This window comes from Rhizobium sp. LjRoot98, assembly GCF_964252935.1.
In the GTDB taxonomy this organism is placed as follows: Bacteria; Pseudomonadota; Alphaproteobacteria; order Rhizobiales; family Rhizobiaceae; genus Pararhizobium.
On record NZ_CAXUPW020000001.1, the window covers coordinates 616,834 to 1,070,293 of the forward strand.

A 453,460-nucleotide genomic window follows, 5' to 3' on the forward strand; every position below is an offset into this window, starting at 1 on the left:
GCACCTTGGAGACCAGCGGGCATGTCGCGTCGAGGTAAAACAGGTTACGCTCGGTGGCATCGGCAGGCACGGATTTCGGCACGCCATGAGCCGAGAAGACCACCGGCTGCTTGCGGTGCTCCGGCGGGATCTCATCCAATTCTTCGACGAAGATCGCGCCTTTGGCCTCGAGCCCTTCGACGACATAGCGATTGTGGACGATCTCGTGGCGGACATAGACCGGGGCGCCATATTCCTTCAGCGCCAGAACGACGATCTGGATCGCCCGGTCGACACCGGCGCAAAAGCCGCGCGGGCCGCAGAGGCGCAGGGTGATCGGGATCTTTGCTGGAAGGGAAGCCGCCATTTATCAGAATGCCAGTAGAGTAAACACGAGGGCGAGAATTGCCGGGCCGCCCTGCACCAGAAGGATGCGCGGCTTGACCGACCATGCGCCATATATAGCGGCAACGATCACGCACACAAGGAAGAACAGCTTCAACTGGAATGCAAATTCCGGTGGAGAGGCGATCAGCGACCAGACAAGTCCAGCCGCGAGGAAGCCATTATAGAGCCCCTGATTGGCCGCCAGAGCCTTGGTTGCTTCAGCCTGTTCCGGCGTCATCCGGAACACTTTCCGCCCCTGTGGTCCAGTCCAGAGAAACATTTCGAGCACCAGAAAACCGATATGCATCAGAGCCGTCAGGGCGATCAGGATGTTTGCGAGAATGGCCATTCGATGTCCCCAAGAATGCTATTGCGCCGACCCTATGGCTTTCTGCGAAAGATGAAAATCCCGCTGATGACGACCAGTGCGGCAGCCAGTCCGTACCAGGTCATCGCGTATTGCAGATGGCTGTTCGGCAGGTCGAACTGCGTCACGCCACCAATCGGCATGCCGCCCTCATGTGACGTTGCGTCGGCATCGATGAAGAAGGGCACGACCTTTGCCGGATCAAGGCCAACGCTCGAGGCCATGACATCGAGGTCCTTCCAATAGAAGATGTTCTTGGCGATATCGTTGTCTGGTACCGCCCAGGATGGCTTTTGCAGCAGCTTGGCGCGGGAAAGCCCGGTAACGGTCTGCTCATCGGTCAACTGGCCCAGCTTGCGCATTTCCGGCTCTTTGGCTTCGAAGGTGACGAAGCCGCGGTTGACAAGGACGATCTGGCCGTCGGCCAGTTGCAGGGGCGTGTAGACGTAATAGCCGGTGCGGCCGCCATAGGTGGCGAAGAAATGCCGTTCCTTGTTGTTGAGATAGATGCCGGTGACGCGCACGGTGCGATAGTCGACATCCTCCCCCGCCTTTGCCAGAGCCTCGATGGCAGCCAAATCGGCAGGCGGCGCGGCGCGGCGTTCGGCGATCGATGCCAACAGCCCTTCCTTCCAGGCCAGCCGTTCCATCTGCCATGTGCCGAGGCCCAGAAGGATCGCGAGCGCGATGAGAACCAAAACGATGCCGACGACGCGGCCAACCAGCCCGCCGCGCTTTTTATCCGATACCGTATCAGCCACGATCGATCTCGCCCTGGCGTGCATTGTTGCGGAATTGCACATTGATCAGAACGCCCTTGAGCATGCGCATGAGAACCAGGCTGAAGGCGATGGCGAGCGGTATCCACAACAGGAAATGCACCCAGAGCGGTGGATTGATATTGACCTCCATCCAGAGTGCCGCCCCAACCACGATGAAACCGACAATCAGGATGACAAAGACCACCGGACCATCGCCCGCATCGGCAAAACCATAATCAAGACCGCAGTTGGCGCAGGACGGTTTCATCGTCAAAAATCCGTCGAACAGCTTACCCTGACCGCATCGCGGGCAAAGCCCTTTAAGCCCGGCCTTGACCGGCTCGACCGGCGGGAAATGTGCGCTGTCTGCGTGCATGTCGTCGTGTTCCTTCTTGCGCTGCTTTTCCATAACCCATTCGCACCAGCAGCGATATATCGGCCACCGCGACCTTTGGGCCCATCGGCACGCCGTCGTTCCGGCAAAGAAAAAGGCGGGCGCATATGCACCCGCCTTCACAATTTTTCGGTTCAGAGCCCGATCACATATGAGCGACCGGGGCACCCCAGCCACCCCAGATGTAGATCGAGAAGAACAGGAACAGCCAGACCACGTCGACGAAGTGCCAGTACCAGGCGGCGGCTTCGAAGCCGAAATGCTGCTTCGGGGTAAAGTCGCCCTTCACTGCGCGGATGAGGCAGACCAGGAGGAAGATCGTGCCGACCAGGACGTGGAAGCCGTGGAAACCGGTCGCCATGAAGAAGGTCGCGCCGTAGATCGAATCCTTGAAGGCGAACGGAGCGTGCATGTATTCGTAGACCTGAACATAGGAGAACAGGGCGCCGAGCAGCACGGTCAGCGTCAGGCCGTTGATCAGGCCCTTGCGGTCACCGTGCAGCAGCGCGTGGTGTGCCCAGGTGACGGTGGTGCCGGACAGCAGCAGGATAACGGTGTTGTAGAGCGGCAGGTGCCACGGATCGAGAACCTCGATGCCCTTCGGCGGCCAGACACCGCCGGTGAACGCGGCGCGGGTTGCCTGGATCGCTTCGCCCGGGAACAGGCTGGCATCGAAATAGGCCCAGAACCAGGCGACGAAGAACATCACTTCCGAAGCGATGAACATGATCATGCCATAGCGCAGATGCAGCGACACGACGCGGGTATGATGGCCCTCATGCGCTTCCTTGATGGTATCCGACCACCAGCCGTACATCGTGTAGAGAACGACGGCGAGACCGATGAAGAAGAACCACGGATGCGCCCAGTCGAGACCGAACAGGTGCAGCGTGCCGCCCGACAGGTATCGCATATAGCCGACACCGCCGAAGGCCATGACGAAGGCGCCGATCGAGGCAAGCAGCGGCCATGGGCTCGGATCAATAATGTGGTAGTCGTGGTTTTTCTGGTGCGCATCGGCCATGTGGACTATCCCCGATAAGTCTTTCTCATGTCGTCATTTCCGGCTTAGCCGAAAACTGTGATCTGTCAAAGTTTGTTGTCAGTTTCAGCAGGCTTTCCCGTCAGCGCCGCGACCGGCTTTGATGGTTCGCGGGCGTAGAACGTGTAGGACAAGGTCAGTGTGTTGATCCCCTTGGTCTCGACCGCCTTGACGATTTCCGGATCGACGAAGAACACCACCGGCATCTTCATGTCTTCCCCCGGCTGCAATGTCGTCTCGGTAAAGCAGAAGCACTCGACCTTGTTGAAATAGGCGCCAGCCGCCATTGGCGTCACGTTGAAGACCGCCTGACCGGTCGTCGCCGTTTTCGCCATGTTGGTTGCTTCGAACTCGATCTGCACGGTTTCGCCGATCTTCAGTTCGATCTCACGCTGCACCGGCTTGAAGCTCCAGGGCAGGTCGGATGCGATATTGGCATCGAACGTCACCTTGATCTTCTTGTCGAGGATAACATCGGAAGCCTGCTCGACCCGCTTGGTCGTGCCGTTATAGCCGGTTACCCGGCAGAACATGTCGTAGAGCGGCACGGCGGCATAGGCCATGCCGGTCATGCCGACGACGAAGGCGAGACAGGACGCCACGATGACGCCGTTTGCCCGTTCCTTCTTCTGTTCTGGCGTTTTGATCGGTGCCATGATCGCTCCTTACTGGACCATGCCGTTGCTGAACTTGATCAGCGTCACGACATAGAAAATGGCAACGAGACCGAAGAGAACGGCACAAAGCGCGATATTACGGCCGCGGCGCGACTTCTTCTGGGCGTCCGTGAGTGTCACGAGTTCCATCAGGCAACCTTTCCGGCAGTGAGCCACAGCGTGGCAATCAGATGATCGACCATCAGCGCGGAGAAGATCGCGAAGAGATAGAGGATCGAGAACGCAAACAGCTTCTTGGCAGGGATCATCTTCTCGTCACCCTCCGGCATGCGATGGACGCCGATAGAATACCAGATGAAGCCGAGGCCCAGCGCTGCGGCAAAAGCGCCGTAATAGTAGCTTGAGAAACCGAGGATCGTCGGCACGACGCCGATGATCGCGGTCAGGACGGCATAGATGACAATCTGCGTCTTGGTGGTCGCCTCGCCCGAGACATTCGGCAGCATCGGCACGCCGACCGCCTCATAATCGCGCATCTTGAACAGAGCCAGCGCCCAAAAATGGGCCGGCGTCCACAGGAAGGTAATCAGGAAAAGCACGATGCTTTCGACGGCGATGCCATTGGTGACGCAGGCCCAGCCGATCATCGGCGGGAAAGCGCCGGCCGCGCCGCCGATGACGATGTTCTGCGGCGTCGAGCGCTTCAGCCACATCGTATAGATGACGGCGTAGAAGAAAATCGTGAAGGCGAGCAGACCGGCCGACAGCCAGTTGACGACGATGCCGAGGATGCAGACCGAGAAAGCCGACAGCGTCAATCCGAACGACAGCGCTTCCTGCGCCGTGATCTTGCCAGCCGGGATCGGCCGCTTTGCCGTGCGGGTCATGATCGCGTCGATATCCGCGTCGTACCACATGTTGAGGGCACCGGAAGCTCCAGCACCCACGGCGATACAGAGTATCGCAATGAAACCGATGAAAGGGTTGATGTGCCCGGGTGCCATCACCATGCCGGCGAGGCCCGTAAACACCACCAGCGACATAACGCGCGGCTTCAGCAGCTCGAAGTAATCGCGCGCAGAGGCTTCAGAGAGACGAACGACGCCTTCCGTGCCGCTTGCTTCGTGATTGTCGATAACCCGCATGTCCAGTCCTTGGATTTATCCGGCGCATCCATGCGCCGTGTTGCCGGGCATACCCGGCGTTGAGAGAAGCCGCCTTTGCGGGCGGCTTCGGCCCGACGTTGAACGAAGCCGCCGTTTCCGGCGGCTTCGGATCGATTGCGACGCTTACTTGATGCGCGGCAGCTGTTCCCACTGGTGGAATGGCGGCGGCGATGTGAGCTGCCATTCGAGCGTGTTTGCGCCCTCGCCCCATGGGTTGTTGCCGGCAACGCGCTTCTTGGAGAAGGCTTCGAAGACGCCGAACAGGAAGATCAGCACGGCAAAGGCCGAGATGTACGAACCGTAGGACGACACGGCATTCCAGCCTGCATAGGCATCCGGATAGTCGATGTAACGGCGCGGCATACCGGCAAGGCCGAGGAAGTGCTGCGGGAAGAACACCAGGTTGACGCCGATGAACATGACCCAGAAGTGCAGCTTGCCGACGAATTCCGAATACATGTAGCCGGTCATCTTCGGGAACCAGTAGTACCAGCCGGCGAAGATCGCGAACACGGCGCCGAGCGACAGAACGTAGTGGAAGTGGGCAACCACGTAATAGGTGTCGTGCAGCGAACGGTCGAGGCCGGCATTGGCGAGCTGAACGCCGGTGACGCCGCCCACGGTGAACAGGAAGATGAAGCCGATCGCCCAGACCATCGGCGTGGTGAAGCGGATCGAACCACCCCACATCGTCGCGATCCAGGAGAAGATCTTCACGCCGGTCGGAACCGCGATAACCATCGTGGCGAAGACGAAGTAGCGCTGCGTGTCGAGCGACATGCCAACGGTGTACATGTGGTGCGCCCAGACGATGAAGCCGACGGCGCCGATCGCAACCATGGCATAGGCCATGCCGAGGTAACCGAAGATCGGCTTGCGCGAGAAGGTCGAGACGATGTGGCTGACGATGCCGAAACCGGGCAGGATCAGGATGTACACTTCCGGGTGACCGAAGAACCAGAACAGGTGCTGGAACAGGATTGGGTCGCCGCCGCCTTCAGGCGCGAAGAAGGCCGTGCCGAAGTTGCGGTCGGTGAGCAGCATGGTGATGCCGCCTGCCAGAACCGGCAGCGACAGAAGCAGCAGGAAGGCAGTGATCAGAACGGACCAGGCAAACAGCGGCATCTTGTGCAGCGTCATGCCCGGAGCGCGCATGTTGAGGATCGTGGTGATGAAGTTGATCGCACCGAGGATCGACGAGGCACCGGCAATGTGCAGGCCCAGGATCACAAGGTCCATGGCAGGCCCCGGCTGACCCGATGTCGAGAACGGTGGATAGATCGTCCAACCGCCACCCGCGCCATAACCGCCTGCAGGACCTTCGACGAACATCGAGAGCAGAACCAGCAGGAAGGCCGGGATGATCAGCCAGAAGGAGATGTTGTTCATGCGCGGGAACGCCATGTCCGGCGCGCCGATCATGATCGGAACCATCCAGTTGGCAAAGCCGCCGATCAGCGCGGGCATGACCATGAAGAAGATCATGATCAGAGCATGTGCTGTCGTGAAGACGTTGAACATCTGCTTGCCGCCATCGATGGCAGCATCGCCTTCGAAGCCGTAAACCATCTGCGCCAGACCGTGGAAGATCTGGATGCCCGGCTCCTGCAGCTCGGCGCGCATGAAGACCGACAGCGTGCCGCCGATGATGCCCGCGAAAATCGCGAAGATCAGGTAGAGCGTGCCGATATCCTTGTGGTTGGTCGAGAGGAACCAGCGCTGAAAGAAGGTCAGCGGCTTGTGTGCGTGGTCATGGTCGTGCCCGTGATCGTGGGCATGGTCATGAAGGTGATCGTGTTGCGCGGTTGTTCCGGCCATTGGGTCGAGCTCCCCTTCGAATTACTGTGCGGCGTTTTCAGCGACGTCTACGGTCTTAGCCGCGCCGTCGATGGAAGCCATGAGTGCCTTGTTCGCCTCACCAACATTGGTGGCGGCGGCAGCGAGCCAAGTGTTGTACTTGTCTTCGCTGACGACCCGGATGGCGATCGGCATATAGGCGTGATCCTTGCCGCAGAGCTCGGAACACTGGCCGTAGTAGAGACCTTCGCGCTCAGCCTTGAACCAGGTTTCGTTGAGACGGCCAGGAACAGCGTCGATCTTCACACCGAAGGCCGGCATGGCGAAGGCGTGGATGACGTCGGCAGCGGTGACCAGAACGCGAACCGTCTTGCCAACGGGAACGACGACCTCGTTGTCGACGGCGAGAAGACGCGGATATTCGTGCTTGTCTTCCTTGCCGAGCGAGGCGCGGTCTTCTTCCTTCATCATCAGGCTGTCGAAGGAGAGCGGGGTTTCGCCGACTTCGTATTCGTAGGACCAATACCACTGGTTACCGGTCGCCTTCAGGGTGATATCCGGATTTTCCGGCGGCGTCAGCTGCGCAGTCAGCAGCTGGAAGGATGGGATCGCCAGAAACAACAGAACAATCACCGGACCGAGCGTCCAGACGATTTCGATTGCCGTGTTATGGCTGGTCTTGGATGGAACCGGATTCTTGCTTTCGCGGAAACGGACCACGATCCAGATCAGCAGCGCCAGGACAAAAAGCGTGATCGGAATGATGAACCAGAGCGTGTAATGCTCGAACCATGTAATTTCTTCCATGATTCCGGTTGCTGCGGTCTGAAAGTTGGTCTGCCATGCGACCGGCTTGTCAGCCAAAGCATTCGAAGCAAAGAGCAGACAGGCAGTCGATGCCAAAACTGCAAAAGCCTTGTTTTTCACTATAGTGTCTCCCTGGGCGCTTGATCAGGATCAAACCGTAACGCAGAATCCTTAGCCATACTGAAGCGCTTCAAACCACAGTTTGATGATGGCCGCAACATCTGTCCATTCAAGCCCATGCGGCATTTTGCGCAAATGACGCTTTTCACACAAACTGTTAAGGCCTCGCAGGCCTTAGAGATGCCGGCAGCCGCAAAAGCACGCCGAGGCACCCGACATTTACTCCACTCTCCCCGCCCCCTATACCATACATAAGAGACGACCGGCACTCCGCCGGCGCGCATACACCGGAGTTTTGCGGCTGATTTGCCGTTTTGGTCCAGTTTAGAAGCCCCATTTCCGCCACACCGGGCTGGAATGTACCGCGCGGGGCTTTTCATTTGCGGCTACGCGCTTCAAGAATAGCCAGACTGATTCTTAAGTTTGAGGTTTTCATGGGCCTGTCCCTCCTTTCCCGGCTGCCGATCGCGGCGTTCGGACTAGCTGCCGCCCTTCTTTCCCATACGGCGGCGGCCCAGCAACCCGGAGCACAACAGCCAGGCACACCCGGCACGGTGAAGTCGAACCATGGCGCGTGGTCGATCGTCTGCGACCAGCCGGCAGGAGCAACGGCCGAACAGTGCGCCCTGATGCAGAACGTTATTGCCGAGGACCGGCCGGAGGTCGGCCTTTCGGTTGTCGTCCTCAAGACCGCAGACCGCAAGGCAAAAATCCTGCGCGTTCTGGCCCCGCTCGGCGTTCTCTTGCCAAACGGTCTTGGCCTGAATGTAGACGGCAAGGATATCGGCCGCGCCTATTTCGTCCGCTGCTTCTCCGACGGCTGCTATGCGGAAGTGGTTCTGGAAGACGAGCTCTTGAAAACCTTCCGGTCCGGCGCACAGGCAACCTTCATCGTCTTCCAGTCTCCGGAAGAAGGCATCGGCATTCCGGTCGACTTGAAGGGTTTTGGCGAAGGCTACGACGCGCTGCCGTAAGCGGTTTCCCTTCCACTTCTCCCCAACGGGGGAGAAGTGCCGAACGTAAGTGAGGCGATGAGGGGCCAACAGTACGGACCGCCTGTGTGGCTCCCCTCATCCGGCGCGACGCGCCACCTTCTCCCCGCCGGGGAGAAGAAAAACCGCAGACCTTTGCACACATTGGCAAACCGATGCTTCCTGGCGGGAGCGTCTTGACATCTGCGCTTGCCCCTCACCGCACCTGTCCCTACATAAAGCACCATATTCCTTCGTATCTGGAGCCCTCGCCCATGAACACCGATCTCATCAAACTGTTCGACAGCGACGAGGCTGCCATTCGCGAAGTTCTGGCGCAGACCTTGTCGGGTGCTGATGATGGCGAACTGTTCATCGAACACAGCCAGTCGGAATCGCTGTCCTTCGACAATGGCCGCCTGAAGGGCGGCAGTTTCAATACCGACCAGGGGTTTGGCCTGCGGGCGGTGGCTGGCGAAGCGGTCGGCTATGCGCATGCGGGCGATCTATCGCTCTCCGCGCTGAAACGGGCAGCCGATGCGGTCGGCGCCGTCACACGCGGCTATTCCGGCACCTATGCTGCAGCCCCGCAGCGCACCAACAAGAAACTCTATGGCGACGAAAACCCGATCGGTGAGCCGAGTTTTGAGGCCAAGGTTTCGTTGCTGCAGGAAATCGACGTCTATCTGCGGGCCAAGGATCCCAAGGTCCGGCAGGTGACCGCCTCGATCGCCGCCAGCTGGCAGGTGGTCGATATCCTGCGCGCCGATGGCGAACGCATGCATGATATCCGGCCGATGACGCGCCTCAACATTTCCGTCGTCGTCGGCGAAGGCGACCGGCAGGAGGCCGGATCCTACGGTGTCGGCGGCCGCCGCGGTTTTGGCGATTTTGTCACCGTGGACAACTGGCGGCGCGGCGCTGACGAAGCTCTTCGGCAAGCGCTTGTCAATCTCGAAGCCGTCGATGCTCCGGCCGGCACCATGGATGTCGTTCTCTCATCGGGATGGCCGGGTGTGATGCTGCATGAGGCGGTCGGTCACGGACTGGAAGGCGATTTCAATCGCAAGAAGACCTCAGCCTTTGCCGGCCTGATGGGCCAGACGGTTGCGGCCAAGGGCGTGACCGTCGTTGATGACGGTACGATCGAAAGCCGCCGCGGTTCGCTGACCATCGACGACGAAGGCACGCCATCCGGCTACAACGTCCTGATCGATGACGGCAAGTTGGTTGGTTACATGCAGGACCGCCAGAACGCCCGGCTGATGGGCATGAAGGCGACCGGCAACGGTCGGCGCGAATCCTATGCGCATGTGCCGATGCCGCGCATGACCAACACCTACATGCTCGGCGGCGACAAGAGCCCGGAAGAAATCATCGCCTCGGTCAAGAAGGGCATCTATGCCGTCTCCTTCGGTGGCGGCCAGGTGGATATCACCTCCGGCAAGTTCGTCTTCGGCTGCACCGAGGCTTATCTGATCGATAACGGCAAGATCGGCGCGCCGGTCAAGGGCGCGATGTTGATCGGTAACGGGCCCGACGCCATGCAGCGCATCACCATGATCGGTAACGACATGAAGCTCGATACCGGCATGGGCAATTGCGGCAAGGGCGGCCAGTGGGTGCCTGTCGGCGTCGGCCAGCCGCATTTGCGCATGAACGACATGACTGTGGGCGGCACGCAGGCCTGATCGTCCAAGAACGGCCCTGCGGCCGCCAGGCGCCTTCCCGCCTCAGCCGCGGGACGGCAACAGCATGCAGTCATACGAGCGCTGTTTCAGCCTGCTGCAAGCAGCGGCAGCGTCCTCCCGGCTGGAAAAACCGACGAAGCGGGCGCGATAGACCCGGCCGGCACCGTTGCCGACGGCCTCGGTATACGGCGAGGCTGACTGCAGCGTGTGGCCTGCAGCAACACTCGCCTGCGCCAGCAGGGCACGCGCTGCCTCTTGAGACGGCGCTGCTGAAATCTGGATCTGCCAGGCACCGGCCGGAAGAACATCCGCGGTGTTTTCGAGCTCATTCATCGCCGCCGGGCGCTCGGCTGGGATTGCTGAATGCGACGACGAGCTGGCGATCAGTGCGGCGACCGCATCGCTGCTCCGGCGCTCCGGCGCCGCAAAAGGCAGTGGCACATCGGACGCGCCGAGGGCGGCGACCTCCACAGGGCCGCGGGTCTTTGCGGCAGCCACCAGCGCACGGCTGCCCGTGCGCGACGCCTTGCCGATATGGCGATCGAGCAACGCAGCCATCTTGTCGTCGCGGCTTCGAGCAGTGCGGCCGCCAAGCACGACGCCGATGACCCGCCGATTGCCGTCCCGGACGGCGCTGACGAGATTGAAACCCGAGGCATTGGTATAGCCGGTCTTGATCCCGTCCATGCCGTCATAGCGGTACATCAGGTTGTTGTGGCCGCGGACCTTGCGGCCACGGAACACAAAGCTCTCGGTGGCAAACAGCCTGTACTCCTTGGGAAAGTCACGCATCAGTGCGATCGCGAGCGTCGACATGTCGCGCGCCGTCGTCACCTGGGCGCGTGCCGGCAGGCCGGACGCGTTGATGAAGACGGTCCGGCTCATACCGAGCTGGCGCGCCTTCTTCGTCATCATCTGGGCGAATTTGGCTTCCGTTCCACCGAGCTTCTCTGCCATCGCGGCTGCCGCATCATTGCCCGAGCGCACGATCATGCCGAGGACCGCCTCGCGTACCGTCAGCTTCATCCCCGCCTTGAGCCCCAGCCGCATCGGTGGTTTGGCCGCCGCCGTCTTCGACACCTTGATTTGGCTGTCCCATTTGATGGTGCCGCGGTGAAGCGCCTCGAAGGTGAGGTAGAGCGACATCATCTTGGTCAGCGAGGCTGGATGGTTGAGCGTGTCGGGATTTTCCGCCGACAGCACCTTGCCCGTGCGGGCATCGAGAATGATCGAGGCGCTGCCTGCAAAGGCCACCGCCGGTCCGAAGGCAAAAGTAAACATTGCCCAAAGCAGGCATCGAAAAGTTGTCATGCCGGTCCCCATTCGCTGGCACCCTTGAGCGGGCGCGGTTTTGCGTCATTTTGCGACAGAGCCGTGTCTTTGCTGCAACTTTGCGGCGGAATGCGCCTATCCGGCACTACTTTTATCGCAGTGGTAAACGAAGAATTAACGTTGCCGCCGGCCGGCCGGCCAAAGGCAACAGGCGCTCTAACACTGCACCTCAGTAACCGGGCATGGCCGTTACGGAACCAATCCCCCCTGCCCGCGTTTACCGGACACGCCGCATAACCGTTTGAAAAAGCGGCCGGTTCAATGCAAGGGAGTTACATCATGGGACGCGGAATTCTACTCTGGCTGCTGGGGGTTCCGATCCCCATTATCATCCTACTCGCCCTCTTCTTCCGATAGGTGGCGCGATGACAATCCCGGTTTCAACGGTACCGTCAGGCACCACCATCGAATCCTCGGATTCCGCCGTCAGCTGGGGCGCGATCATCGCAGGTGCCGTGGCGGCGGCGGCGATTACGATCGTTCTCTCGCTGCTCGGCTCCGGCATCGGGCTGAGCATGGCCTCCCCCTTTTCGTCACAGGGCGCATCCTTGACAACCTTTGCCGTCACCGCGGCGATCTGGTTCATCGTCGTGCAATGGGCCTCTGCCGCATTCGGCGGATATATTGCCGGCCGCCTGCGGACGAAATGGACCGGCGTTAACCGCGACGAGGTGTTCTTTCGCGACACAGCCCATGGTGTGCTCGCCTGGGCGCTCGCAACGTTGATCGTCGCCGGTGCATTGGGTTCAGCTGTATCATCCGCAGTCGGCACTGGTGTGCAGGCCACGGCGACGGTGACAGCAGGCGCGACAGCGGCGGGTGCCGCGGCAGCCTCGTCAGATGCGGGCAGCAATGCGACGTCCTACTTTGTCGATAACCTGCTGCGCCCGGCCACACCTGCTGCAGCACAGGCTGGCGCGGGGGCGGACGATACGGCAGGTCAGGTGTCCCGTATCCTCCTCACCAGCGCTGCCAACGGCGAAATGTCGACCGGTGACCGAACTTACCTCGATCAGCTCGTTGCTGCCAAAACGGGCTTGTCGGAACCGGATGCCAAGGCCCGCGTCGATGCCGTTTTGAAAAGCGTCGATGAAGCCAAGGTGGCTGCGACGGAAGCGGCCGAGACGGCACGCAAGGCCAGCGCATCCGTCGCGCTGTTTGGCGCGCTGTCCCTGTTGATCGGTGGCTTTGTCGCCGCAGTCGGTGCGGCACTCGGCGGCCGCCAGCGTGATGAAGTCGATGGGGTGTTGCCGCGTTAACTGCCAACAACCATTGGAATAATATTATAAGGCGGGCCGCGAAAGCGATCCGCCTTTTCGTTGCCCAATCTGCCATTCAGCCGGTGTTAACGCCAGGATGGCTAATGTCGCGGTCGATTTTGCGCTAGGGGATGCACTTGAAAAACATGCTGCGACAAGCCGTCAAACGCACGGCCATTACGGGTGGCTTGACCGTTGCCGGGTTGCTGCATGCTGGCGGGCTGATGCGGCAGGCGCGCGGTCGCGGCGCGATCTTCACGCTGCATCATGTTCGCCCGAAACGGCCTCGCACCTTTGATCCCAACGCCCATCTGGAGATCACCCCGGAATTTCTGGATACAGCGATCTCGACATTGAAACGCGATGGCTACCGGTTTATTGCCCTCGATGCGCTGGCTGCCCATCTTGCCTCGAAGGATCCCCAACCGGCTGCCGTTTTCACGCTGGATGACGGCTATCGCAACAATCTCGACCATGCCGCGCCGGTGTTTTCCAGACACAGTGTACCCTTCACGGTATTTGTTGCCGGCGGCTTCATCGATCGCACCCATACGCTCTGGTGGGAAACGCTTGCCGATCTTCTGGAACAGCAGTCAAGCCTGACCTTCGATTTCGGTGCAGGTGACGAAACCCTGCCGCTTGGCAGCCTGCCGCAGAAGCAGAGCACCTTCGACCGGTTTGCCGCCTTCCTGCATTCTATCGACGAAGCCACGGCGATCGACCGGCTGAACCGGATAGCGCAGGCATCCGGCATCGATGCCATAGGGATCACCACTGCTTTGACGCTGGACGAGGCAGGCCTCAAAACACTGATCGAAAACCCGCTCGCCAGCCTTGGCGCGCACACGATCAGCCATCGTTCGGTCACACGCCTCAGCGACGAAACGGCAAGCGCTGAAATGGACCTTTCGGCCCGCAGGGTGGAACAAATCACCGGACGCCGGCCGACATCGCTTGCCTATCCCTATGGCTTTGCCACCGCCGTCTCGGCCCGCGATCACCGTTTGGCCGCCGGTCTTGGCTTCAGCACCGCCGTGACGACGCAGCCAGGAACGCTGTCCAATGCGGTCAACACCGCCGCTCTGCCTCGCATTTCGCTGAACGGTCATTTTCAAAAGGCTGGATATGTCAGCGCGCTTGCCTCGGGCATTGCCTTCAGGTTGATGGGCGCGCGCTGAGCACCTTCGATCAGGGATACATGCGCACCTTCGACCAATCGCCTTCCGGCGCATCGCGGCGGAACTCGATCCGGTCGTGCAGGCGAAAAGCGCCATCCTTCCAGAACTCGATCGACGTCGGCTTGATGCGGAAACCCGACCAGTGATCGGGGCGCGGAATCTCGCCGATGGCATATTTCAGCGTATATTCGGCAACGGCCTTTTCCAGCGCAAACCGGCTTTCCAGCGGCCGCGACTGTTTTGACGCCCAGGCGCCGATCCGGCTGCCGCGCGCACGGGTCTTGTAATATTCGTCGGCCTCTTCATTGCTGACGATCTCCACCGGGCCGCGCACGCGCACTTGGCGGCGCAGCGTTTTCCAGTGAAAGCACATCGCAGCCTTCATGCTGCCAAGAATTTCCTGGCCCTTGTGGCTTTCGAAATTGGTGTAGAAGACGAAGCCGCGCTCGTCGAAATCCTTCAGCAGCACCATACGCACATCCGGCAGGCCATCTGCATCTACCGTCGCCAGTGCCAAGGCATTGGGATCGTTGATTTCTGCGGCCTGCGCCTCTTTCAGCCACGTGCCAAAAAGGGAAAAGGGCTCATTCTCTTGCGTGAAGTCACCAGTTGTTAACCCAGTCTCACTCATATTGCCATCCAATGCCGTAATGTGTGGCGCGAACGCAGTTTCCGCCCGCCGAACGAAAAATGTCAGAGCTTGCACGTTGCGTCTTAGGACCTTGAAGCCGCTCTTTCCAGTCTGACAGGTATGCCGTTGCAAGACATAGCAAAGTGGATCAAGGACACAAAGGGTTTATCCCGGTTGAGCGGCATTGCCGCAGTGTGCCTGGCCGCGACCATTCTTTCGGGATGCCTTGGCGGTCTCGATTTTTCCGGAACACCCGAGGTCGACCGAACCGTCTCGACAAATTCCGTGCCCTCCGTCCGGAGTGACGAAGACAATTCCGACGCACTCACCGTCAAAAATGCGGTGTCGTCAGCCGATGTGACACGGATTGCCGGAAACCCCATTCCCTGGGCGAACTCCAGTTCGGGCAGCACCGGTGTGATCAGCAGCATCTCCGAGGAACAGGTGAACGGCACCACCTGCCGCCGGTTCACCACCACCCGCCATTCCTATCAGGGCATCGCCAAGTTTGACGGCAATACCTGCCTGCTCGGCAATGGCCAATGGTATCTCACCAGCTTTGGCCCCCGCAGCTGATATCGGGATTGGCACGCTTCGCTACCGCGTATTAACCACGCCACAACAAAGACGCGGCGCGAAGCCACGAACACAACCGGCGCACGCCCACAGCTAACCGTAATTTAAGCAGCAGCTTCTCATCATCACCGGCATAGGGAGAAGACCGCCGGGACGCGGCTCCCCGATTGTTTCAACAGGCTGAAACGAACCGCGAAATGCGGCACCTCAGTCTTCAAGGGCGGTGACAGGCATGCGTGATCCCTATTCAGTGCTCGGCGTCAGACGCAATGCCGGACCGGACGAGATCAAGGCCGCCTGGCGGTCCGTGGCAAAAGCCGTGCATCCCGACCAGAACAAGGATGATCCGCTCGCCACCCAGCGCTTTGCCGAGGCTGGACGCGCCTACGAGGTGCTGAAGGACCCGAAGCTGCGCAACCGCTACGACCACGCCCGCCGTGAGGCTGAACTGCGCCGCATGGAAGAAATGAAGCGCAAGGCGCGGGGACCGGAAGAGGAAACCATCGACCCGGAAACCGCCGAAGAGATGATTTCGCGCATTTTCGAGACCAAGGACAGGGCACGGGCGCAGAACGCAAAGCCGCCAGAGAAGAAGCCGGCAACGGCTGCGCCGCAGGCAAAGGCCGAACCGGCGCCGGAAGCCCGACCGGAGCCCAAGGCAGAAGCTGTGCCGGAATCCGAAGCCAAGCCGGAACAGAAAGTCGAGGGCGACAGGACGCCCATGTTCGGCGGCTTCCCACGCGCCGCAGCACCGGCAGCAGACCTTGTTTCGGCGATCGTCCGGCGCATCCGCGGCGCGGCCAGCAAACCCGCACTGGAAAAGGTGCCCGATATCTTCTGCGACGTCACGGTCTCGATCGAGGAGATCTTCCGCCGTGAAAAGGCAACGGCAACGCTGCCCGACGGACAGACATTGAAGGTCACTCTGCCCGCCGGCACGACCGACGGCAGCGTCGTCCGTCTCAAGGAAATGGGTTACCGCTTGAACGGCATGCAGCGCGGCGATGTCGTTGTTACCGTGCGCGTGCTGGAGGACGGCCGCTTCCGCAGCGACGGGACCGACCTGCGGACCACTTTGCCAGTCAATATCCAGGATGCCATCCTCGGATGCGAGATGACGGTCGAGACCCTTACCGGGGCCATCAGGGTAACCATCCCGGCATGGTCCGGCTCCGACCATGTGATCCGGCTTGAGGGTCACGGCCTGCCGACAGCGGAGGGCAAACGCGGCGATCTACTGGTGGAACTGCGGCTGATGCTGTGGGAAAAGCCGGATGAAAAGATCACCGACCTGATGCGCAGCCTGCGCAATGGCCTGTTTCTGTAAAGATTTTGCGACAAACGCCGTGGATCGCTGCCAGCAATATGGCCACTGACCCAATATTACGGGGACTAACACTTCCTGATCTCCCCCGCGCTTGAACCACCGGGACGGCTATGTCATAGCCAATGCTCGAAAAATTCAGAGCCGACGCGACCGCAAGGGGCGCGAAGGCTCCGGCAGGTTCAACATATGCGAATTTCCAGTCGGCCAATGCCTGACTGACGAAAGCATAGGCTTTATTGGGGGCATAACATCATGTCGCAAACATCCGGTCTGATGAAGGGCAAACGCGGCCTTATCATGGGTGTCGCAAACAACCGGTCGATCGCATGGGGCATTGCCAAGGCAATTCGCGCACAGGGCGGCGAACTGGCATTCACCTATCAGGGCGACGCCTTGAAGAAGCGGGTCGAACCGCTGGCCGAAGAACTCGGTGCCGTCATGGCCGGCCATTGTGATGTCAGTGACGAATCCACGATCGACGCCGTTTTCGACAACCTGGAAAAAATCTGGGGCAAGATCGACTTCATCGTGCACGCCATCGGCTTTTCCGACAAGGACGAGTTGACCGGCCGTTATGTCGATACGTCGGCCGCAAACTTCGCCCTGACGATGAACATCTCGGTCTATTCCTTCACCGCCGTCGCGCGGCGTGCGGAAAAGCTGATGACCGATGGCGGCTCGATGCTGACCATGACCTATTACGGCGCCGAAAAGGTCATGCCGAACTATAACGTCATGGGTGTTGCCAAGGCGGCCTTGGAAGCCAGCGTCAAGTATCTTGCCGTCGATCTCGGCCCGAAGAACATCCGCGTCAACGCGATTTCGGCTGGCCCGATCAAGACGCTTGCTGCGTCCGGCATCGGCGATTTCCGCTATATCCTGAAGTGGAACGAATACAACGCGCCACTGCGCCGCACCGTCACCATCGAGGAAGTCGGTGATGTCGGCCTCTACATGCTGTCGGACCTGTCGCGTTCGGTCACCGGTGAAGTTCATCACGCCGACAGCGGCTACCATGTCATCGGCATGAAGGCCGTCGATGCGCCGGATATCGCCGTCGTCAAGGACTGATACGCCTCCGAAAGAATTCCGGGGCTCTCGTGTAGCGGGCGCCCCGGCTCCTGCCTTGGGGCCAAGCCCCCTGCCCCGGAGTTTCTCCGTGACCATTTACATGATCCGCCACGGACAGACCGACTGGAATGCGCAAATCCGCATGCAGGGCCAGAAGGACATTCCGCTCAACGATACCGGCCGCCGCCAGGCGAGCGGCAATGGCCGGTCACTTCTTGCCATTCTCGGGCAGGATGTTGAAAAATTCGACTTCGTCGCCAGCCCGCTTCACCGCACCCGCGAGACCATGGAACTCATTCGCGAAGCCATGGGGCTTGCCCGCAACGGCTACCGCATGGACGACCGGCTGAAGGAAGTCTCCTTCGGTGATTGGGAGGGTTACACGATGGCCGAACTCGAGCGGGAGATGCCCGAACGGGTGGCGGAACGTGAATTGTCGAAGTGGGATTTCATCCCGCCGGGGGCGGATGCTGAAAGTTATGAAATCCTGTCCTGGCGCATCGGCGCCTGGCTTTCCAGCGTGTCCGGGCCGACCGTCTGTGTCAGCCATGGCGGCGTCATCCGCACGCTGTTCAAGCTATGCGGCGCCATGGATGCGGAGGAAGCAGCACTCGGCGCCATTCCACAGGATCGAATCTTGAAAATTGAGAACGGCACAATCGGCTGGCTCTAGGCTGCCTTTGGCCGAAGGTGGGAAAAGCGGCGGATTGTTCAATCAGCCCGCCACCCGAATGATGCGGCACTGAGCCAGTGCCGCGACTGCAGTCTTACTGCACGATTTCCAGATCATTGATGACGCGCTTGCCATCGACTTCGGTGTAGAAAACCAGAACCTTGACGCCCTGCTTCAGGCCATCAAAGTTGAATTCTTCCGGTGCCTGGTAGTTCTTGCCGTCGTCCAGCGACAGGCTCAGCTTGTCGGTATCGACGCCGGTGATCACGGCCTCGACATCGGCACTCTCGGCGAACGCGGCAAGCGGCGAAAAGAAACCGGCTGCGGCCATCAACGTAGCAACGATGAAACGCATCTGTCTTGCCCTCTTCAGTGATTCATTCAATTTTGTTGTGCCCACTGTTTGATCTCCGATTGTGGCAAAAATCGCCCGCTGCCGTGTCATTTAAAATTTTACCGAATTTGGACCGCTCTTTAGAAAGCTCATGGTTAACCAAATCCTGATCGACAGCGTCCCTCCCGCCGAAGAGCCGATTTCATAGCAGGAACAGCCTCTAAAGCCAATCTTAAGACTCCCTCTCTACCGTGAGGCCGGGGAATATGGGGTGCATGGCCGTTGACTAAAAGCGCTACAATCCGTCATCGCGCCTGGGCGCTTGCCAGGCTGGCGAAACCGTCGCTTTTTCCCGCCTTCATCGCCGTTGCCGTCGTTTTCACCGGCGGCTACTTCTTCGAGCAGCAGAACCGCGAAAACTTCCGCAACGAGCTGAATAGCAACGTCCAGAACGAGCTCAATCTTGTTTCCCTGCGCCTGCAGAGCGAGATCAACAACAACATCACGGCGCTACGCGGTTTTGCCAACAGTTTCGCCGTCGATCCGAACATGGCCCAGCCGCTTTTCGACCAGTTGGCGACCAAGCTGCTGATCCAGAATCCGCAGATGGTGCGCGTCAGCGCTGCACCCGATGCCGTCATCCGAATGACATTTCCCCTCAAAGGAAACGAGCGGATGATCGGCACCGACTTCAAGAAATTCCGTTCCTCCCGGGTCGCCATCGACCGGGCCGAATCGAGGGCCAAGCCCATTCTGGCCGGCCCAGTCAGGCTTCCGAGCGGCCGGACCGGCTTCAATCTGTTTTCGCCGGTCTTCACCAGGACTGACAACAGCCTGGTCTTTTGGGGCTTCATGGAAGCCGTCATCGACGAACGGGATATCTACACCAATGCGGGCCTCATCGACGCAGGCAAGCATAGTGACGAAGCTGATGGCGGCCACCGGCATACCAATATCCAGCTGGCAATCCGCGATGTCTCGGTGAAAAACAGCATCCAGGATGCATTCTTCGGCGATACCGATCTCTTCGAAAAATCGCCTGTCATCCGCCAATTGCAGCTGCCCGGCGGAACATGGGAACTGGCGGCGATCCCAGCCGACGGCTGGGCGCAGGAGCCCGCCAACAGCACATGGCTGGAAACCGCGATCTTCATCGCTGCCGCGATCATCATCATCCCGATCTTTCTGACCGGCGGTTTCGTCAACGAGCGCCAGCGCAACATCGCCAAGCTTCGCGCACGCGAGCGGGAACTGCTGACCGTGTCACATCGGCTCAATCTGGCGCTTGAATCCTCCAAGATCGGCATCTGGGAAATTGACCTCGACACGCAGACACGCTCCTGGGATGAGCGCATGTACCATCTGCATGGCCTGCCACCGGGCGGCGGGGATCCAAGCTACGCGGAATGGCGCGGCTCGGTGCATCAGGACGATATCAGGGCGGCATCCCTGACCCTGTTCAGGGCGTTGGATGAAGATCTGGAATATCGGTCGCAGTATCGCGTCGTCATGGCCGACGGCAGAATCCATCACGTCCGCAATGCCGGCTCCACGCATGTGGGTGCCGATGGCAAAGCCAAGATCACCGGCATCAGCTGGGATGTCACCGACGACGTCATGATGACGGAGCAGCTGCGAACGGCAAAAGCCGTTGCCGACCAAAAGAACGCCGAACTGGAAGATGCCCTTACCGGTCTGTCGGAACGCGAACAACAGCTGGAGGCGATCACCAGACGCCTCGATCTGGCGCTCGATTCCTATCAGTGTGGCATGTGGGAAGCCGATCTCGACGCGGGCGTCACCTACTGGGACGAGCGCATGCATCAGCTTTACGGGCTGACCTATGTCGACGGCATAACGTCACATGAAACCTGGATCAACACGATCCATCCCGATGACCGCGAAGAGACACTTTCAAGCGTGGGCCACACCATTTCGACCGGCCTCCCTTATGTGCAGGCCTCCAGGGTGGTGCTGACAGACGGAACAATCCGGCATATCCGCTCCGTCGGCAAGATCCACGAGGCGCCCGGCGGTAACCGGAAGCTGATCGGCATTGCCTTCGATATCAGCGATGACGTGCTTTTGACCGATGAACTGCGCACCGCAAAGGCAATGGCCGAAGCCAAGAACGGCGAACTGGCCGATGCCAAGGACCGTATCGAACACAATGCCCTGCACGATCCGCTGACGGGCCTTGGCAATCGCCGCATGCTCGACAAGGAACTTGAAGCGCTGTCGGCCGCCCGCAAGGATGGTCTGCAGAACATCGCGATCCTCCATATCGACCTCGATCGCTTCAAGCAGATCAACGATACGCTCGGCCATGCGGCGGGTGACGCGATGCTGGTGCATGCCTCGAAGATCCTGCGCGCAAACGTGCGTGCCGGCGACATCGTGGCGCGCATCGGTGGCGACGAGTTCGTCGTGCTGGCCGCCAATCCGCCGAGCAAGATTTTCCTGTCCAGTTTGTCCGAGCGCATCATTGCCCAGATGCGCCAGCCCGTCGATTACAACGGCTTTCCCTGCCGCTTCGGTGTCAGCATCGGCATTGCCTGTGCCGGTAACATGGCGATCGACGAACGCCAGCTGCTGGTCAACGCCGATATCGCACTCTACCGGGCCAAGGAAAGCGGCCGCAACCGGCATGAATTCTTCACCGAAGCGCTGCAGGCCGAAATCATCACGACCAAGCGGATTGCCGATGAGATTCTTGAAGGCATTGAGCAGAACCAGTTCGTTGCCTGGTATCAGCCGCAGTTCGACGCCGGTACGCTGCGCCTTTCCGGCGTCGAGGCACTGGTACGCTGGAACCATCCGCGCGAGGGCGTTCTGACGCCAGACAAGTTCCTGCATATCGCCGAGGAGCTGAATGTGGTGGCAACGATCGACCGTATCGTGCTCGACCGGTCGCTGATCGACGCGATGCGCTGGGCAGCGCTGGGTATCGACGTTCCGAAGATCTCCGTCAACGTCTCGGCCAAGCGGCTTAGCGACGACCTGCTGTTGAACTCGCTGCAAGGCCTGTCGTTCAAACCGGGTCAGCTGTCGTTCGAACTGGTGGAATCGATCTTCCTCGACGAGAGCGACGATATCGTTACCGCCAATATCGAGGGCATCAAGAAGCTCGGCATCGATATCGAAATCGACGATTTCGGCACCGGCCATACCTCGATCGTCAGCCTGCTGAAGATCAAGCCGAAGCGGCTGAAGATCGACAGGCAGCTGGTTGCGCCCATTCTCAACTCCCGCAACGAACAGGCATTGATCCGTTCGATCATCGAGATCGGCCGCTCACTCGGCATCGAAACGGTCGCCGAGGGCGTCGAAACCATGGAACATGCGGAAATGCTCGGCCTGCTCGGTTGTGATCTCCTGCAGGGTTATGCTTTCGCCAAGCCCTTGAGCTTCGACAAGTTCGTGGAATTCGCCAACAAGGATGCCCTGCAACTGGCGTCCTGATTGGCTTTCGCGACAGGACACACTGTTCACGACGCAATCATGATATTTCGCCAGAAAGGTTTTCCCTTTCCGGCGTTTTCCACTATGAGTGCGCTACTGAATGGCGCAGCGGCTCGCCCGGATGCGCTTGGCCTCATATCCGGTTGCCTGATCCATGTCGCACAATACTTTCGGTCATCTTTTCCGCGTTACCACCTGGGGCGAAAGCCACGGTCCGGCGCTCGGCTGCGTCATCGACGGCTGCCCTCCCGGCATCCGTTTCACCCTGCCCGAGCTGCAGGCCTGGCTCGACAAGCGCAAGCCCGGCCAGTCGCGCTTCGTCACCCAGCGCCGCGAGGACGATCTGGTGAAGATCCTCTCCGGCGTGATGCTGGACGCGGACGGCGAGACAATGATCACCACTGGCACGCCGGTCTCGATGATGATCGAAAACACCGACCAGCGCTCCAAGGATTACTCTGAAATTTCCAAGAGCTACCGGCCGGGCCATGCCGACTATACCTATGATGTCAAATACGGCATCCGCGACTATCGCGGCGGCGGCCGCTCGTCGGCGCGTGAAACTGCCGCTCGTGTGGCAGCCGGCGGCCTTGCCCGCAAGGTGGTCCCGGGGCTTCTGGTGCGCGGCGCGCTGGTGCAGATCGGCAAGCACAAGATCAATCGCGACAACTGGGACTGGAACGAAGTCGGCAACAATCCGTTCTTCGCACCCGATCCGGCCATCGTCCCGGTCTGGGAAGAATATCTCGACAGCATCCGCAAGTCGGGTTCGTCGGTCGGCGCCGTCGTCGAGGTGATAGCAGAAGGTGTACCGGCCGGCATCGGCGCGCCGATCTATGCCAAGCTCGATCAGGACATCGCCTCCAACCTGATGTCGATCAACGCCGTCAAGGGCGTGGAGATCGGCAACGGCTTTGGCGCTGCCGAAATCACCGGCGAGGAAAATGCCGACGAGATGCGCATGGGCAATGACGGCAACCCGATCTTCCTGTCGAACCATGCCGGCGGCATCCTGGGCGGCATCTCGACCGGCCAGCCGGTGATCGCCCGCTTCGCCATCAAGCCGACCTCTTCGATCCTGACCGAGCGTCAGTCGATCGATAGCGACGGCAACAATGTCGATATCCGCACCAAGGGCCGCCATGACCCCTGCGTCGGCATCCGCGCCGTGCCGATCGGCGAAGCGATGCTTGCCTGCACCATTGCCGATCATTACCTGCGTGACCGTGGCCAGACCGGCCGGTTGAAGTAAATTCAAGGAAGAACCCCATGCCCTTTGACCAGAAGCGCGTTGCCGATGCCATCCGGGCCTTCGAGGCCGGCGAAATCGTTGTCGTCACCGATGATGACGGCCGTGAGAACGAAGGCGACCTGATCGTCGCGGCCGTGCATTGCACGCCGGAAAAGATGGCCTTCATCGTGCGCCACACCTCTGGCATCGTCTGCACTCCGATGCCAAAGGAAGAGGCCAAGCGCCTCAACCTCAACGCCATGGTGGCAGAAAACGATTCGGCCCATACGACGGCCTTCACCGTCACCGTCGATTTCAAGCACGGCACGACGACCGGCATTTCGGCCGAAGACCGGACGCTGACGGTGCGCAACCTTGCCAACCCGAATGTCGGCGCTGCCGACTTCACCCGTCCCGGCCACATCTTCCCGCTGGTTGCCCGCGAAGGCGGCGTGTTGATGCGGTCCGGCCATACGGAAGCTGCCGTCGACCTCTGCCGCCTTGCCAGCCTGCCGCCGATCGGCGTTATCTGCGAACTGGTCAACGACGACGGCACGGTCACCCGCGGCCCGCAGGTCACCGAGTTTGCCGAAAAACACGGCCTGAAGCAGGTCTCGGTCGCCGATCTCATCGCCTACCGCCAGCGCAAGGAAACGCTAATCAACCTTGAGGCAACGTTCGATGTCGATACCGCCTATGGCAAGGCCAAGGCGCATGCCTATTCCCTGCCCTGGGATCCTATGCAGCATCTCGCTGTTGTTTTCGGCGATATCCGGGATGGCATCGATATTCCGGTGCGCCTGCACCTCGAAAACGTTGCCGCAGACGTCTTCGGCAAGGCTTGCCAGCTCGATCCGATTATGCAGCGCATGTCCGAACAGGGCCGCGGCGTCATCGTTTACCTGCGTGAAGGTTCGGTCGGCGTTGGCGTCTCGACAACGGCGCGCACCGGCAAGCATGAGCGCGAAGAGCATAGCGAAGCACAGGCCCGCGAAAGCGAATGGCTGGAAATCGGCCTCGGCGCCCAGATCCTCAAAGATCTCGGCATCACCTCGATCCGGCTGCTCTCCTCACGCGAACGCCACTATGTCGGCCTGGAAGGTTTCGGCATCGAGATCGCGGCGACCGAGATTATCTGAGCGCCTGCGCCCACTGAATTTTCAAGGCCACCGGTCAGGACATGACCGGTGGCCTTTCTTGTTTTATCGATAGAATAACCGGCACAGGTTTCCGGTGTAAGACGACCGGCAAATCAGGCCATGCCTGCTTCAGTGATGGATGGATATTCGACAATGACTGTTTTGCAGACGATGCGGCTGACGCTCAGTCCATGCACCCCAAGTGACCGCGCCGATTTCATCGATCTTGAGCGTGACCCGGAGGTCATGCGCTTTCTGAACGGCGGGTATGCGGTCAATCGTGAGACGACGAGTCCGGATGCGACATTCCTCATGCCGACAGGGATGGAGCCCTATATCTGGACGGCGCGCCGTACTGCAAACGGTGCGTTCGTCGGGTGGTTCTGTCTATGGCCGGAGGGTGAGAGGCTGGCCGAACTCGGATACCGCCTGCGCCGGATGGAGTGGGGTCAGGGGCTTGCCTCGGAGGGGGCGCTGGCCCTGGTCAACTGGGGCTTTGAAAGCGGTCAGTACGACAGGATTGCTGCAACGACGATGGCAATTAACCTCGGATCGCGCCGCGTCATGGAAAAGATCGGCCTGAGCTATGCACGCACAGTCATGTACGACGGGCCGGACCCTATCGTGGGCAGCGAGCATGGCGAGGTCTGGTACGAGCTGACGCGCTCGGAATGGAGCGGTGGCTAACCGTCCCACCCCTCTAAAAACAACACCTTCTCAACACCGGCAAATTTCGCCAGCCGCGCCAGTTCCGCCTCCAGCCGCTCCATGCGGCCGGTGGATGAGCGCACGCCCTTTTCCCACCAGAGCCGCTTGACGGCGAGTGTCCCTGTCTTGCGCTCCGCCTTCATGTCGATCCGACCGACAAGTCTGTCGCCTTCGAGCAGCGGGAAAACGTAATAGCCGTATTCGCGTTTCGGTTCGGGGACGAAAACCTCGATGCGGTAATAGAAGCCGAACAGGCGTTCGGTGCGATTGCGGTTGCGGATCAGCGGATCGAAAGGGCTGAGCACGCGGATGCGGGCGGGCGCGTCTGGGAGGTCACCGAGGTTTTCGGGAAACCCGGTGAACGCATAGGACAGGCGCGGCTTGTCACCGTCGGCAGGCTCGATCATCACTTCGGTCAGTTCGTCGCGATGCTGCATAACCCAGGCCTTTGCCTCGTCTGGCGAAACCAGATCGAAGAAGGCGGCGATTTCGCCGTGTGTGGCAAAGCCCAGCCGGTCGAGCGCTGCGCGGCAGGCCCAGTCGAGGAAAGCATCGTGGCTGACCTCCGGCTCATAGTGGTGGCCGGGAATGACGCGCTCGGTGAGATCGTAAATCTTCTGGAAGTTTTGGCGGCCGGCGATGGCGAGCTTGCCGGTATGCCAGTAGTATTCGAGCGCCGTCTTGTTGGGATGCCAGTTCCACCAGCCGCCCGACTTGTGGTCGTCGGCCTTCAAGTCCCGTGACATCGCCGCGCCACCCTGGGCGATGCGCTCGAATGTCTCTTGGAAGGTGCTGTCGAAGCCTTCGCCGCGCCATTTCAGCCAGCGCTCGCGCATAACCGCCTCGCGACGGATAAAGCGGTGCTTCCAGTAGCGGAAAAACTCCGACGGCAGGATCGACGCATCGTGTGTCCAGTGCTCGAACAGCGCGCCATCTTGTTCCAGAAGTTCGGTCAGGTGCTCGCGCCTGTAGGTCTGGTTGCGGGAAAACAGGATCTGGTGATGGGCGCGCTCGACGGTCGAGATGCTGTCGACCTGGACGAAGCCGATTTCATGAATGAGATCGAGCAGCCCCTGTTTGCCAAGCGCCCGGTTTGGAGCAGCGGCCAAGCCTTGCTTGTTGAGGAAGATGCGCCGGGCATCACGGTTTGAAACAGGAATCGCCATGCAACAATCTAGGCAAATGTTCACACTTTGTTCAAGCCCAAAACCGGAGCCTCTTTCCATCCGTAAAGAAATCGTCCTATAGAGCCTCGACATTCGAACGCGGGGGACGCGGATTGGACATACGTTTTACCAGTGTGTCCGTCAGTTTTGGCGGGCGCACGGTTCTTCAGCCGCTGACGCTGTCGCTGACCGAGCGCCGTATCGGCATTGTCGGGCTGAACGGCTCGGGCAAGACCACATTCGCGCGGCTGATCAACGGGTTGGTCAAGCCGGCCACCGGCACCGTGACAGTGAACGGCCTTGATACCGTCAACGATGCCAGCGCTGCATTGGCTGAGGCCGGTTTCATCTTCCAGAACCCGCAGCATCAGATCATCATGCCGATCGTGCATGAGGACATCGCGTTTGGCTTGAAGAACCGCGGATTAAAAGCAGACGAGATCGAACGCCGCACAGCCGCCGTGCTCGAACGGTTCGGCATCAGCCATCTGGCCAAGCGGCGCGTGCATGAACTCTCGGGCGGCGAAACGCAGCTTGCCGCCATCGCCAGCGTGCTCGTCACCGGCCCCGGCATCCTCATTCTCGACGAGCCGACCAATCAGCTGGACCTGAAGAACCGGCGCCTGGTGGAAAATACCATCACCGGGCTTAACGAGCACACGATCGTCATCAGTCATGACCTGCCGCTGATCGAAAAATTCGACCGCGTTCTTCTGTTCCACGACGGCAGGTTGATCGCCGATGGCCCGGCGAATGACAGCATCCGTGCCTACCATGAGGTGGCCGGTTGCTGAACGGGCTGAACATCGAAGGCACGACGCCGCTGCACCGGATGTCGGTGCGGATGAAGCTCGCCATCCTGCTCGTCTGCGGGCTTGCGCTTTATGCCGTGTCCTCGTTCTTTGTCCTTGTCCCGGCTTTCGTCATTGCTGCCGTCATCTACTTCACCACCGGCCTCGCCTTCCGCGAGGCCGTGTCGCGGCTAAAACCCATCCTCTTCACCATTCTGATCCTGTTGATCGCCACCGCCTACCTCACGTCGATACGCGAGGCGGCCGAAAGCTTTTTCCGGTTGATGGCGATCGTGCTGTTTGCAGGTGCTGTGACCGCTACGACGGCGACAGGCGCCTTCATCGACGAGATCACCCGGCTGCTGCAGCCGCTCGACAGGCTTGGCCTGGTGCGGGCCGCCGATGTCGGGCTCGCCTTTGGGCTGGTGCTGCGTTTTGTGCCTGATATTTTCAATCACTACCAGTCGATCCGCGAGGCGCACCGGGCGCGCGGGCTGAAGGTCCGGCCGTTGACGATCCTTGCGCCGTTGATCATCCTGACGCTCAAGGACGCTGACACGATCGCCATGGCGATTGACGCACGCGGTTTCCGGCGGCCGCGCGAGAGGCTTCGTTGATGATAAAAGCGCTCTTCCGTCTCTGTCCCGTTTAGGCTCCGGCCGCACGCATGCACATATATCGATAGACAAAGGACTTGCCATGACCACCAGAGACCTCGTTCTCATTGCTCTCTTCACCGCGATCATCGTCGTTCTCGGTCTCATTCCGCCGGTGACGCTGGCCTTCATCCCGGTGCCGATCACCGCCCAATCGATGGGTGTGATGCTGGCGGGCTGCATCATCGGCGCCAAGCGCGGTGCGCTCGCCTATGTTCTGCTGGTACTGCTGGTGGCGATCGGGCTCCCGGTTCTCTCCGGCGGCCGTGGTGGACTGGCCATCATCCAGGGTCCGACCGGCGGCTTCGTGCTTGGCTGGATCGTTGCCACCTTCGTTACCGGCCTGATCGCCGAGCGGCTGGTCAAGGAAGGCCAGAGCGAAGTCAGACAGTTTGCCGGCTTCTTCATCGCTTCCGTCATTGGCGGCATCGGCGTGCTCTATGCCATCGGCATGCCTTGGGTGACCGCCGTCACCGGCACGCCGCTCTCAGCCGTCGCCACGGGTTCGCTGGCCTTCATTCCAGGCGATATCGTCAAGGCCGTGATTGCAACGTTGGCGGCCCGCGCGGTTCTCGCCGGTTATCCGCTGCTGCACGCGCGCGCCTGAGCGCCGTGGCGGATCATCTTGCAGCCCTTGTCGCAGAGTATGGCAATCCAGACGATGTAATACGGCTTGCCAGACTGCCGCGCCCAAGCCTTGAACCAGGTATGGTCGAGATTGCCGTCGAACGTGCGGCAATCAATCCTTCCGATCTAATTCCTGTGACCGGCGCTTACCGCAATCGCACCGTTTTGCCGTTTGTACCCGGCTTCGAGGGCACCGGCACCGTCCGCCGCATCGGCGCAGGTGTCACCGGTCTGAAACCCGGCGACCGGGTGTTGCCGCTCGGGGCAACCGGACTGTGGCAAAGCTATCTCCAGCGCCCGGCAGAATGGTGTTTTCCCGTTCCGGACGACCTCTCGATTGAGCAGGCGGCGACGGCTTACGTCAATCCGATGACAACGTTGCGGCTGATCGCGGAATTGAAAGCCCATTTTGGTGGTTCTTCCGGACTTTCAGGCCGCAGGATCGGCGTCACAGCGGCCGGTTCCGCGATCGGCCGGATGCTGCTGATAGCACTGTCTGCGGAGGGGGCCGAGATGACCGCCATCGTTCGCAGTGAAGCAACCGCCGCCCGTCTGCCAGCCCTGCCGGGTCTTCAAACCTGGGTGACCGGACAGCAGCTGGCCGGCAAGGACGTGGTTTTCGACGCGCTCGTCGATGCCGTCGGAGGCGAGACCGGCGGTCAACTGCTCCGGCATCACCTTTCTCCCGGCGGTGTCTTTCTGCAATATGGTGCGCTCAGCGGAATACCGGTCGCGCAAGAGGCTCTTTCGGCACGGCCGGATGTGCGCTTTGCCTTCCTTTGGTTGCGTTCCTTCGTCCACTCCGCCGGACGGCAGGCGTTATCCAGCGCGCTTGCCCACTGTTTCGACGGCCTGCGCGACGGAACGTTTGCAAGTGAGATCGCAGCCACCTATCCGCTGTCGCGGATCAGCGAAGCGCTGGCCCATCAGCATGCACCCAATCGCATCGGCAAAATCCTCCTTGACCCGCGCTGTTGAAAACACCGCAAACGCCCTACCTAAAGCATGGACCTCGAACCCCTGAAGCCATAGGTTCCCGCCATGACCACGATCCTGTTCGAAAACCCGATCTTTCTGGAACACAAGGTTCCGGAAGGCCATCCGGAGCGGCCCGACCGGCTGAAGGCGCTCAATCTGGCGCTGGAGCATGAGCGGTTTTCGCCGCTGTCGCGGCTTGAGGCGCCGCAGGGCAACGAGGATCTGGTGCTGCTTGCCCATCCGGAACAGCATCTGCGCACCGTCATGTCCGCGATCCCCGAGGAAGGCATCAACGCCGTCGAGGCCGACACCTATGCGAGCCCCGCCAGCCTGCAGGCCGCGCTGACCGGGATTGGCGGCGCTGTCGCAGCGGTTGATGCGGTGTTTTCCGGCAAGGCCGACAATGTCTTCGTCGCCTCGCGCCCGCCCGGCCATCATGCCGAGAAGAACAAGGCGATGGGCTTCTGCTTCTTCAACAACATCGCCATCGCCGCCCGCCATGCCCAGCAGAGATATGGGGCCGAGCGTATCGCGATCGTTGACTGGGACGTGCATCACGGCAACGGCACGCAGGACATCTTCTGGGATGATCCATCGGTGCTGTTCTGCTCGACGCACCAGATGCCGCTTTATCCCGGCAGCGGCGCCAAGACCGAGACGGGTGCCGGCAATATCGTCAATGCGCCACTGTCGCCCGACACCGGCAGCGAGCATTTTCGCGAGGCGTTCAAGTCGCGCGTCCTGACGGCGCTGGATGATTTCCGCCCGGATTTCATTCTGATCTCGGCCGGGTTCGACGCCCATCACCGCGACCCCTTGGCGCAGATCAATCTCACCGCCGAGGATTTCGACTGGGCGACCGGGCGGCTGCTCGACGTCGCCGGAAAAACCGCAAACAACCGCATCGTCAGCTTGCTGGAAGGCGGCTACGATCTTCAAGGGCTGGCCGAATCGGCAGCAACCCATATCTACCGCCTGATGAGAGGATGACCATGACCACCGCTGCACAAACCGACGTATCCGCCCTCTCCTTCGAAAAGGCCGTCGAAGAACTCGAAGCCATTGTCTCGGCACTGGAGCGCGGTGACGTGGCGCTCGACAAGTCGATCGAGATTTATGAGCGCGGCGAAGCGCTGAAGAAACATTGCGAGGCGCTACTCGGCGCCGCCGAAAACCGCATCGAAAAGATCAGGCTCGACCGGGCCGGAAAGCCGCAGGGCGTCGAGCCGCTTGACGGGGAGTAAGCGGTTCCCAAGCTATAGGGCGATTGTCGTTCTGATTTCATCATAGCCTGCATGCAGGCCTTTGGCATCGTGTTCGATCAGGCCGGCTTTCGACAAAATCTCCACATCCTCGTGAACACGCCGATAGTCCCGGCCCAGGCTGCGCGCCAGTGCGGCAATGCTGGCCTGTGGATGACGGCGCAGATGACGCAGCAGCTCAAGACGTTTTGTCGTCATTGTCTGTGACAACGCATCCCAGTTCACAAAGGTCAGGTGATCTTCCGAAACAGCCTCGCCCTTTTCCGCGCGATGCCATGCGTCCGCGACCCTCTTCTGAAGGTCATCAAAAGAGCCGCCAATATGAAGCTGTACGTCCTTGCTCATATCCGTTCTCCTCTTACTTTTTCGACATCCAGCCGGAAATCGGCCAGCAGCTGTTCAATGGAAACAAACGCATAACCCTCTTCGCGGTCATCATAGTGGCGATGATCGCCCTTGCCGCGCTCGTTGTCATATCCAACAATTCTCTCGCCTGGGCGGCCGTAAAACAGAGAATATTTGAGAAAGTGCGACGCTGGCGGAACGGATACCGGCACGTGCCAAACCTTGATCTCAAGGATCGCACCATCCTGAAAAATTAGCCGATCACGGATGATCAATGTCGCTTTCATTCTTCAAAATATGTCATGTGACGCCATATGGCGTCAAGCGCCATAAATACGTGAGAGGACACTGGTAGTTTTCCTGCTGCGGGCCTACGTTAGGGTCAATATGAACCGACGAGGACCAGCCCATGAGCTTCTTTCCCGGACCAGACCCCGAAGCTGGTGATGCACCGGCCTGTGATGCGATCGAGCATCTGATCATTCCGCGCACCAGCGACATCGGCAATCTGCAGGTACGCCGGGCGTTGCCGACGGCAAAGCGGCGGCTGGTCGGGCCGTTCATCTTCTTTGACCGGATGGGACCGGCGCTTCTCAAGGCAGGACAAGCGCTGGACGTGCGGCCGCATCCGCATATCGGGCTTTCGACGGTCACCTACCTGTTCGACGGTGAGATCAAGCATCGCGATAGCCTCGGCACCGAAATGGTTATCGCGCCCGGCGACCTCAACCTGATGACGGCGGGGCGCGGTATCGTGCACTCCGAGCGCTCGCCCGAAAACCTGCGCGGCAAACCGCAATCGATCTCCGGCCTGCAGACCTGGCTTGCCCTGCCCGACCAATACGAGGAAATCGATCCGATCTTTGCCCATACCGAAAAACGCGACCTGCCCTCCTTCAACATGGACGGGCTGGAAGGTCGGGTCGTCATCGGCCAGTTCGAAGGGATGAGGTCGCCGGTTTCGGTGTTTTCCGACACGATCTATGTCGATCTGCGGATCGAGCCTGGCCGGAGCGCGCCGTTTGCTGCCGAGTGGGAAGAGCGCGCGCTCTATATCCTTGAGGGCGAGGCGATCATTGCGGGCGATCATTTTGCCGACAATCAACTGCTGGTTTTGCGGGCGGGCGATGCGATCACGATCACGGCGGGCCTAGCGGGCTGTCATATCATGCTGTTCGGGGGTGCCGCCCTTGGCTCTGCCCGGCATATCTGGTGGAATTTCGTTTCCTCGTCCAAGGAGCGGATCGAACAGGCCAAGGAGGAATGGCGAACGGGCCGTTTCGACATCGTCCCGGGGGACGAGGAAGAGTTTATCCCTTTGCCGGAGCGGTAATATTGGTTAAACTCGCAGCGTGCCGCAAGAAAACCGGTTTTTGCAATCCATAACGATTCTGTTTAAAGACGCGGTTCCCAGCGGACACCAACACTAGACATCGCGGTTCCCTTGAAGGCGCGAGAACGAAGGCCTTAGCGTGACACAATTGCCAGTCCATCCAATGCCGGCGACCCCTCTTCTCGATCAGGTTGTTTATCCCGATGATTTGAAGAGGATCGAAGACAAGGACTTGCCGCAACTGGCAGCCGAACTGCGCTCGGAGATGATCGATGCGGTGTCGCGTACCGGCGGCCATCTGGGTGCCGGTCTTGGCGTCGTCGAACTGACCATCGCCATCCACAAGGTCTTCAACACACCGCATGACCGGCTGATCTTCGATGTCGGTCATCAATGTTATCCGCACAAGATCCTCACCGGCCGCCGTGACCGTATCCGCACGTTGCGCCAGGAGGACGGCTTGTCCGGCTTCACACGGCGCGCCGAAAGCGAATACGACCCCTTTGGCGCGGCCCATTCCTCGACCTCGATTTCCGCCGGTCTCGGCATGGCGGTGGCAGCCGATCTCTCCGGCGAGCATCGCAATGTCATTTCCGTCATCGGCGATGGCGCAATGTCGGCCGGCATGGCCTACGAGGCACTCAACAATGCCGGCGCGCTGGATGCGCGGCTGATCGTCATTCTCAATGACAACGACATGTCGATCGCCCCGCCGACAGGCGCGATGAGCGCCTATCTGGCCCGCCTTGCCTCCGGCCGCACCTACATGGGCTTTCGCGATCTCGGCAAAAAGCTGACGGCCTATCTCGGCAAGAAGGTCGACCGGGCGATTACCCGCGCCGTCGAGCACGCGCGCGGTTATGTCACGGGCGGAACACTATTCGAAGAGATGGGCTTTTACCATATCGGCCCGATTGACGGCCATTCCTTCGAGCATCTGTTGCCGGTGCTGCGCAATGTGCGCGACAATTCCAATGGTCCGGTGCTGATCCATGTGGTGACACAGAAGGGCAAGGGTTACCCGCCCGCCGAAGCTGCAGCGGACAAGTATCACGGCGTCAACACATTCGACGTCATCACCGGCGCGCAGGCGAAAGCCAAGCCGAATGCCCCGGCCTATACATCCGTCTTTGCCGAGGCGCTGACGCAGGAAGCGGGCTATGACGACAAGATCGTCGCGGTTACCGCCGCCATGCCGTCCGGCACCGGCCTCGACAAGTTTGCGCTGGCCCATCCCTCCCGCTGTTTCGATGTCGGCATTGCCGAGCAGCATGCGGTCACCTTTGCGGCGGGGCTGGCGTCTGAAGGCTACAGGCCGTTCTGTGCGCTCTATTCCACCTTCCTGCAGCGCGGGTATGACCAGGTGGTGCATGACGTGGCGATCCAGGGCCTGCCGGTCCGTTTCCCGATCGACCGTGCCGGCTTTGTCGGCGCCGATGGCCCGACCCATGCCGGTTCGTTCGATACGACCTATCTCGCCACCCTGCCCGGCTTCGTCGTGATGGCGGCCGCCGACGAAGCGGAACTCAAGCATATGGTGCGCACCGCCGCAGCCTATGACGCAGGTCCGATCTCGTTCCGTTATCCACGTGGCGAGGGCGTTGGCGTGGAAATGCCGGAGCGTGGCCAGATCCTTGAAATCGGCAAGGGCCGAGTGATGAAGCAGGGCTCGAAGGTGGCGCTGCTTTCGTTCGGTACGCGTCTCGCCGATTGCCTGCTTGCCGCCGAAGATCTCGATGCCGCCGGGCTTTCGACGACGGTCGTCGATGCCCGCTTTGCAAAACCGCTCGACCACGATCTGATCCGCCAGTTGGCCAGGCATCACGAAGTGCTGATCACTATCGAGGAAGGCGCCGTCGGCGGCTTCGGCAGCCATGTGCTGCAATTCCTCGCCCATGAAGGCCTGCTCGACAACGGCCTGAAAATCCGGCCGCTGGTTCTTCCGGATATCTGGATGGAACAGGCCAAGCCTGAAGCCATGTATGCCAGGTCGGGCCTCGACCGCGCCGGCATCGTTTCGACCGTGTTCAAGACGCTCGGGCAGAAGCAGCAGATCGGCTCAAGCGTCGCAGGCTGATTGCTGGGCATTGGCCCACACGACCGGTTTTACCGATATCAACGATACCAGCCCTGCGCGACATACGCAGGGCTGGTCTTTTTTTTTGGTTCAGCGCAAAGGGTCGCACCGATCAGATATTGGCACCACCATCAATGGTAATGCTTGAGCCGGTGATGAAGCGGCTTTCCTCTCCAGCAAGAAATGTCACCAGAGCAGCGATGTCCTGGGCCTTGCCGAAGCGAGGAATGGCCATCAGGGCAAGCTGCGGTTCGGCGTGATCACCATGGGCCGGGTTCATGTCGGTGTCGGTGGAGCCAGGCTGGACGATGTTGACAGTGATCTCTTGCGGCCCGAGATCGCGTGCCAAGGCCTTGGTCAGCCCGACCAGCGCGAACTTGCTGGTTGAATAGATACTGAGGCCGGAGAATGGCACCTGTTCTCCGAGATTGCTGCCGATGAAGATGATGCGGCCGCCCTGCCCCATCACCGCTGCTGCCGCCTTGGAGGCGACGAAGCTGGCGCGGACGTGAATGCTCATGACGCGGTCAAACTCTTCCAGCGTCGCGGTATCGATCGTATCGACCGAGAAGACGCCGGCGCTGTTGACGAGAATATCGAGACTGCCAAGCCTCGCGTGAGCCTCTGCCACGGCCGCCTCGACGGCTGCCGCATCGAGATTGTCGGCCTTGATGGCAAGCGCCCTGCGCCCGAGTTTCTCGATAGCGCTGACGACTTCCTCTGCCTTGCCGGGAGCGCTTGCATAGGTGATGGCGACATCGGCACCATCCCTGGCAAGTGCCAGCGCAATGGCCGCACCGATCCCCCGGCTACCACCGGTGACGAAAGCAACTTTATTGTTCAAGCGAGGCACGACATTTCCTTTTGTAACGATCGATACATATATGTAGTCAGCATTGCCTGCCGTCGTCAATTGATTTATGTATCGAATGATACAGAAAGGAATTTCGATGTCTCAAAGAGGCCGCCCGCGCACCTTCGACAGCGATGCAGCACTGAGGCGGGCAATGCTGGTCTTCTGGGAAAAAGGCTATGTGGCGACATCCATGGCCGATCTGACGGCGGCGATGCAGATCGGTGCGCCGAGCCTTTATGCAGCCTTCGGCAACAAGGCCGATCTGTTCGCAGCAGCTCTCAAGACCTACAAGGCCGAGATCGGGCTGGAGATATGGAACGCCCTGTCAAAGGCTGTGACGGCACGGCAGGCCTTTGCCGATTTCCTGCAACAGACTGCCCTGGCCTATGCCCAGCCGGATACGCCACGCGGTTGCATGATTGCGCTTGGTGTCCTGAATGGCGACACGGACGCCGTTTCCACCTGTGAATTGTTGCGGCATTGCCGGTTGGAAAACGCCACCCTGCTGCGCGCGCGGCTGGAGGAAGGCGTCCGCGACGGCGAGATTGCGCCTACGGCAGATTGCCAGAAAATTGCCGATTTTTATGCAACAGTCCAGCACGGCATGTCGATTACCGCGCGCGACGGCGCGACTCTGGCTTCCCTCCAAAGCACGGCAGATGCGGCAATGGCCGCCTGGGACGCACTGACCGCACCGCGATAAAGCAGGCTCCCACAGGCGCTGAATTCAGATGGCGCGGCGCAAGCCATAAGATGCGGCTCCAACCCGGGCAGTCCTTCGGCCTTCGAGCATCCAGCCGATGGCCAACTGCAGCGCACAACCGATGGCAAGCAACAACAGTTGCAGCGCGATCGGCATGCCGGGATCGAGTGTCATCAACACCACGGCACCGAACGACAGAAGGATACCGGCAGAAAAGACGGCCAGGCTGTGCCGCCCGGCGGCGCAGACGAGCCACATGGCCGGATGATCGGCGGTGGCTTTGACGGCTCGAACATTCCAGGCGAGATAAAGGATCGCCAGAACATTGATGATCCGCAAAGGGCCGTCATTGATCTTGGACACCAGCTGATGGTGAAGTTCACCAAACGGCGAATCCACGGCCCCGAGATGAAAAGCCAGATTGAGCGGAATGGCAGTGACAGCAAAAACTGCGGCGGCTGCGAATACCGGGCCATTGTAAGGCAGAACGGACTGGCCGCATTTCATGCGTGCCCCGAGATATATGCCGATCATGAAGATAAACTGCCAGGACAGGGGATCGAAAAACCAGGCCTCTCCCTCAAGGGCTGCGTTGGGAAAATTGATATGGCCAAGACCAGCAACGAACCAGATGAGGCAGGAAAGCCCCAGAAGCGCGCTTTTCGACCTGTCATGCAGCAGAAACGCGAAAGGAGCGATCAACAGCAGGACGACGTACATCGGCAGGATGTCGAGATTGCCGGGCATATAACTCAGCGACAGGGCCTGAAGACCATGTTGGAGCGGATCGCGCCAGAAATCCGTCATCTCGGCAGGCCACGCCGTCTGGTCAAAGGTTGCGATGACAAAAGCCGAGATTGTCACCATGATCACGAAGAGTATGAGATGCACGAGGTAGAGGCGCAAGGCCCGCTTCCATGGCCGCTCCAGCTGCAGGCTGGCATACGGACGATAATAGGCGAGCGCGCAGGACATGCCGGCCAAAAGTACGAAGATTTCGGAGGCGTCGGAAAATCCGCGCGACTGCTGGAACGTTGGCGAAAACGTGAACTCTGCATGACCGATGAAAATGAGCAGAAGCGACAGGCCCCGCAGCAGGTCTATTCTGTTCTCCCGTTCGCCGTTCATCTCTGGGTTCCAGGTTGCCACCATCGCGGCAGGCGCGATCAACCCGTCCTAAAGCAAAACCGTTACTCTCCCGCCTGATATCACCGGTACAATTTTAGCGATTGATCATTTTAAAACGGCCACTTCGTGGTGACCGGTATCACTTTCCCTCATGCCCACCTTGTGACAGGCATCCAGCCCCGGCCGCCGCCGGGTCAACGTTCCCTTTGGCCCAATGACCTGCCCCTCATGAGGCCTGGCCTTGTCGATGGACTGAACCCCGGCAAAGTGCCGGGGTTCAGTCCAGGCTTCTTCCGCAGTCTTACGCGGCGCGGCGTAGGTTGTATGCTGCCGTCGCAAGCGCCCCCCTGCCGCTGTCGAGCTGAAACTGGGCGATCAGTTCGCGCAGGCGGCTGGCCTCGTTGGCAAGCGTAGCGCTTGCCGCGTTGGTTTCCTCGACCATGGCGGCGTTCTGCTGGGTCACCTGATCCATCTGGTTGACTGCCGTATTGACCTCGGCAAGGCCGACCGACTGTTCGCGGGCCGATGTGGCAATTGCGTCCATATGCTGATTGATGGTCACGACATAGGTTTCGATGGTCTTCAGGGCATCGCCGGTTTCGCGCACCAGCTTGACGCCGCCTTCGACCTCGACGCTGGAATTGCGGATCAATTCCTTGATTTCCTTGGCAGCCCTTGCCGAGCGCTGCGCCAGTTCACGCACCTCCTGGGCAACAACGGCAAAGCCCTTGCCGGCATCGCCGGCGCGCGCAGCCTCGACGCCGGCATTCAACGCCAGCAGATTGGTCTGGAAGGCGATCTCGTCGATGACGCCGATGATATTGGAAATCTGGCTTGCAGAATCCTCGATCCTGCGCATTGCTTCGACCGCATTGGCAACAACAGCGCCCGACTGGGCGGCACTGGCATTGGCCTGTACCGCAACACTGCGGGCCTCGTCGGCGCGCTTGGAGGCGTTGGAGACATTGACCGTGATCTGATCAAGGGCTGCCGCGGTTTCCTCCAGCGACGCCGCCTGCTGTTCGGTGCGGCGGGACAGATCGTCCGAGCTCTGGCTGATCTCGCGTGTGCCGTCATCGATCGAACCGGCCGACTGGGTGACCGCGGTCAGCGTATTGCCCAATTGCTTGATGGCCGCGTTCAAATCGTGACGCAGAGCCTCGAAATCCGGGGCGAAGGCGTCGTGGAGCTGGAAGGACAGATCCCCCGCTGCAAGACGGCGCAGACCGGCAGCCAGGCCTGATGTTGCCTGCTGCAGGCGCGCTTGCGCTGCGTCTTCAGCTTCCTGTGTCAGGCGAACACGGTCGGCTTCCGCCTGCATCCGCGCTTCCTGCGCTTCTTGCTCCAGACGGTGGTTGGCAATCGCAGCCTGGCGGAAAATCTCGACGGCACCGGCCATTTCGCCGATCTCATCCTTGCGGTCCGTAAAGGGGATGGTGCTCGTGGTATCGCCACCGGCAAGTCCGGTCATCGCCCGGGTGGTCGCGGCAATCGGCCTGGAGATGCCGCGCCCGACGAAATAGACGGTGAGTGCCAGCAGCAGGATCGCAACAATCACCGCCGCAATTCCAACATTCTGCGTGCGTGCTATCATCTGTGCATTCTCTGCTTCGCCCGAGTGGCGCAGGCCGGTAAGGTCCTGTGCCAGTCCCGCCAGAAGCGGTTCCATATCTGCGAAGGCCTTGGAAACATTCAGCCGTGTGCTGCTCTCGATCCCGGCTGTCGTGGCATAGGCGTTGAATGCCGCCTGATACATTTGCAGAGCCTTCATGACGGAATCATAGGCTTCCTCTGACCCGAAACGTGCAGGTGTAAAGGAAGCAAAAACCTTGGCCTCCGCCGCATGGCCCGCCACATATTTGGCCTCGCGGCGCATGATGAAATCCTTCTCATGCCGCCGCATCGTCAGCATGCTCGCTTTCAATCCGGTATCTTCAACATCGGTCAGCAGCTGTTCGATGGAATGCACGGCCCTGCGCATTTCGCCTTCGCGACCCTTCGAAGGATCGAGTCCGAGCTCCGTATGGACTGCCACGAGCGCCTTGAATTGATCGAGATACACACCGAGCCCGGCGCCGATGGCCTGCAGTTTCTGCTGGACCGAGGCATCTGGAACCGTCAGCCGCAACAGTTCCAGCTGTTCGCGGGTTTCAACGGAAAACTCCTCATGGTGCAGGACGGCTTCCTCGCTCTGTTGCAGCAGGAAATCCTTTTCCGCAGCCCGCTCTTCAAGCATCTTGTTTTCAAGGACCAGGAGCGCCTTGTCCGATGCCTCAATCATGCGCTCCTTTTCCCGGAAGGATTGCTCGATTGCCTGTTCGACGATGAAAATGGCAACGATCGACAGAATGCCGGCAACAGCGATCGGGACGAGCAGGCCAATCTTGTGGGACAACCTAAGACGCATGGGGACTCCATATTGCCCGGCCAGACTGGCCGGGACGCAAACAGTGTGAAAAAATCTGGATATATGCCTGATCCCGTGATGCGGGATGGGCCTTGGAACATGCCGGTGAAGCGAACTCTTCAAGCAAATTCACCGGTGCTGCATGCCCGGTATCGCACATCCGAAAATGTGTGACGTAAGGCTCGCCGGATTAGGGCGCGCCAATTAAATATCGGTAAAAAACCCATACACCTTTACTGGTGAATACCGCGCAGCAGACTGGACCTTTTGTCCGCCGCATCCCTTACGGACTGGCTGGGCAGCCTCTTTCGGCACTATTTGAACGTAGCCGGCCGCATGGCCCTTGCCATCACGGGCCTGACGCGCCATGAGAACCCATGTCAAACGAACCAAAAACCTCCGTCCGCCTCGACCAGCTGCTTTTGAACCTGGGGCTTGTCGCCAGCCGTTCGCGCGCGCGCGATGCGATCCAGCGTGGCACCGTCACCGTCAATGGCCGTGTCGTCACCAAGGCAAGCTCCACCTTTCCCGAGGATGTGACGATCGCCATCGACGATCCGGTCCAGCCCTATGTTTCGCGCGCGGCGCTGAAGCTGAAAGCGGGACTTGAACATTTCAAACTTTCGCCGGAAGGCCTGGACTGTCTGGATATCGGCGCCTCGACCGGCGGCTTTACCGAAGTCCTGCTGCACGCGGGTGCTGAGCACGTCATCTCCATCGATGTCGGCCATGGCCAGTTTCATCCACGCCTGGACGCCGATCCCCGCGTCACCAATATCGAGGGCCTGAATGCCCGCGTGCTGGACGAGGATCACCTGGAAGACCGCGAGATTGGCTTCGTCGTTTCCGACGTCTCGTTCATCTCGCTGAAACTGGCGCTGCCGCCAGCGCTCGATCTCGCGGCACCCGGCGCCCATTGCATCCTGCTCGTCAAGCCGCAGTTCGAAGCCGGCCGCGAGGCGATCAGCAAGGCTGGCCTGCTCAAGGACCCTACAACCGCGCCTGCGGTTGCAGCCGAGTTGGAACGCTGGCTCGTCGAGGACATGGGCTGGACGAGCCTTGGCCTCATCCCCTCGCCGATCTCAGGCGGTGACGGCAACGAGGAATATCTGCTGGCCGGTTACAAGCCTCTGGATGACGATGCGGACGAAGACGCATGAGCACGGAAACGCTGACCATCGAGAAGCTGGGCCAGTCGGGCGACGGTATCACCAGAGGTCCATTCGGCCCTGTCTATGTATCGTTTACACTGCCGGGCGAAACCGTGGCGCTGGCGGTCAACCGCGACAAGGGCACGGTCATGTCGATGTCCGAGATCTCGCCCGAGCGTGTCGAGCCGAAATGCCGGCATTTCGGACCGGACGGCGAGAACGGCACCTGCGGCGGCTGCAGCCTGCAACATGCCAGCGACAGCCTTTACCAGCACTTCAAGCGGCAGCTGGTTCTCGACGCGTTGAAATCGAAAGCGTTGCAGGCCGAGGTCGCGCCGCTGGTGCTTGCCTATCCCGGTGAGCGGCGGCGCACGGTGTTCACCGCCCGGCGCACCGAAAAGGAACTGCTGCTTGGTTACAACCAGGCCGAAAGCCATCACATCGTGGCGATATCGGAATGTCCCATCGCAAGCCCCGGCATCGTGTCGCGGCTTGCAACCATCCGGACGATTGCCAACGCCATGGCCGTCAATGCCGAGCCGTTCCGCATCACCGTGCTTGAAACGCTCTCCGGCCTTGATCTGGCCTTCGACGGCATCAAGAAAATGGACGACCGGCAGCGGCGCATGGCGGTGGAGACTGTTCTCGGCCTGAAGAGCATTGCCCGCCTCAGCCTCAATGGCGAAATCCTCGTCGAACCCGTCAAGCCGGTGATCGATTTCGGGGGTGTTTCCGTCTCCCCGCCGCCCGGCAGTTTCACCCAGGCGACGAAACCCGCCGAAGAGGCGATGGCGGAGCTGGTGATGGCGCATCTCGGCAAATCGAAACGCGTCGTCGATCTTTTTGCAGGCTCCGGCACATTCTCGCTGCGTATCGCCCGCAAGGCGCGCGTTCACGCCGTCGAAGGTGAAGACAAGCCGCTGAAGGCGCTGGATTTTGCGGCGCGCAACACCCAAGGCCTGAAGCCCGTTACCGTCGAGAAACGCGATCTCTTCCGCCGCCCGATGATGGCTTCGGAACTGAAGGCCTATGACGCGATCGTCTTCGACCCGCCGCGCGCGGGTGCCGAAGTCCAGACGAAGGAAATGGCGCGCTCCGGCGCCAAGAAGATCGTCGCCGTTTCCTGCAATCCGGTGACGCTGGTGCGCGACCTGCGCATTTTGGTTGATGCCGGATACCGGATCACTTCGGTGACGCCGATCGACCAGTTCCTCTGGTCATCGCACGTGGAAGTCGTGGCAACGCTGGAAAAGTGAATATGGAGCGGATCCGGAGACGTCAGGTCTTCGGATTGCGCCTTGTATCCAGCACCTTGCGCAGGCTTTCAATAGCTGGAAGCGCTTCGATAATCCCCGCCATCGCGATTTCACCGGCGATGCCGGCGAGTTCCGGTCCGAGAGCCTTGATTGCCGCATCGCGGGCAGCCCTGCCCTCTTCTGTCAATGAAACCCGCTTCGAGCGGCCATCATGCGCATCCGGTGCGATAGCGATGAAACGCTTACCCTCAAGATGGCCGAGCGTATTGGTCATGGCGCCCTTGGTCACCTGCATAGCCTGCGCAATCGACAAAGGCGTGCGCCCATCCCCCAACCGGACGAGATGATTGAGCACAACGAATTGCGGCAAGGTCATGCCCGCAGGCATAACCTTCTCAAAGGCAGTGGCTGACAATTGCGCGACGATGCCGATTTCGTTGAGGAACCGGAACAGCGTTTGCAGATCGTTTTCGCTTGCCGTCATACGCTCCTGATCCGGGTATCCACGGGCCAGCGGGGTGCGCCCTCAACGGCCGGACCGTAACCGAGACGCGCAAACATTTGAAGCGTTTCATTGTCCCGCACCACAAGCGCTTCACGCATGGCAAGAAAGAGCGGACGCATTTCTGCGAATTCCTGCAGTGCCTGGCTGAGCGGGTGCATCGACACGCCCGCCGCTGTCGCAGCCAGGTTGAGGCGGATGTAATCGCGCCCGGCGGCGATCTGATCGGCGCGGCTGTTTCCGGCGGTCTTCAACCACAGGAATGCCCTCGCCGTATCGACCGGCTCCTTCAAGACCGGAATCTGCTGCTGGAACGCCGTTGACGTCTGGTCGAGCATGGCTTGGCGCGACAGGAGGCCGGCCATCGACAGTCCCTCGATCAACGGACCGGACAGATCAATACCATCCGGATTGGCTTCGATCGCGGTGCGGCCGACCCGGACGAGATCGATACTCTCTTTCAGCGTCCTCGGCGTGGTGATCTCCGTATGATAGGCGTCCCACGCAAGTCTTCGCAACGCTGCAACCCGGGCGGGATCATTGGTATAGGCAATAGATGCGGTGCGGGCGGCTGAAGCGATCTCAACCAGCTTGCCGGCAGCGACGGGCCGGGCGGTATCATAGGGCTCCTTGTTCGAACGGCGCGACAGGACCTGTGCGAACAGCGGATCTGCTTTGATCGCATCATCCTGAACAAGCCGGATGTGGGCTACCGGGCGGGCATCCAGCCGGGGTTGTGGCTCGCCCTCGGGAAACAGCGTGATCTCGGCATGATAACCTTCTTCAGCGGCCGCTTGTGCCAACAGTTCGAGGAAGCAGCCAAGGCCAATGGTGATCTGCCGGTCATACGGGTCAGTTTGCGGCAGGCGGCGATCGCTTTGGCAATAGAGCGTGATTTCGTCGCTGGTTGACAGGTTGGCAAGCCAGGGCTGCCGGTTGTGCGGGTTGGGCGCCAATATGGCGAAGGACAACAGCCTGCGCCGCAGATCGGTTTCCCCCTGACCTGCATCCTGCCACGGCCTTCTTGCCGCAAGCGGATCGCGGGTGGCTGCCCAGAGGCCACCACTCGCCGCCGCCAACACCACGCCTCCCCCGACTATGTTGATAAACCGCCGCCGTGTCACTGCCATACCAACCTCCATTTGGTTTAATGGAGAACTATATAGTTTAATATGAAACTATATTCAAGACGGATCGCGGATGCGGCTGAATACACAAACACCCGCACCGGAGGACCGGTGCGGGTGTTTTCAGATACGATCGCTTCGCTGATCAGGCGGCGCGGCGGGCGTAGTTTGCGTGCCTTACAACCGGAGCCGACGACTGCGTGTCACCCATGTTGAACTGCGCGAGCAGGTCGTTGAGCGCTGCCGCTTCCGAGGCAAGGCCATGGCTTGCTGCGGTCTGTTCCTCGACCATGGCGGCATTCTGCTGGGTGCCCTGGTCCATCGTGTTGACCGCCGTGTTGATCTCCTGCAACCCGGTCGATTGTTCGCGGGTGGAGGTGACGATGGCGCTGATATGCGTGTTGATTTCCTGAACCTCGGAGACGATGGCTTCCAACGACTGGCCGGTTTCGCCGACCAGTGTCACACCGGCACGGACCTGATCGCCCGAGGTGGTGATCAGTGCCTTGATCTCCTTGGCCGCATTGGCCGAGCGCTGGGCAAGCTCGCGCACTTCCTGAGCAACGACGGCGAAACCCTTACCGGCATCGCCTGCACGGGCGGCCTCGACGCCAGCATTCAGGGCCAACAGGTTGGTTTGGAACGCGATATCGTCGATGACGCCGATGATGTTGGAAATCTCGCCGGAGGATTTTTCGATACCCTGCATGGCGTTAACGGCATTGCGGACCACTTCACCGGACTTTTCGGCACCGGCGCGGGTGCGGGCAACCAGCTGGCCGACCTCTTCGGCGCGGCGGGCGCTGTCCTTGACCGTCGTGGTGATCTGCTCGAGAGCTGCGGCTGTCTCTTCGACGGAAGCTGCCTGCTGTTCGGTGCGGCGGGCAAGATCGTCGGCGGCCGTGCGGATTTCCATGGCACCGGCATCGATGGCGCGAGCATTGGCGCCAACGGCCTGCAGCGTCTGGTGCAGCTTGGTCACCGAATTGTTGAAGTCGGCGCGCAGACGATCGAGATGCATGACGAACGGAACCGAGATGCGGTATCCGAGATCGCCATCGGCAAGACGGCCAAGACCGGTTGCCAAGGCCTCGACGGCCTGCTGGATGTCGGCGGTTTCTTTTGCCTTCAACGCTTCGCGCTCGCGGCGCTCCTGCTCAGACAGCGAACGGCCGGTTTCGGCTTCGCCTTCGAGGCGCGCGCGCTCGATGGCGTTGGCGCGGAAGACGGCAACGGCAGCGGCCATCGAACCGATCTGGTCGCGGCGTTCCTGGCCGGGAATGTCGGCCTCCAGGTCACCGGCGGCAAGATGCTCCATGGCGCCGGTCATATCGGTGACCGGGCGGATGACGAGACGGCTGAGCAGGGTTGCGAGGAAGGCGATCATCACACCGACGGCCAGAAGCGTGGCAACGGTGGCGGCAATCCGGAACTTGCCGATGGCGGAATAGGCGACGTCGGCATCGACGACGAAACCAACATACCATTCAACCGTTGGCAGACCGGCGACGGGTACGAAGCTGACGAGCTGCGGCTTGCCGTCCAGCTCGGTCTGCATAATCGTCGAAGCGATCGAAGGTGTCTCCACCGGGAAAGCATCGGCGAGTGTCTTGGTGACCAGCTTGGCATCCGGATGAACCAGGATCTGGCCGGATTTGTTGACGAGGAAGGCAAAGCCTTCGCCGCCGACATCGATGTCCTTGACCATCGAGACCAACGTCTTCAGCGAGAAATCGCTGCCGGCAACGCCGATCAGCTTGCCATCTTTCTTGACCGGCGCTGCAGCGCTGATGATGAGATCGCCGCTCGATGCATCGATATAGGGGTCGGTCAGCACATTGCCACCAGCCTTGACAGCATCCTGATACCATGGGCGTTTGCGCGGATCGTAGCCTTCCGGCATCGGGTTAATCGGCCACGTGGTGAATTTTCCGGTTTCGTCGCCGACATAGGTGCTGATGAACTCCTTGACGAGTACATCGTTGTTGAGCGTGGCTTCGAGCCCGGCCTGATCGGCGGTGTCTCCTGCAGCATCAGCCACCATCGCAGTGAGCGTGACGCGGCCGTTCAGCCAGTTGGCAACACTCTGGGCGGCCTGCTTGCCGGAGGAAGAAATGTTCTCCTCGACGGCGCGGGTCGTCGTGTCATGCTGGAGGCTGTCGATATAGACGGAAAAGCCGGCAAAGGCGGCAACGACGACAAGGGACGCGGCGACAAGGATACGCGTCATGAGATTGGATCTTTTCAAGGCAGACTTCCCTAATGCGCACCGGCGATGACGCCGGGCGGAGGCTTGAACGTATCCGCGCGCGGGACCGGCGGCCGGCGCTATAGCGCGAGACCGTTCCAGAATGCGGGGATGGGATGACATGCCACGGGGGCGCAGACGGCGCGCCTCATGCGCCCGGCAAAGGCCGGCAGACTGGGCCCCTGATTGCCCGGACCATACGGATGGCCACTTAAAGCAGGGTTAAATTTTCATTGCAGGAAAAGTGAGGGCTTTAAGGGTTCTTCGCCGGTTTCAGCGCGGAAAGCGGCGGTGATTTCTTCAGACCCCAGGCAGTCGCCAGATGCATGGACGAGGAAATACCGGCGTCCAGCATGTAGGGGCCGGGCGTATCCGCCTTGACCCGCGATGACGGCCGCGGCTTCAGCGGCGTTCCGTGGCCCATGCCGTCGATCAGGTAGAGTTCGACGGCAAGCTTGCCGGAGGCATCCTTCCAGACGCGGTGAAGGTGGCCATCGACTTCGTTTTGCGCGTAGGCGCCGCTGTCCAGGTCATGCACATCCAGCCATTGCTGCACGAGCGCATCCGCATTGTTGAGGGATACCGTGTGATCCTTGGTTCCATGCCAGATCGATACGGTGGGAAAACCGCGCACCACCGGCGATGCGGCCCGCACGAGATCACCCCATTCCTGACCGGACCGTTCCGGTGCGGACTTCATCGCGGCCAGCGCCCGGTGCACGTCACGCGCGGCGCCATAGGGCAGCCCGGCGATAACGCCGCCACCGCGAAAGATATCCGGGTAGGTTGCAAGCATCGCCGCAGTCATCGCCCCGCCCGCGGACAGGCCGGTGACGAAGACACGCTTGTGGTCGATGCCGTGCGCCGACGCCATCTTCGCGACCATCTGGCGGATCGACATCACCTCGCCGCGGTCGCGTGTGACATTGCTCGGGCGGAACCAGTTGAAACAGAGATTGGCATTGTTGGAACGCTTCTGCTCGGCATAGACGACGGCAAAACCGCGTTCCCGAGCCAAAGTCGACCAGCCGCTGCCCTTATCATAGGCTTCGGCGCTCTGGTGACAGCCATGCAGGACGACAACGAGCGGCGACTTTTTCGGCAGGTCCGCCGGCACGTAGCGAAACATCCGCAGACGGCCGGGATTGCTGCCGAAAGCCTTGACCTCTTCCAGACGGGTGGTTGAGCGCGGCATTGCGGTTGGCCGTGCTGACGGCAGCTTGGTGGAGGCTGGGGACGCGAGCGCCTTGCGCGTGACCTTGACGGCCTTGGCAATGGTCTTCTCCCAACGCCGATGTTGCTTGAACATATCGGACAGGGAAAACATGAAACGAGACCGCATGGACGAATCCTCGGTTGGCGGCATGCCTCCGATGCCGAAATTCCTCCACGCACAGAGATTATATGGGCCTGTCCCGCGATCCGGCAAGGTTGTGAGGGATTATTCCTACGGTCGGCTTCCGGCGCGGAGTACCCCCCTCTGTCACTTCGTGACATCTCCCCCACAAGGGGGGGAGATCATTCTTTTCCCAAAAGCCTAAAAGCCTGCGGCTAATCTCCCCCCTTGTGGGGGAGATGTCGGCGTCGCCGACAGAGGGGGATGCGGAAAGCACTAAACTTAATCTTTGAAGCCCAATCAACGCCGCATGAAAGCCTCGAAAGCAGCGCGGGCTTCGGCACTCTTCAACTGCGCGGCAAAATGTTTGGCCTCCTCGTCGATTCGCGCCAGCACATCGGAGCGGTCACCCCGAATAAGGTCGCGGGCGATGCGCAGGGCTTCCGGTGGCTTTTTCGCCAGGCTTGCGGCCAGCGCCAGCACCTCCTCCTCGATGGCATCGGCACCGGCGATCTTCCAGATCAGCCCCGCTTCCTGCGCCTCTGCGGCGGTGAAGGGTTCACCGGCGGCGAGAAGCGCAAAGGCGCGCTGATGACCGGCGATGCGCGGCACGATCAGGCTGGAGGCTGCCTCCGGCACCAGGGCCAGATCGACGAAGGGCGTCTTGAAGGTCGAGCGCTCAGAGGCGATCGTCAGATCGCAATGGAGATGGATGGTCGTGCCGATGCCGATCGCCAGGCCATCGACGCCGGAAACAACAGGTTTCGCCGCACTCGCCAGCGCCTTCAGGAACTCGATGACTTCCTGCCCCATCGATCCGCCCATGGCAAAGGCCATGAAATCAGCCATGTCGTTACCGGCCGAAAAGCAGCCTTCGGTGCCGAGAAAAGCCGTGACGCGGATGGCCTCGTCGGTTCCGGCGACAGTAAGTGCATTGGCCATCTTCGCGTACATCGCCCGGGTGATGGCGTTCTTTTTGGCCGGCCGGTTGAAGCGGATGACCTGAACGCCCGCATAGGCCTCGGGCCGCTCGATCAGCACATCATCGGTCATGGTCATCTCCTTTGATCAGGCCAGTGTTCAATTAGGCAAGAGCGATACGGGCGCTGGCAAGGCTTGCTGCACCGGTGACAATGCTGTCTTTGAGCGCGCGCGTTTCGGATAGAAGGTTTTCAGCGGCAAACCGGCAGAGCGCGATGCGGACATCGCGGCCACCGTCGTCCACCTCTGCCAATCCGCCCTTGGCGAGATAGACACCCGTCAATGTCAAGCCGAACAGCCGCTGATAGGCGGTGGCACCGGAAAGCGCTTCGGCGGATTTGCCTTCGGCAAGACGCGCCAAAAGCCATTCCGTCGTCTCTTCCAGATCGGCGATCGCATCATCGAGACGGCTGCCGGTTTCCCCGAAATCGGCAAGATTGGAGGAACCGGCCTCTTCAGCCACCGCCTTCAACTCGGCAATGAAGCCGCGCACATGGCCGCCATCCGACAGGGGCAGCTTGCGGGTGACGAGATCGATCGCCTGAATGCCGTTGGTGCCTTCATAGATCGGCGCGATCCGGGCATCGCGCAGATAGCGCGCCGCACCGGTCTCCTCGATGAAGCCCATGCCGCCATGTACCTGGATGCCCATGGAGGCAGCATCGACGCCGACATCGGTGCCGAAGGACTTGGCGATCGGCGTCAGGAGACTGGAGCGTTCCTGCCAGTGACGGGCCTCGTCGCCTTCAGAGACATGCGCCCGATCGACCGCATGGGCGCAGCTCAGCGCGATGGCGCGGGCGCCCTGTGTCAGCGCCTTCATGGTCAAAAGCGTGCGGGCGATATCCGGGTGCTCGATGATCGGGCTCATACCCGTGCCCTTCCAGCCCGGCGCCTTGCCCTGCGTGCGCTCGCGGGCATAGTTCAAAGCATGCTGGGTGGCAGCATCGGCCATCGCCACGCCCTGGATACCGACGGCAAGACGGGCATTGTTCATCATCGTGAACATGCAGTTGAGGCCCTTGTTCTCCTCGCCGATGAGATAACCGACGGCGCCCTTGTCATCACCGAAGCGGCCATCGCCATAGACCATGGTGCAGGTCGGCGAGGCATGGATGCCAAGCTTGTGCTCCAGCGAATGGCAGAACAAATCATTGCGGGCGCCGAGCGAACCATCCGCGTTAACGAGGAATTTCGGCACCAGGAACAGCGAGATGCCGCGCGTCCCTTCGGGAGCCCCGGCGATCCGCGCCAGCACCAGGTGAATGATATTGTCTGTAACCTCATGATCGCCCCAGGTGATGAAGATCTTCTGGCCGAAAATCCGGTAGGTGCCATCGTCCCGGCGCTCGGCACGGGTCTTGAGCACGCCGAGGTCGGAACCGGCATGCGGCTCGGTCAGGTTCATCGTGCCGGTCCATTCACCCGAGATCATCTTGGTGAGGAAGGTGGCCTTGAGTGCCGGTGACCCATGTTTTTCAAGCGCATCAACGGCGCCCATGGTCAGCATCGGGGCCAGAGCGAAGGCCATCGAGCCGGCATTCCAGAATTCCATGGCGGCAATATGCAGCATATGCGGCAGCGCCTGGCCGCCGAATTCTTCCGGGGCCGTCAGGCTGTTCCAGCCGCCGGCCGCCCAGTCGCGATAGAGACCGGCCCAGCCGTCCGGCACCTGCACCTTGCCATCAACGAGCTTCGAGCCCTGTCGATCGCCGACATCGGCCAGCGGTGCCACTTCTTCGGTGGCAAAGCGCCCAGCTTCACCAACGATCGCATCAACGAGATCCTCGTCGAGGTCGCCGAAAATACCTGCAGCCAGATCCTCGCCAAGCCCGGCCACATGCTTCAGCGTGAACAGAACTTCGTCAACCGGCGCCTTGTACATATTGGTCTCCTCCCGCACTTACATGATAACATTGCTGCATGGCAGTCCAGCAGCGGCGTCGTCGTTGGACCGAGAAATTATTGATTTTTACGTAAACGTCAATATTCGATCTGCTCACGCTCTCCCTGCCCTTCAGATCGCACCGTAACAAAACTGTCATGAAACCCGCATACAGCGAAGTCTGGCCCTTTGCCGGAACAATGCAGCATGAACCTGATCTCGTCCGAAATACCGGGGCTCGTCTGGGCCTATCGCTTCCTGCCGGGCGACAGCCGCTGCGTGCGGATCGCCGCTGATTCGTCCATCGACGCTCTGATGGAAGGCGACGGCTGGGTGTGGCTGCATCTGGCACTGAGCGATGCGCGCACCCCCGGCCTGATCGAACGCATCACCACCTTGCCCGCAAATGCGCTTTCAACGCTGACCAGCCATGACACGCAAGCGGCAGTGACGATATCCGACGATATCGTCTATGGCACACTGGTCGATTTCGAACGCACGTTCGATACGGAGACGAAAACCATTGGCTGGCTGCATTTTGCCGTCACCGAAAAAATCATCATTACCACGCGGCTGCACCCGCTGCGCAGTATCGACAGGGTCAAGGCCGCAATTGAAAAGAATGCCCGCTGCGGCCGGCCGATCGATCTGTTCGAGATGATGGTGGTCGAATTCCAGCGCACGCTGATCAGCCTGGTTCTGGAATTAACGGAAGACCTCAACATCATCGAGGATGATGTTTATGGCGAGGCCGGGCATAATCATCAGCCGCGGCTGGCGCCGCTGCGACGCACCGCCGTTCGGCTGCACCGGCATTTGCGCACATTGCTGGCGCTGCTACGCCGGGCTGGAACCTCTGAGGAGGACGAAGTGCCGGAAGGCTTCATTGACGTTGCCGAACGCCTGTCTGACAGGCTGGAAGCGGTCGACCGCGATGTCTTCGCGTTGCAGGAACGCGCCCGCCTGTTGCATGAAGAGATCGACAGCAAGCTGTCGTCAGAGACAAACCGCCATCTCTACATCCTGTCGCTGATGACGGCCTTCCTCCTGCCGCCGACGCTTGTCACCGGCTTTTTCGGCATGAACACCAGCGGCCTGCCTTTTGCCGAAGGCATTCACGGCACCCTTCTGGCAGGTTTCCTGATCATGATGTCGATGGGCGTGGCCTGGACGATATTGAAGCGGATCGGAATTCTCTGACAAAAAAAGCCGGAGACGAGGTCCCCGGCCGATAGTCTGTGCTGATCAACGCGTCCCGTCAGTAGGGTGAATTGCACTGCCTGCGTGGGCCGTTGTTCGGCTGATAGGTATTGTCGTAAGCACGGTAGCTGCGATAGCGATTGTAGCACCACTCGACATGGCTGCCGCCATACCGGACTGGCGGCTGGGCAATAGCCCCACCGATCACGGCACCGGCGGCAAAGGCACCCAGCGGGAACCAGAAGCCGTTATATTCGCGGTATCCGGGGCGATAATAGTTATAGCCGCGATGACCGTTGTAATAAGAATATCCGCCATGGCGATAATAGCCATGCCTGTTGTTATTGTAGTAGCGCCTGTTGTTGTTGTAGCGCGGCCGGTTGTTGTAGTGGCGCTCACCGTAGCGATTATATTGCACGGCTTCAACATTCGACCGTTCAGCGGCGACCGGAACCGGGATCTGGGTAAAGGCCTGCGATGGCGTAAACGACGTTGCCAGCAAAACGGCAGACAGCGCCAACGATGCCACCTTTAATTTGAAAACACCCATGCGGGGCTCCTCCATCAACTGCTTTCGGACAATATTGTCTTGCCGGTAGAACGCTTTGCGCCTGGTTTTGTTCCACGGCACCACAACTAAGCATGTCCGGCGCACACGCGCCAGATGTGTTATGCCCGGGTCGCGGTGAAGAGGTTTGAGGCTTAATCCTCCGTTAACCATCTTTGCGCACCCTCTTCAGATGGAAAAGCGCCGGACAGCACGCTTGGGCAAGTTTTTCCGCCTCGCCGCTTGCCTCGGCGTCGCGCTGTTTTCTGGCGGCGGCCTGATCCCCAAAACACTGGCCCGCGACGTCACCCCGTGGAAATCACCGGACCATGCCCTGGTGATCGACGCCTACGAACTCAACATTATCGACTGGGATGCAATGCTGAAGGACAAGCGCATTGCCGGTTTCATCTCCAAGGCATCCGACGGACTACCGGAAAGCTTTGCCTGTACCGGCGATCACGCGGGCGACACGGTGGCCCACTGCAAGACGATGTGGCGCAAATATGCCGTCAGCCGCGAACTTTACCAGACACGGCGGCTGATTGCCCGGGCAAGCGGCCTGCTCTGGGGGGCCTACCATCTCGCCCGTCCCGGCAATCCAGTCGACCAGGCCAATCACTTCCTCGACTATGCCCAGCCGCGCGACGACGAACTGATGGTGCTCGATATCGAGGGGATCGACCCGGAAAAATACATGTCGCTGGAGGATGCGGCCATTTTCGCCGGTCATATCAGGACCCGCACCGGCCGTTACCCGATGCTCTACACCAATCACGCCACTGCCAGATATATTGCTGCCAATCGCGACCGCTTCCCGATCCTGTCGCGTCTGCCGCTCTGGTATGCCCGTTACAAGCCAGGAATCCGCAATGTCTTTCCGATGGGAAACTGGGATAGCTACGCGCTCTGGCAGTTCTCAGCAGCATCCAACTGCGGCAAGCGGCGCTGCCCCTATCGCGTCGCGGGGACGTTGACGGATATCGACGTCAACGTCGCAGCGATGAGTGCCACGGCGCTCAAGGCGGTCTGGGCCAAGGGCGAACTGCTGCCGGAAAAACCGTTGGAAAGACCGGTCATGATCGCCTCGGGCAAAGCAGTTTCTTTTTCGGGCGCTGGCATAGGCGTCGATATGACCGTGACGGGATCGATCGCCAAAATGTCAATTCCGCTCGGCCTTCGCTAGAAATCGCCATTGCGATGCCGCCACGAATTTACCATAAGGCTGGAAATGCCGTGTCGGGGGTAGCCTGTTTACCTCTTTGCCGTATGAGAACCTGAAACCAAGGCAATGACACTGCACATGATGGGCAGATGACCGAAAAAATCGTAATCAGCAGCAACCGCACCGAACCGGTGCCGGTGCTTGAAACAGGCAGCATGTTTATCCTGAACAAGGGGATCACGCTCAGCACGGCTGCGACTGCCATTCTGGCCACCGGCACAGCGACGGCGCGTGACTTCTATATCAACGGCACGGTGCTTTCGGCATCCGGATATGCTTTCCAGTTCGGCACGACCGCGGTGGCTGATAGCAAGAGTACGTTCGTCGTCAGCAAATCAGGAAATGTTTCCGGCAAGGGATATGGCCTGAGGATCGATAGCGGCGGCCTGGAACTGATCAATGACGGCACCGTCGCTGCACGCCTGACTGCGGTCACGGCTGCTGGACAGGCCACCAAACTCGTCAATACCGGCCTGATCGAATCCACGGCCGGCATCGCCATCGCCTCTTCCGGCAGCAGCGCCGAAATCATCAACCATGGAACGGCGCGCGCAGCGTCGAATGCGGTGACCCTGAGCGGCGCCTCGGCACTTTTGACCAACAATGGTGAACTTCGCTCCGACAAGGCCTCGGCGATCGTTTCCAGCGGCAAGGCTGCGGTGTTGACCAATCACGGTACCGCGACCGGTTATGGAACAACCATCTCCTCTTCCGGTGCCAACGCGACGATCACCAATGATGGGGCAGTCATCTCGGCGAAGGCTGGCGCGATCCTCGCAACCGGCATTGCGGCCATCATCACCAATAGCGGCACGGTCACGGCACTGAAGAACGCGATCACAGTTGCTGGTGATGGCGGAACGATCACCAATAACGGCCTGATCAAGACCTCCGGATACGCCATTGCGGTCTCGGCCGACGATACGATCATTACCAACAATAAGACGATCACGGCAGGCGGCGGTATCAAGGTGGCCGGAGCCGGCGAGACGGTGACCAATTACGGCACCGTCACCGGCACGGTTGCATCGCTGGCCACGATCGATTTTTCCGGTGCGAGCAAAGCAATCCTGCAAAACAGCGGCCTGATCAAATCGGCTGGAACCGCATTTCTGGGCGGCAATAGTGCGGATACGCTGTTCAACAAAGGCACGATCACTGGCGCGATCAAGCTCGGCAACGGCAACGACTATTTCGACGGCACGGGCGGCAAGGTCAACGGCACGATCTACGGCGGCAACGGCAACGACGTCTATGTGATCAGCGATGCCAAGATCAAACTCTCGGAGGCTGCCCGCGGCGGCACCGATCTCGTCAAAACAATGGTTTCCTTTACGCTCGGCAACTACTTCGAAAACCTGACGCTGAACGGCACGGCGGCCATCAATGGCACCGGCAATGCGCTGGCAAACCAGTTGCACGGCAATAACGGCAAGAACATTATCGACGGCAAGGCAGGCAATGACATGATCTGGGGTCATGGCGGCGCCGATATCCTGACCGGCGGCGCCGGCGCCGACCAGTTCGTCTTTGCCACCGGAGACGGCAAGGACACGATCACAGACTTTGCCGCCACCGGTTCAAGCCACGACATCCTCGACCTCAGCGGCCTGGCCAGCATCACCGATTACAAGGATCTGGTGCAGCACCACATGAAGCAGGTCGGCAAGGACGTCTTCATCGATGGACTGCACGGCGATAGTATCCTCTTGAAGAATGTGAAGATGGCCGCACTGGATGCCGGTGATTTTCTGTTCTGAGGGATAAGGGCGGGGCACTGAGCAGTGCGCCGCGCCAACTGGTTTCCGCCCCCAAAACGATCCGGCCACGGCTTCCATCGCCACGTCTGCGGGTTTTTCAGGCCAGAATACACCTGTTGCAGACGTTCAGCCTCCTGTCAGCCGGCGAGCGCAAGAGAAGGGAATAGTCATCATCCCTGCCTTGATTGCCGGAGCCTGTTTTGAATTTTCGCTCTATCAAGCGGCCCACCATGGGCAGCATACCGCTCAGCCTGCTGGTCGTCCTCTTCATCCTGAGCCTCCAGAATTTGACGTTCTGGAATGAAGCCTTCTATGTGTTCGGCGGCTTCCACCTGGGCTTCTATACGTTCGTGGCGGCCATCGCCCTGCTTGTCTTCGCAGGCGTCGTGCTGTTCTCGGTCAAGTACCTGATCAAACCGTTTCTGGTCTTCCTCCTGATCGCTGGTGCGATGGCCTCCTACTACACGGATTTCTTCGGTGTGGTGATCGACAAGGAAATGATCCGCAACGCCGTGGTAACAACGCCGGCGGAAGCCGGCCCTCTGATCACGGTCACGTTCGTCCTGCATGTCTTCTTCTACGGAATTGTGCCGGCCATTTTGGTCTGCCTGACACGGATCACTCACCGTCCTTTCATCGGCAAGTTCTTTGTCAACCTCGCGGTCATTTCCATCTGCCTGTCCCTGTGCATCGGGCTGATTGTCTCGAACTATTCGGGAATTTCTTCGAATATCCGCGAACATCGCGACATGATGGCGAAGCTGACGCCGTTTGCAGCCATCACCTCCGCGATCGGCCTTGGGGTCAGCACCTATCGCGATATCGGCATCGTGCGGGCTCCGCTCGGCACAGACGCCAAACTCGGCCCCATGTACGCGCAAACGAAGAAACCTGTCGTCACCATCATCGTCGCTGGCGAAACTGCCCGGGCCATGAACTTTTCGCTCAATGGCTATGACAGGGAGACCAATCCGGAACTGAAAACGCTTGGCGTGACGAATTTTACCAAGACGACCAGCTGCGGAACCGCAACGGCCGTTTCGCTGCCTTGCATGTTTTCCGTCTATGGCAGGCAAAACTATTCCGACCGCAAGGCCCGCTCTACCGATACGCTGATGGATGTTCTGCGCCGCGCTGGTGTTGACGGCTATTGGTGGGACAACAATACCGGCAGCAAGGGCATTGCCGATCTCGTCAGCTTTGCCAGCCTGACCAAGCAGAAGAACAGCCCGCTGTGCAAGGACGATGGATGCCTGGACGATATTTTCCTCGGCAAACTCGATGAAAAACTTGCCGGCATCACCAAGAATACCGTCATCGTTCTGCACCAGCTCGGCAGCCATGGCCCGGCCTATTATCAGCGCTATCCGGAAAAATTCCGCCGCTTCACGCCCGATTGCCGCACCGCGCAGCTCTCCGACTGTTCACGCGAGGAGATCGTCAATGCCTATGACAACTCGATCCTCTACACCGATCATAACCTCGCCGAAGTGATCAAGCTTCTGAAGAAGCATCAGGGCACTGTCGATGGCGCGATGATCTACATGTCGGACCACGGCGAGTCGCTCGGCGAGAACGGCTTGTTCCTTCATGGCGCGCCTTACATGTTCGCGCCAGCGGAGCAGACGCACGTACCCTTCATCGCCTGGTTCTCAGACCAGTATGCTCAGCTGACAAACCTCGATCGGAGCTGCCTCCAAACCTATGCCGACGCCCCGACTTCGCATGACAACCTGTTTCATACCGTCCTGGGAATGATGAACGTCATCACCAAGGTCTACAATCCGGCGCTTGACGTGTTTGCAGCCTGCCGCTCGGCCGCAGTGGCAAACCCGGTCGTGCCGGAATCCTGATCCAGGGGTATTTCAGCCGATAGACGAACTCGGCCGCGTCGGCCTTTCAGGGCATGCCCCTTGTACGATTGGCTGCTCCTCACGCCCGGCCGGGCGTGAGGAGCAGCGGCCGTTCAAACTGCGTATTTACAGACCGTCATGCCTCGATTTGCACGTCCCCGATCGGGCGCGAACAGCAGGCGAGGATGTAGCCCTCATCGATTTCATCATCGAGGATGCCGCCATTGTGGTTCATCTCGACCTCGCCCGAAATCTTCATCACCCGGCAGGTGCCGCACAACCCGCCCTCGCAGGCAGCCCCGATACGCACACCTGCGGCGCGCGCCGTTTGCAGGATGGTCTGGCCGGGCTGGCACTTGGCGTCCTTGCCCGCCATCGTAAACGTGATGGTGGACACAGCGGAAGCATCCGCCTCGCCCGCACCGGCCCGGATGGCAAGCTCGGCCGGATCCGGCGCGCTGGCTGGCTGAAAGCTCTCCTCATGATAGCGGTTCATGTCGAAGCCGACGCTTTCCAGCATCGATTTGACGCCGCGCATGAACGGCTCGGGACCACAGCAGAAGACGGTGCGGTCGCGGAAATCCGGCGCCAGCAGTGCCAGCTTGGACGTCTCGATGCGGCCGCGCAGCCCGTGCCAGCTGTGACGCGGCGCATGGGTCTCGACGATGAAGCCGAGATTGAGGTTCGGCATGTTGCGCGAGATGTTTTCCAGCTCGTCGCGGAACAGCAGATCATCCGGCTGGCGGGCGCAGGACAGGAACGAGACATCCGTCTGCGGCGCGCAATCGGCCATCCAGCGGGTCATCGACATCATCGGCGTGATCCCGGAACCGGCGGAGATGAACAGATATTTTTCACCGGGATGACGCACGAAGGAAAAATCGCCGAGCGGCCCGAAAGCCTTCAGCTTCATGCCCGGCTTTAGGTGGTCGAACATCCAGCGTGTACCAATGCTGGATGCCTGGGCCTTGACGGTCACGGCCACCGAAAACGGCCGCGACGGCGTCGAGGACAGGGTGTAGGTGCGCATCACCGGATCGTCCGGCGTCACCGGCAGTTCGAGTGTGACGAACTGGCCCGGCAGATAACGGAACCAGCTGTCCTTGTCCGCCTTGAAGCCGAACGTCATCACGTCCGGCCCTTCCGCGGTAACGGAAATGCACTCCAGCAATTGCTGGCGATCGTTGAACGGCTGCAGCTCGTCGAAGTGCCGGAAGGAGGAAACAATCGTCATGTCAAGCAACCCGAACCAGAGATGGCGACGTCGCAATGCCCTTGAGCCGGCCCTGCATGAAGTTGGTGTACCATTCGACGAACTGCATCACGCCACCTTCGTGCTCCGGCGAATAGGGTCCGGGCTGATAGGCGGGCGAGCGGATGCCGAAGGCGTTTTCCTCTACGATTTGGCGGTCCTGGTCGTTGGTTTCCGTCCAGACATGGGTCAATTCTTCAAGGTTGTAATCGACTCCCTCGACGGCATCCTTGTGCACCAGCCACTTTGTGGTGACCTGGGTCAGTTCCGGACCAAGCGGCAGGACGCGGAAGGTGATGGCGTGATCGGCCAGCACATGGTTCCAGGTACTAGGGTAATGGAACAGCAGCAGCGTGCCGATATGGCTCTGACTGACATCGTCGGAAAGCTGGCGCTTGACGGCGCGCTTGCCGGACATGGTGTAGCTTTCCGCACCCTCGATTAGCGGCATGCGGGCGACGCGGAACTGGCCGCTCTGATCCATCTTGAACTCGCTTGGCAAACCCGACGCTTCGCAATGCGCCCAATGGGCGGCGATGACCGGATCGTCCTTGGCGCCCTGCACGCCGGTCGCCGTCGGCGCCTCCGGATAGGTGCGGCAGAGTTCCGGATGGTTCGCCGCACAGTGATAGCACTCGCGGTTGTTTTCCCAGACGAGCTTCCAGTTGCCCTTCTCGATGATCGTGCTTTCGAAGGCCACCTTGGTGTCCTTGAGATTGTGCGGCGTCAGATAGGACGAGACCATGTCGCGCATCGGCTGGAAGTCCATCGCCTCGTCGGCCAGGCAGATAAAAATGTAGCCGCCGATGGTTTCACAATGGATCGGTTTCAGGCCGTGCTGGTTCTTGTCGAAGTCTTCGCCCATCTGGCGCGCAAACAGGAGCTTGCCGTCCAGTTCGTAGGTCCACTGGTGATAGGGACAGACAAGCTTGGCCGATGAGCCCTTGGCGCCGGCGCAGACGCGCGAGCCGCGATGGCGGCAGGAATTGTGCAACGCGCGGACGGTGCCGGTGCGGTCGCGTACGATAACAACCGGATATTCGCCGACCTGGGCGGTGAAATAATTGCCCGCCTTCGGGATTTCACAATCGTGGCCGATGAACAGCCAGTCCTTGTACCAGATCTGCTCCATGTCGAGCTTGTACAGATCGGGATCGGTATAGAAGGCCTGCTCGAGACTATGTGTGTCACGGCGGTTCATCAATTTTCGGAGGACTTCGCTGCGGAGATCCATGGTCATTTCCTTGTGCTCGCCAACTTTTACGGTGGCAGCAGGCAGGAAAGGAACCACCGCCGCGCCGGGAGAGCGCGTGGTTAATGTGGTTCTCCTTCCGGCTGCCCGCCGCAACCCAGATATCAATTTCATCACAAGGCTGGTTTCCGGGCTCTGGAGCTGTCCTTGCGGACTGTCCCGGCGCCTTCCCGGATTTCTCCAGTGGCCTTTTGCCGAGGTTTCGCTCCACCACCGTTGCGGGGGCAGCGCCGGATTTCGACCGGCTTCCCAATTCTCCGCCCTTCCCTATAAAGGCGGCACCTTGAGTGTCTTCATCTAATCCTCAGACCTTGGAAAACAGCCGCCAGTTAACGACATCCGATTCCAGAAAGACGACACGGAAAATATTGCGTGGCGTCGCCGTCAACCTGACTATTTTATAAGCAGAAACAATGTGATCGGCTGAATTTGAAGCAAAAATCCGGTTTTCCGCCCAGCGCTTCGGCAATCGGCACGGATGCAGCCCTTTTGCGACACTTCACGGCGAAAACACTGCCATCGCCATCGCACACGGTCGAGGCAAAAGGCTGACAGCCAGCAAGACTGCATTAACCATAACGCAGTAGCTTTGGCTCATAAGCGATTCCGTCCCGGTGTGTTTTGTCGACACACCCGCAGTCTGGTACAGGCCGATGTCAAACTTGAGATATTTCGATACCGCTGTGGTCAAGAAGCCGGAACCATCGCCGAAGGCCGCGGTCTATACCGAATTCCTGCGCACAGGACGGATCAACCGGCACCAGCAGCAATGGAGCGCGGCCGAGAAGCGCTACCTGACCCACCAGGAAGTCGCTGCCCGCACCGGCAAGAAACTGGAAACGGCCGGCTCCGTCACACATGACCGGATCAACAGCTTTCACCGGTCGATCCGCTTCCCAAAACTGCTTTTTCACCGGACGCTGGCCGATAGCCCGCATCTCGGCTATTGCCATGTCACGGCCGCGCGGACGAAATTCGCCAAGTTCGAGGACGTCCGCTGGTCGTTCTATATTGCCAATTTCTTTTCCGATATCGGCGACGACCAGCACTTCTTCGAGAAGATCAAGCTTGGCTATTCACGGATGTATTTCGCGGTGGCGACGGAGATGGACGCAGAGGCCGGCAAGTTGACCGTCAACCGTGCGGTGCATGACAACGGACTGCTGTTTCGCACCCGCGACCCCAAGGAGGCATTGAAGAACGTGCTTCTGCTCGGCGCCCGCAATGCAGAGCTCCGCAAGATCATCGGTAGCCTTTGATCACTGCTTGTAGATCAGCCAGTCTCGCCCGGGCAGCGGCTCACTCTCGGCGCCATGCACGATCGTCTGATCGCCACCTTTGCCCTGCGCCCTGGCGAGCGCCTTTTCGGCCGTATTAACGAGATCGAAGGCATTGGTGGCGTCATCCGACATGCAGATGCCGACCGATAGCGTGACACAGCCGAGATCGCGCCCGGTTTTCGGATGCGTAAAATGCGTGCTGCGCAGGGCCGAGCGCAGCAGCGCCACGAGCCGCACCACTTCCCGTTCCTCACCCGTCCCCACCAGAAAACCGAAACGGGTTCCGTCGAAACGGGCGACCAGTTCGCTTGAGGGAAACGCTTGCTGGATAATGCCACCGATATGCCGGGCAAGCGGTTCGGCCAATGCGGCCGCCTGTTCTCCCGACAGCCGCCGGCTGGTATCGGGCTCGGCAACGGCAATACCACAAGCAAGCGGCAGATCGGGATCAGCGTAGACCTTGGCGAGCGCCTTGTTGAAGGCCCGGCGATTGGCGAGCCCGGTGACCGCATCGGAAAATTTCCGCGCCTCGAAATCGGCAAGGTCTTTCTGCACTCCGGCGATCACGGTGGATTGCGCGGTGACGCTCTGCTCCATTTCGGCATTGTGCGACACCTGCCGCTCGGTGGCCCGCTTCAGAGCCTGAATGGAGTTCTGCAGCGCCATCTGGCTTTCGCCGCCGGAAACGACCAGCGCCTTGGTTGCCTCGCTGATCAGCCGCCCATAATCATCGAGCTGGTCTTTTTCACGCGACAAGAGGTTCATGAAATTGCTCATCTCGTCGCGCACGATCGTCGTCGACCGCGCCAATACGCTGGCTTCATGATGATGCGGCAGATATTTGCGGCCAAGTTCGTCGAGCGCCGATTGCGACTTGTATTTGCCGAGCGCAATGAAGTCGCGCACCAGGTCCGGATTGGCGCCACCATAGGCTTCGTAGACCAGTTCGTAATTCCGGGGGATGGCATCGATGCCCATCTGATGCATGGCGGTGGCGATGCGCAGGGCAAGGTCGGTCGGCATGGATTTCTTGTTGGCCATAGGGGCTCCGGCTAGGTGCAGGATCAGACAGCTAGCATAGGCAACTTTCTCCGCCGCTAACCGGACCTGTCGCATTTTAAGAAAGCTTAATTTTGGGTGTTGCAAAGAGGGACAGTTGGCACGTGCATTTCAAATGCGCTTGGCAATGTCCGGCTTCGCCCTGTAAAGGAAACGCCGGAGCGCCCGCCTGCCTCCCGGTGAGGGCGCATTGACGTTTGGAAGCTTGATGGCGCTGATCATAGACACACGGACCGAGCCGGAGCGTGCCCTGGCGATTGCCTGCGAGACGCTTGGCGAAGGTCTGCCGGTGGCGATCCCGACCGAGACGGTCTACGGGCTGGCGGCCGATGCCACCAATCCCGATGCGATCAGCCGCATTTATGAAATGAAGGGCCGTCCTCGCTTCAATCCATTGATCTGCCACGTCGCCGATTTTGCGATGGCCGAGGCACATGTCAGCTTCGATCCGTTGTCGCGAAAGCTGGCCGAGGCCTTCTGGCCGGGACCGCTGACGCTGATCCTGCCGATCAAGCTGGAGAGCAGCGTGCATCCGCTGGCATCCGCTGGCCTCGACACGCTCGGCCTCCGCATGCCGGAAGGGTTTTCCCGCCAGGTGATCGCCCGTTTTGGCAGACCGCTGGCAGCACCGAGCGCCAATACCTCAGGCAAGATCAGCCCGACCAGCGCAGCCCATGTCGAAGCAGATCTTGGCGGCAAGCTGGCGCTCATCCTTGACGCCGGCTCAGCCGAAATTGGACTGGAATCAACCATCATCAAGGTCGATGGCGATGACATCCGGCTGTTGCGTCCAGGCGGTCTGGACGTCGCCGACATCGAGGCACTGACCGGCAAGACGGTTTTGCGTCCCGAAACTGCGGGTGCAGTGATCGAAGCGCCGGGCATGCTGGCGTCGCATTATGCACCGGGTGCTGCAGTGCGGCTGAATGCGACGGATGTCAAACCGGGAGAAGCGCTGATCCGTTTCGGCGGAAAGCCCTTGGCCGGCGAGGAAAACGCGGTTGTTATCCTCGACCTCAGCCCGTCCGCAAACCTGCGCGAAGCGGCTGCCAATCTGTTTGCCTTTATGAAACAGGCCGATGCGTCCGGCGCCAAAACCATTGCCTTCGGTACGATCCCGAACGAGGGGCTTGGCGAAGCAATCCTCGACCGGATCGAACGCGCTGCTGCTCCACGGGAATGACCCTATGACCAATGCCCTCCCCTCTGCTGACCTGATCGCCCGCTTCGCTGCCATCGTCGGTGGCGCGAATGCATTGACGGACCAGGCCGACATTGCGCCCTATCTCGTCGAATCCCGCGGCCTCTACACGGGCAATGCCCCGCTGGTGCTCCGGCCCGGCAGTGTCGAAGAGGTCTCGCAAATCCTCAGGCTTGCCAGCGAAACCGGCGTGGCGATCGTGCCGCAGGGCGGCAATACCGGCCATGTGGCAGGGCAAATCCCGCGCACCGGAGCAGCCGATATCGTCCTGTCGCTGCAACGGCTCAACCGCATTCGCGATATCGATCCCGTCGGCAATGTCATCGTCGCTGATGCCGGCTGCATTCTTGCCGATATCCAGAAGGCGGCGGAAGCGCATGACCGGCTGTTTCCGCTGTCGCTCGGCTCAGAGGGCTCCTGCCGGATCGGCGGCAATCTCTCCACCAATGCCGGCGGCACCGCGGTGCTGGCCTATGGCAACATGCGGCAGCTCTGCCTTGGCCTCGAAGTCGTTCTACCGACCGGCGAGATCTGGGACGGGCTGCGGCGGCTGAAGAAGGACAATACCGGCTACGACCTGCGCGACCTGTTCATCGGCGCCGAAGGCACGCTGGGCATCATCACCGGCGCGGTTCTCAAACTGTTTCCACAGCCGCGCGGCCACCAGGTCGCCTTTGCCGGCTTGAAAAGTGTTGGCGATGCACTTGCCTTGTTCGACAAGGCCTCAAGCCTCTGCGGCCCGGCGCTGACCGGTTTTGAACTGATGCCGCGCCTCGGCGTCGAATTCACCGCAAAGCATATTCCCGGCGTCCGCGATCCGATGGAGACGGTTCACGCGTGGTATGCGCTGATCGATATCTCGACCTCGGATTCGGCCGAAAGTGCCGAGCGGATGATGCAGTCACTGCTCGAGACGGAGATTTCCAGCGGCCTCATCGAAAATGCCGTGGTGGCGGCCAGCGAAGCCCAGCGCAAGAGCCTCTGGCATATGCGCGAAAGCATGTCACAGGCGCAGAAGCCGGAGGGTGGGTCGATCAAGCACGACGTATCGGTGCCGGTTTCCAGCATTCCGGCCTTCATGGCGGAGGCCGATGCGGCGGTGATGAAAGCCATTCCGGGGGCCCGCATCTGCTCGTTCGGTCACATGGGCGACGGCAATATCCACTACAACATCTCTCAGCCCGTCGGGGCCAACAAGGATCAGTTCATCGGCCGCTGGCGCGAGATGAACACCATCGTTCATGGCATCGTCCTGAAATACAACGGCTCGATCTCGGCCGAGCACGGTATCGGCCAATTGAAGCGCGATGAACTGGCAGAGGTCCGCTCACCGATCGAGATCGACCTGATGCAGCGGATCAAGCATGCCTTCGATCCCGCCGGGATCATGAACCCCGGCAAGGTGTTGAAGGCCTGAAAGGCCAGGGTCAGAAGCCGCCAAGGCGCAATTGTGACAGGCTGAACAACGTGTCGGCACTGATACCGCCACCGCCGCCCGACAGGATAATCTGGGCGCCGGACATATCGACATTGTTTTCCACGTCATAAAGAGCCGTAAAGCGCAGCAGCAGCTTCTCCAGCTTTTCCGGATCCTGCAGATCCTTCACGTCGAGCACGCGGTTGATATAGGCATATTGGATATCGACATCGGCCGTCGACATGGCTTCCGGGATGCTGAACGTCGTCCGGACGACCTGCATCAGCGCGCTGTCGGCCAGGAGATCGTAGGCCGTGTTGATAGTTGACGCCTGACGGCGGAAATAGAGCGCGAGACGGACGCCTGCGTTTTCCTCGCCCCTTTGCTGCTCAAGGGTCTGGTTGAGGTAGAGATCCTCGGTCTCCAGCAATCCGCGCTTGGTCTGTATGCCAAATTCCGGGCGGACGAGATCGCCCGTATTGCCGAAGTTGTAGGAAGCGACAAGCTCCTTGTAGATCGTCGTGTTCGGCTCGGTATTGATGAAGCTGTTCGGATCGTTCGGATCCGCTTCGAACATCTTGCGCAGATAGTCGGTCGTCACCGTTTCCGGGTCGAGCTTGGCGGCGACAAGAACGAAATCGACCAGCCGGCGGTTGGACAGGAGATCATCGAGCGATTTGATCTTTTCGATTTCGGCGCTGTAATATTTCGATTCCGCAGTCGCCTTGGTCTTTTCATCCTCCGTAGCGAAACGGCTCTTTTCGATGACATAGGATTTGGCAGTGTTGAGGATTTCCGATTCAGCCTGCGCCAGCATCGGCACACCGGCGGACCCGTCCGCATTGAAGTTGAACGCCTTTGCCAGCTGAAGATAACGGTCGTCCTTCAGCGTATAGACATAGCTCTTCGGATCGGTGAGATCGCTGGTCAGCACCTTTTTCATCTTGCGCACGGTGTCGCCCTCGTTTTCGAGGCCGACAGCAGTGAGCGCCAGTTTCATGATCTTGGTGTCGGAGAGCAGGTCGTCAACATTCGAGACAACGCTCATCAGGCTCTTGAAGGACTTGATCAGGCTCGCATCGGCAGCTTCATCGGCGTCGTTGTAACGCACCATGTAGTTGTCCGAGGTCCATTTGGTTTGCGCCGCCGTCTGCGGTTTATCGCCGGCCGCCAATGTACCATCGGTCTGGAAATTGAACGCCGCCCTCAACTCCTTGTAGGCAGCGTTGTATTCCCCCCCCTTTGTGTTCACGAAGCTCGCCGGGTCGTTCGGATCACTCGTGAGAATGCTTTCGAGCGTCGCCACCGTGGTGCTGGACGGCAGGCCGGCAGCCGTGAGGATGTAGGAATACAGCCGGCTGTCGCTCTTGATCTGCGCAACCGTGGTAATGGTCCCGATCGTATCCTCGTAATAGGCCTTGTGCAGCAGGGCGACCGACGTTGTGGCACGCGGCGCCTTGTAGGCGTAGACTTCCTTGGTTGCCTTCCGGCTGTCTTCAGCCTGTGCCGTTCCGCCAGCTGGCACAGAGCCATCCGCCGCGAAATCGTACATCAGGGCCAAATCCTTGAAAACGGCGAGCCGCCCGATCGTGGCAGTACTCTCCGACTGCTTGGTCTTTAAATCGGCGGCGTAGAAGTTTACGCCCTTCATGGTACTGAGCGTGGTCTGACGCTGATCGATCTGCGCCTGCAATGCGGCCCGCTCCGCCTCGGTGAGATCCGGATCGGCCATCTGCGTCCGGAGACCACTGATCTCGGCCTCGACACCGGCATATGCATCGATGTTGCTGGTCATTTCCGGGAAGGCGGCATTGATCGTGGCAATGTTGTTCTGCAGGGTCGTCTTTTCCGCCTGCAGCGTTACCTTGTCCTCGTCCGACGTCTCAGGCAGTGCCATGAGGGCGTCGATCGCCGTTATGCGCGACTGCGACTGAACACGGCTCGACAGGGCGGAAAGAGCCTGATCGGACGAGGCCTTGGTCGCCAGAGCCTCCGTGAGAGCAGGCTCAAATTTTGTATTGAAGTAGCTGTTCGGATCATTGAGATCGCTGACCAGCGCGCCGCGCACGTCTGCAAAATTGAAATACTTCTCGTCAACGCCGAACACCCGGAACGCATAGGATCGTAACCTATCGTTCTGCAGGAACTGATCCACGTTGGTGATCGTGTCCATCATTGTATCGTAGTAGCGCGTCTCCTCGGCCATTTTCGAATCGACGTTGGCGATGGTCTGGTTATACAGGCCGATCAGCGCATCTTCCTGTGCACCACTTTGGACCACCTCGGTCGACTGGGAGAAACTGAACGCCCTGGCGAAATTCTGGTAGCGCTCGTCCGTCAGCATATTGGCGTAGCTGTTGTCGTCGCTGAGGTCGCTCTCCAGCACCTTTCGCATGAAGGCCTTGGCATAAGTCATGTCTTCAAGGCCGTGTGCCTTCATGGCATAGGCATAGAGCCGGTAGTCTCCCAGAAACTCGTCGATCGAGGTGACGTTGCCGATATTGGCCTTGTAATACTCGGTTTCGCGGGCGACCAGCGTCTGCTGCGCCGTGCGCTGAAGGCTCGTCTTCATATCGCGCGTGAGGAGATTATAGTCGATATATGTGGAAACCATTGCCGCTCTGCCGATCGCCTGAAATTGCCCGACGCTAAGGCGCCCGAATGGACGCAAAGCCGCGCAGTGCGGCCATAATCCGCGATACAATCGCTGGTCTTGCTTGCGCGTGGCTTTTCCTCAACCCGGGTGCGCAGGGTCGGGGGATTGGCAAAATTCTGCCGATTTTCTTCAGATTTGAGAAACCCTGCTGCGTCGGCTTTTGCTAACCATCAGGAAATGCAAAGTTTTTTAACTGCGATTTTTAAGTGGTCTCAAACTCGCCCCGCCTATCCTTGGGCCACAGAGGACGAAAAGTCCCGACGAGAAGACCGGGAACCGGCTCTCAAGGAAAACAAGGGCGATTGAAATGCTGAAAACACTTTCACAACCGGCTTGGGTTGAAAACACACTGCGAATGGACCCGAAACGCTTTCCCCAGCAGGCAAGCTACACCTTGCACGGACAGTCCAGCAATGTCACCATAAGCTTGGACGAACGTGGAGCGGTGCTGCGCAAGGTTCTGCCATCCAGCGGCCTGCCACTGTCGATCGCGCTACCGGCACGCGCTTTCAAAGGTGTGGCGGCCCGCGCGATAGACCATGGAGACGGAGAAGTAACCGTGACGCTAGAACTGCATCATGACGACCCGGATCTCTGCATCCCGCTTCTGGTCGCCCACGATCTTGCCGACATTGCCGCCGACTGGCGCACGTGGTCGGAAGCCTACCGGATTCCCATGCTGATGGTCGAAGCAGACGGCGTCGCCCGCCCGTTGGAAGATCATCTCGGTGAAGTCCGCACCCGCGATATCAAGCCGCGCCGCCGTCACTCGCTGTTCAACGATCGCCGCCCGCGCTTCCTGATGCGCCGCGCGACTGGCAGTCTGGGTGTCAACATGAAGATCGGCGGCCGCGAAATCATCGCCCGCAACTGATTTTCGACACATTCTCCAAGCCTTCCTCCAGTGCAAAAGACCGGCTGACCCTGCGGCCGGTTTTTTGTTTGTGTTTTCAGCCTCTTAATCGAGCCTTTGGAAAACCTTGGAAGCGCCTTTTTGATGCCACAGGCAGCTAGCACATTGCCGGCACGAGAAGGAGACAGACCATGCGCACATTCGTTCTTGCGGCCATTGCCGCCTTTTCCGCACGTTTTGCCAAGACAAAGAAGAACCGCGACGAGAAACTGAGCTGGGCTTGAGTTTTCAAAGCTCGCTGGCCTTGCGCTTCAAAGCGCGGCGCGATTGACCGTTTTACTGCGGTGGACCCCTGCCCTCCGGCCATCCGGAGGGCTTTTTTATGCCAACCGGACCAGTAGCGCCGCGCAAAGACCAACAAAGAGAATCAGTCCGACAACATTGTTGAACTTGAACAGGGCCAGGCACTGTGCGGCATCGTGAATGTCGAGCACGAGGATCTGGTAAAACAGCAGGATCGCTGCAACCAGCAGGCCGATATAGGCCAACAGCCCCGCCCCCGCGAGCGCAAACGAGACAAACAACAACAGGATCGTCAGCCCATAAAGGCCAAACAGCCATGGCCGCGGGTGATCACCGAACCGCCGCGCCGTCGAGCGAACGCCGATCAGCTCGTCATCCTCCTTGTCCTGATAGGCATAGATCGTGTCGTAGCCGACCGTCCATGCGATGGCTGCAGCATAAAGCATGATCGATGCCCATGTGATCGTCCCGAACTCCGCCGACCAGCCCATGATCGCGCCCCAGGAAAAGGCGAGCCCGAGGAAGAACTGCGGCCAGTCGGTAAACCGCTTGGCGAACGGATAGATGGCGACGAAGACCAGCGAGAAGACGCCAAGGAAAATGGAAAATCCGTTGAACTGCAACAGCACGATCAAACCGGCAAGCGCTTGCAATACCATGAAGATCTTGGCCTGAAGCCGTGTGACACGGCCCGACGGCAATGGCCGCGAGCGAGTGCGCGCCACTTCCATGTCGATGTCGTGGTCGACAATATCGTTATAGGTACAGCCGGCACCGCGCATGGCGACAGCGCCGATGAAGAACAACAGAAGATGAAGGGCGAAGCGGCCGGGCGAAAACGTGCTGAGCGCCGCGGCCGCATTGGCAGCCAGCGCTGCCGACCAGAAGCAGGGCCACATCAGCAATTGCCAGCCGATCGGCCTGTCCCAGCGGGCAAGCTGCGCATAGGGCCAGAGCGGCCTTGGCAGCACGCGATAAACCCAGTTGTTGGACGGCGCATCAAAGACGCGCCCGGAATCGGCTGGACGTGTGTTCATACCGTTTGTTTGCAGCGCAAGCGGTCCGCGGTCAAGCCGACAGACCGCCGCACGGCAAGCGAACGGCTATTCCAGCGTGAAATCGAAACGGTAGGTGGCGGACAGGCCGAACAGGAGCTGGTTGCGGCTGCCACCTTCCTTGACGAGGCTTGAATCCGCCGCCGGGCCCATCAGCCGCTTGTATTCGGCAAAGGCGCTGGTTTCGAGTTTTTCGGTCGCTTGCCACGTAATCGCCGCACCCGCTCCAATCGAATTCAGGCCACCGGATGGCGTATATTTCGAATAGCTTGACTTGGCCGCCTCCGATGAACTGACGCCATAATAAGCATCGAAATAGTCGCTTGTCGCAGCCGACAGGCGCGGACCGGCGGAGACGCGGACATTGCTGCTGACGTCAACGAAACCATCGGCGGCAACATCCGCGACCAGACCGTGATGGCTGCGGATACCCTGGCGCAACTCCGCGCGGATGCGCAGCCAGTCGGTTGGATAGACTTCGGCGAAACCGCCGAGTTCGCCGCCAAACTTCACGGGATCGAGCCCCTTGAGGTCGGACGAAGTATCCTCGTCCCGGTCAAAGATCAGCTTGCCGACGACACCGGCGCGAAACGCTCCCTTGTCGACGAAGGCGAAGGCCGGATTGTCGTTGCGCGACGAAAACCGCACCGTGCTGCCGGCCCGGCCGAGCGAAATCAGAGGCGCAGCCTGGAAAAGGCGATCGGATGAGCCGTCATATTTGGGGCCGATGAAGCCGGTGGCGCCGACTTTCAGGTACCAGTCCCCGGACCAGAAATGCTGGCGCTCCTGCGCCTGGGCGGAAACGGAAGCGGCAAGAAACAGCCCGGCGGAAAGGGCAAACAAGGATCGGTTGAACACGTTGGAACTCCAGACAAAAAACGGTTCGTTCCGGGCCTTATAGGCGCCGCCTCACTACCATCTCGTTAACCAGGAGATTTCAGCCTTTGTTTTCCATACGGGACGGTGATTTCAAGGCAATATCTATATTTTACAATACCTTATAAAAATCCAGCACTACACGCTCGACAGATTTTCCGATATTCGACCGCAGATTACGGCGAATTGGAAACGTATTTTCACTCGAAAGCGGCAGGGCGGATATCACGCCATCCGTGACTTCAGATAGGTACTGGGTGAACTGCCCAGCATCCGCCGGAACATCGTGGTGAACGCGGCGATATTTTCATAACCGGCATCGAGCGCAACATTGGTCACCGGTTCTCCCTCGGCCAGACGCGGCAGCGAGGCAAAAATGCAGGCCTGCTGGCGCCAGGTGACGAAACTGACGCCGGTTTCGGCACGAAACAACCGGGTGAAGGAGCGGCGGCTCATTCCTAGGCCACTCGCCCATTCGTCAATACCGGCATTGGCGTCGGGTGACTGCAGAAAATGCCGGCACAGGCGCCCCAGCCGCGCGTCAACCGGGAACGGCAGGCCAAGCGGCCGCTCCGGCAGTTGGCTGATTTCGTCCAGCAAAAGCTCGATGATCAGCCGTTTGCGGCGCGGGGTCAGTGGTTTTTCGTCCGATAGCACCAATTCTTCCATCAGGCTGGAGGCGAGTGGCGTCACTTCCAGAACGCGCGGCTGCTCGGCAGAAATCACCGAAGGGTCGGCGTAAATAGAGTGCATCTCGACATCGCTGATCATCTCGCTGAAATGCTCGAGGCCGGCAGGGATGAGCAAACCGTGACCGGGCGGGATCATCCAGCGCCCGCCTGCGGTATTGACCAGAACCACCCCCCGGCGGGCACACCAGAGCTGTGTCTTGGTATGGCTGTGCGGCAGCCCCCGGGAGCCGGCCGGATAATGTCGCCCAAGCGCCGTAATGGGATCGTCATTCAGGTCGATCCACAAAAGGTTCGCGCGATGCATATCATCGCCTGCAGGATCCCCCGATTTCACGTCGTTCTTCTGCATTTGGCCCACTCTCGAAAGAATGCGACCAGAGCACAAAAGCAGGCCATACTCAAGCGATGTAGAGACAACGCATATTCGTGTTTACACTATCCGTCCGGCGAGGAAGACAGCATGGCGAGCATCACATCACCTACAGGCATCAGCCCGGAAAAGACTGCGGTTTCCGTCATCGTGGCCGTCAGCTTCTGCCATATGCTGAACGATATCATGCAGTCGCTGCTCACCTCGCTCTATCCGCTGCTGAAGGAAAACTATGCGCTCGATTTCGTACAGATCGGCCTTCTGACCTTCGCATTCCAGGTCACCGCATCGCTGCTGCAACCCGCCGTCGGTGTCGTCACCGATCGCTGGCCGATGCCATTTTCGCTTCCGGCGGCGATGCTGTCGACCTGCGCCGGCCTGATCACGCTTGCCAATGCCCATCATTTCTATGTTCTGGTCCTCGGCGCTTGCCTGATCGGCATCGGCTCGGCGATCTTCCATCCGGAAGCATCGCGCGTCGCGCGGTTGGCCTCTGGCGGACGCCACGGCCTTGCCCAGTCGCTGTTCCAGGTCGGCGGCAATACCGGCACGGCAATCGGGCCGTTGCTCGCCGCCTTCATCGTCATTCCGCAGGGCCAGGGCAGCCTCAGCTGGTTCTCCGTCGTTGCATTGACCGGCTTCATGGTGCTGTCCTGGGTGAGTGTCTGGTATACCCGTCATCGCCGCAGCTCGGCCGGCCGCAAGCCGGTCAGCCGGACGCTGCCATTGCCGCGCAACCAGGTTATCTGGACCCTGATCGTTCTCGTCATCCTGACCGCGACGAAGAACGCCTATCTCTCCAGCCTGTCCAGCTACTTCACCTTCTTCACCATCGAGAAGTTCGGTGTTGGCGTTCAGGAAGCGCAGATGCTGCTGTTCCTGTTCCTTGGCGCATCGGCTGCCGGTGTGATCTTCGGCGGACCGATCGGCGACCGTTTTGGCGCTCGCTTCGTTATCTGGTTCTCTATCCTCGGCGTCATCCCCTTCGCGCTGCTTTTGCCCTATGCCAACCTGTTCTGGACGGCGGCGCTGGTGATCATCATTGGCTTCATCTTCTCCTCGGCGTTCTCGGCCATCGTGGTCTTTGCGCAGGAACTGGTGCCCGGCCGCGTCGGTCTGATCGCCGGCATGTTCTTCGGCTTTGCCTTCGGCTTCGGCGGCATCGGCGCTGCAGTCCTCGGTATCTTCGCAGATCGCAACGGCATCGAGTTCGTCTATAAGCTCTGCTCCTACATGCCGCTGCTGGGCCTCTTGACGATCTTCCTGCCGAAGCTTCCAAGCCACCGGTAACTCGACAACCCGACGAGGGGCGGCAAGTCCCTCGCCGGGTCGCAGCGACATGCCCTGCTCCGGCAAAGCATTCGGAGCGGTGGCATCCCGGCCAAACTGCAACCCAGCGCATCTCATTGTAAGTATTCGTCAAGCATTGAACGCTAAGGTTCACCCTGGGGACTATCGGGGTAAATTCAATGCGCAAAACGTTCGTTGCAGTTTCTACTGCGCTCGGCGTATCGATCGCGTCAGCGCCCGCACATGCGGAAACGCTGAACCTGTTGATCTGGGAATCCTATATCGATCAGAAGATCCTCGATCGCTGGACCGAAAAGACCGGCGTTGGGGTGCATCAGGTCTATTATGATAGCGGCGATGCGCGCGACGAGGTGCTTTCGGATCCCGGCAGCAATATCGATATTGCCGTGATCGGCGAAAACGGAGCAGAGCTGTTTGGCAAGCGTGGCGTGCTCGAGCCGTTGTCAGACAAGAACGTCGCCTCGATGAAGGATTACAAGCCCGCCTGGACGTCCCGCTGCGCCGGCTATGCCATGCCCTATCTCTGGGGCACGATGGGCATCGTCTACCGCTCGGACATGGTCAAGACCACGCCGACGTCGTGGAACGACCTGATGTCGCCGGATCCGGCCCTGACAAAACATATCGCCATGTATGACGATCACAACGAGGCCTTTGTTGCGCCGCTGTCCATGCTGGGCAAATCCATCAACGCCAATGACAACGAGACGCTGAAAGCGGCCTTTGAGGTCATGAAGAAGCAGGCGCCCTTCGTTCTCACCTACGATTATGTGATCACCTCGATCCAGAGCCCTGAAAACGGCAAGAATATCTACATGGCGCTTGCCTATAGCGGCGATCAGCACGTGCTCAACGACAAGGCAGGCACGCCCGGCGTCTGGCGCTACGCGGTGCCGAAGGAAGGCACCCTTTCCTGGCTCGATTGCATGGCCGTCACCGCTGCCTCGCCGCGCAAGGCGCTCGCGCTGCAGCTGGTCGACTTTATTGGCTCGCCGCAAAGTGCTGCTGATAACGCCGCCGCCTTGACGATGCCCACCGCCAGCGAAAAGGCGCTTGAACTCATCCCCGCCGAGATGCGGTCCAACCAGGAAATATATCCGCCGGCCGACATCCTGGCCAAGAGCCAGTACCAGAAGGAACTGTCGATCCAATCGATACAGACGCGCCGCCGCATCATCAGCTCGATGGCAAACTTCCAGTGACACTTGGCAAACGCGCGTTTTTCCTGATCTTTCCGGTCGTTCTGGCGGGTTATCTGCTGGCTGCCCTTTCGGTCTATTTTGTTCAGGGACACTCTGTTCTGGCTTTGGAGCGGACACGGCTTTCGCAACAGCTCGACCACATGGCCGCGCTGTTTCGCAACGAGGTCAGCCAGAGCCGGAGCTTTCTCTATTCGATCCTGGAAGGCAACGCCGTCCGCCTGTTCGTGTCGGAACCGGACGAGGCCTACCGCAACAATGCGCTTGGCCTGCGGCTACAGCAGAGTGTGCGCTCGCTGTCTGACGATCCGAAGAAATTCATCTCCTTCGCGATTCTCAATCCCGACCTGACGCCCGGCTATTATTTCGAGAACAGCGATGATCCGTTCGCGGAGATCGGCGCGCCGCAGTTTGCCCTGGCCAGCCGGCTTGCCGGTGGCAGCCAGTTGCGGGATTGGACTTTTCTGCACGATGCCGAGACACGCCAGCTGATCGTCTATTCGGAGTTTATCGATCCCATAACCTTCAGCCGCCCGCTGCCAAGCGCCAAGGCAGACGCGCTTCTGGTGCAAGTGGCGATCGAGCCGACACAGTTCCTCGGCATGCAGCGCGCATTGCAGAACGAGTATGAAACAGAACTCAATTTCGAGACCGCGCCACAGCTGCAACCGCCTGGCGACCTTTCCGCATCCGTCCGGATGGCGCCATCCCTGTTTGCAACGCTGACCGTGCCGCCATCCCACGGATCCGGCAATATGGGCCAATTGAAACTGCTCCTGATCTTTGGCGCACTGGTGATGAGCTTTATCTCCGTCGGGCTGATGATCGCGTTGATCCGCCGGTTCATCACCAACCCGATCTCGGCTCTTGATCGTCAGGTGACCAAGGTGATGAGCGGTGAAAACGAAGGCATCAAGGAAACCGGCGCCGAGGGCGAAATCGGCCGGTTGACCGGCAATATCAAGCAATTGCACGATCAGTCGCAGCGGGCATTGAAACTGGTGCAGCAGACGTCCTGGACCGATACGCTGACCGGCATCAGCAATCGCGCTCATTTCAACATGCTGGCTGCGGATGTCATCCAACAGGTCTCGACGCAGGGTGGCCATTGCAGTCTTCTCTTCATTGACATCGACCACTTCAAGTTCGTCAACGACAAGTATGGCCATGAGGTCGGCGACGACCTGTTGAAGACGCTAGCGCTGCGGATCGAGGCTGCTATCAGCGTGATCGCAGCGCGGCGGCAGATGACACCGGCCGTTTTTGCCCGCCTGTCCGGCGACGAATTTGCTGTTCTCATACAATCAAAGCCGGGAGACGGCACCATCCGGGAAATGTGTGCGGCGATCCTTGCCTTGTTTTCAAACGGTTTCGAAGTGCGCGGGAAATATTATCCGGTCACCGCCAGCATCGGCGTCGCCATCTGCCCGACGGATGCCACCAACCTTGCCGAATTGATCTCCAATGCCGACGCGGCGATGTATCAGGCCAAGACCAACGGCAAGAACCGTTCCTCGCGCTTCTCGCGGGCGCTTCAGGACAAGCGCGACCGCATCCGCCATATTCAGGAGGAGTTGCAACAGGTCGATCCCGACGAGCAGTTCCATCTGGTCTACATGCCGATCGTCAATACCGGCGGCAAGGTAATCGGTTGCGAGGCCCTGTTGCGCTGGGTCTCGCCAATGCTTGGCAACGTCACGCCCGACGAATTCGTCCCGATCGCCGAAAGCACCGGCCTTTTCACCAAAATCGACTGGTGGGTGATCAACCGGGCGATGTCGGAACACAACCGGCTGAAACAGCTGTTCGGACCGGAAACCATTCTTGCGATCAACATCTCGTCGGCGGAACTGCATTCCAAGTCGATCAGCGATTATTTCTGCGACTGCCTTGCCCGGCATGGGCTGGATGCGCGCACCATCGAGATCGAACTGACGGAAACCTATGCCGTCAAGCTTGGCGACCAGGTGCACCGGAACATCGAGACCCTGCGCGAACGGGGCTTCCGTATCTCCATCGATGATTTCGGCGCCGGTTATACCTCCGTGCAGCAGATCATCGAATATACCGCCGACACCATCAAACTCGACCGGGCACTGGTGCAAAACCTTGCCAACGAGGAATCCCTGCCGGCCCTGAAGGCAATGATTGCCCTCTGCCACGCGCAGAACATGGCCGTGGTTGGCGAAGGGGTGGATACGCCCGAAAAGCTCGCGATGCTGACGGCGGCCGGCTGCGATCATTTTCAGGGCTACCTGATCAGCAAGCCACTGGTACCCGCAGACCTTGCCATCTGGGCACTGAAGCAGACGGTGAAAATGGCCGCTTGTGCCAACGATGGCATCGCCTTCACTGACGCCAGCCTCCTCGCCGAAGCCTCAAGCCTCCCCTGAAACGCCGGTATCGCGATCCTTGCAGAGATTTCGCCTTGACCTTGGGGCGCCCTCGCCTTAACCGCACCTCAACACTGCGGATTGCGGGAGTAGGCGATGAAAGTTCTGTTGATCGGATCGGGCGGGCGTGAACATGCGCTGGCATGGAAGCTAAGACAATCGCCACGCCTGACGGCACTCTATGCCGCTCCCGGCAATCCGGGCATCGCCGAAGAGGCAACGCTTGTCGATATCGATACCGCGGATAACGCCGCCGTTCTGGATTTCTGCCGCACGGAAACAATCGATTTTGTCGTCGTCGGCCCGGAAGCGCCACTCGTTGCGGGTCTTGCCGATACTTTGCGCGACGCTGGCATCGCTGTCTTCGGCCCGTCTGCGGCCGCCGCGCAACTGGAAGGCTCCAAGGGTTTTACCAAGGACATCTGCGCCAAATACAACATCCCGACCGGCGCCTATCAGCGCTTCACGTCGGCGGAACCGGCCAAGGCCTATATTCGCGAGCAGGGCGCGCCCATCGTCATCAAGGCCGACGGGCTGGCTGCGGGCAAGGGCGTCACCGTTGCCATGACACTCGACGAGGCGCTTGACGCCGTCGACAGCTGCTTTTCCGGCGCCTTCGGCGCAGCTGGAGCCGAGGTGGTGGTGGAAGCTTACCTTGACGGCGAGGAAGCCAGCTTCTTCTGCCTTTGCGATGGCAAGACGGCTCTGGCTCTGGCGTCAGCGCAGGATCACAAGCGCGTCGGCGATGGCGACACCGGCCCGAACACCGGCGGCATGGGCGCCTATTCGCCAGCCCCCGTGATGACGCCTGATATGGTCGAGCGCACCATGCGCGAGATCATCGAACCGACGATTTCAGGCATGGCCGATAGCGGCCACCCTTTCACCGGCGTGCTGTTTGCCGGCCTGATGATCACCGCCAAAGGCCCGGAACTGATCGAATACAATGTCCGCTTCGGCGATCCGGAATGCCAGGTTCTGATGATGCGGCTGAAAAGCGATCTCCTGCCGCTGCTCCATGCTGCCGCCACCGGCACGCTCGCCACCGTCAGCGCCGAATGGCGCGACGAGGCGGCGCTGACCGTGGTCATGGCCTCGAAGGGATATCCGGCTGCCTACGAGAAGAACACGCCCATAGCCGCAATCCCGCAGGCGGACGCCGGAACCAAGGTGTTCCATGCCGGAACAGCGCTGAAGGACGGGCAACTGGTTGCCACTGGCGGCCGTGTGCTCAACGTTACAGCGATGGGCGGCAGCGTCAGCGCGGCAAAAGACAAGGCCTATGCGGCGCTTGATAAGGTGGAGTGGGACAACGGCTTTTGCCGCCGCGACATCGGCTGGCAGGCGGTCGAGCGCGAAAAGGTCTGAGCGGCCACGGCGCTCCAATCGCGGGAGTCATTCAATTTTTACCAATTCTCCTGACGGGAACGTAACGGAGAACGGCTATTTTCCCTGACTGAATAAGTGCTACTGCGACCCTTGCGCGTCATGATTGACCCGCGGCGCCGTAGCGATTTCAGAGGAGAAAGCCGATGCGCGCCCTTTTGTTCACGCTCACCAGCCTGGTAGCAGCCAGCACAGCCGGCGCATCTTCGCTCGAAAACATCATCTCCGGCAAAAATATCGACAAGAGTATTTCGCAGCTTTCCTGTGATCAGTGCCCGCCATTGGTGGTCAAGAAGAAAACCAGCTACGTCGTTCCGGACATGGTGCCGGGGACTGACCGGGTCGAGTTGAAGGAAATCAACGGTGAAATGAAACTGGTTCGTACTGAAGCCTGGCTTGGCGGCTCGCCGGTCGTCTTCATCAGCAAGGCGACGGATGCAGACATCAAGCAGGCTCAAGCTCAAAAGCCCGCTGCAGGCGATCTGGCGAAGGCCGCAACGGTGGACGCGCCGCCTGTGGAAGCCCAGGCAACGGCCACTCTTGAGATCGTCGATATGGCTGCGAAAACTGCCTCTCTCGACATGGGATCGCCGGCTGCAATGACAGCAGTCACGCCGCAAGACAGTCGATCACAAGAAGTTGATCTGGAAAATTTCCAACTTCGGCTAAAATAACCGTGAAGTTCCTGTCCCTGCCCTAACCAGCCGCACGCAAGAAGGTTGACCGGGTATTCGCCCTCCAGGCGAAAGATTGCGTCCCTGAGAGAAGCAGGGGCGCAATTTTTTGTGGGGTACCCTTCTACCTGCTGCACTTGACATTCCCGGGCTTGATCCGGTCTGCTGGCACTGCGGCCACGTCCTGTAACATGGTCCAGCGGGGATAGTATGGACGTCTTCAACATCGCCAAATCCATCGAGAAGTTCATCTTCGAGCTTCTGATGTGGCTGATCTTTTATCCCTACACGCTGTTTAGGGTCATCTTCCAGCCCGGCTACATGCTCGAATATGCACGGCAGGAAACCGTCAGGGACGAGGATGTGTCGTTCGACAGCGGCATGAAGCCGTCGATCTTCCTATTTCTGTCGATCGTCATTGCCGCCTTTTTCGCTCCGCTCGCGCCGGCCGATCTTGCAACGATCAAGGGCAGCCAGACAGGACAATACATCACCCAGTCCTGGATCAATCTCCTGTTCTTCCGGATGGCGGTTTTTTCGATCTTCCCGATCACCTTCGCCCTGATCTACGATCTGATCACACCCGGGCAGGTGACCCGCAATAGCCTGAAAATACCATTCAACCAGCAATGCTATATCTGCGCGCCATTTACGCTGGTCACATCGCTGAGCTTCATTCTCTACCCGCATACCGGCAACATCGCCTATCTGGTGGCATTGATTGCCGCCCAGATCTGGCTACTCGTATCAAACTTCTTTTTCTTCAGGGGGCAAGTCGGGAAATCGAGCGGGACCTCGGCGGCGCTAACGGTCTTAGCCTTTATCGTCTCCTGGATCGCCTTCCTTGGCATCACCACTCTCACCCTCGACTATAAGGGTTGAGCAGGCCAGGCAATTTTCGGGATCGCGTTCACGCGCCGGCGGCGGCCACCAGTTCATCGACCTGCCGGTCGGAAAACACCTGGATACCGTTCTGCCGCAGCAGCGCAGCCGTAACACCCTCGCCCTTCAGGCGGCGGCCGGTAAAACTGCCGTCATAGATGAAGCCCGAGCCGCAGGACGGGCTACCGTCGATCAACAGAGCATAAGAGCAGCCGGCCTCACGAGCCAGTGCAAGCGCGTTTTCAGCGGCTTGACGAAATGCATCCGTGACATCACCGCCATGGCTTTCCAGCACGCGCGCCGCCCCGGACAGGACGTCGGCACCTACTCTTCCCGCCGCAATCTCCGCCGGCAGACGCGGCACGGGCATGCCCGCCGACATCTCCGGACAGATCGTCACCAGCCGCCCCTCCTCGCGCCAACGGTCGAGCGCCGGATGCACAAGCGGCTTGGCCTGCCCGTCATAGCGGACGGCATGGCCCATGAGACAGGCACTGACGAGGATTTTTGCCCTCATCGCCCCCCTCTCAGCCCGAAATCTTCGAGAAATCCGCAACTGTTCCGGTCGCCGCGCGGATCAAGCCGAGCAGGGCAAGACGATTGGCGCGGATGGCCGGGTCGTCATCATTGACGAGGACGTCGGCGAAGAATTCGTCGACCGGGCCGCGCAGCTTCGACAAGGCCTCCATGGCCGAGCGGAAGTCTTCGCTGGCGATGGCAGCGCTTGCCTCGGCGGAGGCTTGCGTTACGGCGGCATAGAGCGCCTTTTCGGCATCAAGCTTCAAGAGAGCCGGATCGACGGTTGCAGCGACCTGCGTGCCCTTCTTTTCTTCCGCTGCCAGGAGCTGCGTGGCGCGCTTGGCGCCGGCGAGCAGGTTGAGCCCCTCTTCCGAGGTGACGAAGGCCGTCAGCGCTTCGACGCGGCGGGCGACCATCAGCAGGTCGTCGGCATCCGGGGTCAGAACGGCATCGATCAGGTCATGGCGGGCGCCGAGATCGCGAAGGTAGACTTTCAGGCGGTCGTGGAAGAAGGAGACGAGGTCGCCATCCTTCACAACCGCGGAAAGCGGCAGGCGCGCCTTCCGCTCCAGCAATACCCGCACGACACCCAATGCCGCGCGGCGCAGCGCATAGGGATCCTTCGAGCCTGTCGGCTTCTCGTCGATGGCCCAGAAGCCGATCAGGGTGTCGAGCTTGTCCGCAAGCGCGACCGTCAGGCCAACGGCATCGGCGGGAAGACGATCGGACGGGCCTTGCGGCTTCCAGTGGTCTTCAATCGCGGCAGCGACGGAGGCGTCTTCGCCCTGCAGGACGGCATATTTGCGGCCCATGATGCCCTGAAGCTCGGGGAATTCGCCGACGGCTTCGGTGCGCAGGTCGGCTTTCGCCAGCACCACGGCGCGGTCGACGAGAGCTGCGTCTGCACCAGTGACCTTGGCCAGTTCGGCGGCCAGTGTGCGGATGCGCTGGACGCGTTCGCCCTGCGAGCCGAGCTTGGCATGGAAGGTGACGTTTAGTGCGTCGAGCTTGGCCATGCGCTGGTCGAGCGGCTTCTTCAGGTCCAGATCGAATTTTGCCGCCGACGCTTCCAGCGTTTCGAGGTCCGGCAGGTTGCCCTGGTCGCGGGTCCAGAAGTGCTTGGCGTCCGAAAGACGCGCGCGAACAACCTTGCCGTTGCCGTGGATGATTTCCTTGCCGCCGTCCTTGGCCTCGATATTGGCGACGAGGATGAACTTGTTCGACAGGGTTTCCTCGCCCGGCCGGCGGGTGACGAAACACTTCTGGTTGGTCTTGATGGTGAGCCGGATGATTTCCGACGGGATCGCTAGATAATCCTCCTCGAAGGCGCCCATCAGCACCTGCGGCCATTCGACGAGACCGGAGACTTCCTCCAGCAGCGCCTCGTCCTCGACGAGTTCGAGGCCGCTGGCAAAGGCGATATTGGCGGCGTCGGCAGCGATGATCTGCTTGCGGCGCTCGGCATCGAGGATGACCTTGGCCTTTTCCAGCTTCTCGATGTAATCGGCAAAGCGGCGCACGGTGATGGCTTCCGGCGCGTGGAAACGGTGTCCATAGGTGACGTTGGAGGCAACGATGCCATCGACCTCGAACGGGATGACATGGGTTTCCTCATGTTCGGGGCCGAACAGGCAGACGATCGTCTGCAGCGGCCGCACCCAGCGCAACGAACCAGGCTTGGCTGAAGCTGCACCCCAACGCATCGGGTTGCCCCAGGGGAACGTGCGGATGATGCCGGGCATCACCTCGGCAATGATCTCTTCTGCCGGACGGCCAGGCTTGACGATGTGGGCAACATAGAAATCGCCCTTCTTCGGGTCGCTATGGACATGCGCCTGATCGATTGATGTGAGACCGGCACCGCGCAAAAAGCCTTCGATGGCCTTTTCATTGGCATCGGTGCGCGGGCCCTTTCGGTCTTCGCGCACATCGGCGGAGCGGGTGTTCAAACCACGGATATCGAGCGTCAGCCGGCGCGGCGTCCAGTATTCCCTGGCGCCCTCATAGGTCAGCCCCGCCTCGACCAGCGCATCGGTCAAGAGCTTCTTCAGATCACCGGCAGCCTTGCGCTGCATACGGGCCGGGATTTCCTCGGAGCGGAGTTCAAGCAGAAGATCGGGCATCAGATTTCTTCCTCACCCTCTCCTCGATGGAGAGGGGCGGCACGACGTGCCGGGGTGGGGTGAAAATGGTTGGCTTCTGCTAGCAAAATTTGACGTTGCTGCACAATGGCAAAAATCGTGTCGAGCACCGCATTGAGGTCCTCAAAGACATCGGAATTCCAGAAGCGAAGCACATGATAACCTTCGTTCTCCAGAAAAGCGGTTCTTCTTTCGTCTCGCTGGAGCCCAGCATCAGATGCGTGCTGGCTTCCGTCGAGCTCAATGATCAAGCCGATCTGATGGCATGCGAAATCAGCAAAAATACGGACCGATGGGGACCTGACGGCGGAAATGGGTTCCTTCGAGCGGAATGCGTTCGAGATGGCGCCAGAGTTTTATCTCGGCACCCGTCGCGCCATTGCGCAGGCGACGGCTGTTGGCAATTCTGAAGCGATCCAGTTTTGACGGTGGCTTTGTCATGCGCTTCTCCTCCCGCCTAGATTGAAGAGAAGCATGCCGGATGGCAACACCCTCCCCTTGAGGGGGAGGGTCGGCGCGAAGCGACGGGGTGGGGTGACTTGCGGCATATGCAATTGACCGTAGTATTCGCGGTAATCACCCCCACCCGCGACTGCGTCGCGACCTCCCCCCTCAAGGGGGAGGTGAAAGGGTTACCATCCCCCTCCGCCACCGCCGCCGCCGCCGCCGCCCGAAAAGCCGCCGCCGGAGGAAAAGCCGGAGGATGAGGAGCTGGGTGGCGGGGGTAGCGAAGAGGACATAGTGCTGGCCATCGAGCCTGCAAATCCGCCCATACGGTCACCGAAGGAGCCGGCGGCGAAATTGTTGCCGGTATACCAGGCCGGCTGGTAGGCGGCAGCACCAGCGGCAGCGGCCAGAAGCCAGCGGTCGAAGGTTTCCGACCAGGGTTTTTCGACGCCCAGCGCCACGGCATAGGGCAGAAGCTTTTCGAAATGCTGCGGCGACATCTCCGGTGCGTCGGCCATGTTCATGCGTTCTTTTTCCGCAAGCGTCAGATATTGCCGCAGGCCATCGATGCCATCCATCATCTTCGAGCCAATCGGCGTCGGAGCACCCATCAGATGGAAGAACAGCATGTTGACGAGCACGATGCCGCCGACGCCGATCAAAAGCGGCACCTGATGCGCCTCCAGCGCCATACTGACAAGGACAGCCAGAACGCTGAGCGCGACGGCGATAACGAAGAACGTCAGAAAGGCGGCCGCAATCAGCGAGCCGATGCGGACAAACAGGCTGCCCTTCTTGTTGAACACCTTGCCGATGGCAAGCGCAAACACCGAGATGACGATCGAAGCGAAAACCGGCACGATGACCAGCGCGACGGTCGCGCCGTCGGCAACGCCTGCGATGCAAATGGCCAGCAGAAACAGCATCGAGATCGCGATGCCGCCAACCACATAGGCGGTGTTGGCATGATAGTATTTGTTGCGATGTTCCTTTTCCATGGCCGTGCGGAAATCGGCTCCGGCCTTCTGTACCGCCGGGCCATTCGTCCTGTCGATCGTCAATTCACCGCCATTGCGCTGCACCGCCGCCAGCACCGTGGCCTCGCCGGTCGGCAAGGACGGCGGCTTTGGCTTGTCGGTGCGGGTGATCACCAGCGAATTCTTGAAATCCTTCAGGACGACATAGCCGCCGACGGCGAGATTGAGCGCAGCAGCGGATAGCGCCGTCCAGCCCTGGCCGGAAAACCCCTTGTTGTCGATATAGTTGACCAGCGCCGGGGAGATCCCGTCCGGCGCGTCCCAGCGCGGCACGATGACACCACGAGCCGGATCGCGGCCGACCTTCAGCCACATGCGCGAATAGTAAAGCGCGGCGACGACGAAGCCGGTCATGGCGAGGATCGGCGGCAGATGATCGAAAAACCACCAGGTCCTTTGCTGCGATATCGATGGCGGATCGATGCTGCCCTTCGGCATCTTGACGGCGATGGTCAGCCCTTCATTGGCCTCGAGCCGGCGCGTCGTGGTGAAGACCAGCCGGTCGCCATCTTCAAGTGAGCGGGCATTCTTGCCGGTCGCCCCCTGGCCACCGGTGAAGACATTGAGCGCTTCGGCCTTCACGCCTGAAGGCAAGGCAACCGTGGCGGAGGCCTCCTCGATCGGAAACGCCCATTGGTTGCCTGTCACATTCCAGTAGAGCTCATCATGATCGGGAAAGAACCGGATCTGGCGGGCAGTCTCATAGGTGAACTGGAATGTATGTTGACCATCGGCCAGAAACACGTCCTTGTCGCCGGTATAGATGCGGATACCGCCGCTGATGTTTTCGGTACGGTATGGTTCTGCGGCACCGTCCCGCTCGACGGAAACCAGCTTGAAATCGACCCGGACAGCACGGCCGCCTGCGTCGGTCACGGTCAGCGGAAAATCGCGGTAGATGCCACGCTTGATGCGGTCTCCCTCGACATTGGCAGTGATCGTCTCGGTGACGCTCAGCACGCCGCTTTTGGCAACATCGATCTCGGAGCGGTAGGCGGTAAACACCTCTTCGGCCCGCGCAACCCCACCCGTGACGAGCAGGATGGTGAGGAAGAGAGAGAGCCATCCCAGCGCCGCAAACACACGTTTCATGCGATCGATCCCTCCTCGGCGCTGCGCCGTATGTTCCGTCCGGTTAAGGCCGGTCGCCCTCAAGACCGACGCCGAGCGAGGCAAGCTCGTCCCAATAGCGCGGATAGGTTTTTGCAACACAGCCGGGGTCGAGAATGGTTATGCCGTTGATCTTCAACCCCGCCAGCGCAAAGCTCATGGCGATGCGGTGATCGGCGAATGTGTCGATGTCGGCAGGCAGTGTCTGGCCGACCAGCGCCGGATCCGACGCAACCAGCAGATCGTCGCCCTCCTCGATGCCGAGACCGGGGCGAATATTGGTGAGGCCGGTGGACAGCGCACGGATGCGGTCGCATTCCTTGACGCGCAGGTTCTCTATGCCGACGAACCGCACCGGCGTCTCGTTGAAGGCCGCAAGCACGGCAAGCGTCGGGATCGCATCCTGCATCTGCGAGCCATCGATGACGGCCGGCATATGCGGGAACGTAGCGATTACCTCATAGGCCTTCGCATCCGGCTGCGAGAACGATGTTGCCGCGACGCCGAGATCGATCCGGCCGCCGGTCAGCACTTCCGCCGCCCAGAGATAGGTCGCAGCGGATGCATCCGGCTCGATCAGATAGTCGATGGCGTGATAACCGGTCGGGGCCACTTGCCAGATCGACGGGCTGATTTGCGTCACCTGCGCACCGAAAGCCTTCATGGCGGCAACTGTCAGATCGATATAGCCGCGCGCACCGATCTCTTCGCCGGCCAGCTCGATATTGATAGGGTGGGACGAGCCGGCAGCCGCCATCAGCAGGGCCGATACATACTGGCTGGAAAGGCCAGCATCGATGGTGACGTGGTCCCTGGCAAAATCGCCAGTCCCGGAGACGGTGACCGGCGGACAACCGGTTTCGGCTTCCACCGTGACGCCGAGCGAGCGCAGCGCAGTCACAAGCGGCGCGATCGGCCGCTTGCGCATATGCTGGTCGCCATCGACGATCACCATGCCATCGACGAGAGCCGCAGCCGCGGTCAGAAAGCGGGTCGCAGTCCCGGCATTGCCGAGGAAAAGCGGCTTTTCGGGTGGCAGGAGTTTGCCGGATCCGGTGACGATGAACGTGGTATCGTCCGGCTCGGAAATCTCCACGCCCATGGCGCGCAGGGCGTCGGCCATATAGCGGGTATCATCGCTTTTCAGCGCGCCCGTCAGGCGGCTGGTGCCTTTGGCAAGACCCGCCAGCAGCAGCGCCCGGTTGGTGATCGACTTCGAGCCGGGCGGACTGACGCGCCCTTCAAGCGGATGGCCGGGCGGAAGAATGGTCAGTTTCTGGTCTGCGGCGTTCATGCTCTTGTCTCTTCATGCCTTCAGCACCGCCTGTCCACGGCCGTGCACACTTGTCGATAGTGGATAGCCGTCTACGACGGAATGGCTTTTCCGGCTAGATTAAAACTTCACCACCGGCACGGCGCGATCAGCCTCGTTGGTGATCTCGAAGAAGGCCGCCTTGGTAAAACCGAAGGGGCCGGCGATGAAATTCGACGGGAAACTCTCGACCTTGACGTTCAAGTCGCGGGCCGCACCATTGTAGTAGCGGCGGGCCATCTGCACTTCCCCCTCGATGCTTTCCAGCGATTGCTGCAACTCGGAAAAGTTCTGGTTGGCCTTGAGGTCTGGATAGGCTTCCGCCAGCGCGAACAGCTTGCCGAGCGCCTGGCTCAGCATGCCCTCCGTCGCAGCGCGTCCGGCAACATCGCCTGCCGGCAGCGCCTGCGCCTTGTTTCGAAGGGCGATGACCTCTTCCAGCGTGCCTTTTTCGTGGGCGGCATAGCCCTTGACGGTCTCGATCAGGTTGGGGATCAGGTCTGCCCGCCGCTTCAACTGCACGTCGATGCCGGACCATGCCTCCTCCTTCACCTGCCGCGCCTTGACCAAGCCGTTATAGATGAAAATCAGGTACAGGATCACCACCGCACCAATGGCCAGACCAATCATCAGTTTTCCCTCCGCCGCGTGATTTTGCCGCAGCTTAGGGATCGAACGCCGCCGTTGAAAGACAAATTTCAGCCACCCGCTTCACCCTGCCGGTTTTCCCGTTCCGGCTGCACCAGCCTGTTCCTGGGGGAACCGCGCAATGGCTGCGCCTGATCGATAGTGGGGCATCAAATCAACGCTGAACCCGAAAAGTACCGGCCCCATGAAAACGCTCGCAGCCCTCATCAACGTCATCGCCTTTTCGGCTTTGTTTTTTGCCTATGCGAGCATAGGCACCGTCGAGAAACCTGCCGGTGTTCGCCGTGCCCTGCAGACCTATGCCGGCCAGCATTCAACCGGCGCGTTTCCAACCGCAAAGCCGATCTGGCAGATTGGCGTCGAGGCGGGCGACTTGATTTAAGCGGCGGCACCATTCCTGACACGGCACTGGATGCACTCTCCTCGCCAGCCGTCAGATATCCAGATTGTGATAGAGCCCCATGTCCGTCTTGATGTTAAGTGCAGTCATTATCTGCTGACGATCGATGCCGGTCTCCCGGTCATACGCAGCCACGGCAGAGACCACAGAATCGATCACAGCAGGCCCGGTAAAGGCGATGATCGCGACGAAATTGAACACGCCCGGTCCGGAGTGCTGCTCCAGAATCTGATCCGTCACCACGCCTTCCTGCCGCCGCAAGACCGCATGCGTCTTTGCCATCAATTCAAGGAAGGCATCACGGCTTTCTGCCGGAACCGAAAATTTGTTAATGCGATAAAGCGGCTTGCCGCTTGCGTGGCTAATATCCATCTGCATCTCTCTTCAATAGAGGACGCCCAGCGCGACCCCGCAGATGCAGTTCTAGGACCTCAAGTAAAGTTCAGGTCAAGAGCGCTTTGCGATTTTGCAAAATGAGGATATCCGCTCATCGGCGCCTCAAACCTCGAAGGCTACCTTTTAAGAGCGGCCTAATCTGGCCCATTCGACCGTATCTTCCGCCGAAGGGACCGTCTCCAGGATCTGCCCGAAACAGACAACCGCCACCCGTTGTTCGCTGGTCTTGGCGATATACATATACTCGTCGGCCCTGCGCACAAAGGACGCGACGGTATCGTCCGGCTGCAGGAACGTGACGCCGACGGCCGCACCGGTATAGGTCACCTTGCCCTCTATCGCGATCGGTTTGAAAACCCGCTCCATGGCATCCTGGACATTCTGCTGAACATCGGCCGCCAGCTTCAGGTCAATATCGAGCAGCACCACGAATTCGTCGCCGCCAATTCTGGCGATGAAATCCGTGGCGCGAAAGCTTTCACGAAGGCGGCTGGCGATGGTTCTCAAAACCTCATCGCCGGCGGCATGTCCCAGCTTGTCATTGACCGTCTTGAAGCCGTTAAGGTCGATGAAGGCCAGCGCGAGCTTACGGTCATTCTGCATGCTGCGTTCGACGGCATCAACGACCACTTCATCGAAACAGGCCCGGTTCGGAAGGCCGGACAGGGCGTCGGTGCGCGCCGATGCGCGCAAAGCGTTCTCGATTTCCCGCTGCTGCCGGACACGCGCCGAGACGTCGACGATAACTTCGACATCAAAGGAAACGCCATCGACCCAGGTTCTCTGCGCCGAAATCAGTGTCGGGATGATCGTACCGTCGGCGTAGACGAGATCGACTTCCTCCAGTTCATAGGAGCCCACTTCTGCAAGCAGACGGTGGCGGCGATCACGCGCCGGATTATCGATCGCGGCGCCATCCGATGTCAGTTTTTTGCCGCGGATATTTTCCCATTTCAGGCCCGTCAGCTTCAGATAGGCATCGTTGACCTTGGCATAGCTCGAGGTCTTGGTATCACTGGTGGTAATCGCCATCGCAATCGGCGCGAACTCGAACATTCGCATCAACATCGAAGCCAACACTTCCGGGGGCAGAATATCCTCGTCGTCCATCATGCGTCCTGAACTTAGTCACGTGGACAAAGCTTAGAACAAACTCCTTAAACGCTTACTGAACAACCAAGCGGGATCAAGCAATTGATTTTACGTCTTGAAGGAGAGGCATATGACACTTCCCTCAAAAGCTGCAATTTCGCGGCAGATCACTGCGTTCAGACGGCACGCCGGTCATACGCCAGCCATACGGCATCTGATGACGAGACCGGGCGTGCTAGTCCGGAACCGACAGCAGAGTGGCCCGGCGGCCGATCACGGCCGTTTCATACAACGGATCGGGTCCGCCCGCTGCTGGGTTTAGGCGGCGTCTTTCGCCAGATTGATGCCACCGGCATCGGTCAGCAGGAAGGCTTCGCCACAGGCTGTCGCCAGCGTGCGCACGCGCAGAATGTAACTCTGGCGCTCGGTCACGGAAATCACGCCGCGCGCATCGAGCAGGTTGAAGACATGGCTGGCCTTGATGCACTGGTCATAAGCCGGGAAGACGCATTTGTGCAGGACCGCATTGGCGCTGGTGTCAGGCGCACCGGCCGCCAGAAGCGCCATGCATTCCTTTTCGGCATCGACGAAATGCTGCTGCAGCATGGCCGTATTGGCAAATTCGAAATTGTGCCGCGAATATTCCTGCTCGGCCTGCAGGAAGACATCGCCATAGCTGATCTTCTCGTCGCCCTCGCGGCCGTTGAAATTGAGGTCGTAAACATTGTCGACGCCCTGGACGTACATGGCGAGGCGCTCGAGGCCGTAAGTCAGCTCGCCGGATACAGGCGAGCACTCGATACCGCAGACCTGCTGGAAATAGGTGAACTGCGAGACTTCCATGCCATCGCACCAGCATTCCCAGCCAAGACCCCAGGCGCCCAGCGTCGGGCTTGCCCAGTCGTCCTCGACAAAGCGGATATCATGCAGCAGCGGATCGAGACCGATGGCGGCGAGCGAACCGAGATAGAGTTCCTGCAGGTTCGGCGGATTGGGCTTCAGGATGACCTGGTACTGGTAGTAATGCTGCAGCCGGTTGGGGTTTTCGCCATAGCGGCCATCCGACGGCCGGCGCGACGGCTGTACATAGGCAGCCCGCCACGGCTTGGGACCAAGCGCGCGCAATGTCGTTGCCGGATGAAAGGTGCCGGCGCCGACCTCCATATCATAAGGCTGCAGAACCGCGCATCCCTTGTCCGCCCAGTAAGCGTGCAGCGTCAGGATCAGCGCCTGAAAGGAGCGCTTGGGGTTCATATGGTCCGGGAGAGCGGCGGCGGTCATGGCATCAGTCCAGATTGAAGATATCTGGCTGTCTGGTGCCATGATGGGCGAAGAGGGTCAAGGGCAGAAGACCCCGGTGGCGTGAGGATTACCTTTGCAAAAATTATCCGCTCATACCCGTGAAAGGGTTGAGGATCGTCATCCGTCCGTCAATAATCAGCCCATGCTGCATATCTTCGGAAAAAACGTGCTTCGAACCCGCCAGAAGGGCAGCGGCAATCATTAAAGCATCGTAGAAAGAAAAATTGAAGCGCTCGACCAAATTGAGCGCCTGTAAATTACATTCGCGATCAATAGGTTGGATGGCAACGGCAAGTCCGCTTACGTCCTCTATGGCGCTTCGCACTTCCGGCCAACTCATACCGAGCTTGCCTGAAGCAACATTGCCAAACTCATTCAGTGCCTGAACACTCAAGATGAAAGGTTCAGAAAGAAGTTCCTGCGCCTTGGCGGCACGATCATCGTTGGTGAAAGCATAGACGAGAATGTTGGTATCAAGCAGGGGCGCAGTCACCGCGCATTTGCCTCGTCGCGGTCGAATTTCCAATCAGCAGGCAAAGGCCTCGCAAACGCCTTGATACGCTCAAGCGCGTCCTCACGTGCGGTATTGCGCTCCAGCTCGAAGGTACGTTCGCCGGCGATGCGCACGGCCACCTCGTCGCCCTCCTTCAGCTGCAAAACCTCCACAACCGAGGAAGGAATGCGAATTGCCAGACTGTTACCCCATTTAGAGACCTGCATCGCCGACTCCATGATCTACGGAAAATAATGTATATCATAGACAGGATGAACGCTCAATAAATTGAAGCCATCACTCCGGTTTCTTCAGCCGGTATTCCCCCGTCACCGGATCCTTGACCAGCGTGCCTTGCGTGCCGGTTTCCTCGCGGCGGCGGGCTTCCTGCTGGCGGCGGCTCAGCTTTTCCGCGTCGGCCACGAATTTGCGGTAGCCGAACCAGGCGATGGCTGCAAACAGCAGCAGTAAAATCAATTGCGGCATGCGCTCTCCCCCGTTTCCGCTAGATTATCAAAGACCGAAGCGACCCCATAATGCTCTTTCCTCGGCCACCTCGGCAAGACCGGATACGGCTGAGACGGCGAACCGCTCCGCCATTCCGCCCGCCATCGATGCACCCGGCTGGCGGCGGCCGAACAGACCGCGCGACGCAGAAACCAGCTGCAGCTGGATCTTGTCGCCAAACCGCTTTTTCAGCTCGCCGCGCATGTCGCCGAGGCTATCGACCAGACCCAGCTCCTGGCCACGCTTGCCGGTCCAGAACAGGCCGGAGAAGATGTCGGGCGTATCGGCGAGCAGATGGCCACGCCGCGCCTTGACCATGCCGATGAATATGTCATGGATTTCCAGCTGCAGACCCTTGAGGAACTCGATATCCCGTTCCTTTTCGGGCTGGAAAGGATCGAGCATCACCTTGTTGGAGCCGGCGGTATAGACACGCCGCTCGACACCGATCTTCTTCAACAGTTCCGGAAAACCGAAACCGCCGGACACGACGCCGATGGAACCGACGATCGAAGTCGGGTCGGCAATGATCTCGTCGCCGGCAAGCGCGATCATGTAGCCGCCGGACGCCGCCACATCCTCGACGAAGATGATGACACGCTTCTTCTTTTCCTCGGCCAGGTCTCGGATGCGCTGGTAGATCAGCCGTGACTGAACGGGCGAGCCGCCGGGAGAGTTGACCGAGATGGCAACGGCCGGCGCGCCCTTCACCGAAAAAGCCTTTTCAAGCACGGGTGCGACCGCCGCCAGATTGAGCGCCGGGCGGAACTGGCTGCCGCCTGCCATGATCGCACCGTGCAGCCTGACGACCGGGATCGTTATACCGTCCTTGCGAAAACGCTTCGGCAACAGCTTCCTCAACAGTCCGGCCATCTGAACTCCCTGCATTCATTGTACGTATCGGCAATCATTATGCGTGTTGGCATGTATGCACTGGCGCGGCAAACGCAATGGCAATGCCGTGAAAATCATCGATTGCGGTGATAGGCGGCGCGGCCATTGTTCATATCGTCGACGACGGTGGCGAACCTGTGCGTCTCCGCCTCATGCACGATCAGCGGCGCTCGCAGCGTCAATCGCGCGCGGCTCTGCTTGATCGCCGTCACAAGAATACGCACCGCATTTTCACCAGCGCGCGGATGCAGGGGCGTAATTTCCAGACCGCCAAAACGACCGCCGCAGGCCGAAATGATCTCGGCAATCGATTCGGGCCGGGCGATCAGCGACAATTGCCCACCCGGCCTTGCAATGGCGCCTGCCGTCCGGATCCAGGTGTCGAACAGGCCGTCGATCATCGCATGTGCCTCGGCCTTCAAGGCATCCGGCGTCTTGCGGTCCGAGGCATCGTTGAAGGGCGGGTTCATGATGACGTGATCGAAACTGTAGTCGGCGAGACCCGCCGCAACCCTGGCCCGGCCGGTCAGCGACACGTCGGCTTCGAGAACGGATATCCGGCCGCCAAACCGGGCATTGTCCGCAAGCTCCAGGCTTCGCCTGGCAAACTGCGCCATCAGTGGCGACCGCTCGACCAGAACCACTTCGGCCTTTTCCAGCCGCGAGGCAACGGCCATGCCGGCTGCTCCGGCGCCAGCGCCGAGGTCGGCGACACGGCAGGGCTTTTCCGAGACGACCAGCGAGGCAAGCAACATCGCATCCATGCCGGATCGATGCCCCTGACCTAACGGCTGGATCACCTGAAATTGACCGCGGTGAAAGCTGTCGATGGTTTCGGTGGCCGTCGTCGTCATGCGTCGCGCAATTCCGCCTCTAGTCCGGCATCGATCAGGACCTGCCTTGCCTCTTGTTCATCGTCTTCATCGACCAGAAGTCGGCGGGGTAACAGGCCGAGAGACCCTTCAAGAATGCTCATGCCCTGATCGGCGATGAAGCAGCCGATACCGGCATCCTTCATGAGACTTTGAGCAAACGAGAGTACGACGGCGTCATTGGTACGGATCAATTCCTTCATTCCGGGTCGTTTTCCTGCCTTATTTGAGCAAGCGGGACAATTCGCCTCTTGCCGCCACAAGCCCCCCTTTCTATTGTCCGAACTGGAATTTGAACAGGAGTCCCTTGTGTTGGGCGTAGTGATACCGCTGGAAGACAGCAAAAACAAACAAGCATCGGTCAAGCCGCTCGTCGACCTGACGAAGGCGGACATGGAGCGCGTCAACCAGCTGATCCTGTCCAAGGCCGGCTCCGACGTCCAGATGATTCCGGAAGTGGCCAACCACCTGATCTCCTCCGGCGGCAAGCGCCTGCGCCCGATGCTGACGCTGGCCTCCGCCGCCATGTTCGGCTTTACCGGCGATGCGCATATCAAGCTTGCGACCGCAGTTGAGTTCATGCACACGGCCACCCTGCTGCATGACGATGTGGTCGACGAGAGCGATCTGCGCCGCGGCAAATCAACGGCACGGATGATCTGGGGCAACCAGGCCAGCGTGCTTGTCGGCGATTTCCTGCTTGGTCAGGCTTTCCGCATGATGGTCGACGTCGGCTCGCTCGATGCGCTCGACGTGCTTTCCACCGCCGCGTCCGTCATTGCCGAAGGCGAAGTGCTGCAGCTGTCCGTCGCCAAGAACATGGAAACGACGGAAGACGATTACCTTTCCGTCATTCGCGCCAAGACGGCCGCCCTGTTTGCAGCAGCCTCCGAAGTCGGACCGATCGTCGCCAAGACCGACAAGGCCAGCCGCAACGCGCTGAAATCCTACGGTATGAACCTCGGCCTTGCCTTCCAGCTGGTCGATGACGTGCTCGATTATGGTGGCAAGGCCGCCGATCTCGGCAAGAACACCGGCGACGATTTCCGCGAAGGCAAGATCACCCTGCCCGTCATTCTGTCCTACCGCCGCGGCACGGCCGATGAGCGCAGCTTCTGGCGGCAGGCGATCGAAGGCGGTGAGAGCAACGACCAGAACCTGGAAAAGGCACTGGGGTTGATCACCCGCTATGGCGGCTTGACCGACACTATCGCCCGGGCCCAGCATTACGGCACGATTGCCCGAGATGCGCTTGCACCGTTGCCGGAATCCCCCTGGAAGGACGCGCTTCTCGAGGTCATCGATTTCTGCATCGACCGGGTCAGCTGACCGGTCTTTGCAAGGACCAGCTGTAGGCTTGAGGAATTTCTTGCCGCACTGCGCCAAAAAAGCCATTCTATCCATTCATGCTCCGGCTGCCGTCGAAAGCGCTCACGATCGAGTGAGCGGAAATTGACGGCGGGATGTCGAATTGCGTTTTGCCTTGCGTTCAAACCGATTCCGGTTTGCCGGGTTATGCGTTATTGATTTAGGATTGATTCCGCGCGAATCCGGCGCCGGCGCCAAGGGGCGTCGCCCGTAACGAAAGGCTTGTCATGCGGCAAAAACACCTTCTTCGCCTGCTCAGCGGTGCTGCCTTCCTCGCCTTGGCGTCCTTTTCCGGCGCAGCCCCAAGCTTTGCCGAGGAAAAGCCTGCGGTCGAAGAAAGCAAGCCATTCGATCTGAATTCGGTCAACAGCTTTTCCGGCGCGTTTCTCGCTGCCCGCACTGCGGATGTCGATCACGATCTCGATACCGCGACCAAGCTCTACCGCACGGCGCTTGAATTCGAACCTGACAATGTCGACGTCAAGCAGCGACTGATGATCACGTCGCTGATGAACGGCGATTTCGAGGGCGGCGCCAAGATTGCCGAAGAATTGAAGTCTGACAGCTCCGTCGAGCGGATCACCACGATCACCCGCGCCGTCGAGGCCATCCGCAAGCGGGAATATCGCCACGCGCAGAAAATCCTCAATTACGAAGGCCCGAACGATCTCGACCGGCTGATGAACGGCCTCCTTCTCGGATGGGCGAAAGCCGGCGAAGGCAAGCCCAAGGACGCGATCGCTGAAATCCAGGCGATGGAAGGGCCGGAGTGGTTCCGCATCTTCAAATCCTACCATCAGGGCGCCATTGCGCTGGCCGCCGGCGACAAGTCGACGGCCCGCTCGAAGTTGAACGACGCCGTTCTAGACCGTGAAGGCGGCAGTGCTGCCCCCGATACCTTCATGCGTGCCGTCGTCGCGCTGGCAAAGCTTGAGGCCCGCGACGGCAACAAGCAGAAGGCGCTTGATGCGGTTTCGGTCGGCGAAGGCTTCATCAGCAATTATGCGCCGCTGAAGGCGCTGCGCACCAGCATTGAAGAAGGCAAGCCGCAGGAGCAGCAGGTTCGCAGCGCCACCCAAGGAGCCGCCGCCGTGCTGTTTTCGATCGGCGCGGCACTGAACCGCGATGGCGCGGAAGACATTGTTTCGCTCTATCTGCAGACCGCGCGGGCGCTGGATCCGGAAAGCGCCGATATCCTCGTCATGCTCGGCGGTATCGCGGAAAACCTGAAAAAGCCCGAGCGGGCCATCGCGCTCTACAAGAGCGTGCCGGAAAATTCGCCGATGCGGCGCCTGTCGGAAATGCAGCTGGGTCTCAGCCTTGCCTCGATCGGCAAGGTCGATGAAGCCAAGCAGCATCTGAAGGAACTGATCGACCTCGACCCGAAGGACGTGCGCAGCTACCTCGCCTATGGCAGCGTGCTGTCGGACGCCAAGGACTACAAGGAGATGGGCCTGGTCTATGACCGTGCCGTCGCGGCGATCGGCCCGGTGCCGCAGCGCAGCGACTGGACGATCTTCTTCCAGCGCGGCATCGCCTATGAGCGCCAGAAAATGTGGGACAAGGCCGAGCCGAGCTTCAAGAAGGCGCTCGACCTCAATCCTGACCAGCCGCAGGTGCTGAACTATCTCGGCTATTCCTGGGTCGATATGAACATCAATCTCGAGGAAGGCCTCGGCATGATCCGCAAGGCCGTCGATCTGAAGCCGGACGACGGCTACATCGTCGATTCGCTCGGCTGGGCCTATTTCCGGATGGGCCGTTTTGACGACGCTGCGGTCGAGCTGGAGCGCGCGGTCGAGCTGATGGCGGGTGATGCGACCATCAACGACCATCTGGGCGATGCCTATTGGCGCGTCGGCCGCAAGCTCGAAGCCGTGTTCCAGTGGAACCAGGCCCTGGCGCTGAAGCCCGAGGAAGCGGAAATCCCGAAGATCAAGGCGAAGATCGAAAGCGGCTTGCCGCCGGTTGAGGTCAAGGTGCCGGCCGCCGCCGAGGCAGGCGATACCCAGCCGAAGAAAGTGGCTCCGGACGTCGCTGCCGGCAAGAAATCCTGATTTCGCCTTTCAATGGCAAGTGAGGATGGAATTTTAGGATTTTCGCTGACGCGGACCGCGCCGGCGAAAATCAATCTGGCTTTGCACGTCGTTGGCCAGCGGGCCGACGGTTATCATCTGCTGGAAAGCCTCGTGACCTTTGCCGATGCGGGAGACCGCATCGGCTTTTCCCTTTCAGATGAAGACCGGTTTACCATCTCCGGCCGCTTTTCCGCCGATCTGCCGCTTGCCGGCGAGGCTGCGGCGGGGAACCTGGTGCTTAAGGCGCGTGACCTGTTGCGGGGCCATCTCAGCGAAAAGGGCATCAAGGCGGGCCCAGTTCACCTGCATCTCGAAAAGAACCTGCCGGTCGCTTCTGGTATCGGCGGCGGCTCGGCCGATGCGGCTGCCACGCTTCTTGGGTTGCTTGAATTGTGGCAGGCGTCCATCAATCCAGGGAGCCTGCAGGAGATCGCGCTAAAGCTTGGCGCCGATGTGCCGATGTGTCTTCATGGCCGACCGCTGGTTGCGCGCCGCATCGGGGAAGACATCGATGCGATTGCCGAATTTCCGGCCTTCCCGATGCTGATCGTCAACCCGCTGAAGGCGGTCTCGACGCCGGTGATTTTCAAGCTCTTGAAGGACAAGACCAAGCCGCCGCTTTTGATGCCGCCGGGCAGGCGATCGCGTGACGGCTGGATCGATGCGCTGACAGGCCTGCGCAACGATCTGGAGCCGCCCGCCCGCGAACTCGAGCCGGACATCACTTCAGTCTCTGAGGCGCTTGGTCTGACGGAGGCCTGTCTTGTCCGGATGTCCGGATCGGGTGCCTCCTGCTTCGGCCTTTACGCAAGCACTGAAGCCCGGGACGAAGCGGCAGCTGTTCTTTCCAGGCAACACCCTAACTGGTACGTTCTGGCCTGCAACAGCGTTGATGGAGACCACGATGACCGAGGCTAAATCGCCAAGACCTTTCGTTCCGGTCGGGATCGCGGTGCTCACCGTCTCCGATACCCGCACGCTGGCTGACGACCGTTCCGGCGATACGCTGGCCGCCCGCATCACCGATGCCGGACACCGGCTCGAGGCCCGCGCCATCGTTCCGGACGACAAGCAGAGGATCGCGGCACAGGTGAAGGCCTGGACGTTGACCGACACGATCGACGTGGTGATCACCACCGGCGGCACGGGTTTTACCGGACGCGACGTGACGCCTGAGGCGCTGGAGCCTCTGTTTGAAAAGCGCATGGACGGCTTTTCCGAGGTCTTCCACCGGATTTCCTATGACAAGATCGGCACCTCGACGATCCAGTCACGCGCCACCGGCGGCGTTGCCAATGCCACCTTCATCTTCGTGCTGCCGGGCTCGCCCGGCGCCTGCAAGGACGCCTGGGACGGCATCCTCAAGCAGCAGCTCGACTACCGGCACATGCCGTGCAACTTCGTCGAGATCATGCCCCGGCTGGACGAGCACCTGAAACGCGGCTGACCGCCACTTTTCAAACGGCCCAATCCTTCCTGTTCCATTCGTAACAGCGCGCCACGATGCAGCATCGTAGAACTGTCCTCATCGGGAGACGGAATGAGGAGGACAGAATGGCAGGCTCACCCACCGGTGATGCGACCTCCCTCCCCATCCAGATCTCGGCAGACAGCATGAAGGCGGCGGATTTCACGTTTCGAAAGCCGTCCCGCAAAGCGATACGACGCGGCGGCTGGGTTTGACGCGGCAAGCCATTTTAACGGTTCATTTTTTCATGACGGCAGGGCAGGTCCGAAAGGGCCTGCTCTTTTTGCGGTGGGCCGCGCCTACAGGTTTTCCGCACCCGGGCGGTTGGCGATGGCCACCCATGCCGGCACCAGTTCGCTGCCAAGCTTGCGTGCCGCCCGGCCATTGGCAAAATCAGCAAGCTGCATCGATGTTTTGGCGATCGCTGCCGCCTGCTGTTTCGATAGCAGCAATCCCTGTTCCAGCGGTGCCGGACGGGTGACGATGCGCTGCAGGAATGGCCGGCGATACTGCCTCGAAGGTGAGAAACGCGCCGGCATCTTGTTCAGCGACATATATTCCGCCACGTCGTCGATCCAGCGCCCCGCCGGCCTGGCGCCTGCTTCAAGCAAAAGCAGCCAATTGCCACGCGCGGAACGGACGATGTCGGTCATGTCCCAGCTCGTACAGAAACGGGCGCCCGCAGCATCTGCCACACGGCTCGAACCATCCTGTGAGGCATGATCGAGAATAATCACGTCGCTCACCAGCCCTTCCACGGCACCCGCCACCAGCGCCGAAAGTGTCTGCGCCAGTTCAGCTTCATTATCGCGGGTTTCGGTGATGATCGTCAGCATTGCCGTCCATACCGCATTGCACACAAATTTTCCACACGCCCTTCTTCCCCGGGCGATTAACTTTTGATTCATGATGAATGCACCGGCATTCGCACCCAGGAACGATTACCCGTATCCGAGCCATGCATCGGATTTTTGTTCTTGCATTGTTCTCATTTTCGCGATAGGAAAATAATCAGAGGACATCGGAGAGTCTGTACCGACTGTCTCCCGGAGAAACCCATGAACGAGCTGTCTCAGATCAGGCAGGGCGCTTTGGCGCCTGCCAATACGGCAGATATGGCCGAAGCGATGATTGCCAGCTCCGGGCTGCGCATCGAGATCGACCGGCGGCGTGGACGTGGCGCGGCGATCAATTCGTCCGGCCGGTTCGAACAGGTGTCGCGGCAGCTCGAAGATGACGGCTGGGATTCACTGGAGGACCTGCCGGTCTTCAAGACCGAAGTCCAAGTGGAGAAACCGCGTTCGATCATCAGCCGCAACGATTCACCCGACATTCCTTTCGACCGCTCCGTCAACCCCTATCGGGGATGCGAGCATGGCTGCATCTATTGCTTCGCCCGCCCGACCCACGCCTATATGGGCCTGTCGCCGGGGCTCGATTTCGAGGCAAAGCTGTTTGCCAAGCCGGACGCTGCAAAGCTGCTGGAGCGGGAACTGGCCAAGCCCGGCTACAAGGTCCGTCCGATCGCCATCGGCACGAATACCGATCCCTACCAGCCGGTCGAGAAGGAATGGCGGATCATGCGCCAGATTCTCGAAGTTTTGAAAGCCGCTGATCATCCGGTGATGATCGTCACCAAATCGGCGATGGTGATGCGTGACATCGATATCCTGGCCCCGATGGCTGAGAAAGGCCTGGCGAAAGTCGGTCTGTCGGTGACGACGCTCGACCGCAAGCTTGCCCGCCTGATGGAGCCACGGGCCTCGACGCCATCCAAGCGGCTGGAAGCCATCAAGGCGCTGTCCGAAGCCGGCATTCCCTCAACGGTGATGATGGCGCCGGTCATTCCGGCCCTCAACGACCATGAGATCGAACGGGTGCTGGATGCGGGCAAGACCGCTGGAGCAACGAGTGCGAGCTACGTGCTGTTGCGCCTACCGATCGAAGTCAGCCCGCTGTTTCGCGATTGGCTGCTGCGCAATTATCCGGATCGCTACCGCCACGTCATGTCGCTGGTCCGCTCGATGCGCGGCGGCAAGGATTACGACGCGGAATTTGGCAAGCGCATGAAGGGTGCCGGTCCCTATGCCTGGCAGATCGGCCGCCGTTTCGAGCTGGCCGCCAAGCGGCTGGAACTGAATTTCACCCGGCGCCCGCTGAACTGCGATCTGTTTGTGCCGCCGTTGGGGACCGGTGTTCAACTGTCACTTCTCTGACGGGCAACAGGATTGATCCGGGCGCAATCCCGAAGATCGAATACCGATGCTGCTTCTTGCCCCGAGGCAGCATGGGTCATCCTCCGGCAACCGCCTCATTGCCGAAGGACTTGCAGGGAATCGGGCTTGTATGCGAGTTTCGCCGCATGTCACGACGCACACCGCCCGATTCCCCCTTTCTTTTCGACACCATTGAAGGCCCCGATTTCAGCTTCGAGCTGGCTGGACGCCGCGATGGATTGTGGCCAGTCGCAGGAACCGATGAAGCCGGACGCGGTCCCCTCGCAGGCCCGGTCGTTGCCGCCGCCGTCATCCTCGACCCCGACAACATTCCCGAAGGCCTGAACGACAGCAAGCAGCTGTCGATCGCCCGCCGCGAGGAATTGTTCGAGATCATCCTGTGCACTTCCATCGTCTCGATCGCCTCGTCCGGAGCAGGCAGGATTGACGACACGGATATCCGCAAGGCAAGCCTCGACGCGATGCGCCGGGCTGTAGCGGGCCTGTCACAGGCACCGGCGCTGGTGCTGGCCGACGGCCGCGACATACCACCTGGCCTTGCTTGCATGGGCAAGGCTGTCGTCAAGGGCGATGCCCGGTCGCTGTCGATTGCGGCCGCATCGATCATTGCCAAGGTAGCACGCGACCGCATGATGACCCGTGCCGACCTGGTTTTCCCCGCCTACGGTTTTGCCACCCATGCCGGTTACGCCACGCAGCGCCATCGCAATGCCATCGGCGATCATGGCCCCTGCCCGCTCCACCGGATGAGTTTCAGGCCATTGCGGCAAGACGGCGCTGAAATACCGAATGAAGAGTTGCCCGCCTGAAAACGTGACTGCACCGGCTTGGAACAACACCGCGTGTCCAGCGTTTAATACACCGGTCATTGACATAAAAAGACACAGCCGCGGTTTTTCTTGTGTGCGGCGTGCCGCGGGTAACAAACAACCGGGCGGACGGGTTATAGAACCAAGAACAATATCTACCCGCGATTCCCGTGAAAGGTTCGAACCGTGTTTTTTGGACTGATTTTCATCTCTGCGACAGCAGGGGCCAGCATTCCAGCAACGCCGGAACCAACCGCGGACGCCCTCCAATTGGATCTGCAGACCGCCTATAGCTGCAAGGATATCGACGGCCGCAAGGTCTGGAAGGGTGGGCTTGCCTATTACATCCAGTCATTCGTCTATGATGACGCGACGCCGGATGATGCAGGCAATATGGCTACCGACGCAGTCCTGGCTGAGGACAACAGCCCTGAGACGATGCAGGAGTTCGCGCAGGCCTGCCTGACGATGGCACCGACTGCGAGCATGGATAACTAAAAGGTTTATCCCGCAACGTTTCACTTTTTGACCGGCAAGCATCCGCCCCGAAGAAACTTCGCTGGCGGCGGCACGCCTGCGGGGTCGCTTACCCGGATCAATATCCGCAGACGATCCCGTCAGCAGACACAAAAAAGGCCGGCGCGAGCCAGCCTTTTCAAATCTCTATTGTGCAGACAATCAGTTCAGGCGGGTCTTGACGTCGCTGAGCGCCTTGGCGAACAGCGCTGCCTGTGTTGCCGCGTCCGACTTTGCCGTGATGACGCTTTCGGCGGCAGCAATGGCGATGTCGACGGCAGTGGCGCGAACCGAATTGATCGCGTCGGTTTCGGCCTGCTTGATCTTCTGTTCCGACAGGGCCGTGCGGCGAGCGACGAATTCGTCGGTCTTCTGCTTGGCTTCGGCAGTCAGCATTTCGGCTTCGCGTTCAGCAGCGGCAACGATGTTGGCGGCTTCAGCTTCAGCGTCCTTGCGCTTCTTCTGGTATTCGACCAGCAGAGCCTGGGCTTCGGCGCGCAGGCGCTTGGCTTCGGCCAGTTCGTTGGTGATACGGCCAGCGCGCTCGTCGAGCGACTTTGCCAGCATGCCCGGAACCTTGAGGTAGACGACGAGAGCGAGGAAAAGCACCAAGCCGACGGTGGCCCAGAATGTGGCCAGTGAGGTCAAATCCATGATGCTCTCCTTACTTCGCCGTTGCCTTGACCGCAGAAGCGATCTCGGCCTTCGATGCCTTGCCGCCGATCAACTGCTCGACAACGGCTGCCGCAGTTTCTTCAGCGATTGCGCCGACGTCGGCCAGAGCCTTCGTCTTGATATCGGCGATGCGGGCTTCCGCAGCGGAAATCTTGTTGTTCAGGCTGGCTTCGACCGCAGTACGATCGGCAGCAGCCTTTGTCTTTGCAGCTTCGCGCGCCTCGGAGGCGATCGCGTTGCCCTTGGCCTTGGCAGCGGCCAGTTCCTGCTCGTAGGCAGCAATGGCGGCGTCCGCCTCTGCCTTCGAACGGGATGCATCATCGAGGTCGCGTGCGATCGTATCGTTACGCGTTTCGAGGATACCACCGATGCGCGGCATGACGACCTTCGACATCAGAAGGTAGAAAAGACCGAAAGTAATCGCCAGCCAAAGCAGCTGCGACGCAAATGTCGAAGAATCGAAGGGCGGGAACACTCCCGAGCCATGTCCGCCTTCTTGGGCAACACCGGTTTCGGTGTGGACCTCGCCGGCAGCGGCGTCGTGGGTCTCTGCGCCTTCGGTGGTGGTTGACTGGGCGTATGCCGCGGTCACAAACATGCTCACCTCCAGGTGCATTCAAAAAAGATGCGGGCCGCGACCGAAACCGCGGCCCTGCCTTCAAGCCGGTCTTAGACCGCGAAAAGGAGAAGCAGAGCTACGAGCAGCGAGAAGATGCCCAGAGCTTCCGTAACGGCGAAGCCGAATACGAGACGGCCGAACTGGCTGTCTGCTGCCGACGGGTTGCGCAGGGCGCCCGACAGGTAGCTACCGAAAATGTTGCCGAGGCCGAGAGCCGTGCCGGCCATACCGAGGCAAGCGAGACCTGCGCCGATGTACTTTGCTGCTTCCGCGTCCATGATTTTCTCCTTGAAATGGTTGTTGCGGCTAACTTTGGTACTTTCACCGATCAGGACCGAAGAACGATCCGGAGCGAGAAAGCCCCACGACTTTATTCCTTAGTGGCCACCCGGATGCACTGCGTCGTTGAGGTACATGCAAGTCAGCACCGCAAAGACATAGGCCTGGAGGAAGGATACGAGGAATTCGAGACCCGTGAGGGCAACGGTCATGATGAGCGGAAGGATCGCACCACCGATACCCAGCGCGCCGAGGGTTCCAAGCGAGGCAACGAAGCCTGCGAACACTTTCAGCGTGATGTGGCCGGCCAGCATGTTCGCGAAGAGACGAACGGAAAGGCTGATCGGACGGGACAGGAAGGAGATCACTTCGATTGCAATAACCAAAGGCAGAAGGATACCAGGTACGCCAGAGGGCACGAACACATTGAGGAAGCCAAGGCCGTGCTTATAGAAACCGTAGAACACCACAGTACCGATGACGAAGAGCGCAAGCGCAAAGGTCACGATGATCTGGCTGGTGACGGTGAAGAAGTAGGGAACCATGCCGAGCATGTTTGCTGTCAGGATGAACATGAACAGCGAGAACACCATCGGGAAGAATTTCATGCCGTGGGAGCCTGCGCCTTCGCGCAGCATCGAGGCGATGAATTCATAGGAAATCTCGGAGACGGACTGCATGCGGCCCGGAACCAGGCTGCGCGTCGACGTCGTGAAGTAGAGGAAGCAGGTCGCAACCGCGAGCGTTGCCACCATGAACAGCGATGCATTGGTGAAAGAGAAATCAATACCGCCAATTTCGATCGGAACGATCTTGTTGACCACAAACTGGTGTACCGGATCTACCTTATCGCCTGCCACAGCCGCTCTCTCTCGTTACTTACCGCCCATGAGGCGAACATTTAAACCTGCGACAACAGCGCGCTTACGCGTCGTCACTCTTGTTCCTGATGCCCTTGCCCAGCTGATCTGCGGGATGAGGCGCTGCCACCATGCCCGCCGAACGCAGGACGTTCAGCACACCGGCACAAAAACCAAGCAGGAGAAGCACAATCATCCCCCACGGCCCTGTACCCGCAAAATGGTCCAAAAGATAGCCCAGAAGTGCACCGACAATGATCGCCGCCACAAATTCGCTCGAAAGCTTTATTGCGACCTGATAACCCTTGCGGTTCTGCGCAGCGCGCGCCTCATCCGCAGCGTATTTCGGATCTTCCTTGCGCTTTTCAGACAGCTCGGACCCGAGGCGTTTTAGCCGGTCTTCCAGACCCTCTTTCCGGTTATCCGTCATGTGGCATCCTCCCTTTTGCTGCCCGTCACGGTGATAAACCATGAGCTTGGTCATACAAAGGCCGGATTTGAAGCCACCCGCACGGCCCGTTCTGAAGTCGGCCGCAACATAGTTTTAGGGGCCTGTATAGTCAAGGCACCTGCAGGCCTTGTTAGGCCACAATATTAATGAATTAAAACAATATCTTACTGTATAAAAGCGAACGCTTGGCCGGATTCTGAGGGAATCACCGCGGGGCTTTACTCGGTGATCGCGGGAATGAGTCCGGCCCACTGCTGCCGCTTGGCAGGCTATCAGCTCCATCCGCCGCCATAGGTGCGGTAGAAGATGTGCTTGCCGATCTTGGAGACCCGCTTCATCGTCGGACCCCAGTCGGGCTTCACATACGTCGCGTGATAATGTGTCGCCGAACCGACTTCGGGAAACCAGATCTTGCCGGCGGTAACGGCCAAGGCAATCTCCTTGGCCGTCGCCCACGCGGAACGCGACCAGACGATATCAGGAATGCGGTCGCAGGCAAACGAGAACTGGCAACGGTTATACCAATCCTTGTTCTGATAGACGACACCGCAGACAGTCGACGGATAGGCGGGATTGCGGACGCGGTTGAGAATGACCTGGGCGACGGCTGCCTGTCCCTTCAACGTTTCACCGCGCGATTCGAAATAGATGCCCGATGTCAGGCATTTTTGTTCGGCTTCGGAAAAGACCGTGGCGGGCAGCGGATTGGCGGCCCAGGCATGGTCCTCTGGCGCTATATCGGGAATGAAGCGGCCGGCAGACTTGTTTTCCCGCAGGATCGAATCAAACGGCGACTGGCGGGCATAATCCGGCTCGGCCGGTGCATAGGCAGTCGCAAGGACATCGGCGGACGGGTTGGTCACCAGGCTTGCCAGCATGGGCGACACGCCGGGATCGGCTTTCGGGGCCTTCTTCTTGTAGAAGGCCGTGGCGATCTTGATTTCCTTGCCCTTGATCTTGGACTTGGAAAAGACCATCCGCTCCTCGGTATCGAACAGCGGGTCAGTGAGCGAACTGGTGCGCTGCAGGATTGAGCCTGCGGTAAAATCCTTAGGCGGCGTCACCGGCGCCACGGCGATGATGCGGCCTTTCTTGTCCTTGCGGTTGACGCGGTCTTCATCCGGGCGCGGATCGGCCCGCTTCTGCTCGGCCGTCAGGGACACCTTGCCGCCGCCGGGCAATTCGATCCCTGCTCCATCACCGATCGCACCGGTAATGACCGGATCATTGAAGGTCATCTCCACCTGATGCAGCGAGCCCGCCGGCGAGCGGGTCATGTGCATGCGCCAGCGCTCGCCGCCGCGGTTGATACCGGAGAGGAAGGTTGCGAGGTCGGAATGAGCGGCCACCGAGGGAAAACCGGCGAAGAGGCCGATGCCAAGCATCAAGGGGGCAGCCCAGCGCGCGGACGGCAAACCGGACGGGAAACGCAACACTTTACTCTTACGCACCAACCGTACTCCACGCACTGATAGACGCGGGTCTCCATCCGGCAAAAATACCCGGACCGTCTTTTCCCGCGGAAGTGAATCGGACAAGCAGTGATGTCGCACTCAATCGCGCGTTTACCGCTTCAACTGCCCTGACAATGAAGCATTAACCTTGATGGTTGGTTAATGGCATCTGCCGGGAATGTGGGACCAGAACGCAAAAAGCCTCCCGGCCGTCAGGCGCGGGAGGCTTTTTGAGACAAGGGCCTCGTCAGATGATGACGTGCGAGCCCAGTTCCACCACGCGGTTGGTCGGCAGGCGGAAATAGTCGGACGGGTCGATGGCAGCGTTGGCAAGGCCGATGAAAAGCCTGTCTTGCCAGTGCGGCATCCCCGATTGCGCATCCGGCACGAGTTTGCGCCGTCCGAGATAGAACGAGGTCGACATGATATCGAATTTCAGACCGGTCTTGCGGAACAGGCCGAGCGCCTGGGAGACATTCTGGGTCTCCATGTAACCGAACCGCATTTCGAGCAGGCTGAAGCGCTCGGACAGGCTGCTGGCCGTGACGCGCTGATCCTTGGACACAACAGGCGTGTTGAGCGTGCGGATCGTCAGGATGAAGTTCTGCGAATGAAGCACATGGTTGTGTTTGATATTATGCAGCAGCGCCGCCGGCGTCGATTCAGGATCGCTGGTCAGGAAGATCGCCGTTCCCGGCACTGAAACCGGCGCGTGCTCGCTCTTGCGCTCGATCGACTTGACGAAGGAGGCAAGCGGGATATCGGTATGGCGCGTCTTGTCGTGCAGGATCTTGGTGCCGCGCCGCCATGTCCACATGATGACGATGATCGCAGCCGCAATCAGCACCGGCACATAACCACCATCATGGATCTTCAGCATATTGGCACCGAAGAAGATCATTTCCAGAGCAAGCAGCGGCAGCAATGTCGCGATCGCCAGATAGAGCGGCCAGCGCCAGCGCACCCGGACGAACTCGTAGGCCAAGAACGTATCGACGACCATCGCACCAGTGACCGAGATGCCATAGGCGGTGGCCAGCGATTCGGACGAGCCGAAGACGAAGACCAGCAACATGACGCCGAACATCAACAGCATGTTGACGTTGGGAAGATAGATCTGGCCGGTCTGGGTTTCCGACGTGTGGAAAATAGCCATGCGCGGCAGGAAGCCGAGGTGGATCGCCTGACGGGTCAGCGAGAACGCACCGGTGATGACCGCCTGGGCGGCGATGATCGTCGCGCAGGTGGCGAGGATAACGACCGGCAGCAGAGCCCATTCCGGAAACATCAGATAGAATGGATCGGACATCGCTTCCGGATGTTTCAGAACCAGAGCCCCCTGCCCCAGATAGTTCAGAGCCAGCGCCGGAAAGACGAGGCCGATCCACGCCCATTGGATGGGCTTGCGGCCGAAATGGCCAAGGTCAGCATAAAGCGCCTCGGCACCGGTGACCGTCAGGAACACCGCACCGAGCACGACAATGCCGACATAACCGGCATGAATGAGGAAATGAACGGCATAATAGGGGTTAAACGCGGCTAGAATGCCGTAGTCATCGGTAATGTGGCTGAGGCCGGCAACGGCGAGAACGATGAACCACAGAGCCATGATCGGGCCGAAGAATTTTGACACCGCCGCCGTACCGCGCGACTGGACGGCAAACAGCAGCAGCAGAATGACCACCGAGATCGGCACCACATAGGGCGAGAGCGTTGGGGTGACGAGTTTCAGGCCTTCGACAGCGGACAGAACCGACAGCGCTGGTGCAATGATCGCATCGCCGATGAACAGGGCTGCGCCGGCAATACCGAGGAAGAACAGTCGGTTTGCACGCTTGCTGGAATATTTCATCAACAGCGCCAGGAGCGACAGCGTCCCGCCTTCGCCATTGTTGTCGGCGCGCAGCAGGAACAGCACGTATTTCAAGGTGACGATAATCGTCAGCGTCCAGATCATCAGCGAGATCAACCCGATGATCTCCAGGCGCGTTACCCCGTCGGCGGCGACCGGACGCAAGGCTTCGCGAAAGGCGTAAAGCGGGCTGGTGCCGATATCACCATAGACGACGCCGATCGACCCCAGGGACAGAGCCAGAAGCTTCCGTATCTCCTTGTCGCGCGTCTCTGGTTTAGCTGCAGAATGAGACATCTGAATATTTTCGGGCTCTCAGAGCCAGCCTTTCCAGCGAAAGAAGTAGTAGGGGACGATGGCCGAAATCACCATGCCGATCACGGCCATGGGATAACCAAATGCCCATTTCAGTTCAGGCATGAAATCGAAGTTCATGCCGTAGAGCGAAGCGACCAGGGTCGGCGGAAGAAACACGACGGCCGCAATCGAGAAAATCTTGATAATGGCGTTCTGCTCGACATTGATCAGCCCGAGCGAAGCATCGAGCAGGAAGGTGATGTTTCCAGAGATGAACGAAGCATGTTCCGACAGCGACTGGATATCGCGCGAAATCGTCCGGCAAAGTTCCTTGGTCTCGCGGTTTTCCTGCACCGACGGGACGGTATAGAGGAATGTCAGGACGCGGGAGAGCGACGCAAGGCTGTCTCGGGTCTTGGCCACCAGCCGGTGATGCGACGCCACATCCATCAGCTTGGCTTCCAGATAATGCGGCGGCCGGCGTTTGCCGACGGGGCGGTCACCAAAAACCTGCAACGACAGGCCGTCGATCCGGGCAACAGCGATCTCAAGGATTTCCGCGGTGCGATCGACGATCGTTTCAAACAATCGCGTCACCAGAACCGTTCCAGTGGCGCAACCGCCGGGAATGCGGTGCATCGCTGCCGTGAACAGATCAAAGGCCTTGGGCTCATCATAGCGGATCGTGATCAGCATGCCGCGCGCCAGAACGAAGGCCACATCCGTCAGTTCCGGATGACCGCTTTCAGCCTTGCAGACGAGCGAGGCGGTCATGAACACTGCGTCCTTCGCCGTGTAAAGGCGGCTGGAGGGCTCAATATCCTTCAGGTCGTCGCGGGTGGGTACTTCGATGCCGAGAAAACCTTCGACAAGCAGATCCTCCGCCTTGTCCGGGCGCAGCATGTCGATCCAGACCACACCGGACGGCAGGGATGCAGGCGGCGTCGCCGCGCTGATGACCACGGCTTCACCATTCTCACGATAGGCAGTGATCATGCTGCGGCCCTTGCATGGGCGCCATCGGCCCAGGCACGGCCCATGACCGCAGCGCTGTGGAGACAGTCGGTAGAAAGAGCCGGATTGTGGCGAACCAGAATCAACCGGCCGTATGACATCAAAGCTGCGCGCGGCAGATCCATATGGAAACTCTCGTCGTTAACGACAAACCCTCAAACGGTCATCACGGTCATGCGGAGCCCGACGGAGGGCAGCACCGCTGGTGCATCCTTTCGGATGCGGGGAGGCATATGGAGCAAGGCACGTTCAAAATCAATGCAGAAAGTGGCACGACGCCACATTCTCGCCTAAAGACTTAACGACGCTCCCCGCCCGAATGTCAACAGCGAGCGTTTGTCAGCGCTGTTTTCACTCAGTGTTACAACAGATATGGGAGACCGACTGGTTTCTTCGGCATCTACTCGAACACGATGTTCGGCATGGTCCGGGCCTTATCCCCCTGGTGGGCGCCAACCTGTTCCCAGACCTTCTTGGCGATCTCGCGATAGACGCGGGTGATTTCGCTGTCGGGCTCCGACGCAACGACGGGTGTTCCTGCATCGGATGTCTCGCGGATGCCCATGGTCAACGGCACTTCACCGAGGAACGGCACACCGATACGCTCGGCCTCCTTGCGGGCACCACCATGACCGAAGATGTCGTAGCGCTTACCCGTATCGGGCGCGATGAAATAACTCATGTTCTCGACGATGCCGAGCACCGGCACCTCAACCTTGCGGAACATCGCCAGCCCCTTGCGGGCATCGATCAGTGCCAGGTCCTGCGGCGTCGAGACGATGACGGCGCCAGCCAGCGGCACCTGCTGCGCCATGGTCAGCTGCGCATCGCCCGTACCCGGCGGCATATCGACCACCAGCACGTCGAGATCGCCCCAGGCGACTTCGCGCAGCATCTGCAGAAGTGCCGATTGGATCATCGGGCCGCGCCAGATCATCGCGACCTCCTCATCAACGAGGAAACCCATCGACATGACCTTCAGGCCATAATTTTCCATTGGCCGGATCATCCGGCCCTCGATCTGCTGCGGCCGCCCGGAAATCTTCATGAGGCGCGGCATCGACGGGCCGTAGATATCAGCGTCGAGAATGCCGACGCGCAGGCCGTTGGCCTTCAGGGCAAGGGCAAGGTTGACCGATGTGGTGGACTTGCCGACACCGCCCTTGCCCGAGGCAACCGCAATGATCGCGCCGACACCCGGAATGCCGGCTTTTGCCGCAGCCGTCGGTGTGCGCGGGGCGGCGGGCGCATGGCTATGGCCCGCATGGGAATGACCGGCATGCGAATGGCCGGTCTGGGATGGTGCAGCGGCAGGCCGTTGAACCGGGGCGGAAGACGAAGCGCCCTTCTTGTCGGCGGTCAGGGCTACCATGGCACCCTTGACGCCCGGCATATCCTTGACCACCCGCTCGGCTGCTGCCCGCAAGGGATCCAGTTCGCGGGCGCGCTCGGCCGGAACCGTGATCGAGAAATAGACCTTGGAATCAGAGATGAAGACATCCGAGACCAGGCCCATATCGACGATATTGCCGTCCATATCCGGTCCGCGAACGCCTCTGAGCTTGTCGAGAACCTGTTCCTTGGTCACGTCGGTCATGTCATTCACTCCTGCCGCCAGCGCGGCTGGTTCGCCCTGCTGTCTCTGCCATGCGTTATGCGCTGACGTTCATACGAAGCCGCGCTGATGAAAGCCCATCATCGAAACTTGGTATTAGATAATCGAGCCGGAGTGTTTCGCCAATGAGGTGGATCAGAAAAACCGGCACAAAAGAAAAGGCCGCTCTCTGCCGGGGGGTGTCCGTACATCCGGGATCACCTTTGGCGGAGAGCGGCCTTACCTGTCGCGACCTTCTTGGGCGCAGTCTTTATTGCAGTCCCCTCTGGACATGCTTTTTACAAAGCAGGAACCGTGCCAGTTTGGGAAAGCCGCTGAAAACCAGCGTTTGATGATCAGCACCACTGCGATGCAGCATCGATTTCGACTACTTATTGTGCAGTTGCGTTGTCCAGATTTCCGCATTGCCGGATTTTGCGACAGGAGCGCCGGCGGGCGGCGCCCCTGTTTTCATTCAGAATTCATCCCAGCCGTCATTGGCTGGCGCCGCTGCAGCACTACCATGCCCCTGAAACGCGCCGGCGAGCTTTTGACCGAGCGACCGGGCCGGTGATTGCACAGCCGGTGTTGTCACCGAGGCCGGGCGGATGCCGGGCTTTGACAGGGAGGAACTGCGGATCGGAGCGGCCGGAGCCCGGTGCGAGCCCGCCTCGGCCGCAGCGCGGTGCATGTTCGCCTGCGACACCTCTCCAAGCTGGAAGTTCGCCAAGAGCGCCGTCAGTGCCGAAGCTTCCGCCGCAAGCGTGTGGCTGGCAGCGGTCGATTCCTCGACCATGGCGGCATTCTGCTGTGTACCCTGATCCATGACGTTGACAGCACGGTTGATGTCGTTGAGGCCGATCGACTGTTCGCGGGCCGCCTCGACGATCGAGGAAACGCGCAGATTGATCTCGTCGACCTCATGGACGATCACTTCCAGCGCCTTGCCGGCCTGCCCGACCAACTCGACACCGGTCTTGACCTGCTGGCCGGACTTCGAAATCAACGCCTTGATTTCCTTGGCGGCATTGGCCGAGCGCTGAGCCAGTTCACGCACTTCCTGGGCAACGACCGCAAAGCCCTTGCCCGCATCGCCTGCACGCGCGGCTTCGACACCGGCGTTGAGCGCAAGCAGATTGGTCTGGAAAGCGATCTCATCGATCACGCCGATGATGCTGGAGATTTCCTGCGACGACGTTTCAATCTGGCCGACGGCATCAATAGCGCTTTTGACGACAGCGCTCGATGTCTGCGCGCCGGATTTCGCCTTGGCAACCAGCTGGCCTGCCTCCTCGGCCCGCACCGTCGAATCGCGCACCGAAGCGGTGATCTGGTCGAGGGCCGCGGCTGTTTCCTCGACAGAGGCAGCCTGCTGTTCCGTGCGTCGGGCCAGATCGTCGGCCGAGGTGCGGATTTCTGCCGACCCGGCCTGAATGCCGAGTGCATTGTTGCCAACCGATTGCAGGGTCTGCTGCAGGGTGCCCATTGAACTGTTGAAGTCTTCGCGCAGCGCATCGAGCGAGCCGATGAACGGCGTCATCAGGCGGAACGTCACGTCGCCATCGGCCAACCGCTGTAGGCCTGTACCAAGTTCGGTGACAGCAAAGCGCATCTGGCGTTCGTTTTCCTGTGTCTCCGCAGCGCGGCGCTGGCGTTCTTCCTCGCCAAGCGTGCGGGTTTCGGCAGCTTCAGCCTCCAGACGCTGCTTGGCGATCGTCGCGTCACGCAGAATGGCAAGCGAGCGGGCCATGTCGCCGATCTCGTCGTTGCGCTCGGCGTCGGCAATAACGATGCCTGTATTACCCCGTGCGATTTCGCCGGTTGCATTGACGATGGCCTCGAGACGGCGCCGGAAGCGGTTGGAGATCATTACGCCAAGCAACACGAGCAGAACCGAGGCGACGCCAATGATGATGACGGAGATCCAGGCCATATGGGTGAGGTAGGCAAAGACTGTCGATTTCGGAACGGAGACGATCGCGTACCAGGCGGTATCCGGCAGCAGTTGCACGGGAACCGCGACGGAAAGGAAAGCGGTCCCATCCTCGCCTGTGACATCGACCGGCTTGCCCGGATTGTCGATCATCTGCTGCCAGGTGGCGGCATCGATGCTGCTATCCTTGAAGGCCTTGCCAAGATTGGCGGCGTTGACATGACTGAGGAAGTGTCCACCTTGCGAGATCAACGCGACATTACCATCACCCAGTGGCTTCACGTCGGCGAGTTTCGATGTCAGGCTGTCGAGCGCAATGTCGATACCGGTCACGCCGAGCGGCTTGCCATCGACGGTGACGGGACCGACGAGCGTGGTCATCATCACGTCCTTGCCGTCGATGACGTATTTGTAGGGCTCGATCACCACCATCTTCTGTGCCTTGAAGGGCAACTGGTAATAATCGCCGGGGCCTGGCTTGTCGTAATCGACCAGCGGCGTCACCTCGATCTTGCCGCCGGAGCGCACCCAGTACGGTACGAAGCGGCCGGTCGCATCATGTCCCGGCTTGTTGACGTAATCCGCATCCTTGCCGTCGAAGGCATTCGGCTCCCAGCCAGTCCAGACGCCAAGCGCAAACGGACTATCCTCCAGCGCCTTCTTCATCATCGCATCCGCCGAGGTCCGGTTCGCGGTACCGGATGTTTCGAGCGCTGAAAAAACGCTCTGGAAGGTGGCGACGAGTTGCAGTCCCTGCGACATCTGCCCCTTCAGATCAGCAGCCGTCAGCGCAGCCGCAGCGTTCATTTCATCGACACTGCGCCGTTTGACTTCGGAATAGGAGATCCAGAACAGGGTGCCCGCCGTTACCACCGTGGCAAAAAGCCCGGTAGCAACAACGGAGAATATATTACGGGAGGTCGCAGTCTTGAACAGCATCTCGTATCCTCGCAAGCGCGACGGCAACGGGCGAATGCCTCAAGTGTTGCTACGTCACATGAATATCATTCTGGAAAAAAGGTGCGGAGGATATCGTTCATGCGACAGTAAAGTTCGTCCTTCCAGACGAACAATGCCGGCAACGTAAAAGCGTTTCACGATCCCTCCCCGATAAAGATCGGAGACAGGAATGTTCACGCACCCTCCCAGTGAAATCATTTCACCGGCAGTAAAAGTGCGCCGCAAATCTTAATGTTCATCTAAAATGCCAGTGATAATTGCAACCGCTGCTTAATTCTTCGCGGCAGGCGAAGGATTGCACTCAGCTGATGTAACCCTTCTTCATGGCCTTAACGACAGCCTGAGTACGGTTGACCGCATCCAGCTTTTTGCTGACATGGTTGAGGTAATGATTGACCGTGTGCTCGGACAGACCGAGGATCCCCGCAATCTCAGAACTCGTCTTGCCGGCGGCGGTCCAGTTGAGACATTGGATTTCACGCTCCGACAGGGTGACGGGAGCCCCCTTCCAGAACGAACCGATTTCGGTCAGGCGATTGTAGACGTGGATGGCGATCATCTGCAGTTCCATCATCACAGACATCGGCAAGTCAGCCCGCCGTCCCATCCAGATGACGGTCGCCCGGCTGCCGTCGGCGTCGTGGACCGGGAAATAGTTGGCCTGCAAAATCCCGTGCTCGCGCAACAGGGTGATATAGCCATTTGTCTGAGGCAGGCGGCCGCTCTCTTTCTCCCACTCATCCACTGTCAACTGGAAGGGTGTCGTAGTCTCCCTCAGACGGCGAATGCCGGTCGAATGCTTCAGGAGCGAGATACTGTCATATGCATTGACCAGATCGGCCGGCATATTGGACAGGATCGAGGTGCTGGACAGCTTTTCCGCATCGAAAGACGGAACCATGCAGACAAGGAACGCCTTGAAGCCGAAGGCCTGCGTGATCTTCTTCATATAGCGGATCGCGTCGAACTGGGTTTCCAGTGCTGCGATATCCGAGGCGAAATCGCCGCCGCGCGACTGCTCTTTTTCAACCGGTTCAGCCATCAACGTATCGCGCATTCACAAACTCCACCGCACATCCGAGTGCGTTGCCGGCCAAGCGCCCCGAGGCTTGCCCGATATTTCACTCTATTCATCATGCCGGTTTCCTGCTTGCATTCATAAACATTTCTCAATTGATCAACCCGGCCCGTATCGCTTTTGCCACGGTTTGCACGCGATTGACAGAATCCAGTTTGCGGGTGGCGCGGCTGAGGTAGTGATTGACTGTATATTCCGACAGATCCAGGATTTTCGCCATTTCCGTGGTCGTCTTGCCGGCCGCTGCCCAATGCAGGCATTCGACTTCACGGCGCGACAGCACTGCGGGCATGGGCGAGCGGATCTCCTTGATTTCACTCAGCCGGCCGAACAGGTAACCGGCCTCGTAGGTCAGTTCCTTCAACTCGGCGGAACTGACCACGTCGCGATTGCCGCCGAAAGCGATCGCACCGCAGGTGCCATGCACATCATGAACCGGAATGTAGACACCGCGCCGCAGGTTGACCCGTTCGAACAAGCTAAGGACCTCGTTTCCCTTGCCGTCGGAGCGCCGATGGGAATCAAGAGTGGTATCGTAGGTAAAGGGAATGGTGCTTTTGCGCAGACGTGCGATGACCGGGCTGCCTGCCATCATGTTGGCCGCATCGTAGTTGATCAGGAAATCAGTGGGCCAGTTGGTCATGACGACTGTATCGGACAGACTGGCGCATGTTTTCCCCGGCACGACCATCACTAGAAAACCTTGAAAACCATACAGACGCGAGACTTTCTCCAGCGCCTGGCGGATATCCGCTTCACGCGTCATCTCCTCAGTTCCCCGCTGGCCAACGGCAACCGTTCCGGGTGATAGATGTCCGCTGAAATCCACCATTTTCTACCTCTTCCAGGCTCGCGCCCAATGGATCAGGCGTCACGAAAACCCGTTGCGACACCACCCCAGGCATTCTCACCGGTCAAATCCCAGCGACCCGTCTTTCGAGGCGGGAGTTCGAGCGTCGGCAGGCACAGAATCTGATATATTAAAACTACAGCTCCGATTTTCCCACGTCCAGTCGATTCACCTAATTAACCGTAAAGGTATCACGAAAGTCTAACGGCCAGGACCGAGACGGATTTCGACGTCTTCGCTGATGGCCATCGCCACCTGTCGAACCGGGCGCGCCCAGTTTTCCAGCTGCTCCATCGTCACCCGATATGCCGGCCCCGTAACCGAGATACCGGCGACAAGATCGAACCCGGCATCATGGATCGGAGCGGCAACACAGCGGATTTCCGTTTCATGTTCCTCGCGATCAAAGGCATAGCCCTGCAAGCGGGCCTCGTCCAGATCACGTGTCAAAGACGCTACGGAAAGATGTGTATTGGCGGTAAAACGATGGAATGTCAGTTGGCTCAGTGTATCGGCGAGCCGTTCCGGCGGCAGCACGGACAGCGCCGCTTTCCCAAGGCCGGTGCAGTAAACCGGAGAAGCATTGCCGATCTGCGATTCCATCCGCACCGTCTGGCGGCTTTCCACCTTGTCGACATAGATGATCTCGGTGCCGCGCAACACGCCCAAATGAACCGTCTCGCCGGTTTCTTCATGCAACCGGCGCAGATGCGGCGCCGCGACTGTGCGGAACTGGTTTTTAGACCAGGACCGGTAGGCAAATTTCAGCAGCCGCAGGCCGGGTTCGTAGCAAAGGTCGCGCCCTTGCGTCAGAAGTCCTTCCTCGACGAGATGGGAAAGTTGCCTGTGCAGAGTGCCGCGCGGCTGACCCGATAGTGCCAGAATATCGCTGAACCGGAGCGGCCGGTCGGATGTCACGACCGTCTCCAGCACGGAAAGAACCTTGCCCAGCGTACCGGTGCCGCTATTGTGTGCAAAAGCGGACGAAGAAATATCCGGCAGATCCTGTTTCATCATTGCTGTCCATTTGCCGCACGCCCCGGCTTCGACCTTGACAAGCCAACGCCTCCAGCGCGATAATTCCAAATAATAAGAGTCAGTTCCATATTGTGGAACAAGACGGATATAAAATCAAGCAGCCTTCAGATGGCTTGCATTCGGGAGAGCACACCATCATGGCCTTGCCAGCCGCGCAATTTCACGACCTTAAAGGGCGTGGCGTCCTGATCACCGGTGGCGGTTCGGGCATCGGCGCCGCTTTGGTCGAAGGCTTTGCCCGGCAGGGTGCGCGTGTTGCCTTTCTCGACATTGCCGAAACCGATAGCCGGGCGCTGGTGGAACGGCTCGCTCCCACTGTCGATCATGTCCCGGTTTTCATCCAGGCCGATCTGCGCGACATTGCGGCGATAAAGTCCGCCGTCGATCAGGCTGCCAGCGCAATGGGGTCACTCAGTATCCTCATCAACAATGCCGCGCGCGACGACCGCCAGCAGCTTGAGGACGTCACCGAAGCGAGCTGGGACGAAAGCCAGGCGGTCAATCTGCGGCATGTGTTTTTCACCTGCCAGGCCGCTGCCCCGCATATGCGCCGGGCGGGCGGCGGCTCGATCGTCAATTTCTCGTCGATCGCCTTCATGCTCAACATGGGCGAAATCCCGGCCTACGCGACCGCCAAGGCCGGGATTGTCGGCCTGACCAAGTCGCTTGCCGGCAAGCTTGGTCCCGACAATATCCGCGTCAACGCGGTTTTGCCGGGCATGGTGGTGACCGAGCGGCAGAAGAAGCTCTGGATCAGCGATGCCGCGATTGCCGGCATGATCGAAAAACAATGCCTGAAAAACATGCTCGTCGCGGACGACATGGTTGGCCCCTGCCTGTATCTCGCTTCCGACTGTTCGGCGCGGATGACGGCACAGGCCATGATCATCGACGGAGGAGTATTTTAATGACGGCAGCATCCTATGCGGCAGTGGATTGGGGAACCTCGAGTTTCCGCCTCTGGGTCATCAGCGAGAGCGGCGCGGTTCTGGCGGAGCGCCGTAGCAGCGAAGGCATGACGACCGCCGTAAAGACAGGTTTTTCCGGCATACTTGAATCCCACCTTGCCGCCGTTGCAGCACCGCCGCATCTGCCGGTGATCGTCTGCGGCATGGCCGGTGCCCGTCAGGGCTGGGTCGAGGCAGGTTATCTGGATACACCTGCCCCACTCAGCGCCATCGTCAAGGCGGCCGTTACCGTGCCCGATGCCAACCGCGATATTCGCATCCTGCCTGGCCTTGCCCAAAGAAGCGAGGAGGCGCCGGACGTGATTCGCGGTGAGGAAACCCAGCTGCTCGGCGCGATCTCGCAGCTCGGGGGCGGCAGCCATCTCGTCTGCATGCCTGGTACACACAGCAAATGGGTGCGCGTGACCGGCGGCATTGTCGATGGTTTCTCGACCTTCATGACCGGCGAATTGTTCGACGTCATCGCCAAGCATTCGATCCTCAGCCACGCCATCGCCGATGCCGGTTCCTTTGCCAATGATGACCCGGCCTTTCTTGGCGCGGTTGCCAAGACGGTGAAAAACCCGGCCCTTGCCACCAATCTGGTCTTTACCGTGCGCAGCGGCCAGCTGCTGCATGGCCTGCCTGCTGGTGATGCCAAGGCTCGCTTGTCCGGCACGCTGATCGGCCTGGAAATCGCCGGTGCGCTTGCCACCGCCAAACCCGGCAGCAGCGTCTGCCTGGTGGCGTCGGGCGGCCTTGCAGGGCTGTATCAATCGGCGCTGACCGCTCTCACTCTCAATCCCGTTATCATCGATGCCGATGAAGCCGTTCGCCACGGCCTTGCCGCCGCGGCCAACGCCATCTGGCCAGCCTGAAGGACGACCCGCATGAACCGCATACCCTTTCCACCAATGAAATATCCGCTGATCGCCATCCTGCGCGGCCTGAAGCCCGAGGAAACGCAGGGCGTCGTCGGCGCGCTGATCGAAGCCGGATTTACCGCCATCGAGATTCCGCTCAATTCACCCGATCCGTTCCGGTCGATCGAGATTGCCGTAAAGATGGCGCCGGCCGGTTGCCTGATCGGCGCAGGTACAGTCTTGACCACCGAGCAGGTTGAAAAGCTCGATGGCGTCGGCGGCAAGCTGATGGTCAGTCCGAATGTCGAGACCGACGTGATCGCCCTTGCTGCGGCACGCGGCATGGTCACCATGCCGGGCGTCCTCACTCCGACCGAAGCGCTCGCTGCCGCCCATGCCGGCGCAACCGGCCTCAAGTTTTTTCCGGCCAGCGTGCTTGGCCCGGCCGGCATCGCGGCGATCCGCACCATCCTGCCAACAGACCTCGAAATCGCCGCCGTCGGTGGCGTTTCCGATACCAATTTCGGCGACTATGCCGCGATCGGCATCAAGAGCTTCGGCCTCGGTTCCAGCCTCTACAAGGCCGGTATGACCGCTGCCGAGGTTGCGGAGCGGGCGCGGGTGACGATCAAGGCCTATGATGCGGTGTACGGAGCATGAGCGAAACTATTCCCTTTTCCGGCCGGATCCTCAGCGAGTTGACACTCGAACTCGGCGAAGGCCCGACCTTCGACCCCGCCACCGGCACCGCCTGGTGGTTCAACATCAAGGGCCGCGAACTGCATGAACTGCATCTGGAAAGCGGCCGCAAAACCCTGCATGTCCTGCCCTTCATGGGCAGCGTGCTGGCGGTCATCGATCCGCAACGCCAGTTGATCGCATCGGACAAAGGCCTGTTCATCCGCGACACCAAAACCGGAGAGCTGAGCGCCTACGCAGCTCTGGAAAGCAACCCGGGCAACCGCTCGAATGACGGCCGCGTACATCCATCCGGCAGCATTTGGGTCAGCACCATGGGCCGCAAGGCCGAAAAGGAAGCCGGTGCCATCTATCACGTCGCCAAGGGCGCGGTGACACGGCTTTACGGCGGTATCAGCATTCCCAACGGCATCTGCTTTTCGCCCGACGGCAGTATCGGCTATTTCGTCGATAGCGCTATCAACCACATCATGCGGGTCGATCTCGATCCGGCGACAGGTCTGCCGGTCGGCGAAGCAACCGTGTTCAGCGACCAGAGCGACAACCCTGGCGATGTCGATGGTTCCGTCTGTGACGCCGATGGCCGGATCTGGAATGCACGCTGGGGTCAGGGCGCCGTCGATGTCTATACGCCTGACGGCACGCGGGTTGCCCGCCATGCACTGCCCGCCACCCAGTCGAGCTGCCCCGCCTTCATCGGTGCCAAGGCAGACCGCCTGCTGGTGACATCCGCCTGGCAGGACATGGATGACGCCGCCCGCAAGGCCGATCCGAATGCCGGCAAGACGTTCGAACTCGGCGTGGCGGTCAATGGCCGTTTCGAGCCGGGCTACAAGCTCTGAAGCGGAACTCCTGTTTTGCTTGAAGAGTGAACGAAAAAGCCGGACATTTGCCCGGCTTTTTCTTTGTTATCAGCATGTCAGGCGTGTGAAGCGGCCGGTCGAGACGGCCGCAGCCGCCACCAGGTCTCGCCGGCATAAATCGCCAGGCCTGCGGCGATGAAGAGTTCCTTGTACTCAGTCGGATCCCAGAGCCGCAGCAGGCGGTCGGATTCGGCCAGGAACAGTTGCTGCACCGCAACGATCGAGATTGCCAGAATGGCATACAGTAGAAACTCTTTCCACAGACCATGCCGCAGCGCCAGATTGACCAGAACGAGAAGGATGATCACGGTCATCATCACCGATATCTGTGTTGGCAGCACACCCCATCGTCCGCTGTTGAACGCGACCATGGGGGCACTGGCCGCGAGCACGAAGACGCTGGGCATCACCGCAGCACCAGTGCTGCCCTTCAACCACCGCCGCAAAAACAGGCCAACGAAAGGAACAAACACCAAAAGGAAAAAAGCGCCACTATAATAGATGAGCTCGGATGCTCCGGTTGCTATGTTGTGGAAGTTGAATTCCTTCTGGTCGTTCAGGGCCGCGAATGCCTGCGGTGTCGCCACATTGAAGACGCGCTGCATCCACGAAATCTCTTCCATACCGATGACGAAGAAAACCAGAGCGAACATACCAGCAAAACCGGCGAGCCAGACCGGACGCCCGCCGCCGGGTCGTGTTCCAGCCAATTGTCCGATCGCAACAAGCACGAAAAAGGCTGACGCAATGAAGAGGAAGAGCGCCGACAGCCATTCGAAAGGACCATCTTCCAGCGATAAAGCATTGAAACGCTGAGGGTTACGCGAGAACAACCAGGCGCACCAGAGGGCAAAAACCGTCACCCCAGCGCTGATCAAAATCGATTTCAGTGGCAGCCGCGGCACAGCCGGTCCCCCATGCGGCACGCCATCTTTCCAAAGCGCGCGGACCAAAGCCGTCGACAGGAGAAAGGCGACGAACGACCGGAAAAGATCATAGGGGTGCAGGCGCGGCGCCCTTTCGGTGTTGTAGCTGACACCGAGAAAGGCGTGTTCATAAACGAACATGGCAGCCATCACGGCGAGCGAGACAATGCCCATGCGCAACACATGCAACTGCAACACGCGCTCCAACAACATCCACTTCAATTGATACAACTCCATAGCGGGGATCAAAAAACGGCCGTCTTTGCAGCACAGCCCCAAGCCGGTAAAAATTTTTAATTTTAGTGTTTGAGCGGAGCGTGAATTCCAGTCTTGCCGCTGGAATGACACGCCCAATCTGCAGCGCACAGTTGCAGGACTTGGTTACTTTTTCCTGCCAAAAGAAGTGCGATGAGATAAAAACGCCGAAAAATTCCCGCCAAAATAGAAGTAGCCAGCATTACCTGGTTCAAGCGTATTGGCCGAATTCCTTTCCGTTCTGGCTGAAGCCAGCTTCCGTAGCCTGCTTATAAAACGAAAAGTTCCTCCTCCAATTGCATATTTTTTTACGGAACCACCCTCCACCTGAGCCGTTGTGTTTGCATCACCGGTGCGGCGGCAAGGATTTGAACCCCGCGCTTTGATCGACAAAGAGAACGAAAAGGTAGGTTTACAATGACCAAGAAACTCGTAGCTTCCGTCGCCGCAGGTGCACTTTTTGCTGGCGTCACCGTATTCGCACCCATGAGTTTTGCTCAGGAAACAACACAGCCGTCGGCTCAGCCGCAGACCATGGAAACGCCAATGAGCGGCACCGAGCAGCCGGCTGACGCGATGAAGAAGCCGATGGACCAGGCGGCCGCAACCACGCCAGCCGCAGGTTCCGGTTACCTGACCGAACAGGGAGCAGACCAGATTGCGGCCAGCACCTATATCGGCCAGTCCGTCTACAATGCTTCGGATGAAAGCATCGGTGAGATCAATGACGTGATCTTCACCAAGGACGGCTCGGTCGAAGCGGCTGTCATCGGCGTTGGTGGCTTCCTGGGGATCGGTGAAAAGAACGTCGCCGTTCCGCTGGATACGATTACGGTTGCCGATGTACCGAACTCCGACGACCTGAAGCTGACCACGGCGGAAACCGCCGATACGCTGAAGGCAGCGCCGGAATTCAAGACCAAGTCGCAGCAGGTAGCTGAACAGAATGCCAATACGCCGGTTGATACGACAACCACGTCGTCAACGGCTCCGGCAGCGGATCCTGCAATGAAGCCGGCTGAACAGCCTGCGACCAACCCGTAATCCCGTAGAGGGCTGGGTGAGGCGAAACGGCGGTGCGAAAGCGCCGCCGTTTCTGTTTAGAACAGTACCCCGTACCGTAGCGCGTCATAGATGCCCGCGTGAATATTGCGGCTGGCAACGGCGTCGCCGATGCGGAAAAGATCGAACTCCCCGTCCGGATTACGAGTCTTGATCGGATTTTCCTGGCGGATCAGCGCCTTGTAGTCCACCGCACCGAGATTGCGCGACAGCGGCTTCAGCGCGAGATAGAGGTCGGCCATCGGCAGGGTTCCGTGTTCGACCACGACCTGCGCCACCCGCCGTTCGACCGCGGCCCTTTCCGAATAGTCAGAGCCAAGCACAGCAACCAATTGGTTGCCCTCGCGGCGCACCGATTTCAGCCTTGTATTGATCGTCACCCGGACATTCTTTTCGGCAAATGCCTTGGCATAGGGAACATGGTTCATGCCGCCGATTTCCGGGGCAAACATGCGTTCCGGGGAGACGATCTCCAGTTCGGCACCACTTGCCGCAATCAACTCCGCCGCTGTCATGCCGGTATGGGCGCCATTGTCATCGTAAAGCAGGACAGGACCTTCCGGGTTGATAGCACCGGCGATGATATCCCAGCTGGAAACCACCAGATTGTCGCCTGCTTCGAGAACCGGATTTTGTGCGATGCCGCCGGTGGCGATGACCACCAGATCCGGCTTTCGCTCCAGAATATCCTCAGCTTCGGCAAAGACATTATAATGAATAGGAACGCCGAGACGCTCCAGCTCGGATAGCCGCCAGTCGACGATGCCGATCATTTCCTTGCGGCGCGGATTGCGGGCTGCGAGCAGGATCTGGCCCCCGGCCTCCCCGGTCGCCTCGAGCACTTCTACGGAATGACCACGCTCCGCCAGAACCCGCGCGGCCTCAAGTCCCGCCGGCCCCGCTCCGACCACGACGGCTTTCCGCAGAGGTCCGGTTGTCTTCGAAATCACATGCGGGATGGTTGCCTCACGGCCGGTCGCCGCATTGTGAATACAGAGCGCACCGCCGCCCTCGTAAATGCGATCAAGACAATACGTGGCGCCGACGCATGGGCGGATCTGGTTTTCGCGGCCTTCGATGATTTTCTTGACGATATGCGGATCGGCGATATGGGCGCGCGTCATGCCCACCATATCGAGTTTGCCTTCGGCGATCGCATGGCGGGCGGTCGCGACATCGGCAATGCGGGCGGCGTGGAAGACCGGGAATTTGGTGGCGGTGCGAACCTCGCCTGCGAAATCCAGATGCGGCGATGCGACCATGCCCTGGATCGGGATAACATTGGTCAGATGCGCATCGTGATCGATATGACCGCGGATGATGTTGAGGAAATCGACCTTGCCGGACCCGGCCAGCCGTTTGGCGATCGCGACGCCTTCCTCGCGCGAGAGGCCGATATCCCATTGTTCATCCGCCACCATGCGGATACCGACGATGAAATCCGGGCCGACAGCCTTGCGCACCGCATCGAGAACCATGTCGGAAAAGCGCATGCGGTTATCCAGCGAACCGCCAAATTCATCGTCGCGATGGTTGGTGGCGGGAGACCAGAAACCATCCATCAGATGGCCGTAGGCTTCGAACTCGATGCCATCCAGCCCTGCCGCCTGCATGCGCTGAGCGGCGCTCGCATAATCGCCAACGATGCGCTCGATATCCCAATCCTCGATCTCCTTTGGAAACGCCCGATGGGCGGCTTCGCGCACGGGTGACGGCGACAGCACCGGCAGCCAGTCGCCCTTGTTCCAGCCGGTGCGGCGGCCCAGATGGGTAAGCTGGATCATCACGGCGGCGCCGTGCTCATGACAGTCGTCGGCAATTTTCTTCAGCCATGTCACGATCTCATCGGAATAGGCATAGAGATTGCCAAAGGCCGGCGGCGAATCCTCCGAGACGATCGCCGAACCCGCCGTCATGGTCAGCGCGATGCCGCCCTTGGCCTTTTCGAGATGATAGAGCCGGTAGCGGTCCTTCGGCATGCCGTCTTCGGAATAGGCCGGCTCATGTGAGGTCGACATGATCCGGTTTTTCAATGTCAGATGCCTGAGCTGATAGGGCTGGAGCAACGGATCTTTCGTCGAGGTCATTCTGTTTTCCCGGGAAGAGAGATGCCCGGTATCAATACCAGGCATCGGCCATGCTGCTCTTGCGTCTTGTCATATAGTCGTCCAGCGCCTCGTCGATTGCCACGTCCAGCGGCGGCGCTTCGTATTCGGCCAGCGTCTTTTTCCAGCGCTTGTTGGCGCGCGCCGCCATGTCGGTCGAGCCGCCCTCCTCGCTCCATTTTTCAAACGGCTCGTTGTCGGAGAGAGCGGAATCCCAGAATGCGGTTTGATAATTACGCATCGTGTGGTCGCAGCCGAGAAAATGACTGCCAGGGCCGACCTGCAGGAACGCGTCCATCGCCAGCGTATTGTCGTCCACCACGACACCCGCGAGGTAGGAATGCAATGCGCCGCAAAAATCCGTGTCCATCACGAATTTCTCGTAGGACATGGCGAGCAGTCCATCGAGGAAGCCTGCCGAATGCAGGATGAAGTTGGCGCCGCAATGCACGGCAGACAGCATAGACATGACGCCTTCCTGCATTGCCTGTGCATCCGGCAGCTTCGAATTGGAGAAATTGCCGGCACAGCGCAGCGGCAATTTCAGCCGCCGGGCGAGTTGGCCGATCACCATCGAGCCGATGGCCGGTTCCGGCGTGCCGAAAGTCGGCGAACCCGAGCGCAGCGACATGGACGACAGGAAATTGCCGAAGATCACCGGCGCGCCCTTGCGCTCCAATTGGGTCAACGCACAGCCGGCCAGCGTCTCAGCGTAAGACTGGGCAATCGCCCCAGCATTGGTGACCGGCCCCATGGCGCCACCGAGAATGAACGGCACGATGACGGCAGCCTGATTGGCACGGGCATAGGCGCGCAGCGATTTCGTCATGGTGCCATCCCAGACGAGCGGCGAGTTGACGTTGACATTGCCAAGGATGACGCAGTTCTGATCGACGAAATCACGGCCGAAGACGATCCGCGCCATGTCGATCGAATCCTCCGCCCGGTCTTCAGCGGTGATCGACCCCATGAAGGCGCGATCGGAATATTTGATATGGCTGTAGACCATGTCGAGATGGCGCTTATTGACCGGCACATCGACCGGCTCGCAGATCGTACCGCCGGAATGGTGCAGCCAGGGGCTCGACTGGGCGAGCTTGATGAAATTGCGGAAATCTTCCAGCGTGCCGTAACGGCGGCCCTTGTCGAGGTCCATGACGAAGGGCGAGCCATAGGCCGGGGAGAAGACAACATTCCTGCCGCCGATCTCGACATTATGGGCGGGATTGCGGGCGTGCTGGGTGAACTGGGCGGGTGCGGTCGACACGATTTCGTTCAGCATGCCGGGCTCGAAGCGGACAAGCAGACCATCGACCTTCGCCCCTGCCCGCTTCCAGTGGTCGATCGATGCGGGATCGTCGCGGAACTCGATGCCAACCTCGGACAGGATACGATCGGCGACCCGCTCGATCTTCTGAAGGTTTTCTTCGCTGAGGATATCGTAGGTCGGGATATTGCGGGCGATATAGGGAACGCCCGTGATCCTGGCAGAATTGTCGCGCCGCGCGGGGCGGGACGAGCGTGAGCGTCTTGCCGGTTCTGCTTCGTTAGCCACAAGCGTTTCCATCATAAGCCTCCCCTTTTCTCAGTCGAGGCTAGCTGTGAAAAAGATCAGTGTAACGCTGGAAAAATTGGAGACATGATATAAGCTGGATTTATGGAAACCCTGCGCCGCCTGCTGCCTTCTGCGTCCAGTCTGATCGTCTTTGAGGCGGCCGGGCGGCATCAGAACTTCACGCGTGCCGCCAATGAGCTGGCGATGACGCAGGCCGCCGTTTCCTACGCCATTCGCGGCCTGGAGGAGCAACTCGGGGTGCCGTTGTTTCACCGGGTTCATCGCGCGGTGCAATTGACGGAGGCGGGCGAAAAGTTCCATGCCGACGTGTCGCTCGGACTGTCGCGCATCCAGAAATCGGCCGAAGAAATCCGTGCCAAGCGGCGCGAGACCAATGTGACGCTTGCCGCCTCCACGGCCTTTGCCTCGATGTGGATGCTGCCACGGCTGACGAAACTGCGTGAAGACCTGCCCGAGATCGACCTGCGCATCCAGACCAGTGTGCGTGATCTCGACCTTGAGGAAGAGCCGATCCCGCTTGCCATTCGCGGCGGTGGTGACCCCGTCAACTGGCCGCGCTACCATACGGCACTTTTAGCGCCCGAGGTGATCTGCGCGGTAGCATCGCCCGCCTTCGTCGAGGCAAACGGCATGCCGCAACGGCCGGCCGATCTTCTGAAACATCCGCTGATCCATCTCGAAGAACCAGTCAGGCAGGCCTATAGCTGGCAGGAATGGTTTGCCAGTGCTGGCGTTTCCTACCCCACCAAGGCACGGCGGTTGACGCTGAACGACTATGTCCTGGTGATCCAGGCGGTGCTGGCCGGCGAAGGCGTCGCGCTTGGATGGAACCATCTGATCGAGCGGCAGGTCCGTTCTGGCGCGCTGGTTCCGGTCGGCAATCATGTGCTGAAGACGGATCTGGCGTTCTACGTCGTCTGGCCGCGCTCACGCGAACTCAACCAGCAGGCGCGCCGGGTGCGCGATTGGCTGCTGGAGGAAGGGCGCCAGGAACGGGAAGCGTAGCGCGGTTCAGACCGCGACGGAGAGCGACGGGCTGGTTTCCTGATATTTTTCGGCGAGGTAGCGCAGCGTCGTGACGGAATCGGCCGGCTTGCCGTAGAAATAACCCTGCCCCATGCCGCAGCCAAGACCTTTGAGCTTCAGCGCCTCGGAGAAATCCTCAATCCCTTCGGCGACGACTTCGAGATTGAGGCCATCGCACATGGCGATGATTGCCTTGACGATATGCTCGGACGCGCGGTCGGCGGAGATGCGTGAGACAAAGGCGCGATCGACCTTGACCTTGTCGAAAGAAAAATCCCGCAGGCGCCCCAGGCTCGATTGTCCTGTGCCGAAATCGTCGAGCGAGATGCGAACGCCTGCGGCGCGCAGTTCGGTGACGATCCTCTGGGCAACATCCGCATCGGTCATGACAGCGGTCTCGGTGATTTCGAGCTCAAGCCGACGCGGATCAAGCCCCGCACGCTGGATGATCGACAAGACATTGCTGGCAGTCATCGGGTCCATCAGCTGCGCCGACGACAGATTGAAGGATAAAAACAGCTCCTTCGGCCAGAGCAGTGCCGTCTCTGCCGCCTTGCGCAGCAGGGTCTCGGACAGGGAATCGATGAAGCCGCGCTCTTCGGCGAGCGGCACGAAAACGGCGGGAGAGACATAGCCCAGATCCGGATCACACCAGCGGGCGAGCGCTTCGAAACCCACCACCATTTCAGTCTTCAAATTGACGATCGGCTGAAAATGCACATCGACCTCATCGGCGATGATTGCATTGCGCAGCGCCTGCTCCAGCTGCGTCGCGCGTTTCATCTCCTGGGCGATTTCCTGGGAATAGACGGTGATCTGGCCACGGCCGCGACGTTTGGAACGGTAGAGCGCCGTATCGGCGCTTTTCAAGAGGTCCTCGAATTCCTCACCGGCGAACGGATAAACGGCGAATCCGAAGGATGCGGACAGGCGAACATTGCGCTCGCCCAGATCAAAGGGGGCCGACAAAACCTCTTTCAGCATCTGGCCGATCTTTTCGGCAGCCTTGCGCTCGAAGACCAGCGGCAAGACGAAGGCGAATTCGTCGCCGCCAGCGCGGATGACGGTTGCTCCATCCGGTACACAGGCCAGAAGGCGGCTTGCCACCTGGCACAGGATTTCATCGCCGGCATTGGGACCGAAGAGATCGTTGATAGGCTTGAATCCGTCGAGATTGGCAAGGCCGATCGTGAAGGGCGCGGGATCGCTGGCGCGATCGGCGGCGATTTCACGCACCTTGTCACGCAGTCTGTAGGAATTGCCCAGCCCGGTCAGCGGATCGGTATAAGCCATTGCATGCAAATCATTCCGGCTGATGTGCTGAGACGGTGTTTCAGCAGAATTCATAAACGCATTCCCAGGATTTGGATTCAGGCAGTCTCAGGAACAGACGATGGGCATGGAGAGTTAAAATTTCGAAAGCGCCTCTTGCCCTCTTTCCGCATCCTTCTCCCTAATTCTAGGGAGTTGACATAAATATGGTTCAAACCCGTGCTTTTGCTTAGCTTTCCCGCCTTATTTTAGAGATTGCAAACTTGGTGAGCGGTTACCCCGCCATGCGTTCAGCTTTCGCGTTGACGAACTTGCGGTACACGGCCTCGATCATGTCTGGGCTGATCGGCTTGGTGATATAGTCATCCATACCGGCCAGCTTGCTTTGTTCTATATCGATGTCGAGCGCCTGCGCCGTGACGGCGATGATGGGCGTCTGGAACACTGCATTTTTCTCAAGAGCGCGGATGGCGCGTGTCGCGTCAAATCCATTCATCACCGGCATCGAGACGTCCATCAGCACAAGGTTCGGCCGGTATTGCTGCCACAGCTTGACGGCCTCCTCGCCGTTGGCGGCGATACGATAGGATATGCCGATCCCTTCGAGAATCTGGGCAAAGACGAACTGGTTGATTTCGTTGTCCTCGGCGACCACGACTTCGACTTCCGGCATGGGCCGGCCGGTCAGGTTGGCTTCCGGCACAATAATATCCCAATCGGCAGGGCCTTCGGCTTCCACCGACGGCAACGCGCCGATGCCGTGTTCGCATAACGCCGTAATGCTGGCGCGCAATTCGACGGCTTTCCAATCCTTGGCGATCAACAGGGAGGGAGACACCGTCCAGTTCGCAAGCGTCGCCAGTGCATGGGCCATCGTGCCGTCGATCAGAAGGGCATCGATCGTGATCCCGCGCGCTGTACACGCATCCTTGAACGCTGCAAGCTCAGTGGCGTTTCTGACCGCGCAGGCATCAAAACCCCAGCGGCGCAGCTGCGGCACCAGGTTGATTTCAAGAGCAGCGGCGGCCGTCATCAAGAGGATTTTCTGCCTGCCCCTCATGTCGGGGTCGATGATGGCACCCGCCTCGACCAGATGCTGCATGTCAATCGAGCGGAAGGGGTCGTAGCAATTCTGCGCCGGGGCAAAGGTGCTGTAATCCTTGACTTGCAACGGCGACCGGCCGGACGTGATGCCATCCAGCCCGTCATATCCCACGACCAGATCGGTCACGTCGTTCATGCAGGTGACCAGCAGATGTTTGCCGGGATCGCCGACACGGAACTTGCGGGTGACGACCCAGAGATCCTCGCCATCCGCCTTCACAATCTGCTCCGGCTGGCAATGGATAACGCCGCTCTCCAGCGTTACGCGGTCGGAGCGTTCGAATTTTTCGGCCAGATCCGGCTCGAGAAGATCCCAGACGGACCGACCAAGGATGGCGTCCGGGGTCATGCCGTGGAGGTCACAGAAGGCCTTGTTGACGGCGATATAGCTGAGGTTGCGATCTTTCACGCAGAGCGGGTTGGGCAGGCAATCGAGAATGCCCTCGGTCAGTTCGACGCGTTCCATATCGAGCTGCATCTGCTCGTCGCGCTTTTTCTGCTCGGAAACATCGTTGATTGCGACGATGCCGAGACCGTTCGACAAGCGCCGCGTGCGCACGTTGATCCAGCGGTGGCGGCCGATGCGTTCGACCACATCGAAACGCTCGCGCCAATGGTGCGACAGATGTTCGGAAATCCATTCCTCACGATTGGCATGGCGGCGGCTGCTCTCGGGCGCCGTGCCGCTGCGAACGCCGGAATCGAAGATCGCGCCGAGAAAATCCTTCAGCCGTGTTCCAGCCTCCAGAAAATGCGCCGGAATGGGATAGAACTGGAGAATGGGGCGTGTGGCAAAAACAATCTCATCATTCTTGTCGCAGACAAGAATGGCCAAGCCGAGCGCGTCAGACGTCGCCTCAAGCACCGTTTTCTGGATGTTCGCGCCGAAAGACGCTACATCATTCATTGCATAGCCCTCATATAACCTTGGCGGCTTCTTTTTCCGGGGACATGCTGACGAACGCGCCGATCAGGCCGTATCTGGGGTTCCGTTCCCGGGCGGACAGCTGCGCCACAGGCTCCAAATGACAAAACCTGTGCTCATTCAGGCTGTCGCCGAACCTCGCAGCTTTGTATTAAGGCCAGATTAAACCCGGCTAAATTTGTCATGGGGCCTACACCTCGACACAGCCGGGGATAGACCCTCGATCACACTTTCCATGTGCAGCCGAATCCCCGACAATAGACCATGGCCATCAAGCAACTTTCGGAAACCCTCATCAATCAGATCGCCGCCGGTGAGGTCATTGAACGCCCTGCCAGCGCGGCCAAGGAACTGATCGAGAATGCGCTCGATGCGGGCGCCACCCGTATCGAAATCGCCACTGCGGGCGGCGGCAAGACCTTGTTGCGGGTGACTGACAATGGCTGCGGCATGGGGCCGGACGATCTGGAACTGGCGGTGCGTCGCCATTGCACGTCCAAGCTCGATGACAATCTTCTCGATATCCGCACGCTCGGGTTTCGTGGCGAAGCTCTGCCATCGATCGGTTCGGTTGCCCGGCTGACGATCACCAGCCGGCCTGGTGGTGCCAGCCACGGTGCCGAGATCGGCGTTTTCGGTGGCAAGCTGCAGCCGGTGAAACCCGCCGCCGTCAACCAGGGTACCGTGGTCGAAGTCCGCGATCTCTTTTTCGCGACGCCGGCACGGCTCAACTTCATGAAGACCGAACGGGCGGAAGCATCCGCCATCTCCGAGGTCGTGCGGCGCATGGCGATCGCCTTTCCGGAGGTGCGTTTCGTGCTGTCCGGCTCTGATCGCACGACGCTGGAATTCGCTTCTACCGGTGATGACCGGCTGGCCCGCATCGCCCAGGTGCTGGGCCGGGATTTCCGCGACAATGCGATCGAGATCGATGCCGAGCGCGAGGGCGCGCGGCTGACCGGCTTTGCCGGAGTACCGACTTTCAATCGTGGCAATTCATTGCAGCAATATGCCTTCGTCAATGGCCGTCCGGTACAGGACAAACTGATCTGGTCGGCATTGCGGGCCGCCTATGCCGAGACCATCCCGCAGGGGCGCTATCCGGTGGCCGTATTGTCACTGACGATCGATCCGGATGTCGTCGATGTCAACGTGCACCCGGCAAAGTCCGACGTCCGCTTCCGTGATCCGGGAATGATACGCGGCCTGATCATCGGCGCGATCCGCCAGGCGCTGGCTCAAGATGGCGACCGGGCTTCGACCACCGGTGCCAGCGGGCTGATGCGAGCCTTCCGGCCGGAGCCGCAAAGGCAAAACGCAAACTGGACGGCCGCCTCCTCCCCCTACCGGCCTATGGATTTCGGCTCGGAGTCCAATGGCTTCAGCGAACGGCCGCAGGCAGCCTTTGCCGAAATGGCGATACCGTCCGCTCGCGCCCCAATGAGCGAACCCGAACTGGCGGCGGCTCCGCAACCGGATAAAGCCCACCCGCTGGGTGCGGCGCGGGCACAGCTGCACGAAAACTACATCGTTGCCCAGACCGAAGACGGCCTCGTCATCGTCGATCAGCATGCCGCCCATGAACGGCTGGTGTTCGAGGAATTGCGCAAGGGCCTGAATTCGCGGCCGATCCCGGCCCAGGCCCTGCTCATTCCCGAGATCGTCGATCTGCCGGAAGACGATTGCGACCGGTTGATCAGCCATTCGGCCGAATTCTCAAGGCTCGGGCTCGGCATCGAACGGTTCGGCCCGGGTGCCATCGCCATCCGCGAGACACCTTCCATGCTCGGCGAGATGGATGCGGTTGGGCTGGTACGGCAACTGGCCGACGAACTGGCCGAATGGGATACCGCCAACGGTCTTGCCAGCCGGCTCGATTATCTCGCTGCTACGATGGCCTGCCACGGCTCGGTGCGTTCCGGACGGCGGCTGCGCCCCGAGGAAATGAACGCGCTGCTCAGGCAGATGGAGGCGACGCCCGGTTCTGGCCAGTGCAACCACGGACGACCGACCTATATCGAGCTGAAGCTTTCCGATATCGAACGGCTGTTCGGGCGCAGTTAAGCAGCCAGTCCGTCAATTGCGCTGGAAATCTCGGCAATGTCGCGCTAGAGCATGGTCACAACAGATGACGCTGGAACGCTCGTCTTGACGCGTTCATCCGGATGCCCGTCGAGACAGCGCCACCAAAGAGCGGACGACAAGTGATGCGGGGTCGCAGGACGATGAACAGATTTGAGGGCAACAGCAACCGGGAAGCCAAAATCCGCTATCTCGACGGCGACTTCCAGATCGTGCTGCCCGGATCGCATGTCATCTGCGCGATGACCGGCGCGGTCATCCCCGTCGATGAGTTGCGTTACTGGAGCGTTGCGCGGCAAGAGCCCTATGCCGACGCCGAAGCCTCCTATGAGGCCGACAAGCGTGCCGGCATCCTGCCAAACCAGAAGTAAATCTGCTTCATTCCTACCGGATCACCTCTTGCAGCCTGCGCTTACGACTTGCGCAGGTTTCGGGTGCGGGCCGCGTTGACGGCTGCGTCGATGATCTTAGCCGGTGATCCGGGATCGTCGAAACGGACTTCCACTTCGATCACCCGGCTTTTTTCCATCAGTTCTCCGGCACGTCCATGCCCGGGTTCCAGTCGCACCATGTCCTTGGCAGTGGTCACCAACTGATAGCCGTGGGCGGCGGCATGGTCGAGAAGATCGCCGATCTCGTCCTCGGTAAAATGATGATGATCGGGAAAGCTGCGGGTTTCGGCGATGACCGCCCCCGTTTCGCGAACCGTACGGAAGAATTTTTCCGGATCGGCAATACCGGCCCAAGCCAAAACCTGCACATCCTTCAGCCCACCATCATCGAGATGTTCGACATTGGCGGCATAAATCTGCTTGCCGGCGCGGGCGGAGCGGCGGATCAGGGCATCGGCGCGATCGCCGTTGCCGATCTTCAACAGCGCGGAGGCATGACGGATCTGCTGGGGGATCGGCGCCCGCACAGGACCGGCAGGGATCAGGAAGCCGTTGCCGATGCCACGGCGGCTATCGATCACCAGCAGGGAAAAATCGAATGTCAGCCGGGCGCTCTGAAAACCGTCGTCCATGATGATGAGGTCGGCGCCCTCAGCCACCAGCCGGCGCGCGCCTTCGACGCGTTTGCGGCAAACCACGGCCAGCCCCTCGCGGGCGAGAAGCAGCGGTTCGTCGCCGACGTCGCGGGCCCGGTGATGCGCCGGATCGACCACGGTCGTGACATCAAGCGAACCGCCATAACCGCGGCTGAGGAAGCCGGGTTTCAACCCGCGCTGACGGACAGCCCGGGCAAGCGCGATTGCGGTCGGCGTCTTGCCTGCTCCACCAACGGTGAAATTGCCCACGCAAATGACCGGAACTGGCACGGATGCGCGCCGCGCGTGATCCATGCGCGAGCCGGAAATACGCCCGTAAATCCAGGAAAACGGCCAGAGTCCGTAGGCGCGCCAATCCGCTTTTGTCCACCAGAATGGCGGTGCATCAGAAACCATCAGTCCTTCCAGGCCTCCCGCGCCGGCCGGTCACTCCCGGTTTTCGCAATCTTCTGCGCGGCAAATTCGTGTCCTATCGAAAACATTTTCTCAGCAGAGAAAACACTCCCGATCCGCGACACCAAACGTCAGATCGCCGGGAATTGCAAGCCGCGGGCGTACCAGCAGGCCCGATCGGCTGTTGACGCAGCACTGCCAAGCATGCCTGCGGCGCCTGCCACAACCCAGGCGGTATACCGAGTATTAACCAGACTACGGCACTCTCGATTAACCAGGTTTGGTGCCCTCCGTTTTCTTGTTTTTCGTAGCGGATCTAAAAATGAATATAAGTTTCAACTCGGCGGCCACCGCCGCTTTGGCGATTCTGCGCCATAATGACAGCACTCATGCCAAGATGCAGGATGTCATCACCACCGGCATGCGGATATCGGAAGCCGCCGACAATGCTGCCTATTGGTCGATCGCCACCGATATGCGCAACACCACCAAGGCCACGAGCACCGTAATCGACGCACTTGAACTGGGTGCCGCGCTGGTCGATGTGTCCTATCAGGGGATGGAGGACCTGATCTCCATCACATCCGAGATCAAGACCAAGATCATGGCGATGAAGGAGCCTGGCGTCGATCGCTACAAGGTCAGCGCCGAGATTTACGAACTGGAAAAACAGTTTCTCTCGACGACGCAGTCGTCGTCATTCAACGGGCGCAACCTTCTGGCGCCCGGCGAACTGCACTATACCGAGAAAAGCTATGTCGACGGCAACGGCAAGACGTTGAACTATATCGAGATGAGCCCCCCGGACACCAATGTCGCCTTTGGCGGCATCGTTGCAAGCTATACCAAAGGCACGGTCGGCATCATCAACATCTATGGCGACAGCAACCTCAATGTGTTCGGCCCTGCCACCTACAAGAACGCCGACGGCAGCACGTCGGCGCAGAACGGGTTGGTCGATACCCCGCAAGCCGACGGCATGACCGGCGGCGTGCCGCACCCGGACCCGGCCAAGACCACCGCATGGCTGCCAGCCTTCAACGGCCGCACCCAGATCGGCCTTGGCACCGACGATATGTTCAGCGCCTCGCATATGGGCGAGGTCCCTGCCGATCTCGTTGAAACAGCAACCGATCTGCTGCTGAAGCGCTATGACGATATCCACAAGACGCTGACCGACCGGGCAGCAACGCTTGGATCGCTCAGCATGCGCATCGACATGCAGACGGATTTCAACAGGACCCTGACCGCGACGATCCAGAAGGGTATCGGCCGCCTGGTGGACGCCGACATGAGCGATGCCTCGACCAAGCTCAAGGCCGTCCAGGCACAGGTCCAGCTGGCGGTTCAGGCGCTCAACATCGCCAACAACGCGCCGTCACTGCTGATGCAGCTGTTCCGCTGACGGCTGGGGTGGGCGTTAGACCAGTACCGTCTCAAGTTCGGTGATGTCGTTCAAGCAATGATCCGATGCCGCCGCGAGCGATTGCGGCGAGCCGGTGCCAGTCAGAACGGCAACCGTCAGGCCGACACCAGCATTGCGGCCCATGTGCAGGTCGTGATTGTTATCACCGACGACGGCGACCTGGTGGGGCTCAAGCCCCGTCGCCGCGCAGAAACCGTGCACCATGCCCGGCTGGGGCTTGGTGCCGAACCCGCTGTCATAACCTGCGACATAGTGCAGGTACCCGTCGAAACCGAAACGCTTGGCGGTTTCGCGGATCGAGCGTTCATTGTCGCTGGAGGCGACGCCAAGACGATAGCCCTTGGCATGCAGATTGGCAAAGAACGTGGCGAGATCGGTGACCGGCACCGCATATCCAGCCGAATTGGAAAACAGTCCGTCGAGCTTCACCGTCAGTGCCTCAACCGTATAGGGCGCGCCCGCCGCGACCATGCCGGTGGCAATCTCCACGGTATTGCCTGCGGCCAGCAGGCTGTCGGGCAGGACGTGGCCGGTGTCGGGATCCATGCCACCGGCGACCAGCAGTCGCTTTGCCAGTTCGGCGTCGCCATTGGCGGCGATGCTGGCGACTTCATAGTTCACCGGCACCCAGCTCTTCACATAGTCGAGCAGCGTCCCGTCCTTGTCGAAGAGAATGCCGGAAATGGTCTTGTCGGTCGTCATGGATGCCCCACCGGAAGAAAGTGTCAGTTATCACCGCGTGGCTGCAGCCGCGCCTTCACCGTCAGCGGATTGATATAAGGCTCCAGGCCCCGGATCGTCGCCGACAGCGCTCCGCGCATTTCATGCACGGTTTCGAGCCCGGCATCGATCATCTTGCGACGAACCTCGTCGTTGACGAGAAGATAATTCACGCCCTTGGCCAACATCTCGACATCACGGATGATCTTGGCGCTGCCGTTCTTGGCGAGCATCTGGTAGGTATCGCGGAAATTCTGGACATTGCCGCCCGAAAGGATGGCGCAGCCAAGCATGGCCGGCTCCAGCGGGTTCTGCCCGCCTTCGCCAAACAACGAGCGGCCGACAAAGGCAACCTCGGTCAAACGCAGATAGAGCCCCATCTCCCCGATCGTATCTCCGAGAAAGATATCGGTTTCCGGCGTGATCGGGTCGTTGCGGGTGCGCCGCGCGACCGTCAGCCCCTTGGACGTGAGCATCGCCTCGATCGCATCGCAGCGCTCGGGATGGCGGGGTACAATGATGGTCAGGAGGCCGGTGCGTTCCTTCAGGGCGCGATGAACGATACCGGCGGCATTTTCCTCGCCCTCGAACGTGGAGATGGCAGCCCAGGTCTTGCGGTCACGAATTTGCTGGCGGTAGTGCTTCAGCGCCTGGTTGTCATACGGCGGCGCATCGGTATCGACCTTCAGATTACCCGACACCATGACCGGCAGCGCGCCGAGCGTGCGGAAGCGTTCAGCATCGGCCTCGGACTGGGCAATGACAAGCGCCAGGTTTTCAAAGAGCGCGTCAGCCAGCCAGAGGCGCTTCTTCCAGCGGCCGAAGGTCCGGTCCGACAGGCGGCCGTTGACGAGAACCTGTGGAATATGGCGCCGACCAAGCTCCATCATCGTCATCGGCCAGATCTCCGACTCCGCGATGATTGCCAGATCCGGCTCCCAATAATCGAGGAACCGGCTGACAGCCGGTTTGAAATCGAGCGGCACATATTGATGAATGACGCGTGAGCCGAGCCGATCGGCGACAATGCGCGCCGATGTCTTCGTACCCGTGGTCAAGACCACCGAGATGCCGCGGCGCGCGACTTCATTGATCAGCGGGATGATGGCAGTGGTTTCGCCGACGCTGGCCGCATGAAACCAGACCAGCGGCCCTTGCGGGCGTGGTGCGCTGGCATGGCCATAGCGCTCCTGGCGGCGGGCACTGTCTTCCTTGCCCTTGGCGGCCCGGGCGGCGAGGTAGCCCCAGACCAACGGATAGACCGCGGTGCCGATCCAGCGATAGCTGGACAGCGCCAGCCGGGCGAGCATACGGGTCATATGGACAGGCCCCCCGCGCAGCGGCGGCCACGAAGGCTATCCGCGTGTGCGGCGGCGGCCCGTTCAGCCGCGCGGTTTACCTGCCCAAAACGCCTTGGCATCAAGCCTGTTCCGGATCCAGCAGCCGGTGCATGTGCACGATGAAATAGCGCATATGGGCGTTGTCGACGGTCAACTGGGCCTTGGACTTCCAGGCCGTGAGGGCACTGTCATAGTCAGGGTAGATGCCGACGACATCGAGTTTTTCCAGATCGCGGAACTCAACACCGGTCAGCGTTGTCAGTTCACCGCCGAACACCAGATGCAGACGCTGCTTAGTTTCCAAATTCTGAGCCATCAGACCTTCCAATTTTCTTGTCGTATTTTCTTGTGGTTTGCGGCATTCAGCCGGAAAGGTCAATGGCCCTCCAGCCCCCGTGACGCGGCAATCAACGCCGGTAATGCAGGCTTTGCCGCCGCACACAGGACCGTATGGCGAACATTGGGGCGATTGTAGGAAAGCGGCTGTCCGTCCAGGTTAAAAACTGCCCCACCCGCCCGCTCCAGGATCAGATCGGCCGCTGCCAGATCCCAATCATGCGAATTCTTCTTGACGACAGTGCCGTCGATCCGGCCATCGGCGATCATCGCAATCCGGTAGGCCAGCGACGGCACATGGGGGATGCGCGACACGCTGGCCCGGAAGCCGGGCTCCAGCAAGCCGACGGTTTCTTCGGCAAGTGCAATCCGCAACATCTCCGCGCCCATCGGCCTGACGGTAATCGGTTCGCCGTTCTTCAGCACCTCGCCCGACGCTGTCGCCTGAAACAGTTCGCCAAGCGCCGGAGCGAAAAGAACGCCAGCGACAGGCCGGCCAAGATGCACGACAGCGACGCTGACGCACCAGACATCCTTGCCGGCGATAAAGGCGCGAGTGCCATCGATCGGATCGACAACGAAGACGGTATCGCAGCCGAGCCTCGCCTCGTCATCGTCGGTTTCCTCCGACAGCCAGCCATAGTTTGGCCGGGCTGCCAGAAGCTTTTCCTTGAGGATATCGTTGGCAGCGAAATCCGCCTCGCTGACAGGCGAGCGGCCGCCGTTCTTCCACTGGACGTCCGGATCCTTGCGGAAGTAGGACATCGCCTTTTCACCCGCAGCCTTCGCCGCCATCGTGATCAACTCCAGATCACTGGACCATTGCTCCGGCGATGGGCGAACGGCATTCATGTCAAACTTCCGTTTCCCGCGGCATCCGCCGCGTTAAAGATGCGTGTAGTAGCGCTTACTTACCGGCGAGCGTCATGCCTTCAATAGCAAGCGTCGGGGCAGCTATGCCGAACTTGCGGTCAATATCGTCGGCAAGCGTGATGGCAAAGAACATCTGCTTGAGATTGGAAGCAATCGTTACCTCCGAGACCGGGAAGGTCAATTCGCCATTCTCGATCCAGAAACCGGATGCACCACGGCTGTATTCGCCGGTCAGCATATTGACGCCCTGACCGATCAGTTCGGTCACATAAAAACCCGTTCCGATGCTGCGGATCAGGTCTTCGCGCGAGATATTGCCGGGTTCCAGCGCAAAGTTGGTCGCAGAAGGGGAGACCGCGGTGCCGCCGCGCACGCCGCGCCCGTTGGTCTCCAGACCCAATTCCCGGCCGGTCGATGTGGACAGGAACCACTGCTGCAGCACGCCATCCTCGATCATCGACAATTTCTGCCCGGTGACACCTTCGCCGTCGAACGGGCGGGACGACGAACCGCGCACCACCAACGGATCATCGGTGACCGTAATCCCGGCCTTCATCACCGGCTTTCCCATCATGTCGCGCAGGAACGAGGTCTTGCGGGCAACCGACGCACCATTGATCGCACCGGCAATGTGTCCGGCAAAACCGCGCGACATGCGCGGATCAAACACGACAGTGACGTTTTTCTGCGTCGGCACCTGGCGCGGACCAATGCGCGCAACTGCCCGTTCGCCAGCCGTGCGGCCGATCTCGGCTGCGGATTTCAGGTCGGCGAAATAAAGGCGGCTGTCGAAGTCGTAGTCGCGCTCCATCTTGGTGCCGTCGCCGGCAATGGCGCTGACGGAACGGCCGAAACGCGTGCCCATATAGGCACCGGAAAAACCATGCGACGTGACCAGTACTAGGCCGCCCATGCCGGCGGAGGCGCCTGCACCGCTGGAGTTGGTAACGCCGCTGACGGCAAGCGCTGCCTCTTCAGCCTCGAGTGCTGCAGCGGTCAACGTTTCCGTCGAGACTTCCGTTGAATCGTAAAGTTCGAGGTCAGGGTAGGATTTTGCCAGCCGCTCGCTGTCTGCAAGGCTTGCATACGGGTCTTCAGGAGAGGCCTTGGCCATCGCCACGGCACGCTCGGCCAAGACCTTGAGATCGAACCCCGGATTGGCAGAAACGCTGGCGACACGACGGCCAACGAAAACCCGCAACGAGAAATCATCACTTTCCGAGGCATCGGTGCCCTCGACCTTGCCGAGGCGAACGGAAACGGACCGTGAGCGTCCCCGGACCACCACGGCATCCGCCTGGTCGGCCCCCGCTTTCAGCGCCAAATCGATGAGCGCTGCCGCCCTTGTCTGCAGAACACCGGAATCGATAATATCGGACATGATTTAGCCTTTCATTCCCGCTCCATTTATTGTGCAGTAGGACCGGCATCAAGGGCATATCCTGATTCTTGATCGCCGCCTCCGGCCAAATGCCGAATTTAGGGCGACTCCTGCCCGCCCAGACACGCCAGAGCTGCAACATGCAGCTGCGCGCCAGGAAAGAACACGTAATGTCGACGACACCCGCCCTTACCTCACAGGCTCTGCTCTTGCTCGGCGGCGCCGTCGCGGCAGCGCCGATCTTCAAGAAACTCGGGCTCGGCACCGTTCTCGGCTATCTTGCGGCCGGTATCATCATCGGCCCGCTGCTCCACCAGATCAGCGATGGCGAGCAGATCCTCGGATTTGCCGAGCTCGGCGTTGTCTTCCTGCTTTTCCTCATCGGACTGGAGCTGAAGCCATCCCGGCTCTGGCAGATGCGGCGCGATATCTTTGGGCTTGGCACCGCACAGGTCCTTGTGACCGGCACCGTGATCTCGGCGATCGTTTTCTGCAGCGGCCTGTTGGACTGGAGCGGCAGCATCATCACCGGTTTCGGACTGGCGCTGTCATCGACGGCCTTTGCGCTGCAGATTCTCGATGAAAAAGGCGATACCAATACGCGCTACGGTCAGCGTGCCTTTTCCGTCCTCCTCTTGCAGGATCTGGCGATCGTGCCGCTTTTGGCACTCATCCCACTGGTCGCGCTACAGGCCCCTGAAGATACGACACCGCCGCTTCAGGATTTCGCCGTAGCCATTGGCGCAATCCTGATCCTGGTCATTGCCGGCCGCTATCTGCTCAACCCACTCTTCCAGGTCATTGCCCGCACCGGGGCGCGCGAAGTCATGATCGCAGCAGCGCTGCTTATCGTCCTGGGGGCCGCCACGCTGATGCAGCTCGCAGGGCTTTCCATGGCGATGGGAGCCTTTCTCGCCGGCGTGCTTCTGGCGGAGTCGTCCTATCGGCATGAGCTCGAAGCCGATATCGAGCCTTTCCGCGGACTGCTGCTCGCCCTGTTTTTCATGGCGGTCGGGCTGTCACTGGACCTGCGTGTCATCACCGGAAACTATGTGTTGATCCTGATTGCCGTCCCCTTGCTGATGCTGGTCAAGGCCGTGGCTATCTATACGCTCTGCCGGGTCACTGGCTCGCCGCACAATGATGCCGTGCGCATCGGCTTGCTCCTGCCACAGGGAGGTGAATTCGGCTTCGTGCTGTTCACGGCGGCGGCCACTGCAGGCGTGTTTCCCGACAGCTGGGCCTCGCTGCTGATTGTCGTCGTTACCCTGTCGATGGCGCTGACGCCTGCGGCCTCCGCCTTGGCCGGGCTGCTCATGCAGGATCAGGAAGAAGCAACGGAAGAGCTGGAAGAGGATTTCGACGGCGCCGGTGCCGATGTGCTGATGATCGGGTTCTCCCGCTTCGGCCAGATCGCCTCGCAGATCCTTCTGGCAGGTGGCCGAGAAGTGACGATCATCGATCATTCCGCCGCCCGCGTCCGGCAGGCGGCGACTTTCGGATTCCGCATCTATTTCGGCGATGGAACACGGCTGGACGTGCTGCGCGCGGCCGGGATCGAGCGAGCCAAGATCGTCGCCATCTGCACCCAGAAACAGGCAATCACCGACAGGATCGTCGACATGGTGCAGGCGGAATATCCGAATGCCCGGATTTACGCACGCGCCTATGACCGGCTGCATACCCTGTCGTTGCGCGCCCGCGGCGTCGATTACGAGTTGCGCGAGACGTTCGAGTCCGGCTTGGTGTTCGGCCGCAAGACGCTGGAAGGATTGGGGATCGCCGACAACGAGGCGCAAGAAATCATGAACGATATTCGCCGCCGCGACGAGGCCCGGCTGGTGGTGCAGGAAGCAGAGGGCATCAGCGCCGGGCGTGACATGCTGCATTTCGAACCGGTCAAGCCAGAGCCACTGATCAAGCCGAAGCGCGAGACAGCGTCCTCGCTGGCAGCCGATGACGATATCCTGCCGTCAGGCCCTGCCAGCAAGGCAAAGCCTGCAAACGACGTTCTGGCCGGAGCCGATTGATCCGTCTCAGCCACGGGCTCTCGCGCTGAAGGCGGCATCAAGCGCCGTCTTCAGCTGATCCTTCACGGCAGCAGTCGCGGTCAGCACTTCCTGCGCCTTCAAGAAATCCATCACCCGAAAACGATTGACCTCCGGGCGCAGCAGAATGTGCGGCGGATGCGCCTTCACCTTCATGGCAATGATCGATTGCATCATCAGCTGGCTTGCGCCGAACAGACTGTCGATGCGGCTCGGCATGGTCTCGCCGTCGCCATCCGGGCCGCCGACCACGTCGACGCCAATGACGATATCGGCACGGCCCATCAGGTGATCGAAGGGAACCGGATTGTAAATGCCACCATCGATCATCACGCGCCCGTTAATCCGGACGGGCATGAACATGGCCGGGATTGCCGCCGATGCAGCCAGAGCTTGATGAAGATCGCCGCTCTGGCAGACATGTTCCGCCTGCCCGTAATAATCCGTCACGGCAATCTGCAGCGGAATACCGAGTTCGCCAAAGTCTTTCGGGATCGCCTCCGGCAGGAAAGCGGGCAGAATTCTCTCCAGATTGAACTGCCCGAACCGGAAGCCACCGGCCACGGCCTGCGTGAAGCTCGACGGGCGTAGACTCCAGAGGCGGTTGACGATTTCCTTGCGGCGGCCAACGGTCGCAAGCGTATGGTCGCGGATGTCGGCACCTGTGAGGCCCGCCGCCATGCCAGCCCCCATGATCGCCCCAATGGATGAGCCAGCAATGGCAACGGGGCGAATACCGAGTTCGTTCAGCGTCTCGATGACGTGAATATGGGCGAGGCCGCGCGCGCCACCACCGCCAAAGGCGATTGCAACGGTCGGATCCGCCGATTTTTTCAATGTTTCGAAGCCTTGCGTCATGCTCAGCGTCTTTCCGGTATCACGCGGCGCGGTAACGGTAGAAATGCATCTTGGTTTCGCCGAACAGGCGGTCGTCGATGAAGTCGAAACCAGTCTGCAAGACGGGATGCACATCGGCCCGCTCTTCGAGCACGGCAAGTGCTCCCGGCACCAGCCAGCCGCCACTCGCAGCCGACGCAAGTGCCTTTTCTCCGAGGCCCTTGCCATAGGGCGGATCGGCAAACAGGAAATTGAACGGCTCGACGGTGCCGGCCGGACCGAGATCAGTCGCATCGCGGCGGAAGACACGCGCCCGGCCTGTCAGGCCGAACGCTTCGATATTGGTACGAAGGAGCCCCCTACCCTCAGCGCCCATTTCAACGAACAGTGCCTGGCGGCAGCCGCGCGACAGGGCTTCAAGCCCGACCGCACCGGTGCCGGCAAAGAGATCGAGAACGCGCCCACCGCTGAGCGCTTCCGGATAGGAATGGCTCAGGATGTTGAACAGGCTTTCGCGCGTCCGGTCCGTGGTCGGCCGGATGTCGTTGGAATTGGGCGTTGCGAGCCCGCGCCCGCGAAACTCGCCACCGACGATCCGCACCGGCGCTTAGTTCCCGCGTCCGCGTGGCTTGCCACCACCGGCCGGACGGCCCCCCGAAGGCTTGCCGCCACCCGTGCCGGGCTTGCGCGGACCACCAGTCTTGGCGCCGAACGGCTTTGCGCCACCCGGCTTGCCGCCAAACGATTTTCCACCGAAAGGCCGGTCGCCAGAGGGCTTGCCACCGAACGGACGGTCACCGTCGCGACGCGGCGGGCGGTCGCCCTGGGGACGATCCCCACGCGGTGGACGATCACCGAAATCACGCGGCTTGCGGTCGCCATCCTCACGCGAGAACGACTTTTCACCAAAGGGCTTGCGCGGACGGTCGCCTTGCGGGCGATCACCGGCAGGCCGATCGCTTCTGGGCCGGTCGGAGAACGAACGGGCACCTTCGGCACGCGGCTTGCGATCACCGAACGGCTTGTCGCCATCGCGCCGCGGCGGACGATCCCCCTGCGGACGATCGCCACGCGGGGCGCGGTCGCCAAAACTGCGGCCACCACGATCATCACCCCCGGAACGCCTGCGGTCGCCGCCACGGCCTTCATCGCGGCTTGGCTCGTCGGTTGCGCGGATCCAATCGTTGTCGTCGGAATCACGAGTCACGATCACACGCGGACCACGATCAGGACGGTCGTAGACCGACGCCTTCTTGCGGTCCGGATCGAACTTCCTGTTGGACTTGGTAGCGACGCCGTCCTTGTTGCGGCCGTAGCGCTTGCTCGTCGGCGCGCCTTCCGGGCGCTCGCGGCGGACCGGCTTCTCGGCAGTATCGGCAGCCTGTGCGTCCTTCGGCTTCTTTTCCGCCAGCGGCTTGGCGCCGGGCGCCATCCAGACATTGGCCTTGCGGGCGCGGAAACCCGGTTCACGCTTCGGCTCGTCGAATTTCGCAGCCGGCGCATCACGTCCGCCACGGTCATTGCGGTCGCCACGGCCGCCGCTGCGGTCATCACGCCGTGTTGTATCCAGGCGCGACAGCGCCCGCTCGCGCTTGTCGCCGGCCTTTTCCTTGAAACCACCGCGTTCGCGGGCTTCCGGCTTTCCGGCGGCCCATTCGTTCTTCTGCGGCTTTTCGTCTTCGGCGGCTGCAGCGTCGAAGATCGGCGCATCGAAATTCGCCTTGGCATCCTCGATCAGGCGCGGACCGAGCTGGTCGCGCAGCGTGCGGCCACGGATTTCCTGCGCCTGGCCTTCCGGCAGTTCGCCGAGCTGGAACGGACCGTAGGAAATGCGGATCAGCCGGTTCACGTCGAGGCCCAGCGCGCCCATGACGTTCTTGATTTCGCGGTTCTTGCCTTCGCGCAGGCCCATGGTGATCCAGACGTTGGAACCCTGAACCTTGTCGAGCGTCGCATCGATGGCGCCATAGAGCACGCCGTCGACGGCAATGCCGTCCTTCAGCTTGTCGAGCGCCGCCTGGTCGATCGAACCATGCGCGCGGACGCGGTAGCGACGCAGCCAGCCAGTGGCGGGCAGTTCGAGAACACGCGCCAGACCACCATCATTGGTAAGCAGCAGCAGGCCTTCGGTGTTGATGTCGAGACGGCCGATGGACAGGACGCGCGGCAGGTCTTCCGGCAAGTTGTCAAAAACCGTCGGGCGGCCTTCCGGATCGGAATTGGTGGTCACCAGGCCCGACGGCTTGTGATAGAGCCACAGGCGCGTACGCTCGATGCCGCGGATTGGCTGGCCATCCACTTCGATGTGATCGGCGAGCGTCGCGTTGACGACCGGGCTGTCGAGCAGCTTGCCATTCAGCGAAACGCGGCCTTCCATGATCATCCGCTCAATGTCGCGGCGCGAGGCCACGCCGGCGCGCGCCATGATCTTGGAAATGCGCTGCGGCACATCGGCGCCGACGGTTTCTGCCGCCGCCGACCGTGGCTTGCGCGGCTTTTCCGTTTCGTTCGTTTCGCCCGAATGATCGGCAGCGGTCTTGCGCGCGCCGGTATAGGGCTTCTTGTCGGACCGTGCGGGCTTGCCGCCAGGCCGCTGGGGCTTGTCTTTGAATGTCATTTGTGTTGCCTGCCTTTTGGGCTGTCCTATCAGGTCACGGCCCTTGGGTTAAGAGAAATTATCGCAGGTCTCAACGATGGCTGAAACGAGCCGGTTTATGGATTTGGCCTTGGAAGAAGCCAGAATGGCGGCGGCGCGTGGCGAAGTGCCGGTTGGCGCCGTCCTTGTCGTCAATGGCGCAGTCATCGCCAGCGCCGGAAACCGCACGCGCGAGCGCAACGATGTCACCGCGCATGCCGAAATCGAAGTGATCCGCGCGGCAGCGAGCGCCATCGGGGCAGAACGGCTAAACGGTGCCGATCTCTACGTGACGCTGGAGCCCTGCACCATGTGCGCGGCAGCCATTTCGTTTGCCCGTCTGCGCCGGGTATATTATGGCGCCGAAGATCCGAAGGGCGGCGGCGTCGACAATGGCGTCCGCTTCTTCCATCAACCGACCTGCCATCATGCGCCGGATGTGTATTCCGGTCTTTCCGGTCAGAGTGCGGCAGATATCCTCAGGGCGTTCTTTGCCGGAAGACGCTAAACAGCCAAACAGGAAATCCTATCCGGCAGCAAAGCTTTCAAGAGCCGCGCCGGACAGGCGATAGCGTGTCCATTCCGACAGCGGCTCGGCGCCGATTGCCTCATAGGCCTTGATCGCCGGCTCGTTCCAGTCGAGCACGCTCCACTCGAAGCGGCCGCATCCCTTCTCGACCGCGATCTGCGCCAGATAGCGCAGCATCGTGCGCCCGGCGCCCGATCCGCGCTGGTCCGGCGTGATATACAGGTCTTCGAGATAAAGCCCGTTGCGCGCCAGCCATGTGGAATAGCTGAAGAACCACACGGCGAAACCGACGGGAACGCCATCGCGCTCGCAGATCGCCGCATGCGAAACGGAATTTTCGCCGAACAGCGAAGAGGTGACCGACTGAACGGTCGCCTCGACCTCGTGGCCGGCCTTCTCGTAGATTGCCAATTCGGTGATGAAACGCAGGATCGTGCCTGCGTCGTCAGGTGTGGCCGCGCGGATCTTGAACATGCCGGATCAGAAAACCTGGTACCACTTCTTGCCGCTGCCCTTGATCGCGGCTTCCTTCTTGCGGCGGCGCTCCTTGACCTGTTCCGGCTCGCCCAGATCCGCCGTCGCCTCTTCCGGCAGCTTGCGGTATTCGAGCGGCGGGTCGCTGAGGAACCGGCGCTTGTCGGCATAGGCGCCCATCTGGATCTTGCGGGCCTCGCGATAGGCCTGTGTCTGCTCGCTCTTGGTCAAGGCCCGACCGTTGGCACTCGCCTTGGCCAGCGGCGAAACGTAGTTCGGATTATCGGCATTGGCGTCGGCTTCCTCGCGCAGACGCTGGCGCGTGTCTTCCGGCGATTCGAGCCACTGCGGATTGTCTTTGGTCGCCAGGTTTTGCTGCGGCTGCACGAGTTGCGCCGTTTCGCTCGAGGGCGGCAACACCAGGCCGGGGCGCGGCTGATACTTGACGTTGTTGGGATTGGACGGCGCGATGCTGACTGCACTGCCAAGGTCATCGACCAGATGCTCGCCGGCGGTCTTGTCCGTGCCGTAGGTCGGGCCGCCGATGCAGCCGGTCAAGACAAAGCTGCCGGTTACAATGCCGAACAGGCCGGCATACAGTCGAAACTCTCGCGTCATTCCCATGAAAACCCTTCCAGCGGTGCCGGCACGATCGATACTTGAGCGGCATTGCTGCGCCCATGACGGATAAATCCGCCGATTTTCAGGCAGGTTTACCGGATGAACCGCAATTACGCAATTCATCCGGTAAACAATCCCTTAAGAAGCGTATCCGAGCTCGCGAAGCGCAATGGCATCGCGGGCGGAGACATCGGGGAATGCCGGATCGGAGCCGACATCGGCCGTGATGCGCCAGGACCGGGCGCATTTGACGCCTTCGGCAAGCACGGGCTCGACGCTGACTGATGCCAGATCGCCAAGCGAGAAGGCGCCGGCCGGTCCCATGCCCGCAACGATGGTGACGCCGGAAGTGATGCAGATTTCTGCAAAATCCTGACCATCCAATGCCTGCATCAGATCCGCATCGGCAACGTGCACCACCGGGGCCGCTTCCAGCGAAGAGCCGATCCGCTTGTCGCGGCGCTCGATTTCCAGAGCACCGGTGACGGCGCGGCGAACGTCGCGGATCTTCTTCCACTTCTCGGCCAGAGCCTCGTCGCGCCACTCGGCCGGCACGATCGGGAACTGTTCCAGATGCACGGAGACCGCAGACGGATCACGCGACAACCAGGCCTCTTCCGTGGTGAAGGGCAGCATCGGCGCAAGCCAGGTCACGAGGCACTCGAACAGCTTGCGGATGACCGCAAGCGAGGCACGGCGACGCAGGCTCGACGGCGCGTCGCAATAGAGCGCGTCCTTGCGGATATCGAAGTAGAAGGCCGAGAGCTCGACATTCGAGAAGTCGATCAGCGCGCGGGCGATCTTCTTGAAGTCGAAGGCGTCGTAGCCCTCGCGTACCAACTGGTCGAGTTCGGCCAGGCGATGCAGCATCAGGCGTTCGAGTTCGGGCATGTCAGCGAGAGCGATCTCCTCGCCCTTGTCATGGGCGAGCGTGCCGAGCATCCAGCGGATGGTGTTGCGTAGCTTGCGGTACGCATCGACATTGGTCTGGATGATCGTCTTGCCGAGACGCTGGTCCTCCCAATAATCCGTGGTCATGACCCAGAGACGCAGGATATCGGCGCCAGAATCCTTCATCACGTCCTGCGGCGAGACGACGTTGCCAAGCGACTTCGACATCTTCTGGCCCTTTTCGTCCATGGTGAAGCCATGGGTGATGACCGTATCGTAGGGCGCGCGGCCGCGGGTGGCGGCGGATTCGAGCAGCGAGGAATGGAACCAGCCGCGATGCTGGTCGGAACCTTCCAGATAGACGTCCGCCGGCCATTTCAGGTCCGGGCGGTCTTCCAGCGTGAAGGTGTGGGTCGAGCCACTGTCAAACCAGACGTCAAGGATGTCCATGACCTGTGTCCACTTGGATGCGTCATGCTTGTTGCCGAGGAAACGCTCCTTGGCACCGGCGGCAAACCAGGCATCCGCACCTTCGGCATCGAAGGCCTCGAGGATGCGGGCATTGACCTCGGCATCCTGCAGGACATTGCCTTCTTCGTCGGCAAAGACGCAGATCGGCACGCCCCAGGCGCGCTGACGCGACAGAACCCAGTCCGGGCGCTGTTCGATCATGGCGCGCAGGCGGTTCTGGCCGGCAGCCGGCACGAAACGGGTGTCGTCGATCGCGGTCAGGGCGCGGGTGCGCAGCGTCGTGCCGTCCGTCAGGTCCTTGTCCATATAGACGAACCACTGCGGCGTATTGCGGAAGATGATCGGCTTCTTGGAGCGCCAGCTGTGCGGATACTGGTGCTTCAGGCGGCCGCGGGCAAACAGCGCGTTGCGCTCGATCAGCGCCTTGATGACGCGGTCGTTGGCATCACCCTTCTTGCCGTTGTCGTCCATGACGCGGGCGCCCTCAAAACCGGGAGCGTCGGCGGTGTAGGTGCCCGAGTCATCGACCGGGAACGGGATGCGCGTGTCGATGCCACGGGCTTCGAGTTCCTTGACGCCCGACATCCAGGCCTCGAAGTCTTCGCGGCCGTGCGACGGCGCGGTGTGGACGAAGCCAGTACCGGCATCGTCAGTGACGTGATCACCTGGGAGGAGTGGGACGACGAAGTCGTAGCCGAGATCCTTGAGTGGGTGGGCAGCCGTGAGACCCGCAAGATCGTCTGCCGACACGTCGAGCAGACGCTTGAACGTCAGCTTGGACTTGGCGGCGGATTCGTCTGCAAGCGCATCGGCGAAGATCAGCTTCTCGCCCGGACGCGGACCAAAGTCGTTCTCGGCAGCCGTCACTTCGTACAGGCCATAGGAGACCTTCGGCGAATAGGCGACGGCGCGGTTGCCCGGGATCGTCCAGGGCGTAGTCGTCCAGATGACAACATGGGCGCCGACGAGAGCCGGCGCACCGGCAGCCACCGGGAACTTCACCCAGATCGCATCGCTCTCATATTCATGATACTCGACCTCGGCTTCCGCCAGCGCCGTGCGCTCGACAACCGACCACATGATCGGCTTAGAGCCTCGGTAGAGCTGGCCGCTCATGGCGATCTTCAGGAGTTCGCCGGCGATGCGGCTTTCCGCGTGAAAATTCATCGTCAGGTACGGATTGTCGAAATCGCCGATGATGCCGAGGCGCTTGAACTCGTCGCCCTGGATCTTGATCCATTTTTCAGCGTAGGCGCGGCATTCCTTGCGGAACTCGATCATCGCGTCCGGCTGCTTCAGGTCTGGCTTGGCCTTGCCCTTGGCCCGGTAGTTTTCCTCTTCGATCTTCCACTCGATCGGCAGACCGTGGCAATCCCAGCCCGGAACATAGTTACTATCATAGCCGCGCATCTGGAACGAGCGGGTGATGACGTCTTTCAGGATCTTGTTCAGCGCGTGGCCGATGTGGATGTTGCCGTTGGCATAGGGAGGGCCGTCATGCAGGACGAACTTTTCGCGGCCAGCGGCGGAAGCCCGCAGCTTCTTGTAGAGGTCCATCTCACGCCAGCGGGCAACCGTTTCCGGCTCCTTCTGCGGCAGGCCGGCGCGCATCGGAAATTCGGTTTCCGGCAGATAGAGGGTCTTGGAATAATCGAGCTTTTCAACGGTATCGGTCATGGTTTCAGCAATCATATCTGGGCGCGTGTCGCCGCGCGTGCGAACGGGATATCATAAGGGAAACGGTGGCGTTCAGGCCGAACGCCGAAAACCCGGACCTTCCGGCTGCAGTCAGAGCGCTCAGAAGGCCGGGCCAATAATTCGCTGATCACGTATCAATCGACGATATCGGGTCATGGTGGCCGGTTGTTTAAGCGGTTTTTGCGCGAAAAGGAAGATGACAACGGCAAAGTTTCAAAGAACGATATGGTTCATTGTGATGAAACGTAATTTCCACTGCATTATATGATATTGGATCAGATAGCGCATCGCCGATAGCAAGGTCGAAACGGGAGCAACAGATGGTCAAGCGGACATTTTTTGTAAAGGCGGTCTGGGACCCTGAGGCAATGGTGTTTTATTCGGAAAGCGACATCGAAGGTTTCCACATCGAAGCCACCACGATCGACGAGTTCGAAGAGATTATTTTCGGTACGGCGATCGACCTGATTGTGGCGAACCATATCAGCCTGCCCGACCTTGCCGGAACGCCGTTACGTGACCTCATTCCAGCCATTCTCTGGCAGAGACCAGCGTTTCCGGTGGCGGCATAATGGTGCAAGGATACTACAGGCTGGTCTGTGATATCCTCCTTGCCCTCGGCTACGAATATCTAACAAATGCCAAAGGCTCACACGAGAAATGGCAATCGCGTGCCACCGGTAAAATGGTGCTCGTTCCGCGAAATTTGAAAAGCCGCCATACTGCGAACGCCATTCTCAAGACTGCGGGATCCGACCGCAAGCTTTGATACGGCCTCACTGGAAGCGACGAAGCGAACCGTATCGGACAAATCGGATAAGCTGACTCAGTCCTTCGGATTCGCCTGCATTGCGGCGCGCAGTGCATCGTTGATGCGGTCCTGCCAGCCGGGGCCATCGTCCTGGAAATAATGCAACACGGCGCTGTCGAGCTTGATCGACACCAGTTCCTTGGTTTCCGGCAGAGCGCGCTTTTCGACGGCTGGTGCCGGTGCCTTCTTGGCCGGTTTGAACAGGGCCTCTGCAGCATCCATGGCGCTGACGGGCCGGCGGGGCGTGGTAGCCATCGGCATTATCCTTTAGGAATTGGCATCCGGACCGAATGCGATTTTGCTGTCGATCACACTGAGCGGCTTGACGCCGGAAAGCAAGGCGCGGGCTTCCGCATCATCCTGCTTCATCTGCACCACCAGCGGATCGAGACCATCGAACTTCAGCTCATCGCGCAGATGGCCGAAGAAGGAGACCGAACAGATTTCACCATAGAGATCGCCGGAGAAATCGAAGACGAAGGTTTCGAGCAGGGCAATGCCGTCGCTATCGACCGTCGGGCGCTTGCCGAAGCTCGCCACACCATCATGAAGGCTGCCATCGGCGCGGCGGAAGCGCACGGCGTAGATACCGTTGCGCAATTCAACTTCCGGCGGCAGCTGCATGTTGGCGGTGGGATAACCCAGCGTGCGGCCAAGCTTCTTGCCGCCGATGACTTCCGCTTCCACCGTATAGCGGTAGCCGAGCAGACCGGCCGCCTGGGTGACATCGCCCTCGCCCAGCAATCCGCGAATATGGCTGGAGGAGATCACCGAGGCGTTCTCATCCCGAAACGCATCGACCAGCGTCACGCCAAAGCCGTTTTCGCCACCGGCAGCCATGAGGAAGGCAGGGCCGCCTTCCCTGCCCTTGCCGAAATGGAAATCGAAACCGGTGACCACATGGCTCGCATGCAGCCAGTCCATCAGGATGGAGCGGATGAAATCGGATGCGGACAGCTGCGAGAACGTCTTGTCGAACGGATATTCGATGACGGCGGAAAAACCCATGCCTTCAAGGATGCGTGCCTTCAGCGGTGCCGGCGTCAGCCGGAATACCGGCTGGTCCGGCCGGAAGACGCTGCGGGGATGCGGCTCGAAGGTGAGAACCAGCGCCGGAACGCCCCGCGCCTGCGCTTCTTCCAGCGCCCGGTTCAGAACCGATTGATGACCACGATGCACGCCATCGAAATTACCGATGGCGATGACGCCGCCGCGCAGCGCTTCGGGAAGAGGTTCGCGGGTCTCGTTGCGATGAAAAACTGTCATGTCCGTTCGCCAGTCGTCTCTCGTGCGGGCCGATCGCGCCAATCCGTCAAGCCAGTCTCGGCATCCACCATTTTGGCGTGACGCCTTCGTTTTTCAAGAATGCCGTCAGCTTGGATTCGTCGGTCTTTTCACCGGTCATATATTCGGCGGCGTGAATGCCCGCGCTGATATAAAGGACGTCGAGACCGAAATCCTGCGCGCCCTTGACATCCGTCGGCATGCCGTCACCAATCGCGATCACCCGTGACAGGTCGAGCCCGCCGCGCGCGGCCTTGGCTTCCGTCAGGGACGCCCGGTAAATCGGCACATAAGGTTTTCCGGAAATCCGGGTTTCGCCGCCAAGTTCTTCGTAAACCTTGGCAATGGCGCCAGCGCACGGAATGAGCTTGTGGCCACGCTCCACCACCAGATCCGGATTGGCGCAGATGAACGGCACCTTGCGCCTGGCAAGGCCGGTCAGCGTTGCGCGGTAATCCTCGGCAGTCTCGCTTTCGTCGTCAAAAAAGCCGGCGCAGACAATGATCTCGGCCTCCTCGGAGGAAACCATGCTGACGCCCAGGCCTTCGAGCAGCGGCAGGTCCTTTTCGGCGCCGATGAAATAGATCTTCTTCGGGCCGGCCGAAATCAGTGCGCGGGTGACATCGCCTGACGTGACGATCCGGTCATAGGCGCTGTCCGGCACGCCAAGGCCGCGGATCTGGACGATGACGCCGGGATGCGGGCGGGGCGAGTTGGTGATCAACACGACGGTCAGCCCCTTGGCGCGCGCTTCCGTCAGCGCCACGCAGGCGCCTTTGAACGCCTCGACGCCATTGTGCAGCACGCCCCAGACATCGCAGAGCACGACGTCATAACGGCTGGCAATGTCGCGAAAACTGTTGATCCGAACGGCCATGCTGGCTTCCCGCAGAAAAGAAATGGTCGGGCTGACATCGCAGGCAGACGTTAAAAACACAAGTCTCCATGGGAAAAATGGCGGCGGAATTCCAAGGTTTCCGGCGCGCAACGGGATCGAACCACTAAAATCCGCGGATCAGCCAACCGGCGGCCGCGCAGAGGACAAGCGTTGTCACGACGCCGCGCTTGAAGAAAAACAGCAGCGCGGCTGCCAGAAGTGCCAGGCAGAAGGACGGTAGCTGGAAGGTCTGCCAGACGGGGAGCGGCATGGAAACAGGCCCTGCAGCAAAGCGCTCCACGCTGGAAAAGAGAACGTGCAGACCGAACCAGATGGCCAGATTGAGGATAACGCCGGTGACCGCTGCCGAAATGGCCGCCAGCGCGCCGGACAAAGCCCTGTTGTTGCGCAAGGCCTCGACATAAGGAGCGCCCAGAAAAATCCAGAGGAAACAGGGCACGAAAGTCACCCATGTGGCGAGCGTCGCCCCGAGCAGGCCGGACATAAGCGGATCGAGCCCGAGCGGTGCACGGAAGGCCGCCATGAAGCCGACGAAGGACAGTACCAGCACCAACGGTCCCGGCGTAGTTTCGGCCAACGCCAGACCATCCAGCATCTCGCCGGGCTTGAGCCAATGATAGGTCTCGACCGCCTGCTGCGCGACATAGGCAAGAACCGCATAGGCCCCACCGAAGGTCACCACGGCCATCTTGGAGAAGAACAGCCCGATGGCGCTGTAAACGGTGTCAAATCCAAGCATCACACCGATGACGGCGAACGGCGCGATCCACAGCGCCAGCCAGGTGGCAAGAAGCTGAAACGTGCGGCCCCAGCTTGAAGCACCATCGGGAAAGCTGCTGTCGATGACCGACGGTTTATCGGCAAGTATCTGCTTTGCCGCCGCCGCCATGGCTTTTTCGCCAGTTGCGGGCTGCAGGCGCGTGGCAAGATATCCGGCAATGCCGGCCGCCAGCACGACAAGCGGGAATGGCAGATCAAAAAAGAACAGGGCTGCGAAGGCGAACGCTGCAACGATGAGCGCAAAGCGGGTTTTGAGCGCGCGGCGGCCGACGCGGATGACCGCCTCGACGACGATGGCCAGCACCGCCGCCTTCAGCCCGAAGAACAGGCTTGTCAGCCAGTCGGTCTCATGAAACAGCGCATAGGCCGACGACAAGCCGAGGATGACGAAAAAGCCCGGCAAAATGAACAGCAACCCGGCAACGATGCCACCGCGTGTGCCGTGCAGCAGCCAGCCGATATAGGTGGCAAGCTGCTGCGCCTCCGGCCCCGGCAGGAGCATGCAGAAATTCAGCGCATGCAGGAACCGGCTCTCGGAGATCCAGCGGCGTTCCTCCACCAACTCCCTATGCATCAATGCGATCTGCCCGGCCGGGCCGCCAAAACTGAGCAAACCGATCTTCGCCCAGACTTTGGTGGCTTCGCCGAATGTCGGATGCGATGGCGGCAGGATGACGGTTACCGCCTCATTCATGGCCTTTGGCCTTCTTCGCGATGTGCTGCACCCATTCGTGCTTTTCCTGTGTGGCGTCGCGCGCCCAGCGATAGAAGGCATCGTAGAGCGTCATGCCCGCTTCCAGCTGTTCCAGATCGTCGGCGAACATCCGCGAGAAACCGAGCGACGCCGCGAGCAGTCCGGCGGCTTCGGAAACCAGATCGAGCCTGTCGGTGTCGGCGGCGCGGACGATCAGGGCGAGATGCTGAAGTGCCGGAAATGCCAGACCAAATTCCTTGACCATCGTATCGAAGGTGCAGTTCTCTCCCCTGTGGCTCCAGAAGACATTTTCCACATCAAACGGTGTTGCATCGAAACGATCTGCTACGGCCTCAACCTCAGGGGCAGCGACAAAGAGGAATGTCGCGGCCGGATCGACGAAGCGGCGAATCAGCCACGGGCAAGCAATACGATCGATCTTGGGGCGAGAGCGCGTGACCCAGACTGTTCCGCCATTCGTGTTTTCACCCGGTAGGGCAGCGACTGGAACGAGCGGCAGGCGAGCAGCCTGCCAGGCTTCGAATCCGCCTTCCAGCGTCTCTGCCGTGGCACCGGCATTTCTGAGCCATGCAGCGACGCCTTCGGAGAGCTTCTTACCCTTCTGGCAAATCACAACCACCCAGCGACCGCGATAATCCGCCCCCCATCGCCGCACGTCGGCGTAAGGACGCCGGAAAGACGATGGGACAAGAAACGGCTGGGCGGCGAAGTCTTCATCGTCGCGCACATCTATGACGACCGGCCCTTTGGCCGTGCCGATCAGGCGGGCAAGTTTTTCGGTGGAAATAGCGTTATACGAGGCCATGGTTTACGTCCTTTTCGTGGGATTGGACGCGAAGTGATGGCATGACGCCTCGTGGGGCAGTTCGCAGACCCCATGCGCAAGTTAGACAAAAAAGCGGAAACCAAGTCAACCATATTTCCCGATGCAAAGAATCTTGCCGGGCCGTTCTTGACTCACCTCGATGCCGTCCTTATCTCCAAGCCGCTAGCACTCAAGCAATAGGAGTGCTAACATCCATCCATCGGATCGCAAAGACGGTCCGTGAAGTCATTTGATCGAGGGATTAGACAATGACAAGCACCAATTTCCGCCCGCTACATGACCGCGTCGTTGTACGTCGCGTCGAGTCTGAAGCCAAGACCAAGGGCGGCATCATCATTCCGGATACCGCCAAGGAAAAGCCGCAGGAAGGCGAAATCGTCGCTGTTGGCACCGGTACCCGTGACGACAAGGGCACGCTCATCGCGCTCGACGTCAAGGCTGGCGATCGCGTTCTGTTCGGCAAGTGGTCGGGCACCGAAGTCAAGCTCAACGGCGAAGACCTTCTGATCATGAAGGAAGCCGACATCATGGGCATCATCGGCTGATTTAGCCGGTTCCCGCCTTTTCACTTTCCATAAAACCAATTGGGCACCAGCCCGGGAGTTTTTAACATGGCAGCCAAAGAAATTAAGTTCGGCCGTACCGCGCGCGAAAAGATGCTGCGCGGCGTCGACATCCTCGCAGACGCAGTGAAGGTAACGCTGGGTCCTAAGGGCCGCAACGTCATCATCGACAAGTCCTTCGGCGCACCGCGCATCACCAAGGACGGCGTTTCCGTCGCCAAGGAAATCGAACTTGAAGACAAGTTCGAGAACATGGGCGCGCAGATGGTCCGTGAAGTTGCTTCGAAGACCAACGACATCGCCGGCGACGGCACCACGACTGCTACCGTTCTTGCGCAGGCCATCGTTCGCGAAGGCGGCAAGGCCGTTGCAGCCGGCATGAACCCGATGGACCTGAAGCGCGGCATCGACCTCGCAGTCGCAGCCATCGTCAAGGACCTCGTTGCCAAGGCAAAGAAGATCAGCACTTCGGACGAAGTGGCCCAGGTCGGCACGATCTCCGCCAACGGCGAAAAGGAAATCGGCCAGTACATCGCTGAAGCGATGCAGAAGGTCGGCAATGAAGGCGTCATCACGGTTGAAGAAGCCAAGACCGCCGAAACCGAACTCGAAGTCGTCGAAGGCATGCAGTTCGACCGCGGCTACCTCTCGCCCTACTTCGTGACCAACCCGGAAAAGATGGTTGCCGAACTGGAAGACGCTTACATCCTTCTCCATGAGAAGAAGCTCTCCAACCTGCAGGCGATGCTTCCGGTTCTCGAAGCCGTCGTTCAGACCGGCAAGCCGCTCCTCATCATCTCGGAAGACGTTGAAGGCGAAGCTCTTGCTACGCTGGTCGTCAACAAGCTGCGTGGCGGCCTGAAGATCGCTGCCGTCAAGGCTCCTGGCTTCGGCGATCGCCGCAAGGCCATGCTCGAAGACATCGCGATCCTGACCGGTGGCCAGGTCATCTCCGAAGACATCGGCATCAAGCTGGAAAACGTCACGCTCGAAATGCTCGGCCGTGCGAAGAAGGTTTCGATCTCGAAGGAAAACACCACGATCGTCGACGGTTCCGGCAAGAAGGCTGAAATCGAAGGCCGCGTTGCCCAGATCAAGGGCCAGATCGAAGAAACCACTTCGGACTACGACCGCGAAAAGCTGCAGGAACGCCTTGCCAAGCTCGCTGGTGGCGTTGCCGTCATCCGCGTCGGCGGTGCGACTGAAATCGAAGTCAAGGAAAAGAAGGACCGTATCGACGACGCGCTCAACGCAACGCGCGCCGCTGTTCAGGAAGGTATCGTTCCTGGCGGTGGTACGGCTCTGCTCCGCGCCTCGATCGTTCTCGACCTCAAGGGCGCAAACGACGATCAGACCGCCGGTATCAGCATCATCCGCAAGGCACTTCAGTCGCTGGTTCGCCAGATCGCTGAAAACGCAGGCGACGAAGGCTCGATCATCGTTGGCAAGATCCTCGAAAGCAACACCGACAACTTCGGCTACAACGCCCAGACCGGCGAATTTGGCGACATGATCGCCATGGGTATCGTCGATCCGGTCAAGGTTGTCCGTACGGCTCTGCAGAACGCAGCTTCGGTTGCCTCGCTGCTGATCACCACGGAAGCCATGATTGCCGAACTGCCGAAGAAGGAAGCTGCCGGCGGCGGCATGCCTGACATGGGCGGCATGGGTGGCATGGGCGGCATGATGTAATAAGGCGTTTGCCTTATTACCAATGACGACCATCGATCTTTCCGGGTTTCCGGATTGAGAAGGGGCAGGCCGCAAGGTCTGCCCTTTTTTCGTTCGCACCAAACAGAGTTGCGGACGACATCACGCCCCTCCCCTCAGGCGCATTGCACGAACCTCAATATCATGCTCTGATTGTACGGTGACCGAACCGGTGCAATCGGGAATATTTATCTCGGATCACAAAATATTTCTCAAAAGACCATTGAAGCCAGAGAAAAAGCAATTATAACAACGCTCCAAGTGAACCCCAGATTCACAGGGATCAAGAACTTGGACGAATTGACGATAAAGAAGTTCAATTTTTCCGCATTAACTGTCTGCCCAACATTGTTTTGATTCCAGACCGCAATGCCTATAGATTTTCCTTGCCTACAATTTGTTTTGTCTTGCCGGTACACACGCCCAAGACCTGAAAATTGAGTTTTCTATCTTTCTCAGTAAACTACGCCTCGTCATGTATTTGTCGTGTCGTCTAATTCTGTTGAAAAATGGAAGCTGTTTCTTGTGAACACTTACGGGAACGGACGAATGAATTTCGGATTTTGTGAATATACCGGGGTCAGCCTTGTTTAAAATTGCAAGAACAGGCCTTTCACAGCCCCGGGGCGCTGATTCTTTTGCCCGTGGCGAAAGCGAGCTGGATATGCTCGTTCAATTCTGCTCTTCCGAAGGTTGGTCCGGCGACTTGTCGAACGGCCTGTTCCGTCTCGGCGAAAATGCAGCTGCCATGCACGGCCTCAATCAGGCCGAATGCGGCCTGCTCAATCTGATCCGCTGCTATGACAGCGCCGACCGCAATCACGTGCTGGCGCTTTTCGAGCAGGCGGCCACGACCTCGTCGTCCTTCTGCTTTTCGACGACGATCATCCTGGCGTCCGGCCAGAAACAGCCGGTTTTCTGCATTGGCGAATCCACCGGACTGGAACAGCGCTATTCAGGCTCGATCCTCGGCGTGTTCTTCTTCCCGCGCTTCCAGCTGGAAGCACGCAGACACGTTTTCACCCACCATCAATAACCGGCAACAAACGCCGGGAGATTACGGCAGCAGCGTCTTCAGATCGGTCAGCGGGTCTTCGAGAAGGGCCCGGTCGGGCGTCAGGCCGAGATCGAGCAGCTTCTTGCCGGTGACATAGGCTTTCGCGTCGTTGAGCGCATCGACGGCCACCAGCTTGCCCGCCGTGAAATACCAGACCGAAATGCTGCCCTCGCGCTGTCCCTTGCGCACCACCGTCTCGTCATGACCCTGGCCAAAGCCGGCGATCTGCAGCTTCACGTCATACTGATCCGACCAGAACCACGGCTTCGGCGCATAGGGCGCCTCGCCGCCAGCCAGCAGTGCGGCCACCGCTTCGGCCTGATCGACGGCGTTCTGGACGGATTCCAGCCGGATCCGCATGTCTTTCCACGGCAGCACAGCACAATCGCCCATCGCATGGATGGCCGGGTCAGATGTCCGCCCGAAGCAATCGACGACAATACCGTTGGCCACTTCGAGATCGGCGCCGTGAGCCAGCGCATCATTGGCCGTCACGCCGATACCGACAATCACCAGGTCAACCGGAATGGTCGAGCCATCCGTCAGTTCCGCCGCTGTCACCCGGCCACTGGTGCCGACCAAGCGGACGAGGCCAGTGCCTTCGCGGATATCAACGCCGCGCGATGTATGGATGTCCTTGACGAGATAGGAGGTGGCAACGGAGGCAACCCGCTGCAGGATACGATCGGCCATTTCGATGACGGTCACATCAAGCCCGCTCGAGCGCGCCACGGCGGCTGCTTCGAGGCCGATATAACCACCGCCGATGATCAGCGCGCGTTTGCCGGGCTTCATCTCATCGGCAAGGCGATCGGCATCAGTAAAATCGCGCACCACGAAGACACCGTCGAGATCTCCGCCAACACTGGCAGGCAGTTTGCGCGGGGTCGAGCCGGTGGCGAGCGCCAGCACGTCATAGTCCAGCATCGAGCCATCGCTGAGAGTGACGGTCTTGGCAGGCCGGTCAATCGCCGTGACCGACGTGGATAGGCGGATATCGATGTTGTGTTCGGCGTACCAGCTTTCCGGCCGGTAGAGCAGCCGGTCCAGATCCATTTCGCGCAGCAGGTATTTCTTCGACAGAGGCGGGCGTTGATAGGGATGGCTTGCTTCCGCCGCGACGATCGTGATCGGACGCTCGTCCTTCAAGGCCCGCAATTTGGCCACCAACGCAAAGGCGGCCTGACCGCCGCCAACCACAACAAGTCTACCTGTCACGTGTGTTCACCCGTCGAAAATGCTTCTTTTCCCAAGACGTAGCCTGTCCGCCCGAGTGCCGTCAACTCGGACGGACGGCAGCATTTGACGCGATCAGTCGCGCTTGGGGATCTCCATGCCCTTCTGTGCCGCCGGACGGGCAAGGCCGCGATCGACCCATGCCATGACATTCGGGAAACTCTTGTATTCCAGCACGTCGGCGCCGCCGTAGAACTTGCGGGCACCTTCGATCCACGGATAGGTGGCGATATCGGCGATGGTGTACTGATCGCCCATCAGCCACTGACGGCCTTCAAGACGCGTCTCCAGAATGCCGAGAAGCCGCTTGGCCTCATCGCGGTAGCGCTCCATCGGATAGGAATTGTTGGCGACCTTATCGGCTGCGAATTTGAAGAAATGGCCGAACTGGCCGAACATCGGCCCGACGCCGCCCATCTGGAACATCACCCATGCGAGCGTCTCGTAACGTCCGGCCGCATCGGCCGGAATGAGCTTGCCGGTCTTTTCGGCGAGATAGACGAGAATGGCGCCGGATTCGAACAGACCGATCGGCTTTCCGTCCGGACCATTCGGATCGATGATCGCCGGAATGCGGCCATTCGGGTTGAGCGAAACGAATTCCGGTGATTTCTGATCGTTGGTGCCGAAGGAAATCAGATGGGGTTCGTACGCCAGGCCGAGTTCTTCCAGAGCGATGGAAACCTTCACCCCGTTGGGCGTCGGCAACGAGTAGAGCTGAATGATATCAGGGTTTTGGGCGGGCCAGCGGGTGGTGATCGGAAAAGCACTGAGGTCGGCCATGCGGAACTCCTTGTGGTGGGAGTTCGAACATAGGACAGATGTGTCCAGAATGTTAGACTGCCGCATGCATTTGGCCGGAGGTTTTTTAGGACCTGCCCATACATGGCCCTGACGCGCAGGCCTCAGGCGAGCGCGCCGTTTACCGCATCAATGATCTTTGCCACCAGGGGATCACCCGTATGCTCGGCCTTGCGTGCCCGCACCAGGCAGGCCTGCGACCGCAGGATGATGCCATCCGACAGGATCTTCAGATGGTTGGCCTTCAGCGTCGAGCCGGTCGAGGTGATATCGACGATGATATCGGCCGAACCGGAGGCCGGTGCACCTTCTGTAGCGCCGAGGCTTTCGACGATGCGGTAGAGCTGTATCCCATGCTGCGACGAGAAGAACTGCTGGGTCAGGCGCCAGTATTTGGTGGCGATCGCCAAGCGGCGGCCATGACGGGCACGAAAGTCAGCAGCGACATCGCCAAGATCGGCCATGGTATCGACATCGAGCCAGATTTCCGGCACGGCAACGACGACATCGGCATGGCCGAAGCCGAGCCGGGCGCAGAATTCAACGCGCGCATCGGCCTCCGACAGACCCTCGCGGATCAGATCTTCGCCGGTGACGCCGAAATCGATCGAGCCGCTGCCGATTTCGCGGGAAATTTCCGACGCAGAAAGAAAGGCGATCTCGACGTCATCAAGGCCTTCGACACGGCCGCGATAGGAGCGATCGTTGCCGACGGCGACGATCTTCAGGCCCGCTTTTTCGAAGATGGCGGAGGCATCGTCCTTCATCCGGCCCTTGGAGGGCAAGGCTATGGTGATCATCAGTGCTCTCCCCTCACCGCCTCGATCCGGTCGAGCCACAGCGAGAAGCCGACGGCCGGGATGTTTTCCTCGGCACCGAGCAGCGTCAGCATGCCGTCATAGCGGCCGCCACCAGCCAGTACCCGGTGATCGTTGCGCAAGGTGACCTCGAAGACGAGGCCGGTGTAATAATCGAGCGGACGGCCGAAGGCGGCCCGCCAGGTGATATCCGCCAGCTTGACGCCGGCAGCGGTGAAGGCCGCGACGCGGGCATCGAAACGATCGACGGCAGCCTGCAGCGGCAGTCCAGTGCTCTTGGCGAAATCGGCAAGTACACCCGGCGCGTAGCGCAGGCTGACATTGAGCGACAGGAATTCCCGGAGCACATCGAGCTTGCCGGGATCGAGCGAAGTGCCGGCCAGCGCCAGCTTTTCCTTCAGCCGGAGAGCTATTTCCTTCGGTGAACGGCTGGCATTGGTGAGATAGCCGGTCGCCTCCATCACACCGTCGATATGGGCAACGAGACCTTGCTCATCACCCTTGGCGAGCAGCGCTTCGACCTCGGTACCAAGGCCGGCAACCTGCTCGGGCTTTGCCAGCCGCAGCATCAGGGCTTCCAGCTGCGTCTGCTCGCCGAAGGCGCGGATCAGGCGCTTCTGCCAGCCGCCGGGCAGGCCGAGCGCTGCGACGACCGCTTCGAACATCGCCTGATCACCCATGGTGACGGCAAACGGCCGCTCTGGCAGAAGCCGGCCGAGGATCGTCACGGCATCGGCCACGGCGCGAGCATCGGCGCTCGCCGCATCGCGGGTACCGAGATCCTCGATGCCGGCCTGATAAAACTCGCTGCCGCCTTCGCGGCGCTGGCGGAAGACTTCGCCGAGATAGGAATAACGCTTCGGTGTCCCGGTCGCGGTTTCGATATGGCGCATGCAGACGGGAATGGTGAATTCCGGGCGCAGGCACAGGTTTTCGCCGGTCTCGCTCTGGGTGAGGAAGATGCGGCGGCGCAGATCCTCCCCGGCCATGTCGAGGAAGGGTTCGGCCGGCTGGATAACGGGGGTATCGACACGCAGCGTTCCCAGCCGCTCGAAATCGGCCAGAAGGTCAGCGGCGAAGGCTGGGAGGTTGATCAGGGGCATGGGAAACTCGCAACGCAGGTGGGTGCGGGAATGCCCCTCCCCAACCCTCCCCACAAGGGGGAGGGAGTTAATTTGCTGAACCGACCGTTCTGCATATCCAAAACTCTGGGAATGACAGCTCGCAAGCCGTCACCTAGCTTCGCTCTCGATGGCAACTTGCGGTCGGTTGTTGTGGTGAATGATATTGTCGGCGCGTACAAAACCACTCCCTCCCCCTTGTGGGGAGGGTTGGGGAGGGGTCTGATTACCGGCGCAACCTTACACATCTTAGCCGCGCGCCCGGTCTTCCGCCTGCTCGGCCAGCATTTCACGGACCTTGGCGACGAGGTCACCTTCCGGCACCGAGACCTGCGCCACGCGGGCTTCGCGCCAGGTGGTGTTGTCCTCGATCTCGCCGGATAGGCGCTTGCCTTCGATCAGGTCCTTGATCTGCACGAGGCCCTGTGCGCGTTCATCACCGCCCTGGATGATGGCGAGCGGCGAGTCGCGGCGGTCGGCATATTTCAGCTGGTCGCCAAAGTTCTTCTTGTTGCCCTGATACATTTCGGCCCGAATGCCAGCGTGGCGCAGCGCCTGTGTGAACTGCTGGTATTTGCCCAGGCTTTCGGTGTCGCGGTCCATGACGCAGACGACGACCGGGGCGATGACCTCTTCCATGCCGAGCTTGCCGAGGTTCTTCAGCGCCGTCATGAGGCGCGAGACGCCGATCGAGAAGCCAGTGGCCGGAACCGGCTGGCCCATGAAGCGCGAGACCAGACCATCGTAACGGCCACCGCCGCCGACCGAGCCGAAGACGACCTTTTCGCCCTTTTCATTGGTGACGGCGAACTGGAGTTCAGCTTCGAAAACGGGGCCGGTGTAATACTCAAGGCCACGGACGACGGATGGGTCGATCTTGATGCGGCCGGAATCGTACCCGGCGCTTGTCACCAGGCTGCCGATCAGGTTCAGCTCATCGACGCCCTCAGCGCCCTTCGACGTTCCGGCAACCAGCGCGGCTAGATCGGCGGCGCTTGCCGCATAGTCGGTGATGCCGATGAAGAAGATGACCTTGGCGATCTGGTCTTCATTCAGCCCAGCTCCCTTGGTGAAATCGCCACTCTCGTCCTTGCGGCCAGGGCCGAGTAGCAGCTTGACGCCCTCCGGACCGAACTTGTCGAGCTTGTCGATGGCACGCAGCACGGTCAGCCGTGCATTGGCATTTTCGTCGCCGCCAAGACCAATGGCTTCGAGCACACCATCAAGGACCTTGCGGTTGTTGACCCGGATCACATAGTCGCCGCGGGCAATGCCCAGCGCTTCCATCGTGTCGGCCATCATCATGCACATTTCGGCATCCGCCTGGACACCCGCAGCGCCAACCGTATCGGCGTCGAACTGCATGAACTGGCGGAAGCGGCCGGGGCCTGGCTTTTCGTTGCGGAAGACGTAGCCGGCGCGATAGGTGCGGTAGGGCAGCTGGATATCATTGAAATTTTCGGCGACATGGCGGGCGAGCGGCGCCGTCAGGTCGTAGCGGGCGCTCATCCACTGTTCGTCGTCATCCTGCAGCGAGAACACACCTTCGTTCGGACGGTCGCTGTCAGGCAGGAATTTTCCGAGCGCGTCGGTATATTCGAACAACGGCGTTTCGACCGGATCGAACCCGTAACGCTCGTAGACTTCGCGGATCTTCGCAGTCATCTCATCGACGGCGCGGATGTCAGCGGCGGAGCGATCGACGAAACCACGCGGCAGGCGGGCTTTCAGCTTCTGTGGCTTCTTCTTTTTGTCGTTCATGGCAGCAGCACTTTCAGCGTCGACCGGTCATGTCCGATCCGTCATGGCAATTGGCGCTTTCCCTAGCCGATCAAGGCCAAGGCGGCAAGTCTTTGCGCTGACGGCACGGGCCTAAAGCGGCCGTGACAGCGTATCCCAGGTATGAACGATCGTGCCCTCTGTCATCGGCGCTTCGGCCGCGGGAATGAGGATCGAATGGGTATCGCCGCGGATGACGCCTCTGACTTCCGACTGGAAGCTCATCCGCTTGAATTGCACGAACCCATCGGGAATGCTGGTCACCGACATCGCCGCACCGCTGTAGAAATCGATGCTGGCCAGTTCGCCGGATTTCAGGCTCGCAACGATTGCCTGATCCTCGATGAAATCGTGGTAGAGACCGGTCATGTAGCGGCGGATGCTTTTGCCGACCATCGTCCGCATGAGCGGTGTATCGATGAACTCCTGCCGGGAGCCGGCGAGATAGCGGATATCTTCCCCTTCCCAGAGATTGCGGCTGTCCTTGGCTGACAGGATCGATCGCAGCAGAGCCCTTTCCGTATGCGCATCGGCACGGCGCAGAAAGTCGACGATGGCGCCGATGGCGCGCAGGTCAGGCGTACACGCGCCGCGCTCCCACCGGGACACCGTTGGCAGAGAAAACCCGAGCTTCCAGGCAATGTCTGCCTGGGTCAGCCCAGCCTTCAGCCGGTAGGCCTGTAATTGCTGGATCAATTCGCCCTGAATGAGATTCACCGAATGCGCCCTTTCATGAAATCAAGAGTTGTATTCGGTAATTTCTATGAGCTAAAGGGAGAATCAATGATCAATTGCCGCCGTTTCGGCGAAAGCTTTTGTCGACTATTTTTTGAAACCATGAAGACCAATTTCTGCTGATTACAACGCTGTGACGCATCGTGAGATCAGCGCTTTTCCGGTTGGCGGTAAAGCGCTTTTTGATGGGAGCGCCGAACACGGTGCAGAAAGTGTCTCAGACGTGAAAATGCTGCATCCAGGCGGCCATTGAAAATGGAATAGCATGCTCAGATTCGTGAAACCGGGCTTCGGTACGATCCTTCCCGAGGACGCTCGCGCCCACGAAGGATGGATCGCCGAACTCACCGGCCATGACTATGTCATCGAAGGGTGGCACTGTGATCTTTCAACCGGCATCTTCTCCGTCGGCGAGATGACGCAGCATATTCACGCGCTTGAGCAAAATCTTTGCGGGTTGCTGGACATCATTCGCGGATATGCGGAAAATCATCGCAAGATCGTGCTGGCTATTCTGGAAGAGGCGACGGCTACGGCCTCATCCTTCTGTTATTGCACGGATATTGCGGATGCCTCCATTGGCCCGCTCTACTGCATCGGAACGTCCTCGATCGATGCGGTGGCCGCTACCGGCCGCATGCAGGGTGTCTTTGCGTTTTCAAACCTTGAGCGCTAACTGGACGCTCCGCCCAAAAAAGTCTGTGCCGCCAGCCTTTTAATCAACACCGACAGCCTCTATCTGTGTGTTATGCGTCTCGCCGTCCTTACCCTTGCTCTCTTCTGCGCCTTGATCAGCGGCTGGACGGCCGCGCTTGCACAGGTCCAGGGCCTGAATGGCAATGGCACGGGTCACCATGGGATGATTTCGACCCATCACGCGGTGTCGGCGGATGCCAGCGAGCATAGTTGCGCGGAAGCAAAGTCCTGCTCCCATCAGCCGAAAATGGTGCATCCGATATCCTGTTCGGCCTGTTTTGCCGTTGTCCTGAATGTGCACGGCATCGACCGGATCGAGCTTCCCGCCGGTACTGTGCTTCCCGCATTGCAAAAGCCAATGCTGGCGACGACCCTCAAGCCGCGTTTCCCGCCTCCCAAGACCTCTCTCTCGTTTTCCTGAACACGGGCCAAAGCCCGCATATTGCGATTTCAAGAAATGAAAGAGAGCACATCATGTCTCTGAGAATGATCACGGCTGCAACCTTGCTGGCCATTACCTTCACCACTCCGCTTGCCGCCCAGGAAATGGATCACAGCAAAATGAACCATGGCGCCATGACAATGGACGGCATGGCACAGCCGAAGGGCGACACTGGCCCTTCCAGCACGGCCTTTGCCGAGGCCAATGCGAAGATGCACGGCGGCATGGATATTGTCTTTACCGGCAACGCCGATGTCGACTTCGTCCGCGGCATGATCGCCCATCATCAGGGCGCGATCGACATGGCCAAGATCGAGCTTCAGTACGGCAAGGATGCCGAACTGCGTAAATTGGCAGAGGGCGTCATTTCCGCCCAGGAAGCGGAGATCAAGACGATGACGGAGTGGCTCGCCAACAACGGCGGCTGATCCCTGAAATAGGGCGCCGGAGCCTGTCTCCGGCGCCTACCCACCATCCGCTTGACGAATATTGACCGAAAGCATCCTTCGGCACATAATTTCCTCCAGTGTGTGGGAGGACGTCATGAAGGTATTCAAGAATATCGCAGGCATCGTCATCATCTTGCTCGGCGGCCTTTGGATGCTGCAAGGTTCCAACATCGTTCCCGGCATGGCCATGTCCGGCAACGGCGAATGGCTGGTGATCGGCGCCATGCTGGTGATCTTCGCCATCGGGCTGCTCTACCAGAACAACAGGCCCGCCACCCGGCTGCACGGCATGCCCGACGATCTCTTTTAGGTCACGTCCGTTCTGATCAGGCGAGATATCTAGGGCCGAACGAACGCCCGCCGCAGGTCTTCAATCCTGCCGCGGCAATAGCAGCCCTCGATGTGGTCGTTGACGAGGCCCATCGCCTGCATGAAGGCATAGACCGTGGTCGGCCCGACAAAGGTCCAGCCGCGCTTTTTCAAATCCTTTGATATCAGCGTCGATGTCGGCGTGGTCGGGTTGGCGGCGATCGCCTCCCAGGTGACGACCTTCGGCCGCTCGTTGCCGCCCGGCTCGTGGCTCCAGAAATAGCGCGCCAGCGAACCGAACTCGGCCTTCAGTTCCTGCGCCCGCCTGGCGTTGTTAATGGTCGAGACGATCTTGCCGCGATGGCGCACGATCCCGGTATCGGCAAGGCAGCGGGCAATGTCGTCATCGCCAAATTGTGCCACAACATCGAAATCAAAGCCGGCAAAGGCTGCGCGAAACGCCTCGCGCTTGCGCAGGATGGTCAGCCAGGAGAGACCGGACTGGAAGCCTTCGAGGCATATCTTTTCAAACAGCCGGATATCATCGGCCATCGGCTTGCCCCACTCCTCGTCATGGTAGCGCTGATAGTCTGCCAGATTGGCATGCCAGGCGCAGCGGTCAACGCCGTCCTCTCCGGTGATGATACCCTTTGCCGTCATGCGTTTCTCCCTGAATTCTCTCGTTTTACCAATTGCCAACCATAGTCCTAAAGCCGGCGATAACCCTACCCAACGCTTTATCCCGGCCAACGGCTTTTAATGAACCGGCATTTACCATTCGGTTGCTGGCGGGTGCCACGATCCCTCCATTCCGCCAATGTTTTTTTGGCGTCCATGCCGCTCGTCATCCGCCTTCACCGCGGACGGCGAAGCTATGAGTTTCCGGCGAAAGGTAGTGAGTCCGTCCGATGATGAAGAAAACCCTGATCCTTGCCACATCCATGCTCGTTGCGTTTACCAGTCTTGCCGAGGCGCAGGACCGGTACCAGAACCGGCCCCCGGTCGTCATCAGCCCGGACCTGACCGCTCCCTGGGTGACCCAGCTTGGCGGCAAGCCCGAGCGTGTCGTCTATCGCCAGCAGCGGCCTATCGCGGTTCAACAGCCGGCCGCCACCCGAAAACAGTATCTGTTTCAAAAGCGTGTCCAGCGCTCCGGCGCCGGTGTCGCGCAGCCGGTGGCGATGACCCGTGCCCAGCGGCCGGTACGCCAGCTGGATCCGCAATTTCTGCCGCAGACCGTTGCCTATGACAGCAAGGAGAAGGTCGGCACGATCGTCATCGATACCAACAACCGCTTCCTTTATCTGGTGACCGGCAATGGCGAGGCCCGCCGCTACGGCGTCGGCGTCGGCAAGCCGGGTTTCGAATGGGCCGGCGCCCACAAGGTGACCCGCAAGGCGGAGTGGCCGAACTGGACGCCGCCAGCCGAAATGCGCGCCCGCGAGGCGGCCAAGGGGCACTACCTTCCCGTCCACATGGACGGCGGCCCGGAAAACCCGCTCGGCGCACGCGCCATGTATCTCGGCTCGACACTCTACCGCATCCACGGAACCAATGCGCCCTGGACGATCGGCTACGCTGTTTCCTCGGGTTGCATCCGCATGCGTAACGAGGACGTCACCGATCTCTACGAACGCGTGAAGGTCGGCACCAAAGTCGTCGTCATCTAAGCTCTTGTTGACCCGCCGGAGGGCCACATCGTGGCCTTTCGGCAACAGGGGTTCCCTGGGTTACAGCCCGACCGATCACATTTGCCCTAACCAGAACCCGTAAGACTTGCGTAAAACGCGATATTCAATAGCGTTTCGCAACTGGGGACAGGATGAGGGAAACTGCCTATGAAATATGCCTTGCAGACATTGGCCGCGATGGGGTTTGCAGCCGCGGTTACTTTTGGCGCCTCAAGCGCATCGGCTTTCATGCCGGGCGAACCGGCAGGGGCAAAGTCCAACTCCGACGTCACGCTGGTGGCGGCAGAGAAGAAGCCGGCCCAAAAGTTCTGGCGGACCAAGGTGCGGCTGAGCACGGATGAAGCGCCCGGCACCATCATCGTCGATACCAATAACAAGTATCTCTATTACATCGAAGGCCCGAACCGGGCGACCCGCTACGGTATCGGCGTCGGCCGCGAAGGCTTTGGCTGGTCCGGCGTGGTCAAGGTGCAGCGCAAGGCCGAATGGCCGGGCTGGACACCGCCGAAGGAAATGATCGCCCGTGAGGCCAAGAAGGGCCATATCCTTCCGGCCTTCCAGGAAGGCGGCATCGACAATCCGCTCGGCGCCCGTGCGCTCTATCTCTACAAGGGCAAGAACGATTCCGGTTTCCGCATCCACGGCACCAACCAGCCCTGGACGATCGGCCTCAACATGTCATCCGGCTGCATCCGCATGATGAACAAGGATGTCGAGCATCTGTACGAACGCGCTTCGATCGGCACCAAGGTGATCGTCATCGGCCCCGGCAACAAACAGGGCAACGTTTCCTACAACGACCGTGGCGTTGATATCCTGCGGACGATCTTTGGCGGCTGAGGGTCACCGCAGCCTCCCTCTTCTCCCCAGCGGGGAGAAGTGCCGAGCGTAGCGAGGCGATGAGGGGGATGCTTCGGTAAATTCGGAGCCTACCGCCCCCTCATCCGGCCCTTCGGGCCACCTTCTCCCCGCTGGGGAGAAGAGGAAGCGATAGGCTACCCTCAAGGGGAGGGTAAAATGCCCGCCGGCTTTTCGCCGCCATAGGCCCAGTCCAGCAGTTCCACCGTGTGCAGGATCGGCATGTCAGTGCCGGTGGCGATCTGGGTGATGCAGCCGATATTGCCGGTGGCGATGATGTCGGCCTTGGTCGCCTCGATATTCTTCACTTTTCGCGCCTTCAGTGTCGCTGAAATATCCGGCTGCAGGATATTGTAGGTGCCGGCCGAGCCGCAACAGAGATGACCCTCGGCCGGATCGCGCACGGTGAAGCCGGCATTCTTCAACAGAATCTTCGGCGCCATGGTGATCTTCTGGCCGTGCTGCATCGAGCAGGCGGAATGATAGGCGACGATGATCTCCTTCGGTTCCTGCCGCGGCAGGTCGAGCGTCGCCAGATATTCGGTAATGTCCTTGGCCAGCGCCGAGACACGCGCCGCCTTTTCCGCATAGGCCGGATCAAGCCGCAGCATATGGCCATAATCCTTAATGGTGGTGCCACAGCCGGACGCGGTGATGATGATGGCATCAAGGCCGCCCGCATCTGCGGCCTTGACCCAGACATCGACATTGCGGCGGGCGGCGGCAAGCGCCTGTTCCTCGCGGCCCATATGATGCACCAGCGCACCGCAGCAACCCTCGCCTTGCGGCACCACGACCTCGACGCCGAGCCGTGTCAACAGGCGGATGGTCGCCTCGTTGATCCCGGGTTTCAGCACCGGCTGGGCGCAGCCGGTGAGAATGGCGACACGGCCGCGTTTCTCCGTTTGGGCAGGGCGAATACCGGGCGTGGAAGCTGAGGATGCCGGGGCGATGCCTGCAGGCGCGAGATCCAGCATGATGCCGAAGCTTTTCAGAAACGGCACACGCTTCATTGCCGCCGCAAGTGGCTGGCCAAGCCGGGCTGCTTTCAGCGCGAGCCGGAACCGCCCGGGATAGGGCAAGACTGCCGCCAGCACGTTGCGCACCAGCCGATCCTTCAAGGGGCGCTTGTAAGTCTGCTCAATATGAATACGGGCATGATCGACTAGGTGCATGTAGTTGACCCCGGACGGACAGGTGGTCATGCAGGCAAGGCAGGATAGGCAGCGGTCGATATGAGTGACCACTTCCTCATCGGCCGGACGGCCGTTTTCCAGCATGTCCTTGATCAGATAAATCCGGCCGCGCGGACTGTCGAGCTCGTTGCCGAGCGTCACATAGGTCGGACAGGTGGCGGTGCAGAAGCCGCAATGCACACATTTGCGCAGGATGCCTTCGGATTCGGCAACATGCGGATCGCTAAGCTGTTCCGGGGTGAAATTGGTCTGCATCAGGCGCGATGCTCCGAGTGTGCCGAGGCAAGCCCCCCTCTGTCCCTTCGGGACATCTCCCCCACAAGGGGGGAGATTGACGGCAAGCTTTGTGCCCGCCCTACGGAGAAACCGGCGTGGGAAAAGAATGATCTCCCCCCTTGTGGGGGAGATGTCACGCAGTGACAGAGGGAGTTAAGCTGCATACTCATCACCCATCTTCCCCGGATTGAATATCCCGTACGGATCAAATCTCTCCTTCAGCCGCGCCGACAGCGCTGCAACGGGAGCAGGTTCCGGTTCGAAGGCCGGAGTGACGGCGCGAACCGCATCGGAGGCGCGCACCAGTGTCGCATGACCGCCGCCGATACCCTTGATGAAGCGGCGCAGCATCTCTGACTCCGCGTCAGCCTCCATCCGCAGCCAGACGAGACCGCCCTGCCAATCGTAAAACGCATCGACGCCGGTTTGCAATCGCAACGCCGCCACCAGCAGGTGGCCGGCGGTTGGCGCCACCGAGACGCGCCAGAGCGGTTTTTGCGTACCGTCAGCATAGGGTTTGACATCCCGGATATCCCGCCACAGCTTTTCCGTCGCGTCCTGATCGAGCACCGTGGCGGGCGCGACCTGAGCGAAGGCAGCTTTCAGCTTTTCCGCCCGGACAGCGACCGAGGCCGGTAGCCCCTCAAGGCGCAGAACCGTCGCGGCGCCCTCCGCGTGGCTGCTGCCGATAAAGCGGTAACGCACACTCTCCGTCAAATGGGCGGCACCGGATACTTCAACCGGCATGGACAATGCATGCGCCATGGCGGCGGCAGCCTGCGCATCGTCGAGACCAAAAGCCACGATCGTGGCCGCAGCGGGCGGCAGGGGCAGGACCTTGAACGTGACTTCGGTCAGAAGCCCCAGCGTGCCGTGCGAGCCGCAGAGCAGCTTGACCAGATCGAGCCCGGTGACATTTTTCATCACCCGGCCGCCGGATTTGATCGGCTCTCCCGAACCGTTGATGAAACGGATGCCAAGCAGATGATCGCGCGCGGCACCGGCCGTGATGCGGCGCGGGCCGGAGACATTGGCGGCAAACACACCGCCGATGGTCGGCTCGCCGCTGGTGCCCATGACGCCGCGATGATCCATCGGCTCGAACGCCAGCATCTGGCGATTGCCGGCAAGTGCAGCCTCGATCTCCCGCATAGGTGTTCCCGCCCTGGCGCTCATCGTCATCTCGGCGGGATTGTAGCTGAGGATGCCAGACAGTCTTCGCGTCGAGAGGCCCCTCTCTGCGCGGACGCTATTTCCAAGGCCCGAACGGGTGCCGCCTCCGGTTATTGCCAGCGGCACTGCATGTGCGGCGGCCTGCCGGATGATATCGGCGGCTTCCGCTTCTGATGTCGGCTCGAAATTCATGCTCATGCGGCCGGGCGTCCTTCCAGCGGAAAGACCTTTGAAGGGTTCATGATCCATTGCGGATCGAAGGCGGCGCGCGCCGCCATCTGCTGGTTGAGATCGACTTGTTCGAACTGGTGCAGCATCAGGTCACGTTTCTCGATGCCGACGCCATGTTCGCCGGTCAGGCAACCGCCAGCGTCAACGCAGAGCTTCAGAATGTCATTGCCCGCCGCTTCGGCGCGTGCGGCGTCTTCCGGATCGTTGATGTTGTAGAGGATCAGCGGGTGCATGTTGCCGTCACCGGCGTGGAAGACGTTGGCGACGCGCAGGCCATAGCTGTCGATGATCTCACTCGTCTTCTTCAGGACATAGGACAGCTGCCCAAGCGGCACCGTGCCATCCATGCAGATATAATCGGCGATGCGGCCGGTGGCGCCGAAGGCGGATTTGCGGCCTTTCCAGATCAGCGCCGCTTGCGCCGCCGACTGGCTTTCGCGGATGGTGGCGACGCCATGGCGGCGGGCGATCGCGATGATGCTCGCCAGCATCGCCTCCATCTCGGCTTCCGATCCCTCGACCTCGACGATCAAAAGAGCCTCGACATCCATCGGATAACCTGCCTGCGCGAACGCCTCGCAGATGCCGATCGCCGGCTTGTCCATGAATTCGATGGCAACCGGGATGATACCGGAACCGATGACTTCGGCAACGCACGACCCTGCCTCTTCCGACGACATGAAGCCGAACAGAACCGGCCGCGACCCTTCCGGCTTGGCCAGCAGCCGCACGGTCGCCTCGGTGACGATACCGAGCTGGCCTTCCGAGCCACAGACCAGGCCGAGCAGGTCATAACCCGGCGCATCCAGCGCCTTGCCGCCAAGCTCGATCACCGTGCCATCGAAGAGGACCATCTTGACGCCGAGCAGATTGTTGGTGGTGACGCCATATTTCAGGCAATGGGCGCCGCCGGAATTCATTCCGATATTGCCGCCGATGGTGCAGGCAAGCTGCGAGCTCGGGTCCGGCGCATAGAAAAACCCGTCAGCGGAGACCGCTTCGGAAATATTGATATTGGTGACGCCCGCCTGCACTGTCGCGGTGCGGTTGGCAAAATCGACATCGAGGATGCGCGACATCTTCGAAAGGCCGATCACCACCGCGTCGGATTGCGGAATGGCGCCGCCCGACAGCGAGGTGCCCGCCCCGCGCGGCACGACGGGAATGCCGTAGCGGCTGCAATATTTCAGAACGGCCGCCACCTGCGCAGTGGTTTCCGGCAGCGCGACGGCCAGCGGCACCTGGCGATAGGCGATAAAGGCGTCCGTCTCAAACGGAACCAGTCCACGTTTTTCACTGATCAGACAACCGGGTGGCAGTATATCAGCCAGATCCTCGACGATCTGTTGGCGGCGTGCAAGCACGGATGGTTTCGGCTCCAGAAAGGCAATCGTTTCCGGCATATCGGCCTCCCGGCATAGTCACGCTGCGCATGATTGGTATTTTTTCTTTACCACTTTCATGACGACGCAGCAAATGCTAATCAGTTTTTCTGTTTTCGAAACAATGGTCAAGATTGATGACAAATCTGGGCGATCTTGAGGTGTTCACGCGTGTCGTATCCACCGGCAGTATGTCGGCGGCGGGGCGGACATTGGGGTTTTCCCCAGCTGTTATTTCCAAACGCATCAAGCGGCTGGAAGACCGGCTCGGAACGCGGCTCTTCCAGCGTACCACACGGCAGATATCGCTGACCGAAGCCGGACAGGGTTTTTATGACCGCGTGCTCGGGATCATGGCCGGGATCGAGGAAGCCGAGGCCTTTGCTTCCGGCCGCTCCGGCCAACCGCAAGGCACGCTGCGCATCACCGCCCCCACCTCCTTCGGCCGCATGCATGTCGCGCCGCATCTCGCCCGTTTCATCGAGGCCCATCCCGATCTCATTGTGAATATCGTGCTGTCGGATGAGTTCACCGACATCGTCGCCGAGAGTTTCGACCTTGCCATCCGCATCGGCGAACTCAGCGATTCGACACTGGTGGCGCGCAAGCTGGTGCCGGTAAGGCGTATCCTCTGCGCCTCACCGGCCTACATCGCACGCTACGGCACGCCGGAGACCATCGACGATCTCGGCGACCACATCTGCCTGCGCCAGCACAATCACGACACCTGGAAGCTGGAAAGCGAGGCGGGCTCGATGAGCTACAAGCCACAAGGCAGACTAATCACCAATTCTTCCGAAGTGGTGCGCGAAGCGGTGCTGTCCGGCGCGGGCATCGCGCTCCGGTCCACCTGGGATGTCGGCAGCGACCTGAAATCGGGAAAGCTCTTGCAGGTGCTGCCCGCCTGGGAGGGCTCCCGCAATCTGTTCGTCTCGGCGCTCTATCCCAGCCGCCAGTTCCTGCCCGCCAAAGTACGGCTGTTCATCGATTACCTCGCCGGGCTCTACGGGCCGGATCCCTACTGGGAACGGTAGGTTTCCGGCGGGATACGGTCCCAGAAACCGTGGCGGCGGATATGCTGCCTGCGCAGATCCGCGACATAATCGGCGTGGGACACCAGGCCGTCATTGCCGTGGGGGCGTTTTGCCAGGGCTGACAGCCGTGCGAGATAATCGGCACCATACCCATAGGCCTCTGACAGGCCCCGGCCGATGATACGGTCCAGAAGCGCACGGTAAAGTGCGGTTGCCGCCGCCGGATAATCGGCGGCTTCGAACGCTTCGGCGGCAGGCAAAAGAAACTCGTAGAACTCACCCTCCCAGACGCCCCAGCGGGCAACGACATAGCGGGCAGCCAGATCGAGCCTTGGCCAGACAAGATAGAAGCGCAGCACGGCATGCGGTTCGCGGTGCTGCTCGGCAAAGGCGAAAGCCTTGTCCAGCGCTTCGAATTCTTCGAAATCACCGGCCTTGGCAATATATTCGCGCAACATCTCCGCATCGAGCCCCTGCTCGAAAATCTTCCAGCGTATGGCCTGCGATGCCGTGCGGTCCTTGAGACCGTCGAGGATCGCAGCCTCGAGCCGGTCCCTGTCAGACAGCGCCTTTACATCGCCGCTCAGAACTTCGGCACGGCGGACAAAGCCGACACGCGATTTACGGGGCTTCCGGACCCAGATCAAAGCCTCCGCGTGACGGCCAGCGGCGTGCAACCGCTCGGCAATAGCGACCGGCTCGCGCAGCGAGTCCGGCAGGCTTTCCTCGATCGCGATATACGCATCGAGATCGCCGCGCGCATCGGCAATGGCCCGGCGCACGTAAACGATCGCAGGAAGCAGCGTGGTACCGGCGGGGATCTTCATCGCTGCTGCCAGCGTTTCGTCCCAGGATTTCAGCACATCCGGCGAAAGCGCGGCCGCAATCCGCACGGCAAGCAAGGTTCTGACGCCGTGATAATCCATGATCGGCAAACCCGGCGTGATCAATGCGGGTATGCGCGCCTGCTGATCCGTAGGCACGGTCAGTGCCAGACGGCCAGCGGCTTCGCAGGCCTGAACATAAAGCCCGGCAATGCGGCCGCTGGAATCGTTGACGCGGTCCGAGATGCCCTCATAACCGAAGACGAAGCGGATCAGCCTTTCCAGCGCCATGCCCGGATCGACGGCACCGAATTCCTTGATGATGCTGGCGGAGATGCTGTCGAGGTCGTTGCCGAAGGCACGCTCCTTCTGCCAGCGGATACGGGTCTGCGACTTTTCGAGTGCATTCAGGCGGCTGTCGATCAGCTTGGCCACATTGGCAGCACCGGCCGCGCCGCCGATGCCGGCCAGCGCAGCATTCAGCCGCTTCTTGAAAGAAGGATTGAGGGCTGCCTCATCCAGCGCGATCTCGATCAACCGCTCCAGCCCGAGCGCGGTCAGGCCGTCCCTATCGAGTTTTGCCTTTTTTGCTGCTTTTACAACTTTTGCCATGGTCTTGCAGATCGATTCGTTTCGAATATCCCAAGACTTAAAGGCTTTCGCGGTCCTCGTCTTCATGATGCTTGCGGATACGCCGCACGACAAACCATATGGCAAGCACCGCAACCGGAACGAAGAAGCCGGTCAGCACGCTGGATTTGACCGGAATGCCTTCACTTTCCACGGCCTTGGCGAGATAACCGAACAGGCCGACCACATAATAGGAAATCGCAGCAACCGAGAGCCCCTCGACCGTCTGCTGGAGACGAAGCTGCAGCTTGGCGCGGCGGTCCATCGAATTCAACAGCGCACTGTTTTGCCGTTCAAGCTCAACATCAACCCAGCTCCGAAGCAGTGCCGTGGCGCGGGTGAGCTTGCGCGACAGGTTGGCCTGGCGCTCCTCGACCGACTGGCACGTGCGCATGGCCGGGGCCAATCGCCGCTCCAGGAAGGTGCCGAGCGTTTCATAGCCTGGTACGCCGGTTTCGATCAGTGAACGGATGCGCTCCTGAACGATGCCGTAATAGGCGCGGCTGGCGCCGAAACGGTAGAGACTGAGGGCCGCCCCCGCCTCGAGCTCTGCTGCCAGCAGGGTGATTTCGGCCAGCATCTCGTCCGCCTTTTCGCGGGCGCTGGTACGCATGCGTTGGGTGACACCGGTAAGCCCATCCTCGATCCGGCGGATATCCGGCGACAGCGACTGCGCCAGCGGCAGCCCGAGCATGGCAAGCGTACGATAGGTTTCGATGTCGAGCAGGCGCTGCACAAGCGCGCCGGTTCCAGCCTCCGTCATGCCCCGGTCTATGACGAGGATCTGCGTCAGGCCGTCGCCATTCTGGCGAAAGTCCGTCAGCACCACCGACTGGCCATTCTTGATATCGCTGTAACAGAGGCTGGTGGGGTCGAACGCAGACATTGCGGCGCGGGTTTCCTCCGTATCCGGCCGGATTTCCAGACGGATACCGGAGATCAGCGTTCCCGGCGGCGAAAAGCCATCGCCGAAAGGATGGGTGGTAACGTCGCCGCCAAACTGATCGGGAATGACGCCATCCCAGAAATAGGTCGAAAATTCGGTATGGCGCTCCCAGCGTAGCGTGCCCTGCCCCCAGGAGATCGCATGATGGCTGGCCTCGCGGCTGGGCGGCGAGACGCCGCGCGCGCGTGACAGCTCAGAGAGCACGGCATGATCGACAGCCGCCCCGCCATCGGTCATGAAGGCAAGCTGGAAAATGACGCGCGGCGACGTCACCAGCGCATATGGACGCGCGTGAATCTCGCCCAGCGCCTGCGCGCGGGCCGGAGCCGACGGAAATGCAAAACTGCGTTTGGCCATGAAGCGTTTTCCCCTCTCACGCATCAATCAGCACTGTCTTATCAACAGGCCGGGCAAAAAGGAAAGGACGCTTTGACGCAGGCCCGGCTTTGTTTCGCTTAAGCGTGGGCAGGCCTGATCTGGAAAAGTGGCTAAAGAAATTGACCACTTTCGAGCCGGTGACTAAGTTGGCATCGAGGAGAGCCGCCGTGACCGACGACACCATCGATGCTTTTGCCCGCATCCCGCATAGCCGGACCTCCGGCGAAATCATCCAGCAAATCGAACTTCTGATCCTTGAAGGCGTGCTGCGCGACAGCGAGCGCCTGCCGAGCGAACGGGACCTTTCGCGCCGCTTTGACGTTTCGCGGCCGATCCTGCGCGAGGCCCTGAAGGAACTGGAGGCGCGCGGGTTGCTGATCAGTCATCATGGCGGCGGCACGTTCGTTGCCGACGTCATCGGCCAGGTGTTTTCCAAACCTGTGATTGACCTGATCTCCCGCCACCAGAAGGCGACGCAGGATTATCTCGAATATCGCCGCGAACTGGAAGGCATGACGGCGGAACTCGCCGCACGCCGCGCCACCCGCTTCGACCGGGACATGCTGACCCGGATCATGGAAGAGATGCGGGCGGCGCATCTGTCCGGCTCGGCGGAGGGCGGGTTAAGGACCGATGTCGAGTTGCACAGCGCCATCGGCGAATGCGCCCACAACATCATCCTGTTGCATACGTTGCGCGCCTGCTACCGGCTTTTGAGCGGCGGCATCTTCTTCAGCCGAGAGGTGCTGTTTGCCGCCCCCGGTGCCGGCGACATGCTGCTTGCCCAGCATGAGGCAATCTACGAGGCGATCATCGCCGGCAATCCGGCACAGGCGCGTGAAGCCGCTCAGGCCCATATCGACTTCATCATCACCGCCACACGGGATGCCGAGCGCTCCGGCGAATGGGCGCGTATCTCGCAGCTGAGAATGCAGCAACGCGACCGCCTCACCGGGGCCTGATCGTTACATCCGCAACACAGAAGACACGCACCGGCAAATTACGGTGCGCGTCTCGCCAATGCCGCAAACATGCTCTATAAGGCCGCTATCGGCACATTTTGCTGGCGCAATCACACTAAATTGCCCGTCTTTCGCGTTGCCACGCCCTTCATACGGAGCGCCGCGATAACTATATGTGCTTCACCAAATCTGCGCGTTTACAGGCTGCTGAAAGGGAGCATATTGAAACGATATTGCAGACTAAATTGATTCGTTTGTTTGAAAGGATGCCCCCACGTTGAATATTCTGAATCGCATTGTCACTGATGTACGCCTGATGTTCCGCCGTCCGGTGCGAATGCAGTGTGCTGCACTGTGCTACCGGTTCAAGAAGAAGAGCGCGGCGCCAGAGATGCTTTTGATCACCAGCCGCGATACCGGCCGCTGGGTCATTCCCAAGGGCTGGCCGATGGAAGGCAAGATGTGTCATCAGGCTGCCGAACGCGAGGCGTATGAAGAAGCTGGCGTCAAAGGCGAGACCGGCGCGGAACGGATCGGCTTTTACATGTACGACAAGGGCATGGATCAGGGGCTGAAGGTTCAGTGCATGGTTCAGGTCTATCCACTGGTCGTTCTGGACATGCTCAAGAGCTTTCCGGAAAAAGGCAGCCGGAAAATGGAATGGGTCAGCTTCGCGGAAGGCGCCAACCGCGTCGCCGAGCCGATGCTCAAGGACCTGATCCTCGGTTTCGAGCAGCGCCTGCTTGCCACGATGAACCCGGCTCAAGAGGCAGTGACCCGATAAACGCTGAAGTCAATGGAAGAACGACGCGAGGCATCCCCGATCCTGCTGCGCCGGACAGTGCCTACCCGAATTTCGGGCAGGCAGCCTGAATTGGAGAACAGACGGTGACAAAACCGCGCCCGAGCCTCGAAAAGCCAACCCTCGACAAATACCTGGACAGAGTGACCCTGACAGAGGAAGCAACGCATCATGTGCTGCGACCTTGGGCTGGCCTCGGCCTCGGGCTGCTGTTCATGCTGATCAGCGTGATCTTCGCTGCCGCCTATGTTTCCGAAGAGCCCAAATATCTGATCATTCTGGCCGCCGCTGCGGTCGCCGGATATATGGCGATGAACATCGGCGCCAATGACGTGACCAACAATGTCGGCGCCGCGGTGGGATCCAAAGCGATCACCATGACGACCGCGCTGATCATTGCCGCCATCTTCGAGGTCGCCGGCGCCGTGTTTGCCGGTGGACGCGTTGTTTCGACGATCGAGGCCGGCATTGTCGATGCGTCCCAGATGCCGTCGGGAGAGACCTTTGTCTGGGTGATGATGGCGGCGCTGGTTTCGGCTGCGGCATGGATCAACATTGCAACATGGTCCGGCGCACCGATTTCAACCACCCACTCGATCGTCGGCAGTATTCTCGGATCAGGCGTTGCGGCTGCGGGTTTTTCCTCGATCCACTGGATATCGCTTGCGGGAATAACGGCAAGCTGGACGATTTCGCCGATCCTCGGCGGCGGCATCGCAGCCCTGCTTCTGGCCTTCATCAAGACCTTCATCATCTACCGCGAAGACAAGATCGACGCGGCAGTCTTCTGGACACCCCTCCTGCTCGCCCTGATGATGGGAGCCTTCGCCACCTATTTTACCGTGATCGCCATCGAGAAAGTGGCGCATCTTTCGATGACGACCGGCCTCTGGGCTGGCCTCGCAGTGGCCGTCATGACTGTAATTATCAGCAGGCCCTGGATCGCGCGCCAGGCCCGTGGGCTCGACAATCGCAACCAGTCGCTGCGCAAGCTGTTCCGGATGCCGCTCATTCTGTCGGCGGCGCTCCTCTCGTTTGCCCATGGCGCCAACGACGTCTCCAACGCAGTCGGTCCGCTTGCGGCAATCGTCGCCAACGTCAATGGCCTTGCCATCGCCCAGACCACCTATGTGCCGCTCTGGGTTATGCTAATCGGTGCCTTCGGCATTTCCTGCGGCCTTTTGCTGTTTGGTCCGAAACTGATCCGCGTCGTCGGTGAGGAGATCACCAAGCTCAATCCGATGCGTGCCTATTGTGTGGCACTGGCAACGGCGATCACCGTGATCATCGCCACATCGCTCGGGCTGCCCGTCTCGACCACGCATACCGCCGTCGGCGCCGTCTTCGGCATCGGCTTTTTCCGCGAATGGTACACCCGCAACTCGAAACGGCGGCTGGAATATGTGCGGCGGAAAACCGGGCAACTGGACTTCGAGCGCCGCGTTCAGCACAGTCCGGAGGAATCACACCGCCGCCGTCTGGTGCGGCGCTCGCATTTCATGACAATCGTTGCTGCCTGGGTTATCACCGTTCCGATTTCAGCGCTGTTGTCGGCGGCGGTCTACCTGGTCTTCGCAGCACTCTTCATCTAAGGACTGATCTATGCGCGCCAATTTCCGCATGCAGCGGCTCTTCATCGATGTGCCGCTGGCAAAAGGTACGATCTATGAGGCGACGCGGGAGCAGTTCAACTACCTCGTCAACGTGCTGCGCTTCGAAGCCGGCGACGCCGTGCTCGTCTTCAACGGACAGGATGGCGAATGGCAGGCGGAACTGTCCTTCCCGACCAAGAAGCGCCTGTTCCTGACGGCGACGGAGCAGGCCCGGCCGCAACCGGCACCCTGCGACCTGCACTACCTGTTCGCCCCGCTGAAGGTCGGCAGGCTCGATTATCTCGTGCAGAAGGCTGTCGAGATGGGTGCCGGCCTGCTTCAGCCGGTGATGACCCAGCATGTGCAGGGCAAGATCAGCAATCTCGACCGGGTCCGGGCCAATGTCATTGAGGCCGCGGAGCAATGCGGCGTTCTGGGCATTCCGCAGGTCACGGAGCCGCGCAAGCTGGAAGACATTCTCAACGGCTGGCCTAAGGATCGCCGGATCATCTTTTGCGATGAAGGCGATGCCGGGCAAAACCCGCTGCCGGTCCTTGCGGCGGTGAAAGAACGCAAACTGGCGCTGCTGATCGGTCCAGAGGGTGGCTTTTCCGATAGTGAACGGTCTTTGCTGCGCAGTCTCGATTTTGTGACCGCCATCCCACTTGGGCCGCGGATTCTGCGGGCAGATACGGCAGCAGTGGCAGCGATGGCCGTGATCCAGGCATCGATTGGCGACTGGCATTAAGACATTAGAATTTCAAGTCCCATTGAGGTGTTGAAAATTTGAACCGCCCTTGAAAGAATTTCACTTGCACCACATGTGAAACCGGTTCAATCACCCTTCCTAATATCTGCCGTCCGGCAGGTTCCGCCCGTTCAAAAGAAGACGCCCATGGCCAGAGATACCACCGACCAGACGCCGGTTACCTCGCTTGCAGACCTGACCGAATATTTGGCAGAGGGTAACAAGCCGAAGGATAAATTCCGCATCGGCACGGAGCATGAGAAGTTTGCCTTCTTCAAGGCGGACAACAGCCCGGTTCCCTATTTCGGCGAAGCCAGCATCTCGGCTCTCCTGAACGGCATGGCGGAAAAGACCGGTTGGGAGCCGATCATCGACGCCGGAAACATTATCGGCCTTGCCGAACAGTCCGGCCAGGGCGCGATTTCGCTGGAGCCCGGCGGCCAGTTCGAGCTTTCCGGCGCACCGCTCGAAAACCTGCACCAAACCTGCAAGGAATCCAACCGGCACCTCGCCGTCCTGCGCGAAATTGCCGAGCCGCTCGGCATCCGTTTCCTCGGTATCGGCGGTTCGCCGAAATGGACGCTCGCCGAAACCCCGCGCATGCCGAAATCCCGCTACGACATCATGAGCCGCTACATGCCGAAGGTCGGTACGCAGGGCCTCGACATGATGTATCGCACCTGCACGATCCAGGTGAACCTCGACTTTTCGTCCGAAGAGGACATGCGCCGCAAGATGCAGGTGTCGCTGAAGCTGCAGCCGCTGTCGACGGCGCTGTTTGCCAGCTCGCCGTTTACCGATGGCAAGCCGAACGGCCTGCTCTCCTGGCGCGGCGATATCTGGCGCGATACCGACAATCAGCGGGCCGGCGTGCTGCCCGCAGTCTTTAATGCCGATTTCGGCTTTGAGGATTACGTCACATGGGCGCTCGACGTACCGATGTATTTCGTCGTGCGCGACGGCAGGTATCACGACTGCACGCATATCACCTTCCGCCAGTTCATGAAGGGCGCGTTGAAAGGCGAGCTTGCCGACTGGGAGCCCAACATGGGCGACTGGACGAACCATCTCTCGACGCTGTTCCCCGATGTTCGCCTGAAGCGCTTCCTTGAAATGCGCGGTGCAGACGGTGGTCCGTGGCGCCGCATCTGCGCGCTGCCGGCCTTCTGGGTTGGCCTGCTCTATGATGATGCAGCCCTAGACGCCGCCGAGGACTTGACCCGCAACTGGACCTACGAAGACACGCTTGCCATGCGCAATGCGGTTCCCGCGGAAGGCCTTTCGGCCACTCATCGCGGCACGTCATTGTTCGACGTCGCCCGCGAGGTCCTGGCGATTTCGCGCCTTGGTCTGAAGAACCGCAACCGGCTGAATGGTGACGACGTTGACGAGAGCATCTTCCTTGCTCCGCTTGACGAAGTTCTGGCCAAGAAGGCGACGCTCGCCGAGGATCTGCTGGCGCTCTACAAGGGACGCTGGAACGGTTCGGTCGAACCGGTCTTTACCGACTACCAGTATTAAGCCTCAGAAACGTTTCTTGAGGAAATACTGTGGAATGACGTTCGGCGCACCTTCGAGTTCGCCGAACACGGTGTAGCCGAGCTTTTCATAGAATGGTTTTGCCTGGAACTCGAACGTGTCCAGCCAGACACCGACATAGCCGCGCGTCCGCGCTATCGCTTCCGCCTCAGCAAGCAGGCGTGAGCCGAGGCCCTGCCCGCGATATTCATCGACAACGGCAAGATACTTGACGAAGGCCCAGCCGAAGCTGTCCATTCCGTAGAGTCCGCCGACAACCGCCTGCGTGTCCGGATCGCGCGCGAGAATGGCAAAATCCGGCTTTTCCTCGACTTCCCCCATATGCAGCGCTGCATGCTGATCGAGCACAGCGATGACCGGCGCAATATCCTGCTCACTGGCGTTTTCCGAAATGACTTCGATGACGGGGCGTTTCATGCGGATTCCGCTCATAGCTTCAACGAACCGGAGAATAAGTGAACACCTCAACGTTGTGGAGCGTGAAATTCTCCCGACATGGACGGGCTTGTCCCGGCTAACAAAAATCGGTGTTCTCGTGGCCTTTTCCCGTTATAGTGCAAACACATGCGATGCGCTGCCTGCTGGAGAGGATAAAAGATGATCCCGCTGTTTGACATGATGATGCAGGCGCAGAACGGCAACGCCATGGATGTGATGGCCAAGCAGTTCGGCCTCGCCCAGGAACAAATGGCCAAGGCGACGGCCGCCTTGATGCCTGCCTTTTCCACGGCGCTCAAGCGCAACACCGCCAATCCCTATGATTTCGGGGCCTTCCTTACCGCGATGTCGAGCGGCAACTATGCCCAGTATTTCGAGGACATGAACAAGGCCTTCACCCCGCAGGGGCTAGCTGACGGCAATACCATTCTCAACCAGCTTTTCGGCTCCAAGGACATGCTGCAGGCTGTCTCTGCGCAAGCCGCACAGATGACCGGCATCGGCCAGGAAATCTACAAGCAGATGCTGCCGGTCATGGCGAGCGCCATCATGGGCGGATTGTTCAAGCAAGCATCGGGGCAGATGGGCGGGGCGCAAAACCCGTTCGCCAATACGCCGATGGAAGCGATGATGAAACCGTGGCTCGAAGCCTCCGGTTTTGCCAAAAAGCCGGACCCCGCACCCAATCCATTCGACAACCCCTTCACCCAGGCGATGCAGGGTTTCTTCGGCATGGGAAAGCCGGAGGAAAAGCCAAAATCCGCCCCCGACATGTTCGCCGCCAATCCGTTCATGAAAGCATTTCAGGACATGATGAGCGGTAAGCCGCAGACAACAGCCGCGCCGGAGCAGGAAAAGAAGCCAGCAGACGCCAATCCGATGGCCCCCTTTTCCGAGATGTTCAACAGCATGTTCGACAGCGGGCTTGAGGCGCAGAAGGAATACCAGAAGAGCATCGACGGGCTGTTCGAGACGTATCGAAAGAATGGCAGCGCCTGACCGGCGGTTACCCTGATTGTGGGCGTTCGGCCCGGTTTGTGGCCAAGAGGCGATCCGAGGGTTGACCAGTAATTGATCCGCGGTCACGGCGGCTTTCGGCCCGAAGCGGACGACGATCAATGGACGGGCGCCACGGGCGCGAATACACGGGTAAGGAAATCTCGGAGAATGGGAGTGACCTGCTCGCGGGGAAGGCGATGGCCGCCGTCAAGTGCTTGGAACCTTACAGGAACCCCTGCACGTGCAAGAGCCTCGGAAAATCGTTCAGCCTGATCGATCGATGCACGATCATCATATTTGCCGTGAAGAAGTAGGGTTTCTGATCGGATGCTATCAGCATAATAGAGTGCGGAACGCTCCAGAAAGGCCTCGTCTGAGAGACCAGCTTCGTTCTGGATGGCCTGTTGCAAGCCTCGCGAACTGTTCCTGTATGCGTCTCTCAAATCATAGACGCCCCCTGTCAAGATGATTGCTCTAAGATCAGGCACCTTAGTGGCCGCCATGGCGGAGGCCACAGCCCCACGGCTATTTCCATATAGGACGATACGCTCTGGATCGACGGACGGCTGCTGCTTGAGGAAATCCAACGCCGCAATAATCGTTTGTTGAGTAGACGGTCCACAGAAATCCGGCGGACCGTCCGATCCGCCGAAGCCGGGCTGCGATACGGCGGCCGCTGTTACGCCGAGGCGAGAGGAAAACCGGACAAGCGATCCATCATCGACCGCCTCCTTCCCACCTAGAAGAAGTCCTCCCTGATTGCCGTGAACGAACAATATCGCTCCGCTCCGTCGATCTGAAGCACGCGTCTGGAATAACTGAACACGAGCGCCATTGCCTCGATCAATGGTGTGTTCTGTGACCTCAGACATGGTAGTCATCCCGTTACATCTTCTGGCGAGAATACGGCGGCAAGGCCTACTGTCAACGACCACTGTTGGCGCAGTGCAGCCGTAATCACCCCAGATCAGGAAAAGCCGCCGACCGCCCAACTCTGGTCTTTTGCCAAAGTCACGGTTTCGTTTCATCGCCCCCCAAAAAAGAAAAAGCCCGGTACTGGTCTTGGGGACCGGGCACCGGGCAAGCAGCAGGGCAATTGGCTCTAACCCTGCGGGGAACGGTAACGCGCAGAGGCGGCTGCGCGTCCCTGTTGCGTGGAACGTTTTTTGGAACGTCTGAGGCACGCAACAAAACTCATCATCGTGCGGGACCATCCGGCCTTCGGTCCCGCGTCGTGAACGCACGCCTCAGTCGAGGCGCGCCTTCCGGTAAAACGTGTTCGCCCGGTCGCGGGACGCCTGTGTCAGATGGCGGCCCGGATCGTCGAAGAACGGCGAGGTCATCGCCTCGCGCACTTCATGGCGGCAAAGCCCCATGTCGAGCAGCTGATGATCATCGAGATCCTGCAGGCGGCCGATGGCATTGCGGTTTCGCAGCTGGCGCCATACCGACACCAGCACGCCCGTCAGTCCCGTCTGGCGGGATGTCGCGGACAGCTTCCCGGCTAGGGTGAGGTCAAGTGCGTGGTCGGTCGTGCGCATTGTACTGCTCCTTTTCGCAGGCACGCCAGCGCCGCACGTCTTTCAGACGTGCAAAGGTCGCTGTCATTCAAGATTTTGCATAATTTTCTCCCAGATCGATTTCGATCTGGGAAATTATGCAAGGGCGGCCCCTCCCCTGCAGGGAGGTCAGCGCAGGGTTTGGGCCGAAACTATGATGGTGGACCGGCTTTTTTGGGAGGCTCGCCGGGATGGTTCAGGATGCTATTTGCCCGGCCAAATTCGCAAATCCTTATTGATCAGTCCAACGAATGTTTCTAATGGTATTCATCAAACAATTTTATGTGTGCTCTTTTTGAGGACCAGGACCATGTCCGCACCGCTCGATATCGATCAATTGCAGACCTTCGTTGCCATCGCCGACACTGGCAGCTTCACCAAGGCCGCCGATCGTGTCTTCAAGACCCAGTCAGCCGTCTCGATGCAGATGCGCCGTCTGGAAGAGCGCATCGGCAAGCAACTGTTTGCCAAGGATGGCCGCGGCAACCGTCTGACGACGGAAGGCGACCGGCTGCTCAATTTCGCCCGCCGGATGATCCGCCTCAACAACGAGGCGATCGCTTCCTTCGACGACAACCGGCTGGAGGGCACGCTGAGGATCGGCACGCCCGACGACTATGCCGACCGGTACATGCCGGAAATCATCGTCCGCTTTGCCAAGACCCATCCGAATGTGGAGCTCAACATCGTCTGCGAGCCCTCGGTCGACCTTGCCGAGAAGATGGCCAAGGGCGAACTCGACATCGCGCTCGTGACACACAATCCCCGCGCCCGCGCCTCCGACGTGGTGCGCACCGAGCCGCTTTGCTGGGTCAGTTCGATCAACCATCCGCTGCCGGAGAATGCGCCGGTACCGCTCGCGGTCGGCAAACGCGACTGCGCGTGGCGCCAGGCGGCCTGCTCGGCGCTCGATGCCACCGGCAAGGAATACAATATCCTGTTTACGAGCTGGTCTTCGACGGTGGTGGCCGCTGCGGTGCTGGCCGGCATGGCGGTTTCGGTTCTGCCTGAATCAGCGCTTCGCACCGGCATGAAGGTTCTGACCCAGGCGGATGGCTTTCCGGCACTGGCTCCGGTGCAGATCGGCATCATGAAGCGGCCGGGGCTATCGCCATCGCTGTCGAATGCGATCACTAATCACATCACCGCCTGTCTCGACAATATCACACCGACGACCAGCACCGATGATCTTGATGGCGACATGAAGAACTTTCCGCGTTACCCGCGGCTGCGCCAGAGCCACATGCTGCCTGGCTGGTAAAATCCACAGCTGCAAACCAGCAAAAAGGCCGTGCTCCTTTCGGAGGCGCGGCCCTCTTGTATTTGCTAATATGCATACTCGGCCATCAAGCGCGGCCTAAAAGTCGACTGTAATATAATTAGGTTATCCGCAGCCCCAAAAAGTTCTGCCGAATTTTTATACGCCATTTTGAATATATGCCCAAGGGGTCGAAATGGACCATTTTTGGTGAAATCCCCTATCAAATTAGGGGCTGATTAACGGCAAAAAGGGTTTTTCAGGCCTCAAAACTCCAAAACCGAGGCCTTTCAGAGCCCAGAAGGCCGCTGACACCCACTGGTCCTGGCTGGGGTTTATGGTTCGGACATGACATTTTCTGCGTCTGGAAAGTCGCGGAAGCTGAGGGTACAGTCGGTCAGCCCGGTGTTTTGCCCAGCCGCTCTGCCTGGTCGAGTTTTTCCAGGAGATCGAGAAACGTATCCGGAATGGGTTCCTGTTCGATGGCGCTATAGAGAGCTTTCAGCTTGGAGGCGATTTGTCCGTTGGGATCGGTGGCGCGGGCACCCGCTCTCCCGCCCATAGCGGCACGCCGCTGATTTTCCGGTAGGTCGACCATGGACAGTTTCACTCCTGAGCCCGCGCCGGCAATCGCCCCGCAGCGACGCTTATATGCGTCCTTTTTGGTACATTAAAAACGTTGCTATATTCCGAACTTTCAGCCGGCCCTGTTGAAGCCGGCACACAATTCATTCAGTGGGAAAACTTCCCTTAAACTATAAAACATGTTCAAACCAATGCCATGGTTCGTAACGCGATAGCGTCGGCACCGGTAAAATTCGGTGCCATCATACTGAAGGAAGTCATAAATGTCACTTTCCATGCGGATCGCAGCCCATCTTCCCTATCTGCGCCGTTTCTCCCGCGCCGTGACGGGGTCTCAGGCCTCGGGCGACGCATATGTCGCCGCCGTCCTGGAGGCATTGATCGCGGACATCACGCTTTTCCCGCAGGGCTCCAACGACCGGGTCAACCTGTTCAAGCTGTTCTGCTCCGTGTTCGATACGCTGGTTATCAACGTGCCCGAAGCAGCTTCACCTTTCGGTTGGGAGGCACGCGCGGCAGCAAATCTTTCGGTGATTTCACCGGCTGCTCGCAAAGCCTTCCTACTGGTCTCCGTCGAGGGTTTCTCGCCGGATGAGATGGCCGAGATTCTCGGCGTTACCGACGCAGAAGCGGCCAGCCTGCTGCGCGAGGCATCCGAGGATATTTCCCGGCAGGTTGCCACCGAAATCCTGATTATCGAAGACGAACCGCTGATCGCCATGGATATCGAAGACATGGTGAGCAGTCTGGGTCACACGGTCTCAGGCGTCGCAAGAACCTACGGCGAAGCAATCACACTGTTTGAAAAAACGGCTCCGAAGATGATCCTCGCCGACATCCAGCTTGCCGACGGCAGCTCAGGCATCGACGCCGTCAACGAAATCCTGAAGAGCGCGACGGTTCCGGTGATTTTCATCACCGCCTTCCCGGAACGCCTGTTGACGGGAACCAAGCCAGAGCCGGCCTTTCTGGTGACAAAGCCGTTCAATCCGGAAATGGTCAAGGCGCTGATCAGCCAGGCACTGTTCTTCGACGAGAACGCCCGCGCCTACAAAGGCTGACCTCTCTATCCCGCTGGTGAAGGCCGATCGATGGCAAACGCGTCGAACCAGCCTTCCCGGCGGCCGGCGCAAAGTTCAGCCAGAATGCGCGATGCCGTGAAGCTGAAGGTGATACCATTGCCGCCATAACCATAGGCGGCAAGAATGCGCGGCATTCCGGGAACTGCGCCGATCAGCGGAAGACCGTCATCGGTTTCACCAAATGCACCGGACCATGAAAAATCAATGGCGGGGTTGGCGGCAGGCCATAGCTTGACGAGGTCGCTGGCCAACTTTTCCGATTTCTCCGTCATTTTTTTGTCGCGCGCGACGGGATCGACCGTATTGTCGTCCCCTCCACCGATAATGATCCGTCCATCGACCGTGGTGCGGGCATAATTGTAGGTCTGTGAGGCTTCCCAGATCAGCTCGCCACCGGGCCAGAGCGTACCGGCCGCTTGCGGCACCGTCGCAATCGCCCAGCTCGATGCTGTCCGATGGATTTCACTGCGGACAAAATCCGGCATGACATATCCCGTTGCCAGAACGACGTGACGCGCCTCTATGACGAACGGGCCATCAGTCTCGACAGTCACAGCCCCCGGCGCATCATGGTAAGCCGTCACCATCGCATCAACCAGCCGCGCACCACGCCCCTGCGCATCACGCAACAGCCCCCAGGACAGGAGAAGCGGGTCGGCATCGGCAGAGCCGGGCGAGAGGATAGCCGCCGCCCGGTCGATGCCGAAGCGGGATAAAAGGTCTTTGTGATCGAGCAGCAGTCCGGGCAGACCGGCGCGCTCACGCAGCACATATTCGTCGCGCAGAACGGAAGGACCAGCCTCTGCCGCTGAAATGTAGAGGGTCGAACGCGGCCGGAAGCTGCAATCAAAGCCCAGCCCACCCACCAGACCGGCAAGCCCCTGTACAGCTGCGACACTTCGCCGGTAAAGCTGGGCGGCCCGGTCAAAACCATAGAATCCCGTCAGTTCCCCCAATGTGCAGTCGATCTCCCACTGTAGCATCGCCGTACTGGCGGCGGTGCTACCAAGCCCGGGCTGCTCGCGATCGACGACCGTCACATCCACTCCGTGGGCTGCCAGATGTTGTGCGGCAAGCGATCCGGTGATGCCGCCGCCAACGACGAGCACGTCCGTCTTCATGCTTTGCGAGAGAGGGGGCTTGCCGGGCGGGCGAAAACCCCTTCCCCAGGGTGCGCGGCCACCATGGAGATCGGCCTGCACGGTATCGGAGGAATCGAGCATTGGGGGCATGAATTTGCCTTCGGTTGGCGTAGGCCGGAACGATCTTGGGGTATGCCTGATCAGCCCGGTAGTTGCCGTTCCGGCGGCTGGGTGCGGACCTCGTTGAAGATGGTCATGGCGATCAGCGACAGCGGCATGGCCAGCATGGCTCCGACCGCACCCCACATCCACGTCCAAAAGATGATCGCAAGGAAGATCAGGAACGGGTTGATCTCCAGCCGATGACCAAGAATGGCGGGTGTCACTAGATTTTCCATCACAAGATGCAGGATGAAAAAGGCTGCCGCAGGAGCCAGCGCCAGCAACAGCGCGTCATGGGTCATGAGACCGGCGCAGAGCAGTGCCACCGTCATCACCGTGACGCCGAGATAAGGAATGAAGCTGGAAACAAAGGCGAACAGACCCCAGAGCGGCGCCATTGTCAGGCCGCCGACAAAGGCGATTGCGGCAGTGATCGTGCCGAGAACGAGATAGATCAGGCTCGCCGTCGAGAAATAGAAACCTACAGCGTTCTCTGTGGCATTCATGATCCTGATCGCGGCCAGGCGGCGGTCGCGGGTGGCAAAAGCAAGGATGATGGTCTTGCGCAAATGCCCACGCCCGACCAAAAACAGGCCGAGCGCTGCCATGAAGATCAGCGTCTGGATGAACGCCGGGGTTACGCCTGCAGCTACCAGCCCGAGCATGGTGCCTGCATTTTGAATAGCCACATCGGTCACGGCTTTTTCGTCCGTTCCGGCTATCGCGACCTTTGCCCATTCAAACCGCTGGATATAGGGCAGGATACGCTCGATCGCCCGTTCAAGGATACCGGGCGCCTGGCCTGCGAGTGACGTCAAAGGCTCGATCAGGGCATTGATCAGGAAGAAAAGCCCGACGACGAAAATCGCTGCCAGCAGCAGGCCGCCGAGCGCCGGTGGCAATCCGAAATGTGCCAGCCGGTCGGCTGCGAGGCCCAGCACCATGCCAACGACGATGGCGAGCGTGACCGGCATCAGGATCGATTCCATCATGTAGATGACGCCGGAAGCGAAGATGATGAACGTGCCGACAATGCTCCAGGCCACCACCAGATCAAGACCGGTTTTCGCTGACGTTTCGGGAATATCCGCCGCTGCCACCTGCGCTTCAAGCTCCGCCAGTTTTCGCTTCCTGAAAACCCCACTCCCCGCCAAGGCAGCACCCATTTCGCGTCTCTCCATGTGCCCGGCCACGGCACGCAGGCTGCCGGACGAACGATAAGATCAATATGCGGAAAACACCGGTGCAGAGGCAGCATCGGTGTGTAGCGGCTGTTAACGCATTGCTTGTGAAAAAGTTCCCGCGGCGGCGGCGGCGTCAAACGCGCAGCCTTTATCGCGGCACTGAAGCTAGATCGGGAAAGTCAAACACGCACGCGTGCCGGCTGCGGAGTTGCGATCGTAGGTGAGATCACCACCCATGGTGGAAGCCATGGCGTTGAGAATTTTCGTGCCGAGCCCGGTTCCCTTCACAGGAGCATTGGGATCAAACCCCGTCCCGTCATCCTCCACAAGAAGCTCGATCATATCACCGGCACGGCGTGACAGCCGGACGCGGATTTCACCCGCCTGTCCCTTTGGGTAAGCGTATTTGAAGGCATTGGTCACCAGTTCGCTGACCACCAGCCCAAGGGAAATCACCTTGTCGGTCGTCAGTTGCAGCGGATCGGATACCAGCACGATATCATGGGGCCGCGCCTCATCGCCCATGGACGATTGCAATTCATCAAGCAGGCTTTTCAGGTAGTCATCGAGATCGACCATGCCGACCTGGTTGTTGGCGTACAGATGACGATGCACATTGCCGATCGCGTGGATGCGTATCTGGGTTTCCTGCAACGCGCTGACCGCTGCCTGATCGGCGATCAGGGAGGTCTGCAGGCGTACCAGTGAGGCCACGAGGCTCAGACTGTTGGCGACCCGGTGATTGACCTCGCGCAGCAACAGTTCGGCGCGATCCCGCGCCTGGCGCATTGCCTCATGCGCGGCCTCCGTTTCACGGCGAAGCCGCGCCCGCTCCAGTGCCTGATTGAGTGCGGCGACGAACAGGTCGACAAAATCGGTGGAGATGCTTTTCGTCACATAATCATCAGCTCCGCGCTTGAGAGCTTCCACGGCGATGCTGGCATCTCCCGAGCCCGTGACATAGACGACAGGCGGATGGTCTGGCATGTCGGCGATAATCGGGAGAATATCCAGGCCGGTTTCGCCGAGCAGATAATGATCAAGCGCGATGACATCGATACCGCCCTCCGCCAGCCGGGCGAGACCGGATTTCCGGTCGATGGCGTTGATGACCTTGAAGCCCTGCCGGGCGAGGTTTTTGCGCAGGAAAATACCGAGCGCCTCGTCATCATCGATATAGAGGATTGTTGTTTCACAATGATCGGCAGACATGTCCCCACCCATCACGACACCTCCGGCACGGTCACGACGGAGAGGAACAGGCCGAGTTGCTGGATGGCGTTGACGAATTTTTCGTATTCCATCGGCTTGGCGACATAGACATTGGCACCGAGATCATAACAGCGGTGGATTTCCACAGGATCATCCGTGGTGGTCAACACGATCACCATCACTCGCTTGAGGTGCTCGCTGTCGCGCACCCGGGCAAGAATATCCATTCCGGTCATATCCGGAAGGTTTAGATCGAGAAGAACGAGAAGTGCTCTTCCGGCATGCACTTTCCCGCTGCCGTCGGGGCCTAGCAGATAGGACAACGCCGTCAGGCCTGTCCCGAACGGTATGATGTCATTGGTAACGCCTGCGCGGCGGATGTTCTTCTCGATCAGGCGGGCATGCCCTTGATCGTCCTCGATCATGATGATGGCGACCGGTTGCAGTCCGTTGTTCATGTCTCCTCCCCGTCTTTTATCGATCCGATATCGGCCGCAAACGTCACGGTGAATGTCGTTCCCTCTCCCAGGACCGACTGCACGGTGACGTCTCCTCCCAGCCGGCGAACCAGCGCGCGGACATGGGCAAGGCCAATTCCCTCACCCGGCCGGTCCTGCGGTCCGGAGCGCCGGAACAGTTCAAAGATTCGCTCCAGATCGCGCTCCGAGATCCCTCTTCCATTGTCGCTAACCTGAATGACCGCATTGCCGCCCATGGCCATTCCAGACACATGGATAAGCGCCTTTCGGGATGGATCGGCATATTTTAACGCATTGTCCAAAAGGTTGCTGAAAATCTGCTGCAGGGCAAGCCGGTCCGAAACAACATGCGGCAAGCGTGGTGACAGCACGATGCTCGCACCGCTTTCGTCAAGCCTATGCTGGAGATTGGCGACGGTTTCCGGCAGCAATTCAGCAAGGTCCAGATGCTCCCCGGCCAACTGACGGCTTCCGGCCCGCGCGAGCCTTAAAATCTCATTGATGAGATCGTCCATGCGCCGCATGGAGGAGCGGATGAAGCCAAGCGCCTCGGGAATATCGACGTCAACGGCCTCAAGAGCAGCTTTTTCAGTCAGCGCATCACGGGCCGCGGGCGGCTTTTTCATATAACCGGCAAAGATGCCTGCCGCCCGCTCAAGCTCGGATGTGAAGCCCATGATATTGACCAGAGGCGCCCGCAGATCGTGGCCAACAATGTAGGAATAGCTTTGCAGTTCACGATTGGCGCGCTTGAGGAAGCGTGTGCGCTCGCCAATCCTGACTTCGAGCATTTCATTGTGCTCTGCCAGGGCGTTGCTGGCGGCTTCCAGTTGCCGTGCATGAGCAATCGCAAGGTAGACCGCGCCGCCGACCAGAATGATCAGCAGCACCGCGCCGCCAGCGATAGAGATCAGCAACCACCGGGCCGCGTTGTCGAGGGACATGCCTTTCTGGAACGAGATATTGTGTGTAATGGCATCGATCCTGGTCATGATCTGGCGGATCTCGTCCATCGCGAGCTTGCCGTTGTCGCTCCGGACTACCGCGCTGGCGTCGGCGTCTTTGCCCGCCGTTTTCAAGGCGATGGTACGGCGCATCTCGGCCAGCTTTTCATCGACCAGGCGTTTCAACCGGTCGATCGTGACGTCACTGATGCCCAGTTTCATCATGTCGCCGGTAATACTCGTGAATTGAAGGTTGATCAGCGCCTCGGCACGCTTGAACGGCCCCAGATATTTTTCTTCACCGGTGATCAGATAGCCGCGCTGGCTGGTTTCTGCGTCCTGCATCAGGCTGAAAAGCAACAGTGCCCGATTGTTCAGACCCGACGCATCAAGCGCATCGTTGGAATTCTGACGGGTCTGATTGGCAAAACGCAGCGAAAGGAGGACAACGGCGAGGAGCAAGATAGCGCCCGCTAAGAGCATGAGCGGCACGGCTCTGGAAAAGGCCGGCCGTGCGATCACCATTCCCCAACCCCAAACATTCCCTTCGCCCACGCAGCCTGACCGACCGCAAGGGCTGTGGGAATGATGTCAATATTCGTTTTTTCTGAGCGGCTCACAAGATGAGCCTACAACGTCCACTAGAAAATGAAACAGATTTGTCCCACCTTGCGGCCCCATCACGTCAATGGCGTTCCGGAGGGAAAACGTGCAGCGTCAGCGAGAACAGGCCGAGGCCCAGGATCACGACGATCAGCGTGTTGGCAATGTCTTCCGACGTTGCGTGCAGGACACCCAGGCCCAAGGCAGCACCGACGAGCAGGAACAAGCATAGCCTTGGCAACCAGTACAGCATGGCACATTCCTTTATGTTGGAGAGCATTCTCTTGAAATGCCCAGTTTAACGCGGTTTGAGCCGAATGGTTCCATAGCCTTGTGTTGATCCTGGCGAACCATTTGGCGTATGCGCCGTTAATCCAATTGCTGAGTGATCCAGCCGCAGAACGTCGCGTATGGAGTACAATGCGATGGAGACTGTCATGCGGAAAACTGCAATCGCCATTCTGTACGCCACGATCTCCAGCGTTGCAGTGGCGGCTGAGGCCACGCCGATGAAGGAGGCCGATATCCGCAGTCTCATCATCGGCAAGACGATCTATCTTGCCGCGCCGATGGGCGGAGAGTTTCCACTCAACTATCGTCCCTCCGGTGAGGTCGATGGCAGCGGCAAGGCGCTGGGTCTCGGCAAATTCATCCAGCCGACTGACAAGGGCCATTGGTGGATACAATCCGACAAGCTCTGCCAGCAGTTCACGGTCTGGTACGATGGGTCGCCAATGTGCTTCGACCTGACGGAAACCGGCGAAGGCAAGGTCAGGTGGGTGCGCGACAATGGCGAAACCGGCACGGCACGCATCGGCGACTGATGCGGAGACACAAAAAAGCCGGCGCTCCTCGAAAGGACGCCGGCTTTCTCAATCGATGACAGCTCTTAGAGAGCGGCGATGACGATGACTTCGACCAGGTATTCCGGTGTTGCAAGCTTGGCTTCGCCAGTTGCACGTGCCGGTGTGTTGCCCTGCGATGCCCAGGCGTCCCAGACAGCGTTCATCTTCGGGAAATCAACCATGTCGGCCAGCCAGATGGTTGCCGACAGGATACGGGACTTGTCGGTGCCGGCTTCAGCCAGCAGACGGTCAACCGATGCGAGAGCCTGCTTGGTCTGCTCCGTAACGTCGGAACCGGCTTCGCCGACCTGACCAGCGAGATAGACGGTACCATTGTGCACAACGGCCTGGCTCATGCGCGGACCGGTTTCGAAGCGTTTGATTTCCATCTTCATATTCCTCGTAGAATGCGGCGGGCCGCATGTGAATTGAGTTGACGCAGGCGCTTTACCGCAGATTTCCGGCCAGTGGAACCGTCATCGCGCGATTGCCACACCAACGTTCCGTTCAAGCCGCGTTTTTGCGGGCAAGCCGTGCCTTGATACTGTCGACATCGGCGCGTGGCGTCGCGGCAAACAGCGTCTTGGTGTAATTGTGCTTGGGATCGCTGAAGACCTCTTCACGGCTGCCGTATTCCACGGCCTCACCGTAATACATCACCATCACGTCGTCGGCGATGTAGCGCACCACCGACAGGTCGTGGCTGATGAAAACGTAGGTCAGCTGATACTCGTCCTGCAGATCGGCGAGCAGGTTGAGAACCTGTGCCTGCACCGACAGGTCGAGCGCCGAAACCGGCTCGTCCAGCACCAGAAGCCGCGGGTTGAGCATCAGCGCACGGGCAATCGCCACGCGCTGGCGCTGACCGCCGGAGAACATGTGCGGATAGCGCCCGTAATGCTTTTCCTCAAGCCCGACCTTCTTCAACATGGCCATGGCCTTGTCGCGGCGGTCGTCTGCTTTCATGCTGGTGTTGATGATCAGCGGCTCGGTGAGGATTTCGCCGATCTTCTTGCGCGGGTTCAAGGTGCCGTAGGGGTTCTGGAACACGATCTGCACCTTCTGGCGCATCTCCGGCGTCAGACGCTCCTTGGCGATATCGACCTTTGCACCATCGATCAGCATCTCACCCGACGTCGCCGGGTCGATCATGGTGACGATACGGGCAAGCGTCGACTTTCCACAGCCGCTTTCGCCGACAATGGCCAGTGTCTTGCCCTGATCGACTGAAAAGCTCACGCCCTTGACGGCATGAACGGTCCTGGCCTTTTTGAAAAGGCTGCCCGGGATGTGATAATCGCGGGTAAGGTTTCTGGCTTCGAGAACATGGGTCATCGAACAGCTCCTGCAAAGATCTGGTCGTCGCTGAGGAATTCCGCGATCGTCGGCAGCCGGTCGCCGGTGGCGTTGTCCGGAAGGGCCGACAGCAGCGCGCGCGTGTACTCGCTCTTGGGAGATTCAAACAGCGACAGAACGTCGGCTTCCTCGATCTTGCGGCCCTTGTACTGGACAATAACGCGATCGGCGGTTTCCGCCACCACACCCATGTTGTGGGTGATGATGATCAGGCCCATGCCATGTTCGGCCTGCAGCCGCATCAGGAGATCGAGGATCTGCTTCTGAATGGTCACGTCGAGCGCCGTGGTCGGCTCGTCAGCGATCAGGAGCTTGGGATTGCATGACAGCGCAATCGCGATCATCACGCGCTGGCACTGACCGCCCGACATCTGGTGCGGAAAATGGCCCAGCCGCTCGGCAGGGTTGGGTATGCCAACCAGGTCGAACAGTTCGATGGCCCGCGCCCGGCGCGCCTTCTTGTCGAGACCGAGGTGAATGCGCAGCACTTCCTCGATCTGGAACCCAACCGTGAAGCACGGATTGAGGCTGGCAACCGGCTCCTGGAAGATCATGGCAATATCCTTGCCAACGATCTTGCGCCGATCCGACGGCGACAGTCCGAGCAGATCGATGCCATTGAAACGCAACGTGTCGGCGGTCACCTTGGCCGTCCAGGGCAACAGGCCCATGGCAGCCAGCATCGACACCGACTTGCCGGAGCCGGATTCACCGACAATCGCCAGCACTTCGCCGGCATTGACCTTCATCGATACACCATCGACGGCACGGAAAGGACCGGCAGCCGTCTGGAATTCGACAACGAGATTTTCGATTTCGAAAAGCGACATCACGACCTCTTCAACTTGGGATCAAGCGCATCGCGCAGGCCGTCGCCCATCAGGTTGATGGCAATGACGGTGACGAGAATGGCAAGACCGGGGAAGGTGACGACCCACCAGGCGCGCTGGATGAACTCGCGGGCTTCGGCCAGCATCGTACCCCATTCCGGTGTCGGCGGTTGAGCGCCCATCCCGAGGAAGCCGAGTGCCGCCGCATCGAGGATCGCCGCCGAGAAGGCGAGCGTTGCCTGGACGATCAGCGGTGCGAGGCAGTTGGGCAGGATGGTCAGGAACATCAGGCGCAGGGTGCCGGCACCGGCAACCCTGGACGCGATGACATAGTCTTTCGTGCGTTCAGACATGACGGCAGCGCGCGTCAGCCGCACGAAATGCGGCAGGTTGACCAGCGAGATCGCAATCATGGCGTTGACCAGGCCCGGACCGAGCACGGCGACCAGCACGAGAGCCAGAAGCAGCGACGGAAAGGCGAGGATGATATCCATGACGCGCATGATGATCGTATCGGTACGGCCACGGAAATAGCCGGCGATCAGGCCGACGAGAACGCCGGAGATGACCGAAAGCGTCACGACCACAAGGCCGATGAACAGCGAGAAACGGGCGCCATAGATCAGGCGAGACAGGATATCGCGGCCGACAGCATCAGTTCCGAGGAAATAGGTCCATTGACCGCCCGCCGCCAGGGCCGGCGGCAAGAGAAGAACGTCACGATTCTGGATGCTGGGGCTATGCGGCGCCACGAACGGCGCAAAGATTGCCAGAACCAGAATGATCAGGAAGATAGCAAGCCCCATGACCGCGCCCTTGTTGCGCGAGAAATAGAACCAGAATTCGGCAAAGCCGGTCTGCGGCTTGGTAGTTTTGATTTCAGCGACAGCCATCAGACCCTCCTAATGCCGGATACGCGGGTTGATGAAGCCGTAAAGCACATCAACGATGAGGTTGATGATCATGATCATAGCGGCGATCAGCATCAGCCCGCCCTGCACGACCTGATAGTCACGCTTGAACACGGAATCGACCATCCATTTGCCGATGCCCGGCCAGGAGAAGATTGTTTCCGTCAGGATCGCACCGGCCAGCAGCACGCCGACCTGAAGGCCGATTGTGGTGATAACCGGAATAAGCGCGTTCCGCAGCGCGTGCACGCCAATGACGCGGAATGGCGTCAGGCCCTTGGAGCGGGCGGTACGGACATAATCCTCGCCGAGCACTTCCAGCATGGCCGAGCGCGTCTGCCTGGCGATGACGGCGAGCGGGATGGTCGCCAGCACGACGGTCGGCAGGATCAGGTAGCTGACCGCCGATTTGAAGGCGCCCGCCTGCCCCGAGATTAGACTGTCGATCAACATGAAGCCAGTGACCTGCGGGAAGAAATACATCATCGAGATGCGACCCGAGACCGGCGTCCAGCCGAGATAGCCTGAGAAGAAGATGATAAGCAGCAAGCCCCACCAGAAGATCGGCATCGAGTAGCCGACGAGGGCGACGCCCATGAGCGATTGGTCGAGCCAGGTCCCCCGTTTCACCGCAGCGATCACGCCAGCTGGAATGCCGAGCAGCACCGCAACGATGATGGCGCAGAGCGACAGTTCCAGCGTTGCCGGGAAGAGGTTCATGAAATCATCGAGAACCGGCCGCTTGGTGACGATGGACGAACCGAAATCGCCCGTCACAAGACCGCCGAGATAATCGAAATACTGAACATACATCGGCCGGTCGAGACCGAGCTGGTGCATGAGTTCAGCATGCCGTTCCGGAGCCATGACGCGCTCACCCGACATCAACATGACCGGATCGCCCGGCAACAGTCGAATGAAGGAGAACGCGATCAAGGATACCCCGAGGAACGTGGGTATCAGGACGGCAAGCCGCCCGAAAATAAAGCGCAACATGGGAGCCTATCCCTTCTTTCTTTGAAAAACCGACGGCCCGAATGTCTTCGAGCCGCCGGCCATTGCACGCTCTTTGCGGCGTGCCTTTCTTTTGTTTTAGCCGATCTTACTCGGCGATGTCGACGCCTTCGAAGACGAAGTCACCGAGCGGAGACTGGACGAAGCCAGAAACCTTCTTGCTCATCGGAACAACGGCGAGCGAGTGGTCGAGCGTGTTCCAAGGGGCTTCCTTCTTGAAGACGACCTGCGCCTCTTCATAGAGCTTGGTGCGCTCGGCAACGTCGGACGTTTCCTTCGCCTTCGTTACCAGGTCGTCGAACTCCTTGTTGCACCACTGAGCGCGGTTGTTACCGCCGACAGCGTCGCAACCGAGCAGGGTGTCGAGGAAGTTGTCCGGATCACCATTGTCACCGGTCCAGCCGAGGATAGCCGCACCATCGCGGTCCTTGGCGGACGAGAGCTTCAGGTATTCAGCCCATTCGTAGGAGACGATTTCGACGGTGACGCCGATCTTGGCCAGGTCAGCCTGCATCAGTTCAGCTGCACGGCGGGCGTTCAGCATGTACGGACGAGCAACCGGCATTGCCCAGATCTTCATCTTCAGATCCTTGACGCCAGCGTCTTCAAGCATCTTCTTGGCAGCTTCCGGATCGTACTTGTCGTCTTCGACCTTGTCGTTATACGACCACATTGTCGGCGGGATCGGGTTCTTGGCTACCGTTGCGGCACCCTGGAACACGGCATCGACGATGGCCTGACGATTGACCGCCATGTTGAGGGCCTTGCGGACTTCAACCTTGTCGAACGGCGGAACGAGCGTGTTGTAGGCGAGGTAGGAAACGTTCAGACCGGCCTGCTCGGAGATGTTCAGGTTCGGGTCGGCCTTCAGTTCGGCAACGTCAGCTGCGTTGGGATAGGACATCAGGTGGCATTCGCCGGCCTTCAGCTTCTGGGCGCGAACAGCGGCGTCCGTGGTGATCGCGAAGACGAGGTCATCGATCTTCTGCTTGCCACCCCAGTAATCAGGGTTGGCCTTGTAGCGGATGGCCGCATCCGGCTGGTAGGCGACGAACGTGAACGGACCGGTGCCAAGCGGCTGCTGGTTCATCAGTTCCATCTTGCCTTCAGCCTGAAGCTTGTCGGCATATTCCTTCGATAGGATCGAGATGAAAGGCATGCCGAGGTTGGCCAGCAACGGCGCTTCCGGACGCTTCAGCACGATCTTGACCGTCAGGTCATCGACCTTCTCGACCTTTTCAAGGAGGTCCGGCAGACCCATGCCGGAAAAGTATTCCCATGAGGCGCCCGGAACGTACTTGTTCCATGCATTGTCGGCCTTGTACTGGCGCTCGAAGGAGAAGACCACGTCATCGGCGTTCAGTTCGCGCGTCGGCGTGAAGTATTCGGTCGTCTGGAACTTTACGCCCGGACGCAGCTTGAACGTGTATTCCTTGCCGTCAGCAGAAATTTCCCAGCTTTCGGCCAGCGCAGGTTCGATTTCCGTCGTGCCGCGCTTGAATTCCACCAGACGGTTGTAAACCGTATGTGCGGCAGCATCGAAGGTCTGGCCGCCGGTATACATGCCGGGATCGAAGCCTTCCGGCGACGCTTCCGAGCAGTAAACGAAGGTCTTTGACCAAGCAGAACCGGCCATCAAAGTGGCGATTGCGGTTGCAGCAAGGAGAGTAGAGAGCTTTTTCATGAATTTGCTTCCCAGCTTTGTTCTTGTTCTCGTATTTTTCTGACGCAGAAGCCGTTGTTCCGGTCAAGGCCGGATGGAACGACATTTGATCGGGCAATGCAATAAGCGACCCGAAAAATTTGTCCAATTGGAAAATTCTCCCATATGCGACAAAGCGTGAGGCTATACACGACTTTCTTTCCGTCACCAGCATCGCCACCCGAATCGATTTCGTTTTACCGTTAAAGTCAATCCCAAATTGCACTGATAGCTTGGGAAGAGCTGCCATGGCATAAGGCACACGCGGGGCGGGGAGGACTGTTCAGCTTTTATCTGCCAGGCGGGGATGAGATGAAAGCAACTATATTCAGCCCTCCCCCTCGCCACTGCCACCCGGGCTAACAACGTCTGCTTTCAAAACTGCCGACAACTCCCCTTTTCCATTCCGATGCGGTTGCTTATCGTGAATCGCACGTTAAAATGGTGTTCGCGGAATACGTGGGGGGACGGCCGCGACGTGACGACCGATTTGAAAAACCACCGGCAATACTATTGTGACAGCGATTTGGAGAAGGCTCTCAATCGTGTCGATTTCTTTCGGATCTTCCATACAATGGCGCTCCGCTATGGTTTCGACCATTTCGGTATCCTTCAACTCGGAAACGAAGGCGACGCCTGCACGCTGACCAACCGGCTGGCTCTACACGACCTCCCCTCCGGACTTTCCGACGCCTATGACAAGCGCCACCGATTTGGTGATTCAGTCGTTTTCAAAAGCCTTCATACATCATCCATTCCGTCCACCTGGAAGGCCGGCGATCTCCATCCGGGCGGCAATCTTCTCGACCAGCTCGGTTTCGACGTGCTGATATGCGTGCCGGTTGCCGGCATCACCGGTGCGCGTTATGCCGTGCTGTTTCTCGGCGATGGCGAAGGTATGGAACGGCAAGCCCATTTCGCCCTGTGCTACGACGCCATTTGCGCCTTCGATTATTTTTACCGGCTGGTTTTATCCAACAAGGCGGGACTTGGGCTGACGCCGCGCGAGACGGAAATCCTGCGCTGGATTTCCCATGGCAAGACGGCGAGCGAAATCGCACTGATCGTCTCCGTCTCGGAACACACGGTCAATTCGCACACGGCGACGATCCTCAAGAAGCTCGATGTCGTCAACAGAACCCAGATGGTGGCGAAAGCGATCCGGGAACAGATCATTCAATGACGCCGGTGGGCGTCCGCATAATCACACGCCGTACTCTAAGCCATTCACCAAGTGAAACCGCCAGATGACCCACACGATCCATATCCTGCTTGTCGACGACGATCCGGCGGAAAACCTGATCATGCGCGGCGTGATGAAAAAGGTCTCAAGCGTGGAGATTCACCTACACTATTGCCAGACGATCGGCGAGGCGCTGGCCTTCATCGCCTCGGGAACATCTGTCTCGATGGTCTTGATGGACAACCGACTTCAGCAATGTGATTTTCGCGAGACGGTTCCGGCGCTACGCCAGCAAGGCTATATCGGTCCGATCGGGGTGATTTCCTCATCGCTCGCCGACCCCTATTTCCAGAAGTTTGAAGAATATGGCGCCGATTTCCGGATCGACAAAGGCGAGCTCGATCCGACCGCGATCGAATTCATCCTGCGTGAATATGTGACCAGAGCATAAACAACAAAAAGCCCGGACGAGCCGGGCTTTCTGCTGGACTGGAAACAGTATCAGGCCGCTGTTTTCGGATGGGTGAGCTGGTCAAGGCCAAGCAGGAAGTTGATCTGCGGCCGGGCCTTCACCAGATCATCGATCGAATACTGCTGCAGGACTTCGAAGAACGCATTCAGCGCTTTGCGCAGGGCAGCGTTGAGGCCGCAGCTGTCAACCAGCGGACAATCGATCTCGCCAGCCTCGAAACATTCCGCCATGGCAAAACTGTCTTCGGTAACCTTGACGATATCGAACAGGCTGATTTCGGCCGCAGGCTTCGGCAGGCGCACGCCACCATTGCGGCCGCGCACCGTCTCGACGAGGCCGGCCTTGTTGAGCGGCTGAAGAATCTTGAAGAGGAAAAGCTCGGACACCCCATAGGCCTTGGCAATTTCCGGAATGCGGCTGAGATGGCCGTCATTGGCAGCGCAATACATGAGCATGCGGACTGCGTAGTTCGTTTGCTTCGTCAGACGCATCATTAACTCCAGGCTTCGATCATTCGGCGCCCCCGGTTCGAATGAACCTGCGAGCCCATCAGAGGCACTCAAGATTTCGTGGTCACATGGCCGATTCGACCGGCATCCCACATTCTGCTTCCCATATAGGACGGATGATAGTTTGGAACAATTCCAAAAAGCAGAAAATCTTGATTGAAGTGATCATGATCAGCTTCCAGCGGTCTGTCCACCCTCCAAACGGGAAAAGCTGACATGTCATCTCAAGTTTAGGTGGATTACCACCCTGAGAATCTAGTTTTCCGCCCGTTTCTCACGCAACTCGGCCCCATATTCCCGGATCGCCTTCCGGCGCCCGGGCGTGCCTGGATGCGTCGACAGAATGCTGGCATCGGATGTATCGCCGATTTCCTTCTCGACGACCTCAAAGAAGCGTGCGAGCGCCGTGGGATCGTAACCCGCCTTTTGCATTAATTCGACCGAGTGCCGGTCTGCTGCCGCCTCCGCATCCCTGGAATAGGAGAGCGCCAGAAGACCACTCCCCTGGACAAGCAGATCCTCGACGCTATCGCCGATATCGCCCGCGATCAGCATGATCAGGCCGGCCATCCCCGCCGCGCGGTAAATCTGGCGAAGACTGTGTTCCAGTTCGACATGACCGATTTCATGCGCCAGAACGCCGATGAGCATCTCCGTATCACCGTCCGCAAGGCCGACCAGCTCATCGGTGATAATCAACGTGCCGTCCGGCAGTGCGAATGCATTCGGGCCGATCGATCCACCCTCGCGGAAATTCAGCGTATAGGCGGACAGACCACGGGCCGACTTGAGCGCGATGCGGGCAAAACCGTCCGATACCGCCCGACGCTTTGCGTCGTCCAGCTTGGTCTCGCCGAGAACGGTGTGATCCAGTGTTTCCAGCGTACTGGCGGACATCAGACGCGGCACGACCGGCGGGGTGACCGCAACGGCGACTTCAACCAGCACCGGCAGGGCATAGCGGTAGACCAGCCCGGACAGTAGGAACACCGCAACGACAAAGGCGAGGAGGCGCGGATGAAACCGCTCGAGCCCGTGGATAAACCCTGCCCGCTTGCGCCCGTTCGCCACGTGCAGACCGTCGATCGCCGCATTGTCCGTCGTTTCAAACAGCGAGCCATCAGGAAATTCGATACGGCGCGGGATCGAGCCGACGCGGGGAGAGATGCCGAGGTGTGAAAAGACTGCGGAGGCGAATTCACTGCCGTCTTCCGCAACAGCAAGGATCTGCCCTTCCCTCTCGACCAGGCGGGATGGGACTGAACGGCTGGAATCACGCGGATGCCAATCGCCCCGGCAGACCGTGTTTTCGTCAGAAGCCAAAATCGAAACCCTCGAATTCCATGAACTCCGCCCCGACCGCAGAGCCTTCCCGGCCAGCCGTGGCCAGAACTTCGCCGACATCTCCGTCGAAGCGGACCGCCGTGTGCTCGTTGACGTAACGTGCCATGCGAACCGCGGCCCAGGGACGCATCAGGCCCAGCGTCAGAACGGTCACGACCACATTCGACAGGGCAATCCAGACATAGCGGAACCGCGACAGATCGCTTTTCAGCTCATGCTTGCCGTCAAAGCGCGTTGCCGACCAGGCGATGTTGCGCACACCCGCACGGTAAAACAGCGCCGCGATGCCGAAGGACAAGAGCACGGCCAGATAGCCGACGACGCCGAAAACAAACATCGATGCCTGGAATTCGGGCGGCAGTGCATTGGGGTGATCGATCAGGGCAATCAGCAGCGACATATTGGCAAAGGCGACGACCGCAACGATCAGCAAGCCAAGAACGATGATCAGCGCCGAGAAGAACCAGGTCTGGTAGATCGACCCGAGCTTCGGATCCGTCGCAAACGACCGGCCGCCATAGCGCAGATTGTTGCCGAGATAGCGATACATCCAGCGGCTGGCGAGCGGCGCCAGGATGCCGAGCGACAGGACGGCCATCACCGGAGCAGCCATGAAGGCGATGAACGCACCACCCATCTTGCCGACGAAATCGAACCGGACGTTGCGGTAACTGGTGACGCGGGCGCTGAAGCGCAAGCCGCGCATGATCAGCCAGGGAAAGAAGCACAGGACAACAAGACCCACGACAAGACCGGCAACTGGCAACACCGCCAGGATGATATTGTAAACCACAAGATATCCAAGGACGATCAACCGGCCGATGAGGATTTGCTTGCCCTTGGCGTGATATTCGAAAGCGCGGCCAAGCAGTATCGTATTGCCGTAGAAATAGCGGTTGCGGCGCACCTTCGCCCAGGCCGAATAGATGCCGAGCGTAATGATGGTCAAAAGGATATTGACGATCCAGATGCCGAAATATTCTGCGGCATTACCAGTGAACGACAGCCGGTGAAAATCCTGCGATGCAGCCGGTAATGGTGCCGTGTCGGTTGCGCTCATCGTTGCCCCTCTTGCGTATCATCAGATGCAATTCAAGAACGGCCGGCAATCCCCCGATATTCGGCCGCTCGGGCCAAGTCTTAAACTGTCACCCCCGCAGGTCAACCGCACCGGCAGGCCACAACAAAAAGGGCCTCCGTGAGGAGGCCCAATCGAGGAGTATCCGAGGATACCAATTATTTCATCGTCGGGATGGAGAACTCGGCACCATCCTTGATACCGGACGGCCAGCGCGAGGTGATCGTCTTGGTCTTGGTCCAGAACCTGATCGAGTCCGTGCCGTGCTGGTTCAGGTCGCCGAAGGACGAGGACTTCCAGCCGCCAAAGGAATGATAGGCCAGCGGAACCGGGATCGGCACGTTGACGCCGACCATGCCGATGTTGATACGCGAAGCGAAATCGCGGGCCGCATCACCATCGCGGGTGTAGATCGCGACGCCGTTGCCATATTCATGCTTCATCGGCAGATCGAGGGCTTCCTCGTAATTCTTGGCACGAACCACGGAGAGAACCGGTCCGAAGATCTCCTGCTTGTAGATGTCCATGTCCGGGGTGACGTTGTCGAACAGGCAACCGCCGATGAAATTACCGTTTTCATAACCCTGCAGCTTGAAATCGCGGCCATCGACGACGAGGTTTGCGCCTTCTTCGACACCCTTGTTGATCAGGCCGAGAATGCGTTCCTTGGCTTCCTTGGTGACGACCGGACCCATATCGGCCTTTTCGTCAGTGTACGGGCCAATGCGCAGGCTTTCGACCATCGGGGTCAGCTTTGCGATCAGGCGATCGGCGGTTTCCTTGCCGACCGGAACGGCAACCGAGATCGCCATGCAGCGCTCGCCGGCCGAACCGTAACCGGCGCCCATCAGGGCGTTGGCGGCCTGGTCAAGATCGGCATCCGGCATGATGATCATGTGGTTCTTGGCGCCGCCGAAGCACTGGGCGCGCTTGCCGTTCGTTGCAGCCGTGCCATAGACATAGCGGGCGATCGGCGTCGAGCCGACGAAGGAGACGGCCGAGATATCCGGATGCGTCAGGATCGCATCAACCGCGCCCTTGTCACCGTTGACGACGTTGAGGATGCCGGCCGGCAGGCCTGCCTCGATCATCAGTTCGGCAAGGCGGATCGGAACAGACGGATCGCGCTCGGAAGGCTTCAGGATGAAGGCGTTGCCGCAGGCGATGGCAGGAGCAAACATCCACATCGGGATCATGGCCGGGAAGTTGAACGGCGTGATACCTGCGCCGACGCCGACAGCCTGGCGGATCGAATACATGTCGATGTTCGGGCCAGCGCCTTCGGTGAATTCGCTCTTGGAGAGGTGCGGAATGCCGATGACGAACTCACAGACTTCGAGGCCGCGGATGACGTCGCCCTTGGCATCCTCGATGGTCTTGCCATGCTCGCGCGACAGCATTTCGGCCAGTTCATCCATGTTGTCGTTGAGGAGCTGGACGAACTTCATGAAGACGCGGGCACGGCGCTGCGGGTTGGTGGCAGCCCACTTCGGCTGTGCAGCCTTGGCATTCTGAACCGCTGCGTCCATTTCCGCGTCGCTGGCCAGTGCCACCGTGGCCTGAACTTCGCCGGTTGCCGGATTAAAGACATTGCTGGTGCGGCCGCTGGTGCCGGCAACCTTCTTGCCGCCAATGAAATGACCAATCTCGTACATGGGTGATCCTCCTGATCTTGATTATGGCCGGAGTGTCGCACTACAATATGCACAAATCAACGCGGGATATTCAGGAACCGTTGTGCAAAAATTGATGCCACTGGTATCTGTGGAGGCTCTTTGATGAAAACCGGTTCTGAAAAGATCGTGAGAATGGCGGAGCTGGAGATCGATCCTGCCCAGCTTGAGGCTTATCTCGCCCTTCTGGCCGAAGAGATCGAAGCATCCGTGGAGAAGGAACCGGGCGTGCTGATGCTGCATGCCGTCTCGGTGAAAGGCGCGCCTGAGAAGGTTCGTATCCTCGAAGTCTATGCCAATAGGCAGGCTTACGAAGCGCATATCCAGACGCCGCATTTCCTCAAATACAAGACGCTGACGGCTGGCATGGTGCTGTCGCTCAACCTTGTCGATGTCGATCCCATCGTGCTTTCGGCCAAATGAGGATTGCTCGATGAACTGGGATGATGTCCGCATGTTTCTGGCGGTTGCCCGTAGCGGCCAGATCCTGTCGGCCTCCAAGCGGCTGGGGGTCAACCATGCCACCTTGAGCCGGCGCGTCACGGCGCTGGAAGAATCCCTGAAGACCCGGCTTTTGATCCGCCGCACCAATGGTTGCGATCTGACGGCCGAGGGTGAGATCTTCCTGCATGCGGCAGAGCGGATGGAAACCGAGATGCTGGCGGCACAGGCGCAGATCGGCCGCATCGACACTGCCGTTGCGGGGACCGTGCGTGTCGGTGCGCCGGACGGATTTGGAGTCTCGTTCCTGGCCCCGCGGCTTGGCAAGCTGACTGCCCGGTTTCCGGAGTTGCGCATCCAACTGGTCCCGATCCCCCGCTCCTTTTCGCTGTCGCAGCGCGAGGCTGATATCGCCATCACCCTTGAGCGGCCGGAACAGGGACGGCTGATTTCGTCGAAGCTCACCGATTACACACTCGGGCTCTACGCCTCACAGGACTACCTGTCGTCCTATGGTGCTCCCGACACGGTCGATGATCTGAAGAACCATCGCCGCATCGGCTATGTGGAAGATCTGATCTTTACGGCATCGCTGAATTTCACTGGCGAGATCATGCGCAGCTGGGATGCCTCGTTCGAAATCTCCAGCGCCACGGGCCAGACCGAAGCCGTGCGCTCAAGCGCTGGGATCGGCATCCTGCATAATTACATCGCCCGCCAATATCCCGAGCTGATCCGCATCCTGCCGGAGACCACGATACGGCGGGGCTATTGGACCACCTATCACGAAAGCGCCCGCGAGCTCGTTCGCGTCCGCACCGTCGTCGATTTCCTTCAGGAACTGGTGACGGAGGAGCACGGCATTTTCATTTGAGACGATCTATTGCGCCACGGAGGCAACAGCTTCCGGAAGCGGCACGAAGGATGGCTTCGCCGCCACCTTGGACACTTCCGGCTGCACAACAACCGGCACAGGCTCTGCCGCAGCCATCACGGCCGCCTCTCCCGGCATCGGCACCTTGACGGCGTTGGTGATCGTTTTTTCAACCTTCCCTGCTGGTTCGGCCGCCGTCGTTTCCACCGATGGATTTTCAAGAACTGCTGGCCGCTTCACCCGGCGTACAGGTGCCGCAATGGCGGTCTCCGCCGCAATGGGCCGGGCTTCCTGTTCCACGAAAGGCACCGGCGCAAAAGCGCCCGGCCCCACTGCATATCCCAGAGCCTGAGCGTTTTGCGACGAGGCCGGATGGAGCCGCAATCCCTGCATCAGCGCGACGATCCGGTCGGCTGCAATCGACGGACTGCAATAGCGCAACCGGATCTGCGCTGCGCCACCTGCCGTGGCGAACTGCCCGCCATCATAGGGCCGGATGTTCTTTGCAAACTGCCATGCGTAAACGCAGCTACCGCTCTTGCCGATGGAACCGGTCGCGTAACCGAAGACGCCATAGGCGTTATCGGCAATCACAGGGCTGATCTGCATCTTAACGCCGGACAACGCGCTTCGCATTTCCGCCTGAACCTGCGAGCGTGATGGTGCGCCGTTGCTGCGGGTGATCTTTGCGGACGGATCGATCGTGATGCTCAGCATGTTCTCGCCGGCAAGGTCCGTTGCGTTGGCATAAACGATCGTCTGTTCGATTTTTCCCTTGGCTCCCGTCTGCCTTACCGTCGTCGCTGGGAGCCCGGGAAGAGTGGCGGCTGCATATTCGGGAGAAACCGTGGTGGCCAGCGACGGCCAGTTGCCTTCGACAGCACCTGTACGCAGGAAAGGATCGTCGACCACCGACGTGCAAGAGGCAAGCATCAAGGCCAGAGCGATTGCGGAGAAAATTTTTTTCATCGGCGTGTATCCGTCCAACTTGTGGCAACAAGACCGCGTCTCACGCCTGCATCCGAGAGGTGATCGTTAAGGCGCTGGAACACCTGCTTGGCGATCTGCTTGTTCCCGAGATGATAGTAGGCCCAGCCACGCAGCTGGCTGAGATCGGCAGGCTCCGCGACCAGGCTTGCCCGCGCATTCAGCGCGTCGAGCGTCTTTTGGTACTGCTTGCGATCGAAACTTGCCCGGGCGCGCTGGAAATAGATTTCCGCCCGGATTTCCCGGTCCCGTTCGGCGCTGAGCGGATAGGCCCGGATGATCGCTTCGGCGTCATCCGTCAGCCGTCCGCGCAACAGGGTCAATGCCGTCCCATAGGCAGCATCGGCGCGCACCTGTCCCCCGGCGCTCAGACCATCCGCAAAGGCGGCGCGCGCCTCGGCAAGACGGCCAAGGCCGAGATAGCACCAGCCACCGATCTGCGCCGCGTCCGCAGACAGTTGTCCCCGGCTGCGCAAATCAGTGAGATCGTTGATGCAGGCGGCATAACGCTTGGCCTGAAAATTGCGGAAATAGTTGGCCTGGATTATCCCGCGCGGCTTGACGACCGATGCAGCCGCCCTCCCCTTCGGCGGCGATGCGGTGCGGATTTCATCCCAGATGTCAGGATAGGTTTGGCCATATCTTTCCTGCAGCGCGGCAAATTCCGGCTTTTGCGATAGCCGCAGGTAGGACAGTGCCAACCCCTTGACGCGTGCGGGCGCCACTTTCCAGTCGACGGCCTTCTGGAACCAGGCGGAAGACGCTTCGTACTGCTTGGAATTATAGGCATACCAGGCGAGAATTTCGGCGTGGTCGGCATTCAACGTCTGCAGGATCGTCGTCGAATAGGACGCAACGATCCTTTCGTCGATGACGGCCATATCGGGCTTGGCAAAGCGCAGCGACAGCGCGTTCATCAGGAATTCCGGATCGCCGGACAGGTCCTGCAGGTAGGTGGCCGCCACCTTATAGGCTTCCTCCTCGAGGTTCTGTGCGGCGAGGCTGAGATACAGTCCCTTCGCATTCGATGCATCCGCCTGGACTGCCAGCGCCTTGCCGAACCACTGCGCACTGACGGCCGGCTGCTTGACCTTCAGGTAATACCAGCCGAGCAAAGCCATATCCTCGACCTTCGGAGGATTTGTTGCCTTGAGCGGGGCGAGCTGATCGTCCGACAGCGGCACCGTCTGCTTTTCATCGGCATTGAAATCGGCCACCGTCTTGCGCATCAGATCGAAGGACACCGGCTGCAGGCCCGCCTGCATCGCGGGCGTCACCGCAAGCTTTTGCATCACGGCCTGGACTTCAGCGGCCGGAAAATCGCGGATGGCCTTCTGCAGTGTTGTCACCAGCACCGCGTCGGGCAGACGCTTGTCACCGTCACGCAGCAGGATGCCGCGATAGATGTCTGCGAGCGGTTGTTTCATGCCTGTCTGCGCATAGGCATCGATCAGAGTCCAAAGCAGGTCGACCTCTGTTTCGGTCGCGGGATCGATACTGCCGCCAGCCTGGATGACATCCGTCCAGTCGTTGTCCTTCGCCGCCTCCGTCATCAACACCCGCTGTTTGCGGCGCGCCAGCTTCTCGGCGAAATCGGCTGTCGGCTGCCAGTCCGGCGTCTCGCTCTTGCGGCGGATGATTTCGGCGTCGATGCCTGTGAAATCGCTTCGATCATAGAGTTGCCAGAGCAAGGTCTCATCGATACCACGCGCCGATTGCGGCAGGTACAGGTCCTGCGGCATTTCGAATTGCGGGAATTTCAGCCGCAGGCGCGCAGCCTCGGCGGCAACGCGATCATCCTGCTTCTGCCCGGCATAATAATAGAGCGCTGCCATTTCGACATCATCGGGCTTGTTCGCGGCCGGCAGTGTCTTGGCGGATTCTGCATTGTTCACTACCGCAGGGTCAGCCTGTCCCGCGATCGCCGAGGTCATCGCCTGATCGATGATGCGGAAGGAGCCGGCCGCCTGCGTTAGAAGCTTTGCCGAATCCTCGGAAAAAGCCGTTGCCGGCACAAGCAGGTTGGAAGCGGCCAGAAGGGCGAGCCAGTGTTTCTTCATGACGATCATTGATCCGACCTCACACCCTTGCGCGGAATGGCAAACCCGAGCCACACGGCGAAGACGCCCATCAACCCGACGATAAGCACAACGTAGAATTGGAAATTGTCCGAGAACCAGGCGGCCGCCAGGCGGCGCAGGTTGCTGGGGCTCTGGTCGGTCATCCCGGCGATGAAATGCGCTCCGGCCGGCACCGTATTAACGGCGAGGCTGGCAGTTTCGATCTCGGCAGACCCACCATTCAGTCCCTGCCAGACGGCAGGCTCGACGAGCCGACGAACGCCAAGCGCGATATCGGCGGGCGATGCCGCATGGACCACAGTCCAGACTGCATCGCCGGAGGGTGACGGAGTTTGCGTCAAGGTCAGAAGCGAGTGTCCCGGCCGGAGCTTGGCGGTGGAACCAGACCCATCCTGGTAATTCAGCCATTTGCCAAAACGTGTGCCCGCACCTGAAAACCAGTCCTGCATCTTCGATGTTACGGACAATTCGTCCTGCGGCCTCGTGGTCGATTTGCGGAACGCATCCAGCAATGCGGTCGAATCGTCGTCATTGTTTTGCTCCGGGCCGGCTTCGAACATATTGCCGATGGTCGCTGTTCTGATGGGATCGACGTCTGCGGTGGATACGGTCATCGGCTGGAAGGCATTCACAGGAAAAGCGCTCTTACCGGCATTGCCCAGCTCGGCAAAGGCATTCTGCGTGGTGATCACCAGCGCATTGCGCTCTCCGGATGGAGCGGCGCCGCTCAAGCGAATATCGGCATTCAGCGGATTGCGGGCGGCAAGCGCCAGGCGGGACAACATGGTCAGGGCGGCACTTGTGGACTGGGCATCCGGGCGTTCGATGAATATGTCGAACGGTCTGCCATCGGCATAGGGATAGGCGGTACCGGCGAGACCGCCGATATCCGGAAGACGGCCGATCCGGGCGAGCGCCGGGATTTCGATCTTCGTCTCCTTCAGGAGAATGAACCGCGGCGCGGTATCGTCGCGGGCCTCGGGCGCGCAGGTCTCGTCGGCATCGACAGGCAATTCGGCCAGAAGCTCGACCTTGTTATTGCCCGGACGGAACGCCCGCAGCGGCAGTTCGATCAGCTTGCCGTCAAACTGTTCTCCAGCGGTATTGCGGAAAGGATAGCTGGTTACGACGCGGTCATTGACCCGCACCAGAAACTGCGCCGTACGCTTCAGGCCCGGTGACGTGGCGGCGCTGAGCTTCAAGCCGATCGTTGCATAGTCGGCCGGGTAGAAATCCGCCGGCATGACCATGTTGAAACCGGTGCGCGACAGGCGACCGGAAAAGACGCGGGTCTCATATCCGGTGTCGGCCAGTGTAAAGCTCGTTGATGCGTCGGCAATAATCGTCCCCGACTGGCGTGAAAAAATGCCGCTATCGAGGCTTTCCTTCAGTGGCCCCTGGATGGCTTGAAGCAGCTGGCTGCTCATATCGGCGCGGGTGGCGCCTCGCAGGCTGACCATTGCACGGCCCTCTGGTCCTGCGTCGCGGACGGAAAGGCCATAGGGTGCCGCCTGTCCATCGGCACCACGCGCCTGCGCCCGCGTCTTGTCCGAAGACACATAGAGATCGACGCCAGGGCCGGTGCCAGGCTTTTCGCCGACCGTGACCGCGAGATCGTCCCGATTCATGAATAGCGCCAGCGTCTGTAGAACGGGAGCCGCATCATTCAGCATTTCGGCAGTCGCCGCCTGCGGCAGGATCAGCCGGATGTCAGTGACATTGGCTTCGGTGCGCGCGACGGTGAGGAGATCAGCGAACGACTGAAACCCATGCTGCCGGGTTGCGGCAAAACCGCTTGCAGAAGGATCAAACTCGCTCCACAGCTCATAGGTAGCCTCCAGCGAGCAATCGACCCGATGGAACTGGCGCGCCCGCAGAACCACCTGATTGCGGCCGGGTCTTAGAAAGTCCGCGCCGATCGCCAGCGCTTCTTGTTTAAAGCCATTCGGCGAGGCGATCTTGAATGTCCCGGCCGATTTGCCGTTGACCTCCACATCCATCACGGACGTATCGGGCAAAACCGAGACAGCATTTCGGTAAGACAGTGTCAGCTGCCCGCCGCTTGCGGCCTGATCGGCGGCGAGATTGAAGCTCAGCCGTGCGACGGCATCTTCGCCGGAGAGGTGATAGGCCGGCAGCGCCTGTTCGAACGGAACCAGACCGCTGACCTTGGCAGCCGCGGCTTCCGCCGGAACCGGCCGGGTCGACAGGATGCTCTCGCTGTCTCCAGGCAGGATGCGGGCCGCAGACGGGGCTGCATCCAGCAGGCTCTGGGCGGAAAGCGGCAGCGTCTGGGCCATGATGAGGGCGAGCGACAGGCCGACTGTCCGGGTGCGAAAAGGCTTAGCCATAGAGCTGCTCTCCCTTGAGAACCGGGGCATGGTCGGCTGTTTTGACAGGCAAAGGCACCGGAACGATCTTGTTGTCGTTCAACACCATCGGCGCATCGTCGAAGGACTGGACGACGCTCTCGCGGATCAGGCCAGCGCTGTAACGGATGGCACGGAGCGATTCCGTCAAGCTCCAGAGCGCAAAGCGGCTGGTGCCCCAGAAGAAGTTTTTCCGCGTCTGGCGGCGCTCCAGGCGATCCTGCAGCACGGACTGGTCGGAATACATCAGCTCGGCAATCGCCATCACCGTTTCCGGCGTCCTTTCGGAATAGGCAAAGCCGCAGATCGCCGTCTGGTCGAGCATGCGCCGCGAGCGATAGACGACGTTGAAGTTGATCGTCTGGCCACCACGGCGGACTTCGACCTTGGCCATCGTTGGAGTGACGAGGTCCAGCTTCGGTTCCTTGTCGACAAATTCGATCGACACGCCGCCGCTTGAAGCATCCTGGATGATGACATGGTGGATGATATCATCGACATGCATCAGGGCGTGGCGCTTGACCGGCAGGCGCTGGTTGCGGCGCAGTTCACGGCGTTCCGCAATCGCCCCGAGGGCCGCACCGGCGAGACCGAGATTGATCAGGTTCCACATCGCAACGATCAACAGTAGCTCGCTGGCGACCGGCTCGGTCAGGACGCGATATCCGGAATAAAGGGCTGCAGCGAGCAGCAGGAAGAAGATGGCAAAATACGGCGTTGCCAACGGCGACAGCTTGCTCTTGTCCAGAGTCTGGCCCTTGGCTGTCACATTGAACGTCGGCTTGCGCGGATTGCGCACGACGCTGACGATACTGCCAAACAGGAAGACGGCCTGGACATATTCGTAAAGCTCAGAAATCCACGGCCAGCGGACACGGCCATAGAGATAGCTCTGCATCGCAAACGAGCTGATCAGATAGGTGACCGCATAGGAGGCGAACTCGAGGATGTTGGCCTTATAGATCTCGAGAGAGAAGAAGATGTAGAGCAGCGGCGAGAACATGAAGGCCAGCCGCGACAGCGGGAACAACCAGAACATGTTGATGCCGGCATAGCAGATGCGCTGCGGGATCGAGAGGCCCTTGGCGAGGAAAGGCCGCTTGAGGATGAGGATCTGCAGCATGCCCTGGCACCAGCGGGCACGCTGGCCGATGAACGAGACGAACGTCTCCGGCTGCAGCCCGGCGATCAGCGGTTTGTCGACATAGACCGAGTGCCAGCCCTGGCAATGCAGCGACAGCGCCGTTTCGCAATCCTCGGTGATCGACTGGCCGGAGAAACCATCGGTGGTCTCCAGCGCCTTGCGGCGCAGCACGGCCGCTGAACCGCAGAAGAACGAGGCGTTCCACTTGTCGAGCCCGCGCTGCAGGATCGAGTAGAACATCTCGTTTTCCGACGGCATACGGGCAAAGGTCTGGAGGTTCTTTTCCAGCGGGTCTGGATTGAGGAAATAATGCGGGGTCTGGACGAGGAAGAGCTTTTCATCTTCCTTGAAGAAGCCGACCGTCTCACGCAGGAAGTCGCGCACCGGCGCGTGGTCGGCATCGAACACCACGACCAGTTCACCGTTAGAAACCTTCAGGCCTTCATTGAGATTACCGGCCTTGGCGTGATCGTTCTGCTTGCGAGCATGGTAGTGCACGCCCATGGCGGCGCAGAGCGCCTTCAGCTGTTCATGACGGCGAATGGCGGCGACCGAGACATGCGGGTTCTTGTGGTTGCGCTTGGCATCCGTGCCGCCGTCATCGAGCAGATAGATGTTCAGCTTGTCCTTCGGATACGCCATCGACTTGGCGGCGGCCAGCGTCACCGCCAGAAGTTCGGCATCTTCATTATAGCTCGGGATGAACACATCGACCGTCGGCAGATCGGGGGTAGCGCCCATGTCCGGCGTCTTGCGCTTGATCGGATCGATGACCATGAAAAAGCTGATCGCCAGCATTGCCAGGCAATACATCTCGGCGAGATAGAGCAGGAAGCCGGGGATGAAATTCAGCGGCTCGGTGATGTCAGGCAGCGTCTCGGTTGTGCGCCAGAAACCGTAGCGCAAAGCAATGATGCCGGCGAAGACGAGGGTGACCACACGAAACGCGCTGTTGTCGGGACGCGTCATCCCGATGAACATGATGCCCAGAACTGCGAAGCTGAGCATAAGCTGCGCCTGCAGGCTCATCGGCAGCAGAATAAGAGACAAGCCGACTGCCCCGGCCGGAAGTGCCAGATATTTTCCGCACGTCATGTGCCACCAACCCCATCGTCATCTTCAGCGGCGCATCATGCGTGCCGGTTCTACATCGAACAGCCGGAACCTAAGCGGCGAAGGGTCAACAGAATCCTAATTTGAGGCGTGGTGGATGGAAACGGTACAGGACTAGGTAAACACAAGGTTTACGCGGCGCGCCAAGATATGAGGAGGGGCGGCTTTTGGCAGCCGGAAGGAACATGCGGGCCGTCATCGCGTTGATATTTCTGAAAACAGGAGACAGAGATGACGCTTCCCGCCGATCCCATTCCAGGCCCTATTCCCCCCATTGAGCAGCCGCCACCCGTCAGGGAGCCGGAGCCCGACCGGCTGCCGGACGAGGACCCCTTGCCCAATCCGGACGAAAATCCGGAACCGCCGCAACAGGTGGGACACTGCTGACATTGCCCGATCAAGAATGCAGACCAGGCGGTAAATCCCCCTCACCTTTGCACAAAACCACAAAGGCCCAGCAATCCAGGCCCTTGTGCTGTCGTTTGGAGCCTATGCAGCACCACCCGCTGCAACAGGCCTCCACACCTGCTCCCGGTTCCCCTCGGCGGCGAGATCGATCGTGATACGGGTGCCATTCCTGATCCGCCGGCGCAATGCATCGGCACCGCCCGGTCCGGCCCGAAGCACGTCACCGTCGTGAAGCGCCTGCAACCGCGAGCGCGATACCGGCAACTCTCCGGCCAGCAGGCGGTCAAGCCGCAGGCTGACCGGAAACGGCACGTTCAGTTCGATGTCGAGCACCGTCCAACCGGAGGGTTCCTCCAGAAGTTCCTTGCCGATTTCGAAGCCGGGAAACTCCTCGATGCGTTGCGACTTGCGCCGCAGCGCCTCGATGTTGAACGTTTCGGCCCGGATCCAATCCGCATCGTTGGACTGTAATGCTTCAAGGACCTTAGGATCGATATCGCCGACGCCCCGCCGTTCGAAGATCGGCCGGTTCCAGGTCTTTTCGCAGGCCAGGCATCTATAAATCAGCCAGGCATCAAGCCTGCGGCCGTTGGCGTTGAGGCGGATTTTGCCGCTGCTCTGGAATGGCCTTTGCATTCCGCATCCGCTGCAGGCGATCCAGGGTTGGGGCGCCGTTTGCGGTGTAATGGTCCATCGGACCCGAAGTAGATTGCACATATCGTCTTGGTCTTCCGTTCGGAAGTCCACCAAGATGGTGCAGGAGAAACCCTTTGCGGGCGCGGCGTGGCGATGTTTGGGGCGGCTGAAGAGCTGAGAGCGCAGAGCTGCACACGGCACATTGAAACAATGCCAGACCGGTCTCTCGCCACCACCCGATGAACACATCTGTACGCCGACGGCATCGCCATCGCGCAGTACGGGGTGAAACTGGATTGAGACCGGTATTACTTAGGCAAACTGCAACCTCTGTGCGCCAACGCTCTTGGTCGTCAGGTTAGCAAATGATTTGCGCGGCGTGGAGGCCTGCGGCCTATTCGGAAATAGAAAACATGGCAGTGCGGCGTTTATGCAACTTTGCGCTGATCACAGATCGACGGCGGTCAACGAATGGCCGCGTTAAAGCAGCCCTTTGAGGTGCAGAAGCCCAAACGCCGCCACTGTGGCAGCATCCTTGAGTTCACCACGAACGATCATGTCAATGACCTCTTCAATTGCAAAGCCGCGGCTGATCAGCCCTTGTTCTTCCGGATCCAAGTTCGTTGAAAGCGGGCGCAGACCGCGCGCGAGGAAAATATGGCACCTCTGAGTCGAATAGCCATACGCTTCGAAGAGCTGGCCGACATATGTCATTTCATCGGCGGCAAGACCGGTTTCTTCTCGCAGTTCACCATGGGCCAACTCCAGGGGATCGACATCCTCGTGCTCCTCCCAGGAGCCCTGCGGCAACTCCCAAAAGCGCTTTCCGACCGGATAGCGAAATTGTTCGACCAGATAGACAATCCCAGCCGCATCGATGGGGACGATGAGAGAAAAGTCGTTCTTCTCGACAACCCCGTAGATGCCCTGCGAACCGTCACGGCGCTCGACTCTATCCTCGCGAACTTTCATCCAGCGGTTCTGATAAACAATCTTGGTGCTTAGCGTTGTGATTTCGAGAGCATCGTCAGTCATCTGTTCCCCGATTGGTCACCTCGGTAGTGAATCACTTCCGGTCCCCAGTAGGCCATTTATTGATAGCTTACGATAGGGAAGACTGCCCAAGATCACCAAATAGCCGGGAAAGCATGACTTGCAGACAGCAGGGAGACGCAATGTCAAACGTGAAGGGAATTTCAATGCGTTCAGCCAAGATCAGCAAAACCGCAGTGTCGTCGGATATTTGACTGTGGAAAGAATGGTACGGTTGGGGGGTCTCGAACCTCCGACCTCAGGTGCCACAAGATTGAGGTCACACTTCGAGCCCATCTCAGACGTTCGCCAAACGGGTTGACAAGCTCAGATTTTCCAAGCCATCATTTTCCTAAGCTTCTGAATTTCCTTGCTGTTGTCAACAATTAGCTCGAGTTCTTGAGCAGGGTCTGAAATTGAAAACATCAGTCCTCGCTTGTCTTGTCCACAAAGTGTGGACGGTATGGTGACGGTATGGCTGATTGCGACGGTATGGAGACGTTATGGCAACGGTGCGGGTGGTGATTGGCGAAAAGCATGTGAAAGAAGCGACCGCGATGGCCGCGTCGGGGGTGGCGCCCGAGGGAGGATTTCACATCTACAGCGACGATCGGGCACAGGGGCTGCGGCTCGTCGTGCAAAAGAACCGGGCATCCTGGGTCGTCAAGTACAAGAGCTGGTCAAAGACCATCGGTTGGGTGTACCCCGAGGACAATCGGCCTCTGAAGACCGCGACCGCTGCGCGCGATCTCGTGCCGGTTGTGAAGGCGATCCTAGACGAAGACGTCGACCAGCTCGAACCTTTCCTGACGGCGCGACACAACGGCCGTGACAACAAGAAGGCGCTTGAAGCGATGCGCCCCGTCGTCAAGACGTGGACCCTTCAGGAATGCGCCGATGCCATGATCGATGCCCGCACGAAGGCTACATCGTCCTCGCCGCTTCGGAAGGCATCGGTCGACGAGATTCGCCGCACCCTACGCCGCGACGAAATAAAGGATCTCATCGGCGAGCCGGTCGCCACAATGAAGCGCGGCGAGGTCGAAAAGGTGCGCGACAAGATCGAGGCAGCGGCGGGTATCTCGGCCGCAAAGAAGTGCGTCTCCAACATCCGGTCGATCCTGAACTACTGCTGCGAATACAAGTCCGGCGACAGCGGTCTCGATCACCGGGACATGTGGTGGGAGCTTCTCAAGACCGATTCCAAGATCAACCCGAGGACGAGGACGCCGTCGCTATCCGATATCGTCGGGACGCTGCAGCTTATCCAGCACTACCTCCACCACCCCCTGCCCGGCCGTCGCGACGGCAAGCGCGGCGTCCGGGCGAACGTGTTCGCGGCCGCGTGGTGGCTGATCCTGACATCGCAGCGTACCAGCGCTGGGCTCGCGCTTTTGAGGGTTGACTTCTATCGGGACCCCCGTGACCCAGACTTCTATCTCGCCGCCTGGGATGAGGAAGCGATGAAGGGGAAGAAAACCCACGTCCTGCCGATCCCGAAGAGAGCCGTGGATCACATGCTCCCATTGATCGAGGCCTCCGCCGACGAAGGTTTCGAATCCAAGTGGGCATTTCCGTCCGAGCGTGGCTCCGAGGATACGGACATTCATGTCTCCCGAACCGCTGTCCGTCAGCTCATTGTCCGTCTGCAGGGGCGTGATCCACTCATGAAGGGCAAAGCCGAAAGCCACGATCTGCTCGCCGAAGCCGGCATCGTCCATTGGACGCCGCATGACCTCCGCCGCTCGATCACCAGTGTCATGGACGACGCTGGCATTCCCGGCGGCGCATCTGCTGTTCTTGCGCACGAAGTGAAGCTGTCCGACAGCCTCGGCGAAGATGCCCTCTCCGAGGCCCAGCGTGAGGAATGGCTGGCCACCCGGATGGCAAAGATCACTAAGCTCGCCTACGGCGGCGGCGCTTTCCTCAAGCTGAAGAAAAATGCCATGACGGTCTGGACGGATGCTGTTCTCGATGCGTGGGAAGCCACACAGACGTCCAAGGCGGTCGACCTGCAGGCTGCGGCCTGACATGCGGGGTGTCACTGTGAGGCAGGGCCCAGGCCGACCTCAAACTGAGTTCACTTCCTCTCGGAAGACAGATCTTTCAATGCCGCGCCGTCCGAGAATGGGTCCGACATCAATCCGTCCCCTGGCCGCAGTGGCTCCGCTAGCCGCGCGTGCCGATCACATAACGTCAGAGACCTGTCCGAGTAACGGAAACGACCCCAACTGCCGCACCGCGTGACGTCGGTCGAGTGATAGTCATCGTCAGATCTCCTTATGCTCGTCGCATCGTGTTGCGTATGTGCCCGTCGTCGACTGCCGGAGCCGTCCGGCCTTGCCGCAGACATCGCAAGTCTCTAGGCTGGCCTCTTCCGCCGCGTGGATGATGTCTTCCCATTGGCGCTGGGCATCGCGCGGGAGCCCGCTCGGCGTCGCGATTCTAATCTGTAGGACGCCCATTTTCTCGCCGATCTGGAGAACGTCGATCGGCTGGCCGAACGCTTCGAGCTGCGTCAAGCAGTCGTCAATAAGAACGAGCCAGCCGTCTTCGCACGATGCGTGGAGGCTTCCGCGCGCGAGCGGATGTCGCGCGAAAACATCATGGATAGGCATCACACGTCTTCCGAATTGACGAGCTGGTCGGCAGCCTCATCGTACCGGACGGCTCCGTCCGACAAGCGGCGGACAAGGGGCTGCCGCGCGATGATGAGCTTCCCAACGCCGTGCTCTTCGCACGCGGTCGTGATCGTGCGGCCCGAAGCCCAGCCGAAGCCGGGCAGACCACAGACACGGCAGGTGTGAAAGCTGCGCAGTTCGAGAAGGACATCCTCCCGGTCCATGACCTGATGACACTCCGAAGTGATTGCAGAGACCGGCGACGTCCACATCCAGTCGAGACCGCCTTGGTATTCTTTAGCGGTCACGACCTCGTAGCCAGTGCCCTCCATGATGGTCGCGACGACTTGGAAGTAGCGGTCAACAATGTCCAGCCATCCCAACGGGACATCACGCAGATCGCCTGCGTAGAGGACCTCAGGATACTTCGAATACAGATGCTCAGCGGTCATCATAGGCCAGTCTCTTTCCGAAAGTCGTTTGCGCAATCAAGGCACAAGAGGCGGTCTCCCAGTTCAAGATCCGGCGCCGTCGGCAAGGATTCGAGGCCCACTTTGACGACGAGCCGCGCGGACTTTCCGCAGTGCTCGCACGTGCTGCGGGCGGCTTCCTTCGCCTCACCGACGGTGTCTTCAGCGCCCGCTGCGACGCCGCTCGTCTCGATGACGAGAAATCCGGCATTGCGGGTCTCGATACGGCGGATGCGAAAGCCGCGCCGAGACGGCAGTCGTCCGAGCTGCGCGAACAGGTTATCGACCACGGCATGCAGCCCGGCCCGGACACGGATGGACTCGAGCGGGGGAACGAGGTCGCCGTACAGCTTCTGGAGAAGTCCGTGCTGAATCGGGTCGAATCCTTTAGGATGACGGTCGGTCACTTGAGCCTCCAGTTCTTCGTCAGCTCTTCGAAAGTGCGAGGCGTGTAGTCGGTGTCGGGCATGTCCACCCCGACATCGCGGCTCAGTCCTTCGCCGAGGAGATGACCGTGGGAATGACCGAAGAAATGAACCGAGCCCTTCTGCTGGTGCTGCCACGAGCGCTGCGCGTAGTGAGCCAGGATCACGCGGCGGCCGCCATCGTCCGTGAAGCGGAAACCGGTCGGGGGTGCTTCCCACGGCAATGAGAGCACCGTGGCATGCGGATTGCCGTGCTTGTCGACGTCATGGTTGCCGAGAACTAGGAATTTGCGGCCCCGGAGCCGACTGAAAATCCAGCGCACACGGTCTGCGCGCTCGTGCAGTGCCATAGCGAAATCGCCCAGGTGGTACACGATGTCGTCGTCACCAACGACCGAGTTCCACTTCTCGATAAGGAACGCGTCATGATCTTCGATGGTCGCGAACTTGCGCGGCTGCATCGTGAGGATGTTGGTGTGACCGAAGTGGGTGTCGGAAGTGTAAAACTTGCGTACGAAGGGCATGGAGAACTCCTACGAAATACAAAAACAGGCAGTCTGGCCGCGCGGGGCGGTCAGTTGGCTATTCGTGCTATTCGCAGTCGTGCACTCATCTTCGAGCGTCCCTTCCTATACTTCGAGGACTTCATAGCGGAACTTGGTGCTCTTGGGAGCCCTTAAAATGCATCATCGACAATCAGATCTAAGAAAGTGCGATCGCTGATGATTTCCATGGGAATAGGTCCTCGGAATCAGGAATGTTCCATCAGGTCTCAGAAATTACTCGACCGTTTTCCAGGGTGCCTAGTATATATGTCCTGCTCGCGCAGATCGCCCAGCGGGCTGGATCGCTATCATCCAGGTAGATGACATCGGACGTGTGTGCGAACTGTCCGTCTGGAATTGTCGGGTGGCCGCGGAAGGTCCCGAAAATCTGCGGGGCCGTCGTCCGACCGAAAGTTACGTCCATCACTCGCCATTCTTCGATTACCGGGGCGAGAGACAATTCTTCTTCCGTCGGGGCTGTGCCGTTTTCCAAAATGCCGATCCTCGATACGTTAGGTCAGTCAATAAGACGCCGGGGTGGCCGGGCGTCAAGGAGGTTAGAAATACTTCGCCGCCGTCAGCTCCACGTCGATGTCGTCGTCCCTGTGGATGGTGGCCGTCTCCTTCGCCGGACGCTTGAATTCGATAAGCTCCTTCGCCTTCTTCTGGATGGTGGCGAAGTCCGGACGCCCGTCGCGAAGATCGAGCGGCCAACTGCAGCAGACCATCGTGACACCCGGCCGCCGTTCGACGATAGCCCGCATGGATGCCGACAGGATGCCTTTCAAGACCCGATCGGCCGCGTAGACGGCCGGCATTTTCTCCGGCAACTCCGTGAGGAACCGCTCCATCACTTCGACATCACCTGGGGTCTTTTGCGCAAAGGCCGAAAGAAAGCACCAGATGTCGTCGCACTCACGGCGTCCCTCGGCCGTGAGCAGCGGCCGCAGCGCGGGAACAACCTCCGACTGCTTCATGGAGCGGTCGAGCGAACCGTCGGCGACGACCTTCTTCCTCTCGATGCGGGTCCGTTGGGCCGTACGTGGTGGCTGCACGGGATCGAAGTAGCTGGCGGTCTCAATGCGACCGATTCCCGATGTCGTCTCGCACCACGCAGTGAGCGCCGGCACGTCGTGAGAGATGTCCCCCACCTTCCATGAGAGGGGCCTCTGGTATCCTTCCAGGCGGATCAGGAAGTACGTCGGCAACTGTTCGCCGTCCCAGCCCTTTGACGCCTCGGACAGGGATGCGGTCAATTCCCCAAGCAGCGGCTGGCCGGGAACGATTGTCTTCGCGACGGAGATGACGATGGCTCGCTGGTCGATCATTTCCTGTACTCCTGAACGCCTTCGATGTGGCCGCCAAGCAACTTGAGCAGGGCGACGATGCAGTCTTCGGTCGGGTGGGCCTCCCTTACGTACGTATCTGAGATGCCTTTTCGGCGAAAGTGCACGATGATCTTCTTCGGGTCGTTGCCAAGAAATTCGAACCCGGCAAGCGGGCTGAAGACCATGTCATCCTGCTCTTGCGGTGTCAGTGCCGCATCGACGGTCAGATGGACCTCTGATGCTTCGTCAAAATCGGTGTCGTGCGCGCCGCTCGAATTGTCGTCCTTAGATGGGAGCTCAGGCGCGTCATCGACAACCGCCTCAGCGGCGGGCAAACCTTTCGCGCCAATGCGGGACTTCCGCGCTTCGCGCGCTTCCGCGCCTAGTTTCGTGAGGTCCTTACGGAGAGCGATGTCCGGAACATCCGCCTCTTCGGCGCAGAAGCCCCATGCCGCCTGGTCCGCTCCGAGGAGATCGATCTTCGTCCTCAAGCCTTCGCCGCGGAATACGCGCATCTCGCTCTCCCTAGTCAGGGGGATGCCGGTTTCCATCTCCTCGACCGCGGCCAGCCACAGTTCGAACCAATCCCTGTGGCTCATTAGCCTGCGGCCCGAAATTCGGAACTGCTGCTGCGCGCGCATCCAAACGCTGGAGTTGACCCGCAGGTCCTTCCGGTCTCCTCCGCCTACGAAGCGCATGTGATCCGCGGAGTAGACGAGCCTCGTCTTGTACTGGCTGGGAGCCGACAGCTCGAGCCGGAAGACGATTCTCTCAAGGGGACGCCCGCGCCCTGAGCCAACAAACGTGCTCATCGAGAAACTGAAAGCCTGCACCGCGGCGAAGTCGGCAGCAAGTCCGGCGAGCACGCGTTCGCGAAGCTTCCCCACGTGCAGGCGTCCGTCGCGGAGCCTCGGAAAGCTGGCCCACGACGCCACCTCCTCCGGCGTCGTCTCGATGGTCAGGGCGTTGTCGGAACCCGGCTCCCACCGCTTGCCGCTTTCCGACACGGCCGCGACGAGACGCCGGTAGATCCTCGACGAGTACGTGGACGACATCGTCGGCAGGGCGGCGAGTTCGACGTATGCGTAGTGCGCCCGGTCGCTCATCACCGCGCGGATCGGCTCCGGTAGGGAAAAAAACACGGAGTCCTCGGATTGCGTCTTGCGAACCCAGCCGTTCAGAAGAGCGACATCCTGATATTCCTCGTCGCCAACCCTGAACGACACCAGCGTGGACTTCAGCCGGTTCAGTGACGACCGAACGTGGTCGCGGCGCGTTTCCTCGCCGAGATACCGCAGGATGAACGCCATCGGAATGGACATCGTCTCGGAGTTCATGGAACGCTCGCCCTCGTAGGCGGACGAGATCAGCAGTTCGCTGAGCGCGGCGTCCTTCGCCGTCAGATCGGAGCCGCCCGTGACGGTCAGGCTTCCCAGCAGCTCAACGGGCCGCGGAGACTGTGGGCCGACCTTCGACAGTTGTCCGGGTCTGGACAACGCTTTTGAAAGGCTCCCTTGAGGGTTTGGAAAGAATGCAGATGCGGTCATGAATGTCGTCCTCCTTACCACGATGGTCGTCGCCGGCGGAGCACGACGCAAGTCTCCGTCCCGTCTTTCCTGACCGTGGGACACACAACATGAAACGCTTTGCGTCCCCTGCGCGCCGTGGGCGGGACAAAACATGTACCAGGGGCTTCAGCCCATTCTGGCGGGGTGCGAACACCGTTTCTGGTCCCGGTCTCCATGACTGTGGGTCGAAAACACGGGAATCTTGGGACGAAGACGTATTGTAGCAGATTCTAATATCGTGAATCTTGGGACGAAAACAATATGGACATCTCCTTGGGGATCAAGGCCTTCTGAGCATCCCTCTCGTACGCGCGCGCGAATCCTAAAGTAGTTAGGGCGTGAGGCCCCTCCGGTGGTCATCGAAAAGGGTGTTTTTTCGACTGGGCCTTGATCGCCTTCGGCTCGGGGCTCTTCGAGCATGACTGTCGTGCGCCCGGAGCAACCGCTTGGTTCCTCTCGACGGGGAAGACCTCGATGCCGCGGAAAGTGAGCACGATGCAACGGCCGGCGGCCCTAGTCAAATGAGGCTCCTGGATGTGGCCTCACGTAGTGACAAAATGCTGGACAGATCCCTGATTCGCCGGCGGTTTGCCGCATGCAGAGAGCCGAGCACAATAATAGCCGAAGGCATCACGTAGTGAGAGAAGGAGGCGGACATGCCACGTGCAGGGAGCACAGAGCCGCAACGGAAAAGGCACCAGGAGCGGCAGCGGGACTACCGTAAGCGTCTTCGCGACGAACGGCGACCGGAGGCGGATGCTGTGGATGCGGCTCTGGCCGTAGCACTGTGCCGGGCCGCGGCGGAGCAGAAGGCGGCGGAGGTCAAGGATGCCGCACTGAAGGCGTTCCTGACGGAGGCGCTCTCTCGGGCGCGGCGGGAACTGCTGGGCAAGGGATACGACCGCGACAGGGCGACCTCGGCGATCCAGCGACGTCTGGCTCGGGCAGCTCTTAGCGTCACGGCGTGATACCTATCATGGGTTCCGTTTCCACCCGTTACTCCAAGTTCGAGAAACGCAAAACTTGCGGTTCACGGCGTGATGCCTGACGAAGAATTCCAGCACCGCGGACAAGCCTGCGGCCGACATCGCCGGCACCTACCATCATCTCAACACCTCATGCGGGAGGTCGTGTTCTTCCTTTCAGACTGGCGGGGCATGTCCCGGCCTCTTTTTTTGTTGCCGCATTCCGCCGGCGGACAGAACATCCGTCATGGATGGAGGACAACATGCGACAGATCGCGGCCTACGGAAAATTCAGGTTCCACAACGAAATCGACCATCGCGTCGTGTATCACCAGATCGGCTTGGTCTGGCAATGGCGGCTTCTTCTGAGCGCCTGGGAGCGGTTCGAGAAGATCCAAATCCTGCAGGATGACGATGGCTTCACCGACATCTGGAATGTCGTACTGCGCGGTTCCCACATAGAGCGCTTCTACATCGAAGATATCGATATCGGCGACGACACAGCGACGGCTTTATTCGCGCATCCGAAGGCGTTGCGCGAATTGGTCGCATGCTGTCGGGAACTACAGTGGATAATGGATAGTGATGCTGCCGGGACATTCCGCGGAGACGCCGCGCCTCGGATGCTTGAACCGCACGAGGAAAAGAACGTACATGAGCTCAATCGCATGGTTCTGCGCGCCGAAGACGAGCGGATCGTCCGGCTCCCTCGTCGTGTGTCGTAGGTCACGCGATGCAAGAGCGTGCACCACCCCCGGTCTCGCTTCGTCGGGGCTGCGCGCACCTTGTCGCCGTTACCGCTTGTCCCGCCTCCCGAGACAAATTTAAGCAGTCGAGATAACGGTTTTTTCATGGTATCGCCCCAGTGAAGGCTCACTGGGGTAATTCGTAGGGAATTGGATGCGCGTCGTCGAACTTTTTTCTGGTGCTGGCGGTATGTCGATAGGCTTCCGGCAGGCTGGTTTCGAAATCGTCCATGCCCTCGATGCCTGGCCGGAGGCGGTCGAAGTTTACCGTCGCAATGTCGGTAAGCATGCATGGGTTTCCGACCTGAAGGACATCGCCAATGTCGCCCCCGTCCTGTTCGGACTTCGCCCCGACATCATCGTCGGTGGCCCGCCATGCCAGGACTACTCTACGGCCGGACGACGTCAGGAAGGCGAACGCGCTGACCTGACGGCAGCCTATGCTATGCTGATCGCCATCGTCCGCCCGCAGTGGTTGCTCATGGAGAACGTGCCCCGGACTTTGAAGTCGAAAGCATGGGGGCAGGCGGAGGCCATCCTGCGAAATGCCGGGTACGGTTTCACTGTAGCGAAGTTGGATGCCGCGTACTACGGTACCGGACAGACCCGCGAACGTCTAATCGTCGTCGGTCGTCTGTGCGAAGATGACGGTTTCCTCACCGACGCGTTGGTGGGCGCGGCATCATCAGAGCCAATGACGGCGCGGGAAGCCCTCGGTGAGGGACTTGGCGACACGCTCTATGTCCACCCACGTCATATGTTTAAGAAACGCCTGTGGTCGGCCGACAAGCCAGCGCCGACTGTCCGCTCGACATACGCTCGCCGAGTGCCGCCAGACTTCGTGCCGACGGAGAAGGATGCCGTCGGCGATACCGTCACCGAACTGACACGCGACCACGTGTCGGCCTTGCAGGGCTTCCCACCGGACTTCGATTGGTCTTCGTGCGGCCTCGAGGATCGAGATCAGATGGTCGCCAACGCGGTCCCTGTTCCCCTGGCTCGCGCTATCGCGTCGGTCATTCTCAGGCGGCAGCGCGGCGAGACCCAGCCGCTGCTCGAGAAGGCATTCTCGGTGTGGCTTCGGGGTCGTGGCCACGCTCCTTCAACGATCGATGATTTTCGGACAAAGGCGAACCGAGCGAGGCGTCTGCTCGGCGGAAGGCTACTCGCCGATACCGCATTGGAGATCGCCCAACTCGAAGGGGTGCCTGAGTTTCAGGAACTGCCTTCGAAGACACAGAGCGCCCTGCGGGTTGCGCTGCGTCTGCATGCGGAGTTCCGGCACGAACAGCGGCAGGTGCCGTTGAAGAAGGCCGCCAAGGCTAGGAAAACAAACATCAAGAAAGCGGCATGAGGCCGTCGAGAACAGGGAGCCCAATAGAATAATAGTGGCTGATATCGAGGCGCGAAGTGGAAATAATTTCCGCTCTCGGCTGCCGGCGGGTATGGGGCCGCCTGCAGACAGTCCGCTATTAAGGCACCCTGAGAGAAAGCGGACATGGGGCGCCTTGGTGCGAAGGTTTGGGATTGGTCGCTTTTCCGCAAGTGCAGCATGTGAATCAGAAAGTTATGCAAAACGTAGTCCTTGCGAAATACCGACCATCGGCGAAATGGGACCTGAGACGATGTACGGGAGATATCGATGATCGCCTTAACCGATTATCGATTTGCTCAACTTGCCCAATCCAGTAATATCACGCTGCTGCTTCCGGGAATTCGGCAGGCATGGCTAGGAGGTAACCTTGACGGGCTCATCCCGCCCCGCATATTGGGGCCTGGCCGCTAAACTATTTACCACCCTCGTCCTGTTGGGCGCGATTGCAGTGCTGGTTACTGGGGTACTTGGTTACTTCCAGGCCCGCGGCGCCCTCGAAAAGGCAATTTTCGACCAGCTCACGGCCGCCCGGCAAACCAAAACGCGCCAAGTCGAGAACTATTTCCGCACAATCGATGCCGAATTGCGTCTTCTTGCCAATTCCAAGATGGTTGTCGATGCCACACGCGAGTTCCGCATCGCGGCGGACAAGCTCGATCGAGACGGCGCTTCACCCGAGTTGCGCGAGAAGGTGGGCGCTTGGTACACCGAAGATTTTATACCCGCAATTGCGCGTGTTCAGGGCAAAAAACCGGCTGTGGCTGATTATCTGCCAGTCGACGCCGCTTCCTACTATTTGCAATATCACTATATCGTCGCCAATCCGAATCCCAAGGAACGACGCAAGCTCATCGACGATCCCGGCGACAGAAGCGACTACAGCAAACTGCACGCCATCTATCACCCGTTGATGCGCGCCGCAGCCGCAACGGTCGGGTTCTTTGATCTTATGATGGCCGACCCCAAATCGGGTCGCCTGATCTATACGGTCGAAAAAGAGGTGGACTTCGCCACGTCTCTGCAAGTCGGTCCGTATCGCAACACCAGTGTCGCCACCGCCGTCGCCCGTTGTACTGTGCCCCTCGACCGGTCGACCGTCTGCCTGGAGGATTTTGCCCCTTATGCGCCATCGCGTGGGGCGCCAACGGCCTTCATGGCAGCGCCTATCGTTGACCGAGGCGTCGTCATCGGTGTGTTGATCGCGCAATTATCAAACGCGGAGATCGACGACGTGGTCACCGGCGGCCGCCGTTGGCGGCAGGAAGGATTTGGCGACACGGGTGAGGCCTATCTCGTCGGGCCCGATCATCTGGTCCGCTCCGGCCCACGGGCGTTCTATGAAAATCGGGAGACCTATTTCGCCGAACTCAAAGCCGTTGGCGCGCCGGAAGAGGAGATCGCCGCGATCCGAAGCTACGGGACCCCTGTGTTGCATCAGCGCGTTGACACCAAGGCCACGCAAGCGGCGCTCGCCGGCGTCGAAGGCACGGGGGAAATTATCGGATATCGCGGCGTCCCGACCCTCGCATCCTGGGGACCGCTCGCCATTTCCGGCGTCAACTGGGCTTTAGTGGCTAAGATCGATACCGCTGAGGCATTTGCGCCAATCTACAAGTTACGCCGGAACCTGCTGCTTCTCGGGGGGCTGATGCTGCTGGCAATGGCTTCCACCGCCGCCTGGCTCTCACACGCGCTGCTTGGACCTTTGCGCGAGCTCACGGCTGGCGTGAGACGCTTCGCTGCGGGGGACTACGGTGCCAGCGTGCCGGTCCGCTCGCAAGACGAAATCGGCCAGCTCTGCTCGGCCTTCAACGGCATGGTCGTTGATCTCCACGAGAAGAATATCGTGATCGAAAATAAGAATCGGGAAAACGAGCTTTTGCTCCTGAACGTTCTGCCGGCGCCTATCGCCAATCGACTGCGGGGCGGTGAGGAGGGAATTGCCGACGGGTTTGCGGAGGTGACGGTCGTCTTCGCTGATCTTGTCGGCTTCACCGAGTTGATGTCCGACATGCCACCTGGCGAGGTCGTTACCTTGCTCAACAAACTCTTCACACGGTTCGATGCCGCTGCCCACGAACTCGGCATCGAGAAGATCAAGACGGTGGGCGACGCCTACATGGCGGTCTGCGGCCTGCCCGAACCGGTTGCCAACCATGCCGAGCGCATGGTGCGCATGGCCATTCGCATGGTCCACATTGCCCGCGAGCACGGCATAGAACACAACACGTCGATGAAGCTGAGGGTCGGCATAAATACCGGTCCTGTCGTGGCCGGTGTCATCGGGACGAGCAAGTACATCTACGACTTGTGGGGTGACACGGTGAATCTCGCGAGCCGCATGGAATCTGGAGGCATCCCGGATACCATTCAGGTCACACGCCCAGTCTACGAAAGGCTCAAGGATCAGTTTGCCTTCGAGACGCGTGGTACGATCGAAGTCAAGGGCAAGGGAAAGATTGAAGCCTGGCTGCTGAGATTGTAGGCATCTGTCGATTTGTTGTGTACTCGTGATCACCTAGTCATCGACCCGAAGGAGCAGCTTGCATGGCCGATACAATACATCCGGCAGCGATTGAACACTTACCGCCCTTCATCACGGCGCCGGGGCAGACGGACTATCTTTTCAACGGGGTCATCATTTTCCTGATCGTCGTCGTGCTGGTGATCGGCAACCTGTATTTTCAGTTGCATGCTGTGCCCGAACGCATGGCGCATCGCACCAGCAAGGTGCAGATGGAGATCGTCGCCGTTCTGGCGCTGATCTCGCTCTTCACCCACAACCACCTCTTTTGGATCGCCGGTCTGTTGCTCGCCTTCGTTCACATTCCGGATTTTTCCACTCCGCTCTACTCGATCGCGGATTCGCTGGCGAAGCTCTCCGGCAGGCCCACGGTCGATGAGGAGATCGATAATCCCGGACCGATCGAACACAGGGAGCCGGCACCTCTGCCGGAACCCGAGGTCCGCACCGACACCCATGGCGGAGGGATCTGAACATGCTTGAGTTGATCCTGTGCTCCATGCTGACGATCTTCCCGGATTACCTCTTCCGTCGCTACGGCCAAGGAAAGAGGATCGGCGTCGATATCACGCTTTACACGATGTGGTACGAGCTCCGCTGGGGCATCAGCGCCTGTCTGCTGCTGACGGTTTCGCTGATCACCATGATCTTTTACTTCCACCCTTCGACCAAGAGCGTCACGGCGATTTACCGCACGGTGACGATCCTGCCGGAATCGGTCGGTCGCGTTGATGAAGTCTATGTCGGCTTGAACCAGAAGGTCGCCGCCGGCGATCCGCTCTTCCGGCTGGACGGCGCCCAGCAGGAGGCCGCGATCGAAACTGCGCGGCGCCAGATTGCCGAGCTTGATGCCGAAATGACGGTCACCAAGACCGAACTCATAACGGCTGATGCCCAGATCAGCGAGGCGCAAAGCGCCTTGCAGACCGCTATCGACGAATACGAGATGAAGGCGCAGCTTCTCAAAACCGACGCGGTTGCCAGACGCGAGGTCGAACGTCTTGCAACCACCGTCGAAGGCCGTAAAAGCGCGGTGGCCGCGACTATTGCCACCAAGGCGACGCTGGAAACCAAGATCGCCACCCTCCTGCCGGCGCAGAAGGCAAGTGCCGAAGCAGCATTGGCGGAGGCGCAGGTGGATCTCGACAAGACGACGGTGCACGCCGGTGTCGCCGGGACCGTCCAGCAGTTTACGCTGCGGGTCGGCGATGTCGTCAACACCATGATCCGCCCGGCGGGCATTCTCGTGCCCGAGCAGGCGGGGCGTGGCAATCTGATCGCCGGCTTCGGACAGATTGAAGCACAGGTGATGAAGCCCGGCATGATCGCCGAGGCGACCTGCATCGGTAAACCCTTCACCATCATCCCGCTCGTCGTGACGGAGGTTCAGGACGTGATCGCGGCGGGGCAATTGCGGCCGACCGATCAGTTGATCGATGTTCAGCAGATGGCCCAGCCCGGAACGCTCACCGTCTTCCTTCAGCCGCTCTACCCCGGCGGCCTAGATGGCGTGCCGCCCGGCAGCAGTTGCATCGCCAACGCCTACACCAACAACCACGATGCCCTTGCCGACCCGAACATCGGCACGCTGAAGTGGGTGTACCTGCATGTCGTCGATACCGTCGGCCTCGTGCATGCGATGATCCTGCGCATGCAGGCCATGCTGCTTCCGGTCCAGACCCTCGTCCTGAACGGCCATTGAAGGTATGCGCCGGCGGCACCCAGCATCTCTTGCCGCCGACGTTCCTAATCCCAATCGCAATTGTCCCCCTCGCATCGAACCGGACTGGATTTGAACATGGGCAGCCTGCTGGAAGAAATCCGCCACAACCGGGCACTCTGGTTGCTGGTCTTCGTGCCGATCGTGCTTGCCGCAGAACATCTGGCGCCAACCGCACACACGATGCTGTTCATCCTGTCGATCCTGGCGATTTTTCCGCTCGCCGTGTTGCTCAGCTACGCAACGGAAGGTGTCGCGGCCAAGATGGGCGACGCGACTGGCGGCCTGCTCAATGCAACGCTCGGCAACCTGACGGAACTGGTCATTGCTCTTACCGCGTTGCAGGCTGGTCAGCACGATCTTGTCAAGGCGTCCATTGCAGGCGCGATCGTCACCAACACCCTGTTTCTGCTTGGAGCGTCATTTCTAGTCGGCGGATTGAAATATCGGACGCAGGAGTTCAACCGCATCAATGCGCGCTTCCAGTCGAGCCTGCTCTTCGTCGCAACGGTGGCAATCCTGATCCCATCCGCGGTGACCGCCGCAGATTCCGTCACCATGTCGGAGTTCACCCGCAAGCTGAGCGTCGGCCTCTCTCTGCTTCTCATCGTAGTCTACGGGCTGGGGTTATTGTTTTCGCAAAAGACCCACCGCGAACTCTTCAGCAGTCCCGAAGCCGGTGAACATGGCGCCAGCCCACCAATGAGTGTTGCACTTGCGACGCTTGCGGGCACAACGCTGCTGGTGGCGCTGGTCGGCGAGATCTTCGTTGGCTCGGTGCAACAGGCCGCAACCTCCTTCAGCATGACACCAGCCTTCATCGGCTTTATCATAGTGGCATTGGTCGGCGGTGCTGCCGAAATGGCGTCGGCCTTCTCCGGTGCACGCAAGAACCGGCTGGATCTCAGCGTCGGCATCGCGCTCGGCAGCGCGGCGCAGATCGCCCTCTTCGTTGCCCCGGTCCTAGTGCTTTTGAGCTATGTGATCGGCCCGGCACCTATGGACCTGCAGTTCTGGCCCGGTGTGGTCGTCATGATGTTCCTCGCAGCCATGACCGTCGTTCTGGTGACCTCAGGCGGGCATTCGACATGGTTCGTCGGCGTCTTGCTGCTGATGGTGTATCTGATTCTCGCCATGACGTTTTACCTGCTGCCCCCTCGAGCATCGGACACTCAGCCGCCTGCGGCAAACAGCCAGGCAACCGGAATGTAATGGTGTTCTTGTTTCACTCGCATTGGCTGGACATGAAGATGTCGAACCACGCCATCATCTCTCGCACACCAGGAGAAAGCTCATGCTGCTCGTCATCGTGACCGCGACAGTCCTCCTGCTTGCAACCATCGCCGTGCATGGCGTCGCCGTTCTGTGGCTCTATTACATCGGCATCCGCCCTCTCAGTCATGCGGAGAGCCTCAGCCCGCTTTCGCGCCTCGGATGGTGTTATGTGTTCGTCGTCGGCTTTGTCATCGCCCATCTGATAGAGATCATCATCTGGGCACTCGCCTATAAGCTCACCGGTGAATTGCAGGACTTTGAAGAAGCCCTCTATTTCTCTGCGATCACCTTCGCAACGATCGGCTATGGCGACGTCACGCTCGAGGGAAAGTGGCGGCTGGCCAGTGCCCTGGAGGGCGTGAACGGCATCCTGCTGTTCGGTTGGACGACGGCCTTCCTCTTCAAGGTTTCCGCCGTCCTTTGGTTCGGCCAGACAACGCCAGCCGAACCTGAGGGCCTCGGAAACGGAGACCGAGGCCGCGATCGGCAAGCCTAGCAGTTATAGACGCCGGCGGCGCAACGCCTGGTGGTTCGCCGGGCAACACCTGCCACGCTGACCGGCGTCAACGGACGTCCAACCCTTGCGACAGCATCCGGAGCAAGCATGGGGATCGAAAGGGTTGGAATATCCTTCGATAGATCCCCCACGCCCAGCAATGCCGCCCAGACGAGACAAATAATTCCTGCGCGCTTGAAGAGGGTCATTTCTTGTCTCCTACCATGAAGTTTTCTGGCAAATCGCCAAGGCTGTGCTTGAGATCGTTCACATCGATTTTTTCGGCATTGCTTGTGTTGTTGAAGCCGAAATCATCCGATGCGGCAGCATCTCCGGATTTCCAGTTGCTGATCTGAACGCTGTATTCCGGCCCACCTCGGACCTGGCTGGATGATATGACCAACCTGCAGGGGTATGGCTCTGCGCCGTGAGCGATCCAGATTTGAAAGTCTACATCATCCTTGCGGAAGGCGAGAGAGTCGCACTCGGTCCCATTGACGACGCCGCTTCCGAGATCTTTCGAGTCATAAACGCCCGTCATCAGTTCGTCATAGGCCGTTGTCATCAGCAGATCCGCCGCCGGCAATGGCAGTCCATACTTGTCCTTCAGCTCGTCTATCAGATGGTCCACCGTGCCGGGGATTTCGACCTGCGTGTATTTGTTGACGTTCTTTCCAAGCAGGGTCAGCGTCTTGCCGTCGAACAAGGCCTCGCTATCGACAAAGCCGCCGGAGCGGGACGTATGTACCTTGTCAGGTCGATTGAGAACCACAGTCCCGGAGCTTGCGAGCCCGAGCTTCTGATCGCTGTTTGTGATGACCTGGAGATTAGAGTCATAGGAAAACGACATGGCCTTTTGCCCTGCCAGGTAGTCCGTCATGGCCTTCAGCAACTTCTTGGCTTCGGCCGAGTCCGTCGTCCTTACGAGTTCGACCCGACGATTGAGAGCTCTCCCCGCACCACCGTCGTTACTGGCGACAGGCATAGTCTGCCCGACACCGCCTGCCTGCAACCTATCGGCAGCGATCCCACGCTCGACAAGAGCTGCCTTGATTGCTTCTGCACGGGCAATGGAGAGCTGTTGATTGGTTTCCGCATTGCCGCTGGAATCCGTGTGGCCGACAATTCTCAAACCCCATTCTGGGAAATTCTTTAGCGCTGTGGCAATGTCATCAAGGATCTCTTCCGTGCCCGGTCTCAAGGTCGAGGTGGAGATGCCGAAGCGCAGGCCATGAACGTCGTAGCGTTCCCGCGTCTCCAGCGCCTGCTGCATCGCGTCTCGGCTATACTTGGTCTCGATATCCTGGGCTTGGGATGCCGTATTGGCGACTGCCAGCAAGGCCACCGTTGCCAAAATGCCCCCTGCCATACCGCGCTTCCATGCCAATGGTCGGCGTGGCTGGATTTGAATGTGTTCTTTGGATTCAGATATCGTTTTCGGTTTGCTTGACATCAGATTGGGTCCTTGTCGCTGATACGTGAATTTGACAATCAATCAATGCTCAACATCATTCAAAAGCCTCCTTTGGTTGCACTGCAATTCAAGATGTTCCGGGCGGGATCGGTTACCAAAGGCGCTGCTTCGGTTGTCCGCAATCGCACACGGCTACGATCCGGCAATGATGCCGACGATGACGGTTCCCCAAGTTGTCAGAAGGATGTGGCCGATCGGAACGGCCGGCGTGTAGCCGAGCACGGCGACCATGCTGCCCGACCGATCCTGAACGGCTGCCATTGCGGCGGTCATCGTCTGGGCTCCCGCAAGCCCGCCAAGCAGCAGGATCGGGTTCATGCCGAGCACGTAACGCCCGAAGTAGAGCCCCGCGATCATCGGCGTGATGGTCACGATCATGCCGCCGAACAGCAGGCTGATACCCGCCTCCGCAATAGCCGAGAAGAAGATCGGCCCGGCATGCAGGCCGGTCATCGCGACGAAGGCGGCAAGCCCGAGTGCCGTCATCAGCGAGACGGCGGCATCCGGTATGCGGCCAAACAGGGGAAAACGCGTGCGCAGATGTCCGACAATCAATCCCGCCAGCAACGTGCCCACGCTGGTGCTGAGAGAAATCCGCATGTCGCCGATCGGAACGGTGACGAGAACGCCGACAAGCCCGCCGAGAAAGATCGCAAGCCCGAGGACGAAGAAATCCGTCGTCGTCGCCGGCGCTACAACAACGCCGATCCGCTTGCCGGCAGCCGAGACGACCGGCTCCGGGCCGACCAGCCGCAGGATGTCGCCACGCTCCACCGTAATACCCGGTGCGATCGGGATATCCTGCCCCCCACGCGTCAGGGCACGCAGATAGAGGCTGCGTGTCCAGCTCTCCGTGGCCACATCCTCGATGCTCCGCCCCTTGATCTCGCGGTTTGTCAGGAGAATGTCGGCAACCGACACCGGGATATCGAGAAGCTCGCCGTCCTCTACCTCCTCGCTACGCGGTCCAAGGACGGTTACCAGCGTTTCTCGCGTCCCCGATACCGCAACGATATCGCCTGGCCTGATCACCAGCGCCGGAGCCGCCTCAACGATCGCACTGTCGCGTCGAAGACGCTGGATGAAAAGCCGGTGCTCCGGAAGCATTGCCTCCGCATCCCGGATGGGCATGCCGGCGATGGGCGCGTTTTCGGCGATCCGATAGGCTCGCATTTCGAACCTGTGCCAGGCCGAGGAGACGCCGGCTCGCGTTCGGGTAATCCCGTATTCCTTTTCCAGTTTCAGCGCCTCGGCAACCAGATCGATGCCAAGCAGCTTGGGACCGACGACACTGCAAAACAGAATGACACCGACCGCACCGAAGACGTAACAAACGGCATCCGCCACCGCGACATGGGCGACGAACGTGGCGCGATCGGCTTCCGGCAATGGCAGGGCATTGATCGCTTCCGTCGCCGTGCCCATGGCCGGGCTCTCGGTCAGGGAACCGGAGAGAAGGCCAGCCGCAAAGCCGGGATCGAGCCCAAGAATCTTGGCAACAGCGATGGCTGTCAAAAGCCCGGTCACGCAGACGACGATGGCGAGAAGCACGGGTTTCATCCCATCCCGCTTCAACGCCTGAAGGAACTGCGGCCCGACCGAGTAACCGATCCCGAACAGAAACAGAAGAAAGAGAAACGATTTCGCCATGCCGGCAACCGGCACATCGGCGAACTGGCCGATAAGGATGCCCGCAAACAGCGAACCTGTGACCGGGCCGAGACCGAACCCTCGGAATTTAAACGTCCCGATCAGGTATCCGATGCTGATCGCAAGGAATACGGCAAGCTCGGGATATTTGACCAGAAATTGCTCGAACCAAAGCATGATCAGACGAACTCCCCCTCACCTCGTATCGAGGCATCCCCACCCCACCACCTGCCGGAACGCTCATGTCGAAACTGGCAAGCTCGAAATTACACCGGTGAAACGAGCCGGCCCCGCGTCATAACGCGGGGTCCGATCGTTGCCGGTTATCGCTTCATCTTGGCTGCGACAGCGTCCGGCTTGACCAGCTTCAGCCCTCTTGCCTTCTCGTAACCGTGGATTTCCTTCACATCGAGCTTGCGCATGAAATCGATCGTCTCCTGCGTCAATACCTGCCCCGGTACCATGATCGGAAAGCCCGGCGGATAGGGAATGACGAAGTTGGCCGAGACCATCTCGGGCCCTTCTTTCAACCGCCGATCACATTCTTCCCCGATAAGCGGGACGTACTCGCAGATGGAGGCGTCATAGGCATTGAAAAAAGCGGTTCGCATGTCGCCCTCTGGCGTCGTTTTCCCAGCATCGCCACGATAAACGTCGTGGAAATGGCTGAAGTTGGGGAGGTCGGGCACGTCGGTCATCAACGATTTAACCCGTGTTGTGAATGCCGTTCGCTCGCCCTCGCCGCCATCCGCCAGACGTTTTTCGATGCCATGGCAGATTTCGACCAGCACGCGAACCAGATGCGCGACGTCGCTGCGCGTATTGTTGATGTTCGCCTGCAAGAGCACGCTGTTGCGCGAGGTCTTGTTGATCTGGATGCCGTATTCGTTGGCCAGCAGTCCCTTGAACTGCGTTCCGTCGAAACCGGCGGTTCCGCAAACCATCGTCATGCGGGTGGGATCGAGGTAGAATTCGTCCTCCCGCATTGCCTTGATCACCGTGGCCCAGGTCGAACCGGGCGCTAGATAGTCCTTGAAGCCCGACTGTCGATAAGCGGGCGGGATCATGTCGTCAGCACCGAGGACACGGAAGTATTTCGAGATCAGCGGATGCTCGCTGACCGCCTCGCGGATCTTGAGCGCAATCTCGATCGCATTCATCACCAGCCCGTAGCCATCGAGCTCCATCTGTCGGCGGGCGACGTCAAGGCTGGCGATCAACTGCTGGTTCGGGCTGGTCGAGGCATGGGTGAAGACCGCCTCGTGGAATTGGGCTTCCACTGTGTGGAAGTCGACGTCCTTGACGAGCAGCATCGAGCCCTGGCGGATCGCCGACATCGACTTGTGGGTGGAGTTTGTCTGGTAGACGCGAAGACGAACCAGACGCGGATCAGGGATCAGGTGGGCGGCAAGCAGCGCTTCGTCCGAAGCATCGCTGCCGAGATCAGCCTGCTGCTTTTCATAGGCGTCCACGGACGCGGGATCACGTAGCCACTCCTCAAGGTCGGCCGCGGCACCCATGGCGGTGCGCGGACGCAGGAAGGGCGAGAAGCGGGCAAATCCGGACCATGCCTCATCCCAGAGGAAGATCAGGTCCGGCTTGATGGCGAGGCACTCCTCCATCACCCGACGGACGTTGTACATGTGGCCGTCGAAGGTGCAGTTGGTCAGGTCAACTAGCTTCAGGCGATCGAGACGTCCTTCCGCTCTCAGCGCCAGAAGCGCGCGCTTGATGGTGTCGAGCGGCACCGCGCCGTACATCGAATATTCCGTCATCGGAAAGGCTTCGACATAATAAGGCTGCGCGCCGGTCAGCACCATGCCGTAGTGATGCGACTTGTGGCAGTTGCGGTCGACGACGGCGATATCGCCGGGGGCCAGAAGGGCCTGAACCGCCATCTTGTTGGATGTGGAGGTGCCATTGGTCACGAAGAAGACGTGATCGGCGCCGAAGGCACGGGCGGCCATCTCCTGCGACCGCTTGATGGTGCCCGTCGGCTCCAGGAGACTGTCGAGGCCACCCGTTGTCGCGCTGCTTTCTGCGAGGAACAGGTTGAGGCCGTAGAACTCACCCATGTCGCGTATCCAGTCGGACTTAAACACCGACTTGCCGCGGGCAATAGGCAGGGCGTGAAACGTCCCGATGGGCCGGCGCGCATATTTCTTCAGGTTGTCGAAGAAGGGCGTTTCGAAGCGCGCCTGAACGCCTTCCAGGATGGCCAGGTGCAGTTCCAGTGGCTCTTCGACTGCATAGAAGATACGTCTCACCGCGTCGGCTGCTGGATCTCCGGCAAGTTTTTCGACCTGGCGATCGGACAGTAGGTAGATGTCGAGTTCTGGACGGATTCTCTTCAAGGAACGCGCGAGGCGGAGCGCCGAAACATCCGATCCCTCGGTTTCTCCGAGGGGGTCCAGCACCGAGCGCAGCACCGGCGCGTCATGGCGCGAGCGGTAGGGAAAGCCTTCGGCGAGCACCATGGAGATGATGTCCGGGTTCAACGCCGCCGCGCAGAATGCATCTTCGAATGATCCAACAAAGATCGGTTCATAGATGAAGCCGTCCTCAGGACGTCGCAGTCTGCGGACTTCGTTAGCCAATGCGGGCCATCGTGCTGCTGGCTGGCTGTTGACGAACAGCACCTCGAAATAGGGACGGCGACTACTTGCTTCACCTGTCGCCGGCGGCATGATGTCGACCACCTCATCAGCGGACATCACATCGTGGACGTCCCACTCGGCCGGCCGACCCTTGTATGCATGAGTGAGAAGCCCGTTCGAGATGCGCCGCGCCAGCTTCGCGGCTCCGGTGGGATCATTGCTTGCGATGCGTTCCTTCAAGGCGTCGAGCAACCGCGTTCCTGGATAGGCGTGGTATTCTTCCGCCGGTCCGGCTGCAGCGAGCGCGGCTTCCAACGCGGATCGTTCGCCGCGGTTGGCGGCCCAGGCGTCGGCCAAGCTGGTGAGTTCACGCCAGTTGTCGGCACGCGCTAAATGTATCAGCAGGAACTGGTCGATATGGGCGGTCTTGGTCATTGAGTTCTCCCCATTCTGTCTCGATCGAACGTCATCGTTGACGCCGTCCAAATGGTCGGTCTGGATCGGCAGCTTCTCCACCACTGAGGTTTCGGTGCGAGACGTTCCTGATTTCGGATCTAAGCGAAGCATTTGCGCAAAACTGCCGCGCATCGTTGCGTGGCAGGTATCCGGTGCGGGCGGAATCGGCTGCTCACGGCAGAGCCCCGCCCAAACCTCGCTAGGTCATCATCATGACGAGGACCATGCCCCATATCGTCAGCAGAGTGTTGCCGACGGCATAGGTAACGGTGTATCCGAGGCCAGGTATCTGACTCTTTGCGCGATCGTTGATCATCCCGAGCGAGGCAGTGGTTGTACGCGCCCCGGAGCAGCACCCCAGAAGGATCGCGGGATGAAAGCGGAACACGTATTTGCCCACATACATGGCCAGTACCAGCGGCACGGTCGTTGCGAATATGCCCCAGAGGAACAGGCTGAAGCCGAGCTGCTGCAGGCCTGCCACGAAGCCCGGACCGGACGAGATTCCGACCACCGCAATGAAGATATTGAGGCCGACCGAATTCATGAACCAGACGGTCGGTGACGGAATTCGTCCGAATTTCGGTCGAACGGAACGCAGCCAGCCAAAGAATAGGCCTGCAATCAGTGCACCACCTGATGTCGATAGCGTGAAGGGAACGTCGCCGACTTTATAGACCAGCGCGCCGATCAACGCGCCGATGGTGATCGCGCCGCCTATGAACGCAACATCGGCAACGTCGGTCTGACGGTCCGGCACACCAAGCGCGTTGGCGGCGGCGGTCGTGTCCTGCGTTCTCCCGACAATGGTCAGGACATCGCCGCGATGTATCTGGGTATTCGGCAGGATCGGAATTTCCGTTGCGGTAGCGCCCCGAGCAATCCGGCGCAGGAAAACACCACGGGCCGTCGGCCATTGCGCCAGTTCCGCCAGCGTCTTGCCATCGGCCTTCTTGTCCGTGACGAGAACATCGACCCCTTCCGTGGGCACTGCGAGCAATTCACGGTCGTCGATTTCCTCCGCCGCATGGCCGATCAGGCTCACCAGCACATCGCGCCGGCCGGCCACGGCAACGATGTCGCCGGCCTGGATCACGGTGTCTGCCGTTGCGTCCTCGATCTTGCCGCCGCGGCGGATCCGCTCAATAAACACGCGCTGCTCAGGGATCATCGACTCGGCTTCGCTGGCCGTCTTTCCGACGACAAGCCCGTCCTCGCGAACCCTGTAGGCCCTCAATTCGTAATGATGCCAGGCCGTGCCGGCTCCACCCATTTCCTTCTTGCCGCCCTTTTCCTCCTCATACCGCTTACATTCGGCTTCGAGGTCGATACCGAGAAGCGCAGGGCCGAGAAGCGCCAGCACGATTGCCGAACCAACAGTGCCGAAAATGTAAGTGACGGCATAAGCGACCGGCATCGCGTCAAGCAGCCGCTTGGCTTCCTCCGGTGGCAAGCCCAGACGGTTGATGGCGTCGGTCCCCAGGCCCATCGACGCTGAAATCGTCTGTGAACCGGCATAGAGCCCCAGCGCGGATCCAATGTCGTAGCCCGCGAATTTTGCGGCAATATAGGGTGCGCCCAGGCAGAAGAGACACACAACCACGGAAAACAAGGCTTGAGGGATGCCATCCTTGGCGATGCCGCGCACGAACTGCGGCCCAACACCGTAGCCTACAGCGAACAGGAACATCAGAAAGAACGTCGCCTTGAGCGGCGGCGAGATCGTGATCCCGAGTTGCCCGATGATGACAGCCGCGATCAAGGTGGCCGTTACGGCCCCAAGACCCAAACCTTTGTATGTAAAGGAGCCGAAGTAGTACCCCAGCGCCAAGGACATAAATATTGCAATTTCAGGATAAGTGCGAAGCGTGTTTGCAAACCAGTCAAGCATAGTTCCCCCCTATTGCTCTGATCCGGATACCAAAATTTATGAATGCACGTCGCTAGTATGGCGAGCATACACACCTGCTATTTCGATTCAAGCTGGTATTTTTATGTGGAAATTCGGATTCTGCGCCGGTCTTTGTGGTAGCACATCGAGTATTATTACTGCACGGGCGATCGACCGGTTGCGGCGCGACAAACCACAAAATTTCAGGGTTCAAATTTCCAGAGTTTCCTCTAATTTAGAGTTGTATCAGAGAGAGCTCTTCATCCCCGAGGGCAATTTTGATTACGATCAGGCCTTGGCCTCCGCCGGCCAAGGCCTGTTTCCTCGGAGCGGTGGTTATCAATAGTAGAAATCTACATTCATTCAGGTGCCGATGTTTTAGATAAAACATAATCCTGATTTCTAATATTACCTCTACCCAAATATCAATTCCGTGACGAGGCGAACACGATGTTGATCCTACTATTGGGTTTGTGCGTTTTATCTCTGTTCTGCGGCTCATACACCACTCATATCGAGCGAGTTAGTCTGTTGCCATTTGCGCCAGCTTTGCCGCAACATATGCCATGGGCGGCACGCTACTTTTGACTCTCGCGATATCCACGTTCGCCATTTGGCTGGGATTCACGACCCTCTCCGATGGAGCTCAAGGAGCAAGGCACCTTGGGCGAGCACCTTCTTCACCCAAAGCAGCGCCCATCATGAACACGATCCCGCAGCTCTCGGGCGCCGCGGGTCCCGCCATTGCGTTCTCGATCACGCCCAAAAGAGTCTGAGCGTTCTTGCGAAGCGCTATGGGCTCAACAAGAAGACTTTAGCGAAGTGGAAGCAGCGCGCAGCGGCGAGGGACCTGCCAACCGGTCCGAAAGTCGAGCACTCGACGACGCTTTCAATCGAAGAGGCGATCGTCGTTGCCTTCCGCCGACACACCTGTTGCCCTCGATGACTGCCTCTACGCTCTGCACGCCACGATCCCGCACCTGACGCGCTCGTCCCTGCATCGCTGCCTACAACGGCATGAGATCAGCCGATTGCCCAATGTGAAGGGCGACAATGAACCCAAAAGGAAATTCAAGACCTACCCGATCTGTTGCTTCCATATCAACATCGCCGAAGTGCGTACGGCGGAAAGCAAACTCTATCTTTACGTGGTGATCGACCGGACCAGCAAGTTTTGGCTTCGTCCAGTTGGTTCCCAAAAATTGGCAGGACATTAACGCCCGCCTCTCTCGTCGCACGGATCGCGGCTGTGCCCTACAAAATCCATACTGTCCTGACGGATAGTGGCATCCAGTTCACCTTCCCACTGCGTTCTTTCGATGGCCCCACGGCCACCCACATGACGCACATGTTCGACATGCGTTGTAGTCATAACGGGATCGAGCATAGGCTCACCAAAATCAAGCAACGCCGAACCAACGGCCAGGTCGCGTATCGGCGACTTCCAAAAGGACGCGCGGTGAAGACGACTTGTTAAGCACAGGACCTGGGTTTGGTTGACATCGTGTTGCAGCGGTTCACACCCACAATGCGTCTGACCTACGCTAGTGTTGTCGATCAACGTCATAAGCGACCCATTGATGAAGAAGGGGTGGCAAGGCTCCGAAACGTTCGTGGCGACGGAGCCTTGCCGTGCTCAGGGTTTCCGCCCATTTGCACGTCGATTGTTACATCCGATCAATTGTATATTCAATGCCGGCAGTCGGGGGTTGCGGCTCGTTCTACGAAACGCGGTTCAGAAACCCATTTTTGGGTGGGGCTGAGAAGCAGGGTTTGAAGCAGTATTATGACAACATGACACGACACAGGATAGTAACTTCACCAGCTTATGCGCGGGTGACTGTAAGGCTACTGGTCCATCACGCCGGGTAGCCCAAAAGTGTCATGCATTGTTCGATCAGGTCCTGTGCATTGCGACTGTCTATCAGAAGGCGGATAGGACCTTGGTCGGTCTGAATATTGAGTATGCCCAGTTCTGGATTCTCGGAGAGCGTGTCGATCCGAGTGCGGGATATTTTGGGTGGCTGGGGGTTTTTCGTTCTCCAAAACATCGCGGGATTATAGGGCCTCTGCAATATCTTGCAATGGCCTGCCCGTCGCCGCCTTCAATATCACTCGACAAAGGGGTGGCAGACACCCTGCTCGCCTTCGAAGCGCATTGACCGCTTTCAGGAATGGGCCCGCTAGTGTGGAACGACGGAAATGAAGGCGCAAAGCTGCCTTCGATTCATGCAGGAAAGCAGGAGATCTAAGGACCGCTAATTGCCCTTGAAAAGGTCACCGTAGCTTTCGAGGTCGGTGATCCGTTGATCGATTACACTTGCCCGGCATGTAACGTAGTCCAACACCATCCGTTCCGCGCCCCAATCACCGTTTGCGTAAACCTGGCACGAACCTTCCTTGTATGTGTTCCAGAGGCGCTGCTCCGCCAGCAGATCGGTCTTCGTCTGCCCCGTGCTCTGTCCGTAGATTTCTTTCCAGATCGAGTTCAATTTCTCGTCTTCCTGCTTCAACCACACCTGCCCGCAGCCGCCCCACGCCGCGTTGCTGCCGTCAGACTTGTCCATACATGCTTGCCAGTCCTTTTGCCCCTGGTCGGCATCTTTGGAAAATGCGGAGCCGTTCCCAAAGGCTGCCAGCGACAAGAGAACCGTGAGAACAGTCCATGATCGATTGAATGCTGTCATCCATTTGTCTCCTGAAAGGGCAACGCGCGTCTCCATTGGCAAGTCAAGTTTGCATGCCGCAAAGGTGCGATCAACTATGGAATTTCTAGGTTGTGATGCCATCGTGTGCGGTCTGCAACCTCCTTGTCACTACCGTGACCAATCGAAGAGCGGTCTGACCGCTTCCGGGACCGATGTGGGTATCGTGAACGACCGACATGGGCGCGCGAAGCGGAAAGTGTTCTCAGATGTTTGCTGCTGGAGAGCAAAGGATCGCTCTCAACCGTGCGCCACAAACTGATTGCCAAAAGCTCTATGCACGACCTAGGTCGACAGCCCACCCTTTCTCATGCGGTGCAACCCGTCTTGCAAAGCCGCAGATCGCCATCCAATTGATGGCGATCATTGAGCAATCTGCTCAATCAAACGAGCCGGCCGACGCTTCAGTGAGGTCCTTATAAGCCTCGATCTCCGCCAGGCGCCCTTCCAGTACTGGCGTAACCGCCGCGACCGCATCCGCTCCTGCCATGAACTGCTTGGGCGGATTTTCCATCGTGCCGAGCTGGACCAAGACATCTCCGAGTGCCGCCGGATTGCCTGTCTGCTGGCCGTCATAGGCGGAATAGGCAGCTTCGGCCGAGCCTTCAGCCGCGTAGTCGTCAATCGCGCTCTGCGCATAGCGGACGTTGGCGGAATCCAGCAGATCGGTCCGGAAGAAGCCGGGCGAAACAACCGTCAGTTTGATGCCGAACTGCTCGACCTCGTGGGCGACCGAGAACGTCACGCCCTCCACGCCAAACTTGGCAGCCGCATAGGCGGAGCAATGCTTCAGGCCGATAACGCCGGCGACGGAGCTGATGTTAAGTATCCGGCCGGCACGCTGTCTGCGCATGACCGGGAGGACGGCACGCATGACGTTGACGACGCCAAAGAGGTTAGTCTGGACCTGGCTCTGGAAGTCGGCGGAGCTTATCTCCTCGAAGTTGCCAAGCACGCTGTACCCGGCATTGTTGACCAGAACATCGATACGGCCAAACGCCTCGACCGCCTGAGCGACGGCCGTATGGGCCTGGGCTTCATCGGTGACATCGAGCTGAACCACGGCCAGCCTGTCGCCGGCGACGTCGCTCAGAGCAGTGCGCACCTTGTCGAGATTACGACCGGTGGCCACCACCCGGTGGCGGGCTTTCAGGGCTGCACGGGCTGTCGCAGCACCGATGCCGCTGCCAGCGCCGGTGATAAAAAAAACGTTGCTCATGATTTTTCCTTTCCTTGAGTTGGCACAAAATATCCCGTCCCTCAGCGAGTGATTAGATGGTATTATCGGCATGGACTTAGAAAACAGGGTTATGAATGCGCCGCGAGAACGTGAACGATTTCCTTGCCTTTATCGCCGTTGCGCGGGAGCAGAGCTTTACAAAGGCAGCGGCGCAGATCGGAATTTCCCAATCTGCGCTGAGCTATACGATCCGGACGCTGGAAGCGCGCCTCGGCATCCGCTTGCTGACCCGCACGACGCGCAGCGTGTCGCTGACCGAAGCGGGTGAACGCCTGCTGGCCAGCATCGGCCCGCGATTCGACGAAATCGAAAGTGAGATCGCCGCTCTGAGCGCCATGCGCGACAAGCCGGCCGGCAACGTGCGGATCACGGCCGTCGAGCACGCGGCCGAGACCCTCCTCTGGGCCGGCCTCAGGCGGTTGATGGCGGAGTATCCGGACATCAACATCGAAATCATCAGCGAGTATGGCCTCAAGGATATCGTTGCCGATCGCTACGACGCCGGCGTGCGCCTGGGCGAACAGGTGGACAGGGATATGATCTCGGTGGCGATCGGGCCGGAGTTCCGCTTCGCGGTCGTCGGTGCGCCGTCTTATTTTGATGGACGGACAAAACCCATAATCCCCCAGGACCTGACCGAACACAGTTGCATCCGGCTACGCCTGCCCACCCATGGCGGGTTCTACATCTGGGATTTCCACAAGGACGGTCGCGAACTGAAGGTGCGGATCACTGGGCGCACAGCGTTCAACAGCATCAGCATGATGCGGCAGGCCGCCCTGGATGGCATGGGTATTGCATTCCTGCCCGAGGATCAGGTGGCCGACGCCATCGACGACGGAAGGCTGATGCGGGTTCTTGCGGACTGGTGCCCGCCCCGCCCCGCTTACCACCTGTATTACCCGAGCCGCCGCCAGCATTCACCGGCCTTCGCCCTGGTCATAGAAGCGCTGCGATATCGCGGATGATCCCGGCACTCGATTTCGGATTAAGAAAAGCCCTTTCTAAGCTCATGCGAACTTTACCGACTAATCACTCAATGCCGGACACCTTACCTTGTGATGGTCACAGGCGCATCGCGGCTGAGACGCCAACCGAAGCAAAGAAGGAACGCCATCATGGGCAAGACCACCAACGGCCACGGCCGCAGCCGCCGCAACCTCCTCCTGAGCAGCTCCATCGTCACCGCTAGCCTGCTGCTGGCCAATATGGCCGCTGCTGCCCCTGCCCTGATCCCGAGCACGACCAGCGCCACAGAAACCGGCCAGGTGACGGTCCAGGGCATCGAATTCAAGAACAACGACATCACGATGTCGGGCAACGTCTATTTCCCGAAGGACTTCGATAAGAGCGAGAAGTACCCGACGATCGTCGTGGTGCATCCGGGTGGTGGGGTCAAGGAACAGGCGGCCGGCCTGGATGCACAGAAGCTGGCCGAACAGGGTTTCGTGACGCTCGCATTCGATGCTTCGCATCAGGGTGCCAGCGGTGGCATGCCCCGCTTCCTCGATGACCCCATGAAGCGTGTAGTCGATTTTTACAGCGCTGTCGATTACCTGACCTCGCTGCCTTACGTCGATGCCAACAACATCGGTGCGCTGGGCGTCTGCGCCGGCAGCGGCATTACTGTGAAAGCCTCGATGACCGATCGCCGGATCAAGGCGATCGCCACGGTTAGCGCCGTGGACGTCGGTGCGGCCACCCGCAAGGGCTGGGACGGCAAAGGATCGGAATCCGCCCTGATCGGCACACTGGATGCCGTCGCGAAGCAGCGTTCGGCCGAGGCAGCAGGAGCTGCACCCGTTTACGTCAACTATGTGCCCAAGGTCGGTGATGAGACTGCCCCTCGCGACCTGCAGGAAGCCGCCGACTACTATCTGACCCCACGCGGCGGCTATCCGACCTCGACCAACCAGATGCGCCTGGTCAGCGTCGCCACACTGGCCTCGTTCACCGGGTTTGAAGGTGCCGACACATATATTACCCAGCCGCTGCTGATCGTCGCCGGCAGCGAAGCGGGATCCCTCTGGCATAGCCAGGAACTGAACGCTGAGGCCGCGTCCAAGGACAAAGAGCTGTTCATCATCGACGGTGCCACGCACATGGATCTCTACGACGGCAAGGGTGCCACGGCGGCCGCCAACAAGGTCGGCCCGTTCTTCAAGGCCAAACTCGCAGCCAAGTAATCACACCCCTACAGCGGCCCGGCTAATCGCCGGGCTTCTTTTGTCGCCACGCCCTGCAGAGAGGCTTCCCATGCGTTCCTTGTTCATGACCGGCATCAGCATCGCCTTGATCGTCCTGCCGGCGATCGCCGCCCACTCCGAGAGTCAGGCTACGTTCCCGAAGAACTTTGACAAGTACGTCCTTTACGCCACCTATGACCGCGGATCCTCTCGGGAAGAGGCCTTCGCCCATCCGGACACGCTGGCGATTGCCAAGACCGGCAAGCCGCTTCCGGCCGGAACGCACCTCGTGCTTGGCATCTGGTCAGATTACAAGCTCACCGACTACTTTGTTATGGAAAAGGGCGTGGACTGGGGCACTGAAGTTGCCGAGGAGCTACGCACCGGCAACTGGCACTTCCAGCAGTTCGACACCGGCATGCAGGTTCGGCGCACCGCGATCGCCGAAAGATGCGAAGCCTGCCACCAGGGCGCGGCCGGCAATGACTTCCAGTTCACCGCGGATAGAATGCAGGCCTATCTTCCGTGAGGCCGCTCTTCCTGTTCCGGCTATTTCTCGACTTTCTAGCGATCAGCTTGTTGTTGTCCGCCTTTGCCTATAACGGGACCGGCAACCTAACGCATGAGGTCGCCGGCACCGCGATGTTCTTGCTGCTGATCGCTCACAACGTCTTTAACCGACGATGGTATGGAACACTCAGGAAAGGCCATCCTGAAGCGCGGAGCATGGTGACCGCGGCGATCAATCTGTCGCTGCTTATCAGCATGATTAGCCTGTTGGCCACCAGCCTCATCATCTCGCAGTCAGTGTTCAGCTTCCTACAGATCGCCACCACCTTTACTGCCCGCCAGATCCATACGCTTGTCGGCTATGGCACGCTTCTTATCGCATCCACCCATCTCGGCCTGCACTGGTCGATTATCATGGGCGTGGTTCGCAGCCGGCTTGGCATCGCGCCCCCGAGCAAGGCGGGCGTGCTCATGCTTCGCGCATTGACAGGATTCATCGTCGCCTGCGGCGTCTATAGTCTGGTGGCGGTGGACGTCGCATCGAAACTGGCGATGGAGATGCCCAGCGGATTTGGCACCTATGAAATTGCCACATCTGCGCTGCTTCTGCAGCATGTCTCCATCGTTGGGCTGGGCGTCTCGATCGCACATTACTCCCTGAAAGCCCTTCAAGCCTGCGCAAGGGTGAAGTCCCGCTGACGCTCCGCCACGCCCCGCCGGAGGAACTTGCTCAAGTACGTTGGAGCAAGGAGGATATGACCGTCGGGCTTAGATCGAGGCCAATGACCGCTGATGGTTTGCGGAAATGGCTTATGGAGAAGACCGACCGCTTTCAAGAATTCGCAGGGAAGGTGTTAACGACCGATATGAAGGCGCGAAGCATAAATCATTAGCGAATTGGCATATCAGGCGACCCGCGGCGTGTAAGCGCTTCTGGGTGTCGATGATGTTGTCGGATGCCGGTGCGTGTTTCACTTTGTTAACTGGGTCTGTGCGGTTAGTTTGTTCCCATCGGGATCGCGAAGATAGGCGACGAATGACCCATTCGCCCGCGCCGCCGGTGGGCTTTCTATACCCACCTGCTTCAGCGCTGTCCCACCGAATTTATAACTTTTGGCGAAGCGTCCATAACCGGATTGACCATCTGGCGCAGAGTTGCAATGGTCTGCGAAAAGGTTGCAACCAACGGACAAGCATCAAGAATCACAAGTTGAGGCATGGGAATGAACATGAAATCGTTGTGGGCGGCCGTGGCTCTGTTGGGAGCTTCCGGCGGCGCAGCCTCCGCCATGGAGGGAGGCACCAGCGCGTACCTACTTGGGAGCCGGGATATCGTCGCCGGGATCGTCGGAAAACCGGGATCGACGATTGTCACCAACAACTTTTTCTACTGGCATGGCAACGGTCCGACGCTTGCCATCGGCGGTTTCGCGGTTACCGCGCCGGAAGTTGATATCGCCCTCTACCGGGTCGACATAGCGCACTTCTTCGACACCGAACTTTTTGGGGGCACGCCCGGATTCGTCGTTTCGGTGCCAGCAGGCACGGGTACGCTTGATGCATCCGGCGTCGTCGGCCGCTTCTCCGGCGCCGTCGAAGACAGCAACACCGGTTTCAGCGACCCGATCATCACAGGCATCGTAGGCTGGCATGACGGCAACCTCCACTACAGCGCCGGCGTCTCCTTCTTCCTTCCGTGGGGCAAGTACAATTCCGGCAAGGTCACCGTCGGGCCGCCTCCGGAGATCGACGATTTCCTCAACTACGGCAAGAACCGCCTGACGATCATGCCCGTGGTGTCGGCAACCTACCTCGATCCGGGCAACGGCCTGGAATTCTCCGGTGCGCTCAGCCTCGAGTTTCCGTTTGAGAACAAGGCGACCGACTGGAAAACGGCCCCGATCCTGAATTTCGAAGGCGCGATCCTGCAGCATCTGCCGAATGGTCTGGCCCTCGGCGTCGCAGGTTACGCGTCCACGCAGATCGGCGAAGACAGCGGAGCGGGTGCCGATGCCTTCAGGGATACGCTCGGCGCGGAAAGCCTTAAGGCTCGCGTCTTCGGAATTGGCCCGATCCTTAACTATTCAACGAAGTTCGACGAGACCCCGGTCAATTTCAAGCTGAAGTATACGCACGAATTCGCCGCAAAGCGCCGCTTTGAAAGCGATATTTTCCAAGTCTCGGCCAACGTCTCGTTCTAAAGGGCAGCCGTTTGCTCACCACGGCAGCGGCAGCGCTGTCTGCTCGAAGGGCCTGTCGCCGGATCGAACGGCGGTGATGCCAGGATTTCTTCATCGAAAAGGACTGTCGCTATGTCGGTATTCAAAAAACCCAGCGCGGAACGTGCCGCAGGCAACGCCCTTCTCCCCCTCACTCTTTCACTGGCCCTTTCGCTCGCGGCTATCGCCTCGCCGGCCTATAGCCAGTCGGTACCGACAGACGGTTCCGTTCTGCCGTTTCCCGCCGAGCCGATGAAGGGCGTCGCAAAGCCGCGGCTGCAGGATTCGACCATGCAATGGCCCGACCCGTCGCAGAGGCTGCCTGCCAACGCACCCAATATCCTCATCGTCCTGCTTGATGATGTCGGCTTCGGCATTGCCGATACGTTCGGCGGTGAAGTCCACACGCCGACCCTGTCGCGCGTTGCCAGCGAAGGCATCAGCTTCACAGGCTTCAACACGACGTCGATCTGCTCGCCGACGCGCGCGGCCTTGCTGACAGGACGCAATCATACCCGCGTCGGGTCCGGCACGATCGCCGAGCGCGCTGTCGCCTTCGACGGATATACCGGCGTCATTCCGAAAGAAGCGGCCACGATCGCGGAAGTCCTGAAGGATTACGGCTACCACACGTCCGCCTTCGGCAAGTGGCACAACACACCAGCCGTCGAGACGACATCGATCGGCCCCAAGGACCACTGGCCGAACAGTTACGGCTTCGAGCACTTCTACGGCTTCCTGGGCGGCGAAACGTCCCAGTGGGAGCCGCGCTTGACGGAAAACTTCGATTCCGTCGAGCCGCCCCATGATGATCCGAAATACCACCTGACGGAAGATCTGGTGAACAAGGCGCTGAAATGGGTCGATGACTACCGCGCCTTCGATCCGGCCAAGCCGTTCATGATGTACTGGGCACCCGGCGGCGTGCATGGTCCGCATCACGTCTTTGCCAACTGGGCCGACAAGTACAAGGGCAAGTTCGATGGCGGCTGGGATGCCTACCGCGAGCGCACCTACAAGCGCCAGCTCGAGATGGGCGTCATCCCCGCCGATACGAAGCTGACCGAGCGTGATCCGACAATGGCCTCGTGGGACAGCATTCCAGCCACGCAGCGCCCCTTCCAGGAACGGCTGATGGAACTCTATGCGGGCTTCGTCGAGCATACGGATGCCCAGGTCGGCCGCCTGCTCGACGGCATGGCGGATCGCGGCCTGAAGGACAACACGATGGTTGTCTACATCTTCGGCGACAACGGTTCGAGCGCCGAGGGGCAACAGGGCTCGATCAGCGAACTGCTCGCCCAGAACAACATCCAGAACACAGTCGAGCAGCAGATCGCAGCGCTGGATAAACTCGGGGGGCTCGATGCCCTGGGAACGGGAAAGACCGACAACATGTACCACGCCGGCTGGGCCTGGGCGGGCAGCACGCCGTTCAAGGGCACCAAGCTCATGGCATCTTATTTTGGCGGCACCAGAAACCCTATGGTGATCTCCTGGCCCGGCCACATCAAGCATGACGGCAAGTTCCGCCAGCAATTCCACCATGTGGTCGATATCGCCCCGACGCTCTACGACGTGCTGGGCATAAAGCCGCCGAAGGTGGTCAATGGCTTCGAGCAGATGCCGATCGACGGCACCAGCCTCGCCTATACCTTCAACGACGCCTCGGCTCCGACCCATGTGAAGGAACAGTTCTTCGACAACAACGCCTCGCGCGGCCTCTATTCCAACGGCTGGTTTGCCGCCGCCAAGGGGCCGTTCATTCCCTGGGATACCCCTGGTTCGGCCAAGCGCCTTGCAAACTGGGACTCGGCCAAGGATGAGTGGGAACTCTACGACCTGAAGACCGACTTTTCGCAGGCCACCGACCTCGCCGCCAAAAACCCGGAGAAGCTGGAAGAGCTGAAGAAGCGCTTCCTTGAGGTTGCCGAGGAGAACAAGGACTTCCCGATCGGCGCGGGCAATTGGCTGAGACTGCACCCGCAAGACCGGGTCAAGTCACAATACAATCAGTGGACGTTCAGCCAGACGACGCGCCGCATGCCGGAATTCGCGGCCCCCGGCGTCGGCCGTCAAAGCAATGTCGTGAAGTTGGACATCGATATCGGCGAGAGCGCCAATGGCGTGCTCTATGCGGTCGGCGGCGCAGGCGGCGGCCTGTCCGTCTACATGGAAGATGGCAAGATCACCTACGAATACAACATGATGATCATCGAGAACTACAAGGCGCAGACGGAAAAGTTGTCGGCGGGCAAGCATGCGATAGAAATATCGACCTCTATTCCGAAACCGGCCGGTCCTGCTGATGTCGTGATCACGATTGATGGCAAGGAGGCTGCCAAGACAACCGTCAAGCGCACCGTGCCGGCCGCCTTTACGGCTACCGAATCCTTCGACGTCGGCGTCGATCTCGGCTCGCCCGTATCCGAGGCATATTTCGACAAGCGACCATTCGAGTTCAATGGCACGATCGCACAGTTGAAGGTTGAATTGACAAACTAGCATACAGGCGCGCCCTGCGAACTGGGTCGCAGGGCTCAAGGCATCTTGAAAATCATTCCGGGAGACCATCATGAACATGAAGACCCTTCGCGCCTTGGTTCTGCAGACTGCGGTTCTTGCGGCCATTCCAAGTTTCACGCTGGCGCAATCTGTGCTGTCACAGGCCGAGCGAACGAGCGAAAGCATGGAACCCGCCCTGGTCCACGCCGACCAGGCAACAGCAGCTCAGAAGAAGCTGGACGAACTCATGACCCGCACCGGCCGGCGACCGAATATCGTCTGGCTGGTCGTCGATGACATGGGCTATGGCGATCCCGGCGCGTTTGGCGGCGGGGCGGCGGTGGGCGCCGCCACGCCCAACATGGACCGGCTGGCCCGTGAAGGCCTGAAGATGACCTCCACCTATTCCCAGGCCACCTGCACGCCGACACGCTCCGCGATCCTCACGGGTCGCCTGCCGGTGCGCACCGGCCTGACGCGCCCGATCCTGGCCGGCGACAAGATCACCAAGAACCCGTGGGCCGATGAGACGTCGCTGCCGAAGCTGCTTGGCGAAGCGGGATACAAGACCGTTCTGTCCGGCAAGTGGCATGTCGGCGAAAGCGTCGGCATGCGGCCACAGGATATCGGTTTTGACGAGTTCTATGGTTTCTACGAGGCCGAGAAGGAAATCAGCCAAGGCGTCGACAAAAGGCGTTATCCCGATCTTGTCCTCAATCCCGAACGGTTGGCGATGCTGAAAAAGACCGGTTCGAGTACGGCGCTCGTTCATGGGTTCAAGGGTGGCGAAACCAAAGATGTCGAGCAGATCGACAGCATCGAGAAGATGGCCGAAGGCGACCGGATGCTGAAGGAATTCAGCGTCGCGAAGATCACGGAGCTGGCCAGCGGCACGGCACCCTTTTTCCTCGAACATGCCTTCATGAAGGTGCACGCCGACAACTTTGCCTCCAAGGCCTTCGAAGGCAAAAGCGCCAGCAAGTATCCCTACAAGGATGATGTGGTCGAAGTGGACTCCTATATCGGCGAGATTGTCGATGCGCTCGACAAGGCAGGCGTGCTCGACAACACCTTCATTTTCGTGACCTCCGACAATGGTCCGCAGCTCGATACCTGGCCGGATGCCGGATACACGCCGTTCCGCGGCGCGAAAGGCTCAGCTTGGGAAGGCGGCGTCCGCGTGCCGGGCATCGCCTACTGGCGCGGCATGATCAAGCCCGGCCGCGAGAGCGATGATCTCTTCGATCTGATGGACCTGTTCAATACATCGCTTCACGTGGCCGGCGTGGCGGACAAGATCCCGACCGACCGCTATATCGACGGCATCGACCAGACCTCGTTTCTGCTGGCCGATGACGGCCAATCAAACCGCGAGAAGGTCTATATCTGGAACGAACAGAACTTTATGGCGATGCGCATGTATGAATACAAAATCCATGTGAAAGTGGTGCAGGAACAAGCCCAGTGGTTGAACATCGACATGACCACCGTCAGCGATGTCGGCCTCGCACCGTGGCTGTTCAATCTCTACATCGACCCCAAGGAACAGTACCCCGTTGGTCACCGCATGAACGCCTTCCTGGCCTCGATGGCAGCCGAAATGAAAGCCCACGGCGCGACCTACAAAAAATATCCGCCGAAGAATATTGGCCTCGGGCAATAGTTATCCATACAGTCTGCCCATCTGGCTACCCGCTTCTGGGGCGACATAGCCGCCTGACCGCTTGTAGGAGCTTGACGTAGTCGGGCTGAACGACCGAAATGACGGCGCAATCCTGCCATCGTATCCAACGCCCACAATGAGGGTAGTGTCCGTTTGTGGGAGCGACTCCGACGAAACTTTGGGCAGGAGAAGTCGCCACTTCGGTCGAACGGCTAGAGAAGCCGCTTCTTTCATCAACTCTACAGCGCGGCGGTGGGGCAAGACTGTCATGGTCGAATCCAACCACGACGCTGCGCTTGCAAGGTGGCTCAAGGATTCAGACGGCGCACTCGACGCGCATAACGCATACTACTGGCATCGCCTGAATGCAGACTGGCACGGAGCGATCCGTGCAGGCAATCTCAACTTCAACGTCGTCGAGTACGCCATGCGAGGTGCCGGCCTCGATGAGGACATTGAGTTTGTGCCATCCGGCGGTAACTTCGTCGTTGGCGATGTCGAGTGTGGCCTGCATGGTGATCTGGGCGTTGGCAGCTCCCGCGGCCCGCCGCAACAGTATCGCCGGCTAGGTCCCAAAACCTCCTCCGGACACACCCATACACCTAAGATCTTCGAGGGCGTCTCGTCGCAGGAGTAAGCGCCAACCTCGAGCAGGGCTATAACAAGGGTCCGACGACTTGGGCGCACGCTCACATTATCCAGTACCGAAACGGCAAGCGCACGCTACTTCTCATGTCGGATGACGGCCGGTTCAAAGCGATGGGTGATGTCGTCGGCGGACGCGCATTAGCCGCATGATCGATAAGGTCAGTCTCGCCGTCCGGCCGGCGACCATTGTCCATAAACGTCTCCGAAACACGGCCCCGAGCTTCGCCATTGTCCATAATCGTCTCGCAGCTCGCCCAAATGTCCATATTCGTCTCATAAGCAAGACCGCCGGCGTTTTGCGCTTTCAAGAACATCTCCGACAATTTCAGCTCAACAAGGAGCGCTGAATGGTGGCCGATACTTTTGATCATGCGCTCGACTTGCTCGACATCTCCGAAGGAGGCAAGCTCGACGACAAGCGGGATCCCGGCGGCAGGACATCGCACGGGGTCACACAGGCCGTCTTCCACGCCTGGCTGACGTAGAACGGCAAGCCGCGGCGCGATGTCTTCACCATCACGCGCACAGAGATCACGGCGATCTATCGCCAGATAGTACGCTTGTAGCGCGGCGATCTGGATGAGAGGCCGATTCTCATCCTGATTGTCGCGCCGCAATGCTAACCCGATCCGATATGACGACCTTCCCGCCGGCATAGAGTACTGCACCTTCGACCGTGCGGTGAACTCCGGCGTGTCCCGTGAACCGAAGTGATTGCAGGCCGCGCTGGGTGTTGCGCAGGACGGCAAGATCGGCGACATCACCGTCAAGGCTGCGCTGGCCGCCGATCCGGTCAAGGTCATCTAGGCCATCTGCGCGAAACGGCTCTCGTTCCTTCAGGGCCTGACGGCTGCGCGTGAACTCGGCCATCCGGCCGTCATCCGCCGACATCGCCGGGATGTCTCTCGAGACGGAGCGCGAGATCGTTGAGCATACTCTGTGGGGACAGCGGCGGTGTGGCTGGGAGCCCTAACGGAGCACGCATTGGCCTCACGGTCCGTCACGGAGAACTCTTCCATGCGCCTTTTCAGTTAACGGTTACGGTCTTCGATATGCCCAGATTGGCTAACACGGCGTTCTGATCTGGCTCGGAGACGAAGGGCGCATTGCAGGGGTTGTGAAACCCGACCATTGCATCGGTCGGGGCAAAGTGTGCGAGGTAGGCCTGAACCAGCTTCAATGCTTCTTCGAAATGTTCTTTTGCAGTGGAAGTCGGGGTAGCCGTGGCCACCAAGTAGTCCCAAGTCTTAGGTTGCGGGCCGACTGGGTCTGAGATCAGCACGTTTGTATCGTACGTCCCGCCAGTGTTGTCGTGGATGAGCACGGAGCACACGCGCCCGAGCTTCGTCTTGACGATGATCTCGTGGACGTCGCGCCAGCCCGACAATGTAACGACCGTATCTGACATGTTGCCTCTGTTTCGCTCTGGGCTATGGTTGTGACATGAACACCAAATACACCTACCCGGTCAACGAGTGTGATGTCGAAGATAAAGAAAAACTTCGAGCCTTCCGTGAGAAGCGAGAACAATGGAAGCGGTGGCTCGACGACGACCCTGACCATGCGATCTGGTCCACCGTTCAAGAGCTGGTGTGGCGAGACACGCAGTTCGCGACAATTGTACAACTCGCCAAAGACAACCCCGACGGCCCCCTCAACACAAGCCTTATCGCGGAAGCACTCATCGGCGGCCACGCGGCGCAACAGATAATGGCAATCCGACGTCTGACCGACAGAGGAAAGAACCGGTTTTCGCTATCAAGGTTGATCATCGACGTGAAAGGAAGCGTTCATCTGCTCACGCGGGAGAACTTCGTTTGCTTCGATGGGCTCCCTTACGACTACCAATCGGTCTCGGCTGAGGAGTGGTCTGAGCGGAGGCCGGGGGCCGTTTTCTGGGGGCACACGACAGGGCCGAAAGCATGGTCGACATCGGAACGTACGCACGAGCAGTTCGACAAAATTTCGAGGACGAATCCATCGGCGAGGAAACGGGACGACGTCGTTCCGAAATCGGTCCTCGTCGATCTTGAAAACCTGCTCATCTCCAGCGACGCCGCCCGCATAGCGGACTGGAGCCACGCATATCTTGCGCATGCAGGCGCGCCATTTGATCGCGAGGCGGTCGCGAACGTTGCCGTCGATAACCAGAGGATATCAGTAGCGATCAAAGAGCTGGCTCGCATTACGGAGTTCCTGTCCTCCGAAGTCCTTTGGATCGGCGGATATGGCAGCTCACTGATGCCCACGGCGCAGTACGATGTCTTCGAGAAGCTCGAGAATCCGATTGCCCCAGATGATCGCCAACAGGAAGCTGCGTTGGTCTGGAAACGAAAGAATTACGAGTGGGATGCAGCGCTCGACGACATCGGAGACTTGATCAATCCGCCGGCGAAGGCCTAGATCGCTGGCCTGAGGGCCGATATCTCTTCGGCGCGTTGCACCTTGCTCATCTCCAACACACCATCTTGGGATGAATGTGAGGGAGGACGGAATGCTGAATTTTCTGAAACAGCTCTGGAATCACGGATGGTCCGTAATCGGCGGATTTCTGTCGTTTATAGCCCGGCTGTTTGGTCACTACCCGCCGGTTCCGAAGGCAGCCCACGAGCACATCACGCCTGACGATATCGCGGCCGAATTGAGGAACGCGCGAAACCGTGAGTTGTCTGCAGATTCTGTCGACCAAGATATCGACACGAGGATCGCTTTGATCTGGGGCTACGCCAATGCGTCAGCGGGCGCCCGCTCGGGAGTCGATCTCGGCAGCCTTTCGGAGACGCACCGCAACGGGCTCTTGCTGATGTCGGACGAAAATTTGAGACGACTAGCGTCTAGTCGGCTGTTGTGTGCGCAATGGCACCTTCTTGACGGGAAGTTTCCCCGTCGAATGAAGAGTGAAGTCGTCCAGCCGCCGTCGAAGCGCGAGGCTGCTTCGACAGCTCTTAGGTACCGGGTGCACCGGATGCACGATCGTCATTCGCCGCCTTGCGAGAGTGACCTACCGGAATACTCCTACCGAAAGCACTTATCAATCGCATAAGGAATTATTCAATCGAACCCGAGATCACATATCGAATGCGCTGTCGACGTTCGACAAAGAGTTGACCGATAAGGGTCCTCGAATTGCCCAGATCGCCGCTGGATTTAAAAGGCAAGCCGACGAAATTATAGAAGACCTTGATGGGAGTAAGCGGGCTATCGTGCTGGATATGAAGTACCTCAGCTTTTGGGTACCTTTTCTTTTTTGTCTCGGCGCGGTCCTGTTCACCATCCCGCAAGGCGGTGCCGACATCATTAGTTCGGCTTCTAAGTTCTGGGGATGCAACGATTGCAGCTTCATTTTCAGGTCGGTGGCGGCCGCGAGTTGATCGGCCTGCGCCACATCGGGCTCCCGTTAAGGAGATTGGTGCGGTCTTCAAGACGCGTGAAAATGAGTTTGAAACATCCTCAAAGGGCACTTTTGCCATGAAAGCGGAAATTCATTTATTCCGATTCGTCGTGTCAAAATTCCGAAAAGGCGCGGCGAGCTACAGAAGGGTTCTTTTGATTGAAACCTAGTGCTCGGTGGCTACACTAGGAATTCGTAAGTACCTAATTTCACTGAAGAAAATGGTACGGTTGGGGGGTCTCGAACCTCCGACCTCAGGTGCCACAAACCTGCGCTCTAACCAACTGAGCTACAACCGCACAAAACAAAGCTGACGAAACAAAGTCGCGCCGCGCTTTCCGGGTCAAATACGGGCAGTCCGGATTTTTTGCAAGCCATAACTTGCCCGTAGATGTGAAAAAACCGGGTAAACAATCACCCGGTTCTTTTTATCGTGCTGCGCGAACAAAGTCCGCGCCCGCAGAAATCAGTTCTTCTTGAAGCCGGAGATGGCCTTTTCGGCGGCATCCTTGCCAGGCTTGGTCACGGTTTCGGCAACTTTGCGGGTGGCTTCCTGCATCGACTTTGCCTGTTCCATGGCAAGCTCGGCCTGCTTGCGGATGAAGGCCGTCTGCAGTTCGAACAGTTCCGAAACCGACTTGACGCCGAGCAGCGCTTCCATGTGCGACAGCGAGTTTTCTGCATTGGTGCGCAGGGCGTCGATCGCCTTCAGGCCGAGTTCGACGGTGCCGGACTGCGCGCTTTCGATGGTCGCTTCAACAGTCTTCGTCGCATCTTCGGCGGCGGTCTTCATCTTGGAATAGGCTTCCTTGGACTGGGCAGCACCCTTTTCAGCGAAATCGCGGAAAGTTTCGGTGACCTTTGCCGGGTCGAACGAGGCAAGCGAAAAGACGTCGTCGGTTTTCTTGGTAGCCATGATCTGCGCTCCTTGGTTTCAGGCCCTCTCATGAGGCACCCGTTGTTCAGTGATGTCTATATAGGCGATTTCGTTGTGCATTGCAATATATTTGTGCAATGCAGCATTCATTAAAATCACCGACATTAACCTTGCGCGGCGAAAGGCCTGTGCGCCATGGTCAGCAAGCTGGACCCCTGCCCCCCCGGCGTCTATTAATAGACTGTTAACAATCCCGCCCCTATGGCGGTTGCGCAAACCAGGTCTGCCGATGCCCGCAAAATCGTATCCCTTTATCGACATCGCCGTTCATGAACGGGTGCGGGAGCATTTTGCCAGGGGCGATGCCGCCGTCCTGTTTTCGCCCGACATGAGCCAGGTGCTGTGGTCGAATGGCGAAGGTGCCTTCCTGTTCGGGCTGCCGTCGATCTACGATTTCATCGATAGCGGCGCCAACCGCAACGATGCCGCCTACCGCCAGATGGAGGCGGCTGCCCGTCAGCTGAAGCGCAGCGGCGACAGCCGGACATTCCTGATGCGGATCGCTTCCGGCTTCCAGCGCGCCTCGGTCAGCGCATCCGTCGAGATGATCACCGTGCGGCCTGGCGAGACGGCCATCCTCTTTGCAGCTCCTCGCGGCGGCAAACTGCTTGCCATTCAGGATCGTGCAGCACGGATGATCTCGGGCTTCGACGACCCGGACACGCATATGGCTGTGCTGGACGGCGACGGCGCCGTGCTGGCCGCCTCGCCGGGGTTCAGGGCTTTGGCCATGACACCGCAGACATGCCGCTCGCTGGTGACGGCTGTCAGCCGCGACAGCGACTGGCTGCTCAAGCGGCCGATCCCGACGGGCAAGGGCCATCTGCCGGCGGCAATCGGCAAGCTCTCCGAGCGCCCTGCCCTGCATCTGCTGTTTGCGGTCGAGACCATTTTGGGTAATCTCGATCCTGGAACGGATTTTCAGGAGATTGCAGATGCCGATGGTACGCCGGCCGTGCCAGAACCAGATGCAAGCCAGACCGCCGCTCCACTTCTGTCACCAGTCGCGCTGCCTGCCGATGTGATCGACGAGATCGGGCAGATCGAGGAAATCACGCCGGAAGACGATGGCTTCATCGATGCCGGTGATGACAGTGATTCAGCCGCAGAAACAGAGCAGCCTTCCGCTGAAGATACCGCGGCTCCTGCTGACCCTGTGACCGAAGAGGCAGCCCCGCATCTGCCGGCGCCATCTCAATCACAGCCGGAACACATCGTTTCTGAGACAGCCGGGCCGGAGGAGACGTCCGAAGCTCAGGTGCTTGACGAAGCCACCATTCTACCGGAAGCCGATGAAAAGGCGGCCGGCGAGATCGAGCGTGGCGAAACACCACCGGCAGAAACTCCGGAAGAGCCCGTCCAGGGCAGCGTTGCGCCGGATGAGACGATGGCGGCCCAGAGCGCGAGAGACACCGCGGATGGCGAAATCGCCGCGGATGGCGTGGCAGACGATGTTCCCCTCCCTCCTGCCGATAGCGCACCAGATGAAACCCTTGGAGAAGACGCTGGCGTAACCGGGCCTGTGCAGGGTTTCGTCTTCAACCCGAACAGCCGCGCCGTCCGCTTCGTCTGGAAGATTGATGCAGACGGGCGATTCAGCGAGATTTCCGAGGAATTCGCAACCGCCGTCGGGCCGAACGCGGCCGATATTACCGGCCAGAGCTTTAGCGATCTGGCGGACCGTTATAACCTTGATCCCGGCAATACGATCAGCGAGCTTTTGAAGCGGCGCGACACCTGGTCGGGCAAGACGATCTACTGGCCGGTTGAGGGTACGCGCCTGCAGGTACCGGTCGATCTTGCCGCCCTTCCGACCTATTCGCGCAACCGCGAATTCGACGGTTTCCGCGGCTTCGGCATCGTACGCGTGGCCGATACGATTAATGACGATCAGGCCATGGGCCTGACGTTCAGCCCGGCGGCTGCTGCCGAAGAGACTGTTGCAGACGAAGTGGATGGCGCGGCGGAAGGTCTGCTGCCCGCAGATCACGACGTGGTGGCAGAAGCCCCGCACGACTCTCAAGAACATGCCCCGGCAGTGGAGCATGGTGAGGCTCTGAGCGAACCGGTGGACAACTCGGCATCCGAACCGGCCGCATCTGAGGAGGATAGCGCGAGCCAACCTGCCGAGCCGACCAACGAACCGGCGGCAGTTGACGACCAGGAAGACCCTTTCCGCGGCGAACGCCCGGCGCTGAAGCTCGTCGAGACAGCAGGACGGCGCATATCCGACAAGGTGGTCCAACTCGACAATCACCGCCCGGGCACCGAACCCTTGAGCCGCAGCGAACAGGCCGCCTTTCGCGAGATCGCCCGTCAACTCGGCGAGAATTTCGGCAAACGCCCGAACGAGGCTGTGGCTGTCACAGACGGGACCACCGTTCAAACGCCGGTACGCGATGATGCTTCGCCGAACATCGAGGCGGCCGTCGAGGATGGCCGGAACGGAAGCGAGGATCGCGCAGGCGGCAACGAGATCGTCGAGCCGCCTGCCGGAGAAGTCCAGCCACCCGCTCCGATCGTGCCTGCCCGCACCAGCGGCAACAGCAGCCTGACGCCGGAAATCCTCGACAATCTTCCGCTCGCCCTTCTGGTCCATAGCGGCGACGACCTGTTTCACGCCAATTCCGAATTTCTGGCGCTCACGGGCTATTCCGATCTGGACGAGCTGCGCGAGGAAGGTGGGATCGACGCCCTTTTCGCTGGCGACGAGGATGACCTGTTCGACTTGCCGGATGGCACGATGATGCTGATCCGCAATGACGGCCAACTCGTGCCGGTCTCCGCACGGCTCCAGTCGATCCGCTGGGAGGACAAGAACGCGCTGATGATGGCGCTTTCGGCAACGCAGACGGCGCCTGCGCCTCTTGCCGCCGAAATCCAGCCAGCCGACGCAGCCGAAGAGCCTGCGGAAGCGCTGGAACTTCAAGCGCTCCGCATGGAAGCGGAAGAACTCCACTCCATTCTTGAGACGGCAACCGATGGCGTTGTCGTCGTCGGTGCCGAGGGTGAAATCCGCTCGGTCAACCGGTCAGCCAGCGCCCTGTTCAATTATGATGACGGCGAAGTCCGCGGCAAACCCTTTGCCATGCTGTTTGCCCATGAGAGCCAGAAGGCCGTGCTTGATTACCTCGCCGGGCTTTCCGGCCATGGCGTCGCCAGCGTGCTGAACGATGGCCGCGAAGTGATCGGCCGCGAAGCGTCCGGCGGCTTCATCCCGCTGTTCATGACCATGGGCCGCCTGTCCTCCTCCAATGGTTTCTGCGCCGTCATCCGCGACATCACGCAGTGGAAGCGGACGGAAGAGGAATTGCGCAACGCCAAGCGGGCCGCCGAAACCGCCAACGCCCACAAAAGCGATTTCCTCGCCCGCGTCAGCCACGAAATCCGCACGCCGCTCAACGCGATCATCGGCTTTTCCGACATGATGGCAAGCGAGCATTTCGGCCCGATCGGCAATCCACGCTACGTCGAATATGCCGGTGACATCGGCCGCTCCGGCCGTCACGTGCTCGATATCGTCAATGATCTGCTGGATATCTCGAAGATCGAAGCCGGCGAAATGGACCTCGACTTTACCGCCGTCGAGATCAACGATGCCGTCTCGGAAGCCGTTTCCCTGGTGCAGCCGCAGGCCAACAGCCAGCGGGTGATCATCCGCACCTCCCTGTCGGGTTCGGTACCGAACGTGGTTGCCGACAACCGTTCGATCAAGCAGATCGCGCTCAACATCCTGTCCAATGCCATCCGCTTCACCCCGTCCGGCGGCCAGATCGTCGTGTCGACCGCCTATGAAGCCAATGGCAGCGTCATCCTGCGGATCCGCGATACCGGCGTCGGCATGACCCGCACCGAGCTTGAGCAGGCCATGAAGCCGTTCCGCCAGGTGACCACCGGCGCCCGCAAGCGCGGCGACGGCACCGGCCTTGGGCTACCGCTGACCAAGGCCATGGCCGAGGCAAACCGAGCGCATTTCTCAATCAACTCGGCACCCAATGAAGGCACGCTGGTGGAGATTTCCTTCCCGTCTCAGCGAGTTCTCGCCAATTAGCTCCCAGCATCTGACCGCTGGAAAAGGCAGGCAAAAAAAGAGGCAGCTTAAAAGCTGCCTCGATAAATTGAATGCTAAAACAGGTGCTCGAGAGGTAATGACATCATGTCTGCGCTGGCATCTCTGCCAAAGCCAACCCCACATCGGGTGGCCTCAAGTTGAGATCAACATGCGCCGCCATTCGTAAACAAAACCTTTCCAGCTGACCCGCAAATTTTAAGTATCGGCCCGTAAGACCTAAGCTTTGGTTAATTCGGCGAACTTGAAATCGTTAACGCCGCCGCTCAATTTCCAAGCTCGGCGAGGTTGGCGTAGAGATCGAGCGCTTCCGGATTGGCCAATGCTTCCTTGTTCTTGACGGGGCGGCCGTGCACGACTTCACGCACTGCAAGCTCGACGATCTTTCCGGATTTGGTTCGTGGAATATCGGTGACGGCGATGATCTTGGCTGGCACGTGTCGCGGCGAAGCTCCGCTGCGGATCCTGGCCTTGATCGCCTTGACCAGATCGTCGCTCAAAGCGATCCCTTTCGCCAACCGGACGAACAGGATGACCCGCACGTCGTCGTCCCAGTCCTGGCCGATGCAGATAGCCTCCGCCACCTCGTCCATCTGCTCGACCTGATTGTAAATCTCGGCCGTGCCGATGCGCACCCCACCCGGATTGAGCGTTGCGTCCGAACGGCCATGAATGACGATGCCGCCATGTTCGGTCCACTCGGCAAAATCGCCGTGGCACCAGATATTGTCGAAGCGCTCGAAATAGGCAGCCTTGTACTTGGCGCCCTCCGGGTCGTTCCAGAACATTACCGGCATCGAGGGAAACGCTTTAGTACAGACAAGTTCGCCCTTTTCCTGGCGCACCGGCTGGCCGTCATCGTTCCAGACATCCATGGCGAGACCGAGACCCGGCCCCTGGATTTCACCACGCCAGACCGGCTTCAACGGATTGCCGAGCACAAAGCAGGAGACGATATCCGTGCCGCCGGAAATCGACGCCAGCTGGACGTCCGGCTTGATGCCCTCGTAGACGAAGGAGAAGCCTTCGGGCGACAGCGGCGAACCGGTCGAGGTCATCAGCCGGAGCGACGAGAGGTCATGGGTGGAGACCGGCGTGAACCCGCCCTTGCGCACGGCATCGATATATTTTGCCGAGGTGCCGAAGATGGCGAACTGCTCGTCGCGGGCATAATCGAACAGCACGTTGCCATCAGGATGGAACGGCGAGCCGTCGAACAGGCAAAGCGTTGCGCCGAGAGCCAGCCCGGAGACCAGCCAGTTCCACATCATCCACCCGCAGGTAGTAAAGTAGAACAGCTTTTCGCCCTCGCGCAGCCCGCAATGGAAACGATGCTCCTTGAGATGCTGCAGCAATGTGCCACCGGCCGAATGGACGATACATTTCGGAACGCCGGTCGTGCCGGAAGAGAAGAGAATATAGAGTGGATGCCCGAATGGCAGTGCAGCGAATTCAATTTCGCCTGCAGTAAAGGGCTTGACGAAGCCAGCCAATGTCCTGCCATTGTCGAGCGAAGCAGCGAGCGTTTCGGCATGACCGGCATAGGGAATGATCAGGGCAGGCACGCCGAGTTTCCGGGTAACCGCCTGGACCTTCGCCGACACGTCCTGCAGCTTGCCGGCATACCAGTAGCCGTCACAGGCGATGAACAGTTTCGGCTCGATCTGGCCGAACCGGTCGAGCACGCCCTGCTCGCCGAAATCCGGAGAACAGGACGACCAGATGGCCCCGATGGACGCCGTGGCCAGCATCAGGGCGATGGTTTCCGGCATGTTCGGCATCATCGCGGCGACCCGGTCACCCTTGCCGATACCCTCAGCCTTCAAGGCCTGCTGCAGTCTTGAAACCAACGCCCGCAGTTCGTCCCAGGACATGCGCGACTGCGCCTTGTCTTCGCCCCGGAAAACCAGCGCACCACCGCTGCCGGTATGACGCAGGAGATTTTCGGCGAAATTGAGCGTGGCGTCCGGAAAAAACCGCGCGTCGAGCATGACGTCACCGTTGATCAACGCCCGTTCGCCGCGATTGCCGATGACGCCGCAATAGTCCCAGACCGCGGTCCAGAAGTCGGCACGCTCGGTGATCGACCACTGATGGAACGCATCATAGTCCGCAAAAGTCTTCGTAAAGCGTTGTCCGCACCAATCGATGAACGCCTTCATCGGCGTCTGTTCGATGAATTCTGCCGATGGTATCCACAGGGGCCGATCTGACTGCATTTTTTCCTCCGCTTCCCAAGCCAGCCTCTATATCATGCTGCGACGCAAGATAAACAGGCCGGGCAAATGAAGGCTGTGGCAGTTGCGACATTTCGCGTGTCAACCGTTTGATTTCCGAGCGATGAAAGCCTATCCAGAGGCCTTCAAAACGATTGAAAGTGCCCCGGACGGCCATGAGGCAATTCTTCACCATCGCTAGCAGAAAAATCGGATGGAAAGAGTTCTTTCTATCGCGAACCATCGCCTGGCTGCTTGTCGGTGCGGTTATCCTCACCGCCCTTTTCAAGATCGCCCTGCCGCTGTTCGTCTCCACCGCCAGCGTCAAAACGAACATGGAGAATGTTCTGTCGTCATGGACGGGCGCGCGGGCAAATATTGTGGGCGACCCGCAGATCAGCTTCTGGCCGCATCCGGTCCTGACGCTGCGCAATGTCACTTTCGAAGGCGGCGATGCGGCCGCCCCGGAACTGCTGGCGAAGGCTGACGCGATTGCCGCCGGTTTCGACATTCTCGCTGCCCTGCGCGGCACGCCCCTCTTTTACGACTTTCATCTGGTCAATCCGGTTTTCAAGGTGGAACGCCGGCTCGACGGAACGTTCAACTGGCGCCGTGCCGGCTGGATGGCTGATGCGATCGCCGATGCCTCGGGCAAGACGCCGTCGCCCGCCCGCAACACGCCGCTCGGCGATATCGAAATCATCAACGGCACACTCGAATTGACAGATCGTGTCACGTCCAGCGCCCATCGCGTCACGGCGATAACCGGTGCCGTGCAATGGCGGACGCCGACCGCGCGACTGAATGCCAGCCTTTCAGCTGTGATGAACGGCCAGCCTGTTCAATGGTCCATTACCTGCGACGAACCGCTGATGCTGCTATCGGGCCAGAACGGCACACTCCAGACGGCGTTCAGCTCCATACCGCTCACCTTCAGTTTCGACGGCAACGGCAATATTTCAAACCACCCCTTCGCCATCGGCCAGCTTCAGCTCAAAGCAAGATCGACCAGCACGCTGGAAGCCTGGTTCAAAGGCCAGCCATTGCCACCCGCTGGCACCGGTGCCATTGCCGTCAATACCAGCGTGACGATGTCGGCGCAGGCCTGGAAAATGGACAATCTTTCGCTGTCCCTTGATGAATCCAACGCTACCGGCGTTCTTGGCATCGCCTGGAACGAGACGCGCGGGCCACGCATCGATGGAACGTTGGCCTTCGATCAGCTTGACCTGGCGCAGATTATTTCGTCCGCACAATCCGGCTCTGTACTCCCCCTCGACAGGACGCTACTCCAACAGTTCAACCTTGATCTCCGCCTGTCGGCGCAGGAGGTCAGCTACGACACGGCCGCCCTGACGGATGTTGCCGCCGGGGTCATGGTGGAAAATGGCCGCGCGTCCATCGATATCGGCGACGGCACTTTTGCCGGGGGTACGATCAGCGGACGCATCGCTTTGGCCAACGGTGGCACCGAAGGGGGGCAGATGCAATTCGCCCTGAAGAATGCCGACCTCGCCCCCGTTGCGGCCAGCCTTGGACTGACAGGGCCGCTGCCGCTGGGCCGAGGTGTCCTGAGCGTCGACCTATCGGCCGACCGTCCCTTGCAGACACTGACCAAAGACGGCATTTCCGGCGAAATTCGCTACTCAGCAAACAATGGCACCGTGGTGAATTTCGATCTGCCGGAGTTTGAGCGTCTTGCCGCGCAGGGCCGCGCCTTCAGCATCAGCCACGCCACCAATGGCTCCTTCCCCTTTATGACAGCGGATATCGCCGCGACCTTGCGCAAGGGCGTTGTCGAACTGACGAGCGCGGATATCACGGGCGAAGGCCGGACGCTGTCGCTTGCCGGGACCATTCCCGTCAGCAGTGGAACGCTTGCGCTGGTCGGCGGCGTCCGGGCTGGCGATGACCCAACGCCTGCGACGCGTTTCTTTGTCGATGGCTCCTGGCCGAACCCACTCATTTCACCGCTGCCTGCGATTATCACACAGCCATGACCGGCGCAGATCGGTAAGCCATTCGCGGCATTTATGAGATCACCAGCGAGCAAACGTGCGCGCAAATATCCTTGCACCGTATTCCTGCCGCACGAGAGAGAATGCGAACGCGGCTGACGCGCCCGCTGTCTTCCCCTCAGTGTGCGAAAGCGGCCTGCTCGTCCTTGACACGCTGGATTTCCCGGCGGCGGGAAACCACCGAGGCGATCAGCACACCCATCGCGACAATGCCGATCAGGATGGTGCAGACAGCGTTGATTTCCGGCGTCACGCCCAACCGCACCTGACTGTAGATCCGCATCGGCAGCGTGGTGGCGCCGGGGCCGGAGGTGAAGCTGGAAATCACCAGATCGTCCAGCGACAGCGTGAAAGCGAGCACCCAACCGGAAAACACGGCCGGCGCGATCACCGGCAGGGTCACCTGCAGGAAGGTTGCGACCGGCGTGGCGCCGAGATCCATCGCCGCCTCCTCGATCGAACGGTCGAAGCTCAGAAGCCGGGATTGCACGACGACGGCGACAAAGCACATGGTGAAAGTGATATGCGCCAATGTCAGCGTCCAGAAGCCGCGATCAAAGCCGATGGCAACGAACAGAAGCAGCATCGACAGGCCGGTGATGACTTCCGGCATGACGAGGGGCGCGTAGATCATTCCGGAAAACAGCATGCGGCCGCGAAAGCGCGTGTAGCGCGTCATGGCAAGTGCCGCCATCGTACCGAGAACCGTTGCCACCGTTGCCGAGATCAGGCCGACCCGGACGGTCACCCAGGCGGCATCGAGAAGCGCCTGATTGTGGAGCAACTGCACATACCACTTGGTCGAGAAGCCCGCCCAGACGGTGACCAGTTTGGATTCGTTGAAAGAGAAGATCACCAGCAGAACGATCGGCAGATAGAGGAAAGCGAAGCCGATGACGATCGAGGCGATGTTGAAACGGGACCAGCGCTGCATGACTATCTCCCCTCGCTATCGGCTTTGGATTGCGCGTGCTGGAAGAACATGATCGGCACCACGAGGATGAGCAGGAGGATGGTTGCAACAGCAGCCGACACCGGCCAGTCGCGGTTGGCATTGAACTCGTTCCACAAGGTCTTGCCAATCATCAACGTTTCGGAGCCACCGAGCAGATCGGGGATGACGAATTCGCCGACGGCCGGAATGAAGACCAGCATGCAGCCGGCGACAACGCCGGGCATCGACAAAGGAAACGTCACGCGCCAGAACGCCCGGATCGGCGTGCAGCCGAGATCCTGGGCAGCCTCCGTCAGGCTGTGATCCATCTTTTCCAGCGACGAATAGATCGGCAGCACCATGAACGGCAGGTAGGAATAAACGATACCGATATAGATCGCCCAGTTGGTGTTGAGGATGATCAGCGGCTGATCGATCACCCCGAGCGTCAGGAGCAGTTGGTTGAGCAGCCCTTCCGGCTTCAGGATGGCGATCCAGGCGTAAACGCGAATCAGAAAGCTTGTCCAGAACGGCAGGATGACCAGCATCAGCAGCGTCGGGCGAATGGTGTTGGGCGCCTGCGCCATGCCGTAGGCGACCGGATAGGCGATCAACAGGGTCAGGAATGTTGAAACCAAAGCAATCCAGAGGCTGGATATATAGGCCTTGGCATACAGCGCGTCTTCGGTCAGCCAGATATAGTTATCGATCGAAAACTGCTTGATGTTATCGATAATGCCGCCAATGCCGGATGCGAGATCGAAAACCGGCAGATAGGGCGGCATCGCCACGGCGGTTTCCGACAATGAAATGCGGATGACGATGAAAAACGGTATCAGGAAGAAGAATAGCAACCAGGCATAGGGGATGATGATCACCAGCCGGTTGAACAAAGCCGATCCGAGTTTTGCCATGGCCTCAATCCTTCAGCACGACGCCGGCATTTTCATCGAACGATATCCAGACCTCCTGGTCATAGCCGATCGGATCCTCGACCGCGCGAACGGCGTTCAGCGAGGATGCCTTGATGACCTTGCCGTCCTTTAGCTTGACGTGGAACACCGTCATGTCACCGAGATAGCCAATATCCCAGATTTCCCCCTGGACGGCATTGAGGGGGGCACAGGCGGGCCGGTCGCGGCCGACGCGAATCTTCTCCGGACGCACGGCAAAACCGGCATTGGCGCCGACTGCGGGTAGTTCGGCGGAGGCGACGCGGACGGTAAAACCACTTTGCGTGGCGATCTCGACAGTGCCGTTACCGGCGGATGAGACCGTGCCGTCGAAAATGTTCACGTCACCGATGAAATCGGCGACAAAACGGGAGTTGGGCGCTTCGTAGATTTCCGGCGGGGTTGCGACCTGCACCACCTTGCCATGTGCCATGACGGCGATGCGGTCGGCCATGGTCATCGCCTCTTCCTGGTCGTGGGTGACGACGACAAAAGTCAGGCCGAGTTCCTGCTGCAGGTCCATCAGTTCGAACTGGGTTTCCTCGCGCAGCTTCTTGTCGAGCGCGCCGAGCGGCTCATCCAGCAGCAGCACCTTGGGGCGCTTGGCCAACGAACGGGCGAGCGCCACGCGCTGGCGCTGACCACCCGAAAGCTGGTGCGGCTTGCGCTTGGCAAACTTGTCGAGCTTCACCAGCTTCAGCATCTGATCGACGCGGGCGGCGATATCGGCCTTCGGCATGCCGTCCTGCTTGAGGCCGAAGGCAATGTTGTTTTCCACCGTCATATGCGGAAACAGCGCGTAGGACTGGAACATCATGTTGACCGGCCGCTTGTAGGGCGGGATGCCCGCGAGGCTCTGTCCATCAAGGATGATTTCACCCGACGTCGGTTGCTCGAAGCCGGCCAGCATGCGCAGCAGCGTGGACTTGCCGCAACCGGATGCGCCGAGCAGTGCGAAGAATTCGCGCGGGTAGATGTTGAGCGAGAGATCATCGACCGCGGTGAAGTCGCCGAATTTCTTGGTGACGTTCTTGACGGCGATGAACGGTACGGATTTCGGATCGGCCCAGGGAGCAAAGGAGCGCCGGATACTGCCAAGTGACTTCATCATCTATCCCCAAATGACATGCACAAACGGCGCCTTCCCCAGCGCCATAAAAGAAAATTGCCCGGATTTTCAGGTCCGGGCAATTCTTTTCGACTTACTGGCCGGTGACCACTTTGGTCCAGAGCCGCGTCACCAGACGCTGCGATTTGGCGTCATAGGGTGTGACCGTGAAGAGCTTGGCAAGCACCTCCGGTGTCGGATAGATCGCGGTGTCGTCAAGCACTTCCTTATCGACGAACTGTTGCGAGGCCTTGTTGCCGTTGGCGTAGAACACCACGTTCGAGGCCTTGGCGACGACTTCCGGCTTCATCATGTAGTTCAAGAATTCATGTGCTTCGGCGACATGCGGCGCATCGGCCGGAATGGCCATGACGTCGAACCACATCTGCGCCCCGGTCGGCGGGATGACATAGTTGACCGTCACACCGGCATTGGCTTCGGCAGCGCGGTCGCGTGCCTGGAAGACGTCACCCGAATAGCCGACAGCCAGGCAGATATCGCCATTGGCCAGCGCATTGATGTATTCCGACGAATGGAACTTGCGAACGTAAGGACGAATGGACGTCAGAAGCTCTTCCGCCTTCTTCAGATCGTCCGGGGTGCGGCTATCGGGATCGAGGCCGAGATAGGACAAGGCGGACGGCAGGACATCTGAAGCAGAATCGAGGATGTGAATACCGCAATCCTTGAACTTGGCAGCAACTTCGGGCTTGAAGATCACGTCCCAGGTCGGCGCATCGTCGGTACCGAGAATCTGCTTCACCTTCTCGACATTGTAGCCGATGCCGGTCGTGCCCCACATATAGTCGACAGCATATTCATTGCCAGGGTCGTATTTCTGGATGCGTTCGGAAATCACGTCCCACATGTTGGAGAGGTTCGGCAGCTTCGACTTGTCGAGCTTCTGGAAGACACCGGCTGCGATCTGGCGCTGCAGGAAGCTTGCCGTCGGCACGACGACGTCATAGCCGGTGCCGCCTGCCAGCAGCTTGGTTTCAAGGATTTCATTGCTATCGAAGACGTCGTAGACGACCTTGATGCCGGTTTCCTTGGTGAAATCTTCCAGAATGCTGGCATCGATATAATCGGACCAGTTGTAGACATTGACCACGCGCTCCTGCGCGGTGGCAATCGTTGCGGACCCTGCGAGGATCAACGCGGCAAAGGCGGTGGCAATCGTACGCGACATAGAATTCCCCTTGGTTTTATCGGGTCAGTATAGGCCTGCTGCCGTCGCCTGCCTGTCTGCCCCTCCGTATGCGCGTTTGGAAGGTAGGCATGTTTTCAAACAACCACAAGCGCTTTTACTGGTCCCACGCGAACCATCCAGAGGCAGCGCAATTTTAGCACTCACTGGCAAAAGCCGAATCTTTTCAGTGCGGCATGACAGGCCTGAGACCGGAATGGCCGGACGGCGCACGCAGATTAACCATAAGCTCAGATCGAGCTCGAACCGCGGCGTTTACGATTGCTTAACCATGCCCGGAATGCGATTTTGCGCCGCAACGGTTGTGCGTTTCGGAGTTGGCCATCATGAGTGTGAAGTCGCAGCGGATCGACCCACGGGAGTTGAAGCGGCTGTCAGTGTTGCAGTCCCACAGTACGCTTCTTGCCATCGGCTTCGACTGGGTGTTGATCGCCGGCGCCATCGCCGTCAGCAAATATATGCAACATCCGCTTGTTTATCTCGCCGCCGTGCTGGTCATTGCCGGACGCATGCACGCGTTCGGCTGCCTGATGCATGAGGCAGCCCATTACCGCATCATCAAGAACCGCAAAGTCAGCGACTGGATGAGCGACCTTTTGCTGGCATGGCCGATCATGGCGACGGTGGACGGCTATCGCATGAACCATCTTGCTCATCATCAGCACACCAATACCGATGATGACCCGGACTGGGCTGCCAAGCTCGGCATGGCACAGTTCACCTTCCCGCAAAAAGTCTGGCGCGGCGTCGTGCAACTGCTCGGCTATCTCGTCGCAGTGAATTCCGTTCGCGATATCCTGCACATGGCCAAGCGCATCGCCAAACACGACCGCTCGACGCGGACCTACAAGCTGCTGCGCATTGGCTTCTACGCCGTTGCTGCCATTGTCTTCTCGGTCTTCGGGCTCTGGACAGACTTCCTGCTGTATTGGCTGGTGCCGTTCTTCACGTTCTTCTGCCTGTTCCTCTACGTCCGCAGCGTTGCCGAACATTTCGGCAGCATGGACTACTCCGATGAACTGGGCAGCTCGCGCACGGTCTATCCCTACGTGTGGGAAAAGCTGTTTTTCGCGCCCCACAACATCAACTACCATCTGGAACACCATCTTTATCCCGGCGTGCCTTATTACAACCTGCCGGAACTGCATGCGATCCTGATGAAGAACCCCACCTATGCCGCCAAGGCGCACATCACCCGTGGCTATACGACAGGCCTGCCGGCAGAATGCTTTGCGCCAGATGCGCCGCTGCTGCCCGCGCATCATCCGGTCAGCTACTGATTACTGGAAATCGAAGGCGCTCAAACCCGTCACCATTTCATCGAGCCCAAGTGGCCGGGTGACCGGCGGTTCGGCACGGGCAAGACAGCCCTGCCGCTCGCAGAGGCGGCAGGCGGTACCACCGGCGACGATCGCAAGTGGCGCGCCGCCATAAACGGTGTCCGGCGCATGGGCGGCATCGCAGCCGATCAGGATCGCGGTGCGGCGAACGCGCTCCTGAAAATTCGCCCGCGGTCCCTCGACAGTCCGGGCGATGGTCAAAAACTCCCCGCCTCCGAAAATCTCCACCTTGTCAGCCAGAACCTGCCCGGCTTGCGCAAATGCCGTGTGGACATTGAGCTTGGGACAGTCGCCACCGAAACGCGCCTGCGGAAAGCCTGATGCACCAGCCTTGCGCAGCCGGTTCCCGGCATGATCGATCTCCATCATAAAGAACGGTACCCCTGCAGCACCGGGCCGCTGCAACGTCACCAACCGGCTTGCGACTTGTTCGAACGACACCTGGAACCGGGCGCTGAGGACATCAATATCGTATTTCGTCCGCTGTGCTACGGTGAGAAATCCCGCATACGGCATCATGATCGCATGTGCCGCATAGCGGGCAAGCTCGAAGCGCCCGATGCGGCGCGCCTCACCCGTCGAGAATGCCAGCTGCTGGAGATCGGCGGCGATCGCTTCCGGAAAGGCGATCTGCGCCGCCTCCATGGCGATTTCCCGCAGCTGATCCTGTGCCGACAGCCGCTCGGACAGGAACAGCCGCATCGAATGACGATCGAAGCGGCGGCGCAAATCCGGCATGACATGCACCGGCAGCACCCGGACGGTCAGACCATGCTCCCTGCGCAGAAAGCCTTTCAAGGCACCGGCAAGATCGTCGCCGGGAGAGAGCTGTGAATGAAAGGCTTCGGCGGCCTCGTCTATCCCGGCAAAATAATGCGGGCGGTTTTCGAAGATGTCGCGCACCTCGTCCATCGGCAACCGCGCATCCGACAGAGCCGCCATATGCCCCTGATCGGACAGGAGCGCACTCAGATCCTTCAGCCGCAGCGATTGCTCCCGATAGGCACGATAGAGCTTGAGAACGCCCATTGCTGCATTGGGGGCAGCTTCCGCAACTTCGATCAGCTCCTGGTCACCCGGCAGCTCGCCGGAGAGCAGCGGATCGGCAAAGACTTCCCGCAATTGCGTGACGCTGCTCGTTGCCTCGCCCTGCAACTCGTCGAGATCAACCTTGTACACCGAAGAGAGCTTCAACAGCAGCTGCACCGTCAACGGCCGTTGATTGCGCTCGATCAGGTTGAGGTAGGACGGCGAGATGCCGAGCGCCTCGGCCATCGCCGTTTGCGTCAGCGACAAACCATTGCGGATGCGCCGGACGCGGGCACCGGCAAAAATCTTGTTCTCAGCCATTTGTCACACCTGTTACAAAATCGCGGACATTCGAAATCTTTACATCATTTACAAAATGACAAACGCCTTTTGTAAAAGGCAAGACATGATAACCCTTTTCAACGCCGCGACAATCCTTTTGTTCTCGCCGTTTTGTGCGGCGCACTGTAAAACTCGTCACATCAAATTCGTGGATCGGACGGTCATTCAACCAAAGTCGAATGACACTCTGAAGTTTGCAGGAGGAAATCTATGACTGATTTTTACAATCTCATTCCCGGCGCACCGCAGGGCCGCTTCGACGGGCTGGACCGCCCTTACACCGCCGAAGACGTCAAGCGACTGCGCGGCTCCGTCCAGATCCGCCATACACTGGCCGAAATGGGGGCCAACCGGCTGTGGCAACTGATCCACGAGGAAGATTTCGTCAATGCGCTCGGTGCAATGACCGGCAACCAGGCCATGCAGCAGGTCCGCGCTGGCTTGAAGGCAATATACCTCTCCGGCTGGCAGGTTGCCGCCGACAGCAATACCGCGTCATCGATGTATCCCGACCAGTCGCTTTATCCAGCCAACGCGGCACCGGAGCTGGCGCGGCGCATCAACAGGACGTTGCAACGCGCCGACCAGATTGAAACGTCCGAGGGCAAGGGTCTTTCGGTCGACACCTGGTTCGCACCGATCGTTGCCGACGCCGAAGCCGGTTTCGGCGGATCGCTCAACGCCTTCGAGATCATGAAGGCCTTCATCGAGGCCGGTGCTGCCGGCGTCCACTATGAAGACCAGCTGGCATCGGAAAAGAAGTGCGGCCATCTTGGCGGCAAGGTTCTGATCCCGACGGCGGCCCATATCCGCAATCTCAATGCCGCGCGGCTTGCTGCCGACGTCATGGGTACGCCGACGCTGGTCATCGCCCGCACGGACGCCGAGGCCGCCAAGCTGCTCACCTCCGATATCGACGAGCGCGACCAGCCCTTCGTCGATTACGATGCCGGCCGCACCACGGAAGGCTTCTATCAGGTCAAGAACGGTATCGAGCCCTGCATTGCCCGCGCCATTGCCTATGCACCCTATTGCGACCTGATCTGGATGGAGACCGGCAAGCCGGATCTCGAACAGGCCCGCAAGTTTGCCGAAGCCGTGCACAAGGTGCATCCGGGCAAGAAGCTTGCCTATAATTGCTCGCCGTCATTCAACTGGAAGAAAAACCTCGATGACGCGACGATCGCCAAGTTCCAGCGCGAGCTCGGCGCCATGGGCTACAAGTTCCAGTTCATCACGCTTGCCGGCTTCCACCAGCTGAACTTCGGCATGTTTGAGCTGGCCCGCGGTTACAAGGACCGGCAGATGGCTGCCTATTCGGAGCTTCAGGAGGCGGAGTTCGCCGCCGAGGTCAACGGCTACACCGCGACCAAGCATCAGCGCGAAGTCGGCACCGGTTATTTCGACGCTGTTTCGATGGCCATCACCGGCGGCAAGTCCTCGACCACAGCCATGCATGAATCGACCGAACACGAGCAATTCCGCCCGGCTGCGGAATAGAGGAACTCCGCTCCCCGCCATTCTGGAGGTGGGGAGGGCAACCAAAACGTCCCTTCAAGAACCCCACATAAGAGGAGAAATGCGATGACAGTCCAGGCCACTATCAAGACACATGTCAAGGAACGGGCGGAGGAGCAATCCTCGGCCATGACACCGGAACAGCAGGCAATGATCCGCATGGTCGCCAACGACCTGCACAGGCTCAACCAGGCTGTCATGAAGGCCGTGGATGCCGGCGTTTCCGTCGAACTCGTCCGTTCCGCCCGTCATCATGGTGGCGAAGGCAACTGGGGCGACCTGCTGATCCCCGTCATCGTGACGCAAGGCCGAGGCTGAGGCATGGCGCTCTGTCCACAAAGATTCCGGCGGGACTTTTCTCGCCGGAATCTTGCATTTTCATACAGTTCTACAGGCTTCGGCTTGGCCTCTTTCCGGCAAACAGATCGGCGTGGCTTTTCAGCAGCCGGAACAATCGGTCCGAGACCGTGCGGATTTCGCGCCGGTGACGATCTTCGCTATTGGTGACGATCCATTGGCCGTGTCGCAGCTGTTTCAGCTCTTCACCCGCCCGCTCCAGGCCGGGATCGAGATCGCCGACGAAACAGGGCAACACAGCCTGCCCCGCCCCGGCCTTTGCAAGATCGAGCAGCGAGCGCGGGCGGCTGACGATGACAGCGATCGAGGCTGCTGCCTGCTCATGCGGAAAGCGTAGATAGGGCGAGATGGCATCCTCTTCGGATACTGCAAGCCAGGCCGATGAAAGCCCTTCCGGCGCATTACGCTGACGGTAGGCAGCATAGGCGACATCGCCGGTATGACGGCTAGCCAGATTTGGCTCTTCCGGCGCCACCGCGCGCACACCGACATCGCTTTCCCGGTGCGCCAGCGTTGCCCGGCGCTCGGAGACGGACATATCGAGGCGAAAACCATCGCGCTCGCTCCAGATGGCCTGGATGTTTTCGCAGACCAGCCAGGTCACCCAGGTTCCGGCCATCAACCGCACCACCGACGCGCCATGCGCCTCCTGCCGCCAGCCATCGACCTTACGGACAACAGCATCCATTGCTTGCAACTGCTCGAAAAGAGCCTGGCCATCGGCGGTCAAGCGGTAGCCGGTCTGGCTGCGGACAAACAACTGCCGCCCAATTCCCTGTTCAAGATCAAGAATGCGACGACCAACCGTCGCCGGGCTCAAACCATTGGCCTGCGCAGCGCCGGTCAGTCCGCCATGACGCGCCACAGCCAGAAATATCTGATAGGCATCCCAATTTATGTCTTTCATAATTGAAAAACATACTCCGTTTTCTTGCGTTTATAAACTGATTTTTGAATCATAGGTTCGAGGCGTAAACGGAGTGCGGCTGAACCGCCTCCCCACCCAGATTGAAGAAAGTTGGCTGCAGGACACCTTGTCCGGCAACGGCTTTCCATTGCCGAAGGAGACCTGCGATGCCAGAAATGATGGGAGTAGTTTTGTTGGCGGATATGCTGGCGAAAGACGGGCGCAAACAGCACGAATTCCAAGAAGTGATCAACCGGAACCGCCTGCCTAACAGGATGTCCAGCGCGTTGCGCCTGCTTTGCCTGCGCTGGGTGCGGTAAGGCGGCAAACAGAAAGCCCGACGATTAAACGCCGGGCTTTTCCTCGTTCAATTGTCCGTTTGATCAGGCCGCGCGGCCGATCTGATGACCCGTACTGACAGGCTCCAGGCGGAACTGTTCGACCAGCATCATCAGCGTATCGGCCTGATTAGCGAGTTCGCGGCTGGCGCTGGTCGCCTGATCGACCATGGTGGCGTTCTGCTGGGTCATCTGGTCCATCTGGTTGACGGAGCCATTGACCTCATGCAGGGCTGCCGCTTGATCGCGGCTGGCTGTGGCGATCATTTCGACATGGCTGCTGACCGAGACGATCTGCTGGCTGATCGAGGCAAGCACGGCGCCGGTTTCCTGAACCAGCTGCGACCCGGAATTCACCTCGCTGGCAGACTTGTTGATCAGCCCCTTGATCTCGCGGGCGGCTCCCGCCGAACGCTGCGCAAGCTCGCGGACTTCCTGCGCAACCACCGCGAAACCCTTGCCCGCATCGCCCGCCCGTGCGGCCTCGATACCGGCATTGAGTGCAAGAAGGTTTGTCTGGAAGGCGATCTCGTCGATGACATCGATGATCTGCTCGATCTGGTGCGAGGCATCTTCGATCCGCCCCATTGCTGCAATCGCATTGCTGACGACAACAGCCGAGCTGTCCGCGCTCTTCTTGGTATGTGTGACGGCAACATTGGCCTCGTGCGCCCGTTCGGCCGATGAGCGGACAGTGACGGTGATCTGGTCGACGGCGGCAGCCGTTTCTTCCAGTGACGCGGCCTGCGCCTCGGTGCGCTTCGACAAGGAATCCGCCGATGCATGCATGTCATTGCCGCTACGCTGGATCGACAGGGCATTGTTGCGGATCTGCAGGAGGGTGTCCTGCAGGCGGATCAGCGATCCGTTGAAGTCCATACGCAACTGCTCGAGGCGCCCGGTGAACGGCGTGTCGATTTGCTGCGAAAGGTCGCCCTGCGCCAGGCGGCCAAGGCCGGCGGCAAGCTGGCTGACGGCGAAATCGATCTGGCTGTCGAGCGTACGCTTTTCCGTATCATTGCGGGTGCGTTCGGCATCGGCCTGCGCACGCTGCTCTTCGCTTTCGGCTTCGATGCGGACCTTGGAAAGGGCGTTTTCCTTGAAGATGCCGAGCGCCCGGGCCATGTCGCCGATTTCGTCACGGCGAGCCCCGCCATCGATCGAGGTATCGAGCGCACCATCAGCCAAACGGCGCATGGCGGCGGTGATCTGGCCGATCGGGCCCTTCAGCGTCAGCACCAGTGCACCGCCAGCGAGAAGCGCGATCAGGATACCCACGACCGTCGCGAAGACGGAAACCTGGTTGGCCTTGTCGCGCTCGACCGAAGCGGTGGTTTTCTGGCCTTCGGCAAACGCCGTCAGCTGTCCCCAGATATTATCGATTTCCGCTGCTGCGGCGGTGAATTCGGCTTGGCGGGCGGCGCTACTGTCAACGAGCGCGGCACTGTCAGCCTGCATTTTCTCCGTCACCGGCTTCACAGCAGCGACGAGATTGTTGAAGAACGGCAAATCGCCAGCCGACTGGGCCAGGCTCTGGATTTCCTGTTTCATGAGACTGAACTCGCGCATCAACCGTTCTTTACCGTCGGCATCCGTCTTTTCCAGAAAGCTCGCGGCTGCGATGCGGATCGAGTAGACGGAGTTGACGATCGAGCGGGTGCCGGAAAGGACAGAATTTGCCTTGACGAGCGCTGCATCCAGCCTGCCGAACGTTGCTGTTGCATCACGCATTTTCAAAGTCGCGGCGCCGTTCAGCTGGATGCTCGTCTGGCGGAAGCGGGCCATCAGCCTGCCGATCGCAACGGCGGCTTCGTCGGACTTGTCGCCACTGTCCAGCAGTGTCTTGATCTCACCGATGGTGGTCTTGAAGGTTTCAGAAACCGCCTTCTGGCTTTGCGGCAGCCCCGAACTGATCTTGCGCAGGACCTTGGTCAACGCACCATGGGAATCGGCCGCGACCTTTATCTTGTCTTCGGCAGTGGCAGCCTTGGCAAAACTCGTGTTGAATGCAGCGAGCGTGTCGCTGGATGAGGTCAGGCGTTCCGCCTCGCGCAGCAGCGACTTTGCCGCCTCCTCGTCCTGACGGACGCCCTGCTCCATGGTGGTTGCTTCGTCGAGGATTTTCATCTGTGCAGCGAGCAGCAGGCGGAGGCTTCCGTTGATGGACTGGCGCAAGGCCACTTCCTGCTCGTAGAGCCTCCACAGGCCATCAACCCGCTCGCCTATCGTCGTACTACCGTTCAAGGCCTGCTGAAGCTGGTCGCGACCGTTCTCGTCATCAACCTGTTCAAGCGTCCCTTCGAGAACCGCACGCTGGGCCGTAATCTTCTCAAGCACGGCCTGGCGAGACTCTTCGGTCGTATTCTTCAGGAAGCTGTTCATACCCGCATAAACGTCCTTGAAGCCGCTCAGCGACTGCAGGACGCTATTGGAAATCTCCATGCGCCCCTGCAGCAGGCCGGACGCATAAAGCCCGGTAATACCGACAGCGCAAATGCTGACGACGAAGGGCAGAATGAACAGCAGCACCTTGGTCTGGATTTTGAAGCGGGCAAGAATCTTGTCGATGAACATGAACGCACCTTGGCTCGCAGCCTGCGTCCGCTCCCCAAGCCGTGAGAGGCTTCCCCGGTGCGCCAACAAGCTGGTGATTTAATTGAAAAATCATACGGCGCATCGCCGCCAGCCTGCCAGGCATTCATTGCATGATCGGCCGCCTCCCGGGGCTAAGATCACGGCAGGCTCCGTTGCGAAACATTCTTCAACGGCAACAATTAATATTTGAATAAATGCGGTCTAAATCGTTTCAGATTGACTCTACCGCATATCCGCAGGGAGCGCGGCACAGGATCGTCACAACATGACAGCATGACGCATAGCGCACTTTGATCGCTATCATTCCGAGGCCGGAAGCCGGATCGAATGCTTAGAAGGACCAGAAAGACGGCAGGGCCACGAGCGCTGCAAGAGCGAACACGGCGATCACTGAAGCGCGGATCAGCAAAGTCTTGCGCGCTGCGCTTTCGTCGGCTTTCGCAATTGCGATTGCGCGGGCTGTGGAACGGCTGCGTGACTGATTCATGGCATCATTTCCTTTCGACCTAAGCAACAATAGACCCGGATGATCCGGACCGCCAGCCCACTTCCTGTTGCAACAGCTCACGAAAGAGCAAAAATGTCACGTTTCTGAAACAATTCCTGAAAACTGCATCCTTGCCGCGCCGCAAAGCCGTGGAGCCAGCGTTTCAAACAGGTTCCGCCAGATATCTTAACAATGGCTGAAGCGGCCTGCGCTTTGTCCGGTCATGCCGCCTGTCCCGCCGAAAAGCCCGATGCCCAGGCCCACTGGAAATTGTAGCCGCCGAGCCAACCGGTGACATCAACACATTCACCGATGAAATAGAGGCCGGGAACGTCGCGTGCCCGCATGGTGCGGGAATCGAGCACCCTTGTATCGACACCGCCCAGCGTCACTTCGGCCGTGCGGTAACCTTCCGAGCCGGCCGGCGTGATGGCCCAGTCCTTGATCGTCAAGCAGAAAGCATCGATGGCCTTGTCGGAGAGATCGGCGAGCGGCCGGTTGCTCAGCCCGGCGGCCTCGGCAAAAAACTGCGCCAGCCTTTTCGGTAGAGGTTCGGCCAGCGCCGTCTGCAGCGCCTGACGGCCATTCTCCTTGCGCGCCGCCTTCAGCACAGCAGCGATATCGACATGCGGCAGAAGGTTGAGGCGGATATCGCCACCCTCGCGCCAGTAGGAGGAGATCTGCAGGATGGCAGGTCCGCTCAAGCCCCGATGGGTGATCAGCAGAGCTTCCTCGAACATCGTCTTGCCGCAGCGCGCCTGTGCATCGACGGCAACACCGGCAAGCGCACTCAAGCTTTCAAGTTGGACGGGATCGAGCGTCAGCGGCACCAGCCCCGGACGCGTTTCGACCAGCGGCAGGCCGAACTGCTCGGCAATCCTATAGGCAAAACCCGTCGCGCCCATTTTAGGGATAGACTTGCCGCCGCTGGCAACGATCAGCGAGGAACAATCGATCGCCCCATCCGCCGTCACGATGCGAAATCCTGAAACGGCTTTGTCGATCGTCCGGATTTCTGCGCCCAACCGCAGCACCGCGCTGGCCTCCTTCATCTCCGTCAGCAGCATGCGGATGATGTCCTTGGCCGTATCGTCGCAAAACAGCTGGCCGAGCGTCTTTTCATGCCAGGCAATATTGTAGCGATCGACCAGGCTGATGAAATCATGTGGCGTGTAGCGCGCCAAAGCCGACTTGCAGAAATGCGGGTTGGCTGACAAGAAATTCTTCGGGCTCGCATGGATATTGGTGAAGTTGCAGCGCCCGCCGCCGGAGATGCGGATCTTCTCGCCCGGCGCCTTGGCATGGTCGAGCACGATGACGCGGCGGCCGCGCTTGCCCGCCTCGATCGCCGCCATCATGCCGGCTGCCCCTGCCCCGATTATCACCACGTCAAACTGTTCAGCCAAGACATCCATTCCTGTTTCAGTTTCCTTTCGAAGGCAAGGACGCCAAAGTCAATCGCTGTTGCTGTGATGCGTGAGAATACAGCCTGTGCGGCAGAAAAAGTCCCAGCTTTCACCCTAGCCAATTGCCAAACTGTGGTTATGATGCCTCATCCGAACCCAAAACCGGTGATTTATGCCCGTCAGAAGAAATGCTGCCCAACCAACTGCAAGGACTGTCAAGAGCTCGAAAATACCCGCCGCACTACAAGCTCCACGTGGGGTAAAAACCTGGAAAGAAGCCGCCGACTGGCTGAAGATCCGCGGTATCGAAGATATCGAATGCATCACGCCCGATATCGCCGGCGTTCCGCGCGGCAAGATGATGCCGTCTTCGAAATTTACGTCCAACACATCCCTTGCCCTTCCGTCGGCGATCTACCGCCATACGATTTCCGGCGAATATCCCGAAGAGACGGGCAATTTCCGCTATGACAGCCGGGACAGCGACATCAAGCTGGTGCCCGACCTTTCGACCCTCTCGGTCGTCCCCTGGGAAAGTGACCCGACGGCGCAGGTGATCTGCGACATTGCAGGTTCACAGGGCGAAAAAGTTCCCTACACGCCGCGCAACGTTCTGAAGCATGTGCTCGACCTCTATCATCAAAGAGGCTGGAAGCCGGTGGTCGCACCGGAAATCGAATTCTATCTGGTCGCCAAGAACGAGGACCCGGATTATCCGCTGCATCCGCCGAAAGGCCGCTCCGGACGCGCCATCCAAGGCGGACAGGGTTACTCGATTGCCGGCGTCAACGAATTCGACGAACTGATCGACGACATCTACCATTTCTCGGAAAAGCAGGGTCTCGAGATCGACACGCTGATCCATGAGGAAGGTCCGGCACAGCTGGAAATCAACCTTCGCCACGGCGATCCGATCGAGCTTGCCGACCAGGTCTTCCTGTTCAAGCGGACCATCCGCGAGGCGGCGCTGAAGCACGGCATCTACGCCACCTTCATGGCCAAGCCGATGCAGGCGCAGGCCGGGTCAGCGATGCACATCCACCAGTCCGTCATCGAAGTGAACACAGGCCGCAACCTGTTTTCGAATGCTGACGGCTCGCCGTCCAAAGAGTTTTTCTCCTTCATCGGCGGCATGCAGAAATTTGTCCCGAAGGCGCTGTCGATGATGGCCCCTTATGTGAACTCGTACCGGCGGCTGACGCCAGACATGTCGGCACCGGTCAACAATGCCTGGGGTTACGACAACCGGACGACGGCGTTTCGCATTCCCGTCTCAGAACCTGTCGCCCGGCGTGTCGAAAACCGCCTGCCGAGTTCGGATGCCAATCCCTATCTGGCGCTCGCCGCGTCCCTCGGCTGCGGCTATCTCGGCATTGTTCAGGGACTAGAGCCATCGGCACCGGCAGATGCGTCGGCAGATAAAGGGACGATTGACCTGCCCCGGGGCCTGCTCGAAGCGGTATCGCTGCTCGAGGCAGAGCCGGCTTTCGCCGAGATCTTCAGCCCGGAATTCATCGCCATCTATGGCGGGGTGAAGCGGGGTGAGTTTGAAACCTTCATGCAGGTGATCAGCCCCTGGGAGCGCGAATTCCTGCTTCTCAATGTCTGATATGAAAGGCACAGCCATGCCCTGGCAAAGCCCGATCTCACCGGGGATTTCCTGGTATGAGTCCAACGTCGCCGAGCGGCCGGAATACCCGGCTCTCTCAGGCTCGGTGGAAACTGATGTCGCCATCGTCGGCGGCGGCTTCACCGGGCTGCAGGCGGCCTACAATCTGGCGAAAAAGGGTGTTCGCGTCACGTTGATCGATGCCTATCGTTTTGGCGATGGCGCCTCCGGCCGCAATGGCGGCCAGCTCGGTACCGGCCAGCGCTGGTCTCCCGAAGAGATGGAAGGCACGCTCGGCTTTGAGCGGTCCAAGGCGCTGTTTGATCTTGCCGAGGACGCGAAGAAACATCTTCTCGACTTTGCATCCGCGCATGACATCGACATTGAATATGTCGAGGGGCAGATGAACGTCTGTCATAAATCACGTTCAGAAAAGGAGTATCGCGACAGCGTCGAGATCGCCGCAACGCGTTATGGCTATCCGCATCAGAGCTTCATGGGCCGCGACGAAACCGTGACGCGGCTGGGCTCGAAGCGTTACCTGTTCGGCATCCGCGATACCGGCACCGGCCATATCCAGCCGATGAAACTGCTGGTCGGGCTGGCAAAGCAAGCGGTACTGGCCGGTGCCTCGCTGCATGAGCAGACCAAGGCGTTGAAGATCAATCAGGCCGGCGGCCGCGTCAGCATCGAGACGGACAAGGGCACGATCAGTGCCGACCGCGCTTTGATTGCCTGCAACGGCTATATCGGCAATCTCGAGCCGGTGACGGCGCGCCATGTCATGCCGATCCGCTCGTTCATCGGCGCCACCAAGGTGCTCAGCGACTTTCCGGATGTGCTGCCAGGGGGCGAGGCCGTTGCCGATTCGCGCTTCGTCGTGCGCTATTTCCGCAAATCCAAAGACGGACGCCTGCTGTTCGGTGGCCGCGAGGCCTATACGGCCGACAATCCCCGTGAGATTTCCGAGCATATCCGCCGGCAGATCAGCGAAATCTACCCGTCGCTCGCCAATGTGGAAATGACCCATGCCTGGGGCGGTTCGGTCGGCATCACGTTGCCGCGCCAGCCTTTCGTGCGCGAAGTCATGCCCGGCGTTACCTCGATTGGCGGCTATTCCGGCCATGGCGTCATGCTGTCAAACTATTGCGGCAAGCTCTATTCCGACATGGTCACTGGCAACCGCTCGGACCTCGACCTGTTCCGGGAGCTGAACATTCCAGCATTTCCCGGCGGCACGCGGTTCCGTTCCGTGCTTTTGTTCGTTGCACTCAGCTGGTATGCCTTGCGCGACAAATTTTAAAAGCCGCATCTGAAAAGCGGGTGAAACGCAATTTGTTGCGTCGCACCCTAGCGCTTTTAAATCGATTAGATTATACACTCCTCAGACCAGAACGAGATCGAGATTTCTCATGAGCAGCCAGATCATTCCTGTGGAACCCTTTGACTATGTGGTTTTTGGAGGCACCGGCGACCTTGCCGAGCGCAAATTGCTTCCAGCCCTTTATCATCGTCAGCTGGATGGCCAACTGAGCGATCCGACACGCATCATCGGCGCTTCGCGCAGCGTGCTCAGCCATGAAGAATACCGCAAATTTGCCGCTGATGCCCTCAAGGAGCACCTGAAGACAGGCGAGTATGACGAGGCGCAGGTCAAGATCTTCACCGACCGCCTGTTCTACGTGCCGGTCGATGCCAAATCCGATGGTGGCTGGGATCAGCTGAAGGCGCTTCTCGATGAAGGCAAGGACCGCGTCCGCGCATTCTATCTTGCGGTAGCACCCGCAATCTTCGGCGACATCTCGGAAAAGATCCGCGACCACAAGCTGATCACCAAGACGACGCGCATCGTCGTCGAAAAGCCGATCGGCCGCGACCTTGCCTCGGCGCTGGAACTCAACGACACGATCGGCAAGGTCTTCAAGGAAGAGCAGATCTTCCGTATCGACCATTATCTCGGCAAGGAAACTGTGCAGAACCTGATGGCGCTGCGCTTTGCCAACGCATTGTACGAGCCGCTGTGGAACTCGTCCTACATCGATCACATCCAGATCACGGTTGCCGAGTCGGTCGGGCTTGAAAGCCGTGCCGGCTACTATGACAAGGCTGGCGCCCTTCGCGACATGGTGCAGAACCATATCCTTCAGCTCCTCTGCCTGGTCGCCATGGAAGTTCCGCCGTCGATGAACGCCGAAGCCGTACGCGACGAAAAGCTGAAGGTCCTGCGCGCGCTGAAGCCGATCAATCCGGGCAATGTCGAGAAGATGACGGTGCGTGGCCAGTACAAGGCTGGCGCTTCGGCAGGTGGCGCGGTCAAGGGCTACCTCGAGGAGCTCGAAGGCGGCGTCTCCAACACCGAGACCTTCGTTGCCATCAAGGCCGAAATCAACAATTGGCGTTGGGCCGGCGTTCCCTTCTACATCCGCACCGGCAAGCGCATGGCCGGCCGTATGTCGGAAATCGTCATCACCTTCAAGCCGATCCCGCATTCGATCTTCGACGAGGCCGCAGGCCGCATCGAGGCCAACCAGTTGATTATCCGCTTGCAGCCCGATGAAGGCGTCAAGCAGTCGCTGATGATCAAGGACCCGGGCCCGGGCGGCATGCGCCTGCGCAACGTCTCGCTCGACATGACGTTTGCCGAAGCCTTCAATGCCCGCAGCGCCGACGCCTATGAGCGCCTGCTGCTCGACGTGGTGCGCAACAACCAGACCCTGTTCATGCGCCGCGACGAAGTCGAAGCCGCATGGCGCTGGGTCGATCCGATCCTGAAGTCCTGGGAAGCCGTCAACCAGCAGGTCCAGGCCTACACAGCCGGCACCTGGGGACCGAGCCAGGCCATCGCGCTGATCGAGCGGGACGGCCGCACCTGGCATGAAGTGATCTGAGGACGAAAGCCATGACGGCTGCGATGCATGTATTCGACAATGGTGCTGATCTGGCTGAGGGCCTTGCGGAAGCAGTGGCTGCAGCCCTGTCATCCGCTGTTGCAACGCGCGGAGAAGCGTGCATCGCCGTCTCCGGCGGCTCGACGCCAAAGGCGTTTTTCAAGGCGCTGTCCGGCAAGGCCATCGACTGGGCCAAGGTCACCGTGACCCTGATCGATGAGCGCTTCGTCGCACCCGACAGCGACCGCTCGAACGAGAAGCTCGTCAAGGACAACCTGCTCACCAATGCTGCAGCCGCAGCGCGCTTCCAGCCGCTTTATTATCCGGCGGCGACGGCTGAAGAAGCAGCGGCCGCCGCGGTGAAACAGACTGCCACGCTCGGCTGTCCCTTCGATGTCGCCATTCTCGGCATGGGCGGCGATGGACACACGGCCTCGTTCTTTCCGGGTGGTTCGCGCCTTGCGGAAGCACTTGATCCGGCAACGCCCCGCGGCGTGATGACGATGGAAGCCGAAGGAGCCGGCGAGCCGCGTCTGACATTTACATTCTCCAGCCTTCAGGATGCCCGACTTCTGGTGCTCCATATTGAGGGAGCGGCCAAGAAGGACGTTCTTGCCAAGGCTGAAGCGCCCGGTGACGAGGCGGAGATGCCGATCCGGGCGATATTGCGCCGGGCCGCCTCCCCGCTTCAGATTTACTGGGCACCCTAAAGCGGGGCGCGATCTCTGAGGATCGCTTCCTGCGCTTTGGGCCTTTGATTTTACGCATGTCGTTATCGCAAAACCGCTGACCACTTTTGCGCGACACGCTTTAAGCCCGCAATCCGGGGACCCAAGACCCGGATAACCGCAACCATGCCGACCACAGGAGTGCCGACCACTCCGGAACAGGATTGCCATGTCCGCCGACAGCCGTATTGCTGCGATTACCGCCCGCATCGTTGAACGCTCGAAGCCCTACCGCGAGCCCTATCTTGCTCGCGTGCGTTCGGCTGCATCCAAGCGTGTCACCCGTTCGGTTCTCGGCTGTGGTAACCTGGCTCATGGCTTCGCCGTCTGTTCCCCCTCCGAGAAAGTGGCGCTCTCGGGCGACGAAGTACCCAATCTCGGGATCATCACCTCCTATAACGACATGCTGTCTGCCCATCAGCCGTTCGAAACCTATCCGGCCCTGATCCGCCAGGCGGCCCATGAAGCCGGTGGTGTGGCGCAGGTGGCTGGCGGAGTTCCGGCCATGTGCGATGGCGTCACCCAAGGACAGCCGGGCATGGAGCTTTCGCTGTTTTCCCGCGACCTGATCGCCATGGCGGCAGGCGTCGGCCTGTCGCACAACATGTTCGATTCGACCGTCTATCTCGGCGTCTGCGACAAGATCGTGCCCGGCCTGATGATTGCCGCCATGACCTTCGGCCATCTGCCCGCCGTGTTCATTCCGGCCGGTCCGATGACAACAGGCTTGCCGAACGACGAAAAATCGCGTGTTCGCCAACTGTTTGCCGAAGGCAAGGTCGGCCGCGAGGAACTTCTGGAAGCAGAATCCAAATCCTACCACGGCCCCGGCACCTGCACGTTCTACGGCACGGCCAATTCCAACCAGATGCTGATGGAGATCATGGGCTTCCACCTGCCCGGCGCTTCCTTCATCAATCCAGGCACGCCGCTGCGCGACGCGCTGACGAAGGAAGCCACCAAGCGGGCGCTAGCCATTACCGCGCTCGGCAACGAATACACCCCTGCCGGCGAAATGATCGACGAGCGGTCGATCGTCAACGGCGTTATCGGCCTACATGCGACTGGCGGCTCGACCAACCACACGATGCACCTCGTCGCCATGGCCCGTTCGGCCGGTATCGCGCTGACATGGCAGGATATTTCCGAGCTTTCCGACATCATCCCGCTGCTCGCCCGCGTCTATCCGAATGGCCTGGCAGACGTGAACCACTTCCACGCCGCGGGCGGCATGGGTTACCTGATCAGCCAACTCTTGAAGCATGGCCTGTTGCATGACGACGTGCGCACCGTCTTCGGCCAGGGGCTGGATGCCTATGCGATCGACGTCAAGCTTGGCGCTAACGGTACCGTCGCCCGCGAACCGGCACCGGAGGTCAGCCACGATCCAAAGGTGCTTTCGACCGTCGAACATCCCTTCCAGCATTCCGGCGGCTTGAAGATGCTGACCGGCAATCTGGGCAAGGCTGTCATCAAGATTTCGGCGGTCAAGCCGGAGCGTCACGTCATCGAAGCACCAGCAAAAATCTTCCACGATCAGTCGGAACTGCAGGCGGCCTTCAAGGACGGCAAGCTGGAGGGTGACTTCGTTGCTGTCGTCCGCTTCCAGGGGCCGAAAGCCAATGGCATGCCGGAATTGCACAAGCTCACCACTGTGCTCGGCATCCTGCAGGACCGCGGCCAGACGGTGGCGCTGGTCACCGACGGCCGCATGTCCGGCGCCTCCGGCAAGGTGCCGTCGGCCATCCACATGACGCCCGAGGCCAAGGATGGCGGACCGATTTCGAAAATCCGCGAAGGCGACATCATCCGGCTGGATGCCATTCACGGCACGATCCAGGTGCTGGTCGATGCTGCCGAGTTGGCCAGCCGGGCGCCGGCCGAAGCCGATCTGTCAGAGAATGACTTTGGCATGGGCCGTGAAATGTTTGCGCCTTTCCGCTCGGCCGTCGGCGCCGCAGAACACGGCGCGAGCGTCTTCTTTCACTGAAAGCTACGCCCTCGACGGAAAATCGAGGGCTTAGCAAACTTAAAGTTTTACGGTAGCGGCCCGGGATGCATGTCACTCCGGCCATCGTAACGTTCGATGTTCAGTTCGAAAATATCGATGCCTTCAATACAGCGCGCGTTCACAGACACGCGTTCACCCGGATAGCCGCTGCGCATCAGGGCAACGCCGCATGTCGCGCAGAAATGGTGGCCTTCGGTGATGCTACGCCAGACATAGGTAGAAATCCGGCGTTTTTCGTTGACGAGTGTGATCTTGCTTGCCGGAACCTTCCAGTGCAGGAAGCCCGAGCGGCGACATGTCGAGCAGTTGCATTCGACCACCTCGGAAATCTCGGCATCGATTTCAAAGCAGATATCGCCGCAATGACAGGAAAGGCGATAGGGTCGTTTCATCGGTCATCGTCTCGCTTCAATCACTCGGCATCTATCAATCCGCCTCCCGCAGATGAAGTCAAGCGCTTGCGCGCATGGGAAAGCCGGCACCCTCCTCTCCGAGACGGAGGAGAAATGCCAGCCCAACCACAGAGCGATGCAGCAGGAAGATCAGCTATAGATATCGAGCACGCGATTACGATGATTGGGGTGTGTCGAATAGACGAAGATCCGATTGAGATCGCGCTCGGACATAAGCCGCAGGAACCGGGCTTCGATGATGTTGTTGGCATGCACGCGCTTGACGATGCAGCCGACCATGCCGATGCGGGCGCTGGGAATATCGAGATAGAAATTCTGCGGCAGCTTGAACTGCGTGGCGATGCCCAGAACCGCACTGCTTTTCGATATTTTCAGCAGTTCACAGCGGCGGGAGGTGAGATTGAGCATACCGTTTTCAGTGTACTCGATCCGGGCATCGTTGCGTGTGTCCTCCATCGGGAAGTTGGCTTCCCGGTCGTACATGAACGACTCTTCCCGGCTGAGATATGTCGGTTTATCTGATGTCTGTCCCCGCATCTTTTTCTCCATGCACCTTTGTTTTTTTTGAACTTTAGCGCTGGAGATTTAACAGAGCGTGAGTCAGCGTCCGATTGTGGCACACCGCGCGTAAAAAAGCCCGCCCGGAATCACACGCCCAGGCGGGTCTTGAGGATACTGGACCGCTCTATGCCCGGTAGCTTTTTCCATTCTCATCAAACAGATGCAGCTTTGCCTTGTCGGCCGTAAAGCGTACCTTCTCGCCCCGCTTGATGTCGAGGATACCAGGCACCTTGGCGATGATCGGCTCGTTGGCAACCAGCCCTTCGATATAGAGAAGCGTCACTTCACCCAAAGCTTCGATGATGGCGACCGTGCCTTCGAACAGGAAGCTGTCGCCAGTCGAAACACGCAGGTCTTCTGGCCGCACGCCGAAACTTGCCGCCTTGCCGTTTTCAGAGGCGGCCGTTGCGATATCAAGCACGTCCTTCTTGCCGCCCGGCAGTTCGACGGTGGTTTCAGCGCCGGTTCCAACAATCTTGGCCGGAATGATGTTCATCGCGGGAGAGCCGATGAAGCGGGCCACGAAAAGGTTGGCCGGGCGTTCATAGAGTTCCAGAGGCGGGCCGACCTGCTCGATGTGCCCCGCCGAGAGTACGACAATGCGATCGGCGAGCGTCATCGCCTCCACCTGATCGTGCGTAACGTAGATCATCGTCGTATCCGGCATGGACTCGCTCAATTTGGCGATCTCGATACGGGTTGCGACACGCAACGCAGCATCGAGGTTCGACAGTGGCTCATCAAACAGGAAGACCTTCGGGTTGCGGCAAATGGCACGACCGATGGCGACGCGCTGCCGCTGACCGCCGGAGAGCGCCTTGGGGAGGCGATCGAGATACTTGGTGAGTTGCAGGATATCGGCGGCCGAGCGCACGCGGCGGTCGATCTCTTCTTTGGATTCCTTGGCGATCCGCATACCGAAGGCCATGTTGTCGTAGACCGTCATGTGCGGATACAGCGCATAGGACTGGAAGACCATGGCAATGCCACGCTGCGATGGCGGCACATCGTTGACCTGACGGCCAGCGATATACATTTCGCCACCAGAGATTTCCTCAAGGCCGGCGATCATCCGTAGCAGCGTCGATTTTCCGCAGCCGGAGGGGCCGACGAAGACGACGAATTCGCCCTGCGTGATATCCAGATCGATGCCATGGATGACATCCACCGCGCCATAGGACTTGCGGATATTCTTCAGTTGCAAACCTGCCATGTCATCCTCCCCTTCATTCTCTCGTTTCTGACCGGTTCTCCATTCATCCGAACCGGTTGATCCCATTCAGTCGACCCGGGCAAAAAAGCCGCTCCAGGCCGGTAGTGTGATGGTGTCGCCGGTCAATGCCGATCCGAATCCATGGCCTTCGAGCACATCGAGCTTTTCAACCGGCCGTTCGATGGTCACCGCTTCGTTGCTCATGTTGAACAGGCACAAAATCGTCTCGTTGCCGGACTTGCGTTCAAAGCCGAGCAGCGGCGCTTCGTAGGCGCGAAACTCGATGTCGCCCTTGGCAAAGGCCGGATGCTGCTTGCGGAATGCGAGAAACCGCCGGTAGTGGTTGAGAACCGAATTCGGGTCCGTCTGCTGTTCTGAAACGGCGCGGGCGAGATGTTCTTTCGGCACCGGCAGCCACGGCTTGCCCTCGCCAAAGCCACCGTTGACGGCATTCTTGTCCCAGACCATCGGCGTGCGGCAGCCGTCGCGGCCCTTGAAATCCGGCCAGAACTGAATGCCGTAGGGGTCCTGCAGATCTTCAAAGGCGAGCTCGGCTTCGGTCAGGCCAAGCTCTTCGCCCTGATAGATGCAGACCGAGCCGCGCAGGGTCATCAGCAGACTGGCCAGGAATTTTGCATGCGCATCCTGATCGGCGATGCCCTTGCCCCAGCGGCTGACATGGCGAACAACGTCGTGATTGGAAAACGCCCAGCAGGCCCAGCCTTCCGGGGCTGCGCGGGCAAAATCGTGCAGCACCTGCGCGACGCCGGCCGGGGTCAACGGATCGGGCGCCAAGAATTCGAAGGCGTAGCACATGTGCATCTTGTCATTGCCGGACGTATACTGCCCGGCGATCTCAAGACCGATCTGGCTGTCCCCGACTTCGCCGACGGCGGCAATCGCCGGGAACTCGTCCATGACGGCGCGGAAGCGCTTGAGGAATTCGAGGTTTTCCGGGCGGTTCTTGTCGTAGAGATGTTCCTGATAATTGTATGGGTTGACCGCCGGTGCCGTATTGGCATTGCGGCGCTCAGGCGCCAGCGCCGGGTTGTCGCGCAGTTCCAGGTCGTGGAAGTAGAAGTTGATCGTATCCAGCCGGAAGCCATCGACGCCCCGTTCCAGCCAGAAGCGCTCGACCGCCAGCAGCGCGTCCTGCACTTCGGGATTGTGCAGATTGAGGTCCGGCTGCGAGGTCAGGAAGTTGTGCATGTAATATTGCAGACGCGTGGGATCCCACTGCCATGCCGAGCCGCCGAAGATCGACATCCAGTTGTTCGGCGGCGTGCCGTCTGGCCTGGAATCGGCCCAGACATACCAGTCCGCCTTGGGATTGAAGCGGCTCGACCGGCTTTCGGCAAACCACGGGTGCTGATCGGAGGTATGGGACAACACCAGATCGATCATCACGCGGATCCCGAGGTGGTGGGCTTCGGCGATCAGCGCATCGAAATCGGCAAGCAGACCGAAGATCGGATCGACGCCCGTATAGTTCGACACGTCATAGCCGAAATCCTTCATCGGCGAGGTGAAGAACGGCGAGATCCAGATTGCATCGACGCCCAGCGAGGCAACGTGCGGCAGGCGGGCGGTGATGCCTTTCAGGTCACCGATGCCGTCACCGTTCGAGTCCTGGTAGGATCGCGGATAGATCTGGTAGATCACCGCACCCCGCCACCAGTCCCGGTCGGCCTGCAATGTGGAGCCACTTGTCTGGGTCATACTCATAGTCATTCCTGTAGAAGTCTTTGTTTGTGAAGTCTCAGCCGCCCTTGACCGATCCCGCCAGCAGGCCGCGCACGAGGTAGCGCTGCAGGGTGAAGAAGACGATCAGGGGTACGATGATGGTGATGAAGGCCGAGGCCGTCAGGATTTCCCAGTTGCCGCCGCGCGAACCAAGCAGGTTGACCAGGCGACCCGTGAGGACCAGCTCGTCATTACCGGTTCCAAGGAAAACCATGGCGACCAGAAGATCGTTCCAGGTCCACAGGAACTGGAAGATCGAGAAGGATGCGAGAGCGGGGAACGACAGCGGCAGGATGATCTTGATAAAAATGTCGAAATCGCTGGCGCCATCGACGCGGGCCGATTCCATGATCTCGCGCGGCAGGCCGGCCATGTAGTTGCGCAGGAGGTAAATGGCGAGCGGCAAGCCGAAGCCCATATGTGCCAGCCAGATGCCGACATAGGTCTTGGCCGGAACACCGAAGAACGCGCCGACACCATTGTACAATTTCAACAGCGGGATCAGCGACATCTGCAGCGGCACAACCAGCAGGCCGACAACGACGGCGATCAGGATCGCCCGGCCGGGAAACTTCATCCAGGCCAGCGCATAGGCAGCGAAGGCAGCGACCAGGATCGGGATGACCGTTGCCGGAATGGCGACGGTCAGCGAGTTGATGAACGACGCCCCGATGCCGGCAGCCCGCATCACTTCGCGGTAATTATCGAAGGTGAAGCGCGGCGGAACGGCAGCAGTATAGAAAATACGCTGGCCGCGGGTGCCTTCCATGCGCGTAGGCGAGACGATTTCATAGCTGCCATCGTCCTTGACGGTCAGCGTCTGTCCGTCGCCGATATCAGCGACGGCGCCAACCTCAAAGGCGGTGGGCTGCAGCGGCCGGAAGCCGAAGGCCGAGACCTTGGCATCGCTGCCCTCCAGCAGATTGCCGGCGATAACGAACTTGCCGTCACGTTCTATCTGCGTTTCGGGGGAAGCCGCGCGGCCGGTCATGTTCTGTGATGAGGTCGACAGAGCCGTCCACCAACCGGAAACGGCAAGCTGATCCTTGTCGCGCAACGACGAGATCAAAAGGCCGGCGGTCGGCAGGGTCCACAGAGTGACAAGCAGGATCACGGAAAGATGGACGACCCAGATGAGGGGGGAGCGGGAAGAAGCAATCATCTCAATGGCCCTCCATTTCCTTGGCTGCGTTGCGGATGTTCCAGATCATGATCGGGATCACCAGCACCATGATGATGACGGCGATCGCAGCGCCGCGGCCGAAGTCACCGCCCCCGCGGAACATCCAGTCGAACATCAGATTGGCGAGAACCTGGCTTTGCCACTGCCCGTTGGTCATGGCGAGAACGATGTCGAAGACCTTCAGCACCAGAATGGTGATGGTGGTCCAGACAACGGCGATCGTGCCCCACATCTGCGGGATCATGATCTTGAAGAAAATCTGCAGGCCATTGGCGCCGTCGATGACAGCGGCCTCGATTGTCTCCTCCGGAATACCGCGCAAAGCGGCCGACAGGATCACCATGGCGAAGCCGGTCTGGATCCAGATGAGGATCACCATCAGGAAGAAATTGTTCCAGAAGGGTAACGTCACCCAGGCTTCAGGCGTGCCGCCGAAATAGACGACGACAGCATTCAGGAGACCGATCTGCGCCGTGCCTTCGGCACGATAATCGTAGATGAATTTCCAGATGACCGAGGCACCGACGAAGGAGATCGCCATCGGCATGAAGATCAGCGTCTTGGCGATATTGCCCCACCAGATGCGATCGGTCAGCGCTGCGATGATCAGGCCGAAGAACGTCGCGGCAGCGGGCACGACCAGCAGCCAGAGGAAGTTGTTATAGATCGACTGGCGGAATTCGCCGTCGTTGAACATCCAGATGAAGTTGTTCAGACCGACGAAATTCTCGCCCGCCCTGTCATGCAGACTGAGCCAGACGGAAGCGATCACCGGATAGATGAGATAAATGGTCAGCGACAACAACGCCGGACCGAGGAAGAGCCATGGCCGGATGGCATTGGTGATGCGCAGATTGCGTGAGGCGACCGGCCCCGTCAGGCCTTTCGAAGGAAACAGCTTGTCGAGTATCCAGTTCGTGCCGAAGAAATAGGCGGCGCAGCCAAGAACGCCGGCGGCCATCGTGGCAATGGCAAAAATCAACTGCTGCATGGCAACGTCCTCCCCAGGAATAAGGCCGGATCAACGGCCTGCCCGCCCCTTGGCCTATGGCTCCCGGCTTTTCGGGAGATCATGTGCGGCCAGAATGATCACGTCACTCGCATGCCCGAACCTAAACGGCGGCCGGCAAGGACGTGTTCATTTCAACGGGCTTCTTTTGTCAGCTTTCCCCAAGCCGTTCCGCCGTACCAACTCTACCGGGCGGCTTGGCGAACAGCACTTCAGGCTTCGCAGTCTTTTGAAGTGCGGCTCCGGGGTTTTCGCCGGGAGCCGCTGCGTATCAAGCGATCCTACTTGATCGAATCCCAAGCCTTCTGGACGCCGTCCGCGACATCCTTGGCCGACTTGCCGCCAACGTAATCGACCATACCGGTCCAGAATGCGCCGGCGCCAATCTTGCCAGGCATCAGGTCGGAACCGTCAAAACGGAAGGTCGTGGCGTTGAGCAGGATTTCTCCCTGCTTCTTCATCGGGCCGTTGGCATAAACATCCTTGTTCGCACTCTTCAGCGGTGTCAGGAAACTGGTCTGGGCCATCCAGACTTCATGCGCGATCGGCGTTTCAAGGAACTCGATGAAGGCGCGTGCTGCCGGCGTATCCTTGGTGATCATGGCCAGCGTGCCAGCACCGAGAACCGGATTTCCGAGTTCGGGCTTGCTTGCGTAAGGCGGCATATAGAAGAAGTCTGCGTCTTCGCCAACCTTGGTACCTTCCGGGAAGAAGGACGGGATGAACGATGCCTGATGATGCAGGTAGCACTTCGGCGGCGACGCAAACAGGCCCTTCGGGCTGTCGCGGAAGTCGGCGGAGGCAACCGCAGCGGCGCCACCATCAACGTTCTTGTCGTTCTTGGCGAACCAGCCGAATTCATCAATGGCGCCGACGACAGCCGGGTCGTTGAACGGAATGGCATTGGTGACCCACTTGTCATAGACGTCGGCCGGCTGCGTGCGCAGCATCATGTCTTCGACCCAGTCGGTGGCCGGCCAGCCGGTCGCACCGCCGGAACCGAGACCAATGCACCACGGCGTGCCGCCATCGGCAACGATCTTTTCGGTCAGCGCCTTCAAGTCTTCCATCGTCTTCGGAACTTCATAGCCCGAATCCTCAAAATTTTCCGGCACGTACCAGACCAGCGACTTCACGTCGATCTTGTAAGGAAACGCGTAAAGAGCCTTCTTGCCGTCCTTGCCGGCATAGGTCGAAAGATCGACCCACGACTGACCGGCAGCATAATTGTCGAGCAGCCACTTCTGGGTCTCGTCGCCGAGCGGCGTCAGATAGCCCTTCGAAGCGAGATCGGCGATCAGGCCCGGCTGCGGTAGGATGGCGACATCCGGCGGGCTGCCGGCCTGCGTGTCGATAACGATCTGCTGTTCATAATTCTCGGACGAGGAATATTTTACATCGACGCCGGTCGCATCGCGGAAGTAATCGAGCATGGACTGCGCCAAGGCTTCGTCTTCGCCACGCCAGGGACCGAAGATGGTCAGCGTCTGACCCTTCAGGTCATGACCCTTCTTGAACTCTTCGAAGCTTGCCCAGTTGAATTTTGAATCTTCGCCCGGCTTGAATTTCAGCTCGGCGGCGTTGGTGGCACCCGCCACAAGCGCAAGCGCCGCCACTCCCAACAAGAATGTTCTCTTCACGTCATTTCCTCCCAAGAAAGACCCGACCCATTGATGCCGGGCGAACACCGCAGCGCCGCCAAAATTCAAAGCGCTTTGAGTTTGCTAACAAACCATTGCGACAGGCACCAAGTCAAGAGCTTTCCCTTAAAGGTCGAATTAAGGCCCACTTCCTGCAGTGCAGCGAAGGTTTGCAATGCAATGCAGCTGATTTTTCTGGTTGATGCGTAAAGCCGATGATACAAAATCCGTCGCGCGTTGGAGTTTGAAAGCAAAAACAAAATACAAATCAAAGCGCTTTGGGAGTGCGCGCTTGCCATGAACGTGAATTTGAAACAGCTGGCGGAGATGTTGGGCCTGTCGCAAACGACAGTCAGCCGGGCACTCAACGGCTATCCGGAAGTCAACGCCGAAACACGCCAGCGTGTCTTGAGCGCGGTCCGCGAAACGGGCTACCGGCCAAACCGTGCGGCTCAAAGACTGGCAACAGGGCGCGCAGGCTCGATCGGGCTGGTCATGCCGATCGCGCAAGGCATCGATTCCGATGTGCATTTCGGCGAATTCCTTGCCGGGCTTGGCGAAGAATCCGTCCGGCACGATTTCCATTTCGTCATCAATCCGAGCGCGCCCGACGACGAGGAGGCGACCTTCAAGCGGCTGGCCGCCAGCGGCAATGTCGATGCCCTGTTTCTCGCCTATGTGCGGGCCAACGATCCGCGCATCGCCATGCTGAAATCCCTGTCGATCCCCTTCGTTGTCCATGGCCGGGCGGTCGGCCAGCCCGCCGACTATCCGTTTCTCGATATCGACAATACCGGTGCCTTTTATGATGCGACGCGATTGCTCATTCAGTTGGGGCACCGGCGGATTGCGCTGATCAACGGCCCGGGAAACCTGACCTTCTCCATTCGCCGCCTGAAGGGAATGCGCCGCGCACTCGAGGAGAACGGGCTGCAGTTCGATGAAAGGCTGGTTCAGAATTCACTGATGACCGACGAATATGGTCACCGCGCCATGCAACAGTTTCTTGAACAGGGTGAGCCGCCGACCGCCGTTCTTTGCTCCAGCACCGTGATCGCGCTTGGCGCAGTCAGGGCAATCCATCGGGCCGGGCTGCAGATGGGCGAGGATATTTCGCTGATTGCCCATGACGACGTGCTGCCGATGCTGAAACCGGAAAACTTCAGCGTACCGCTGACGACCACGCGTTCATCACTTCGGGCGGCAGGATCACGGATCGCCACCCGGCTAATCTCGCGCATCTTGAAGACGGGAGATTATCCGGAACAGGAGCTGTGGCGAACGGAACTGATCGTCAGGGCCTCGACCGGCCCTGCTCCGAAATCGTAAGATCGTCCGCTTTTTCCGGATCAGAACTTTGGTGCGGTCTTACCGGCCTTGCGGTAGGCGGCGATGACCGTGTTGGCCATCAGCATCGCGATGGTCATCGGGCCGACGCCTCCAGGCACAGGCGTAATGACAGCGGCTACCTTTGCGCATTCCTGGAAGGCAACATCACCGACCAGACGCGACTTTCCTTCACCTTTTTCAGGCGCAGCAATACGGTTGATGCCGACATCGATGACGGTGGCGCCGGGCTTCACCCAATCGGCCTTGACCATCTCCGGGCGGCCGACAGCGGCGACCAGAATATCGGCATTGCGGCAGACACCCGGTAGATCCTTGGTGCGCGAATGGGCGATGGTCACCGTCGCATTGGCGGCAAGCAGCAGCTGCGCCATCGGTTTGCCGAACAGGTTGGAACGGCCGATGACGACGGCATTCAGCCCCGAGAGGTCCTCTCCATGCGTGCGCTTGACGAACACCATGGCGCCAGCAGGCGTGCAGGAGACGAGACCGCCATCGAGATCGCCCGTCGCCAATTTGCCGGCATTGACGACATGCAGACCATCGACATCCTTTTCCGGCAGAATGGACTGAATGATCGGTTCGGAATTCAAATGTTTTGGCAGCGGAAGCTGGACGAGAATGCCGTGCAGGCTCTCATCCCTGTTAAGTGTCTGAACGAGAGTAGCCAGTTCTTCCTGCGTCGTTTCCTCCGGCAGCGTATGCTGAACCGAGGTAAAGCCGCATTCCTTGGCCATCTTGCTCTTGGAGGAGACATAGGCGTGGCTTGCCGGATCATTTCCGACGATGACGACGGCGAGACCGGTCTTGACGCCGGTCTGTTCGGTCAATGCCTGCGATGCGGTTTTCACGGCATCGATCACCGACGCTGCAACTTGCTTGCCATCAATCACGGTCGTCACGGAGTTCTCCCAGATTCTCGTTTGTTCTGTTCAGTCTAGTTTCAGCAAAAAACAGCGCTCGCCTCAATGCGTCCTATGCTGTTCAGATCGAATAAATTCACCACTGATCCGCGCCAGGTCCAGCATAAACATCACGACGATTTGCATTCCTATCATTCATGAGGGATTTCTGCCTGGGGCAAGTCAGCCTCTATGGATACAGAGCGCTAATACCGCCGGCCGCCGGCCCGCTGTTTCGCATAGTGCTCGACACGCGATCGCAGCGCGCGCAGGTTTTCCTGCACTTCGGCGATATCGCCGTTGTCCGTGGTGCTATCCTGCATTTCACGCAAATAGTCCCGCAGACTGGCCGCATCTGCCTCGTCGTTTCGCGGAGGAAACGCTGACAGTGCTGCGGCGGACGCGGCTACGTGATGCGCCGATGGCATCCGCGCCCGGTAGGCCACAGGTGCGGGCAATGGATCCTCGATCTCCTGCCGTGTTCCCGGACCATCCGGGTGATGATCGTCCCTTCCGGGAGGATCACGCTGTGGAGCCACGGCAACCGGCCGGCTCGAACGCTGGAGCAGATCCTTGAGGCTGCGGTAGGCGCCGAGCGCGATGCCCAGCCCGACCCCGGCGATGAAGCCGGCCATCATGCCGCCGATCGCAATCAGCTTGCGGGACGGCCCGGTAGCCTGAAGCGGCGGCTGCGCCGAGGCGATCACCCGGATATTCTTCGAGGTCAGTTTCTCCTCCTGGCCGGTTTCACTCGCCCGCTTGAGGAAGGATTCGTAGATCGTCCGGGTTGCGGTGGCCTTGCGCTCCAGCTCCCGCAGCTCGATGAAGCCGGTGGAGGAGTTCATCTGCTGTGCCTTCTGCACCGCCAGTTGCTGGACGAGATCCTTTTCCGTCCGCACCGCGCGGTCGAGTTCGGTCTTCGCCGTTGCGGCGATGCGGCGAAGCGCGTTGCCAATTTCGGAGCGTGCGACCTCAAGCGACTGGACAGCAGCCAGGCGCTGCGGGTGCCGCGGCCCAAGGCTCGCATCCAGCGCACCCAGCTGGGCGCGCGCCTCGGAATACTGCTTGCGCAGATCCTGAAGCGTCACGGAACTCACCTCTTCGGGAAATGCACCGCTCAAGACGTCGTTCAAGCTGATCCTGGCCGCCAGGTCGACCTTCGCCTGCGCATCGGCGATGCGATTGCGGACGGCACCGACCTGATCATTGAGGGCCAGCAACTGCTTGTCGAAGATCAACTCGCCGGCGGCACCGACAATGTCGTGGTCGGCCTTGTATTTCTCCACCGCATTTTCAGCCGCGTCCAGTTCCGTGCGCAGATCGGCCAACCGGCTGTCGAGCGCCTGCGTCGTCCGCTGGAAGAAACCGGATTGGGCAGCCTGCTCCTCGCTGAGGAATGTCGACACGAGGCGATTGGCGATCAGTGCCGATTTGGCCGGATCCCGGCTCTTGACCTCGATGGTCACGATGAAGGTTTTCGGATCTCGCGATACGGAAACGGCGTCGCTCAATTTTTCCAGTGTGCGCGGGTTGACGCCGGACGCTGGCGCCGGTTGCGCCTTGCCGGGGGAAACGATGTCGCGAATGACGCCGATGCCGTCGGAAATGCCGCCCTTGCCGCTCGATACGCCGCCGAATTCGGCATCGCGGTCCAGCCCCAGATCAATGGCAACCTTTTCCAGAACGGTCCGCGAGCGCAACACTTCGAGCTGGCTGTCGACAAGCGCCAGGATCGCTTCAGTTGCCAGGCTTTCCTTGGATAGATCGGAATCCGTCAATCGGACTTCGCGCGGATCGACATAAAGCTTGCTTTGGGAAACGTAGACACTCGGGGTCGACATGGCGATCAACACACCGCCGACGGCACCCGCCACCGTCAGCACCACGATGGTCTTTCGCAGCTGCCAGACGGAAGACATGATGGTGGCGATATCGATCAATGGCCGGTCCTGCGGCTCTCCATAATAAACTTCAGCGCTCACGGCAGGCTGGGAGAGGACAGCATCGGCTTGCACTGGGCTGGCCAGTGTTGCTTTTCCTGCCTTGAACCAGCCGGAGAAACGCCCGGGCGGCTTTTCCACTGATGCTTTGGCAGGCTGCTGATCATTGCCCGATATTTTCAGCTTCACGGCAGGACTGCCAAGACGGTCCAGCAACTCGCTGGCGGTCCGCGCCACCGGCGCTCCGCCACGCGCCGACATGCGCGAACGCAAAGACGACCCCGCCTCCCTCGATCCAGGGCCGGCCGGGGAGCGATGCACCACAGTCCTTTTGTTGTCTTCTGGATCGAACATCGATGCCTGCAAACGCCCGCAATTGGGCAAAGTGACGAATTGTGAACGAAGCTTAAGTTTTTATGGAAAACAAACCGTTAACAGACTGCAAATTCATCTCCGGGGAGACCACGAAACCGCAGGGCCACACCCCTCATTAAGCTTTCCCGGCTAGAACGGGCCAGCACATCCGGACCATCCTCGTGATCGATTTCGCAAAGACCCTCTACGCACGCCATAAAAGCGTCATTCACGCCTATATCTCGATGACGAGCGGGTCTGCGGGCAGGCTTGTGCTGTCGCTGGTCTATTTCATCTGCATTGCCAACGGGCTTTCGATTGCCGAGTTCGGCTTGTTTGCCACGGCATCGGCCGCAGGCATCATGATCTCCCGCGTGCTTGCCTTTGGTTTCATGTCGCCGCTTTACCGGGTGGCAACCGTCAAGCCCTTGCTGGTCGGCATCTATAGCGCCGGCTTCGCCGCCGGCGCGCTTCTGTCGCTGCCCTTGATCGCTGTCCTTTGTCTTGCGGTCTATTATGCCGTTTTTGCAGGCGATGTTGCGCTTGTGGTTTTCAGTGCCTTGATGGCCGCCGAAATCCTTTGCTGGCGGGGGCTTGAGGTCGTTGTTATCGTTCTCAACGGTCTCGGGCGCTTCGGCCGCGCCGCCCTTCTGGTGGTGATCGGTACAGGCATCCGCACCGTTGCCGCGCTCGCCTTTTCGCTGTCGCACTCGGCATCGCTCGATACCTGGTCGTTTTTCTATCTTGGCGCCAACTTTGCTGCTCTCGTGATCGCGCTGGTGTGGTTTTTTCCGAAAGTCCGGCTTCGTTTTCGCCCGGCGCTCTATATTCGCCGTTGGGCGGATTCGGTCACGGTGGCTGGCGCCGAAGTGCTGTTCTATATCCAGTCGGAATTCGACAAGATCGCGGTTCTTGCAATCGGCGGGCCGGAGGTTTCCGGCATATATGCGATCATCATGCGGCTTGCCGACCTGACGGCGCTGCCGGTGCGCTCGTTCAATACGCTCCTGGTGCAGAAGATCATGCGCACGCCCGCAACGATCTCGTCCTGGCGCACCCGGCTGACGATCGAGACACTGGTAGCTGCCATATCCTTCCTGGCAATTGCAGCGATGGCGGGATATCTCTGGATCTTCCCGAGCGGCCTGGGAAACAACGTCGCCGAGGCTGCGCCCTATATGATGGCGGTGCTATTGGTGCCATCCTTCCGCAATCTTGTCGAATATCACTCCGAATTGCTCTACGCGACCGGCCGAACGGTACGCAGGATGGCCAATCTGGTGATTGCAGGCATCATCAAGGTCGCGCTGCTCGCCGCCGTTTTCAAGACCAGCACGGATGTTGCCTATTGGGCGCCGCTTATCAATGCTGTCTACCTGGCCCTTTACGCCGCATCCTTTACCCTCACCTATTCCGCTCTGCGCAGCCAAACCGGCCGGGTCATCTGACAGGATCAGGCGGCGCGTTCGAGAACAACGTTCCGGATGTCGGTGAGATCATGGCCGACGAAGGATTGGACGCCGATCCCGATCTGATGCGGTCCCATATCCCGCATGAAATGCCTGAGCCCGCTGATATCGCGCGCATAGCTATCGTCGAACCAAAGCACGTGGCAAAGCCCTTCGGCAGACGCGACATGGCCCTCCCCCATCAGCACCTCATCGACAAAGCGGCCATAGATCAGGCATTCTGAAAACTGGCGCGAACGAACGATGGCGCGTACCCAGTTGCAGCCATGGAGGGCCTCGACATGATCGAGCAGAGCCCGGCAGGTGTCGGTACGCCACGCAATCAGCGTATTGATGTAATCGTTGGCAGGCAGGCTGAAGGGACCGATGCCCAGCAGCCGGTCGGAATGAGCAAGCCACTCGAGATGATTGGAGCGCATGCGCTCGCCGATAGCCCCATCCTGGCGATAGAGCGTCAGGCGGCCGCCCTGCCAGAGGTCGGCCGGATCGAAATCGCGCAACAGCACCACGTCGGAATCGACGGCAAACATCGTTGCCTCGCCGATATGCCGTGACAGTGCCAGACGGCGCAGTTGCTGGGCATGCCAGCCTCGCAGCGGCAAACTGTATGGGCTGATCCAGAGCTTGCGCCTACCGGCTGAAAGCGGATCGGGAATGGCCCGCAGCCACCACGGCAAAAGATCGCTCTCGCTGATGACCTGGCGCCGTGAGCCTTCCAGCTGCCGGAACAATGCCACGTCGAAGGGCGCCACGAGCAGATAATGAACCCAGTCGCCCTTCAGCCGCATATCCATGCTTTCACACAGCAGCCGGCAGCGCTCGAAATCATTGGCGTAGGAGGCTGTAGCGACAGCAGTGCGCATGATGGTTTCCGTTAGAACGATCGTGACCCGGCACGATGCCCGTCCACTCGCGATGGCGGCTCTCGCCCGCTCAGCTTATGGCGGAGAATATAATATATGAACAACGGATTGCCGAGCAGGTAACGCCGCCACAAACGGCGCGGCTCATGCACCAGCCGATGCAGCCACTCCAGCCGCAGGCGCCGGACGGTGGGTGAAGCGCGCGGCACCTCCTCGGCCATGAAGTCGAAGAGCGCACCAACGCTGATCACCAATCGGGCGTGTCCGGGGCCGACATGGCGGTCGATCCATTTCTCCTGCTTCGGACTGCCCATCGCAATCAACAGGATATCCGGCTTCACAGCGCGGACCTTGGCCATGATCTCATCGGATTGCACTGGGTCGAAAAAGCCATCGGAAACAGCAATGAACTGGTGCCATGGCGCGTGTTTCTGGAAATTTTCGGCGGCGCGTTTCAGCACGTCCGCTCGCGCACCGACCATGGCAATGCGCTTCGGCGCCGTCATGTAGGTCATCAGTGCCGGGACGAAGTCGGTACCATTCAGGTTGGCTGGAAAGGTCTTTCCGTGGAACAGCCAGGAAGCAAGATCGACGCCATGCCCATCCGGCAGGACAATGTGCCGACCGAGCACGGCCCGGTATTCCGGATCATGCATCATCAAATTGGCATTGTGGGCATTGAGGAACGATATGACTGTCTGCCCGATCGGCAGCGAGGCGACTTCGTCGGCAAATGCGAAAGCGTCCGCCCAACCGAAATCGCAGACCGGCATGTCGAGGATCATGCGCTGCGAGGCAACGATCGATGTACCCGGAAAAACGTTCATCGAGATTTGCCCCCCTCATGCACTGCAAGACTGTAAGATGCGCTGACAACTTTGGTTGCCCGCGGACGCGCTTCATCTCTCGTAAAAGCCGGGTCAGATGCGGCAGTCGTTTTGCCGAACCACGACAACCCCTCATCCAGCGTCTCAAGCAGCTTTGTTTTCTGAGCCTGATGAAAAATCGCGCCCGATAGGCGCTGATGGTTGCCCGCCCGCACTTGCGCGACCTTGTCGATCAACAGTTTCGCGAATTCGGCAGGATCGTCGGCGACCGAGCAGTTGCCGGGTAACGCGCCGATGCCGCGCAGGGATGCGCGCGTGGCAACGCTCGGCATGCCAAGTTCGAAAGTCTCGATGGTCTTCAGTTGCACACCGGTGCCACCACGGCTGATCAGCGGCAGAACGGCGCCGGAGCAGACGAAGGCGCGGGCATCAGGCACCCTGCCAAGCAGGCGCACGCCGGGATGGGCAATCACGGGTGCATCCGGCAGCTGGCCAGCAATGCCGATCGTCATCTCGGCCGACAGCAGCGGCACGACCTTTGACAGAAACCAATCCAGGCCGAGCCTATTGGACTGCCAACTCCAGGTTCCAATCAGCGCCAGATCGTATTGCGGCAGTTTTTCCGGGCCGCCTTGAGCAAGGTCCCATCGAGTGACAAGCGGCAGGACGGTTGCGCGGCTGGAGACGGCATGGCCAAAGCCAAGGCGATCGGCTTCCGCAAATGTCCAGATCACCGAAGCCGCCTGTGTCAGCGTCCGCTCAAGCCGTTCGAGATAGTACGCTTCGCGCCTGAACAGCCAGCGCTGCAAAAGACTGGAGGCGGTGGCAGCGTTTTCACGCGCCGAGCCTGCTTCGACATTATGCGCGATGTAGATCGTCTTGTGTTTCTGGAATGCGGCGGCAAAGGCGCCGGGCAATTGCACGGAGTTGAGGACGATGCCGTCGAACGGCTGCAGGCGCTGCAACAGGGCCTCGACATGCGCGCGGCTAACCTCGAGCATCTTCGCCGAAGACAGCGTAGTGCGATGAAGGCATGCCTTTGCCAGCCAACGCAGCTTGGCGGCAGCGCCGACCTTTGCATTGGTGACTTCCAGTTGGCCCAGCAGATGAACATCTTCGTGCGAAGCAGCGGCCTGTCCCGGCTGCAGATAGCCGATGACGCTCACCTTGTGGCCAAGCGCGCGAAGACCGTCGAAGACGGCGCGGTTTGCGATGTCGAACCCCGATGAAGGGTTCTCCACCGGCACCAGCGAGGAAACGAAGACCAGATGCATGCTGCCACGTGAGACTTGAGAACAACTGCCCGGACTGTAGCAACACGGCGTGAAGCGAGCTTTAAACCATTCATTCGAAAGCGAATTTGGAAATTCAGCATCTGTTTAGGAACATTTGCTTTAGTGCTTGCCAGTTCTTCGCCTTCAACAGGTAGCCGCCATGACCCCGCCCGCCCAGGATGTGACCGAATTCTACCGGACGGCGGTCGATAGCCGTGACAGTATTGAACTCGTCGTCACACTGCCGACATTCCGGCGTCCTGAGCATCTGCTCAAGACCCTGAAAACCGTTATTTCGCAGGCTCCAGGCTGCCCTTTTGCGATCGTGGTCATGGAAAATGACGCGGATGGGCTGGAAGGCGCGAATGCCGCAAAAATGTTCTTCGCCGACCACCGGGTCAACGCGCTGGTGGTGATCGCGCATCAGCGCGGCAACTGCCATGCCTACAATGCCGGCTGGTCGATGGCGCTTGACGTCTACCCCAATCTGCAGGCTATCGCCGTGATCGACGATGATGAACTGGCGGCACCCGATTGGCTCGACAGTCTCGTTTCAGTACACCGGCAGACGCGTGCGGATCTTGTTGGCGGACCGCAGCTTCCAGATTTGGAGGACAAGACCCGCAATGACCGCAAGCGGCACCCGGTCTTCATGCCCCACTATGACACGACCGGCCCCGTCCCGATCCTATACTCTTCAGGCAATGTCCTGATTACGCGCCCTGTTCTCGATGCCATGCCGCGGCCGTTCCTCGACCCGTTGTTCAATTTCATCGGTGGCGGAGACAGCGATTTCTATCGCCGGTGCAAGGAGAAAGGCTTTTGCTTTGGCTGGGCAGCGGAAGCCTGGGTGGCCGAAACCATTCCGGCGCGGCGGACAGAACTGTCCTGGATCAGATCACGAAGCCTGCGAAACGGGGCAATTTCCGCCTTGCTCGAACATCGCGCTACCCCCGGCTTTGCCGGACGGGTGAGGACGATCGCCAGATCCCTGGCCCTTTTGGCCGCCTCGCCGTTTCGCGGCATTTCGCTCTGGAAATCATCCGGCCTGCCTTCGGCCGGCCTCTACCATTTTTATGTGGCGTGCGGGCGGCTGATGATGGAGTTCGGCTTCGTCAACGAGCAATATCGCAACCCGGAGAAAAACTGAGCCGTACGCCGTGTCCGTTCAGTGGCCTGCGGCAGCCGCGCGCTTTTCGCTTTCCGGCATCTCGTCGTTGGCCACCTGACCATTCTTGTCGACGATCGGCACGGGCTTGCGCTGTTTTTCGTTCGCCGCATTGGCGACGCGGGCAACGTCTGCTTTCGACAGATATTCGAGCTGCTCGACCAGAACCTGGAAAATCACCTCTTCACGCAGCTGCTTGTTGAGCTGGTCCTTGACGATCGTCTTGAAGCTGGCGAGATCGAAATTGCTGGTATCCGCGACGTTGATCAGTTTCTGGCCGACCAGAATGTCGAACAACGCATTGGTCACCGATTGCTTGAACGGCACTTCCATGGTCTTGGCCTTGGCCTTGTCGACCGAGAACGAGAGTTTTGTCAGAAAGTAGCCCTGCACCGCGCCATCGGTGATGACCGGTACGGTGATCAACTCGCCCGGTATGTATTCCTGCAATGCGCGGCGCTCAGCCTCCGCATCCGATTCCACCGGTGCCGACGCATGCTGGATCGAAAAATAGACGGATCCGAGCGATACGGCGCAAATCCACACACCGGTGAAAACAAGCTTCAGCATCAGAAATCGCCGTAGCGGAACTGCTGTTCGGTGTAGATGCCATCCGCGTCGGCGTCCTGAACAGCCGCCTTCAGCAGGTCGACCACCGAACGGCAGGCTTCCATATGGGCGTTGACCTTCTGCGAATTGGTCATCAGCTTGGTCTTGATGTGCCGGGTCTGCGATACGAATGCCGGCGAAATTTCGTCCGGCGAAGCGTCGCGATGCAGCATTGTCAGTTCATAGAGGCACCGGCTCTTGCGGGCGTTCGACGTCTTCAGATCGAAGCTCGGATCGACGCCGATCCGGGTATTCTCATTGTCGAGGATCATTTCAAGCCGCCCCAGTACATTCTGGATACGTACGTCACTCGATGCTGCAACTTCCATCATTTGGCTCCCATTGGCGCTTTCGGCACGCAGGGCCCAAACCCTTGGCGTGATGAGTGCGCGAAACTTCTTTAAAATCAGCCCGGCCGATGACCGGCCCCGCCTCAGGCTTGATCGTTATTGTCCTGCGTGCCCGTGAAATTGGCGACCGCCTTGCGCTCGTATTCCTGAACCATGCTCAGCGCGACATTGCTGCTATTCCCATCGAGCGATGCATTGACCCGGTCGGGGCCTTCACCGACGATGCGGTCCGTGACCATGCGCTCGGCTATGCCGACACCATCGCCCTGCGCCATGACGTTACCGATCTGCTCGGCCATCATGCTCTTCCACATGTCGCCAGACGTACCCTTGCCGTAAACCTCTTCGCTTTCGGTGGGGAGCATCGACTTGACGAAGTTCTGCAGCACCATGGCTTCGAACTTGCGGTAGCTTTCCGGAATCTTCTTGGCCTCGGCGCGGTTGGTGACGTCGCCAAGACTGTTAGTCGGGCTGTCCTGGTTGAGGACCGCAACCGTGTTGGCAAACCCGTTCCCGTTCTCGGCGAGGCTGGTCGCCTGGAACGCCGCCCGATTGGCCTTCAGCCGCGCCTGCGCTTCCTGCACTTGAGCTGGATCCGCGGCGCGCACGACATCCAGCACCAGGTCGCTTGGAGGAGAAATGGCCATGCGGTATCCTCTCGGTTACGAAGCCTGCTGCAAGCGCCTCTGTCAAGGCCAGCGGTAACTCCATAAAATCAATATCTTAAAGAACGGATCGGCCGTAATATGCCACCATTCCTGCCGGTACTATGACCGGCCAACCTTACCGGAAGCTGGTGATCCGCTCATCACGTGCTGATCGACGAGGTCATAAATGGCGTCGTCGGCTTCGGTCCGGTCTTCCAGGACGCGAGCGTCCTTCATGTTTTCCTCAAGCCGGTCGCCCTTGGCCCGTTCTTTCAGAACCCTGGCCTCATGCCCTTGCTGGATATCCAGAAGCATCTGGTCCTTCATCGCAAGGCGGCCGAGCTGCGAGGCGTAGTGTCCGGAAAACATCGCGTGCAGCGGACTTGCCGATCCCATGGCATCGACGACCACGTCGATTGTATCGGCAAGATCGCGGCGCTTCCTTGCGGTTTCGGCAAGATCGTTTTCCGCCATCTGTTCCAGGTGCCGCTGGACGGCCACGAGGCGCTTGAGTTTTTCGGATCGGCTCTTCATCTGGCTAGATCCCTTGCATCATCGAACCGAAGCCATCGGCAAACAGTTTCAGCATCGCGGCGATACCAAGATAGAGCAGGAACATGCCGCCCATGATGAGATAGGGCAGCGAGATGAAGTAGAGCGGCATCTGCGGCGCAAGCTTGTTGACCATGCCGATCGCGACGTTGAACAGCAGGCCGTAGATGATGAAAGGGCTCGCCAGCCGCAGCATGATATAAAACGTGGTCTCCAGCGCATTGGTCAGCGTGATCAGCACGCCCTGCGGATCAAAGCCGACGCCGAGCGGCATCACCTTGTAGGAATCGACAAGGCTCGACAGGATGACATGGTGGAAATCCAGCATGAACAGAACCATGAGACCGGCAAAGCTGATCAGGTTGGTCAGCTGGTTTTCCGCCGTGTCTTCCAACACGTCGTTGGCCGGAGGAGCATTGAACCCCATCATCATCGTGATCACCGTGCCGGCAAACTGCAGACCAAGCACATAATAGCGTGCGATCAGTCCTATCACGCCGCCAACAACGGTTTCGGTCGCGACGATGTAGATATAGGTATGACCCTTGCCGGAAATCTGCGGATAGATCTCGTTCCACATGATCGGCAGGATCGCCATCGAGATTGCCACGGCCACGAAGAGCCGGATCTGCACCGAAACGCGGGCGGTGGAAAATCCGGGCATGACCATGATGCAGGCGCCGATCCGGCAGAATGCGGCGAAGAGCGCCAGCACTGTGCCTTCCGGATCGGTGATCATGAAATCGAGCCGATGATCTTTATCTCGAGGCCCTTGGCGAGCTCGACATGCGAGAGAACCGGCAATGTTGCAAAAAGACGCTCGATGATCATGCGGACATAAGAGCGGGATTCGGGCGAACTTACCAGTACGAACGGCATGCCGCGGTCAAGATGTTCACGGATAACCTTGGTCGCTTGCTCGCTGAACTCCTCCAGATGGCGCGGATCGATGTCGAATTCGACGATATCGCCCTTGGCGTCGCGCTTCAGCGCCTGATGGAAGACCATGTCCCATTTGCTGCCGAGACGCAGAACGCGCAGTGTGCCGTTGTCGGCGAGATCGCCGCAGAGTTGCTGCGACATACGCACCCGGACATGCTCGACGATCTGCTCGGTTTTCCTGACATGCGGCGCGAGTTCGGCGACCGCTTCGAGGATCAGATGCAGGTTGCGGATCGAGACGCGCTCGGCCAGAAGCAGCTTCAGCACGGCCTGCAGGCCCGAATAGGACATGTGCGAGGTGCAGATTTCGTCAGCGAGCTTGCGGTATTCCGGGTCCAGCCGCTCGATCAGGATCTTGACGTCCTTGTAGGACAGAAGCTGCGGCAGGTTGTTACGGATCACTTCGGAGAGATGCGTCAGTACCACCGACACGTTGTCGATCGGGTGGAAGCCTTCGCGCTTCAGATCCTCGGTAAAGGTTTCAAGGATCGACACGGCGGGCATGCCGAATGCGGGTTCGCGAATATCGTCGCCTGGAACGCTGGGCTTGCGGCCGCCGCCGGTAACGACGATGACCTCGCCGACGCGCACCGTGTTCGACGCGATCGTCGTGCCGTGGATACGGACGTGATAGGCCTTGTCCGGGATGCTGATATCGTCGGAAACCTTGATCTCCGGGACGATGAGCCCGTATTGGCCTGCGAACTTTCGGCGCATCTTGCCGACACGGAAAGCCAGTTCCTGATGAGCGCCGAGCAGGCGTGTGGAGACCTGCTTGCCGAGCAGCAATTCGATCTCGGCTGTCTTCAAGACCGACTTGACCGAGTCCTTTTCGCTGTCCGTCTTCAGCTGCGCCGTCTGCTGGTCCTGATCATGCTTGAGCTTGTTGGCCGCAGCCAGCTGACGGGGAATGACCCAGCTGAGGAAGGCCATACCGCCGCCGAGAACAGCGAACGGAATGAACGGGAGACCCGGCATCAGCGCCAGCATCAGGATCAGGCCTGATGCGACCATCAGCGCGCGCGGATAACCGGCAAGCTGATTGATGACGGCCTGATCGGTGGAACCGGAGGTGCCGCCACGCGATACGAGCAAGCCGGCAGCGAGCGATACGATCAAAGCCGGAATCTGGGAAACCAGGCCGTCGCCGACGGACAGCTTGACGAAGACGTCGGCAGCTTCGCCGATCGACATGTCGTGGCGCGCGTAACCGATGATGATGCCGCCAAAAACGTTGATGGCGGTGATGAGAAGGCCGGCGATCGCATCGCCGCGCACGAACTTGGACGCACCATCCATTGAACCGTAGAAGGAGCTTTCCTCCTCCAGTTCGCGCCGACGGCGTTGCGCTTCCTTCTCGTCGATCAGGCCGGCGGACAGATCGGCATCGATCGACATCTGCTTGCCGGGAATGGCATCGAGGGTAAACCGCGCGCCGACTTCGGCGATACGGGTGGCGCCCTTGGTGATGACGATGAAGTTCACCGTGATGAGGATCAGGAAGACGATCAGACCGATGACAAAATCGCCACCCATGACCAGTTCGGCAAAACCGGCGATGACACCGCCGGCCGCATCATGTCCTTGATGACCATGCGAAAGGATGACGCGCGTTGTCGCAATGTTGAGCGCCAGCCGAGTCATGGTGGAGATCAGCAGGATGACCGGAAAGGACGAGAAATCCAGCGGCTTCTGAATCCAGAGCGATACCATCAGGATGAGCACGGAGAATGCGATGGAGAAAGCCAGCCCGACGTCGATCAGAAATGGCGGTATCGGCAGGAAGAGGATCGACAGGATCGCTACGATGCCGAGCGCGAAGCCGACGTCGCGGCCTTTGGGCGCGACTTTCGGAATGATCAGAGCAGGAGGTTGTGCCATCGGAAATTCCGTCTCTTCATGAGAGGCGGACAGCATTCATACCTGCTGCCCATACTAAGCAGCAGGCCTAACGCACCAAACTTGCGCGAAGGTGGCATCGATGTCGAAAGGAAGGGGATGACACGCTTTTCTCAGCATCATCCGTTTCAATTTCGCCGGAAGGTCAGAACCCGGTTTGAATGCGGGAAAACACCACGTCGGTGAAAATCGAAATCTGCGCACCGACAAAAGAGGCGGAAAGCGCGATGGTGACAAGCACAGCAAGGATTTTAGGAACGAAGGTCAGGGTCATTTCCTGAACCTGGGTCAGCGCCTGAATGAAAGCGATGACGACGCCGACAATCATGGCGGCGAGAACGGCGGGCCCGGAAGCGACGACCACTGTCCAGATCGCCGCTTGCACGATATCGAGGGCATCCGCCTCATTCATTGGCTATCACTTTATGGTAACACCCGGGCCTACGACAAGTTCCTTGCCGGTATCGAGCACCGCGATGATTCCATCCGAGTATAGCTTTACTTCCTTGACGACACCAGTTGTCTTGCCATCGGCGCTGGTCACTGTCTTGCCGATCACGGCATTGGCCTCACTGAGCGACGTGCGCTGCAGCAGGCTTTCCAGATTGGTGTTCGTCTTGATCGTCTGTTCAACCTGCGAGAAGGTCGCCAGCTGGGCGATCTGCTGGGTCGAATCCATCGGCTGGGTGGGATCCTGGTTCTTCATCTGGGCCACGAGCAGCTTGAGGAAGCTGTCATAGTTCAGGCTGGCCTTGGCGGAATCGTTTCCGGATTCCGTTCCCGACGCGGTCGGCACATAACTGTTCGCCGAATTGACGCCACTTACCGCCATGGTGCGATCTCCTTGCGAATCTGCTCGATCGTTGCAGGGGTGATTTCCTGGTTGTTCAGGATCCGGTCTTCCAGGGCGTAGAGACCACGGATCGCCTTCAAAGCATCGAAGGCGCGGCCTTGCGTCACCATTCCGTCGATTTTCTTCAGCTCGGAAACGATCTCTTCGTTCTTGAAGCAATTCAAAAGCATGACGACCGACTTGCGGAACATGTTCGTCGACTGCTCGGCGCCTTCCGGATTGATCAGGATCATCTGTGCGATGAAATAGAGCTGCTTCAGCGGGGTCGTCGCATCTTCCGGCTGCAGGACATGGTTTTCAAGCAGGAACGTCACGTCGTTCAGGAATTCGACGGCAACCTTGCGGTCGACACGCAGCACGGCCCCGTTGACAAAAATCCGTTCGCCAGACTTCAGCGAAATACGCAGTGTGCTTTTCATTTGAGTCCATCCCTGATGATGGTTGTGATATCGATAATGCCCTGGAAGTTCGAGGATTCGCGCTTGCGGATCTTCTCTGTCTCACCGAGAATCCAGATGGCAATGGAAATAAGGTTGGCGCGCAGTTCGTCGTTCAGCTGATTGTCCGAAGCACGAAGATCCTCGATGAACCGAATCCAGACCCGCCTGGTATAGTAGATCGCCTCGATGGCCTCTCTTGAGTAGCCCTGCTGTCGCTTTGCGGCCGCGAGCAGCGTGATCGATCGGTCGAGCACTTGCCGTTCCCGATCCTTGGAGTCGGCAACGCCATCCTCCATGATCTCGGCATATGAAAACTGATACATTCAAACATCCTTCATGTTTGTCCTGGTCCTCACCGCATCAGAGGAAATTAATCAAACTCAACTGCTGAAGCCGCGCGGTCAGCGTGTAGGAGGTCTCAAGCTGGCTCTGCAAAGTCTTGAGCATGGTCGATGCTGCGAAGGTATCGATGCCCTCAAGATCAAGCTGATTGGCCTTGATGATCTTGGTTTGCGCCTCGATCGAGGTGTTGGCTTTCTTGACGCGCTCCTGCGACAGACCAAGATTGCTTTGCATGCTGATCAAACCGGTGACAGCTTCACCCATGAACTCGATAGCCTTGCCGGTGACCGCGCCACGAACGTCGTCGCTCAAGCCGACGCTGAGAAGTTCAGTCGAGATGAGGCTGGCCAGGGCGAACTTCCGTGCACCCTCGGCATTGAGGTTTGCGGAACTTTGAATGACTTCATTGGCGCTGATGCGGCTCGTCATGTTCTGGCTGGAAGCGTCCGACCAATCCGTCCACTTCGATCCGGCAACCGACGGATCCGCGTACATCGGCGCCAGCGAGTTGTCGATGAAGTCGGTCATCTGCGCCTTGGTGAACTGGTTCACTGAGTTCAGCGGCGGAACCTGAACCGGCTGTGCCGCGATAAAGGTCGACAATGCCGCATCGTAGGAAGCCTTGGCAGCGGAGGTGGGTGTGTATTCCGTGAAAGGCTGGACATCGGTGTTGATGCCCGAGAACAGGTATTCCCCATTCAAGGATGTGTTGGCAGCCGACGTGAACGTCGTCATCGCCGCAGCGTTCTGGTCCTGCGCGATTTTCAGAAGATCGGCAGTGCTGTTGTCTCGGAAGGCCATCAGCGACGACAGCGACTTCTGGGCCGCATCCTGCATCGTCTTCAAGGCTTCCTGAGAACCGGCAAGTCTTTGCGTGACGATGGAATTGGTGCTCTTCAACGTCGCCAACCGGTCAAGCTGCGATGAGATGTTGACGGATTTCGAGGTGGAGGCCCCAAGTGCCAGACCGTAATCGGCATGAACGCCGGTCGACACCTCGTCGTTCAGCTTCATCATTTCCACCTGACCTCTTTGGATGGTCAGGCGCATGGCGTTTTGAACAGCCAGATTGGAAACGAAAGACGTTTTCATGATTTTATCCTACAGCTTGCAGAAGGGACGTCATCATGGCGTCCACCGTACTGACCAATTTCGCCGATGCTTTGTAAGACTGCTCAAGGTCCAGCAATTGCGACAGTTCCTCGTCAAGGCTAACGCCTGTGACGTTGCTCAACGCATCTTGCGTGCGCGACAGCATGGCCATCTTGTTGTCGTTGGCAGTTGAGGCACCGCTCCTCAATTCTTCCAGCCAGCCGATCGAGGAAGCCGAAAAATCCAGGATGCTGCTTGAACCGTCGAGCCCCGTGGCCGGATCGAACTGCATGTCGGCGCTAAGCGATGTCACGAACCCGTCGAGAAGCGCTGTATAGCCGGAGTTTCCGGTGGTATTTGACTTGTAGGTAGGACCGTTGAAGCCACCGTCACGGACATATGTCGGGTTGCTTGTAGCCAGCGGATTGATTGTGAGCGACGCCGCCATACCGGGGACTGCCGTGCCAGCTGCCGGCACAGTGCCGCCTGCCCAGGTGAAAAGACCGGGCAGTGCTGTCGTGGCAGGCGTCGTGTTTTCCTGAAACAATGTGACCAGACCCCGTGCGATCTCGTCGAGCTGCGACTGAAATTTCGGCGCTGTCTCGTCGCGCAGCTGAAGCAGGCTGGCGAGCTTGCCTTCGCCAGACGTATCGGCCCCCTTGCCGGCCTTCAGCGCCACGCCATCGACGTAAATCGCGTTGCCGACTGTGGTTGCGCCGAAACCGGGGGTCGGCTGAAACGTCACAGTGCGCGCGGTGTTTTCAAACAGGACCGTACCATCGGACGTAAAGATGACCGTATCGTTGTTGGCGCGCGTGACCGTCGAAATACCAACGACCTCGGAAATCTGGCGAAGCAGCTTGTCGCGCTGGTCGAGCGCATCGCTTGCATCCGAACCACTGGCCGCCGCGCCCTGCACCGCACTGTTGGCTTTTTCGAATTCGGCCAGCAGCCCGTTCAACTTTTTGACAGACGCGTCGATTTCCTTGTCCGCATCATAGCGTACGTCCTGGACGGCGGAAGACGTCTTGTTCAGCGACTTGGCAAGATCCGCTGCGCTCGACACCGTCGTCGCCGCAATGGACGTATTACCGGGTGTCGCCGCAAAGGTTTGCAGGCTGTCACGGAAGGATTTGAGGTAGTTCGACGGCGAGGTTTCATAACCGTTGCCGCCGAGCGCCGCCTTCACCGCTTCCAGACCCGTCAGAAGCGCATCCTGGGCGGAAGCTTGCGAAATGCTGATGGAATGCTGTTTCATCAGCGCGTCGTTCTGGGCACGCTGAATGGATACGATCTGCGCGCCGTTGCCACTCGTGCCCAGCATTGCCATGCGGCGCGAATAATCCGCATTGCTGACATTCTGGATATTCTTCGAAACGAGCGCCGTTTGGGCGGCCGTGTTGTTGAATATCGTCTGTGCGGTGTTGATGGCTGATGACAGCGACATGACGCAGACCGTACCTTTTCAATTATCGCTTCAGGTTCACAAGAACGTCCAGCAGGTCGGCGCCCGTCTGGAAGACCTTCGAGTTTGCCGTGTAGCTGCGCTGGGATTCGATCATCGCCGTCAGTTCGTTGGCGATATCGACGTTGGAGCCTTCAAGGGCGCCCGACTGGATGCTGCCGAAATCGCCGGAGCCAGCAAAACCGGTGACGATGACGCCCGAATCGACCCCCTGCGAATAAACGTTGCCGGACTGCGGAACGAGGTTGTCCGGGCTCTGAACGGTGGCCAGCGCCACGCGGTAGCGCGGATCGAGCTTGCCGTTTTCGTACTTGACGTAAACGATACCTTCCTTGTCGATCTGGTAGCCAGCAACCTTGCTCGGGGCATTGCCATCGATGGAGCCACCATCGGGGTTAAACTTGTAGCCGAGCTGCGTCGTTTTGGTGAGATCGATCGCCAAGGGCGCTAGCGTCGCGCCGGTGCCAGCAAAAGGCCCCTGAGCCGAGGTTGTTAGGGTCGCCGGCGAAGTAGCCAAACTCCCGTCAGCATTGAAGCTGAGAGCCGAAGTGCCGATCGTGGTGCCTGATGTCCGGTCAACCACCTTAACGCTCCAAGCGTTGGCAGCTGTCTTGGTATAAGTAAAGTCGAGTAGGCGCGAGTTCCCCTGGCTGTCGAACACGCTAAGTGACGTCTTCGATTCGTCACCGATCGCATCGCCGGAATTCAAATTTGCGCCCATGGCGCCAGCTGTCGAGCCCTTGGCAACGAGACCATCAGAGGAGAGATTGACCTTCGTCAGGCCGTCAAAGCCGTTGACCACTACCGTCGGATCGACGCCCGCCTTGTATTCGTAGCCCATCAGCGTGTAGCCGGCGGAGTTTACCAGGTCGCCATCGCCGTTCTGCGTGAAAGCGCCGGCACGTGTGAGGGCATTGGCCCCATTGGCACCCGAAACGATGAAGAAACCACCGCCGTTGATGGCCATGTCTGTGCCTGATGTCGTGTAGCTGGTCGGGCCTTGCTCCGAAATGCTGTAACGCACCTTGGTTTCGACACCGCCGGAATTGTACGAACCGTTGCTCGTTGGCAGGATCAGCGAAGAGAACTCCGTCGAAGCGCGCTTGTAGCCGGTGGTGTTGGCGTTGGCGATGTTTTCAGCGACCGTCCCCAGGCGGTTTGCCTGAGCATTCATGCCGGAACCACCGGTTCGCATCATTCCGTAAAGACTCATGTCCGATCCTCGTTTTCGTCGTTATGGCGAGACTATGGGGTGGGCCTTGCGTGAACCTGTCTTGGGATGCCAGGTGCGCGGCTCCAAAACCCAATTGCAGGATCAGCTCCAGTCGATGCAGTAGCCAAGGAAACGCTTGGAATCGATCGGATCGAAACCCAGCCGCTTGCGCAGCTTCTTGCGCAGCTTGCTGATATGGCTTTCGACGACGTTTTCTTCGACATCCTCATCGAAAATGCCGTAAATCGCGTTGAATATCTGCGACTTGGAAACGCGACGCCCCCGGTTTGCGATCAGATATTCGAGAATACGGCGCTCGCGGCGCGGCAAGGCAAAAACCTCGCCCTGGACTTCCGGATCACGGCCGTCAGAAAAGACCCGGATCGGGCCGATGTCGGTGAAATTCACCAGAGCCTTCAGGCGGCGGCGGATTGCTGCTGCCCGCGCCAGGATCTCGCGCGGATGGACCGGCTTGCGCACCACATCATCGACGCCACAGTCGAAAAACGCCAGTGTCGTTTCCAATGAAGGACTATCGCTGATTGCAATGACCGGCGCCGTGGAACGATCCCGGATAGCGCGTGGAAGGCTCATCGCCCTTTCGCCCTGGCCAATCAGGAACGCCTCGACGGCGTCGATATCGCTATCGGCCGCCTTTGAAACCCAATCACCGAATTCGCTTGGATCGAACCCTTGGGAAGGCACGCCCTCCCGTCCAAACAGTGAAGTATATCCGTCTTTCACGAGCTCACGCTCATCAACCACTACGATCATTCGTCCGCCTCCGAATCAGCATGGCACCACTATGGTTAAGAGGTACGAATCGGGGGATTCATGAACAACTATGGAATGTTAGTGGCTGAAATTAATACTAGATTAAGATTTGTGTACCGATTTGAACTAGATATAGTGGCACCAGGCGAATATGGCACTAATTTTCATGTGGAAACGTTAACGGCATATTAAGAAATCGCTTGTGGTCATTTTTCTAACTCAATGTTGACGCAATCGTCCGAAGCGGAAATTATTTTGCTAATTCACGCAGTGATTGAGTTATTGACAGAAGTTCGACGCGTTCGTTGTCCATTTCCCATAGCCCGTAGCAACCAGATTGGCGATCACCCGGCAGACATATTTCTTCTGTGCGGGATCATTGTTGGGGCCTGCATGATAACGGGCGACTGCCATCGTCCAGGTCTCATGCCGCGCGTGAAGCCTGGAGAGAAACTGAGCGGCATATTCGACATTCTTTCGCGGGTTGAGCATCTCGTCCGGCGAGCTGAAATTTTCTCCGTGGAAATAGTAATTGATCTGCATGCAACCAAGATCGATCAGTTTGGCACCCTGCGCCCGCGCCGCCGCAAAGCGCTGCAGAACGTCTCCGGCGCTGTTTTCAAAGTAAGCCTTGCCCTCGATATTCATCGCAAACGGCTGAAGCGATCCCTTCCTGCCGGTCTCCGTCAAACCGACAGAATAGAGAATGCCCGCCGGTATCTGATACTTCGCCGCCGCCGCCGTGATCTCGCTTTCGCAGACACCGGCGCTCGCGAATACGCTACATGTAGACGTCACCAGTGCGGTTAAGCTCAGCCCCAGAAGACGCATCGCCCGTCCCTTCATTGCCCGTCCACCTTCCGCGACCTTGTTCCTGACCGCCATTGTCATTGCGCTGCCCTCTCGAGCCATCCCCAGCCGCCTCGCGGCCCTGCTGCCCCGCCTGAGGCTGTGCCTGCTGCTGCGCGTTGTTGCTGCTGGAGGTATCCGAGGCATTGAAAACGATGTTGACCTGATCGACGGCGAAACCCTGCGCGCGCAAGGCCCTGACCATGGCGGACTGATCGTCGCTCAATTGCCGGAACGCATCACCGGTTTCCACCTTGATCTCAACCTGCAGCTCGTCATCCTTGAGCCTGAGCGTCGCGGTCACCATGCCGAGGTCGATCGGGTGCATCTGGATCTTCAAGGTGTTGAGAACTTTGCCGGTGGAGGCCTGCGTCAACGGTGTCTCGGCCCCAGTGCCACCCGGCTGTAGCGCACGGGCCCATTCCGGATTGCCAGCGATCTGGTTGGTTACGGCCGCCGCATTGCTGGAAGGTGCTAAGCCGAGATACCGGCGCGCTTCCAGCACGGTGACGTTTTCAGCCTTGGCAGTAGCGGCAGACACGTCGTTCTTGGCGACAGTCCTGTCTCCGTCCGACGCCAGGCTCATGGACACCGCCTGCCCCTTGCCATCGGCGCGGGCGAAGCGGAACACTTGATCGGTTCCGGCCTCAGTGGCGTTCTTGACCGCGTTCGCATCGCCAGCCATCTGCGCCTCGGCCTTGACCGCATCCTTCCCGGCAGGCTTCGCCTTGCCGGCCCGTTCGGCCAGCGCCTGGAATTCAGACATTCCCCGCGTCGCTTCTGCTCCAGCAGGCTGGTTTGCAACAACCGGTTTCTGGGCTGCATCCAGAAGACTGAGCAGTTGACTGACATCGCCCGTCACCGCGTCCATCGCTTCATTCTGCGGGTTCTCCGCCGATGCCTCATCGGGTTTTGCAGTTTTATCGCCGGTCTTGGTGGCGCCTACTTCAGCATTCTTCAACAGGCTGGCACTCTTTTCCCCGATCGGCCCATCAACGGTTTTGCCCGCGTCCTCACCAATTCCTGCAAAGTTTGCCTGCATCAGGGAGAACTTTTGCGCATGATCGCCCTTTGCTGCGGCCAAAGAACCTTGCGCCGGGATTGTCTTGCCTGAGAGGTGAGCGTCCGCCGTGCTGGAAGAGCCGAATGAGGATTTCATGAAGCCATCGCTTTCCGTAGCAAGATCCTGCAGCGACGGAAGAGCCTTCGCTTCGGCGTCGGAAGCCAGCGGATCGATGCCGCTCTCCTTGGCCGACGCAGTAAGCTTTTCAGCCGCGGAATCGGGCTTCGATGGGAGATCGTCGGCAATGGCCGGCTGCTTCTTCTTGCCGGCATCGGCGAAAGCACTTTCGAAGGCCGCCTTCTGATTGGCGGCGTCCATGTCATGCGACTTGCCTGACGCGTTGGCGCCCGCCTTGCCCGAGCGTACCGGACTTGCGGCCAAAAGGTTATCGTCCACGAATGTCATGGCTGGTCTTCCCCCTTCAGGAGAGAATCGATCTCGTCGAGCTTCGAGCGGCCTGTGCTCAGAAACGCATCGAGAACCGGATCAACTGGCCCCTGCTCAGACGAGGCCGCCTGCGGCACCGCATTGGGTTGAGCCGCTTTCAAAGCCGCTTCCGATGCCGGTGTTGCAAACGGGCTGTCACCGCTGCCGGTGGCCACTCCGCTCTCTTCCATGGTAATATCGGATTTGACATTAGAAACAGATGCTTGCGTCAAGCTTTCCGGATTGGGTGCACGCAGCACTTCCTCCGCGATGACCCTCGCCGCCTCACGCAACGCGCGATCCCTGGGCGAGAGTTCCGCTTCGGGAATGGCGCTGATGTCCTTGACCGCTTCAAGAATGCCTTTGGAGGGAATACCGACAAGGCCGGAATAGAGGCTGGCCAAGGCCTTGGGACCTGCATCTGCGGCATCGGAGAGATCTTGCGCCCGCGTCGACGCGAGCGTTGCCAGTTCCTGCATGCCGCCGATCGCTGCGCGGCGAGCAATGCGCAAATAGACCTCGCGCTGCCGCGGCTTGTCCATGAAGCCAAGAATTTCCTGGATCTTTATTTCCGTCTTCTCATTGTAGTTGGCAACAGCCAATTCGACGAAAACATCGGCGAACTGGCTGGCATAGGGAGATGTCAGGAAGCGCCGGGCATAGGAGAGCGAATAGGCAAAGCCCTTGTCCGGCATGCCGCCCCGGGTTGCCAGCGCGATCGAACGCCGCAAGGCAGCTTCCTCGATATTGGTACCCGGTGAGGTCAGACGCGCCCAATCGTAATATTGCACCGATTTCGCCGGGTTCTGCTGGGCTGTCGCATTTCCTAGCACCAGATAGAGATAGGGGCCGACCCGTGAATTCCGGTATTCCGGAACGGCTTTCGCCAAGCTTTCCACCATCAGCCCACCCTTGCCGGCCAGATAATGGCTCAGCGCGTCGATGACGCGGGTATCGAAATTGCCTTCGATGTCGTGGTTGGCAAGGTAGGACAACGTTTCCGGATTGCCGCCGCTCATCGCATAGATGAAGGCAGCATCGACATTGCGCGGATCATCGAAGACCGTGGGATCGGCCTCGCGCAACCGCTTGTCGATCGCCGCCAGCATGAAGCGCTGCATTTCGGCTGCTGAATGATCGCCGAGCACGATGGCGTCCTGGATTGCCTGCAGCGAGCGCAGCATCTTGTAGGGCGCCAAGTCCTCCGGACCTTGCGCATGCACGGCCGTCGCCGGGGTTGTCCCGACGGCACATGCACAAAGAAGGAGGGTGCGGATCGCCTTCAGCATAACCATCAGCCCTGGTTCGTCTGCAGCAGGATTTCGATACGACGATTGGCCGGTGCCAGCGGATCCTTGGTATCTTGGAGGCGCTTGTCGGCAAAGCCGCTGATCTGGCTGACGCGGCTCTCCGCAAGGCCGCCGCGAATGAGCATATAATAGGCGCTCTGGGCGCGATCGGACGACAGCCGCCAATTGTCATAGGCGCCCTTCTTGAACGGCCGTGCGTCCGTATGGCCCCGAATGGCAATGGCGCCGCTGCGAGCCGATAGGAGCTTTCCGATCTTTTCCATGGCGATGACCATGTCCTTTTCAGGTACGGCCGAGCCGAGCCCGAACATCGGCGTGTCGGCCTGCTCACTGATCGTCACCAGAAGCCCTCCCTCCGTTGGCGTTACCAACAGACCTTCGGCGAGCTTACCGGCGGAACCGCCGATTTCCTTTTCGATATCGGCCTTAAGGGACTTGGCGGCATCTTCACCGGATTTGACCGGCGTCGTGCTTTCGGCGGCAGCAGGCGCATCAATTGCGGACTTGTCCGATGCATCCTTCTTGGCGGCCTCGGACTGATCTGCCAAGGCTGCAATCTCTTGCTTGGATGCGTCCGCCGGACCGTTACCAGCCTTGGCTTCGAGACTGTCGCCACCTTTTTCCGCGTTCTGCAACTCGACCTGTTTCGTCCAGAAGTCAGGGTCGAACGGATCGCGGTAGGCTTCGCCACCATCTGCACCGGTCGCGGGTCCAGACGTCGATGCGCCACCCTCACCCTTGGCGCTGATATTGGCATTGCGGCCGACTTCGTTGACGATTTCAGACATGACCGAATAGGGATTTTCAAAGAAGTCGGCGTCGGAATACTGGGTTTCCTCGCCTGACGTCGCAGTCATGTCATCGCCGCTTTTCGCCGATCCGCCGGTCTTCGTCTCCGTTCCATCGACCTTCGACTTCATCTGGTCTTCTTCACCCTTGGCATCCTTGGCCGGCTGCTTGACGCCTTTTTCGGACGGCTTTGCGTCGGTCAGTTGCACGGGGTTGAAATAGGACGCGAGCGCCGCCTTCGTCTGCGGGTTGGCGGCATTGATCAACCACATGACGAGAAAGAACGCCATCATCGCCGTCATGAAGTCGGCATAGGCAATCTTCCAGGCGCCACCGTGATGTCCGTCGTGGCCGCCACTGTGACGCTTGATGATGATGATTTCGTTCTTGCCGTGGTGGTGGCCGTCATTCTCGCTCATGCCAGCACCTTGCCTACGGTATCGGCCCAGGCGGCCATACGCGTCACCAGAATGGAATCGCCGAATTCGACCGAAAGATCGACATCGTCGGTTTCCAGGTGACGGAAAATCAGGGTTTCATCATTGAGGTGACGTTTCAGCGCCTCGAAGAGCGGCGCAGGCCCCTTGACGGTGATCTTGACGCCCTCGCCGGCGCCGATCGACAAGGTGATCATCCGGGCGAGATCGGCGATAGACTTCTGCAGCAGCACGCTGTCCATGACGGGCGCCAGCACCCGTGCCGTCTGATCTGACAGCATAGCCGCAAGCTGCGACCCCATGTCGGAAAAGCGATCGTAGATCATCGCGGCGATTTCGTTTTCGCAGCGCACGCGCATGGCCTCAAGTTCGGCAGCGTGGCGCGCATTCAGTGCGCTGATTTCAGCCTCGTGAAGCGCAAGCTGCTCCTTTTCCGCTTCCCGCCGCCCCTGCGCGAACGCCTCACTGCGCTCGGCGTCAATATCGATCTGGGGCTGGGCCTGCGGCTTCATGACAAAAGCACCATCAGCCGGGAAGTCGTCGTCCAGATCCGGAAAATACCTTGGCGGAACCAGGGACAGCTCGACCTTCGGCGCGCTGAAATCCTTGAGATAGCGGGAGATGGACGCGCTCATCGGCGGCCTCCACAGTCCGTGGTCAAGACCGGGTCAGCCATCCATACGGACCGCGTTGGGCTAACAAGCCTGAAAACAAAAGTCTGTGACACTTCCGGAATGTCTCCTTCAGGACCCAGCGGAGCAGGAGTGCCGCAGGCCCGAACATTTTCAATCCGTACCAGCCTGCCGCCGGAAGGACCGGCAGTACAGACAGCATACAACGGCAGCACAACAATCATCTTGGCTGGCAACCCGGATGAGGATGGCTGCGATTGGAGACTATCCGGTCAAACTTGTGCGAAAATGTAGGTCAGAGATATATCAGCCCGGCGGAAAATCTCCGGCAGGCGAAACCGGCAAAAGGTGTTGGACCGCACCTGGGCAATAGGCGCGGTCCAACCGTTTCCACCTGCCGATGACCGGCGGCCTGGCGGAAAAGAGGCCGTCCCCTCACGAAAGGGGGAACGGCGGCAGGGGTGCCGAGACCGGTTTCATGCCCGCCGGTCCGGCGCGTTCAGGCTTACTGTTGGAACAGACGCAGGATGTTTTCGGAATTGGTGTTGGCAATCGACAGTGCCTGAATGCCCAGCTGCTGTTGCGTCTGCAGCGCCTTCAGCCGGGTCGATTCCTCGTTCATGTCGGCATCCACCAAACGGCCCACGCCCTTGTCGATCACATCCATCAGATTGGCGACAAAGTTTTCCTGCATGTCGATGCGGCTGGTGATGGCACCGAGCGTCGAAGCGGAGTCGGTCAAGCTACTGAAAATGGCATCGACAGCTTTGATCATGCCTTCGATATCATCATAGCTGGTGCCAGCCGTCAGTTCGATGACATTACCTGCCGCCGCAGTGCCGCCGCTAAACGCAAGCAGCTTATAAGTTGCAGTTGCGGTCGTCGTGCCGTTCGGCTGCGTGACCACAACGCCCTTGGTCAACTGCCCCTTGGAGGCATCCTTGGTATCGATCAGGATTGACGCAGCAGTGTCGTAGTCCAACGTCGACACCGACACCGTACCGTTCGTCGAGCGGTTGAAGGATGCCACGATGGACTTGGTACCCGCCGGCGTCGTGCTGTCATTGTACAGCCAGTTTTCGCCCGAGAACGACGCGGATTCAGCTGCGGATGCCAGCTGGTTCTTGAGCTCGGTCAGTTCCTTGTTGATTTTCGTCTTGTCCACGCCCGGTTCGCGTGCGGCGACCAGCTTGGCCTTGATCTCGGACACGACATCAATGGCGGAACTCATACCGGCATAGGATGTGTCAACCTTCGCAGCACCCAGCCCGAGCGCGTCCTGAACGGTCGAGAGAGCGGCGTTGTCGGAGCGCATGGTGGTCGCGATCGACCAGTATGCAGCGTTGTCGGCTGCGGTCTCGACGCGATAGCCGGACGAAATGCGGTTCTGCACTTCTTCCATGTTCGTATTGATCGAACGCAATGTCTGGAGAGCCGCCATCGCGGCGGAATTGGTCAAAATGCTGGTCATGGTCATTGCCCCAGTTCGAAATTAAACGGAACATTCCGGATCGGACCGGCAGCGACGGGACCAGCGTCATGCAAACTGCCCCATGTTTTGCCCAGGGACAGCCTATCGCTCTTAACGAACACTTAACAATCATATGGTTAACAAATCATTAAGCGCGTTAGCAAGTGCGTAATCAAAATGAACAAAAATAAAGATCAATTGCCATTTCGTTAACGACCGCGATACGAGGTAAGCAAGCACGAAAAAGCCGCGCCCCTTGTGGGACGCGGCTTGTAGGCTATCCGGCGGGCCAAAGGTGAACTTAGCTCGCCGACGCTATCGTCTTGCCTGTTCCGATTAACGGAAGAGCGAGAGGATGTTTTCCGAATTGGAGTTGGCGATCGAGAGCGACTGGATCCCGAGCTGCTGCTGTGTCTGCAGGGCCTTGAGGCGGGTCGACTCTTCGTTCATGTCGGCATCGACGAGGCGGCCGACGCCCTTGTCGATCACGTCCATCAGGTCGGCCATGAAGTCGTCCTGCATCGAGATGCGGGTGTTCGTGGCGCCGAGCGTGGCAGCAGCATCCGTGAGGTTGGTCAGCATCTTGTCGACGGCGCTGATCATGCCTTCGATGTTGTCGTCGCTGGTTGTTGCCGTCAGTTCGATGACGGTACCCGTTACGCCGGTACCACCAGCACTGACCAGGCGATACGTAGCAGCAGCCGTCGTTGCGCCGCTCGGCTGGGTGACAGCAATGTCCTGGGTCAGCCGACCCTTTGTGGCATCCTTGGTGTCGATCAGAACCGATGTCGAAGCATCGAATTTCAGAACGCCAACCGCAACGTTGCCAGAAGCGTCACGTGTGAAGGAGCCGACCATTTCCTTGGTACCGAGGGCAGCGGTCGAGTCGTTGTAGAGCCAGTTTTCACCGGAGAAGGAAGCCGACTGCGCCGTCGAAACCAGCTGGTTCTTCAGTTCCGTCAGTTCCTTGTTGATCTTCAGCTTGTCAACACCCGGTTCGCGGGAAGCAACCAGCTTGGCCTTGATTTCCGAAACGACGTCGATAGCGGCGTTCAAACCGGTGTAGGCGGTGTCTGTCTTGGCAGCGCCGAGACCGAGAGCGTCCTGAACCGTGGAGAGAGCCTTGTTGTCCGACTTCATGGTCGTTGCGATCGACCAGTAAGCGGCGTTGTCGGCAGCGGTTTCGACGCGCAGGCCGGAAGAGACGCGGCCCTGGGTCATTTCCATGCCGGAATTGATCGAGCGCAGCGTCGAGAGTGCTGCCATTGCAGCCGAATTGGTGAGAATGCTTGTCATGGTAATACTGCCCCTTTTGAACAGGTGAAAATGGAAGGGACATTCCGGTCGTTACCGGGAAACAGCGGCCAGCCTCATGCCTGCTAACGCGTTAATTTCTTTGGTTAACCCGCTGTTTCGATGGGCATAGAAAACACCAACATGGTTAAAGAAAACCTAAAGACGGAAAACATTTTTTCGCGGCAAAGAAAAAACCGCACCTCTTGCGAGATGCGGTTTTCGATAGGTCGCGGGATCCGCCGTTTGGGGGGGATGGCGGCCCCGTACCTTTTTTCGATTAGCGGAACAGCGACAGGATGTTCTGCGAGTCCGAGTTGGCGATCGAGAGAGCCTGGATGCCGAGCTGCTGCTGTGTCTGCAGGGCCTTGAGGCGGGTCGACTCTTCGTTCATGTCGGCATCGACGAGGCGGCCGACGCCCTTGTCGATCACGTCCATCAGGTCGGCCATGAAGTCGTCCTGCATACCGATACGCTTGTTGGTAGCGCCCAGCGTTGCAGCGGAGTCCGTCAGGTTGGTCAGCATCTTGTCGACGGCGCTGATCATGCCTTCGATGTTGTCATCGCTGGTTGTTGCCGTCAGTTCAATGACGGTACCCGTCGCACCTGTACCACCAGCGCTCACCAGGCGGTATGTGGCAGCAGCCGTCGTTGCGCCGCTCGGCTGGGTGACAGAGATGTCCTTGGTCAGCTGACCCTTTGTGGCATCCTTGGTGTCGATCAGAACCGATGTCGAAGCATCGAATTTCAGAACGCCAACCGCAACGTTGCCAGAAGCGTCACGTGTGAAGGAGCCGACCATTTCCTTGGTACCAAGGGCAGCAGTCGAGTCGTTGTAGAGCCAGTTTTCACCGGAGAAGGAAGCCGACTGCGCCGTCGAAACCAGCTGGTTCTTCAGTTCCGTCAGTTCCTTGTTGATCTTCAGCTTGTCAACGCCCGGTTCGCGAGCAGCAACCAGCTTGGCCTTGATTTCGGAAACAACGTCGATGGCTGCGTTCAAACCGGTATAGGCAGTGTCTGTCTTGGCAGCGCCGAGACCGAGAGCGTCCTGAACCGTGGAGAGAGCCTTGTTGTCCGACTTCATGGTCGTTGCGATCGACCAGTAAGCGGAGTTGTCGGCAGCGGTGCCAACCTTCAGGCCGGACGAAATACGACCCTGGGTCGTTTCCATGTCGGAGCTGATGGAGCGCAGCGTCGAGAGTGCTGCCATTGCAGAAGAGTTTGTCAGGATGCTTGTCATTGGGGTTGTCCCTCTAGATACAAAATACAAGATTGGGGACATACCGGACTAAATACTTACCGGTGATAACGGCTCGGCATCATGCCACTCGGTCCCTGTTGGTCAGGAAATCCAAATCCGTTATGTGAGGGCAATGTCGCAGGCAAACGTTGCGATATGTTTAAATGCCCTGCGGACATGCGCGCTGCACCGGTTGTCCGCGCATGCAGCCAAGATCGCAGACAATCAAAAATTATTGTTACAATTCAATTAGTTGGAAATTTCCGCCAAGACGTTTCCATCTCAAAAAAGAGACGAAACGTTAACCACGACGGCGAGATCAGCTGAACGATCGGACCAAACTGCCGACCAGGAGGTTCCAGCCGTCGATGAGCACGAAGAAGAGGATCTTGAAAGGCAACGAGATCGACGTCGGTGGCAGCATCATCATGCCCATGGCCATGGTGATGGTGGCAACGATCAGGTCGATCACCAGGAACGGCAGCATGATCAGAAAGCCGATCTCAAACCCGCGCCTGATTTCCGAAATCATGAAGGCCGGCACCACGGCACGCAGATCGACCTTGTCTCCGACGACGACAGTCTGCCCCTTCTCTTGGGCGATATCGATGAACAGTTGCAGATCCTTGTCGCGGGTGTTTGCGAGCATGAATTCGCGGAACGGTTCCGAGATGCGCGTCATCGCCTCCGTTTCCGTGATCTGGTTCTGCAGCAGCGGATTGACGCCATTCTGCCAGGCCCGGTCGAAGGTTGGCGCCATGACATAGAAAGTCATGAACAGCGCAAGGCTGACCATGATCATGTTGGACGGCGTGGTAGCGAGCCCCATGCCGGTGCGCAGGATCGCAAACGCAATGACGAAGCGCGGAAAGCTCGTCACCATGATGAGAATGCCAGGCGCGACCGACAGGACGGTCAAAAGGCCGAATGTGCGGATGATCCACGACGCCACCGAGCCGTCGATAGGCGTGTTGAGGATATCGGCGGGAAAGCCTTGCGCTCCCGCGATACCTGACATCGCCACCATGGCGGCTATGAATGCGATAGTCCGGATCATGAGCGAATCATTGAATAACGAATGTCCTGAAGATGACATTGGTTACGCGCCCTTCGGAGCGAAGGTCAACCCGTTCTTCGATGTCATCCTTGAGATACTGGAATCCGCGTGGCCCTTGTATCTGCTGCAGTGACACAGTTTTGAGGTAGGCAGCGATGTCCTGATGTATCTGTTCCGCCATCGCCACGTCGGGCGCACCTTTGAAAAGAAGAGCAACTTCAAGCCGGATCCAGTTTTCGGTCGGATAGGCAAGATTGGTGGTGATCGCGTCAAGCTGCACGACGCCGTTGGCCTCGGTTGCGATCTTCGGCAACCCTTCGTCCTTCTTGCCGGCTTCGCCCTCGGGTTTCTGGCCGGCGTTTTTCAGGGCGACTGCTGCCTTGGCGTCCTCGACGATCTTGGCCTCTTCGGCGGTCAGCGGTTTGGGCGCCAGCATGCCACCGATCAGCCAGCCGCCGCCACCGGCGATCATTGTCAGAACCGCAAGCGCGGCGATCATGATGACCGGCGACGACTTCTTCGGGCCGCCAGTGGCGAGATCGGCTTCTTCCATCTTCAAAATCCATCAAGAGTTGGCGCTTACGCGGCACTGCCTGCCGTCAGATCGGCGAAACGATGTCCATGACCTGCTGGCCCCATGGCGGTTGCTGAACCTCGGTCAACCGGCCGCGCCCACCATAGGAGATGCGTGCCTCGGCAATCTTCTCGTAGGAAATCATGTTCTTCGCATCGACGTCGTAGGGCCGTACGATGCCGGCGACATTGAGAATGCGAATTTCGTGGTTGACGCGGACCTCCTGGGAACCGCTGATCAGGAGATTGCCGTTTTCGAGAACGCCCGTGACGACAGCTGCGACCAGGAGGACAAGCTTTTCGGAGCGCTCCGTCGTGCCCTCGCCCTTCGACTTGGTGTTCGAGCCATAGTCGAGCCCGCCATTCCAGCCAAAGTCGCTCGTCTGGGACTTACCATTGGCGCCGATTTTGAAACCGCTGTCATTGGTGCGGCTTCGATCCGTCTTGTTGTCGAACGAGGCCTTGTCGTCGATGCGGATATCCACAGTCAGGATATCGCCGACCTTCAGCGCGCGGGCATCCTTGAACAGGGCCGACTGATTATCGCTCCAGAGCGAATAGCCGTTCATGACCTGGCGCGGCTCCTTCGGATACATCGCCATCTGCGGCGTCTGCGCATATTGCAGTCCGCTACCGATCGGGCTCATGGCCGGAGCCCTGCCGATCTCGTTGAATGTCTGGTTCTGGCAACCTGCCAGCATGCTGGCGGCAAGAAGAACCGAAATCGGATATCTCATGACGGTTCCTTCGATGTATCCGGGTCTGTGGCGCTCGAGATGACATTGGTGACGACCGCTGCCTTCTCATTGCTCATTTCGCTTAGGATCAGGCTCGACTGGCGCGGTGGAAGCGACATGATGATCGCCGCAGCGACACCGGGATTGACAAGCTCCAGCTTGGCCGCCGCCGCATCCGCCTTCATTGTCTTGTAGATTCCGACGAGACCGATCTGCGCCTGCTTGAGAAAATCGTTACGGCGCTTCAGCCAGTCCTCGTATTCGGAGCGGCGCTTCTCGAGCGTCGCGATGCGTTCATCAATCTCGAACTGCAGCTTCTCAAGATCCTTCTTCTGCAAAAGATACCGCTGGTCACGTGCCGCGTCGGCGATGTTGGTGCAGAACCGCTGGATCTCGTCGCCATTGGCCGGAATAGCTGCGGCCGGTGCGGCAACCTCCTGAGCGAACGCGCCGGGAATGGCCAACATGGTGCAGCCGGCGGCGATCATCATCAGGCGGCGGCGCAGGCCACTGGAAACGCTGGGTAGACGATGGGTCATCATTGCAAGACAAGCTCCGCCTGAAGGGCACCCGCTGTCTTGATGCCCTGGAGAATTGAGATGATGCCGTCCGGCTTCACCCCGATACTATTGAGGCCGGAGACGAGCGAACGCAGGTTGGAGCCGTTGAGGATAGCCACCGTGCCACCGTCCTCGGAGGCCTGAATTGTCGTGTTCGGCTCAATCTCGGTACGGCCGCGCGAGAATGGTTCCGGCTGCACGACGGTCGGCGTTTCGGTTACCTGGACTGTCAATGTTCCATAACTGACCGCGACCTGATTGATCCGCACGTCCTGGCCGATGACAATTGTGCCGGTTCGCTCATTGATGACCACGCGCGCAGGCACATCGGTCTCGACAACGAGATTCTCAATATCGGCCATCAGGCGGGACAGATCAGCCATCTTCGGCTTGTCGATGACGACGGCCTGGGAATCACGAGCCTCGGCAATGCTACCGCCGAATTGGGTCTTGCCGTAACGATTGATGGCAGCCGCCATGCCGACCGCAGTCGAAAAGTCCGGATTTCTCAACTGCAGAACAAGATTGAACCCATCCTTGAATTTGGCTGGGAGTTCACGCTCGATGATCGCACCGTTCGGAACGCGGCCGGATGTGGTGATACCCTGCGTTATGGACGCGGCATCGCCCTGCGCACTGAAACCGGTCACGACGACCGATCCTTGCGCCACCGCATAAATCTGACCGTCAGCGCCGGAAAGGGACGTCATGACCAGCGTGCCACCGCGAAGCGATGTGGAATCACCAAGCGACCCAACCGTCACGTCGATGCGGCTTCCGGGGCTGGCAAAAGGCGGTAGGTTGGCAGTAACCAGGACCGCCGCAATGTTCTTCGAACGGGATTCGTTGTCCTGTGTCGAAATACCGAGATTCTGCAGCATGGCGCGCAAGGATTGCGCGGTAAACGGCGCGGAGCGCAGGCTGTCGCCGGTACCCTGAAGTCCGACCACCAGGCCATAACCGATCAGCTGGTTTTCGCGGCCAGCCTGTAACGAGGCGATATCCTTGATGCGCGATGCGGCCTGTGCCGGCGCGATCGTCATCGAAAGAACCGCAGCGATTGCCAGGCACCATTTGCCGAAACGAAAGATCATTTTGCCACCACGTGAATTGTACCGTCGTCCATCACCGTTCCGGAGACGATGATGCCGGAATCGGTATTGCGCACCCGGATCAGATCGCCGACTGCGGCATTTTCCAGCGGCGCACCGCCGGCTGTGATCGTGAGGGGGCCGTTGGAAAAGACGATCCGGACCGCCTTTCCGCGCTCGACCGCATAAGGCTCGCGCAATGCAGAGACGAGAATGACGCGCCCCTGAAGCAGGGTGCGGCTCGTCACCTTGCCAGTCACCTGGTCGGCCGAGACCGCATAGTCGCCGGTCAGAGCCGGGTTAGTGACCTCGACCTCTTCCAAACGATGGGCATCAATGACTTCACCAGGATAGATCGTCTGGGTCGGAATGACCGCCATGCGCCTTTCGGCCAGAACCGGTTGCGAAGACAGCAGTCCGGCACACATGACGCCAGTGACGCCCAGCACCCGCAAAATCAAATTCCCGCAGGTAGCGACAGCCTTAAGCCGCGGCAGATTGGCAGTCCGGCGAAACGTCATGTTTGCCACTCCCTCTTTTATCTCAGGTTCTTGCTGACCGTCGCGGCCATTTCGTCGGCGGCCTGGATGATCTTGGAGTTCATTTCATAGGCGCGCTGAGCGGAGATCAGGTCGGTGATTTCCTTGACCGGATCGACGTTCGACGCTTCGAGGTATTTCTGCTTGATCTGGGCATAACCCGGATCGGCCGGAGTGCCGATCACGGCCTCGCCCGAAGCCGGCGTCTGCTTGAAGAGATTGTCGCCCTGTGGCTCGAGGCCCGCCTCGTTGACGAAGTTTGCGATCGTCAGCTGGCCAAGCACGGTCGGCGTGGTGTCGTTACCCACACGGACTGAAACTTCACCGGACGCACTGACGGTAATTTCGCTGGCGTTCTGCGGCACAGTGATTTCCGGAACGACCGTATAGCCATCGATGGTGACGAGCTGGCCATCCGCATTGGTGTTGAAAGCGCCGGCGCGGGTATAGGCCGTCTCGCCATCCGGCGTCTCGATCTGGAACCAGCCGCGGCCGATCAGCGCCATATCCAGGCTGTTGCCCGTGCTGATCAGGCTGCCCTGCAGATGCAGATTGCGGACGGCGGACGTCTGCACGCCGAGACCGATCATGGCGCCTTCCGGAACGATCGCCTGGTTGGCGCGGTTCGGCACGCCCTGGGCGCGCTCGGTCTGATATAGAAGGTCGGAGAACTCGGCCCGTGCGCGCTTGTAGCCAGTCGTGTTGATGTTCGCGATATTGTTCGCGATCACTTCCAAGTTCAGCTGCTGGGCATTCATGCCTGTCGCGGCGATCGAAAGAGCCTTCATTACATTTTTCCTTTAGATCGGCATGCGTGCGATTTCGAGATAGGCGCTGACGACCTTGTCCCGGATGGCGATGGCGGTTTGCAGCGACTGCTCGGCGTTCATCACGGAATCGATGACTTCGCGGGTATTGGCTTCGCCGCGGATGCCCTGGATCGAGTTGACTTCCGACTGCCTCAAGCCGTTGGTCATCTCGGTCGCCATGTTGCCCATCACCTCGGCAAAGCTCTGCGACTTGCCAGCAGTGGCCGCGCCACCGAGAATGCTCTGGGCCGACGAAGCGCTCGACGTGGACGTCGCGTCCTTGACGGTCGAAATTGCCGCGTTGATGGTCTTGATTGCGTCGATCATTATTGTGATGCCCTGAGAAGGTCGATTGTTGCGGAGATCAGGTCACGTGCCTGCTTCGTTGTCTGAAGATTGGCCTCGTAGGAGCGGTTTGCTTCCCGCATGTCGGCCATTTCGATCAGCACGTTGACGTTCGGCATCTTGACCATGCCCTTGTCATCGGCTGCCGGGTTGCCCGGATCGAATTCGACGGAGAAGTCGGAATCGTCCGTTCCCAGGCGCTGAACTTCAACGGTGGAGGCGCCGCTGGCGCGATCGATTTCCGCTGCGAAACTGACCGTCTTGCGGCGATAGGGATCTGTGCCCGGCGCATCACCGCTGGAGCGCGCGTTGGCAATGTTTTCGGAAACGATGCGCAGGCGCGTCGATTCCGCTTCGAGACCGGAGGCCGAAACCTTGAGAGCTGAAACGAGAGGATCCATCGCCGTTATTTCCGTACCGTCATGAGCATCATCCGGTGAAACGCCTTTACGAGCCCCGCATTGAGCTCATAGTCGCGCTTGATTTCACCGGTTTTCATCAGTTCCTTCTCCAGCCGGACGCTGTTGCCCGACTGCTGAACCTCGACATCGTCAAGCATGCTGGTTTCCGTCACCTGCGCGGCGCTGCTGCCATCGGTAAAGTGCGCGGGATTGGTGGCTGCCATCTGAAAGCCGGTTTGCTGCATCACGCTTTCGAACGGCTTGACGTCCTTGGCTGCGTAATGCGGCGTGTTGGCATTGGCGACATTGCCGGCGACGACGTTCTGGCGGACTGCCAGCCATTGCGCCTGCCGGGACGCGAGATCGAAAAGCTGTATAGGTTGCATCATGCGACTCCATGCTTGTTGCTGGAGAACCTAGGTACGCAATCTTGCGTGGGACTGAATTGGATGGCGTATTGGAAGCGCGGCGGCGGCAGGCTTTGCAAGGTGATGCTTTTTGGCACTGCATTGGCCTGCCCGGCACAAGAGGCGGGAGCGGCAGTGCGAACGGCCTTGCCCATTTCCGGTCAAAGGACCGGAAAGCATGGATCATACTCGATGATCAAGAATCACAGGTTTGATCAGCCTGATCGTCAGATCAATCCGCCTGAAAAACATCCCCCTTGGAAGTGATCATCACCCAGCGCCCGTCGCGCTGCTCCAGTGTGGCAAGCCGGCTGTTGTCGGGAAGTGCGGAGCCAATACGGACAATGTACATACCGTTGCTGTCTTCGATCAATGCGCGACCGTTGGCAACGTGCATCAGCTTGAAGCTGGTCGCAGAAGGGAATGGCTGTTCCAGGTCATCCTGGACGCCGGGCTTTTTAGGCCCCTCAGAATTCGGGACCGTGGCAGTCGTCAGCTGGTCGATGGCAGACTGTGTCGCCGCATCGCGCTCCAACATGGCTGTCGGAGATGCGGAACCGCCCGGGCCTTCGCGACCCGGCACATCGCGCGTATTGCCCTGCCAAAGTGCCGGCATCGAGAACTTGTCCTGGTGCAGGAAGGCATACCAGGGAAAGAATGTGGCAGCCGCGGCGAGCGCAACACCCGTCACACCCAAAGCCTTGTCGATCAGCGGCGTGCGTTCGCTACGCTTGCGCTGCGGCACGATTTCATCGGCGTCATAATCAATCATGACCTATCCCCTCCGCATGTTTCCGACCTGACCGGCGTTGGCTGCCGCCTTCAGCGCATTGGCGAGGTCGGTGAACGCATCGAAGGCCGGGCGCTCGCCGGGTGTCTGTTTCAAAATGTCGTAGATGACGGGGACCTGCTTGATCGCCATGTCCAGATCCGGATCACTGCCCGGCCGGTAACCGCCGATCAGGCGTAGATCGCGCGTTTCCTCGAAGCGGTGAATAAGCGACTTCAGCCGCCCGACAAGCTTTTCCTGATCCGGCGTCCAGGCTTTTCGCGCCAGGCGCGAGACGGAAGCAAGCGGATTGACCGGCGGGTAGCGCCCTTCCTCGGCAAGGCTGCGGTCCATGACAATATGGCCGTCGAGAATACCGCGGGTCGAGTCTGCGATCGGATCGTTGTGATTGTCACCGTCGACGAGGATCGAGATGATCGCGGTGATCGTCCCCGCCCCTTCCGCACCCGGACCTGCCCGCTCCAGCAGCCGCGGCAGCTCGGTAAAGACCGACGCAGGGTAGCCGCGGGCAATCGGCGGCTCGCCCGATGCGGTGGCGACTTCGCGGATGGCATGGGCAAAACGGGTGACGCTGTCGACGATCAGAAGCACGTTGTCGCCCTGGTCGCGGTAGTGCTCGGCAATGGTGATGGCCGTCAGCGGCGCCATCTTGCGCAGCATCGGGCTTTCATCGCTGGTCGCGACTACGGCGACCGACTTGGACAGGTTTTCGCCGAGCGTATCCTCGATGAATTCGCGGACTTCACGGCCACGTTCGCCGACCAGCGCAATGACAACCTTGTCGAACGCATCGGCACGCGCCAGCATCGACAGCAAGGTCGACTTGCCGACACCGGAACCGGCGAAGACGCCCAGACGCTGGCCAAGGCAGAGCGGAGAAAAGATGTCGATCGCCCGCACACCGGTACGAAATCCGTGCTCGACCCGCTTGCGGGTCATCGACGGCGGCGCAGTATTGGAGATCGGCCGACGGACATCGCCCTGCAGCAGGGGGCCGCGTCCATCAATGGGTTCACCGAGCGAATTGATCGTGCGTCCGCACCAACTTTCCGTCGGCGCAATGCGGAAGGCACCCTTGCGGATCACCGTGTCATGAATGCCGATCGGATCGCCCGGTTCGATCGGGCAGACAACCACTGTTTCCTGCTCGACCTTGACGACTTCGCCAAGATGGACGCCGGTTGAACTCTTGTGGGCTACAAAATCGCCAAGGCGGACATGCCGGGACAGCCCGGTGACGGTATAATATCCCGCCGAAATCGACTGGACGTGGCCGCCGGGTGCGATCGAGAATTCCGGATTGGAATAGCGCCCGACGAGGCCGCCAAGCGCTGCAAGCGATGTCGACGAATTGCTGATCTGGATCTTGTCGTTCTGCATGCCGGTTCCTGCCGTCTGCCGCAATGCCGGAAAAGCACCGGGGCGTGGCGTTGGTCCTGTCGAAAATCTGAAATGCTACTTGCTGCCGCCGAGTGTCTTGATCGCTTCGCTCAGCGACGTTTCGCTGTCGCGCATCAACGCCGAGATATTTTCGAAGGCGCGCGATACCATGATCAGCTGCGACATTTCCTGAACCGGGTTGACGTTGGATTCCTCGACATAGCCCTGCATCACGCCGACATCGAACCGATCGACAACCGGCTCCGGTGCGGAGTTTGGAATTACGGCGCTGTTGTCATGGCGGGCAAAGCCATTGGCGAAATTGGCTTCGTAGAGCCCGAGCACTGCAACCTGGGTTCCATCCTGCTGAATGGCGCCATCGGCACCAACCTTGATTTCACTGGCTTGCGAGTTGAGCTGGATCGGCGCGCCGCCTGCATCAAGAACCGGGTATCCGCGCAGCGTGACCAGGTCGCCCGTTTCCGTCATTGTGAAGCGGCCATCGCGTGTCAGCGCCAAGCCGCCGGGCGTTTCAATCTGGAACCAGGCGTCCCCCTTGACGGCGAAATCCAGCTGATTGCCCGTCTGACTCAGACCACCATTGTTGGTATTGAGAAATTCCTTGCCCTCGGACACGAACGACACCTTCGTCGGGCGCGTGTCACCGAGCACCTGATTGAATTTCACTTCCGTCGAGCGGAAGCCGACGGTACTGGAATTGGCGACATTGTCGGCCAGCGTGTTCATGCGTTTTTCAAGCGCCATCTGCGAAGAGACGGCAACATAGAGACCGGTCTGCATTTCAGCGTCCCCCGAGTTTCAGTGTATTGATGGAAAGGAGGAGATCGGAGGAAATGCCATAACCGCTGGATGAGCCAAACACGGCCAGCGGGTCATAAGGGTCCGAAGAATTGTTGAGTTCCCAAAGAGCGGTAAACCGTTCGAGCAGTTTCGACAGTTTGGCCGGGTCCTTGAAATCCTTGATATCGATTGCCTTGTCGATGGCGGCTGCCTGCTTGTCGATATCGGCAGCGGCAAACTCGTCCGGCATCTGCAGCAGGGTGCGCGTGACCTGCGCCAGCGCGTCGTCGGCCAGCAATCCGAAGGCGCTGGTAATGGTCGGCGCAGTGCGCTCGAAATAGAGCGCCAGCCGGACGCCGGCATTGTCTTCGCCTGCGGTCTGTTCCAGGGTCTGGCGCATGTATTTGTCCGCCACGCCCTTTTGGGCCTTCTCGAAAGAGGTTGCCGCCGTGCCGTTGCGGGCAAAGTTCAGCGATTCCACCAGGCTCGAATAGCGGCTGTCGGTGAGCTGCTTGGCAAACGCATCATCCTTATCGACGCCTTCCGTCAGAACCTTGCGCATGAACGCCTTGGCGTACCCCATGTCCTCAAGGCCGTGCGCCTTGATCGCGTAATTATAGAGCCGCGTATCGGCGAAGAAGTCGTCGACGGTTTTGACGTTGCCGATATTGGCGAGGTAATATTCGGTCTCGCGCGCCACATCCGGCTGCTCGGACACCCGCTCCAGCGACTTGCTGAGATTGCCTGCGATCATCTGGTAGCTGGTGTAAGTCGTCGTCACGACGTTTCCCCGTTCATCCATTTTAAAGACGCATTGCGCGCCGGTTGAACGGAAACCTGACGGTTGTTGCTTGCGCGAACCTGATTCCCTGCAAGGCCGCGCAAAAGTGGCCAACAGCCAGCCTCACGCAAGGCTGACGGCCTAACGATACCGTCGAAAATCCACCATTGCGGCAGGTATCGAAATGAACATCATCATCGGGCTCCTCTTGACATTGGGCTGTATCCTCGGCGGCTTCATTGCCATGGGCGGCCATATGGAGGTCCTGAATCAGCCCTTCGAGCTTGTCATCATCGGCGGTGCCGGCATTGGCGGCTACATCATGGCCAACTCCATGAAAACGCTCAAGGATACCGGCAAGGCGCTGGGCGAGGCTTTTGCCCACAAGGTGCCGAAGGAGCGCAATTATCTGGATACGCTGGGCGTGCTCTACAGCCTGATGCGCGACCTGCGCACCAAGTCGCGCAACGAGATCGAAAGCCACATCGACAATCCGGACGAATCCTCGATCTTCCAGTCGGCTCCAACTGTCCTGAAGAACAAGGAACTGACAGCCTTCATCTGCGATTATGTCCGTCTCATCATCATCGGCAATGCCCGCAGCCACGAGATCGAGGCGTTGATGGACGAGGAAATCAACACCATCACCCATGACAAGATGAAACCCTATCACGCGCTGACCACCATGAGCGACGCCTTCCCGGCCATCGGCATCGTCGCCGCCGTTCTCGGCGTTATCAAGGCCATGGGCGCCATCTCCGAATCCCCGGAAGTGCTGGGCGGCAAGATCGCCGCCGCACTCGTCGGCACCATGCTTGGCATCTTCCTGTCCTACTGCGTCGCCAGCCCGGTCATCGCCAACATCAAGGCTGTTCGCGACAAGCAGAACCGCCTCTACATCATCGTCAAACAGACGCTGCTTGCCTACATGAACGGCTCGGTTCCGCAGGTTGCGCTCGAATACGGCCGCAAGACCATTTCGGCTTACGAGCGTCCGTCGATCGATGCCGTCGAGCAGGAAATGATGAACCCTGGTGGCGGCGGCGAAAGCAAGGCGGCCTGATCCGATGACCTCAGCGACCCAGAACAACGTCTATACCTTCGACCGCAAACTGCTCGCCCGGATGACCGGTGCGCTCGGCGATACCAAGACGATCAGTAAACTGTGCAGCGATCTCGGCCACGTCTTTGCCGAGTTCCTGCCCGATATTTTCCACAACGAGACCGGTCTCGACATCGAGATCGGCTATGCTGGCTTCGATATGGGCCTGAAGAGCGAGCTGATCGCCAATCTCGGCAATGGCGTTGCATTGTGCGACACCTCGTTGCGTAACTGGTGCCCCGATTTCGTCATCAGCTGCGATAGCCCGGTCATCATTACACTGATGGAAATCCTGCTCGGCGCGCCGGCAAATGCCATCGAGGAACCGAAGCCCAGGTCGCTATCGAACATCGAGCTCGATGTTGCGACGATGATCTTCGAAAAGGTCGCCGATGTGCTGAAATCGGCAGTCGCGGTTGCCGGCAGCTTCGAACCCGTCGTCGGACGCCCTTACAATGCCAGCCAGCGGCCGGCTCCGGATCCAGACGTCGCCGATGTCTACGCCGCCTGCATCAACGTGACGATGGGCCTTGGGCCCGTTCTTTCGACCTTCTCGATCATCGTGCCGCAGCAGACCCTGTTGAAAACGGCCGTTGTCTTCCCAAAAGGTGTTGGTCAGGGTCGCAAGGCCAAGGGCGCCTGGGGCGAACAGCTTGAACAGCAGGTTCGCCGTTCGACGGTAAGCCTGGAAGCGCGCATCAAGCTGCAGAGCCTGACGCTGGATACAATCAGCCGCCTTCAGCCCGGCGACGTCATTCCGTTCCAAGATGCCAAGGATGTGCGCGTCGAGATCAACGCCAACGGCCGCGATCTCTATATCTGCGAATTCGGGCGCGCTGGCACAAAATACACGGTGCGGATCAAGGATACCCACGGTTCGGAGAGCGACATTCTCCACCACCTGATGAGTTAAAAACCCCCTGCCTTACCCGGCAACATGGTTGGGGCAAGTTTCAACTGGAATAGTTTGCACATGGCACCGAAGAAAGCACCAATAGAAGACCAGGCGATCCTGAGCGGCGGCGATGCCGAGCTCGATCAGGCCATCGACGATCTGCGTGGCGTCCTGCAAAGCGATGCCACCGGCACCACGCCGGCCTCGGATTTCGGCATGGATTTCGCAACCACCTCGACGGTTGGCGAGACATCGGATTTCGGCAGCACATTTTCGGCCGAAACTGATCTCAGCAGCTTCGGCGGCGATTTCGGCGCCAGCAACAGCTTCGCCGACCTGACCCAGACTTCGGCCGCTCCAAGCTTCGACGCCGGCTCGTTCGGCGAAACCACATTCGGCGGCGGCACGTTCGAAGACCAGCCCGCTGGCGAACCCGGCAGCGGCATGACGGCCAATCTCGACCTGATCATGGATATCCCGATCGATGTCCAGATTGTTCTCGGCACCAGCCGCATGCAGGTCTCCGGCCTGATGAACCTGACGGAAGGTGCGACGATCGCACTCGACCGCAGGATCGGGGAACCGGTGGAAATCGTTGTCAATGGCCGGGTCATCGGCCGCGGCGAAATCACGGTTCTCGATGAAGACGAAACGCGTTTCGGTGTAAAGCTCATCGAAATCAAGGGTACCAGTAAAGTTTGAACCCGGTTAGGGTCATGAGGATCAATCCATGATGGATTTCGACAATTTCGAGGCTTCAGCGCCCACAAGGCCACTCACCCAAATGGACAAGGCCGCTGCGGTTCTGCTTGCAATGGGCAAGCCCATTGCCGGTAAGTTGTTGAAATTCTTCACGCAGAGCGAATTGCAGGGCATCATCGCTTCCGCGCAGTCGCTCCGCTCGATCCCGCCCCATGAACTGGAGATCCTGGTGAACGAGTTCGAGGACCTGTTCACCGAAGGTGCCGGCCTGATGGACAATGCCAAGGCCATCGAAGGCATTCTCGAAGAAGGCCTGTCACCGGACGAAGTTGACGGCCTGCTTGGCCGCCGCACGGCATTTGCCGCCTATGAAGCCAATATCTGGGACCGCCTGCAGGATTCCGACCCGGCCTTCGTCGCCCAGAGCCTGGGCAAGGAACATGCGCAGACCATCGCCTATGTCCTGTCGATGATGCCATCGACCTTCGGCGCAAAGGTCCTGCTGCAGCTGCCGGAGAGCGGCCGTGCCGACATCATCAACCGTGCCGTCAACATGAAGAGCGTCAGCCCCAAGGCTGCCCAGATCATCGAGGCTCGCGTGGTCGAGATGATGCGCGAGATGGACGCCGAAAAGAACTCGATCGGGTCGATCAAGATTGCCGAGGTCATGAACGAGCTGGAAAAGACCCAGGTCGATACGCTGCTTGCCTCGCTGGAATCGATCAGCACCGAATCGGTCAAGAAGGTTCGTCCGAAGATCTTCCTGTTCGACGACGTTCTCTATATGCCGCAGCGCAGCCGCGTCCAGCTGTTCAACGACGTATCGGGCGACATCATCACCATGGCCCTGCGCGGCTCCGGCATGGAACTGCGCGAATCGGTCCTCGCCTCGATTGGTGCGCGTCAGCGCCGCATGATCGAATCGGATCTAGCGGCCGGCGACGTCGGCATCAACCCGCGCGATATCGCCATTGCCCGCCGCTCGATCACCCAGGAAGCCATTCGCCTGGCAGCCAGCGGCCAGATCGAACTGAAGGAAAAGGAAGCCGTGGCCGCCTGACCGGCCGCTTCACCGCCGGACGGATATCTGGAGCCCTTCAACCAAGCGCGGTTGGAGGGCTTTTTGCTGGGCGCCTGCCCGTGTCCGTCTACTTTCTGTGAAGCATTGGTTTCCCGCGCATATCTTCCTTGCATGCCCTCCTGCCCCGGCTCACAACAGCTTTGACAGCAAACACTGCTGCATCCCCATGCAAGAGGTCTTCATCCGATGTCGGACGATCAGGACAAAGACAGTAAAACAGAATCGCCGACCGAGAAAAAAATCACCGACGCGATGGAGAAAGGGAACACCCCGTTCTCGCGCGAGGTCACCATGTTCGCCTCCGTCGTCGCCATCTACATCTTTGTCGTTTTCTTCCTGCCGCAGGGCTTCGCCACGGTCGCGGAATCGCTGAAGGATATTTTCGAGCAACCGGAAGCCTGGCGTCTCAACACATCGAACGATGTGGTTGCATTGATCATGCACCTCTTCGCGAAGGCAGGCACCTTGCTGATCCCCTTTTTCGTGCTTCTGATCGTGTTCGGGATCGGTTCTTCCATTTTGCAAAACCTGCCGAGCCCGGTTCTTGATCGCGTCGCACCCAAGATGAACCGGATTTCTCCGATTGGCGGATTCAAGCGGATCTACGGGATTCAGGGCATCGTCGAATTCGCCAAGGCCTTTGCCAAGGTGGCCGTCGTCTCGCTGATCATCGTCCTGACACTCTGGAACGACTACTACGCCACGCTCGATTCGATGTTCTCGGACCCGTTGACGATCTTTTCGACGATGTCGAAGGACTTCAACAAAATCATGATCGTCATCCTGATCTCGACCGCTGTCATCGCCATCGCCGATTTCTTCTGGACACGGCACCATTGGTACACCGAACTGATGATGACTAAGCAGGAGGTCAAGGAAGAGCTGAAGCAATCCCAGGGTGACCCGATCATCCGTGCGCGGCTTCGCTCGATTGCCCGCGACAGGGCCCGCAGGCGCATGATTACCTCGGTTCCGCGGGCCACGCTCGTCATCGCAAACCCGACGCACTATGCCGTTGCGCTGCGTTATGTCCGCGAGGAAGGCGATGCGCCGATCGTCGTTGCCAAGGGGCAGGACCTCGTCGCGCTGAAGATTCGCGAAATCGCCGAGCAAAACGGCATCCCTGTTTTCGAGGACCCGCCTCTCGCACGCTCAATGTTTGCGCAAGTCTCGGTGGATAGTGTGATTCCACCGGTGTTTTACAAGGCAGTCGCTGAACTCATTCACCGGATCTATGCAACGCAGCCGAAACGGATGACGTGATCCCAATGAAAAAATGCGAATATTCGGAACAACGCGAGAAAATAGTAGCCGACGCCATTCGTCCTGTCGCGACGGAGCTGCGGCTGATCGATGCCGCCGACTTTATCGCGATGCTGCGTTTTGAATCGCATGGGAGCCTGGCGGACCTGGTGTCATCGGCCGCAGAACTCTATTTTCTGCCCGGTACCGTCAACTTCGGTATCGGCGGCAACTATTCCCTGGACTGGGGCACGGAGCCAGAGATCACCCTTGATCTCGAACTGAAGCCGGATGGCGTCACCGTCTATGCACAACTTGCCCTGGGCAAGGACACAGCCGGTCTCGAAATCAACCATATCGCTTTTCAAAGCCCGTCCACCGATCCGGACGAGAATACGGCGTTCCTGGCCCAGAGCCTGAACGCGGCGAAATTCGTCAAATCCTATCCGACCGCTCTTGCGAGCTGATCTTCGGATACCCGGCCATGACGGCCGAAAAATCCCTTTAGCTGATATAACCGAGACGAATGGCCTTCGCGATCGCCTGGATTCTGTTGACCGAATCCAGCTTGGTGGTTGCGGCGCCGAGATATGCGTTGACCGTGTGAACCGACAATCCCATCTTCTCGGCGATTTCTTCGCTGATATAACCGTCTCCGGCCATCTGCAGGCAGCCGATTTCGCGGTCGCTGAGCGATTCCGACGGAAGCATGCGCCGTTCGTCGGCGGCGAGAAGATCGGTCATAATCTGGCAGCTGCGTCCGTGCAGATCGATGATTGCCTCGCTCGACACGTCGATATAGCTGCCCATGAAGAGCACATAGCCATTGCCCTGCGCACCAAGCCTGACCGGCAAGGCAATCCCGGAATAGGGCAAGACGCGAGCGGAAAGGCGCTGGGTAAAGCGGGCGAAATCCGGCGTCTCCGCCGTCTGGTGCTCGCCCATGCCGTTCCACAGGATCGGCAGAAGCGACGCATCGAGATGCGCCAGCATCTCGCCACCATAGGCAGCCACCAGTTCGTGCGCCATCGCTTCGCTATCGACGCCCCAATTGTCGAGGACGCAGCTCAGCTTGCGCGTTGCCGGAAGGCCGTTTCCATTCAGCCGCAGAACTGCGAAATTCTTGGCATTGATCTGCTTCTGCATCGCTTGCAACCGCGCAACAAGCGTCGCCGCCTTGGATGCCCTCGCCTGCAACCGGCCAGCCTTGGCATCGTCGCCCGTTCTCGCATGGGGGAGGAAATAGGTCACGGCCGCCTCCTAGACGAGATTGTTGCGAACGGCATAGGCGATGGCCTCGGAGCGGGTCTTCGTCGCCGTCTTGCGCATAACGCTGGTGATGTAGTTGTTGATCGTGTTGCGCGAGATACCGAGGATCACCGCAATCTCGTCGCTGGTCTTGCCCTCGGCGATCCAGAACAGGCATTCGAGTTCGCGTTCCGTCAGCTCGAAATCACGATCGGAACGCACGCCGCGCTCGGTCGTGAAGCTGGCGAAGTAACCGGTCAGCAGACCGACATCTCTCAGGTTTTCCTGCGAAAGGATGACGTCCTGCGGAAAGAGCAGCATCAGCGATAACCGCGCGCGGCCGACATTAAAGGTTATGGCGCAATATTCGCGGCTGATCCCACGGCTGATGTCGATGTCATCCGGCAGGCCCATGAACACCGGCTGCATGACCGAAAGGCATTTCTCCATCTCATTGGTCTTGGAGTGGAGTTGCGACATCACCTTTCCGAGGCGCTTGACGACGTCGAACGGCCAGTCTGAGCATACGACAAAATCCAGACCGTCATCCTGGGACAAATCATAGCGCGCGAGGAGATAGTGGGTTGCTCCCACATAATCCGTCAGCGCCGCCAGCCCTTTGCTCAGATTGCCGCGCTCGGCGAATTCGCCAAGCCTGCGAATGAGCTGTTCTTTGGAAAGAACCCGCCCAACACCGCGCGTCGCCGACCCTGGCAATGGCCAAGCCGCAACCTCTGTCTGTAGAGCATCCATGACATTAACCCCCGTGATGGATTCGTCCGTGCTCAAAATCGCCTTCGCCGCCGCCGGCAATAGCATCGAAGCGTCCGCATTCTTCGACACAAGCGAATCAGTACGCGAATCACTACATAAAATGTACATCGCCCCTTGCGAAAAACTACTGCCTCCTTATCGGGATTTACATTTCCGAGGAACCGTGAATCGATTCGCGCTCCGGCAACGACAAAAGGAATGCTCTCAGCGAACAACCGGAGGAAAATTCTCTTTAATCTATGTAATTATTATGATTTTCAAAAAACCTTCAATCAGAAACTCATCCAATCTCGCCTGAGAAACGGCGCAACACCTCCGAGCAGGTGTAAAAATCGCAAAACAAATCACCGCCGATTGAATCTTCATCTTTTGTCAAGTTTTCATTTTTTTATTTGTTTCTGGCGTTGTTGCGAAATTGCATCATCGAAATAGAGTGTTTAAATTACAGAACAAAACGTAAACTAAAGAAATTCTGGCCATAACCCCCGAATAATATTTCATTAAAACCGGAACATTACTGAATCTGGGAATCAATACCTGGCTTGCTCCACGCACAACGGCAGACAAACCCGATTTTCCCCAGGGAAAAATTAACGATTTGTTAAATATAACGAATCCGGGAGCGCCATGTTACATCGTTCGAGCAACACTCGATTCTTGCAACCCGCACTTAGTGAGAAGGCAATACAGAAAACAGGGCCGCATCTAGTTTTTTCAGAGCAAAATCCTGTTGCTGGCCGCAGACAGGAATCCGGATAGCCTGAGCGACTTCGGGCTCATATCCCGGCAAATCTCTCCCATTCATCTGACGTCTCAAGTTGAACCGTGCATTTTTCTACGGAAAAACCCGCCGGCAAGGGCGGGTTTTCGTTGTACTTGATACGAGACGAAAAAGGCGTCTGTCTCAGGCTGCTTTTTCGGCGACCCACTTGCGCAGGATCTTGGCGGCGCGCTCTTCACTGATTTCGACCATGCGAGCGAGCCGCCGTTCCGGGCCTTCCTTTACGCGCCGGTTGAAGCCACCTTCGCTGTCGTCGCCGAGGCTGAGCAGGTCATCGGTGCTGTCAAAGCCGAAGTCCGAACCGAAGCCTTCCATTAGCGCTCCTCCGGCGCCGCCGTTCGCAGCGGGCGAGAAGTCCGGCAACTCCAGGCCAACGGGTTCGTTATCGTTGAGTGCAACACCCGGACCTGTCAGGCCCATCGAGCGAGCCAGCGGGCGCATTCCCATCCAGACCACCAGGAAGGCCACCAGGATGAAGGCAAGCGCGTTGATGATGCCGCCGAGATTGCGGGTCAACGTCTCCATGATGCCGGGGCCTGCAGCCGCTTCATCGAGCAACTGCGTGTTGACGAAATCCATGGCCGTTAGCGTGATCATGTCACCGCGCGCCGGGTCGAGGCCAACCGCCGAGGCAACGATTTTCTGCATGTCCTGGATATAGGCGTCGATCTTTGCCTGGTCGGCACCCTCGCCGACCATGGCGGCAACCCGGCCGCGATTGACCACGACGGCGACCGAGAGCTTTTCGAGTGTATAGCTGCTCTTGACGGTGGCGACGGTCTTCGAGTTGATCTCGTAATTGGTCTGCTCTTCCTTCTTCTCGGTCTGGTCGTTCGACTGAGGTCCGGTAGCGCCACCGGTCGGAGCGGCTTGCGGTACGTTCTGCTGAACCGTCGCCGCATTGTCTGCCTGCTGCTGACTGGACTTCTGCTGTTCCTTGGTTACCCGTGTCGAGCGCTCGACGCGCGATTCCGGATCGAAGACCGTTTCCTGGATCTGCTGCGTATCGGTATTCAGCTTGGCGGTGACGCTGGCGCGGAAATTGTCCATGCCGAGGAAAGGCGTCAAAGCTTTGTCGATATTGTTTTCTATTTCCTTCTGGACATTCTGGATGATGCCAAGCGACTGATTCATGGCGCTGTTGGCAGGATCGTCACCCGATGCCAGGAGCTGGCCGGTCGAATCGAGGATCGTCACGTCGTCAATACCGAGGCCCGGAACGGATGAAGCCACCAGATGGCGGATCGAGGCGGCGGCATTGCGGCCAATGTTGGCACTGGCACGGATCATCACCGAAGCCGTTGGGTTCTGTTCGGCTTTTCTGAAGCTGCCGCGGTCGGCCATGACGATGTGGACGCGGGCGGCGGAAATTCCGGAGATCTGCTGGATGGTGCGGGCGATTTCACCTTCAAGGGCGCGGACGCGGGTGACTTCCTGCATGAAGGAGGTGAGACCGAGGGAACCGACGTTGTCGAAGAGCTCGTAACCGGCATTGGCGCTGTTGGGCAGGCCACGTTCGGCCAGGTACAGGCGGGCCTTGCCCGTCATGCCGACCGGAACCTGAATGCTCGCGCCATCAGAGCCAACCTCGAAATTGATATTGGCTTCGGCGAGGGCAACACTGACCTGATTGAGATCGTTGCTTTCCAGCCCGACATACAGCGTTTCATAGGAAGGCTTGTTGACGTAAAGGCCCGCGGCAAGAACGATCGCCACCGCGACAACACCGGCTGAAATCAGCGCGATGAGCTTGCCTTGCCCGAGACTGGCCAGGTTCTTCGTGACCGTCGAAAGTTGATCCAACAGATTCATTCTGTTTCCGCACCCAGTGGCGCATGTTCCGTTCAGACAACATCGCCTGGGGAGTAAACATGCGCAGATCCAAACATTCGGGTTGCTGATGGATTCGACACATGCGGCTTCGTCAAATCACGCGCAAATCTACCAGTCCCGATTGGCACACTAGAAAACGAAACTTGCGCGAACTTGTCTTGGCCCGCCTGAACCGACTTGTTTACCACCTCACTGCAGGACGATCTGGCTTCTATCGCGGACCGTTTCGAGCCGATTGCAGACGAGGCACCTTTGGCCAAACAGCACAAAAAAGCACAGCCGACAGGATCGAGCCAAGCCGCCGGCTGGCTACAAAATCTTGCCTTAAAAACGGAATGCATCAATGATCATCTTGAAAGCAGGGGAATTCTGCCGCCTGCCCGGGTAGCAGACATAATGGCCTCGAAACGCCGGCAACTGCTCAATCCAACGCGAGCTCTGCGACTTCCACCGCTCACGGGAAACGATTCCGTCCAGCAGGCCTGACATGGCTCACGACCGCGCATCCAACGCTGACTGGCAACGTCAAATTCATGAATTTCTATCGGTTCAATGGTATCGAGGCAATCGGCGCATCCGTTCCCGTTCGACCATCATGCCAAAGGTCCATTGGCTATCAAAGCCAACCGGGAAGCCGTGACGCGACGCGGCCGTTCACAGCGGCCTCGACGCAATCGACCAGACTGCCGAAGCGGACGGTGCGGTTGCTGAGGCCAGGGCCGTAATGGGCATATTTGCCGGAGTTGGTAATGAGCGTGCGAGTGTGCACCGGGAAAACAGGTTCACTGATCGAGCACCAGCAGAGATCCGGCACGATGCGCACGCCACTTTGTTCGAGGCGTGATAATGTGCCGTCCTCACGCGCATCGGTGATCACCTGGCGGCCTGCGGTGACGATGACGGTGACATCCGGGTGGCGCTTGCGCCCGGCGAGCCCTGCAGCCAGCGCCCGGCATTCGTTCAGCGAGGCATGCGGGCTACCGATAGCAACGAGCTCGACCTGCTCCGGGCCTGCGTTCAGCCGTGTTCAGGCCTGCGCCATCTCGGCGCGGGTGATGGTTTTGCGGCTTGCCCCCGGCGCTGCCGCACCTTCGGCTTCGGGCGTTACGCCCTCGACATGCAACATCGGCGCGGCCGACGTCGTGCCGAAGGCAGCGCACAGCGCCTTGAGATCGTCTGTCGAGGGTTGTGCCGAGGCGAGACCGCGCAGCAACGGGATGCGATCGGGCGCTGCATGGCCGGCGAGATAACCGATCAGCGGCCAGAAGGCGTCATCGACATTCTCGGGCAGCTCGACGTCAATGACTGTCCGGGCCTTGCGGTTTTCCGTCAGATAGACGCCGGAAAGTGGCGCACGGCCGGTGAGCGCGATGCAAAGGTCGAGGAAATCCGGATGTTTTGGCGTGCGGGCTCCGAGCGCGGAGTTAGCAAAGATCACCGCGTTGGATTCCGCCCAGGCAATCGCCTCACCCGCCTGCGGCGCGCTGTCCAGAAGATAGGGGGAACAGGTAAATGTCGGACGGCAACCCATGCGGACATAGGCATCGGCAAGGCGGGCTGCCGGATTGCCAAAGGAACTGGACACACCTTGCGCCTGCCAGTTGGCATGATCGACCGAGATGGCATTCATGGTGGTCGGCACGCAAACCCTGGCTCCCATATCCGCCATGCGTTCGGCAAAAGTGAGATTGGCCGGGCTGGCATAGATGCAGCCGTCGATATGCCCTTGTGTCACGTCGGTCAGACAGCGTGCGCCCTGCTGGGCAGCCATGGCGCAGATGATCCGCATGGCCTGCTGGATCGCCTGGCCCTGCACACCTTCAAACATTGCACGGTCGTTGTCGCTGAGATCGAGCGTCGCAAGGCGCGGCGGCAAAACCGGAATCGACAGGCCATCCGCCTCGATCGAGTTGGCAGTGATCCGTGCGGTTTTGGCCCGCGACAGCGCCGCAAAACTCTCAGGCGCGAGGCGCAACACAGGAAGCGGCTTGCCGAACATTTCAGCGGCAATCAGCGCACCCAGTGTCAGCACGTCCTCGGCTTCGCTGAATACCAAAGCCGCTGGCGCCCGGCCGGTGAGGATCAGATCGAGAAGCACGCCCGATCCGGTGCAGGACCCACGGCTCGACGGCATCATCAGGATGCCGCCGGTCAGACAGACCCCGTGGAGGGGATGATGCACGTCGATAATGCTTCCGGTTTCCGGGGAAACACCGCCCCAGAAGCTCAGGGGCTCCGATGAGGCGATAACCGGTCCATCAGCGGTGCCGGCAAGGATGCTGTTCGCGTGCATCAGGTCACTCACTTGACGACAAAACCATGGGCAAAGGGATCGCGGTCATCGATGAAGATCGTGTTGATACCCGTCATCCGGGCCCAGCCTGCGATCGAGGGGATGATCGCATCGCGATCGGCCACCTTCGTTGCCGCTTCGACCCGTCCCTTGAACAGCGAACCGATGATCGACTCGTGGATGAATTCGTCGCCAACAGCGAGCTTGCCCTTGGCGGCCAGCTGCGCCATGCGCGCCGAGGTACCGGTGCCACAAGGCGACCGGTCGATGGCCTTGTCGCCGTAGAACACGGCGTTGCGGGCATGGGCGGTTGCATCCGTCGGCTTGCCGGTCCACTGGATGTGGCTCAAGCCACGGATTTCGGGATGTTCGGGATGAACGAACTCGTATTTTTCGTTCAGCGCGGCGCGCAGCTTGGGGCTCCAGCCAATGAGTTCGCCCGCCGTATGATCGGCCATATCGCGGAAATTCTTCTGCGGCTCGACGATGGCGTAGAAGTTGCCGCCATAGGCAACGTCGACGACGATTTCGCCCAGACCTTCGACCTCGGCCGTCAGGCCTTCGGCATAGAGGAAGCCGGGAACGTTGGTCAGGCGGACTTCCTCGACGAAGCGGCCTTCCTGGCGATAGGTGATATCGACCTTGCCGGCCGGCGCATCGATTGACAGCTTGCCGGGTTCGCGCGGCATGATCAGGCCGTTCTCGATCGCCATGGTGATAGTGCCGATCGTGCCGTGGCCGCACATCGGCAGGCAACCGGATGTCTCGATGAACAGAACCGCGACGTCGCAGTCCGGACGGGTTGGCGGATAAAGGATCGATCCCGACATCATGTCATGGCCGCGCGGTTCGAACATCAGGCCCGTGCGGATCCAGTCGAATTCGCGCAGGAAGTGGGCGCGCTTCTCCAGCATATTGGCGCCCTCAAGGCGCGGGCCACCGCCGGAAACGAGGCGGACGGGGTTTCCGCAAGTATGACCGTCGAGGCAGGAAAAGGTATACGTGGCCATGGTGAAAGACCTTATCAGAAGCGTTGAGGCGAAAGGGATGTAATGTCGATGGCTGGTGTCTTACCAGTCAAAAGATCGGCGACCAAACGGGCGGTGCCTGCCGATTGCGTCAGGCCGAGATGACCGTGCCCGAAGGCGTGGATGACCCGGGGCGTTGACCGGGCGCGGCCGATGGCGGGCAGGCTGTCGGGCAGCGAAGGACGGAATCCGAACCACTGTTTGCCGCCCTCAGTCTTCAGGCCGGGCAGGAAATCCTTGGCCTTCTTCAGCATGGCTTCCGAACGGCGGAAATTCGGCGGCAGTTCCAAGCCACCCAGTTCGACGGCGCCGCCGACACGGATGCCGGTGGACAGGCGCGTGACGACAAAGCCGTGACCACCAAAAGTAACCTGAGTCCGTAGATCGAACGCATCGGCGTGCAGCGTGGTGTTGTAGCCACGTTCGGTTTCCAGCGGAATGCGCTCATCAAGGCTACGGGCAATACGGTGGGAAAAGGCACCTGCCGACAGCACGACCTGCGATCCACGGCGAATTTCACCGCCTTCGGCGATGATCTCGACACCATCCTCGACCGGCCGCAGCGCGGTCACATTGGCGCGCTCCAACACCCCACCCTGGCCGCGGAAATAATCTGCCAGCGCAAGCGTGTAGAGTTTGGGATCGGCAATCGAAAACCAGCCAGGTGTGAAGGTTCCGTGGGTAAAGCGCGCATCGAGCCCCGGCTGGATATCGGCCATGCGGGATGCGTCGACATGGTAGAATTCGATACCGTGTGCTTCACGGACTTTCCATCCGGGCAGCGAGGCATTCAGCTCCGCCTGACTTTCGTAGACCTGCAGATTGCCGTCCTTGCGCAGCATGGGCAAAGTGCCGGTGCGCTGCAGGAAAGGCTCAAGCTCGGCCCTCGAGAGGTCCATCAATGCCGTCTGCACTGTCGTGGACTTTTCCACCTGCGCAGGCGAACACGCCCGCCAGAAGCGGAACATCCATGGGGCAATCTTGAACGCGTAAGCCGGTGGAACGGACAACGGGCCAAGTGGATCCAGCAGCCATTTCGGTGCCTTTTTCAGGATTCCCGGCGACGCAAGCGGCAGGATATCCGTAAAGGCAAAGGCGCCGGCATTGCCGGCGGAGGCGCCGGCTGCCGGACCTTCACGGTCCAGCACCGTAACCGTCATCCCGCGTGCCTGGGCGGCAATCGCCGCCGAGAGCCCGACCACTCCGGCGCCGATAACAATGACGTCTGGATGCGCCATTAGCGGACGCTCGCCAGGAACGCCTGAGTATCGGGATGCTGTGGCGCCCCGAAGAGCTGATCCGGCGTGCCGATTTCCGCCATGACCCCCTGATGAAAGAAGGCGACCCGGTCAGAAACATCGCGGGCGAAGGCCATCTCATGGGTGACGCAGATCATCGTCATGCCCTCTTCGGCAAGCATTTTCAGCGTGTCGAGGACTTCGCCGACCAGCATCGGGTCGAGCGCCGAGGTGACTTCGTCGAACAGCATGTATTCCGGCGACATGGCCAGTGCGCGGGCAATCGCCATGCGCTGCTGCTGGCCGCCCGACATGCGGCTCGGATAGACTGTCAGCTTTTCGCGCAGGCCGACATGGGTCAGCTGCTTCACCGCGATCTCTTCGGCCTTTTCCTTGGAAAGGCCGAGCACCTTGCGCGGCGCCAGCATGACGTTTTCAAGCACCGTCAGGTGCGGGAAAGCATTCCATTGCTGGAAGACGATGCCGACCTTGCGGCGCAGCTTGTTGAGATCGGTATCCTTAGCATGAACAACCGTGCCATCGATGGTGATCTGCCCGGCATTGATCGGCTCGAGGCCGTTGATGCAGGTCAGAAGCGTCGACTTGCCCGATCCGGAGCCGCCGATGATGGTGACAACCTCGCCCTTGTTCACGGTGAGGTTAATCCCCTTCAAAACCTCCAATGTGCTGAAGGATTTGCGAACGTCTTTAATTTCAATCATTGGGGGACCACCGTTTTTCGAGATACCCGCCAAACCGGGCGATGGGGAAGCTGATGACGAAGTAGATTACGCCGCAGATCAGAAGGATGAACAGCGGCTCCTGCAGGCGGGTAACCAGAATCTGCGACGCGCGCAGAAGCTCGATAAGGCCAAGCCAGAGAACCAGAGCAGAATCCTTCATGACACCGAGCGTCAGGCCGATCCACGCGGGAAGCGAAACGCGGGTGGCAAGAGGCGCCACGATATAGCGCATGTCCTGCCACCAGGTCATGCCGAGCGAACGGGCCGCGCGGCGGGTCGTTGCCGGGACGGCTTCAATGCCGCCGCGGATGATTTCCGAACAATAGGCCGCCGTATAGAGCGACAGGACCACGCAGGATGTGGTGAAGGGCGCCCAGCCAAGCTTGGCAATGGCCTGGATCGCGTTGCCAAGCACGAGCTGGATCAACAGCGGCACCGAGCGGAAGACATCCAGCACGAATGTCAGCGGTGCGGCCCAGACGGCACCCAACTGGACACGAAGAACACCGAAGATGATTCCGAGCACGGTACCGGCGGTCACGGACACGGCGGTGACCGCAAGGGTCATCGCCGCGCCTTGCGCCAGAAAGGCGAGGTCATTCCAGCTGAGGGTGGTATCAAACATCTCTCACCTCTCTCAGTAGCGGAACATGCGCGCGGCAAGCAGGCGCGCGGCAAGTGTCACAAGCTTGGCGATGATGTAATAGATCACCGCGGCAAGAGCGAAGAATTCGAAGGTGCGGAAGGACCGCGCGTTGAGTTCCTGCGTGATACCGGCGAGATCGGTGTTCATGCCGACGGTGACACCCAGCGATGTCATCAGGATTGCCCAGACCATCTGGTTGGTGACCGGCAGGAAGGCGATACGCAACATCTGCGGCAGGACGATCAGCCGGAAGGCCTGAACCGGCGTCATACCAAGGGAACGGCCTGCGCGGGTCTGGGTGTCTGGGATGGCTTTCAGCGCACCGCGAAAATTTTCCGCCAAATAACCCGCGTTGTTAAACGCGATGCCGACCAGAAGTGCCGTGTAGGGGCTGAGATGGATGCCGAAATTGCCGAGGCCGAAATGGGCCATGTAAATCTGGAACAGTGCGGGCGTGTTGCGCGCGATCTCGACCCAGGTGGTCGCAAATCCGCTGAGGATGCGATTGCCTGAAAGGCGAAACGCGGTCAGGGTCAAGGCAAGTGCCAGCCCGATAACCATCGACAGGAGCGCGATCTGCAGCGTGACGAGAGCGCCGTCCAGCATCTGCGGCAGCGCTTTGAATGCCTGGTTCCAATGAAAGGTGTAATTCAACATTGCCGTTTCATCTCCTGGAAAAGGACAGCGGCGCGAGTGTTACCCGCGCCGCCAGCGAAACGATTTGATTAGCGATAAACGCCATTGACCGAAAGGGACGGAACCTCGCCGCCAACCCACTTGCCATACAGCTCGGCATAACGGCCGGTACGAACCTGCTGGTTGATGAAGAGGTTGAGGTAGTTAATCAGCCCGTATTCCTCGCGGTTGGTGAACAGCGCAACGTAGTCGATATCGAACGGCGCCTTGCCGACGACAGCGATGCCGGGGAACTTGCCGGTCTTGACGTTGGCCTGTGCTACCGTCGAGGTGGAAACGGTCGCATCGAGCTGGCCCTGGCTCAGCGCCAGGAACACGTCAGCCTGCGTCTGGTACGGACGGAACTCACCGGCGCCCCAGGCCTTGACCTGTTTTTCCAGAGCAATGGCTTCATAGGTGCCGGCAGTGGCGCCGACGACCTTGCCCTTCATGTCTTCAAACGACTTGACGCCAGACTTCTCGTTGGCAGTTACGGCCATTTCAAAGGCGAAGTAAGGAACGGTCATGCCGACGGTCTTGGCACGCTCAAGCGTGTCGGAGGTCGAGGCAACGCCGACATCGACGCGGCCGGACATCAGGGCAGGAATACGCTCGGGGAACGGTGTTTCAACGATTTCGGCGGTGACGCCGAGGGCCTTGGCCAGATCGTTGCAATAATCGACGTCGAAGCCGATCGGATTGTTGCTTTCGTCACGCGATCCCATCGGCGGGAAATCCAGCACGACGGCGCAACGCAATGTGCCCGAGGAAATAATATCGTCCAGCTTATCGGCGTGGGCCTGGCTGGTCAGAACGGTTGTAGCCAGGAGGCTGAACGCGAGGACCGAAAATTTCATCTTAATCTCTCTCCCTAGATTGATGCGCCGATCTGCGGCAGGCGCACTATTTCGATTCATTGCGTGCAAATCAATGATAAAATACAAAACGTATACAAAAAGTACGCAAATATTCGTCTTCACTGACTTGCACGCAACATTCGGAAACACAAGGCGGGCGCAGCCGCACTATTATTTAAGCAAATCCTTAGGCAACAGCGCCTCCGGCAGGTTCTGGTAGGACACCGGCCGCAGGAACCGGCGGATCGACATGGTGCCGACGCTGGTCGCCCCGAAGTTGGTAGAAGCCGGATACGGACCACCATGGACCATGGAATCGACCACCTCGACACCTGTCGGGAAGCCGTTGACGAGGATGCGGCCAGCCTTCCGCTCCAGCAGCGGAAGCAGCCGTTTCGCTGCGTCAATGTCGGCGTCATCCATGTGCAACGTCACCGTCAGCTGACCCTCGATCGCCCGCGCGACGCTTTCCATTTCCTCCTGCGATTTCACCCGCACCAGTAGGCCAAGCGGGCCAAAGACTTCTTCGCTCAGCGCATGATCGGCCAGAAAACGGTCGCCGGTCGTTTCGAACAGGTTGGGAGACGCGGCACGGCCGGTTGATTCCGTGACCAGCAACGGCTCGACCGTGTTGCGGGCGGCAAAACCTGCCTGTCCGTCACGATAAGCCTTGGCAATTCCATCGGTCAGCATGGTCTGCGGCGCAACCTTGCCCAGCGCCTCGACGGCAGCCGCCGCAAAGCGGTCAGCATCGGCACCATCGATCACAACGGCAACACCGGGATTGGTGCAGAACTGCCCTGCCCCCATGGCCAGCGAACCTGCCCAGCCCTGACCAAGCGCCTCCGCCCGTTCCGCGACCGCGGCAGGCAGCAGGAACATCGGATTGACCGAGCCGAGCTCGCCGAAGAACGGAATCGGTTCAGGCCGTGCGGCGCAGAGATTGAACAGAGCGCGGCCACCGGCCTGCGAACCGGTAAAACCGACCGCCTTGATCAGCGGGTGCTGCACCAGCGCGTGCCCGACATCGCGGTTACCACCCTGAATGAGCGAGAACACGCCCGGGTGAACACCAGTACTACGAATGGCCGCTTCAACCGCCTGTGCGACGATTTCACCCGTACCCGGATGGGCGGAATGTCCCTTCACCACGACAGGGCAACCGGCTGCGAGTGCCGCCGCCGTATCGCCACCCGCCGTCGAGAAGGCCAACGGGAAATTTGACGCGCCGAACACCGCAACCGGACCGACAGGGCGCTGCATCAGGCGAATCTCTGGACGTGGAACTGGCTGGCGGTCCGGCAAGGCCGCGTCGAAGCGGCGGTCGAGATAATCGCCGCTTTCGATATGGCTGGCAAACAACCGCAACTGGCCGGTCGTGCGGCCGCGCTCGCCGATCAGGCGGGCTTCGGGCAGGCCGGTTTCCTGGCTGCCGATTTCCGTGATCTCGTCGGCGCGCGCATCGATCTCGTCGGCGATGGCGCGCAGGAAGGCAGCGCGGGTGCTGCGGTCGGCAGCGCTGAAACTCCAGAACGCAGCTTCAGCGGCTTCGCAGGCACGATCGACCAGTTGTGCGGTTCCGATGGCGAACTGATGCACCGGCCCTTTGGCGGGCGAGGATGCAAAAGTACCGGCTCCATCGAGCCATTCGCCTGCGACAAGGTGTTTTCCGCTGGGGATGAAGGGCATGGACAGATCCTTTTTTCGAAACTGGCGCGCAAGCGGCAGGCTATGCTGGGCCGGATTATGTTTGGCAAACTTGTATACTTTTTGTATGCAGGATATCAACTCATTTAGATGTTACTGCGCCTAAAAAGGAGGGGCACACTATGAGCGATACCCACACCCTGACGATCGCCGATCTGGAGGAGCGCGTAAAAGCCATCTTCATCAAGGCCGGGCTGAGCGCGTTGCAAGCCGCAGCCATTACCCGCGTTATCGTTGCCGCCGAACGGGACGCCTGCAAATCGCACGGCATCTACCGGATCGAAGGCGCACTGCGCACCGTCAAGGCCGGCAAGGTCAACCCGACCGCCAAGCCCGAACTTCTACCACAGCAGCGGTCTGCTGTCGTCAAGGTTGATGCGAAGGGCGGCTTTGCCAATGCGGCGTTCGAACTGGGCCTCCCGGTTCTTGCCGAACGCGCCCGCTCCAGCGGCATTGCAGCCCTCGCCATCAATGACTGCACCCACTTCTCCGCCCTTTGGCCGGAAGCCGAGGCGCTGACAGAGCTCGGGCTGGCCGGTATCGTCATGTGCCCCAGCTATGCGACAGTCGCACCAAGCGGTGGAACGAAGCCACTGCTCGGCACAAACCCGCTGGCTTTCGGTTGGCCACGCCCGGGCAAATCCCCTTATGTCTTCGACTTCGCGACATCGGTTGCGGCGCGCGGCGAAATCGAGCTGCACAGGCGAGCCGGAAAAGCTCTGCCGGAGGGCTGGGCGATCGATGCCGATGGTCAGCCGACCACGGACCCGGAAGCAGCGCTCGCCGGTGCCATGTTGCCGTTCGGCGAACACAAGGGCTCGGCGATCTCCACAATGATCGAGCTTCTGGCCGGCATCATGATCGGCGACCTGACCAGCCCGGAAGTGCTGGATGCGCTTGGCTCGACTGCCCTTGCGCCCGCCCATGGCGAGCTGATCATCGCGTTTTCTCCCGAAGGTTTTGGTGGGGATCGTCCAGGCAATCCGTTTGCCCGGGCCGAGGTTCTGTTCGAGGCAATGGTCGGCCAAGGCGCACGCCTGCCCTCGCAGCGCCGCTACGCAGCGCGCGCGAAATCGCAGACCGGCGGCATCATCCTGACCGCTTCCGAGATGGAGCAGTTGGACCGGCTGCACGCGCTTGGATTGGACGCTGTCTAACAGCATCCCGTCACCGGCCTGCGCAATCACCGCAGGCCCCACAAATGCGAAGGCCCTCTGATCACTCAGAGGGCCTTCGTTAATTCAGGAGAGCGTCAGCTCAGCCCTTGTACTTCTGGACGGCGCCGGGAAGCTTGCTCCACTCGGCATACCAGCCGTTGAACAGCTTGAACTGAGCCTCGACATAGCCGCGCTGGCTTTCGGTCAGCGCATCGGTCGCGTTGAAGTGCAACGTGTATTCCTTGTCGCCCTTCAGCACCATCATGTGCTTGAAGTAGAGAACGAGGTCTGCACCTTCATCGAACGAGGACAGGACGGCAAGCGCCTGTTCCAGCTCTAGAGCGCGCAGACGCGCATCGGCGTCACCTTCGGCAGCTGCTTGCGACAGGTTGCAAAGGTGCAGGACTTCCTTCGGAAGAACGTTGCCGATACCGGTGATAGCACCAGTCGCACCGCAATTGACGAAACCGTGGAACACGGCAGTATCAACGCCGATCATCAGCGAAACACCGTCCTGGCTGGTGATGTATTCGGCCGCGTAACGCATGTCGGCCGCGCCACCGAATTCCTTGAAGCCGATGAGGTTCGGATGCTCGGCGCGCAGAGCGAAGAACAGGTCAGCGCGGGTGGCAAAACCGTAATAGGGGCTGTTGTAGATAACGGCCGGAAGGTCCGGAGCTGCAGCGAGGATGGCCTTGAAATGGGCCTTCTGTGCTACGACGGAAGAGCCGCGCGACAAGACCCGCGGAATGACCATCAGGCCCTGGGCACCAACAGCCTGGGCATGCGCGGCATGCTTGACGGCCAGCGCACTGTTGACGGCGCCCGTACCGACGATAACCGGAATGCCGGCCTTCACCAGGCGCTCAACGCCTTCCATCCGCTGCGCGTCTGTCAAAAGCGGCCAATCACCCATCGAGCCGCAATAGACAACGGCCGACATTCCCTGGGCAATCAACTCTTTTCCCTTGCGCACGAGGGCGTCGAAGTCCGGGGTACGGTCTTCTTTGCAAGGGGTCATCAGCGCGGGGATCACGCCAGAAAAGATTTTGGCCGTCATAACAAACTCCTTTTGACCTTGCCGGACGGGCAGAGAATGGCGCGCACCTTTGCAGCCCCGATCCTGTGCCTCTGGAGCCATATTGCACGTTGTATATTATTTGTCGACAAGAATTTTATCGATCAGAGCGCCACGTCGAGCCTGTCTTCCCGGGCAAACAATTTCTGGATCTGATGAACGATCTGCTCAGCGTGCAATTTCGCCAGACGGTCTGCTTCCTCGATGTCGCGATTGGCAATGACGGCGATAATATCATCGTGCTCTTCGACGAAACGCTGCGGCAACCGGTCGTCGTAAGACTGATAGTACAGCCTCAGCATCCGCCGCCCCTCGTCCAGAAGCCGGTTGAACAATCCCGTGAAATACGCGTTGCGACCCGCTTCGGCGATGGCAGAGTGGAACGCGGCGTTGGTGGCGATCATCGCCAGCGCGTCCTGCGCCTGCACTGCAGCGGCGAATTCGGCCTGATGCGCGCGGATTACCTTCAGGTCTTCCGGCCTGTGATATTGCGCTGCCAGCTTCGTGGTGACGCGGTACATCAGCACAAGCGCATCGAAGAAGGTGTGCATGTTGAGAAAGTCGATATTGGCAACCATCGTCGAACGGTTGGGCAGCGTATCGATCAACCCTTCGCCGGCGAGCCGCACCAAAGCCTCGCGGATCGGGGTTCGCGACATCTTGAAGCGTTCGGCCAGCTGCACCTCATCGATCGGGCTGCCGGGCGGCAGCACGAGATCAAGAATCTCGTCGCGCAAGAGGTCGTAGACCATCTTGACGCCGGAGCCGCGCTTGCGTTCGGGAATGGGGCTGGTGTCGATATCTGTCATGTCATCAATCCTGTGTCGACAAAAGGAATACTTTTCCCTGTCTGCAGGATCAACCGTTTCCGCAAGCGCGATCGGCAAAGGTGGCAACAAACTTGGTGATGATGCGTTTTTGCGACTTCAACCAGTCCGTGCGAGCGCCATCCCGCCCCGGGTTCCCGTCTCAGGCATTGCCCGCCGTCAGGCCCGCTGATCTTTCAGAAAGGCAACAAGGGACCGTCCGGCATCCAGAACGTGATCCCGCGTCAGCCGGGACGCAAGGCTGGCATCACCGTTCAGGCAAGCCTCGAGAATAGCTTTATGCTCACGGTCAGCCCGCATCACCCCATTCGTCAGCGTCAACTGCGCCCGCAAATAACGATCGATCCTGTCGAGCGATGTACGAACGATCTGCAGGTAGTAAGGCCGTCCGGATGCCGCATAAAGACTGTAGTGAAAACTCCGGTTGATTTCGCCCCACCGGGCGGAATCGGTCTCCCGGCTGAATTCCTCGCAGTATCTGCGCGCAGCAGCCAAGGCATCCTCACCGAGATTTGGCACGGCAAGCCGCATGACCTCGGCTTCCACAAAAGCGCGGAATTCGAAGATTTCGTCGATCTCTTCGATCGAAAGCCCGGCGACCACTGCACCCTTGTAACGCTCTGTGGTGATCAACCCATGCTGCTCCAGCCGCGACAGAGCCTCGCGCACGGGAATCCGGCTGGTATTGAACATCTGCGCAATCTGATCCTGCCTGAGATTCTCGCCTTCGGCGAGGTCACCCTCGATGATCGCCTTGCGCAGCGCGTCATAGACAATATCGGCTGCGGATGCGGCCTGCCTGACATCGACGGCGGCAAGTTTCATGAATTTAAATCCCGTTGTTTCAAGCGGTGTCAGCTCCCATCCTTGGGTCATAGGTGCAATTCCGTATTCAGGCAACGGAGCGGATATTCTCAGCCGATCCATTTTTGATATTGTATATTGGATCCAATTTTTCTAACTGTGGGACACAGGCTCTGCTACCCGCTACAATCTTCTTGGGCAGATGGCGGCCGGATCGCGATTTTCTCAGGGAGCAGACTATGCGCAGCAGCAAGGTAATCCACATCGTTTCCTGCCATGCCGAGGGCGAGGTTGGCGACGTCATCGTTGGCGGGGTCGCACCGCCACCCGGCAAGACCCTGTGGGAACAGCGGAAATTCATTGCCGAGGACCAGACGCTGCGCAACTTCGTGCTCAACGAACCGCGCGGCGGCGTATTCCGGCATATCAATCTCTTGGTACCACCGAAGGACCCGCGGGCGACGATGGGCTTCATCATCATGGAGCCGGAGGACACGCCACCAATGTCAGGCTCCAACTCCATCTGCGTCTCGACCGTCCTGCTCGATACCGGCATCGTGCCGATGCAGGAGCCGGAAACCAGGATGGTACTGGAAGCGCCGGGCGGACTGGTCAACGTGGTTGCCGCCTGCCGCAATGGCAAGGCCGAGCGCATCACCGTCACCAACGTGCCTTCCTTCGCCTCCCGGCTCGATGCCAAGCTTGAAGTGGAAGGTCTTGGCACGCTGACTGTCGATACTGCCTATGGCGGCGACAGTTTTGTCATTACCGATGCGCGTTCTCTCGGCTTTTCGGTCACGCCCGATGAGGCCCGCGAACTGGCCGAGACTGGTATCAAGATCACCCGCGCCGCCAACGAACAACTCGGCTTCAACCATCCCGAAAATCCGGAATGGAACCATATTTCCTTCTGCCAGCTGACCTTGCCGGTCGAAGAGCGCGACGGCATACTGCATGGGCGCAATACGGTGGTGATCCAACCGGCCAAGCTCGACCGTTCGCCAACGGGCACCGGTTGCTCGGCACGCCTGGCTGTGTTGCACGCCCGCGGCCAGATCAAGCCGGGACAGAAGTTCCGCGGTGAATCGATCATCGGGTCGCATTTCGACTGCCAGATTGTCGGCGAAACGACCGTCGGCGGCCAGAAGGCGATCGTGCCCGAAATCTCCGGCCGCGCCTGGGTGACCGGCACGCATCAGGTCATGCTCGACCCAGCCGATCCATGGCCGGCCGGCTACCGCCTCGCCGATACCTGGCCACGCAAGCAATAGGAAACTGCCGACGCCGAGGGCTCTGGATATTGCAGAGCCCTCGGCGTACGCGATGCCTGGGCTGTCTGGGTCACCGACCTATAAAGCGCATCCAGATTTTGGCCGAAGCGAGTTTGACGAGAGTAACGCAGTTTTCGCTTTGACGGTAACGGCACGTTCCCGATCGTCGACCGAGTCGGCACCGGCTACATCACCATGGATCAGATGCGCCAGCACTACGCCGGTCCCGGAAAGTTCAACGCCACGCCTGACGCACCGAAGGCCTTACCCTTCAACGACTTCGCTGATCTGCACGATGGGGGCGATGTCCGTATAGCGGGCGACGTCCGCGGAGATTTCCGCGCGGTGGGGACCCAACGCCTCCTGAAATGTCGCCAGACTCGGCGAGTAGACGTGGCACGCCGCGACAAACTGCGGCGCGCTTCCTGGTTCGCGACCCGCAAGGCCCTTGTCGATCTCGTAGCGCAGGCAGGCATCGCCGAGCCGTTCCTGGAGCAGTGGCATATGGCGGGTGCGGTAGTAGTCGTGATCGAACTTCGAGCCACCATCGGCCGGATAGTAGACGCTCATCTTGAGCATGGTCGGGCTCCTGTCTGAACGCCGAGCGTTCGAGGGGCCTTTCTAGCTCACCGACGTGTAAAGCGCATCCAGATTCCGGCTGAAGCGAGCTTGACCAGAGCAAGCAGTTTTCATTGTACTTTCCGAAGCGGGTGCGACCGCACGGAAGCCCTCTAGCATTGGAAGCCGAAAATCGCAGATCTTATCGGAAAGGCATGCTGTTCGCGCGGCATGCGCGCTCTGGGGCGTTGAGATCGCTTTTCACCCTCGATAACGTGGATGTAGCAAATGAACGCCTCATCCGCGGCCCGCATCAAAGCGTCAGGGACCACATCCGCCGGCCCGGCTCCCTGGAGAGCATCCAGGCAGGCCTCAAGTGCATTTGTGTAGGCACCGCCAGCGGTCGATGGCCATTGGTGAATCAGCATCGCCGCCGCATCATCGACGGATTCGACCATTTTGTATCGCTCTCCAACACCCATGAGCAGCCAAAGTGGAGGAAAATGGCGCGACTTGTCCGGACTCATGACACAATTCCTCGCGTTGCGTTTGTATATTAGCAAATACGCAAGAAACATTCCAGTTAAGCCGGGGGCGCGCTGCCGCTGCTTATCCAACAATCCGGGTTAGGCTGCGCATCCGGTCCGGCCCCAAGCAAAACGATTGTGTAGAAAGAAGCCGTCGCAAAGAAATGCAACGCATCTGCGGAGGGTGTGGAAGCGTTTCCGGACAACGCTTCCACACCGGTAGACTTAAGCCGCCAGATGTTCAAACAGCCGTGCCACCGCCTCCGCACCAGGATCGATATGACCTTCGAGTTGTTTCGCATTGATATAGGCGGCTCGTCCGGCCTTGGCCTTGAGCATGGTGGCCGTGAGGTTCGCGCCAGCGCGTGCGGCCGCGGCCGCCGGTTTGAAACCCTTCTCAAGCGCATCGAGCGCCGGTGAAAGTGCGTCCACCATCGTCCGGTCGCCGAGGTGGGCACCGCCGATTTCCTGCATACGGGCAAGTCCCGCCTTTAGTGAATCGGCCATCGGCAGACCGCTTGAGGCGGCATCACCGGCGGCCGCAAAGAAGATGGCGAGCAGAACACCGGACGATCCGCCCATCGTCTGGCTCAATTCCTGGCCGATGGCGCGATAAAGCTGGGTGTGATCCGAGAGCGGCATGCGGTCGATGGCATTGATGAGCGCGCGCGCAGCGCCTGCGAGCGTGGATCCTGTGTCGCCGTCACCGGATTTGGCATCCAGCGCGTTCAGATCCTCTTCGGCCGAGATCAATACCTTGCAGCAATTGATCAGGAAGTCGCGCGTCTCCTGATGGTTGGACGGTTGGGGTGTGATCGGTGTCAGTCCGTCCGGCAGCATTTCGATCCGGATGGGTTTGACGGCCGACAAGCCAGGCCAGGCCGCCATCGTAACCGGTGCGCCCAATGCCTCTATGTCCGCCTCGTCGGCTGGATAGAGCGAGATGGAAAAGCCCTGCATGTCGAGGGATGTCATCATCGGCGCCGGTCCGACGACATGGGAAATCCGGTTGCCGATCGACGAAGCGATCAGTTCGTGGGTCAGCACCGACATTTCGAGGGCGGAGGTGCCACCAAGATTATTGATCAGCGCAACATGCGGCCTATCCTCGATGGCCGCGGCCAGTTTGCTGACGACTGCTCCCATCGCCGTTCTTGCATCGACAAATGCGATCTGTTCCACACCGGCTTCCCCATGGATACCGAGCCCCAGCTCGGCCATACCGGCAGGAATACGATCTTCCTTCGGCGAGCCAGGAACCGTGCACGTGTCCAGCGACATGCCGATACTTTTTGCTCCAGTGATCACGCGCCGGGCAGCGGCCGTTACCGTTTCGAGATCCGCGCCTGCCTGCGCAAGCGCGCCCGCGATCTTGTGGACGAAGAGCGTTCCCGCCACGCCGCGCGCCTGCGGCAGGTCGGGCAGAGCAACGTCATCGCCAACGATGACCATGTTGACATTCAGGCCAAAAGCGCGCGCGCGCTCAGCCGCCAATCCGAAGTTCAGCCGGTCACCGGTATAGTTCTTGACGATCAACAGACATCCAGCCGGACCTGTGACAGCCAGAATGCCGGCGAGAACCGCATCGACACTCGGCGAGGCGAAGACGTCGCCACACACGGCCGCGGTCAGCATTCCCTTGCCGACGAAACCGGCATGCGCCGGCTCGTGTCCAGAGCCTCCGCCGGATACCAGCGCCACCTGCGACTTGTCCCAATCGCCGCGCAGAACCACGCGAATATGCGGATAGCCGTCAAGACGCACCAAAGAGCCGCCGCTGACGGCCAGCAGACCATCGATCGCCTCGGTGACCACGTCTTCCCGCTTGTTGATGAACTGTGCCATATCTGCTCCCTTACCCTAAGCGCATGCCGTCCGCGTCGAAATAGAGCGGCTTGTCCGGCTGGATTTTGACGATGTCTCCGCTCTTCAGCCTGGTATCGGCGTCGGTCACGGTGACGATGTCGTTTTTCTTGAATACCAAATGAAGGCGCGTCTGGTCGCCGAGATGCTCGACCCGTTTGACCAGTGCCTCCTGACCGTCGCCCTGGGTGATATGCTCAGGGCGCAAGCCGATGCTCACCGCTCCCGGCGGCGAGCCGGGGAACGTATCGGCGGCAAGCACATTGATCCGCGGCTGACCGAGCCTTGTCGCGGTGTAGAGGCTCACCGGCCGCTCATAGATTTCGCGCGGCGAGCCAAACTGCACCAGCCTGCCTTCGTGAAGAACGCCGATATGGGTCGCCATCGTCATCGCCTCGATCTGGTCGTGGGTGACGTAAAGCAAGGTGGCACCCGAATTGGCTTGGATACTCTTGAGTTCGATGCGCAGATCGGCCCGCAGCTTGGCGTCGAGAGAGCTGAGCGGTTCGTCCATGAGATAGATTTGCGGATTGCGCACCAGCGCCCGGCCGATCGAGACGCGCTGCATCTCGCCGCCCGAAAGATTGGTCGCCTTGTTGTCGAGCTTGTGAGAAATCTGCAGCATCTCCGCGATCGATTTCACCTTGCGGTCGATATCTGCCTTCGAAGTCCTCAACAGAGGTGATTTCAACGGGAATTCGAGGTTCTGGCGCACGGTCAAATGCGGATAGAGAGAATATTGCTGAAACACCATCGCGACATTGCGCTCGGCGGGCGTAAGGTCCCTGACGGAGCGGCCGGCAAAATAGATGTCGCCACTGTCCGGCTTGTCCAGACCCGATACCATGCGCAGCGCCGTGGTTTTCCCAGCGCCGGTCGGCCCCAGGAGAACGACGAAGGAACCGCCGGGGATCGTCAGGGACAGATTGTCGAGCGCCGCGTGGCCGGCAAATGTCTTCGTCACATTTTCAAGAACCACATCAACCATGACGCAAGACCCTCTCATTGGCTTCAGACAGCAGCGCCTGCCCTTTCATATCGTCGAAGATGGTCAGCGTTTGCGGATCGAATTCAAGACCGATGATCTCGCCCGACGTTACGGACTGCTTCGCAGGCGTGCGTGCCTTGATCTCCCCGTTGGGTGTGGCCATCGTGACGATCTGGGTCGTGCCGAGATATTCCGTGGCGAGCACCCGTCCGCGGTAGGCCGAGGCATCGGAAAAGCGGATGTGCTCCGGCCTGACCCCCAGCGTCAACTTTCCGCTGGCCCCCTGACGCGACAAGGGAACCGTAACCCGGTGTCCGGAAAGCTCGATGACATTGCTTCCGATACCGATCATGCCGTCAAAATCGAAGAAGTTCATCGCCGGGGAGCCGATGAACTTGGCCACGAATTTGGTGGCTGGCCAATCATAGATGTCCTGCGGCTTGCCGAACTGTTCAACGACGCCGTGGTTCATGACGACGATCTTGTCGCCCATCTGCATCGCTTCAAGCTGATCATGGGTGACGTAAACCGTTGTCGCGCCGATGCGATCGTGAAGTGCGCGCAGCTCCTCGGCCATATGTTCGCGAAATTCCGCATCGAGGGCACCAAGGGGTTCGTCCATGAAAAAAGCCTTCGGCCGGCGCACGATGGCACGGCCAAGCGCAACGCGCTGGCGGTCACCGCCCGACAGCCCGCCGACCGGCCGGTCGAGAATACTCTCGATCTTGAGGATACGCGCCACCTCCTCCACCCGCGTCTTCGCCTCGGCGCGAGACATTCCCTGGCTCAGCAGCGGATAGGAAATGTTCTTGCGCACATTCATATGCGGATAGAGCGCGAACATCTGGAAGACGAAGGCGATATCGCGTTGACTTGCCGGCTTCATGCCGACTTCTTCACCATCGATATAGATTTCACCGCTGGTCGGCAGTTCGAGGCCCGCCATCATGCGCAACGTCGTCGTCTTGCCGCAACCCGACGGTCCAAGCAACATGAAGAACTCGCCGTCCTCCACGGTGAACGAGGAAGATTGGACAGCAGTGAATGCTCCGAACTCCTTGCGCACATTCTGAATTCTGATCTGTGCCATGGTTACTCCGGAAAATGACTGACGATGATGAACATCACGGTGCCCACCAGGGTGACGATGAAGGATGCGGAGTACAGCGACAGGGCGAATGGTTGCATCAGCATGAACACACCGAGCGCGATCAGGATTGATGCGACCATCTCCCAGGCGCCGCGCCGGAACCCGCGCAATCCCTTTATGAATTCCGTCATTTGCGGACAGCTCCAAATGTAATGCCGCGCAGCAGGTGCTTGCGAAGGACAATCGTGAAAATCATGACGGGCACGAGAAACAGCGTCGCGCCTGCGGCCACTGCTGGCCAATCCTGACCGCCGACACCGATGATGGTTGGAATGAAAGGTGGTGCGGTCTGGGCCGTGCCCGAGGTCAGGAGAACGGCGAAGGCATATTCGTTCCAGGCAAAGATCAGGCAGAAGATTGCTGTCGATGCGATGCCGGTCATGGCCTGCGGCAGGACGACCTTGTAAAACGCCTGGAAGCGCGTGTAGCCGTCGATCAGCGCCGCCTCTTCGTACTCGATCGGAATCTCGTCGATAAACCCCTTGAGGAGCCACACCGCCAGCGACAGGTTGACGGCCGTGTAGAGCAGGATCATGCCGGCATGGGTGTCATTCAGCCCGAGAGACCGGAACATCAGGAAGATCGGGATGGCGACGGCGATCGGCGGCATCATGCGCGTCGACAGGATGAAGAACAGCAGATCATCCTTGAGCGGAACCTTGAAGCGCGAGAAGGCATAGGCCGCTGCCGTGCCCAGCACGATGCACAGAACGGTCGAGCCGAAACCGATGATCATCGAATTCGAAAACCGCTCCAGGAAGCGCGATGGCCCCGCAATCACGAAACCATCCTTGCGCACGATACGGTCATACCAGGTGTCCGGCTCGCCGAGCTCCTTCAAATCCTGCTCCGTCGCCCGGGTGCGGGTGGTGAACAGGTTGACATAACCTTCAAGGGTCGGCTGGAAGACGGTCTTGGGCGGATAGGCGATGGCGTCGGACGGTGACTTGAAGCTCGTCGCGATGATCCACAGGAGCGGCAGGATCGTGATCAGGGCATAGACGACGACAAGCGTTCCGGCAGCCCATTTCTGACGAACGGAAGGTTCTGTAACGGAATAGCTGCTCATCTTTGCTTCACCTTGTTCAGGGCTTTGACGTAGATTGACGCGAGGCCAAAGACTGTCACGAAAAGGATGACCGCGTAGGCCGACGCATATCCAGTGCGCCACTTTTCGAAGGCTTCCCGCTTGAGGTTGATGGACGTCAGTTCCGTGATCGACCCCGGCCCTCCCCCCGTCAGCTGAACCACGAGGTCGAACATCTTGAAGTTCTCGATGCCCCGGAAGAGAACTGCAAGCATCAGGAACGGTAGCACCATCGGAATGGTGATCGTCCAGAACTGCCGCCATTTGCTGGCGCGGTCGCACTCGGCCGCCTCGTAGATGCTGCTGGGGATGGAACGCAGGCCCGCCAGGCAGATCAGCATGACGAACGGCGTCCACATCCAGGTATCGACAATGACAATCGCCCAAGGGGCGAGCGAGACGTCGCCGATCATCGAAAAGGCAGAAGGGTCCGTACCAGTGAGATAACCGACTGCGTAATTGAACAGGCCGATTTGCGGCTGGTAGAGGAATGTCCAGAAATTGCCGACCACCGCGGGGCTCAACATCATCGGCAGGACGATGATCGTCGTCCACAGGTCGTTGCCGCGAAATTTCTTGTTGATCAGGTAGGCCAGCGCGAAGCCGATCAGCACCTGCAGGACGATGGTCCAGATCAGGAAATGTGCCGTCGCCTGCATCGTCTGCCAGATATCCCCGTCCGTGAGGACGCTGATGTAATTTTTCAGCCCGACAAACTGAACCTCGGCATTGGGGCGGTTGACCCGGAAATTGGTAAAGCTCAGCCGCACTGTCCATATCAAGGGAAAGATGTTGACGGCGAGCAGCAGGAAGATTGATGGCGCCACGAACAGCCAGGCGATCGCTCTATCGGAGAGCCCTTGGCTGCGTTTGGACACGACAGGCGACGTTTCGCCCACGGCCCGGTCGGCCGATGAATCGAGCATGGTATTCCCCTAAATCAGAAGCAGCATAGTTCGCAGGACCGGCTGGCAACCAACCGGTCCTGCACAGACACCCGGAACCGCGGGGAGGTCACGCGGTCAGCGTCTAGTACTTGCCTTCGTCTTCGAAGATCGTCTTCCAGTCATCGACAAGACCATCAAGCGCTTCCTTGGCGGTGCCCTGCCCGGCAATGACGTAGTTGTGGAAGCGTTTCTGCGACGCCTGCAGCAGCGAGGCATAGGACGGCTCGGCCCAGAAATCCTTCACGATTGCCATGGAATCAAGGAAGGTCTGGGCATAGGGCTGGCTTTTGGCAAAACCCGGATCCTCGACCACCGCGCGCAGCGCCGAATACCCACCCAGCTGCCACCACTTGGCCTGGACGTCAGGCTGGGCGAACCACTTGATGTATTCAAGGGCTGCATCCTGCTTTTCGGAAACAGCAACCACCGAGATGCCCTGTCCGCCAAGCTGAGCGAACTGCTTGCCATCCGGCCCCGCCGGGTTGGGGAAGTAGCCGGACTTGTCGCCACCGACATTGGGGTCAGCATTGATGCCAGGCCAGGTGAAGGCGAAGTTCATCTGCAGCGCCACCTGGCCGGATTTATAGGCGTCGATGTTCTCCGACATATAGGCGTCGGATGATCCGGGAGGAGCGCAGCAATTGTAGAGCTCCTTGTAGAACTCCAGTCCTTTTACCGATTTGTCGGAATTGACATATCCGTCGAGTTCGTAGGGCTTGTCCGGGTTCTGGTATTCGAAGCCGTAGCTGTAGAGCACGTCCATTGCGCCCATGGTGATGCCTTCGGAGCCGCGTTCGGTATAGATCGCGGCGCCATACACGGTCTTTCCGTCAATCACGCGGCCCTGGAAGAATTCCGCGATGTGCTTCAGTTCTTCGAAGGTTTTCGGAACAGCAAGATCGTGGCCATATTTCTGCTTGAACTCGGCCTGCAGCTCGGGCCGCGAGAACCAGTCCTTACGGTAGCTCCAGCCGACGACATCGCCGAAAGCGGGAAGCGCCCAGTAGTTCGGCGTTCCCTTGGGCCATTCGGAATAGCCCGTGACGGTTGCCGGAATGAAGTCGCTCATCTTGATGCCTTCTTTGTCGAAGAAGTCATTGAGCTTCACATACTGGCCATTTTCTGCCGCGCCGCCGATCCACTGACTGTCACCGATCATCAGATCGCACAGCTTGCCGCCGGAATTCAGCTCGTTGAGCATGCGGTCTGCGAAGTTTGGCCAGGGAACGAATTCGAAGCTCATTTTATGGCCGGACTTGGCCTCAAAATCCTTGCTGAGCGCTACCAGCGCATTGGCCGGATCCCAGGCAGCCCAGCACAAGGTCAAGTCTTCCGCCTGAGCCGATGTTGCCGCTCCCAGCGACATCAGTCCGGTCACGACGCCGGCCGCTAATGCCGATTTCAGATATGAACGTGGCATGAAATCTCCTCCCTAGTGACACTCCGACCTCCATCGGCACGTGTCTGAACGCTCTTGGCGAGCACAACCAAGGCCAGCCCAGCGGACAAGCCCTCCCTCCAACACCCGGCTTCGCAGTCTGTCGACCGCCTTCGCCGCCGTCGTTGGCATGGTATAACTGAGGTGCGCACCTCAGTGCAAGATGATTTTGAGGTGCGCACTTCAATTTCTTGCTTTTTTGCGCAGACTGATGGAAAACAGGATCGGGCCAATGCGTAAGAACGGAAGACTATAGATGATACGACCCACCGCGAAGGATCTGGCCGAAGCCGCCGGCGTCAGCTTGGCAACGGTCGACCGGGTACTGAACGACAGGCCGAATGTCAGCGCCCGGGCGTCACGGAGGGTTCATGAGGCCATTGAAAAAATTGGCTTTGTCCGCAATCTCGCCGCAGTGGCTCTTGCCCGCAACAAAATCTATCGGTTCCGCTTCGTCCTGCCGAGCAAGGGAGATCAATATCTGCAGGAACTGCTTCAACGTGTGGCCGAAGCAAGCCGGACACTCAAATCCGACCTGACGGAAATTACCGTTGATCAGATTGCGACCGACGACCCCTATCAACTCTCACGGCATCTGGCGGCGATCGAAACCGAAGACGTGGATGGCGTTGCCGTCATGGCGCCGGAATCGCCACAGGTGCGCGATGCACTCGGCCGCCTGATGACGCGCGGCATTCATCTTGTCCAGTTTCTATCCGGCCAGGAAAAATTGAAGACCGCGGATTTTGTCGGCGTCGACAACTTCGCCGCTGGCGCAACCGCCGGCAGGATCATCGGCCGCTTCCTCGGCAACGAGCCCGGCAAGATCATGATTGTCGCCGAAACCATGGTGGCGCGCGACAGTATCGAACGCCGCCGCGGCTTCGACAGCATCATCAACGAACAGTTCCCGCACCTGCGCGCATTGCCATCGCTTGAGACCTATGGGGACCAGAGCCGGGCAGCCGCAATCATACAAAATGTCGTTGAACGCCATCACGATATCCGGGCGGCCTATGTCCTCAGCCCGGAAAGCCGAATCCCGGTTTCAGCGATCTCGCAGCACGCCGACCTGCAGAAAGTGACTGTTGTCGTCCACGAACGCACACCGTTCAGCGAGGAAGCCCTACGCACGGGCCGCATCGATGCCATCATCGCGCAAGACCCCGGCCACGCCGTCCGCAGCGCTGTCCGCATCATGCGCGCCCGCGCTGATCTGCGCGACCCCATAGCCGCGCAGGAAAAAATCAGGATCGAAGTTCTGCTGAAAGAGAACCTGTGAGCAAAACATCCAGGCGGGCCGCAACGGGCTTCCGTTAAATCCAGAAATGCGGCGATGCCTGGATACCGTTGAGGTAGAACCGGCCGAGATCATGCGCACAGGGTCGAACGCGCACCAGCAAAACCTCAACCTTCGCAGTGATTTCGTTCCAGCCAGCGCTTCGTAGCGCGGTCTGCATAGCCGTTTCTGCACATGTTTCCGGCTGATGGTCGGCGCGAGCGGCAGGCATGGCGTGACGTTCGAGAAAACGTGTCGCCCATCACGCGCCAACCGTCTTGAGCTTGTGCTCGGCCTGCAATTCACGCCGTTTGACCGCCTCGATGTCACGATAACCGTCAGCTGGATGGGTCTTGGGCAAGTAAGGTCCGTCACCGAACAGCTTTTCCCTGAGCGTCCCCGGCTTGTAGGCCGTGGGGTATGCGCCGCGCTTCTGCAATTCCGGCACGATATGGCCGACGACATCCTCAAAACTGTCTGGTGTCACCGCATAGGCTATGTTGAAGCCGTCGACACCGGTATCCTCTACCCACTCCTGCAGGATGTCGGCAATCCGCTCAGGTGAGCCGACGAAGACAGGCCCCATGCCGCCGATGCCGCCGAACTGTGCGAGTTCATCGATCGTCCACGATTTGTCGCCGCCGGCAATGTGCTCGACGAAGGAGTGGATCGCATTGGTTTCGATCTTCTCCACCACGTCAGTCCGCGCATATTGGCCAAAGTCGATACCGCTCCAACCAGACATGAAGGTCAGCGATCCGTCATAGGAGACGTAGCTCTTGTACTCCTCGAACTTCTTTTGCGCCTTCTCTTCGGTTTCGCCGGTGATGATGGTGATCAGCGTGTAGATAAACACCTTTTCCGGATCGCGGCCCGCCTGGGCGATGCGTTCCCGAATGTCGGCGACATAGCCCTTGAGCACTGATCGGGTCGGGGCGGCGACAAAGATGCACTCGGCATGGCCAGCGGCGAAAGACTTGCCGGGGCCTGACGCGCCGGCCTGATAGAGCACCGGCGTCCGCTGCGGCGAAGGCTCGCTCAGATGATAGCCCGGCACATCGAAATACTTGCCCTTGTGGCCGATCTCGTGAACCTTGGCCGGGTCGGTGAAGATGCGCTTCTCGCGGTCGCGCAGAACCGCACCCTCTTCCCAACTGCCCTCGAAGAGCTTGTAGAGCACTTCGACATATTCATTGGCGACCTCGTAACGGTTGTCATGGCCGCGAAGACCGCCTTGGCCGATATTCTTCGCTCCGCTCTCCAGGTAAGACGTTACGATGTTCCATCCGACCCGGCCTTTGGTGTGATGATCAGCCGTCGCCAGCCGGCGAGCGAAGGTGTAGGGGTGCTCGAACGAGGTTGATGCCGTGATGCCGATGCCGAGATGCTCGGTGGCGAGCGCGATCGGGGCGGCAAGCTGCAGCGGATCGTTCACGGGGATCTGCGCCGCCTGGTGGATCGCATGATAATTCGACCCCTTGTAGACGTCGTAATAGCCGATGACGTCGGCGATGAAGATACCATCGAAGATGCCGCGCTCCAGAGTACGGGCCAGATCCTGCCAATAGTCGAGATCCTTGTATTTCCACGACAGGTCGCGCGGATGCGACCACAAGCCCGGCGACTGGTGGCCAACGCAGTTCATGTCGAAAGCATTGAAACGGATTTGACGGGCCATGGATATCTCCGGTTTGCAGACTGACAGCATTGGAAATGCCGCCATAACCCGGACAAAAATAGTCGTAAATCGCCACAAATACAGATAATCTATGTTTTTTATATTCTAAATGGGGGAATCGAATTCCAGTGCGACGCCTCCCGATGAGACCCCGCAAGCCTTAAGTGATGATCGATGTGGTAAGCATTCGCAGCGCGAAAGATAGCGGCGAAACGCTGCGGCCCCGCGCGATCGGCCCATATGTCCGCAACCTGTATGTAGCGATACGGATTGTTGCGAAAAACTGAGATATAGATTGCTTCATTCACTTCAGCATTAGGACAGGTGCTACCTTTGCCGCCGATTGAAAACACCGGCAGTCCGAGGTGGCTTAAAACAAAACCACCGCCTCAAGACGATTGTCGAGGCGGCGGTAAACGCACGAGAGAAACGTTGGTCGCGGCTAAAAGGCCTCGAAATCTCCCGCAGCTTCGGTCAGCGGCTGCGAATGGCCATGCCGCAGCATGCCGTTGCCGAGCGACTTCTGCATATCGGCAAGCTTGACGAGATTGAGGGCGGTGGTCACATCGACAAGCCACGACTGCGGAATGGCCGCGGTGACGGTGTCGATGAACTCCGCAAGCCCGCGTGTCTTCTGAACGGCCAGATCGATCCCCTGCAAGACCTTTATCCGATCAGGCGATTCCAGAACCGCCTCGCCGTGGATATCGCTGAGCATCGGCTCTATCCGCTCGATGAGATAAGCCACATCGTAGAGTTCCGAAACGATGCGCATCATCACGTCCGGGAGTGCCTCATCGACGTGAGGCATATGGCTCTTCATTTCAGTCAGCATTTCACGCCCTCACGCTGGCAACCAATGCCGTTCGGAACTACCCCCACCGAACGGCTACGCTAAACACTTTGCCAAAGCACATCCCGGGCTTCCGGAATGTGACCCAAGCGCTAGAAAAACTCGATCGCATTGTCGACCGGCTTCGGCACCGGCCTTGGGCGCTGCTCCTGCGCCACGGCTTTCTGCGCTTCCACGCCCGTCAGCGCATATTGCCGGGCCCGGCCGCTCAGCGGCCAGTATTCAAGCTTGCGGCCGTGATCGCCACCAGTGCTCTCGCCGACCACCTGGATCCCCTCGTCCATCAGGAACTGGCGCGCGAACAGCGCGTTCTGCTCCCCGACATTCGAGAAGCGGGCGATCGTCTTCGCACCACCAAAGATTTTCGCCTCCAGCCGTTCGCGGCGGGCTCCTTTCTTCAGGAGCCCGTTGATCAGCAGCTCCATCAAATGCACGCCGTAACGCGTTGCATCGCCGCCCGACGAAATGGCATCCGCCGAGCCCGGCAGAAGGAAATGGTTCATGCCACCGACGCCTGCGACCGGATCGCGCATGCACGCTGCCACGCAGGAGCCGAGGATGGTCGAAAGCACGACATCTGGATCGTTGACCACCTTCCATTCGCCCTGGATGACATGCACACGCCTGGTCGCAGCCTCAGTGATCATTTCAATGCCCCAAATACGGCTTCGATTGCGGCCTTCATCTTTTCAATGGTGAAAGGCTTGGCGAGCACATTGTTGGCTCCGAGCGCTGCGGCCTTGGTGACCAATGCACGGTCGCCCTGCGCCGTCAGCATGATGAAGGCGGCCTTCTTCGTGGCCGGATTGTTGCGCACGGCAGCAAGCAGGCCAAGGCCGTCCATCTTCGGCATGTTGAAATCGGAAATCACCAGGTGATGCGGCTGCGTTGCCATGATCTTGGCACCCTGCTCGCCGTCGCCGGCAACCGTGATCTGCTTGAAACCGAGCTGCTGCAAGGCATCGCCCAGCAGCAGGCGGCTGGTGACCTGATCATCAACGATCAGAACTTTGATTTTTTCCGCTAGGGACATTATTCGCTTCCTTCTCTTCGGGCGGCAGTACTTTTCAGGACTTCTTCCCCGATTGAGCCGAGGGGGAGTTGTGTTTCGACGGCACCCAGTTCGTAGGCAACCCTCGGCATTCCATACACAACACAGGTTTTTTCATTCTGACCGAATGTGCGGGCACCTGCGTGGCGCATTTTCAAGAGACCGGATGCGCCATCACGGCCCATTCCGGTCAAGATCACACCGACTGCGTTGCGGCCTGCAAGTTCCGCAACGGAATCGAACAAGACATCTACGGACGGGCGGTGACCGTTGACCGGTTCGCGGTCCAGCAGGCGGCAGCTGGGTGATGTTGGATTGACGACCTGGAGGTGGCGTTCACCGCCTGGGGCCAGATAGATCTTGCCGATCTCTAGCCGAGCGCCATCCGTTGCTTCCGCAACCGTTGGGGCGCAGATGCGGTTGAGACGCTCGGCAAAGCTCTTGGTGAATGTGTGCGGCATATGCTGCGTGATCACCGTCGGCGGGCAATTGGCCGGGAATTTCTGCAGAACCGTGATCAGGGCTTCGACGCCTCCGGTGGACGATCCAATCGCGACAATCTTGCGGCCGGCCCGGTAGTCGGAAGCCGCATTGGTGCTGGCAGCGCTTGGAGCCGCGACCTTGTTGCCGGAAATGATGAACTTGCGCTGCGAGCGCGCCGCAGCCTTCACCTTTTCGGCAAGATCGCGAAACGGATGCGGATCGCCCGGCAACGGTTTGCCGACGCAATCGAAAGCCCCGATTTCGAGAGCCGCCAGCGAGGCTTCCGCGCCCTTGTGCGTCAAGGTCGAAACCATGATCACCGGCATGGGACGCAGACGCATGATCTTTTCGAGGAATTCCAGCCCATTCATGTTGGGCATCTCGATGTCGAGCGTGATGACGTCCGGGTCGAGATCCTTGATCGCCTGGCGCGCCTGCATGGCGTCGGCCGCCTGGCCAATGACCTGGATGTCGGGATCGCTGCTCAAAATAGCCGTGATCAGCCCGCGCATGGTGGCCGAATCGTCAACGACAAGAACGCGCGCAGCACTCATGAGCGGCCTCCATGTGGTTTACCGGTGTAGCGATAGGTGGTGATGCCGATATTGTCGAACACCGACTTCGCGTCGCCGGACACGCGTTCGGAATGGCCGATATAGAGATGACCCTTGGGGTTCAGCATGCCGGCAAAGCGCGACCAGATCTTCATCTGGGTGGGCTCATCGAAATAGATCACGACGTTGCGGCAGAAGATCACGTCGAACTGGCCCTTGAACGGCCACTGTGCCATCAGGTTGAGTTCGTTGAAGGTGATCAGCTTCTTCACCCGGTCATCGACCTGCCATTTCTGACGGCCGTTGACACTGGTTTCCGTGAACCACTGCTTGCGCATGGCCGGGCTGACGGTTTCAAGAGCCGTTGCGTCATAGCTTCCGGCCCGGGCCAGCGCCAGAATCTTCGGATCGATATCGGTTGCAAGAATACGGAAATCGAGGTCGGCCGCATTCGGCAGCATCGACAGAACCGTCAGCGCAATCGAATAGGGCTCCTGCCCGTCCGAGCAGGCAGCCGACCAGATACGCACCCGGCCACCGTTCTTCGCGCGGGCGATCAGTTCCGGCAGGACGTCCGATTTCAGGTGCTCGAAATGGTGGTTCTCACGGAAAAAGCGGGTAAAATTCGTCGTCAGGTGCGAAAGCATGTCGCGGCGCTCGGCGGCACCGGCAGGCGATGAGACCAGCTGGCAATATTCGCGAAAACCCTTCAGGCCGATATTGCGGATATGCTTGGAAAGCCGCGAGTAAACGAGCGAAGCCTTCGATTCATTGAGATAGATGCCGGCATCGGCATAGATCATGGCAGCGATCTCCACGAGGTCGCGGCGGGTCAGCGGATATTCTCCGCTCGCCAGGCACTCGTCCGGGGGCAGCTTGCTGTCAAAGGCGGCCGGCATGCTCATGCAGCTTCACTTTCGTAATGAGGAAAGACGGCCTCAAGCTCAATCAGGCAGATCATCCGCCCTTCGATCGCCAGGATGCCGCGGGCAAATGTCCGCTCGAACTCGGAGGTCATATCCGGCGTCGGTTGGATATCTTCGTCCTTGATCGTCAGGATGTCGGAGACCGCCTCGACCAGAAGGCCGACGAGCCGGTTCTTGACTTGCGTGACGATGATGACGTGGCGTACCGTCGGCTCGGCCGGCGCCATGCCGAGACGGGCGGACAGATCGATGATCGGCAACACTGCACCGCGCAGGTTGATGACGCCCAGAACATACTGTGGCGCATGTGGCATCGGCGTCGCCGGCGTCCAGCCGCGGATTTCCCGTACAGACATAACGTTGACGCAGAATTCCTGATTGCCCATGCGGAACGCGATCAATTCGCGCCCGCCATTCGCCAGACTTTTTGCCAGATACGTCATAGTCTTACCCTGCGGCGGCCAGCGATGTTTCGTGTTGCAAGGACTGGCCGCGCGAGGCTGCAACAACAGCATCGACGTCCAGAATAAGGGCTACACGGCCGTCGCCGAGAATAGTGGCGGCGGCGATGCCGGGCACGTGGGTGTAGTTGGCCTCGAGGCTCTTGATGACGACCTGACGCTGCCCCTGGATGGCATCGACCATCAGAGCACGCTGGCCACCGCCTTCGGATTCCACCAGAAGGGCGACGCCTTCGACCGGATTGGCCTGGGTTGCACGGAAATTCAGAATACGGCCGACATCGACCAGCGGGCAGAACGAATTGCGGATCGAGATCAACCGCTGCGTCGCACCGAAGGAATGAATCGCTGCGGCATCCGGCTGCAAGGTTTCGACAATCGCGGTCAGCGGCACGACCAGCGTCTGGCCGGCAACGGTGACGACCATGCCGTCGAGAACGGCCAGCGTCAGCGGCAGGCTCATGGTGAAGACCGAGCCATGGCCAGGCTTCGACGAGATGTTGATACGCCCGCCGAGCGCCTGGATGGAGCGCTTGACCACGTCCATGCCGACGCCCCGGCCGGACAGGTCGGAAACCTTGTCGGCGGTTGAGAAGCCGGCGTGGAAAATCAGGTTGTCGATTTCCTCGTCCGACAGATTGGCATCGGCGGCGATCAAATCGTTGTCAATCGCCTTCTGGCGCACCTTCTCGCGGTTGATGCCGGCGCCGTCGTCGGAGAGTTCGATGACGATACGGCCAGAGCGGTGCTTCGCGGTCAGCTTAACGGTGCCTTCGGCATTTTTACCGGCGGCAATACGCTTTTCCGGCATTTCGAGACCGTGATCGACCGCGTTGCGGATCATGTGGGTCAGCGGTTCAGCGAGCTTGTCGATGACGGTCTTGTCGACTTCAGTGTTTTCACCCTCGGTGACGAGGCGGACCGACTTGCCAGTGATATCGGCAATTTCACGGACAGTACGAGCCATGCGCTGGAAGACCGGCTTCACCGGCTGCGCGCGGATCGCCATGACCGAGTCCTGGATCTCGCGGGTGAGTTGCTGCAGCTCTTCGAGACCCATATTGATCGAGGAAACACCGTTCGAATCGTTCTCGATGACGCTCTGCGACAGCATGGCCTGGTTGATGACCAGTTCGCCGACGAGGTTGATCAGCCGGTCAACTCGATCGAGATCGACGCGGATGGTCGGAGCGGCGGCAGACGAAGCCTGCTGGGCATTGTTCTGGGCAGCGGCAGCGGCTGCACCCTTGTCAGCGGCGGGAGCACGCGACGCGCTGGCCGCCATCTGAACGACATTGGACGCAGCTTCGGCGGCCGCGACGGCTTCCTGCACGGCGGCGATCTGCTCTTCTTCTTCAACCACGCCAAGCGGCGCATCGGGCTCGTCGTCGAGCGCAGAGAGGTCAAACGGCACCGGCTGCATTGGCAGGTCGTCAGCGACAGCCTCCGAAGCCTCGCCCGTTTCGTGCGCCGTTACTTCGAGATCGCAATCCCACTCGGCGAATTCGAAGACCGAACGGATGGCATCTTCGCCCTTGTCGGTTTTGATCGAAACTTTCCAGGAGAAATAGGCCGCTTCCGGATCCATCTGGTCAAGGGATGGCAGGCCATCCATATTGCAATGGATGCTCATTTCACCGAGGCGCGAGAGATCGCGCAGGAGCAGCGTCGCCTCATTGCCCTTGGTATAGAGTTCCGACTTCGGCTTGAAGACAATTTCATAGGACGGAAGATCGGCTACAGCCTCATCTTCATCGCCGAAATCGTCAAAGGAGAAGGCGACGGGAACGAAGCCTTCATCGTTGCTGACTGGAGCCGGCGCGACAGGCGCCGCAACCGCTTTCGGGGCAGCCGCGACGGGAGCGGCCGCCGGAGGCGCCTCGCCCTTGGCCAATGCCTCAAGTTCACGGATCAGTTGCGCCGAACGCGCCTGATCGACACTGCCGCCGTCGCGGGCGACATTGGTGAGGTCGGCCAGCACATCTGCCGATTTCAGCATGACCTTCAGGACATCCTGGTTTGGTTCCAGCTTGTTGGAACGAACGCAATCAAGCGTGGTCTCGAACACGTGCGCGAAAGAGACCAGATCATCCAGCCCGAACGCTCCGGCGCCACCCTTGATGGAGTGGACCGCACGGAAAACCGCGTTCACCGTTTCCGGATCGCGATCGCCGTCATTGAGCCTCAGGAGACCGGATTCCAGTTCGGCGAGCTGCTCCTCGCATTCCTGAAAGAAAATCTCTTTGATTTCGTTCATATCCATGGCGGGAATCCTGGCGTTAGGCGGTTACGCGCTCGATTGCATCGATCAGCTTGGTCGGATCGAACGGCTTGACGATCCAACCGGTCGCGCCGGCCTGGCGTGCGCGGTTCTTCTTTTCCGCGTCGCTTTCGGTTGTCAGAACCAGGATCGGGATTGCCCGGAATTTCTCGTTCTTGCGCACGCCTTCGATGAAGCCGAAGCCATCGAGACGCGGCATGTTGATGTCGGTGACGATCACATCCGGATTGGCATCTTCAAGAACTTCGAGGCCCTCGATGCCGTCTTCGGCCTGGATCGTTTCGAAACCGGCATTGTTCAATGTCACCAGAAGCATGTTCCGGATGGTTCTGGAATCGTCGACTGTGAGAACTTTCTTTTTCATGTCTCAAATCTCCTTTGCCATCAGGTGGTCGATATTGACCCCGATGAGCTGTGTCGTTTTCGTAAATGCGTCCGACACCTTGGCGAAGGTGAAAGACTGATTATCCTCTTCCCAGCTTTTTGCCCCAGCCATCAGGACCTGAACGCAGAGGGCTCCGACGCGCTCGACCGCGGATGCATCGATCGCGAGCGGATTGCCGCGTAGAGCCATCAGCTTGCCATGCAGCGCGTTGGCCTCGTTGAGGTCGAGGACCGGAGCGAGGCTCAAACTTTTCCGAGCGGCTTTCTTGGCTGCCATCTCTACTTTCCTTGTCTGGCTGAGAGTAATTTACACGGATGGTTCAACTGGTTTTCAGTGCGCCCACGCGAACGCAGATACTGTCCCTCAACGATCGCCAGTCTCGGCAATGTGTGTTTGCAACGGCTCTGCATCAGCGCGACCACCCGGCAAGACGGCCCTGAAGACCATAACTGTCATCGAAGCCGTCATTGTTTTCGCCCGCGATTTCGCCCGGCCGTCCGGCTGGCGCAATCACCGCAGGCGTCGAATAGGACGATGTGAAGGCGGTCTTCGGCGCCTGCCGCTGGACATGGAACTGGCGAATGGTCTGGCCGAGCTCGAGAATGACGGTATGCAAGTCGTCGCAAGTTTCCTTGGCGCCCGCCGCCTGCTGGGCACTGGCGCCGATTTCGGCACCGATGCGACCGAGATCGGATGTTGCGGCCTGAAGACCGGTGACCTGTTCGGCGGTTTCTTCGGCGATACCGGCGATCGCATCATTGATGCCGCGCACCTGCTCGACGATATTGCTGATGGCGTCCTGGGTGCGGCCAACACGCTCGACCCCCGCCTCGACCTGGGACTTGGTGCTCGATACCAGCTGCTTGATTTCACGGGCCGCATCACCAGAACGCTGCGCCAAGGCGCGCACTTCCTGGGCAACGACCGCAAAACCGCGGCCGCTTTCGCCAGCACGCGCCGCCTCGATGCCGGCATTCAGCGCCAGCAGATTGGTCTGGAAAGCGATCTCATCGATGACACCGATGATCTGTCCGATTTTTTCCGCAGACGCTTCGATATCGGCCATCGCCGAAATGGCCTGTCCGGCAATCTCGCCGCTGTGTTCAGCCGACTGGCGGGTCACGGCAACGCTCTTTTCGGCCGCCCGCGTCTGGGTGGCATTGTGCTTGACCCGGTCGACGATAGCACCGAGCGACCGGACGGTCTCGCCGAGCACGTCCGACTGCTGTTGCGCAACCTCGGCAAAGTGTCCAGTCTGACCGGCAAGATTGCGCGACGATGTTTCGAGCGTGACGGCGCGGTCCGCAAGACCGATGAATTCGTTCTGGATGGCGTCGAGCGCACCATTCAGGCCCTGGGCCAACGGCTGGTATGCCGTGGCCACGTCTTCGGACGTGCGGACGGAAAGGTCGCCGCGGCCAAGCGCCTGGGTGACATCGCCAAACAGAGCCAGTGCCTCGGCTTCGCCTGCCTTGCGCTGTTCGGCCAGCTGGCGCTGGTGGCTGTGGCGCTGTTCGTTGAAGCGCAGGGAAACGGAAATCTCGGTATCGACGAACACGGTGCGGACGAGGGCAGCGACGAGATCCGTCAATTCCTTCCTGCTCGCCTTGCCAAGCGACAGCATCGATTTCGGCCAGAACTGCTCGATCATCGAACAGATCAGGCGTTCGAGCACAACCGAATGGCCGGCAATCTGCCAGCGCGGGTCAAGGCCCATCTTGCTTTCGGTATCCGACAATACCTTGACGCGCTCGGCATAGAGGCTGTCGAAGCGGGCGTCGGTCAGCACGCTCCAATGCGACGACTGGAGGTCATGCAGCCGGTCGATCTGGCGGTCGCTGGTGAAATGGCGCGCGGCATCCGGAAAGGTCTGAAGACGCTGGAACAGGTCGCGCAACGCAAGCTCGACCTCTGTTCCAAGCGACTGGCGGTGTTTTCGCAAAACGTCGGTCTGGTCTTCATCAAGCCCGGCAAAACGCAAGCGCTCCAGCAGGCTGCCTGCCTGAGCTTTCCTCGTCTGATCTGGCAATGTTTCCTGCCTCACGCTTTTCCCCGGTCCGGTATCTCATCTCTGCAAACCGCATGGCTTTCAGAGGTATCCTGTAGAAAATCAAACTCTTGCGGCATGTCCGCATGCCGTGAACGGCGCACAGTGCATCCACTCGTCACCGGATGTTCGAAAGGGGCTTTGCCCAAGCATGCCGTCTTGCAAGACGCCAAGTGGCGACGGCTATTGCCGGCTGGCCACGGCGATCGGCCGCTTCGTTCCCAAGAAATATCCGGTGAAAGTGCATACCGGGTCAGAACCGGTTCGTCGGTACGGCGTCATGCCTTGCGGGGAAGTAGATTTTCCCACTCCAACGTGTACGACCATGTTTATGGTTAATTCCTTGCTTGAAGGTTAACGGTTGATAGTCCGTATCTTCTTTCACTAAAATTGGCGGCATATTGCCTTCACGGGGCGCAACCGCCTGTGAAACGGGGGTTTGTGCGGCATTGGAGAAACAACAGGTTTTCAATGGTAAAACTTGGCAGTTGAACTTGAGACACCCCGCCATTAACTACTGCCTATTCTGACCGGCACAAGCCATACGCAAGCATAGCCGGCCAAGGTGAAGCGGCATCATGATGATGACGTAGAAGGAACGGGCAATGATTGTTCTGGGACTAAGCGCTACGCTTATCGCCACCCTGACACTGGCAGCAGTCTCCATCCTCCTGACTATCGAGGATGATAGCAAATCTGTGAACGCCCGGATCTTCTAGGATATAGTCAAATCATACGTCGGTCCGGCAGCATATTTGTGTTGCAGGACATGCCGTATTGTTGCGTGTCCTTGGACACGCGAAGTGCCGCAGACCTTGAAGGCTGCAGCCGCCAGTTTGCCCCTCGTTTTCCCACGGTTCCTTGAGCGCCAACGCTACAGCCGGTGAGACCCGCCCCGAAGGGCGGGCCGCAGGGTCATTCGGCTGGAGCGTATTGCGCGCCTGCCGGGATTTCGGCACGGCGCGGCAGTGTCAGGGCAACGATCAGCCCCAAAACGGTTCCCACAGCAGCCAGATAGACGGCGAACCGGGTCCCTTCGATCAGCCCGGCCACGGCCGTTTGGCCGGTCGCTTCGCCGACGCCGTTGGCGACAGCAACCAGAATGGCGAGGCCGACGGCCAATCCAACCTGCAGGCTGGTCGATGCCATGCCCGACGCCACGCCCTGTTCCTCCTGCGCAACCCCAGTTGCCGAGACGATCCACATGGCAGTCCACACCATGCCCTGGCCGACACCGAGCACAGCCATGCCCGGGACAAGCCCCGCATAGCCCCATTCCGGCGAAATCCCGTAGGCGAACGCAACCATGCCGGCGACGCTGAGGACCTGGCCGATCACCAGGCTTGTGCGAACGCCCGAGCCCGTCGCCATGCGCTCGCCCAGTTGCGTGCCCACGAAGATGGCAATGGCTGGAACGAGGAAGGCCAGGCCAGTCCACAGGGCGTCAAAGCCGAGCATGCCCTGGAAAAGGACGGTCTCGAAGTAGGGCAACGCACCCAAGGTGGCGCCGAAGAACAGCGTCAGCAGCATGCCCGCCAGCGCGTAGCGGTTGGACAACAGCCGCAATGGCATCAGCGGATCATCGCTGCGGGCTTCGATGACGAAGAAGGCTGCCAGCAGGATCAGACCGGCAACCAGAGCCACCAGGATCGAAGACGACGCCCAGCCAACTTCCGGCCCTTCAACGAGGACGTAAACCAGCAGCGTAATGCCGATTGTCGCGGTCAGCGCACCCGGAAGATCGAAGCTGCGATGCGAGCCCTGGCTGACATCACGCGGCATGACGATCAGGGCACCGGCGATGATGATGACAACGAGTGGCACGTTGACGTAAAACACGGCAGGCCAGCCATAAGCACTGGTGAGGATGCCGCCGAGAAGAGCGCCGACCGTCAGGCCGGAAGCACCGGCACCGCCCCAGATCGCCAGGGCGCGGTTGCGTTCTCGCCCCTCGGCAAACAATGTGGTGACGAGAGACAGGGTTGCGGGAAACAGCAAGGCGCCGCCGACACCCTGGATGGCCCGGGCGATGATCATGGCACTTGGACTTGCCGCCAAACCACCGACCAGCGAGGATACGCCGTACAGCGCGAGGGCAAAGATGAAGATACGGCGGCGGCCGAGAAGGTCGGCGGCGCGGCCGCCCAGAAGCAGGAAGCCGCCAAAGGCGACACCATAGGCGCTGACTACCCATTGCAGGGTCTGGCGCGAGAAACCAAGTTGCGCGCCGATGTCAGGCAATGCGACGAAGACGATATTATAGTCGACAGCGATGACGAGCTGGGCAAAGGCGAGCAGGAACAATGTCCAGCCCAGCCGCCGGTGACCGCCGGTTGCGGGTGATGGTGACATGATGGATATCTCTTTGTTGCGGGAGCAAGGCTGCGCAGTCTTGATGATTTGATAGTACGGATAGAATCGTACAATTGTCAACGTGACGCAGTCAAAAAGTTTGACTGTACGCGAACTGTTTATTATCTTCGCATGATGAACGACCATCATCCCACGCGTGAAGACCTTCGCCTGCCCGACATCCTTTTGGCTCTGGGAAACCCCATCCGGCTGGCCGCGGTCAAACAGATTGCGCTCGGCGAGTGTATCTGCAGCGATTTCGTGACCGATGTTTCGAAATCGACGATGACGCATCATTGGCGCGTGCTGCGCGAGGCCGGGGTCATCCGGCAACGGCCGGAGGGCCGGGTCATCTATATGTCCTTGCGGCAGGATGACCTGGAGGCGCGGTTTCCGGGCCTCTTGTCAGCAATCTTCTGCGCCGACAACAGGGCCGGATCGGCATAAGCGACGCATGCGTCCCCGGCGCCGTCTATAAAGACTGGATGTGTTTCATCCAGCTTGCCGCATAGGCAACATACGTTTCAGGAACGGAACCTTTAAATTCCACCGTGTGCGCCTGCGCCTGGCTGGCATCGGCAAGACAGGCGGCGCCAAGGCTGGTCCCGGTGGCACTCTGGCTGCCGATCAGCACCGGCCGGCCGGTCGCCGCCTTCAGCATCCGCAGATAACTCGAATTGACCGCAAACGGCCCTTCGACCACGATCTCACCTTGAGCGCCGATCAGTTCGAGCGAACTGGCCGTCATCATCGCCAGATGGAAAGAAACAACGGCGAGCCGCTGCGGGCCTGTCAACGAGGCCTCGTCGCAGGTCCAGCGCGCCTTGGCATGCGGGAAAGGCCCCGAACCTTCCGGCACCGATGGCAGAAGCATCCATTGGGCAGCCGCCACGTGCGCCTCGACATCCTCCGAAACCGCGACTGCCGGATCAGTGATCAGCGTCGAGAATGCCCGTCCGCCCATGAACCGCGCCGATGGGACGGGATCGCCGAGCGCATTGACGTTGATCAGCGTGTCGCGCGCTTCGTCCAGCGCCACTTTCCTTGCGCCCATCGCCATCATCACCACCCAGGTCCCGGTGGACACAACCGAGAAAGGGGCGGCCCGCGTCAGCACATGCGGAAGCAGCGAGGAATTGGAATCGTGAATGCCGCAATAGACCGGCAGACCGATGGGTAGGCCGGTGTCCCTCGCCGCCTGCGGTGTCAATCCACCCAGAACATCGCTGGCGCGCCGAACGGGTGCAAACAGCGGCCGCCAGCCGCGAGTGTCGACCATCGTGGAGAAGTCGGCAAAATAGGGATTCCACAGATCGGTATGGCAGCCGAGCGACGTCAGTTCGGTGGAAAGAACACCGGTCAGCCGGTAGGACCAATATTGCGCATAGGTCAGGATGCTGGCGACATCGGCAAACTGGTCAGGGAATGTCTGTTCCTGCCAGTAGATCTGCGCACCGATGTTCAATCCCATTGGTAGCCGCGCCGCGCCGGTCTCGGCAAAGAGCGGACGTACTTTGTCATAGTCACCGGACAGTGTGTCAGGGCCGGTGAATTCATAATCCAGTAGTGGCAGGGCGAGATCGCCGTTCTTGTCGAGCAGCACCGCTGTTGCCCCATGGGTGGTCACCGAGATCGCGTCGAACGGCGTCTCGGCATTCAGTGCGGCGAGACTTTCGGTGATGAAACGCCACAGGCGCTCGACATCGAAATGCGGATAGAGACCTTCGGTCACGACGCCGTTGGCGGTCTTGCGCACCGCCGTTTCCTCGAACCGGTCGAGATCAACCAAGGCGACCTTGGCATTCGTCTTGCCGATATCGATGACGGCGATGGTCTTCATGGGATCACTTCATATGAAAGACGGGAACAAGCGGGACGGCGACCGGTTCGTTATCGGCCTTCGTCTCCATGATGTCAGCCATATAGGCCCACCATTTCTGCATCACCGGATGTTTGGGCAGATCGGCCATGGTGTGATCATCCCGCCGCCAGAGAACACCGAACAGCAGGTTAGTCTCTTCATCGAGATGGATCGAGTAATCCGACACCCCGGCCTCCGCCAGCAACGCGGACAGTTCCGGCCAGATCGCGTCATGCCTCGCCTTGTATTCTTCAGTCATGCCTGGGTTGAGCCGCATGCGAAAAGCGTATTTTTCCATAATATCCTCAATGCGCCCTGCGGCGGCGTGCGCGTGACCACAGGATCGGCAATGCGATGACGGAAATCAACAACACGCCGATGAAGATCGACATGACGATACCCGGTACATTGAGAAGCCCGAAGCCGAAGGTGACCATGCCCATGATGAAGGCGGCAAGCACGACGCCCGGAATGGTACCGGAGCCGCCGAGAATGCTGACACCACCGAGCACCACCATTGTCACCACTTCCAATTCGACACCGAGCGCGATCGACGGACGCGTGGAGCCGAGGCGCGAGGTCAGGCAGATCGAGGCAATGCCGGCCATCAGGCCCGTGAGCAGGAACAGGATGAACTTGACCCGGCCGACGCGGACGCCGGAAAACAGCGCCGCCGTCTGATTGTTGCCGATGGCATAGACGGCGCGGCCAAAATTGGTCTTGTGCAGCAGCACGCTGTAGACAATTGCGAAGAACACGAACAGCGCGAATTCGAACGAGAAGACCCACCAAACATAGCCTTGGCCGAAATAGGCGAAGCTGGCCGGATAGCCCGTATAGGCCTGATCGCCCAATATGATGAAGGACAGGCCGCGAAACAGGCTCATAGTGCCGATAGTCACCACGATCGATGGCAGGCCCAGACCGGTGATCAGCAGGCCGTTGATAGCACCGCAAAGCAGACCGGTGCCGAGACCGACGACGACAAGCATCGGCATATCGGCGCCCATGGTGACGGCAAGCCCCATGGCGGTCGAGGACAAAGCGATGATCGAGGCGACGGAGAGGTCGATCTCGCCGGAAATGATGACCAGAGCCATGGCGAAGGCAATCAACGCCTTTTCGGTGAAATTGAACGTCGCGTCGGACAGGTTCCACGGATCGAGGAAATAGGGCGACGCGAAGGAATTGATCGCGAAAATCGCAATCGCCACCACCAGAAGCAGGCTCTCCCAGCTTTTTAGCGCCCGGCTGCCCCGACTTTGCAGCCGGTCCGGAATGATCCGGGGTGAAAGATGCGCCTCCGCCATCAGACCGCCTCCGCTTTCTTCAGAATGACACGTCCCTTGCGCTTTTCGGTGCGGGCGTTGACGGCAACAGCGATGATGATCACCGTTCCGGAAATCGCCAGCTGGGCAAAGGGCGAGATATTGATGACCGGCAGAGCATTCTTGATGACGCCGAGGAACAGGCCGCCGAGCACGGCACCGCCGACCGAACCGATGCCACCGGCAATCGAAATGCCGCCAATGACGCAGGCCGCGATGATATCGAGTTCGAAACCGGCGGCGATATCGACGTAAGCAACGGCATAGCGCGATACCCAGAGATAACCGGCGAGACCCGCGAGACCGCCGGACAGGCAATAGGCGAAGAAGCGCGTGCGGCCGACATCGATGCCGGTATAGACGGCCGCATGCGGATTGCCGCCGACAGCGAAGAAAGCCCGGCCGACCGCCGTGCGCGTCATCAGGATATAGACGGCGGCGATTGCCAGAACCGAGAGCCAGGACAGAACCGGAAAGCCGATCAGTGATGTGCGTGGCAGCGCCTTGAAGGCATCGCTCATCTGATGGGCGTTGATCCACGCGCCCTTGCTCAGAAGGAAAATGCTCCCGCGAAAGATGGTGAGCGTTCCGAGCGTCACGACAATCGGCGGGATTTCCAGCTTCCAGACCAGCAGGCCATTGATCGAACCGAGGAGAGCGCCAAGGGCCACAACCACCAAAATGACCAGCGGAATCGGAATGCCCGGAAACGCCGCATTGAGCATGGCGGCGACCATGCCGCACAGCGCCAGATTGGCCGCCATCGACAGATCGATGCAGCGCGTCAGAATGACGGCCATCTGGCCGAGCGCCAGAATGATCAGGATCGACGTGTCATTATAGACACGCGCCAGATTGGCAGGCGCGATAAAGCCTGGGAAACGCAGGGTAATCGCCGCAAGCAATATAGCGATGGCGACGACCAGCAGGATTTCGCGGTTCTTCAACAATTTTGCCATCACGCAGCCTCCCCGATGCCAGCGGCGGCCCGCACCAGCTTTTCAGCCGTCAGTTCGGCACGCTCAAAACGCCCGGCAATGCGGCCTTCGCGCATGACGATGACCCGGTCGGCCATGCCCATGATTTCGGGAATTTCCGAGGAGACCATGATGACACTCAATCCCTGCCCTGCCAGTTCGCTCATGAAGGCATGCACCGCAGCCTTGGAGCCGATATCGATGCCCTTTGTCGGTTCATCGAGGATGATCACTTTCGGCTGCGTCGCCAGCCATTTGGCGATCACCACCTTCTGCTGGTTACCGCCTGACAGTGTGCCGACATCCTGATCGAGCGAGGCAGCGCGAAGATCGAGGCGCTGCGTATAGTCGCGCGCCAGGGCAAACTCATTGGCGAGCTTCAGGAAACCGGCCCGTGAAGTCTTCTGCAGCGAAGGCAGCGTGACGTTCTGGAAGATCGGCAGGCCGATGATCGCGCCTTGACGGCCGCGCTCCTCCGGTACGTAAACGATACCGGCCTCGATCGCCTCGGCGGGAGATCGGATGACCAGCACTTCGCCGTGAAGTTTGACCGCACCCGCGGATGGCCGGGTGATACCGATCAGCGACTGCATGAATTCGGAGCGGCCCGCACCGATCAGACCGTAGAAACCAAGGATTTCGCCGCGGCGCAGCTCGAAATTGATGTCTTCGAATTCAGTCGGATGACGGTAGCCCGAAACCGTCAGCACCGGTTCGCCGATATCGACATCGACCTTCGGGAAGACCTGACCGACATCGCGGCCGACCATCATTTTGACCAGCTGATCCTGGGTGACGTCGGCAATCAACCCCTCGCCGACCATGCCACCATCACGGAATACGGTGTAGCGGTCGGCAATGCGGAAGATTTCATCGAACTTGTGGCTGATGAACAGGATCGCCTTGCCGTCTGCTTTTAGCCGGTCGATCAGTTCATAAAGCTCATGGATTTCCTTGTGCGACAGGGCAGCCGTCGGCTCGTCCATGATCACGACGCTGGCGTCGATCGACAGGGCGCGGGCAATCGCCACCATATGCTTGTTGGCAATGCCGAGGTCGCGCAGCCGGATGGTCGGATCGATATCCGCACCGACACGGCGCAGCAGGTCACGGGCATTGTTATTGAGCGTCGTCCAGTCGATCAGCCCGAAACGGCCGCGCGGCGCATGGCCGAGGAAGATGTTTTCAGCGACCGACAGTTCATCGAACAGCACGGTTTCCTGATGGATCGCCGTGACACCGGCGTGTGCGGCGGCCATGGCCGTCGGGAAATGGGTTCCTTCCCCATTAACCCGGATCGTGCCGCCGTCCGGCTGGTAGATGCCGGTGAGGATTTTCACGAGCGTCGACTTACCCGCGCCGTTTTCGCCGATCAGCGCCGTGACGGAGCCGGGATACAAGGCGAGCGAGACGCCGGACAGCGCTTTAACGCCCGGAAAGGACTTGGAAATGCCCTCAAGCGCGACAGCGGGTTTCATCCGCGATGTGGTCGTTTCCTGCAGCAAGAGGCAATCCACCGGTGTGATTTGAAATTGAAAATTATCGGCAGGCTATCGCTTGCGCGATTGCCCCTCACCCTAGCCCTCTCCCCGCAGGCGGGGAGAGGGGATGACCGAGGCCGCCGCTTGTTCCTTCTCCCCGTTTACGGGGAGAAGGTGCCCGACAGGGCGGATGAGGGGCATCAGCCTGCGAGTAGGCCTTCAAAAATCAGAAGATCTTGGCGAACTCTTCGACGTTCTTGGCATCGTAGACGAACGGGTCGGCCATGGCGCCTTCGTTGTTGTCGTCGAGCTTGACGGTGCCCATGCGGCCCATCTTCAGTTCGGCGCCCGGCTTTGCTTCCGCACCGCCGATCAGGTCATAGGCGATCATGGTGGCGGAATAGCCGAGGTCGATCGGGTTCCAGATGGCGAAGGACTTCGACGAACCGGCCTTGACGTGGCCCGCCATTTCCGAGGGAAGGCCGAGACCGGTGACGTTGATCTGGCCGACCTTACCCGCGTCTTCAACGGCCTGCGCTGCCGCAACGATGCCGACGGAGGTCGGAGCGATGATCGCCTTGAGGTTCGGGTAGGACTGAATGAGACCCTGCGTTTCGCGATAGGACTTGTCGGCAAGGTCATCACCGTAAACGGTGGCAACGACATTGATGCCCTTGTAGTTGCCCTGAACCTTCTTCATTTCCTCGATCCAGGTATTCTGATTGGTCGAGGTGGCCGTTGCAGAGAGAACGGCGACGTCACCGCCATCCGGCAGCTGGTCGGCGGCAAGCTTGATGATCATATTGCCGATCAGCGGGCTGGACGACGGGTTCAGGTGCATCGAACGTCCTTCCTTGGCGACACCCGAATCCCAGGAAATGACCTTGATGCCGCGGTCCATGGCCTTCTTCAGCGCCGGAACCAGGGCATCGGTGTCGTTGGCCGAAACTGCAATCGCATCGACCTTCTGGGCGATCAGCGAGTTGATGACCTCGATCTGGCCTTCGGCCGTCGTCGTCGTCGGGCCGGTGTAGATCACCTCGACATCGCCGAGTTCCTTGGCCGCTTCCTGGGCGCCCTTGTTGGCCGCTTCAAAGAAGCCGATGCCGAGCGCCTTGACGACCAAGGCGATCTTCTTGTTTTCCGCATGCGCCGCGCTTGTCATCAGTGCCAGCGAAACCGCTGTCGTGACCATCAATGCCTTGAAAATTTTCATGACGTTCTCCTCCCTGAAGCCGCGCGGTCACAATGATCGCGTTCATTCGGCCGTATGCTCTCAAAACTTTGCCAGCCGGCTTGATGCCATCGGCGGTTCCCACTCCCCTCCTCCCGCCGACCTTATGCCGACGAGGAAGCATTCTCTTCAACAATGCCCGAGCGCGTATTGGCGATGACCAAGCCGACGCCTGCATCTTCGAGCATCTGGACATGCCGGTCCTCGATGCCCGAATCCGTGATCACCGTGGTGATGCGCTTCAGCCCACACAGAATGAGGCTGGAACGTTTGTGAAATTTCGACGAGTCGATCAGGACAACGAGTTCATCGGCCTGGTCGATCAGCTTCTGCTCCGCCTGGATGAGCAGCGGATCGCCTTCCATCAGGCCGAGCGGGCCGAGCCCCTGCGCACCCATGAACATGCGGCGCGCATAAAAATTGCGCGTCACGTCATTATCGAACGGGCTGAGGATGATGTTCTGCTCCCGGTAGATCGTGCCGCCGGAGAGCATCACGGTGTTCTTTGAGTGCTTGAGCAGGTGCTCGGCAATCGGAAAGGAGTTGGTGAACACCTGCATGCGGCGATTGGCGAGGAAATGCACCATCTGGAATGTCGTGGTGCCGCCATTGATGATGATCGGCTCGCCATCCTGACAGAGCGCCACGGCCTCCTTGGCAATCGCCTGCTTCTGGCGGGCATGCAAGCCCTCGTTGACACTGAACGGGCGGCCGGCAAGGCCGACGAACTGCGGTGGATTGATCGCTTCAGCACCACCGCGCACCCGGCGCAGGCGTTTTTGCACATGCAGCGCCGCGATATCCCTGCGGATCGTCGCTTCAGAACTATCGGTCAGATCGACCAGTTCAGGCACGGTGATGACCGGCTTGTCCTGGACCGCTGACAGAATGATCCTGTGTCGCTCTTTCTCGTGCATTAGGTTCCTCCAATATTGTCTATGCTTCCATCATGACCGCGCATTGTCAATCACAAACAATCATATTTTTTCATTGTGCAGTGCAATATGATTGTTTTTGATCGTTTATGATTGACATGCGGCCGAATTTTGTGTGATCTGATCGCAACGAATGCGCCCTTTGCCCCGCAAAATCCAGCAGGCCAGCGCAAAATTGACCGGGAGGAATGATCGATGCTCGACAAGCAACAAGGCTCGCGCCTTGCCAATCTCTGGGATGACGCCAAGGCAGCCGCGATGAGCGAGCCGGAACGGCTTCTCTATCGTTCCAACCTGCTCGGTTCCGACAAGCGCATCACCAATTACGGCGGCGGCAACACCTCCGCCAAGGTCATGGAAAAAGACCCGCTCGGCGGCGGCATGGTCGAGGTTCTCTGGGTCAAAGGCTCCGGCGGTGACGTCGGCACTATCAAGATGGACGGCTTTTCGACACTCTATATGGAGAAGCTGGAAGCGCTGAAGGGCCTCTATCGTGGCCTTGAGCATGAAGACGAAATGGTCGGCTATCTGCCACACTGCACCTTCAACCTCAATCCGCGTGCCGCTTCGATCGATACACCGCTGCATGCCTATGTGCCGAAGAAGCATGTCGATCACATGCATCCGGATGCGATCATCGCCATTGCAGCATCGAAGAACAGCCGGGAACTGACCCAGAAAATCTTTGGCGCCGATATCGGCTGGCTGCCCTGGAAGCGTCCCGGCTTCGAGCTTGGCCTTTGGCTTTCGAAATTCTGCGCTGAAAATCCGAACGCACGCGGCCTGATCCTAGAAAGCCACGGGCTCTTTACGTGGGGCGACACAGCCAAGGAAGCCTACGAGACCACCGTCGAGATCATCAACAAGGCGATTGCCTGGTTCGAGACCGAGAATACCACTCCCGCCTTTGGCGGCGCAGTAAAACTCGTTCTGCCGGCCACTGAGCGCCGCGCCATTGCGCTGAAACTGATGCCGGTCATTCGCGGCATGATCAGTGCCGACGAGCGCAAGCTTGGGCATTTCGACGATAGCCAGGCCGTGCTTGATTTCGTCACATCGAAAAACCTAGAGCCACTGGCAGCGCTCGGCACGTCCTGCCCTGACCATTTCCTGCGCACCAAGATTTGCCCACTGGTGATCGATTTCGATCCGGCCTATCCGGACATCGACAAGACGCTGGCCGGCCTTGAAGCCGCGATCGCCGAATACCGCGCCGGTTACGCCGCCTATTACGAACGCTGCAAGCGCAGCAACAGCCCTGCCATGCGCGACCCGAATGCGGTCGTCTATCTCATCCCCGGCGTTGGCATGATCACCTTTGCCAAGGACAAGGCAACGGCCCGTATTTCCGGCGAATTCTACGTCAACGCCATCAATGTCATGCGCGGCGCATCCGGCGTCTCGACCTATGTCGGCCTGCCGGAACAGGAAGCCTTCGATATCGAATACTGGCTGCTTGAAGAAGCCAAACTGCAGCGCATGCCGAAGCCGAAAATGCTGGCCGGCAAGATCGCGCTGGTCACCGGCGGCGCCGGCGGCATCGGCAAGGCGACAGCTCACCGCCTGATGCAGGAAGGCGCGTGCGTCGTGCTTGCCGATATCGATGAGGCGGCGCTTGCCTCCGCCTTGGGCGAACTCGGTGGCCGCTACGGCAAGGATTTCGTCCGCGCTGTCACCATGAACGTCACCGATGAAGCCGCCGTAGAAAAGAGCTTTGCCGACACGCTTCTCGAATTCGGCGGCCTCGACATCCTCGTTTCCAATGCCGGTCTCGCCTCTTCTGCGCCGATCGAAGACACGACGTTGGCGCTGTGGAACAAGAATATGGATATTTTGGCGACCGGGTATTTCCTGGTATCGCGCGAAGCCTTCCGTATCTTCCGCAACCAGAAGGCTGGCGGCAACGTTGTCTTTGTCGCCTCCAAGAACGGCCTTGCCGCCTCTCCCGGCGCATCCGCCTATTGCACGGCCAAGGCTGCCGAAATCCATCTCGCCCGCTGCCTGGCGCTCGAAGGCGCGTCCGCCCAGATCCGTGTCAACGTCGTCAATCCGGATGCCGTTTTGCGCGGTTCAAAGATCTGGAGCGGCGAGTGGAAGGAACAGCGCGCCGCCGTCTACAAGACGGATATGGAAGGACTGGAAGCGATGTACCGTGAGCGATCGATGCTGAAACTCAGCGTCTTCCCGGAAGACATTGCCGAAGCGATCTACTTCCTCGCCTCCGACATGTCGGCCAAATCGACTGGCAACATCATCAATGTCGATGCGGGCAATGCCCAGTCGTTCACGCGCTGAGCCGGAGAAGCCCCATGACACGGATGATCAAACAAGACGTCATCGACGCCGACAATGCTGCGCACCTTGCCGACCTGAAGGCCGATTACGATCACCTCGGGACGCAACTGGCGCGTCGGGGCATCGATATCGGTGCCATCAAAGCGAAAGTATCTGCTTACGGAGTTGCCGTTCCATCCTGGGGCGTTGGCACCGGTGGCACCCGCTTTGCCCGCTTTCCCGGTACCGGCGAGCCGCGCAACATTTTCGACAAGATCGAGGATTGCTCGGTCATCCAGCAACTGACGAAGGCGACGCCGACGGTCTCGCTGCATATCCCGTGGGACAAGGTCGATGACCTGAAGGAACTCAAGGAAAAGGGCAACGCGCTGGGTCTCGGCTTCGACGCGATGAACTCCAACACCTTCTCCGACGCGGCCGATCAGGCGCATTCCTACAAGTTCGGTTCACTCAGCCATTCCGATGCGGCGACACGCCAGCAGGCGGTCGATCACAATCTCGAATGTATCGCCATCGGCAAGGCGCTCGGCTCCAAGGCACTCACCGTCTGGATCGGCGACGGCTCCAACTTCCCCGGCCAGAGCAATTTCACCAAGAGCTTCGAGCGTTATCTCGACGCGATGAAAGCGATCTACAAGGGACTTCCGGAGGACTGGAAAATCTTTTCCGAGCACAAGATGTTCGAACCGGCCTTCTATTCGACCGTGGTGCAGGACTGGGGCACCAACTATCTGATCGCCCAGGAACTCGGCCCCAAGGCCCATTGCCTGGTCGATCTTGGCCACCATGCACCGAACGTCAATATCGAGATGATCGTTGCCCGGCTGATCCAGTTCAAGAAGCTCGGCGGCTTCCATTTCAACGATTCGAAATATGGTGATGACGATCTGGATACGGGCTCGATCGATCCTTATCGCCTGTTCCTTGTCTTCAACGAATTGGTCGATGCGGAAACGCGCAAGGCCGATGGCTTTGCGCCAATGCACATGCTCGACCAGAGCCATAATGTCACCGACCCAATCGAAAGCCTGATGAACTCGGCGACCGAAGTCAGCCGCGCCTATGCGCAGGCACTGCTTGTCGATCGCAAGGCGCTGGAAGAATATCAGGATGGCAACGACGCGCTGATGGCCACGGAAACGCTGAAGGCGGCGTTCCGCACCCATGTCGAGCCGATCCTGGCCATGGCGCGCTACGAGGCCGGCGGCGCCATCTCGCCGGTTGCCGCCTACCGGGCCAGCGGTTACCGCACCAAGGTTTCCGGCGAACGGCCAGCCTCAAGGAGCGGCGGTGGCGGGATCGTCTAAACCGTCCGTTGATCCAACAAGAGCGCCCCTCATCCGCCCTAACGGGTCCCTTCTCCCCGTTAAAGCGGGGAGAAGGGACAAGCGGTAAACTCCGTCACCCCCTCTCCCCGCCCGCGGGGAGAGGGCTAGGTGAGGGGCAATCCATGAATTTGCTGCTTATGCGTTGGAATCGCCTATATTTCTGAAAGCTTCCCCTTATCGCGAACCGGTTCCTGCACTAGTTTCTTTCAAAGATACAACGGAAAGGAACCATCCATGGGTATCGAGAGCATTGTTGTCTTTCTTATCGTCGGCGCCATTGCCGGCTGGCTTGCAGGCTTGATCGTTTCGGGTTTCGGCTTCGGCCTGATCGGGAATATTGTCATTGGCATTATCGGCGCGTTCATCGCCGGCACACTCTTTCCCTACCTCGGCGTTAGCATCGGCAGCGGTATCCTGGCAGCCATTATCCATTCGACAATAGGCGCCGTTATCCTTCTCGTGCTGATCCGCGTTATCAAGCAAGCTTGAGGCGTCATGGCATCGTGCCGGTTTGGCCACCGGCATGCCCACGACCTTTCTTCAGGAGATATCATGTCTGACGTTTACGATCCGCGGATCGAACAAGCAATTCAATCCTTCATTTCCGATCATCCCGGCATGCACACACGCGACGAGGCAATCGCCGCGATCCTGATCAACTGGTTCACCAGCCATGGCTACCTGCCGCACGACCAGGAAGGCATACGTCCGGAAAATCTTGACGCATCGAACGACGACTGAAAGATTACCCGCACTCTATCGCCCGGGCCATCCGGGCGGCCCCCATCAGAAAAGCCACACCATCCAATGAGCATCTCTTCCGTCAAGACCTTCTTTGCCGAACACGCCCCCGATATTGCCGTCATCGAGCTTGCGCAAAGCACCGCCACCGTGGCGCTTGCGGCCGAGGGCCATGGTGTCGAGCCGGCGCAAATCGCCAAGACGCTGGCCTTACGGGTGGCAGATGAAGTGATCCTGATCGTCACGCGCGGCGATGCCCGGCTGGACAACAAGAAGTACAAGGCCCGATTTTCGACCAAGGCCCGCATGCTCGGTTTCGAAGAAGTCGAGGAAGAAACAGGTCATCCCGTTGGCGGCGTCTGTCCCTTCGGCCTTGCCAAGCCGCACAAGGTCTTTTGCGACATTTCACTGAAGGCCTATGACGAGGTGGTACCTGCCGCTGGCGCCCCGCATGAAGCAGTGCGGATCAATCCGGAGCGGATGGCCCGCCTGGCCGCCGCAGAATGGATCGATGTCTCAGAGACCTGAGGCTTACCCGCGCGGCTCGGGTGCGCCTGCCTTGGAATGAACACAAATGTTTCCTTGAAGTTAATATCAGTCGCGGTACACATCGCCCCGTGAAGCGCGCTTGCTGCTTCCCTTTTCTGACATGACGAAGGAGTTGACGACGCAATGAACAGGCTTGTTTGCCCGCTCTTGCTGATCGCCGCGATTGCGGCGCCGGCAGCAGCCATGGATCAGTCACTGGTCAAGCAATTCGAAAAACTCGACCCGCAGACCCGCCTGGAACAGCGATGCGACACGGAGGCAATGTGGAAGATCAGCGCCGACCAATCATCGTTCAAGCCTGACAAGGTCATTGCCTACACGTTTGCGGACCCGATCGTCGATGCCGACAATCTGAAGGCGCCGGGCGCCGTGTTTCGCAGCAAAGGCGAATGGTACAAGCTGAAATACAAGTGCAGCACCGGCCCCGACCATATCGAGATTCTGTCGTTCAATTACAAAATCGGTGACCTCATCCCGCATGACCAGTGGGACGCGCATTATCTCTATCCGTGAGCAGCGCTTTTGCTGCTATAGAGCGATGAACAGGACCATGATAGCGCCGAAAGACAGCGCAGCCATGATGTTCAAGAGTGTCTTCATGATATGGTCGGTCATGTCGAACATCCTTTGACCCGCAGGAATGCGTGAGACCGTATGGCTCCCGGCCTGCGGTGATTTTTGCCCGCCTCGGCAGGATTATTCCGCCGATTGCGCCAAATCTCTTCTCAAGTAACGCACCAGCGAACGATTCAGGTGCACCCAAAGAACGATTCCGCCCAAATTTGCGCCTCAAAGGTTAAAATTTCGCCACACCCGCCTTCGGCGTCGGTAATATTTGTTAACCATGACCGGCTTGCAAAGCTCGTAAGGCCAAAAGCGCAGATGCTCTGTCGGCAGCATCCATCATGAATGCACGATGTAAATGATGGTTCGAACGATAGTCCGGCAACGACGGCCAGCCATCCCCTCCAAGATGCGGAACAACAGTCAACGCACCACCTCAGCACCGCAACGGCGCACGATCCCCGCGAGTGCGGCAATCGGAATTTTCAGCCTGATGGCCGTTCAGGATTTCGGCTTCTGTTCCTCACGGACGGCTTCGTCGTGATACCAGTTGCTGTAATCGACGGTAAGGACCTGCTTCGGCCGGATATCCGCGATCGTGGCAGACTGCTCGAAGCGGCGGCCACCCAACTTCCGCCCACCGGCGGGGAACTCGATAATCTTGGCCGTATCGGCCGGAGACATCATTGCCATAGTGCCTTTTCCTTTTTCACAGACCTCAATGGGGCTGCTTGCAACGAGCATAACAGACTCGCGCGCGATTTGCGCGGATTGATTAAAAAAAAATCAATCCGCCTAAAATATAGGCTATTTTTTAGGCATGGCGCTTTTCGGGGAATTTTCGAGATAAATTTTGGGCGTATGCACTCAAGTCAAATTGTCGCAAGCTCTGCGCATTTTTTACTCAGGACGCTCCCTTCTCCCTTAAACAAGAAGAGAAAGACACGCCGAAATCAAGAAAACCGGTGCAAAAAGCTCAATCATGCCAGCGCCTTCAATGCAGCCAACCGCTTTATGATTTTGATGCGTCCCGCATATCCCCTTCTGCCTCAACAGCAAGAAAATCGAGTGAAACGGCGCCCTCTCCCGAAACTGGCACGGGCCATGCATGTAGGTTGTCAGCCGTTGGCGGCGCAGCATGACTTAAACGATCCGGATGCTGTGCATCAGCAACCCATGAGAGGTTAGAAATGACGAAATTTAAGCTCGAGTATATCTGGCTCGACGGATATACCCCGGTCCCGAACCTTCGCGGCAAGACACAGGTCAAGGAATTTGACGCATTTCCGGCGCTCGAGCAGCTGCCGCTCTGGGGCTTCGATGGTTCCTCGACGATGCAGGCTGAAGGCCGCTCGTCGGACTGCGTACTGAAGCCGGTTGCGATCTATCCGGATCCGGCCCGCACCAACGGCGCGCTCGTCATGTGCGAAGTGATGATGCCGGATGGCGTCACCCCGCATGCTTCCAACAGCCGCGCCACCGTCATTGACGACGAAGGCACCTGGTTCGGCTTCGAGCAGGAATATTTCTTCTACAAGAACGGCCGCCCGCTCGGCTTCCCGGAAACCGGCTATCCGGCTCCGCAGGGTCCATACTACACCGGCGTTGGCTATTCGAATGTTGGCGATATCGCCCGCACGATCGTTGAAGAGCATCTTGATCTCTGCCTCGCGGCCGGCATCAACCACGAAGGCATCAATGCCGAGGTGGCCAAGGGCCAGTGGGAATTCCAGATTTTCGGCAAGGGCTCCAAGCGCGCCGCCGATGAAATCTGGATGGCCCGCTACCTCCTGCAGCGTCTGACCGAAAAATACGGCATCGACATCGAATACCATTGCAAGCCGCTCGGCGACACCGACTGGAACGGCTCGGGCATGCACGCCAACTTCTCGACCAAGTACATGCGCGAAGTCGGCGGCAAGGAGTATTTCGAAGCCCTGATGGCCGCCTTCGAAAAGAACCTTCTGGATCACATCGCCGTCTACGGCCCCGACAACGACAAGCGCCTGACCGGCAAGCACGAAACAGCTCCGTGGAACAAGTTCTCCTACGGCGTTGCTGACCGTGGCGCGTCGATCCGCATCCCGCACTCCTTCGTCAACAACGGCTACAAGGGTTACCTGGAAGATCGCCGCCCGAACTCGCAGGGCTGCCCCTACCAGATCGCTTCGCAGATCCTGAAGACGATTGCCGAAGTTCCGACCGCAGGCAGCATTTCGGCCGCAGCCTAAGTTCGGCAGCAATACCGGATGGACTTTCATGGCGTCGCCTGTTCAGGGCGGCGCCATTTCTATTACGACTGTGCAGAACTCAGACAGAACCGGCCATCGCGCCAGGGCCGACACCTCCTCGTGCTTCGAATACGATAGGCAACTTCCGACACTGGTATTCGCGCTTCACCGTGACTAAGTTTGTCGTTCAAAGTGCCGAAGACCACGACAGGATGTATTCATGCAAGTTCCATCCAGCGCCGCTTCCAGCCTGCCTCGCGAGAGCGCTGACACGCTGCCGGGCGACAGCAGCAGCATCATCGACTGGCTGATGACCGAGACGCGCGACGAGCGTTTCATCGACAATATCTTCGTTGAGATGTGCGCCAGGCTCAATCAGGCCGGTATACCGGTCTCTCGCGGCACGCTTCACTTCCGCATCCTTCACCCGCAATGGCTGGGTGCGCGAATCCTGTGGCAGAGAGGCATGCAGGAAGCTGATATCCAAACCTTCGGTTTCGGCATCGAAGATAGTGACCGCTATCGCCACAGCCCCGTCAACGACATCCACAGCGGCGCAAAGGTGGTCCGCCAGCGCCTCGAACCGGCAGCCTCCGCCAACGCCCCACCCTATCCTCTTTATGATGAACTGCGCGCTGAAGGTCACACGGATTACATCGCCTGGCCGCTAGAGCATACATTGGGCAAGCACCACATCATTACCTTCGGCAGCGACCGGCCGGGCGGCTTCACCGATGACGATGTTGCGGCGCTGGCCGACTTGCTGCCGGCCTTTGCGCTGGTCAGTGAAATCCGCCTGAAAAACCGCCTCGCCCGGACACTGCTCGAAACCTATGTCGGGCCGCATGCAAGCGAGCAGATCCTTGCCGGTGCCACCACGCGCGGCAGCGGGGTTACGGTCCGCGCTGCGATCCTGATCTGCGACCTGCGCGACTTTACCGGCATTTCCGACATGTGGCCGCGCGACGACGTTATCGAGCTGCTCAACGGCTATTTCGACGCCATGGCCGAGCCAATCGAAAAGCACGGCGGCGAGATCCTGAAATTCATGGGCGACGGCCTGCTGGCCATTTTCCCGCTCGACAAGACCAGCGCGTGCGGCGATCTTCTTGCGGCGATCCGTGAAGCGCAGGCCGCGATGGCGACGCTGAATGAGGAGAACGTCAAAAAGGGCCATCAAGCCCTTGGTTATGGCATCGGCGTGCATGTCGGTGACGTGATGTATGGCAATATCGGTTCGCGCAGCCGCCTCGACTTCACCGTCATCGGCCCGACGGTCAATGTCGCCTCGCGGCTCGAAAGCCTGACGAAGGAACTCAAGCGGCCAGTCCTGCTGTCGCAGGCTTTTGCCGAAATGGCCAAATGCCAGACCGACCTGGAGAATCTCGGTTCCTACACGCTAAGGGGTCTCAGTGAGCCGATTGGGGTCTTCGCTTTCTGATGACCGTCCGCCTACCTGTACAGATAGGTGGAACCGGGACCTCCCGGATGAATCATCGACTGTACCGCTTCCCCGGTCAACGCCGGGGCTAGCACCGTCGCGCTTTCCGGCGCCGGCATGGTCAGCTTTCCAGCGGCGATATAGAGCAGGAACGAGCCGATCTGATAGGGGAAGATCACATCGATTTCCGCAAAAGAGCGCACGAACAACAGGGTGGAAATGCCAAACAGCACCAAGGGTTCAAAACCCTGCCTCTCGGCCAACACTCTTTTGAGATGACCGAACAGACCTGCAAGAAACAGCGCGGTCAAAAGAAGAAGCCCGATCGCGCCGGTTTCGACCATCGTTTCGATATAGGTATTGTGGAAATGAAAACCGCCGCGGGAACCGATGAAGAACTCCTCCCACAACCGTTCCGGTTCGGAAAAACCCTGTACCCAATAGGCCTGATAGCCGATACCGATCACCGGCGATGCGCGTGCCGCCTCAATTCCCTGTTGCCATAGATACGTGCGGCCGGTGAGGGTCGAGTCCTTGCCGAAAGCACCGAGAACACTGTCGATCGCGCCACCATATATGGCCCCGATCACAACTGCCGTACCGAAGATGGTGGCGGCAACGAACAGCAGCTTGCGGCTTTTCGGCGGCAGCAGCGAAAATACCTGCATGCCGACGGTGATCCCAAGGACTGCGACCGTTGTCAGAACCGAAGTTGCGGACTGCGATGCATAGAGACAATAGGCCGCAAGAAGACCGATCACCCCACAGACCGGAAGCCACAGCCCTCGCTGCTTCAGCAGCACGACCGCCGAGAAACTGAAGAAGACCGCAAGCGACGCATAGAAGCCGAGCTGGTTCTTGGAATCGAACGCCCCGACGAAACTAACTGTCCCGTCGAGCGGATCAAAATGATAAACGCCGAACAGCAGTGAATAGAGCAGCACCAAGCCGGCACCCGTGACCGAGCCGAGCGTCAGCGTTTTTACATCCAGTGCCCGCATGGCAATCAGCGCGCAGATGACATGGGATAGATACTGAATCCCCGCTCTTGTCGTGGTGCCAGGTGCGGCCGACCAGAAGACGGAGAGCAGCGCGAAAACTGCAAAGGCGAAGATCCAGATATATTTGACGTAATTTCCCAGTGCCCGTCGGTAGTCAACAAGCACCAGAGGCAGCCAGACGGCGTAATAGACCAAGATCGAGATCTGGCCGAAGCGCCCGGAATAGGCGAAGACGAAATAGGAAATGGTGAGGGCGAAAACCCCGTAGAGGAAGTTTTCGCCCGGCTTCACAAGACTGGCCTTCGCAATCTTCATTCCGATCGCCTTACTGGGTATTGAGGGCCGGTTCGACCTTCACGACATCGCCGGGCTGCACGGGTGTTCCCTCGTCAGCCGCGATCCTGGTCGATTTTCCATCCTTCTGGCGGATGATGGAATAGTTGATATCGATAGTCCTGCCAGGCTTTGGCGTCTGGGCGGCATCGGCCGACTGAACCAGCGCCTCCGTCATCAAATCACGGCTGGTGATCAGTTTCAGGGCCAGCGTGTCCAACTCGGCCTCGGTATTCTGCAGTTCCTGGGCAAGCTGTGCGTCCCAGTCGTTGCGCAGGTTGGTCTCATCCTGGCTAGCCTGACTGACGGCCTGCTTGGCCTTCAGCGAAGCGGTATCGATATCGAGCAAGGCGGCCTGAAGATCGGCGGCCCGCTGCTCGACGGCAAGCTTTCGGGCACTGAGCGCCAGCCCCTTTTCCGCCAAAACATCGACCCGCCCCTTGTCTTCGACCACAAGTTCCAGCTGCCGCGTCTGTGTCACAGACTTTTTGCCAAGCGCTTCGATTTCGCTTTGCAGGAGCGATTTGAGTTCGGCCAGCGCGGTCAACTGCAGCTTCTGCCGTTTGTCGCGAGAGACCATCAGCGCCATTTCGCTTTCAAGAAGGTCAGGCGCCGCTGCAACGCCCTTCAACTCGGCGGGCAGGGTAATCTCGGTCTTCTCGGCGATCTCCGCCTGTAGCCGCGCGCGGCGAACCAGAAGCCGGTTTCGCTCGGTGATCTGCACCGACGAATCCCCCTGCGCGTTGATGAAATCACGCGCAAACCGCTGGCCGTTTTCGCCGCGGCGCAAGCCACCACCCAAGCTGACGGCCTTGAGAACCGTCAGATCGGGTGCAAACGGGTACTCGCCCGGCGTTTGAACTTCGCCTGCGAGGTAAATCGGCCGGTATTGAGCAAGCTCGACGGACGCTGATGGGCGATCGGGCAAGCCGAACAGCTTTTGCAATTGCAGACCGACTTCGTCGGCGATCTCAGAGGTGGTCTTGCCGGAGGCAGGCACCGTTCCAAGGAAAGGCAGGGAGATGGCGCCAGAGGCGCCGACCGTGTAATCGCCGCTGACAGCAGACCAATCCCGGACCGACCCTTCCGCCGTCTGCCATTCCGCGACGCGTATTCTCAGTTTATCCATGGCTCCGAGCGTATACTCGCCAGCAAAAGCGCCATGGATGCCGGACACGCTGATGGCGATGGCGAGCGCGGAAAGACGCGCAGCGCCCCGGACTTTCCGGCCGAGGGCTGGAAGTCCCTGGTGAAGACTTCTCTTCATGAAATTTCCTCACTTAACAACAAAGCCGATCCCGGCGTTATGACGGAAGCGGCATATTCACGCTGAATGACTGTGATCAGTAACTGCCCCGGGACAGGCAGACAGCAGGAATTGTCTTCGCAACGATGACCACATCGTTGATGAGCGACCAGTTGGTCACATAATGCGTATCGAAGGCGATACGGGCGGCATAGGAAACGTCGTTGCGGCCGCTCACCTGCCAGAGCCCTGTCAGACCAGGGCGTGACTTCAGATAGAAGACCGCTGAATGTTCATAAAGCTCGAGCTCGTCTTCCACGACAGGACGCGGACCAACGACACTCATTTCTCCACGGATGATGTTGAGCAACTGCGGCAACTCATCCAGGCTCAGCTTACGCAAAACGCTACCGACGACGGTAACGCGCGGATCGTCCTGGAGTTTACGTGTTGCCTGCCATTCCTCGTAGGCCTTGGGATTCTTGTGCAGATGGTCCTGCAGGATCCTGTCGGCGTCCGGCGCCATCGTCCGGAACTTGAGGCAATGGAAGAAGCGGCCATTGTGACCAACGCGGCGGTGTCCATAAAATACCTTGCCGCCATCGGAAAACTTGACGAGCGCCATCAGCAGCAGAAAGAGCGGGCTGAAGACGATGAGCGCCAAGGACGCAGCAAAGATATCGAAACCTCTTTTTGATATTCCCCCTATCGGCCGGTGTCCCCCGGATTCGATGGTCGTAAAATACGGCGAGCTTGCCGATCGAGTCGCAGACTTCATGGGAGAAAGCTCCATTCGGGTTGGCGATTGGTCGGGTTCCCAGCGGGTACTGGGATCAATTACATGTGAGAGTGTAGAGGGAGATTTTGATTTTTAAAGGCAACTTTCACCCCGATGCCGCCGTTCAAAGCAAATGCGGCCAAGATGAATATCAAAGTCACATTTTCCAATGCCTAGATGAAGGCATCATTCTCCGCCTCATAAAGCACCAAAGAAAATCTCCATCGATTTTACATTAGATATCTTCAGTCATATTGCGAAATATGACTTCTCCGAAACGACATAGAGTTGATGTAGATATTTAAAAACTCTTCACCATAGGAAACAATACGTATTTTATTTTCCCTCCGGTAAAAATATTGCACTGCAGCATTAATTTTGCACTGCACTTTTATATATTCGTATTTTCTAATTTTGTAACAAAAGTTGATTGTCAGGGGGGATTTATCCACCACCAGAGGATAGATGCCCTAGAAAATACACGCCCTGAGCGTGGATCATAAGGCAATGCATCCCCAAATGTGGCCGAGCCCTGCCGATACCCACTTTTACATTGAAAAATCGCTCACTGCGGCGAAATTAGCGCTGTATTTCACCGAAAATGGTACCGTTGATGGGCAATCGATAGATGATTTTAAATGCGGGCTAAGAATTCACGCGTTAAATGACCGAAATGTAATGGAACAGAGTGCCTTTGCACGATTGAACCGGCAATGCATGTTCGATATGTTAATAACTGCCTAAGAAGGCAAGGTGGATTTTTCAATGACGTCTGCAAATCAAGACAGAATATTGAGGACAATCTGATGTTTGCACCACGGGTTTTCGTCAGCATGATCGGCGCGCTGGCCGTTTTTGCCATCGTGACCTTTATCCTGACCGGTTCCGCCTGGACGACAGCCTGGCAGACGCTGGTTTGTGCGGTGCTTGTACAGGCTGGATATTTCATTGCCGTGCTATTTCTGGTGGCCAAAGAAGGCCGGGACCGCCGCAACGCCGCGCAACGTCCGTCGCCGGCCTCTCCCTTGCCCGGCGAGGACAAGGAACCGAAGGCAATTCGCGTATCCAACAATCAAGGCCACTTTAATTCCTAACAGGCTTCTGAAGCTGGCTTTGTTTTTTAGTCGACCCGGCACCTTTTCCCGCGTGTAACATCGTCATCTCTTCGCATCTGCAACATCGCGCCTTGCCGCCTGTCCAAAGCCGACCTAGGTTCGGCGCGACAGCGATGAAGGAATGCGATCATGAAACCGAATGCAGACGTCTGCGTCATCATCGCCGCGAAGAACGCGGCTGAAACGATCGGACGGGCGATCATCTCGGCACTCAGAGAACCTGAAACCGCCGAGGTCATTGTCGTCGATGACGGATCGAGCGACGGCACCGGCGATGCCTCCCGAAAGGCCGATGACGGCTCCGGACGCCTGACAATCGCCCGGTTCGAGGTCAATAAGGGGCCGGCTGCCGCCCGCAACCACGCCATTTCGATTTCCACAGCGCCGGTTCTGGCGATTCTTGATGCGGATGACTTCTTTTTCCCCGGCAGGCTGAGCAGTCTCCTGGCGCAGGCGGAGTGGGATTTCATTGCCGACAACATTGCCTTCGTCGATGAGGAGACGGCTGCGGATGCGCATCTTCGGCTTGAGAGCTTCCCTGCAGCACCGCGTATTCTCAGCCTCGACGAATTCATTGAAGGCAATATCTCCAAGCGCGGTGTCCGGCGCGGAGAGATCGGATTTCTCAAACCGCTGATGCGGCGCGATTTTCTCGACGCCCACAAGCTCCGCTATCAGGAAAGCCTTCGGCTGGGGGAGGATTACGATCTTTATGCCCGCGCCCTGACCAAGGGGGCGCGCTACAAGATCATCCACAGCTGCGGCTACGGCGCCGTCGTCCGCGGCGATTCCCTCAGCAGCAGCCACCGGACGACGGACCTGAAGCGGCTCTACGAGGCGGACAGGGCAATTCTTTCCCGGACGGATCTATCCCCCCAGGCAAGGGCACTCATTGCCAGGCACGAACAGCATATTCGCGGACGATATGAGCTTCGGGAATTTCTCGACATCAAGCAGCAATCTGGCTCGAAAACCGCGCTGTTTTACGCGCTTGGCAACCCCGCCGCCATTCCGGCCATCGCCTGCGGGATATTCGCCGACAAGACAGAACGTTTTCGCCGGCAACCTGATGCGGCACCGGTGGCACTCGGCGGAGCCGGGGGCTTGCGCTACCTCCTGCAGCCGCCATCAACTGCCCGGTAGGGCAGTTGATGGCGGCTGCAGGAATGGCTGCGGCTTAGAAATAGTCGCGGCGCACCGAGGCGATGACGTCGAGAAAGCGCTCCTTGCGCGCGGTCAAGGCGTGATCTGCACTCAGCTGCGGTGCAGCACGCGCCGCTTGCCAGAGGGACAGGGCCGAAGGAGCCGCCAGCACTTGTTTGGCGGCAACCCGCAAGGAAGTCTGCTTGGGGGCACGGGCAGCGACGATGACGCTTTCATCGATCTGACGCTTGTTGGGATCATCGAGCACCGGCTGGTGCGCGTCGAAATCGACACCCCAGAACTTCGCACCCTTGATGATGGCCTCCGCCCGGCTGGAAACCGGAACATGACGCGGGCGATAGGTGACGCCGACTGTATGGGCCCAATCGTTCCATTTGAAGCTGTTGATGCTGCTGGACGTCGACACGGCCACCCACGGCACACGAAAAGCGTCGGCAAGGATGGCGCCATGCATTGATTCCGCGATGATGACTTCCGACTGGGCGATCTCGCGAATAACGTCCTTCGCGTCGCCACGCGGATCGATGTAATGCAGGCCTACGGTCTGGCAGATAGCCGGCCACATGCCGGCAATCGCCGACTCCCAATGCGGCACAAAGCTCTTCTTGTACTTCTTCGGCAGGCCTTTGAACTCCGGCATTTCGGCGACCATGACCGCCGGATCGATGATGCCGAGCTTGGGATCAACACCGACTTTCTGCGCGGTCAACGGTCCGCGAACGCAACGGATGTCCCATTCCCGGGTGTCGCTCATATCCGGCAAGGAGCCGTAACCAAAACCACTGCCAAGCACCAGCTTGTGCCGGCCTTCCGGCAAGAGCGCGCGGTTCAGCACCGTGCCAACCCCGACGAGAAGAATGTCTGGACGAACATCGCGAAATCCCGGGATCAGGAAATCCCAGAGCCACAGATTGAGATCGTCGCCGAAGTTTCCGTGTGCGGATTCCCAGTAATAAGGGTCCATGACTGTCTCCTTCATGCGTTGCGAAAGGAATTGCGAGCGCGAGACAGGCGATGGCCGTCACGCACGTCGATGGGCGCAGCAAAAAATGCTGCACCTGCGAAGGCTACCGTGATAACTTGCCGACGGCAAGCTGCAGCGCGCTTTGCAGCAGCTTGGGATCGCGCCAGGCCCAGCGGGCAAGCAGATTGAACTGCGGCATCTTCCGCCGCTTGATCAGCCGGGCCTGGCTCCAAAGAGCCTGCCGGCGCGCGGTATGCTTGTAAGAATGGATGGAGGCGATTTCCGCCGGTTTGCGGGAAAAGCGCCCTTCCAATGTGTCGAGCGCAACCCAGGTGTTGAACTGCTGTGACAGGAACTGCGGAGAATCGCTATCGATGCTGTGGAAGATGTTGACACCCTCGCCGCGCACTGCACCTGGCTCGTTGCACAGAATGATGCGGTCAGCTGCAATGGCGCAATCGCAGAAGAACAGCACGTCTTCTGCAGCCAACCGCAGCTCGGCTTCAAAGCGGACGGTCTCGAACAATTTTCGCCCGATCACCATGCAGGACAGGTGCAGGAAGCTCCAGTTACGCAACATGACCTGGGAAAACTCTGGCAGTTCCAGAACCAGCGGTTTCTCGGAAAGCCGCATTACCTTTTCGGTCTTTTCCAGTTCGGCCATGTCGAAATGATAGTAGAAGGCATCACCGCCAGTAATGGATGCCCAATAGCAGTCGGCCGAAAAGCGGGTCATCGTCTCATGCGCATTCTGCAGATGGTCCGGTGTCCAAAGATCGTCGGAATCGAGAAAGGCAACGAAATCGGTTTGCGCCGCGACGTTGTTCAGGCCCGTGTTGCGCGCGCCGCCCGGGCCGGCATTCGGCTGCTTGATGACGCGGATGCGCGCCTGCTGTTCGGCGCTCAGGGTTTCAAGATCGGTTTCGATCGGAAAAGGCGACTGGTCATCGACAATGATGACATCGAAATCCTGGAATGTCTGCGCAAAGACGGAGCCCAAGGCTCGACTCAGAATTCCTGCCTGTTTCTGATAGTACGGAATAACAACTGTAAACTTCGCCATCTTTTTGCCCCTGCGGTTTTCCTAGAAGGTGCTTCCTGGTTCCTCCCATCAGGTTGCGGCTGCGTGTCTAGCGCGTCTCCTCTGTCCTTGATCCTCCCCATCGCCACACAGGATTTACGCCATGCCTCCTACAGTTAACGTCAAATCCGTCACGAGCAATGTCGGTTGGAGTATTTTATCCAAGACAAGTACATTCGGGCTTAAGTTTGTCACGGTACCGATTTTGGCCCGTATTCTGACGCCGGAAGAGTTCGGCGCCGTCGCCGTGGCGCTGACCGTCGTGCAGTTTCTGGCCATGATCGGCGGGGCGGGATTGACCTCGGCGCTGGTGATCCAGCGTGAGGAAGAGATGGAAACCGTTCACTCGGTCTTCTGGGCTAATCTGGCGATTTCCTGCCTGATGGCGCTCGGTCTTTTCATCTGGGCGGACTTCTTTGCAGCCCTCCTCGGCGCGCCGGAAGCAGCCTATCTGCTGAAAATCATGAGCTTTCTCATCCCGCTCCAACTTGGCGGCGATGTCGCCTATTCGCTGCTCGCAAGACGGATGAATTTCAGCAAGGACGCCGTCTGGAGCATGATTTCCGAGTCACTCGGCGCCATCGTCGCCGTCGTTCTGGCGCTTTTGGGCTGGGGTGTCTGGGCCTTGATGGCACAGCTTTTTGTCTCGGCACTGGTGCGGCTTTGCGGCCTCTATGCCGTGTCTCACTACATGCCCCGCTTCGTTTTCCATCCCAAACGGGTTTTGGGCTTAAGCCGCTTCAGCCTGGGCATGATGGGCTCCGAAGTCGCCAATTTCATCACCTTCCAGTCGCCGATGGTGATCATCTCGCGCTATCTGGGCCTTGCCGATGCCGGCGCCTATTCGGCCGCCAACCGGTTTGCCAGCATTCCCAACCAGGTGGTGCTTTCCGCTGTCATGGGTGTTCTGTTCCCGGCCTTCAGCGGCATGATGGACGACAAGGAACGCCGCTCGCAGGCACTGATGTTCTCGACACAAGTGACCACGGTGCTGCTGGCACCGATGATGTTCGGCCTTTGGGCGCTGGCTGAACCGGCGATGCGCGTGCTGTTTGGTCCGCAATGGGCTTATGCCTGGCCCGTGCTGGGATTGCTGGCGCTCTCCAAGGGAATCCTCACGCCTTGCAGCACCTTCATTCCCTATCTCAAGGGCGTGGGGCATGGCCGGGCGTTGTTCTGGTCGGCTATCATTCGGGCGATCGTCACCTGCGCTGCCGTTGCCTATGGCGCAAGCACGGGGACGCTGATCGACGCGATGATCTGGCTCTGCATCGTCAACGCCGTCACGCTGATCGGCTACTCGTGGGCGGTCTTCAGCGCGGATGGAACACCGTTCTTCAAAGGCCTGTACATCAGCAGTCGCCCGATGCTGATGGCCCTGGCGATGGCGCTTGCGGTCCGCTATCTGCTCGATACGTTCGGTTCGTTGATGCCGAACCCCATCCTGCAGATTGTCGCCGGTGCGGCGGTCGGTGGCCTGATCTATGTCTTGGCCGTGCTTCTGTCGGAACGCCCGCTTTTGACGAAAATCTATCAACTCGTCAAAAACAGGCGGGGGTGAGGCAAGGGCGCCTTATTTCGAAACAGGCGCCTTAACATCACGAGGATTTTACAAACCATGGCGTGTGGAATTGCGCATTTCCGAAACTAATTTTTGCGCCAGATGAACCTCCCGGTAGCGGACATATGATAACATACTGATATTCGGCAACATCCTAGCCCCACGCATTTTTCCCGGCTCTCAGGCAAATTTCCGGCAATTTTCACGGCGGATTTGTTCATCCGGAAATCGCGTGCATTGCAGCATCCAAGCGATTTTTTCTGCTGCAGCGCCATATTTTTCGAGGCGCCCTGCCCTATCTTCGAGATGCAGGTTCAAGTCTGCTCTGGTTGAAACCCCGCTTCGGGGGAAGCGGCCCAACAGGGGATGTCGTCTTGGTTATCGACGCGAATATATCATCGCGGATCAATCTGATGCGCATCTTGCTCATCTCGGGAATTGTCTTTGTACACGTTCCTTTTGATCCGCAGACCAGCCCATTTCTCGGCGCCAATGGCTTCATCGACTGGGTCAGGGTCTTTCTCGGCGACAGCCTTTTCAGGGTTGGCGTGCCGTGTCTGAGCGCGATTTCCGGCTACCTCATGTTTCGCCGCGGGCTTGATGCCTTCGATTACGGCAAGACCATCCGCTCAAAGGCGCGCACGGTTCTGCTGCCGTTCCTGATCTGGAATCTATCCTTTCTGGCGCTGGTGGTGCTGGGCCAAAAGGGCGGCATCGGCTTTGGTTATCTCCCCGACGCAATCAACGCGGCTCCCCGCGATCTGGCAACTCTGAGCTTGGCAACCGAGGGCTTGCCGATCAATGTTCCGCTGTATTTCCTGCGGGATCTCCTCCTGTGCATCCTGCTTGCGCCCGTTCTCGGCATCCTGATCAAACGCTATCCGCTGACGATGCTGGCACTCTTTTTCGCCTATGCCGTTTTGCCGGTCCCGGGCGTCATCTTCCTGAAGAAGTCGATCCTTTTCGGGTTCAGCTGCGGCATCTATGCGAGCCTCCACCAACTCGATATCCGGTCACTTGACCGGCACGCAGCAATGATATCCGCGGTGTTCCTGACGGCAGCCATCCTACTTGCGACTGCACTCTATTGGACCGGCCCCGATTATCCTGTGTGGATCGACATGCTGCGCAGCCTCACGGCAATCTGCGGCATAGCCGGCTCCTGGGCAATCTCGGCGATCCTGATCCGCTCACGGCTCGGCCAGCAGCTTTCCGGATCTGAAGGCCTGAGCTTCTGGATATTCTGCGCCCATTACCCCTTGCTCATCGCATTCTGGATGCTGTGGAACCGCACGGCGCATCCCGGTCTCTATCCACTATTCTACTTCGCAACACCCGTTCTGGCCCTCCTCATTCTGGTCGCCTCTCACAGTGTGGCCAAACGCCTGGCACCCAAGTTGCATGCCGTTTTGACCGGTAGCCGTGCAGGCCGCTCCACCTCCTCGGCAAAGCGCATCGCAGAAAGCGGGCCAAACCAGACGAGTTGGTCCGACACCTCTTCTCCAAAGGAAAAAGCGATACGATGACCCAATCGATCTCGAAAATGCTTCTCGCCCTTTCCGCATTCTCCGCCGCCGTTCCGGCATCAGCCTTTGCGCAAAGCGCGATCAACGGCACTTCGTTCGTCGAGAATTTCGACACGATTGACAGCAAGTTCTGGTTCGTTTCGGACGGCTGGGACAATGGCGCGCATCAGAACTGCACCTGGTCGAAAGATCAGGTCGCGGTTGAAAATGGTGTGCTCGAACTCACCTTCGAGCAACGCAAGGCCGGCAAGCGCGACTATTCCTGCGGCGAGATCCAGACCCGTAAACGCTTCGGCCACGGCACATACGAAGCGCGGATCAAGACGGCCGAAGGCTCCGGGCTGAACTCGGCCTTCTTCACGTATATCGGACCAACCGACAAGAAGCCGCACGACGAGATCGACTTCGAAGTGCTGGGCAAGGATTCCAACAAGGTTCAGGTCAACCAGTATATATCGGCCAAGGGGGGCAACGAGAAGCTGGTCGACGTTGAAGGCGGTGCCAATGCCGGTTTCAACGATTACGCCTTCGTCTGGGAAAAGGACCGGCTGCGCTACTACCTGAACGGCAAGCTGGTGCAGGACGTTACCGACCCCTCGAAAATCCCGGTAAACGACCAGAAGATTTTCTTCAGCCTCTGGGGCACGGATACCTTGAGCGACTGGATGGGCAAGTTCGACTATCAAGGCCCGGCAAACATGCAGATCGACCGGGTGGCTTACACCGCCCCCGGCGAAAAATGCCTGTTTCCCGAATCCCTCACCTGCACGCTCGATTGATGCTTATTAGCATGCGCAACATGAATGTTGCGATGCACAAAAAACTAAACTAAGCTCGGTGGAAGCTGAGCGGGGAACGGGAAGTTTTCATGCTGGATGTACTGTACCTGGCACATGATGTGGCAGACCCTGCGATCAGGCGTAGAACCCTGATGCTTGATGCGGGTGGTGCGAAAGTGACGCTGGCGGGCTTCCGGCGCGGCGCAGACACACCTGCCGCCAATGGCGTCATCGAACTCGGCGTCACCAGGGATGGACGGTTTGGTCAGCGGATCGCCGCGGTTGCCAAGGCTGCAATGCTTCTGCGTCACAAACTCGGCGGGGCCGCGAGACCCGGCATCATCATTGCCCGCAATCTCGAAATGCTTGCCCTCGCCAACAGGGCGAGCGCAGTTTTCGGCGGCAACGTTCCGATCGTCTACGAATGCCTGGACATTCACCGGCTCCTGCTGCGCAATGATTTTGCCGGCCGCACTTTGCGCACTGCCGAACATTATCTGGGGCGGAACGTCAGCCTCCTGATCACCAGTTCACCAGCCTTCATCGAAAATTACTTCCGGCCGGTTTCGCGTCTCAAGGCACCGATACTGCTGCTGGAAAACCAGGTGATCGAGCTCGCAGAAAGCGTTGGCATGCAGACAGCGCGCCCACGCCCGCCACAGGCCGGCGAACCCTGGAAAATCGGCTGGTTCGGCGCCTTGCGCTGCCGCAAATCGCTAAAGCTGCTCGCTGAATTCACCCGCGCCATGGACGGTAAATTCGAAGTGGTGCTGCGCGGACGCCCCGCCTATTCGGAATTCGACGATTTTGACGGCTTCGTCGAAAACGAACCTTTCATGCACTTCCACGGAGCCTACAAGAATCCCGAGGACCTTGCCCAGATTTACGACGACGTGCAGTTCTCCTGGGGTATCGATTTTTTCGAGGAAGGCTTGAACTCCAGCTGGCTGCTGCCGAATCGGCTGTACGAGGGATGCCGCTACAACGCTGTCCCGATCGCCATGCGCGGTACGGAAACGGCGCGCTTCATCAGCGCCAAGCATATCGGCCTCGTTCTCGACAGCGGTGACAGTGCTGCACTGGCCAACCTCTTTTCCGGCATGACGCGGGAACGCTATTTCGCCGAATTCGGCAAGGTTGCCGCCACGGGGGCATCGGCGTGGATCTTCGATCGGACCGATTGCCAGCGGCTGGTGAACCGGCTTGCCGCGCTGCGGACCAGCGATGCCCACGCCGCATCACTCCATGAGCTCTCCCAAACGCACAGCAACAAGGGTGGACTGCTATGAGCGCCGATGATTTCAAGCATGGCCGCAGCCTGATTGTTATTCCTTGCCTCAACGAGGCCAGATATATCGAAGCCCTGATCGCCAAGCTCGCGAGTGCGATGCAGGACCTCAACGCCGATCTGGTCGTTGTCGATGGTGGCAGTACCGATGGCACACGCGAGATCGTGGAGCGAATTTCGACCGTCAACCCGAAGGTCCGGCTGCTCGACAATCCAAAGAAGATCCAGAGTGCTGCCGTCAATCTCGCGGTCGGGACGTTCGGTGCTGATTATGAATACATGATCCGCATCGATGCGCATGGCGAGTATCCGGCTGACTATTGCCAGCGCCTGATGGAGGACGCCATTGTAACCGGCGCGGATTCCGTCGTCGTTGCCATGCAGACCGTCGGCTTCAGCACTTTCCAGAAAGCCACCGCCTATGCCCAGAATTCTAAGCTCGGCAATGGCGGCTCCAAACACCGTACGGGCGCCATCGGGCATTGGGCCAATCATGGCCACCACGCACTGATGCGGATTTCCGCGTTCCAGGCGGTTGGCGGTTATGACGAAATGTTCAGCCATAACGAGGACGCCGAGTTTGACTATCGCCTGAACAAGGCGGGTTACCGGATCTGGATGACCGACAAGACCAGCATGATCTACCACCCGCGCAGCACAGCAAGAGCGCTTTTCCGCCAGTATTTTGGCTATGGCCGTGGCCGGGCGAAGAATTTCCTGAAGCACCGCGCCATGCCGAGCATCCGGCAGATGTTGCCGCTTGCCGTCGTTCCCGTCGCTATCGGCGCCCTGCTGGCGGTCATCAGTTGGGCCGCCGTCATTCCGTTTGGCCTCTGGGCCGTGGCCTGCCTTGGCTACGGCGTGTGGATGGCGCTGGGCGAAAAAAACCCATACGGGCCACTGGCCGCCGTTTCCGCGATGGTAATGCATTTTGCCTGGTCGGCCGGTTTCTGGCGCGAACTTCTGGATTTCCGTAACCGCCGGGTCGCCTCATGAAAACAGGTAGCGACCTTATCCATATCGATATCGGCGTCTGCACCTATCGACGCCCGGAACTCGAACAGACGCTGCGCTCGCTGGGCGGCATTGCCGTGCCTGAAAACGCTCAGATCCGCATCATCGTGGCTGATAATGACGACACACCGAGTGCGAAAGCGCGGGTAGACGCCTTGCGTGCCGTCATTCCTCACGAGATCGCCTACGTTCATTGCCCGGCTTCCAATATCTCGATCGCCCGCAATGCGTGCCTCGACAATGCCAGGGGAGATTTCCTGGCATTCATCGACGATGACGAGACGGCGAGCTCGGACTGGATTGCCCGGTTGATCGAGACGGCGCAGGCAGGCCATGCAGATGCTGTGCTCGGTCCGGTAAAGGCCACGTACGGTACGGATGCGCCGGGCTGGATGCAGCGCGGCGACTTTCATTCGACATTTCCGGTGTGGGTCGGCGGCCGGATCATCACCGGCTATACCTGCAATGTTCTACTTCGCCTTGCCGCGCCTTCGCTTGCCGGACGCCGCTTCAACCTGGCGCTTGGCCGCAGTGGGGGCGAGGACACAGAGTTCTTTACCCATATGCACCGCATGGGCGGAAAAATCGCCTATGCGCCAGAGGCCTGGGTTGAAGAACCGGTGCCGGCTAAACGCGCGGCCTTTTCCTGGCTTGCCAAGCGAAAATTCCGCTTCGGCCAGACGCATGGCCGGCTGATCGATGACGGGACAGGCGCTGTGGGCAAAATCCGCCAACTGGCGCTTGCGGCGGCAAAGTCCGGTTTCTGCGCGCTGGCCAGCGCCATTCTGTTCTTCTCTTCCGTTCGCCGTAACCGGTACGCCCTGCGCGCTTGCATGCATGCGGGGGTCGCCGTCGGGCTTCTCGGTGTCCGGGAGATCGAGCAGTACGGCGCAGCGGAAGCAAGGACGTCCTGATGGACCAGCAACTCCAGGCGACATTCATCATTGCAGCCTTCAAGGCGCAGGACACGATCGAGCGCGCTATCGACAGCGCGCTCGCCCAGACCGGTGTCAGCGTCGAAGTCATCGTCATCGACGATTGTTCGCCAGATGACACGGCCGAGATCGTCGATGCCTATACCGATCCGCGCGTCCGGCTGATCCGGCTTGAAAAGAACCGCGGTCCCGGCGGCGCCCGCAACGCAGGCCTTGCCGCCGCGCGGGGGACGTGGATCGTCATTCTGGATTCAGACGATGCGGTTTCGCCGGACCGCACCGCGCGCATGATCGCGCGGGCCAAGGCCGCCAACGCCCAGATCGTCGTCGACAATGTCGATGTCGTGCCGCTCGACGGCCAGATGAAGCGGATGTTCGAAGGGACCGATCTGGCCGCAATGGAAACGCTGACGCTTCCGGCTTTCATCGGCTCGAACGTGCTGTTTAAGTCTGAGCACAATTACGGCTACATGAAACCAGCCTTCGAGCGCCGGTTCCTTGAAGAGCATGGCTTGCGTTTCGACGAAAGCCTGCCGATCGGCGAGGATTATCTGCTTCTGGCATCGGCGCTTGCAAAGGGCGGCCGCTGCGCCGTCGAGCCAACAGCCGGCTATACCTACTATATCCGCAGCGGATCGATTTCCCGGGTGTTGAAGCTGCACCAGGTGGACGCGATGCTGGCAGCCGATGCCGCGTTTCTCGAAAGCAACCGGCTGGATGCGGCTTCGATGGCAGCGCAAGCCCGGCGTCACCGCAGCATGGAGGACGCCCGGTCCTTCATCATCTTGGTCGATCAGATCAAAGCACGCTCTCTTTTCGGCGCGGTCAAGACCGTGTGGAAAAATCCGGCGGCAGTCTGGCATCTGCGGATGCCCATTGCCGTCAGACTGCGGCGCCTGGCGGCGCCGTTCACTGCAATTCACTCTTTCGGTCCCCCGCCGGAAACGATGAATAGAACCACTCCGGGCAACAGCCCGCACAAGAGCAAAGGATAGTTCTATGGCTCCTATCAGACCCGTTCGCAAAGCCGTAATTCCAGTCGCCGGAAACGGCACCCGGTTTCTGCCGGCAACCAAGGCGATGCCGAAGGAAATGCTGACCATCGTCGACAGACCCGTCGTGCAATATGCCGTCGAGGAAGCCATGCAGGCCGGTATCGAGCACATCGTGTTCGTGACCGGCCGCAACAAGCAGGCGATCGAGGACCATTTTGACGATGTACCGGAGCTGATCTCGTCCTTGACGCGTTCAGGCAAGGATGCCCAGCTTTCCGAATTGGCGCGCATGCTTCCGGCTGCCGGCTCCGTCAGCTTCACCCGCCAGCAGGCGCCGCTTGGCCTTGGCCACGCAGTCTGGTGCGCCCGCGACCTGATCGGCGACGAGCCGTTTGCCCTGCTGCTGCCGGACATGATTTCCTACGGTGCCCGCGGCTGCATGGCCGGCCTGATGGAGCTGTATAACGATGTCGGCGGCAACGTCGTCGCCGTCGAACAGTGCGCGCTCGAGGAAACCTCGAAATACGGCATCGTCGGCATGGGCGAGCAAACGCGGCATGGATTTGAAGTGACGCAGATGGTCGAAAAGCCACCCGTCGCCGAGGCACCGTCAACCTACTACCTGAACGGCCGCTATATCCTCCAGCCGGAGATCTTCTCGATCCTCGCCCATCAGCAGCGCGGCGCCGGCAACGAGATCCAGCTGACCGACGGCATGCTGCGCCTGTCGGCAGACCAATCGTTCCACGCCCATCCCTACGAAGGCCGGACCTTCGATTGCGGTTCCAAGCAAGGCTTCATCGAGGCGAACGTCGCCTTCGCGCTGGCGCGCGCCGACATTGGCAATCTGGTGTTCGAATCCGTCCGCGAGATGGTTCTGTCGCACGAACAATCGATGCAGGCTGCGTGAAAACAATGATTATTCAGTGACTTGATGAAACTGGAAGACCTGGTCTCACCCCTGCCGCGTTTTGGGGTGAGAACCAACCACGAAAAAGTACCCGGAGACCAGACGGCCCATGAATCAAAGACCTCTTCCGTTGAACACCGTTCCATCGCTGAAAGGCGATGAGTCCGACACGTTCATCGATCTGAACCGGCTGACCGCAATCGCGTTTCGCCGTTCAAGGGTCGTGGCCCTCTGCGTTGTTCTCTGCTTCATGCTCGGCGTGGCATATCTGGTGTTCGCGACACCGGTCTACACCTCGCAGACGCAAATCCTGCTCGACGAAAACCTGTCTAAATATGCAGAGGAAGCGCCATCGCCCCAGAGCGCCCAACAGGCCGACACCCAGCTTTCCAGCGCGGTCGAAATCCTGAAATCGGGCGAATTGGCACTTCGCGTTACCGACGCGGAAAATCTCGGTGAAAACGAAACCGTTCTCAACCCGCCGCGGTCGTTGATGTCAACGGTGAAAGCAGCTGTCAAATCCCTTACTGGCATGTTCAGTTCAGGGCCGGAGATTTCCGAAGCGGCGGCACGCAACGGCAAGCGGGAAACCGCCGCCGCATATATCCAGCAGGGCCTGACGGTCGAGCGGGTAGCGCGAAGCTCCGTCGTGGCGGTGTCCTACAAATCCACCGATCCGAAACTCGCAGCAACCATTACCCGCGCCTATGCCAATGCCTATCTGACCGACCAGCTGAACGCGAACTTCGACGCTACCGAGCGCGCTTCCGTCTGGCTCCAGGAACGCCTGACCGACCTTGGCCAGCGCGCGCAGGCAGCATCGCTCGAGGCCGAGAAGTTCAAGGCTGACAATGGCCTGACCTCGACACGCGGTGAGCTGATGTCGGAGCAGCAACTGTCCGACCTCAACAGCCAGCTGATTGTTGCGCAGGCCGACAGCGCCAGCGCCTCCGCCCGCTACAACCAGTTCAAGTCTATCATCGACCAGGGCGCCGAAAACGCGGTGAACAACGCGACGATTTCGTCAAACCAGACCGACAATTCGGTCATTCAAGACCTGCGGACGCGCTATCTGGCCATCAGCAAGCGCGAGCAGGCCGTCACGCAGAATTTCAGCGCCGATCACCCCCAGGCCGTCAGCCTGCGGGCGGAGAAGACCGAACTTGCCGGTCAGATCTTCCGGGAATTGCAGCAGATAACCAGCAGCTACCGCAACGAGTTCGAAGTCGCCCAATCTCGCGAGGCTTCCCTGCGCAAGAGTATCAAAGGTGTGGTCGGCAACAATTCCGAGGCCAACCGGTCGCTGGTGCAATTGCGCGGGCTCGAACAGCGTGCGACGGCCCTGAAGACACTTTACGAATCCTATCTCGGGCGCTTCGAGGAAGCAGCCCAGCAACGCTCATTCCCGATTGCAAAGGCCCGCATTATCTCCGATGCCGGAGTGCCAGTCTCGCCATCCAGCCCGAAACGGACGATGGTGCTTGCACTCTCCATCGTACTGGGCTTCATGCTGGGCGCTGTCATTGCCGGCCTGCAGGAATTCCGCGAGCGATTCTTCCGGCTGGAGGAAGACATCAGATCGGTTCTCGGACACAAGTCACTCGGCTACCTGCCGCTGATCGGCAAGAAGACCGTCAGCATGTGGAGCAAGACACGGGAGCGTCTTTCCAAATCGGAACAGGATAAGGCGGACAAGCCGGCTGACGCCGACGTGCCGCTGAACCGCATGACACGGATTGCCGTCGACGCACCGCGATCGGCGTTTGCCGAAACACTCCGCAATGCCAAGCTTGCCAGCGACGTTATCCTGCAGGGCCGCCCCAACCGCGTTATCGGTGTCGTCTCGGCGCTGCCGGGTGAAGGCAAATCGACGATCGCCGCGAATTTTGCCGGGCTGCTTGCGGCCAGCGGTAAACGGACGCTTCTGATCGACGCCGACATCCGCAACCCGGCGATCAGCAAGATGATTTCGCCAGCCCCGAAAACTGGATTGGTGGATGCTGTCCTGGGCGAAGAAGAATGGACGTCGGCGCTCAGGGTCGACCCGCAGACCCGGCTGGCGATCCTGCCGATCGCACCGCGCGACCATCTCTACCATACCAACGAGCTGCTTGCCTCGCAGGGCATGGAGACGCTGATTGCCAATGCCCGCAAGAGTTTTGATTATGTCATCGTCGATCTGGCGCCGCTGGCTCCGGTTATCGACGCCAAGGCATTCTCGCCCTTTGCCGACGGTTTCCTGATGGTCATCGAATGGGGCAAGACGCCTGCCCGTCTGGTTCGGGACGTGCTGCATTCCGATCCGCAATTCAACGCCAAGATCCTGGGCGTCATACTCAACAAGACGGATATGGACGAGCTTGGAAAATACAGCGATTTCGGCGCGGCGGAAAAATACCGCAAGAGCTATGAGAGCTACTATATCGAGCAGCCATTCAAGGCTGCGCGCTGAGGGATTTTCCTCAGCGCAGACCGGGCTGGCGCTCCGCGTCCAGCCCGAAGACCGCCACAAGCGCCATCAGAACAACCACCATCGCAATCGCGGCGGTGCAAACAGCATAGACGATCAGGTACTCCAGAAGGCAGGGCAGAAAAAGCAACACCCGGACAGCGACGGGTTGCGAGCGTGCCCAACCACCCATGCCGTTTCTCATGTAATTTTCGAAACGATGCGTGACGCTCGACATGGCTGATCGCTCCATTAATCTTAAGATAAAATTTACCAAAGATGATGGAGCCAGGCAACCGATACCCGCCTTTAAATCCAATAGGAGCCTGCGCTTTGTGAGGTTTCGCGTCGCATCGCAACCTATCTGGCGTCATGAAAAATAATGCCGGCGGTGTGGCGCATGCCTGAGCGAATGCGGCTGACCCCGTGGCGCAGATTGACCCGGTAATTGCCTCTTGAGCCCTGAACCGGCCGATTGTGAACAGCGAATGCCACTGCATCGCCCTGACGCAACGGCACGACCTCTGCGCGGCTCTGCATGCGCGGGCGCTGCTCCGTCAACACAAACTCGCCGCCGGTGAAATCCTCGCCAGGCTCCGAGAGCAGGATCGCCACCTGGATCGGGAAGGCAAGATCGCCATAGAGATCCTGATGCAGGCAATTGAAATCACCCGGGACATATTGCAGCAAAAGCGGTGTTGGCCGGGCTTGGCCTGCATCGTGGCACTGCTGGAGAAACGCTGCATGCCCGGAAGGATAGCGTTCAGCTATGCCCATGCGCTCGTTCCACGCATTGGCGACGTCGGAAAGGCGGGGATAAAGCGCACTGCGCAAATCCCCAATGAGATCCGGCAACGGATATTTGAAATAGCGATACTCGCCCTTGCCAAAACCGTGACGGGCCATGTGGATATGGCTGCGGAAGTGTTGTTCCTCCGGGTAGAGCCCGGCAATCTGCCGGCATTCCTCGGGGAGTAATAGCTTCTCAATGACCACGCACCCGAAGCCGTTGAGTTCTTTGTCGAGGTGGTTCCAGTCATACCCGGCGATACGCGCCTCGGCGGACAGTGCTGAAGAAACCGGCGGGGTTTTCGAATAGACATTCATGACAGAGCCTCCAAGATTCTCGTGTGACAGCGAAGCTTCTTGAATGACGGTTAGGCAGGCTGGCCGCCACCCGTTTCCTGCACGGCTTCGTTTCGGCTGCGCAGAGAAACGGTAAGATTTAGTTTACATTCCGACGACACAGGCTCCGCCTGTCAATCCCGCTCCTGCCGCCGTCAGGAGCAATTTCTCTCCGGGCAAAACGGGCGCCACTTGATGGGCGAGCGATAAGGAAAGCGGGATGGTGGCAGCGGAGGAGTTTCCGTATTCGCCGATCGTGCGGACGGTCCTTTCAAGTGCGATACCGAGATCGTGACAGACGGCATCGAATATACGGACATTGGCCTGATGCGGAATGAACCGGTGGATATCCGTCACGTCGATCCCGGCGTCATCGAGCGCCCGGCGCGCGCAACCGCTCATCATCCCGACCGCCTGCGTGAACATTTCGCGCCCATCGCGCATCGTCATCAGGCAATCCTGTGCGTCGACATCCGCCGCGAAGGGACGGTTGCTGCCACCGGCCGGAATGGAGATCAGATCGTAGCGGCTCCCATCTGCGGCGAGATCGACACCGAGCAGTCCCGTTTCCTCATCACGCGCGGGCATCAAAACGACCGCGCCGGCAGCGTCGGCAAACAGAACGGAGCTCGCCCGCTCGGCAGGATTGATCCGGCGACTGAGAATATTGGCGGCAACCACCAGCACCGGTCGGCCATGCGCGCGAACAAAGCCATCGGCGAGCGTCAACGCATAGAGGAAACCGGAGCACGCCCCGGCGAGATCGATAGCGCCGGAATTCACCAACCCGAGGCGATGAGCGAGCAGCGGTGCCGATGGCGGCAACAGATGATCGGGCGTCGAGGTGGCGAGTAGCGTCAATGCGATGTCTTCCCGCAAGATGCCAGCGTCTTCGATTGCGGCCTCGCCTGCCCGTGCCGCAAGCCCGGACAGGGTATCGCTGGGTTCGGCCCAGTAACGCGTCCTGATCCCGGTCCGGCGCTCGATCCAGCCCGGTTCAAGACCGAGGCTGCCCTCTATTTCGGCGTTTTCGACACAGCGCCCCGGCACGCTGTGACCGAAACCGGCAAGCCGGGACGAGCGGGCGCCTCTCACAGGCGGCCCGCTGCGAACCATGCCGCTGCCTCGTCAATCGCATCATAGGCCCGGTCAAGGTCGGTGGCAGCGACACAATAGGGCGGCATCAGATAGATCACGTTGCCGAGCGGCCGGATCAGCAGTTTGCGCACACGGAAGAAGGCCCTGAGCTTCGGGCCAACCTCTGACAGATAGCCTCCGGCTGGCACTGTGAGATCAAGCGCGGTGATCGTCCCGGTCTGGCGGACATTGCTAAAGCGCCGATCCGACTCAAAGCGGGCCAACCTCTCCGTTTGCATGACCTCCAGCGACCGGATGCGCTCGCGAACCGGCTCGTTTTCCCAGACAGCCAGATTGGCGACCGCGGCGGCACAGGCAATCGGGTTGGCGGTGTAGGAGCTGGAATGGAAAAATGTCTTCCGGCGGTCGGCCGAAAGATGCGCCTCAAAAATCTCGGCCGTGCACAAAGTTGCCGCCAAGGGCAGCGCGCCACCAGTCAAACCCTTGGAGGTGCACAGGATATCCGGTGCTACACCGGCCTGTTCGCAGGCAAAGACAGTGCCGGTGCGCCCCCAACCGGTCATCACTTCATCGGCGATCAACAAAGTGCCGTGGCGTTCGGCGATCCGCTTCAACTCGCTGAGAACCGAGGCGGGATAGGTGAGCATACCGCCTGCCCCGAGGATGAGCGGCTCGATCAGCAAGGCGGCCACATCTCCCGTCGCACAGAACCGCTCGAAGGCATCCAGCGTCTCTTGTTCGCGGCCGGGCCTGGGGAACGGCAGGCGATCGACGCCGAACAGCATCGGCTCGTAGGCCGCATTGAAGACACCACGTTCGCCAGCCGACATCGTGCCGATCGTGTCGCCGTGATAGCCATGTTCCAACACGCAGATACGGCGGCGCTGGGCGCCGGAATTGTGGAAGAAGCCGAGGGCCATTTTCAACGCGACTTCGACGCAGGTCGAGCCGCTGTCGGAATAGAACGCGTGCGAGAGCCCCCGCGGTGCGACCCGCAACAGGCCGCGCGCCAGCTCTTCGGCTGGTTCATGGGTGTATTCAGCGAATATGATCTGGTCGTAGGTTTCGCATGCCGCCTGGATCGCCGCCGTGATCGCCGGGTGGCGGTGACCATGCGTGATCACCCACCAGGAAGATATGGCGTCGAGAATACGCGCGCCGCTGTCATCGGTCAGGTACGCGCCGCCGGTCTGGACAATGCGTTTCATCGCAGGTTCCAGCGCGTGCTGGGTGAAAGGGTGCCAGACTGGAGAACTCATGCCATTTTCTCCCGGAACGCGGAGAGTTGAAAGTTGTCGCGAAATACCTGGTGCAACGCATCTGGCGTCAACGGATCGAGACGCGGCAAGCGTCCGAGAATAAGCACCTTGCCCATCGCCGCGATGATCCGCTGGGTTTCGGCCTGCTCATCACCGATGAAGGCGACGCCGAAAATGGGAACGGCTCGGTGGCGCAGTGCTTCCAACGACAGGAGCGTGTGATTGATCGTTCCGAGCCCCGTACGGGCGCAGAGGATGACCGGGATCTGCCAACGCGCGAAGACATCGGCAAAGACGACCGTTTCTGTGAGCGGCACCAGCAGGCCGCCCGCACCCTCGATGACCAGAGGCACGGCTGTCTCCGGTGGCGTGATCCGCTCCGGGTCGATCTCGACATCGTCCAGCCGGGCCGCAAGATGAGGCGAGGCCGGTGTTTGCAACCTGTAAGTCTCGGGCAGGATACGGTCCGGCGGCAGGCGGCCGAGCCGATGGACGACCTGACTGTCCGTCTCCTCATCCAGTCCCGATTGCACCGGTTTCCAATAATAACCGCCAAGTGCCGCCGCCAGTGCGGCGGAAAACACCGTCTTGCCGATGCCGGTATCTGTGCCTGTCACCACGAAACGCCTCATGGTTTTTCCTCTGTCATTATGGCCGCCAGCCGAGTGAACATGCGGCTTATCGTTGGCCGGTCGACATTCAGCGTGATGGCGATGCGCAGCCTTGCCGTGCCTTCCGGCACCGTCGGCGGCCGGATGGCGCGGATATCAAAACCTTCCGCCCGCATGCGCGCCGCAACCCGGACGGCGCTTCCATTGTCGCCGATCAGAACCGGCAGGATTTGCGATCCGCTGCCGGCGACGCCGAGTTTCGCGGTCAGTTCGGCATTGGCGAAATTGCGCAGTTCGTCGAAATCGGTGCGGCGCTGCGGTTCATCCACCAGCGCCCGCAAGGCTTCGCGGACCGCAGCCGCCATCAGCGGCGACGGCGCGGTCGAATAAATGAAACCTCGCGCCCGGTTGACCAGGTAATCGCAAAGTACTGCGCTTGCGCCGAGCAGCGCGCCGGAGACGCCAAGCGCCTTGCCGCAGGTGTGAAGGACGATGACATTGGATCGGTTTTTCAATTCGGCAGCAAAGCCGCGGCCATCGGGACCGAAGACGCCAGTTGCATGGGCTTCATCGATCACCAGAAAACCGCCGTGCTTTTCGGCAAGGGCCGCAAGTTCCGTCAGCGGCGCACGATCGCCATCCATCGAATAAAGACTTTCCACGGCAATCCACGGATGGCCGGTTCCACCCTGACTGCGCCACTGTTCGATCGCCTGCGCAAAGGATCCAACGTCATTGTGGGCAGCGGCCGCAGTCTGCGCCTTGCCGGCCAAAATGCCTTCATGGGCGCTGGCATGTACCAGAGCGTCATAGACGACGAGATCGCCTCGCTGCGGCAGCGTCGAGAAAAGTGCCACGTTCGCGGCATAACCGCTGCCGAAATAGAGGACACGCTCTGCTCCGAAGAAGGAGGCCGCCTCAGCCTCCAGCGCTTCGTGCTCCGGGTGATTGCCGCGCAGCAGCCGGGAACCGCCAGCCCCCGTTGGAACGCCGCGCTGAAGGGCAAACGCAATCGCTTTCGCCAGCCGCGCCGATCCGGCAAGCGCCAGATAATCGTTCGAACTTAAATCAGCCCCGGCCTGCGGGACCAACATGCGCCGCCTGCCCTTCCGCTCCAGCCCCGCCAGAGTGGTTTCATAACGGGCAAGGCCCTGATCCATCATTCGCCCGGCCCCAGGTCCATCGGCTTCAGGCCAAGGCGGCGGAACAGGGCCGTGTCGTGATCCTCGCCCGGATTATCCGCCGTCAGCAGCGTATCGCCGGCAAAGATCGAGTTGGCACCGGCGAAGAAACAGAGCGCCTGCATCTCGTCGCTCATCTGCGTGCGCCCGGCCGAGAGGCGCACATGCGAACGCGGCATCAGGATACGGGCAAGCGCGATGGAGCGGACGAATTCGATCGGATCGACCGGCTCGGCATTGGCAAGCCGCGAGCCGGGGATCGGGATCAGCATGTTGATTGGAACGCTTTCCGGTGGTTCCGGCAGGTTGGCGAGCGTCACCAGCATGGAAATGCGATCGTCGGTCGTTTCTCCCATGCCGAGAATACCCCCAGCGCAGACCTTCATGCCGGCATCGCGGACATTCGCAAGGGTATCCAGCCGGTCAGCAAACGTCCGGGTGGTGATGACCTGCGGATAGAATTCTTCCGACGTGTCAATGTTGTGGTTGTAATAGTCGAGCCCGGCTTCGGCCAGCGTCCCAGCCTGCTGCGGCGACAGCATGCCGAGCGTCATGCAAGTCTCAAGCCCGAGCGCCTTGACCCCCTCGACCATCGCGACCAGCGTTTCCATGTCGCGATCCTTCGGGCTGCGCCAGGCAGCTCCCATGCAATAGCGGCTGGCCCCTTCGGCCTTGGCCTTGCGCGCTTCCGCCAGCACCTTTTCCACCATCATCAGCCGGGAGGCCTTCAGCCCCGTCGGAGAGCGTGCCGACTGGCTGCAGTACCCGCAATCCTCGGCGCATCCGCCCGTCTTGATCGACAGGAGCCGGCTGATCTGCACGGCATTCGGATCGAAGTTTTCTCTGTGAACCGATTGCGCCCGGAACAGCAGATCATTGAACGGGGAATTATAGATAATTTTTGCATCAACGAGAGAATGCCGCTCCGTTCCGGCGCTTTCATCGTGCGAATTTTCCTTTAAAAGACCCATTTCAATCGGGAAATCGGCAGAACTTTCGTTTCTCAGCATCATCCACCTAGCATGATAGATTAAAAATAATAATTATCTATAATTTATCCAAAGCCATGGAATCGCAACCGCCTTTTTGGTGTATGGCGTAAAAATTCCCGCAGCACGCGCCTCCATGATCCGGAGAGACGCACCGAAAGCAGTCAAAATCAGGAAAAAAGGAAGTGGAAAATAATTCTCAGCCGACGATGGCGAAGGCATCCCGCGTGGCGCCGGAGGCGTTACGGACGGGCTTCTGGCCTATCCATTGCACGTGACGCTCGAGGACAGGAGCGGCGTTCTCGATATTGCCCTGACGCAGAAAGGTCAGGATGGCGCGGTGATCATGATCGGTGCGCACTTCCCATTCCGACCGCCAACTGGCGAACAGGAACCGGGCACTGGCCGCATGCAGATCGCTGATCGCTGCAAGCAGCCGCGGCATGCCGCAGGGCGTGAGAATCAGCGTGTGAAAACGCCGGTTTGCCTCTTCCCAGGAGCGGACATCGCGGGAATTGTCACCCGCGACCGTCGCTTCTTCAGCCTGATCGAGGATCGCAGGCGTCAGATGCGGTGCCGCGTGGCGAAGGGCTAAAACCTCAAGCGCAGCGCGCATCTGCGCAACTTCGCGCACTTCCTTCAGATCGAAGGACGCGACCCGCACGCCCCGGCGTGGCTCGCTGACCGCAAGCCCCTGCGCCTCCAGCCGCCGGAAAGCCTCGCGCACGGGCACATGACTGGTCCCGAACTCCTCGGCAATATGGTCCTGGCGCAGCTTCGTACCCGGGTCCAATTGTCCGGTGACGATCCTGTCGGCCAGGATGCGGCTGATGCGGCTGGCAATCGTGTCTTCGCTCGCTGAGGTCATGTTTTATAGATAATTTGCCGGGGCGGCGCTGTCGAGGGCGCGCTTGTAATCATTGAACATCTTCACAGTCTTGCGACGGGCAGAGAGCAGCGGCCGGACGACGGCGCACCAAACGGCCCTTGACGCTTCGTCCAAAACTGTGCCTAGATTGGCACATTCACCAGGGGGGTCCCGACAAGGGGCTGAGATTCTGCTGGCGCGAACGGTGGCTTTTGCCACCCTCAAGCAGCGCAGTGACCCGTTGAACCTGATCCAGTTCATACTGGCGTAGGGACGGTGCAAGCGCTGCGACGACTCGGATTCCGTGTGCGGATTCGCGTCAGCGTCTTTTCATCATTCCGGCTCTGATGACTGGGTCTCCAACTTTGGAGCCTCAACCATGACTATTGCCGCCAAGAACCTCACTCCCACCGTTACCACCGGCCCGTTGCCGGCCTCCCGCAAGGTGCATATTCCGGGCGAACTCTACCCGGATATCCGCGTTCCCATGCGCGAAATTGCCGTGCACCCGACCTCTGGCGAACCACCCGTCTCCGTCTACGACCCCTCCGGCCCCTACACCGATCCGGCCCATCTCGTCTCGATCGATGCCGGCCTTCCCCGGCAGCGCCAGGCCTGGGTCACCGCCCGCGGCGATGTCGAGGCCTATGACGGCCGGCACATCAAACCGGAAGACAACGGATTTGCCACCGGTGAACGGCTGACGCCGGAATTTCCGATCCGCAATCATCCCCTGCGTGCCAGAAACGGCAAGGCCGTCACCCAGATCGCCTATGCCCGCGCCGGCATCATCACCCCGGAAATGGAATATATCGCCATCCGCGAAAACCTTGGCCGCAAGCCGCCGGAGGGTGCGCTGGTGCGCGACGGCGAGAATTTCGGCGCCAGCATTCCCGATCACGTCACGGCCGAATTCGTCCGCCAGGAAATCGCCCGCGGCCGGGCCGTCATCCCGGCCAATATCAACCACCCGGAATCCGAGCCGATGATCATCGGCCGGAATTTTCTGGTGAAGATCAACGCCAATATCGGCAATTCCGCCGTCACCTCGTCGATGGCCGAGGAAGTCGAGAAGATGGTCTGGGCGACGCGCTGGGGTGCGGATACCGTCATGGACCTGTCGACCGGCCGTAATATCCACAATATCCGCGAGTGGATCATCCGCAACTCGCCGGTCCCGATCGGCACCGTGCCGCTCTATCAGGCGCTGGAAAAGGTCAACGGCATCGCCGAGGACCTGAATTGGGAGGTTTATCGCGATACGCTGATCGAGCAGGCCGAGCAGGGCGTCGATTATTTCACCATCCATGCCGGGGTGCGGCTCGCCTATATCCCGCTCACCGTCAACCGCGTCACCGGCATCGTCTCGCGCGGGGGCTCGATCATGGCCAAGTGGTGTCTTCATCACCACAAGGAAAGCTTCCTCTACGAGCATTTCGACGAGATTTGCGACATTGCTCGCGCCTATGACGTGACCTTCTCGCTCGGCGACGGCCTGCGTCCCGGCTCGATTGCCGATGCGAATGATGCCGCACAATTTGCCGAACTGGAAACGCTTGGCGAACTGACCCAGATCGCCTGGGCGAAAGATTGCCAGGTCATGATCGAAGGCCCTGGCCATGTGCCGATGCACAAGATCAAAGAGAACATGGACAAGCAGTTGGAAGTCTGCGGCGAAGCGCCATTCTACACGCTTGGACCGCTGACGACCGACATTGCCCCCGGCTACGACCACATCACCTCAGGCATTGGTGCCGCGATGATCGGCTGGTTCGGTACGGCGATGCTCTGCTATGTCACACCGAAGGAGCATCTCGGCCTGCCCGACCGCAACGACGTCAAGGTCGGCGTCATCACCTACAAGATCGCCGCCCACGCCGCCGATCTCGCCAAGGGGCATCCGGCCGCGCAATTGCGTGACGACGCCTTGTCGCGCGCCCGCTTCGAGTTCCGCTGGGAAGACCAGTTCAACCTGTCGCTCGATCCGGAAACGGCGCGTTCCTTCCACGATGAGACCCTGCCGAAGGAAGCCCACAAAGTGGCGCATTTCTGCTCGATGTGCGGGCCGAAATTCTGCTCCATGCGGATTTCCCACGATATCCGCGCCGAGGCGCAGAAGGAGGGGCTTGAGGCGATGGCCGCGAAATTCCAGGCGGGTGGCGCGCTCTATATGCCCCTTAGCCCGGATGGCACCGTTGTGCCAGCCGGAGAGTGACCATGCGTATCCTCGTCAAAGGGGCCGGCGTTGCCGGCCTCACGGTCGCCTGGCAACTCTACCGCCACGGATTCGAGGTCACCATCCTCGAACGCGCCGAAAGGATCGGCACCGGCGCGTCAGGCTTTGCCGGCGGTATGCTGGCCCCCTGGTGCGAGCGGGAAAGCGCGGATGAACCCGTGCTGACACTCGGCCGAGTGGCCGCCGACTGGTGGGAGGCTGCACTCCCCGGCCATGTGCAGCGCTGCGGCACGCTGGTCGTCGCGGGCAGCCGTGACACTGGCGAACTGGACCGGTTTGCCGGCCGCACCACCGGCTGGGAGTGGCTGGACGAAGCGGCGATTGCGGCACTGGAACCGGACCTCGCCGGCCGTTTCCGCAAGGCCCTGTTTTTCCGACAGGAAGCCCATCTTGATCCACTGCAGGCATTGTCCGCGCTGACCGGAGCGCTGGAGGAAACGCGTATGCGTTTCCTGTTCGGCGCCCGGGGCGTCCCAGCGGAAGCCCATTATGACCGCACCGTCGATTGCACCGGCCCGGCACAGATCGGGTTGCTTCCCGATCTTCGCGGCGTGCGTGGAGAGATGCTCCTACTCGAAACCGGCGAGATAAGCCTTTCCCGCCCCATCCGCCTGCTGCATCCACGTCACCCGATCTATATCGTGCCGCGCGGAAAGAACCGTTTCATGGTCGGCGCGACCATGATCGAAAGCGATGATGCCGGCCCCATCACGGCCCGCTCGCTGATGGAATTGCTGAATACCGCGTATGCACTCCACCCCGCCATTGGCGAGGCGAAGCTTATCGAAACCGGCGCGGGCGTGCGCCCTGCTTATTCCGACAACCTACCGCGCGTAACCGAGGAGGGGCGCACCCTGCATGTGAATGGCCTTTACCGCCATGGCTACCTGCTCGCCCCCGCCATGGCTGGAGAGGTGGCACGGCGTCTCCTTGGAGAACAAAGACAAAGGATGGCTTCATGATTTTCATCATCAACGGCGAGGAACAGCAGGTCGCGGCGGCAACACTCGCCGACCTGCTGGCTGCTCTCGATTACGAAGGCGAATGGCTGGCGACGGCCGTTAACGGTGAGCTTGTGCATCGCGAAGAGCGTAGCGGATTTCCGCTCGGTGAACGCGACCGGATCGAGATCCTGTCGCCGATGCAGGGGGGCTAATGATGTTGACGCTCTACGGAACCTCGGTATCTTCGCGCCTGCTGCTCGGCACCGCCCGGTACCCCTCTCCCGCCGTTCTCGCCGAAGCGGTTCGGGCATCGAGAACCGATATCGTCACGGTGTCGCTGCGCCGGGAAACAGCGGGCAGCCGCACCGGCGGCGCCTTCTTCGAGCTGATCCGCACGCTCGGCGTCCGGGTTCTACCGAATACAGCGGGCTGCCATACTGTTTCCGAAGCAGTTTTGACCGCCAAGATGGCCCGCGACTTGTTTTCCACCGACTGGATCAAGCTCGAGGTGATCGGCAATCATGACACGTTGCAGCCAGACGTCTTCGCGCTGGTCGAAGCGGCCCGCATTCTGAGCGGTGAAGGCTTCAAGGTCTTTCCCTACACCACCGACGATCTTGTCGTGGCGGAAAAGCTGCTCGATGCGGGTTGCCAGGTGCTGATGCCCTGGTGTGCTCCCATCGGCTCGGCCATGGGTCCCGTAAACCTGCCGGCACTGCGTAGCATGCGGGCAAGCTTTCCCGAGGTGCCGCTGATCGTCGATGCCGGTATCGGCCGGCCATCGCATGCCGCCACCGTCATGGAACTCGGTTTCGACGCCGTTCTGCTGAACACAGCCGTTGCAGGAGCCGCCGATCCGGCTGCGATGGCCGCCGCCTTTAGCGGCGCGATTGATGCGGGCCGCATAGCATTTCACGCCGGCATGCTGGAGCCGCGCGACATGGCCGTTCCCTCGACGCCCATCATCGGCAAGGCGGTGTTTTCATGAAGCTTGATCCCTTTTACCTGATCGTCGACAGCGCCGACTGGATCGATCGCCTCGTGCCGCTCGGCGTCAAGCTCGTGCAGTTGCGGATGAAAGACAGCACCGATATTGAGCTGCGAACGGCCATCCGACGCGCCAAAACGGTCTGTAGCGCCCACGGTTGCCAGTTGATCATCAACGACTATTGGCGCGTTGCAATCGAGGAAGGCTGCGATTTCGTCCATCTCGGTCAAGAGGATCTCGCCGAAGCCGATGTCACCGCCATTCGCGCCGCTGGGCTCAAGCTCGGGCTCTCCACCCATGATGCGACCGAACTGGAGACGGCGCTTGCGGCTGCGCCGGACTATGTGGCGCTCGGGCCGGTCTGGCCGACCATCCTGAAGAAGATGAAATGGGCGCCACAGGGGCTGGAGAAAGTGCGCGACTGGAAGACACGCGTCGGCGCGCTGCCGCTGGTGGCGATCGGCGGCATCAATATCGACCGGATCGACGGCGTCTTTGCCCATGGCGCTGATAGCGCCGCTGTTGTCACCGACATCATCCTCAATGCCGATCCGGAAGCGCGGACCCGTGAATGGATTGCACGCACGGCGCGTTTCCGGTGAGGGCGTTTCGATGAACCACGTGCCCCACGTGCTTGTTGTCGCCGGCTCGGATTCGTCCGGCGGCGCCGGGATCGTGCGCGATATCGAGACGCTGGCCGCCTTTGGCGTCAAGGCTTCGGTGGCGATCACCGCCGTCACGGTTCAAACACATAAAGGCGTCGAGCATATCGATGCCGTTCCACCCGACCGCGTGGCGCAGCAGATGCGTGCCGCGCTATCGGCCAATCCAATTGCCGCCATCAAGATCGGCATGCTCGCAACCGCAGAGACGATTGCCGCTGTTGCAACGGTGCTTGCGGACAACCCCGGCATTCCTGTGGTTCTCGACCCGGTTCTGGTTTCGACGTCCGGCCGCACCCTTCTTGCTCCGGCCGCGACGGCCGCGTTACGCGATCTTTTCACGGCATGTACGCTCATCACGCCCAACCTGCCGGAGCTTTCAGTGCTGGCGGCATCGATGGTTGCCACATCGCCCGGCAGTGTGGGTGACCAGGCCCGGAGCCTCTTGAGGGTTGGAGCAAAGGCGGTTCTGGTCAAGGGCGGACATGCCGGTGGCGTGGAAGCCATCGATCTGCTCTTCCAACCGGACCAGATTGATCGATCCTTTGCGTCCCCTCGCCTCGCTGCGGCGATGCGCGGCACCGGCTGCATGCTCGCCAGCGCGATTGCCGCGCGCCTGGCCTTTGGAGACCCGCTCGCGGCGGCAATCGCCCAGGCCAAGGCCTTCGTGCATGGAAAGTTCCGCGAAACGTGAACAGCCATTTACCCGCCGATCTGCGATGATCGCAGGCGAAGAAATACCTTGGGCTGCATCGCTCCATCCTCTTTTGCTAATCTTTCTTAGGGATAGCGCTTCGGACGCGCTATATTTCGGAGGTGAAGACCGTGGTGGAGAGATTCGCGCCGATGCCGCATGACATGAATGGTAAGAGTAACCAGCGTGTAGAAACCGACGACGAGCAGCCCTTCTTCGATCAGCTCCGCATGATGCAGCGAGCCTTTGTCGCCTCGCCCGTCCGCAAGACCATCATATGGCTCTCAATCGGGATCATTACCGTCATATTGGCGACTGCGGTCGGGCAGATCTTGCTGAACCGATGGTACAAACCATTCTACGATACGCTCGAGCGGCGTGATCTCTCCGCGTTTCTAATGCAGTTCATCACCTTCGGCCAGATTGCCGGTACGCTGCTGATCCTCAATGTGCTGCAAACCTGGCTCAACCAGTGGATCCGGATCAAATTGCGTGAGGGGCTGACGCTCGATCTGATCGGCGAATGGATGAAGCCGGCGCGGGCCTTCCGCCTTGCCAATGCAGGCGCCATCGGCATCAATCCCGATCAGCGCGTGCACGAGGACGCCCGTCATCTCGCCGACCTGACGGCGGGCCTTACCATCGGCCTGTTCCAGTCGGGCATTCTGCTTGCCAGTTTCGTCGGCGTTTTGTGGTCGCTTTCGTCCGGCTTCATTTTTCACATTGGCGGCTATGATCTCAATATTCCCGGCTACATGGTCTGGGCGGCCTTCCTTTACGCCGGGACCGCTGCGGCCGTGAGCTGGGTGGTCGGACGCCCGCTCGTCAAGATCAATGGCGACCACTATGCGCGGGAAGCCGCCCTGCGCTTCTCACTGATGCGGGTCAACGAACATATAGAAGCGGTGTCACTGTCCTCCGGCGAGGCCAATGAAAAGCGCCGTCTCCAGCGTGATCTGGCCTCGGTTCTGGAAATCAGCAACAAGCTGATGATGGCCCTGACACGGCTGACATGGGTCACGTCAGGCTATGGCTGGCTTACGGTCGTCGCCCCTATCGTCATCGCAGCCCCCGTCTATTTCAATGGTGATCTCAGTTTCGGCGGCCTGATGATGGCCGTTGGCGCGTTCAATCAGGTGAACACGTCGCTACGCTGGTTCGTCGACAATATCGACAGCATCGCCGACTGGCGGGCAACGCTGCTTCGGGTCGCCGCCTTCCGCTCCGCAATCCTGATGACCGACGAACGGCACGAAAACGACAAGCGCATCGAATTTGCCAAGGCTGAGGGTGACCGCCTGACCATCGACCGCCTGGAAATCGCCCTCCCGTCCGGCTGCATCAAGCTCGCCGACCAGCATATCGAAATCGGGCCCGGCGAACGCGTTCTCGTGACCAGTGATTCGGATGTGGAAAAAGCGCCATTCTTCCGGTCGCTGGCCGGCCTCTGGCCATGGGGACACGGACGCATTGCTCTACCCGGCGGTGACAACATCGCCTTTGTGCCACGAACACCCTATTTCTCACCCGGGACGCTGGAGGAAGTCCTCAGCTATCCCGAAAATCCAGGAAAATTTAAAAAATCCGATCTGGTCTCGGTGCTGTCCAAGGTCGGTTTGAGCAAGCTGCAAAACAGCCTCGATCAGGACATGCGGACAAGGCTGAAACTCAACGAAGTCGAAATCAGGCTTCTGGCCATTGCCCGGCTGGGACTGCACAAACCGGGCTGGATCATCATTGACGAGGCGCTCGATACCCTGGACCGCGATGCCTACCAGCAAGTCCTAACCTTCATGGAGCAGGAGCTGGGCAATGCGGCTATCGTGAACATCGGCAGGGTGGCATCCGGCAACCGCTTCTTCACACGCGTATTGCAACTGCAGGGCAGCCCGGCAGGCAAGGCCATCCGTTTGCTCAGACCCAAAAGCCTTCGCGCGGACAATCCTGAACTGGCGGATTGAACTGACTGCGTGCGCCAACGCAAGCCAGCTTTTGAACTTTCCCCCTTCAAGAAGACGAAGGGGGAAAGCGGGACGATTTAGTTGACGGCTGTGAGCGTCACCGATGTGCCGCCAGCAGCAAGGTTGAGGCCGAGCTGGCCCGTCACGCTGATGGTCTGGAGGTGGATCGAGCCGGACGTGCCGCCCACGAGGACATTGGCGCCGACGCCCGCACCGACCGTGGCTTCAACACTTGCGCCCTGGTAGAGACCGCTGAGCGAACCCTGATGGTAGCCTGCCGTCGGCGCAAGCACCGCCCAGACAAGCTTGCTGCGCGTCGTGAAGCCGAGGTCAACGCCCATCTTCCTGACAGCGCCGGTATAGTGGTCTGTGCGTTCCTTGCCGACTGAGGAATGGAACGTGCAATCGATTTCCTTGGCCGAGCCCAGAACATAGCCGGCGCCACCGCCAACCTCGCATTCGAGGTAGCCGATCTTCACGCCGCCACGCACGTCGCTCTCTTGATAGCTGGGAGCCGGTGCGCCAGTTGCCAGATCGGCAGCCTGAACGGCAATTCCGCCCGTCAAGGCCAGGGTCGCGGTGGTGAGCGCCAAAGCAAGTGTCTTTTTCATCATTCTTTCCTTCTCAAACCGGGGCCGGTAGGGCACGCAGCCGTTCAGTCGATAGATTCATTCACGTCATCGAGTGTTTCGCAGCGATCCCAGCTGGCGCAATGAAGGCGAGACAGGCTGGAATCGGTTGCAGATGACAGGCCTTCAACTGTTTACCGGTTATTAGGACATTTCGAAGGCAGTCCCGGCAGCCCGAGCGGTACGCCCACAGACGCTGGCTGCCCGTCACCAAAATCACACAGAACCGGGCCGCTCCCTATGAAAAAACGAGATTGCTATGGGAGGGGATGGTGAATGCGTTCTGGCACGCCAACACTGATGCCGCATCTGGCGCTCTGGGGAGCTCTATCCCCGCTGACTGACGCTTTGCGAACGCAACGCCAGGTCAAAATGAAAACCCCGCCACCACGATAGCGATGACGGGGCAAATCAAGCGTCGAAACGCTTATTCTTCGATCGTGTATTCGCCCAGCTCACAGAGATCCTGTGTGTCGGTGGTGACGTCGAGATCATCACCCTGGAATTCGAAGCGCATATCGTACTTGCAGACGTCGCGGCCGTCGGCGATGGTGATTTCCATGGTCTCGCCCGCGCCAAGCGCCTGGCTGCCGAAGATATCGTCTTCCCACTTGTCGACGCCGACCGGCGAAGCGTGGAAATTGTTGAGCACCGATTTCGTGCCGTTCTTCAGCGTGAAGACGAGGTCTTCCGCATGAGAGGCACTGGCTGTCAACAACACCGCAGCGGCGGCAACGGCGATTTTCATTCTCTGCATTTTCTACTCCCTAAAGCCCAATCGGCTGCAGGCTTTAAAGCGCTCCAAATGTGAATGCGGCATGAATGAGGCAGGTGTAATTCGGCCCACCCTAATGCGCGCATCGCGATTAATTTTTGACAGTAATCACCCTGAAGGAGCAAGCGCCTCGACGCACTGACAACCAATCAACTCATTGTTTTCACATGAAATTACTAGGAATTCATGCTCATTCCCAGCAATCTCCCGGACGCGCTTTCCCTGTGAAAGTCACGCTGCGCCAGCCGCCAATGACGATTCCAGCCCCATGAACATGCAAAACACCCCCAAAGATGGCGCAGCCCGATTAGTCACTTCTGTGCAGCGCCACCCACAAAGCAGCAGAATAGCCTCCACAGACCGCCAGTTGGGTGGACAGCGGACATGGTCCGATAGCTCCGGACATCATATCAAGGAGCCATCCCGTGTCACGATCCATCGCTCGATGCCGCGGCCATCGAGATCTGCTCAACGCATCGGAGTGGACGTGTTGCACAGCGGCCGCCGTGGAGAACGACGCTACCTGGCTGCAGCCCGCTGCTTGTCGGCGTGTTTCAGTTCGTTGACGTCGTGCTGCAGCACGAGCGCCTGCAACACGGGATGATCCCAGATCGTTTTGCCCTGCGGGGCCTGCAAGGGCTCGACATCCAGCGGGAAGGCATCAATAAGCTTCTGCGCATCGAAGGCCCTTTCTACCCAGGCCCGATCGATTGCGGCCATCAGGTCTTCCCAGTCGGTCGGTTCACGATGGGACTGCGTATAGACCGGCAACTCGGACATGCCGAGCCCCCGATAGAGATCGATCACCCGCGTATCGAGGTCGCAGCTGTCATCGAGCTTGCGCACGTTCAATCCCTTATGAGGACCGTGCGTTGGAAAGTGCAGGCACGGGATACCGTAGCTTTCTGCGAAGACCATGCCGTGCAGGCTGGTCGAGACGATCCGGTCGCAAGCAAGAATCTCGTCGATCTTGTCCTTGATGGCATTCATCCCGATCGGCGTCACGGTGTTGATGAGATGGACATGGTCGTGCAGATGCTCGGGAATGCCGTAGCGCAAAAGGTCCGGCTTGACGTGGGTTTCCGGGTCGCGGTCGGAAAGCTCCGAAAGATGGACGATGACGCCAAGTTTCCACTTCTTGACCGGCGCAGGATTGTAAAAACGCGGAAGCAACCAGACAGGATCGCCATAAACCCCGACCGTTCCTTCCGGTTTTCCTGTCAGGAGTTTCTCCGAATAAGGACCGCGCGTCGCCGTAACATGAAAGCCGGCCTCGCCGGCCACACTGAAGCGGCGGCGATCTTCCATCGGCGCGCTCGGATTTTCCCAAAGCGAGGCGCCCGTCCCCCAGAACCAGACCTCGCCGCCGGCAAAGCCATGACCGATTGTTCCGACGCAGGCCATGCGCAGCGATTGCGATTTCGACGGAACGCGCTCGATGTCCCGGCCGGACAGAAGCGCCACCATGACAGCGCTGAGCGCATCACCGACATTCAGGTAATCCATCGTCGACGTGGATCCGGCCCAGGACAAAGGAACCTTGCCATGACGGCGGGTGTAACGCGCAAGATTATTGGATTTCTTGCCGGATGCACGATCCATCAGCGCATTGAAAATCGATCTCACCAGGAATTCCTCTGCAACACGGCCTCGCAAATGGAAGCTAATATACGGATGTCAGCCAGTATACAAAAATGGGACGATTGAACAGTTCATTCGTATCCGCACGTGACGACGCAGCGAACTCCGGGTCGTCCAGCACTCACCGTGCGCGGCAGAGTCAGTATGCTTTCTTGCAAGAGTATTTCGTGTGATGTCAGTTGACTATCGCCGTTCAGTGAATAAACATTTTGGCACAACCGGAGATATGGCTGTGGCGTTATTTGAGTATGTTCAGGATGGTGAAGTGAAGAAAGCTTCTGGGAGTTTCTTCAGAGGGGGACATACGAACTTTCACCCGACCAACAACTCCTTTTCTCAGCCGGACTTTATTGATGAGTATGTGATGAAGGGCTGGGAGCCGTCATCAAAGTTCGTTACCAAGGACACGCCCATCGTCGCGTTCGGTTCGTGCTTCGCCGCCAACATCAGTAACTATCTGCACAATCGTGGCTACACCGTTCTGACCAAAGGGGACAACAAGGCGTACATTACGCAGATGGGCGATGGCATCGTCAACACCTCCGCCATCCTCCAGCAGTTTGAATGGGCTTGGCTGAACAAGATACCCAAAGGAGATCTGTGGCACGGCTTCAAAGCCCAGGAGTTTGGCTATGAGGAGAGTGTCAGGCTGGACACCAAGGCACTCTTGGATAGTGCAGGGCTGTTCATCATCACGCTTGGCCTATCGGAGATATGGTACGATGAGGTTACCGGAGAGGTTTTTTGGAGAGCCGTACCGAAAGATCGCTACGACCCGGGCAGACACAAATTCAGGGTGGCGACCCACACCGAAACCCTTGCCAATCTTAAGGCCATCCATTCGATAATCCGGCAATTCCGGTCGGACGCTCATATCGTTTTTTCAGTTTCCCCGATTCCTCTGACGGCGACCTTCCGGCCGATCTCCTGCCTCACAGCCGATGCCGTCTCAAAGGCTGTCATTCGGGGAGCATTGGATGAATTCCTGCGAGGACACGGGGATGATGACCGACTTCACTATATGCCCAGTTACGAGGCAGTGACCCGCCTTTTCAATAACCAGTGGGAAGTCGATCGTCGTCACGTCCAGCCCCACATCCTGGATTTCAACATGCAGATGTTCGAGTCCTTCTACTGCACCCCAGGACTCTCCAAGGATTCACTGACGAAGACTTTCAAAGCCGCCATAGAGGAAGACTTGAAGATCGGGATGAACGGTCAAGAGAGCGATGGCTTGACCTATTCCGAAATCAGGCGGCAGAAGATAGAGGAAAGGCGGGAAGCCCGCCGTCAAGCGAGAATAAGGGAAAGAGTGTCGGCCAGAGCCGACGCCAAGCGGATGCTTGTACGGAAGGCAGCCGCCCCAGGAAAACCCCAATCCAAGATAAAACGCGTTGCAGGAATCCTTTCCAAGGTCGCTATTGGTCTCTTGGCACTTCAAGGCGTTGTGGAGCTGGTAACCTGAACAATCCTGTTCCAGCCGCCCTGCACCGAAGATGGACTTCGCACGCAATCCAAGACTACGCTTGCCGAAAGCTAGACAGTGGCAACAGCATTGCTGTGTTCCAGAGGGTTTATCCACGAAGAATAATGGTGCTGCTAGAGAGATTTGAACTCTCGGCCTCTCCCTTACCAAGGGAGTGCTCTACCCCTGAGCTATAGCAGCATCGTGCGCTGGATCAGTGTTTGTCCGGCGCGAGCGAGGGCCTATTGCCATAGCTTGTTGCGGAGCGCAAGCAGCAAATCGAAGTTTTCACTGGATGGCGTGTTCGAAAAACACGCCGCTCTTCCGGAGTGCTTGGTTTTGCGGTATCTGAGCGGTCATGCAAGATAATAATGATCAGACACGCAAACACGCTGCAACGCCTGCTGCGCCAAGCAAGCTCGAAGCGGGCAAGCTTGAACCGGGGCATGAGGCCGAGCGGCAGGCCGAGGCACGACGCGAGCGGGCGGCAAAGACGCTGCGCGACAATCTTTTACGGCGCAAGCAGCAAGGACGGGCGCGCCGCGCCGGGGCGGCCGACGAAACATCCGGCCTGCCTGCCGCAAAAACGGACGAATCGGCTGAATAATCCCCCGCCAGCACCATTGACCGGATCCGGGGGCGGATCGCCGGTGGTTGGCGAAGTCATTGTTACGTCCAAGACCACGCCGATGTCGACGGGGCCTGCGGATTAGATCATCCAGACTGTGTGGTGTTGTATCTGCATATCTCCGAATGCGGCTACACCGCCTTTGTTCAATTCGCTTCTCATTTCACGGTGCATCCTTTATGGAGACGCCAATCTCTTAAAAGTCCGGACTATCAGGAAAGGCGGGCGGCGCCCGTAAGGTACCCTATGGATCGCATCAGAATTACCGGCGGCAACGAGCTGCGCGGCATCATCCCGATTTCCGGCGCCAAGAACGCCGCGCTGCCGCTCATGATCGCGTCGCTTCTGACCGACGATACGCTGACGCTCGAAAACGTGCCACATCTGGCCGATGTCGAGCAGCTGATCCGCATCCTTGGCAATCATGGCGCCGACATCTCCGTCAATGGCCGCCGCGAACGCCAGGGCGAAGGCTATTCGCGCACCATTCATTTCACGTCGCGCAACATTGTCGATACGACCGCTCCTTATGAACTGGTCTCCAAGATGCGCGCCAGCTTCTGGGTCATCGGCCCGCTTCTCGCTCGCGAAGGCAAGGCCCGCGTCTCGCTGCCGGGCGGCTGCGCCATCGGCACGCGGCCCGTCGACCTGTTCATCGAGGGCCTGACGGCGCTTGGTGCCAATATCGAGATCGACAGCGGCTACATCAATGCAACGGCCCCAAAAGGCGGCCTGGTCGGCGCGCGCTATGTCTTCCCGAAGGTTTCGGTCGGCGCTACCCACGTGATGATGATGGCGGCGACGCTTGCCAACGGCACGACGGTGATCGGCAATGCCGCACGCGAGCCGGAAGTTGTCGATCTCGCCAACTGCCTCAACGCAATGGGCGCCAAGGTTTCTGGTGCTGGCACATCGACGATTACCATCGAGGGCGTCACCTCGCTGTCGGGCGCACGCCACCGCGTCCTGCCTGACCGGATCGAGACCGGCACCTATGCCATGGCTGTCGCCATGACCGGCGGCGATGTCGTGCTCGAAGGCACCAATGCCAAACTGCTCGACACGGCGATCGAAGCGATCCGCCGCGCCGGTGCCGAAATCACCGAGACCGAAAGCGGCCTTCGCGTCGTGCGCAACGGTGGCGGCATCAAGCCTGTGGACGTGGTGACTGACCCCTTCCCGGGCTTCCCGACCGACCTGCAGGCCCAATTCATGGGCCTGATGACCAAGGCTGCAGGCACCTCGCACATTACAGAGACGATCTTTGAAAATCGTTTCATGCACGTACAGGAACTGGCCCGTCTCGGCGCCAAGATCACCCTGTCCGGACAGACGGCGAAAATCGAGGGTGTCGAGCGCCTGAAGGGCGCCCCTGTCATGGCGACCGATTTGCGTGCATCCGTATCGCTTGTCATCGCCGGTCTGGTGGCCGAGGGCGATACCATGGTTTCGCGCGTCTATCACCTCGATCGCGGTTTTGAGCGACTGGAAGAGAAGCTGAACAATTGTGGTGCGCAGGTCGAGCGCGTCAGCGACTGATCCGGCCTTTCGAATCCGCGTCCACGGTTGCGGATTCGACGCTGGCGTCCTATGTCCTTTCTCATGATGACGGTGGCCTCTGGCTGCCCAGGCAAGGGATGATTGGCATGGACGGTTTGAAGCTGATGGCGCTGGATCAGGAAGATCTGGAGATCGTGTCCGCCCATGTGCAGGACGCGGTCTTCAAGGTTTCCGGCCTCGATTACGCGCCGCGCTTAAAACAGTTGTCCTTGGTCATCAATCGCTTCGTCTGGGAAACGGCCGAAGGTCGCGGCAAGTCGTTCGAGCGCCGCCGCAGCCTGCTCGCCTTCAAGCGCGTCACGGCCGTCCGATCAATCGGCTTCAGCCGCAAGGACGACGAGAAGGTGCTGTCGCTTCTGGCCATCCAGTTCGAACAGAACGGCGAAGGGCCGGACGGAACCGTCGAGTTCATCCTGTCCGGTGAAGCCTCGATCATGCTCGATGTGGAATGTATCGAGGTTCAGCTTGCAGATACCGGCGGTGCATGGGAAACCGGTTTCAAGCCGCGCCATCCCGCCGGCGCCTGATATCCTGACCGCCGGCCCAAGAGGGCCGCGCATCTCTGCCGACCGCGCATAAGGACGTTTCCATTGGCCATCCGTCTCGACTATCTGACCCCGGGCTTCGAAGCCGAATTCGCAGCCTTTCTGACGACCAAGCGGGAAGTGTCCGAAGACGTCAACGCCGTGGTCAAGACGATCATCGATGACGTTCGTCTGCGCGGTGACGTGGCGCTGGCCGAATACACAAGGAAATTCGACGGCCTCGATTTCGCTGTTACCGGCATGGCGGTGACGGCGGACGAGATTGATGCCGCTATCAACGCCGTTCCCTCCGAAGTGCTGGGCGCACTTAAGGTCGCCGCCGTACGCATCGAGGCGCATCACGCCCGCCAGCGGCCCAAAGACGATATTTACGAGGATTCAATGGGCGTCGGCCTCGGCTCGCGCTGGACGGCGATCGATGCTGTCGGTCTCTATGTGCCGGGCGGCACGGCGAGCTATCCAAGCTCGGTGCTAATGAATGCGCTGCCGGCAAAGGTTGCGGGTGTCGAGCGCATCGTGATGGTCGTTCCCGCCAATGGTGGCGTGATCAATCCGGCCGTTCTCGCCGCCGCCCGCATGGCCGGGGTCTCGGAAATCTACCGTATCGGCGGCGCCCAGGCGATTGCGGCCCTTGCCTATGGCACGGCAACCATCGCCCCGGTCGCCAAGATCATGGGCCCGGGCAATGCCTATGTCGCCGCCGCCAAGCGCCAGGTGTTTGGCGCTGTCGGCATCGACATGATCGCTGGCCCTTCGGAAGTGCTTGTGATCGCTGACCGCGACAATGATCCGGACTGGATCGCCGCCGATCTTCTGGCCCAGGCCGAACACGATGTTGGCGCCCAGTCGATCCTGATTACCGACGACGCAGCCTTTGCGGCCGCGGTCGAGGCCGCGGTCGAGCGCCAGCTGCGCACCCTGCCCCGGGCGGAAACGGCGAGCGCCAGCTGGCGTGATTTTGGTGCCGTAATCCTGGTGCCTGATTTTGACGTGGCCGTGCCGCTCGCCAACCGCATTGCCGCCGAACATCTCGAACTTGCCCTCGCCGACGCCGATGCGATGATCCCGAAAATCCGCAATGCCGGTGCGATCTTCGTTGGTCGCCACACGCCGGAAGTGATCGGCGATTATGTCGGCGGCTCCAATCACGTGCTGCCGACCGCACGCTCCGCCCGGTTCTCCTCCGGCCTCGGCGTGCTTGATTATATGAAGCGCACCTCGATCCTGCGGCTCGGCGCCGACCAGCTGCGCGATCTCGGACCGGCCGCCATCGCGCTTGCCCGCTCAGAAGGCCTGGAAGCCCATGCGCGCTCGGTTGCCATCCGCCTCAATCTCGGGGGCGAGGGATGACATCCAGCCACCGTCTCTGCGATGTCCTGCTCGACGAAACCATCGGCCGCTCGACGCCCGATGTCGAGCATGAACGGGCGGTTGCGATCTTCGATCTGATCGAGGAGAATTTCTTCGAGCCGGCCGGCCACATCGGCGGCCCCTACCGGCTCAAACTGTCTCTGGTCGATTCCAAGCTGGTTTTCGCGATTACCACCGAGACCGACGCGGGGGTTGCCACCCATATCCTGTCGCTGACACCGTTCCGGCGGATCGTGAAGGATTATTTCATGATCTGCGAAAGCTATTACGAGGCGATCCGTTCCTCAACGCCAAGCCAGATCGAAGCGATCGACATGGGGCGGCGCGGTATTCACAATGAGGGCTCGCAGACGCTGATGGACAGGCTGTCGGGCAAGATCAAACTCGATTTCGATACGGCGCGGCGTCTGTTCACGCTGGTGTGTGTGCTCTACTGGCGGGGATGACGGTGACGGTCGCTGCTTCCCCCAACAAGCCGCAGCGGAGCGTCAAATCGCCGGGATCGGTGCTGTTCATGTGCGGCATGAACGCGATCCGCTCACCGATGGCGGAAGTGCTGGCAAAGGCGATGTTGCCACAAGGCACCTATGTCGCGTCGGCCGGGGTTCGCCCCGGAGAGCGCGATCCTTTCGTCGATGTGGTTCTGGAGGAGATCGGGCTGACGGCAGGGCGGCACCAGCCGCATACGCTAGACGAACTGGAAGACGACTATTTCGATCTTATCGTCACGCTGGCGCCCGAAGCGCATCATGCGGCACTGGAACTGACGCGGTCGATGGCGATCGATGTGGTCTACTGGCCAACGCCGGATCCGACGGTGGCCACCGGCACCCGCGAGCAGATCGTTTCGGCCTATCGCGAGGTTCGAAATCACATTGCCAGCCTGCTCAAGCATCGTTTGCTTGGACAAATGCCGGATAAGATGGCATAGGGCGCTGACCAAACCGGAAAATGAAGCCGCTGCTGTTCACAAAACCGCGGCGATTGTGTAGTTTCCGCCAAATTTTTAAAAGGCGCGGCACGCGCCTCTACCGAAGCACAGAAAGACATATCCTACATGGCGAAAGAAGAAGTCCTCGAATTCCCGGGCGTCGTTACCGAATTGCTTCCCAATGCAACGTTCCGCGTCCAGCTCGAAAACCAGCATGAAATCATTGCCCATACGGCTGGCCGCATGCGCAAGAACCGCATCCGCGTTCTCGCCGGCGACAAGGTCCTGGTTGAAATGACGCCTTACGACCTGACCAAGGGCCGTATCACCTATCGCTTCAAGTAAGCGCAGTGCGGCCTCAGCCGCAAACTCGAGATCGATGGCCCTGTTGCGATGGCATTGACACATAAGCTGATCCTGGCTTCCGGCTCGCCGCGGCGCGTCGAACTGCTTGCGCAGGCAGGCATCGAGCCGGCGCGCCTGATGCCGATGGATCTCGACGAGACACCGAAGCGCACCGAGCATCCGCGCTCGCTCGCCTGGCGGCTGTCTGCCGAAAAGGCCAAAGCTGCGCTCGCTGCCATCAAGGGCGAGCCCGGCTGGGAGGGGAGCTATATCCTCGCCGCCGATACTGTCGTGTCCGTCGGCCGCCGTATCCTTGGCAAGCCGGAACTGGTCAGCGAAGCCTCAAGCGCGCTGCACCTTCTGTCCGGTCGCAGCCACCGCGTCTATACCGGCGTCTGCCTGATCACGCCGGACAAGACGGTGCGCCAGAAGGTCATCGACACCAAGGTTCGTTTCAAGCGCCTTTCCAGTCACGACATCGACAGCTATCTGGCGTCCGGCCAGTGGCGCGGCAAGGCAGGTGCTTATGGCATCCAGGGCATTGCTGGCAGCTTTGTCGTCAAGCTGGTGGGCTCCTACACCAATGTCGTCGGCTTGCCGCTCTATGAGACCGTCAGTCTGCTTTCAGGCGAAGGCTACGACGTGCATGACAGCTGGATGAAGGGCTAAGGCCATGAGCTCAGACGAAACCAAGGGCGCCTCCAACGTGGCGCCACTGCGCAAGACCGTGCCCTGCCCCGAGTGCGGGCGCCCGTCGCACCGCGAACACTACCCCTTCTGCTCTGACCGCTGCCGCAATGTCGATTTGAACAGATGGTTGACCGGCTCTTATGCGATTCCAGTCGCCGACGATGAATCAAAAGCCAACGGCGAGGATTGAGAACGCCCGGATTTTCGCGGGATATCCGTTGTTTTTCAATTATTTGCATCAAATGACATTTTCCTGTCGAAAAAACGTCATTTGGTGCTGGACACCGCCGAACAAGATGTTATAACCCCGCTCGCTTCCGGGGCGAAACCAACGCCCCACGGTTCTGAAAGCGGAACCATTGCCCGCAAAGGCAGGATGCCCGGATAGCTCAGTTGGTAGAGCAGCGGATTGAAAATCCGCGTGTCGGTGGTTCAAATCCGCCTCCGGGCACCACACTTTTTCTAGCGAAATCAAGTGGTTATCTTATTTCTTGTCCGAGAGACAAATTGGGTTATCGTCAACATTTTTGACTTTATACCCCGTTGATACCCTTTTTGACGACAACGTAGACCCTGTGTGAGCTTGTCAACAGGTTGGTGACCACAGGCGAGAGTTCAGATCGGCTCGCGCTATTTCCAGTACGAGCCGATGGTTTGATTTATGATCTCAGTCGTTTTAAAGCTGCGTCATCACTGGGAAATGGTGCTTACAAACTCCGAATAATTCAGCCAGCTGGAAGGGGTGGCAACTCCCTCGATTTCGGATGAGACGATTCTGAATTGAAGCTGCGACCGAATTTCTTCGATTTCGCTTTCAAGTGAAACTATGAGGAGACGGTTTCCACGACTGCGTTTGTCGAAACGCTTAACATTTGCCTTGTCGGCTTCATACTTAATCATCCAACGAATGCGAAGCACGCCAGACGTCACGGTCCCAGCGTTCCTGTCCTCGTTGTCGAAGGAAGTGGTCAGAGCTACTGCCCGAGCCGCTGCCATCAAATGTTCGTCGCCAAGTGCTAGAAGTCGTGGCGAAAACACGAAGCCTAAATACTTGTGGGACATTGCGAGGCGGGCAGCGTCGTTGCCGTCACGCATCTCTTGTTCATTTTTGGGTTTGTTGATGGTCAAGCGGTTACTCCTGTATGTTGAACCGCATACCCAACTAGAGAGTCCGGCAAGGGGTTTACAAGAGCGCCCGTCAAATTATTTCATAGATTTCCTCCGCATCACCTGGATCGCGCAGCCCCTTGAAGCTAGAATGTCGCAGCTTGCCGTCGGCCGTCCACGCACGAAATTCAATCTCCGCCACGAGTAAAGGCTGCGTCCAAACAGCCGCCGTCTTCTTCCCACCAATAGCGCTTACGGGCTTGTCAATAACGATCTTGTCCAGCTGCTTGCGGAGATCAGTTGCTGACCGCTGATTGAAGCCTGTGCCGACCCCGCCAACGTAAGTCAGCTTGCCGTCCTTCATCGCGGCCAGCAGCAACCTACCGATCCCACCGAATGCGTCAGTCGAGCGCTTATAGCCAATGATCGCGAAGCCCTCGGACTGAATGCATTTGATCTTGACCCATTCACCGCCGCGCCCTGATCGGTATGGCTCGCCCCGGCGTTCAGCGATGATACCTTCCAGACCGTGCTCGGTGGCCACTGAAAAAATCGCTGGCCCGTCACCTTCGATTTCTTGCGACAGGCGTATACCGCCATTTGAGTCAGCCGGGATCAAATCCTCCAGGAGATGGCGACGACTTTCCTGTTCAAGCCCTTGGAGATCATGGCCATCGAAGTACAGAAGATCAAACGCGATCAAGATAGCCTCTTCAGCGGTCCGTTTGCCGGAGCGACCGCCCAGAGCCTGCTGGAGGGCGTTGAAATCAGATCGCCCCATCTCGTCGAGGACAACGGCCTCGCCGTCAAGGATGGCCGTCCCGACCGGCAGAGCCTTGGCTGCAGCCGCGATGGAAGGAAACCGGTGGGTCCAGTCATGGCCGCCACGTGTGATAATGCGGACGCGTCCGTGATCGAGGTGGACGGCCAGACGATAGCCGTCCCATTTGACCTCGAAAATCCAATCCGATCCAGATGGAGCTGACGATTTCAGAAGCGCGAGACACGGTTCAATTCGATCCGGCATTGGGTCGAACGGAAGTGTCGGCTGGGCGGGGTCGCGAGGGCGGCGGCGGCCACCCTGGATATCGGGTGCCGGGGTTTCTCGAAGTGGGATTGAGCGCGGAGCGCGAGGACGCTTGACCATCCACGTATCGAACCAGCATTTGCTTAAAATGGAATGAAATGGCGGGGCGAGCGGAAAGGATTTGAACCCACGACCTCCTTGTTACCAAGGCGCTCTAACCTGACTCGGAGCTACGACAGCGCCCCGCCACTCTTTTGAAGCCGGTAGTTCCGGCCTTGATGCGGCCGCAGCCGCGTGCGGGAAACCCGCCGCGTTGACGCGTGCCCTCGCTCGCTCGCAGGCGATGATTAATTGTTCCCCGGTCGGCGGCATAACGCAACCGTGCCGGGATAAGTTTTCCGGCGAGATCGTCGGCCGTGGTGGGCGTAAGCTTGTGCACCTATTCGAAGATGGTGCGCTTCGTGAGCAGCTCCGCTTCCTTGAAGTCGCCCGTAGCAGTATCGATCCTCACGTACAGTTTCAACGTTGCGCGACTTCTTGATGACTCGGTCGCGGTCGTGAAGTATTCACCGTCACCTTCATCCACGTCTGGATCGTCGTAAATGTAGTCAATTGTCGCACTCAAAACGCACGGCACATCGAGAATTAGCGATAAGGATTTGTTGTCTATCGCCGCCAGGCGGTAACCATCAATTGCTTGAACCTCATCCACGAACACTTCTCGAACGGTACCGTCCGTCAAATCGCCGTAGTAGATACCTTCGACGAATCCCAATTGGTCGTGCAGCGCGGCAACAAGCTGATCGTCAAAGTGGGGAGTTTCGAAGATCGCCTCGACCATTGGCTCCAAGTCGATATCAGCCTCAGCGGCGCACGATGCCAAAAGGTCATCAATGGAGGCTAGAGGCAGTAGCGTAGGATGCGAGGCCGCTGCTGCTCGGAGAGCACTGTCGCCGCTGATTACGTACATCGTGATCCCGTGCCTTGAACAGTAGTCCGCTAACGCCTCGACGATAAAAGCGTCAGGAAATTCTTTGCTGCCTCTATTGGTGAAGGGCGCTTCCCCAGCAAAATATTTCTCGAATATCCTGCGCGGGGCAATTTGCATGGCAAGGATGTGGTTTGATGATAGCTCGCTCACCAGGACCTCTAGAACGCCCTTCCACAGCGCTTGGGTAAGCTGCGACGCGTCAAGCCGTGGAAGCTCCGGAAAGTCGGTCGTTAGTTGAGACATCCTGCCGAAATCGCGTCTTAGTTTATTCAACTGCCCAATTTTCTCAGTGACCACTTCTCCGATCTGTCTGGCGACTTCTGCAAAGGTGATGTCAGTTGTATGAAGAGAGAGACGCCCCGCTTCATGGTATTCCCCGAATGCCTTGAATTGAGAGTTTCGAAGGTTGAACCCCGCCCGCTTGTAAACCTCGGTGTCAAAAAACACATGGCGGGTCTTTAGTGGTTCGGCTTTCTGATGTGTCGGTTTGGAACTCAATTTGCACTAACTCCTGCTACTCGGCCAACAGACGATATATTGACTCTGGGCTCAATAGGAACATATCGTGAACGACATGAGACACCGTCGCAGCATTGACCTAACCCGCATGCCCGATCCTCCTGTGATTGTCGACAAGCCCGCTGAAGTCGCCGACCTCATCGATGTCGCAAGCGGTAAATTTGGCGACATTCATAGCTGGGTCCTCATCGGCGGCCGGTGTTCGCGCTGCGAACGCGAAGGTTGGATTGACCGCGATTGGCTCGAAGCAAAATATCCGTCCGTCATCATCAGCACACTCGCGCCTTTGCTCCGGTGCCGGAAATGCTCATCTAAAGGAAGCAACAGGTGGATTGTTGGCAAGCCGCCTAGATAAGGCTGCTATTTTATTTTGGATAACAGAATAACTAAAATGCAGAGTAGATGTTACAAATGTCTGCCATGAAAAGATATACTTTAGATATTGACATAATTGCCAGAAATTGGAATCAGTTAACCCGATTTTAACGAATCATACTGCAATGTGTGCTCGTCAATTGTGCGTCGGAGACCATCATGTCGAATATGTTTACGTCGAAAAATCCAGCGGGCGTGGCTGCTGCACAGACTGGCATGATTTTCGCCGTGATGGCTTCGGGCGCAGTCAATGCGCACCTCAACGGATTGGCAGCTATGCGTGCGGCTCGCGAGGGCGCGGCATCTCATCAGCTTCGTGGCCAGTTGGATTACGCTATCGGCTACGCGCATGAGGTGGTCCGTTTTGCGGCCGATCAGGCTGCCGAGATCGAAAAGCTGAAGGCTGAAAATCGTCGCCTCGCTGCGTCTGCTAAAACGCACTACGAGTCGGCTCGTCGGCTCGCACGAAAGGCGGCTTGATCATGGACGCTGATGCTGCAATCGAGCATTGGATCGACGGCGAAATGTCGACAAAAGAGGTCATGGTCGCAACGGGCTTCCGCCGGTACAGCGATCTGTACGATGAGCTGCAGGCTATTCGGTATGATGAGGAAGTTGGCGCGACGCCGCCAACGGCAGAGGAAGATGAGCGAGCCGAGCTTGAGGCCGAAGCCTGGGGTCTGTACCAGAGCTGGCTCGCTGAAGAACCTGGCTATCTCCCTACCATTGTGGGAATGCTGAAGCGGAAACGTCGGCAGAATTTCTATAAATTTGCCGACGCCTTCAACAATCGCCGCCGGTCAATGCAACGCGAAGGCCATCGGACGATCCAAAGCTAAATTGCCCGCTCGGAATGCGGCGATCCGCGTTCCAAGGATTGTCTCCGCTTCTGGTTCAGGCTCATTGACGGAACGGATGGCGACCAAGGCCTTCGGCTCTCCTGCAAGCGCGGCCGTAACTCTCTGTTCAGTCGCGTCAGTAATTGAACGTAGTTGGCCTTCCGATAAGCCATTCAGCCAATCGATCTGGTCATCAGAGAGAAGAGAGAGATCGGCAGACATCCGGTCATCCTCAGACATCATCGCGAACGTCATGGCTTGCTGCGCCGGAGATTGTCGATTGATGATCTCGGCCGCTTTACCTTCGCCCTCTGCTAGCTCCCTGGCTTGAGTGATCGTATCGATCTGTGGCAGCGCCGCTTTCATGTCCTTGACCGGCGGTGCAGGTCCCACTCCACCGCCGCCTGTTACCATACTGACAGCAGCGTCAATCAATCGACCCGAGGTCCGGATCGACCAGTCGAATGCATCCCAAATTGATTGGGCCGTCGTCTGGAAGATGCGCATTATTCCCATTAGTATCGCTTGGATAAACCGAAACATTTTGAAGCTCCCTACTTCTTATTGTGTGAGCATCACCATCTGCCCCGGCGACGAAACCAACAAACATCCGCCGACAGGTATTGCTATCCCACACACCATCCAACTTTATTCTGTTGACGCGACCATTGATTGCGAGAGCTTTGCTTTCCTCGGCGCTGCTATTCCCACAAATCTGCTTGTGGCCGACGGGTTTTGCTCAAACCCTTGTTTGGAGGACGTCGTGTCCTGCGATCAGGGAGCTGCAAATGATGATAATGAAAAAAGTTGAGATGCCGTATCGGCTACGGGATTTCCTCCCCATGTTCGGCGATGAGCCGAAAGCCAAGCACGCCGAGCAGGTCGAGGGCCTGGCTGAGTTTCTTGGAAAGCGGCCTCGGACAATCGAGGCATACCTCTCTTATAGCGAAGACCGGACGATCTCACCCGACGACTACTGGAGCGTCGCCGTCGAGTGGATCAAGCGTCGATCCAGGTCGAACATGAACCCGGCGTTCGTGGTGCTCGACGATAACGGCGACCAGCTCTACGAGTGCCAGTGGCTTTGGCAAGCCCAATTTTTGGCAGACGTCGAAGGCGCATCATGGGTCGCACAGCCGAGCGGCCACTGGCAAAAAGGTGGGTCTGATGACCGAGCACAGAGTCGATCCCGTTTACGGCGTCTGCTGCGATCCGGGCTGGTGACCGCCGATCAGGTCTGTGACGTTTTCAATTTCGACCGATGGTGCCTCGTCGACTACCAGCTCGAAGGAGTGGAATGGCTGTCGACACCAGACGAGCTTCGGCTTCGGGTCCTGGAAGCGTTCGCTGCCGAACGCTTGGGAGAAGCTGCATGAGACGGGAATTCGTCTGGTTCCCAGTTTTTCAGGGCGAGCCAACAGAGCAACGCTTTATGTCAGACCCCAATCTGTGGCCAAAGAGCGGAAAGTTGTATGCCCTGGTGTCTGATGCCGACGCTGTTGCAAGGGTGTATGCACATGCGACTACGCTAGCGAAAATGATAGCGGCTCGAAAGGCTGCGCCACCGATCCTGGTCGAGCAGCCAAGCCGACTGCCGCCCAAACCAGCGGTCATGAGACGGCCGCCTGCAGGAGTTTTCAAGCGACCAACAATCTAGAAACAAAGGCTCTGGAAACGGGGCCTTTAATTTCTTGTGGGTTCAACTATCGTGACCGAACCTACGCTGGAGATACGATGTCGATTTTTGATCGCTTTAAACGCAAGAAAGCATTCTCCTGCCCCGTTGTGGCAGCCGACATTGCCATAGATACAAAGGCTGCCGCAGCCTCCCTGTCTCTGCTAGCTGCGGAGAATTCGATCTCAGAAACATCGCGGCCCCTTGATATTACGAGGCACCAAATTTTGAATCGAATTTTGGC

At 59.5% G+C, this 453,460-nt stretch carries 430 protein-coding genes, 3 tRNA genes, 4 pseudogenes and 2 riboswitches (2 of these 439 running past the window's edge); of the genes and pseudogenes, 170 read left to right on the forward strand and 267 right to left on the reverse strand.

The features are described 5' to 3' along the window. The 10 genes from ispH to coxB all read right to left on the reverse strand — a co-directional run. Positions 1-346: the 5' portion of a 4-hydroxy-3-methylbut-2-enyl diphosphate reductase gene (ispH, locus tag ACSQ3J_RS03090; RefSeq protein WP_060504859.1), read on the reverse strand. Its footprint begins 665 nt before the window's first position; only the first 346 of its 1,011 coding nucleotides appear in the window; the start codon lies at positions 344-346; its stop codon lies off the left edge, out of view. Between the two features lie 3 nt (positions 347-349). Next, a complete protein-coding gene (locus ACSQ3J_RS03095) occupies positions 350-715 on the reverse strand; it encodes a DUF1304 domain-containing protein (protein WP_060504858.1) in 366 nt (121 codons plus the stop codon). A gap of 32 nt (positions 716-747) precedes the next feature. Then, on the reverse strand, positions 748-1,518 hold the full coding sequence (locus ACSQ3J_RS03100) for an SURF1 family protein (RefSeq protein WP_082512173.1): 771 nt from the start codon (positions 1,516-1,518) through the stop codon (positions 748-750). Continuing rightward, on the reverse strand, positions 1,487-1,870 hold the full coding sequence (locus tag ACSQ3J_RS03105) for a DUF983 domain-containing protein (protein WP_060504898.1): 384 nt from the start codon (positions 1,868-1,870) through the stop codon (positions 1,487-1,489). The genes ACSQ3J_RS03100 and ACSQ3J_RS03105 overlap by 32 nt, the downstream gene beginning before the upstream one ends. Before the next feature lie 163 nt (positions 1,871-2,033). Beyond that, positions 2,034-2,912, reverse strand: a complete 879-nt coding sequence (locus ACSQ3J_RS03110; protein ID WP_060504857.1) for a cytochrome c oxidase subunit 3 — start codon at positions 2,910-2,912, stop codon at positions 2,034-2,036. A gap of 65 nt (positions 2,913-2,977) precedes the next feature. Then, positions 2,978-3,586: a cytochrome c oxidase assembly protein gene (locus tag ACSQ3J_RS03115; protein WP_060504856.1), complete on the reverse strand. Its 609-nt coding sequence runs from the start codon at positions 3,584-3,586 to the stop codon at positions 2,978-2,980. 9 nt (positions 3,587-3,595) lie between these two features. Then, on the reverse strand, positions 3,596-3,736 hold the full coding sequence (locus tag ACSQ3J_RS03120) for a hypothetical protein (protein ID WP_060504855.1): 141 nt from the start codon (positions 3,734-3,736) through the stop codon (positions 3,596-3,598). Next, positions 3,736-4,692: a heme o synthase gene (locus tag ACSQ3J_RS03125; protein WP_060504854.1), complete on the reverse strand. Its 957-nt coding sequence runs from the start codon at positions 4,690-4,692 to the stop codon at positions 3,736-3,738. Before ACSQ3J_RS03125 ends, ACSQ3J_RS03120 begins: the two co-directional genes overlap by 1 nt. 144 nt (positions 4,693-4,836) lie before the next feature. Next, positions 4,837-6,531: a cytochrome c oxidase subunit I gene (gene ctaD, locus ACSQ3J_RS03130; protein ID WP_060504853.1), complete on the reverse strand. Its 1,695-nt coding sequence runs from the start codon at positions 6,529-6,531 to the stop codon at positions 4,837-4,839. 21 nt (positions 6,532-6,552) lie between these two features. Beyond that, positions 6,553-7,437, reverse strand: a complete 885-nt coding sequence (gene coxB, locus ACSQ3J_RS03135) for a cytochrome c oxidase subunit II (protein ID WP_060504852.1) — start codon at positions 7,435-7,437, stop codon at positions 6,553-6,555. 434 nt (positions 7,438-7,871) lie between these two features. On the opposite strand from coxB, the gene ACSQ3J_RS03140 reads away from it, so the two are divergent. Next, entirely contained in the window at positions 7,872-8,411 is a 540-nt protein-coding gene (locus tag ACSQ3J_RS03140) for an invasion associated locus B family protein (RefSeq protein WP_037106408.1), read from the forward strand. A 272-nt stretch (positions 8,412-8,683) separates the two neighbouring features. Continuing rightward, positions 8,684-10,099 (forward strand): metalloprotease TldD, encoded by a 1,416-nt coding sequence (gene tldD / locus ACSQ3J_RS03145; protein ID WP_060504851.1) that lies wholly within the window; start codon positions 8,684-8,686, stop codon positions 10,097-10,099. A 42-nt stretch (positions 10,100-10,141) separates the two neighbouring features. Here tldD and ACSQ3J_RS03150 read toward each other — a convergent pair whose 3' ends face one another. Continuing rightward, positions 10,142-11,410 carry a D-alanyl-D-alanine carboxypeptidase gene (locus tag ACSQ3J_RS03150; protein WP_060504897.1) on the reverse strand — a complete coding sequence of 423 codons (1,269 nt, stop codon included), beginning with the start codon at positions 11,408-11,410 and terminating at the stop codon, positions 10,142-10,144. 386 nt (positions 11,411-11,796) lie between these two features. On the opposite strand from ACSQ3J_RS03150, the gene ACSQ3J_RS03155 reads away from it, so the two are divergent. Both ACSQ3J_RS03155 and ACSQ3J_RS03160 read left to right on the forward strand, forming a co-directional pair. Beyond that, entirely contained in the window at positions 11,797-12,690 is an 894-nt protein-coding gene (locus ACSQ3J_RS03155; RefSeq protein WP_060504850.1) for a hypothetical protein, read from the forward strand. A 146-nt stretch (positions 12,691-12,836) separates the two neighbouring features. After that, complete coding sequence (locus ACSQ3J_RS03160) at positions 12,837-13,868, forward strand: polysaccharide deacetylase family protein (RefSeq protein WP_112834553.1); 1,032 nt, start codon at positions 12,837-12,839, stop codon at positions 13,866-13,868. 10 nt (positions 13,869-13,878) lie between these two features. On the opposite strand, the gene pdxH is transcribed toward ACSQ3J_RS03160, so the two are convergent. Then, a complete protein-coding gene (gene pdxH / locus ACSQ3J_RS03165) occupies positions 13,879-14,499 on the reverse strand; it encodes a pyridoxamine 5'-phosphate oxidase (protein ID WP_060504895.1) in 621 nt (206 codons plus the stop codon). Positions 14,500-14,625: 126 nt separating this feature from the next. Here pdxH and ACSQ3J_RS03170 point away from each other — a divergent pair, with 126 nt between their 5' ends. The 4 genes from ACSQ3J_RS03170 (at position 14,626) to ACSQ3J_RS03185 (ending at position 18,146) form a co-directional block, all read left to right on the forward strand. Beyond that, positions 14,626-15,075 (forward strand): RT0821/Lpp0805 family surface protein, encoded by a 450-nt coding sequence (locus ACSQ3J_RS03170; protein ID WP_060504894.1) that lies wholly within the window; start codon positions 14,626-14,628, stop codon positions 15,073-15,075. A 232-nt stretch (positions 15,076-15,307) separates the two neighbouring features. Continuing rightward, complete coding sequence (locus ACSQ3J_RS03175; RefSeq protein ID WP_060504849.1) at positions 15,308-16,402, forward strand: J domain-containing protein; 1,095 nt, start codon at positions 15,308-15,310, stop codon at positions 16,400-16,402. A gap of 252 nt (positions 16,403-16,654) precedes the next feature. Continuing rightward, positions 16,655-17,473, forward strand: a complete 819-nt coding sequence (gene fabI, locus ACSQ3J_RS03180) for an enoyl-ACP reductase FabI (RefSeq protein WP_060504848.1) — start codon at positions 16,655-16,657, stop codon at positions 17,471-17,473. An 88-nt stretch (positions 17,474-17,561) separates the two neighbouring features. After that, on the forward strand, positions 17,562-18,146 hold the full coding sequence (locus ACSQ3J_RS03185) for a histidine phosphatase family protein (protein ID WP_436038635.1): 585 nt from the start codon (positions 17,562-17,564) through the stop codon (positions 18,144-18,146). Between the two features lie 94 nt (positions 18,147-18,240). Here the strand turns inward: ACSQ3J_RS03185 and ACSQ3J_RS03190 are convergent, their stop codons facing one another. Continuing rightward, positions 18,241-18,501 carry a DUF1344 domain-containing protein gene (locus ACSQ3J_RS03190; RefSeq protein ID WP_037106378.1) on the reverse strand — a complete coding sequence of 87 codons (261 nt, stop codon included), beginning with the start codon at positions 18,499-18,501 and terminating at the stop codon, positions 18,241-18,243. Between the two features lie 261 nt (positions 18,502-18,762). On the opposite strand from ACSQ3J_RS03190, the gene ACSQ3J_RS03195 reads away from it, so the two are divergent. The 4 genes from ACSQ3J_RS03195 (at position 18,763) to ACSQ3J_RS03210 (ending at position 24,999) form a co-directional block, all read left to right on the forward strand. Next, positions 18,763-21,942 (forward strand): bifunctional diguanylate cyclase/phosphodiesterase, encoded by a 3,180-nt coding sequence (locus ACSQ3J_RS03195; protein ID WP_112834555.1) that lies wholly within the window; start codon positions 18,763-18,765, stop codon positions 21,940-21,942. A 154-nt stretch (positions 21,943-22,096) separates the two neighbouring features. Next, positions 22,097-23,194: a chorismate synthase gene (gene aroC / locus ACSQ3J_RS03200; RefSeq protein WP_060504846.1), complete on the forward strand. Its 1,098-nt coding sequence runs from the start codon at positions 22,097-22,099 to the stop codon at positions 23,192-23,194. 17 nt (positions 23,195-23,211) lie between these two features. Continuing rightward, positions 23,212-24,312 carry a 3,4-dihydroxy-2-butanone-4-phosphate synthase gene (ribB, locus tag ACSQ3J_RS03205; protein WP_060504845.1) on the forward strand — a complete coding sequence of 367 codons (1,101 nt, stop codon included), beginning with the start codon at positions 23,212-23,214 and terminating at the stop codon, positions 24,310-24,312. Between the two features lie 153 nt (positions 24,313-24,465). Beyond that, positions 24,466-24,999, forward strand: a complete 534-nt coding sequence (locus tag ACSQ3J_RS03210) for a GNAT family N-acetyltransferase (RefSeq protein ID WP_060504892.1) — start codon at positions 24,466-24,468, stop codon at positions 24,997-24,999. Here ACSQ3J_RS03210 and ACSQ3J_RS03215 read toward each other — a convergent pair. After that, the gene (locus ACSQ3J_RS03215; protein ID WP_436038636.1) at positions 24,996-26,186 is read right to left on the reverse strand and encodes a winged helix-turn-helix domain-containing protein; all 1,191 of its coding nucleotides are present in this window, start codon (positions 26,184-26,186) and stop codon (positions 24,996-24,998) included. The genes ACSQ3J_RS03210 and ACSQ3J_RS03215 overlap by 4 nt on opposite strands. Before the next feature lie 113 nt (positions 26,187-26,299). Here ACSQ3J_RS03215 and ACSQ3J_RS03220 point away from each other — a divergent pair, with 113 nt between their 5' ends. The 6 genes from ACSQ3J_RS03220 to ACSQ3J_RS03245 all read left to right on the forward strand — a co-directional run bounded on the left by ACSQ3J_RS03220 (position 26,300) and on the right by ACSQ3J_RS03245 (position 30,482). Continuing rightward, entirely contained in the window at positions 26,300-26,980 is a 681-nt protein-coding gene (locus tag ACSQ3J_RS03220) for an energy-coupling factor ABC transporter ATP-binding protein (RefSeq protein ID WP_436038638.1), read from the forward strand. Continuing rightward, on the forward strand, positions 26,974-27,594 hold the full coding sequence (locus ACSQ3J_RS03225; RefSeq protein WP_082562688.1) for an energy-coupling factor transporter transmembrane component T family protein: 621 nt from the start codon (positions 26,974-26,976) through the stop codon (positions 27,592-27,594). Before ACSQ3J_RS03220 ends, ACSQ3J_RS03225 begins: the two co-directional genes overlap by 7 nt. An 82-nt stretch (positions 27,595-27,676) precedes the next feature. Then, positions 27,677-28,240 (forward strand): biotin transporter BioY, encoded by a 564-nt coding sequence (locus ACSQ3J_RS03230; RefSeq protein WP_436038639.1) that lies wholly within the window; start codon positions 27,677-27,679, stop codon positions 28,238-28,240. A gap of 101 nt (positions 28,241-28,341) precedes the next feature. Next, positions 28,342-29,238, forward strand: coding sequence for a zinc-dependent alcohol dehydrogenase family protein (locus ACSQ3J_RS03235; RefSeq protein WP_436038640.1), 897 nt, complete (start codon positions 28,342-28,344; stop codon positions 29,236-29,238). A 63-nt stretch (positions 29,239-29,301) separates the two neighbouring features. After that, positions 29,302-30,228, forward strand: coding sequence for a histone deacetylase family protein (locus ACSQ3J_RS03240; protein WP_436038641.1), 927 nt, complete (start codon positions 29,302-29,304; stop codon positions 30,226-30,228). 2 nt (positions 30,229-30,230) lie between these two features. Further along, positions 30,231-30,482 carry an exodeoxyribonuclease VII small subunit gene (locus ACSQ3J_RS03245; protein ID WP_113548811.1) on the forward strand — a complete coding sequence of 84 codons (252 nt, stop codon included), beginning with the start codon at positions 30,231-30,233 and terminating at the stop codon, positions 30,480-30,482. A gap of 12 nt (positions 30,483-30,494) precedes the next feature. Here the strand turns inward: ACSQ3J_RS03245 and ACSQ3J_RS03250 are convergent, their stop codons facing one another. Then, entirely contained in the window at positions 30,495-30,845 is a 351-nt protein-coding gene (locus ACSQ3J_RS03250; RefSeq protein WP_060504839.1) for an HVO_A0114 family putative DNA-binding protein, read from the reverse strand. After that, positions 30,842-31,132, reverse strand: coding sequence for a toxin-antitoxin system TumE family protein (locus tag ACSQ3J_RS03255; RefSeq protein ID WP_060504838.1), 291 nt, complete (start codon positions 31,130-31,132; stop codon positions 30,842-30,844). Before ACSQ3J_RS03255 ends, ACSQ3J_RS03250 begins: the two co-directional genes overlap by 4 nt. Positions 31,133-31,254: 122 nt before the next feature. On the opposite strand from ACSQ3J_RS03255, the gene ACSQ3J_RS03260 reads away from it, so the two are divergent. After that, entirely contained in the window at positions 31,255-32,178 is a 924-nt protein-coding gene (locus tag ACSQ3J_RS03260; protein WP_060504837.1) for a pirin family protein, read from the forward strand. A gap of 163 nt (positions 32,179-32,341) precedes the next feature. Continuing rightward, positions 32,342-34,255, forward strand: a complete 1,914-nt coding sequence (gene dxs, locus ACSQ3J_RS03265; RefSeq protein ID WP_060504836.1) for a 1-deoxy-D-xylulose-5-phosphate synthase — start codon at positions 32,342-32,344, stop codon at positions 34,253-34,255. A gap of 112 nt (positions 34,256-34,367) precedes the next feature. On the opposite strand, the gene ACSQ3J_RS03270 is transcribed toward dxs, so the two are convergent. Further along, complete coding sequence (locus ACSQ3J_RS03270; RefSeq protein ID WP_436038642.1) at positions 34,368-35,108, reverse strand: SDR family oxidoreductase; 741 nt, start codon at positions 35,106-35,108, stop codon at positions 34,368-34,370. A gap of 97 nt (positions 35,109-35,205) precedes the next feature. On the opposite strand from ACSQ3J_RS03270, the gene ACSQ3J_RS03275 reads away from it, so the two are divergent. After that, complete coding sequence (locus ACSQ3J_RS03275) at positions 35,206-35,814, forward strand: TetR/AcrR family transcriptional regulator (protein ID WP_436038643.1); 609 nt, start codon at positions 35,206-35,208, stop codon at positions 35,812-35,814. 24 nt (positions 35,815-35,838) lie between these two features. On the opposite strand, the gene ACSQ3J_RS03280 is transcribed toward ACSQ3J_RS03275, so the two are convergent. Together ACSQ3J_RS03280 and ACSQ3J_RS03285 are read right to left on the reverse strand one after the other, a co-directional pair. Next, positions 35,839-36,942 (reverse strand): OpgC family protein, encoded by a 1,104-nt coding sequence (locus ACSQ3J_RS03280; RefSeq protein WP_436038644.1) that lies wholly within the window; start codon positions 36,940-36,942, stop codon positions 35,839-35,841. A 301-nt stretch (positions 36,943-37,243) separates the two neighbouring features. Further along, positions 37,244-39,349, reverse strand: a complete 2,106-nt coding sequence (locus ACSQ3J_RS03285; protein ID WP_436038645.1) for a methyl-accepting chemotaxis protein — start codon at positions 39,347-39,349, stop codon at positions 37,244-37,246. 377 nt (positions 39,350-39,726) lie between these two features. Here ACSQ3J_RS03285 and ACSQ3J_RS03290 point away from each other — a divergent pair, with 377 nt between their 5' ends. Both ACSQ3J_RS03290 and ACSQ3J_RS03295 read left to right on the forward strand, forming a co-directional pair. Then, positions 39,727-40,509, forward strand: coding sequence for a TlyA family RNA methyltransferase (locus ACSQ3J_RS03290; RefSeq protein WP_060504832.1), 783 nt, complete (start codon positions 39,727-39,729; stop codon positions 40,507-40,509). Then, positions 40,506-41,756 (forward strand): class I SAM-dependent RNA methyltransferase, encoded by a 1,251-nt coding sequence (locus tag ACSQ3J_RS03295; protein WP_060504831.1) that lies wholly within the window; start codon positions 40,506-40,508, stop codon positions 41,754-41,756. Before ACSQ3J_RS03290 ends, ACSQ3J_RS03295 begins: the two co-directional genes overlap by 4 nt. Positions 41,757-41,778: 22 nt before the next feature. Here the strand turns inward: ACSQ3J_RS03295 and ACSQ3J_RS03300 are convergent, their stop codons facing one another. The 6 genes from ACSQ3J_RS03300 to ACSQ3J_RS03325 form a co-directional block, all read right to left on the reverse strand. Beyond that, complete coding sequence (locus ACSQ3J_RS03300) at positions 41,779-42,240, reverse strand: MarR family winged helix-turn-helix transcriptional regulator (protein ID WP_060504830.1); 462 nt, start codon at positions 42,238-42,240, stop codon at positions 41,779-41,781. Next, positions 42,237-43,388 (reverse strand): Acg family FMN-binding oxidoreductase, encoded by a 1,152-nt coding sequence (locus ACSQ3J_RS03305; RefSeq protein ID WP_244482194.1) that lies wholly within the window; start codon positions 43,386-43,388, stop codon positions 42,237-42,239. Before ACSQ3J_RS03305 ends, ACSQ3J_RS03300 begins: the two co-directional genes overlap by 4 nt. Positions 43,389-43,530: 142 nt before the next feature. Continuing rightward, entirely contained in the window at positions 43,531-45,615 is a 2,085-nt protein-coding gene (mcpU, locus tag ACSQ3J_RS03310; protein WP_060504829.1) for a methyl-accepting chemotaxis protein McpU, read from the reverse strand. A gap of 271 nt (positions 45,616-45,886) precedes the next feature. Next, a complete protein-coding gene (locus ACSQ3J_RS03315; RefSeq protein ID WP_060504889.1) occupies positions 45,887-46,975 on the reverse strand; it encodes an extracellular catalytic domain type 1 short-chain-length polyhydroxyalkanoate depolymerase in 1,089 nt (362 codons plus the stop codon). A 294-nt stretch (positions 46,976-47,269) separates the two neighbouring features. Continuing rightward, positions 47,270-48,022, reverse strand: coding sequence for a crotonase/enoyl-CoA hydratase family protein (locus ACSQ3J_RS03320; RefSeq protein ID WP_060504828.1), 753 nt, complete (start codon positions 48,020-48,022; stop codon positions 47,270-47,272). A 31-nt stretch (positions 48,023-48,053) separates the two neighbouring features. Next, positions 48,054-49,835: an acyl-CoA dehydrogenase gene (locus ACSQ3J_RS03325; RefSeq protein WP_060504827.1), complete on the reverse strand. Its 1,782-nt coding sequence runs from the start codon at positions 49,833-49,835 to the stop codon at positions 48,054-48,056. A 207-nt stretch (positions 49,836-50,042) separates the two neighbouring features. Here ACSQ3J_RS03325 and ACSQ3J_RS03330 point away from each other — a divergent pair, with 207 nt between their 5' ends. Further along, positions 50,043-51,035, forward strand: a complete 993-nt coding sequence (locus ACSQ3J_RS03330) for a transporter (protein ID WP_060504826.1) — start codon at positions 50,043-50,045, stop codon at positions 51,033-51,035. A gap of 58 nt (positions 51,036-51,093) precedes the next feature. Here ACSQ3J_RS03330 and ACSQ3J_RS03335 read toward each other — a convergent pair whose 3' ends face one another. After that, positions 51,094-51,585 carry a BA14K family protein gene (locus tag ACSQ3J_RS03335; protein ID WP_060504825.1) on the reverse strand — a complete coding sequence of 164 codons (492 nt, stop codon included), beginning with the start codon at positions 51,583-51,585 and terminating at the stop codon, positions 51,094-51,096. A 190-nt stretch (positions 51,586-51,775) separates the two neighbouring features. On the opposite strand from ACSQ3J_RS03335, the gene ACSQ3J_RS03340 reads away from it, so the two are divergent. The 3 genes from ACSQ3J_RS03340 (at position 51,776) to ACSQ3J_RS03350 (ending at position 56,420) form a co-directional block, all read left to right on the forward strand. Continuing rightward, positions 51,776-52,768 carry a glycoside hydrolase family 25 protein gene (locus tag ACSQ3J_RS03340; protein WP_060504824.1) on the forward strand — a complete coding sequence of 331 codons (993 nt, stop codon included), beginning with the start codon at positions 51,776-51,778 and terminating at the stop codon, positions 52,766-52,768. Between the two features lie 128 nt (positions 52,769-52,896). Beyond that, complete coding sequence (locus tag ACSQ3J_RS03345) at positions 52,897-54,567, forward strand: calcium-binding protein (RefSeq protein WP_060504823.1); 1,671 nt, start codon at positions 52,897-52,899, stop codon at positions 54,565-54,567. 200 nt (positions 54,568-54,767) lie between these two features. Continuing rightward, a complete protein-coding gene (locus ACSQ3J_RS03350) occupies positions 54,768-56,420 on the forward strand; it encodes a phosphoethanolamine transferase (RefSeq protein WP_244482192.1) in 1,653 nt (550 codons plus the stop codon). Between the two features lie 136 nt (positions 56,421-56,556). Here the strand turns inward: ACSQ3J_RS03350 and ACSQ3J_RS03355 are convergent, their stop codons facing one another. Both ACSQ3J_RS03355 and ACSQ3J_RS03360 read right to left on the reverse strand, forming a co-directional pair. Beyond that, positions 56,557-57,654: a hybrid-cluster NAD(P)-dependent oxidoreductase gene (locus ACSQ3J_RS03355; protein ID WP_060504821.1), complete on the reverse strand. Its 1,098-nt coding sequence runs from the start codon at positions 57,652-57,654 to the stop codon at positions 56,557-56,559. A gap of 1 nt (position 57,655) precedes the next feature. Then, positions 57,656-58,906: an aromatic ring-hydroxylating oxygenase subunit alpha gene (locus ACSQ3J_RS03360; RefSeq protein WP_060504888.1), complete on the reverse strand. Its 1,251-nt coding sequence runs from the start codon at positions 58,904-58,906 to the stop codon at positions 57,656-57,658. A gap of 120 nt (positions 58,907-59,026) precedes the next feature. Further along, positions 59,027-59,225, reverse strand: a riboswitch (cobalamin riboswitch). Positions 59,226-59,577: 352 nt separating this feature from the next. Here ACSQ3J_RS03360 and ACSQ3J_RS03365 point away from each other — a divergent pair. After that, positions 59,578-60,183 (forward strand): DUF6656 family protein, encoded by a 606-nt coding sequence (locus ACSQ3J_RS03365; RefSeq protein ID WP_060504820.1) that lies wholly within the window; start codon positions 59,578-59,580, stop codon positions 60,181-60,183. Here the strand turns inward: ACSQ3J_RS03365 and ACSQ3J_RS03370 are convergent, their stop codons facing one another. Next, positions 60,184-61,245: a diguanylate cyclase domain-containing protein gene (locus ACSQ3J_RS03370; protein WP_060504819.1), complete on the reverse strand. Its 1,062-nt coding sequence runs from the start codon at positions 61,243-61,245 to the stop codon at positions 60,184-60,186. A gap of 226 nt (positions 61,246-61,471) precedes the next feature. On the opposite strand from ACSQ3J_RS03370, the gene ACSQ3J_RS03375 reads away from it, so the two are divergent. Beyond that, positions 61,472-62,446, forward strand: coding sequence for an L-threonylcarbamoyladenylate synthase (locus ACSQ3J_RS03375; RefSeq protein ID WP_060504818.1), 975 nt, complete (start codon positions 61,472-61,474; stop codon positions 62,444-62,446). Positions 62,447-62,450: 4 nt separating this feature from the next. After that, positions 62,451-63,881 carry an FAD-binding oxidoreductase gene (locus tag ACSQ3J_RS03380; RefSeq protein ID WP_060504817.1) on the forward strand — a complete coding sequence of 477 codons (1,431 nt, stop codon included), beginning with the start codon at positions 62,451-62,453 and terminating at the stop codon, positions 63,879-63,881. Between the two features lie 10 nt (positions 63,882-63,891). On the opposite strand, the gene ACSQ3J_RS03385 is transcribed toward ACSQ3J_RS03380, so the two are convergent. Next, complete coding sequence (locus ACSQ3J_RS03385) at positions 63,892-66,495, reverse strand: DUF1217 domain-containing protein (protein WP_060504816.1); 2,604 nt, start codon at positions 66,493-66,495, stop codon at positions 63,892-63,894. Between the two features lie 349 nt (positions 66,496-66,844). Here ACSQ3J_RS03385 and ACSQ3J_RS03390 point away from each other — a divergent pair, with 349 nt between their 5' ends. After that, entirely contained in the window at positions 66,845-67,411 is a 567-nt protein-coding gene (locus tag ACSQ3J_RS03390; RefSeq protein WP_060504815.1) for a DUF6101 family protein, read from the forward strand. A gap of 359 nt (positions 67,412-67,770) precedes the next feature. Here the strand turns inward: ACSQ3J_RS03390 and ubiA are convergent, their stop codons facing one another. From ubiA to ACSQ3J_RS03405, 3 genes are all read right to left on the reverse strand, one after another. Further along, on the reverse strand, positions 67,771-68,730 hold the full coding sequence (gene ubiA, locus ACSQ3J_RS03395) for a 4-hydroxybenzoate octaprenyltransferase (protein WP_060504814.1): 960 nt from the start codon (positions 68,728-68,730) through the stop codon (positions 67,771-67,773). A gap of 66 nt (positions 68,731-68,796) precedes the next feature. Further along, positions 68,797-69,606, reverse strand: a complete 810-nt coding sequence (locus ACSQ3J_RS03400; protein ID WP_060504813.1) for a MipA/OmpV family protein — start codon at positions 69,604-69,606, stop codon at positions 68,797-68,799. 243 nt (positions 69,607-69,849) lie between these two features. Further along, positions 69,850-70,620: an AraC family transcriptional regulator gene (locus ACSQ3J_RS03405; RefSeq protein ID WP_436038646.1), complete on the reverse strand. Its 771-nt coding sequence runs from the start codon at positions 70,618-70,620 to the stop codon at positions 69,850-69,852. A gap of 156 nt (positions 70,621-70,776) precedes the next feature. Here ACSQ3J_RS03405 and ACSQ3J_RS03410 point away from each other — a divergent pair, with 156 nt between their 5' ends. From ACSQ3J_RS03410 to ACSQ3J_RS03435, 6 genes are all read left to right on the forward strand, one after another. Continuing rightward, positions 70,777-71,976, forward strand: a complete 1,200-nt coding sequence (locus tag ACSQ3J_RS03410) for an MFS transporter (RefSeq protein ID WP_060504811.1) — start codon at positions 70,777-70,779, stop codon at positions 71,974-71,976. A 179-nt stretch (positions 71,977-72,155) separates the two neighbouring features. Then, positions 72,156-73,199 carry a polyamine ABC transporter substrate-binding protein gene (locus ACSQ3J_RS03415; protein WP_060504810.1) on the forward strand — a complete coding sequence of 348 codons (1,044 nt, stop codon included), beginning with the start codon at positions 72,156-72,158 and terminating at the stop codon, positions 73,197-73,199. Then, positions 73,196-75,589, forward strand: coding sequence for a putative bifunctional diguanylate cyclase/phosphodiesterase (locus tag ACSQ3J_RS03420; RefSeq protein ID WP_082512170.1), 2,394 nt, complete (start codon positions 73,196-73,198; stop codon positions 75,587-75,589). The genes ACSQ3J_RS03415 and ACSQ3J_RS03420 overlap by 4 nt, the downstream gene beginning before the upstream one ends. A gap of 96 nt (positions 75,590-75,685) precedes the next feature. After that, entirely contained in the window at positions 75,686-76,957 is a 1,272-nt protein-coding gene (gene purD / locus ACSQ3J_RS03425) for a phosphoribosylamine--glycine ligase (protein WP_060504809.1), read from the forward strand. A gap of 176 nt (positions 76,958-77,133) precedes the next feature. After that, positions 77,134-77,649: a plant virulence effector HPE1-like domain-containing protein gene (locus ACSQ3J_RS03430; RefSeq protein ID WP_244482190.1), complete on the forward strand. Its 516-nt coding sequence runs from the start codon at positions 77,134-77,136 to the stop codon at positions 77,647-77,649. Between the two features lie 210 nt (positions 77,650-77,859). Then, a complete protein-coding gene (locus ACSQ3J_RS03435) occupies positions 77,860-78,531 on the forward strand; it encodes a hypothetical protein (RefSeq protein ID WP_060504807.1) in 672 nt (223 codons plus the stop codon). Between the two features lie 28 nt (positions 78,532-78,559). Here ACSQ3J_RS03435 and ACSQ3J_RS03440 read toward each other — a convergent pair whose 3' ends face one another. The 7 genes from ACSQ3J_RS03440 to ACSQ3J_RS03470 all read right to left on the reverse strand — a co-directional run bounded on the left by ACSQ3J_RS03440 (position 78,560) and on the right by ACSQ3J_RS03470 (position 85,727). Continuing rightward, on the reverse strand, positions 78,560-79,048 hold the full coding sequence (locus ACSQ3J_RS03440; RefSeq protein WP_060504806.1) for a DUF523 domain-containing protein: 489 nt from the start codon (positions 79,046-79,048) through the stop codon (positions 78,560-78,562). Between the two features lie 10 nt (positions 79,049-79,058). After that, positions 79,059-81,173, reverse strand: a complete 2,115-nt coding sequence (gene glyS / locus ACSQ3J_RS03445; protein WP_060504805.1) for a glycine--tRNA ligase subunit beta — start codon at positions 81,171-81,173, stop codon at positions 79,059-79,061. Then, on the reverse strand, positions 81,173-81,442 hold the full coding sequence (locus tag ACSQ3J_RS03450) for an endonuclease domain-containing protein (protein ID WP_244489755.1): 270 nt from the start codon (positions 81,440-81,442) through the stop codon (positions 81,173-81,175). The genes glyS and ACSQ3J_RS03450 overlap by 1 nt, the downstream gene beginning before the upstream one ends. 22 nt (positions 81,443-81,464) lie before the next feature. Continuing rightward, positions 81,465-81,632, reverse strand: coding sequence for a DUF559 domain-containing protein (locus tag ACSQ3J_RS03455; RefSeq protein WP_244489756.1), 168 nt, complete (start codon positions 81,630-81,632; stop codon positions 81,465-81,467). 191 nt (positions 81,633-81,823) lie between these two features. Next, positions 81,824-83,767, reverse strand: a complete 1,944-nt coding sequence (locus ACSQ3J_RS03460; RefSeq protein WP_436038647.1) for a DUF2207 domain-containing protein — start codon at positions 83,765-83,767, stop codon at positions 81,824-81,826. A 43-nt stretch (positions 83,768-83,810) separates the two neighbouring features. Continuing rightward, the gene (locus tag ACSQ3J_RS03465; RefSeq protein WP_060504803.1) at positions 83,811-85,079 is read right to left on the reverse strand and encodes a 3-phosphoshikimate 1-carboxyvinyltransferase; all 1,269 of its coding nucleotides are present in this window, start codon (positions 85,077-85,079) and stop codon (positions 83,811-83,813) included. Between the two features lie 99 nt (positions 85,080-85,178). Beyond that, positions 85,179-85,727, reverse strand: coding sequence for a LemA family protein (locus ACSQ3J_RS03470; protein WP_436038648.1), 549 nt, complete (start codon positions 85,725-85,727; stop codon positions 85,179-85,181). Positions 85,728-85,929: 202 nt separating this feature from the next. Between ACSQ3J_RS03470 and ACSQ3J_RS03475 the strand changes: the two genes are divergently transcribed. Next, entirely contained in the window at positions 85,930-86,127 is a 198-nt protein-coding gene (locus ACSQ3J_RS03475) for a hypothetical protein (RefSeq protein ID WP_436038649.1), read from the forward strand. A gap of 51 nt (positions 86,128-86,178) precedes the next feature. On the opposite strand, the gene ACSQ3J_RS03480 is transcribed toward ACSQ3J_RS03475, so the two are convergent. The 9 genes from ACSQ3J_RS03480 to ACSQ3J_RS03520 all read right to left on the reverse strand — a co-directional run bounded on the left by ACSQ3J_RS03480 (position 86,179) and on the right by ACSQ3J_RS03520 (position 91,904). After that, a complete protein-coding gene (locus tag ACSQ3J_RS03480; RefSeq protein WP_436038650.1) occupies positions 86,179-86,517 on the reverse strand; it encodes an antibiotic biosynthesis monooxygenase in 339 nt (112 codons plus the stop codon). A 147-nt stretch (positions 86,518-86,664) separates the two neighbouring features. Then, a complete protein-coding gene (locus ACSQ3J_RS03485) occupies positions 86,665-87,651 on the reverse strand; it encodes a GGDEF domain-containing protein (RefSeq protein ID WP_244482188.1) in 987 nt (328 codons plus the stop codon). A gap of 300 nt (positions 87,652-87,951) precedes the next feature. After that, the gene (locus ACSQ3J_RS03490) at positions 87,952-88,914 is read right to left on the reverse strand and encodes a glycine--tRNA ligase subunit alpha (RefSeq protein WP_113548770.1); all 963 of its coding nucleotides are present in this window, start codon (positions 88,912-88,914) and stop codon (positions 87,952-87,954) included. Positions 88,915-89,017: 103 nt separating this feature from the next. Beyond that, a complete protein-coding gene (locus ACSQ3J_RS03495) occupies positions 89,018-89,428 on the reverse strand; it encodes a PIN domain-containing protein (RefSeq protein ID WP_436038652.1) in 411 nt (136 codons plus the stop codon). Further along, the gene (locus ACSQ3J_RS03500; RefSeq protein WP_060504887.1) at positions 89,425-89,655 is read right to left on the reverse strand and encodes an AbrB/MazE/SpoVT family DNA-binding domain-containing protein; all 231 of its coding nucleotides are present in this window, start codon (positions 89,653-89,655) and stop codon (positions 89,425-89,427) included. Before ACSQ3J_RS03500 ends, ACSQ3J_RS03495 begins: the two co-directional genes overlap by 4 nt. Positions 89,656-89,725: 70 nt before the next feature. Next, positions 89,726-89,914, reverse strand: a complete 189-nt coding sequence (locus ACSQ3J_RS03505) for a hypothetical protein (protein ID WP_060504797.1) — start codon at positions 89,912-89,914, stop codon at positions 89,726-89,728. A gap of 27 nt (positions 89,915-89,941) precedes the next feature. Then, a complete protein-coding gene (locus tag ACSQ3J_RS03510) occupies positions 89,942-90,808 on the reverse strand; it encodes a S49 family peptidase (protein WP_436038653.1) in 867 nt (288 codons plus the stop codon). A 95-nt stretch (positions 90,809-90,903) separates the two neighbouring features. Beyond that, on the reverse strand, positions 90,904-91,683 hold the full coding sequence (locus tag ACSQ3J_RS03515) for a tRNA1(Val) (adenine(37)-N6)-methyltransferase (protein ID WP_436038654.1): 780 nt from the start codon (positions 91,681-91,683) through the stop codon (positions 90,904-90,906). Beyond that, on the reverse strand, positions 91,680-91,904 hold the full coding sequence (locus tag ACSQ3J_RS03520; protein WP_060504794.1) for a putative signal transducing protein: 225 nt from the start codon (positions 91,902-91,904) through the stop codon (positions 91,680-91,682). Before ACSQ3J_RS03520 ends, ACSQ3J_RS03515 begins: the two co-directional genes overlap by 4 nt. 109 nt (positions 91,905-92,013) lie before the next feature. On the opposite strand from ACSQ3J_RS03520, the gene ACSQ3J_RS03525 reads away from it, so the two are divergent. The 5 genes from ACSQ3J_RS03525 (at position 92,014) to ACSQ3J_RS03545 (ending at position 96,830) form a co-directional block, all read left to right on the forward strand. Continuing rightward, the gene (locus ACSQ3J_RS03525) at positions 92,014-93,030 is read left to right on the forward strand and encodes a polyprenyl synthetase family protein (protein WP_060504886.1); all 1,017 of its coding nucleotides are present in this window, start codon (positions 92,014-92,016) and stop codon (positions 93,028-93,030) included. A 266-nt stretch (positions 93,031-93,296) separates the two neighbouring features. Beyond that, a complete protein-coding gene (locus ACSQ3J_RS03530) occupies positions 93,297-95,126 on the forward strand; it encodes a tetratricopeptide repeat protein (RefSeq protein WP_060504793.1) in 1,830 nt (609 codons plus the stop codon). A 12-nt stretch (positions 95,127-95,138) separates the two neighbouring features. Beyond that, entirely contained in the window at positions 95,139-96,065 is a 927-nt protein-coding gene (locus ACSQ3J_RS03535; RefSeq protein WP_060504792.1) for a 4-(cytidine 5'-diphospho)-2-C-methyl-D-erythritol kinase, read from the forward strand. Next, a complete protein-coding gene (gene moaB, locus ACSQ3J_RS03540) occupies positions 96,052-96,594 on the forward strand; it encodes a molybdenum cofactor biosynthesis protein B (protein ID WP_060504791.1) in 543 nt (180 codons plus the stop codon). The genes ACSQ3J_RS03535 and moaB overlap by 14 nt, the downstream gene beginning before the upstream one ends. Before the next feature lie 107 nt (positions 96,595-96,701). Continuing rightward, entirely contained in the window at positions 96,702-96,830 is a 129-nt protein-coding gene (locus ACSQ3J_RS03545; protein WP_277995986.1) for a hypothetical protein, read from the forward strand. Positions 96,831-96,914: 84 nt separating this feature from the next. On the opposite strand, the gene ACSQ3J_RS03550 is transcribed toward ACSQ3J_RS03545, so the two are convergent. Beyond that, positions 96,915-97,451 carry a hypothetical protein gene (locus ACSQ3J_RS03550; RefSeq protein WP_060504790.1) on the reverse strand — a complete coding sequence of 179 codons (537 nt, stop codon included), beginning with the start codon at positions 97,449-97,451 and terminating at the stop codon, positions 96,915-96,917. Between the two features lie 222 nt (positions 97,452-97,673). Here ACSQ3J_RS03550 and ACSQ3J_RS03555 point away from each other — a divergent pair, with 222 nt between their 5' ends. The 3 genes from ACSQ3J_RS03555 (at position 97,674) to ACSQ3J_RS03565 (ending at position 100,159) form a co-directional block, all read left to right on the forward strand. After that, on the forward strand, positions 97,674-98,831 hold the full coding sequence (locus ACSQ3J_RS03555; protein WP_060504789.1) for a PA0069 family radical SAM protein: 1,158 nt from the start codon (positions 97,674-97,676) through the stop codon (positions 98,829-98,831). Between the two features lie 146 nt (positions 98,832-98,977). Beyond that, positions 98,978-99,661, forward strand: coding sequence for a ribonuclease HII (locus ACSQ3J_RS03560; RefSeq protein WP_060504788.1), 684 nt, complete (start codon positions 98,978-98,980; stop codon positions 99,659-99,661). 270 nt (positions 99,662-99,931) lie between these two features. Further along, positions 99,932-100,159 (forward strand): hypothetical protein, encoded by a 228-nt coding sequence (locus ACSQ3J_RS03565; protein WP_156393797.1) that lies wholly within the window; start codon positions 99,932-99,934, stop codon positions 100,157-100,159. 180 nt (positions 100,160-100,339) lie between these two features. On the opposite strand, the gene ACSQ3J_RS03570 is transcribed toward ACSQ3J_RS03565, so the two are convergent. The 13 genes from ACSQ3J_RS03570 to ACSQ3J_RS03630 all read right to left on the reverse strand — a co-directional run bounded on the left by ACSQ3J_RS03570 (position 100,340) and on the right by ACSQ3J_RS03630 (position 115,107). Further along, positions 100,340-100,831: a F0F1 ATP synthase subunit B gene (locus ACSQ3J_RS03570; RefSeq protein WP_060504786.1), complete on the reverse strand. Its 492-nt coding sequence runs from the start codon at positions 100,829-100,831 to the stop codon at positions 100,340-100,342. Between the two features lie 10 nt (positions 100,832-100,841). Then, entirely contained in the window at positions 100,842-101,450 is a 609-nt protein-coding gene (locus ACSQ3J_RS03575) for a F0F1 ATP synthase subunit B (protein ID WP_060504785.1), read from the reverse strand. A 71-nt stretch (positions 101,451-101,521) separates the two neighbouring features. Then, positions 101,522-101,749, reverse strand: coding sequence for a F0F1 ATP synthase subunit C (locus ACSQ3J_RS03580; RefSeq protein ID WP_037106138.1), 228 nt, complete (start codon positions 101,747-101,749; stop codon positions 101,522-101,524). A 99-nt stretch (positions 101,750-101,848) separates the two neighbouring features. Continuing rightward, a complete protein-coding gene (locus ACSQ3J_RS03585) occupies positions 101,849-102,610 on the reverse strand; it encodes a F0F1 ATP synthase subunit A (RefSeq protein WP_037106135.1) in 762 nt (253 codons plus the stop codon). 64 nt (positions 102,611-102,674) lie between these two features. Beyond that, a complete protein-coding gene (locus tag ACSQ3J_RS03590; protein WP_060504784.1) occupies positions 102,675-103,040 on the reverse strand; it encodes an AtpZ/AtpI family protein in 366 nt (121 codons plus the stop codon). A 293-nt stretch (positions 103,041-103,333) separates the two neighbouring features. Beyond that, complete coding sequence (locus tag ACSQ3J_RS03595; RefSeq protein WP_060504885.1) at positions 103,334-104,446, reverse strand: cell wall hydrolase; 1,113 nt, start codon at positions 104,444-104,446, stop codon at positions 103,334-103,336. A 316-nt stretch (positions 104,447-104,762) separates the two neighbouring features. Continuing rightward, positions 104,763-106,664 (reverse strand): potassium transporter Kup, encoded by a 1,902-nt coding sequence (locus ACSQ3J_RS03600; RefSeq protein ID WP_060504783.1) that lies wholly within the window; start codon positions 106,662-106,664, stop codon positions 104,763-104,765. Positions 106,665-106,682: 18 nt separating this feature from the next. Further along, complete coding sequence (locus tag ACSQ3J_RS03605) at positions 106,683-107,660, reverse strand: magnesium transporter CorA family protein (RefSeq protein WP_060504782.1); 978 nt, start codon at positions 107,658-107,660, stop codon at positions 106,683-106,685. Positions 107,661-108,078: 418 nt separating this feature from the next. Beyond that, the gene (gene apbC, locus ACSQ3J_RS03610) at positions 108,079-109,275 is read right to left on the reverse strand and encodes an iron-sulfur cluster carrier protein ApbC (protein WP_060504781.1); all 1,197 of its coding nucleotides are present in this window, start codon (positions 109,273-109,275) and stop codon (positions 108,079-108,081) included. Positions 109,276-109,747: 472 nt separating this feature from the next. After that, positions 109,748-112,144 carry a methyl-accepting chemotaxis protein gene (locus ACSQ3J_RS03615; protein ID WP_436038656.1) on the reverse strand — a complete coding sequence of 799 codons (2,397 nt, stop codon included), beginning with the start codon at positions 112,142-112,144 and terminating at the stop codon, positions 109,748-109,750. 322 nt (positions 112,145-112,466) lie between these two features. Continuing rightward, positions 112,467-113,222 carry a LuxR family transcriptional regulator gene (locus tag ACSQ3J_RS03620; protein WP_060504779.1) on the reverse strand — a complete coding sequence of 252 codons (756 nt, stop codon included), beginning with the start codon at positions 113,220-113,222 and terminating at the stop codon, positions 112,467-112,469. 112 nt (positions 113,223-113,334) lie between these two features. Continuing rightward, the gene (locus ACSQ3J_RS03625) at positions 113,335-114,075 is read right to left on the reverse strand and encodes a helix-turn-helix transcriptional regulator (RefSeq protein WP_060504778.1); all 741 of its coding nucleotides are present in this window, start codon (positions 114,073-114,075) and stop codon (positions 113,335-113,337) included. 219 nt (positions 114,076-114,294) lie between these two features. Then, complete coding sequence (locus tag ACSQ3J_RS03630) at positions 114,295-115,107, reverse strand: IclR family transcriptional regulator (RefSeq protein WP_112834570.1); 813 nt, start codon at positions 115,105-115,107, stop codon at positions 114,295-114,297. 161 nt (positions 115,108-115,268) lie between these two features. Here ACSQ3J_RS03630 and ACSQ3J_RS03635 point away from each other — a divergent pair, with 161 nt between their 5' ends. Genes ACSQ3J_RS03635 through ACSQ3J_RS03650 form a run of 4 tightly spaced genes read left to right on the forward strand, consistent with a single transcriptional unit; the run spans position 115,269 to position 118,482 of the window. Then, on the forward strand, positions 115,269-116,039 hold the full coding sequence (locus ACSQ3J_RS03635; protein WP_060504776.1) for an SDR family NAD(P)-dependent oxidoreductase: 771 nt from the start codon (positions 115,269-115,271) through the stop codon (positions 116,037-116,039). After that, a complete protein-coding gene (locus ACSQ3J_RS03640) occupies positions 116,039-116,956 on the forward strand; it encodes a 2-dehydro-3-deoxygalactonokinase (protein WP_060504775.1) in 918 nt (305 codons plus the stop codon). Before ACSQ3J_RS03635 ends, ACSQ3J_RS03640 begins: the two co-directional genes overlap by 1 nt. A gap of 12 nt (positions 116,957-116,968) precedes the next feature. Then, positions 116,969-117,601, forward strand: coding sequence for a 2-dehydro-3-deoxy-6-phosphogalactonate aldolase (locus ACSQ3J_RS03645; protein ID WP_060504774.1), 633 nt, complete (start codon positions 116,969-116,971; stop codon positions 117,599-117,601). Next, positions 117,598-118,482: an SMP-30/gluconolactonase/LRE family protein gene (locus ACSQ3J_RS03650; RefSeq protein ID WP_060504773.1), complete on the forward strand. Its 885-nt coding sequence runs from the start codon at positions 117,598-117,600 to the stop codon at positions 118,480-118,482. Before ACSQ3J_RS03645 ends, ACSQ3J_RS03650 begins: the two co-directional genes overlap by 4 nt. Before the next feature lie 77 nt (positions 118,483-118,559). On the opposite strand, the gene ACSQ3J_RS03655 is transcribed toward ACSQ3J_RS03650, so the two are convergent. After that, a complete protein-coding gene (locus tag ACSQ3J_RS03655) occupies positions 118,560-119,777 on the reverse strand; it encodes a hypothetical protein (protein WP_436038657.1) in 1,218 nt (405 codons plus the stop codon). Positions 119,778-120,101: 324 nt separating this feature from the next. Here ACSQ3J_RS03655 and ACSQ3J_RS03660 point away from each other — a divergent pair, with 324 nt between their 5' ends. Then, positions 120,102-120,728, forward strand: a complete 627-nt coding sequence (locus ACSQ3J_RS03660; protein ID WP_060504771.1) for a PRC-barrel domain-containing protein — start codon at positions 120,102-120,104, stop codon at positions 120,726-120,728. 56 nt (positions 120,729-120,784) lie between these two features. Here ACSQ3J_RS03660 and ACSQ3J_RS03665 read toward each other — a convergent pair whose 3' ends face one another. Next, entirely contained in the window at positions 120,785-122,833 is a 2,049-nt protein-coding gene (locus tag ACSQ3J_RS03665) for an FAD-dependent oxidoreductase (RefSeq protein ID WP_436038658.1), read from the reverse strand. A gap of 31 nt (positions 122,834-122,864) precedes the next feature. Then, positions 122,865-124,418: a trimethylamine methyltransferase family protein gene (locus ACSQ3J_RS03670; RefSeq protein WP_436038965.1), complete on the reverse strand. Its 1,554-nt coding sequence runs from the start codon at positions 124,416-124,418 to the stop codon at positions 122,865-122,867. 90 nt (positions 124,419-124,508) lie between these two features. Here ACSQ3J_RS03670 and ACSQ3J_RS03675 point away from each other — a divergent pair, with 90 nt between their 5' ends. Next, positions 124,509-125,432, forward strand: a complete 924-nt coding sequence (locus ACSQ3J_RS03675) for a LysR substrate-binding domain-containing protein (protein ID WP_436038659.1) — start codon at positions 124,509-124,511, stop codon at positions 125,430-125,432. Positions 125,433-125,438: 6 nt separating this feature from the next. On the opposite strand, the gene ACSQ3J_RS03680 is transcribed toward ACSQ3J_RS03675, so the two are convergent. Together ACSQ3J_RS03680 and ACSQ3J_RS03685 are read right to left on the reverse strand one after the other, a co-directional pair. Next, positions 125,439-126,800, reverse strand: coding sequence for a putative bifunctional diguanylate cyclase/phosphodiesterase (locus tag ACSQ3J_RS03680; RefSeq protein ID WP_436038660.1), 1,362 nt, complete (start codon positions 126,798-126,800; stop codon positions 125,439-125,441). Positions 126,801-126,999: 199 nt separating this feature from the next. Next, the gene (locus ACSQ3J_RS03685) at positions 127,000-128,736 is read right to left on the reverse strand and encodes a response regulator (RefSeq protein ID WP_436038661.1); all 1,737 of its coding nucleotides are present in this window, start codon (positions 128,734-128,736) and stop codon (positions 127,000-127,002) included. 282 nt (positions 128,737-129,018) lie between these two features. Between ACSQ3J_RS03685 and mutL the strand changes: the two genes are divergently transcribed. Together mutL and ACSQ3J_RS03695 are read left to right on the forward strand one after the other, a co-directional pair. After that, entirely contained in the window at positions 129,019-130,818 is a 1,800-nt protein-coding gene (gene mutL / locus ACSQ3J_RS03690; protein WP_060504765.1) for a DNA mismatch repair endonuclease MutL, read from the forward strand. A gap of 161 nt (positions 130,819-130,979) precedes the next feature. Beyond that, complete coding sequence (locus ACSQ3J_RS03695) at positions 130,980-131,207, forward strand: DUF2093 domain-containing protein (RefSeq protein WP_060504764.1); 228 nt, start codon at positions 130,980-130,982, stop codon at positions 131,205-131,207. A 41-nt stretch (positions 131,208-131,248) separates the two neighbouring features. Here the strand turns inward: ACSQ3J_RS03695 and lpxK are convergent, their stop codons facing one another. Continuing rightward, on the reverse strand, positions 131,249-132,280 hold the full coding sequence (gene lpxK, locus ACSQ3J_RS03700) for a tetraacyldisaccharide 4'-kinase (RefSeq protein WP_436038662.1): 1,032 nt from the start codon (positions 132,278-132,280) through the stop codon (positions 131,249-131,251). 319 nt (positions 132,281-132,599) lie between these two features. Between lpxK and ACSQ3J_RS03705 the strand changes: the two genes are divergently transcribed. After that, a complete protein-coding gene (locus tag ACSQ3J_RS03705) occupies positions 132,600-133,682 on the forward strand; it encodes a flagellin (RefSeq protein WP_060504762.1) in 1,083 nt (360 codons plus the stop codon). A gap of 15 nt (positions 133,683-133,697) precedes the next feature. Here the strand turns inward: ACSQ3J_RS03705 and ACSQ3J_RS03710 are convergent, their stop codons facing one another. The 5 genes from ACSQ3J_RS03710 to ACSQ3J_RS03730 all read right to left on the reverse strand — a co-directional run bounded on the left by ACSQ3J_RS03710 (position 133,698) and on the right by ACSQ3J_RS03730 (position 138,353). Then, the gene (locus ACSQ3J_RS03710; RefSeq protein WP_060504761.1) at positions 133,698-134,405 is read right to left on the reverse strand and encodes an HAD family hydrolase; all 708 of its coding nucleotides are present in this window, start codon (positions 134,403-134,405) and stop codon (positions 133,698-133,700) included. Between the two features lie 23 nt (positions 134,406-134,428). Continuing rightward, on the reverse strand, positions 134,429-135,742 hold the full coding sequence (gene waaA / locus ACSQ3J_RS03715; RefSeq protein ID WP_060504760.1) for a lipid IV(A) 3-deoxy-D-manno-octulosonic acid transferase: 1,314 nt from the start codon (positions 135,740-135,742) through the stop codon (positions 134,429-134,431). A gap of 100 nt (positions 135,743-135,842) precedes the next feature. Next, complete coding sequence (locus ACSQ3J_RS03720; RefSeq protein WP_060504759.1) at positions 135,843-136,079, reverse strand: DUF4170 domain-containing protein; 237 nt, start codon at positions 136,077-136,079, stop codon at positions 135,843-135,845. A 59-nt stretch (positions 136,080-136,138) separates the two neighbouring features. Continuing rightward, on the reverse strand, positions 136,139-136,951 hold the full coding sequence (locus ACSQ3J_RS03725; RefSeq protein ID WP_060504758.1) for a 3'(2'),5'-bisphosphate nucleotidase CysQ: 813 nt from the start codon (positions 136,949-136,951) through the stop codon (positions 136,139-136,141). A 55-nt stretch (positions 136,952-137,006) separates the two neighbouring features. Continuing rightward, complete coding sequence (locus ACSQ3J_RS03730; RefSeq protein WP_060504757.1) at positions 137,007-138,353, reverse strand: TldD/PmbA family protein; 1,347 nt, start codon at positions 138,351-138,353, stop codon at positions 137,007-137,009. A 170-nt stretch (positions 138,354-138,523) separates the two neighbouring features. Between ACSQ3J_RS03730 and ACSQ3J_RS03735 the strand changes: the two genes are divergently transcribed. Next, on the forward strand, positions 138,524-140,383 hold the full coding sequence (locus tag ACSQ3J_RS03735; RefSeq protein WP_436038663.1) for a monovalent cation:proton antiporter-2 (CPA2) family protein: 1,860 nt from the start codon (positions 138,524-138,526) through the stop codon (positions 140,381-140,383). Between the two features lie 6 nt (positions 140,384-140,389). Here the strand turns inward: ACSQ3J_RS03735 and ACSQ3J_RS03740 are convergent, their stop codons facing one another. Genes ACSQ3J_RS03740 through ACSQ3J_RS03750 form a run of 3 tightly spaced genes read right to left on the reverse strand, consistent with a single transcriptional unit; the run spans position 140,390 to position 143,855 of the window. Continuing rightward, complete coding sequence (locus ACSQ3J_RS03740; protein ID WP_436038664.1) at positions 140,390-141,259, reverse strand: patatin-like phospholipase family protein; 870 nt, start codon at positions 141,257-141,259, stop codon at positions 140,390-140,392. Between the two features lie 19 nt (positions 141,260-141,278). Continuing rightward, positions 141,279-141,839: a 16S rRNA (guanine(966)-N(2))-methyltransferase RsmD gene (gene rsmD / locus ACSQ3J_RS03745; RefSeq protein ID WP_436038665.1), complete on the reverse strand. Its 561-nt coding sequence runs from the start codon at positions 141,837-141,839 to the stop codon at positions 141,279-141,281. A gap of 6 nt (positions 141,840-141,845) precedes the next feature. Continuing rightward, positions 141,846-143,855, reverse strand: coding sequence for a pseudouridine synthase (locus ACSQ3J_RS03750; RefSeq protein WP_436038666.1), 2,010 nt, complete (start codon positions 143,853-143,855; stop codon positions 141,846-141,848). Positions 143,856-143,931: 76 nt separating this feature from the next. On the opposite strand from ACSQ3J_RS03750, the gene ACSQ3J_RS03755 reads away from it, so the two are divergent. Continuing rightward, positions 143,932-144,381: a nucleoside deaminase gene (locus ACSQ3J_RS03755; protein ID WP_436038667.1), complete on the forward strand. Its 450-nt coding sequence runs from the start codon at positions 143,932-143,934 to the stop codon at positions 144,379-144,381. 18 nt (positions 144,382-144,399) lie between these two features. Here ACSQ3J_RS03755 and ACSQ3J_RS03760 read toward each other — a convergent pair whose 3' ends face one another. The 3 genes from ACSQ3J_RS03760 to ileS all read right to left on the reverse strand — a co-directional run bounded on the left by ACSQ3J_RS03760 (position 144,400) and on the right by ileS (position 148,536). After that, positions 144,400-144,876: a GNAT family N-acetyltransferase gene (locus ACSQ3J_RS03760; protein WP_060504751.1), complete on the reverse strand. Its 477-nt coding sequence runs from the start codon at positions 144,874-144,876 to the stop codon at positions 144,400-144,402. Positions 144,877-144,882: 6 nt separating this feature from the next. Continuing rightward, positions 144,883-145,500 (reverse strand): hypothetical protein, encoded by a 618-nt coding sequence (locus tag ACSQ3J_RS03765; RefSeq protein ID WP_060504750.1) that lies wholly within the window; start codon positions 145,498-145,500, stop codon positions 144,883-144,885. Positions 145,501-145,635: 135 nt separating this feature from the next. Further along, positions 145,636-148,536, reverse strand: coding sequence for an isoleucine--tRNA ligase (gene ileS, locus ACSQ3J_RS03770; protein WP_060504884.1), 2,901 nt, complete (start codon positions 148,534-148,536; stop codon positions 145,636-145,638). 341 nt (positions 148,537-148,877) lie between these two features. Between ileS and ACSQ3J_RS03775 the strand changes: the two genes are divergently transcribed. After that, positions 148,878-149,129 (forward strand): DUF1902 domain-containing protein, encoded by a 252-nt coding sequence (locus tag ACSQ3J_RS03775; protein WP_060504749.1) that lies wholly within the window; start codon positions 148,878-148,880, stop codon positions 149,127-149,129. A 254-nt stretch (positions 149,130-149,383) separates the two neighbouring features. Here the strand turns inward: ACSQ3J_RS03775 and ACSQ3J_RS03780 are convergent, their stop codons facing one another. The 5 genes from ACSQ3J_RS03780 to ACSQ3J_RS03800 all read right to left on the reverse strand — a co-directional run bounded on the left by ACSQ3J_RS03780 (position 149,384) and on the right by ACSQ3J_RS03800 (position 153,850). Then, positions 149,384-149,623: a BrnA antitoxin family protein gene (locus ACSQ3J_RS03780; protein WP_060504747.1), complete on the reverse strand. Its 240-nt coding sequence runs from the start codon at positions 149,621-149,623 to the stop codon at positions 149,384-149,386. 12 nt (positions 149,624-149,635) lie between these two features. Further along, positions 149,636-150,634, reverse strand: coding sequence for a bifunctional riboflavin kinase/FAD synthetase (locus ACSQ3J_RS03785; RefSeq protein ID WP_060504746.1), 999 nt, complete (start codon positions 150,632-150,634; stop codon positions 149,636-149,638). 46 nt (positions 150,635-150,680) lie between these two features. Continuing rightward, a complete protein-coding gene (locus ACSQ3J_RS03790) occupies positions 150,681-151,529 on the reverse strand; it encodes a TIGR01459 family HAD-type hydrolase (protein ID WP_060504745.1) in 849 nt (282 codons plus the stop codon). A 124-nt stretch (positions 151,530-151,653) separates the two neighbouring features. After that, entirely contained in the window at positions 151,654-153,024 is a 1,371-nt protein-coding gene (gene chrA / locus ACSQ3J_RS03795) for a chromate efflux transporter (protein WP_060504744.1), read from the reverse strand. Continuing rightward, complete coding sequence (locus ACSQ3J_RS03800) at positions 153,017-153,850, reverse strand: chromate resistance protein ChrB domain-containing protein (RefSeq protein WP_060504743.1); 834 nt, start codon at positions 153,848-153,850, stop codon at positions 153,017-153,019. Before ACSQ3J_RS03800 ends, chrA begins: the two co-directional genes overlap by 8 nt. 269 nt (positions 153,851-154,119) lie before the next feature. Between ACSQ3J_RS03800 and groES the strand changes: the two genes are divergently transcribed. The 3 genes from groES (at position 154,120) to ACSQ3J_RS03815 (ending at position 157,180) form a co-directional block, all read left to right on the forward strand. After that, the gene (gene groES / locus ACSQ3J_RS03805; RefSeq protein WP_037105991.1) at positions 154,120-154,416 is read left to right on the forward strand and encodes a co-chaperone GroES; all 297 of its coding nucleotides are present in this window, start codon (positions 154,120-154,122) and stop codon (positions 154,414-154,416) included. A gap of 66 nt (positions 154,417-154,482) precedes the next feature. Next, a complete protein-coding gene (groL, locus tag ACSQ3J_RS03810; protein ID WP_060504742.1) occupies positions 154,483-156,126 on the forward strand; it encodes a chaperonin GroEL in 1,644 nt (547 codons plus the stop codon). Positions 156,127-156,730: 604 nt separating this feature from the next. Next, positions 156,731-157,180, forward strand: coding sequence for a hypothetical protein (locus ACSQ3J_RS03815; RefSeq protein ID WP_060504741.1), 450 nt, complete (start codon positions 156,731-156,733; stop codon positions 157,178-157,180). Positions 157,181-157,201: 21 nt separating this feature from the next. Here ACSQ3J_RS03815 and ACSQ3J_RS03820 read toward each other — a convergent pair whose 3' ends face one another. The 6 genes from ACSQ3J_RS03820 to ACSQ3J_RS03845 form a co-directional block, all read right to left on the reverse strand. After that, positions 157,202-158,419: an NAD(P)/FAD-dependent oxidoreductase gene (locus tag ACSQ3J_RS03820; protein WP_060504740.1), complete on the reverse strand. Its 1,218-nt coding sequence runs from the start codon at positions 158,417-158,419 to the stop codon at positions 157,202-157,204. A gap of 93 nt (positions 158,420-158,512) precedes the next feature. Then, complete coding sequence (locus tag ACSQ3J_RS03825) at positions 158,513-159,220, reverse strand: glutathione binding-like protein (RefSeq protein ID WP_060504739.1); 708 nt, start codon at positions 159,218-159,220, stop codon at positions 158,513-158,515. Positions 159,221-159,342: 122 nt separating this feature from the next. Then, positions 159,343-160,041: an ATP phosphoribosyltransferase gene (hisG, locus tag ACSQ3J_RS03830; protein ID WP_060504883.1), complete on the reverse strand. Its 699-nt coding sequence runs from the start codon at positions 160,039-160,041 to the stop codon at positions 159,343-159,345. Then, the gene (locus ACSQ3J_RS03835) at positions 160,038-161,159 is read right to left on the reverse strand and encodes an ATP phosphoribosyltransferase regulatory subunit (protein WP_436038668.1); all 1,122 of its coding nucleotides are present in this window, start codon (positions 161,157-161,159) and stop codon (positions 160,038-160,040) included. Before ACSQ3J_RS03835 ends, hisG begins: the two co-directional genes overlap by 4 nt. Positions 161,160-161,426: 267 nt before the next feature. Next, a complete protein-coding gene (gene hisS / locus ACSQ3J_RS03840; RefSeq protein WP_436038669.1) occupies positions 161,427-162,938 on the reverse strand; it encodes a histidine--tRNA ligase in 1,512 nt (503 codons plus the stop codon). Between the two features lie 111 nt (positions 162,939-163,049). Further along, entirely contained in the window at positions 163,050-163,673 is a 624-nt protein-coding gene (locus tag ACSQ3J_RS03845) for a helix-turn-helix domain-containing protein (RefSeq protein WP_436038670.1), read from the reverse strand. Positions 163,674-163,956: 283 nt separating this feature from the next. Here ACSQ3J_RS03845 and ACSQ3J_RS03850 point away from each other — a divergent pair, with 283 nt between their 5' ends. The 4 genes from ACSQ3J_RS03850 to ACSQ3J_RS03865 all read left to right on the forward strand — a co-directional run bounded on the left by ACSQ3J_RS03850 (position 163,957) and on the right by ACSQ3J_RS03865 (position 165,588). After that, the gene (locus tag ACSQ3J_RS03850) at positions 163,957-164,367 is read left to right on the forward strand and encodes a hypothetical protein (protein WP_060504735.1); all 411 of its coding nucleotides are present in this window, start codon (positions 163,957-163,959) and stop codon (positions 164,365-164,367) included. 72 nt (positions 164,368-164,439) lie between these two features. After that, positions 164,440-164,808 (forward strand): hypothetical protein, encoded by a 369-nt coding sequence (locus ACSQ3J_RS03855; protein ID WP_436038671.1) that lies wholly within the window; start codon positions 164,440-164,442, stop codon positions 164,806-164,808. A gap of 53 nt (positions 164,809-164,861) precedes the next feature. Further along, a complete protein-coding gene (gene copM, locus ACSQ3J_RS03860; RefSeq protein WP_436038672.1) occupies positions 164,862-165,257 on the forward strand; it encodes a CopM family metallochaperone in 396 nt (131 codons plus the stop codon). Between the two features lie 115 nt (positions 165,258-165,372). After that, a complete protein-coding gene (locus ACSQ3J_RS03865) occupies positions 165,373-165,588 on the forward strand; it encodes a hypothetical protein (RefSeq protein WP_436038673.1) in 216 nt (71 codons plus the stop codon). A gap of 29 nt (positions 165,589-165,617) precedes the next feature. On the opposite strand, the gene ACSQ3J_RS03870 is transcribed toward ACSQ3J_RS03865, so the two are convergent. After that, positions 165,618-166,247: a DNA-3-methyladenine glycosylase I gene (locus ACSQ3J_RS03870; protein WP_436038675.1), complete on the reverse strand. Its 630-nt coding sequence runs from the start codon at positions 166,245-166,247 to the stop codon at positions 165,618-165,620. A 248-nt stretch (positions 166,248-166,495) separates the two neighbouring features. On the opposite strand from ACSQ3J_RS03870, the gene ACSQ3J_RS03875 reads away from it, so the two are divergent. Beyond that, entirely contained in the window at positions 166,496-167,257 is a 762-nt protein-coding gene (locus ACSQ3J_RS03875; RefSeq protein ID WP_436038676.1) for a L,D-transpeptidase, read from the forward strand. A gap of 168 nt (positions 167,258-167,425) precedes the next feature. Beyond that, a complete protein-coding gene (locus ACSQ3J_RS03880; protein ID WP_060504729.1) occupies positions 167,426-168,118 on the forward strand; it encodes a L,D-transpeptidase in 693 nt (230 codons plus the stop codon). A 161-nt stretch (positions 168,119-168,279) separates the two neighbouring features. Here the strand turns inward: ACSQ3J_RS03880 and glcF are convergent, their stop codons facing one another. The 3 genes from glcF to ACSQ3J_RS03895 all read right to left on the reverse strand — a co-directional run bounded on the left by glcF (position 168,280) and on the right by ACSQ3J_RS03895 (position 172,415). Next, positions 168,280-169,587: a glycolate oxidase subunit GlcF gene (gene glcF / locus ACSQ3J_RS03885; RefSeq protein WP_436038678.1), complete on the reverse strand. Its 1,308-nt coding sequence runs from the start codon at positions 169,585-169,587 to the stop codon at positions 168,280-168,282. A 174-nt stretch (positions 169,588-169,761) separates the two neighbouring features. Further along, on the reverse strand, positions 169,762-170,979 hold the full coding sequence (gene glcE, locus ACSQ3J_RS03890) for a glycolate oxidase subunit GlcE (protein ID WP_436038679.1): 1,218 nt from the start codon (positions 170,977-170,979) through the stop codon (positions 169,762-169,764). Next, positions 170,976-172,415 carry an FAD-binding oxidoreductase gene (locus tag ACSQ3J_RS03895; RefSeq protein ID WP_060504726.1) on the reverse strand — a complete coding sequence of 480 codons (1,440 nt, stop codon included), beginning with the start codon at positions 172,413-172,415 and terminating at the stop codon, positions 170,976-170,978. The genes glcE and ACSQ3J_RS03895 overlap by 4 nt, the downstream gene beginning before the upstream one ends. 116 nt (positions 172,416-172,531) lie before the next feature. Here ACSQ3J_RS03895 and ACSQ3J_RS03900 point away from each other — a divergent pair, with 116 nt between their 5' ends. Then, positions 172,532-173,428, forward strand: a complete 897-nt coding sequence (locus tag ACSQ3J_RS03900) for a LysR family transcriptional regulator (protein ID WP_060504725.1) — start codon at positions 172,532-172,534, stop codon at positions 173,426-173,428. On the opposite strand, the gene ACSQ3J_RS03905 is transcribed toward ACSQ3J_RS03900, so the two are convergent. Both ACSQ3J_RS03905 and ACSQ3J_RS03910 read right to left on the reverse strand, forming a co-directional pair. Continuing rightward, a complete protein-coding gene (locus ACSQ3J_RS03905; RefSeq protein WP_060504724.1) occupies positions 173,413-174,864 on the reverse strand; it encodes a DUF6880 family protein in 1,452 nt (483 codons plus the stop codon). The genes ACSQ3J_RS03900 and ACSQ3J_RS03905 overlap by 16 nt on opposite strands. Positions 174,865-174,901: 37 nt before the next feature. Further along, positions 174,902-176,185 (reverse strand): DUF3422 family protein, encoded by a 1,284-nt coding sequence (locus ACSQ3J_RS03910; protein ID WP_060504723.1) that lies wholly within the window; start codon positions 176,183-176,185, stop codon positions 174,902-174,904. 188 nt (positions 176,186-176,373) lie between these two features. Between ACSQ3J_RS03910 and ACSQ3J_RS03915 the strand changes: the two genes are divergently transcribed. The 5 genes from ACSQ3J_RS03915 to ACSQ3J_RS03935 all read left to right on the forward strand — a co-directional run bounded on the left by ACSQ3J_RS03915 (position 176,374) and on the right by ACSQ3J_RS03935 (position 181,831). After that, positions 176,374-177,168: a FadR/GntR family transcriptional regulator gene (locus ACSQ3J_RS03915; protein WP_112834558.1), complete on the forward strand. Its 795-nt coding sequence runs from the start codon at positions 176,374-176,376 to the stop codon at positions 177,166-177,168. Positions 177,169-177,445: 277 nt separating this feature from the next. Then, on the forward strand, positions 177,446-177,952 hold the full coding sequence (locus tag ACSQ3J_RS03920) for an NUDIX hydrolase (RefSeq protein WP_060504722.1): 507 nt from the start codon (positions 177,446-177,448) through the stop codon (positions 177,950-177,952). Between the two features lie 104 nt (positions 177,953-178,056). Further along, entirely contained in the window at positions 178,057-179,562 is a 1,506-nt protein-coding gene (locus tag ACSQ3J_RS03925; protein ID WP_436038681.1) for an inorganic phosphate transporter, read from the forward strand. A gap of 10 nt (positions 179,563-179,572) precedes the next feature. Continuing rightward, complete coding sequence (locus ACSQ3J_RS03930) at positions 179,573-180,310, forward strand: 16S rRNA (uracil(1498)-N(3))-methyltransferase (protein WP_060504720.1); 738 nt, start codon at positions 179,573-179,575, stop codon at positions 180,308-180,310. Between the two features lie 147 nt (positions 180,311-180,457). Continuing rightward, the gene (locus tag ACSQ3J_RS03935) at positions 180,458-181,831 is read left to right on the forward strand and encodes a glutamate--cysteine ligase (protein ID WP_060504719.1); all 1,374 of its coding nucleotides are present in this window, start codon (positions 180,458-180,460) and stop codon (positions 181,829-181,831) included. A gap of 3 nt (positions 181,832-181,834) precedes the next feature. Here the strand turns inward: ACSQ3J_RS03935 and ACSQ3J_RS03940 are convergent, their stop codons facing one another. Then, on the reverse strand, positions 181,835-182,266 hold the full coding sequence (locus ACSQ3J_RS03940; protein WP_060504881.1) for a GNAT family N-acetyltransferase: 432 nt from the start codon (positions 182,264-182,266) through the stop codon (positions 181,835-181,837). Between the two features lie 180 nt (positions 182,267-182,446). Here ACSQ3J_RS03940 and ACSQ3J_RS03945 point away from each other — a divergent pair, with 180 nt between their 5' ends. Then, the gene (locus ACSQ3J_RS03945; RefSeq protein ID WP_060504718.1) at positions 182,447-183,286 is read left to right on the forward strand and encodes a DUF937 domain-containing protein; all 840 of its coding nucleotides are present in this window, start codon (positions 182,447-182,449) and stop codon (positions 183,284-183,286) included. Between the two features lie 116 nt (positions 183,287-183,402). Here the strand turns inward: ACSQ3J_RS03945 and ACSQ3J_RS03950 are convergent, their stop codons facing one another. Continuing rightward, positions 183,403-184,158, reverse strand: coding sequence for an alpha/beta hydrolase family protein (locus ACSQ3J_RS03950; RefSeq protein WP_060504717.1), 756 nt, complete (start codon positions 184,156-184,158; stop codon positions 183,403-183,405). Between the two features lie 375 nt (positions 184,159-184,533). Then, positions 184,534-184,827, reverse strand: coding sequence for a DUF1127 domain-containing protein (locus ACSQ3J_RS03955; RefSeq protein ID WP_060504716.1), 294 nt, complete (start codon positions 184,825-184,827; stop codon positions 184,534-184,536). Between the two features lie 328 nt (positions 184,828-185,155). Here ACSQ3J_RS03955 and ACSQ3J_RS03960 point away from each other — a divergent pair, with 328 nt between their 5' ends. Next, positions 185,156-186,106, forward strand: coding sequence for a LysR substrate-binding domain-containing protein (locus ACSQ3J_RS03960; RefSeq protein WP_060504715.1), 951 nt, complete (start codon positions 185,156-185,158; stop codon positions 186,104-186,106). A gap of 394 nt (positions 186,107-186,500) precedes the next feature. On the opposite strand, the gene ACSQ3J_RS03965 is transcribed toward ACSQ3J_RS03960, so the two are convergent. Then, positions 186,501-186,665: a NepR family anti-sigma factor gene (locus ACSQ3J_RS03965; RefSeq protein WP_244482198.1), complete on the reverse strand. Its 165-nt coding sequence runs from the start codon at positions 186,663-186,665 to the stop codon at positions 186,501-186,503. Positions 186,666-186,951: 286 nt separating this feature from the next. On the opposite strand from ACSQ3J_RS03965, the gene ACSQ3J_RS03970 reads away from it, so the two are divergent. Beyond that, positions 186,952-187,749 carry a response regulator gene (locus ACSQ3J_RS03970; protein ID WP_060504713.1) on the forward strand — a complete coding sequence of 266 codons (798 nt, stop codon included), beginning with the start codon at positions 186,952-186,954 and terminating at the stop codon, positions 187,747-187,749. Between the two features lie 5 nt (positions 187,750-187,754). Here the strand turns inward: ACSQ3J_RS03970 and ACSQ3J_RS03975 are convergent, their stop codons facing one another. The 6 genes from ACSQ3J_RS03975 to ACSQ3J_RS04000 all read right to left on the reverse strand — a co-directional run bounded on the left by ACSQ3J_RS03975 (position 187,755) and on the right by ACSQ3J_RS04000 (position 193,689). Then, on the reverse strand, positions 187,755-189,002 hold the full coding sequence (locus tag ACSQ3J_RS03975) for an NAD(P)/FAD-dependent oxidoreductase (RefSeq protein ID WP_060504712.1): 1,248 nt from the start codon (positions 189,000-189,002) through the stop codon (positions 187,755-187,757). 50 nt (positions 189,003-189,052) lie between these two features. Then, positions 189,053-190,180, reverse strand: coding sequence for an AI-2E family transporter (locus tag ACSQ3J_RS03980; RefSeq protein WP_060504711.1), 1,128 nt, complete (start codon positions 190,178-190,180; stop codon positions 189,053-189,055). Between the two features lie 183 nt (positions 190,181-190,363). Continuing rightward, the gene (locus ACSQ3J_RS03985; RefSeq protein WP_060504710.1) at positions 190,364-191,422 is read right to left on the reverse strand and encodes a sensor histidine kinase; all 1,059 of its coding nucleotides are present in this window, start codon (positions 191,420-191,422) and stop codon (positions 190,364-190,366) included. Next, positions 191,422-191,868: a response regulator gene (locus ACSQ3J_RS03990; protein WP_200954865.1), complete on the reverse strand. Its 447-nt coding sequence runs from the start codon at positions 191,866-191,868 to the stop codon at positions 191,422-191,424. The genes ACSQ3J_RS03985 and ACSQ3J_RS03990 overlap by 1 nt, the downstream gene beginning before the upstream one ends. After that, positions 191,865-193,358, reverse strand: a complete 1,494-nt coding sequence (locus tag ACSQ3J_RS03995) for a sensor histidine kinase (protein WP_436038683.1) — start codon at positions 193,356-193,358, stop codon at positions 191,865-191,867. The genes ACSQ3J_RS03990 and ACSQ3J_RS03995 overlap by 4 nt, the downstream gene beginning before the upstream one ends. Positions 193,359-193,518: 160 nt before the next feature. Further along, positions 193,519-193,689, reverse strand: coding sequence for a hypothetical protein (locus ACSQ3J_RS04000; protein WP_164491954.1), 171 nt, complete (start codon positions 193,687-193,689; stop codon positions 193,519-193,521). 184 nt (positions 193,690-193,873) lie between these two features. On the opposite strand from ACSQ3J_RS04000, the gene ACSQ3J_RS04005 reads away from it, so the two are divergent. Further along, positions 193,874-194,260: a hypothetical protein gene (locus tag ACSQ3J_RS04005; protein ID WP_060504879.1), complete on the forward strand. Its 387-nt coding sequence runs from the start codon at positions 193,874-193,876 to the stop codon at positions 194,258-194,260. A 65-nt stretch (positions 194,261-194,325) separates the two neighbouring features. Here ACSQ3J_RS04005 and ACSQ3J_RS04010 read toward each other — a convergent pair whose 3' ends face one another. The 6 genes from ACSQ3J_RS04010 to ACSQ3J_RS04035 all read right to left on the reverse strand — a co-directional run bounded on the left by ACSQ3J_RS04010 (position 194,326) and on the right by ACSQ3J_RS04035 (position 200,076). Continuing rightward, positions 194,326-194,670, reverse strand: a complete 345-nt coding sequence (locus ACSQ3J_RS04010; protein ID WP_060504707.1) for a RidA family protein — start codon at positions 194,668-194,670, stop codon at positions 194,326-194,328. 118 nt (positions 194,671-194,788) lie between these two features. Next, the gene (locus tag ACSQ3J_RS04015) at positions 194,789-195,616 is read right to left on the reverse strand and encodes a dipeptide ABC transporter ATP-binding protein (RefSeq protein ID WP_060504706.1); all 828 of its coding nucleotides are present in this window, start codon (positions 195,614-195,616) and stop codon (positions 194,789-194,791) included. Continuing rightward, positions 195,613-196,467, reverse strand: coding sequence for an ABC transporter ATP-binding protein (locus tag ACSQ3J_RS04020; RefSeq protein ID WP_082512169.1), 855 nt, complete (start codon positions 196,465-196,467; stop codon positions 195,613-195,615). Before ACSQ3J_RS04020 ends, ACSQ3J_RS04015 begins: the two co-directional genes overlap by 4 nt. Further along, positions 196,467-197,360 carry an ABC transporter permease subunit gene (locus tag ACSQ3J_RS04025; protein WP_060504705.1) on the reverse strand — a complete coding sequence of 298 codons (894 nt, stop codon included), beginning with the start codon at positions 197,358-197,360 and terminating at the stop codon, positions 196,467-196,469. The genes ACSQ3J_RS04020 and ACSQ3J_RS04025 overlap by 1 nt, the downstream gene beginning before the upstream one ends. Before the next feature lie 9 nt (positions 197,361-197,369). Further along, entirely contained in the window at positions 197,370-198,374 is a 1,005-nt protein-coding gene (locus ACSQ3J_RS04030; RefSeq protein ID WP_060504704.1) for an ABC transporter permease subunit, read from the reverse strand. 106 nt (positions 198,375-198,480) lie between these two features. Then, entirely contained in the window at positions 198,481-200,076 is a 1,596-nt protein-coding gene (locus tag ACSQ3J_RS04035; protein ID WP_060504703.1) for an ABC transporter substrate-binding protein, read from the reverse strand. A gap of 496 nt (positions 200,077-200,572) precedes the next feature. Here ACSQ3J_RS04035 and ACSQ3J_RS04040 point away from each other — a divergent pair, with 496 nt between their 5' ends. Both ACSQ3J_RS04040 and ACSQ3J_RS04045 read left to right on the forward strand, forming a co-directional pair. Beyond that, positions 200,573-201,277 (forward strand): helix-turn-helix domain-containing protein, encoded by a 705-nt coding sequence (locus ACSQ3J_RS04040; RefSeq protein WP_162246373.1) that lies wholly within the window; start codon positions 200,573-200,575, stop codon positions 201,275-201,277. Positions 201,278-201,341: 64 nt separating this feature from the next. Continuing rightward, the gene (locus ACSQ3J_RS04045; RefSeq protein WP_060504701.1) at positions 201,342-201,728 is read left to right on the forward strand and encodes a response regulator; all 387 of its coding nucleotides are present in this window, start codon (positions 201,342-201,344) and stop codon (positions 201,726-201,728) included. Positions 201,729-201,778: 50 nt separating this feature from the next. Here ACSQ3J_RS04045 and rirA read toward each other — a convergent pair whose 3' ends face one another. From rirA to ACSQ3J_RS04065, 4 genes are all read right to left on the reverse strand, one after another. Next, positions 201,779-202,240 (reverse strand): iron-responsive transcriptional regulator RirA, encoded by a 462-nt coding sequence (rirA, locus tag ACSQ3J_RS04050; RefSeq protein WP_060504878.1) that lies wholly within the window; start codon positions 202,238-202,240, stop codon positions 201,779-201,781. 273 nt (positions 202,241-202,513) lie between these two features. Next, complete coding sequence (locus ACSQ3J_RS04055; RefSeq protein ID WP_060504700.1) at positions 202,514-203,581, reverse strand: M48 family metallopeptidase; 1,068 nt, start codon at positions 203,579-203,581, stop codon at positions 202,514-202,516. Further along, positions 203,571-204,662 (reverse strand): YjgN family protein, encoded by a 1,092-nt coding sequence (locus tag ACSQ3J_RS04060; protein ID WP_060504699.1) that lies wholly within the window; start codon positions 204,660-204,662, stop codon positions 203,571-203,573. The genes ACSQ3J_RS04055 and ACSQ3J_RS04060 overlap by 11 nt, the downstream gene beginning before the upstream one ends. A 176-nt stretch (positions 204,663-204,838) precedes the next feature. Next, a complete protein-coding gene (locus ACSQ3J_RS04065; RefSeq protein ID WP_060504698.1) occupies positions 204,839-206,335 on the reverse strand; it encodes a CoA-acylating methylmalonate-semialdehyde dehydrogenase in 1,497 nt (498 codons plus the stop codon). A gap of 123 nt (positions 206,336-206,458) precedes the next feature. Here ACSQ3J_RS04065 and ACSQ3J_RS04070 point away from each other — a divergent pair, with 123 nt between their 5' ends. Both ACSQ3J_RS04070 and ACSQ3J_RS04075 read left to right on the forward strand, forming a co-directional pair. Continuing rightward, the gene (locus ACSQ3J_RS04070) at positions 206,459-206,776 is read left to right on the forward strand and encodes a putative quinol monooxygenase (protein WP_060504697.1); all 318 of its coding nucleotides are present in this window, start codon (positions 206,459-206,461) and stop codon (positions 206,774-206,776) included. Between the two features lie 10 nt (positions 206,777-206,786). Next, positions 206,787-207,668, forward strand: a complete 882-nt coding sequence (locus ACSQ3J_RS04075; protein ID WP_060504696.1) for a LysR family transcriptional regulator — start codon at positions 206,787-206,789, stop codon at positions 207,666-207,668. Between the two features lie 6 nt (positions 207,669-207,674). Here the strand turns inward: ACSQ3J_RS04075 and bcsN are convergent, their stop codons facing one another. Genes bcsN through bcsA form a run of 4 tightly spaced genes read right to left on the reverse strand, consistent with a single transcriptional unit; the run spans position 207,675 to position 215,344 of the window. Then, a complete protein-coding gene (gene bcsN, locus ACSQ3J_RS04080; RefSeq protein ID WP_060504695.1) occupies positions 207,675-208,637 on the reverse strand; it encodes a cellulose biosynthesis protein BcsN in 963 nt (320 codons plus the stop codon). After that, positions 208,634-210,724, reverse strand: a complete 2,091-nt coding sequence (locus ACSQ3J_RS04085; RefSeq protein WP_060504694.1) for a bacterial transcriptional activator domain-containing protein — start codon at positions 210,722-210,724, stop codon at positions 208,634-208,636. Before ACSQ3J_RS04085 ends, bcsN begins: the two co-directional genes overlap by 4 nt. Further along, positions 210,721-213,087, reverse strand: a complete 2,367-nt coding sequence (locus ACSQ3J_RS04090; protein ID WP_060504693.1) for a cellulose biosynthesis cyclic di-GMP-binding regulatory protein BcsB — start codon at positions 213,085-213,087, stop codon at positions 210,721-210,723. The genes ACSQ3J_RS04085 and ACSQ3J_RS04090 overlap by 4 nt, the downstream gene beginning before the upstream one ends. Continuing rightward, complete coding sequence (gene bcsA / locus ACSQ3J_RS04095) at positions 213,080-215,344, reverse strand: UDP-forming cellulose synthase catalytic subunit (RefSeq protein ID WP_060504692.1); 2,265 nt, start codon at positions 215,342-215,344, stop codon at positions 213,080-213,082. The genes ACSQ3J_RS04090 and bcsA overlap by 8 nt, the downstream gene beginning before the upstream one ends. A gap of 249 nt (positions 215,345-215,593) precedes the next feature. Between bcsA and ACSQ3J_RS04100 the strand changes: the two genes are divergently transcribed. After that, positions 215,594-215,749, forward strand: a complete 156-nt coding sequence (locus tag ACSQ3J_RS04100; RefSeq protein WP_164491955.1) for a hypothetical protein — start codon at positions 215,594-215,596, stop codon at positions 215,747-215,749. A 102-nt stretch (positions 215,750-215,851) separates the two neighbouring features. On the opposite strand, the gene ACSQ3J_RS04105 is transcribed toward ACSQ3J_RS04100, so the two are convergent. Together ACSQ3J_RS04105 and ACSQ3J_RS04110 are read right to left on the reverse strand one after the other, a co-directional pair. After that, on the reverse strand, positions 215,852-216,487 hold the full coding sequence (locus tag ACSQ3J_RS04105; protein WP_060504691.1) for a DUF1062 domain-containing protein: 636 nt from the start codon (positions 216,485-216,487) through the stop codon (positions 215,852-215,854). Between the two features lie 399 nt (positions 216,488-216,886). Next, positions 216,887-217,441 (reverse strand): NUDIX domain-containing protein, encoded by a 555-nt coding sequence (locus ACSQ3J_RS04110; protein ID WP_060504690.1) that lies wholly within the window; start codon positions 217,439-217,441, stop codon positions 216,887-216,889. A gap of 500 nt (positions 217,442-217,941) precedes the next feature. Between ACSQ3J_RS04110 and ACSQ3J_RS04115 the strand changes: the two genes are divergently transcribed. Next, complete coding sequence (locus tag ACSQ3J_RS04115; protein ID WP_436038684.1) at positions 217,942-219,468, forward strand: hypothetical protein; 1,527 nt, start codon at positions 217,942-217,944, stop codon at positions 219,466-219,468. A 240-nt stretch (positions 219,469-219,708) separates the two neighbouring features. On the opposite strand, the gene ACSQ3J_RS04120 is transcribed toward ACSQ3J_RS04115, so the two are convergent. The 6 genes from ACSQ3J_RS04120 to ACSQ3J_RS04145 form a co-directional block, all read right to left on the reverse strand. Continuing rightward, complete coding sequence (locus ACSQ3J_RS04120; protein ID WP_436038685.1) at positions 219,709-220,056, reverse strand: hypothetical protein; 348 nt, start codon at positions 220,054-220,056, stop codon at positions 219,709-219,711. Continuing rightward, entirely contained in the window at positions 220,056-220,514 is a 459-nt protein-coding gene (locus tag ACSQ3J_RS04125; RefSeq protein ID WP_436038686.1) for a hypothetical protein, read from the reverse strand. The genes ACSQ3J_RS04120 and ACSQ3J_RS04125 overlap by 1 nt, the downstream gene beginning before the upstream one ends. After that, complete coding sequence (locus tag ACSQ3J_RS04130) at positions 220,511-220,936, reverse strand: hypothetical protein (RefSeq protein ID WP_436038687.1); 426 nt, start codon at positions 220,934-220,936, stop codon at positions 220,511-220,513. The genes ACSQ3J_RS04125 and ACSQ3J_RS04130 overlap by 4 nt, the downstream gene beginning before the upstream one ends. Continuing rightward, complete coding sequence (locus ACSQ3J_RS04135) at positions 220,933-221,478, reverse strand: hypothetical protein (RefSeq protein ID WP_436038688.1); 546 nt, start codon at positions 221,476-221,478, stop codon at positions 220,933-220,935. The genes ACSQ3J_RS04130 and ACSQ3J_RS04135 overlap by 4 nt, the downstream gene beginning before the upstream one ends. 578 nt (positions 221,479-222,056) lie before the next feature. Further along, the gene (locus ACSQ3J_RS04140) at positions 222,057-222,827 is read right to left on the reverse strand and encodes a hypothetical protein (RefSeq protein ID WP_436038690.1); all 771 of its coding nucleotides are present in this window, start codon (positions 222,825-222,827) and stop codon (positions 222,057-222,059) included. Beyond that, a complete protein-coding gene (locus tag ACSQ3J_RS04145; RefSeq protein ID WP_436038691.1) occupies positions 222,824-224,374 on the reverse strand; it encodes a replication initiation protein in 1,551 nt (516 codons plus the stop codon). Before ACSQ3J_RS04145 ends, ACSQ3J_RS04140 begins: the two co-directional genes overlap by 4 nt. A gap of 677 nt (positions 224,375-225,051) precedes the next feature. On the opposite strand from ACSQ3J_RS04145, the gene ACSQ3J_RS04150 reads away from it, so the two are divergent. The 8 genes from ACSQ3J_RS04150 (at position 225,052) to ACSQ3J_RS04185 (ending at position 233,496) form a co-directional block, all read left to right on the forward strand. Then, a complete protein-coding gene (locus ACSQ3J_RS04150) occupies positions 225,052-225,363 on the forward strand; it encodes a hypothetical protein (RefSeq protein WP_436038692.1) in 312 nt (103 codons plus the stop codon). A 260-nt stretch (positions 225,364-225,623) separates the two neighbouring features. Then, positions 225,624-226,085: a hypothetical protein gene (locus ACSQ3J_RS04155; RefSeq protein ID WP_436038693.1), complete on the forward strand. Its 462-nt coding sequence runs from the start codon at positions 225,624-225,626 to the stop codon at positions 226,083-226,085. A 175-nt stretch (positions 226,086-226,260) separates the two neighbouring features. Continuing rightward, complete coding sequence (locus ACSQ3J_RS04160) at positions 226,261-227,460, forward strand: DNA cytosine methyltransferase (protein ID WP_436038694.1); 1,200 nt, start codon at positions 226,261-226,263, stop codon at positions 227,458-227,460. A gap of 421 nt (positions 227,461-227,881) precedes the next feature. Next, positions 227,882-229,966 carry an adenylate/guanylate cyclase domain-containing protein gene (locus ACSQ3J_RS04165; protein WP_436038966.1) on the forward strand — a complete coding sequence of 695 codons (2,085 nt, stop codon included), beginning with the start codon at positions 227,882-227,884 and terminating at the stop codon, positions 229,964-229,966. Between the two features lie 62 nt (positions 229,967-230,028). After that, entirely contained in the window at positions 230,029-230,478 is a 450-nt protein-coding gene (locus ACSQ3J_RS04170; RefSeq protein ID WP_436038695.1) for a hypothetical protein, read from the forward strand. Between the two features lie 2 nt (positions 230,479-230,480). Beyond that, the gene (locus tag ACSQ3J_RS04175) at positions 230,481-231,707 is read left to right on the forward strand and encodes an HlyD family secretion protein (RefSeq protein ID WP_436038696.1); all 1,227 of its coding nucleotides are present in this window, start codon (positions 230,481-230,483) and stop codon (positions 231,705-231,707) included. Positions 231,708-231,803: 96 nt separating this feature from the next. Continuing rightward, a complete protein-coding gene (cax, locus tag ACSQ3J_RS04180) occupies positions 231,804-232,937 on the forward strand; it encodes a calcium/proton exchanger (protein WP_436038697.1) in 1,134 nt (377 codons plus the stop codon). A gap of 82 nt (positions 232,938-233,019) precedes the next feature. Continuing rightward, positions 233,020-233,496 (forward strand): potassium channel family protein, encoded by a 477-nt coding sequence (locus ACSQ3J_RS04185; protein ID WP_436038698.1) that lies wholly within the window; start codon positions 233,020-233,022, stop codon positions 233,494-233,496. Here ACSQ3J_RS04185 and ACSQ3J_RS04190 read toward each other — a convergent pair. The 5 genes from ACSQ3J_RS04190 to aspT (ACSQ3J_RS04210) form a co-directional block, all read right to left on the reverse strand. After that, a complete protein-coding gene (locus ACSQ3J_RS04190) occupies positions 233,493-233,705 on the reverse strand; it encodes a hypothetical protein (RefSeq protein WP_436038699.1) in 213 nt (70 codons plus the stop codon). The two genes, ACSQ3J_RS04185 and ACSQ3J_RS04190, sit on opposite strands and share 4 nt — an antisense overlap. Continuing rightward, a complete protein-coding gene (locus tag ACSQ3J_RS04195; RefSeq protein ID WP_436038967.1) occupies positions 233,702-234,865 on the reverse strand; it encodes a DUF2092 domain-containing protein in 1,164 nt (387 codons plus the stop codon). The genes ACSQ3J_RS04190 and ACSQ3J_RS04195 overlap by 4 nt, the downstream gene beginning before the upstream one ends. Positions 234,866-235,102: 237 nt before the next feature. Next, positions 235,103-236,797, reverse strand: a complete 1,695-nt coding sequence (aspT, locus tag ACSQ3J_RS04200; protein WP_436038700.1) for an aspartate-alanine antiporter — start codon at positions 236,795-236,797, stop codon at positions 235,103-235,105. A gap of 146 nt (positions 236,798-236,943) precedes the next feature. After that, a complete protein-coding gene (locus ACSQ3J_RS04205; RefSeq protein WP_436038701.1) occupies positions 236,944-239,652 on the reverse strand; it encodes a decarboxylase in 2,709 nt (902 codons plus the stop codon). A 220-nt stretch (positions 239,653-239,872) separates the two neighbouring features. Continuing rightward, complete coding sequence (gene aspT / locus ACSQ3J_RS04210; protein ID WP_436038702.1) at positions 239,873-241,564, reverse strand: aspartate-alanine antiporter; 1,692 nt, start codon at positions 241,562-241,564, stop codon at positions 239,873-239,875. Positions 241,565-242,315: 751 nt separating this feature from the next. Between aspT (ACSQ3J_RS04210) and ACSQ3J_RS04215 the strand changes: the two are divergent. Together ACSQ3J_RS04215 and ACSQ3J_RS04220 are read left to right on the forward strand one after the other, a co-directional pair. Next, positions 242,316-242,993, forward strand: a pseudogene (locus tag ACSQ3J_RS04215) (IS481 family transposase); the annotation flags it as partial. Positions 242,994-243,507: 514 nt separating this feature from the next. Continuing rightward, positions 243,508-243,726, forward strand: coding sequence for a hypothetical protein (locus ACSQ3J_RS04220; RefSeq protein WP_436038703.1), 219 nt, complete (start codon positions 243,508-243,510; stop codon positions 243,724-243,726). Between the two features lie 96 nt (positions 243,727-243,822). On the opposite strand, the gene ACSQ3J_RS04225 is transcribed toward ACSQ3J_RS04220, so the two are convergent. Both ACSQ3J_RS04225 and ACSQ3J_RS04230 read right to left on the reverse strand, forming a co-directional pair. Next, positions 243,823-244,287 carry a lysozyme inhibitor LprI family protein gene (locus ACSQ3J_RS04225; protein WP_436038704.1) on the reverse strand — a complete coding sequence of 155 codons (465 nt, stop codon included), beginning with the start codon at positions 244,285-244,287 and terminating at the stop codon, positions 243,823-243,825. A 361-nt stretch (positions 244,288-244,648) separates the two neighbouring features. Next, on the reverse strand, positions 244,649-245,488 hold the full coding sequence (locus ACSQ3J_RS04230; RefSeq protein ID WP_436038705.1) for an SDR family oxidoreductase: 840 nt from the start codon (positions 245,486-245,488) through the stop codon (positions 244,649-244,651). A gap of 95 nt (positions 245,489-245,583) precedes the next feature. On the opposite strand from ACSQ3J_RS04230, the gene ACSQ3J_RS04235 reads away from it, so the two are divergent. From ACSQ3J_RS04235 to ACSQ3J_RS04250, 4 genes are all read left to right on the forward strand, one after another. Next, positions 245,584-246,477: a LysR family transcriptional regulator gene (locus tag ACSQ3J_RS04235; RefSeq protein ID WP_436038706.1), complete on the forward strand. Its 894-nt coding sequence runs from the start codon at positions 245,584-245,586 to the stop codon at positions 246,475-246,477. A gap of 150 nt (positions 246,478-246,627) precedes the next feature. Next, positions 246,628-247,695 carry an alpha/beta hydrolase gene (locus ACSQ3J_RS04240; RefSeq protein ID WP_436038707.1) on the forward strand — a complete coding sequence of 356 codons (1,068 nt, stop codon included), beginning with the start codon at positions 246,628-246,630 and terminating at the stop codon, positions 247,693-247,695. A gap of 85 nt (positions 247,696-247,780) precedes the next feature. Further along, positions 247,781-248,224 (forward strand): cytochrome P460 family protein, encoded by a 444-nt coding sequence (locus ACSQ3J_RS04245; RefSeq protein WP_436038708.1) that lies wholly within the window; start codon positions 247,781-247,783, stop codon positions 248,222-248,224. Continuing rightward, on the forward strand, positions 248,221-248,904 hold the full coding sequence (locus ACSQ3J_RS04250) for a DUF4405 domain-containing protein (RefSeq protein WP_436038709.1): 684 nt from the start codon (positions 248,221-248,223) through the stop codon (positions 248,902-248,904). The genes ACSQ3J_RS04245 and ACSQ3J_RS04250 overlap by 4 nt, the downstream gene beginning before the upstream one ends. A 272-nt stretch (positions 248,905-249,176) precedes the next feature. On the opposite strand, the pseudogene ACSQ3J_RS04255 reads toward ACSQ3J_RS04250, so the two are convergent. Further along, positions 249,177-249,311, reverse strand: a pseudogene (locus ACSQ3J_RS04255) (VOC family protein); the annotation flags it as partial. Between the two features lie 123 nt (positions 249,312-249,434). Here ACSQ3J_RS04255 and ACSQ3J_RS04260 point away from each other — a divergent pair. The 4 genes from ACSQ3J_RS04260 (at position 249,435) to ACSQ3J_RS04275 (ending at position 255,229) form a co-directional block, all read left to right on the forward strand. After that, complete coding sequence (locus tag ACSQ3J_RS04260; RefSeq protein WP_436038710.1) at positions 249,435-250,406, forward strand: SphA family protein; 972 nt, start codon at positions 249,435-249,437, stop codon at positions 250,404-250,406. A 111-nt stretch (positions 250,407-250,517) separates the two neighbouring features. Continuing rightward, positions 250,518-252,929 carry an arylsulfatase gene (locus tag ACSQ3J_RS04265; RefSeq protein WP_436038711.1) on the forward strand — a complete coding sequence of 804 codons (2,412 nt, stop codon included), beginning with the start codon at positions 250,518-250,520 and terminating at the stop codon, positions 252,927-252,929. A 70-nt stretch (positions 252,930-252,999) separates the two neighbouring features. Beyond that, positions 253,000-254,592 carry an arylsulfatase gene (locus ACSQ3J_RS04270; protein ID WP_436038712.1) on the forward strand — a complete coding sequence of 531 codons (1,593 nt, stop codon included), beginning with the start codon at positions 253,000-253,002 and terminating at the stop codon, positions 254,590-254,592. A 268-nt stretch (positions 254,593-254,860) separates the two neighbouring features. Next, entirely contained in the window at positions 254,861-255,229 is a 369-nt protein-coding gene (locus ACSQ3J_RS04275) for a hypothetical protein (RefSeq protein ID WP_436038713.1), read from the forward strand. 52 nt (positions 255,230-255,281) lie between these two features. Here the strand turns inward: ACSQ3J_RS04275 and ACSQ3J_RS04280 are convergent, their stop codons facing one another. From ACSQ3J_RS04280 to ACSQ3J_RS04290, 3 genes are all read right to left on the reverse strand, one after another. Continuing rightward, positions 255,282-255,857 carry a hypothetical protein gene (locus tag ACSQ3J_RS04280; protein WP_436038714.1) on the reverse strand — a complete coding sequence of 192 codons (576 nt, stop codon included), beginning with the start codon at positions 255,855-255,857 and terminating at the stop codon, positions 255,282-255,284. Beyond that, positions 255,835-256,131 (reverse strand): hypothetical protein, encoded by a 297-nt coding sequence (locus ACSQ3J_RS04285; protein ID WP_436038715.1) that lies wholly within the window; start codon positions 256,129-256,131, stop codon positions 255,835-255,837. The genes ACSQ3J_RS04280 and ACSQ3J_RS04285 overlap by 23 nt, the downstream gene beginning before the upstream one ends. Positions 256,132-256,267: 136 nt before the next feature. Then, positions 256,268-256,648, reverse strand: a complete 381-nt coding sequence (locus ACSQ3J_RS04290) for a hypothetical protein (RefSeq protein WP_436038716.1) — start codon at positions 256,646-256,648, stop codon at positions 256,268-256,270. Positions 256,649-256,683: 35 nt separating this feature from the next. Here ACSQ3J_RS04290 and ACSQ3J_RS04295 point away from each other — a divergent pair, with 35 nt between their 5' ends. Both ACSQ3J_RS04295 and ACSQ3J_RS04300 read left to right on the forward strand, forming a co-directional pair. Next, complete coding sequence (locus ACSQ3J_RS04295; protein WP_436038717.1) at positions 256,684-257,643, forward strand: hypothetical protein; 960 nt, start codon at positions 256,684-256,686, stop codon at positions 257,641-257,643. 91 nt (positions 257,644-257,734) lie between these two features. Beyond that, positions 257,735-258,283 carry a hypothetical protein gene (locus tag ACSQ3J_RS04300; RefSeq protein WP_436038718.1) on the forward strand — a complete coding sequence of 183 codons (549 nt, stop codon included), beginning with the start codon at positions 257,735-257,737 and terminating at the stop codon, positions 258,281-258,283. 4 nt (positions 258,284-258,287) lie between these two features. Here ACSQ3J_RS04300 and ACSQ3J_RS04305 read toward each other — a convergent pair whose 3' ends face one another. The 3 genes from ACSQ3J_RS04305 to ACSQ3J_RS04315 all read right to left on the reverse strand — a co-directional run bounded on the left by ACSQ3J_RS04305 (position 258,288) and on the right by ACSQ3J_RS04315 (position 259,547). Next, complete coding sequence (locus ACSQ3J_RS04305; protein ID WP_436038720.1) at positions 258,288-258,710, reverse strand: hypothetical protein; 423 nt, start codon at positions 258,708-258,710, stop codon at positions 258,288-258,290. 143 nt (positions 258,711-258,853) lie between these two features. Continuing rightward, positions 258,854-258,930, reverse strand: a tRNA-His gene (locus ACSQ3J_RS04310). A 167-nt stretch (positions 258,931-259,097) separates the two neighbouring features. Next, on the reverse strand, positions 259,098-259,547 hold the full coding sequence (locus ACSQ3J_RS04315; protein ID WP_037105817.1) for a phasin: 450 nt from the start codon (positions 259,545-259,547) through the stop codon (positions 259,098-259,100). Between the two features lie 250 nt (positions 259,548-259,797). On the opposite strand from ACSQ3J_RS04315, the gene ACSQ3J_RS04320 reads away from it, so the two are divergent. Further along, positions 259,798-263,619 (forward strand): PAS domain S-box protein, encoded by a 3,822-nt coding sequence (locus tag ACSQ3J_RS04320; RefSeq protein WP_436038721.1) that lies wholly within the window; start codon positions 259,798-259,800, stop codon positions 263,617-263,619. 284 nt (positions 263,620-263,903) lie between these two features. Here ACSQ3J_RS04320 and ACSQ3J_RS04325 read toward each other — a convergent pair whose 3' ends face one another. After that, a complete protein-coding gene (locus ACSQ3J_RS04325; protein WP_436038722.1) occupies positions 263,904-265,856 on the reverse strand; it encodes an acetoacetate--CoA ligase in 1,953 nt (650 codons plus the stop codon). 173 nt (positions 265,857-266,029) lie between these two features. Here ACSQ3J_RS04325 and ACSQ3J_RS04330 point away from each other — a divergent pair, with 173 nt between their 5' ends. Next, entirely contained in the window at positions 266,030-267,853 is a 1,824-nt protein-coding gene (locus ACSQ3J_RS04330) for an AsmA family protein (RefSeq protein WP_436038723.1), read from the forward strand. Positions 267,854-267,989: 136 nt separating this feature from the next. Here ACSQ3J_RS04330 and ACSQ3J_RS04335 read toward each other — a convergent pair whose 3' ends face one another. From ACSQ3J_RS04335 to ACSQ3J_RS04350, 4 genes are all read right to left on the reverse strand, one after another. Further along, the gene (locus tag ACSQ3J_RS04335; protein WP_060504683.1) at positions 267,990-268,805 is read right to left on the reverse strand and encodes an ABC transporter permease; all 816 of its coding nucleotides are present in this window, start codon (positions 268,803-268,805) and stop codon (positions 267,990-267,992) included. 2 nt (positions 268,806-268,807) lie between these two features. Then, positions 268,808-269,719: an ABC transporter permease subunit gene (locus tag ACSQ3J_RS04340; RefSeq protein ID WP_060504682.1), complete on the reverse strand. Its 912-nt coding sequence runs from the start codon at positions 269,717-269,719 to the stop codon at positions 268,808-268,810. 4 nt (positions 269,720-269,723) lie between these two features. Beyond that, positions 269,724-270,866 carry an ABC transporter ATP-binding protein gene (locus tag ACSQ3J_RS04345; RefSeq protein ID WP_060504877.1) on the reverse strand — a complete coding sequence of 381 codons (1,143 nt, stop codon included), beginning with the start codon at positions 270,864-270,866 and terminating at the stop codon, positions 269,724-269,726. Between the two features lie 94 nt (positions 270,867-270,960). Next, entirely contained in the window at positions 270,961-272,055 is a 1,095-nt protein-coding gene (locus tag ACSQ3J_RS04350) for a polyamine ABC transporter substrate-binding protein (protein ID WP_060504681.1), read from the reverse strand. A 344-nt stretch (positions 272,056-272,399) separates the two neighbouring features. Here ACSQ3J_RS04350 and ACSQ3J_RS04355 point away from each other — a divergent pair, with 344 nt between their 5' ends. Then, positions 272,400-273,353 (forward strand): fatty acid desaturase family protein, encoded by a 954-nt coding sequence (locus ACSQ3J_RS04355; protein WP_060504680.1) that lies wholly within the window; start codon positions 272,400-272,402, stop codon positions 273,351-273,353. Here ACSQ3J_RS04355 and ACSQ3J_RS04360 read toward each other — a convergent pair whose 3' ends face one another. Next, positions 273,354-274,763, reverse strand: coding sequence for a helix-turn-helix domain-containing protein (locus ACSQ3J_RS04360; RefSeq protein ID WP_060504679.1), 1,410 nt, complete (start codon positions 274,761-274,763; stop codon positions 273,354-273,356). Positions 274,764-274,994: 231 nt separating this feature from the next. Between ACSQ3J_RS04360 and aceA the strand changes: the two genes are divergently transcribed. Then, entirely contained in the window at positions 274,995-276,284 is a 1,290-nt protein-coding gene (gene aceA / locus ACSQ3J_RS04365; protein ID WP_060508742.1) for an isocitrate lyase, read from the forward strand. A gap of 84 nt (positions 276,285-276,368) precedes the next feature. Then, on the forward strand, positions 276,369-276,620 hold the full coding sequence (locus ACSQ3J_RS04370; protein WP_060504677.1) for an SMc00767 family acetate metabolism repressor: 252 nt from the start codon (positions 276,369-276,371) through the stop codon (positions 276,618-276,620). A 70-nt stretch (positions 276,621-276,690) separates the two neighbouring features. Here ACSQ3J_RS04370 and ACSQ3J_RS04375 read toward each other — a convergent pair whose 3' ends face one another. Continuing rightward, positions 276,691-277,566 (reverse strand): LysR family transcriptional regulator, encoded by an 876-nt coding sequence (locus ACSQ3J_RS04375; RefSeq protein WP_060504676.1) that lies wholly within the window; start codon positions 277,564-277,566, stop codon positions 276,691-276,693. A gap of 167 nt (positions 277,567-277,733) precedes the next feature. On the opposite strand from ACSQ3J_RS04375, the gene ACSQ3J_RS04380 reads away from it, so the two are divergent. Continuing rightward, the gene (locus ACSQ3J_RS04380) at positions 277,734-277,886 is read left to right on the forward strand and encodes a hypothetical protein (RefSeq protein WP_156393800.1); all 153 of its coding nucleotides are present in this window, start codon (positions 277,734-277,736) and stop codon (positions 277,884-277,886) included. 63 nt (positions 277,887-277,949) lie between these two features. Here the strand turns inward: ACSQ3J_RS04380 and ACSQ3J_RS04385 are convergent, their stop codons facing one another. From ACSQ3J_RS04385 to ACSQ3J_RS04395, 3 genes are all read right to left on the reverse strand, one after another. After that, complete coding sequence (locus tag ACSQ3J_RS04385; RefSeq protein ID WP_060504675.1) at positions 277,950-280,478, reverse strand: methyl-accepting chemotaxis protein; 2,529 nt, start codon at positions 280,476-280,478, stop codon at positions 277,950-277,952. 352 nt (positions 280,479-280,830) lie between these two features. Next, a complete protein-coding gene (locus ACSQ3J_RS04390; protein WP_164491956.1) occupies positions 280,831-280,986 on the reverse strand; it encodes a hypothetical protein in 156 nt (51 codons plus the stop codon). Positions 280,987-281,207: 221 nt separating this feature from the next. Continuing rightward, complete coding sequence (locus ACSQ3J_RS04395; protein WP_082512176.1) at positions 281,208-282,392, reverse strand: NAD(P)/FAD-dependent oxidoreductase; 1,185 nt, start codon at positions 282,390-282,392, stop codon at positions 281,208-281,210. Between the two features lie 250 nt (positions 282,393-282,642). Here ACSQ3J_RS04395 and ACSQ3J_RS04400 point away from each other — a divergent pair. The 5 genes and pseudogenes from ACSQ3J_RS04400 to edd form a co-directional block, all read left to right on the forward strand. After that, positions 282,643-284,001: pseudogene (locus ACSQ3J_RS04400) on the forward strand (glutamine synthetase family protein); the annotation flags it as partial. A gap of 16 nt (positions 284,002-284,017) precedes the next feature. Next, positions 284,018-285,304, forward strand: coding sequence for an NAD(P)/FAD-dependent oxidoreductase (locus ACSQ3J_RS04405; protein ID WP_060504876.1), 1,287 nt, complete (start codon positions 284,018-284,020; stop codon positions 285,302-285,304). Between the two features lie 109 nt (positions 285,305-285,413). Beyond that, a complete protein-coding gene (gene zwf, locus ACSQ3J_RS04410; RefSeq protein ID WP_060504672.1) occupies positions 285,414-286,889 on the forward strand; it encodes a glucose-6-phosphate dehydrogenase in 1,476 nt (491 codons plus the stop codon). 11 nt (positions 286,890-286,900) lie between these two features. Beyond that, positions 286,901-287,599, forward strand: a complete 699-nt coding sequence (gene pgl, locus ACSQ3J_RS04415) for a 6-phosphogluconolactonase (RefSeq protein WP_060504671.1) — start codon at positions 286,901-286,903, stop codon at positions 287,597-287,599. A 187-nt stretch (positions 287,600-287,786) separates the two neighbouring features. Continuing rightward, the gene (gene edd / locus ACSQ3J_RS04420) at positions 287,787-289,607 is read left to right on the forward strand and encodes a phosphogluconate dehydratase (protein ID WP_060504670.1); all 1,821 of its coding nucleotides are present in this window, start codon (positions 287,787-287,789) and stop codon (positions 289,605-289,607) included. A 47-nt stretch (positions 289,608-289,654) separates the two neighbouring features. On the opposite strand, the gene ACSQ3J_RS04425 is transcribed toward edd, so the two are convergent. The 7 genes from ACSQ3J_RS04425 to ACSQ3J_RS04455 form a co-directional block, all read right to left on the reverse strand. Beyond that, the gene (locus ACSQ3J_RS04425) at positions 289,655-290,020 is read right to left on the reverse strand and encodes a GFA family protein (RefSeq protein ID WP_060504669.1); all 366 of its coding nucleotides are present in this window, start codon (positions 290,018-290,020) and stop codon (positions 289,655-289,657) included. A gap of 150 nt (positions 290,021-290,170) precedes the next feature. Further along, positions 290,171-290,578 (reverse strand): hypothetical protein, encoded by a 408-nt coding sequence (locus ACSQ3J_RS04430; protein WP_082512175.1) that lies wholly within the window; start codon positions 290,576-290,578, stop codon positions 290,171-290,173. Positions 290,579-290,726: 148 nt separating this feature from the next. After that, entirely contained in the window at positions 290,727-291,815 is a 1,089-nt protein-coding gene (locus ACSQ3J_RS04435) for an ABC transporter ATP-binding protein (protein ID WP_060504667.1), read from the reverse strand. A gap of 66 nt (positions 291,816-291,881) precedes the next feature. Continuing rightward, a complete protein-coding gene (bglA, locus tag ACSQ3J_RS04440) occupies positions 291,882-293,540 on the reverse strand; it encodes a beta-galactosidase BglA (protein WP_112834559.1) in 1,659 nt (552 codons plus the stop codon). A 34-nt stretch (positions 293,541-293,574) separates the two neighbouring features. Then, on the reverse strand, positions 293,575-294,720 hold the full coding sequence (locus ACSQ3J_RS04445; protein WP_060504666.1) for a carbohydrate ABC transporter permease: 1,146 nt from the start codon (positions 294,718-294,720) through the stop codon (positions 293,575-293,577). Between the two features lies 1 nt (position 294,721). Then, complete coding sequence (locus ACSQ3J_RS04450; protein ID WP_060504665.1) at positions 294,722-295,732, reverse strand: carbohydrate ABC transporter permease; 1,011 nt, start codon at positions 295,730-295,732, stop codon at positions 294,722-294,724. A gap of 299 nt (positions 295,733-296,031) precedes the next feature. After that, on the reverse strand, positions 296,032-297,390 hold the full coding sequence (locus tag ACSQ3J_RS04455) for an ABC transporter substrate-binding protein (RefSeq protein WP_060504664.1): 1,359 nt from the start codon (positions 297,388-297,390) through the stop codon (positions 296,032-296,034). A gap of 297 nt (positions 297,391-297,687) precedes the next feature. Here ACSQ3J_RS04455 and ACSQ3J_RS04460 point away from each other — a divergent pair, with 297 nt between their 5' ends. After that, the gene (locus ACSQ3J_RS04460; RefSeq protein ID WP_060504874.1) at positions 297,688-298,719 is read left to right on the forward strand and encodes a LacI family DNA-binding transcriptional regulator; all 1,032 of its coding nucleotides are present in this window, start codon (positions 297,688-297,690) and stop codon (positions 298,717-298,719) included. Positions 298,720-298,739: 20 nt separating this feature from the next. On the opposite strand, the gene folD is transcribed toward ACSQ3J_RS04460, so the two are convergent. Both folD and ACSQ3J_RS04470 read right to left on the reverse strand, forming a co-directional pair. Next, positions 298,740-299,639, reverse strand: coding sequence for a bifunctional methylenetetrahydrofolate dehydrogenase/methenyltetrahydrofolate cyclohydrolase FolD (folD, locus tag ACSQ3J_RS04465; protein ID WP_060504663.1), 900 nt, complete (start codon positions 299,637-299,639; stop codon positions 298,740-298,742). Positions 299,640-299,845: 206 nt separating this feature from the next. Next, positions 299,846-301,816 carry a GumC family protein gene (locus tag ACSQ3J_RS04470; protein WP_436038726.1) on the reverse strand — a complete coding sequence of 657 codons (1,971 nt, stop codon included), beginning with the start codon at positions 301,814-301,816 and terminating at the stop codon, positions 299,846-299,848. A gap of 299 nt (positions 301,817-302,115) precedes the next feature. Here ACSQ3J_RS04470 and ACSQ3J_RS04475 point away from each other — a divergent pair, with 299 nt between their 5' ends. After that, positions 302,116-303,381: a lipopolysaccharide biosynthesis protein gene (locus tag ACSQ3J_RS04475; protein ID WP_060504661.1), complete on the forward strand. Its 1,266-nt coding sequence runs from the start codon at positions 302,116-302,118 to the stop codon at positions 303,379-303,381. Between the two features lie 5 nt (positions 303,382-303,386). Here ACSQ3J_RS04475 and ACSQ3J_RS04480 read toward each other — a convergent pair whose 3' ends face one another. The 3 genes from ACSQ3J_RS04480 to ACSQ3J_RS04490 are packed head-to-tail and all read right to left on the reverse strand — an operon-like array spanning position 303,387 to position 306,366. Beyond that, entirely contained in the window at positions 303,387-304,265 is an 879-nt protein-coding gene (locus tag ACSQ3J_RS04480) for a DUF6492 family protein (RefSeq protein ID WP_060508747.1), read from the reverse strand. 11 nt (positions 304,266-304,276) lie between these two features. Beyond that, complete coding sequence (locus ACSQ3J_RS04485) at positions 304,277-305,092, reverse strand: WecB/TagA/CpsF family glycosyltransferase (protein ID WP_060504659.1); 816 nt, start codon at positions 305,090-305,092, stop codon at positions 304,277-304,279. Then, positions 305,089-306,366, reverse strand: coding sequence for a glycosyltransferase family 4 protein (locus tag ACSQ3J_RS04490; RefSeq protein WP_060504658.1), 1,278 nt, complete (start codon positions 306,364-306,366; stop codon positions 305,089-305,091). The genes ACSQ3J_RS04485 and ACSQ3J_RS04490 overlap by 4 nt, the downstream gene beginning before the upstream one ends. 160 nt (positions 306,367-306,526) lie before the next feature. Between ACSQ3J_RS04490 and ACSQ3J_RS04495 the strand changes: the two genes are divergently transcribed. After that, entirely contained in the window at positions 306,527-307,516 is a 990-nt protein-coding gene (locus ACSQ3J_RS04495) for a glycosyltransferase family 2 protein (protein WP_060504657.1), read from the forward strand. A gap of 18 nt (positions 307,517-307,534) precedes the next feature. On the opposite strand, the gene ACSQ3J_RS04500 is transcribed toward ACSQ3J_RS04495, so the two are convergent. From ACSQ3J_RS04500 to ACSQ3J_RS04675, 36 genes are all read right to left on the reverse strand, one after another. Beyond that, a complete protein-coding gene (locus tag ACSQ3J_RS04500) occupies positions 307,535-308,104 on the reverse strand; it encodes a hypothetical protein (RefSeq protein WP_060504656.1) in 570 nt (189 codons plus the stop codon). Next, entirely contained in the window at positions 308,104-308,472 is a 369-nt protein-coding gene (locus tag ACSQ3J_RS04505) for a hypothetical protein (RefSeq protein WP_060504655.1), read from the reverse strand. The genes ACSQ3J_RS04500 and ACSQ3J_RS04505 overlap by 1 nt, the downstream gene beginning before the upstream one ends. Before the next feature lie 104 nt (positions 308,473-308,576). Next, the gene (locus tag ACSQ3J_RS04510; RefSeq protein WP_060504654.1) at positions 308,577-309,140 is read right to left on the reverse strand and encodes a rod-binding protein; all 564 of its coding nucleotides are present in this window, start codon (positions 309,138-309,140) and stop codon (positions 308,577-308,579) included. Between the two features lie 120 nt (positions 309,141-309,260). Then, on the reverse strand, positions 309,261-309,674 hold the full coding sequence (locus ACSQ3J_RS04515; RefSeq protein WP_060504653.1) for a hypothetical protein: 414 nt from the start codon (positions 309,672-309,674) through the stop codon (positions 309,261-309,263). Between the two features lie 4 nt (positions 309,675-309,678). Further along, positions 309,679-310,431 (reverse strand): flagellar biosynthetic protein FliR, encoded by a 753-nt coding sequence (gene fliR, locus ACSQ3J_RS04520; protein WP_060504652.1) that lies wholly within the window; start codon positions 310,429-310,431, stop codon positions 309,679-309,681. Further along, entirely contained in the window at positions 310,428-312,515 is a 2,088-nt protein-coding gene (gene flhA / locus ACSQ3J_RS04525) for a flagellar biosynthesis protein FlhA (RefSeq protein WP_060504873.1), read from the reverse strand. Before flhA ends, fliR begins: the two co-directional genes overlap by 4 nt. Positions 312,516-312,678: 163 nt before the next feature. Next, positions 312,679-312,945 (reverse strand): flagellar biosynthesis protein FliQ, encoded by a 267-nt coding sequence (gene fliQ, locus ACSQ3J_RS04530; RefSeq protein WP_060504651.1) that lies wholly within the window; start codon positions 312,943-312,945, stop codon positions 312,679-312,681. A gap of 6 nt (positions 312,946-312,951) precedes the next feature. After that, positions 312,952-313,365, reverse strand: a complete 414-nt coding sequence (flgD, locus tag ACSQ3J_RS04535; RefSeq protein WP_060504650.1) for a flagellar hook assembly protein FlgD — start codon at positions 313,363-313,365, stop codon at positions 312,952-312,954. Beyond that, complete coding sequence (flbT, locus tag ACSQ3J_RS04540) at positions 313,356-313,805, reverse strand: flagellar biosynthesis repressor FlbT (RefSeq protein WP_060504649.1); 450 nt, start codon at positions 313,803-313,805, stop codon at positions 313,356-313,358. The genes flgD and flbT overlap by 10 nt, the downstream gene beginning before the upstream one ends. Further along, positions 313,802-314,149, reverse strand: coding sequence for a flagellar biosynthesis regulator FlaF (gene flaF, locus ACSQ3J_RS04545; protein ID WP_060504648.1), 348 nt, complete (start codon positions 314,147-314,149; stop codon positions 313,802-313,804). Before flaF ends, flbT begins: the two co-directional genes overlap by 4 nt. 37 nt (positions 314,150-314,186) lie before the next feature. Further along, positions 314,187-315,260 (reverse strand): flagellar hook-associated family protein, encoded by a 1,074-nt coding sequence (locus ACSQ3J_RS04550; protein WP_060504647.1) that lies wholly within the window; start codon positions 315,258-315,260, stop codon positions 314,187-314,189. Positions 315,261-315,264: 4 nt separating this feature from the next. After that, positions 315,265-316,707 (reverse strand): flagellar hook-associated protein FlgK, encoded by a 1,443-nt coding sequence (gene flgK / locus ACSQ3J_RS04555; protein ID WP_060504646.1) that lies wholly within the window; start codon positions 316,705-316,707, stop codon positions 315,265-315,267. A 22-nt stretch (positions 316,708-316,729) separates the two neighbouring features. Continuing rightward, positions 316,730-317,938 (reverse strand): flagellar hook protein FlgE, encoded by a 1,209-nt coding sequence (locus ACSQ3J_RS04560; RefSeq protein ID WP_060504645.1) that lies wholly within the window; start codon positions 317,936-317,938, stop codon positions 316,730-316,732. A gap of 102 nt (positions 317,939-318,040) precedes the next feature. Continuing rightward, on the reverse strand, positions 318,041-318,712 hold the full coding sequence (rem, locus tag ACSQ3J_RS04565) for a transcriptional activator Rem (RefSeq protein ID WP_436038727.1): 672 nt from the start codon (positions 318,710-318,712) through the stop codon (positions 318,041-318,043). A gap of 279 nt (positions 318,713-318,991) precedes the next feature. Further along, complete coding sequence (locus ACSQ3J_RS04570) at positions 318,992-319,543, reverse strand: transglycosylase SLT domain-containing protein (RefSeq protein ID WP_060504643.1); 552 nt, start codon at positions 319,541-319,543, stop codon at positions 318,992-318,994. Then, complete coding sequence (fliK, locus tag ACSQ3J_RS04575) at positions 319,494-321,029, reverse strand: flagellar hook-length control protein FliK (RefSeq protein ID WP_060504642.1); 1,536 nt, start codon at positions 321,027-321,029, stop codon at positions 319,494-319,496. Before fliK ends, ACSQ3J_RS04570 begins: the two co-directional genes overlap by 50 nt. Continuing rightward, positions 321,026-322,339, reverse strand: coding sequence for a chemotaxis protein MotC (gene motC / locus ACSQ3J_RS04580; protein ID WP_060504872.1), 1,314 nt, complete (start codon positions 322,337-322,339; stop codon positions 321,026-321,028). The genes fliK and motC overlap by 4 nt, the downstream gene beginning before the upstream one ends. Positions 322,340-322,344: 5 nt before the next feature. Continuing rightward, complete coding sequence (locus ACSQ3J_RS04585) at positions 322,345-323,568, reverse strand: MotB family protein (RefSeq protein WP_060504641.1); 1,224 nt, start codon at positions 323,566-323,568, stop codon at positions 322,345-322,347. Next, on the reverse strand, positions 323,565-324,221 hold the full coding sequence (locus ACSQ3J_RS04590) for a hypothetical protein (RefSeq protein WP_060504640.1): 657 nt from the start codon (positions 324,219-324,221) through the stop codon (positions 323,565-323,567). Before ACSQ3J_RS04590 ends, ACSQ3J_RS04585 begins: the two co-directional genes overlap by 4 nt. 502 nt (positions 324,222-324,723) lie before the next feature. After that, positions 324,724-325,689, reverse strand: a complete 966-nt coding sequence (locus ACSQ3J_RS04595; protein ID WP_060504871.1) for a flagellin — start codon at positions 325,687-325,689, stop codon at positions 324,724-324,726. Between the two features lie 336 nt (positions 325,690-326,025). Continuing rightward, on the reverse strand, positions 326,026-326,985 hold the full coding sequence (locus ACSQ3J_RS04600; protein WP_112834561.1) for a flagellin: 960 nt from the start codon (positions 326,983-326,985) through the stop codon (positions 326,026-326,028). A 277-nt stretch (positions 326,986-327,262) separates the two neighbouring features. Next, positions 327,263-328,222, reverse strand: a complete 960-nt coding sequence (locus ACSQ3J_RS04605) for a flagellin (RefSeq protein WP_436038729.1) — start codon at positions 328,220-328,222, stop codon at positions 327,263-327,265. 319 nt (positions 328,223-328,541) lie between these two features. Beyond that, positions 328,542-329,279 (reverse strand): flagellar type III secretion system pore protein FliP, encoded by a 738-nt coding sequence (gene fliP / locus ACSQ3J_RS04610; protein WP_060500185.1) that lies wholly within the window; start codon positions 329,277-329,279, stop codon positions 328,542-328,544. 7 nt (positions 329,280-329,286) lie between these two features. Next, positions 329,287-329,832, reverse strand: a complete 546-nt coding sequence (locus ACSQ3J_RS04615) for a flagellar basal body-associated FliL family protein (protein ID WP_060500187.1) — start codon at positions 329,830-329,832, stop codon at positions 329,287-329,289. A gap of 46 nt (positions 329,833-329,878) precedes the next feature. Beyond that, the gene (gene flgH / locus ACSQ3J_RS04620) at positions 329,879-330,589 is read right to left on the reverse strand and encodes a flagellar basal body L-ring protein FlgH (protein WP_060500189.1); all 711 of its coding nucleotides are present in this window, start codon (positions 330,587-330,589) and stop codon (positions 329,879-329,881) included. Beyond that, positions 330,586-331,080: a MotE family protein gene (locus ACSQ3J_RS04625; protein WP_244481802.1), complete on the reverse strand. Its 495-nt coding sequence runs from the start codon at positions 331,078-331,080 to the stop codon at positions 330,586-330,588. The genes flgH and ACSQ3J_RS04625 overlap by 4 nt, the downstream gene beginning before the upstream one ends. Before the next feature lie 47 nt (positions 331,081-331,127). After that, entirely contained in the window at positions 331,128-332,243 is a 1,116-nt protein-coding gene (locus ACSQ3J_RS04630; protein WP_060500191.1) for a flagellar basal body P-ring protein FlgI, read from the reverse strand. Beyond that, entirely contained in the window at positions 332,240-332,668 is a 429-nt protein-coding gene (flgA, locus tag ACSQ3J_RS04635) for a flagellar basal body P-ring formation chaperone FlgA (protein ID WP_244481805.1), read from the reverse strand. Before flgA ends, ACSQ3J_RS04630 begins: the two co-directional genes overlap by 4 nt. A 110-nt stretch (positions 332,669-332,778) precedes the next feature. After that, positions 332,779-333,567, reverse strand: coding sequence for a flagellar basal-body rod protein FlgG (gene flgG / locus ACSQ3J_RS04640; RefSeq protein WP_060500195.1), 789 nt, complete (start codon positions 333,565-333,567; stop codon positions 332,779-332,781). Positions 333,568-333,579: 12 nt separating this feature from the next. Then, positions 333,580-333,915 (reverse strand): flagellar hook-basal body complex protein FliE, encoded by a 336-nt coding sequence (locus tag ACSQ3J_RS04645; RefSeq protein WP_060500197.1) that lies wholly within the window; start codon positions 333,913-333,915, stop codon positions 333,580-333,582. After that, positions 333,915-334,334 carry a flagellar basal body rod protein FlgC gene (gene flgC / locus ACSQ3J_RS04650; RefSeq protein WP_060500199.1) on the reverse strand — a complete coding sequence of 140 codons (420 nt, stop codon included), beginning with the start codon at positions 334,332-334,334 and terminating at the stop codon, positions 333,915-333,917. The genes ACSQ3J_RS04645 and flgC overlap by 1 nt, the downstream gene beginning before the upstream one ends. Before the next feature lie 5 nt (positions 334,335-334,339). Next, positions 334,340-334,720 (reverse strand): flagellar basal body rod protein FlgB, encoded by a 381-nt coding sequence (gene flgB / locus ACSQ3J_RS04655; protein ID WP_060501310.1) that lies wholly within the window; start codon positions 334,718-334,720, stop codon positions 334,340-334,342. Positions 334,721-334,973: 253 nt separating this feature from the next. After that, positions 334,974-335,513 (reverse strand): hypothetical protein, encoded by a 540-nt coding sequence (locus ACSQ3J_RS04660; protein WP_060500201.1) that lies wholly within the window; start codon positions 335,511-335,513, stop codon positions 334,974-334,976. Positions 335,514-335,516: 3 nt separating this feature from the next. Continuing rightward, positions 335,517-336,911 carry a flagellar protein export ATPase FliI gene (gene fliI / locus ACSQ3J_RS04665; protein WP_060508755.1) on the reverse strand — a complete coding sequence of 465 codons (1,395 nt, stop codon included), beginning with the start codon at positions 336,909-336,911 and terminating at the stop codon, positions 335,517-335,519. Between the two features lie 75 nt (positions 336,912-336,986). Continuing rightward, positions 336,987-337,712, reverse strand: a complete 726-nt coding sequence (flgF, locus tag ACSQ3J_RS04670; RefSeq protein WP_060500205.1) for a flagellar basal-body rod protein FlgF — start codon at positions 337,710-337,712, stop codon at positions 336,987-336,989. Between the two features lies 1 nt (position 337,713). After that, complete coding sequence (locus ACSQ3J_RS04675) at positions 337,714-338,493, reverse strand: DUF1217 domain-containing protein (RefSeq protein WP_060501312.1); 780 nt, start codon at positions 338,491-338,493, stop codon at positions 337,714-337,716. 184 nt (positions 338,494-338,677) lie between these two features. Here ACSQ3J_RS04675 and motA point away from each other — a divergent pair, with 184 nt between their 5' ends. The 6 genes from motA (at position 338,678) to ACSQ3J_RS04705 (ending at position 343,982) form a co-directional block, all read left to right on the forward strand. After that, positions 338,678-339,556 carry a flagellar motor stator protein MotA gene (motA, locus tag ACSQ3J_RS04680; RefSeq protein WP_060500206.1) on the forward strand — a complete coding sequence of 293 codons (879 nt, stop codon included), beginning with the start codon at positions 338,678-338,680 and terminating at the stop codon, positions 339,554-339,556. Between the two features lie 4 nt (positions 339,557-339,560). Further along, positions 339,561-340,508: a FliM/FliN family flagellar motor switch protein gene (locus tag ACSQ3J_RS04685; protein ID WP_060501314.1), complete on the forward strand. Its 948-nt coding sequence runs from the start codon at positions 339,561-339,563 to the stop codon at positions 340,506-340,508. Positions 340,509-340,568: 60 nt separating this feature from the next. Beyond that, positions 340,569-341,192: a flagellar motor switch protein FliN gene (gene fliN, locus ACSQ3J_RS04690; RefSeq protein WP_060500208.1), complete on the forward strand. Its 624-nt coding sequence runs from the start codon at positions 340,569-340,571 to the stop codon at positions 341,190-341,192. Between the two features lie 28 nt (positions 341,193-341,220). After that, entirely contained in the window at positions 341,221-342,252 is a 1,032-nt protein-coding gene (gene fliG / locus ACSQ3J_RS04695; RefSeq protein WP_060500211.1) for a flagellar motor switch protein FliG, read from the forward strand. A gap of 207 nt (positions 342,253-342,459) precedes the next feature. Further along, entirely contained in the window at positions 342,460-343,536 is a 1,077-nt protein-coding gene (gene flhB, locus ACSQ3J_RS04700; RefSeq protein WP_060500212.1) for a flagellar biosynthesis protein FlhB, read from the forward strand. Positions 343,537-343,541: 5 nt separating this feature from the next. Next, positions 343,542-343,982 (forward strand): hypothetical protein, encoded by a 441-nt coding sequence (locus tag ACSQ3J_RS04705; RefSeq protein WP_060500214.1) that lies wholly within the window; start codon positions 343,542-343,544, stop codon positions 343,980-343,982. A 37-nt stretch (positions 343,983-344,019) separates the two neighbouring features. Here the strand turns inward: ACSQ3J_RS04705 and visR are convergent, their stop codons facing one another. The 3 genes from visR to fliF all read right to left on the reverse strand — a co-directional run bounded on the left by visR (position 344,020) and on the right by fliF (position 348,130). Continuing rightward, on the reverse strand, positions 344,020-344,766 hold the full coding sequence (gene visR / locus ACSQ3J_RS04710; RefSeq protein ID WP_244481777.1) for a transcriptional regulator VisR: 747 nt from the start codon (positions 344,764-344,766) through the stop codon (positions 344,020-344,022). A gap of 9 nt (positions 344,767-344,775) precedes the next feature. Continuing rightward, the gene (visN, locus tag ACSQ3J_RS04715; RefSeq protein WP_060501318.1) at positions 344,776-345,516 is read right to left on the reverse strand and encodes a transcriptional regulator VisN; all 741 of its coding nucleotides are present in this window, start codon (positions 345,514-345,516) and stop codon (positions 344,776-344,778) included. A gap of 925 nt (positions 345,517-346,441) precedes the next feature. Further along, positions 346,442-348,130 carry a flagellar basal-body MS-ring/collar protein FliF gene (fliF, locus tag ACSQ3J_RS04720; protein WP_436038740.1) on the reverse strand — a complete coding sequence of 563 codons (1,689 nt, stop codon included), beginning with the start codon at positions 348,128-348,130 and terminating at the stop codon, positions 346,442-346,444. Positions 348,131-348,328: 198 nt separating this feature from the next. On the opposite strand from fliF, the gene ACSQ3J_RS04725 reads away from it, so the two are divergent. Beyond that, complete coding sequence (locus ACSQ3J_RS04725) at positions 348,329-348,637, forward strand: hypothetical protein (RefSeq protein WP_060500219.1); 309 nt, start codon at positions 348,329-348,331, stop codon at positions 348,635-348,637. Between the two features lie 130 nt (positions 348,638-348,767). Here the strand turns inward: ACSQ3J_RS04725 and lhpI are convergent. The 8 genes and pseudogenes from lhpI to ACSQ3J_RS04765 form a co-directional block, all read right to left on the reverse strand. Beyond that, positions 348,768-350,456 (reverse strand): annotated as a pseudogene (gene lhpI / locus ACSQ3J_RS04730) (cis-3-hydroxy-L-proline dehydratase). Further along, positions 350,453-351,454, reverse strand: coding sequence for a 4-hydroxyproline epimerase (locus ACSQ3J_RS04735; protein ID WP_264221796.1), 1,002 nt, complete (start codon positions 351,452-351,454; stop codon positions 350,453-350,455). The pseudogene lhpI and the gene ACSQ3J_RS04735 overlap by 4 nt, the downstream one beginning before the upstream one ends. A gap of 14 nt (positions 351,455-351,468) precedes the next feature. Beyond that, a complete protein-coding gene (locus ACSQ3J_RS04740; RefSeq protein ID WP_060500225.1) occupies positions 351,469-352,710 on the reverse strand; it encodes an NAD(P)/FAD-dependent oxidoreductase in 1,242 nt (413 codons plus the stop codon). Further along, complete coding sequence (locus ACSQ3J_RS04745; protein ID WP_060500227.1) at positions 352,710-353,432, reverse strand: amino acid ABC transporter ATP-binding protein; 723 nt, start codon at positions 353,430-353,432, stop codon at positions 352,710-352,712. Before ACSQ3J_RS04745 ends, ACSQ3J_RS04740 begins: the two co-directional genes overlap by 1 nt. After that, a complete protein-coding gene (locus ACSQ3J_RS04750) occupies positions 353,425-354,078 on the reverse strand; it encodes an amino acid ABC transporter permease (protein ID WP_060500229.1) in 654 nt (217 codons plus the stop codon). Before ACSQ3J_RS04750 ends, ACSQ3J_RS04745 begins: the two co-directional genes overlap by 8 nt. Positions 354,079-354,090: 12 nt before the next feature. After that, positions 354,091-354,756 (reverse strand): amino acid ABC transporter permease, encoded by a 666-nt coding sequence (locus ACSQ3J_RS04755; protein ID WP_037109417.1) that lies wholly within the window; start codon positions 354,754-354,756, stop codon positions 354,091-354,093. Positions 354,757-354,824: 68 nt separating this feature from the next. Beyond that, a complete protein-coding gene (locus ACSQ3J_RS04760) occupies positions 354,825-355,631 on the reverse strand; it encodes an ABC transporter substrate-binding protein (protein WP_060500230.1) in 807 nt (268 codons plus the stop codon). Positions 355,632-355,802: 171 nt separating this feature from the next. Then, positions 355,803-357,320, reverse strand: coding sequence for an aldehyde dehydrogenase (NADP(+)) (locus ACSQ3J_RS04765; RefSeq protein ID WP_436038745.1), 1,518 nt, complete (start codon positions 357,318-357,320; stop codon positions 355,803-355,805). 140 nt (positions 357,321-357,460) lie between these two features. Between ACSQ3J_RS04765 and ACSQ3J_RS04770 the strand changes: the two genes are divergently transcribed. Then, positions 357,461-358,495: an Ldh family oxidoreductase gene (locus ACSQ3J_RS04770; RefSeq protein ID WP_113531419.1), complete on the forward strand. Its 1,035-nt coding sequence runs from the start codon at positions 357,461-357,463 to the stop codon at positions 358,493-358,495. A 100-nt stretch (positions 358,496-358,595) separates the two neighbouring features. Here the strand turns inward: ACSQ3J_RS04770 and ACSQ3J_RS04775 are convergent, their stop codons facing one another. From ACSQ3J_RS04775 to ACSQ3J_RS04785, 3 genes are all read right to left on the reverse strand, one after another. Next, positions 358,596-359,555, reverse strand: a complete 960-nt coding sequence (locus tag ACSQ3J_RS04775; protein WP_060500235.1) for a dihydrodipicolinate synthase family protein — start codon at positions 359,553-359,555, stop codon at positions 358,596-358,598. A gap of 122 nt (positions 359,556-359,677) precedes the next feature. Then, on the reverse strand, positions 359,678-360,382 hold the full coding sequence (locus ACSQ3J_RS04780) for a GntR family transcriptional regulator (protein ID WP_060500237.1): 705 nt from the start codon (positions 360,380-360,382) through the stop codon (positions 359,678-359,680). Positions 360,383-360,559: 177 nt separating this feature from the next. Next, positions 360,560-361,225, reverse strand: a complete 666-nt coding sequence (locus ACSQ3J_RS04785; RefSeq protein WP_060501320.1) for a GntR family transcriptional regulator — start codon at positions 361,223-361,225, stop codon at positions 360,560-360,562. Positions 361,226-361,443: 218 nt separating this feature from the next. Here ACSQ3J_RS04785 and ACSQ3J_RS04790 point away from each other — a divergent pair, with 218 nt between their 5' ends. Then, positions 361,444-362,475: a trans-3-hydroxy-L-proline dehydratase gene (locus ACSQ3J_RS04790; RefSeq protein WP_436038748.1), complete on the forward strand. Its 1,032-nt coding sequence runs from the start codon at positions 361,444-361,446 to the stop codon at positions 362,473-362,475. Between the two features lie 264 nt (positions 362,476-362,739). On the opposite strand, the gene ACSQ3J_RS04795 is transcribed toward ACSQ3J_RS04790, so the two are convergent. The 9 genes from ACSQ3J_RS04795 to ACSQ3J_RS04835 form a co-directional block, all read right to left on the reverse strand. Further along, the gene (locus tag ACSQ3J_RS04795; RefSeq protein ID WP_436038750.1) at positions 362,740-363,054 is read right to left on the reverse strand and encodes an EthD family reductase; all 315 of its coding nucleotides are present in this window, start codon (positions 363,052-363,054) and stop codon (positions 362,740-362,742) included. Between the two features lie 152 nt (positions 363,055-363,206). Beyond that, a complete protein-coding gene (locus ACSQ3J_RS04800; RefSeq protein WP_162252439.1) occupies positions 363,207-363,560 on the reverse strand; it encodes a DUF982 domain-containing protein in 354 nt (117 codons plus the stop codon). 225 nt (positions 363,561-363,785) lie between these two features. After that, positions 363,786-365,405: a dihydroxyacetone kinase subunit DhaK gene (locus ACSQ3J_RS04805; protein WP_060500245.1), complete on the reverse strand. Its 1,620-nt coding sequence runs from the start codon at positions 365,403-365,405 to the stop codon at positions 363,786-363,788. A 10-nt stretch (positions 365,406-365,415) separates the two neighbouring features. After that, positions 365,416-366,411: an ABC transporter ATP-binding protein gene (locus tag ACSQ3J_RS04810; RefSeq protein ID WP_060500247.1), complete on the reverse strand. Its 996-nt coding sequence runs from the start codon at positions 366,409-366,411 to the stop codon at positions 365,416-365,418. Next, the gene (locus ACSQ3J_RS04815) at positions 366,404-367,501 is read right to left on the reverse strand and encodes an ABC transporter ATP-binding protein (RefSeq protein WP_436038754.1); all 1,098 of its coding nucleotides are present in this window, start codon (positions 367,499-367,501) and stop codon (positions 366,404-366,406) included. The genes ACSQ3J_RS04810 and ACSQ3J_RS04815 overlap by 8 nt, the downstream gene beginning before the upstream one ends. Positions 367,502-367,503: 2 nt before the next feature. Then, a complete protein-coding gene (locus tag ACSQ3J_RS04820) occupies positions 367,504-367,692 on the reverse strand; it encodes a hypothetical protein (RefSeq protein WP_060500252.1) in 189 nt (62 codons plus the stop codon). Then, a complete protein-coding gene (locus ACSQ3J_RS04825) occupies positions 367,689-368,630 on the reverse strand; it encodes a carbohydrate ABC transporter permease (RefSeq protein WP_436038756.1) in 942 nt (313 codons plus the stop codon). Before ACSQ3J_RS04825 ends, ACSQ3J_RS04820 begins: the two co-directional genes overlap by 4 nt. Beyond that, positions 368,627-369,574: a carbohydrate ABC transporter permease gene (locus tag ACSQ3J_RS04830; RefSeq protein ID WP_436038758.1), complete on the reverse strand. Its 948-nt coding sequence runs from the start codon at positions 369,572-369,574 to the stop codon at positions 368,627-368,629. The genes ACSQ3J_RS04825 and ACSQ3J_RS04830 overlap by 4 nt, the downstream gene beginning before the upstream one ends. A 103-nt stretch (positions 369,575-369,677) precedes the next feature. Further along, positions 369,678-371,000 (reverse strand): ABC transporter substrate-binding protein, encoded by a 1,323-nt coding sequence (locus ACSQ3J_RS04835; RefSeq protein WP_060501322.1) that lies wholly within the window; start codon positions 370,998-371,000, stop codon positions 369,678-369,680. 292 nt (positions 371,001-371,292) lie between these two features. Here ACSQ3J_RS04835 and ACSQ3J_RS04840 point away from each other — a divergent pair, with 292 nt between their 5' ends. Next, complete coding sequence (locus ACSQ3J_RS04840; protein ID WP_060501324.1) at positions 371,293-372,315, forward strand: LacI family DNA-binding transcriptional regulator; 1,023 nt, start codon at positions 371,293-371,295, stop codon at positions 372,313-372,315. 34 nt (positions 372,316-372,349) lie between these two features. Here ACSQ3J_RS04840 and ACSQ3J_RS04845 read toward each other — a convergent pair whose 3' ends face one another. The 13 genes from ACSQ3J_RS04845 to ACSQ3J_RS04905 form a co-directional block, all read right to left on the reverse strand. Further along, positions 372,350-372,544 carry a hypothetical protein gene (locus tag ACSQ3J_RS04845; protein ID WP_156397332.1) on the reverse strand — a complete coding sequence of 65 codons (195 nt, stop codon included), beginning with the start codon at positions 372,542-372,544 and terminating at the stop codon, positions 372,350-372,352. A 30-nt stretch (positions 372,545-372,574) separates the two neighbouring features. After that, complete coding sequence (locus ACSQ3J_RS04850; protein ID WP_060500258.1) at positions 372,575-373,990, reverse strand: LLM class flavin-dependent oxidoreductase; 1,416 nt, start codon at positions 373,988-373,990, stop codon at positions 372,575-372,577. Between the two features lie 442 nt (positions 373,991-374,432). Beyond that, positions 374,433-374,825 carry a chemotaxis protein CheT gene (gene cheT / locus ACSQ3J_RS04855; RefSeq protein WP_060500261.1) on the reverse strand — a complete coding sequence of 131 codons (393 nt, stop codon included), beginning with the start codon at positions 374,823-374,825 and terminating at the stop codon, positions 374,433-374,435. Positions 374,826-374,935: 110 nt separating this feature from the next. Next, complete coding sequence (gene cheD, locus ACSQ3J_RS04860; protein ID WP_037105537.1) at positions 374,936-375,490, reverse strand: chemoreceptor glutamine deamidase CheD; 555 nt, start codon at positions 375,488-375,490, stop codon at positions 374,936-374,938. Beyond that, positions 375,487-375,876, reverse strand: a complete 390-nt coding sequence (locus tag ACSQ3J_RS04865; protein WP_436038761.1) for a response regulator — start codon at positions 375,874-375,876, stop codon at positions 375,487-375,489. Before ACSQ3J_RS04865 ends, cheD begins: the two co-directional genes overlap by 4 nt. Further along, the gene (locus ACSQ3J_RS04870) at positions 375,876-376,931 is read right to left on the reverse strand and encodes a protein-glutamate methylesterase/protein-glutamine glutaminase (protein WP_060500263.1); all 1,056 of its coding nucleotides are present in this window, start codon (positions 376,929-376,931) and stop codon (positions 375,876-375,878) included. The genes ACSQ3J_RS04865 and ACSQ3J_RS04870 overlap by 1 nt, the downstream gene beginning before the upstream one ends. After that, positions 376,928-377,836: a protein-glutamate O-methyltransferase CheR gene (gene cheR / locus ACSQ3J_RS04875; RefSeq protein ID WP_060500265.1), complete on the reverse strand. Its 909-nt coding sequence runs from the start codon at positions 377,834-377,836 to the stop codon at positions 376,928-376,930. The genes ACSQ3J_RS04870 and cheR overlap by 4 nt, the downstream gene beginning before the upstream one ends. Further along, entirely contained in the window at positions 377,833-378,300 is a 468-nt protein-coding gene (locus ACSQ3J_RS04880; RefSeq protein WP_060500267.1) for a chemotaxis protein CheW, read from the reverse strand. Before ACSQ3J_RS04880 ends, cheR begins: the two co-directional genes overlap by 4 nt. A 4-nt stretch (positions 378,301-378,304) precedes the next feature. Next, positions 378,305-380,581, reverse strand: a complete 2,277-nt coding sequence (locus tag ACSQ3J_RS04885) for a chemotaxis protein CheA (RefSeq protein ID WP_060500270.1) — start codon at positions 380,579-380,581, stop codon at positions 378,305-378,307. Positions 380,582-380,597: 16 nt separating this feature from the next. Further along, positions 380,598-380,963, reverse strand: a complete 366-nt coding sequence (cheY1, locus tag ACSQ3J_RS04890) for a chemotaxis response regulator CheY1 (RefSeq protein WP_037105517.1) — start codon at positions 380,961-380,963, stop codon at positions 380,598-380,600. 3 nt (positions 380,964-380,966) lie between these two features. After that, positions 380,967-381,260: an STAS domain-containing protein gene (locus ACSQ3J_RS04895; protein WP_037105515.1), complete on the reverse strand. Its 294-nt coding sequence runs from the start codon at positions 381,258-381,260 to the stop codon at positions 380,967-380,969. 133 nt (positions 381,261-381,393) lie between these two features. Continuing rightward, complete coding sequence (locus tag ACSQ3J_RS04900) at positions 381,394-383,028, reverse strand: globin-coupled sensor protein (RefSeq protein ID WP_436038766.1); 1,635 nt, start codon at positions 383,026-383,028, stop codon at positions 381,394-381,396. A gap of 918 nt (positions 383,029-383,946) precedes the next feature. Further along, positions 383,947-385,383, reverse strand: a complete 1,437-nt coding sequence (locus tag ACSQ3J_RS04905) for an MFS transporter (protein WP_060501328.1) — start codon at positions 385,381-385,383, stop codon at positions 383,947-383,949. 132 nt (positions 385,384-385,515) lie between these two features. On the opposite strand from ACSQ3J_RS04905, the gene ACSQ3J_RS04910 reads away from it, so the two are divergent. Next, a complete protein-coding gene (locus ACSQ3J_RS04910; protein WP_200954867.1) occupies positions 385,516-385,830 on the forward strand; it encodes an ArsR/SmtB family transcription factor in 315 nt (104 codons plus the stop codon). Between the two features lie 25 nt (positions 385,831-385,855). Here ACSQ3J_RS04910 and ACSQ3J_RS04915 read toward each other — a convergent pair whose 3' ends face one another. From ACSQ3J_RS04915 to ACSQ3J_RS04945, 7 genes are all read right to left on the reverse strand, one after another. After that, positions 385,856-387,223, reverse strand: a complete 1,368-nt coding sequence (locus ACSQ3J_RS04915) for an FGGY-family carbohydrate kinase (RefSeq protein WP_060500272.1) — start codon at positions 387,221-387,223, stop codon at positions 385,856-385,858. Between the two features lie 4 nt (positions 387,224-387,227). Beyond that, the gene (gene rhaM, locus ACSQ3J_RS04920) at positions 387,228-387,542 is read right to left on the reverse strand and encodes an L-rhamnose mutarotase (protein ID WP_060500274.1); all 315 of its coding nucleotides are present in this window, start codon (positions 387,540-387,542) and stop codon (positions 387,228-387,230) included. 7 nt (positions 387,543-387,549) lie between these two features. After that, complete coding sequence (locus tag ACSQ3J_RS04925; RefSeq protein WP_060500276.1) at positions 387,550-388,554, reverse strand: ABC transporter permease; 1,005 nt, start codon at positions 388,552-388,554, stop codon at positions 387,550-387,552. Beyond that, a complete protein-coding gene (locus ACSQ3J_RS04930) occupies positions 388,554-389,534 on the reverse strand; it encodes an ABC transporter permease (RefSeq protein ID WP_060500278.1) in 981 nt (326 codons plus the stop codon). The genes ACSQ3J_RS04925 and ACSQ3J_RS04930 overlap by 1 nt, the downstream gene beginning before the upstream one ends. Next, positions 389,531-391,027: a sugar ABC transporter ATP-binding protein gene (locus ACSQ3J_RS04935; RefSeq protein ID WP_060500280.1), complete on the reverse strand. Its 1,497-nt coding sequence runs from the start codon at positions 391,025-391,027 to the stop codon at positions 389,531-389,533. The genes ACSQ3J_RS04930 and ACSQ3J_RS04935 overlap by 4 nt, the downstream gene beginning before the upstream one ends. Positions 391,028-391,256: 229 nt before the next feature. Next, positions 391,257-392,246 carry a rhamnose ABC transporter substrate-binding protein gene (rhaS, locus tag ACSQ3J_RS04940; protein WP_060500282.1) on the reverse strand — a complete coding sequence of 330 codons (990 nt, stop codon included), beginning with the start codon at positions 392,244-392,246 and terminating at the stop codon, positions 391,257-391,259. Between the two features lie 122 nt (positions 392,247-392,368). Next, positions 392,369-393,181, reverse strand: a complete 813-nt coding sequence (locus tag ACSQ3J_RS04945) for a DeoR/GlpR family DNA-binding transcription regulator (RefSeq protein WP_037105479.1) — start codon at positions 393,179-393,181, stop codon at positions 392,369-392,371. Positions 393,182-393,394: 213 nt separating this feature from the next. On the opposite strand from ACSQ3J_RS04945, the gene ACSQ3J_RS04950 reads away from it, so the two are divergent. The 6 genes from ACSQ3J_RS04950 (at position 393,395) to ACSQ3J_RS04975 (ending at position 398,625) form a co-directional block, all read left to right on the forward strand. Beyond that, positions 393,395-395,494 (forward strand): bifunctional rhamnulose-1-phosphate aldolase/short-chain dehydrogenase, encoded by a 2,100-nt coding sequence (locus ACSQ3J_RS04950; RefSeq protein WP_436038771.1) that lies wholly within the window; start codon positions 393,395-393,397, stop codon positions 395,492-395,494. A gap of 14 nt (positions 395,495-395,508) precedes the next feature. Then, complete coding sequence (rhaI, locus tag ACSQ3J_RS04955) at positions 395,509-396,801, forward strand: L-rhamnose catabolism isomerase (RefSeq protein ID WP_060500285.1); 1,293 nt, start codon at positions 395,509-395,511, stop codon at positions 396,799-396,801. 255 nt (positions 396,802-397,056) lie between these two features. Continuing rightward, the gene (locus tag ACSQ3J_RS04960; protein WP_060500287.1) at positions 397,057-397,311 is read left to right on the forward strand and encodes a GlsB/YeaQ/YmgE family stress response membrane protein; all 255 of its coding nucleotides are present in this window, start codon (positions 397,057-397,059) and stop codon (positions 397,309-397,311) included. Between the two features lie 63 nt (positions 397,312-397,374). After that, positions 397,375-397,563: a hypothetical protein gene (locus ACSQ3J_RS04965; RefSeq protein ID WP_060500289.1), complete on the forward strand. Its 189-nt coding sequence runs from the start codon at positions 397,375-397,377 to the stop codon at positions 397,561-397,563. Positions 397,564-397,629: 66 nt separating this feature from the next. Next, positions 397,630-398,091 (forward strand): YbaK/EbsC family protein, encoded by a 462-nt coding sequence (locus ACSQ3J_RS04970; RefSeq protein WP_436038774.1) that lies wholly within the window; start codon positions 397,630-397,632, stop codon positions 398,089-398,091. Between the two features lie 144 nt (positions 398,092-398,235). Continuing rightward, complete coding sequence (locus ACSQ3J_RS04975) at positions 398,236-398,625, forward strand: DUF930 domain-containing protein (protein ID WP_060500293.1); 390 nt, start codon at positions 398,236-398,238, stop codon at positions 398,623-398,625. 552 nt (positions 398,626-399,177) lie between these two features. On the opposite strand, the gene ACSQ3J_RS04980 is transcribed toward ACSQ3J_RS04975, so the two are convergent. Next, entirely contained in the window at positions 399,178-399,369 is a 192-nt protein-coding gene (locus ACSQ3J_RS04980) for a DUF2735 domain-containing protein (RefSeq protein WP_060500294.1), read from the reverse strand. 497 nt (positions 399,370-399,866) lie between these two features. On the opposite strand from ACSQ3J_RS04980, the gene ACSQ3J_RS04985 reads away from it, so the two are divergent. Then, positions 399,867-400,907 carry a glutamine synthetase beta-grasp domain-containing protein gene (locus ACSQ3J_RS04985; protein ID WP_060500296.1) on the forward strand — a complete coding sequence of 347 codons (1,041 nt, stop codon included), beginning with the start codon at positions 399,867-399,869 and terminating at the stop codon, positions 400,905-400,907. A 220-nt stretch (positions 400,908-401,127) separates the two neighbouring features. Next, positions 401,128-402,348, forward strand: coding sequence for an adenylate/guanylate cyclase domain-containing protein (locus tag ACSQ3J_RS04990; RefSeq protein ID WP_060500298.1), 1,221 nt, complete (start codon positions 401,128-401,130; stop codon positions 402,346-402,348). Between the two features lie 11 nt (positions 402,349-402,359). On the opposite strand, the gene ACSQ3J_RS04995 is transcribed toward ACSQ3J_RS04990, so the two are convergent. The 3 genes from ACSQ3J_RS04995 to ACSQ3J_RS05005 all read right to left on the reverse strand — a co-directional run bounded on the left by ACSQ3J_RS04995 (position 402,360) and on the right by ACSQ3J_RS05005 (position 405,706). Continuing rightward, positions 402,360-403,664, reverse strand: a complete 1,305-nt coding sequence (locus tag ACSQ3J_RS04995) for an O-antigen ligase family protein (RefSeq protein ID WP_082511880.1) — start codon at positions 403,662-403,664, stop codon at positions 402,360-402,362. 10 nt (positions 403,665-403,674) lie between these two features. Further along, positions 403,675-404,949 carry a polysaccharide biosynthesis/export family protein gene (locus ACSQ3J_RS05000; protein WP_060500300.1) on the reverse strand — a complete coding sequence of 425 codons (1,275 nt, stop codon included), beginning with the start codon at positions 404,947-404,949 and terminating at the stop codon, positions 403,675-403,677. Positions 404,950-405,025: 76 nt separating this feature from the next. After that, on the reverse strand, positions 405,026-405,706 hold the full coding sequence (locus ACSQ3J_RS05005; protein WP_060500302.1) for a sugar transferase: 681 nt from the start codon (positions 405,704-405,706) through the stop codon (positions 405,026-405,028). Between the two features lie 806 nt (positions 405,707-406,512). Here ACSQ3J_RS05005 and ACSQ3J_RS05010 point away from each other — a divergent pair. Together ACSQ3J_RS05010 and ACSQ3J_RS05015 are read left to right on the forward strand one after the other, a co-directional pair. Next, positions 406,513-406,800: an exopolysaccharide production repressor protein gene (locus tag ACSQ3J_RS05010; protein ID WP_060500305.1), complete on the forward strand. Its 288-nt coding sequence runs from the start codon at positions 406,513-406,515 to the stop codon at positions 406,798-406,800. A gap of 150 nt (positions 406,801-406,950) precedes the next feature. Beyond that, positions 406,951-407,964 carry a glycosyltransferase family 2 protein gene (locus ACSQ3J_RS05015; protein WP_060500307.1) on the forward strand — a complete coding sequence of 338 codons (1,014 nt, stop codon included), beginning with the start codon at positions 406,951-406,953 and terminating at the stop codon, positions 407,962-407,964. A 34-nt stretch (positions 407,965-407,998) separates the two neighbouring features. Here the strand turns inward: ACSQ3J_RS05015 and ACSQ3J_RS05020 are convergent, their stop codons facing one another. Further along, the gene (locus tag ACSQ3J_RS05020; RefSeq protein ID WP_436038779.1) at positions 407,999-408,949 is read right to left on the reverse strand and encodes a polysaccharide pyruvyl transferase family protein; all 951 of its coding nucleotides are present in this window, start codon (positions 408,947-408,949) and stop codon (positions 407,999-408,001) included. A 103-nt stretch (positions 408,950-409,052) separates the two neighbouring features. Beyond that, positions 409,053-410,012 carry a glycosyltransferase family 2 protein gene (locus ACSQ3J_RS05025; protein ID WP_436038781.1) on the reverse strand — a complete coding sequence of 320 codons (960 nt, stop codon included), beginning with the start codon at positions 410,010-410,012 and terminating at the stop codon, positions 409,053-409,055. A 121-nt stretch (positions 410,013-410,133) separates the two neighbouring features. On the opposite strand from ACSQ3J_RS05025, the gene ACSQ3J_RS05030 reads away from it, so the two are divergent. Then, on the forward strand, positions 410,134-411,591 hold the full coding sequence (locus tag ACSQ3J_RS05030; RefSeq protein WP_436038783.1) for a lipopolysaccharide biosynthesis protein: 1,458 nt from the start codon (positions 410,134-410,136) through the stop codon (positions 411,589-411,591). 180 nt (positions 411,592-411,771) lie between these two features. On the opposite strand, the gene ACSQ3J_RS05035 is transcribed toward ACSQ3J_RS05030, so the two are convergent. Further along, positions 411,772-411,909 carry a hypothetical protein gene (locus ACSQ3J_RS05035; RefSeq protein WP_436038785.1) on the reverse strand — a complete coding sequence of 46 codons (138 nt, stop codon included), beginning with the start codon at positions 411,907-411,909 and terminating at the stop codon, positions 411,772-411,774. Between the two features lie 95 nt (positions 411,910-412,004). On the opposite strand from ACSQ3J_RS05035, the gene ACSQ3J_RS05040 reads away from it, so the two are divergent. From ACSQ3J_RS05040 to ACSQ3J_RS05075, 8 genes are all read left to right on the forward strand, one after another. Continuing rightward, positions 412,005-413,117, forward strand: a complete 1,113-nt coding sequence (locus ACSQ3J_RS05040) for an acyltransferase family protein (RefSeq protein ID WP_436038787.1) — start codon at positions 412,005-412,007, stop codon at positions 413,115-413,117. Positions 413,118-413,134: 17 nt separating this feature from the next. Continuing rightward, on the forward strand, positions 413,135-413,896 hold the full coding sequence (locus ACSQ3J_RS05045; protein WP_436038968.1) for a glycoside hydrolase family 16 protein: 762 nt from the start codon (positions 413,135-413,137) through the stop codon (positions 413,894-413,896). 89 nt (positions 413,897-413,985) lie between these two features. Continuing rightward, the gene (locus ACSQ3J_RS05050; RefSeq protein WP_436038789.1) at positions 413,986-415,185 is read left to right on the forward strand and encodes a glycosyl transferase family 1; all 1,200 of its coding nucleotides are present in this window, start codon (positions 413,986-413,988) and stop codon (positions 415,183-415,185) included. Next, positions 415,182-416,180, forward strand: a complete 999-nt coding sequence (locus ACSQ3J_RS05055; protein ID WP_436038791.1) for a glycosyltransferase family 2 protein — start codon at positions 415,182-415,184, stop codon at positions 416,178-416,180. The genes ACSQ3J_RS05050 and ACSQ3J_RS05055 overlap by 4 nt, the downstream gene beginning before the upstream one ends. Then, positions 416,177-417,112 carry a glycosyltransferase gene (locus ACSQ3J_RS05060; RefSeq protein ID WP_060500322.1) on the forward strand — a complete coding sequence of 312 codons (936 nt, stop codon included), beginning with the start codon at positions 416,177-416,179 and terminating at the stop codon, positions 417,110-417,112. Before ACSQ3J_RS05055 ends, ACSQ3J_RS05060 begins: the two co-directional genes overlap by 4 nt. Beyond that, entirely contained in the window at positions 417,112-418,128 is a 1,017-nt protein-coding gene (locus ACSQ3J_RS05065) for a glycosyltransferase family 2 protein (RefSeq protein ID WP_060500323.1), read from the forward strand. Before ACSQ3J_RS05060 ends, ACSQ3J_RS05065 begins: the two co-directional genes overlap by 1 nt. Positions 418,129-418,132: 4 nt before the next feature. Then, positions 418,133-419,038: a UTP--glucose-1-phosphate uridylyltransferase gene (locus tag ACSQ3J_RS05070; RefSeq protein ID WP_060500325.1), complete on the forward strand. Its 906-nt coding sequence runs from the start codon at positions 418,133-418,135 to the stop codon at positions 419,036-419,038. A gap of 109 nt (positions 419,039-419,147) precedes the next feature. After that, the gene (locus ACSQ3J_RS05075; RefSeq protein WP_060500327.1) at positions 419,148-421,490 is read left to right on the forward strand and encodes a polysaccharide biosynthesis tyrosine autokinase; all 2,343 of its coding nucleotides are present in this window, start codon (positions 419,148-419,150) and stop codon (positions 421,488-421,490) included. 10 nt (positions 421,491-421,500) lie between these two features. Here ACSQ3J_RS05075 and ACSQ3J_RS05080 read toward each other — a convergent pair whose 3' ends face one another. The 8 genes from ACSQ3J_RS05080 to ACSQ3J_RS05115 form a co-directional block, all read right to left on the reverse strand. Continuing rightward, positions 421,501-421,725, reverse strand: coding sequence for a hypothetical protein (locus ACSQ3J_RS05080; protein ID WP_060500329.1), 225 nt, complete (start codon positions 421,723-421,725; stop codon positions 421,501-421,503). Positions 421,726-421,847: 122 nt separating this feature from the next. After that, complete coding sequence (locus tag ACSQ3J_RS05085) at positions 421,848-422,594, reverse strand: 2OG-Fe(II) oxygenase (protein ID WP_060500331.1); 747 nt, start codon at positions 422,592-422,594, stop codon at positions 421,848-421,850. A gap of 123 nt (positions 422,595-422,717) precedes the next feature. Beyond that, entirely contained in the window at positions 422,718-423,728 is a 1,011-nt protein-coding gene (locus ACSQ3J_RS05090; protein ID WP_060500333.1) for a beta-ketoacyl-ACP synthase III, read from the reverse strand. Then, positions 423,704-424,969, reverse strand: coding sequence for an adenosylmethionine--8-amino-7-oxononanoate transaminase (locus ACSQ3J_RS05095; protein WP_060500334.1), 1,266 nt, complete (start codon positions 424,967-424,969; stop codon positions 423,704-423,706). Before ACSQ3J_RS05095 ends, ACSQ3J_RS05090 begins: the two co-directional genes overlap by 25 nt. Beyond that, positions 424,966-425,601, reverse strand: a complete 636-nt coding sequence (gene bioD / locus ACSQ3J_RS05100) for a dethiobiotin synthase (RefSeq protein ID WP_060500336.1) — start codon at positions 425,599-425,601, stop codon at positions 424,966-424,968. Before bioD ends, ACSQ3J_RS05095 begins: the two co-directional genes overlap by 4 nt. Continuing rightward, positions 425,598-426,743 (reverse strand): 8-amino-7-oxononanoate synthase, encoded by a 1,146-nt coding sequence (locus ACSQ3J_RS05105; protein ID WP_060500338.1) that lies wholly within the window; start codon positions 426,741-426,743, stop codon positions 425,598-425,600. The genes bioD and ACSQ3J_RS05105 overlap by 4 nt, the downstream gene beginning before the upstream one ends. Next, positions 426,740-427,732, reverse strand: a complete 993-nt coding sequence (gene bioB / locus ACSQ3J_RS05110) for a biotin synthase BioB (protein WP_060501332.1) — start codon at positions 427,730-427,732, stop codon at positions 426,740-426,742. Before bioB ends, ACSQ3J_RS05105 begins: the two co-directional genes overlap by 4 nt. A gap of 217 nt (positions 427,733-427,949) precedes the next feature. After that, positions 427,950-428,618 (reverse strand): GntR family transcriptional regulator, encoded by a 669-nt coding sequence (locus tag ACSQ3J_RS05115; RefSeq protein WP_060500341.1) that lies wholly within the window; start codon positions 428,616-428,618, stop codon positions 427,950-427,952. A gap of 152 nt (positions 428,619-428,770) precedes the next feature. Next, a riboswitch (TPP riboswitch) is annotated at positions 428,771-428,910 on the forward strand. A gap of 87 nt (positions 428,911-428,997) precedes the next feature. Between ACSQ3J_RS05115 and thiC the strand changes: the two genes are divergently transcribed. The 7 genes from thiC to ACSQ3J_RS05150 all read left to right on the forward strand — a co-directional run bounded on the left by thiC (position 428,998) and on the right by ACSQ3J_RS05150 (position 436,103). Then, complete coding sequence (thiC, locus tag ACSQ3J_RS05120; protein WP_060500342.1) at positions 428,998-430,833, forward strand: phosphomethylpyrimidine synthase ThiC; 1,836 nt, start codon at positions 428,998-429,000, stop codon at positions 430,831-430,833. A 2-nt stretch (positions 430,834-430,835) separates the two neighbouring features. Further along, a complete protein-coding gene (gene thiO, locus ACSQ3J_RS05125) occupies positions 430,836-431,816 on the forward strand; it encodes a glycine oxidase ThiO (protein ID WP_436038798.1) in 981 nt (326 codons plus the stop codon). After that, positions 431,813-432,010, forward strand: a complete 198-nt coding sequence (gene thiS, locus ACSQ3J_RS05130; protein ID WP_060500347.1) for a sulfur carrier protein ThiS — start codon at positions 431,813-431,815, stop codon at positions 432,008-432,010. The genes thiO and thiS overlap by 4 nt, the downstream gene beginning before the upstream one ends. Positions 432,011-432,012: 2 nt before the next feature. After that, positions 432,013-432,786, forward strand: a complete 774-nt coding sequence (locus tag ACSQ3J_RS05135) for a thiazole synthase (RefSeq protein ID WP_060501334.1) — start codon at positions 432,013-432,015, stop codon at positions 432,784-432,786. Further along, the gene (locus tag ACSQ3J_RS05140) at positions 432,783-433,388 is read left to right on the forward strand and encodes a thiamine phosphate synthase (RefSeq protein ID WP_060500349.1); all 606 of its coding nucleotides are present in this window, start codon (positions 432,783-432,785) and stop codon (positions 433,386-433,388) included. The genes ACSQ3J_RS05135 and ACSQ3J_RS05140 overlap by 4 nt, the downstream gene beginning before the upstream one ends. Positions 433,389-433,398: 10 nt before the next feature. After that, positions 433,399-434,142: a hydroxymethylpyrimidine/phosphomethylpyrimidine kinase gene (locus ACSQ3J_RS05145; RefSeq protein ID WP_060500351.1), complete on the forward strand. Its 744-nt coding sequence runs from the start codon at positions 433,399-433,401 to the stop codon at positions 434,140-434,142. A gap of 131 nt (positions 434,143-434,273) precedes the next feature. After that, positions 434,274-436,103, forward strand: a complete 1,830-nt coding sequence (locus tag ACSQ3J_RS05150; protein WP_244481780.1) for an ABC transporter ATP-binding protein/permease — start codon at positions 434,274-434,276, stop codon at positions 436,101-436,103. 77 nt (positions 436,104-436,180) lie between these two features. Here the strand turns inward: ACSQ3J_RS05150 and ACSQ3J_RS05155 are convergent, their stop codons facing one another. The 3 genes from ACSQ3J_RS05155 to ACSQ3J_RS05165 all read right to left on the reverse strand — a co-directional run bounded on the left by ACSQ3J_RS05155 (position 436,181) and on the right by ACSQ3J_RS05165 (position 439,133). After that, positions 436,181-436,714: a DUF992 domain-containing protein gene (locus ACSQ3J_RS05155; protein ID WP_060501338.1), complete on the reverse strand. Its 534-nt coding sequence runs from the start codon at positions 436,712-436,714 to the stop codon at positions 436,181-436,183. A 445-nt stretch (positions 436,715-437,159) separates the two neighbouring features. Continuing rightward, entirely contained in the window at positions 437,160-437,489 is a 330-nt protein-coding gene (locus ACSQ3J_RS05160; protein ID WP_112834481.1) for a hypothetical protein, read from the reverse strand. A gap of 537 nt (positions 437,490-438,026) precedes the next feature. After that, complete coding sequence (locus tag ACSQ3J_RS05165) at positions 438,027-439,133, reverse strand: polysaccharide pyruvyl transferase family protein (RefSeq protein ID WP_436038800.1); 1,107 nt, start codon at positions 439,131-439,133, stop codon at positions 438,027-438,029. A 187-nt stretch (positions 439,134-439,320) separates the two neighbouring features. Here ACSQ3J_RS05165 and ACSQ3J_RS05170 point away from each other — a divergent pair, with 187 nt between their 5' ends. Then, the gene (locus tag ACSQ3J_RS05170) at positions 439,321-440,613 is read left to right on the forward strand and encodes a GSCFA domain-containing protein (RefSeq protein WP_436038801.1); all 1,293 of its coding nucleotides are present in this window, start codon (positions 439,321-439,323) and stop codon (positions 440,611-440,613) included. A 126-nt stretch (positions 440,614-440,739) separates the two neighbouring features. Here ACSQ3J_RS05170 and ACSQ3J_RS05175 read toward each other — a convergent pair. Further along, positions 440,740-440,814 (reverse strand) — tRNA-Thr (locus tag ACSQ3J_RS05175). Positions 440,815-440,971: 157 nt separating this feature from the next. On the opposite strand from ACSQ3J_RS05175, the gene ACSQ3J_RS05180 reads away from it, so the two are divergent. The 10 genes from ACSQ3J_RS05180 (at position 440,972) to ACSQ3J_RS05225 (ending at position 447,137) form a co-directional block, all read left to right on the forward strand. Continuing rightward, the gene (locus tag ACSQ3J_RS05180) at positions 440,972-441,220 is read left to right on the forward strand and encodes a hypothetical protein (protein ID WP_060500356.1); all 249 of its coding nucleotides are present in this window, start codon (positions 440,972-440,974) and stop codon (positions 441,218-441,220) included. Between the two features lie 267 nt (positions 441,221-441,487). Further along, entirely contained in the window at positions 441,488-442,780 is a 1,293-nt protein-coding gene (gene murA / locus ACSQ3J_RS05185; protein WP_060500358.1) for a UDP-N-acetylglucosamine 1-carboxyvinyltransferase, read from the forward strand. A gap of 107 nt (positions 442,781-442,887) precedes the next feature. Then, the gene (locus tag ACSQ3J_RS05190) at positions 442,888-443,328 is read left to right on the forward strand and encodes a DUF2948 family protein (RefSeq protein ID WP_060500360.1); all 441 of its coding nucleotides are present in this window, start codon (positions 442,888-442,890) and stop codon (positions 443,326-443,328) included. Between the two features lie 63 nt (positions 443,329-443,391). Beyond that, entirely contained in the window at positions 443,392-444,696 is a 1,305-nt protein-coding gene (gene hisD, locus ACSQ3J_RS05195) for a histidinol dehydrogenase (protein WP_060500362.1), read from the forward strand. Then, positions 444,693-445,163 (forward strand): UPF0262 family protein, encoded by a 471-nt coding sequence (locus ACSQ3J_RS05200; RefSeq protein ID WP_060500364.1) that lies wholly within the window; start codon positions 444,693-444,695, stop codon positions 445,161-445,163. The genes hisD and ACSQ3J_RS05200 overlap by 4 nt, the downstream gene beginning before the upstream one ends. Further along, a complete protein-coding gene (locus tag ACSQ3J_RS05205) occupies positions 445,160-445,648 on the forward strand; it encodes a low molecular weight phosphatase family protein (protein WP_060500366.1) in 489 nt (162 codons plus the stop codon). The genes ACSQ3J_RS05200 and ACSQ3J_RS05205 overlap by 4 nt, the downstream gene beginning before the upstream one ends. A 126-nt stretch (positions 445,649-445,774) precedes the next feature. Further along, positions 445,775-445,993, forward strand: a complete 219-nt coding sequence (gene infA / locus ACSQ3J_RS05210; protein WP_037105236.1) for a translation initiation factor IF-1 — start codon at positions 445,775-445,777, stop codon at positions 445,991-445,993. A gap of 48 nt (positions 445,994-446,041) precedes the next feature. Then, positions 446,042-446,662: a Maf-like protein gene (locus tag ACSQ3J_RS05215; protein ID WP_060500367.1), complete on the forward strand. Its 621-nt coding sequence runs from the start codon at positions 446,042-446,044 to the stop codon at positions 446,660-446,662. A 4-nt stretch (positions 446,663-446,666) separates the two neighbouring features. Continuing rightward, a complete protein-coding gene (gene yacG, locus ACSQ3J_RS05220; RefSeq protein ID WP_060500369.1) occupies positions 446,667-446,873 on the forward strand; it encodes a DNA gyrase inhibitor YacG in 207 nt (68 codons plus the stop codon). Between the two features lie 188 nt (positions 446,874-447,061). Next, positions 447,062-447,137: transfer RNA gene (locus tag ACSQ3J_RS05225), tRNA-Phe, on the forward strand. 236 nt (positions 447,138-447,373) lie between these two features. On the opposite strand, the gene ACSQ3J_RS05230 is transcribed toward ACSQ3J_RS05225, so the two are convergent. The 3 genes from ACSQ3J_RS05230 to ACSQ3J_RS05240 all read right to left on the reverse strand — a co-directional run bounded on the left by ACSQ3J_RS05230 (position 447,374) and on the right by ACSQ3J_RS05240 (position 450,306). After that, the gene (locus ACSQ3J_RS05230; protein WP_436038803.1) at positions 447,374-447,811 is read right to left on the reverse strand and encodes a hypothetical protein; all 438 of its coding nucleotides are present in this window, start codon (positions 447,809-447,811) and stop codon (positions 447,374-447,376) included. Positions 447,812-447,881: 70 nt separating this feature from the next. Beyond that, positions 447,882-448,937 (reverse strand): non-homologous end-joining DNA ligase, encoded by a 1,056-nt coding sequence (gene ligD / locus ACSQ3J_RS05235; RefSeq protein ID WP_436038804.1) that lies wholly within the window; start codon positions 448,935-448,937, stop codon positions 447,882-447,884. Between the two features lie 319 nt (positions 448,938-449,256). Further along, on the reverse strand, positions 449,257-450,306 hold the full coding sequence (locus ACSQ3J_RS05240) for a PIN domain-containing protein (protein WP_436038805.1): 1,050 nt from the start codon (positions 450,304-450,306) through the stop codon (positions 449,257-449,259). Positions 450,307-450,373: 67 nt separating this feature from the next. On the opposite strand from ACSQ3J_RS05240, the gene ACSQ3J_RS05245 reads away from it, so the two are divergent. From ACSQ3J_RS05245 to ACSQ3J_RS05255, 3 genes are all read left to right on the forward strand, one after another. Further along, positions 450,374-450,682, forward strand: a complete 309-nt coding sequence (locus ACSQ3J_RS05245; protein WP_436038806.1) for a hypothetical protein — start codon at positions 450,374-450,376, stop codon at positions 450,680-450,682. A gap of 179 nt (positions 450,683-450,861) precedes the next feature. Further along, a complete protein-coding gene (locus tag ACSQ3J_RS05250; protein WP_436038807.1) occupies positions 450,862-451,182 on the forward strand; it encodes a hypothetical protein in 321 nt (106 codons plus the stop codon). Positions 451,183-451,184: 2 nt separating this feature from the next. Continuing rightward, positions 451,185-451,541, forward strand: a complete 357-nt coding sequence (locus tag ACSQ3J_RS05255; RefSeq protein ID WP_436038808.1) for a hypothetical protein — start codon at positions 451,185-451,187, stop codon at positions 451,539-451,541. Here ACSQ3J_RS05255 and ACSQ3J_RS05260 read toward each other — a convergent pair. Beyond that, positions 451,503-452,084 carry a hypothetical protein gene (locus tag ACSQ3J_RS05260; protein WP_436038809.1) on the reverse strand — a complete coding sequence of 194 codons (582 nt, stop codon included), beginning with the start codon at positions 452,082-452,084 and terminating at the stop codon, positions 451,503-451,505. The genes ACSQ3J_RS05255 and ACSQ3J_RS05260 overlap by 39 nt on opposite strands. 245 nt (positions 452,085-452,329) lie before the next feature. Between ACSQ3J_RS05260 and ACSQ3J_RS05265 the strand changes: the two genes are divergently transcribed. Further along, on the forward strand, positions 452,330-452,917 hold the full coding sequence (locus ACSQ3J_RS05265; protein WP_436038810.1) for a hypothetical protein: 588 nt from the start codon (positions 452,330-452,332) through the stop codon (positions 452,915-452,917). A gap of 358 nt (positions 452,918-453,275) precedes the next feature. Then, positions 453,276-453,460: the beginning of a hypothetical protein gene (locus tag ACSQ3J_RS05270; protein WP_436038811.1), read on the forward strand. It continues 286 nt past the right edge of the window; the window shows 185 of its 471 coding nt (coding positions 1-185); the start codon lies at positions 453,276-453,278; the stop codon falls past the right edge of the window.

Bases quoted from the DNA above. Each gene is read 5' to 3' on its own strand.
- ACSQ3J_RS03095 (WP_060504858.1), bottom strand. From the start codon at position 715: ATGGCCATTCTCGCAAACATCCTGATCGCCCTGACGGCTCTGATGCAT.
- ACSQ3J_RS03100 (WP_082512173.1), bottom strand. From the start codon at position 1,518: ATGCACGCCAGGGCGAGATCGATCGTGGCTGATACGGTATCGGATAAA.
- ACSQ3J_RS03105 (WP_060504898.1), bottom strand. From the start codon at position 1,870: ATGCACGCAGACAGCGCACATTTCCCGCCGGTCGAGCCGGTCAAGGCC.
- ACSQ3J_RS03110 (WP_060504857.1), bottom strand. From the start codon at position 2,912: ATGGCCGATGCGCACCAGAAAAACCACGACTACCACATTATTGATCCG.
- ACSQ3J_RS03115 (WP_060504856.1), bottom strand. From the start codon at position 3,586: ATGGCACCGATCAAAACGCCAGAACAGAAGAAGGAACGGGCAAACGGC.
- ACSQ3J_RS03120 (WP_060504855.1), bottom strand. From the start codon at position 3,736: ATGGAACTCGTGACACTCACGGACGCCCAGAAGAAGTCGCGCCGCGGC.
- ACSQ3J_RS03125 (WP_060504854.1), bottom strand. From the start codon at position 4,692: ATGCGGGTTATCGACAATCACGAAGCAAGCGGCACGGAAGGCGTCGTT.
- ctaD (WP_060504853.1), bottom strand. From the start codon at position 6,531: ATGGCCGGAACAACCGCGCAACACGATCACCTTCATGACCATGCCCAC.
- ACSQ3J_RS03140 (WP_037106408.1), top strand. From the start codon at position 7,872: ATGGGCCTGTCCCTCCTTTCCCGGCTGCCGATCGCGGCGTTCGGACTA.
- tldD (WP_060504851.1), top strand. From the start codon at position 8,684: ATGAACACCGATCTCATCAAACTGTTCGACAGCGACGAGGCTGCCATT.
- ACSQ3J_RS03150 (WP_060504897.1), bottom strand. From the start codon at position 11,410: ATGACAACTTTTCGATGCCTGCTTTGGGCAATGTTTACTTTTGCCTTC.
- ACSQ3J_RS03155 (WP_060504850.1), top strand. From the start codon at position 11,797: ATGACAATCCCGGTTTCAACGGTACCGTCAGGCACCACCATCGAATCC.
- ACSQ3J_RS03160 (WP_112834553.1), top strand. From the start codon at position 12,837: ATGCTGCGACAAGCCGTCAAACGCACGGCCATTACGGGTGGCTTGACC.
- pdxH (WP_060504895.1), bottom strand. From the start codon at position 14,499: ATGAGTGAGACTGGGTTAACAACTGGTGACTTCACGCAAGAGAATGAG.
- ACSQ3J_RS03175 (WP_060504849.1), top strand. From the start codon at position 15,308: ATGCGTGATCCCTATTCAGTGCTCGGCGTCAGACGCAATGCCGGACCG.
- fabI (WP_060504848.1), top strand. From the start codon at position 16,655: ATGTCGCAAACATCCGGTCTGATGAAGGGCAAACGCGGCCTTATCATG.
- ACSQ3J_RS03190 (WP_037106378.1), bottom strand. From the start codon at position 18,501: ATGCGTTTCATCGTTGCTACGTTGATGGCCGCAGCCGGTTTCTTTTCG.
- aroC (WP_060504846.1), top strand. From the start codon at position 22,097: ATGTCGCACAATACTTTCGGTCATCTTTTCCGCGTTACCACCTGGGGC.
- ribB (WP_060504845.1), top strand. From the start codon at position 23,212: ATGCCCTTTGACCAGAAGCGCGTTGCCGATGCCATCCGGGCCTTCGAG.
- ACSQ3J_RS03210 (WP_060504892.1), top strand. From the start codon at position 24,466: ATGACTGTTTTGCAGACGATGCGGCTGACGCTCAGTCCATGCACCCCA.
- ACSQ3J_RS03215 (WP_436038636.1), bottom strand. From the start codon at position 26,186: ATGGCGATTCCTGTTTCAAACCGTGATGCCCGGCGCATCTTCCTCAAC.
- ACSQ3J_RS03230 (WP_436038639.1), top strand. From the start codon at position 27,677: ATGACCACCAGAGACCTCGTTCTCATTGCTCTCTTCACCGCGATCATC.
- ACSQ3J_RS03235 (WP_436038640.1), top strand. From the start codon at position 28,342: ATGGTCGAGATTGCCGTCGAACGTGCGGCAATCAATCCTTCCGATCTA.
- ACSQ3J_RS03240 (WP_436038641.1), top strand. From the start codon at position 29,302: ATGACCACGATCCTGTTCGAAAACCCGATCTTTCTGGAACACAAGGTT.
- ACSQ3J_RS03245 (WP_113548811.1), top strand. From the start codon at position 30,231: ATGACCACCGCTGCACAAACCGACGTATCCGCCCTCTCCTTCGAAAAG.
- ACSQ3J_RS03250 (WP_060504839.1), bottom strand. From the start codon at position 30,845: ATGAGCAAGGACGTACAGCTTCATATTGGCGGCTCTTTTGATGACCTT.
- ACSQ3J_RS03255 (WP_060504838.1), bottom strand. From the start codon at position 31,132: ATGAAAGCGACATTGATCATCCGTGATCGGCTAATTTTTCAGGATGGT.
- ACSQ3J_RS03260 (WP_060504837.1), top strand. From the start codon at position 31,255: ATGAGCTTCTTTCCCGGACCAGACCCCGAAGCTGGTGATGCACCGGCC.
- dxs (WP_060504836.1), top strand. From the start codon at position 32,342: ATGCCGGCGACCCCTCTTCTCGATCAGGTTGTTTATCCCGATGATTTG.
- ACSQ3J_RS03275 (WP_436038643.1), top strand. From the start codon at position 35,206: ATGTCTCAAAGAGGCCGCCCGCGCACCTTCGACAGCGATGCAGCACTG.
- ACSQ3J_RS03280 (WP_436038644.1), bottom strand. From the start codon at position 36,942: ATGAACGGCGAACGGGAGAACAGAATAGACCTGCTGCGGGGCCTGTCG.
- ACSQ3J_RS03285 (WP_436038645.1), bottom strand. From the start codon at position 39,349: ATGCGTCTTAGGTTGTCCCACAAGATTGGCCTGCTCGTCCCGATCGCT.
- ACSQ3J_RS03290 (WP_060504832.1), top strand. From the start codon at position 39,727: ATGTCAAACGAACCAAAAACCTCCGTCCGCCTCGACCAGCTGCTTTTG.
- ACSQ3J_RS03295 (WP_060504831.1), top strand. From the start codon at position 40,506: ATGAGCACGGAAACGCTGACCATCGAGAAGCTGGGCCAGTCGGGCGAC.
- ACSQ3J_RS03300 (WP_060504830.1), bottom strand. From the start codon at position 42,240: ATGACGGCAAGCGAAAACGATCTGCAAACGCTGTTCCGGTTCCTCAAC.
- ACSQ3J_RS03305 (WP_244482194.1), bottom strand. From the start codon at position 43,388: ATGGCAGTGACACGGCGGCGGTTTATCAACATAGTCGGGGGAGGCGTG.
- mcpU (WP_060504829.1), bottom strand. From the start codon at position 45,615: ATGACGCGTATCCTTGTCGCCGCGTCCCTTGTCGTCGTTGCCGCCTTT.
- ACSQ3J_RS03315 (WP_060504889.1), bottom strand. From the start codon at position 46,975: ATGCGGTCTCGTTTCATGTTTTCCCTGTCCGATATGTTCAAGCAACAT.
- ACSQ3J_RS03320 (WP_060504828.1), bottom strand. From the start codon at position 48,022: ATGACCGATGATGTGCTGATCGAGCGGCCCGAGGCCTATGCGGGCGTT.
- ACSQ3J_RS03325 (WP_060504827.1), bottom strand. From the start codon at position 49,835: ATGTACAAGGCGCCGGTTGACGAAGTTCTGTTCACGCTGAAGCATGTG.
- ACSQ3J_RS03330 (WP_060504826.1), top strand. From the start codon at position 50,043: ATGAACCTGATCTCGTCCGAAATACCGGGGCTCGTCTGGGCCTATCGC.
- ACSQ3J_RS03335 (WP_060504825.1), bottom strand. From the start codon at position 51,585: ATGGGTGTTTTCAAATTAAAGGTGGCATCGTTGGCGCTGTCTGCCGTT.
- ACSQ3J_RS03340 (WP_060504824.1), top strand. From the start codon at position 51,776: ATGGAAAAGCGCCGGACAGCACGCTTGGGCAAGTTTTTCCGCCTCGCC.
- ACSQ3J_RS03345 (WP_060504823.1), top strand. From the start codon at position 52,897: ATGACCGAAAAAATCGTAATCAGCAGCAACCGCACCGAACCGGTGCCG.
- ACSQ3J_RS03355 (WP_060504821.1), bottom strand. From the start codon at position 57,654: ATGACGATTGTTTCCTCCTTCCGGCACTTCGACGAGCTGCAGCCGTTC.
- ACSQ3J_RS03360 (WP_060504888.1), bottom strand. From the start codon at position 58,906: ATGGATCTCCGCAGCGAAGTCCTCCGAAAATTGATGAACCGCCGTGAC.
- ACSQ3J_RS03365 (WP_060504820.1), top strand. From the start codon at position 59,578: ATGTCAAACTTGAGATATTTCGATACCGCTGTGGTCAAGAAGCCGGAA.
- ACSQ3J_RS03370 (WP_060504819.1), bottom strand. From the start codon at position 61,245: ATGGCCAACAAGAAATCCATGCCGACCGACCTTGCCCTGCGCATCGCC.
- ACSQ3J_RS03375 (WP_060504818.1), top strand. From the start codon at position 61,472: ATGGCGCTGATCATAGACACACGGACCGAGCCGGAGCGTGCCCTGGCG.
- ACSQ3J_RS03380 (WP_060504817.1), top strand. From the start codon at position 62,451: ATGACCAATGCCCTCCCCTCTGCTGACCTGATCGCCCGCTTCGCTGCC.
- ACSQ3J_RS03385 (WP_060504816.1), bottom strand. From the start codon at position 66,495: ATGGTTTCCACATATATCGACTATAATCTCCTCACGCGCGATATGAAG.
- ACSQ3J_RS03390 (WP_060504815.1), top strand. From the start codon at position 66,845: ATGCTGAAAACACTTTCACAACCGGCTTGGGTTGAAAACACACTGCGA.
- ubiA (WP_060504814.1), bottom strand. From the start codon at position 68,730: ATGAACACACGTCCAGCCGATTCCGGGCGCGTCTTTGATGCGCCGTCC.
- ACSQ3J_RS03405 (WP_436038646.1), bottom strand. From the start codon at position 70,620: ATGCATCGCGCGAACCTTTTGTGGATCGACCTGAATGACGATCCCATT.
- ACSQ3J_RS03410 (WP_060504811.1), top strand. From the start codon at position 70,777: ATGGCGAGCATCACATCACCTACAGGCATCAGCCCGGAAAAGACTGCG.
- ACSQ3J_RS03415 (WP_060504810.1), top strand. From the start codon at position 72,156: ATGCGCAAAACGTTCGTTGCAGTTTCTACTGCGCTCGGCGTATCGATC.
- purD (WP_060504809.1), top strand. From the start codon at position 75,686: ATGAAAGTTCTGTTGATCGGATCGGGCGGGCGTGAACATGCGCTGGCA.
- ACSQ3J_RS03435 (WP_060504807.1), top strand. From the start codon at position 77,860: ATGGACGTCTTCAACATCGCCAAATCCATCGAGAAGTTCATCTTCGAG.
- ACSQ3J_RS03440 (WP_060504806.1), bottom strand. From the start codon at position 79,048: ATGAGGGCAAAAATCCTCGTCAGTGCCTGTCTCATGGGCCATGCCGTC.
- glyS (WP_060504805.1), bottom strand. From the start codon at position 81,173: ATGCCCGATCTTCTGCTTGAACTCCGCTCCGAGGAAATCCCGGCCCGT.
- ACSQ3J_RS03455 (WP_244489756.1), bottom strand. From the start codon at position 81,632: ATGACAAAGCCACCGTCAAAACTGGATCGCTTCAGAATTGCCAACAGC.
- ACSQ3J_RS03460 (WP_436038647.1), bottom strand. From the start codon at position 83,767: ATGAAACGTGTGTTTGCGGCGCTGGGATGGCTCTCTCTCTTCCTCACC.
- ACSQ3J_RS03465 (WP_060504803.1), bottom strand. From the start codon at position 85,079: ATGAACGCCGCAGACCAGAAACTGACCATTCTTCCGCCCGGCCATCCG.
- ACSQ3J_RS03470 (WP_436038648.1), bottom strand. From the start codon at position 85,727: ATGATTGGTCTGGCCATTGGTGCGGTGGTGATCCTGTACCTGATTTTC.
- ACSQ3J_RS03475 (WP_436038649.1), top strand. From the start codon at position 85,930: ATGAAAACGCTCGCAGCCCTCATCAACGTCATCGCCTTTTCGGCTTTG.
- ACSQ3J_RS03480 (WP_436038650.1), bottom strand. From the start codon at position 86,517: ATGGATATTAGCCACGCAAGCGGCAAGCCGCTTTATCGCATTAACAAA.
- ACSQ3J_RS03485 (WP_244482188.1), bottom strand. From the start codon at position 87,651: ATGGACGACGAGGATATTCTGCCCCCGGAAGTGTTGGCTTCGATGTTG.
- ACSQ3J_RS03490 (WP_113548770.1), bottom strand. From the start codon at position 88,914: ATGACCGCCGCCGCTCTCCCGGACCATATGAACCCCAAGCGCTCCTTT.
- ACSQ3J_RS03500 (WP_060504887.1), bottom strand. From the start codon at position 89,655: ATGCAGGTCTCTAAATGGGGTAACAGTCTGGCAATTCGCATTCCTTCC.
- ACSQ3J_RS03505 (WP_060504797.1), bottom strand. From the start codon at position 89,914: ATGCCGCAATTGATTTTACTGCTGCTGTTTGCAGCCATCGCCTGGTTC.
- ACSQ3J_RS03510 (WP_436038653.1), bottom strand. From the start codon at position 90,808: ATGGCCGGACTGTTGAGGAAGCTGTTGCCGAAGCGTTTTCGCAAGGAC.
- ACSQ3J_RS03515 (WP_436038654.1), bottom strand. From the start codon at position 91,683: ATGACGACGACGGCCACCGAAACCATCGACAGCTTTCACCGCGGTCAA.
- ACSQ3J_RS03520 (WP_060504794.1), bottom strand. From the start codon at position 91,904: ATGAAGGAATTGATCCGTACCAATGACGCCGTCGTACTCTCGTTTGCT.
- ACSQ3J_RS03530 (WP_060504793.1), top strand. From the start codon at position 93,297: ATGCGGCAAAAACACCTTCTTCGCCTGCTCAGCGGTGCTGCCTTCCTC.
- ACSQ3J_RS03535 (WP_060504792.1), top strand. From the start codon at position 95,139: ATGGCAAGTGAGGATGGAATTTTAGGATTTTCGCTGACGCGGACCGCG.
- moaB (WP_060504791.1), top strand. From the start codon at position 96,052: ATGACCGAGGCTAAATCGCCAAGACCTTTCGTTCCGGTCGGGATCGCG.
- ACSQ3J_RS03545 (WP_277995986.1), top strand. From the start codon at position 96,702: ATGGCAGGCTCACCCACCGGTGATGCGACCTCCCTCCCCATCCAGATC.
- ACSQ3J_RS03550 (WP_060504790.1), bottom strand. From the start codon at position 97,451: ATGCTGACGATCATCACCGAAACCCGCGATAATGAAGCTGAACTGGCG.
- ACSQ3J_RS03555 (WP_060504789.1), top strand. From the start codon at position 97,674: ATGAACGAGCTGTCTCAGATCAGGCAGGGCGCTTTGGCGCCTGCCAAT.
- ACSQ3J_RS03560 (WP_060504788.1), top strand. From the start codon at position 98,978: ATGTCACGACGCACACCGCCCGATTCCCCCTTTCTTTTCGACACCATT.
- ACSQ3J_RS03570 (WP_060504786.1), bottom strand. From the start codon at position 100,831: ATGGATTTGACCTCACTGGCCACATTCTGGGCCACCGTCGGCTTGGTG.
- ACSQ3J_RS03575 (WP_060504785.1), bottom strand. From the start codon at position 101,450: ATGTTTGTGACCGCGGCATACGCCCAGTCAACCACCACCGAAGGCGCA.
- ACSQ3J_RS03580 (WP_037106138.1), bottom strand. From the start codon at position 101,749: ATGGACGCGGAAGCAGCAAAGTACATCGGCGCAGGTCTCGCTTGCCTC.
- ACSQ3J_RS03590 (WP_060504784.1), bottom strand. From the start codon at position 103,040: ATGACGGATAACCGGAAAGAGGGTCTGGAAGACCGGCTAAAACGCCTC.
- ACSQ3J_RS03595 (WP_060504885.1), bottom strand. From the start codon at position 104,446: ATGCTTGGCATCGGCCTCTTCGCCGGTTTTCCCTCGGTGGCCGCTCAT.
- ACSQ3J_RS03600 (WP_060504783.1), bottom strand. From the start codon at position 106,664: ATGTCTCATTCTGCAGCTAAACCAGAGACGCGCGACAAGGAGATACGG.
- ACSQ3J_RS03605 (WP_060504782.1), bottom strand. From the start codon at position 107,660: ATGATCACTGCCTATCGTGAGAATGGTGAAGCCGTGGTCATCAGCGCG.
- apbC (WP_060504781.1), bottom strand. From the start codon at position 109,275: ATGACCGACGTGACCAAGGAACAGGTTCTCGACAAGCTCAGAGGCGTT.
- ACSQ3J_RS03615 (WP_436038656.1), bottom strand. From the start codon at position 112,144: ATGCTGTTCAAGACTGCGACCTCCCGTAATATATTCTCCGTTGTTGCT.
- ACSQ3J_RS03620 (WP_060504779.1), bottom strand. From the start codon at position 113,222: ATGCGCGATACGTTGATGGCTGAACCGGTTGAAAAAGAGCAGTCGCGC.
- ACSQ3J_RS03625 (WP_060504778.1), bottom strand. From the start codon at position 114,075: ATGGTGGATTTCAGCGGACATCTATCACCCGGAACGGTTGCCGTTGGC.
- ACSQ3J_RS03630 (WP_112834570.1), bottom strand. From the start codon at position 115,107: ATGAAACAGGATCTGCCGGATATTTCTTCGTCCGCTTTTGCACACAAT.
- ACSQ3J_RS03635 (WP_060504776.1), top strand. From the start codon at position 115,269: ATGGCCTTGCCAGCCGCGCAATTTCACGACCTTAAAGGGCGTGGCGTC.
- ACSQ3J_RS03640 (WP_060504775.1), top strand. From the start codon at position 116,039: ATGACGGCAGCATCCTATGCGGCAGTGGATTGGGGAACCTCGAGTTTC.
- ACSQ3J_RS03645 (WP_060504774.1), top strand. From the start codon at position 116,969: ATGAACCGCATACCCTTTCCACCAATGAAATATCCGCTGATCGCCATC.
- ACSQ3J_RS03650 (WP_060504773.1), top strand. From the start codon at position 117,598: ATGAGCGAAACTATTCCCTTTTCCGGCCGGATCCTCAGCGAGTTGACA.
- ACSQ3J_RS03660 (WP_060504771.1), top strand. From the start codon at position 120,102: ATGACCAAGAAACTCGTAGCTTCCGTCGCCGCAGGTGCACTTTTTGCT.
- ACSQ3J_RS03665 (WP_436038658.1), bottom strand. From the start codon at position 122,833: ATGACCTCGACGAAAGATCCGTTGCTCCAGCCCTATCAGCTCAGGCAT.
- ACSQ3J_RS03670 (WP_436038965.1), bottom strand. From the start codon at position 124,418: ATGGAAACGCTTGTGGCTAACGAAGCAGAACCGGCAAGACGCTCACGC.
- ACSQ3J_RS03675 (WP_436038659.1), top strand. From the start codon at position 124,509: ATGGAAACCCTGCGCCGCCTGCTGCCTTCTGCGTCCAGTCTGATCGTC.
- ACSQ3J_RS03680 (WP_436038660.1), bottom strand. From the start codon at position 126,800: ATGAATTCTGCTGAAACACCGTCTCAGCACATCAGCCGGAATGATTTG.
- ACSQ3J_RS03685 (WP_436038661.1), bottom strand. From the start codon at position 128,736: ATGAATGATGTAGCGTCTTTCGGCGCGAACATCCAGAAAACGGTGCTT.
- mutL (WP_060504765.1), top strand. From the start codon at position 129,019: ATGGCCATCAAGCAACTTTCGGAAACCCTCATCAATCAGATCGCCGCC.
- ACSQ3J_RS03695 (WP_060504764.1), top strand. From the start codon at position 130,980: ATGAACAGATTTGAGGGCAACAGCAACCGGGAAGCCAAAATCCGCTAT.
- lpxK (WP_436038662.1), bottom strand. From the start codon at position 132,280: ATGGTTTCTGATGCACCGCCATTCTGGTGGACAAAAGCGGATTGGCGC.
- ACSQ3J_RS03705 (WP_060504762.1), top strand. From the start codon at position 132,600: ATGAATATAAGTTTCAACTCGGCGGCCACCGCCGCTTTGGCGATTCTG.
- ACSQ3J_RS03710 (WP_060504761.1), bottom strand. From the start codon at position 134,405: ATGACGACCGACAAGACCATTTCCGGCATTCTCTTCGACAAGGACGGG.
- waaA (WP_060504760.1), bottom strand. From the start codon at position 135,742: ATGACCCGTATGCTCGCCCGGCTGGCGCTGTCCAGCTATCGCTGGATC.
- ACSQ3J_RS03720 (WP_060504759.1), bottom strand. From the start codon at position 136,079: ATGGCTCAGAATTTGGAAACTAAGCAGCGTCTGCATCTGGTGTTCGGC.
- ACSQ3J_RS03725 (WP_060504758.1), bottom strand. From the start codon at position 136,951: ATGAATGCCGTTCGCCCATCGCCGGAGCAATGGTCCAGTGATCTGGAG.
- ACSQ3J_RS03730 (WP_060504757.1), bottom strand. From the start codon at position 138,353: ATGTCCGATATTATCGATTCCGGTGTTCTGCAGACAAGGGCGGCAGCG.
- ACSQ3J_RS03735 (WP_436038663.1), top strand. From the start codon at position 138,524: ATGTCGACGACACCCGCCCTTACCTCACAGGCTCTGCTCTTGCTCGGC.
- ACSQ3J_RS03740 (WP_436038664.1), bottom strand. From the start codon at position 141,259: ATGACGCAAGGCTTCGAAACATTGAAAAAATCGGCGGATCCGACCGTT.
- ACSQ3J_RS03750 (WP_436038666.1), bottom strand. From the start codon at position 143,855: ATGACATTCAAAGACAAGCCCCAGCGGCCTGGCGGCAAGCCCGCACGG.
- ACSQ3J_RS03755 (WP_436038667.1), top strand. From the start codon at position 143,932: ATGGCTGAAACGAGCCGGTTTATGGATTTGGCCTTGGAAGAAGCCAGA.
- ACSQ3J_RS03760 (WP_060504751.1), bottom strand. From the start codon at position 144,876: ATGTTCAAGATCCGCGCGGCCACACCTGACGACGCAGGCACGATCCTG.
- ACSQ3J_RS03765 (WP_060504750.1), bottom strand. From the start codon at position 145,500: ATGGGAATGACGCGAGAGTTTCGACTGTATGCCGGCCTGTTCGGCATT.
- ileS (WP_060504884.1), bottom strand. From the start codon at position 148,536: ATGACCGATACCGTTGAAAAGCTCGATTATTCCAAGACCCTCTATCTG.
- ACSQ3J_RS03775 (WP_060504749.1), top strand. From the start codon at position 148,878: ATGGTCAAGCGGACATTTTTTGTAAAGGCGGTCTGGGACCCTGAGGCA.
- ACSQ3J_RS03780 (WP_060504747.1), bottom strand. From the start codon at position 149,623: ATGGCTACCACGCCCCGCCGGCCCGTCAGCGCCATGGATGCTGCAGAG.
- ACSQ3J_RS03785 (WP_060504746.1), bottom strand. From the start codon at position 150,634: ATGACAGTTTTTCATCGCAACGAGACCCGCGAACCTCTTCCCGAAGCG.
- ACSQ3J_RS03790 (WP_060504745.1), bottom strand. From the start codon at position 151,529: ATGGCCGTTCGGATCAACAGTTTTCGCGACATTGCCAGCCGTTATGAC.
- chrA (WP_060504744.1), bottom strand. From the start codon at position 153,024: ATGAATGAGGCGGTAACCGTCATCCTGCCGCCATCGCATCCGACATTC.
- ACSQ3J_RS03800 (WP_060504743.1), bottom strand. From the start codon at position 153,850: ATGGCCTCGTATAACGCTATTTCCACCGAAAAACTTGCCCGCCTGATC.
- groES (WP_037105991.1), top strand. From the start codon at position 154,120: ATGACAAGCACCAATTTCCGCCCGCTACATGACCGCGTCGTTGTACGT.
- groL (WP_060504742.1), top strand. From the start codon at position 154,483: ATGGCAGCCAAAGAAATTAAGTTCGGCCGTACCGCGCGCGAAAAGATG.
- ACSQ3J_RS03825 (WP_060504739.1), bottom strand. From the start codon at position 159,220: ATGGCCGACCTCAGTGCTTTTCCGATCACCACCCGCTGGCCCGCCCAA.
- ACSQ3J_RS03835 (WP_436038668.1), bottom strand. From the start codon at position 161,159: ATGCCCCTGATCAACCTCCCAGCCTTCGCCGCTGACCTTCTGGCCGAT.
- hisS (WP_436038669.1), bottom strand. From the start codon at position 162,938: ATGAACGACAAAAAGAAGAAGCCACAGAAGCTGAAAGCCCGCCTGCCG.
- ACSQ3J_RS03850 (WP_060504735.1), top strand. From the start codon at position 163,957: ATGCTCAGATTCGTGAAACCGGGCTTCGGTACGATCCTTCCCGAGGAC.
- ACSQ3J_RS03855 (WP_436038671.1), top strand. From the start codon at position 164,440: ATGCGTCTCGCCGTCCTTACCCTTGCTCTCTTCTGCGCCTTGATCAGC.
- copM (WP_436038672.1), top strand. From the start codon at position 164,862: ATGTCTCTGAGAATGATCACGGCTGCAACCTTGCTGGCCATTACCTTC.
- ACSQ3J_RS03865 (WP_436038673.1), top strand. From the start codon at position 165,373: ATGAAGGTATTCAAGAATATCGCAGGCATCGTCATCATCTTGCTCGGC.
- ACSQ3J_RS03870 (WP_436038675.1), bottom strand. From the start codon at position 166,247: ATGACGGCAAAGGGTATCATCACCGGAGAGGACGGCGTTGACCGCTGC.
- ACSQ3J_RS03875 (WP_436038676.1), top strand. From the start codon at position 166,496: ATGATGAAGAAAACCCTGATCCTTGCCACATCCATGCTCGTTGCGTTT.
- ACSQ3J_RS03880 (WP_060504729.1), top strand. From the start codon at position 167,426: ATGAAATATGCCTTGCAGACATTGGCCGCGATGGGGTTTGCAGCCGCG.
- glcF (WP_436038678.1), bottom strand. From the start codon at position 169,587: ATGCAGACCAATTTCACCCCGGAACAGCTTAGCGATCCGCATGTTGCC.
- glcE (WP_436038679.1), bottom strand. From the start codon at position 170,979: ATGAGCATGAATTTCGAGCCGACATCAGAAGCGGAAGCCGCCGATATC.
- ACSQ3J_RS03895 (WP_060504726.1), bottom strand. From the start codon at position 172,415: ATGCCGGAAACGATTGCCTTTCTGGAGCCGAAACCATCCGTGCTTGCA.
- ACSQ3J_RS03900 (WP_060504725.1), top strand. From the start codon at position 172,532: ATGACAAATCTGGGCGATCTTGAGGTGTTCACGCGTGTCGTATCCACC.
- ACSQ3J_RS03905 (WP_060504724.1), bottom strand. From the start codon at position 174,864: ATGGCAAAAGTTGTAAAAGCAGCAAAAAAGGCAAAACTCGATAGGGAC.
- ACSQ3J_RS03910 (WP_060504723.1), bottom strand. From the start codon at position 176,185: ATGGCCAAACGCAGTTTTGCATTTCCGTCGGCTCCGGCCCGCGCGCAG.
- ACSQ3J_RS03930 (WP_060504720.1), top strand. From the start codon at position 179,573: ATGCGCGCCAATTTCCGCATGCAGCGGCTCTTCATCGATGTGCCGCTG.
- ACSQ3J_RS03935 (WP_060504719.1), top strand. From the start codon at position 180,458: ATGGCCAGAGATACCACCGACCAGACGCCGGTTACCTCGCTTGCAGAC.
- ACSQ3J_RS03940 (WP_060504881.1), bottom strand. From the start codon at position 182,266: ATGAAACGCCCCGTCATCGAAGTCATTTCGGAAAACGCCAGTGAGCAG.
- ACSQ3J_RS03945 (WP_060504718.1), top strand. From the start codon at position 182,447: ATGATCCCGCTGTTTGACATGATGATGCAGGCGCAGAACGGCAACGCC.
- ACSQ3J_RS03950 (WP_060504717.1), bottom strand. From the start codon at position 184,158: ATGTCTGAGGTCACAGAACACACCATTGATCGAGGCAATGGCGCTCGT.
- ACSQ3J_RS03955 (WP_060504716.1), bottom strand. From the start codon at position 184,827: ATGCGCACGACCGACCACGCACTTGACCTCACCCTAGCCGGGAAGCTG.
- ACSQ3J_RS03960 (WP_060504715.1), top strand. From the start codon at position 185,156: ATGTCCGCACCGCTCGATATCGATCAATTGCAGACCTTCGTTGCCATC.
- ACSQ3J_RS03965 (WP_244482198.1), bottom strand. From the start codon at position 186,665: ATGGGCGGGAGAGCGGGTGCCCGCGCCACCGATCCCAACGGACAAATC.
- ACSQ3J_RS03970 (WP_060504713.1), top strand. From the start codon at position 186,952: ATGTCACTTTCCATGCGGATCGCAGCCCATCTTCCCTATCTGCGCCGT.
- ACSQ3J_RS03975 (WP_060504712.1), bottom strand. From the start codon at position 189,002: ATGCCCCCAATGCTCGATTCCTCCGATACCGTGCAGGCCGATCTCCAT.
- ACSQ3J_RS03980 (WP_060504711.1), bottom strand. From the start codon at position 190,180: ATGGGTGCTGCCTTGGCGGGGAGTGGGGTTTTCAGGAAGCGAAAACTG.
- ACSQ3J_RS03985 (WP_060504710.1), bottom strand. From the start codon at position 191,422: ATGGGTGGGGACATGTCTGCCGATCATTGTGAAACAACAATCCTCTAT.
- ACSQ3J_RS03990 (WP_200954865.1), bottom strand. From the start codon at position 191,868: ATGAACAACGGACTGCAACCGGTCGCCATCATCATGATCGAGGACGAT.
- ACSQ3J_RS03995 (WP_436038683.1), bottom strand. From the start codon at position 193,358: ATGGTGATCGCACGGCCGGCCTTTTCCAGAGCCGTGCCGCTCATGCTC.
- ACSQ3J_RS04000 (WP_164491954.1), bottom strand. From the start codon at position 193,689: ATGCTGTACTGGTTGCCAAGGCTATGCTTGTTCCTGCTCGTCGGTGCT.
- ACSQ3J_RS04005 (WP_060504879.1), top strand. From the start codon at position 193,874: ATGCGGAAAACTGCAATCGCCATTCTGTACGCCACGATCTCCAGCGTT.
- ACSQ3J_RS04010 (WP_060504707.1), bottom strand. From the start codon at position 194,670: ATGGAAATCAAACGCTTCGAAACCGGTCCGCGCATGAGCCAGGCCGTT.
- ACSQ3J_RS04015 (WP_060504706.1), bottom strand. From the start codon at position 195,616: ATGACCCATGTTCTCGAAGCCAGAAACCTTACCCGCGATTATCACATC.
- ACSQ3J_RS04020 (WP_082512169.1), bottom strand. From the start codon at position 196,467: ATGTCGCTTTTCGAAATCGAAAATCTCGTTGTCGAATTCCAGACGGCT.
- ACSQ3J_RS04025 (WP_060504705.1), bottom strand. From the start codon at position 197,360: ATGGCTGTCGCTGAAATCAAAACTACCAAGCCGCAGACCGGCTTTGCC.
- ACSQ3J_RS04030 (WP_060504704.1), bottom strand. From the start codon at position 198,374: ATGTTGCGCTTTATTTTCGGGCGGCTTGCCGTCCTGATACCCACGTTC.
- ACSQ3J_RS04035 (WP_060504703.1), bottom strand. From the start codon at position 200,076: ATGAAAAAGCTCTCTACTCTCCTTGCTGCAACCGCAATCGCCACTTTG.
- ACSQ3J_RS04045 (WP_060504701.1), top strand. From the start codon at position 201,342: ATGACCCACACGATCCATATCCTGCTTGTCGACGACGATCCGGCGGAA.
- rirA (WP_060504878.1), bottom strand. From the start codon at position 202,240: ATGCGTCTGACGAAGCAAACGAACTACGCAGTCCGCATGCTCATGTAT.
- ACSQ3J_RS04060 (WP_060504699.1), bottom strand. From the start codon at position 204,662: ATGAGCGCAACCGACACGGCACCATTACCGGCTGCATCGCAGGATTTT.
- ACSQ3J_RS04065 (WP_060504698.1), bottom strand. From the start codon at position 206,335: ATGTACGAGATTGGTCATTTCATTGGCGGCAAGAAGGTTGCCGGCACC.
- ACSQ3J_RS04070 (WP_060504697.1), top strand. From the start codon at position 206,459: ATGAAAACCGGTTCTGAAAAGATCGTGAGAATGGCGGAGCTGGAGATC.
- ACSQ3J_RS04075 (WP_060504696.1), top strand. From the start codon at position 206,787: ATGAACTGGGATGATGTCCGCATGTTTCTGGCGGTTGCCCGTAGCGGC.
- bcsN (WP_060504695.1), bottom strand. From the start codon at position 208,637: ATGAAAAAAATTTTCTCCGCAATCGCTCTGGCCTTGATGCTTGCCTCT.
- ACSQ3J_RS04085 (WP_060504694.1), bottom strand. From the start codon at position 210,724: ATGATCGTCATGAAGAAACACTGGCTCGCCCTTCTGGCCGCTTCCAAC.
- ACSQ3J_RS04090 (WP_060504693.1), bottom strand. From the start codon at position 213,087: ATGGCTAAGCCTTTTCGCACCCGGACAGTCGGCCTGTCGCTCGCCCTC.
- bcsA (WP_060504692.1), bottom strand. From the start codon at position 215,344: ATGACGTGCGGAAAATATCTGGCACTTCCGGCCGGGGCAGTCGGCTTG.
- ACSQ3J_RS04100 (WP_164491955.1), top strand. From the start codon at position 215,594: ATGACGCTTCCCGCCGATCCCATTCCAGGCCCTATTCCCCCCATTGAG.
- ACSQ3J_RS04105 (WP_060504691.1), bottom strand. From the start codon at position 216,487: ATGTGCAATCTACTTCGGGTCCGATGGACCATTACACCGCAAACGGCG.
- ACSQ3J_RS04110 (WP_060504690.1), bottom strand. From the start codon at position 217,441: ATGACTGACGATGCTCTCGAAATCACAACGCTAAGCACCAAGATTGTT.
- ACSQ3J_RS04115 (WP_436038684.1), top strand. From the start codon at position 217,942: ATGGCAACGGTGCGGGTGGTGATTGGCGAAAAGCATGTGAAAGAAGCG.
- ACSQ3J_RS04120 (WP_436038685.1), bottom strand. From the start codon at position 220,056: ATGCCTATCCATGATGTTTTCGCGCGACATCCGCTCGCGCGCGGAAGC.
- ACSQ3J_RS04125 (WP_436038686.1), bottom strand. From the start codon at position 220,514: ATGATGACCGCTGAGCATCTGTATTCGAAGTATCCTGAGGTCCTCTAC.
- ACSQ3J_RS04135 (WP_436038688.1), bottom strand. From the start codon at position 221,478: ATGCCCTTCGTACGCAAGTTTTACACTTCCGACACCCACTTCGGTCAC.
- ACSQ3J_RS04140 (WP_436038690.1), bottom strand. From the start codon at position 222,827: ATGATCGACCAGCGAGCCATCGTCATCTCCGTCGCGAAGACAATCGTT.
- ACSQ3J_RS04145 (WP_436038691.1), bottom strand. From the start codon at position 224,374: ATGACCGCATCTGCATTCTTTCCAAACCCTCAAGGGAGCCTTTCAAAA.
- ACSQ3J_RS04150 (WP_436038692.1), top strand. From the start codon at position 225,052: ATGCCACGTGCAGGGAGCACAGAGCCGCAACGGAAAAGGCACCAGGAG.
- ACSQ3J_RS04155 (WP_436038693.1), top strand. From the start codon at position 225,624: ATGCGACAGATCGCGGCCTACGGAAAATTCAGGTTCCACAACGAAATC.
- ACSQ3J_RS04160 (WP_436038694.1), top strand. From the start codon at position 226,261: ATGCGCGTCGTCGAACTTTTTTCTGGTGCTGGCGGTATGTCGATAGGC.
- ACSQ3J_RS04170 (WP_436038695.1), top strand. From the start codon at position 230,029: ATGGCCGATACAATACATCCGGCAGCGATTGAACACTTACCGCCCTTC.
- ACSQ3J_RS04175 (WP_436038696.1), top strand. From the start codon at position 230,481: ATGCTTGAGTTGATCCTGTGCTCCATGCTGACGATCTTCCCGGATTAC.
- cax (WP_436038697.1), top strand. From the start codon at position 231,804: ATGGGCAGCCTGCTGGAAGAAATCCGCCACAACCGGGCACTCTGGTTG.
- ACSQ3J_RS04185 (WP_436038698.1), top strand. From the start codon at position 233,020: ATGCTGCTCGTCATCGTGACCGCGACAGTCCTCCTGCTTGCAACCATC.
- ACSQ3J_RS04190 (WP_436038699.1), bottom strand. From the start codon at position 233,705: ATGACCCTCTTCAAGCGCGCAGGAATTATTTGTCTCGTCTGGGCGGCA.
- ACSQ3J_RS04195 (WP_436038967.1), bottom strand. From the start codon at position 234,865: ATGGCAGGGGGCATTTTGGCAACGGTGGCCTTGCTGGCAGTCGCCAAT.
- aspT (WP_436038700.1), bottom strand. From the start codon at position 236,797: ATGCTTTGGTTCGAGCAATTTCTGGTCAAATATCCCGAGCTTGCCGTA.
- ACSQ3J_RS04205 (WP_436038701.1), bottom strand. From the start codon at position 239,652: ATGACCAAGACCGCCCATATCGACCAGTTCCTGCTGATACATTTAGCG.
- aspT (WP_436038702.1), bottom strand. From the start codon at position 241,564: ATGCTTGACTGGTTTGCAAACACGCTTCGCACTTATCCTGAAATTGCA.
- ACSQ3J_RS04225 (WP_436038704.1), bottom strand. From the start codon at position 244,287: ATGGAGACGCGCGTTGCCCTTTCAGGAGACAAATGGATGACAGCATTC.
- ACSQ3J_RS04230 (WP_436038705.1), bottom strand. From the start codon at position 245,488: ATGAGCAACGTTTTTTTTATCACCGGCGCTGGCAGCGGCATCGGTGCT.
- ACSQ3J_RS04235 (WP_436038706.1), top strand. From the start codon at position 245,584: ATGCGCCGCGAGAACGTGAACGATTTCCTTGCCTTTATCGCCGTTGCG.
- ACSQ3J_RS04240 (WP_436038707.1), top strand. From the start codon at position 246,628: ATGGGCAAGACCACCAACGGCCACGGCCGCAGCCGCCGCAACCTCCTC.
- ACSQ3J_RS04245 (WP_436038708.1), top strand. From the start codon at position 247,781: ATGACCGGCATCAGCATCGCCTTGATCGTCCTGCCGGCGATCGCCGCC.
- ACSQ3J_RS04260 (WP_436038710.1), top strand. From the start codon at position 249,435: ATGAAATCGTTGTGGGCGGCCGTGGCTCTGTTGGGAGCTTCCGGCGGC.
- ACSQ3J_RS04265 (WP_436038711.1), top strand. From the start codon at position 250,518: ATGTCGGTATTCAAAAAACCCAGCGCGGAACGTGCCGCAGGCAACGCC.
- ACSQ3J_RS04270 (WP_436038712.1), top strand. From the start codon at position 253,000: ATGAACATGAAGACCCTTCGCGCCTTGGTTCTGCAGACTGCGGTTCTT.
- ACSQ3J_RS04275 (WP_436038713.1), top strand. From the start codon at position 254,861: ATGGTCGAATCCAACCACGACGCTGCGCTTGCAAGGTGGCTCAAGGAT.
- ACSQ3J_RS04285 (WP_436038715.1), bottom strand. From the start codon at position 256,131: ATGTCGGCGGATGACGGCCGGATGGCCGAGTTCACGCGCAGCCGTCAG.
- ACSQ3J_RS04290 (WP_436038716.1), bottom strand. From the start codon at position 256,648: ATGTCAGATACGGTCGTTACATTGTCGGGCTGGCGCGACGTCCACGAG.
- ACSQ3J_RS04295 (WP_436038717.1), top strand. From the start codon at position 256,684: ATGAACACCAAATACACCTACCCGGTCAACGAGTGTGATGTCGAAGAT.
- ACSQ3J_RS04300 (WP_436038718.1), top strand. From the start codon at position 257,735: ATGCTGAATTTTCTGAAACAGCTCTGGAATCACGGATGGTCCGTAATC.
- ACSQ3J_RS04305 (WP_436038720.1), bottom strand. From the start codon at position 258,710: ATGGCAAAAGTGCCCTTTGAGGATGTTTCAAACTCATTTTCACGCGTC.
- ACSQ3J_RS04315 (WP_037105817.1), bottom strand. From the start codon at position 259,547: ATGGCTACCAAGAAAACCGACGACGTCTTTTCGCTTGCCTCGTTCGAC.
- ACSQ3J_RS04320 (WP_436038721.1), top strand. From the start codon at position 259,798: ATGCCCGCAAAATCGTATCCCTTTATCGACATCGCCGTTCATGAACGG.
- ACSQ3J_RS04325 (WP_436038722.1), bottom strand. From the start codon at position 265,856: ATGCAGTCAGATCGGCCCCTGTGGATACCATCGGCAGAATTCATCGAA.
- ACSQ3J_RS04330 (WP_436038723.1), top strand. From the start codon at position 266,030: ATGAGGCAATTCTTCACCATCGCTAGCAGAAAAATCGGATGGAAAGAG.
- ACSQ3J_RS04335 (WP_060504683.1), bottom strand. From the start codon at position 268,805: ATGCAGCGCTGGTCCCGTTTCAACATCGCCTCGATCGTCATCGGCTTC.
- ACSQ3J_RS04340 (WP_060504682.1), bottom strand. From the start codon at position 269,719: ATGGCAAAACTCGGATCGGCTTTGTTCAACCGGCTGGTGATCATCATC.
- ACSQ3J_RS04345 (WP_060504877.1), bottom strand. From the start codon at position 270,866: ATGAAGTCACTTGGCAGTATCCGGCGCTCCTTTGCTCCCTGGGCCGAT.
- ACSQ3J_RS04350 (WP_060504681.1), bottom strand. From the start codon at position 272,055: ATGTCGCGTACGATTGCCACCGCCTTTGCCGCGTTGATCCTCGCAGGG.
- ACSQ3J_RS04355 (WP_060504680.1), top strand. From the start codon at position 272,400: ATGAGTGTGAAGTCGCAGCGGATCGACCCACGGGAGTTGAAGCGGCTG.
- ACSQ3J_RS04360 (WP_060504679.1), bottom strand. From the start codon at position 274,763: ATGGCTGAGAACAAGATTTTTGCCGGTGCCCGCGTCCGGCGCATCCGC.
- aceA (WP_060508742.1), top strand. From the start codon at position 274,995: ATGACTGATTTTTACAATCTCATTCCCGGCGCACCGCAGGGCCGCTTC.
- ACSQ3J_RS04370 (WP_060504677.1), top strand. From the start codon at position 276,369: ATGACAGTCCAGGCCACTATCAAGACACATGTCAAGGAACGGGCGGAG.
- ACSQ3J_RS04375 (WP_060504676.1), bottom strand. From the start codon at position 277,566: ATGAAAGACATAAATTGGGATGCCTATCAGATATTTCTGGCTGTGGCG.
- ACSQ3J_RS04380 (WP_156393800.1), top strand. From the start codon at position 277,734: ATGCCAGAAATGATGGGAGTAGTTTTGTTGGCGGATATGCTGGCGAAA.
- ACSQ3J_RS04385 (WP_060504675.1), bottom strand. From the start codon at position 280,478: ATGTTCATCGACAAGATTCTTGCCCGCTTCAAAATCCAGACCAAGGTG.
- ACSQ3J_RS04390 (WP_164491956.1), bottom strand. From the start codon at position 280,986: ATGAATCAGTCACGCAGCCGTTCCACAGCCCGCGCAATCGCAATTGCG.
- ACSQ3J_RS04405 (WP_060504876.1), top strand. From the start codon at position 284,018: ATGCCCTGGCAAAGCCCGATCTCACCGGGGATTTCCTGGTATGAGTCC.
- zwf (WP_060504672.1), top strand. From the start codon at position 285,414: ATGAGCAGCCAGATCATTCCTGTGGAACCCTTTGACTATGTGGTTTTT.
- pgl (WP_060504671.1), top strand. From the start codon at position 286,901: ATGACGGCTGCGATGCATGTATTCGACAATGGTGCTGATCTGGCTGAG.
- edd (WP_060504670.1), top strand. From the start codon at position 287,787: ATGTCCGCCGACAGCCGTATTGCTGCGATTACCGCCCGCATCGTTGAA.
- ACSQ3J_RS04425 (WP_060504669.1), bottom strand. From the start codon at position 290,020: ATGAAACGACCCTATCGCCTTTCCTGTCATTGCGGCGATATCTGCTTT.
- ACSQ3J_RS04430 (WP_082512175.1), bottom strand. From the start codon at position 290,578: ATGCGGGGACAGACATCAGATAAACCGACATATCTCAGCCGGGAAGAG.
- ACSQ3J_RS04435 (WP_060504667.1), bottom strand. From the start codon at position 291,815: ATGGCAGGTTTGCAACTGAAGAATATCCGCAAGTCCTATGGCGCGGTG.
- bglA (WP_112834559.1), bottom strand. From the start codon at position 293,540: ATGAGTATGACCCAGACAAGTGGCTCCACATTGCAGGCCGACCGGGAC.
- ACSQ3J_RS04445 (WP_060504666.1), bottom strand. From the start codon at position 294,720: ATGATTGCTTCTTCCCGCTCCCCCCTCATCTGGGTCGTCCATCTTTCC.
- ACSQ3J_RS04450 (WP_060504665.1), bottom strand. From the start codon at position 295,732: ATGCAGCAGTTGATTTTTGCCATTGCCACGATGGCCGCCGGCGTTCTT.
- ACSQ3J_RS04460 (WP_060504874.1), top strand. From the start codon at position 297,688: ATGAACGTGAATTTGAAACAGCTGGCGGAGATGTTGGGCCTGTCGCAA.
- ACSQ3J_RS04480 (WP_060508747.1), bottom strand. From the start codon at position 304,265: ATGCGCACTGCTGTCGCTACAGCCTCCTACGCCAATGATTTCGAGCGC.
- ACSQ3J_RS04485 (WP_060504659.1), bottom strand. From the start codon at position 305,092: ATGAACGTTTTTCCGGGTACATCGATCGTTGCCTCGCAGCGCATGATC.
- ACSQ3J_RS04490 (WP_060504658.1), bottom strand. From the start codon at position 306,366: ATGCATCTGGTCTTCGTTTCCTCGCTGGTGCCGGTGGAGAACCCTTCA.
- ACSQ3J_RS04495 (WP_060504657.1), top strand. From the start codon at position 306,527: ATGACCCCGCCCGCCCAGGATGTGACCGAATTCTACCGGACGGCGGTC.
- ACSQ3J_RS04500 (WP_060504656.1), bottom strand. From the start codon at position 308,104: ATGCTGAAGCTTGTTTTCACCGGTGTGTGGATTTGCGCCGTATCGCTC.
- ACSQ3J_RS04505 (WP_060504655.1), bottom strand. From the start codon at position 308,472: ATGGAAGTTGCAGCATCGAGTGACGTACGTATCCAGAATGTACTGGGG.
- ACSQ3J_RS04510 (WP_060504654.1), bottom strand. From the start codon at position 309,140: ATGGCCATTTCTCCTCCAAGCGACCTGGTGCTGGATGTCGTGCGCGCC.
- ACSQ3J_RS04515 (WP_060504653.1), bottom strand. From the start codon at position 309,674: ATGAAGAGCCGATCCGAAAAACTCAAGCGCCTCGTGGCCGTCCAGCGG.
- fliR (WP_060504652.1), bottom strand. From the start codon at position 310,431: ATGATCACCGATCCGGAAGGCACAGTGCTGGCGCTCTTCGCCGCATTC.
- flhA (WP_060504873.1), bottom strand. From the start codon at position 312,515: ATGGCACAACCTCCTGCTCTGATCATTCCGAAAGTCGCGCCCAAAGGC.
- fliQ (WP_060504651.1), bottom strand. From the start codon at position 312,945: ATGAATGAGGCGGATGCCCTCGATATCGTGCAAGCGGCGATCTGGACA.
- flgD (WP_060504650.1), bottom strand. From the start codon at position 313,365: ATGGCGGTAAGTGGCGTCAATTCGGCGAACAGTTATGTGCCGACCGCG.
- flbT (WP_060504649.1), bottom strand. From the start codon at position 313,805: ATGAAAAGCACACTGCGTATTTCGCTGAAGTCTGGCGAACGGATTTTT.
- flaF (WP_060504648.1), bottom strand. From the start codon at position 314,149: ATGTATCAGTTTTCATATGCCGAGATCATGGAGGATGGCGTTGCCGAC.
- ACSQ3J_RS04550 (WP_060504647.1), bottom strand. From the start codon at position 315,260: ATGAAAACGTCTTTCGTTTCCAATCTGGCTGTTCAAAACGCCATGCGC.
- flgK (WP_060504646.1), bottom strand. From the start codon at position 316,707: ATGTCGCTGTCATCAGCCATCAACACCGCACAGACGATATTCAACAAC.
- ACSQ3J_RS04560 (WP_060504645.1), bottom strand. From the start codon at position 317,938: ATGAGTCTTTACGGAATGATGCGAACCGGTGGTTCCGGCATGAATGCT.
- rem (WP_436038727.1), bottom strand. From the start codon at position 318,712: ATGATCGTAGTGGTTGATGAGCGTGAGCTCGTGAAAGACGGATATACT.
- ACSQ3J_RS04570 (WP_060504643.1), bottom strand. From the start codon at position 319,543: ATGCGTCTTCTGGGGCTGAGCTTAACCGCACTGGTGACGTCTACATGT.
- fliK (WP_060504642.1), bottom strand. From the start codon at position 321,029: ATGACATTCGTGGACGATAACCTTTTGGCCGCAAGTCCGGTACGCTCG.
- motC (WP_060504872.1), bottom strand. From the start codon at position 322,339: ATGCTGAAGGCGATCCGCACCCTCCTTCTTTGTGCATGTGCCGTCGGG.
- ACSQ3J_RS04585 (WP_060504641.1), bottom strand. From the start codon at position 323,568: ATGAGCGAGAATGACGGCCACCACCACGGCAAGAACGAAATCATCATC.
- ACSQ3J_RS04590 (WP_060504640.1), bottom strand. From the start codon at position 324,221: ATGAGCGCGTCCATCTCCCGCTATCTCAAGGATTTCAGCGCGCCGAAG.
- ACSQ3J_RS04595 (WP_060504871.1), bottom strand. From the start codon at position 325,689: ATGACCAGCATTTTGACCAATTCCGCCGCGATGGCGGCTCTCCAGACA.
- ACSQ3J_RS04600 (WP_112834561.1), bottom strand. From the start codon at position 326,985: ATGACAAGCATTCTCACCAATTCGGCTGCAATGGCAGCACTCTCGACG.
- ACSQ3J_RS04605 (WP_436038729.1), bottom strand. From the start codon at position 328,222: ATGACAAGCATCCTGACAAACTCTTCTGCAATGGCAGCACTCTCGACG.
- fliP (WP_060500185.1), bottom strand. From the start codon at position 329,279: ATGATCCGGACTATCGCATTCATAGCCGCCATGGTGGCGATGTCAGGT.
- ACSQ3J_RS04615 (WP_060500187.1), bottom strand. From the start codon at position 329,832: ATGGAAGAAGCCGATCTCGCCACTGGCGGCCCGAAGAAGTCGTCGCCG.
- flgH (WP_060500189.1), bottom strand. From the start codon at position 330,589: ATGAGATATCCGATTTCGGTTCTTCTTGCCGCCAGCATGCTGGCAGGT.
- ACSQ3J_RS04625 (WP_244481802.1), bottom strand. From the start codon at position 331,080: ATGATGATCGCCGCCGGCTGCACCATGTTGGCCATTCCCGGCGCGTTC.
- ACSQ3J_RS04630 (WP_060500191.1), bottom strand. From the start codon at position 332,243: ATGATCTTTCGTTTCGGCAAATGGTGCCTGGCAATCGCTGCGGTTCTT.
- flgA (WP_244481805.1), bottom strand. From the start codon at position 332,668: ATGTGTGCCGGACTGCTGTCTTCGCAACCGGTTCTGGCCGAAAGGCGC.
- flgG (WP_060500195.1), bottom strand. From the start codon at position 333,567: ATGAAGGCTCTTTCGATCGCCGCGACAGGCATGAATGCCCAGCAGCTG.
- ACSQ3J_RS04645 (WP_060500197.1), bottom strand. From the start codon at position 333,915: ATGATCGACGCAATCAAGACCATCAACGCGGCAATTTCGACCGTCAAG.
- flgC (WP_060500199.1), bottom strand. From the start codon at position 334,334: ATGGATCCTCTCGTTTCAGCTCTCAAGGTTTCGGCCTCCGGTCTCGAA.
- flgB (WP_060501310.1), bottom strand. From the start codon at position 334,720: ATGCAACCTATACAGCTTTTCGATCTCGCGTCCCGGCAGGCGCAATGG.
- ACSQ3J_RS04660 (WP_060500201.1), bottom strand. From the start codon at position 335,513: ATGATTGATTATGACGCCGATGAAATCGTGCCGCAGCGCAAGCGTAGC.
- fliI (WP_060508755.1), bottom strand. From the start codon at position 336,911: ATGCAGAACGACAAGATCCAGATCAGCAATTCGTCGACATCGCTTGCA.
- flgF (WP_060500205.1), bottom strand. From the start codon at position 337,712: ATGCAGACCGGTCTCTATGTTGCCGTCTCTTCGCAGATGGCGCTTGAA.
- motA (WP_060500206.1), top strand. From the start codon at position 338,678: ATGAACATCATCATCGGGCTCCTCTTGACATTGGGCTGTATCCTCGGC.
- ACSQ3J_RS04685 (WP_060501314.1), top strand. From the start codon at position 339,561: ATGACCTCAGCGACCCAGAACAACGTCTATACCTTCGACCGCAAACTG.
- fliN (WP_060500208.1), top strand. From the start codon at position 340,569: ATGGCACCGAAGAAAGCACCAATAGAAGACCAGGCGATCCTGAGCGGC.
- fliG (WP_060500211.1), top strand. From the start codon at position 341,221: ATGATGGATTTCGACAATTTCGAGGCTTCAGCGCCCACAAGGCCACTC.
- flhB (WP_060500212.1), top strand. From the start codon at position 342,460: ATGTCGGACGATCAGGACAAAGACAGTAAAACAGAATCGCCGACCGAG.
- ACSQ3J_RS04705 (WP_060500214.1), top strand. From the start codon at position 343,542: ATGAAAAAATGCGAATATTCGGAACAACGCGAGAAAATAGTAGCCGAC.
- visN (WP_060501318.1), bottom strand. From the start codon at position 345,516: ATGGATGCTCTACAGACAGAGGTTGCGGCTTGGCCATTGCCAGGGTCG.
- fliF (WP_436038740.1), bottom strand. From the start codon at position 348,130: ATGAATCTGTTGGATCAACTTTCGACGGTCACGAAGAACCTGGCCAGT.
- ACSQ3J_RS04735 (WP_264221796.1), bottom strand. From the start codon at position 351,454: ATGGCCACGTATACCTTTTCCTGCCTCGACGGTCATACTTGCGGAAAC.
- ACSQ3J_RS04740 (WP_060500225.1), bottom strand. From the start codon at position 352,710: ATGGCGCATCCAGACGTCATTGTTATCGGCGCCGGAGTGGTCGGGCTC.
- ACSQ3J_RS04745 (WP_060500227.1), bottom strand. From the start codon at position 353,432: ATGATTGAAATTAAAGACGTTCGCAAATCCTTCAGCACATTGGAGGTT.
- ACSQ3J_RS04750 (WP_060500229.1), bottom strand. From the start codon at position 354,078: ATGTTTGATACCACCCTCAGCTGGAATGACCTCGCCTTTCTGGCGCAA.
- ACSQ3J_RS04755 (WP_037109417.1), bottom strand. From the start codon at position 354,756: ATGTTGAATTACACCTTTCATTGGAACCAGGCATTCAAAGCGCTGCCG.
- ACSQ3J_RS04760 (WP_060500230.1), bottom strand. From the start codon at position 355,631: ATGAAATTTTCGGTCCTCGCGTTCAGCCTCCTGGCTACAACCGTTCTG.
- ACSQ3J_RS04765 (WP_436038745.1), bottom strand. From the start codon at position 357,320: ATGCCCTTCATCCCCAGCGGAAAACACCTTGTCGCAGGCGAATGGCTC.
- ACSQ3J_RS04770 (WP_113531419.1), top strand. From the start codon at position 357,461: ATGAGCGATACCCACACCCTGACGATCGCCGATCTGGAGGAGCGCGTA.
- ACSQ3J_RS04775 (WP_060500235.1), bottom strand. From the start codon at position 359,555: ATGACGGCCAAAATCTTTTCTGGCGTGATCCCCGCGCTGATGACCCCT.
- ACSQ3J_RS04780 (WP_060500237.1), bottom strand. From the start codon at position 360,382: ATGACAGATATCGACACCAGCCCCATTCCCGAACGCAAGCGCGGCTCC.
- ACSQ3J_RS04785 (WP_060501320.1), bottom strand. From the start codon at position 361,225: ATGAAACTTGCCGCCGTCGATGTCAGGCAGGCCGCATCCGCAGCCGAT.
- ACSQ3J_RS04790 (WP_436038748.1), top strand. From the start codon at position 361,444: ATGCGCAGCAGCAAGGTAATCCACATCGTTTCCTGCCATGCCGAGGGC.
- ACSQ3J_RS04795 (WP_436038750.1), bottom strand. From the start codon at position 363,054: ATGCTCAAGATGAGCGTCTACTATCCGGCCGATGGTGGCTCGAAGTTC.
- ACSQ3J_RS04800 (WP_162252439.1), bottom strand. From the start codon at position 363,560: ATGAGTCCGGACAAGTCGCGCCATTTTCCTCCACTTTGGCTGCTCATG.
- ACSQ3J_RS04805 (WP_060500245.1), bottom strand. From the start codon at position 365,405: ATGGCACAGTTCATCAACAAGCGGGAAGACGTGGTCACCGAGGCGATC.
- ACSQ3J_RS04810 (WP_060500247.1), bottom strand. From the start codon at position 366,411: ATGGTTGATGTGGTTCTTGAAAATGTGACGAAGACATTTGCCGGCCAC.
- ACSQ3J_RS04815 (WP_436038754.1), bottom strand. From the start codon at position 367,501: ATGGCACAGATCAGAATTCAGAATGTGCGCAAGGAGTTCGGAGCATTC.
- ACSQ3J_RS04820 (WP_060500252.1), bottom strand. From the start codon at position 367,692: ATGACGGAATTCATAAAGGGATTGCGCGGGTTCCGGCGCGGCGCCTGG.
- ACSQ3J_RS04825 (WP_436038756.1), bottom strand. From the start codon at position 368,630: ATGAGCAGCTATTCCGTTACAGAACCTTCCGTTCGTCAGAAATGGGCT.
- ACSQ3J_RS04830 (WP_436038758.1), bottom strand. From the start codon at position 369,574: ATGCTCGATTCATCGGCCGACCGGGCCGTGGGCGAAACGTCGCCTGTC.
- ACSQ3J_RS04845 (WP_156397332.1), bottom strand. From the start codon at position 372,544: ATGCCTGCCGCTCGCGCCGACCATCAGCCGGAAACATGTGCAGAAACG.
- ACSQ3J_RS04850 (WP_060500258.1), bottom strand. From the start codon at position 373,990: ATGGCCCGTCAAATCCGTTTCAATGCTTTCGACATGAACTGCGTTGGC.
- cheT (WP_060500261.1), bottom strand. From the start codon at position 374,825: ATGCTGACTGAAATGAAGAGCCATATGCCTCACGTCGATGAGGCACTC.
- cheD (WP_037105537.1), bottom strand. From the start codon at position 375,490: ATGATCACTGAGGCTGCGACCAGGCGTGTGCATGTCATCCAGGGCGAA.
- ACSQ3J_RS04865 (WP_436038761.1), bottom strand. From the start codon at position 375,876: ATGTCCCTAGCGGAAAAAATCAAAGTTCTGATCGTTGATGATCAGGTC.
- ACSQ3J_RS04870 (WP_060500263.1), bottom strand. From the start codon at position 376,931: ATGAGTGCTGCGCGCGTTCTTGTCGTTGACGATTCGGCCACCATGCGC.
- cheR (WP_060500265.1), bottom strand. From the start codon at position 377,836: ATGAGCATGCCGGCCGCCTTTGACAGCAAGCTGCCCCCGGACGAGTGC.
- ACSQ3J_RS04880 (WP_060500267.1), bottom strand. From the start codon at position 378,300: ATGACGTATCTGGCAAAAAGTCTGGCGAATGGCGGGCGCGAATTGATC.
- ACSQ3J_RS04885 (WP_060500270.1), bottom strand. From the start codon at position 380,581: ATGGATATGAACGAAATCAAAGAGATTTTCTTTCAGGAATGCGAGGAG.
- cheY1 (WP_037105517.1), bottom strand. From the start codon at position 380,963: ATGAAAAAGAAAGTTCTCACAGTCGACGATTCCAGAACCATCCGGAAC.
- ACSQ3J_RS04895 (WP_037105515.1), bottom strand. From the start codon at position 381,260: ATGGCAGCCAAGAAAGCCGCTCGGAAAAGTTTGAGCCTCGCTCCGGTC.
- ACSQ3J_RS04905 (WP_060501328.1), bottom strand. From the start codon at position 385,383: ATGTCACCATCACCCGCAACCGGCGGTCACCGGCGGCTGGGCTGGACA.
- ACSQ3J_RS04910 (WP_200954867.1), top strand. From the start codon at position 385,516: ATGATGAACGACCATCATCCCACGCGTGAAGACCTTCGCCTGCCCGAC.
- ACSQ3J_RS04915 (WP_060500272.1), bottom strand. From the start codon at position 387,223: ATGAAGACCATCGCCGTCATCGATATCGGCAAGACGAATGCCAAGGTC.
- rhaM (WP_060500274.1), bottom strand. From the start codon at position 387,542: ATGGAAAAATACGCTTTTCGCATGCGGCTCAACCCAGGCATGACTGAA.
- ACSQ3J_RS04925 (WP_060500276.1), bottom strand. From the start codon at position 388,554: ATGGCGGAGGCGCATCTTTCACCCCGGATCATTCCGGACCGGCTGCAA.
- ACSQ3J_RS04935 (WP_060500280.1), bottom strand. From the start codon at position 391,027: ATGAAACCCGCTGTCGCGCTTGAGGGCATTTCCAAGTCCTTTCCGGGC.
- rhaS (WP_060500282.1), bottom strand. From the start codon at position 392,246: ATGAAAATTTTCAAGGCATTGATGGTCACGACAGCGGTTTCGCTGGCA.
- ACSQ3J_RS04945 (WP_037105479.1), bottom strand. From the start codon at position 393,181: ATGCACGAGAAAGAGCGACACAGGATCATTCTGTCAGCGGTCCAGGAC.
- ACSQ3J_RS04950 (WP_436038771.1), top strand. From the start codon at position 393,395: ATGCTCGACAAGCAACAAGGCTCGCGCCTTGCCAATCTCTGGGATGAC.
- rhaI (WP_060500285.1), top strand. From the start codon at position 395,509: ATGACACGGATGATCAAACAAGACGTCATCGACGCCGACAATGCTGCG.
- ACSQ3J_RS04960 (WP_060500287.1), top strand. From the start codon at position 397,057: ATGGGTATCGAGAGCATTGTTGTCTTTCTTATCGTCGGCGCCATTGCC.
- ACSQ3J_RS04965 (WP_060500289.1), top strand. From the start codon at position 397,375: ATGTCTGACGTTTACGATCCGCGGATCGAACAAGCAATTCAATCCTTC.
- ACSQ3J_RS04970 (WP_436038774.1), top strand. From the start codon at position 397,630: ATGAGCATCTCTTCCGTCAAGACCTTCTTTGCCGAACACGCCCCCGAT.
- ACSQ3J_RS04975 (WP_060500293.1), top strand. From the start codon at position 398,236: ATGAACAGGCTTGTTTGCCCGCTCTTGCTGATCGCCGCGATTGCGGCG.
- ACSQ3J_RS04980 (WP_060500294.1), bottom strand. From the start codon at position 399,369: ATGGCAATGATGTCTCCGGCCGATACGGCCAAGATTATCGAGTTCCCC.
- ACSQ3J_RS04985 (WP_060500296.1), top strand. From the start codon at position 399,867: ATGACGAAATTTAAGCTCGAGTATATCTGGCTCGACGGATATACCCCG.
- ACSQ3J_RS04990 (WP_060500298.1), top strand. From the start codon at position 401,128: ATGCAAGTTCCATCCAGCGCCGCTTCCAGCCTGCCTCGCGAGAGCGCT.
- ACSQ3J_RS04995 (WP_082511880.1), bottom strand. From the start codon at position 403,664: ATGAAGATTGCGAAGGCCAGTCTTGTGAAGCCGGGCGAAAACTTCCTC.
- ACSQ3J_RS05000 (WP_060500300.1), bottom strand. From the start codon at position 404,949: ATGAAGAGAAGTCTTCACCAGGGACTTCCAGCCCTCGGCCGGAAAGTC.
- ACSQ3J_RS05005 (WP_060500302.1), bottom strand. From the start codon at position 405,706: ATGAAGTCTGCGACTCGATCGGCAAGCTCGCCGTATTTTACGACCATC.
- ACSQ3J_RS05010 (WP_060500305.1), top strand. From the start codon at position 406,513: ATGTTTGCACCACGGGTTTTCGTCAGCATGATCGGCGCGCTGGCCGTT.
- ACSQ3J_RS05015 (WP_060500307.1), top strand. From the start codon at position 406,951: ATGAAACCGAATGCAGACGTCTGCGTCATCATCGCCGCGAAGAACGCG.
- ACSQ3J_RS05020 (WP_436038779.1), bottom strand. From the start codon at position 408,949: ATGGACCCTTATTACTGGGAATCCGCACACGGAAACTTCGGCGACGAT.
- ACSQ3J_RS05025 (WP_436038781.1), bottom strand. From the start codon at position 410,012: ATGGCGAAGTTTACAGTTGTTATTCCGTACTATCAGAAACAGGCAGGA.
- ACSQ3J_RS05030 (WP_436038783.1), top strand. From the start codon at position 410,134: ATGCCTCCTACAGTTAACGTCAAATCCGTCACGAGCAATGTCGGTTGG.
- ACSQ3J_RS05040 (WP_436038787.1), top strand. From the start codon at position 412,005: ATGCGCATCTTGCTCATCTCGGGAATTGTCTTTGTACACGTTCCTTTT.
- ACSQ3J_RS05045 (WP_436038968.1), top strand. From the start codon at position 413,135: ATGCTTCTCGCCCTTTCCGCATTCTCCGCCGCCGTTCCGGCATCAGCC.
- ACSQ3J_RS05050 (WP_436038789.1), top strand. From the start codon at position 413,986: ATGCTGGATGTACTGTACCTGGCACATGATGTGGCAGACCCTGCGATC.
- ACSQ3J_RS05055 (WP_436038791.1), top strand. From the start codon at position 415,182: ATGAGCGCCGATGATTTCAAGCATGGCCGCAGCCTGATTGTTATTCCT.
- ACSQ3J_RS05060 (WP_060500322.1), top strand. From the start codon at position 416,177: ATGAAAACAGGTAGCGACCTTATCCATATCGATATCGGCGTCTGCACC.
- ACSQ3J_RS05065 (WP_060500323.1), top strand. From the start codon at position 417,112: ATGGACCAGCAACTCCAGGCGACATTCATCATTGCAGCCTTCAAGGCG.
- ACSQ3J_RS05070 (WP_060500325.1), top strand. From the start codon at position 418,133: ATGGCTCCTATCAGACCCGTTCGCAAAGCCGTAATTCCAGTCGCCGGA.
- ACSQ3J_RS05075 (WP_060500327.1), top strand. From the start codon at position 419,148: ATGAATCAAAGACCTCTTCCGTTGAACACCGTTCCATCGCTGAAAGGC.
- ACSQ3J_RS05080 (WP_060500329.1), bottom strand. From the start codon at position 421,725: ATGTCGAGCGTCACGCATCGTTTCGAAAATTACATGAGAAACGGCATG.
- ACSQ3J_RS05085 (WP_060500331.1), bottom strand. From the start codon at position 422,594: ATGAATGTCTATTCGAAAACCCCGCCGGTTTCTTCAGCACTGTCCGCC.
- ACSQ3J_RS05090 (WP_060500333.1), bottom strand. From the start codon at position 423,728: ATGGTTCGCAGCGGGCCGCCTGTGAGAGGCGCCCGCTCGTCCCGGCTT.
- ACSQ3J_RS05095 (WP_060500334.1), bottom strand. From the start codon at position 424,969: ATGAGTTCTCCAGTCTGGCACCCTTTCACCCAGCACGCGCTGGAACCT.
- bioD (WP_060500336.1), bottom strand. From the start codon at position 425,601: ATGAGGCGTTTCGTGGTGACAGGCACAGATACCGGCATCGGCAAGACG.
- ACSQ3J_RS05105 (WP_060500338.1), bottom strand. From the start codon at position 426,743: ATGATGGATCAGGGCCTTGCCCGTTATGAAACCACTCTGGCGGGGCTG.
- bioB (WP_060501332.1), bottom strand. From the start codon at position 427,732: ATGGGTCTTTTAAAGGAAAATTCGCACGATGAAAGCGCCGGAACGGAG.
- ACSQ3J_RS05115 (WP_060500341.1), bottom strand. From the start codon at position 428,618: ATGACCTCAGCGAGCGAAGACACGATTGCCAGCCGCATCAGCCGCATC.
- thiC (WP_060500342.1), top strand. From the start codon at position 428,998: ATGACTATTGCCGCCAAGAACCTCACTCCCACCGTTACCACCGGCCCG.
- thiO (WP_436038798.1), top strand. From the start codon at position 430,836: ATGCGTATCCTCGTCAAAGGGGCCGGCGTTGCCGGCCTCACGGTCGCC.
- thiS (WP_060500347.1), top strand. From the start codon at position 431,813: ATGATTTTCATCATCAACGGCGAGGAACAGCAGGTCGCGGCGGCAACA.
- ACSQ3J_RS05135 (WP_060501334.1), top strand. From the start codon at position 432,013: ATGTTGACGCTCTACGGAACCTCGGTATCTTCGCGCCTGCTGCTCGGC.
- ACSQ3J_RS05140 (WP_060500349.1), top strand. From the start codon at position 432,783: ATGAAGCTTGATCCCTTTTACCTGATCGTCGACAGCGCCGACTGGATC.
- ACSQ3J_RS05145 (WP_060500351.1), top strand. From the start codon at position 433,399: ATGAACCACGTGCCCCACGTGCTTGTTGTCGCCGGCTCGGATTCGTCC.
- ACSQ3J_RS05155 (WP_060501338.1), bottom strand. From the start codon at position 436,714: ATGAAAAAGACACTTGCTTTGGCGCTCACCACCGCGACCCTGGCCTTG.
- ACSQ3J_RS05160 (WP_112834481.1), bottom strand. From the start codon at position 437,489: ATGCAGAGAATGAAAATCGCCGTTGCCGCCGCTGCGGTGTTGTTGACA.
- ACSQ3J_RS05170 (WP_436038801.1), top strand. From the start codon at position 439,321: ATGTCAGTTGACTATCGCCGTTCAGTGAATAAACATTTTGGCACAACC.
- ACSQ3J_RS05180 (WP_060500356.1), top strand. From the start codon at position 440,972: ATGCAAGATAATAATGATCAGACACGCAAACACGCTGCAACGCCTGCT.
- murA (WP_060500358.1), top strand. From the start codon at position 441,488: ATGGATCGCATCAGAATTACCGGCGGCAACGAGCTGCGCGGCATCATC.
- ACSQ3J_RS05190 (WP_060500360.1), top strand. From the start codon at position 442,888: ATGGACGGTTTGAAGCTGATGGCGCTGGATCAGGAAGATCTGGAGATC.
- ACSQ3J_RS05200 (WP_060500364.1), top strand. From the start codon at position 444,693: ATGACATCCAGCCACCGTCTCTGCGATGTCCTGCTCGACGAAACCATC.
- ACSQ3J_RS05205 (WP_060500366.1), top strand. From the start codon at position 445,160: ATGACGGTGACGGTCGCTGCTTCCCCCAACAAGCCGCAGCGGAGCGTC.
- infA (WP_037105236.1), top strand. From the start codon at position 445,775: ATGGCGAAAGAAGAAGTCCTCGAATTCCCGGGCGTCGTTACCGAATTG.
- ACSQ3J_RS05215 (WP_060500367.1), top strand. From the start codon at position 446,042: ATGGCATTGACACATAAGCTGATCCTGGCTTCCGGCTCGCCGCGGCGC.
- yacG (WP_060500369.1), top strand. From the start codon at position 446,667: ATGAGCTCAGACGAAACCAAGGGCGCCTCCAACGTGGCGCCACTGCGC.
- ligD (WP_436038804.1), bottom strand. From the start codon at position 448,937: ATGGTCAAGCGTCCTCGCGCTCCGCGCTCAATCCCACTTCGAGAAACC.
- ACSQ3J_RS05250 (WP_436038807.1), top strand. From the start codon at position 450,862: ATGTCGAATATGTTTACGTCGAAAAATCCAGCGGGCGTGGCTGCTGCA.
- ACSQ3J_RS05255 (WP_436038808.1), top strand. From the start codon at position 451,185: ATGGACGCTGATGCTGCAATCGAGCATTGGATCGACGGCGAAATGTCG.
- ACSQ3J_RS05260 (WP_436038809.1), bottom strand. From the start codon at position 452,084: ATGTTTCGGTTTATCCAAGCGATACTAATGGGAATAATGCGCATCTTC.
- ACSQ3J_RS05265 (WP_436038810.1), top strand. From the start codon at position 452,330: ATGATGATAATGAAAAAAGTTGAGATGCCGTATCGGCTACGGGATTTC.